General features: G+C 72.7%; 456 protein-coding genes, 5 tRNA genes, 3 rRNA genes and 1 pseudogene (2 of these 465 cut by a window edge). 148 read left to right on the forward strand and 317 right to left on the reverse strand.

Going from position 1 to position 456216, the window contains the following annotated elements:
- The 8 genes from mobF to JOF36_RS27760 form a co-directional block, all read right to left on the reverse strand.
- Window positions 1-3330, reverse strand: partial view of a MobF family relaxase gene (gene mobF / locus JOF36_RS27725; RefSeq protein WP_210032628.1) — the 5' portion only. The gene continues 855 nt to the left of window position 1, outside the view; the window shows 3330 of its 4185 coding nt (coding positions 1-3330); it begins with the start codon at window positions 3328-3330; its stop codon lies beyond the left edge, outside the window.
- 85 nt (window positions 3331-3415) lie between these two features.
- Complete coding sequence (locus JOF36_RS27730; protein WP_210032630.1) at window positions 3416-4051, reverse strand: hypothetical protein; 636 nt, start codon at window positions 4049-4051, stop codon at window positions 3416-3418.
- A complete protein-coding gene (locus JOF36_RS27735) occupies window positions 4048-5868 on the reverse strand; it encodes a type IV secretory system conjugative DNA transfer family protein (protein WP_210032632.1) in 1821 nt (606 codons plus the stop codon). The genes JOF36_RS27730 and JOF36_RS27735 overlap by 4 nt, the downstream gene beginning before the upstream one ends.
- Complete coding sequence (locus JOF36_RS27740) at window positions 5868-6482, reverse strand: DUF2637 domain-containing protein (RefSeq protein WP_210032634.1); 615 nt, start codon at window positions 6480-6482, stop codon at window positions 5868-5870. Before JOF36_RS27740 ends, JOF36_RS27735 begins: the two co-directional genes overlap by 1 nt.
- Entirely contained in the window at window positions 6479-6967 is a 489-nt protein-coding gene (locus tag JOF36_RS27745) for a hypothetical protein (RefSeq protein ID WP_210032636.1), read from the reverse strand. Before JOF36_RS27745 ends, JOF36_RS27740 begins: the two co-directional genes overlap by 4 nt.
- Window positions 6968-6998: 31 nt before the next feature.
- Complete coding sequence (locus tag JOF36_RS27750) at window positions 6999-7229, reverse strand: hypothetical protein (protein ID WP_210032638.1); 231 nt, start codon at window positions 7227-7229, stop codon at window positions 6999-7001.
- Window positions 7230-7262: 33 nt separating this feature from the next.
- Window positions 7263-7568, reverse strand: coding sequence for a WhiB family transcriptional regulator (locus JOF36_RS27755; protein ID WP_210032641.1), 306 nt, complete (start codon window positions 7566-7568; stop codon window positions 7263-7265).
- A complete protein-coding gene (locus tag JOF36_RS27760; RefSeq protein ID WP_210032648.1) occupies window positions 7555-7824 on the reverse strand; it encodes a helix-turn-helix domain-containing protein in 270 nt (89 codons plus the stop codon). Before JOF36_RS27760 ends, JOF36_RS27755 begins: the two co-directional genes overlap by 14 nt.
- Before the next feature lie 144 nt (window positions 7825-7968).
- On the opposite strand from JOF36_RS27760, the gene JOF36_RS27765 reads away from it, so the two are divergent.
- Both JOF36_RS27765 and JOF36_RS27770 read left to right on the forward strand, forming a co-directional pair.
- A complete protein-coding gene (locus tag JOF36_RS27765) occupies window positions 7969-8316 on the forward strand; it encodes a winged helix-turn-helix domain-containing protein (protein ID WP_210032650.1) in 348 nt (115 codons plus the stop codon).
- Window positions 8317-8458: 142 nt separating this feature from the next.
- The gene (locus JOF36_RS27770) at window positions 8459-9844 is read left to right on the forward strand and encodes an NsdA family TPR-like regulatory protein (protein ID WP_210032652.1); all 1386 of its coding nucleotides are present in this window, start codon (window positions 8459-8461) and stop codon (window positions 9842-9844) included.
- On the opposite strand, the gene JOF36_RS27775 is transcribed toward JOF36_RS27770, so the two are convergent.
- Both JOF36_RS27775 and JOF36_RS41085 read right to left on the reverse strand, forming a co-directional pair.
- Window positions 9838-10782, reverse strand: a complete 945-nt coding sequence (locus tag JOF36_RS27775) for a phosphotransferase family protein (RefSeq protein ID WP_307862623.1) — start codon at window positions 10780-10782, stop codon at window positions 9838-9840. The genes JOF36_RS27770 and JOF36_RS27775 overlap by 7 nt on opposite strands.
- 28 nt (window positions 10783-10810) lie before the next feature.
- Window positions 10811-11059, reverse strand: coding sequence for a hypothetical protein (locus JOF36_RS41085; RefSeq protein ID WP_093357170.1), 249 nt, complete (start codon window positions 11057-11059; stop codon window positions 10811-10813).
- Between the two features lie 83 nt (window positions 11060-11142).
- On the opposite strand from JOF36_RS41085, the gene JOF36_RS27780 reads away from it, so the two are divergent.
- Window positions 11143-11325: a MerR family DNA-binding transcriptional regulator gene (locus JOF36_RS27780; protein ID WP_307862624.1), complete on the forward strand. Its 183-nt coding sequence runs from the start codon at window positions 11143-11145 to the stop codon at window positions 11323-11325.
- Window positions 11326-11787: 462 nt separating this feature from the next.
- On the opposite strand, the gene JOF36_RS27785 is transcribed toward JOF36_RS27780, so the two are convergent.
- On the reverse strand, window positions 11788-12288 hold the full coding sequence (locus JOF36_RS27785; RefSeq protein ID WP_210032656.1) for an Rv3235 family protein: 501 nt from the start codon (window positions 12286-12288) through the stop codon (window positions 11788-11790).
- A gap of 325 nt (window positions 12289-12613) precedes the next feature.
- Between JOF36_RS27785 and JOF36_RS27790 the strand changes: the two genes are divergently transcribed.
- Window positions 12614-13099 carry a hypothetical protein gene (locus JOF36_RS27790; protein ID WP_210032662.1) on the forward strand — a complete coding sequence of 162 codons (486 nt, stop codon included), beginning with the start codon at window positions 12614-12616 and terminating at the stop codon, window positions 13097-13099.
- A 6-nt stretch (window positions 13100-13105) separates the two neighbouring features.
- Here the strand turns inward: JOF36_RS27790 and JOF36_RS27795 are convergent, their stop codons facing one another.
- From JOF36_RS27795 to JOF36_RS27810, 4 genes are all read right to left on the reverse strand, one after another.
- Window positions 13106-14659: a tyrosine-type recombinase/integrase gene (locus JOF36_RS27795; protein WP_210032664.1), complete on the reverse strand. Its 1554-nt coding sequence runs from the start codon at window positions 14657-14659 to the stop codon at window positions 13106-13108.
- Window positions 14660-14980: 321 nt separating this feature from the next.
- Window positions 14981-15055: transfer RNA gene (locus tag JOF36_RS27800), tRNA-Val, on the reverse strand.
- A gap of 34 nt (window positions 15056-15089) precedes the next feature.
- Window positions 15090-15551: a peroxiredoxin gene (locus JOF36_RS27805; protein WP_210032666.1), complete on the reverse strand. Its 462-nt coding sequence runs from the start codon at window positions 15549-15551 to the stop codon at window positions 15090-15092.
- 32 nt (window positions 15552-15583) lie between these two features.
- Window positions 15584-16015: a DUF3052 domain-containing protein gene (locus JOF36_RS27810; RefSeq protein ID WP_210036284.1), complete on the reverse strand. Its 432-nt coding sequence runs from the start codon at window positions 16013-16015 to the stop codon at window positions 15584-15586.
- 408 nt (window positions 16016-16423) lie between these two features.
- Between JOF36_RS27810 and aceE the strand changes: the two genes are divergently transcribed.
- Window positions 16424-19204 (forward strand): pyruvate dehydrogenase (acetyl-transferring), homodimeric type, encoded by a 2781-nt coding sequence (gene aceE, locus JOF36_RS27815; protein ID WP_210032668.1) that lies wholly within the window; start codon window positions 16424-16426, stop codon window positions 19202-19204.
- Between the two features lie 231 nt (window positions 19205-19435).
- Window positions 19436-19639, forward strand: coding sequence for a cold-shock protein (locus JOF36_RS27820; RefSeq protein WP_210032671.1), 204 nt, complete (start codon window positions 19436-19438; stop codon window positions 19637-19639).
- 116 nt (window positions 19640-19755) lie between these two features.
- Here the strand turns inward: JOF36_RS27820 and JOF36_RS27825 are convergent, their stop codons facing one another.
- The gene (locus tag JOF36_RS27825) at window positions 19756-20505 is read right to left on the reverse strand and encodes a pirin family protein (protein WP_210032673.1); all 750 of its coding nucleotides are present in this window, start codon (window positions 20503-20505) and stop codon (window positions 19756-19758) included.
- 9 nt (window positions 20506-20514) lie between these two features.
- On the opposite strand from JOF36_RS27825, the gene JOF36_RS27830 reads away from it, so the two are divergent.
- The 5 genes from JOF36_RS27830 (at window position 20515) to JOF36_RS27850 (ending at window position 25688) form a co-directional block, all read left to right on the forward strand.
- Window positions 20515-21984, forward strand: a complete 1470-nt coding sequence (locus tag JOF36_RS27830) for a PucR family transcriptional regulator (RefSeq protein ID WP_281071862.1) — start codon at window positions 20515-20517, stop codon at window positions 21982-21984.
- Between the two features lie 174 nt (window positions 21985-22158).
- On the forward strand, window positions 22159-23082 hold the full coding sequence (locus tag JOF36_RS27835) for an ACP S-malonyltransferase (RefSeq protein WP_210032675.1): 924 nt from the start codon (window positions 22159-22161) through the stop codon (window positions 23080-23082).
- A 5-nt stretch (window positions 23083-23087) separates the two neighbouring features.
- Entirely contained in the window at window positions 23088-24068 is a 981-nt protein-coding gene (locus JOF36_RS27840) for a beta-ketoacyl-ACP synthase III (RefSeq protein ID WP_210032677.1), read from the forward strand.
- 53 nt (window positions 24069-24121) lie between these two features.
- Window positions 24122-24364 carry an acyl carrier protein gene (locus JOF36_RS27845; RefSeq protein ID WP_210032679.1) on the forward strand — a complete coding sequence of 81 codons (243 nt, stop codon included), beginning with the start codon at window positions 24122-24124 and terminating at the stop codon, window positions 24362-24364.
- A gap of 76 nt (window positions 24365-24440) precedes the next feature.
- Window positions 24441-25688, forward strand: coding sequence for a beta-ketoacyl-[acyl-carrier-protein] synthase family protein (locus JOF36_RS27850; protein WP_210032681.1), 1248 nt, complete (start codon window positions 24441-24443; stop codon window positions 25686-25688).
- Between the two features lie 57 nt (window positions 25689-25745).
- Here the strand turns inward: JOF36_RS27850 and JOF36_RS27855 are convergent, their stop codons facing one another.
- The 4 genes from JOF36_RS27855 to JOF36_RS27870 all read right to left on the reverse strand — a co-directional run bounded on the left by JOF36_RS27855 (window position 25746) and on the right by JOF36_RS27870 (window position 28834).
- On the reverse strand, window positions 25746-26291 hold the full coding sequence (locus tag JOF36_RS27855) for a hypothetical protein (RefSeq protein ID WP_210032683.1): 546 nt from the start codon (window positions 26289-26291) through the stop codon (window positions 25746-25748).
- Between the two features lie 46 nt (window positions 26292-26337).
- A complete protein-coding gene (locus tag JOF36_RS27860; RefSeq protein ID WP_210032685.1) occupies window positions 26338-26829 on the reverse strand; it encodes a DUF3145 domain-containing protein in 492 nt (163 codons plus the stop codon).
- A 232-nt stretch (window positions 26830-27061) separates the two neighbouring features.
- Entirely contained in the window at window positions 27062-28135 is a 1074-nt protein-coding gene (locus JOF36_RS27865) for an MBL fold metallo-hydrolase (RefSeq protein ID WP_210032687.1), read from the reverse strand.
- A 21-nt stretch (window positions 28136-28156) separates the two neighbouring features.
- Window positions 28157-28834 carry a transglutaminase-like domain-containing protein gene (locus JOF36_RS27870; protein ID WP_307862625.1) on the reverse strand — a complete coding sequence of 226 codons (678 nt, stop codon included), beginning with the start codon at window positions 28832-28834 and terminating at the stop codon, window positions 28157-28159.
- A 231-nt stretch (window positions 28835-29065) separates the two neighbouring features.
- Between JOF36_RS27870 and JOF36_RS27875 the strand changes: the two genes are divergently transcribed.
- On the forward strand, window positions 29066-29278 hold the full coding sequence (locus tag JOF36_RS27875) for a helix-turn-helix domain-containing protein (protein WP_210032691.1): 213 nt from the start codon (window positions 29066-29068) through the stop codon (window positions 29276-29278).
- A gap of 9 nt (window positions 29279-29287) precedes the next feature.
- Window positions 29288-30040, forward strand: a complete 753-nt coding sequence (locus JOF36_RS27880; RefSeq protein ID WP_210032693.1) for a methyltransferase domain-containing protein — start codon at window positions 29288-29290, stop codon at window positions 30038-30040.
- 43 nt (window positions 30041-30083) lie between these two features.
- Here the strand turns inward: JOF36_RS27880 and JOF36_RS27885 are convergent, their stop codons facing one another.
- From JOF36_RS27885 to JOF36_RS27905, 5 genes are all read right to left on the reverse strand, one after another.
- Window positions 30084-30554 carry an NUDIX hydrolase gene (locus JOF36_RS27885; protein WP_210032701.1) on the reverse strand — a complete coding sequence of 157 codons (471 nt, stop codon included), beginning with the start codon at window positions 30552-30554 and terminating at the stop codon, window positions 30084-30086.
- A gap of 31 nt (window positions 30555-30585) precedes the next feature.
- Window positions 30586-31245: a hypothetical protein gene (locus tag JOF36_RS27890; RefSeq protein ID WP_210032703.1), complete on the reverse strand. Its 660-nt coding sequence runs from the start codon at window positions 31243-31245 to the stop codon at window positions 30586-30588.
- A gap of 251 nt (window positions 31246-31496) precedes the next feature.
- A complete protein-coding gene (locus JOF36_RS27895; RefSeq protein WP_210032705.1) occupies window positions 31497-34370 on the reverse strand; it encodes a vitamin B12-dependent ribonucleotide reductase in 2874 nt (957 codons plus the stop codon).
- A gap of 166 nt (window positions 34371-34536) precedes the next feature.
- Window positions 34537-35025 carry a transcriptional regulator NrdR gene (nrdR, locus tag JOF36_RS27900; protein ID WP_210032707.1) on the reverse strand — a complete coding sequence of 163 codons (489 nt, stop codon included), beginning with the start codon at window positions 35023-35025 and terminating at the stop codon, window positions 34537-34539.
- 650 nt (window positions 35026-35675) lie between these two features.
- Window positions 35676-35843 (reverse strand): hypothetical protein, encoded by a 168-nt coding sequence (locus JOF36_RS27905; protein ID WP_210032709.1) that lies wholly within the window; start codon window positions 35841-35843, stop codon window positions 35676-35678.
- A gap of 1093 nt (window positions 35844-36936) precedes the next feature.
- Between JOF36_RS27905 and lexA the strand changes: the two genes are divergently transcribed.
- Window positions 36937-37671, forward strand: a complete 735-nt coding sequence (lexA, locus tag JOF36_RS27910) for a transcriptional repressor LexA (RefSeq protein WP_210032711.1) — start codon at window positions 36937-36939, stop codon at window positions 37669-37671.
- A 16-nt stretch (window positions 37672-37687) separates the two neighbouring features.
- Here lexA and JOF36_RS27915 read toward each other — a convergent pair whose 3' ends face one another.
- From JOF36_RS27915 to JOF36_RS27935, 5 genes are all read right to left on the reverse strand, one after another.
- Entirely contained in the window at window positions 37688-38800 is a 1113-nt protein-coding gene (locus JOF36_RS27915) for a hypothetical protein (protein WP_210032713.1), read from the reverse strand.
- A 221-nt stretch (window positions 38801-39021) separates the two neighbouring features.
- Window positions 39022-40479, reverse strand: coding sequence for a GTPase HflX (gene hflX, locus JOF36_RS27920; RefSeq protein ID WP_210032724.1), 1458 nt, complete (start codon window positions 40477-40479; stop codon window positions 39022-39024).
- 67 nt (window positions 40480-40546) lie between these two features.
- Complete coding sequence (gene dapF / locus JOF36_RS27925) at window positions 40547-41419, reverse strand: diaminopimelate epimerase (RefSeq protein ID WP_210032726.1); 873 nt, start codon at window positions 41417-41419, stop codon at window positions 40547-40549.
- Window positions 41416-42357, reverse strand: coding sequence for a tRNA (adenosine(37)-N6)-dimethylallyltransferase MiaA (gene miaA, locus JOF36_RS27930; RefSeq protein WP_210032729.1), 942 nt, complete (start codon window positions 42355-42357; stop codon window positions 41416-41418). The genes dapF and miaA overlap by 4 nt, the downstream gene beginning before the upstream one ends.
- The gene (locus JOF36_RS27935; RefSeq protein ID WP_210032731.1) at window positions 42354-43055 is read right to left on the reverse strand and encodes a class III extradiol ring-cleavage dioxygenase family protein; all 702 of its coding nucleotides are present in this window, start codon (window positions 43053-43055) and stop codon (window positions 42354-42356) included. Before JOF36_RS27935 ends, miaA begins: the two co-directional genes overlap by 4 nt.
- 292 nt (window positions 43056-43347) lie before the next feature.
- Between JOF36_RS27935 and JOF36_RS27940 the strand changes: the two genes are divergently transcribed.
- Window positions 43348-44748 (forward strand): DUF349 domain-containing protein, encoded by a 1401-nt coding sequence (locus tag JOF36_RS27940; protein ID WP_372447416.1) that lies wholly within the window; start codon window positions 43348-43350, stop codon window positions 44746-44748.
- Window positions 44749-44815: 67 nt separating this feature from the next.
- Here JOF36_RS27940 and JOF36_RS27945 read toward each other — a convergent pair whose 3' ends face one another.
- Together JOF36_RS27945 and miaB are read right to left on the reverse strand one after the other, a co-directional pair.
- A complete protein-coding gene (locus tag JOF36_RS27945; RefSeq protein ID WP_210032733.1) occupies window positions 44816-45265 on the reverse strand; it encodes an Rv2732c family membrane protein in 450 nt (149 codons plus the stop codon).
- Entirely contained in the window at window positions 45262-46764 is a 1503-nt protein-coding gene (gene miaB / locus JOF36_RS27950; RefSeq protein WP_210032735.1) for a tRNA (N6-isopentenyl adenosine(37)-C2)-methylthiotransferase MiaB, read from the reverse strand. Before miaB ends, JOF36_RS27945 begins: the two co-directional genes overlap by 4 nt.
- Window positions 46765-46827: 63 nt before the next feature.
- On the opposite strand from miaB, the gene JOF36_RS27955 reads away from it, so the two are divergent.
- Window positions 46828-47793, forward strand: coding sequence for a TAXI family TRAP transporter solute-binding subunit (locus JOF36_RS27955; protein WP_210032737.1), 966 nt, complete (start codon window positions 46828-46830; stop codon window positions 47791-47793).
- 12 nt (window positions 47794-47805) lie between these two features.
- On the opposite strand, the gene JOF36_RS27960 is transcribed toward JOF36_RS27955, so the two are convergent.
- Both JOF36_RS27960 and JOF36_RS27965 read right to left on the reverse strand, forming a co-directional pair.
- Complete coding sequence (locus JOF36_RS27960; protein WP_210032739.1) at window positions 47806-49248, reverse strand: sensor histidine kinase; 1443 nt, start codon at window positions 49246-49248, stop codon at window positions 47806-47808.
- A gap of 3 nt (window positions 49249-49251) precedes the next feature.
- On the reverse strand, window positions 49252-49935 hold the full coding sequence (locus JOF36_RS27965; protein WP_210032748.1) for a response regulator transcription factor: 684 nt from the start codon (window positions 49933-49935) through the stop codon (window positions 49252-49254).
- Window positions 49936-50065: 130 nt separating this feature from the next.
- Between JOF36_RS27965 and JOF36_RS27970 the strand changes: the two genes are divergently transcribed.
- The 4 genes from JOF36_RS27970 (at window position 50066) to JOF36_RS27985 (ending at window position 53340) form a co-directional block, all read left to right on the forward strand.
- Window positions 50066-50794: an amino acid ABC transporter ATP-binding protein gene (locus JOF36_RS27970; protein WP_210036286.1), complete on the forward strand. Its 729-nt coding sequence runs from the start codon at window positions 50066-50068 to the stop codon at window positions 50792-50794.
- A 66-nt stretch (window positions 50795-50860) separates the two neighbouring features.
- The gene (locus tag JOF36_RS27975) at window positions 50861-51745 is read left to right on the forward strand and encodes a glutamate ABC transporter substrate-binding protein (protein ID WP_210032751.1); all 885 of its coding nucleotides are present in this window, start codon (window positions 50861-50863) and stop codon (window positions 51743-51745) included.
- A gap of 78 nt (window positions 51746-51823) precedes the next feature.
- Window positions 51824-52471 carry an amino acid ABC transporter permease gene (locus JOF36_RS27980; RefSeq protein WP_210032752.1) on the forward strand — a complete coding sequence of 216 codons (648 nt, stop codon included), beginning with the start codon at window positions 51824-51826 and terminating at the stop codon, window positions 52469-52471.
- Complete coding sequence (locus tag JOF36_RS27985) at window positions 52468-53340, forward strand: amino acid ABC transporter permease (protein WP_210032754.1); 873 nt, start codon at window positions 52468-52470, stop codon at window positions 53338-53340. Before JOF36_RS27980 ends, JOF36_RS27985 begins: the two co-directional genes overlap by 4 nt.
- 52 nt (window positions 53341-53392) lie before the next feature.
- On the opposite strand, the gene JOF36_RS27990 is transcribed toward JOF36_RS27985, so the two are convergent.
- The 4 genes from JOF36_RS27990 to JOF36_RS28005 form a co-directional block, all read right to left on the reverse strand.
- Entirely contained in the window at window positions 53393-54145 is a 753-nt protein-coding gene (locus tag JOF36_RS27990; protein ID WP_210032756.1) for an AAA family ATPase, read from the reverse strand.
- Between the two features lie 2 nt (window positions 54146-54147).
- Entirely contained in the window at window positions 54148-56151 is a 2004-nt protein-coding gene (locus JOF36_RS27995; protein WP_307862626.1) for a S9 family peptidase, read from the reverse strand.
- 67 nt (window positions 56152-56218) lie between these two features.
- The gene (locus tag JOF36_RS28000) at window positions 56219-56548 is read right to left on the reverse strand and encodes a hypothetical protein (RefSeq protein WP_210032757.1); all 330 of its coding nucleotides are present in this window, start codon (window positions 56546-56548) and stop codon (window positions 56219-56221) included.
- Window positions 56549-56555: 7 nt separating this feature from the next.
- Window positions 56556-57236 carry an alpha/beta fold hydrolase gene (locus JOF36_RS28005; RefSeq protein ID WP_210032759.1) on the reverse strand — a complete coding sequence of 227 codons (681 nt, stop codon included), beginning with the start codon at window positions 57234-57236 and terminating at the stop codon, window positions 56556-56558.
- A 90-nt stretch (window positions 57237-57326) separates the two neighbouring features.
- Here JOF36_RS28005 and JOF36_RS28010 point away from each other — a divergent pair, with 90 nt between their 5' ends.
- Window positions 57327-57626, forward strand: coding sequence for a hypothetical protein (locus JOF36_RS28010; protein WP_210032761.1), 300 nt, complete (start codon window positions 57327-57329; stop codon window positions 57624-57626).
- Window positions 57627-57636: 10 nt separating this feature from the next.
- Here the strand turns inward: JOF36_RS28010 and JOF36_RS28015 are convergent, their stop codons facing one another.
- Genes JOF36_RS28015 through sdhC form a run of 3 tightly spaced genes read right to left on the reverse strand, consistent with a single transcriptional unit; the run spans window position 57637 to window position 61132 of the window.
- Window positions 57637-58413 (reverse strand): succinate dehydrogenase/fumarate reductase iron-sulfur subunit, encoded by a 777-nt coding sequence (locus JOF36_RS28015; protein ID WP_210032763.1) that lies wholly within the window; start codon window positions 58411-58413, stop codon window positions 57637-57639.
- Window positions 58410-60311, reverse strand: a complete 1902-nt coding sequence (locus JOF36_RS28020; protein ID WP_210032765.1) for a fumarate reductase/succinate dehydrogenase flavoprotein subunit — start codon at window positions 60309-60311, stop codon at window positions 58410-58412. Before JOF36_RS28020 ends, JOF36_RS28015 begins: the two co-directional genes overlap by 4 nt.
- Window positions 60312-60319: 8 nt before the next feature.
- Window positions 60320-61132, reverse strand: a complete 813-nt coding sequence (sdhC, locus tag JOF36_RS28025; RefSeq protein WP_210032767.1) for a succinate dehydrogenase subunit SdhC — start codon at window positions 61130-61132, stop codon at window positions 60320-60322.
- Between the two features lie 438 nt (window positions 61133-61570).
- On the opposite strand from sdhC, the gene gdhA reads away from it, so the two are divergent.
- Window positions 61571-62908, forward strand: a complete 1338-nt coding sequence (gene gdhA / locus JOF36_RS28030; protein WP_210032769.1) for an NADP-specific glutamate dehydrogenase — start codon at window positions 61571-61573, stop codon at window positions 62906-62908.
- A gap of 79 nt (window positions 62909-62987) precedes the next feature.
- Here the strand turns inward: gdhA and JOF36_RS28035 are convergent, their stop codons facing one another.
- The 3 genes from JOF36_RS28035 to JOF36_RS28045 are packed head-to-tail and all read right to left on the reverse strand — an operon-like array spanning window position 62988 to window position 66430.
- Complete coding sequence (locus tag JOF36_RS28035) at window positions 62988-63740, reverse strand: succinate dehydrogenase/fumarate reductase iron-sulfur subunit (protein WP_210032770.1); 753 nt, start codon at window positions 63738-63740, stop codon at window positions 62988-62990.
- Window positions 63741-63751: 11 nt separating this feature from the next.
- On the reverse strand, window positions 63752-65719 hold the full coding sequence (locus JOF36_RS28040; protein ID WP_210032772.1) for a fumarate reductase/succinate dehydrogenase flavoprotein subunit: 1968 nt from the start codon (window positions 65717-65719) through the stop codon (window positions 63752-63754).
- A gap of 3 nt (window positions 65720-65722) precedes the next feature.
- Window positions 65723-66430: a succinate dehydrogenase cytochrome b subunit gene (locus JOF36_RS28045; RefSeq protein ID WP_245352701.1), complete on the reverse strand. Its 708-nt coding sequence runs from the start codon at window positions 66428-66430 to the stop codon at window positions 65723-65725.
- Between the two features lie 87 nt (window positions 66431-66517).
- Between JOF36_RS28045 and JOF36_RS28050 the strand changes: the two genes are divergently transcribed.
- Window positions 66518-67477 carry a LysR family transcriptional regulator gene (locus JOF36_RS28050; RefSeq protein WP_307862627.1) on the forward strand — a complete coding sequence of 320 codons (960 nt, stop codon included), beginning with the start codon at window positions 66518-66520 and terminating at the stop codon, window positions 67475-67477.
- Between the two features lie 152 nt (window positions 67478-67629).
- Here JOF36_RS28050 and JOF36_RS41090 read toward each other — a convergent pair whose 3' ends face one another.
- The 3 genes from JOF36_RS41090 to JOF36_RS28065 all read right to left on the reverse strand — a co-directional run bounded on the left by JOF36_RS41090 (window position 67630) and on the right by JOF36_RS28065 (window position 70293).
- On the reverse strand, window positions 67630-68802 hold the full coding sequence (locus tag JOF36_RS41090; protein ID WP_307862628.1) for a regulatory protein RecX: 1173 nt from the start codon (window positions 68800-68802) through the stop codon (window positions 67630-67632).
- Window positions 68803-68804: 2 nt separating this feature from the next.
- Window positions 68805-69857, reverse strand: coding sequence for a recombinase RecA (recA, locus tag JOF36_RS28060; protein ID WP_210032776.1), 1053 nt, complete (start codon window positions 69855-69857; stop codon window positions 68805-68807).
- Between the two features lie 241 nt (window positions 69858-70098).
- The gene (locus JOF36_RS28065; RefSeq protein WP_210032778.1) at window positions 70099-70293 is read right to left on the reverse strand and encodes a DUF3046 domain-containing protein; all 195 of its coding nucleotides are present in this window, start codon (window positions 70291-70293) and stop codon (window positions 70099-70101) included.
- A 74-nt stretch (window positions 70294-70367) separates the two neighbouring features.
- On the opposite strand from JOF36_RS28065, the gene JOF36_RS28070 reads away from it, so the two are divergent.
- The gene (locus JOF36_RS28070) at window positions 70368-70529 is read left to right on the forward strand and encodes a hypothetical protein (RefSeq protein WP_210032780.1); all 162 of its coding nucleotides are present in this window, start codon (window positions 70368-70370) and stop codon (window positions 70527-70529) included.
- A 7-nt stretch (window positions 70530-70536) separates the two neighbouring features.
- Here JOF36_RS28070 and JOF36_RS28075 read toward each other — a convergent pair whose 3' ends face one another.
- Window positions 70537-71808, reverse strand: a complete 1272-nt coding sequence (locus JOF36_RS28075) for an MFS transporter (RefSeq protein WP_210032782.1) — start codon at window positions 71806-71808, stop codon at window positions 70537-70539.
- A 73-nt stretch (window positions 71809-71881) separates the two neighbouring features.
- On the opposite strand from JOF36_RS28075, the gene JOF36_RS28080 reads away from it, so the two are divergent.
- The 5 genes from JOF36_RS28080 (at window position 71882) to JOF36_RS28100 (ending at window position 80462) form a co-directional block, all read left to right on the forward strand.
- Window positions 71882-72385 (forward strand): hypothetical protein, encoded by a 504-nt coding sequence (locus JOF36_RS28080; protein ID WP_210032783.1) that lies wholly within the window; start codon window positions 71882-71884, stop codon window positions 72383-72385.
- A gap of 41 nt (window positions 72386-72426) precedes the next feature.
- Window positions 72427-77391, forward strand: a complete 4965-nt coding sequence (locus tag JOF36_RS28085; RefSeq protein WP_210036290.1) for an ATP-dependent helicase — start codon at window positions 72427-72429, stop codon at window positions 77389-77391.
- A gap of 79 nt (window positions 77392-77470) precedes the next feature.
- Entirely contained in the window at window positions 77471-77866 is a 396-nt protein-coding gene (locus JOF36_RS28090; RefSeq protein WP_210032785.1) for a DoxX family protein, read from the forward strand.
- A 231-nt stretch (window positions 77867-78097) separates the two neighbouring features.
- Window positions 78098-79588: a glycosyltransferase family 39 protein gene (locus JOF36_RS28095; RefSeq protein ID WP_210032787.1), complete on the forward strand. Its 1491-nt coding sequence runs from the start codon at window positions 78098-78100 to the stop codon at window positions 79586-79588.
- 25 nt (window positions 79589-79613) lie between these two features.
- On the forward strand, window positions 79614-80462 hold the full coding sequence (locus JOF36_RS28100) for a DNA-formamidopyrimidine glycosylase family protein (RefSeq protein WP_210032789.1): 849 nt from the start codon (window positions 79614-79616) through the stop codon (window positions 80460-80462).
- Window positions 80463-80715: 253 nt separating this feature from the next.
- Here JOF36_RS28100 and JOF36_RS28105 read toward each other — a convergent pair whose 3' ends face one another.
- The 4 genes from JOF36_RS28105 to rimO form a co-directional block, all read right to left on the reverse strand.
- Entirely contained in the window at window positions 80716-81567 is an 852-nt protein-coding gene (locus JOF36_RS28105) for a PspA/IM30 family protein (protein WP_210032791.1), read from the reverse strand.
- Between the two features lie 198 nt (window positions 81568-81765).
- Window positions 81766-82134 carry a helix-turn-helix domain-containing protein gene (locus tag JOF36_RS28110; RefSeq protein WP_210032793.1) on the reverse strand — a complete coding sequence of 123 codons (369 nt, stop codon included), beginning with the start codon at window positions 82132-82134 and terminating at the stop codon, window positions 81766-81768.
- Between the two features lie 193 nt (window positions 82135-82327).
- Window positions 82328-82936, reverse strand: coding sequence for a CDP-diacylglycerol--glycerol-3-phosphate 3-phosphatidyltransferase (gene pgsA / locus JOF36_RS28115; RefSeq protein WP_210032795.1), 609 nt, complete (start codon window positions 82934-82936; stop codon window positions 82328-82330).
- Window positions 82933-84459 carry a 30S ribosomal protein S12 methylthiotransferase RimO gene (gene rimO, locus JOF36_RS28120; protein ID WP_210032803.1) on the reverse strand — a complete coding sequence of 509 codons (1527 nt, stop codon included), beginning with the start codon at window positions 84457-84459 and terminating at the stop codon, window positions 82933-82935. The genes pgsA and rimO overlap by 4 nt, the downstream gene beginning before the upstream one ends.
- A 78-nt stretch (window positions 84460-84537) precedes the next feature.
- Between rimO and JOF36_RS28125 the strand changes: the two genes are divergently transcribed.
- On the forward strand, window positions 84538-85047 hold the full coding sequence (locus JOF36_RS28125; RefSeq protein ID WP_210032806.1) for an amino-acid N-acetyltransferase: 510 nt from the start codon (window positions 84538-84540) through the stop codon (window positions 85045-85047).
- Between the two features lie 4 nt (window positions 85048-85051).
- Window positions 85052-85858, forward strand: a complete 807-nt coding sequence (locus tag JOF36_RS28130) for a helix-turn-helix domain-containing protein (protein WP_307862629.1) — start codon at window positions 85052-85054, stop codon at window positions 85856-85858.
- A gap of 10 nt (window positions 85859-85868) precedes the next feature.
- Here JOF36_RS28130 and JOF36_RS28135 read toward each other — a convergent pair whose 3' ends face one another.
- Window positions 85869-86255: a hypothetical protein gene (locus JOF36_RS28135; protein ID WP_210032808.1), complete on the reverse strand. Its 387-nt coding sequence runs from the start codon at window positions 86253-86255 to the stop codon at window positions 85869-85871.
- An 87-nt stretch (window positions 86256-86342) separates the two neighbouring features.
- Between JOF36_RS28135 and JOF36_RS28140 the strand changes: the two genes are divergently transcribed.
- Window positions 86343-86681, forward strand: coding sequence for a helix-turn-helix domain-containing protein (locus JOF36_RS28140; RefSeq protein ID WP_210032809.1), 339 nt, complete (start codon window positions 86343-86345; stop codon window positions 86679-86681).
- On the opposite strand, the gene JOF36_RS28145 is transcribed toward JOF36_RS28140, so the two are convergent.
- From JOF36_RS28145 to JOF36_RS28190, 10 genes are all read right to left on the reverse strand, one after another.
- Window positions 86629-86862: a gas vesicle protein K gene (locus JOF36_RS28145; protein ID WP_210036292.1), complete on the reverse strand. Its 234-nt coding sequence runs from the start codon at window positions 86860-86862 to the stop codon at window positions 86629-86631. The two genes, JOF36_RS28140 and JOF36_RS28145, sit on opposite strands and share 53 nt — an antisense overlap.
- Before the next feature lie 110 nt (window positions 86863-86972).
- Window positions 86973-87179 carry a gas vesicle protein gene (locus JOF36_RS28150; protein WP_210032817.1) on the reverse strand — a complete coding sequence of 69 codons (207 nt, stop codon included), beginning with the start codon at window positions 87177-87179 and terminating at the stop codon, window positions 86973-86975.
- The gene (locus JOF36_RS28155) at window positions 87176-87931 is read right to left on the reverse strand and encodes a GvpL/GvpF family gas vesicle protein (RefSeq protein WP_210032819.1); all 756 of its coding nucleotides are present in this window, start codon (window positions 87929-87931) and stop codon (window positions 87176-87178) included. The genes JOF36_RS28150 and JOF36_RS28155 overlap by 4 nt, the downstream gene beginning before the upstream one ends.
- A 2-nt stretch (window positions 87932-87933) precedes the next feature.
- Complete coding sequence (locus JOF36_RS39490) at window positions 87934-88500, reverse strand: gas vesicle protein (protein WP_210032821.1); 567 nt, start codon at window positions 88498-88500, stop codon at window positions 87934-87936.
- Window positions 88501-88559: 59 nt separating this feature from the next.
- Window positions 88560-89813: a gas vesicle protein GvpO gene (gvpO, locus tag JOF36_RS41095; protein WP_307862630.1), complete on the reverse strand. Its 1254-nt coding sequence runs from the start codon at window positions 89811-89813 to the stop codon at window positions 88560-88562.
- Window positions 89806-90051 (reverse strand): gas vesicle protein GvpG, encoded by a 246-nt coding sequence (locus tag JOF36_RS28170; protein ID WP_210032831.1) that lies wholly within the window; start codon window positions 90049-90051, stop codon window positions 89806-89808. The genes gvpO and JOF36_RS28170 overlap by 8 nt, the downstream gene beginning before the upstream one ends.
- A gap of 2 nt (window positions 90052-90053) precedes the next feature.
- The gene (locus tag JOF36_RS28175; RefSeq protein ID WP_210032834.1) at window positions 90054-90821 is read right to left on the reverse strand and encodes a GvpL/GvpF family gas vesicle protein; all 768 of its coding nucleotides are present in this window, start codon (window positions 90819-90821) and stop codon (window positions 90054-90056) included.
- Window positions 90818-91204, reverse strand: coding sequence for a gas vesicle protein GvpJ (gvpJ, locus tag JOF36_RS28180; RefSeq protein WP_210032836.1), 387 nt, complete (start codon window positions 91202-91204; stop codon window positions 90818-90820). Before gvpJ ends, JOF36_RS28175 begins: the two co-directional genes overlap by 4 nt.
- Window positions 91205-91252: 48 nt before the next feature.
- On the reverse strand, window positions 91253-92530 hold the full coding sequence (locus tag JOF36_RS28185) for an SRPBCC family protein (RefSeq protein ID WP_210032838.1): 1278 nt from the start codon (window positions 92528-92530) through the stop codon (window positions 91253-91255).
- Window positions 92523-93395 (reverse strand): hypothetical protein, encoded by an 873-nt coding sequence (locus JOF36_RS28190; RefSeq protein WP_210032840.1) that lies wholly within the window; start codon window positions 93393-93395, stop codon window positions 92523-92525. The genes JOF36_RS28185 and JOF36_RS28190 overlap by 8 nt, the downstream gene beginning before the upstream one ends.
- A 435-nt stretch (window positions 93396-93830) precedes the next feature.
- Here JOF36_RS28190 and JOF36_RS28195 point away from each other — a divergent pair, with 435 nt between their 5' ends.
- Window positions 93831-94292 carry a tRNA (cytidine(34)-2'-O)-methyltransferase gene (locus JOF36_RS28195; protein ID WP_210032843.1) on the forward strand — a complete coding sequence of 154 codons (462 nt, stop codon included), beginning with the start codon at window positions 93831-93833 and terminating at the stop codon, window positions 94290-94292.
- On the opposite strand, the gene JOF36_RS28200 is transcribed toward JOF36_RS28195, so the two are convergent.
- The 5 genes from JOF36_RS28200 to JOF36_RS28220 all read right to left on the reverse strand — a co-directional run bounded on the left by JOF36_RS28200 (window position 94293) and on the right by JOF36_RS28220 (window position 101528).
- Entirely contained in the window at window positions 94293-95213 is a 921-nt protein-coding gene (locus JOF36_RS28200) for a YceI family protein (protein ID WP_307862631.1), read from the reverse strand.
- 134 nt (window positions 95214-95347) lie between these two features.
- Window positions 95348-97918 (reverse strand): DNA translocase FtsK, encoded by a 2571-nt coding sequence (locus tag JOF36_RS28205; protein ID WP_210032847.1) that lies wholly within the window; start codon window positions 97916-97918, stop codon window positions 95348-95350.
- Window positions 97919-97985: 67 nt separating this feature from the next.
- Window positions 97986-99695: a ribonuclease J gene (locus JOF36_RS28210; protein WP_372447466.1), complete on the reverse strand. Its 1710-nt coding sequence runs from the start codon at window positions 99693-99695 to the stop codon at window positions 97986-97988.
- 130 nt (window positions 99696-99825) lie between these two features.
- Window positions 99826-100851 carry a 4-hydroxy-tetrahydrodipicolinate synthase gene (gene dapA, locus JOF36_RS28215; protein ID WP_210032849.1) on the reverse strand — a complete coding sequence of 342 codons (1026 nt, stop codon included), beginning with the start codon at window positions 100849-100851 and terminating at the stop codon, window positions 99826-99828.
- A gap of 50 nt (window positions 100852-100901) precedes the next feature.
- Window positions 100902-101528 carry a TIGR03085 family metal-binding protein gene (locus tag JOF36_RS28220; protein ID WP_210032852.1) on the reverse strand — a complete coding sequence of 209 codons (627 nt, stop codon included), beginning with the start codon at window positions 101526-101528 and terminating at the stop codon, window positions 100902-100904.
- A 253-nt stretch (window positions 101529-101781) separates the two neighbouring features.
- On the opposite strand from JOF36_RS28220, the gene JOF36_RS28225 reads away from it, so the two are divergent.
- Window positions 101782-103095 carry an MFS transporter gene (locus JOF36_RS28225; protein WP_210032854.1) on the forward strand — a complete coding sequence of 438 codons (1314 nt, stop codon included), beginning with the start codon at window positions 101782-101784 and terminating at the stop codon, window positions 103093-103095.
- Window positions 103096-103176: 81 nt separating this feature from the next.
- The gene (locus JOF36_RS28230; RefSeq protein ID WP_210032856.1) at window positions 103177-103908 is read left to right on the forward strand and encodes a Crp/Fnr family transcriptional regulator; all 732 of its coding nucleotides are present in this window, start codon (window positions 103177-103179) and stop codon (window positions 103906-103908) included.
- Between the two features lie 57 nt (window positions 103909-103965).
- Here JOF36_RS28230 and JOF36_RS28235 read toward each other — a convergent pair whose 3' ends face one another.
- From JOF36_RS28235 to thyX, 3 genes are all read right to left on the reverse strand, one after another.
- Window positions 103966-104394: an ester cyclase gene (locus JOF36_RS28235; RefSeq protein WP_210032858.1), complete on the reverse strand. Its 429-nt coding sequence runs from the start codon at window positions 104392-104394 to the stop codon at window positions 103966-103968.
- Window positions 104395-104836: 442 nt separating this feature from the next.
- On the reverse strand, window positions 104837-104995 hold the full coding sequence (locus tag JOF36_RS39500) for a helix-turn-helix domain-containing protein (protein ID WP_245351011.1): 159 nt from the start codon (window positions 104993-104995) through the stop codon (window positions 104837-104839).
- Between the two features lie 78 nt (window positions 104996-105073).
- Entirely contained in the window at window positions 105074-105853 is a 780-nt protein-coding gene (thyX, locus tag JOF36_RS28245; protein ID WP_210032864.1) for an FAD-dependent thymidylate synthase, read from the reverse strand.
- Between the two features lie 108 nt (window positions 105854-105961).
- Here thyX and JOF36_RS28250 point away from each other — a divergent pair, with 108 nt between their 5' ends.
- The 3 genes from JOF36_RS28250 to JOF36_RS28260 all read left to right on the forward strand — a co-directional run bounded on the left by JOF36_RS28250 (window position 105962) and on the right by JOF36_RS28260 (window position 108168).
- Window positions 105962-106522: a toxin-antitoxin system HicB family antitoxin gene (locus JOF36_RS28250; RefSeq protein ID WP_210032865.1), complete on the forward strand. Its 561-nt coding sequence runs from the start codon at window positions 105962-105964 to the stop codon at window positions 106520-106522.
- On the forward strand, window positions 106519-107649 hold the full coding sequence (locus tag JOF36_RS28255) for a DUF4097 family beta strand repeat-containing protein (protein ID WP_210032866.1): 1131 nt from the start codon (window positions 106519-106521) through the stop codon (window positions 107647-107649). Before JOF36_RS28250 ends, JOF36_RS28255 begins: the two co-directional genes overlap by 4 nt.
- Before the next feature lie 75 nt (window positions 107650-107724).
- Entirely contained in the window at window positions 107725-108168 is a 444-nt protein-coding gene (locus tag JOF36_RS28260; protein WP_210032867.1) for a nitroreductase/quinone reductase family protein, read from the forward strand.
- Window positions 108169-108225: 57 nt separating this feature from the next.
- On the opposite strand, the gene JOF36_RS28265 is transcribed toward JOF36_RS28260, so the two are convergent.
- Together JOF36_RS28265 and JOF36_RS28270 are read right to left on the reverse strand one after the other, a co-directional pair.
- On the reverse strand, window positions 108226-109473 hold the full coding sequence (locus JOF36_RS28265; protein ID WP_210032871.1) for a winged helix-turn-helix domain-containing protein: 1248 nt from the start codon (window positions 109471-109473) through the stop codon (window positions 108226-108228).
- An 87-nt stretch (window positions 109474-109560) separates the two neighbouring features.
- A complete protein-coding gene (locus JOF36_RS28270; protein WP_210032880.1) occupies window positions 109561-110382 on the reverse strand; it encodes an intradiol ring-cleavage dioxygenase in 822 nt (273 codons plus the stop codon).
- A 147-nt stretch (window positions 110383-110529) separates the two neighbouring features.
- Between JOF36_RS28270 and JOF36_RS28275 the strand changes: the two genes are divergently transcribed.
- Window positions 110530-111060: a GNAT family N-acetyltransferase gene (locus JOF36_RS28275; protein ID WP_210032882.1), complete on the forward strand. Its 531-nt coding sequence runs from the start codon at window positions 110530-110532 to the stop codon at window positions 111058-111060.
- A 3-nt stretch (window positions 111061-111063) separates the two neighbouring features.
- Here the strand turns inward: JOF36_RS28275 and dapB are convergent, their stop codons facing one another.
- The 9 genes from dapB to JOF36_RS28320 form a co-directional block, all read right to left on the reverse strand.
- Window positions 111064-111813, reverse strand: a complete 750-nt coding sequence (gene dapB / locus JOF36_RS28280; protein WP_210032891.1) for a 4-hydroxy-tetrahydrodipicolinate reductase — start codon at window positions 111811-111813, stop codon at window positions 111064-111066.
- A gap of 55 nt (window positions 111814-111868) precedes the next feature.
- Window positions 111869-112348, reverse strand: coding sequence for a DUF456 domain-containing protein (locus tag JOF36_RS28285; RefSeq protein WP_210032893.1), 480 nt, complete (start codon window positions 112346-112348; stop codon window positions 111869-111871).
- Between the two features lie 58 nt (window positions 112349-112406).
- The gene (locus tag JOF36_RS28290) at window positions 112407-113720 is read right to left on the reverse strand and encodes a M16 family metallopeptidase (protein ID WP_210032895.1); all 1314 of its coding nucleotides are present in this window, start codon (window positions 113718-113720) and stop codon (window positions 112407-112409) included.
- A gap of 71 nt (window positions 113721-113791) precedes the next feature.
- Window positions 113792-116059: a polyribonucleotide nucleotidyltransferase gene (locus JOF36_RS28295; protein WP_210032904.1), complete on the reverse strand. Its 2268-nt coding sequence runs from the start codon at window positions 116057-116059 to the stop codon at window positions 113792-113794.
- Window positions 116060-116320: 261 nt separating this feature from the next.
- On the reverse strand, window positions 116321-116590 hold the full coding sequence (rpsO, locus tag JOF36_RS28300) for a 30S ribosomal protein S15 (protein ID WP_210032913.1): 270 nt from the start codon (window positions 116588-116590) through the stop codon (window positions 116321-116323).
- Window positions 116591-116814: 224 nt separating this feature from the next.
- Entirely contained in the window at window positions 116815-117438 is a 624-nt protein-coding gene (locus tag JOF36_RS28305; RefSeq protein WP_210032915.1) for a helix-turn-helix domain-containing protein, read from the reverse strand.
- Between the two features lie 117 nt (window positions 117439-117555).
- On the reverse strand, window positions 117556-118524 hold the full coding sequence (locus JOF36_RS28310) for a bifunctional riboflavin kinase/FAD synthetase (RefSeq protein WP_210032917.1): 969 nt from the start codon (window positions 118522-118524) through the stop codon (window positions 117556-117558).
- 53 nt (window positions 118525-118577) lie between these two features.
- Window positions 118578-119474, reverse strand: coding sequence for a tRNA pseudouridine(55) synthase TruB (truB, locus tag JOF36_RS28315; RefSeq protein ID WP_210032919.1), 897 nt, complete (start codon window positions 119472-119474; stop codon window positions 118578-118580).
- A 25-nt stretch (window positions 119475-119499) separates the two neighbouring features.
- A complete protein-coding gene (locus JOF36_RS28320) occupies window positions 119500-120159 on the reverse strand; it encodes a response regulator transcription factor (protein WP_210032921.1) in 660 nt (219 codons plus the stop codon).
- 117 nt (window positions 120160-120276) lie between these two features.
- Here JOF36_RS28320 and JOF36_RS28325 point away from each other — a divergent pair, with 117 nt between their 5' ends.
- Together JOF36_RS28325 and JOF36_RS28330 are read left to right on the forward strand one after the other, a co-directional pair.
- Window positions 120277-121746: a cation:dicarboxylate symporter family transporter gene (locus JOF36_RS28325; RefSeq protein WP_210032923.1), complete on the forward strand. Its 1470-nt coding sequence runs from the start codon at window positions 120277-120279 to the stop codon at window positions 121744-121746.
- 75 nt (window positions 121747-121821) lie between these two features.
- Complete coding sequence (locus JOF36_RS28330; RefSeq protein WP_210032925.1) at window positions 121822-123546, forward strand: sensor histidine kinase; 1725 nt, start codon at window positions 121822-121824, stop codon at window positions 123544-123546.
- 304 nt (window positions 123547-123850) lie between these two features.
- On the opposite strand, the gene JOF36_RS28335 is transcribed toward JOF36_RS28330, so the two are convergent.
- The 9 genes from JOF36_RS28335 to rimP form a co-directional block, all read right to left on the reverse strand.
- Window positions 123851-125221 (reverse strand): MATE family efflux transporter, encoded by a 1371-nt coding sequence (locus JOF36_RS28335; protein ID WP_210032927.1) that lies wholly within the window; start codon window positions 125219-125221, stop codon window positions 123851-123853.
- Window positions 125222-125224: 3 nt separating this feature from the next.
- Window positions 125225-125875: a class I SAM-dependent methyltransferase gene (locus tag JOF36_RS28340; RefSeq protein ID WP_210032929.1), complete on the reverse strand. Its 651-nt coding sequence runs from the start codon at window positions 125873-125875 to the stop codon at window positions 125225-125227.
- Window positions 125876-125996: 121 nt separating this feature from the next.
- The gene (locus tag JOF36_RS28345) at window positions 125997-126992 is read right to left on the reverse strand and encodes a DHH family phosphoesterase (protein ID WP_210032931.1); all 996 of its coding nucleotides are present in this window, start codon (window positions 126990-126992) and stop codon (window positions 125997-125999) included.
- Complete coding sequence (rbfA, locus tag JOF36_RS28350) at window positions 126989-127435, reverse strand: 30S ribosome-binding factor RbfA (RefSeq protein WP_210032933.1); 447 nt, start codon at window positions 127433-127435, stop codon at window positions 126989-126991. The genes JOF36_RS28345 and rbfA overlap by 4 nt, the downstream gene beginning before the upstream one ends.
- Window positions 127436-127501: 66 nt before the next feature.
- Window positions 127502-127798 (reverse strand): DUF503 domain-containing protein, encoded by a 297-nt coding sequence (locus tag JOF36_RS28355; RefSeq protein ID WP_210032935.1) that lies wholly within the window; start codon window positions 127796-127798, stop codon window positions 127502-127504.
- A gap of 74 nt (window positions 127799-127872) precedes the next feature.
- On the reverse strand, window positions 127873-130932 hold the full coding sequence (gene infB / locus JOF36_RS28360) for a translation initiation factor IF-2 (RefSeq protein ID WP_210032937.1): 3060 nt from the start codon (window positions 130930-130932) through the stop codon (window positions 127873-127875).
- A 111-nt stretch (window positions 130933-131043) separates the two neighbouring features.
- Complete coding sequence (locus tag JOF36_RS28365; protein ID WP_307862764.1) at window positions 131044-131406, reverse strand: YlxR family protein; 363 nt, start codon at window positions 131404-131406, stop codon at window positions 131044-131046.
- A 62-nt stretch (window positions 131407-131468) separates the two neighbouring features.
- Window positions 131469-132509: a transcription termination factor NusA gene (gene nusA, locus JOF36_RS28370; protein ID WP_210032938.1), complete on the reverse strand. Its 1041-nt coding sequence runs from the start codon at window positions 132507-132509 to the stop codon at window positions 131469-131471.
- Window positions 132506-133087 (reverse strand): ribosome maturation factor RimP, encoded by a 582-nt coding sequence (gene rimP / locus JOF36_RS28375; RefSeq protein WP_210032940.1) that lies wholly within the window; start codon window positions 133085-133087, stop codon window positions 132506-132508. The genes nusA and rimP overlap by 4 nt, the downstream gene beginning before the upstream one ends.
- A 319-nt stretch (window positions 133088-133406) precedes the next feature.
- On the opposite strand from rimP, the gene JOF36_RS28380 reads away from it, so the two are divergent.
- Together JOF36_RS28380 and JOF36_RS28385 are read left to right on the forward strand one after the other, a co-directional pair.
- Window positions 133407-133892, forward strand: a complete 486-nt coding sequence (locus tag JOF36_RS28380) for a hypothetical protein (protein ID WP_210032942.1) — start codon at window positions 133407-133409, stop codon at window positions 133890-133892.
- The gene (locus JOF36_RS28385) at window positions 133889-134350 is read left to right on the forward strand and encodes a ferritin-like domain-containing protein (protein ID WP_210032944.1); all 462 of its coding nucleotides are present in this window, start codon (window positions 133889-133891) and stop codon (window positions 134348-134350) included. Before JOF36_RS28380 ends, JOF36_RS28385 begins: the two co-directional genes overlap by 4 nt.
- Window positions 134351-134389: 39 nt before the next feature.
- Here the strand turns inward: JOF36_RS28385 and JOF36_RS28390 are convergent, their stop codons facing one another.
- A complete protein-coding gene (locus JOF36_RS28390; RefSeq protein ID WP_372447467.1) occupies window positions 134390-135451 on the reverse strand; it encodes an aminotransferase class V-fold PLP-dependent enzyme in 1062 nt (353 codons plus the stop codon).
- 46 nt (window positions 135452-135497) lie between these two features.
- Here JOF36_RS28390 and JOF36_RS28395 point away from each other — a divergent pair, with 46 nt between their 5' ends.
- Together JOF36_RS28395 and JOF36_RS28400 are read left to right on the forward strand one after the other, a co-directional pair.
- Window positions 135498-135908, forward strand: coding sequence for a secondary thiamine-phosphate synthase enzyme YjbQ (locus JOF36_RS28395; protein WP_210032946.1), 411 nt, complete (start codon window positions 135498-135500; stop codon window positions 135906-135908).
- A gap of 64 nt (window positions 135909-135972) precedes the next feature.
- The gene (locus JOF36_RS28400) at window positions 135973-136728 is read left to right on the forward strand and encodes a hypothetical protein (RefSeq protein WP_210032948.1); all 756 of its coding nucleotides are present in this window, start codon (window positions 135973-135975) and stop codon (window positions 136726-136728) included.
- Between the two features lie 71 nt (window positions 136729-136799).
- Here the strand turns inward: JOF36_RS28400 and JOF36_RS28405 are convergent, their stop codons facing one another.
- Complete coding sequence (locus tag JOF36_RS28405; protein ID WP_210032950.1) at window positions 136800-138545, reverse strand: proline--tRNA ligase; 1746 nt, start codon at window positions 138543-138545, stop codon at window positions 136800-136802.
- A 121-nt stretch (window positions 138546-138666) separates the two neighbouring features.
- Between JOF36_RS28405 and JOF36_RS28410 the strand changes: the two genes are divergently transcribed.
- Window positions 138667-139089, forward strand: a complete 423-nt coding sequence (locus tag JOF36_RS28410) for a PPOX class F420-dependent oxidoreductase (RefSeq protein ID WP_210032952.1) — start codon at window positions 138667-138669, stop codon at window positions 139087-139089.
- Between the two features lie 109 nt (window positions 139090-139198).
- Here JOF36_RS28410 and JOF36_RS28415 read toward each other — a convergent pair whose 3' ends face one another.
- The 3 genes from JOF36_RS28415 to JOF36_RS28425 form a co-directional block, all read right to left on the reverse strand.
- Window positions 139199-140254 (reverse strand): acyltransferase family protein, encoded by a 1056-nt coding sequence (locus tag JOF36_RS28415; RefSeq protein WP_210032954.1) that lies wholly within the window; start codon window positions 140252-140254, stop codon window positions 139199-139201.
- Window positions 140255-140525: 271 nt separating this feature from the next.
- A complete protein-coding gene (metX, locus tag JOF36_RS28420) occupies window positions 140526-141668 on the reverse strand; it encodes a homoserine O-acetyltransferase MetX (RefSeq protein WP_210032956.1) in 1143 nt (380 codons plus the stop codon).
- A 39-nt stretch (window positions 141669-141707) separates the two neighbouring features.
- The gene (locus JOF36_RS28425) at window positions 141708-143018 is read right to left on the reverse strand and encodes a bifunctional o-acetylhomoserine/o-acetylserine sulfhydrylase (RefSeq protein WP_210032958.1); all 1311 of its coding nucleotides are present in this window, start codon (window positions 143016-143018) and stop codon (window positions 141708-141710) included.
- Between the two features lie 298 nt (window positions 143019-143316).
- Between JOF36_RS28425 and yaaA the strand changes: the two genes are divergently transcribed.
- The 4 genes from yaaA to JOF36_RS28445 all read left to right on the forward strand — a co-directional run bounded on the left by yaaA (window position 143317) and on the right by JOF36_RS28445 (window position 147737).
- Complete coding sequence (yaaA, locus tag JOF36_RS28430) at window positions 143317-144066, forward strand: peroxide stress protein YaaA (protein ID WP_210032966.1); 750 nt, start codon at window positions 143317-143319, stop codon at window positions 144064-144066.
- A 105-nt stretch (window positions 144067-144171) separates the two neighbouring features.
- On the forward strand, window positions 144172-144642 hold the full coding sequence (locus JOF36_RS28435) for a hypothetical protein (protein WP_210032968.1): 471 nt from the start codon (window positions 144172-144174) through the stop codon (window positions 144640-144642).
- Window positions 144643-144902: 260 nt separating this feature from the next.
- Window positions 144903-145832: a serine protein kinase RIO gene (locus JOF36_RS28440; RefSeq protein ID WP_210032970.1), complete on the forward strand. Its 930-nt coding sequence runs from the start codon at window positions 144903-144905 to the stop codon at window positions 145830-145832.
- 201 nt (window positions 145833-146033) lie between these two features.
- Window positions 146034-147737 carry a DEAD/DEAH box helicase gene (locus tag JOF36_RS28445; protein ID WP_372447418.1) on the forward strand — a complete coding sequence of 568 codons (1704 nt, stop codon included), beginning with the start codon at window positions 146034-146036 and terminating at the stop codon, window positions 147735-147737.
- Window positions 147738-147791: 54 nt separating this feature from the next.
- Here JOF36_RS28445 and JOF36_RS28450 read toward each other — a convergent pair whose 3' ends face one another.
- Together JOF36_RS28450 and JOF36_RS28455 are read right to left on the reverse strand one after the other, a co-directional pair.
- Entirely contained in the window at window positions 147792-148229 is a 438-nt protein-coding gene (locus tag JOF36_RS28450) for a LapA family protein (protein ID WP_210032971.1), read from the reverse strand.
- A 95-nt stretch (window positions 148230-148324) separates the two neighbouring features.
- Window positions 148325-148786, reverse strand: coding sequence for a GNAT family N-acetyltransferase (locus tag JOF36_RS28455; RefSeq protein WP_210032981.1), 462 nt, complete (start codon window positions 148784-148786; stop codon window positions 148325-148327).
- 53 nt (window positions 148787-148839) lie between these two features.
- Between JOF36_RS28455 and JOF36_RS28460 the strand changes: the two genes are divergently transcribed.
- Entirely contained in the window at window positions 148840-150231 is a 1392-nt protein-coding gene (locus tag JOF36_RS28460; RefSeq protein ID WP_210032990.1) for a mycothione reductase, read from the forward strand.
- Here JOF36_RS28460 and JOF36_RS28465 read toward each other — a convergent pair.
- The gene (locus JOF36_RS28465; protein ID WP_245351014.1) at window positions 150228-151028 is read right to left on the reverse strand and encodes a lysophospholipid acyltransferase family protein; all 801 of its coding nucleotides are present in this window, start codon (window positions 151026-151028) and stop codon (window positions 150228-150230) included. The genes JOF36_RS28460 and JOF36_RS28465 overlap by 4 nt on opposite strands.
- 407 nt (window positions 151029-151435) lie before the next feature.
- Between JOF36_RS28465 and JOF36_RS28470 the strand changes: the two genes are divergently transcribed.
- The 6 genes from JOF36_RS28470 (at window position 151436) to JOF36_RS28495 (ending at window position 157467) form a co-directional block, all read left to right on the forward strand.
- The gene (locus tag JOF36_RS28470) at window positions 151436-152200 is read left to right on the forward strand and encodes an alpha/beta hydrolase (RefSeq protein ID WP_307862633.1); all 765 of its coding nucleotides are present in this window, start codon (window positions 151436-151438) and stop codon (window positions 152198-152200) included.
- Window positions 152201-152204: 4 nt separating this feature from the next.
- Window positions 152205-153476 (forward strand): NAD(P)/FAD-dependent oxidoreductase, encoded by a 1272-nt coding sequence (locus tag JOF36_RS28475; protein WP_210033000.1) that lies wholly within the window; start codon window positions 152205-152207, stop codon window positions 153474-153476.
- Entirely contained in the window at window positions 153470-154246 is a 777-nt protein-coding gene (locus JOF36_RS28480) for a DUF1365 domain-containing protein (protein WP_210033002.1), read from the forward strand. The genes JOF36_RS28475 and JOF36_RS28480 overlap by 7 nt, the downstream gene beginning before the upstream one ends.
- 2 nt (window positions 154247-154248) lie before the next feature.
- Window positions 154249-155529: an SAM-dependent methyltransferase gene (locus JOF36_RS28485; protein WP_245352735.1), complete on the forward strand. Its 1281-nt coding sequence runs from the start codon at window positions 154249-154251 to the stop codon at window positions 155527-155529.
- Window positions 155526-156917, forward strand: coding sequence for an SAM-dependent methyltransferase (locus JOF36_RS28490; protein WP_210033007.1), 1392 nt, complete (start codon window positions 155526-155528; stop codon window positions 156915-156917). The genes JOF36_RS28485 and JOF36_RS28490 overlap by 4 nt, the downstream gene beginning before the upstream one ends.
- A gap of 85 nt (window positions 156918-157002) precedes the next feature.
- Window positions 157003-157467, forward strand: coding sequence for a peroxiredoxin (locus tag JOF36_RS28495; RefSeq protein ID WP_210033009.1), 465 nt, complete (start codon window positions 157003-157005; stop codon window positions 157465-157467).
- A gap of 4 nt (window positions 157468-157471) precedes the next feature.
- On the opposite strand, the gene map is transcribed toward JOF36_RS28495, so the two are convergent.
- From map to JOF36_RS28515, 4 genes are all read right to left on the reverse strand, one after another.
- Complete coding sequence (gene map, locus JOF36_RS28500) at window positions 157472-158329, reverse strand: type I methionyl aminopeptidase (protein ID WP_210033011.1); 858 nt, start codon at window positions 158327-158329, stop codon at window positions 157472-157474.
- A 29-nt stretch (window positions 158330-158358) separates the two neighbouring features.
- Window positions 158359-158745, reverse strand: coding sequence for a DUF3054 domain-containing protein (locus JOF36_RS28505; protein ID WP_307862634.1), 387 nt, complete (start codon window positions 158743-158745; stop codon window positions 158359-158361).
- Between the two features lie 67 nt (window positions 158746-158812).
- Window positions 158813-160645, reverse strand: coding sequence for a penicillin-binding transpeptidase domain-containing protein (locus tag JOF36_RS28510; protein WP_210033013.1), 1833 nt, complete (start codon window positions 160643-160645; stop codon window positions 158813-158815).
- Window positions 160646-160697: 52 nt separating this feature from the next.
- The gene (locus JOF36_RS28515) at window positions 160698-161198 is read right to left on the reverse strand and encodes a MarR family winged helix-turn-helix transcriptional regulator (protein WP_210033015.1); all 501 of its coding nucleotides are present in this window, start codon (window positions 161196-161198) and stop codon (window positions 160698-160700) included.
- Between the two features lie 201 nt (window positions 161199-161399).
- Here JOF36_RS28515 and JOF36_RS28520 point away from each other — a divergent pair, with 201 nt between their 5' ends.
- On the forward strand, window positions 161400-162659 hold the full coding sequence (locus JOF36_RS28520) for an FAD-dependent oxidoreductase (RefSeq protein WP_210033017.1): 1260 nt from the start codon (window positions 161400-161402) through the stop codon (window positions 162657-162659).
- On the opposite strand, the gene JOF36_RS28525 is transcribed toward JOF36_RS28520, so the two are convergent.
- A complete protein-coding gene (locus JOF36_RS28525) occupies window positions 162622-163455 on the reverse strand; it encodes a GNAT family N-acetyltransferase (protein ID WP_210036301.1) in 834 nt (277 codons plus the stop codon). The genes JOF36_RS28520 and JOF36_RS28525 overlap by 38 nt on opposite strands.
- Before the next feature lie 110 nt (window positions 163456-163565).
- Window positions 163566-164723, reverse strand: coding sequence for a flavodoxin-dependent (E)-4-hydroxy-3-methylbut-2-enyl-diphosphate synthase (gene ispG / locus JOF36_RS28530; RefSeq protein ID WP_210033025.1), 1158 nt, complete (start codon window positions 164721-164723; stop codon window positions 163566-163568).
- A 42-nt stretch (window positions 164724-164765) separates the two neighbouring features.
- Here ispG and JOF36_RS28535 point away from each other — a divergent pair, with 42 nt between their 5' ends.
- Window positions 164766-165155, forward strand: coding sequence for a hypothetical protein (locus JOF36_RS28535; RefSeq protein WP_210033027.1), 390 nt, complete (start codon window positions 164766-164768; stop codon window positions 165153-165155).
- 441 nt (window positions 165156-165596) lie between these two features.
- Here JOF36_RS28535 and JOF36_RS28540 read toward each other — a convergent pair whose 3' ends face one another.
- The 3 genes from JOF36_RS28540 to dxr are packed head-to-tail and all read right to left on the reverse strand — an operon-like array spanning window position 165597 to window position 168540.
- Window positions 165597-166085, reverse strand: a complete 489-nt coding sequence (locus JOF36_RS28540; RefSeq protein WP_210033035.1) for a phosphatase domain-containing protein — start codon at window positions 166083-166085, stop codon at window positions 165597-165599.
- Window positions 166082-167398: a M50 family metallopeptidase gene (locus JOF36_RS28545; RefSeq protein ID WP_307862635.1), complete on the reverse strand. Its 1317-nt coding sequence runs from the start codon at window positions 167396-167398 to the stop codon at window positions 166082-166084. The genes JOF36_RS28540 and JOF36_RS28545 overlap by 4 nt, the downstream gene beginning before the upstream one ends.
- Entirely contained in the window at window positions 167395-168540 is a 1146-nt protein-coding gene (gene dxr, locus JOF36_RS28550) for a 1-deoxy-D-xylulose-5-phosphate reductoisomerase (protein WP_210033038.1), read from the reverse strand. The genes JOF36_RS28545 and dxr overlap by 4 nt, the downstream gene beginning before the upstream one ends.
- Window positions 168541-168626: 86 nt before the next feature.
- Between dxr and JOF36_RS28555 the strand changes: the two genes are divergently transcribed.
- From JOF36_RS28555 to JOF36_RS28565, 3 genes are all read left to right on the forward strand, one after another.
- Window positions 168627-168887 (forward strand): DUF2631 domain-containing protein, encoded by a 261-nt coding sequence (locus JOF36_RS28555; RefSeq protein ID WP_210033040.1) that lies wholly within the window; start codon window positions 168627-168629, stop codon window positions 168885-168887.
- 16 nt (window positions 168888-168903) lie between these two features.
- Window positions 168904-169875 carry a non-homologous end-joining DNA ligase gene (gene ligD / locus JOF36_RS28560; protein ID WP_210033043.1) on the forward strand — a complete coding sequence of 324 codons (972 nt, stop codon included), beginning with the start codon at window positions 168904-168906 and terminating at the stop codon, window positions 169873-169875.
- A 71-nt stretch (window positions 169876-169946) separates the two neighbouring features.
- A complete protein-coding gene (locus JOF36_RS28565; protein ID WP_210033045.1) occupies window positions 169947-170132 on the forward strand; it encodes a hypothetical protein in 186 nt (61 codons plus the stop codon).
- A 5-nt stretch (window positions 170133-170137) separates the two neighbouring features.
- On the opposite strand, the gene mug is transcribed toward JOF36_RS28565, so the two are convergent.
- Entirely contained in the window at window positions 170138-170698 is a 561-nt protein-coding gene (gene mug / locus JOF36_RS28570) for a G/U mismatch-specific DNA glycosylase (protein ID WP_210033047.1), read from the reverse strand.
- A 102-nt stretch (window positions 170699-170800) separates the two neighbouring features.
- Here mug and JOF36_RS28575 point away from each other — a divergent pair, with 102 nt between their 5' ends.
- Window positions 170801-171871 (forward strand): ATP-dependent DNA ligase, encoded by a 1071-nt coding sequence (locus tag JOF36_RS28575; RefSeq protein ID WP_210033055.1) that lies wholly within the window; start codon window positions 170801-170803, stop codon window positions 171869-171871.
- Between the two features lie 6 nt (window positions 171872-171877).
- On the opposite strand, the gene JOF36_RS28580 is transcribed toward JOF36_RS28575, so the two are convergent.
- A complete protein-coding gene (locus tag JOF36_RS28580) occupies window positions 171878-172858 on the reverse strand; it encodes a LacI family DNA-binding transcriptional regulator (RefSeq protein WP_210033064.1) in 981 nt (326 codons plus the stop codon).
- A gap of 207 nt (window positions 172859-173065) precedes the next feature.
- Between JOF36_RS28580 and JOF36_RS28585 the strand changes: the two genes are divergently transcribed.
- From JOF36_RS28585 to JOF36_RS28600, 4 genes are read left to right on the forward strand one after another with little or no spacing between them, the layout of a single operon-like run.
- Window positions 173066-174457, forward strand: a complete 1392-nt coding sequence (locus tag JOF36_RS28585) for an ABC transporter substrate-binding protein (protein WP_210033065.1) — start codon at window positions 173066-173068, stop codon at window positions 174455-174457.
- Window positions 174454-175392 carry a carbohydrate ABC transporter permease gene (locus tag JOF36_RS28590; protein ID WP_210033066.1) on the forward strand — a complete coding sequence of 313 codons (939 nt, stop codon included), beginning with the start codon at window positions 174454-174456 and terminating at the stop codon, window positions 175390-175392. The genes JOF36_RS28585 and JOF36_RS28590 overlap by 4 nt, the downstream gene beginning before the upstream one ends.
- On the forward strand, window positions 175392-176267 hold the full coding sequence (locus JOF36_RS28595) for a carbohydrate ABC transporter permease (protein ID WP_210033068.1): 876 nt from the start codon (window positions 175392-175394) through the stop codon (window positions 176265-176267). The genes JOF36_RS28590 and JOF36_RS28595 overlap by 1 nt, the downstream gene beginning before the upstream one ends.
- A 30-nt stretch (window positions 176268-176297) precedes the next feature.
- On the forward strand, window positions 176298-177425 hold the full coding sequence (locus tag JOF36_RS28600) for an ABC transporter ATP-binding protein (RefSeq protein WP_210033070.1): 1128 nt from the start codon (window positions 176298-176300) through the stop codon (window positions 177423-177425).
- 7 nt (window positions 177426-177432) lie between these two features.
- Here JOF36_RS28600 and rlmN read toward each other — a convergent pair whose 3' ends face one another.
- Window positions 177433-178542 (reverse strand): dual-specificity RNA methyltransferase RlmN, encoded by a 1110-nt coding sequence (rlmN, locus tag JOF36_RS28605; protein WP_210033072.1) that lies wholly within the window; start codon window positions 178540-178542, stop codon window positions 177433-177435.
- Window positions 178543-178697: 155 nt separating this feature from the next.
- Window positions 178698-179276: a hypothetical protein gene (locus tag JOF36_RS28610; protein ID WP_210033073.1), complete on the reverse strand. Its 579-nt coding sequence runs from the start codon at window positions 179274-179276 to the stop codon at window positions 178698-178700.
- A gap of 194 nt (window positions 179277-179470) precedes the next feature.
- Between JOF36_RS28610 and JOF36_RS28615 the strand changes: the two genes are divergently transcribed.
- Entirely contained in the window at window positions 179471-179953 is a 483-nt protein-coding gene (locus tag JOF36_RS28615; protein WP_210033074.1) for a Rieske (2Fe-2S) protein, read from the forward strand.
- Window positions 179954-180032: 79 nt separating this feature from the next.
- Here JOF36_RS28615 and JOF36_RS28620 read toward each other — a convergent pair whose 3' ends face one another.
- The 5 genes from JOF36_RS28620 to rpsB form a co-directional block, all read right to left on the reverse strand.
- The gene (locus tag JOF36_RS28620; protein ID WP_210033075.1) at window positions 180033-180782 is read right to left on the reverse strand and encodes a class I SAM-dependent methyltransferase; all 750 of its coding nucleotides are present in this window, start codon (window positions 180780-180782) and stop codon (window positions 180033-180035) included.
- Window positions 180779-181609 (reverse strand): phosphatidate cytidylyltransferase, encoded by an 831-nt coding sequence (locus JOF36_RS28625; protein ID WP_307862636.1) that lies wholly within the window; start codon window positions 181607-181609, stop codon window positions 180779-180781. The genes JOF36_RS28620 and JOF36_RS28625 overlap by 4 nt, the downstream gene beginning before the upstream one ends.
- A gap of 99 nt (window positions 181610-181708) precedes the next feature.
- Window positions 181709-182266: a ribosome recycling factor gene (frr, locus tag JOF36_RS28630; RefSeq protein WP_210033078.1), complete on the reverse strand. Its 558-nt coding sequence runs from the start codon at window positions 182264-182266 to the stop codon at window positions 181709-181711.
- Window positions 182267-182366: 100 nt separating this feature from the next.
- Entirely contained in the window at window positions 182367-183182 is an 816-nt protein-coding gene (gene tsf / locus JOF36_RS28635) for a translation elongation factor Ts (RefSeq protein WP_210033080.1), read from the reverse strand.
- A 95-nt stretch (window positions 183183-183277) separates the two neighbouring features.
- Entirely contained in the window at window positions 183278-184195 is a 918-nt protein-coding gene (rpsB, locus tag JOF36_RS28640) for a 30S ribosomal protein S2 (protein ID WP_210033082.1), read from the reverse strand.
- A gap of 775 nt (window positions 184196-184970) precedes the next feature.
- Between rpsB and JOF36_RS28645 the strand changes: the two genes are divergently transcribed.
- Window positions 184971-185531 (forward strand): M23 family metallopeptidase, encoded by a 561-nt coding sequence (locus JOF36_RS28645; protein WP_307862637.1) that lies wholly within the window; start codon window positions 184971-184973, stop codon window positions 185529-185531.
- Between the two features lie 92 nt (window positions 185532-185623).
- Here JOF36_RS28645 and JOF36_RS28650 read toward each other — a convergent pair whose 3' ends face one another.
- The 26 genes from JOF36_RS28650 to JOF36_RS28775 all read right to left on the reverse strand — a co-directional run bounded on the left by JOF36_RS28650 (window position 185624) and on the right by JOF36_RS28775 (window position 213865).
- Window positions 185624-186685: a FliA/WhiG family RNA polymerase sigma factor gene (locus JOF36_RS28650; RefSeq protein ID WP_210033085.1), complete on the reverse strand. Its 1062-nt coding sequence runs from the start codon at window positions 186683-186685 to the stop codon at window positions 185624-185626.
- On the reverse strand, window positions 186660-187580 hold the full coding sequence (locus JOF36_RS28655) for a tyrosine recombinase XerC (protein ID WP_210033091.1): 921 nt from the start codon (window positions 187578-187580) through the stop codon (window positions 186660-186662). The genes JOF36_RS28650 and JOF36_RS28655 overlap by 26 nt, the downstream gene beginning before the upstream one ends.
- Before the next feature lie 31 nt (window positions 187581-187611).
- Complete coding sequence (gene dprA, locus JOF36_RS28660; protein ID WP_307862638.1) at window positions 187612-188805, reverse strand: DNA-processing protein DprA; 1194 nt, start codon at window positions 188803-188805, stop codon at window positions 187612-187614.
- A gap of 89 nt (window positions 188806-188894) precedes the next feature.
- A complete protein-coding gene (locus JOF36_RS28665; protein ID WP_210033105.1) occupies window positions 188895-190409 on the reverse strand; it encodes a YifB family Mg chelatase-like AAA ATPase in 1515 nt (504 codons plus the stop codon).
- Window positions 190409-190771 carry a YraN family protein gene (locus JOF36_RS28670; protein WP_210033107.1) on the reverse strand — a complete coding sequence of 121 codons (363 nt, stop codon included), beginning with the start codon at window positions 190769-190771 and terminating at the stop codon, window positions 190409-190411. Before JOF36_RS28670 ends, JOF36_RS28665 begins: the two co-directional genes overlap by 1 nt.
- Before the next feature lie 132 nt (window positions 190772-190903).
- Window positions 190904-191227 (reverse strand): DUF2469 domain-containing protein, encoded by a 324-nt coding sequence (locus tag JOF36_RS28675; RefSeq protein WP_210033108.1) that lies wholly within the window; start codon window positions 191225-191227, stop codon window positions 190904-190906.
- A complete protein-coding gene (locus tag JOF36_RS28680; protein ID WP_307862639.1) occupies window positions 191224-192012 on the reverse strand; it encodes a ribonuclease HII in 789 nt (262 codons plus the stop codon). Before JOF36_RS28680 ends, JOF36_RS28675 begins: the two co-directional genes overlap by 4 nt.
- Window positions 192013-192107: 95 nt before the next feature.
- Window positions 192108-194606 carry a signal peptidase I gene (gene lepB, locus JOF36_RS41100; RefSeq protein ID WP_307862640.1) on the reverse strand — a complete coding sequence of 833 codons (2499 nt, stop codon included), beginning with the start codon at window positions 194604-194606 and terminating at the stop codon, window positions 192108-192110.
- A 42-nt stretch (window positions 194607-194648) separates the two neighbouring features.
- Window positions 194649-195008 carry a 50S ribosomal protein L19 gene (gene rplS, locus JOF36_RS28690; RefSeq protein ID WP_210036305.1) on the reverse strand — a complete coding sequence of 120 codons (360 nt, stop codon included), beginning with the start codon at window positions 195006-195008 and terminating at the stop codon, window positions 194649-194651.
- Window positions 195009-195288: 280 nt separating this feature from the next.
- On the reverse strand, window positions 195289-196059 hold the full coding sequence (gene trmD, locus JOF36_RS28695) for a tRNA (guanosine(37)-N1)-methyltransferase TrmD (protein ID WP_210033109.1): 771 nt from the start codon (window positions 196057-196059) through the stop codon (window positions 195289-195291).
- A 157-nt stretch (window positions 196060-196216) separates the two neighbouring features.
- The gene (locus JOF36_RS28700) at window positions 196217-196759 is read right to left on the reverse strand and encodes a Clp protease N-terminal domain-containing protein (protein ID WP_210033110.1); all 543 of its coding nucleotides are present in this window, start codon (window positions 196757-196759) and stop codon (window positions 196217-196219) included.
- 13 nt (window positions 196760-196772) lie between these two features.
- Window positions 196773-196988 (reverse strand): helix-turn-helix domain-containing protein, encoded by a 216-nt coding sequence (locus tag JOF36_RS28705; protein ID WP_210033111.1) that lies wholly within the window; start codon window positions 196986-196988, stop codon window positions 196773-196775.
- A gap of 101 nt (window positions 196989-197089) precedes the next feature.
- Window positions 197090-197650, reverse strand: a complete 561-nt coding sequence (gene rimM, locus JOF36_RS28710; RefSeq protein WP_210033112.1) for a ribosome maturation factor RimM — start codon at window positions 197648-197650, stop codon at window positions 197090-197092.
- A gap of 17 nt (window positions 197651-197667) precedes the next feature.
- Complete coding sequence (locus JOF36_RS28715; protein ID WP_210033113.1) at window positions 197668-197907, reverse strand: RNA-binding protein; 240 nt, start codon at window positions 197905-197907, stop codon at window positions 197668-197670.
- 34 nt (window positions 197908-197941) lie between these two features.
- On the reverse strand, window positions 197942-198451 hold the full coding sequence (gene rpsP, locus JOF36_RS28720; RefSeq protein ID WP_210033114.1) for a 30S ribosomal protein S16: 510 nt from the start codon (window positions 198449-198451) through the stop codon (window positions 197942-197944).
- A gap of 149 nt (window positions 198452-198600) precedes the next feature.
- Window positions 198601-199425, reverse strand: coding sequence for a CPBP family intramembrane glutamic endopeptidase (locus JOF36_RS28725; protein WP_210033116.1), 825 nt, complete (start codon window positions 199423-199425; stop codon window positions 198601-198603).
- Window positions 199422-200540, reverse strand: coding sequence for an amidohydrolase family protein (locus JOF36_RS28730; RefSeq protein WP_210033118.1), 1119 nt, complete (start codon window positions 200538-200540; stop codon window positions 199422-199424). The genes JOF36_RS28725 and JOF36_RS28730 overlap by 4 nt, the downstream gene beginning before the upstream one ends.
- A 23-nt stretch (window positions 200541-200563) precedes the next feature.
- Entirely contained in the window at window positions 200564-202132 is a 1569-nt protein-coding gene (gene ffh / locus JOF36_RS28735) for a signal recognition particle protein (RefSeq protein WP_210033120.1), read from the reverse strand.
- A 10-nt stretch (window positions 202133-202142) separates the two neighbouring features.
- Entirely contained in the window at window positions 202143-202799 is a 657-nt protein-coding gene (locus JOF36_RS28740; protein WP_210033121.1) for an AAA family ATPase, read from the reverse strand.
- A 139-nt stretch (window positions 202800-202938) separates the two neighbouring features.
- Window positions 202939-205323 carry a [protein-PII] uridylyltransferase gene (locus tag JOF36_RS28745; protein WP_210033123.1) on the reverse strand — a complete coding sequence of 795 codons (2385 nt, stop codon included), beginning with the start codon at window positions 205321-205323 and terminating at the stop codon, window positions 202939-202941.
- 145 nt (window positions 205324-205468) lie between these two features.
- Window positions 205469-205807 carry a P-II family nitrogen regulator gene (locus tag JOF36_RS28750; RefSeq protein ID WP_210033125.1) on the reverse strand — a complete coding sequence of 113 codons (339 nt, stop codon included), beginning with the start codon at window positions 205805-205807 and terminating at the stop codon, window positions 205469-205471.
- Between the two features lie 3 nt (window positions 205808-205810).
- Complete coding sequence (locus tag JOF36_RS28755; protein ID WP_210036306.1) at window positions 205811-207124, reverse strand: ammonium transporter; 1314 nt, start codon at window positions 207122-207124, stop codon at window positions 205811-205813.
- A 279-nt stretch (window positions 207125-207403) separates the two neighbouring features.
- Complete coding sequence (gene ftsY, locus JOF36_RS28760; RefSeq protein ID WP_372447468.1) at window positions 207404-208822, reverse strand: signal recognition particle-docking protein FtsY; 1419 nt, start codon at window positions 208820-208822, stop codon at window positions 207404-207406.
- A 549-nt stretch (window positions 208823-209371) separates the two neighbouring features.
- Window positions 209372-212986 (reverse strand): chromosome segregation protein SMC, encoded by a 3615-nt coding sequence (smc, locus tag JOF36_RS28765; protein ID WP_210033130.1) that lies wholly within the window; start codon window positions 212984-212986, stop codon window positions 209372-209374.
- Between the two features lie 90 nt (window positions 212987-213076).
- On the reverse strand, window positions 213077-213496 hold the full coding sequence (locus tag JOF36_RS28770) for a VOC family protein (protein WP_210033131.1): 420 nt from the start codon (window positions 213494-213496) through the stop codon (window positions 213077-213079).
- A gap of 78 nt (window positions 213497-213574) precedes the next feature.
- Window positions 213575-213865, reverse strand: coding sequence for an acylphosphatase (locus JOF36_RS28775; protein WP_210033133.1), 291 nt, complete (start codon window positions 213863-213865; stop codon window positions 213575-213577).
- 22 nt (window positions 213866-213887) lie between these two features.
- Here JOF36_RS28775 and JOF36_RS39505 point away from each other — a divergent pair, with 22 nt between their 5' ends.
- Window positions 213888-214712, forward strand: a complete 825-nt coding sequence (locus tag JOF36_RS39505; RefSeq protein WP_307862642.1) for a CAP domain-containing protein — start codon at window positions 213888-213890, stop codon at window positions 214710-214712.
- 1 nt (window position 214713) lies between these two features.
- On the opposite strand, the gene JOF36_RS28785 is transcribed toward JOF36_RS39505, so the two are convergent.
- The 6 genes from JOF36_RS28785 to kdpF are packed head-to-tail and all read right to left on the reverse strand — an operon-like array spanning window position 214714 to window position 222623.
- Window positions 214714-215409 carry a response regulator gene (locus JOF36_RS28785; protein ID WP_210033135.1) on the reverse strand — a complete coding sequence of 232 codons (696 nt, stop codon included), beginning with the start codon at window positions 215407-215409 and terminating at the stop codon, window positions 214714-214716.
- Window positions 215406-217952: a sensor histidine kinase gene (locus tag JOF36_RS28790; RefSeq protein WP_307862643.1), complete on the reverse strand. Its 2547-nt coding sequence runs from the start codon at window positions 217950-217952 to the stop codon at window positions 215406-215408. The genes JOF36_RS28785 and JOF36_RS28790 overlap by 4 nt, the downstream gene beginning before the upstream one ends.
- A gap of 20 nt (window positions 217953-217972) precedes the next feature.
- On the reverse strand, window positions 217973-218578 hold the full coding sequence (locus tag JOF36_RS28795; protein WP_210033146.1) for a potassium-transporting ATPase subunit C: 606 nt from the start codon (window positions 218576-218578) through the stop codon (window positions 217973-217975).
- Window positions 218579-218581: 3 nt separating this feature from the next.
- On the reverse strand, window positions 218582-220765 hold the full coding sequence (gene kdpB, locus JOF36_RS28800) for a potassium-transporting ATPase subunit KdpB (protein ID WP_210033148.1): 2184 nt from the start codon (window positions 220763-220765) through the stop codon (window positions 218582-218584).
- 47 nt (window positions 220766-220812) lie between these two features.
- Window positions 220813-222492, reverse strand: a complete 1680-nt coding sequence (gene kdpA, locus JOF36_RS28805; RefSeq protein WP_210033150.1) for a potassium-transporting ATPase subunit KdpA — start codon at window positions 222490-222492, stop codon at window positions 220813-220815.
- On the reverse strand, window positions 222492-222623 hold the full coding sequence (kdpF, locus tag JOF36_RS28810) for a K(+)-transporting ATPase subunit F (protein WP_372447420.1): 132 nt from the start codon (window positions 222621-222623) through the stop codon (window positions 222492-222494). The genes kdpA and kdpF overlap by 1 nt, the downstream gene beginning before the upstream one ends.
- Before the next feature lie 275 nt (window positions 222624-222898).
- On the opposite strand from kdpF, the gene JOF36_RS28815 reads away from it, so the two are divergent.
- Window positions 222899-223951 (forward strand): magnesium and cobalt transport protein CorA, encoded by a 1053-nt coding sequence (locus JOF36_RS28815; protein ID WP_210033152.1) that lies wholly within the window; start codon window positions 222899-222901, stop codon window positions 223949-223951.
- Window positions 223952-224030: 79 nt separating this feature from the next.
- Here JOF36_RS28815 and JOF36_RS28820 read toward each other — a convergent pair whose 3' ends face one another.
- The 8 genes from JOF36_RS28820 to JOF36_RS28855 all read right to left on the reverse strand — a co-directional run bounded on the left by JOF36_RS28820 (window position 224031) and on the right by JOF36_RS28855 (window position 230296).
- Window positions 224031-225317, reverse strand: a complete 1287-nt coding sequence (locus tag JOF36_RS28820; RefSeq protein WP_210033154.1) for an HAAS signaling domain-containing protein — start codon at window positions 225315-225317, stop codon at window positions 224031-224033.
- Window positions 225317-225634, reverse strand: coding sequence for a PadR family transcriptional regulator (locus tag JOF36_RS28825; RefSeq protein ID WP_210033157.1), 318 nt, complete (start codon window positions 225632-225634; stop codon window positions 225317-225319). Before JOF36_RS28825 ends, JOF36_RS28820 begins: the two co-directional genes overlap by 1 nt.
- A gap of 127 nt (window positions 225635-225761) precedes the next feature.
- A complete protein-coding gene (gene mutM, locus JOF36_RS28830) occupies window positions 225762-226643 on the reverse strand; it encodes a bifunctional DNA-formamidopyrimidine glycosylase/DNA-(apurinic or apyrimidinic site) lyase (RefSeq protein WP_210033159.1) in 882 nt (293 codons plus the stop codon).
- A 15-nt stretch (window positions 226644-226658) separates the two neighbouring features.
- Window positions 226659-227420: a ribonuclease III gene (gene rnc / locus JOF36_RS28835; RefSeq protein WP_210033161.1), complete on the reverse strand. Its 762-nt coding sequence runs from the start codon at window positions 227418-227420 to the stop codon at window positions 226659-226661.
- A 7-nt stretch (window positions 227421-227427) separates the two neighbouring features.
- Window positions 227428-227610: a 50S ribosomal protein L32 gene (rpmF, locus tag JOF36_RS28840; protein ID WP_210033165.1), complete on the reverse strand. Its 183-nt coding sequence runs from the start codon at window positions 227608-227610 to the stop codon at window positions 227428-227430.
- Between the two features lie 73 nt (window positions 227611-227683).
- Complete coding sequence (locus tag JOF36_RS28845) at window positions 227684-228259, reverse strand: YceD family protein (protein ID WP_210033166.1); 576 nt, start codon at window positions 228257-228259, stop codon at window positions 227684-227686.
- A 27-nt stretch (window positions 228260-228286) separates the two neighbouring features.
- Window positions 228287-229393: a MinD/ParA family ATP-binding protein gene (locus JOF36_RS28850; protein WP_245351017.1), complete on the reverse strand. Its 1107-nt coding sequence runs from the start codon at window positions 229391-229393 to the stop codon at window positions 228287-228289.
- A gap of 120 nt (window positions 229394-229513) precedes the next feature.
- Entirely contained in the window at window positions 229514-230296 is a 783-nt protein-coding gene (locus JOF36_RS28855) for an AraC family transcriptional regulator (protein ID WP_210033167.1), read from the reverse strand.
- 62 nt (window positions 230297-230358) lie between these two features.
- Between JOF36_RS28855 and JOF36_RS28860 the strand changes: the two genes are divergently transcribed.
- Window positions 230359-230859 carry a VOC family protein gene (locus JOF36_RS28860; RefSeq protein ID WP_210033169.1) on the forward strand — a complete coding sequence of 167 codons (501 nt, stop codon included), beginning with the start codon at window positions 230359-230361 and terminating at the stop codon, window positions 230857-230859.
- Here JOF36_RS28860 and JOF36_RS28865 read toward each other — a convergent pair whose 3' ends face one another.
- The 4 genes from JOF36_RS28865 to JOF36_RS28880 form a co-directional block, all read right to left on the reverse strand.
- Window positions 230860-231633, reverse strand: coding sequence for a DivIVA domain-containing protein (locus JOF36_RS28865; protein ID WP_210033171.1), 774 nt, complete (start codon window positions 231631-231633; stop codon window positions 230860-230862).
- An 88-nt stretch (window positions 231634-231721) separates the two neighbouring features.
- Window positions 231722-232207: a pantetheine-phosphate adenylyltransferase gene (gene coaD, locus JOF36_RS28870; protein ID WP_245351019.1), complete on the reverse strand. Its 486-nt coding sequence runs from the start codon at window positions 232205-232207 to the stop codon at window positions 231722-231724.
- Between the two features lie 27 nt (window positions 232208-232234).
- On the reverse strand, window positions 232235-232801 hold the full coding sequence (rsmD, locus tag JOF36_RS28875) for a 16S rRNA (guanine(966)-N(2))-methyltransferase RsmD (RefSeq protein WP_210033173.1): 567 nt from the start codon (window positions 232799-232801) through the stop codon (window positions 232235-232237).
- Window positions 232802-232820: 19 nt separating this feature from the next.
- Entirely contained in the window at window positions 232821-236201 is a 3381-nt protein-coding gene (locus tag JOF36_RS28880) for a pyruvate carboxylase (protein WP_210033177.1), read from the reverse strand.
- Window positions 236202-236391: 190 nt separating this feature from the next.
- On the opposite strand from JOF36_RS28880, the gene JOF36_RS28885 reads away from it, so the two are divergent.
- On the forward strand, window positions 236392-237291 hold the full coding sequence (locus JOF36_RS28885) for a hypothetical protein (protein ID WP_210033179.1): 900 nt from the start codon (window positions 236392-236394) through the stop codon (window positions 237289-237291).
- A 90-nt stretch (window positions 237292-237381) separates the two neighbouring features.
- Here JOF36_RS28885 and JOF36_RS28890 read toward each other — a convergent pair whose 3' ends face one another.
- Window positions 237382-237579, reverse strand: a complete 198-nt coding sequence (locus JOF36_RS28890) for a hypothetical protein (RefSeq protein WP_210033181.1) — start codon at window positions 237577-237579, stop codon at window positions 237382-237384.
- Window positions 237580-237697: 118 nt separating this feature from the next.
- Here JOF36_RS28890 and JOF36_RS28895 point away from each other — a divergent pair, with 118 nt between their 5' ends.
- Window positions 237698-239875 carry an HNH endonuclease signature motif containing protein gene (locus JOF36_RS28895; RefSeq protein ID WP_210033183.1) on the forward strand — a complete coding sequence of 726 codons (2178 nt, stop codon included), beginning with the start codon at window positions 237698-237700 and terminating at the stop codon, window positions 239873-239875.
- 277 nt (window positions 239876-240152) lie between these two features.
- Here the strand turns inward: JOF36_RS28895 and JOF36_RS28900 are convergent, their stop codons facing one another.
- Together JOF36_RS28900 and JOF36_RS28905 are read right to left on the reverse strand one after the other, a co-directional pair.
- A complete protein-coding gene (locus JOF36_RS28900) occupies window positions 240153-242318 on the reverse strand; it encodes an ATP-dependent DNA helicase RecG (protein WP_210033185.1) in 2166 nt (721 codons plus the stop codon).
- On the reverse strand, window positions 242319-244097 hold the full coding sequence (locus JOF36_RS28905; RefSeq protein WP_307862644.1) for a DAK2 domain-containing protein: 1779 nt from the start codon (window positions 244095-244097) through the stop codon (window positions 242319-242321).
- A 146-nt stretch (window positions 244098-244243) separates the two neighbouring features.
- On the opposite strand from JOF36_RS28905, the gene rpmB reads away from it, so the two are divergent.
- The 7 genes from rpmB to JOF36_RS28940 all read left to right on the forward strand — a co-directional run bounded on the left by rpmB (window position 244244) and on the right by JOF36_RS28940 (window position 254075).
- Complete coding sequence (gene rpmB / locus JOF36_RS28910) at window positions 244244-244435, forward strand: 50S ribosomal protein L28 (protein WP_020627372.1); 192 nt, start codon at window positions 244244-244246, stop codon at window positions 244433-244435.
- A 130-nt stretch (window positions 244436-244565) separates the two neighbouring features.
- Window positions 244566-245057: a MarR family winged helix-turn-helix transcriptional regulator gene (locus tag JOF36_RS39510; RefSeq protein ID WP_210033187.1), complete on the forward strand. Its 492-nt coding sequence runs from the start codon at window positions 244566-244568 to the stop codon at window positions 245055-245057.
- Between the two features lie 149 nt (window positions 245058-245206).
- Window positions 245207-247051 carry a glycoside hydrolase family 15 protein gene (locus tag JOF36_RS28920; protein WP_210033189.1) on the forward strand — a complete coding sequence of 615 codons (1845 nt, stop codon included), beginning with the start codon at window positions 245207-245209 and terminating at the stop codon, window positions 247049-247051.
- Window positions 247052-247085: 34 nt separating this feature from the next.
- Entirely contained in the window at window positions 247086-248156 is a 1071-nt protein-coding gene (locus JOF36_RS28925; protein ID WP_210033191.1) for an SDR family oxidoreductase, read from the forward strand.
- Between the two features lie 107 nt (window positions 248157-248263).
- The gene (locus JOF36_RS28930) at window positions 248264-251179 is read left to right on the forward strand and encodes an FAD-binding and (Fe-S)-binding domain-containing protein (RefSeq protein WP_210036313.1); all 2916 of its coding nucleotides are present in this window, start codon (window positions 248264-248266) and stop codon (window positions 251177-251179) included.
- A 2-nt stretch (window positions 251180-251181) separates the two neighbouring features.
- Window positions 251182-252969 carry a thiamine pyrophosphate-requiring protein gene (locus JOF36_RS28935; protein ID WP_210033194.1) on the forward strand — a complete coding sequence of 596 codons (1788 nt, stop codon included), beginning with the start codon at window positions 251182-251184 and terminating at the stop codon, window positions 252967-252969.
- Entirely contained in the window at window positions 252966-254075 is a 1110-nt protein-coding gene (locus JOF36_RS28940; RefSeq protein WP_210033195.1) for an enolase C-terminal domain-like protein, read from the forward strand. The genes JOF36_RS28935 and JOF36_RS28940 overlap by 4 nt, the downstream gene beginning before the upstream one ends.
- Before the next feature lie 4 nt (window positions 254076-254079).
- Here the strand turns inward: JOF36_RS28940 and JOF36_RS28945 are convergent, their stop codons facing one another.
- The 13 genes and pseudogenes from JOF36_RS28945 to JOF36_RS29000 form a co-directional block, all read right to left on the reverse strand.
- Window positions 254080-254688: a DUF1707 domain-containing protein gene (locus JOF36_RS28945; protein WP_307862646.1), complete on the reverse strand. Its 609-nt coding sequence runs from the start codon at window positions 254686-254688 to the stop codon at window positions 254080-254082.
- 23 nt (window positions 254689-254711) lie between these two features.
- Window positions 254712-255392, reverse strand: a complete 681-nt coding sequence (locus tag JOF36_RS28950; protein WP_210036315.1) for a uracil-DNA glycosylase — start codon at window positions 255390-255392, stop codon at window positions 254712-254714.
- A complete protein-coding gene (locus JOF36_RS28955) occupies window positions 255389-255913 on the reverse strand; it encodes a gamma carbonic anhydrase family protein (RefSeq protein ID WP_210033196.1) in 525 nt (174 codons plus the stop codon). The genes JOF36_RS28950 and JOF36_RS28955 overlap by 4 nt, the downstream gene beginning before the upstream one ends.
- Window positions 255914-255967: 54 nt before the next feature.
- Window positions 255968-256441, reverse strand: a complete 474-nt coding sequence (gene mnhG, locus JOF36_RS28960; protein WP_210033198.1) for a monovalent cation/H(+) antiporter subunit G — start codon at window positions 256439-256441, stop codon at window positions 255968-255970.
- Window positions 256441-256707 carry an MrpF/PhaF family protein gene (locus JOF36_RS28965; protein ID WP_210033199.1) on the reverse strand — a complete coding sequence of 89 codons (267 nt, stop codon included), beginning with the start codon at window positions 256705-256707 and terminating at the stop codon, window positions 256441-256443. Before JOF36_RS28965 ends, mnhG begins: the two co-directional genes overlap by 1 nt.
- The gene (locus JOF36_RS28970; RefSeq protein WP_210033200.1) at window positions 256704-257519 is read right to left on the reverse strand and encodes a Na+/H+ antiporter subunit E; all 816 of its coding nucleotides are present in this window, start codon (window positions 257517-257519) and stop codon (window positions 256704-256706) included. The genes JOF36_RS28965 and JOF36_RS28970 overlap by 4 nt, the downstream gene beginning before the upstream one ends.
- Complete coding sequence (locus tag JOF36_RS28975; RefSeq protein WP_210033201.1) at window positions 257516-259159, reverse strand: Na+/H+ antiporter subunit D; 1644 nt, start codon at window positions 259157-259159, stop codon at window positions 257516-257518. The genes JOF36_RS28970 and JOF36_RS28975 overlap by 4 nt, the downstream gene beginning before the upstream one ends.
- Window positions 259156-259614 (reverse strand): Na(+)/H(+) antiporter subunit C, encoded by a 459-nt coding sequence (locus JOF36_RS28980; RefSeq protein ID WP_307862647.1) that lies wholly within the window; start codon window positions 259612-259614, stop codon window positions 259156-259158. The genes JOF36_RS28975 and JOF36_RS28980 overlap by 4 nt, the downstream gene beginning before the upstream one ends.
- Window positions 259611-260219, reverse strand: coding sequence for an MnhB domain-containing protein (locus JOF36_RS28985; protein ID WP_210033202.1), 609 nt, complete (start codon window positions 260217-260219; stop codon window positions 259611-259613). The genes JOF36_RS28980 and JOF36_RS28985 overlap by 4 nt, the downstream gene beginning before the upstream one ends.
- The gene (gene mbhE, locus JOF36_RS28990) at window positions 260216-262630 is read right to left on the reverse strand and encodes a hydrogen gas-evolving membrane-bound hydrogenase subunit E (protein ID WP_307862648.1); all 2415 of its coding nucleotides are present in this window, start codon (window positions 262628-262630) and stop codon (window positions 260216-260218) included. Before mbhE ends, JOF36_RS28985 begins: the two co-directional genes overlap by 4 nt.
- 129 nt (window positions 262631-262759) lie before the next feature.
- Window positions 262760-262894 (reverse strand): annotated as a pseudogene (locus JOF36_RS41690) (GNAT family N-acetyltransferase); the annotation flags it as partial.
- 25 nt (window positions 262895-262919) lie between these two features.
- Complete coding sequence (locus JOF36_RS28995) at window positions 262920-264125, reverse strand: MFS transporter (protein ID WP_210033203.1); 1206 nt, start codon at window positions 264123-264125, stop codon at window positions 262920-262922.
- A gap of 83 nt (window positions 264126-264208) precedes the next feature.
- On the reverse strand, window positions 264209-266356 hold the full coding sequence (locus JOF36_RS29000; RefSeq protein WP_210033205.1) for a malate synthase G: 2148 nt from the start codon (window positions 266354-266356) through the stop codon (window positions 264209-264211).
- Window positions 266357-266555: 199 nt separating this feature from the next.
- Between JOF36_RS29000 and JOF36_RS29005 the strand changes: the two genes are divergently transcribed.
- The 4 genes from JOF36_RS29005 (at window position 266556) to JOF36_RS29020 (ending at window position 271126) form a co-directional block, all read left to right on the forward strand.
- Window positions 266556-268010: an FAD-linked oxidase C-terminal domain-containing protein gene (locus JOF36_RS29005; RefSeq protein WP_210033207.1), complete on the forward strand. Its 1455-nt coding sequence runs from the start codon at window positions 266556-266558 to the stop codon at window positions 268008-268010.
- Between the two features lie 61 nt (window positions 268011-268071).
- Window positions 268072-269211, forward strand: a complete 1140-nt coding sequence (locus JOF36_RS29010; protein WP_307862649.1) for an FAD-binding oxidoreductase — start codon at window positions 268072-268074, stop codon at window positions 269209-269211.
- Between the two features lie 58 nt (window positions 269212-269269).
- The gene (locus JOF36_RS29015) at window positions 269270-270622 is read left to right on the forward strand and encodes a (Fe-S)-binding protein (RefSeq protein WP_210036319.1); all 1353 of its coding nucleotides are present in this window, start codon (window positions 269270-269272) and stop codon (window positions 270620-270622) included.
- A gap of 285 nt (window positions 270623-270907) precedes the next feature.
- The gene (locus JOF36_RS29020; protein WP_210033209.1) at window positions 270908-271126 is read left to right on the forward strand and encodes a hypothetical protein; all 219 of its coding nucleotides are present in this window, start codon (window positions 270908-270910) and stop codon (window positions 271124-271126) included.
- A gap of 70 nt (window positions 271127-271196) precedes the next feature.
- On the opposite strand, the gene JOF36_RS29025 is transcribed toward JOF36_RS29020, so the two are convergent.
- On the reverse strand, window positions 271197-272963 hold the full coding sequence (locus JOF36_RS29025; RefSeq protein ID WP_210033211.1) for an L-lactate permease: 1767 nt from the start codon (window positions 272961-272963) through the stop codon (window positions 271197-271199).
- Window positions 272964-273070: 107 nt separating this feature from the next.
- The gene (locus tag JOF36_RS29030) at window positions 273071-274054 is read right to left on the reverse strand and encodes a thiamine-phosphate kinase (protein WP_307862765.1); all 984 of its coding nucleotides are present in this window, start codon (window positions 274052-274054) and stop codon (window positions 273071-273073) included.
- A gap of 101 nt (window positions 274055-274155) precedes the next feature.
- Here JOF36_RS29030 and JOF36_RS29035 point away from each other — a divergent pair, with 101 nt between their 5' ends.
- Both JOF36_RS29035 and JOF36_RS29040 read left to right on the forward strand, forming a co-directional pair.
- Window positions 274156-274392: an Lrp/AsnC family transcriptional regulator gene (locus JOF36_RS29035; RefSeq protein ID WP_210033214.1), complete on the forward strand. Its 237-nt coding sequence runs from the start codon at window positions 274156-274158 to the stop codon at window positions 274390-274392.
- Window positions 274393-274422: 30 nt separating this feature from the next.
- Window positions 274423-274929 (forward strand): DUF3515 domain-containing protein, encoded by a 507-nt coding sequence (locus tag JOF36_RS29040; protein ID WP_210033215.1) that lies wholly within the window; start codon window positions 274423-274425, stop codon window positions 274927-274929.
- Window positions 274930-274932: 3 nt separating this feature from the next.
- Here JOF36_RS29040 and JOF36_RS29045 read toward each other — a convergent pair whose 3' ends face one another.
- Together JOF36_RS29045 and pdxR are read right to left on the reverse strand one after the other, a co-directional pair.
- Window positions 274933-276003: a D-alanine--D-alanine ligase family protein gene (locus JOF36_RS29045; protein ID WP_210033216.1), complete on the reverse strand. Its 1071-nt coding sequence runs from the start codon at window positions 276001-276003 to the stop codon at window positions 274933-274935.
- A 51-nt stretch (window positions 276004-276054) separates the two neighbouring features.
- Entirely contained in the window at window positions 276055-277419 is a 1365-nt protein-coding gene (gene pdxR, locus JOF36_RS29050) for a MocR-like pyridoxine biosynthesis transcription factor PdxR (protein ID WP_210033217.1), read from the reverse strand.
- A 37-nt stretch (window positions 277420-277456) separates the two neighbouring features.
- Between pdxR and JOF36_RS29055 the strand changes: the two genes are divergently transcribed.
- From JOF36_RS29055 to JOF36_RS29075, 5 genes are all read left to right on the forward strand, one after another.
- The gene (locus JOF36_RS29055) at window positions 277457-278119 is read left to right on the forward strand and encodes a pyridoxamine 5'-phosphate oxidase family protein (RefSeq protein WP_210033218.1); all 663 of its coding nucleotides are present in this window, start codon (window positions 277457-277459) and stop codon (window positions 278117-278119) included.
- 124 nt (window positions 278120-278243) lie between these two features.
- On the forward strand, window positions 278244-279266 hold the full coding sequence (locus tag JOF36_RS29060; protein ID WP_210033219.1) for a mechanosensitive ion channel family protein: 1023 nt from the start codon (window positions 278244-278246) through the stop codon (window positions 279264-279266).
- Between the two features lie 27 nt (window positions 279267-279293).
- Window positions 279294-279677 (forward strand): globin, encoded by a 384-nt coding sequence (locus JOF36_RS29065; RefSeq protein WP_210033220.1) that lies wholly within the window; start codon window positions 279294-279296, stop codon window positions 279675-279677.
- Window positions 279678-279862: 185 nt separating this feature from the next.
- Window positions 279863-281518, forward strand: a complete 1656-nt coding sequence (locus tag JOF36_RS40390) for a DivIVA domain-containing protein (RefSeq protein WP_210033222.1) — start codon at window positions 279863-279865, stop codon at window positions 281516-281518.
- Between the two features lie 576 nt (window positions 281519-282094).
- The gene (locus JOF36_RS29075; protein ID WP_210033224.1) at window positions 282095-285286 is read left to right on the forward strand and encodes a hypothetical protein; all 3192 of its coding nucleotides are present in this window, start codon (window positions 282095-282097) and stop codon (window positions 285284-285286) included.
- On the opposite strand, the gene JOF36_RS29080 is transcribed toward JOF36_RS29075, so the two are convergent.
- The 9 genes from JOF36_RS29080 to JOF36_RS29120 all read right to left on the reverse strand — a co-directional run bounded on the left by JOF36_RS29080 (window position 285287) and on the right by JOF36_RS29120 (window position 304090).
- On the reverse strand, window positions 285287-285937 hold the full coding sequence (locus JOF36_RS29080; protein WP_307862650.1) for a DUF8185 domain-containing protein: 651 nt from the start codon (window positions 285935-285937) through the stop codon (window positions 285287-285289).
- Entirely contained in the window at window positions 285934-286341 is a 408-nt protein-coding gene (locus JOF36_RS29085; RefSeq protein ID WP_245351022.1) for an acyl-CoA thioesterase, read from the reverse strand. The genes JOF36_RS29080 and JOF36_RS29085 overlap by 4 nt, the downstream gene beginning before the upstream one ends.
- A gap of 108 nt (window positions 286342-286449) precedes the next feature.
- On the reverse strand, window positions 286450-291267 hold the full coding sequence (locus tag JOF36_RS29090) for an NAD-glutamate dehydrogenase (protein ID WP_307862651.1): 4818 nt from the start codon (window positions 291265-291267) through the stop codon (window positions 286450-286452).
- A gap of 110 nt (window positions 291268-291377) precedes the next feature.
- Window positions 291378-295130, reverse strand: a complete 3753-nt coding sequence (locus JOF36_RS29095; protein ID WP_210033227.1) for a pentapeptide repeat-containing protein — start codon at window positions 295128-295130, stop codon at window positions 291378-291380.
- Window positions 295131-295230: 100 nt separating this feature from the next.
- Window positions 295231-296907, reverse strand: a complete 1677-nt coding sequence (ettA, locus tag JOF36_RS29100; RefSeq protein WP_210033233.1) for an energy-dependent translational throttle protein EttA — start codon at window positions 296905-296907, stop codon at window positions 295231-295233.
- Between the two features lie 25 nt (window positions 296908-296932).
- Entirely contained in the window at window positions 296933-297460 is a 528-nt protein-coding gene (locus tag JOF36_RS29105; RefSeq protein ID WP_210033234.1) for a single-stranded DNA-binding protein, read from the reverse strand.
- Window positions 297461-298916: 1456 nt separating this feature from the next.
- Window positions 298917-299033 (reverse strand): 5S ribosomal RNA (gene rrf / locus JOF36_RS29110).
- Between the two features lie 136 nt (window positions 299034-299169).
- Window positions 299170-302266: ribosomal RNA gene (locus JOF36_RS29115) — 23S ribosomal RNA — on the reverse strand.
- Window positions 302267-302567: 301 nt separating this feature from the next.
- A 16S ribosomal RNA gene (locus JOF36_RS29120) occupies window positions 302568-304090 on the reverse strand.
- Together the 16S, 23S and 5S rRNA genes form the textbook arrangement of a ribosomal RNA operon.
- Window positions 304091-304815: 725 nt before the next feature.
- Here JOF36_RS29120 and JOF36_RS29125 point away from each other — a divergent pair.
- Window positions 304816-305445, forward strand: coding sequence for a methyltransferase domain-containing protein (locus tag JOF36_RS29125; RefSeq protein WP_210033238.1), 630 nt, complete (start codon window positions 304816-304818; stop codon window positions 305443-305445).
- Window positions 305446-305565: 120 nt separating this feature from the next.
- Here JOF36_RS29125 and JOF36_RS29130 read toward each other — a convergent pair whose 3' ends face one another.
- Window positions 305566-306363 (reverse strand): PP2C family protein-serine/threonine phosphatase, encoded by a 798-nt coding sequence (locus tag JOF36_RS29130; protein WP_210033240.1) that lies wholly within the window; start codon window positions 306361-306363, stop codon window positions 305566-305568.
- A gap of 189 nt (window positions 306364-306552) precedes the next feature.
- Between JOF36_RS29130 and JOF36_RS29135 the strand changes: the two genes are divergently transcribed.
- The 5 genes from JOF36_RS29135 to JOF36_RS29155 all read left to right on the forward strand — a co-directional run bounded on the left by JOF36_RS29135 (window position 306553) and on the right by JOF36_RS29155 (window position 308831).
- Window positions 306553-306626, forward strand: a tRNA-Arg gene (locus tag JOF36_RS29135).
- Between the two features lie 89 nt (window positions 306627-306715).
- Complete coding sequence (locus tag JOF36_RS29140) at window positions 306716-307951, forward strand: tyrosine-type recombinase/integrase (protein WP_210033241.1); 1236 nt, start codon at window positions 306716-306718, stop codon at window positions 307949-307951.
- 221 nt (window positions 307952-308172) lie between these two features.
- A complete protein-coding gene (locus JOF36_RS29145; RefSeq protein WP_210033242.1) occupies window positions 308173-308388 on the forward strand; it encodes a hypothetical protein in 216 nt (71 codons plus the stop codon).
- Window positions 308385-308576 (forward strand): hypothetical protein, encoded by a 192-nt coding sequence (locus tag JOF36_RS29150; protein WP_210033243.1) that lies wholly within the window; start codon window positions 308385-308387, stop codon window positions 308574-308576. Before JOF36_RS29145 ends, JOF36_RS29150 begins: the two co-directional genes overlap by 4 nt.
- Window positions 308577-308651: 75 nt before the next feature.
- Window positions 308652-308831 (forward strand): hypothetical protein, encoded by a 180-nt coding sequence (locus tag JOF36_RS29155; RefSeq protein ID WP_210033244.1) that lies wholly within the window; start codon window positions 308652-308654, stop codon window positions 308829-308831.
- Here the strand turns inward: JOF36_RS29155 and JOF36_RS29160 are convergent.
- From JOF36_RS29160 to JOF36_RS29235, 16 genes are all read right to left on the reverse strand, one after another.
- The gene (locus tag JOF36_RS29160) at window positions 308828-309016 is read right to left on the reverse strand and encodes a hypothetical protein (RefSeq protein ID WP_210033246.1); all 189 of its coding nucleotides are present in this window, start codon (window positions 309014-309016) and stop codon (window positions 308828-308830) included. The two genes, JOF36_RS29155 and JOF36_RS29160, sit on opposite strands and share 4 nt — an antisense overlap.
- A gap of 95 nt (window positions 309017-309111) precedes the next feature.
- A complete protein-coding gene (locus JOF36_RS29165) occupies window positions 309112-309342 on the reverse strand; it encodes a hypothetical protein (protein WP_210033248.1) in 231 nt (76 codons plus the stop codon).
- A 35-nt stretch (window positions 309343-309377) separates the two neighbouring features.
- Window positions 309378-309521, reverse strand: coding sequence for a hypothetical protein (locus JOF36_RS29170; protein WP_210033249.1), 144 nt, complete (start codon window positions 309519-309521; stop codon window positions 309378-309380).
- Complete coding sequence (locus tag JOF36_RS29175) at window positions 309521-309934, reverse strand: hypothetical protein (RefSeq protein ID WP_210033250.1); 414 nt, start codon at window positions 309932-309934, stop codon at window positions 309521-309523. Before JOF36_RS29175 ends, JOF36_RS29170 begins: the two co-directional genes overlap by 1 nt.
- A gap of 10 nt (window positions 309935-309944) precedes the next feature.
- Window positions 309945-311936 (reverse strand): LamG domain-containing protein, encoded by a 1992-nt coding sequence (locus tag JOF36_RS29180; RefSeq protein WP_210033251.1) that lies wholly within the window; start codon window positions 311934-311936, stop codon window positions 309945-309947.
- Between the two features lie 3 nt (window positions 311937-311939).
- Window positions 311940-312227 carry a hypothetical protein gene (locus JOF36_RS29185; protein WP_210033252.1) on the reverse strand — a complete coding sequence of 96 codons (288 nt, stop codon included), beginning with the start codon at window positions 312225-312227 and terminating at the stop codon, window positions 311940-311942.
- Window positions 312228-312310: 83 nt separating this feature from the next.
- On the reverse strand, window positions 312311-312844 hold the full coding sequence (locus JOF36_RS29190) for a C40 family peptidase (RefSeq protein WP_210033254.1): 534 nt from the start codon (window positions 312842-312844) through the stop codon (window positions 312311-312313).
- A gap of 4 nt (window positions 312845-312848) precedes the next feature.
- On the reverse strand, window positions 312849-313190 hold the full coding sequence (locus JOF36_RS29195) for a thermonuclease family protein (protein ID WP_210033255.1): 342 nt from the start codon (window positions 313188-313190) through the stop codon (window positions 312849-312851).
- A gap of 2 nt (window positions 313191-313192) precedes the next feature.
- Window positions 313193-314008 carry a M15 family metallopeptidase gene (locus tag JOF36_RS29200; RefSeq protein WP_210033256.1) on the reverse strand — a complete coding sequence of 272 codons (816 nt, stop codon included), beginning with the start codon at window positions 314006-314008 and terminating at the stop codon, window positions 313193-313195.
- Between the two features lie 291 nt (window positions 314009-314299).
- Window positions 314300-314599 carry a hypothetical protein gene (locus tag JOF36_RS29205; RefSeq protein ID WP_245351023.1) on the reverse strand — a complete coding sequence of 100 codons (300 nt, stop codon included), beginning with the start codon at window positions 314597-314599 and terminating at the stop codon, window positions 314300-314302.
- Window positions 314600-314689: 90 nt separating this feature from the next.
- Complete coding sequence (locus JOF36_RS40395) at window positions 314690-314821, reverse strand: hypothetical protein (protein WP_281071889.1); 132 nt, start codon at window positions 314819-314821, stop codon at window positions 314690-314692.
- Window positions 314822-315395: 574 nt separating this feature from the next.
- Entirely contained in the window at window positions 315396-315833 is a 438-nt protein-coding gene (locus tag JOF36_RS29215; protein WP_210033258.1) for a hypothetical protein, read from the reverse strand.
- 13 nt (window positions 315834-315846) lie between these two features.
- A complete protein-coding gene (locus JOF36_RS29220) occupies window positions 315847-316401 on the reverse strand; it encodes a class F sortase (protein WP_210033259.1) in 555 nt (184 codons plus the stop codon).
- On the reverse strand, window positions 316398-317138 hold the full coding sequence (locus JOF36_RS29225) for an excalibur calcium-binding domain-containing protein (protein WP_307862652.1): 741 nt from the start codon (window positions 317136-317138) through the stop codon (window positions 316398-316400). The genes JOF36_RS29220 and JOF36_RS29225 overlap by 4 nt, the downstream gene beginning before the upstream one ends.
- A gap of 11 nt (window positions 317139-317149) precedes the next feature.
- Complete coding sequence (locus tag JOF36_RS29230) at window positions 317150-317893, reverse strand: VldE C-terminal domain-containing protein (RefSeq protein ID WP_210033260.1); 744 nt, start codon at window positions 317891-317893, stop codon at window positions 317150-317152.
- 88 nt (window positions 317894-317981) lie between these two features.
- Window positions 317982-318758 carry a transglycosylase family protein gene (locus JOF36_RS29235; RefSeq protein WP_210033262.1) on the reverse strand — a complete coding sequence of 259 codons (777 nt, stop codon included), beginning with the start codon at window positions 318756-318758 and terminating at the stop codon, window positions 317982-317984.
- 266 nt (window positions 318759-319024) lie between these two features.
- Here JOF36_RS29235 and JOF36_RS29240 point away from each other — a divergent pair, with 266 nt between their 5' ends.
- Window positions 319025-319684 carry an NUMOD4 domain-containing protein gene (locus JOF36_RS29240; protein ID WP_210033271.1) on the forward strand — a complete coding sequence of 220 codons (660 nt, stop codon included), beginning with the start codon at window positions 319025-319027 and terminating at the stop codon, window positions 319682-319684.
- Here JOF36_RS29240 and JOF36_RS29245 read toward each other — a convergent pair.
- From JOF36_RS29245 to JOF36_RS29365, 25 genes are all read right to left on the reverse strand, one after another.
- Window positions 319672-320949 carry a glycoside hydrolase family 16 protein gene (locus JOF36_RS29245; protein WP_210033273.1) on the reverse strand — a complete coding sequence of 426 codons (1278 nt, stop codon included), beginning with the start codon at window positions 320947-320949 and terminating at the stop codon, window positions 319672-319674. The genes JOF36_RS29240 and JOF36_RS29245 overlap by 13 nt on opposite strands.
- A gap of 26 nt (window positions 320950-320975) precedes the next feature.
- A complete protein-coding gene (locus JOF36_RS29250) occupies window positions 320976-321629 on the reverse strand; it encodes a PIG-L deacetylase family protein (protein ID WP_210033275.1) in 654 nt (217 codons plus the stop codon).
- Complete coding sequence (locus tag JOF36_RS29255) at window positions 321626-322006, reverse strand: hypothetical protein (RefSeq protein ID WP_210033277.1); 381 nt, start codon at window positions 322004-322006, stop codon at window positions 321626-321628. Before JOF36_RS29255 ends, JOF36_RS29250 begins: the two co-directional genes overlap by 4 nt.
- A 14-nt stretch (window positions 322007-322020) precedes the next feature.
- On the reverse strand, window positions 322021-322707 hold the full coding sequence (locus JOF36_RS29260; RefSeq protein ID WP_210033279.1) for a phage tail protein: 687 nt from the start codon (window positions 322705-322707) through the stop codon (window positions 322021-322023).
- A gap of 54 nt (window positions 322708-322761) precedes the next feature.
- Entirely contained in the window at window positions 322762-324783 is a 2022-nt protein-coding gene (locus JOF36_RS29265; RefSeq protein ID WP_210033281.1) for a hypothetical protein, read from the reverse strand.
- Between the two features lie 11 nt (window positions 324784-324794).
- Complete coding sequence (locus JOF36_RS29270; protein ID WP_210033283.1) at window positions 324795-325220, reverse strand: hypothetical protein; 426 nt, start codon at window positions 325218-325220, stop codon at window positions 324795-324797.
- Between the two features lie 2 nt (window positions 325221-325222).
- Window positions 325223-326905 (reverse strand): hypothetical protein, encoded by a 1683-nt coding sequence (locus JOF36_RS29275; RefSeq protein ID WP_210033285.1) that lies wholly within the window; start codon window positions 326903-326905, stop codon window positions 325223-325225.
- 3 nt (window positions 326906-326908) lie between these two features.
- Window positions 326909-327319 carry a phage tail fiber protein gene (locus tag JOF36_RS29280; protein ID WP_443706276.1) on the reverse strand — a complete coding sequence of 137 codons (411 nt, stop codon included), beginning with the start codon at window positions 327317-327319 and terminating at the stop codon, window positions 326909-326911.
- 14 nt (window positions 327320-327333) lie between these two features.
- Window positions 327334-332367 (reverse strand): aggregation-promoting factor C-terminal-like domain-containing protein, encoded by a 5034-nt coding sequence (locus JOF36_RS29285; RefSeq protein ID WP_210033289.1) that lies wholly within the window; start codon window positions 332365-332367, stop codon window positions 327334-327336.
- A gap of 82 nt (window positions 332368-332449) precedes the next feature.
- The gene (locus JOF36_RS29290; RefSeq protein ID WP_210033291.1) at window positions 332450-332881 is read right to left on the reverse strand and encodes a hypothetical protein; all 432 of its coding nucleotides are present in this window, start codon (window positions 332879-332881) and stop codon (window positions 332450-332452) included.
- A gap of 10 nt (window positions 332882-332891) precedes the next feature.
- Window positions 332892-333395, reverse strand: coding sequence for a hypothetical protein (locus JOF36_RS29295; RefSeq protein WP_210033292.1), 504 nt, complete (start codon window positions 333393-333395; stop codon window positions 332892-332894).
- A 320-nt stretch (window positions 333396-333715) separates the two neighbouring features.
- Entirely contained in the window at window positions 333716-334180 is a 465-nt protein-coding gene (locus tag JOF36_RS29300) for a hypothetical protein (protein WP_210033293.1), read from the reverse strand.
- A gap of 61 nt (window positions 334181-334241) precedes the next feature.
- Window positions 334242-334736 carry a phage tail tube protein gene (locus JOF36_RS29305; protein ID WP_210033294.1) on the reverse strand — a complete coding sequence of 165 codons (495 nt, stop codon included), beginning with the start codon at window positions 334734-334736 and terminating at the stop codon, window positions 334242-334244.
- Window positions 334737-335037: 301 nt separating this feature from the next.
- A complete protein-coding gene (locus tag JOF36_RS29310; RefSeq protein WP_210033295.1) occupies window positions 335038-335361 on the reverse strand; it encodes a hypothetical protein in 324 nt (107 codons plus the stop codon).
- A gap of 16 nt (window positions 335362-335377) precedes the next feature.
- A complete protein-coding gene (locus JOF36_RS29315; RefSeq protein ID WP_210033296.1) occupies window positions 335378-335821 on the reverse strand; it encodes a hypothetical protein in 444 nt (147 codons plus the stop codon).
- The gene (locus tag JOF36_RS29320) at window positions 335818-336381 is read right to left on the reverse strand and encodes a head-tail connector protein (RefSeq protein ID WP_210033297.1); all 564 of its coding nucleotides are present in this window, start codon (window positions 336379-336381) and stop codon (window positions 335818-335820) included. The genes JOF36_RS29315 and JOF36_RS29320 overlap by 4 nt, the downstream gene beginning before the upstream one ends.
- Window positions 336382-336384: 3 nt before the next feature.
- Window positions 336385-336651, reverse strand: coding sequence for a hypothetical protein (locus JOF36_RS29325; protein WP_210033304.1), 267 nt, complete (start codon window positions 336649-336651; stop codon window positions 336385-336387).
- A gap of 11 nt (window positions 336652-336662) precedes the next feature.
- Entirely contained in the window at window positions 336663-336848 is a 186-nt protein-coding gene (locus JOF36_RS29330) for a hypothetical protein (protein WP_210033306.1), read from the reverse strand.
- Window positions 336849-336940: 92 nt separating this feature from the next.
- Window positions 336941-338188, reverse strand: a complete 1248-nt coding sequence (locus JOF36_RS29335) for a phage major capsid protein (protein ID WP_210033308.1) — start codon at window positions 338186-338188, stop codon at window positions 336941-336943.
- A 135-nt stretch (window positions 338189-338323) separates the two neighbouring features.
- Window positions 338324-338992, reverse strand: a complete 669-nt coding sequence (locus JOF36_RS29340; protein WP_210033315.1) for an HK97 family phage prohead protease — start codon at window positions 338990-338992, stop codon at window positions 338324-338326.
- A complete protein-coding gene (locus JOF36_RS29345) occupies window positions 338992-340224 on the reverse strand; it encodes a phage portal protein (protein WP_210033317.1) in 1233 nt (410 codons plus the stop codon). The genes JOF36_RS29340 and JOF36_RS29345 overlap by 1 nt, the downstream gene beginning before the upstream one ends.
- Before the next feature lie 16 nt (window positions 340225-340240).
- The gene (locus JOF36_RS29350; protein WP_210033319.1) at window positions 340241-341878 is read right to left on the reverse strand and encodes a hypothetical protein; all 1638 of its coding nucleotides are present in this window, start codon (window positions 341876-341878) and stop codon (window positions 340241-340243) included.
- A gap of 47 nt (window positions 341879-341925) precedes the next feature.
- Window positions 341926-342522, reverse strand: coding sequence for a hypothetical protein (locus tag JOF36_RS29355; protein WP_210033321.1), 597 nt, complete (start codon window positions 342520-342522; stop codon window positions 341926-341928).
- The gene (locus JOF36_RS41470; protein WP_372447423.1) at window positions 342464-343159 is read right to left on the reverse strand and encodes an HNH endonuclease; all 696 of its coding nucleotides are present in this window, start codon (window positions 343157-343159) and stop codon (window positions 342464-342466) included. Before JOF36_RS41470 ends, JOF36_RS29355 begins: the two co-directional genes overlap by 59 nt.
- Window positions 343160-343378: 219 nt before the next feature.
- Complete coding sequence (locus JOF36_RS29365; RefSeq protein WP_210033325.1) at window positions 343379-343687, reverse strand: hypothetical protein; 309 nt, start codon at window positions 343685-343687, stop codon at window positions 343379-343381.
- Between the two features lie 579 nt (window positions 343688-344266).
- Here JOF36_RS29365 and JOF36_RS29370 point away from each other — a divergent pair.
- Complete coding sequence (locus JOF36_RS29370) at window positions 344267-345046, forward strand: DUF4352 domain-containing protein (RefSeq protein ID WP_210033326.1); 780 nt, start codon at window positions 344267-344269, stop codon at window positions 345044-345046.
- A gap of 101 nt (window positions 345047-345147) precedes the next feature.
- On the opposite strand, the gene JOF36_RS29375 is transcribed toward JOF36_RS29370, so the two are convergent.
- The 5 genes from JOF36_RS29375 to JOF36_RS29395 all read right to left on the reverse strand — a co-directional run bounded on the left by JOF36_RS29375 (window position 345148) and on the right by JOF36_RS29395 (window position 347208).
- Complete coding sequence (locus JOF36_RS29375) at window positions 345148-345495, reverse strand: hypothetical protein (RefSeq protein ID WP_210033330.1); 348 nt, start codon at window positions 345493-345495, stop codon at window positions 345148-345150.
- Entirely contained in the window at window positions 345492-345749 is a 258-nt protein-coding gene (locus JOF36_RS29380) for a hypothetical protein (RefSeq protein WP_210033331.1), read from the reverse strand. Before JOF36_RS29380 ends, JOF36_RS29375 begins: the two co-directional genes overlap by 4 nt.
- A complete protein-coding gene (locus tag JOF36_RS29385; protein ID WP_210033332.1) occupies window positions 345746-345940 on the reverse strand; it encodes a hypothetical protein in 195 nt (64 codons plus the stop codon). The genes JOF36_RS29380 and JOF36_RS29385 overlap by 4 nt, the downstream gene beginning before the upstream one ends.
- A 105-nt stretch (window positions 345941-346045) precedes the next feature.
- Complete coding sequence (locus tag JOF36_RS29390; protein WP_210033333.1) at window positions 346046-346753, reverse strand: hypothetical protein; 708 nt, start codon at window positions 346751-346753, stop codon at window positions 346046-346048.
- 161 nt (window positions 346754-346914) lie between these two features.
- Window positions 346915-347208, reverse strand: a complete 294-nt coding sequence (locus JOF36_RS29395; RefSeq protein ID WP_210033335.1) for a hypothetical protein — start codon at window positions 347206-347208, stop codon at window positions 346915-346917.
- A 147-nt stretch (window positions 347209-347355) separates the two neighbouring features.
- On the opposite strand from JOF36_RS29395, the gene JOF36_RS29400 reads away from it, so the two are divergent.
- From JOF36_RS29400 to JOF36_RS29445, 10 genes are read left to right on the forward strand one after another with little or no spacing between them, the layout of a single operon-like run.
- The gene (locus tag JOF36_RS29400) at window positions 347356-347607 is read left to right on the forward strand and encodes a hypothetical protein (RefSeq protein ID WP_210033337.1); all 252 of its coding nucleotides are present in this window, start codon (window positions 347356-347358) and stop codon (window positions 347605-347607) included.
- Window positions 347608-347626: 19 nt separating this feature from the next.
- Window positions 347627-348202 (forward strand): hypothetical protein, encoded by a 576-nt coding sequence (locus JOF36_RS29405; protein ID WP_210033339.1) that lies wholly within the window; start codon window positions 347627-347629, stop codon window positions 348200-348202.
- Window positions 348199-348450 (forward strand): hypothetical protein, encoded by a 252-nt coding sequence (locus JOF36_RS29410; protein ID WP_210033341.1) that lies wholly within the window; start codon window positions 348199-348201, stop codon window positions 348448-348450. The genes JOF36_RS29405 and JOF36_RS29410 overlap by 4 nt, the downstream gene beginning before the upstream one ends.
- Before the next feature lie 2 nt (window positions 348451-348452).
- Window positions 348453-348671: a hypothetical protein gene (locus tag JOF36_RS29415; RefSeq protein WP_210033343.1), complete on the forward strand. Its 219-nt coding sequence runs from the start codon at window positions 348453-348455 to the stop codon at window positions 348669-348671.
- Window positions 348668-349195 carry a hypothetical protein gene (locus tag JOF36_RS29420; protein WP_210033345.1) on the forward strand — a complete coding sequence of 176 codons (528 nt, stop codon included), beginning with the start codon at window positions 348668-348670 and terminating at the stop codon, window positions 349193-349195. The genes JOF36_RS29415 and JOF36_RS29420 overlap by 4 nt, the downstream gene beginning before the upstream one ends.
- Window positions 349192-349437 (forward strand): hypothetical protein, encoded by a 246-nt coding sequence (locus tag JOF36_RS29425; RefSeq protein WP_210033347.1) that lies wholly within the window; start codon window positions 349192-349194, stop codon window positions 349435-349437. Before JOF36_RS29420 ends, JOF36_RS29425 begins: the two co-directional genes overlap by 4 nt.
- A complete protein-coding gene (locus tag JOF36_RS29430) occupies window positions 349434-350738 on the forward strand; it encodes a hypothetical protein (protein WP_210033348.1) in 1305 nt (434 codons plus the stop codon). Before JOF36_RS29425 ends, JOF36_RS29430 begins: the two co-directional genes overlap by 4 nt.
- 14 nt (window positions 350739-350752) lie before the next feature.
- The gene (locus JOF36_RS29435) at window positions 350753-351085 is read left to right on the forward strand and encodes a hypothetical protein (protein WP_210033349.1); all 333 of its coding nucleotides are present in this window, start codon (window positions 350753-350755) and stop codon (window positions 351083-351085) included.
- Complete coding sequence (locus JOF36_RS29440) at window positions 351082-351435, forward strand: hypothetical protein (RefSeq protein WP_210033351.1); 354 nt, start codon at window positions 351082-351084, stop codon at window positions 351433-351435. The genes JOF36_RS29435 and JOF36_RS29440 overlap by 4 nt, the downstream gene beginning before the upstream one ends.
- On the forward strand, window positions 351432-353333 hold the full coding sequence (locus JOF36_RS29445) for a helix-turn-helix domain-containing protein (protein WP_210033353.1): 1902 nt from the start codon (window positions 351432-351434) through the stop codon (window positions 353331-353333). Before JOF36_RS29440 ends, JOF36_RS29445 begins: the two co-directional genes overlap by 4 nt.
- A gap of 163 nt (window positions 353334-353496) precedes the next feature.
- Here JOF36_RS29445 and JOF36_RS29450 read toward each other — a convergent pair whose 3' ends face one another.
- The 35 genes from JOF36_RS29450 to JOF36_RS29615 form a co-directional block, all read right to left on the reverse strand.
- On the reverse strand, window positions 353497-353739 hold the full coding sequence (locus JOF36_RS29450) for a hypothetical protein (protein ID WP_210033355.1): 243 nt from the start codon (window positions 353737-353739) through the stop codon (window positions 353497-353499).
- Window position 353740: 1 nt separating this feature from the next.
- Window positions 353741-353926 (reverse strand): hypothetical protein, encoded by a 186-nt coding sequence (locus JOF36_RS29455; RefSeq protein WP_210033357.1) that lies wholly within the window; start codon window positions 353924-353926, stop codon window positions 353741-353743.
- Complete coding sequence (locus tag JOF36_RS40400) at window positions 353923-354054, reverse strand: hypothetical protein (protein WP_281071900.1); 132 nt, start codon at window positions 354052-354054, stop codon at window positions 353923-353925. The genes JOF36_RS29455 and JOF36_RS40400 overlap by 4 nt, the downstream gene beginning before the upstream one ends.
- A 196-nt stretch (window positions 354055-354250) precedes the next feature.
- The gene (locus tag JOF36_RS29460; RefSeq protein WP_210033359.1) at window positions 354251-354607 is read right to left on the reverse strand and encodes a hypothetical protein; all 357 of its coding nucleotides are present in this window, start codon (window positions 354605-354607) and stop codon (window positions 354251-354253) included.
- A complete protein-coding gene (locus JOF36_RS29465) occupies window positions 354604-354876 on the reverse strand; it encodes a hypothetical protein (RefSeq protein WP_210033360.1) in 273 nt (90 codons plus the stop codon). The genes JOF36_RS29460 and JOF36_RS29465 overlap by 4 nt, the downstream gene beginning before the upstream one ends.
- Window positions 354873-355106: a hypothetical protein gene (locus JOF36_RS29470; RefSeq protein WP_210033362.1), complete on the reverse strand. Its 234-nt coding sequence runs from the start codon at window positions 355104-355106 to the stop codon at window positions 354873-354875. Before JOF36_RS29470 ends, JOF36_RS29465 begins: the two co-directional genes overlap by 4 nt.
- Entirely contained in the window at window positions 355106-355297 is a 192-nt protein-coding gene (locus tag JOF36_RS29475; RefSeq protein ID WP_210033364.1) for a hypothetical protein, read from the reverse strand. Before JOF36_RS29475 ends, JOF36_RS29470 begins: the two co-directional genes overlap by 1 nt.
- Window positions 355294-355473: a hypothetical protein gene (locus JOF36_RS29480; RefSeq protein WP_210033366.1), complete on the reverse strand. Its 180-nt coding sequence runs from the start codon at window positions 355471-355473 to the stop codon at window positions 355294-355296. Before JOF36_RS29480 ends, JOF36_RS29475 begins: the two co-directional genes overlap by 4 nt.
- Complete coding sequence (locus JOF36_RS29485) at window positions 355470-355715, reverse strand: hypothetical protein (RefSeq protein ID WP_210033368.1); 246 nt, start codon at window positions 355713-355715, stop codon at window positions 355470-355472. Before JOF36_RS29485 ends, JOF36_RS29480 begins: the two co-directional genes overlap by 4 nt.
- Complete coding sequence (locus JOF36_RS29490) at window positions 355712-355969, reverse strand: hypothetical protein (protein ID WP_210033370.1); 258 nt, start codon at window positions 355967-355969, stop codon at window positions 355712-355714. The genes JOF36_RS29485 and JOF36_RS29490 overlap by 4 nt, the downstream gene beginning before the upstream one ends.
- Window positions 355966-356997 carry a hypothetical protein gene (locus JOF36_RS29495; RefSeq protein WP_210033371.1) on the reverse strand — a complete coding sequence of 344 codons (1032 nt, stop codon included), beginning with the start codon at window positions 356995-356997 and terminating at the stop codon, window positions 355966-355968. The genes JOF36_RS29490 and JOF36_RS29495 overlap by 4 nt, the downstream gene beginning before the upstream one ends.
- Window positions 356998-357112: 115 nt before the next feature.
- On the reverse strand, window positions 357113-358051 hold the full coding sequence (locus JOF36_RS29500; protein WP_210033372.1) for a hypothetical protein: 939 nt from the start codon (window positions 358049-358051) through the stop codon (window positions 357113-357115).
- Window positions 358048-358464, reverse strand: a complete 417-nt coding sequence (locus tag JOF36_RS29505; RefSeq protein ID WP_210033373.1) for an SsgA family sporulation/cell division regulator — start codon at window positions 358462-358464, stop codon at window positions 358048-358050. The genes JOF36_RS29500 and JOF36_RS29505 overlap by 4 nt, the downstream gene beginning before the upstream one ends.
- Before the next feature lie 69 nt (window positions 358465-358533).
- Complete coding sequence (locus tag JOF36_RS29510; RefSeq protein ID WP_443706280.1) at window positions 358534-359745, reverse strand: IS256 family transposase; 1212 nt, start codon at window positions 359743-359745, stop codon at window positions 358534-358536.
- Between the two features lie 114 nt (window positions 359746-359859).
- Window positions 359860-360189, reverse strand: a complete 330-nt coding sequence (locus tag JOF36_RS29515) for a hypothetical protein (RefSeq protein ID WP_210033375.1) — start codon at window positions 360187-360189, stop codon at window positions 359860-359862.
- Window positions 360190-360607: 418 nt separating this feature from the next.
- Window positions 360608-360793, reverse strand: a complete 186-nt coding sequence (locus JOF36_RS29520) for a hypothetical protein (protein ID WP_210033376.1) — start codon at window positions 360791-360793, stop codon at window positions 360608-360610.
- A complete protein-coding gene (locus tag JOF36_RS29525; protein WP_210033378.1) occupies window positions 360781-361371 on the reverse strand; it encodes a zinc finger domain-containing protein in 591 nt (196 codons plus the stop codon). The genes JOF36_RS29520 and JOF36_RS29525 overlap by 13 nt, the downstream gene beginning before the upstream one ends.
- The gene (locus tag JOF36_RS29530; protein ID WP_210033380.1) at window positions 361368-362411 is read right to left on the reverse strand and encodes a hypothetical protein; all 1044 of its coding nucleotides are present in this window, start codon (window positions 362409-362411) and stop codon (window positions 361368-361370) included. The genes JOF36_RS29525 and JOF36_RS29530 overlap by 4 nt, the downstream gene beginning before the upstream one ends.
- A 66-nt stretch (window positions 362412-362477) precedes the next feature.
- A complete protein-coding gene (locus tag JOF36_RS29535) occupies window positions 362478-362708 on the reverse strand; it encodes a hypothetical protein (protein ID WP_210033382.1) in 231 nt (76 codons plus the stop codon).
- Window positions 362705-362890 carry a hypothetical protein gene (locus tag JOF36_RS29540; RefSeq protein WP_210033384.1) on the reverse strand — a complete coding sequence of 62 codons (186 nt, stop codon included), beginning with the start codon at window positions 362888-362890 and terminating at the stop codon, window positions 362705-362707. Before JOF36_RS29540 ends, JOF36_RS29535 begins: the two co-directional genes overlap by 4 nt.
- On the reverse strand, window positions 362887-363237 hold the full coding sequence (locus JOF36_RS29545; RefSeq protein WP_210033385.1) for a hypothetical protein: 351 nt from the start codon (window positions 363235-363237) through the stop codon (window positions 362887-362889). The genes JOF36_RS29540 and JOF36_RS29545 overlap by 4 nt, the downstream gene beginning before the upstream one ends.
- A complete protein-coding gene (locus JOF36_RS29550) occupies window positions 363230-363442 on the reverse strand; it encodes a hypothetical protein (RefSeq protein ID WP_210033387.1) in 213 nt (70 codons plus the stop codon). The genes JOF36_RS29545 and JOF36_RS29550 overlap by 8 nt, the downstream gene beginning before the upstream one ends.
- Window positions 363439-364410 carry a DNA cytosine methyltransferase gene (locus tag JOF36_RS29555; protein ID WP_210033389.1) on the reverse strand — a complete coding sequence of 324 codons (972 nt, stop codon included), beginning with the start codon at window positions 364408-364410 and terminating at the stop codon, window positions 363439-363441. The genes JOF36_RS29550 and JOF36_RS29555 overlap by 4 nt, the downstream gene beginning before the upstream one ends.
- The gene (locus JOF36_RS29560; RefSeq protein ID WP_210033390.1) at window positions 364407-364565 is read right to left on the reverse strand and encodes a hypothetical protein; all 159 of its coding nucleotides are present in this window, start codon (window positions 364563-364565) and stop codon (window positions 364407-364409) included. Before JOF36_RS29560 ends, JOF36_RS29555 begins: the two co-directional genes overlap by 4 nt.
- A complete protein-coding gene (locus tag JOF36_RS29565) occupies window positions 364562-364849 on the reverse strand; it encodes a hypothetical protein (RefSeq protein WP_210033392.1) in 288 nt (95 codons plus the stop codon). Before JOF36_RS29565 ends, JOF36_RS29560 begins: the two co-directional genes overlap by 4 nt.
- Window positions 364846-365028, reverse strand: coding sequence for a hypothetical protein (locus JOF36_RS29570; protein WP_210033394.1), 183 nt, complete (start codon window positions 365026-365028; stop codon window positions 364846-364848). Before JOF36_RS29570 ends, JOF36_RS29565 begins: the two co-directional genes overlap by 4 nt.
- Window positions 365025-365255 carry a hypothetical protein gene (locus tag JOF36_RS29575; protein ID WP_210033396.1) on the reverse strand — a complete coding sequence of 77 codons (231 nt, stop codon included), beginning with the start codon at window positions 365253-365255 and terminating at the stop codon, window positions 365025-365027. The genes JOF36_RS29570 and JOF36_RS29575 overlap by 4 nt, the downstream gene beginning before the upstream one ends.
- Complete coding sequence (locus tag JOF36_RS29580) at window positions 365252-365413, reverse strand: hypothetical protein (RefSeq protein WP_210033398.1); 162 nt, start codon at window positions 365411-365413, stop codon at window positions 365252-365254. Before JOF36_RS29580 ends, JOF36_RS29575 begins: the two co-directional genes overlap by 4 nt.
- 70 nt (window positions 365414-365483) lie before the next feature.
- Entirely contained in the window at window positions 365484-366578 is a 1095-nt protein-coding gene (locus JOF36_RS29585) for a hypothetical protein (RefSeq protein ID WP_210033400.1), read from the reverse strand.
- A complete protein-coding gene (locus tag JOF36_RS29590) occupies window positions 366575-367492 on the reverse strand; it encodes a PD-(D/E)XK nuclease-like domain-containing protein (RefSeq protein WP_210033401.1) in 918 nt (305 codons plus the stop codon). Before JOF36_RS29590 ends, JOF36_RS29585 begins: the two co-directional genes overlap by 4 nt.
- Window positions 367489-367827, reverse strand: coding sequence for a hypothetical protein (locus JOF36_RS29595; RefSeq protein ID WP_210033402.1), 339 nt, complete (start codon window positions 367825-367827; stop codon window positions 367489-367491). Before JOF36_RS29595 ends, JOF36_RS29590 begins: the two co-directional genes overlap by 4 nt.
- The gene (locus JOF36_RS29600; RefSeq protein ID WP_210033403.1) at window positions 367824-368159 is read right to left on the reverse strand and encodes a nucleoside triphosphate pyrophosphohydrolase family protein; all 336 of its coding nucleotides are present in this window, start codon (window positions 368157-368159) and stop codon (window positions 367824-367826) included. The genes JOF36_RS29595 and JOF36_RS29600 overlap by 4 nt, the downstream gene beginning before the upstream one ends.
- Window positions 368156-368449: a WhiB family transcriptional regulator gene (locus JOF36_RS29605; RefSeq protein ID WP_210033404.1), complete on the reverse strand. Its 294-nt coding sequence runs from the start codon at window positions 368447-368449 to the stop codon at window positions 368156-368158. Before JOF36_RS29605 ends, JOF36_RS29600 begins: the two co-directional genes overlap by 4 nt.
- Window positions 368446-368727: a WhiB family transcriptional regulator gene (locus tag JOF36_RS29610; RefSeq protein WP_210033405.1), complete on the reverse strand. Its 282-nt coding sequence runs from the start codon at window positions 368725-368727 to the stop codon at window positions 368446-368448. The genes JOF36_RS29605 and JOF36_RS29610 overlap by 4 nt, the downstream gene beginning before the upstream one ends.
- A gap of 140 nt (window positions 368728-368867) precedes the next feature.
- Window positions 368868-369155: a helix-turn-helix domain-containing protein gene (locus JOF36_RS29615; RefSeq protein ID WP_210033413.1), complete on the reverse strand. Its 288-nt coding sequence runs from the start codon at window positions 369153-369155 to the stop codon at window positions 368868-368870.
- 157 nt (window positions 369156-369312) lie between these two features.
- Between JOF36_RS29615 and JOF36_RS29620 the strand changes: the two genes are divergently transcribed.
- Window positions 369313-369816, forward strand: a complete 504-nt coding sequence (locus JOF36_RS29620) for a helix-turn-helix domain-containing protein (protein WP_210033416.1) — start codon at window positions 369313-369315, stop codon at window positions 369814-369816.
- On the opposite strand, the gene JOF36_RS29625 is transcribed toward JOF36_RS29620, so the two are convergent.
- Both JOF36_RS29625 and JOF36_RS29630 read right to left on the reverse strand, forming a co-directional pair.
- Window positions 369813-370067 carry a hypothetical protein gene (locus JOF36_RS29625; protein ID WP_210033418.1) on the reverse strand — a complete coding sequence of 85 codons (255 nt, stop codon included), beginning with the start codon at window positions 370065-370067 and terminating at the stop codon, window positions 369813-369815. The two genes, JOF36_RS29620 and JOF36_RS29625, sit on opposite strands and share 4 nt — an antisense overlap.
- Window positions 370068-370493: 426 nt before the next feature.
- On the reverse strand, window positions 370494-370775 hold the full coding sequence (locus tag JOF36_RS29630) for a helix-turn-helix domain-containing protein (RefSeq protein ID WP_210033420.1): 282 nt from the start codon (window positions 370773-370775) through the stop codon (window positions 370494-370496).
- 431 nt (window positions 370776-371206) lie between these two features.
- On the opposite strand from JOF36_RS29630, the gene rph reads away from it, so the two are divergent.
- Window positions 371207-373873, forward strand: coding sequence for a rifamycin-inactivating phosphotransferase (gene rph / locus JOF36_RS29635; RefSeq protein ID WP_245351026.1), 2667 nt, complete (start codon window positions 371207-371209; stop codon window positions 373871-373873).
- 167 nt (window positions 373874-374040) lie between these two features.
- On the opposite strand, the gene JOF36_RS29640 is transcribed toward rph, so the two are convergent.
- The 3 genes from JOF36_RS29640 to JOF36_RS29650 all read right to left on the reverse strand — a co-directional run bounded on the left by JOF36_RS29640 (window position 374041) and on the right by JOF36_RS29650 (window position 375846).
- The gene (locus JOF36_RS29640; protein WP_210033422.1) at window positions 374041-375060 is read right to left on the reverse strand and encodes a methyltransferase; all 1020 of its coding nucleotides are present in this window, start codon (window positions 375058-375060) and stop codon (window positions 374041-374043) included.
- Entirely contained in the window at window positions 375057-375287 is a 231-nt protein-coding gene (locus JOF36_RS29645; protein WP_210033424.1) for a hypothetical protein, read from the reverse strand. The genes JOF36_RS29640 and JOF36_RS29645 overlap by 4 nt, the downstream gene beginning before the upstream one ends.
- 184 nt (window positions 375288-375471) lie before the next feature.
- Window positions 375472-375846 (reverse strand): phosphopantetheine-binding protein, encoded by a 375-nt coding sequence (locus JOF36_RS29650; protein WP_210033425.1) that lies wholly within the window; start codon window positions 375844-375846, stop codon window positions 375472-375474.
- A gap of 269 nt (window positions 375847-376115) precedes the next feature.
- Here JOF36_RS29650 and JOF36_RS29655 point away from each other — a divergent pair, with 269 nt between their 5' ends.
- Genes JOF36_RS29655 through JOF36_RS29665 form a run of 3 tightly spaced genes read left to right on the forward strand, consistent with a single transcriptional unit; the run spans window position 376116 to window position 379185 of the window.
- On the forward strand, window positions 376116-376649 hold the full coding sequence (locus JOF36_RS29655) for an ECF transporter S component (RefSeq protein ID WP_210033427.1): 534 nt from the start codon (window positions 376116-376118) through the stop codon (window positions 376647-376649).
- Entirely contained in the window at window positions 376646-378400 is a 1755-nt protein-coding gene (locus JOF36_RS29660; protein ID WP_210033429.1) for an ABC transporter ATP-binding protein, read from the forward strand. Before JOF36_RS29655 ends, JOF36_RS29660 begins: the two co-directional genes overlap by 4 nt.
- Window positions 378397-379185: an energy-coupling factor transporter transmembrane component T family protein gene (locus JOF36_RS29665; RefSeq protein WP_210033431.1), complete on the forward strand. Its 789-nt coding sequence runs from the start codon at window positions 378397-378399 to the stop codon at window positions 379183-379185. The genes JOF36_RS29660 and JOF36_RS29665 overlap by 4 nt, the downstream gene beginning before the upstream one ends.
- Window positions 379186-379193: 8 nt before the next feature.
- Here the strand turns inward: JOF36_RS29665 and JOF36_RS29670 are convergent, their stop codons facing one another.
- A complete protein-coding gene (locus tag JOF36_RS29670; protein ID WP_210033433.1) occupies window positions 379194-379883 on the reverse strand; it encodes a TetR/AcrR family transcriptional regulator in 690 nt (229 codons plus the stop codon).
- A gap of 165 nt (window positions 379884-380048) precedes the next feature.
- On the opposite strand from JOF36_RS29670, the gene JOF36_RS29675 reads away from it, so the two are divergent.
- The gene (locus tag JOF36_RS29675) at window positions 380049-381857 is read left to right on the forward strand and encodes an ABC transporter ATP-binding protein (RefSeq protein ID WP_210033435.1); all 1809 of its coding nucleotides are present in this window, start codon (window positions 380049-380051) and stop codon (window positions 381855-381857) included.
- Window positions 381854-383635 (forward strand): ABC transporter ATP-binding protein, encoded by a 1782-nt coding sequence (locus JOF36_RS29680; protein WP_210033437.1) that lies wholly within the window; start codon window positions 381854-381856, stop codon window positions 383633-383635. Before JOF36_RS29675 ends, JOF36_RS29680 begins: the two co-directional genes overlap by 4 nt.
- Before the next feature lie 32 nt (window positions 383636-383667).
- Here the strand turns inward: JOF36_RS29680 and JOF36_RS29685 are convergent, their stop codons facing one another.
- From JOF36_RS29685 to JOF36_RS29725, 9 genes are all read right to left on the reverse strand, one after another.
- Window positions 383668-385170, reverse strand: coding sequence for an FAD-dependent oxidoreductase (locus tag JOF36_RS29685; protein WP_210033439.1), 1503 nt, complete (start codon window positions 385168-385170; stop codon window positions 383668-383670).
- An 11-nt stretch (window positions 385171-385181) separates the two neighbouring features.
- The gene (locus JOF36_RS29690; protein ID WP_210033441.1) at window positions 385182-386096 is read right to left on the reverse strand and encodes an AurF N-oxygenase family protein; all 915 of its coding nucleotides are present in this window, start codon (window positions 386094-386096) and stop codon (window positions 385182-385184) included.
- 106 nt (window positions 386097-386202) lie between these two features.
- Window positions 386203-387489 carry a YeeE/YedE family protein gene (locus JOF36_RS29695; protein WP_210033443.1) on the reverse strand — a complete coding sequence of 429 codons (1287 nt, stop codon included), beginning with the start codon at window positions 387487-387489 and terminating at the stop codon, window positions 386203-386205.
- Window positions 387490-387605: 116 nt separating this feature from the next.
- On the reverse strand, window positions 387606-388478 hold the full coding sequence (gene couO / locus JOF36_RS29700) for a 4-hydroxyphenyl-beta-ketoacyl-CoA hydrolase (protein ID WP_210033445.1): 873 nt from the start codon (window positions 388476-388478) through the stop codon (window positions 387606-387608).
- A 36-nt stretch (window positions 388479-388514) separates the two neighbouring features.
- Window positions 388515-388736, reverse strand: coding sequence for a 3-hydroxyacyl-CoA dehydrogenase NAD-binding domain-containing protein (locus JOF36_RS39525; RefSeq protein ID WP_210033447.1), 222 nt, complete (start codon window positions 388734-388736; stop codon window positions 388515-388517).
- On the reverse strand, window positions 388733-390703 hold the full coding sequence (locus JOF36_RS29710) for an acetoacetate--CoA ligase (protein WP_210033454.1): 1971 nt from the start codon (window positions 390701-390703) through the stop codon (window positions 388733-388735). The genes JOF36_RS39525 and JOF36_RS29710 overlap by 4 nt, the downstream gene beginning before the upstream one ends.
- Window positions 390700-391011: a Clp protease/crotonase-like domain-containing protein gene (locus tag JOF36_RS29715; RefSeq protein ID WP_210033456.1), complete on the reverse strand. Its 312-nt coding sequence runs from the start codon at window positions 391009-391011 to the stop codon at window positions 390700-390702. The genes JOF36_RS29710 and JOF36_RS29715 overlap by 4 nt, the downstream gene beginning before the upstream one ends.
- Window positions 391008-392555, reverse strand: coding sequence for an acyl-CoA synthetase (locus JOF36_RS29720; protein WP_210033458.1), 1548 nt, complete (start codon window positions 392553-392555; stop codon window positions 391008-391010). Before JOF36_RS29720 ends, JOF36_RS29715 begins: the two co-directional genes overlap by 4 nt.
- 63 nt (window positions 392556-392618) lie before the next feature.
- Window positions 392619-393119: a MarR family winged helix-turn-helix transcriptional regulator gene (locus JOF36_RS29725; RefSeq protein WP_307862654.1), complete on the reverse strand. Its 501-nt coding sequence runs from the start codon at window positions 393117-393119 to the stop codon at window positions 392619-392621.
- 108 nt (window positions 393120-393227) lie between these two features.
- On the opposite strand from JOF36_RS29725, the gene JOF36_RS29730 reads away from it, so the two are divergent.
- A complete protein-coding gene (locus JOF36_RS29730) occupies window positions 393228-394550 on the forward strand; it encodes an MFS transporter (RefSeq protein WP_210033459.1) in 1323 nt (440 codons plus the stop codon).
- A 33-nt stretch (window positions 394551-394583) separates the two neighbouring features.
- Here JOF36_RS29730 and JOF36_RS29735 read toward each other — a convergent pair whose 3' ends face one another.
- Complete coding sequence (locus JOF36_RS29735) at window positions 394584-396035, reverse strand: MDR family MFS transporter (protein WP_210033461.1); 1452 nt, start codon at window positions 396033-396035, stop codon at window positions 394584-394586.
- Window positions 396036-396216: 181 nt separating this feature from the next.
- On the opposite strand from JOF36_RS29735, the gene JOF36_RS29740 reads away from it, so the two are divergent.
- The 4 genes from JOF36_RS29740 to JOF36_RS29755 all read left to right on the forward strand — a co-directional run bounded on the left by JOF36_RS29740 (window position 396217) and on the right by JOF36_RS29755 (window position 399697).
- The gene (locus JOF36_RS29740) at window positions 396217-397380 is read left to right on the forward strand and encodes an NAD(P)/FAD-dependent oxidoreductase (RefSeq protein WP_210033463.1); all 1164 of its coding nucleotides are present in this window, start codon (window positions 396217-396219) and stop codon (window positions 397378-397380) included.
- Between the two features lie 10 nt (window positions 397381-397390).
- The gene (gene idi, locus JOF36_RS29745) at window positions 397391-397930 is read left to right on the forward strand and encodes an isopentenyl-diphosphate Delta-isomerase (protein WP_210033465.1); all 540 of its coding nucleotides are present in this window, start codon (window positions 397391-397393) and stop codon (window positions 397928-397930) included.
- Window positions 397931-397976: 46 nt separating this feature from the next.
- Window positions 397977-398972: a small ribosomal subunit Rsm22 family protein gene (locus JOF36_RS29750; RefSeq protein ID WP_307862655.1), complete on the forward strand. Its 996-nt coding sequence runs from the start codon at window positions 397977-397979 to the stop codon at window positions 398970-398972.
- 152 nt (window positions 398973-399124) lie between these two features.
- Window positions 399125-399697 (forward strand): hypothetical protein, encoded by a 573-nt coding sequence (locus tag JOF36_RS29755; RefSeq protein WP_210033469.1) that lies wholly within the window; start codon window positions 399125-399127, stop codon window positions 399695-399697.
- 20 nt (window positions 399698-399717) lie between these two features.
- Here JOF36_RS29755 and JOF36_RS29760 read toward each other — a convergent pair whose 3' ends face one another.
- Window positions 399718-400731 carry a CobW family GTP-binding protein gene (locus tag JOF36_RS29760; protein WP_210033470.1) on the reverse strand — a complete coding sequence of 338 codons (1014 nt, stop codon included), beginning with the start codon at window positions 400729-400731 and terminating at the stop codon, window positions 399718-399720.
- Window positions 400732-400837: 106 nt separating this feature from the next.
- Between JOF36_RS29760 and JOF36_RS29765 the strand changes: the two genes are divergently transcribed.
- Window positions 400838-401827: a carbohydrate kinase family protein gene (locus JOF36_RS29765; protein ID WP_245351027.1), complete on the forward strand. Its 990-nt coding sequence runs from the start codon at window positions 400838-400840 to the stop codon at window positions 401825-401827.
- Between the two features lie 7 nt (window positions 401828-401834).
- On the opposite strand, the gene JOF36_RS40405 is transcribed toward JOF36_RS29765, so the two are convergent.
- The gene (locus JOF36_RS40405) at window positions 401835-402887 is read right to left on the reverse strand and encodes a glycoside hydrolase family 16 protein (RefSeq protein ID WP_210033471.1); all 1053 of its coding nucleotides are present in this window, start codon (window positions 402885-402887) and stop codon (window positions 401835-401837) included.
- A gap of 204 nt (window positions 402888-403091) precedes the next feature.
- On the opposite strand from JOF36_RS40405, the gene JOF36_RS29775 reads away from it, so the two are divergent.
- Window positions 403092-403571, forward strand: a complete 480-nt coding sequence (locus tag JOF36_RS29775) for a cupin domain-containing protein (protein WP_210033472.1) — start codon at window positions 403092-403094, stop codon at window positions 403569-403571.
- A gap of 332 nt (window positions 403572-403903) precedes the next feature.
- Here the strand turns inward: JOF36_RS29775 and JOF36_RS29780 are convergent, their stop codons facing one another.
- From JOF36_RS29780 to JOF36_RS29795, 4 genes are all read right to left on the reverse strand, one after another.
- Window positions 403904-404959 (reverse strand): PHP domain-containing protein, encoded by a 1056-nt coding sequence (locus tag JOF36_RS29780; protein WP_210033474.1) that lies wholly within the window; start codon window positions 404957-404959, stop codon window positions 403904-403906.
- A gap of 10 nt (window positions 404960-404969) precedes the next feature.
- On the reverse strand, window positions 404970-406580 hold the full coding sequence (locus JOF36_RS29785) for a CYTH and CHAD domain-containing protein (RefSeq protein ID WP_210033475.1): 1611 nt from the start codon (window positions 406578-406580) through the stop codon (window positions 404970-404972).
- A gap of 59 nt (window positions 406581-406639) precedes the next feature.
- Window positions 406640-408148: an FAD-binding oxidoreductase gene (locus JOF36_RS29790; RefSeq protein WP_245351028.1), complete on the reverse strand. Its 1509-nt coding sequence runs from the start codon at window positions 408146-408148 to the stop codon at window positions 406640-406642.
- Between the two features lie 132 nt (window positions 408149-408280).
- Window positions 408281-409246 carry an NAD(P)/FAD-dependent oxidoreductase gene (locus tag JOF36_RS29795; RefSeq protein WP_210033490.1) on the reverse strand — a complete coding sequence of 322 codons (966 nt, stop codon included), beginning with the start codon at window positions 409244-409246 and terminating at the stop codon, window positions 408281-408283.
- Window positions 409247-409301: 55 nt separating this feature from the next.
- Between JOF36_RS29795 and JOF36_RS29800 the strand changes: the two genes are divergently transcribed.
- The gene (locus JOF36_RS29800; RefSeq protein ID WP_210033499.1) at window positions 409302-409916 is read left to right on the forward strand and encodes an MSMEG_1061 family FMN-dependent PPOX-type flavoprotein; all 615 of its coding nucleotides are present in this window, start codon (window positions 409302-409304) and stop codon (window positions 409914-409916) included.
- Here the strand turns inward: JOF36_RS29800 and JOF36_RS29805 are convergent.
- Window positions 409903-410874, reverse strand: coding sequence for an o-succinylbenzoate synthase (locus tag JOF36_RS29805; RefSeq protein ID WP_210033501.1), 972 nt, complete (start codon window positions 410872-410874; stop codon window positions 409903-409905). The two genes, JOF36_RS29800 and JOF36_RS29805, sit on opposite strands and share 14 nt — an antisense overlap.
- Window positions 410875-410971: 97 nt before the next feature.
- On the opposite strand from JOF36_RS29805, the gene JOF36_RS29810 reads away from it, so the two are divergent.
- The 4 genes from JOF36_RS29810 to JOF36_RS29825 all read left to right on the forward strand — a co-directional run bounded on the left by JOF36_RS29810 (window position 410972) and on the right by JOF36_RS29825 (window position 415568).
- Window positions 410972-411577, forward strand: coding sequence for a TetR/AcrR family transcriptional regulator (locus JOF36_RS29810; RefSeq protein ID WP_307862656.1), 606 nt, complete (start codon window positions 410972-410974; stop codon window positions 411575-411577).
- A 25-nt stretch (window positions 411578-411602) separates the two neighbouring features.
- Window positions 411603-412364: a siderophore-interacting protein gene (locus tag JOF36_RS29815; RefSeq protein WP_210033503.1), complete on the forward strand. Its 762-nt coding sequence runs from the start codon at window positions 411603-411605 to the stop codon at window positions 412362-412364.
- A 561-nt stretch (window positions 412365-412925) separates the two neighbouring features.
- Entirely contained in the window at window positions 412926-414584 is a 1659-nt protein-coding gene (locus tag JOF36_RS29820; RefSeq protein WP_210033505.1) for an AMP-binding protein, read from the forward strand.
- A gap of 54 nt (window positions 414585-414638) precedes the next feature.
- Window positions 414639-415568 carry a sucrase ferredoxin gene (locus JOF36_RS29825; protein ID WP_210033507.1) on the forward strand — a complete coding sequence of 310 codons (930 nt, stop codon included), beginning with the start codon at window positions 414639-414641 and terminating at the stop codon, window positions 415566-415568.
- A 19-nt stretch (window positions 415569-415587) separates the two neighbouring features.
- On the opposite strand, the gene JOF36_RS29830 is transcribed toward JOF36_RS29825, so the two are convergent.
- Both JOF36_RS29830 and JOF36_RS29835 read right to left on the reverse strand, forming a co-directional pair.
- Entirely contained in the window at window positions 415588-416367 is a 780-nt protein-coding gene (locus JOF36_RS29830; RefSeq protein WP_210033509.1) for an HAD family hydrolase, read from the reverse strand.
- Entirely contained in the window at window positions 416364-416879 is a 516-nt protein-coding gene (locus JOF36_RS29835) for a GNAT family N-acetyltransferase (protein ID WP_307862657.1), read from the reverse strand. Before JOF36_RS29835 ends, JOF36_RS29830 begins: the two co-directional genes overlap by 4 nt.
- Window positions 416880-416979: 100 nt before the next feature.
- Here JOF36_RS29835 and JOF36_RS29840 point away from each other — a divergent pair, with 100 nt between their 5' ends.
- Both JOF36_RS29840 and JOF36_RS29845 read left to right on the forward strand, forming a co-directional pair.
- Entirely contained in the window at window positions 416980-417546 is a 567-nt protein-coding gene (locus JOF36_RS29840; RefSeq protein WP_210033513.1) for a PH domain-containing protein, read from the forward strand.
- Window positions 417543-419408: a PH domain-containing protein gene (locus JOF36_RS29845; RefSeq protein ID WP_210033516.1), complete on the forward strand. Its 1866-nt coding sequence runs from the start codon at window positions 417543-417545 to the stop codon at window positions 419406-419408. Before JOF36_RS29840 ends, JOF36_RS29845 begins: the two co-directional genes overlap by 4 nt.
- Here the strand turns inward: JOF36_RS29845 and JOF36_RS29850 are convergent.
- Window positions 419371-420939: a helicase HerA-like domain-containing protein gene (locus JOF36_RS29850; RefSeq protein ID WP_307862658.1), complete on the reverse strand. Its 1569-nt coding sequence runs from the start codon at window positions 420937-420939 to the stop codon at window positions 419371-419373. The genes JOF36_RS29845 and JOF36_RS29850 overlap by 38 nt on opposite strands.
- Before the next feature lie 119 nt (window positions 420940-421058).
- Between JOF36_RS29850 and orn the strand changes: the two genes are divergently transcribed.
- The 6 genes from orn (at window position 421059) to JOF36_RS29880 (ending at window position 424141) form a co-directional block, all read left to right on the forward strand.
- The gene (gene orn, locus JOF36_RS29855) at window positions 421059-421700 is read left to right on the forward strand and encodes an oligoribonuclease (RefSeq protein WP_210033518.1); all 642 of its coding nucleotides are present in this window, start codon (window positions 421059-421061) and stop codon (window positions 421698-421700) included.
- Between the two features lie 79 nt (window positions 421701-421779).
- A tRNA-His gene (locus tag JOF36_RS29860) sits at window positions 421780-421852 on the forward strand.
- 94 nt (window positions 421853-421946) lie between these two features.
- A tRNA-Lys gene (locus JOF36_RS29865) sits at window positions 421947-422022 on the forward strand.
- Between the two features lie 29 nt (window positions 422023-422051).
- Window positions 422052-422124 (forward strand) — tRNA-Lys (locus JOF36_RS29870).
- A 135-nt stretch (window positions 422125-422259) separates the two neighbouring features.
- A complete protein-coding gene (locus tag JOF36_RS29875) occupies window positions 422260-422892 on the forward strand; it encodes a class I SAM-dependent methyltransferase (protein WP_210033520.1) in 633 nt (210 codons plus the stop codon).
- A 58-nt stretch (window positions 422893-422950) separates the two neighbouring features.
- Window positions 422951-424141: an FAD-dependent oxidoreductase gene (locus JOF36_RS29880; protein WP_245352816.1), complete on the forward strand. Its 1191-nt coding sequence runs from the start codon at window positions 422951-422953 to the stop codon at window positions 424139-424141.
- 24 nt (window positions 424142-424165) lie between these two features.
- Here the strand turns inward: JOF36_RS29880 and JOF36_RS29885 are convergent, their stop codons facing one another.
- Window positions 424166-424420: a LapA family protein gene (locus tag JOF36_RS29885; protein WP_210033523.1), complete on the reverse strand. Its 255-nt coding sequence runs from the start codon at window positions 424418-424420 to the stop codon at window positions 424166-424168.
- Window positions 424421-424684: 264 nt separating this feature from the next.
- On the opposite strand from JOF36_RS29885, the gene JOF36_RS29890 reads away from it, so the two are divergent.
- The gene (locus JOF36_RS29890) at window positions 424685-425653 is read left to right on the forward strand and encodes an asparaginase (protein ID WP_307862659.1); all 969 of its coding nucleotides are present in this window, start codon (window positions 424685-424687) and stop codon (window positions 425651-425653) included.
- Between the two features lie 32 nt (window positions 425654-425685).
- Here JOF36_RS29890 and JOF36_RS29895 read toward each other — a convergent pair whose 3' ends face one another.
- Window positions 425686-426672, reverse strand: a complete 987-nt coding sequence (locus JOF36_RS29895; RefSeq protein ID WP_307862767.1) for a helix-turn-helix transcriptional regulator — start codon at window positions 426670-426672, stop codon at window positions 425686-425688.
- A 52-nt stretch (window positions 426673-426724) separates the two neighbouring features.
- Window positions 426725-428536, reverse strand: coding sequence for an HNH endonuclease signature motif containing protein (locus JOF36_RS29900; protein ID WP_210033529.1), 1812 nt, complete (start codon window positions 428534-428536; stop codon window positions 426725-426727).
- A gap of 239 nt (window positions 428537-428775) precedes the next feature.
- On the opposite strand from JOF36_RS29900, the gene JOF36_RS29905 reads away from it, so the two are divergent.
- Window positions 428776-429093 carry a putative quinol monooxygenase gene (locus JOF36_RS29905; RefSeq protein ID WP_210033530.1) on the forward strand — a complete coding sequence of 106 codons (318 nt, stop codon included), beginning with the start codon at window positions 428776-428778 and terminating at the stop codon, window positions 429091-429093.
- A gap of 98 nt (window positions 429094-429191) precedes the next feature.
- Here the strand turns inward: JOF36_RS29905 and JOF36_RS29910 are convergent, their stop codons facing one another.
- From JOF36_RS29910 to JOF36_RS29930, 5 genes are all read right to left on the reverse strand, one after another.
- Window positions 429192-430199, reverse strand: a complete 1008-nt coding sequence (locus JOF36_RS29910; protein ID WP_210033533.1) for a TerC/Alx family metal homeostasis membrane protein — start codon at window positions 430197-430199, stop codon at window positions 429192-429194.
- A gap of 118 nt (window positions 430200-430317) precedes the next feature.
- Window positions 430318-431223: an SCO6745 family protein gene (locus tag JOF36_RS29915; protein WP_210033535.1), complete on the reverse strand. Its 906-nt coding sequence runs from the start codon at window positions 431221-431223 to the stop codon at window positions 430318-430320.
- Between the two features lie 242 nt (window positions 431224-431465).
- The gene (locus JOF36_RS29920) at window positions 431466-432110 is read right to left on the reverse strand and encodes a TetR/AcrR family transcriptional regulator (RefSeq protein ID WP_210033537.1); all 645 of its coding nucleotides are present in this window, start codon (window positions 432108-432110) and stop codon (window positions 431466-431468) included.
- A gap of 68 nt (window positions 432111-432178) precedes the next feature.
- Complete coding sequence (locus tag JOF36_RS29925) at window positions 432179-433012, reverse strand: mycofactocin-coupled SDR family oxidoreductase (RefSeq protein WP_210033539.1); 834 nt, start codon at window positions 433010-433012, stop codon at window positions 432179-432181.
- 87 nt (window positions 433013-433099) lie between these two features.
- Window positions 433100-433570, reverse strand: coding sequence for a GbsR/MarR family transcriptional regulator (locus tag JOF36_RS29930; RefSeq protein WP_307862660.1), 471 nt, complete (start codon window positions 433568-433570; stop codon window positions 433100-433102).
- Between the two features lie 121 nt (window positions 433571-433691).
- On the opposite strand from JOF36_RS29930, the gene JOF36_RS29935 reads away from it, so the two are divergent.
- Together JOF36_RS29935 and JOF36_RS29940 are read left to right on the forward strand one after the other, a co-directional pair.
- Entirely contained in the window at window positions 433692-435263 is a 1572-nt protein-coding gene (locus JOF36_RS29935) for a GMC family oxidoreductase (RefSeq protein ID WP_210033541.1), read from the forward strand.
- Entirely contained in the window at window positions 435260-436408 is a 1149-nt protein-coding gene (locus JOF36_RS29940) for a M20 family metallopeptidase (protein WP_210033550.1), read from the forward strand. The genes JOF36_RS29935 and JOF36_RS29940 overlap by 4 nt, the downstream gene beginning before the upstream one ends.
- Window positions 436409-436474: 66 nt before the next feature.
- Here JOF36_RS29940 and JOF36_RS29945 read toward each other — a convergent pair whose 3' ends face one another.
- From JOF36_RS29945 to JOF36_RS29990, 10 genes are all read right to left on the reverse strand, one after another.
- On the reverse strand, window positions 436475-437833 hold the full coding sequence (locus JOF36_RS29945) for an MFS transporter (protein WP_210033552.1): 1359 nt from the start codon (window positions 437831-437833) through the stop codon (window positions 436475-436477).
- Window positions 437830-438240, reverse strand: coding sequence for a nuclear transport factor 2 family protein (locus tag JOF36_RS29950; RefSeq protein ID WP_210033554.1), 411 nt, complete (start codon window positions 438238-438240; stop codon window positions 437830-437832). Before JOF36_RS29950 ends, JOF36_RS29945 begins: the two co-directional genes overlap by 4 nt.
- Window positions 438237-438665, reverse strand: a complete 429-nt coding sequence (locus tag JOF36_RS29955) for a nuclear transport factor 2 family protein (protein WP_210033556.1) — start codon at window positions 438663-438665, stop codon at window positions 438237-438239. Before JOF36_RS29955 ends, JOF36_RS29950 begins: the two co-directional genes overlap by 4 nt.
- 26 nt (window positions 438666-438691) lie before the next feature.
- Window positions 438692-439807 (reverse strand): NDMA-dependent alcohol dehydrogenase, encoded by a 1116-nt coding sequence (locus tag JOF36_RS29960; protein WP_210033596.1) that lies wholly within the window; start codon window positions 439805-439807, stop codon window positions 438692-438694.
- Window positions 439804-441489 (reverse strand): class I adenylate-forming enzyme family protein, encoded by a 1686-nt coding sequence (locus JOF36_RS29965; protein ID WP_210033597.1) that lies wholly within the window; start codon window positions 441487-441489, stop codon window positions 439804-439806. The genes JOF36_RS29960 and JOF36_RS29965 overlap by 4 nt, the downstream gene beginning before the upstream one ends.
- A complete protein-coding gene (locus JOF36_RS29970) occupies window positions 441486-443084 on the reverse strand; it encodes an FAD-dependent oxidoreductase (protein ID WP_210033598.1) in 1599 nt (532 codons plus the stop codon). The genes JOF36_RS29965 and JOF36_RS29970 overlap by 4 nt, the downstream gene beginning before the upstream one ends.
- A complete protein-coding gene (locus tag JOF36_RS29975) occupies window positions 443081-444652 on the reverse strand; it encodes an AMP-binding protein (RefSeq protein ID WP_210033599.1) in 1572 nt (523 codons plus the stop codon). The genes JOF36_RS29970 and JOF36_RS29975 overlap by 4 nt, the downstream gene beginning before the upstream one ends.
- A 126-nt stretch (window positions 444653-444778) precedes the next feature.
- Window positions 444779-445678: an MIP/aquaporin family protein gene (locus JOF36_RS29980; RefSeq protein ID WP_210033600.1), complete on the reverse strand. Its 900-nt coding sequence runs from the start codon at window positions 445676-445678 to the stop codon at window positions 444779-444781.
- Window positions 445679-445743: 65 nt separating this feature from the next.
- Window positions 445744-447258, reverse strand: coding sequence for a glycerol kinase GlpK (gene glpK / locus JOF36_RS29985; protein ID WP_210033604.1), 1515 nt, complete (start codon window positions 447256-447258; stop codon window positions 445744-445746).
- A 110-nt stretch (window positions 447259-447368) separates the two neighbouring features.
- Window positions 447369-448130, reverse strand: a complete 762-nt coding sequence (locus JOF36_RS29990; protein ID WP_210033605.1) for an IclR family transcriptional regulator — start codon at window positions 448128-448130, stop codon at window positions 447369-447371.
- 186 nt (window positions 448131-448316) lie between these two features.
- On the opposite strand from JOF36_RS29990, the gene JOF36_RS29995 reads away from it, so the two are divergent.
- The 7 genes from JOF36_RS29995 (at window position 448317) to JOF36_RS30025 (ending at window position 455994) form a co-directional block, all read left to right on the forward strand.
- Entirely contained in the window at window positions 448317-449147 is an 831-nt protein-coding gene (locus JOF36_RS29995; protein ID WP_210033607.1) for an MIP/aquaporin family protein, read from the forward strand.
- Between the two features lie 44 nt (window positions 449148-449191).
- Window positions 449192-450709: a glycerol kinase GlpK gene (glpK, locus tag JOF36_RS30000; RefSeq protein ID WP_210033609.1), complete on the forward strand. Its 1518-nt coding sequence runs from the start codon at window positions 449192-449194 to the stop codon at window positions 450707-450709.
- 105 nt (window positions 450710-450814) lie between these two features.
- A complete protein-coding gene (locus tag JOF36_RS30005) occupies window positions 450815-452527 on the forward strand; it encodes a glycerol-3-phosphate dehydrogenase/oxidase (RefSeq protein ID WP_210033611.1) in 1713 nt (570 codons plus the stop codon).
- Between the two features lie 123 nt (window positions 452528-452650).
- Entirely contained in the window at window positions 452651-453244 is a 594-nt protein-coding gene (locus tag JOF36_RS30010; RefSeq protein ID WP_210033612.1) for a DinB family protein, read from the forward strand.
- 13 nt (window positions 453245-453257) lie between these two features.
- Window positions 453258-453812, forward strand: coding sequence for a DinB family protein (locus JOF36_RS30015; protein WP_210033614.1), 555 nt, complete (start codon window positions 453258-453260; stop codon window positions 453810-453812).
- Between the two features lie 40 nt (window positions 453813-453852).
- Window positions 453853-454812: a pyridoxal-phosphate dependent enzyme gene (locus JOF36_RS30020; protein ID WP_307862661.1), complete on the forward strand. Its 960-nt coding sequence runs from the start codon at window positions 453853-453855 to the stop codon at window positions 454810-454812.
- A gap of 99 nt (window positions 454813-454911) precedes the next feature.
- Window positions 454912-455994 (forward strand): flavin-containing monooxygenase, encoded by a 1083-nt coding sequence (locus JOF36_RS30025; RefSeq protein ID WP_210033616.1) that lies wholly within the window; start codon window positions 454912-454914, stop codon window positions 455992-455994.
- Between the two features lie 28 nt (window positions 455995-456022).
- Here JOF36_RS30025 and JOF36_RS30030 read toward each other — a convergent pair whose 3' ends face one another.
- Window positions 456023-456216, reverse strand: partial view of a DUF2127 domain-containing protein gene (locus tag JOF36_RS30030; RefSeq protein ID WP_210033618.1) — the 3' portion only. 337 nt of this gene lie beyond the right edge of the window; 194 of the gene's 531 nt are visible here — the last part of the coding sequence; the start codon falls outside the window, past its right edge — the gene reads right to left on this strand; it ends in the stop codon at window positions 456023-456025.

Below are 456216 nucleotides of genomic sequence, written 5' to 3' on the forward strand. Positions count from 1 at the left end.
CCGCTCCCACTCCTCCCGGCCGACGAGGTCGTCGGGAACCGGGCCGAGAACGGTGCGAGCCCACTCTGGCGGATCTTGGGCGAGCTCAGCCCCGATCTCGTATCGGCGGTTATCGACGTCGTCGGCCCTGTCCTGCAACCACCGTGCCCAGCCCGCCGGGGCGTCGCTCGGAACGAGATCAGCGGCCGAGGTGATCTCCGGCGTCAGCCGTCCGTGCAGGGTCGTCGTCACGCGATGGTGCAGCACCTGCGCGGGCGAACGGGCGTCGGACAGACTGCGCCCCTCCACAGCGGCCCGCAGCACCTTGTCGGGTTCGTGACCGGCGAGCTCCGCGGTCCGAAGCAACCGATCGAGACTGGAAAGTGCCTCGTCGGCGGCGAGTCGTTCGCGGATCTGCTGGGGCAGAACACCGTCGCCGACCAGCCGGTCGAGCGTCGCGGCGGTCCGTCCCGCCGTCACATGCGAGATGCCCTCGGCCAACTGCCCTACGTGCGTGAGCGCCGAGCAAGCGGTGATCTCGGCCTGCTCCCGCTCGGCGAGGGCGGTGCGCTCCGTGGCCGCTGCTGCGAGTACGTCGGTCAAGACGGCCCGAGCCGCCCGTGGCTCGGTCTGCAACGTCTCGCCAGGCAGAGCGTCCGGAGCCAGTCGTCGTGTGACCGTCCATGCGTTGTTCGCCTCACGCCCGCGGGTCAACGCGACGTACAGGGCCTCGGCGCTCGTCCCAGAGCCGAGGACCGCGTGCGAGGTGTCGACCGTGCGGCCCTGCGTGGCGTGGACGGTGCTGGCGTAGGCCAGGGCGAGGTGGGAACGGACGTACTCCGCGGAGAGCTGTAGCGGATCTCCGCCGCCGGTCGGGACGACCGTGAGCCCGCCATCGGCTCGGACGTCGCTCACGCGGTACGTGGACCGGTTGATGGGCGCTGTCTCATTGCCCTCGAACCCGATCAGGCTCCACCCGTTCCGCCGGGCCTGCACGAGATCCCCGCGACCGGCAACCGTGCCCTGCAGGCCCAACTCGACGCCCGTCGGCTCGACCCGACCCAGCTCGACCAACTGCCCACGGAGCGACTCACTGACCCGTCCCGCAGCCTCGTTGCTATCGACGATCAGCACCGAATCGCGGCCCGCGAGAGTGTCCGCCAGCCACGCTCGCGCCGCAGCCGCCTCGGCCTGTTCAGCCGTGCCTCCGTCGACGAGCCGGCCATGCCGTTCGTAGACGTCGAGCGCCTCCGGCTCCCCGGCGCGCAGACTCAGGGACGCGGTGCGCTCCCATTCAGCGGCGAAGCGGCGGACCTCGCCAAGCTCGTAGGTGATACCTCGCTCAGCGATGTCGGACATGCCACCACCGGGGCCCACCGCTCCGAGTTGGCGAAGGTCGCCGACCAACAGAAGCTTCGCCCCAGCCGCATCACAGCGCCGCACGATCTCCACCAGGTCGCCCGTCGACGCCATCCCGGCTTCGTCGAGGACCACAAGATCGCCCTCGCCCGGCTGCATCGTCGCTTCCGTGTTGGCCAGCCACCGCGCGGTGTTGGTCGCCTGCAAACCCTCCTCCACGAGCAGATCCGCGGCGACCTGTGACGGCGCGAGCCCGAGCACCCGGCGTCCGGTGTCCTGCCAAGCCTCGGTCAGCGCTCCGACCGTGAACGTCTTCCCGGTCCCCGCGGCCGCAGCCAGGACCTCAACGCGAGCCCCTGAGGTCAGGACCCCACGCACCGCCGCGGCTTGGTCGGCTCCCAGCTCATGACCGGACTCCGCGAACCTGCTGATCACGCCACCTGCGACCTCGTCGCTGAGAGCAGGGGCTCCGCGGGTCACGGCGGACCGCCGCAGCATTCGCTCAGCAGCCAGCTGCGTCGGAGCGCTGTAGCGGGCGCTTCCCGGGGCGACGAACATCGACTCCCCGTCGGCGCGCTGCAGCTCGACGGGAAGGTCGCCGATGGGCGGCGGGCCCAGCGCAACTGCCTGCTCGAGAGCGACATCGGTCAGCCGCTCGAGAAGGGGCCGAATATCGTCCGGGGACGATCCGAGGTGGCCGGGCAGCTCGTCGGACACTGCGCGCAGGAGATCAGATCGCGTCCACGAGGCGCGTGCACTCCCGACATTGGCGATCGCCCGCTCGACGACATCCTGAACCGACCACTCCCCCGGCGGGGCCGGCTGCTGAGCACGAGCCACAACGTGACCGGCGACCTGGCGCAGTCCACCGGAGATCGCCTGGCGAGATTCCCGCTCCCATCGGTCGAGGCGGTTCACGAGCGTCTCGGTGCCGTGCTCCTTCGCCGTCCGGGTCGCAAGGGTCGCCTGCTGTGCAATGCGCGTGCGTTCCAACGCCGACGGTTCTCTCCCGAACCGGGCGACGAACGCGTCGCTCAGCTCCCGGCTGCGGGAGGTGATGGCGTGACGGCGGGAGGAGAACAAACTCATCAGCTCCGCAGGGACGCCGACGACCTCCCGGGCTCTCCCATCGGGCCGGGTGGCCAACTCCACCCCGAGGCTGGTGGCGAGATGCGACTCCATGACCCGCTCGGCGATGGCGCCCGCAGCACCCCGGTGCGTGTGGAGGGTGCGGGAGTCGAGGGTGCGCCAGGTGCCATCGGCTGCCTGGACCCGGTTGAGGATCGCATTGTGGACATGGAGCTGTGGATCCCGGTCGCGGGAGTCGTGCTGGAGGAACTGGGCGACGACGAACTCGTGGGCGTCGACCCATCGCCCACCGCCACCCCCGTGGTGACCAGCGCGGGAATAGCCCGCGGCGTCCTGGAGGTAGTCGAGACCTGCCCTTGCACCTGCCAGAACCGCGTCCTCGATCGCCTGGTGGTGGGCCGCCCAAGCCGCTGCCGCCCGGTGGTCTCCTGCGGCGCGGGCGTTGTTGGCTGCCCGCTCGAAGGCGACGCCCAACACCGTGACGCTCTTCGGCGCCGAGAATGTCGCGTCGATGAAGGCGACGGCCTGCCGCGACGATGCCTCCGCCTGGGCCTTCAGCTCCGCGCGCCGCTCCGGCCCGGCGTCCGGCTCGGCAGCGATCAGACCGGCGTAGATCTCGTCGCCCGGGCGGTACTTGCGATGTGGGGCGGCGAGCGGCGCCGCCTCGCCCCAACTCGCCCGTGAGTGTGCTGCGGGATCGCGAGGGTCGGCGAGGTGCATGTAGACGGCCTCGATCAGGTCCGGATCGATCTCACCGGTCAGGCCGAGTCGCTCGGCGCCCGCGCCGTACCAGAGTCCCGCGGGCTCACCTGCCGCGACAGCGCCGGTGTAGTAGCCCTCGCGACCGCCTGACACCGGGCCGGTCAGATAGCCGACGTCGTGGCCGACGGCGAGGCTCAGCACGGCGACACTCGCAGTTCCATCGGATCGTGATGCCTAGGTGTGACTCGGTTCGTGATCTTGGGTAGTTGATCTTTGGGTCTATTGGTCATCGGTGGTTCTTCCGGTGCTGTTCTCGCTCGTGACGAGCGGCGGCGAGGAGTTCGTAAGGCGTCGGCTCGGGCAGGCGACGGCCGTTGGTCCATGAGTGGGCGATGCCGGATGCGGCGTCGGGGAGCGGTGCGACGGGCGGGACCAGGAGGGTGCTGTCCGGGGTGTGGAGCGCGAGCTCGCATCCGCCGACCGCAGCGTGCAGGCGGCGGACGACGCCGGGCCGGAAGCGTTCGTGCCAGTCCCCGATGCGTGACCAGGAGCCTGCGGACTCGTCGAATGCCGAGGCGTACGCGCCATGGAGCCACCACAGCTCCTCGACGACGGCTGGGTGCCAGAGCCAGCAGGACGGGAGCTCGGCGTCCGGATACCAGAGGTAGACCGCCTCGACCCATGACATGAGGTCCTGCAACCCGCCCGTGGCGACGTCCGGGTCGGAGACGCCTAGCCAGCCACCCACCGGACGGCCGCCCTCGCCCGCAGCGGGATCCGAAGCGCCCGCTGACGGGTGGGAACGGGCGAGAGTGGTGACGTCGGCGGCGAGCTGGCGAACGAGGGCCTCGAGCTCGCCCACCCGCCGTTGGGAGCGTTCGAGCGCCCGGGCGAGCGCCTGCAGCGTCGGCGCGTCCGTCATGTCCGTCGCTCCGAGATCGAGACGACGTTGTCAGTGTCGACCACTGTGGACGCAGGCCGGTCGCGACGAGTCGAGTGCGCGTCGTGCACCCGACGAGCGAGGCCGGCGAACCGATCCGGCCACCGCGAGGCGAGCGCGTCGGGCAAGCCTTCCATCACGGCGTCCCACCGGGCTCGAAACCGCAGGCTTCGTTGGTCGGCGCGTTGGGCCCGCGCGTGGGCGCGGACGTCTCGGCGCCGCCACGCCATTCGGACGTGGCCTACCACGGGCGGGATGCCCCGCCGGAACACGACGGCCGTCCCCGCGGGAAGGTTCGCGATCTGCGACGGCGCCAGCACCGGGACCCTGCGGACCGTTCGCGAGTAGGCGCGACCGTGCATGTCGGTCGTCGTGACCGGCTCGTCGCGCTCGCCGGCAAGGGTCGACCAGAACGCTAGGTCGTCACGGTCGCGGGTGCCGCCGAAGACCATGACGGACGCGGCGTTGTTGAGGATGATCGCCCCGCCGGTCTCACCCCAGCGGGCAATCACCTGAGCTCGTGACTGGAAAGCAGCGATGATCGTGACGCCTCGGCCGCCCATATCCGCCGTCCACGACTGCAGGGGCACCGGCGAGATCAGCGCGGCCTCGTCGAGGGCCAGTGTGAGCGGCGGGTCGAGCCGTCCGCTCGGACGAGTCGCCGCGAGCCGACGAGCTTCGCGGGCGACGTATCCGGTCAGGGCGCAGACCAGCGGCGCCGCCTGGGTCTCCTCCGCACCGAGCAGGTAGACCGTCGCGCTCGAATCCAGCAGGTTCGCGACGACGAAAGGGTGGTCGCCGCTCGCTGCGGTCGAGGCCGCGGGCGAGGTCAACCAGCCCAGTGCGGGCATGATCGTCGAGGTGATCGAGGTCCGGGTGCGATCGTTTGTCGCGATGAACTGGGTCGCGTCCTGGACGAGCTCCGGTGACGGCGAGGAGCGCAGCAGGGAGGTCACCTCGCGTTGCGCGCCGTCCGGATCGGCGACCCATCGGAGGACTTCGCGCATGGTGAGGCCCTCCCCCAGCGCCGCGGCATGCATGAGTGCCGCCAGGACCCGGCGGGCCTGGGCGTCCCAGAACTCGCGATCGTGTCCCGCGCCGACGCCGGCACCGAGGAGATCCCCCGCCCGCTCGGCCGCCGTGACGGGGTCCGCGCACCCGGTCAACGGGTCGAACGTGATCGTCGACGGGTGGCCGCCCAGCCCCACGGCGTTGAACACGTACACCGGTCCCCGCCTCGCGCGGAGTGGGCCGGTCAGCTCCAGCAGATCAGTGCGGGTCGAGGTCACCAACAGCGCGCCTTGCGCATCGAGCACCCGCCCCGCCAGCCAACCGGTCTTGCCGGTGCGGGGTCCGCCGAATATCAGGGTGACGTCCTCGACGGAGGACCAGACCAGCTGGATCCCGACCCTGCACAGCTCGATGCCGACGTCGACGGCCTTGATCGCTCCTCTGACCGACCGCGGCAATGCCGTGAGCTCGGGACGCACCGACGACGCTTTGCGGCGGACGGCCGATCCTGACGCGACCCGCGCGATGTCCACGGAGGACGCGACTCCGGACTTCCGCCGCGACCGCGCTCCCCATCGTGTTACCCGGGATGCCGTCCGGCTGCGCAGATGCCACGCCGTACCGCCCGCGAGCAGGGCCGGCACGGTTAACCACCAACCCAGGTGACCGACCAAGCGCCACAGCACTAGCACCCCGAAGAACGCCAGCGCTCCGCCCAGCCACCGCGCACCGCGGCGCCAGGCAAGCGCCGCACCGACAACGGCAGCGACCAACAGCACCATCGTCATCACGCCCCCTCCCCCGCGCCGGTGTGCCGCGATGCGGCGAGCAGCTGCCTGGCCTCGTGCTCGGTGACGCCCAACTCCTTGGCCAACCGACGTCGTCCGATGCCTTCGGCGATCAGCTCCGAAGCCCTGTCGCTCGACGTCGGCGGGGCGGGCGGCGCCGTGTCCCACCAACTCGTGGGCCCGTCGTCGTCGAGCTCCGGAACCACCGACACCTCGTCGACCACAACCGGTATCCGACCGAGCAGGACGGCGAGATGGACGACGGCTCCGAGGACCGCAGGCGCGATCCCGGACACTGCGACCACCACCCACCACGGCGGTTGCAGGCCATAGGCCTCGAGCGCGTGGCCGAGCGCATTGGCGACGACCGACAACGCCAGCAGGCTGAGGGCAAGAGCGCGGGCAAAACGCCGCGCCACGTCGCCGGCCCAGACACCGAGCCACACGATCGATCCGCCCGCGGCGCCGGCGTCGACGACGACCGGCAGCAGCCATGCGAGCCGGGAGTCGAAGCCGCACTGACGCGCCAGGTCGCGCAGCGAGGAGAAGGACAACACCGCGGCGGCTGCGGCGACGACGCCGAGGATCGCCAGCAGCCAGGTTCGTATCGTCATGACTGCCGTCCCCGGTGCAGGCGGACGCACTCCTTCGCGTGGCCGGACTCGTTGTCGGACACCGACGCCTCGTAGGGCCCGGAGTCGATCACCCGGCCTCGGCAGCTCGCGCAGGTCCAGCGTGCGGTCGGCCGCCAGACGGGACGGTGCCGCTGCACCGCCTGCCCCTCGACGACCACCTCGAAGGCCATCTGGGCCGGGTCCCCGTGGTCCTCGCCGAGACCGAGCGCCGCGGCGATGTCGTGCCACGACCGTCCGGCGGCGCGTGCCTGCACTGTGTGGTTGTAGAGCTCCGCCCGGCCGACCGACTGTACGAAGGCCGCCGCCCGTACCCCGGCCAACGGATCGTCGAGTTGCCGCGCAGCGAGCCCCCCGGGACCGGCTGAAACCTCGACGACGGTCGCGCCGAAGACGTCGCACGCAATCCGCCAGATGTCGGTGGACTGCCGGTAGCGGGCAAGTCGCGCGGCCTCCTCGCCGTTCACGCCGGTCTCCTGCCCTGATCGGCCACTCTGGTCACTGGGCCCCATCCGATCCCTCCCCGTTCAGGACGGGCGTCGCCGCGCCGTCCACCGTGCTCACGAACTGCTCCACCGCGCCCGGGACGCCCTGCCCCAGTGGGGTGGCCACGAAGAGCGCGAGAGCGATGAGCGAGAAGACGACCGCGCCCGCGGGCACCCGCGCCTTCGCACAGATGAACGCCCCGAGCAGCGCCAGGAAGATGGCCACTCCGATGCCGGTCGCCATGACCGATCGCTCCTTCCGAGGTGTGCACCCGTGTCATGCCGGCCGCCGTGCGGCGCGGGGAACGGCGAAACCGTCGTCGCGGAGGGACCGAGCGAGACCTCCCCGCTCCCGGGCGGTCATTCCGCCCCAGATTCCATGCGACTCGCCGCGCCGAATCGCCGTCGCCAGGCACTCGTCCCGGACCGAGCACGACCGGCAGATCGCCTTGACCCGTCCCGCCGACTCGCGCTCCTCGGGGAAGAACAGGTCGGCGTCGACCTCGCGGCAGCTCGCATACGCCTCCCAGTCCGGGTCGACCTGTCCTCCGAACAGGGCTGCGTAGACCTCAGCCGCGCTCATCGGGCCCGCCTCCCGCGGCGGCGGCCGTCCACTCGGCGACGTCGACGAGTCGGCGGCCCTCGACCGCAGCCTCGGTCAGCGCTTCGAGAGCCTTGGCGGGAACGACGATCCGTCCGCGGATGCGCAGGGCGGGGAACTCGCCCGCCTGAATCGCCCGGTAGACCGTCATCTCCGACGCGCCGAGCATCTGCGCTGTCGCCGCGACGCTGTAGAACGCCGGCGCGGCCGTCTGTGCACCACTCTGCTGATTCCTCATCGGGTCTCCTCCCGATCGCATGCACCAACTATATGCACATAGTGTTCTTGTAGTACAAGGCTCCGCGACACGCCTGTGGATGACTTCCGGCCTGCCAGGCACGGGTCGCCGGGCACAATGCCAATGCCGACACGAGGAGGGCGGGTGGCCAGGACACCGAAGTACCAGCAGGTCGCTGACGACCTCCGTCGCAAGATCCAGGACGGGACCTACGCGATCGGCGGGTTACTGCCCTCGACCTCGACGTTGATGAGCAGCTACAACGTCTCCGTGACCGTCGCTCGGGCCGCGATCAAGCAGTTGCAGAACGACGGCGTCGCCGAAGGGCAGCCCGGCAAGGGCGTCTATGTCACCGCTGTCCCACAACCCGCCGAGCCCTCTGCCGAACTCGTCGCGATCACTCGCCGGATCGATGCCCTACGGGAGGCCCTCGACTCGGCAATGTCCGAATTGGACGCGCGAGTGTCGAAGTTGGAGTCGCGCCGGCACTGACAGCGAAACCCAGCACCTCGTTCCCCTCGCCAACCCGCCGCGTCCGCTGTTCGTTCACGCCTTCCACTCTGACTTCGACGAAACGGCCACGGCAGGGCACACAAGGAGGCACACTCGGACGCCAGGGCACGGAGGGGGTCCAGTGGCGGGGAACGAGCAGCTCAGGGCATTGCTGCTCGAAGCAGACTTCCTGGATCGCGATGGTCAGGTCGGACGCAAGCGGTTCGCTAGAGCCGTCACGGACGCAGCCGTCTCCCGCGGACTCCGCCGGACGTTCACGCACACCTACGTCACCCGCTGGATCAACGGCGCGATTCCCCGGGACGAGGAGACGCGAGCCTGCATCCTGCAGGCGATCGGCAGCCGGCTCGGGAGGGTGGTCCATTCCGACGAGGTGGGCTTCGGCGTGGGCCCACAGTTTTCGCCCGACATCGGTCTGGTCTATCCGAACGGCACAGACGACTCGGCCGCATCACTTGCTGCCCTGCTTCAGGCTGATCTTGCCGAGTCGCCGACCATCGTCTCGACGGCGGTCAGCCCGTCCGCATGGAGCGACGCCTCACTGTCCTGGCTGGTCAACACCCGAAGCCCTCGCGAATGGCAACCTCGGTCGATCGGCGCCGCAGACGTCGATCGCCTGCGACAGACCCGGCTGAGCTTCGACATGCTCGACAACCGCTTCGGGGGTGGCCACGCCCGCCGCGCGCTCGTCGTGTACCTCCACGACGACCTCCCGAAGCTGTTGCGCGCCAGCGCCACTTCCGCGGTCCGACAAGAAGTTCTGGCGGCCAGTGCCGAGATCACCCAGCTCGCCGCCTGGGCGTCGTACGACATCGGTCATCACGGTCTGGCTCAGCGCTACTTCATCCAGGCTCTCGGCCTCGCCGACGCAGCGGAGGACCGGAGCTTGGCAGCCAGCATCTTGGATGCGATGAGTCACCAGGCGACCTACCTGGGGAAGTACCGGGAAGCTGCGAACCTTGCCCGTGCCGCATCGCTCGGCACAGAGGGTCTCGGCGTTCCCATTCTGAGCGCCCACTTCCACGTCATGGAGGCACGCGCACTCGCCATGGCGGGCGACGCCGCCGGCTGCGACGCCGCGCTCGGAACGGCGACTGCGGCCTATGCGCGGCACTCCCCCGGCGACGGCCCGACCTGGATCCAGTACTTCGACGAGGCCGAGTTCGCCGCCGAGATGGCGCACTGCAACCGAGACCTCGGACGTGCCACCGAAGCCAGCCGGTGGGCGTCGAAGGCACTGGCCGACGCGAGCGGGAACTACGCCCGGAGCGACTTCTTCGCGACGATGGTGCTCGCCCATTCGCAGCTCGACGCCGACGAGCTTGAGGCCGGCGTCATGACGGCGTTGAACGCCCTCGAGCTCGGCGAGACGCTTCGCTCGGCACGCAGCGAACGCTACGTCGACGAGCTGCGGACGCGGCTGGCCCGCTTTCACGGCGCGCGCGTCCTCACCGACTTCGCCGAGCGCGCTCGTGCACTGAGGCTCTGGGCGCCACATGCTCAGTAGGCCGACCAGTCCCGCCGACTCGCGCCGGTCCGGATCGCGGCAATCCGCTTGGCCGCCTCAGCCGCGGACTTCTCCGAGTGCGCGGCCTGCTTGCTCAGCCACGCCGTCATCGCGATCTCGCGCATGTCCGCCAGCTGTTCGTAGCCCTCCCAGTCGCGGAGGTCGTGGCCGTAGACGTCCACGAAACGCCGATATTCCTCGGGGCTGTGCCAGCCGAGCCGGTCGGCGAACAGAGCCGTCTGAATAAGGTCCCATTCGCGCGGCCCGGTCGCGAAACTGTCCAGGTCGATCAGGACCGGTCGGTCGTCGCGGTCGAGAATCACGTTGCCGACGTTGGCATCACCGTGGATCACACCACGCGGGAGTGCGAAGGGCAGGCCAGGAAGGGTCTTCCGTGCCCACGAGTACCGCTCCCGGAGAAAGGACTCGTCGGCCTCGGCGAGTCCTGGGAACAGGGGCACTGCGTCGTCGGGATCACCGAAGGGCCGCAACGCCGGGAGTTCGAGCTCGGCCGGCGCGGCGAGCTGGTGCAGATCCCTGATGAGTGCTGCGACGTCGTCGATCTCTGCGTAGCGCTCGTCGTCTGCCGCTGACTTCCAAAACGTCACCACGCGACCGTCGGCCTCGATCGGCTGCTCGACGTCGATGACCCGTGCGGCGGGGAAGTCGACGCTCTCGAGCCATCTCGCGACGGCCACCTGCCTAGCGGCACCATCGACCGGTACGCCCGGGCGTGAGACCCGGGCGATGACCTCGTCCGGGAGCCTGAACACTGCGTTCGAGCCGTAGCGGATGAGAGTGGACGGATCGTGGGCGAGCCGCGCTGCGGAGGCAGCCTGCTGTAGAGCGGGGGCCGGGTCGTCGCTCTCGCGCTCGGCCGCCTTGGCGTCGCTGATCGCGCACCTCGAATCTCTTGTCGGAACCGCCGCCGTCGTCACCCCGAGCCTAGGTCGGGGCGCGCCGGCGTCAGTCGGTCGGATAGATGCGCCGTGTGAAGGACACAGATTGCTCGACACCGTCGACGAACCAGGCGACGGAACGCCGCGTGCCCAGCCGGCCCACGTGAAAGCTGGTGACCGAGGTAGACAGGACTCGGTCATCACTGGAGCGCGACTGGGCATATGTGCGCGCCTCCCCCTCGGTGCGGAAGACGATCTCGACCGCGCCGACGTCATCGGCCTTGGTCGCATGGACGGAGTAGACCGTGTCCGACACAGCACCTCCCATAGTTGCGTCAATCTACGACATAGTACGACATACGCCGCCGGAGCGGTGATCAGCTACTTAGCCTGCGTGTCGTGGGCAGGCTGGTGACGAGCGGAGAGCTCGCCAAGGAGCTGGGCCTGAGCCTGCGCACGATCCAGCGCTACATCGCCGGCGGCGTGATCACGCCAGAGTTCCGGACGGCCGGCGGGCACACGAGGTGGGACCCGGACTCGGTGCGTGAGCAGCTACGGAAACTGCACGAGCAGGACACCTGATCCGACTCAGGGACGGACGGGTTCATCGCACTCAGGGCAGAACGGCTCGAACCCTCGGCGTGGTTCTGAGTCATGTTGTCGTGCATGGCTTGTGCTCCCTGGCCGGTTGGCGGGGCAGTCGGCGGACGCCGCATCGCCGTGGGAGCGCCCGTCGCTGCGTCGCAGGGGCCCCGGACCAAGCCAGAGCGGCAGATGCTTTCGGGCGCAGCGGACCTGAAGGGCCGAGAGGATCTCTGCCGCACCGGCTTTGTCCGGCGGGGGCGGCGTAGCGAAGCTCCGGCCGAGGTCGACGAACACTGCCGCCGCAGGCCCGCCATCGCTTCGTGGCCCCGGGGCGGCCTTGAGCCCCCTGCGGTCGGGCCGCGGCAGGTTCTTCGCCGCGGCCCGACCGCGACGGCACAGCCCGACAGGTCCGCTACGCGCAGCGGCGGCCCGGCGGGAGACTCCCGCCGGGCCGCTGCCTCACAAGATCCGGAGCGTGTCGCAGACCCAGTTCTCCAGGCAGGTCAGTTCGAACGACGCCGCAACCGCTCGACGGCGCCCCCGAATGGCCACCGACGCTGCGACCTCCACCGCCCCCTCGTGCGGCTGGGACGGGTGGAAGCTCAGCAACCGGACCCCGCCGGGCAGGCCGCCCGGGCCGAGCGGGATCGCCCGCAGGTAGCGGATCACCCGGGGGGCGGCGATCTTCGTCATCTGGCGGGCCGGACGTCGTCCGTCGAGCATCTCCATCAGCAGCGCCAACGCGCGGAACGCGCTCCTGATGGCCGCCGCATCAGGCACGACGTCCGTGACGGGATCCGGCATGGCCTGCAGGCCGATGCTCGGCTCCTGGACCGGATCAGGACGCCCGCAGGTCGGGCACTGCCGCTGAGTGAGCCCTCCGCTGTGAACCCGGCGGACGATAGGTCGCCCGAGAATGGTCTCGTTGTCGTTCTCCTCGTGGTTGACGTGCTTCGGCATGACGGGCTCCCTCGGTCGGTGGAACCAGCCCGGTGAGCATTGAAGTCGGTGGGCCGGTAGCGGGGCGCGGTGCGAAGCGCCCGCCCCTGTCCTCCGCGCCCGACTCCGCCCGGCGAGGCTCGCGGTCACGGGCGGCCGCAGGCCGTCGGCGCAGCCGATGCGCAGCACCCTGGACCGTGAGACCGGGCGGAGTAAGCGGCCCACCAATCAGGGCAGCCCGGCCTACGGCCGGCCCGCGGCGGCTCTGCCGCCCTCGCTTTCGCGTTGTCCACAGGCGCGCGCCGCGAGCCCCACACAGTCGTGAGAACCGCCTACCGTCCTCGCCATGGGCGACACCCACCGCCGGTACCTACCGGGGCTCCTACCGAACAGCCATCCCGCCGCCTCGACCGAGCTGCGGCTGGCTGAGACGGCCCGCGTGACATCGGACTTCGCGCGGGGGATGGTCCCCACAGGTTCGCCGGCAGTGCTGTTGCCCGGAGTTCTCGTCGACGACGCGATTCAGCTCATGCGCCATGCGCAGGACGTGCTGGCCTCGGCGGTCCGAGTTGAGCTGGCCGCGGGCACGAGCCGGCGCGCGCTGGCCGACGCCCTCGGGGAGCACGAAGACGCGACGCGCAGTCGGTCCGAGATGCTCCTCGACGAAGTTCCCGCTGCCATATCGTCCGAAGATCTGGCCGACCGGCTGTTCGATCTTGACGCCTGGGTCCGTCGACACCACGAAGACGACGACTCCAGGCTCACGGCGCACCCCGTGACCGACGCTGTGCTCGGGCACCTGCATGCTCCTCCGGCCGACCAGCGGGATTGACGGCGTTCAGGGCGCCGCTACGAACGTCTTGAGCCGCTCCTTCAGCACCGGGTCCGAGACCTCCAGCGTGAAGTCGTCGAGTTCAGAAGGATCGCGGCCGTCGCGGCGTACTGCGCCCACCAGCAGCTCACGTAGCCCAGGGGCATCTTCAGGATCGGCCTCTGCGGAAAAGTCCGCGATCACGTAGCCGCGACGCCGGACGACGAAATCGAGGAGACGGCGCTGCGGTGCGAGCGGCGCCGTCTCCTCAGGCACCGCCGCGGTGCTGACCGCGGGCTCGGTCGGCTGCTCAGGCGCAAGAACAACGGCGCCTCCGCCCGCCTGGGTACGGACCACGCCCCAGGTCTGCAGCAGGTCGAGCGCCTTGTACGCCGTACCGACGCCGACCTCGTACTCGCGAGCCAGCCTGTTGATCGCCGGAAGTTGCTCGCCCTCCGAGAGCTCACCCGCCTCGATCCTCCGCAGGATCGCCGCGGCCGTCTTCTCGAACGGCAACCGTGGCGCGGTCCGTGCACGTTCCACCGCCGACACGGACGTCGGCCTTTCCGGTAGCCGGGCGGTGATCCCCGCCGCGGCGCGTTGGTCGGCCTCGGCCAGCCAGGCGGCATAGACCCGCAGCGTCGTGACCCCGCCGCCGCTGTGGCCCAGACGGCCCGCGACCGTGCGGATGTCCATGCCGGCGGCGATCAGCTCGGTCGCCGAGTAGTGCCGCAGGCCGTGGAAGTGGGTCTCGAGGCCCAGTCGCTTCGCCATCCGGGTGTAGCGCTGTCCGACCGACGACGGCACCAGGGACTCGCTGCTGTCCGCGGACTGCGAGAACACGAAGGACGCACCGGTCAGCTCGCGCCCGAGCTGAGCGGCAGCCTCCTCGGCCCGCGCCTTGTGCTCCGCGAGCACTGCGGTCGTCTCCTCATCGAGGGTGACCCGGCGCTGCTGATGGGTCTTGGTGTCCTTCTCGACCAGGTTCCGACGCCCGTCGGTGGCGATCGCCCGGCGGATCTGCACGGTCCGGCCGTCGAGGTCGACGTTGCGCCAGCGCAGCGCACACACCTCGCCACGGCGCGCGCCCGTCGTCATCGTGAACCAGACCAACGCCCCCCAGTCCGGATCCGCGGAGGCCTCCTCGATCAGCTTCGCCGCCTCGGCAGGCGTCGGTGGCTGCGGGTCCGGCGGCTTCGGTGCGGGAACTTCGGCCTGCACGACGGGGCTCGTCGCCACCCACCGCCAGCGCACAGCCCTCTTATACGCGCCGCTGAGGACGTGGTGCACGTGCCGGATCGTCGTGTTCGACAGCGGCTTACAGACATGCGGACGGCAGCGCTCGTCGCACTCATGCGGCCGCGGGGTCCGATGATCGACGACCTTGCTGCGGGGCTTGCAGTGGACCCGGCAGCGACGGAGCTCGGCATAGAGCGAGTCCAGCTCGTCCGGGCCCAGCGCGCCGGCCTTCTTGCTGCCGACGAACGGCCGGACGTGCTTGTCCAGATACCGCTCGTACATCAGGTGCGTACTGGCGCTGACGTCGAGCATCTCGAGGTAGCGATCGAGGAGTTGGTTCACCGTGGCCGAGGTTCGGGGGCTTCGACGCTCGTCGACCTCGTTCAGCATGCGGGTGCGTGCTGCCTCGGCCTGAGCCTCCGCCCGGGGGCCGGCTGAGATGATCTCCGTCAGGTAGTGACGGCGCCCTGTGACGGCGTCGAAACCCGCGTAAACACGCACACGCAGGCCTCCGCTTGGCAGCGCGTCGATGCCTCCGCGTGGCCGCCTCCGGCTGCCCTTCCTGGTCGCCATGACAGCACGATAGGGGCCGTTCGCGTCACGTTTGATGTCACGACACGCCCGCGCTGAGCGGGCCTGACCAACGAACTACCTGGTCGGACGTGGTGGGCGCGGCAGGGTTCGAACCTGCGACCGCTCGGGTGTAAACCGAGTGCTCTCCCGCTGAGCTACGCGCCCTCACGACCCGGAGCACGTCCGGGCCCGAAGAGTCTCACATGGCATCGAGCGCCCGTCGCCACCCGTCCTGGTCCCGCGGCTCCCCCGGCTGGTTCACCTCGGCGAAGGAGACGACCCCGTCCAGTTCGACGAGGAACGTCCCCCGCACCGCCATCCCCTTGTCGGAGTTGAAGACCCCGTACGAGGACGCGACCGAACCGTGCGGCCAGAAGTCCGACAGCAACGGGAACGTGAAGCCCGCGGAGGAAGCCCAGGCTCCCAGCGCGAAGGTCGGATCGCACGAGATCGCCAGGACCTGCGTCGACGGGTTCTGGAACGCCGGGAGCGACGCCTGCACGCTCGCGAGCTCCCCACCACAGATCCCCGAGAAGGCGAACGGGTAGAAGACCACGAGGGCTCGTCGCCCCGACGACAGGACCGACGTCAGCGAAACCTGCTGACGATCCTGGTCGGGCAGGGTGAAGGACGGAGCCGGGGCTCCCACCGCGGGTGGCACGGTGACCACCGTAGCCACCCGCGGGGAGAAGATCAGCCCTTGCCCTTGCCCTGCTTCGGCGGAACCAGCTTCGAACCCACCCAGTCCGCACCGAGGGTGGCGTTCGAGGTCTGCGACAGACCGGCTGTGGGGGCCGCCTCCGCGATCTCGGACGGCTGGAGGTGACCGTCCCGGCCCGTCTTGGGTGTCAGCACCCAGACCACTCCGTCATCCGCCAGCGGGGTACGGGCGTCGACGAGTGTGTCGACGAGGTCACCGTCCCCCTCGCGGAACCAGAGCAGGACGACGTCGATGACCTCCTGGGCATCCTCGTCCAGCAGTTCCTCACCGATCGTCTCCTCGACGGCGGTTCTCATCTGCTCGTCGACATCGGTGTCGTAACCGAGTTCCTGAACGATCATGCCCGGCTTGACGCCGAGCTTCCCCGCGATGTCGGACGCACCGGCATCAGCCGCGGTCACCACTCGTTCCCCTCTCACGCTGCTCACGCAGTCCATCGTCATCGGTTCCGCGCGGGGGCGCCACCCCTCTCACGGAATCGGATGGGGCATCCGATCACGGGAGGACGACCGGATGCAACCGTGAGCAGGCCGGACGAGCCCGAACCGCCCGGAGTGGCAGCTCACGTTCAGTTGCGCACCGGTAGTACCTATCCTCGCTCCCACGCCCCGTAACCCGCTCCTCCGCGAGGGATGCGAGGTTTCGGGCCCGCGCCCGAAGGGGCACGATGGAGCCATCACGCCCGCCCGACCCGGTCGGCGGCGCCGTGGCCGCCGCCCCACCGACCCCCGGGGGCGGCCGGGCACGGACGCGGGCGGGTGGAAGAAGGGCCGGGCGATCCCGGCCACCGACAGACCAGGCAGGGAGAACCCTTGACCGCGCAGAGCAGCAAGGCCGGCGACGAGCCACGCCGCGTCAACATCATCCGGAACGGGCTCGCGTCCCACCTGCCGGACATCGACCCGGAGGAGACCGCCGAGTGGCTGGAATCCTTCGACGCGGTCCTGGACAACGCCGGCCAGCAGCGCGCCCGCTATCTGATGCTGACCATGCTGCAGCGGGCCCGTGAGAAGCGCGTCGGTGTGCCGTCGCTCACCACGACCGACTACGTCAACACCATCCCGACCGAGGTGGAACCGTGGTTCCCGGGTGACGAGGAGACCGAGCGCACCTACCGCCGCTGGCTGCGGTGGAACTCGGCGATGACGGTGCACCGCGCGCAGCGCCCGGGCATCGGCGTCGGCGGCCACATCTCCTCCTACGCGTCGTCGGCCACCCTCTACGAGGTCGGCTTCAACCACTTCTTCCGCGGCAAGGACCACCCCGGCGGCGGCGACCAGATCTTCATCCAGGGCCACGCCTCGCCCGGCATCTACGCCCGTGCCTACCTCGAGGGCCGGCTGTCCGAGGACCGCCTGGACGGGTTCCGGCAGGAGCTGAGCCACGCCGGTCCGGGCGGCGGGCTGCCCTCGTACCCGCACCCGCGGCTGATGCCGGACTTCTGGGAGTTCCCCACGGTGTCCATGGGCATCGGCCCGATGAACGCGATCATGCAGGCCCGGTTCAACCGCTACCTCGGTGACCGCGGCATCTCCGACACCTCCGACCAGCGTGTCTGGGCGTTCCTGGGCGACGGCGAGATGGACGAGCCGGAGTCGCGCGGCATGGTCCACGTCGCGGCGAACGAGGGCCTCGACAACCTGACCTTCGTCGTCAACTGCAACCTGCAGCGCCTCGACGGCCCGGTCCGCGGCAACGGTAAGATCATCCAGGAGCTGGAGGCGTTCTTCCGGGGCGCCGGCTGGAACGTCATCAAGGTCGTCTGGGGCCGCGAGTGGGACTCGCTGCTGCACGCCGACCGCGACGGCGCCCTGATCAACCTGATGAACACCACGCCGGACGGCGACTACCAGACCTACAAGGCCAACGACGGCGCCTACGTCCGCGACCACTTCTTCGGCCGCGACCCGCGCACCAAGGCCATGGTCGACCCGATGAGCGACGCCCAGATCTGGCAGCTCAAGCGCGGCGGCCACGACTACCGCAAGGTGCACGCCGCCTACGCCGCGGCGACCGCGCACCACGGCCAGCCGACCGTCATCCTGGCCAAGACGATCAAGGGTTACGGCCTCGGCTCGAACTTCGCGGGCCGCAACGCCACCCACCAGATGAAGAAGCTCACGCTCGAGGACCTCAAGCAGTTCCGCGACGAGCAGCGCATCCCGATCTCGGACAAGCAGCTCGAGGCGGACCCGTACCTGCCGCCGTACTACCACCCCGGCGAGGACGACGAGACGATCCAGTACCTCAAGGAGCGTCGTCGCAGGCTGGGTGGACCGCTGCCGTCGCGCCGGTCGAAGTCCAAGGCGCTCACGCTGCCCGGCGACAAGGTCTACGACTTCATCAAGAAGGGCTCCGGCAAGCAGGAGGTCGCCACGACGATGGCGTTCGTCCGGCTGCTCCGCGAGCTGGTGAAGGACAAGGAGATCGGCGCACGGTTCGTGCCGATCATCCCGGACGAGGCCCGTACGTTCGGGATCGACTCCATGTTCCCGACCCAGAAGATCTACAACCCGCAGGGGCAGAACTACACCTCGGTCGACGCCGAGCTGCTGCTGGCCTACCGGGAGTCCGAGCAGGGCCAGATCCTGCACGAGGGCATCAACGAGGCCGGCTCGGTCGGGTCGTTCACCGCGGCCGGCACGTCGTACGCCACGCACGGCGAGCCGATGATCCCGGTCTACATCTTCTACTCGATGTTCGGCTTCCAGCGCACCGGTGACTCCATCTGGGCAGCGTCCGACCAGATGGCCCGCGGGTTCCTGGTCGGCGCCACCGCCGGCCGGACGACCCTGACCGGCGAGGGCCTGCAGCACAACGACGGCCACTCGCTGCTGCTGGCCTCCACCAACCCGGCGGTCGCCGCCTACGACCCCGCGTTCTCCTTCGAGGTCGCGCACATCGTCCAGGACGGTCTGCGCCGGATGGTCGGCGAGGACCCCGAGAACGTCATCTACTACCTGACGGTCTACAACGAGCCCTACGTCCAGCCGGCCCAGCCGGAGAACGTCGACACCGCCGGCATCCTGCGCGGCATGTACCGCTACGCCGAGGCCCCCGAGGGCGACGGTCCCGTGGTGCGGCTGATGGCCTCCGGTGTCGCGGTGCCGTGGGCGCTGACCGCACAGCAGATGCTGAACGACGAGTGGGACGTCCGGGCCGAGGTCTGGTCCGTGACCTCCTGGGGTGAGCTGCGCCGCGACGGCGTCGAGGCCGAGCACGCGAACCTGCTCGAGCCCGGCGGCGAGCCGGTCGTCCCGTTCGTGACGACCACGCTGGGCGAGGGCGACCACGCCGACGCCCCGGTCGTCGCGGTCTCGGACTGGATGCGGGCGGTGCCGGACCAGATCCGCCAGTGGTCCCCGGCCCCGTTCCTGTCCCTGGGTACCGACGGGTTCGGCCTGTCCGACACCCGCCCGGCCGTCCGGCGGCACTTCGCGGTGGACTCCGAGTCCATCGTGGTCGGCGCACTGTCCGCACTGGCCAAGCAGGATCTGGTCAAGACCGGGACGGCAGCCGAGGCCGCCGCCAAGTACAAGATCGACGACCCGCGGGCGGCCGGTCCGCAGACCAGCGACTCGGGCGCCGCCTGAGCTCCGCCACCGCATCCGACGGCCCGTCACGCCCCGTTCCGGGGTGCGGCGGGCCGTCGCATATTTTCGCCCTCCCCGGGCGGCGCAGATCACGATAGGCTCCGCCCGACGGAGGTCGCGGGAGATCATCTCGCGCGCGACCCGCCGTCACGACCAGGGCGTGGACCGTGTGCGTCCTGGCCGGCGGCTCCACCGGCGAGGTGCCGGGGGCCGATGAACGAGGGAGCAGGAATGGCAGAGGGCACCGTCAAGTGGTTCAACAGCGAGAAGGGCTACGGCTTCCTCGCTCCCGACGGTGGTGGTGCGGACGTGTTCGTGCACTACTCGGCGATCCAGTCGCAGGGATACAAGAGTCTCGACGAGGGCCAGCGCGTGGCGTTCGACGTCGAGCAGGGACAGAAGGGGCCGCAGGCCAGCGCGGTCACGCCGCTCTGAGCGACCCCCGCAGGAAGGTGGACCCGGCCTAGCCGGGCCCACGCCCACACGGTCCGGATGGCGACATCCGGGCCGCGATGCACGACGCCGTCAGCCACGGCCCCGGCCGTGGCGGATCAGTACCCGAGTGCGCCGTGCATCTCCCACACCAGGATCTCGGCCCCGGCCGCCCCCGCGGTGAGCCGCCGGCCGCCGTCGTCGACGATCCTGGCCGCGTCGCCGGTGTCCAGTACCACGCCGGACGCCTCCAGGTCCGCCGCCCCGCGCGCCACGAACGCGTGCACGAACGGGGCGGTGGGCAGGTCGCTGACGCCACCCGGGCGCAGCCGCACGACGCTCAGCGCGGCCTGGCGCTGTCGTAGCGGCAGCACCGTCACGTCGCGATGCCGCGCGAGCCCGGACGCGAGCACGACCGGCTCGCCGGGCTCCGGCGTCGCCTCGCGCAGCGCGTACTCCGGGTCCCCGCCCGGCGCGTCGGGCACCACCCACATCTGCACGAACCGCACCCCGCGCTCCGGCGTCGCGTGCTCGGAGTGCCGCACCCCCGATCCGGCGCCGAGCCGCTGCACCGCACCGGGCGCGACCCGTTGCACCCGCCCGCTGCCGGTGTCGCGGTGCTCGAGCTCGCCCTCGAGCACCCAGGTGACGATCTCGGTGTCGCGGTGCGGGTGCTCGTCGTACCCCCGGCCCGGGGTCACCCGGTCCTCGTTGTGCAGCAGGAGCAGGCCGAAGTGGGTGTTGGCCGGGTCGTAGTGCGCTCCGGCCGAGAAGCTGTGCCGCGAGTCCAGCCAGCCGGTCGCGGTACGGAAGCGCTCACCGGCCCGGTGCAGGGTGACGTGCGGGTCGCGGTCTGTGGACGGGTTCATCGTCGTGTCATGCTGCCCGACGTGCACCGCCACCCGGTCGCAGCCACGACGCTGCGCCGCCTCGAGCTCGCCTCCGCGCGGTTGGCCGCGGAGTGCCTGGCGGAGATGGAGCGGCGGCAGCCGTGGTTCGCGGCGCTGCCCGCCGACCAGCGCGCCGGGGTCGCGCTGGTGACCCAGACCGGTGTCGCGAACTTCGTGTCCTGGCTGCGCGAACCCGACCGGACGACGCCGCTGACCGCGGAGGCGTTCCGGATCGCGCCACGCGACCTGGCCCGGCGGATCAGCCTGCGCCAGACCGTCGAGCTGGTCCGGATCGCCGCGGACGTCTTCGAGGAGCACCTGCCCCCGCTCGCCGCCGACGCCGCCGAGCGGCACGGCCTCACCGAGGCGGTGCTGCGGTTCGGCCGGGAGATCGCGTTCGCGGCCGCCACCGTCTACGCCGGCGCCGCCGAGTCCCGCGGCGCCTGGGACGCCCGGCTGGAGGCCCTCGTCGTCGACGCGGTGCTGCGCGGGGACGTCGACGGTGCGCTCGTCTCCCGGGCCTCGGCGCTGGGCTGGGACCCGGCCGCCCGGGCGCACTGCCTGGTCGGCAGCGTCCCCGGGTCGGGGCCGGACTCGCCGCAGCTGATCGTGGAGCTGCGCCGGCTCGCCGCCCGGCTGGGGTACGAGGTGCTCATCGGGGTCCAGGGCCGACGCCTGGTGGTGCTGCTGCACGCCACCGGCCGGGTGCCCCGGCGCCGGGTCGACCGGCTCGCCGACGGCGCGGACCCGGACGGCACCGGGATCGGCCCGGACGGCACCGAACCCGCCGCCGCACACTCTCCCGGGCCCCGGCGCAACGGAGCGTCCGCCCGCCCGGCCGGCCCGGAACCCGGCGAGCGGGCGGAGCGGCTCGGCCGGCGGGACCCGGCCGTCGACCCGGTGCTGGCCCAGCTCGCCTCCCGGTTCGGGCCCGGCCCGGTCGTCGCGGGCCCACCGAGCACCGAGCTCGCCACGGCCGGGAGCGCCGTGGCCGAGGCCCTCGCCGGGCTCGCCGCGGCCCCCGGTCACCCGGACGCGGCGCGCCCGGTCGACGCCGCCGACCTGCTGCCCGAGCGTGCGCTGTGCGGGGACCCGGCCGCACGGCGCCGGCTCGCCGAGGAGGTCCTCGCCCCGCTGCACGACGCGGGCGGCGAGCTCCTGCGCACGCTGTCGGCCTATCTGGAGGGCGGCGCCAGCCTGGAAGGATGCGCCCGCGCGCTGTTCGTGCACCCGAACACCGTGCGGTACCGGTTGCGCCGCATCGGTGAGCTGGTCGGGCGCTCCCCCACCGACCCGCGGGAGGCGTTCGTGCTGCGGGCGGCGCTGGTCGCGGACCGGGTGGGCCGCGCCCGGACCGGCATGCCCGCCGACACACCGCTCACCCCGCTGGACGGCAGTGAAGCCGGTGCCGAGGCCGGCGCGGAAGCCGGGGACGCGGCCGACGGGGTCCCCCGATGAGGCCGGGGAGCCCGCTGTGCGACTTGTCGTGAACCCTACAAAGACGACCCAGCACGGAGCGGTAATGAGGGTTCGGTCACACTGCCACGTTGTAGGATTCCTCCAGCTACGGCGGCCCGAAGTTCGTCGTAACCGATATCCCGTCATCGACCCTGTGAGGTGTGTGATGTTCCGGTGATCGCCCTGCTCGCGCCCGGCCAGGGGGCCCAGACCCCTGGCATGCTCGCCCCCTGGCTGGAGGACCCGGCCGCCGCGACGGCCGTCGACGGCTGGTCCGACGCCGTCGGGCTGGACCTGGCCCGACTGGGCACCACGGCGGACGCCGGGGAGATCACCGACACCGCGGTCACCCAGCCGCTGATCGTGACGCTCGGGCTCCTCGCGGCCCGCCGGCTGCGCGAGCGGACCGAGCTGCCGCCGAGCACGATCGTCGCGGGCCACTCGATCGGGGAGATCACCGCCTGCGCGATCGCCGGTGTCCTCACCGACGACGCCGCCGTCGCACTGGCCGGGGTGCGCGGCCGGGAGATGGCCGCCGCCTGCGCCGCCGCGCCGACCTCGATGGCCGCCGTGCTCGGCGGCGACGAGCAGACCGTGCTGGCCCGGCTCGCCGAGCTCGGGCTCGACCCGGCCAACCGCAACGGCGCCGGGCAGATCGTCGCCGCCGGCGCCGAGGAGGCGATCACCGAGCTCGTCGGCACGCCGCCCGAGGGCGCGCGGGTCAAGGAACTCCCGGTCGCCGGGGCGTTCCACACCGCCTACATGGAGCCGGCCCGCGAGGCACTCGAGAAGCACGTGACCACGGTCGCGGTGTCCGACCCGACGCTGCCCCTGCTGTCCAACGCCGACGGCGACGTCGTGACCTCCGGCGACGAGGCGCTGCGCCGCCTGGTCGCCCAGGTGACCCGCCCGGTGCGCTGGGACTCCTGCATGGCGACCCTCGGCGCGCGCGAGACCGGAGCGACGCTGGAGCTCCCACCCGGGGCCACCCTCACCGGCCTGGTCAAGCGGGCACTCAAGGGCACCCCGACCCTCGCGACCAAGACACCCGAGCAGCTCGACGCCGCCGTCGAGCTCGTCACCGAACACGGGAGGTGATCCGCATGCACCTGCCCGAAGCGGCCGCCGGGGCCCGGATCCTGGGCATCGGCAGCGTCCAGCCCGAACAGATCGTCACCAACGCCGATCTCGAGAAGCGCGTCGCGACCGACGACGCGTGGATCCGCTCCCGCGTCGGCATCGCCGAGCGCCGGATCGCCGACGCCGAGACCTCGCTGCCGGACATGGCGATCGAGGCGGGGAAGGCGGCACTCAAGGACGCAGGCTTCGACCCGGCCGAGCTGGACGCCGTCCTCGTCGCCACCTGCACGATGCCCAACCCGATCCCCAACGCGGCGGCCCAGGTCGCCACCCGGCTGGGTGCGGGCGGCGTCGCGGCCTTCGACCTCAACGCCGCCTGCGCCGGGTTCTGCTACGCCCTGGGCGTCGCCGCCGACATGATCCGCGCGGGTTCGGCGCGGCACGTGCTCGTGATCGGCGCGGAGAAGCTGTCGGACTGGATCGACTGGGACGACCGCTCGACCTGCATCATCTTCGCCGACGCGGCGGGCGCCGCGCTGGTCGGTCCGGCGACGGTCGACGCGGAGGTCGGGGTGGGGCCGGTCAGCTGGGGCAGCGACGGCGACAACTTCACCCTGATCCGGGTACTGCCCGAGACGACCAACAAGCTGCACCAGGAGGGCCAGGCGGTCTTCCGGTGGGCCACCACCGCCGTGGCGCCGATCGCCCTCGACGCCATCGCCCGGGCCGGGCTGACCCCGGCCGACGTCGACGTGCTGATCCCGCACCAGGCCAACCTGCGGATCGTCGAGGCGATCGCCAAGAAGCTGCGCCGCCACGGCGCCCGGGAGGACATGGTCGTCGCCGACGACATCGTCCACTCCGGCAACACCTCGTCCGCGTCGATCCCGATGGCGCTGGATCACATGCGCGCCGCCGGCCGGGTACGGTCCGGCGACGTGGTGCTGCTCGTAGGCTTCGGCGCAGGACTGTCCTACGCCGGGCAGGTCGTCGTCTGCCCGTGACGCGATCTGACATCACACCCCATACCGACCCACCTCGCAAGGAGACACCGACCGTGGCTGACAACGCTGAGATCCTGTCCGGGCTGGCCGAGATCGTCGAGGAGGTCGCCGGCATCGACACCGCCGAGGTGACCCCGGAGAAGTCCTTCGTGGACGACCTGGACATCGACTCGCTGTCCATGGTGGAGATCGCCGTGCAGGCCGAGGACAAGTTCGGCGCGAAGATCCCGGACGACAAGCTGGCCGAGCTGAAGACCGTCGGCGACGCCGTCGACTTCATCGCCAAGCACCAGTGATCCGTACCGGCGTGCGCCCCGCGGAGGCTTGCCGCAGCGAGCGTCCGTGCCGTCACGTCGGGGAGAAGGAGACGTCATGACCGACGGAGTGGTCGTCACCGGTTTCGGGGCCACCACCCCGCTCGGCGGGGACGCCGCCTCCACCTGGGAGGCACTGCTCGCCGGGAAGTCCGGCGTGGGCACCACGCAGGCGGAGTGGACCGAGCGGTTCGACCTGCCGGTGGCCATCTCGGCGCAGCTCGCGGTGGAACCCACCGAGGTGCTGCCGCGGGTGCAGGCCCGCCGGATGGACCGTTGCGAGCAGGTCGCGATGATCGCCGCCAAGGAGGCGTGGGAGCACTCCGGCCTGGGCGCGATCCCGGGTACGGACGGCGCCGCGGTCGAGGCCGAACGCCTGGCCGTCGTCATCGGGGCGGGCATCGGCGGCGCGCCGACACTGCTCGCCCAGGACGACCTGCTCGAGGAACACGGCCTGCGCAAGGTCTCCCCGCTCACGGTCCCGATGCTCATGCCGAACGGGCCGGCCGCGATGGTCAGCCTGGAGTACAAGGCGAAGGGCGGCGTGCACTCCCCCGCGTCGGCCTGCGCGACCGGGGCCGAGGCACTCGCCTGGGCCTACCGGCTGCTGCAGGCCGGTGAGGTGGACGTGGTCCTCGCCGGCGGTGCGGAGTCCTGCATCGTGCCGATCACCGTGGCCGGTTTCGTCCAGGCGCGGACCCTGTCCATCCGCAACGACGACCCGGGGGCCGCCTCCCGGCCGTTCGACACCGGACGGGACGGGTTCGTGCTCGGCGAGGGCTCCGGCGTGCTGGTGCTCGAGCGGGAGGAGTTCGCGAAGGCCCGCGGCGCGACGGTCCACGGCCGGCTCGCCGGCATCGGCCTCACCTCGGACGCCTACCACATCACCGGGCCCGACCCGGAGGGCGAGGGCCAGGTCCGCGCCATGCGCAAGGCGGTCGCGAACGCCGGGCTGCAGCCGTCCGACGTCACCCATGTCAACTGCCACGCCACCTCCACGGTGGTCGGTGACGTCGGCGAGTCGGTCGCGGTGCGCAAGGCCCTGGGCGACCACCCGGTGCTGACCGCGCCGAAGTCGGCGCTCGGGCACCTCGTGGGCGGGGCCGGGGCGGTCGAGGGCATCATCACGCTGCTCTCGGTCCGCGACGACATCGTCCCGGCCACGCTCAACCTGGAGGACAAGGACCCGAAGGTCGAGCTCGACGTGGTCGCCGGTGAGCCCCGCAAGACCACGGTGGACGCGGCGCTGAACAACTCGTTCGGCTTCGGCGGGCACAACGCCTCGCTGCTGTTCACCAAGCCCTGACGACTACGGCGGCGGCCCGGGTCCGGCCCGGGCCGCCGTTGCCGTGTCCGGAGCCGCTCAGCAGGGCGCGCCCAGGACGCTGCCGCCGTCGCCGACCAGGATCCGTGGCGGCGACCCGGCCATGGGATAGACCGCCTGCCAGCAGATCCGCCCGACCTGCAGGCCGGGCGGCCCGTCCTGCGGGTCCTGGACACTGACGAACCGCACCAGTGCCAGCACCGCGCCGTGCCGGGCGGCGTCGATCCGGTCGATCCGGACGGTGCCGTCGACGGTGCTGCCGATCCCGTCCAGCCAGACCTCGCGAGGTTGCTGCTCGGCACGTTCCGGATCGACCGACCGGGTCCACATCTCGTGGTCCCGGTCGTTGATCGCGTCGAAGTAACGCTGGATCTGGTCGAGCACCAGCCGCGCGGCCGGATGGGCGGCGGCGCCTGCGCTGATCGTGACGACGCGCTCCCCCGCCCCGCTCTGCGGCACCGACGGGGCCGCCGCGCCGGGCGCGACCCCCTCGGGTGACGCCCCGGACGCCGTCCACGCGATCCCCCCGACCGCGACGAGAGCCACCACCAGTGCCCCGGCGGTCACCGCGGCCCGCCCACTCACCGTTTCCCCCTGCACACCTCCCCAGTGTGCCGGGGTCCGGTGTGGACTAGCCGACCCGGTGGGTGAGCCAGGTGACGGCGGCACCGTCACCGGCGAAGCGGAACGACTCCAGCTCGTCGTCCCAGGCGGTGCCGAGCAGCTGGTCGAGACGCCGGGTCAGGCCCCCGCCGCCGCTCTCCGCCATCACCGCGCGCAGCTGGTCCTCGGGCAGCACGACATCGCCGTTTGCGCTGGCGCGCCCGTGCCACATGCCGAGCCCGGGGACGTGCATGAACCGCTCCCCGTCCACGCCGGGGCTGGGCTCCTCGGTCACCTCGAACCGCAGCATGGACCAGGCGCGCAGCGCTCCCGCGAGGGCACCGCCGCTGCCGACGGGGCCGTTCCACGAGCACTCTGCCCGCAGCTGGCCGGACGCCACCGGCTGCGCGGACCACTCGAGAGAGACCCGCGTTCCGAGAACGCCGGAAATAGCCCACTCGACGTGCGGACAGACCGCAGTCGGCGACGAGTGGACGAACACCACTCCGCGTGTGCTCACTGCCAACCTCCGCTGTCGTCGACGAGGATCGTCTTCCCCTACGTCCTCGGTACTTCAGCGTCGGTGTTGCATGGAGACTCGCGATACGGGTGTGCTGCGTGTGGGTGTCGGTGTGACCTCCGTGATCTGTGGGGAACGGGTGACGTCACTCTGCCGCATCACGGCGCGAGCGGCCACCCCGACACGACCTACGAGTGAACGACTCCCGGCGTGTCGCGGCCCGGCGCGCGGGTCAGGCGGTGTACGTGGCGAGCGTCGCCCCGGTCTCCGGGTCGAGGGTCTCGGTGCGCGTCAGGTCGCCCCGGTCGGCGAGGACGTCGAGGTGCGCGCCGGTCTCGAGGACGGCGAGCATCCGGTTGAACAGGTCCATGTCGTCGAAGCGGTGCTCCCGGCGGGTCCAGCGCAGCACCCGTGCCACATCCTGGGCGCACGCGTTGCCCGCGACGACGGCGTCCCGGCACTGGGCGAGCCGGACGTCGTGGTGCGCCAGCAGCTCGTCGACGCGGGCGTGCACCCGGCCGCCGATCGGGCCGTGTGCGGGCAGCAGATCGGCGTCGGCCCGGGAGCCGACGAGGCGCAGCGAGTCGAGGAACTGGCCGAGCGGGCTCGCCACGGTCGCGGGCTGCAGCCCGATCGACGGCGTGATCCGGGGCAGGATGTGGTCGCCCGCGAACAGCAGGCCGTGCGCCTCGTCGTCGAAGACGAGGTGCCCACGGGTGTGGCCGGGAGTCTCGACGGCGGTCAGCGTGCGCGTCCCCTCCTGGCCACCCACCGCGATCGCGGCGCGGTCGACGATCCACTCGTCGGGCGCCTCCCACTCCTGCGGGTCCGGCCGCGGCCAGGGGCCGCTGCGCCCGATCTCGGCGACGAGGTCCACGGCGCCGCAGCGCAGCAGCCGGGTGTTCTCCGGCTCACGGGCCGCCCGTTCCGGGGACGCGATGATGTCCAGGTTCGGCTTCTCGCCGGCACCGAGCAGTACCCGGGTGCCGTACTCGCGCCGCAGGATCGAGGCCAGCGTGTAGTGGTCGCGATGGGCGTGGGTGATCAGGAACCGGCGGACGTCGCCGAACCCGGACCCGAGCGCGGCGAGGGCCTTGCCCAGCAGGTCGCGGGACTCGTCGAGCGCCCAGCCGGAGTCCACCAGGGTCCAGCCGGCGGCGTCCTCGATCGCGTAGACGTTGACGGCCCGCAGCCCGTCGTGGGGCAGGGGCAACGGGATGCGGTAGACGCCGGGGGCGCTGCGGTAGACGCCCGGGGCGGTCCAGTCGCCGTCCGGGTCGTCGTCGGTCACGGTCGGGGCGATCACCCCGGTGATCCTAGTGCAGTGCTAACGAGTGAATGCGTCCCGACCGGTCACGGCCGACTCGAACATCTCCTCGCCGTAGTGCTCGCGGAAGGTCGCGAGCATGTCGTCCAGCGGCAGGTCGTGGAACGTGCCGCGGTCGTGCTCGTAGGACATGTAGCGGGAGCCCGCGCCGTCGTACTCGTGCATCAGCGCGTCCCGGGTGCCGTCGAACGTGATCGGGTCGACACCGAACCGCGCGCACAGCTCGGCGTTGAACGCCGGCGTAGCCTTCACCCAGCGGTCGTCCAGCCACAGCGCGGTGTAGCCGTGCCAGACGAACAGGTCCGCGCCGCCCATCCGCTCCCGCAGCCGGGCGGTGTTGAGGTGGTTGCGGACGTCGGCGAAACCCAGCCGGGCCGGGATCCCCGCCGCACGGGCGGCCGCGGTGAGCAGCACCGCCTTGGGCACGCACCAGTTGTTCGGCCCGCCGGCGACCCGGCTCGCCCGGTAGGCCTCCGGATCGGTGCCGACGACGAACGGGTCGTACCAGATCTCGTCGCGGACGGCGTCGAACAGCGCGATCGCCCGCTCCCGGGGCGTCTCCCGCCCCGCCGTCACGCGGTCGGCGAAGGTGCGGACGGCTGGGGCGTCCGAGTCGGTGAACCAACCGGGCTTGAGATCCGGTCCGGTCGGCGGCTCCTGCTCCGTCGGTCGTGTCACGGTCGCCTCCTTCCGCGGCGGGGCGGTCCGCCGCATCCGTGACCCTACGCGGGGGCCTACTGGTCACCATATGCGTTCATTCCGGCACTCTGCGTCGATGATCCATCCGGAGTCCACCCGAGGGTGGGACATGTTCACCCCGGGCGGGTGGCCGAATCCGCGCTACCGTCCCTGCGTTCGGTGATCGCGAGGTCGGCAGCGGAGCGGGCCGGCACGAGGAGGGGCACACGCATGGGGGCAGGTATCCCGGAGCAACGGGCCGGGCAGGACGTGCCGTTCCTCACCGTGGCCGAGGTGGCCGAGCGGATGCGGGTGTCGCGAATGACGATCTACCGGCTGGTGCACTCGGGCGAGCTGCCCGCGGTGCGGTTCGGGCGGTCATTCCGGGTCCCGCCGGAGTCGGTGGAGTCGTTGATCGAGTCGGCTCGCTACACGGGCGGCTGACCCGGGCCGATGCTGCCCACCGACGCCGCGAGCGCGCGGCGGGTGGCCGACACCTACGACACCGCCGAGGCGGCGGGCGAGCGTGCCCGCACGCTCGCGCTACTGGCCGCACGGCCCGGCGAGCGGGTGCTCGTCGTCGGCGCGGGCCCGGGACAGCTGCTCTCGGACCTGGCCGGTGCGGTGGGCCCGGGTGTCGTCGGGGTCGATCCGGACCCGCTGATGGTGACGCTCGCCCGGCGGCGCTGCGGTCGCGGCGCCGTGGTCGAGCAGCGGGCACTGGGCGGGCACGGATCGCTGCCCGGCGGACCGTTCGACGCCGTCGCCTGCCTGCAGGTGCTGGAGTTCCTGCCCGACGTCCGCGCGGCGGTCACCGAGCTGCACCGGGTGCTGCGCCCGGGTGGACGGCTGGTGGTGCTCGACACCGACTGGACGTCACTGCGCTGGCCGGGGCCGGACCGGGAACGGCACCGCCGGATCCGGGACGCCTGGTGCACGACGGTGCCGCGGCCGAGGCTGCCCCACGAGCTGGGCCCGGTGCTGCGCGCGGCGGGCTTCACCGGCGGCTGGACGGAGCGGGTGCCGCTGCGCGGCCCGGCCGCCGCCGGGTACGGGGCGGTGCTGCGCGAGATGGTGGCCGCGGCCGCGCCCGGGCGGTGCGGGGTGACCCGGTCCGACGTGGACGCGTGGTCGGCGGACGTCGCGGCGTGCGGGGACGAACCGTTCTCCGTGGACCGGTGGTTCCTCGGCGCGGTGCGGCCGTAGCCGTCAGCGGGAGGCAGCCGCTCGAACCCGAGTGGCGCCGTTCTCAGCCGAACCCGTGGGTGGTGATCGCGGCGGGCCCACCGGCGCGCAGCGCCTCCAGGACCTCCCGCTCGTGCGGGACGGTCGGGTCGGGCAGGGCACCGAGGGCGAACCAGTCGAGGCCGGCCGTCTTCCCCGTCTCGGCCTCGTGCGGCAGGCCGGACCAGCGCCGGCAGGTGAAGAAGAAGTCGACGCGCTCGTCGACCGCGTCACCGGTGCGCATGCTCCGGTGCACCGCGGTCAGCGGTACCAGGTCGTCCGGGTCGATCGTGACGCCGAGCTCCTCGTCCGCCTCCCGGACGGCCGCGGCGAGCGCGGTCTCCCCCGCCTCGACGTGCCCGGCCGCCGCCGCGGCCCAGTGGCCGTCCATGAACCCGGTGTTCGCACGCAGCTGCAGCAGCACCTCGGTCCGTTCGGCCTCCCCGCGCAGCAGCAGGACGTAGGACGCGGGGACCACCCGGTAACGATCGGTCACGATCCGACCCTACGTCGGGCCGTGCACCTCCTCAGTAGAGGACGCCGAGCCAGCGGTGCGCGCAGTCGTGGCAGGCACCGTGCGTGGTGTCGGCGCGGTGCACGTACCCGAGGCAGATCGTGCAGTGGACCAGCCGGCGACGGGCACGGCGGAGCAGCCCGTCCCGGACCACCTGGACCTGCAGGCCCGGCTCGCCCTCCGGGTCGGTGCAGGCCGCGAGCCCGGGGATCTCCTCGGTGTCGGCCGGGTCGAGGGCCTGCTCGTGCCCGTCCCACCAGGGCTCGGGGCGGGCGAGCAGCGGTGGCCCGGAGGCGGTGAACCCGAGCATGAGCTGTGCCGGCTCGCCGGCCACGAACCACTCGACGGTGACCGGGCCCGCCCCGGGCGGGGTCAGTCCGGCGGACCGCAGGTCGGCATCGGTCCAGCCGCCGGCCCGCAGCTCGGCAGGGGTCAGTCCGAAGTGGCGCAGCCCGTCCGCCGGCAGGTCCAGGGCACGCAGCTCGGACGGTGACGGGACGCCGACGAACACCCGTCCGCGGATGCCGGGGCCGTCCGGGGCGCTCGGGTCGCTCGGGTCGCCGACCGGTTCCGTGCTGCCGGGTGCCCGGCGCCACGGCGCACCGACGAGGACCGCGACGATCCGCGGATCGGTGCCCAGCCGGTGGGCGACCTCGTCGGTCCGGTCCTCCACGACGGCTCTCCTCGGTCTCGGCGGGGCTGTTGTCCGCGGGGCTGACTCGCCGGGACTGACTCGGCGGGGCCGGCTCGGCGGGGCCGGCTCGGTGGGGCCGGCTCGGTGGGGCCGGCTCGGTGGGGCCGGCTCGGTGGGGCCGGCTCGGTGGGGCCGGCTCGGTGGGGCCACAGCGCACACCGACGGGCCGGACGCACCGTGGGGCGGCGCCGGTGACCGGTGCCGCCCCACGTGGTGCTGTGCGAGCTTCGTCAGCTGCAGCCGCTGGTGGAGCCGCAGCCCTCGCAGAGGTAGCAGGACCCGGCGGGCCGCATCTTCGTCCCGCAGGTCATGCACAGCGGGGCGTCGGCCGCCTTGCCCAGCCGCAGCTCGAGCAGCTCGGTGGAGCTGCCGACCTCGGCCGGCGGCGGCTCGACGGCCGGGTCACTCTTCTTCCCGGCGGCGGGCACGGAGGACCGGAACTCGTCGAGGTCCAGGTTCTCCGAGCCGGAGCCGTAGTCGTTCTCGACCTGGGCCGACCGCTCGTCCGCGGAGAAGATGCCCAGCTCGGCACGCTTCTCGTAGGGCAGGTGGTCCAGCGCCAGCCTGCGGAACAGGTAGTCCAGGACCGAGGTCGCGATCCGGACGTCCGGGTCGTCGGTCATGCCGGCCGGCTCGAACCGCAGGTTGGAGAACTTCGAGACGTAGAACTCGAGCGGGATGCCGTACTGCAGACCCACCGAGATCGACATCGAGAAGGCGTCCATCACGCCGGCCAGGGTCGAGCCCTGCTTGCCGAGCTTGACGAAGATCTCGCCGAGGCCGTCGTCCGGGTAGCTGCCGGCGGTGAGGTAGCCGTCGGCACCACCGACGGTGAACGACACGGTCTCGCTCGGGCGCTTCTTCGGCAGCCGCTTGCGGATCGGGCGCTGCTCGATGACCACCTCGGGCTCGGGCTTCTTCTCACCGGAGTCGCCCTTGCCGACCGAGAGCGGCTGGCCGACCTTGCAGTTGTCCCGGTAGATCGCGAGAGCCTTGAGGCCGAGCCGCCAGCCCTCGAGGTAGATCCGCTCGACGTCGGAGACGGTGGCCCGCTCGGGCATGTTCACCGTCTTGGAGATCGCGCCGGACAGGAACGGCTGCGCGGCGGCCATCATCCGGACGTGCCCCATCGGCGCGATCGACCGCTCGCCCATGGCGCAGTCGAACACCTCGTAGTGCTCGGGCTTCATCCCCGGAGCATCGATCACGTGGCCGTGCTCCGCCACGTACTCGACGATCGCCTCGGCCTGCTCGGGCTGGTAGCCGAGGTTGTCCAGCGCCCGGCGCACCGACTGGTTGACGATCTGCATGGAGCCGCCGCCGACCAGCTTCTTGAACTTGACCAGCGCCAGGTCCGGCTCGATGCCGGTCGTGTCGCAGTCCATCATCAGGCCGATCGTGCCGGTCGGGGCCAGCACCGACGCCTGGGCGTTGCGCCAGCCGTTCGCCTCACCGATCTCCTGGCACTGCTTCCAGGTGAGCGTCGCCATGTCCTGGATCGGGCTGCTGGCCGGGAAGCTGCGGATCTGGTCGTTCGCCGCGGCGTGCTTGCGGATGACCCGCTGGTGGGCCTCGGCGTTACGGGCGTAGCCCTCGTAGGTCCCGACGATCCCGGCCAGCTCGGCCGAGCGCTTGTAGGCGGCGCCGGTCATCAGCGAGGTGATCGCACCGGCGAGGGCACGGCCACCTTCGGAGTCGTACGCGTGCCCGGTCGCCATCAGCAGTGCGCCGAGGTTGGCGTAGCCGATGCCCAGCTGCCGGAACTTGCGGGTGGTCTCGGCGATCGGCTCGGTCGGGAAGTCCGCGAAGCAGATCGAGATGTCCATCGCGGTGATGATCACCTCGACGGCCTTGGCGAAGGTCTCGGCGTCGAACCGGTCGTCGGCGTCGAGGAACTTCATCAGGTTCAGCGACGCCAGGTTGCAGCTGGAGTTGTCCAGGTGCATGTACTCCGAGCACGGGTTCGACGCGGTGATCCGGCCGGACTCCGGGCAGGTGTGCCAGTCGTTGATCGTGCTGTCGTACTGGATGCCGGGGTCGGCGCAGTTCCAGGCCGCCTCGGCGATCCCGCTGAACAGGCCGCGGGCGTCGACCGAGTGGATGACCTCGCCGCTCGTGCGGGACCGCAGACCGAAGTCGGTGCCCTCCTCGACGGCGCGCATGAACTCGTCGGAGACCCGGACCGAGTTGTTCGCGTTCTGGTACTGCACCGACGTGATGTCGGAGCCGCCCAGGTCCATGTCGAACCCGGCGTCGCGCAGCACCCGGACCTTGGCCTCCTCCTTGGCCTTGGTCTCGACGAACTCCTCGATGTCGGGGTGGTCGACGTCGAGCACGACCATCTTCGCGGCCCGGCGGGTGGCGCCGCCGGACTTGATGGTGCCCGCCGAGGCGTCGGCGCCGCGCATGAAGGAGACCGGGCCGGAGGCGGTGCCGCCGGAGGACAGCAGCTCGCGCGACGAGCGGATCCGGGAGAGGTTCAGGCCGGCACCGGAGCCGCCCTTGAAGATCAGGCCCTCCTCCCGGTACCAGTTCAGGATCGACTCCATCGTGTCGTCGACCGAGAGGATGAAGCAGGCGCTGACCTGCTGCGGGCTCGGGGTGCCGACGTTGAACCAGACCGGCGAGTTGAAGCTGAACACCTGGTGCAGCAGCATCCAGGTCAGCTCGTGGTCGAAGATCTCGGCGTCGGCGTCGGAGGCGAAGTAGCCGTGCTCGATGCCGGCCCGCCGGTAGGAGCCGACGACCCGGTCGATGAGCTGCTTGAGGCTGGACTCGCGGGTGTCGCTTCCGGCGGCGCCGCGGAAGTACTTGCTGGTGACAATGTTGGTGGCGTTCACCGACCAGCTGCGCGGGAACTCCACGCCGCGCTGCTCGAAGTTGACCGTCCCGTCACGCCAGTTCGTCATGACGACGTCCCGGCGCTCCCACTCGACCTGCTCGTACGGGTGCACGCCCTCGGTGGTGAAGACGCGCTGCACGGTCAGACCGCGGCGCTTGGCGCCGGTCTTCCCCCGGCCGCGCGCGGTCTTCGCCGGCGTCTCCCCCGCACCGTTCGTGTCGTTCCCGGTGCCTGTCGTCGGGCCCCCGACGGTCTCGGTCATGAACTGCCTCCGCATTCGACATGTCGTGACGCCCGCGCGCTGGGGTGCGCGAGCGCCGGGGCGGTGGTGGGCACCGCCCCGTGTCCGGTCCGGCCGGGTCGGCTCCGCCCGTCCCGGTGTGCGCCCCGTGGGGCCCACACCTGTTCCGGGAACCGATGAGTCCCGCTCAGCCGTCCCGGTGTCCGACCTCGTCGTCGGCTGCTTCCCCGGCAGCCGCCGAACGCAGGTCGGCGATCTCCTTCTCGAAGTCCTCGATGGAGGAGAAGGATCGGTAGACGCTCGCGAACCGCAGGTACGCGACCTCGTCGAGGTCACGCAACGGCCCGAGGATCGCCAGCCCCACCTCGTGGCTGGGAATCTCGGCCGCCCCGCGGGCCCGCACCGTCTCCTCGACCCTGTGGGCGAGCTGTTGCAGGTCGTCCTCGTCGACCGGCCGGCCCTGGCACGCCCGCCGAACCCCGCCGACCACCTTCTGCCGGCTGAACGGTTCGGTGACACCGCTGCGCTTGACGACGGCGAGCACGGCCTCCTCGACCGTGGTGAACCGTCGACCGCACTCGGTGCAGGACCGGCGACGGCGGGTACACGTCCCGTCGTCGGCGGTCCGGGAGTCGATCACCCGCGAGTCCGGGTGTCGGCAGAACGGGCAGCGCATGACTGATCCACCCTTCTCCCACGACCTACCGGGGACTCCTCGCGATGACCCGCTCTCCCCAACCACTGGGAGAGCGACACCAATGTAACCCCCACATGTAGGGGTCCGCCATACCGGCCCCGGCATGTCGGCGAGCTTCCCCCGATCGGGACAAGCAGCCTCGCACACGCGGTCGGCGGCCCGGTCCGACGCCGACCGGCCACGGTCGGACGCATCCCCGCTGATCAGGAGGTGCGGCATCCGGCACCGCGACCACCCGTCGCCCTCGGGCGACGTCCCCGGGTCCCGTGACAGGTCCGCGACACGCCACACCGGCGCGCCGGGCGGCGACGTCCCGATGCCCCGACGTCTCACGACAGAAGGCCCGGCCCTCCAGGCCGGGCGGCAGCGGCCCCGGGTGACCGACGAGCCGGGACGACCCGGTTCGGGCGGCGCGGTGTGCGTTCAGAGGGGAACAGCCCTCAAGATCACCGGCTCAGGAGTGTTGCTGACGCCACGCGTACGTCGCACTCCATAACCGGTGATCACTCAACGACGCGGCACCAGCGAGGCCATCACCGACCGGACGTCGGCGGGCGACCACGGCCGGCGGTGCCCACTCCACCCAGGCGCGGGTCGGCGAACGCCACGCACACGATCTGCTTGACGCGTCAGCGAGCCACCGTGCTGGTCACGACCGAGCCGACCGGCGCGGAAGGACCGGCGTTCCAGCCGGCGGCGGCATCGCCGAGCAGGCCGAGCAGCACGACCACGACGCCCGAGCAGACGACGGTCGCGACCCCCACCAGGAGCCGCTCGCCCACCGGCCGAACCCGCATCCGCGGGCTCCGGCGGCGCGCGGGCGCCACACACCGCCGCCCCGCCGGCCGGACCGTGCGCGGCGCGACGACAGCCGGACCCGCCCCGATCGGCCGCAGGCGACTCGTCCGCCGGGCGCCCGCACGTCCGGTGCCGGCCGGTCCGGTGGGCATCCGTCCCGTGGTCGCCCGGTCGGGAGCCGCCCGTTCGGTAGCCGCGCGAGCCGCCCAGTCGGGAGCCGACCGTTCGGCAGCCGTCCAACCCGCAGCCGTCCAGTCGGGAGCCGCCCGTTCGGTGGCTACCCGACCCGTAACCGCCCAGGCGGTAGCCGTCCGGCCGGTAGTCACCCGGTCGGCAGCCGGCCGCCCGGTGGACAGCCGCCCGGCAGTCAGCTGCTCCACCGCGCCCCAAGGTGCGTCCAGGAGCGCGACGGACGCCCCGGCGGTGCCGGCCCCGGCCCCGCGCCGATGCCGCGCAGCGTGCTCCGCGACCTCCTCGCGCCACGTCGCCCCCAGGACGACACAGGACGGTTCCGCGCCCACCGCCACCGCCTCCGGCCGGATCGCGCCGGCGCACTGCGCGCGCCGAGCCTGCCGGGTCCGACCGGCCGGCCAGCGGAGATTCCGGCGCTTCCGGCCGGGCCGCGGCCCCTGCGCCATCTCGCACACGTCGAGTTCTCGCATGGCTCCTCCTGCTCCCTCGAGGACCGCACCGCCTCACGGCCGCGCGGTCGCCGTCGACGCCGGCCCTACCCGGCCGGTCGTCCTGCTCACCCCGACCGACCCCTTCCCCGAGGCCGATCGAACGGGCGTACGAGCTGTCTAGCACCGGGCACCGACAGGAACCGTCACCGCAGGTCGGAGGCCTGTGCAGGTCCGCCACGACCATCGCGGCGACTGCGGCCACCGGCCGCGTCCGCCGACGCCCGGGACGCCCGGACCGACCCGTCGAACGAGTCGAATCGATGTTCGATCGAACGCCCGTGCGATGTTGTACCACCGACCGCTGGGCGAAATCCACGACACGCCGGGCGACAACTTCGAACGCATGTTTGGCGGACGGGCCGGACTTGGCTAGGCTTCGTACCGGTACATCCTCGAGGAGGCGAATGCGATGGCAGCGGACGAGTCCGGAGGCGGAGCGCCCACCGGGCGGGGTTCCGCGAAGGTCAGGGAGTTCCCCGAGCGCCCGGCCGACACGCGCGGTCTGACCCCGCGGCAACGCAAGGTCCTGGCGGTGATCCGGGACTGGCTGGACCGTTACGGGTACCCGCCGAGCGTGCGCGAGATCGGGGACGCGGTGGGACTGACCTCCACCTCCTCGGTGCATCACCAACTGCGGACCCTGGAGCGCAAGGGGTTCCTGCGCCGGGACCCGAACCGCACCCGCGCGGTGGACGTGCGAAGTCCCGAGCAGATCGCGGGCACTGACGGCAGCGACGGGGAGGCCGAGTCGGCCCCGTCCGACCGGCCCGCGCCGGCGTTCGTACCGCTGATCGGCGACATCGCCGCCGGTGGGCCGATCCTGGCCGAGCAGGCCGTGCAGGACGTGTTCCCGCTCCCCCGGGAGATCGTCGGCGAGGGCACCCTGTTCCTGCTCAACGTCAAGGGCGACTCGATGGTCGACGCCGCGATCACCGACGGGGACTGGGTGGTCGTCCGGCAGCAGCCGGTGGCCGAGCAGGGCGAGGTCGTCGCGGCGATGATCGACGGCGAGGCCACGGTGAAGACGTTCCGCCGCAAGGACGGGCACATCTGGCTGATGCCGGCCAACGACGCCTACGACCCGATCCCGGGCGACGAGGCGTCGATCCTGGGCCGCGTCGTGGCGGTGCTGCGCCGGCTCTGACCCTGCTACCGGGCCGTCAGCGCCGCCGGCCGTGCAGCGTCATCGCACCGATCCCGGCCAGCAGCAGCGCGCCGAGCACACCGGCGCCGGTTGCTGCCGGGAGCCACGGCGGGAACGACCGCACCGCGGGTGCCTCGGCGGGCTGCTCGACCATCGGCGCCGCGGTCGTGGTCGCCACGGCCAGCACGCCGGGCACCGCGCGGACCGCAGCCTGGGACATCCCGCGGGCCTCGGATCCGGAGTGCAGGGTCCCGCGCCCGTCCCACGCCACCGCCTCGCCCTGCGGTTCGTCCGGCAACGGCACCGGTAGCGGGCTCCCGCGCAACGCCTCCACCAGAGCATCCGCGGTCGCCGGTTCCGCAGGCCCGCCACGCAGCGGGAACACCCAGGCGTCGGTGTAGGTCCGCAACGCGACGGCCCGGCCGTCGGCGGCACCGGGCGGGCCGACCGCCGCGCCGGTCACCGTTCGCGAACCGACCGCGCCGAGCGGACCGCCGGTGGTCGTCGAGTACGGGAGCACGACACCGGTGACCCGTTCCAGCGTCACCGGCCCGGCACCGTCGAGTGGGCGGGCCGGGCGGTACACCCCGGCGACGCCGGTCGTCTTCTCCACGATGAGCGGGATCCCGTCATCGCCGACGAGGACGGCCTCGGCGTCTCGCGGGCCGTCGGCGTACACGAGGTCGTGCACCCGCGGCGGCCCGGACACCGGCACCACGACGAGGCGCACCGTGTCCCGGCGGGCACCGTTGTCACCGACGTCGGCCAGCCACAACGCACCGTCGGGCGTCACGCCCAGATCCTCCACATCGGTGACGGGGATCCCGGTGTCCCGCACCGCGGTGACCGCGCAGGTCGCCGGGTCGAGGGTGAACACCTCCGCGGTCCCACCGCCGTCGGGGATCGCGTGGTAGCGCTCCGGGGAGGCCCCGGGCGGGCCGTCGGCGACCAGCCCGGACAGCTCGGCCACCCGCGGGTCCTGCGCCGTGCAGACCGGCTCCGGCTGCGCCACGGCGACGCCGGGCGGCCCCTCCGGCGCGGACACCGGCGCGTCGGGTGCACCGGGTACGGCCGCGGACGCGTGCGGCTGCCCCGCGGGGGCCAGCAGCGCGACGGCAGACACGAGCATCGCGCCGGACATGAGCACCGGGCCGGCGAGCGGGTTCCGCCGGACCGCCCAGGACGCGCCGTGCCCGGGCTCGCGATCCGCGGAAGCCGCAGACGGAACGCCGTACCTCCGCCCGCGATCCGCGGGAGCCGCAGACGGAACGCCGTGCCTCCGCCCGCGATCCGCGGAAGCCGCGAGTGGGGCCGGCCCGGTGAGCCGGTTCGTGCGCCGGCCCCTTTGAATCAGCGCCCGGCCGCCGTGGCGGGGAGCCCGGCGGTGTCGTGTGCCGCGCTGCCGCCGACCGCGTACGGCAGCACCGCGGTGCCGAGCTCCGGGCCGACCCGGGCACGGATGCGGGTGCCGTCGCCGGTGTGCTCCTCGGCGAGGATCTCCCCGTCGTCGTGCAACCGCGCCACCAGGGCGCCCTCGGTGTAGGGCAGCAGCAGGTCGACCTCGTACTCCGGGTGCGGCAGCAGCTCGGCGATCCGCCTGCGGAGCTTGTCGATGCCGGCACCGTTGTGCGCGGAGACGAACACCGCGTCCGGCTGGGAGTGCCGCAGCCGGGCCAGGGCGAGGTCACCGGCGGCGTCGGTCTTGTTGATCACGAGGAGTTCCTGCGGCATCGCGTCGTCCTGCTGCTCGCCGATCTCGACCAGCACCTCGCGGACCGCGGCGATCTGGTCCGCGGGCAGCGGGTCGGAGCCGTCGACGACGTGCACGAGCAGGTCGGCCTGCGCGGCCTCCTCGAGCGTGGAACGGAACGCCTCGATCAGCTGGTGCGGCAGGTGCCGCACGAAGCCGACGGTGTCGGTGAGCGTGTAGGCGCGCCCGTCCGACGTCTCGGACTTGCGGGTGGTGGGGTCCAGGGTCGCGAACAGTGCGTCCTCGACCAGCACCCCGGCGTCGGTCAGCTGGTTGAGCAGGCTGGACTTGCCGGCGTTGGTGTAGCCGACGATCGCGACCGACGGGACCTCGTTGCGCCTGCGGTTACCACGCTGGGTCTCGCGGACCTGGCGCATCGCGCCGATCTCGCGGCGCAGCTTCGACATGCGCGCGCGGATGCGGCGGCGGTCCAGCTCGATCTTGGTCTCACCGGGCCCGCGGCCACCGATCCCGACGCCGCCTGCGGCCCGGCCACCGACCTGCCGGGACAGCGCCTCACCCCAGCCGCGCAGCCGCGGCAGCAGGTAGGACAGCTGGGCCAGCTCGACCTGGGCCTTGCCGTCGCGGGAGCGGGCGTGCTGGGCGAAGATGTCGAGGATCAGGGCGGTCCGGTCGATCACCTTGACCTTGAGCCGCTCCTCCAGCTGGCGGAGCTGGCCGGGCGAGAGCTCGCCGTCGCAGATCACGGTGTCGGCCTCGGCGGCCTGCACGGCGAGACCGAGCTCGTCGACCTTGCCGGAGCCGATGAACGTCGCGGGATCGGGCGTCGACCGGCGCTGCACCAGGCCGTCGAGGACGTCGGACCCCGCGGTCTCGGCGAGCCGGGCGAGCTCCGCGAGCGAGGCCTCTGCCTGCTCGGCGGAACCCTCGGTCCAGACCCCTACCAGCACCACGCGCTCCAGTTGCAGGCGCCGGTACTCGACCTCGGTGACGTCGGTGAGCTCGGTGGACAGGCCGCGGACGCGGCGGAGCGACGAGCGCTCCTCGAGGTCGAGTTCGCCGGTGGACGGAGTGGCGTGCGTGTGGGCTTCAGTCATCTTGCACTCGAGTGTCCCACGTCCCGGCGCCGTTGTCCGGTCCGTTTCGCCCGGCTCCGGATACGGCTCAGGCCGGGGCGTCCCACCACGTGCGGTCCAGCTCGCCGGTCGCCAGCAGGACCGCGGGACCGTGCAGCACGGTGCGGCCGGTGGATCCGCCGGTCCCGGGCTCGACAGTCACCCGCAGCTCCCCGCCGGGGGTGCCGACGTGCACGTCGCCCGCGTCGTGCCCGGCCGCGCGCAGGACGGCGACGACGGCGGCGACGGTCCCGGTGCCGCAGGCCCGCGTCTCCCCCACCCCGCGCTCGTGCACCCGCATCCGGACCCGTCCGCCGTCGGCGGGGCCGTCCAGCGGGGTCACGAACTCGATGTTGACGCCGTGCGGGAAGGCCCGGGGGTCGTACGACGGCGCGCGGGTCAGGTCCAGTGCGTCCGGGTCGGCGGCGACCACGCAGGCCAGGTGCGGGTTGCCGACGTCCAGGGCGAGGCCGTCGAACCGGGCGTCGCCGACGGTCGCGACGGATTCCGGGCCGATCGCGACCGGCCCCATGTCGACCGACACCGTCGCCCCGCGGATCGTCGCCGTGCGCACGCCCGCCCGGGTGCCGATCGCACCGCCACCGGGCGCCCAGCCGCGTTCGTGCAGGTAGCGGGCGAACACCCGCACGCCGTTGCCGCACATCTCGGCGACCGAACCGTCGCCGTTGCGGTAGTCCATGAACCACTCGACGCCCTCGACCGGCGGCGGGACCGTGTCGTCACCGGCCAGCTTCGCCCAGCGCACGACGCGGAGCACACCGTCGGCGCCGAGCCCGCGGCGGCGGTCGCACAGCGCGGCGACCCGCTCCGGCGTGAGCTCCAGCTCGGCATCCGGGTCTGGCAGCACGACGAAGTCGTTCTGTGTGCCGTGGCCCTTGGTGAACTCGATGCCGGGCTTCATACGACCAGCCTACGAGCGAGCACCGACCGGGCGTTGCGGGCCAGGTCCGGGTCCGCCCCGTCGAGCCAGTGGATCCGCTTGTCACGGCGGAACCAGGATCGCTGGCGCCGGACGAACCGGCGGGTCGCGCGGACGGTGCCGTCCCGGATGCCGTCGACGTCGGGGGGGTCGGGATCGTCGGCCAGCGCGTCCAGCACCTGCCGGTAGCCCAGCGCCCGCGAGGCCGTGCGGCCCTCGGCGAGCCCGTGCGGCAACAGGTCCCGGGTCTCCTCGACCAGGCCGTCGTCGAGCATCCGGTCGACCCGCGTCGCGACGCGGGCGTCGAGCTCGTCGACGGCACGGTCGACACCGAGCAGCACGGCGCCGTAGCGGGGCTCACCGGTGGTCGGCAGGGTCGCCCGGAACGGCTTTCCGGTCAGCGTGATCACCTCGAGCGCGCGCACGATGCGCCGCCCGTTCGACGGGAGCACCTGCGCGGCGGCGGCGGGATCGGCGGCGGCGAGCCTGCCGTGCAGCACGCCCGGGCCGGCCCGTTCCAGCTCGGCCTCGAGCTCGGCGCGCAGTTCCGGGTCGGTGCCGGGGAACTCGAGCTCGTCGAGCACCGCCTGGACGTACAGCCCGGACCCGCCGACGAGCACCGGGGTCCGGCCGCTCGCCCGCAGGTCTTCGATCACCTTCCGGGCCTCGCGCTGGTAGGCGGCGACCGACGCGGTCTCTCGGACGCCGAGGACGTCGAGCAGGTGGTGCGGCACGCCGCACCGCTGCTCGGCGGGGAGCTTCGCGGTGCCGACGTCGAGGCCCCGGTAGAGCTGCATGGCATCGGCGTTGACCACCTCGCCGCCGAGCGCGAGCGCGATCTCCAGCCCCAGATCGGACTTGCCGGTGGCCGTCGGGCCGACGACGGCGACCAGCGCCGGGCCACCCGGCCCGGCCGTCACGCCGGTTCCCACAACGCTACGTGGTACGCGACGCCGTAGGGCATCGAGGTGTGCCGGTGCGCCGTCGTCCAGTCCCGCCCGCCCGCGGCACCGGCCATGACCTGCCACGGAGCGCGACCGGCCACCCACAGGTCCGCGGCGACCGCGGGATCGAGGCGCGCCAGGGCCTCGGGATCGGGGACGTCCAGCGCGGTGGCGACGACGGCGTCGAAGCTCTCGGCGCGCTCGTCGAACCCGCCCGGCGCCTTCGCGGTGTGCATCGCGGCGCCGTCGCCGAGCACCAGCAGACCCACGTCCTCGGCCGCCAGTGCACGACCCAGCTCCAGGCAGTCCGACGGCGAGGTGTCCGGCGCGACGAGCTCGCCACGCACCGAGGTCACGCCGGTCCCGGCCGCCGCCCAGGCGGCGATCAGCAACGGCAGCGGCAGCTCCGGGCCCTCGTCAGCCGAGCCGGAGCCGGGGAGCGCGACCGGGACGTCGCGGCCGTAGCCGGCGAAGGTGCCCCGGGTGCCGGGGGCGACACTGCGCCGCCCGCCCGGGTCCGCGCCGACGGCGATCCACGCCGGCGCCGCCGCGGCCAGCGCCTTCGCCACGTCGCGGACGGCCGCGCGCAGCACCTCGGTCTCGCTCGCGGCGTCCCCGCTCAGGTCGGGGACGAGCAGCGGCGGGTGGGGCAGGACGGCGATCGCGGCGGACACGGCATCCGAGCGTAGCCAGCGCCCGTGCCGGTCGCCCGGGCACTCCACCGCGCCGGCGGCGCGGGCCGGGGACCGGCTCGCGATGACGTTTCGACGACGGGGGACGGCCGCTCGTGGCCCGCCCGATCACCCGGGCGGCACCGGTGGTTTCCCCAAAGGCGGTTCACCTGCTTGAATCGCGTCTCCGACCCCTCGCCGCGGCGAGGAGGCTCGGCGCGCGCACGGCCCCGCACGGACGTCCGGACGGGGCGCTCGCCGGTGATCCGGCGGGCCGAACGAGGAGGACGCACCGGTGCCCGAGACCAACGCCGCCACCCCCGGGCCACGCCCCGGCCCGCCGACCCCCGGCTCGATCCCGAAGCCGGGCCCGCCGCCCGGGGCCGGCCCGCGACCGGGTCCTCCCGGCGCACGGCCCGGCGCGGTGCACACGCCGGCCGCCGCGGCACCACCCGCCGCGCATCCCTCCCCCGTCCCGTCGGCGTCCGCCGACCCGGGGCGCTGGGGCCGTGCCGACGACGACGGCACCATCCACCTGATCACTCCCGACGGTGACCGGGTCATCGGCTCCTACCAGGCAGGACCGCCGGCCGAGGGGCTGGAGCACTTCGCGAAGCGGTTCGACGCGCTGATCACCGAGACCGAGGTGCTGGCCGCCCGGATTGCCGGCGGCGGGGACCCGAAGGCCTCGCTGTCCGCGCTGCGGACGCTGCGCGCGGGCCTCGACGAGGCCCACGTCGTCGGTGACGTCCCGGGACTGCGGGACCGCATCGACGAGCTCGTCGGGCGTGCGGAGGAAGGTGTCGCCGCGGCCCGCGAGGAGCGTGACCGGGCCCGCACCGACGCCGTCGCCCGCAAGGAGGCACTCGCCGTCGAGGCGGAGAAGCTGGCCGAGGACTCCACCCAGTGGAAGCAGGCCGGGGACCGGTTCAAGGTGATCCTCGACGAGTGGCGCACGATCAAGGGCGTCGACCGCAAGACCGACGAGCAGCTCTGGAAGCGCTACTCGAAGGCGCGCGAGGTGTTCAACCGGCGGCGCGGCTCGCACTTCGCCGACCTGGACCGGCAGCGGATCCTGGCGAAGGACCGCAAGGAGGAGCTGGTGGCCCAGGCCGAGGCGCTGGCCGACTCCGAGGAGTGGTCGTCGACGGCGGCCGCCTACCGCGACCTGATGACCGAGTGGAAGGCCGCCGGGCGGGCACACCGCGAGGCGGACGACGCGCTGTGGACCCGGTTCCGCGGTGCCCAGGACCGGTTCTTCGCCCACCGCAACGAGCACTTCGCCGCCCGCGACGCCGAGTTCGCCGCGAACGCCGAGGCCAAGAAGCAGCTGCTCGACGAGGCCGAGCGGATCAAGTTCTCCGACCCGGACTCCGCCCGCGCCGCGCTGCGCGACGTGCAGGAACGCTGGGAGAGCATCGGCAAGGTCCCGCGCGACGACATCCGCACCCTCGAGGGGCGGCTGCGCGCGATCGAGGTGAAGGTCGCCGAGGCGGCCGACGCCCAGTGGCGCCGGTCCGACCCCGAGGCCCAGGCCCGCGTCGAGCAGTTCCGGGTCCGCGTCGAGCAGTTCGAGGCACAGGCGCAGAAGGCCGAGGCGTCCGGGGACCGCAGGCGCGCCGAGCAGGCCCGGGCCCAGGCGACCCAGTGGCGCGAGTGGCTGGAGGCGGCCGAGCGGTCGGTCGACGAGCTGTAGCCCCACGACGACGGCCCCGCCGATCGGCGGGGGCCGTGGGTCGAGGCTCAGGGGTCGAGGGCCGGACTCAGTCGCGCCGCAGCGCCGTCCCCGCCCACACGAACGTCAGCACCACCACGGCCACCACGCCCAGCACCAGGCCGAACCCGGGGCCGTTGCCGGTACCGGTCTGCTGGGACCAGATCGCCCACATCCCGTTCACCGACGACACGCCGCAGCCGAAGGCGGCCAGCCAGGCCAGCACCCACAGCCGGGTCAGCAACGCCGCCGCCGAGACGACGATCGCGAACGTCGTGAGCGTGATCGCGAACAGGGTGGGGAGCGGCCCGGACTCGCCGCCGGCCAGGATCTCCCAGCCCGGTGTCCCCGCCACCCAGGGCAGCAGCAGCGCGGCGACGGCTGCCACCACGACGACGGCGATCAGCATGGCGCGCGGGCCGGGGTCGATCCGCCGCACCGCTGCGCGACCTGCGTGGTCGATCTCGGCTCGGGTCTCAGGCGAGACATCGCCGCTCATCGGGTACCTCCGGACGTGACGGGAACCGCGCACGGCGAGATCGGCTCGGTATCGATGCTCCCCTCGGTCGGCCGCCCGAACGCGGGCAACCCGAGAGTGGTGGGCGCACCGGTCGGCCGGGCGCCGGCCTCCGCCGCGTCCCCGGCCCGGGTGCGCCGGTGGCTCAGTACACCGCCGTCCGCGACGAGGTGGTGCGGTGCGCCGTAGTCGATCCGCGTGGTGACCAGGTCACCGGGCCGGATCCCGCCGGCGTCGCCCGGGGCGAAGTGCACGAGGCGGCCGTCGCGCGCCCGGCCGGTGAGCCGGCGCGTCACGCCGTCCTTGCGGCCCTCACCGGTGGAGACCAGCAGCTCGACCTCACGGCCCTCCTGCGCGCGGTTCTCCTCCCAGGAGATCTCCTCCTGCAGCGCGACGAGGCGCTCGTAGCGCTCCTGCACGACCTTCTTCGGCAGCTGGCCGTCCATGTCGGCGGCCGGGGTACCGGGGCGGGGCGAGTACTGGAAGGTGAAGGCCTGCGCGAACCGCGACTCCCGCACGACGTCCAGCGTCGCCGCGAAGTCCACCTCGGTCTCGCCCGGGAACCCGACGATGATGTCGGTCGAGATCGCCGCGTGCGGGATCGACTCGCGCACCTCGGCGAGGATCCGCAGGAAGCGTTCCGACCGGTACGAGCGGCGCATCCGGCGCAGGACGTCGTCGGAGCCGGACTGCAGCGGCATGTGCAGCTGCGGGCAGACGTTCGGCGTCTCGGCCATCGCGGCGATCACGTCGGAGGTGAAGTCGCGCGGGTGCGGCGAGGTGAACCGGACCCGCTCCAGGCCCTCGACCTCGCCGCAGGCCCGCAACAGCTTCGAGAACGCCTGCCGGTCACCGAAGTCCGCGCCGTAGGCGTTGACGTTCTGGCCCAGCAGGGTCACCTCGAGCACGCCGTCCGCGGCCAGGGCCTCGACCTCGGCGAGCACGTCGCCGGGGCGCCGGTCACGCTCCTTGCCGCGCAGCGACGGGACGATGCAGAAGGTGCAGGTGTTGTTACACCCCACGGAGATCGACACCCAGCCGGCGTAGGTGGACTCGCGGCGGGCCGGCAACGTCGAGGGGAAGACCTCGAGCGCCTCGGCGATCTCGACCTGCGCGGTCTCGTTGTGCCGGGCGCGCTCCAGCAGGGTGGGCAGCGCGTGCAGGTTGTGGGTCCCGAAGACGACGTCGACCCACGGCGCCTTGCGCGTGATCGTGTCGCGGTCCTTCTGCGCGAGGCACCCGCCGACGGCGATCTGCATGTCCGGGTTCGCCTGCTTGCGCGGCCGGAGATGACCGAGGTTGCCGTAGAGCTTGTTGTCCGCGTTCTCGCGCACCGCGCAGGTGTTGAACACAACGACGTCGGCGGTGTCCGGGTCGGCGGCGCGGGCGTATCCGGCCTCCTCCAGCAGACCCGCCATCCGCTCCGTGTCGTGCACGTTCATCTGGCACCCGTAGGTGCGGACGGTGTAGCTGCGGCTCACACCCCCGAGGGTAGGCGCCACCCGCCCCGACCTGCCGTGCGGGGCATCGGCGAGGATGACGGCGTGGGGACCGTGGGCGGGCCGGCGCTGTCACGCCGTGCCCTGCTGCGCGCCGGTCTCGTGGCCGGGGCGCTGGGCACCGCGGCGTGCACCGGGCCCGCCCCGCCACCCCGGCTGGTGATCGCCGGTGGCGTGCAGCCGGGCGTCTACATCTCCCTCGCCCGGGTGCTGGCCGAGATCTGGCAGGCACGGCTGGGCCTTCCGGCCCGCCCCGAGGTGCTGATGACCGCGGGCAGCACCCAGAACATGGAGCTGTTGATCGGGGGCCGGGCCACCGTGGCGATCAGCCAGGTGGACGTGGCCGCCGACGTCGCCGCGGACGTCATCGGGGATGCGGAACCGCTCGCGCTGGCCCGGCTCTACGACGACATCACCCACCTCGTCGTCCGGCGGGACTCCCGGCTCCGCACCCTCGACGACCTGCGCGGGGCGCGGGTCTCGATCGGCCCGGCCGGCAGCGGCTACCAACCGATCGCGCTGCGCCTGCTCGATGTCGCGGACATCGGCGTCGGCGGCCTGGGCGAGCGGGCCGAGCTGGGGCTCGTGGAGGCGATCGAGGCCCTGCGCGCCGGGCGGATCGACGCGTTCTTCTGGTCCGGCGGTGTCCCGACCGACGGCATCCGGGCCCTCGCCGACGAGCTCCCGATCCGGTTGCTGGATCTCGGCGAGGCGCTGGGCCGGATGCGCGAGCGCTTCCCCGTCTACTCGGTGGGCACCGTCCCGGCCAACGTGTACGGCCTGCCCGGCCCCGTCTCGTGCCTGTCGGTGCGCAACGTGCTGCTGGTGCCGGCCGCGATGGACGGGGAGACGGCCCGCGCCCTGATCGACGCCGCCTTCGCCGAGCAGCCCCGGCTGGCCCAGGCGAGCCCGGCCGCCGTGACGATCGACTCGCGCTCGGCGATCGGGACCCAGCCGGTCCCGCTGCACCCGGGTGCGGTCGAGTTCTACCGGTCGACGAAGGGCTACTGACCCGGCCCCGGGTCAGGACGTGGGAGCAGGCGGGACGCCGTCACCGGAGACCGGCTCGAGCCAGAGCGTGACGCGCAGCCCGCCCCCGGGCGCGGGATCGAGCGTCAGCTGCCCACCGGCCGCGGCCGCGGTGCGGGCGGCGATCGCCAGCCCCAGTCCGCTGCCCTCCGTGTTGGACTGGCCGGGAGCGCGCCAGAACCGGTCGGTGGCCCGGGCCCGGTCCTCGATGGACATCCCGGGCCCGTTGTCGACGACGCTGACGCCCACCCGGCCGGCGACCCGCAGCGTCGCGATCCGGACCCGCTTGCCCGGCGGCGTGTACTTCAGCGCGTTGTCCAGCGCCGCGTCGAGCACGGTCTCCAGCCCGGCCGGGTCGATCCGGGCCCGCAGTGCCGGCGGCCCGCTGCGCCGCAGCTCGACGCCGGTGTGCTCGGCCAGCGGCCGCCAGTTCTCCAGCCGGTCGTCGACGACGTGGTCGAGATCGGTGACGGTGTCACCGGACCCGGTCTCGGCCGCCCGCTCGGCACGGGCGAGTGCGAGCAGCCCGTCCAGCACCCGCGACAGCCGCTCGGCCTCCTCCATCGCCGCGAGGTGCTCCTCGGCCGCCCCGCGCTCCACGTGGCCGTCCAGGTTGGACAACCGCAGGCGCAGCGCGGTGAGCGGGTTGCGCAGCTGGTGCGAGGCGTCGGCGACGAAGGCGCGCTGCGCGGCGAGCGCCTCGCGCACGGTCTCGGTCATCCGGTCGAACGACCCGGCGAGCAGCCGCAGCTCGGGCGGGCCGGTCCGGCGGGTCGGCCGGCCGGGCGGGGCGCCCGCGACCACGGCGGTCCCGACCCGGCCCATCGCCTCGTCGAGCCGGCGGACCGGGCGCAGGATCCACACCGTGAGCGGCAGCGCGACCAGGGCTCCGGCGAGCATCGCCAGCAGCGCCGCACCGGCGATCAGCGACCAGCTGCGCAGCTCGGCCGAGCGCAGCGCGTCGGTGGGCGAGATCGTCATCGCGGCGCCGACCACCTCGCCGTCGACCAGCACGGGTTCGGCGAGCACGATCGGCCGGTCGTCCCAGGGCATCAGCAGCGGGTAGGTCTCCGACCGGCGGCCGGCCAGCGCCACCCGCAGCCGGGCGGCCGGGTCGCCGGCGAGATCGGGCAGGCGCTCGGGCGGGCGCGAGGCGACCAGCAGCGCCCCGGAGCGGTCGAAGACGGCGACCGCGACGTCGTACACCTCGTCGTAGCGGGTGATCTCGGCGGCGAACGCCGTCGCCGCGGCCTGCCCGCCCGGCGACTCGATCAGCGGCCGCTGCGCCCCGGACGCGAACGAGATCGTGTCGGTGAGCCGGTCGGTGAAGACCTCCTCCTGGCTGCGCTGGGCGTGGGTGAGCGCCAGTGGCACCCCGAGCCCGGCGGCCAGCAGCCCGACGAGCACCAGGAAGACCAGCAGCAACCGGCTCCGCACGTGCTAGCCCTCGGTGGCGGCGAACCGGTACCCGACGCCGCGGACGGTCCGGATCAGCTCGGGCCGGCCGAGCTTGGTGCGCAGGGTCGCGACGTGCACGTCCAGGGTCCGGTTCGCCCCGGCCCAGCCGCGTCCCCACACCTCGGCGACGATCTGCGCGCGGGTGCAGACCGCACCGTCGGCGCGGGCCAGCAGCGCGAGGACCTGGAACTCCTTGCGGGTGAGCACGACATCGGCGCCGGCCACCGTCACCGCGTACCGCTCGGGGTCGACGCGCACGTCCCCGACCGTCACCGGGCCGGTCCCGGCCGGCGTCGCCGTCCCGTCCGCGCCGACCTTGCGCCGGCGCTGCACCGCGTGCACCCGGGCGACGAGCTCGCCGATGTCGTAGGGCTTGACCAGGTAGTCGTCGGCGCCGGTGTGCAGGCCCTCGATCCGGTCGGTGATCTCGCCGCGCGCGGTCACCATCAGCACCGGCACCTCGCTGACCGCCCGGATCTGCCGGCAGACGTCGAGCCCGTCCGCGTCCGGCAGGCCCAGGTCCAGCAGGACGACGTCGACCCCGTCGAGGTGGCCGGCCGCGCCCCGCCCGTGATCGAGCCGGGTCGTGGTCATGCCGTGCCGGTGCAGTGCGGGACGCAATGCAGCCGCCACCCTGTCGTCGTCCTCGATCAGCAGGATGTGCACGCGGGCCGCCCCTTCCGTTACGTGGCCGAGACCCTAAGGCTTCCTCAAGGTGGTGGACTCACCTATCGGTCCCGTCCAGGCTCTCGCCATGTCCGGAGGCAGCATGACCAGCACGTCGGAGTCCACGCCCATGGTCCGGATGACCGACGTGCAGAAGCACTTCGGTGACCTCCACGTCCTCCGCGACATCGATCTCGAGGTCGCCCGTGGCGAGGTCGTCGTGGTGCTCGGCCCGTCGGGTTCCGGTAAGTCCACACTGTGCCGGACGATCAACCGGCTGGAGCCGATCGACACCGGCACGATCGAGGTCGACGGCTGTCTGCTGGCGGCGGAGGGCAAGGCGCTGGCGGCACTGCGGGCCGATGTCGGCATGGTGTTCCAGTCGTTCAACCTGTTCGCCCACAAGACGATCCTCGAGAACGTCACGCTCGCCCCGGTCAAGGTCCGCGGAATGTCCAAGTCGGACGCCGAGCGGACCGCCCTGCAGCTGCTGGAGCGGGTCGGCATCGCGAACCAGCGCGACAAGTACCCGGCGCAGCTCTCCGGCGGTCAGCAGCAGCGCGCCGCGATCGCCCGGTCGCTGGCGATGAAGCCGAAGGTGATGCTGTTCGACGAGCCCACCTCGGCACTGGACCCGGAGATGGTCAGCGAGGTCCTCGACACGATGACCTCGCTGGCCGCCGAGGGGATGACGATGCTCGTCGTGAGCCACGAGATGGGCTTCGCCCGCAAGGCGGCGCACCGCGTGGTGTTCATGAGCGACGGCGAGATCGTCGAGGACTCCACCCCGAACGACTTCTTCGCCAACCCGCGCACCGATCGCGCGAAGGACTTCCTGGGCAAGATCCTCTCCCACTGAGAGGCGCTCGCGGAACGAATATCTGCACCGACGGTGGTCCCGTCCCTCACGAGTGGAGATCGACGCATGAAGAGAACCCGCATGCTGGTCGCGGCCGGCCTGGCCGCCGCACTGGCGCTGGCCGGTTGTGGCCAGGAGGGCGCGCCCGGCGCGCAGGGCTCCGGCTACGAGCCGGCCGTCGCGCAGAACGTCACCGTCGAGGGCTCCCCGACGTTCGACAAGATGAAGCAGCGTGGGCGGGTCGTCGTCGGAGTGAAGGACGACCAGCCGGGCCTGGGCTTCCGGGACGCCACCACCGGTCAGTTCTCCGGGTTCGACATCGACATCGCGAAGATGGTCGCCGGCGGTCTCGGGTTCGCCCCGGACCAGATCGACTGGCAGGTCGTGCCGTCCGCCGCCCGTGAGGACGTCATCGAGCGCGGGGAGGTCGACTTCTACGTCGGCACCTACACGATCAACGACAAGCGCAAGGAGCGCGTCGGGTTCGCCGGCCCGTACTACATCGCCGGCCAGGGCCTGCTGGTCCGCGCCGACGACACCGAGATCACCGGCCCGCAGACGCTGCAGGGCAAGACGGTCTGCTCGGCCACCGGTTCCACCCCGATCCAGCGGGTCCGGGACCAGAACCTGACCAGCGAGATCGTCGAGTTCCAGACCTACACCCAGTGCGTCGACCAGCTGATCAACGGTCAGATCGACGCCGTCACCACCGACGACGCGATCCTGCTCGGCTACGCCTCGCAGAACCCGGAGCAGCTCAAGGTCGTCGGCGAGACGTTCTCCGAGGAGCCCTACGGCATCGGCGTCCCGAAGGGCGACACCGCGTTCCGCAACAAGGTCAACGACCTGCTGCAGGCCGCGATCGACGACGGCACCTGGAAGACGATCTACGACGGCACGCTGGGCAAGTCCGGCACCCCGGCCGACCCGCCGCAGGTCGAGCGCTACTGACCATCCCCACGGCCCGGCCGCCGGTGAGTCGATCACCGGCGGCCGGCCGCGTGGCCGAGCACGGAAGGAGAGCACCCGGTGAACGTCCTGCTGGACAACCTCGGCCTGTACGCCAGGGGTTTCGGCGGCACCCTCGCGCTGTTCGTGGTCTCCGCGATCGGATCGCTGGTCCTCGGCACGATCGTCGCCGGCATGCGGGTGAGCCCGGTCCCGGTGCTGCGCGGGGTCGGGACGTTGTACGTGACGGTCCTGCGGAACACGCCGCTGACGCTGGTGCTGTTCTTCTTCGCCTTCGCCTACCCGCGCCTCGAGCTGGTGGAGCTGTCGTTCTTCACCCTTGCCTGCATCGGCCTGACCCTGTACACGGCCGCGTTCGTGTGCGAGGTCATCCGCTCGGGCATCAACACCGTCCCGGTCGGGCAGGCGGAGGCCTCGCGGGCGCTCGGTTTCAGCTTCACCCAGACCCTGAGCCAGATCGTGCTGCCGCAGGCGATCCGCGCGGTCGTCCCGCCGATGACGAACATCCAGATCGCGCTGCTGAAGAACACGACGATCGCGGCCGGCTTCGCCGTGGTCGAGGCCGGCGGCATCTACGCCAACCTGTCCGAGCGCGGCTACAACGTGTTCGTCGGCCTGCTGTGGGTGGCGCTGTTCTTCATCCTCCTGGTGATCCCGCTGACGATCCTGCAACGTCGCCTCGACGAGCGGTGGAGCGCTGCCCGATGACTTCAGTCCTCTACGACGTCCCCGGCCCGGTGGCCCGGTCGCGCAACCGCATCGCCGGCGTCCTCGGGATCGCGGTGATCGTCGCGGTGCTGGCCTTCGTGATCTACCGCTTCTACGACGCCGGGCAGTTCAGCCCGCGGCTGTGGGAGTGGATCACCTACATCAACATCCAGTACCTGCTGCTGAACGCGCTCTGGGCGACGGTCAGCGCGTTCCTGGTCGCCGCGGTGCTCTCGCTGCTGTTCGGCGCGGTGTTCGCCGCGGGGAGACTGTCCGACCACCGGTGGATCAGCGCTCCCGCGACGGTCGTGATCGAGCTCTTCCGTGCGGTCCCGCTGCTGATTCTGATCTTCATCCTGTACTACGGCCTCGACCGCGGCCTGGGCATCACGATCGACGCCTTCTGGGCCGTCGTGCTGGGCCTGATGCTCTACAACGGCTCGGTGCTCGCCGAGGTGTTCCGTGCCGGGGTCAACGCCGTCCCCCGCGGCCAGCGGGAGGCGGCGTACGCCCTGGGCCTGCGCAAGACCCAGGTGATGACCAGCATCCTGTTGCCGCAGGCGATCCGGTCGATGCTGCCGACGATCCTGTCGCAGCTCGTGGTCGTGCTGAAGGACACCGCGCTCGGCTTCATCATCCTCTACCCGGAGCTGCTCTACCAGGCACGCTTCCTCGGGAGCCAGAACCAGCTGGGATCCCCCATCCTGCCGGTGGCGCTGGTGATCGCGGTCATCTACATCGGGCTGTGCCTGATCCTGACCGGGATCTCGCGGCTGGTGGAGAAGCGGCTCTCCCAGGGGCCGCGCAAGGCGAAGACCGCCGATCCCGACCTGACCGCCCCGCCGATCGGTCAGGGCGCCGGCCTCTGATCCGCACGGACGGCGGCGGGTCCCGGGTTCATCGATCCCGGGACCCGCCGTCCTACAGGTGCCGCAGGAACGCGTCCGGGTCGGCGAGGAACCCCCGGGTGAGGACGACGGGGGCGGCGTCGTCGTAGGTGGTCCGGCGGACGTCGCCGTCGTCGCCGATCTCCAGGATCGTCGCGCCGGGCAGGGCCAGCAGGATCGGCGAGTGCGTGGCGACGACGAACTGGCTCCCGCGGGCCGTCAGGTCCGCCATCCGGCCGAGGACGGCCAGCGCACCGGTCACCGACAGCGCCGCCTCGGGCTCGTCGAGCAGGTAGAGCCCGCGCGGGCCGAAGCGGTGGTTGAGCAGGGCGAGGAACGACTCGCCGTGGCTGCGTTCGTGGCCGGAGCCGCCGTAGGCCGCCTTGATCGGCGGACCGCCGGGTTCCTCGTCGAGCCGTTCCACCTCGGTCGCGACGTTGTAGTACGACTCGGCGCGCAGGAAGAAGCTGGTCCGTTCCCGCCCCGGCCTGCGCGCCACCCGCAGGTGCGCCCCGAGGCCGGACTCGCTGGCCCGGGTGGCGAACCGGAAGTTCTTCGAGCCGCCCTCGGGGTTGAGCCCGAGGGCGACGGCGAGCGCCTCGATCAGCGTGGACTTGCCGGAACCGTTCTCCCCCACCAGGAACGTCACGCCGGGGTACAGGTTCAGGCCGCCGCGCTCGCGCAGCCACCGGACCACCGGGAGGTCGAACGGGTAGCCCTCGAGCGGCGCGTCCGGGGTCAGGGTCGTCCGGGCGAGGAAGTGCCCGGCGGCAGGACGGCTCGGCATCCTCAGAGGTTCTCGATCTCCACCGGCTCGATGTCCTCGTCCTCGGGCAGCGCGAACCCGAAGACCTGCGAGTAGAACGCCAGCTCCGCGTCGAGCGCGCGGCGGATGTTCTGCGCCTGCCGGAAACCGTGCTGCTCGCCCTCGAAGAGCAGGTAGGCGACCGGGACCCCGCGCGAGCGCAGCGCGTCGACGATCATCTCGGACTGGTTGGGCGGGACGATCGCGTCCTCGTCACCCTGCAGCACGATCAGCGGCGTGGAGAACTTACCGACGTGGGTCAGCGGCGACCGCTCGGTGTAGACGTCGCGGGCCTGCGGGTAGGGCCCGATCAGGCCGTCCAGGTAGCGGGACTCGAACTTGTGCGTGTCCGCGGCGAGCGCCGCCAGGTCGGCGACCCCGAAGTGGTCGGCCCCGGCGGAGAACGGCGTGTCCTCGCGGGCCAGGGCGGCGAGCGTGGTGAACCCACCTGCCGACCCGCCGCGGATCGCGAGCCGCGCCGGGTCGACCCGGCCGGTCTCGGCGAGAGTGCGCGCGGCGGCCAGGCAGTCGGCCACGTCGACGATCCCCCACGCCCCCCTGAGCTGCTCGCGGTACTCGCGGCCGTACCCGGTGGAGCCGCCGTAGTCGACGTCGACGACACCGAACCCGCGGCTGGTCCAGTACTGGACCCCGACCGACAGCACCGGTACCGCGGCACCGGTCGGCCCGCCGTGGATCACCACGAGCAGCGGCGGAAGCTCACCCTCGGGCGCGTCGTACGTGCCGAACGGCGGGTAGTAGAGCGCGTAGCCGGTGCGCGGGTTGCCCTCGGCGTCGCCGGAGAGGAACTGGATCGGCTCCGGCACCGAGATCGTCTCCGGGTGCAGGCCGAGATCACGCGGCGCCCGCAGGGTCTGCACCCCGGCAGCACCCGGCTCGCCCGTACCGGCCGGTGCGGGCACGACCCGGTGCACGCCGGGCTCGGCGGTCGGGCTCCCCGCGACGCAGACGACGGCGTGCGGGCCGTCCGGGCGCACCGACGCGACCACCGAGAACGGGGTGTCCAGCTCGGTGACCGTCCCGTCCAGCTCGCGGACGGCCAGCGCGTCGAAACCGTGCGACGACCGCGCGAACACCACCCGGCCGTCCTCCAGGAAGGTGTAGCGCGACCCCCCGAGCGCCCAGCCGGGCACGCCGATCTCGGCGTCGATCCGGATCATCGCCTCGATGTCCTGGCCGGGCATCCAGCGGTAGAGGTTCCACCAGCCGGTCCGGTCGGACAGGAACGTCAGGGACCCGTCGGGCTGCCACTGCGGTTCGGTGACCGACTCACCCGGCCCGCCCGCGACGTTCATGTCCACACCGGACGCCAGGTCGCGGACGGTGAGCTCGACGTCGTCCCACGGCATGGACGGGTGGTTCCAGGACAGCCAGGCCAGCGCGGCGCCGTCCGGGGAGATCCGGGGCGCGGCGACGAAGTCCGGCCCGGTGACCAGCACCTGCGGCGCGGACGGTGCGCGGGCGTCGAGCCGGACGATCTCGTTGACCACCTCGGTGGCCGGTGCCTGCTCGGACGGGTGGTGCTCGCGGACCGCGACCAGCCAGGAGCCGTCGCCGGCCACGTCGCCGTCGGCGTAGCGGTCCCCGCGCGGGACGGACGGTTCCGGGGTCAGTGCGACCGGATCGCGGCCGCGCTCCAGGCGGTACAGCCGCTGGTCGGACCACTCGACGTACCAGACGACGCCGGGGCTGCCGGCGTGCAGCCACCACGCGCCGCCGCCGTACTCGTGCACGGCGGTGCGCGCGTTCGCGCCCGCGGGCAGCAGGTCGGTGCGGGAGCCGTCGTCGGCCCGGCGGACCAGCTGGATCCGCCCGCCCTCGGTGGCCCGGCCCTCGGCCCAGACCACCCCGGTGTCCTCGGTTCTCGGTGCGCCGGCCGGCCGGACGTCGCCGAGGCGCACCGCAGCCGTCACCACCAGCTCGGACGTGACCGGTGTCGGCCAGGACCCGTACCCCGAGATCGTCACGCCGCCCACGCTAACGGACACGTCGCGCGCGCCACGTGTGATCCCGCCGGGCCCGGTGCGCCGGGGGTCAGCGCCGGGCCGCGACCGTCGCCCGCAGGAGCCGGACGGCCGCCGGGAGGGCCCCGGGGCGCACCACGGGCGCGATCCCCACGACCCCGCGCATCCCCCTCCACCAGCGCACCTGCCCGTCAGTACGCAGCACCCCGACCGCGGGCGTCCGGCAGGCGGCGACGTCGGCGGGCAGGTTCGGGTAGATCTCGGCGAGGCGTGGCTCGCGGCACGACCGCGCCCGGACCCGCACGGTCACGCAGCCGGGCAGCTCCCGCGCGATCCGTGAGCACGGCGCGCAACTCGCGTCGTGCACCACGACCAGCTCCCGGATCCGCGTGCGCGCCACACGGGCATCATCGCGCCAGCAGCGCACCGGCCAGTCGTGCGGGGTGCGCCAGCATCGGGTGGTGCGAGCCCGGGATCGCCTCGGGGACCGTCCCGCGCAGCCGCCGCGCGAGCATCGTCCGTACGAACGCCGACGGGAACAGCTTGTCGTCGCGGCACATCAGGTAGCGGGTGCGCACGTCCGGCCAGCCGTCGCGCGGCCACGGCTGCTCGAACGCGGTCGCGGACTGCTCGCGTTCGTGGCGCAGCGCCTCGTTCGCGGTCTGCTCCGGGACGTCGTGGAAGAACAGCGCCACGACGTCGTCGGGATCCCGGCCGTCCTTCGCGTCCTGCGCGGCGAGCGCCTCGGGGTGCCCGGTCGCCGCCCACCACTGCGCCGCGGACTCCCCCGGCGCCGGCACCATCGCCGTCACCAGCACCAGCTCGCGGACCGCGAGCCGGTCGCAGACCAGCGGTGCGGTGAACCCGCCGAACGAGTGCCCGACGACGACCAGGTCGTCCGGGTCGCCGTCGCCGGACTTCACCGCGTCCACGACGGCGTCGGCATAGTCCTCGAGGTGGGCCCCGTCGTCGTCGCAGGGCAGCTCGACCGCGACGGCGCGGTGGCCGCGCCCGGTCAGCTCCCACATGAGCGGGCCCCAGTACCAGGTGTCTGTCCCGGCCCCGGGGACCAGTGCGAACGTCGTCATGTCAGCTCCGACCTCTCCCGGCCCGCATTCTCATCGGTGCGCCGGCCCCGCCGGCCGGTACGGTCGCCTGACCCGCCCCTAGGAGATCCGATGAGCGACCCGACGAGCGATCCGACGCAGCCTGCGGCCGTCCCCGGCCCGGCCGAGCAGCCCGCCACCGACCACACCGGCTCCACCGACCACACCGGCTCCACCGACTACACCGACGACGGAGCACCGACGTTCGAGTTCGTCCGCGACCGGATCGAGGGCCGCGCCGCGACGGCGGCGGCCGCCGAGGAGCTCGCCGGCGGCGACGCCCGGGCCCGGGAGGCCTCGGACGCGTTCGACGACCGGGAGCGCCGAGCGGCGGACCGCCTCGAGGAGATCCGCCGCTCGATGGGGAACTGAGCAGCCGGCGTCAGGACCCCGGGCGCCGGAAGATCTTGTTCCCGAGCCAGACGAGCGGGTCGTACTTCCGGTCGACCGCCCGCTCCTTCATCGGGATCAGCGCGTTGTCGGTGATCTTGATGTGCTCGGGGCAGACCTCGGTGCAGCACTTGGTGATGTTGCAGAAGCCCAGGCCGTGCTCCTCCTGCGCTTCGGCCGCCCGGTTGCCGTGCGCGTCGAGCGGGTGCATGTCGAGCTCGGCCTGACGCATCAGGTAACGCGGGCCCGAGAACGACTCCTTGTTCTCCTCGTGGTCGCGCACCACGTGGCAGGTGTTCTGGCACAGGAAGCACTCGATGCACTTGCGGAACTCCTGGCTCCGCTCGACGTCGACCTGCTGCATCCGGTACTCCCCCGGCTCCACCCCTTCCGGCGGGTGGAAGGACGGGATCTCACGGGCCTTGGTGTAGTTGAACGACACGTCGCAGACCAGGTCCCGGATCACCGGGAAGGTCCGCATCGGCGTCACCGTGACGACCTCGTTCGGCTCGAACGTGTTCATCCGCGTCATGCACAGCAGGCGCGGCCTGCCGTTGATCTCCGCCGAGCAGGAGCCGCACTTGCCCGCCTTGCAGTTCCAGCGCACGGCCAGGTCGTTCGCCTCGGTGGCCTGCAGCCGGTGGATGATGTCGAGGACGACCTCGCCCTCGTTCACCTCGACCGCGTAGTCGACGAGCTCGCCCTTGGTGTCGTCCCCTCGCCAGACACGGAAGTGCTGGAGGTGGGTGTCCTTCTCGGTACTCGTCACTGCGATCCCTCCATCCGGTGTCCGCCCAGCTCCTCACCGGTGTAGTACTTCTTCAGTTCGTCGGACTCGAACAGGTCGAACAGGTCCGAGCGCATCGCGATCTGCTCCTGGCGGGTCAGCTCGATGCCGTCCTCACCCAGCGCGGTGCACACCAGCAGCAGGTGCCGCCAGTCGGAGTCCATCACCGGGTAGTCGTCGCGGGTGTGCCCACCGCGGGACTCCTGCCGCTCCAGTGCCGCCTTCGCGACGCACAGCGAGACCAGCAGCATGTTCCGCAGGTCCAGCGCGAGGTGCCAGCCCGGGTTGAACCGGCGGTGTCCCTCGACGGTCACCGTGCGGGTCCGGGTGGCGATGTCCTCGAGCTTCTTGAGGGCCATCTCCATCTCGTCTTCCTTGCGGATGATGCCGACGAGCTCGTGCATCGTCTTCTGCAGTTCCTGGTGCACGACGAACGGGTTCTCACCGCCGTCGGTGGCGGTGGAGAACGGCAGCAGTGCCCGGTCCAGCGCGGCCCGGACCTCGGACTCGACGACGGCCGGACGGCCCCGGTCGGCGTGCTGCGCGGCGTGCAGCCCGGCCCTGCGGCCGAACACCAGCAGGTCCGACAGCGAGTTGCCGCCGAGCCGGTTGGAGCCGTGCATGCCGCCGGCGACCTCACCGGCCGCGAACAGTCCCGGCACCCCCGACATCGCGGTGTCGGGCTCGACCTCGACCCCGCCCATCACGTAGTGGCAGGTGGGACCGACCTCCATCGGCTCGGCGGTGATGTCGACGTCGGCCAGCTCCTTGAACTGGTGGTGCATCGACGGCAGTCGCTTGAGGATCTCCTCCGCCTTGAGCCGGGTCGAGACGTCGAGGTAGACGCCGCCGTGCGGGGTGCCGCGCCCGGCCTTCACCTCGGAGTTGATCGCCCGGGCCACCTCGTCGCGGGGCAGCAGCTCCGGCGGGCGCCTGTTGTTGTCCGGATCGGTGTACCAGCGGTCGCCCTCCTCCTCGGAGGTGGCGTACTGGTCCCGGAACACGTCCGGGATGTAGTCGAACATGAACCGTTCGCCGTCGGAGTTGCGCAGCACCCCGCCGTCCCCGCGGACCGACTCGGTGACCAGGATGCCCTTCACCGACGGCGGCCAGACCATCCCCGTGGGGTGGAACTGCAGGAACTCCATGTTGATCAGCGACGCGCCTGCGCGCAGGGCCAGCGCGTGGCCGTCGCCGGTGTACTCCCAGGAGTTCGACGTCACCGAGTAGCTCTTCCCGACGCCCCCGGTGGCCAGCACGATGGCCGGCGCGTCGAAACGCACGAACCGGCCGTCGTTGCGGAAGTAGCCGAAGCAGCCCGAGATCGCGCCGTCGGTGGTGAACAGCTCGGTGATCGTGCACTCGTGGAAGACCCGGATCCGGGACTCGTAGTCGCCCGTCTCGGCGAAGTCCTCCTGCTGCAGCGAGACGACCTTCTGCTGCAGGGTGCGGATCAGCTCCAGGCCGGTGCGGTCGCCGACGTGCGCCAGCCGCGGGTAGGTGTGCCCGCCGAAGTTGCGCTGGCTGATCTTGCCCTCGGGCGTGCGGTCGAACAGCGCGCCGTAGGTCTCCAGCTCCCAGACCCGGTCCGGGGCCTCGGTGGCGTGCAGCTCGGCCATCCGCCAGTTGTTGAGGAACTTCCCGCCGCGCATCGTGTCGCGGAAGTGGACCTGCCAGTTGTCGTTCGGGTTGGCGTTGCCCATCGACGCCGCGCAGCCGCCCTCGGCCATCACGGTGTGCGCCTTGCCGAACAGCGACTTGGAGATGATCGCGGTGCGCTTGCCCTGCAGCCGCGCCTCGATCGCCGCGCGGAGCCCGGCCCCACCGGCACCGATGACGACGACGTCGTAGGTGTGCTGCTCGATCTCTTCTTCGGTCATTGTCGAATTCACCCCACGATCCGCAGGTCGGAGATCCACCCGGCCGCGACGGCCATGACATAGAAGTCGGTGATGGCCAGGCTGGCCAGCGTCGCCCAGGCGTACTGACTGTGCCGGGTGTTCAACCTCGACACGAAGGTCCACATCTTGTAGCGGACCGGATGGCGGGAGAAGTGGTTGAGCCGGCCGCCGACGACGCTGCGGCACGAGTGGCAGGACACCGTGTAGCCCCAGAGCAGGACCACGTTCGCCACCAGGATGATGTTGCCCAGCCCGAGCCCGAATCCGCCGTCGGGCTTGGCGAACGCGAGCACCGCGTCATAGGTGTTGATCAGCGTGATGATTCCGGCGATGTAGAAGAAGTACCGGTGCGCGTTCTGCAGCAGCAGCGGGAAGCGGGTCTCCCCCGTGTACTTCGCGTGCGGCTCGGTGACCGCGCATGCCGGCGGCGACAACCAGAACGCCCGGTAGTAGGCCTTCCGGTAGTAGTAGCAGGTCAGCCGGAACAGCAGCAGGAACGGCAGCGAGACCGCGGCGTAGGGCAGCCACCAGACGTCGGGCAGGAACCGCCCGAAGTGCGCGGCGCTCTCGACGCAGCCGACGGAGACGCACGGCGAGTAGAACGGCGTCAGGTAGCCGTAGTCGGCGACGTAGTAGTACTCCTGCATGAACGCCCGGACCGTCGCGTACGCGACCCAGGCGACGAACGCGACGAACGTCGCCAGCGGTGGGAGCCACCATCGGTCGGTGCGCAGTGTTCGGGCGGCGATCGTGGCCCGGCCTGCGCCGGTCCGGCCGCTGGTGTCAGTGGTGGATGACACGCGCGGGAGCTCCTGTCGTCTCACCGGCACCGCGGCCCGGTGCGGGCCCGGACACGGCGCCGTGTCTCGATACTGCTGTCGCCGCGCGGGAGCGGCGTCGGGAGAGCGTACGATGCACATCACATGTGACGTGCGCAGGCATGGGCATCCGCGGCCGTATCGAGACACGACTCACATCCGTCACCGGTCGTCGACCACGAATGCGCGTAGCGTGACCTCGGCGGACGGGTTCCGGCGGGCCGGTGACGTCACCGGAACCGCAGGTCGCCGTGGACGGCGGGGCACCGCGTTCCGACGAGGCCCCGCACGAGTCCGACGTCACTGGATGGCCGGTCCGGGTGAGCCGAGGGCCCCGACCGGCCGAGTTGGTGCCCTGAGCAGGAAATAGAATGCTCGCGGTGTCCCACCCCCACTCGGGAAGGAACGTGAGCAGGGCTGATGCACGACAAGCTGGAACCGATCTACGAGCGGGTGCTTGCCCGCAACCCCGGTGAAGCGGAGTTCCACCAGGCAGTCCGGGAGGTGCTCGAGAGCATCGGACCAGCCGTCGACAAGCACCCCGAGTACGCGCAGGCGCGCATAGTCGAGCGGATCTGCGAGCCCGAGCGCCAGGTGATCTTCCGGGTGCCGTGGGAGGACGACAGCGGCGACATCCACATCAACCGCGGGTTCCGGGTCGAGTTCAACAGCGCCCTGGGCCCGTACAAGGGCGGCCTGCGCTTCAACCCCTCGGTGCTGCTGGGCACGGTCAAGTTCCTCGGGTTCGAGCAGGTGTTCAAGAACGCCCTCACCGGGCTGCCGATCGGTGGCGGCAAGGGTGGGTCGGACTTCGACCCGCGCGGGCGCTCGGACCGCGAGGTCATGCGGTTCTGCCAGAGCTTCATGCTCGAGCTGTACCGGCACATCGGCGAGTACACCGACGTCCCGGCCGGCGACATGGGCGTCGGGTCGCGGGAGATCGGCTACCTGTTCGGGCAGTACAAGCGGATCACCAACCGGTACGAGTCCGCGGTGCTGACCGGCAAGGACCTCGTCTACGGCGGCGCCCAGGTCCGCCGGGAGGCCACCGGCTACGGCTGCACGTACTTCGTCGAGCAGGTCCTGAAGTCGCGGGGCGACTCGTTCGAGGGCAAGGACGTCGTGGTCTCCGGATCCGGCAACGTGGCGCTCTACACCATCGAGAAGGTGCACCAGCTCGGTGGCCGGGTGGTCGCCGCGTCGGACTCCAGCGGGTTCATCCACGACCCCAAGGGCATCGACCTCGAGCTCCTCAAGGAGATCAAGGAGGTCCGCCGCGAGCGGATCAGCACCTACGCCGACACGGTGCCGCACGCCGAGCTGGTCTCCGACCGGTCGATCTGGGAGGTCCCCTGCCAGGTCGCACTCCCGTCGGCCACCCAGAACGAGCTCGACGCCGACGGCGCGGCCGCACTGGCCCGCAATGGCTGCCTGGTCGTCGGCGAGGGCGCCAACATGCCGACCACCCCGGGGGCCGTGAAGGTGTTCCAGGAAGCCGGCGTGCTCTTCGCGCCCGGCAAGGCGGCGAACGCCGGTGGCGTCGCGGCCTCGGCTCTGGAGATGCAGCAGAACGCCTCGCGTGACTCCTGGAGCTTCGCCTACTCGGAGAACCGGCTGCGCGAGATCATGATCGACGTGCACGACCGGTGCCACGCCACCGCCGAGGAGTACGGCCGTCCGGGCGACTACGTCGCGGGGGCCAACATCGCCGGCTACGCGCGGGTGGCCGAGGCGATGCTGGCGCTCGGCCTGGTCTGAGGCCTGCTCCGGCCCGCACACACGACGAGGCCGGCCCGCCCCGGGGAGGGGGCGGGCCGGCCTCGTGTCGTTGCGGGGGTCAGGACTTCTTCTTGCCGCCCACCGTGGCCGCGAGGTAGTCGCGGTTGAGCTGGGAGATCACGTCGAGCGGGATCTCCTTCGGGCAGGCGGTGGCGCAGGCGCCGGTGTTGGTGCAGCCGCCGAAGCCGGCGTCCTCGTGGGTCTGCACCATGTTGACGACGCGCTCGTAGCGCTCCGGCTGGCCCTGCGGCAGCTCGCCGAGGTGGGTCAGCTTCGCCCCCAGGAACAGCGACGCCGAGCCGTTCGGGCAGGCCGCCACGCAGGCACCGCAGCCGATGCAGTTCGCGGCCGCGAACGCGCGGTCGGCCTGCGCCTTCGGCACGGCGTTGGCGTTCGCCTCCGGAGCCGAACCGGTGTTGACCGAGACGTAGCCGCCGGACTGGATCACCTTGTCGAACGCGCCGCGGTCGACGACCAGGTCCTTGATCACCGGGAAGGCGCCGGACCGGAACGGCTCGACGACGATGGTGTCGCCGTCGGAGTAGTGCCGCATGTGCAGCTGGCAGGTGGTCGTCGCCCGCTGCGGACCGTGCGGCTGACCGTCGATGACCATGCTGCAGGTACCGCAGATGCCTTCACGGCAGTCGTGGTCGAACGCGACCGGCTCCTCGCCGGCCAGGATCAGCCTCTCGTTGAGCACGTCGAGCATCTCGAGGAACGACATGTCCTCGTCGGCCTCGACGTCGTAGGTGGCCAGGCGGCCCTTGTCGATGGCGTCGCGCTGGCGCCAGACCTTCAGGGTGAGTTTCACGTCTGCTCGCCTTACTTGTAGCTGCGCTGGGTCGGGTGCACGTATTCGAAGACGAGCTCCTCCTTGTGCAGGACGGGTGCCTGCCCGCGGCCGGTGTACTCCCAGGCCGAGGTGAAGGAGAAGTTCTCGTCGTCGCGCTGTGCCTCGCCTTCCTCGGTCTGGCTCTCGCCACGGAAGTGGCCACCGCAGGACTCGCGACGCACCAGCGCGTCCAGGCACATGAGCTCACCGAGCTCGAGGAAGTCGGCCACCCGGCCGGCCTTCTCCAGGCTCTGGTTCAGCTCCGCGCCGGTGCCGGGCACCTTGACGTTGCTCCAGAACTCGCGGCGCAGCTCCGGGATCCGGTCCAGCGCCTTGCGCAGGCCCTCCTCGGTCCGCTCCATGCCGCAGTAGTCCCACATGATCTGGCCGAGCTCACGGTGGAACGAGTCCACCGTGCGGGTCCCGTTGATCGACAGGAGCTGGTCGATCCGGTCGGTCACCGACTTCACGGCCTCCACGACCTCGGGCGCATCCTCCGGGATGTCGTCGAGGTTGTGCTTGGCGATGTAGTCACCGATGGTCACCGGCAGGACGAAGTAGCCGTCGGCCAGGCCCTGCATCAGCGCCGAGGCGCCGAGCCGGTTCGCACCGTGGTCGGAGAAGTTCGCCTCGCCACCGATGTACAGACCGGGGACCGTCGACTGCAGGTCGTAGTCGACCCACAGACCGCCCATCGTGTAGTGCACGGCGGGGTAGATCCGCATCGGGACCTCGTACGGGTTCTCCCCCGTGATCCGCTCGTACATCTCGAACAGGTTGCCGTACTTGGCCTCGACGGCCTTGCGGCCGAGCCGCTGGATGGCGTCGTCGAAGTCCAGGTAGACGCCCAGGCCACCGGGGCCGACGCCGCGCTCCTCGTCGCAGACCTCCTTGGCGGCCCGGGACGCGATGTCGCGGGGCACCAGATTGCCGAACGCCGGGTACTTGCGCTCGAGGAAGTAGTCCCGCTCGTCCTCCGGGATCGCCTTCGGGCCACGGTCGTCGCCGAGCTTCTTCGGGACCCAGACGCGACCGTCGTTGCGCAGCGACTCCGACATCAGGGTCAGCTTCGACTGGTGGTCACCGGAGACCGGGATGCAGGTCGGGTGGATCTGGGTGAAGCACGGGTTCGCGAACAGCGCGCCCTTGCGGTGCGCCCGCCAACCGGCGGTCACGTTGCAGCCCTTGGCGTTCGTCGACAGGTAGAAGACGTTGCCGTAGCCACCGGAGGCCAGCACCACCGCGTCCGCGGTGTGCACCTCGATCTCCCCGGTGACCATGTCGCGGGCCACGATGCCGCGGGCCCGGCCCTCGACGACGATCAGCTCCAGCATCTCGTGCCGGGTGAACATCTCGACGGTGCCGGCCTCCACCTGGCGCTCCAGGGCCTGGTAGGCGCCGAGCAGCAGCTGCTGGCCGGTCTGGCCGCGGGCGTAGAAGGTCCGGGAGACCTGCACACCACCGAACGAGCGGGTGTCGAGCAGGCCGCCGTAGTCACGGGCGAACGGGACGCCCTGCGCGACGCACTGGTCGATGATGTTCCGGCTGATCTCGGCGAGCCGGTGCACGTTCGACTCGCGGGCGCGGAAGTCGCCGCCCTTCACTGTGTCGTAGAACAGCCGGTAGACGCTGTCGCCGTCGTTGCGGTAGTTCTTCGCCGCGTTGATGCCGCCCTGGGCGGCGATCGAGTGCGCCCGGCGCGGGCTGTCCTGGTAGCAGAACGTCTTGACCTGGTAGCCGGCCTCGCCGAGCGTGGCGGACGCGGCGCCACCGGCCAGACCGGAACCGACGACGATGATCTTCTTCGTCCGCTTGTTGGCCGGGTTCACCAGCTTCACGCCGAAGCGGCGGCGCTCCCAGCGCGTCTCGATCGGGCCGGACGGGACGGCCTTGTCGACGACCGGCTCACCGGTCGCGTAGTCGCTATAGCTCACGTGGTGGGTAGAGGCGTCAGTCATGGGTCAGACCACTCCGAACGTGACGGCGAGGGGCACCGAGATGAACCCGAGGGTCAGGACGACGGCGAACACCGTCGACACCAGCTTGATGGTGCGCTCACGGCTGTTGCTGGACCACCCGAGGGTCTGGATCCCGGAGAAGATGCCGTGCTGGACGTGGAAGCCCAGCGCGACGACGGCCAGCACGTAGAACAGGGTCACGTACCAGCGATCGAGGGCGAAGCCGGCGGCGATGTTGTCGTAGACCTCGAGGTGGACACCGTTCGGGTTGGCGACACCGAAGGTCAGGTCCAGCAGGTGGTAGATCACGAACAGCGCGATGATCACGCCGCCCCAGCGCATGGTGCGAGCCGCGTAGCTGCCCTTGACCTTGTACGAACCGCCCGCGTACTTGATCGGGCGGGCCCGGCGAGCGCGCAGGGTCAGCACCGTGGCCGCCCAGATGTGCGCGATCACCGACACCAGCAGGACGACCCGGACGATCCACAGCATGCCCCCCTGGGGCAGCGCGGGCTCGAGGATGGTGCGCAGCCATGCCGCGTACTGGTCGATCGACTCGGGACCGAAGAAGATCTTCAAGTTCCCGATCATGTGCAGGACGACGTAGAGCAGCAGGAAGACGCCGCTCACCGCCATCACGAATTTCAGCAGCGCACTGGGCGTGCGTGGGCGCCGGGGCTCGGCGCCGCCCGCCCGGGACTTCTCGGACATGGTGACCACGAAGCCTAGTGGACATACCAAGCAGCGGGACCGTCCAATGCATCGAGCGGTCAACTGTCATAGCTCTACGCTATGACGGTGACACTCCAGCAGCTCATGTACTTCGTTGCCGTGGCCGACGTGCGCAGCTTCACTCGTGCGGCGGACCAGGTGGGTGTTACCCAGCCCACACTCAGCCGGGCGCTGCGGACCCTGGAGAACGAGCTGGGCACCCCCTTGATCAACCGCGGGTCGGTGCTGACCTTGACCCCGGCCGGTGAGGCGGTGCTCCCGCTGGCCCAACGCATGATCGCCGACTCGGACATGGTCCGCACGACGGTCGCCGAGATGGTCGGGTTGCGCAGCGGGCGGGTGCGGGTGGGTGCGACGCCGTCGCTGTGCATCGGAGTGCTGTCGGACGTGCTGCGGGTGTTCCACGCCCGGCACCCGGGGATCGGGGTGGAGCTCGTCGAGGACGGGGCGCAGCCGTTGGAGACCGCGGTGGTGCGCAACGAGCTCGACGTCGCCCTGGTGATCGTGCCGCCGGACGGTGTCGACCCGGCCCTGCACTCCGCTCCCCTGCTGCGCGAACGGCTCTCGGTCGCGTCCCCGCGGGCCCGGCAACCGCTGAACCCCCGCAACTCGATCTCGGTGGCCGACCTGGCCCGGCACGACCTGGTGATGGTGCGCAAGGGCTACGACCTGCGCGAGGTGACCCTGCGGGCCTACGACGAGGCCGGGGTGACGCCGCGGATCGCGGTGGAGGGCGGCCAGATGGACGCCGTGCTGCGGATGGTGGAGGCGGGGACCGGCGTCGCGGTGGTGCCGGACCTGGTGTTCATCGGCAGGCCGCGGCTGCGCCGCACCGTGCTGACCCCCGCCCTGTACCGGACCGTGGCCCTCGCCCGCCGCGCCGACATCGCCCCGACACCCGCGGTGATCGCCTTCGCCGACATCCTGCTGGAGTACATGGCCGACACCTCCGCCTCCCTACGCGCCGGGACGAGCGACGTGCAGGTGCTCCACCGCCACCGCAGCGGCCGGGAACTACTGGGCTGACGGAGCCCGCCGGCCCGCCCACCCGCCGGTGCGCGCCGGTTCGACCTCGCACCCGCCGGTTTCGACCTCGCAGCTGCCGGTTCGACCTCGCACAGCCGGCAGCGGCTGCGAGGTACGCAGGTGCCCTGCGAGGTCGCGCTCGGTGTGCGGGGTCAGTCCTCGGGCGGAGTCTCGCCGAGTTCCTCGGCGTCCGCGCCGGCAGCGGCGATCTCGTCCTTGACGACGCCGTACGCGACGCCGGCGCCGTAGCCCTTGCGGGCGAGCATCCCGACCAGCTTGCGCGCGGTGGCCTGTCGCTCCTCCCGGGTGCCGATCGGCAGGCTGCGCAGCCGCTTCGCGACGAGATCGCGGGCGCGCTCGCGCTCGGACTCGTCGTCGATCTCGGTGAGTGCCTCGTCGGCGATCTCCCGGTCGACGCCCTTGCGATGCAGCTCCAGTGCGATCGCCCGCTTTCCGAGCCCGCGGTAGCGGTGCCGGGAGCGGACCCACTGGTCGGCGAACGCCTTGTCGTCGATCAGGCCGACCTCGTCGAACCGGGCGAGGACACGGTCCGCGATCTCGTCCGGGATCTCCTTGCGTCGCAGAGCGTCGCCGAGCTCCTTGACGGTGCGCGCGCGGTCGGTGAGCAGGCGCAGGCAGATCTCCTTCGCCCGCGCCTCCTGTTCCGCGGGGGTCCGCTCGGGCTCCGGGTCCGAGCTCCCGCGACCTCCGCCGCGCCGGCCCCCGCGCCTCGCCTCTCGCGGTTCCTGTCCAGGGCCGGACGTACGTCCACGACCCCGACGCTCACGGCCCCGGGCGACACCCCCGACTTCGCCACCGGGCTCTCCACCGGTATCACCGCCGGAGTCGCGCCGCGGACCCCGAGCGGCCGTGCCGGAGCGGGCTCGCCGGCCGGAGAGCTCGTCGAACGAGACAGCGCGGGCGGGCTCCGCTTCCTCCGGCAGGTCACAGTCCCCGGCCGGTTCCTCGAACGTGGCGACCCGTGGACCGGTGCCGGGCTCGGCCCCGGCATCGTCCGGCCAGATCCCGTCCGACCAGGCGCTGTCGGCCCAGCTCCCGGGCTCCACGTCCGCGACGCCTCCCGCGCCGCCGTCCGCGGTGGTCGTGCCGCCGTCGCCCGCGGTGGTCGTGCCGTCGTCCGCGGTGGCGGCGCCGCCGTCATCCGCGGTGATGCCACCACGGCCCACGGTGATGCCGCCGTCGTCCGCGGCGCCGACCGGACGAGGGTCGCCGAACAGGTCGTCCAGCGAGACGGCGCGGGGTTCAGATGACTCCGCGCCGTCCCCGTCGGACGTGCTCGGGGCGCCGCTGTGCGGGGCGGCCACGCTCAGAAGTCGACCGGAGCCGGCAGGGGCTCGACCGACGCGGAGTCCTCGGCGTCGACGACCGGGCCGATGCCGAGCTTCTCCTTGATCCGCTTCTCGACCTCCGTGGCGACGTCCGGGTTCTCCTTGAGGAACTTGCGGGCGTTCTCCTTGCCCTGCCCCATCTGGTCGCCCTCGTAGGTGTACCAGGCACCCGACTTACGGATGATCCCCTGCTCGACGCCCACGTCGATCAGCGAACCCTCCTTGCTGATCCCGACCCCGTAGAGCACGTCGAACTCGGCCTGCTTGAACGGCGGGGCCACCTTGTTCTTCACGACCTTGACCCGGGTCCGGCTGCCGACCATGTCGGTACCGTCCTTCAGGGTCTCGATCCGGCGGATGTCCATCCGCACCGAGGCGTAGAACTTCAGCGCCTTGCCACCGGTCGTGGTCTCCGGGGACCCGAACATCACGCCGATCTTCTCGCGCAGCTGGTTGATGAAGATCATCGTGGTGCCCGAGGTGCTCAGTGCGCCGGTGATCTTCCGCAGCGCCTGGCTCATCAGCCGGGCCTGCAGGCCGACGTGGCTGTCGCCCATCTCGCCCTCGATCTCGGCGCGCGGCACGAGCGCCGCCACCGAGTCGATCACGATGATGTCCAGCGCGCCGGAGCGGATCAGCATGTCCGCGATCTCCAGCGCCTGCTCGCCGGTGTCCGGCTGGGAGACCAGCAGGTCGTCGGTGTTCACCCCGAGCGCCTTGGCGTACTCCGGGTCGAGCGCGTGCTCGGCGTCGATGAACGCGGCCACACCACCGGCGGCCTGCGCGCTCGCCACGGCGTGCAGCGCGACCGTGGTCTTACCGCTGGACTCCGGGCCGTAGATCTCGATGACGCGCCCGCGCGGGATGCCGCCGACGCCGAGCGCCACGTCGAGCGCGATGGAGCCGGTGGAGATGGCACTGACCGGGGTGCGGGTCTGGTCGCCCAGGCGCATCACCGATCCCTTGCCGTGGTTCTTCTCGATCTGGGCGAGGGCGAGTTCGAGCGCCTTCTCGCGGTCCGGAGTTGACATCTCTTGATTCCTCGCTGGTCGGCGATCGGTGTCTGCTGTCTTTCGGGGGGGCACACCACAACGGTATGGGGTACCCCCGACAGTTTCGGTGGCCGGATCAGTGCCTGTGGACAACTCGCCGCGTCGTGCGGCATCGCGTCCTGAGGAGACCATAGACGAACACGCGTTCGAGTCGACACCGCACACGCCGACCGGGCGCCCCGGGGAGCCGAACGGTCCCCCGAGGTCGCGGTTCCCGAGGTCAACGGCGCGCGGGAGGCACCTCGTAGGCCTCGCACACCGCACGCCAGATCCGTCGCAGGTCCGTGCCGGACTCGATCGCTCGCTCGACGGTCTGCCCGCCCAGTTCGGCGAAGACGTGGTCGCGCGCCAGCGACGCCGCCCGCACCGACCCGAACTCGCCCTCCATCAGCTGGCGGAAGTGGCTCAATCGCACGCCGCGAGGGTAGACCTCCACCGTTGTCCGCGGCTCACGCCCACGACCGCCCGTTCGTCGGTACGATGGGAGATATGTCCGAACTGCTGGCCGCCGCCCCCGTCGATGTCGCCGACGAGGTCCTCGCGACCACCGGGATCGGATCGCCGCTCGCCTGGCAGATCGTCTCGCTGCTGGCATTGCTCTCGGCTCTGGTCGTGCTGGTGCGCTGGTGGTACCACCAGCGCAAGCGCTGACCGTCGTTCAGGCGGTCGGGGGTGCTGCCGACCCGGCCGGGAGCCGGCCGCCGGCCCGCAGCGTCACCAGCAGGAACGGCGCGGTGACGACCACCGCGACGATCCCGAGCACGGCGTAGGACGCGACCGTCACCAGCACCCCGGCCACGATGCCCGCCGCCGCGCCGCCGAGGTTCATCGCCACGTCCACCGCTCCCTGCACCCGCGGCCGCTCTGCCACCGGCACCGAGGCCGTCAGCAGCGCTGATCCGCCCACCAGCGCAGCCGACCAGCCCAGCCCGAGCAGGATAAGCGCACACGTGAGCAGTGCGGTCGCGGTCGGCGCGGCCAGTGCGCAGAGCACCCCGGCGACGGTGAGCAGCACCGCGGCGCACGCCAGCACCCGTTCCGCACCCAGCCGGTCGGACAGCCGGCCGAAGACCGGGCTCAGCGCGTACATCCCGGCGATGTGCAGGCTGATCACCAGCCCGACCACGGTCAGTGCCGCTCCGCCGTGGTCCATGTGCACCGGTGTCATCGACATCAGCCCGACCATCACGGCGTGCCCGACGACGATCCCGGCGGCGCCGACGAGTGCCGGCCGGGACCCGCGCAGCACCGCCCACGGCCGCGTCGTCCCTCCGTCCGGGGTCGCCCCCGGCGTGGCCGCCGCCGCCCGTGCGCGGGCCCGGACCAGCGGATCCGGCCGCAGCCCGGCCCAGCTGACCAGGGCCGCGGCGGCGAAGGCGGCCGCGCACAGCAGGTACGGGCCGGTCGCCGGATCGAGCCCCAGCCGGATCGCGACGAACTGCAGCGGCCCCAGCAGGTTCGGCCCGGCCACCGCACCCACGGTCGTCGCCCACACCACCAGCGCCAGCGCGCGCCCGGCCCGGTTCGGCGCCGCCAGATCGGTCGCGGCGTACCGGGCGGCCAGGCCGACCGCCGTCCCCGAGCCGACCAGCAGCAGCGCCACCAGCAACGCGGGTGCACTGCCCGCCTCGGTCGCGAGCACGGCACCGACGGCACCGGCGAATGCGATCAGGTAGCCACCGGCCAGTGCGGGACGGCGACCGCGGCGCTGGGCCACCCGGGCGACGACGGCGGCCGCCCCGGCCGCGCCCAGCACGATGGCGGTCGACGCCGCGCCGCCCACCGAGGGCGAGCCGGACAGCCGGGCCGCGACCAGCGAACTGGCCGCGACCGAGGTCGCCATCGCCGTCCCGCCGAACACCTGCCCGGCGGCGAGGACGACGAGCAGACGGGGTTGGGCGGGATCCTGCCGGTGCGGCGCCTCGGTCACGCCCGGATGCTGCCCCGCCGGGGCCGGGGGCACCAGCGCGTTACGCTGCCGAACCGATCACGAAGGAGGACCGATGGCGAGCAAGGAGAACCAGGTCGGCATCGAGGACGCCTACCGTCTGGTGTCCGAGGTCCTCGAGGGGGCGGTCCGCGAGACGCTCGCCTCCCCGGGACCGGAGCCCGCCCGCTTCGCCGTCAGGGAGCTGACCGCCGTCGACGACGGGCTTCCCGAGGACGCCACCCCGCCGGGCTGGTCGCTGGCGTTCCTGGTGCTCGCGGACTGGTACGACGCCGCCCGCACGGCCCTGGCCGACACCGACGACCGGGCCGATCGGGCGCTGGCCTGGATCGCCGAGAACATGGGGAAGCGCTTCGCCGCCCGTGCCCGCTACACGGTCACGCCGCTGGTGGATCCCGCGAACGCCCGGGAGACCTCGCTGTACGTCGAGGCGCTCGGTGACGACTTCCTGCCCACCATGGTCTGGACCGTGGCCGGGCTGGTCGCCGCATTCCCGGCCGACGATCCGGCCGAGATCTGGCCGCGGATCCGCGCCGACGAGGCCCGCACCGGGACCTGACGCCGCCCGCCGACGCGAAACTGTCGGTGCCCGGCCGCATGATGGGCGACGTGAGCGCACTCGACGGCTTCTCGCCCGCCACCCGCCAGTGGTTCGAGGGCGCCTTCGCCGCGCCCACCACAGCGCAGGAAGGCGCCTGGACGGCTGCGCAGCGCGGGCAGAACGCCCTCGTCGTGGCCCCGACCGGCTCCGGCAAGACGCTGGCCGCGTTCCTGTGGGCCCTCGACCGGCTGGCGGCCGAACCGGTCCCCGCGGAGCCGAAGCACCGGTGCCGGGTCCTCTACGTCTCCCCGCTCAAGGCTCTCGCCGTCGACGTGCAGCGCAACCTTCGCTCCCCGCTCACCGGGATTCGGCAGGCCGCACAGCGGCTCGGGGCCCCGCCGCCCGACATCACCGTCGGGATGCGCACCGGCGACACCCCGGCCGACGAGCGCCGGCAGTTCCAGCGCACCCCGCCGGACGTCCTGGTGACGACCCCGGAGTCGCTGTTCCTGCTGCTCACCTCGGCCGCACGGGAGTCGCTGCGCGGGGTGTCGACCGTGATCCTGGACGAGGTGCACGCGGTCGCCGGCACCAAGCGCGGCGCGCACCTGGCGCTGTCACTCGAGCGCCTGGAGGAGATCACCCGGATATCGCCGCAGCGCATCGGTCTGTCCGCGACCGTCCGCCCGGTCGACGAGGTGTCCACGTTCCTGTCCGGGACCCGGCCGGTGGAGGTCGTGGCGCCGAGCACACCGAAGACGATCCGGGTCGAGGTGCAGGTCCCGGTACCGGATCTCGCCGCGCTGGACGAGCGCCCCGCGCCGGGCAGTACCGACGAGGAGGTCGTCGGGTCGGCCGCGGGCACCGCGCGGAGACCCTCGATCTGGCCGGCGGTCGAGGAGCGGCTCCTCGGGCTGGTCCGCGAGCACCGCTCGACGATCGTGTTCGCCAACTCGCGGCGGCTCGCGGAGCGGCTGACCTCCCGGCTCAACGAGCTGGCCGCCGAGCAGGAGGAGGCCCGGGAGCTCGACGACACCGGCGACGTCCCCGGCGGTCCGGGTGCCGAGTTCCCGGCCGAGGCCGTCGGCCAGTCCGGGATCGGCGGCGGGGCGCCGGCGTCGGTCGCCAAGGCGCACCACGGCTCGATGTCCCGCGACCAGCGCACCCTCGTCGAGGAGGAGCTGAAGTCCGGGCTCCTGCCCTGCGTGGTCGCCACGTCCAGCCTGGAGCTCGGCATCGACATGGGCGCGGTCGACCTGGTGGTGCAGGTCGAGGCACCGCCGTCGGTCGCGTCCGGGCTGCAGCGGGTCGGCCGCGCCGGGCACCAGGTGGGCGCGGTGTCCGAAGGTGTCGTGTTCCCCAAGTTCCGCGGCGACCTGGTGTCCTGCGCGGTGGTCGCCGAGCGGATGACGTCCGGTGCGATCGAGTCGACCCGGTATCCGCGCAACCCGCTCGACGTACTCGCCCAGCAGATCGTCGCCATGGTCGCGATGGAGCCGTGGCAGCTGCCCGACCTCGCCGCCGCCGTGCGGCGGGCCGCACCGTTCGCCGCGCTGCCGGACTCCGCGCTGCACTCGGTGCTCGACATGCTCGCCGGGCGGTACCCGTCGGAGGAGTTCGGCGAGCTCCGCGCCCGGATCACCTGGGACCGGGTCACCGACGAGCTCCGCGGCCGGCCCGGCGCGCAGCGGCTCGCGGTGACCTCCGGTGGGACGATCCCGGACCGCGGCCTGTTCACGGTGATGACCCCGGGCGGCGCCGACGGCGCGGGTTCACGGGTGGGCGAGCTCGACGAGGAGATGGTCTACGAGTCCCGGGTCGGCGACACGTTCCTGCTGGGTACGTCGTCGTGGCGGGTCGAGGACATCACGCACGACCGCGTCATCGTCACCCCGGCGCCCGGGGTGCCCGCCCGGATGCCGTTCTGGAAGGGCGAGTCGATCGGACGGCCGCTCGAGCTGGGCCGGGCGGTCGGCGCGTTCGTGCGGGAGATGTCCGGGCTCGCCGAGGGCGCCGCCCGGGAGCGGGCCTCGGCCGCCGGGCTCGACGAGTGGGCCTGCGACAACCTGCTCTCCTACCTGCGCGAGCAGCGCGAGGCGACCCGGCAGGTCCCCAGCGACCGCACGATCCTGGTGGAACGCTTCCGCGACGAGCTGGGTGACTGGCGCCTGGTGGTGCACTCACCGTTCGGTGCACAGGTGAACGGCCCGTGGGCGCTCGCGATCGCCGCCCGGATGCGAGAACGGCGCGGGGTCGAGGTGAGCGCGTCCGGCGCCGACGACGGGATCGTGCTCCGGCTCCCGGACGCCGTCGACGACTCCGGCTCCGAGGTGGTCCCGACCGCGGAGGACGTGCTGCTCGACCCGGGTGAGATCGAGCAGATCGTCGTCGCGGAGCTGGGGAACTCCGCGCTCTACGCGTCCCGGTTCCGGGAGTGCGCGGCGCGGGCGCTGCTGCTCCCCCGCCGCGACCCGCGACGGCGCAGCCCGCTGTGGCAGCAGCGGCAGCGATCGGCACAGCTGCTGGGCGTGGCCGGGAAGTTCGAGCAGTTCCCGATCACGCTCGAGGCGATGCGGGAGTGCGTGCAGGACGTCTACGACCTGCCCGGTCTGCGTGAGCTGATGGGCGATGTCGGGTCGCGGAAGGTGAAGGTCGCGGAGGTCGAGACGCCGCAGCCCTCGCCGTTCGCGCGCAGCCTGCTGTTCGGCTACGTCGGGATGTTCCTCTACGAGGCCGACGCACCACTGGCCGAGCGCCGGGCCGCGGCGCTGTCGCTGGACTCCACACTGCTGGCAGAGCTGCTCGGCTCGGAGGCGATCCGCGAGCTGCTCGACCCCGAGGTACTGGCCGAGGTCGAGGCACAGCTGCAGCGCACCGACCCGGACCGGCACGCCCGTGACATCGAGGGTGCCGCCGACCTGCTCCGGTTCGTCGGCGACCTCTCCGAGATCGACGGCCGGGCCCGCGGCATCGACCCCGCCTGGTTCGCCGAGCTGGAACGCACCCGGCGTGCCCTGCGGGTGCGGATCGCCGGGCAGGAGCGGTTCGTCGCCGTCGAGGACGCCGGCCGCATCCGGGACGCCCTCGGCACAGCGCTGCCGGTCGGCGTGCCGGAGGCGTTCACCGAGCCGGTGCCGGACCCGCTGGGCGATCTGGTGTTGCGCCATGCCCGCACGCACGGGCCCTTCACCGCCGCCGAGTGCGCCACCCGGTTCGGGCTGGGTGTCGCCGTGGTCGCCGGGGTGCTGGACCGGCTCACCGGGACCGGGCGGCTGGTCAAGGGCGAGCTGCGCCCGCAGGCGCTGGTGCCGGCCGGAACCCGCAACGAGATCGAGTACTGCGACACCGAGGTGCTGCGCAGGCTTCGGCGTGCGTCGCTGGCGAAGCTGCGGCACGAGGTCGAGCCGGTCGAGCAGCGTGCCCTGGGCCGGTTCCTGCCCGCCTGGCAGGGCGTGCAGGTGCATCCGGGCTCCGATCGCCGGGGGCGGGTGCGGCGCGCGCCGGGCGCCGAGGACGTTCTCGGCGTCGTCGAGCAGCTCGCCGGGGCGCCGTTGCCCGCGAGCGCGGTCGAGTCGCTGATCCTGCCCGCCCGGCTCCCCGGCTACAGCCCGGCGTTGCTGGACGAGCTGACCGCGGCCGGTGAGGTCACCTGGGCCGGGTGCGGCGCGCTCGCCGGGCAGGACGGTTGGCTGGCGCTCGCGCCCGCCGACGTCGCGGATCTGCTGCTGCCCGCGCCCGATCTGGACACCGCGGGTACGCCGCTGCACACCGCGGTGCTCGCCGCGCTCGGCCTGGCCGACCCGGCCGCGCTGACCGATCCGGACCTCGCGGCGGAGCAGGCGGACGGTGCGCTGTTCTTCCGCGAGCTCGCCACCCGGGCCGGGCTGACGCTCAAGGAGCAGGACGAACCCGCCCCGTCCGACGACGACGTCGTCGCCGCGATCTGGGACCTGGTCTGGGCCGGGGCCCTGACCAACGACACGCTCGGCCCGCTGCGCGCCCGGCTGTCCGGGAGCGGGAACCGGCGCGGCGCCGCCGGTCGGCAGGGCGGCGCGCACCGCGCGGGCCGGCGGGCTCCGCGCGGCCGGTACGCACAGCTGCGGGCGGGGCGGCCGTCGATGCCGAGCCGGAGCGGCCCGCCCTCGGTGGGCGGGCGCTGGTCGGTCGCGGTGCCGCGGGAGCCGGACCCGACGCGGCGGGCGCACGCCGCGGCGGAGGCCTTCCTCGAGCGGCACGGCGTGCTGACCCGCGGGGCGCTGGGCACCGAGCGGGTGAGCGGCGGGTTCGCGGGGGTCTACAAGGTGCTCCGCGCGATGGAGGAGTCCGGGCGGTGCCGGCGCGGCTACGTCGTCGAGGGGCTCGGTGCCGCACAGTTCGCGGTGCCCGGTGCGATCGACCGGGTCCGGGCCATGGCCGGTCCGGACGGGCCGGTACCGAGCGGCCGGCACGGCGCCCCGACCGGGTCCGGCGAGGATCCCGGTGCCGACGAACCCGGTGCCGACCGCTCCGCCGATCCGGTGCCCGACCCGTATGCCGGCGTGCCTGACGACCTGCGCCGCCCCACGACGTTCCCGGGGTCCGGCGCGGGCCGGTACGACGAATTCGACGGTGGCGCAGGCCGGAGCCCTCACACCCCCCGGGACGCCTGGCGGTCACTGTCCCGGGTCGTACTGGCCGCCGCCGACCCGGCCCAGCCCTACGGCGCGGCGCTGGCCTGGCCGGAGACCGTCGGCGAGACCAAACACCGGCCCGGCCGGAAGGCGGGCGCGCTGGTCACCCTCGTCGACGGCACACCCGCGCTGTACGTCGAGCGGGGCGGGAAGTCGCTGCTGTCGTTCACCTCCGACCACGACGAGCTCCGCGCCGGCGCGGAGGCGCTGGCGGGCGCGGTGCACGAGGGCTGGCTCGGATCCCTCGCGGTCGAACGTGCGGACGGCCAGGACTCGCTGGCGTCCGAGCTGTCCGTGGTGCTCACCGAGGCCGGGTTCCGGGTGACTCCGAAGGGACTGCGGCTGCGGGCGTGACGAGGCACTGCCGGTCGGTAGGGCGTGCCGGTCAGCGCGCTCATCGGTGCCCACACCGCGCGGTGGCACGATCACCGCCATGATCCACCGCTCCCCCGACCACAGTCGCCGCGAGCGCCGTACGGCCCTTGCCCTGGCCGGCCTGCTCGGCACCGCCGCCGTCCTGCACGCGGCACGACCCGAGCCGTTCGACTCGATCGTCCCGACGAGCCTTCCCGGCGAGCCGCGGTTCTGGACGTATGCGTCCGGGGTCGCCGAGGGTGCGGTGGCTGCGGCGCTCGCCTACCCGCGGACCCGGCGCGCCGGGGGCTGGGCCGCAACGAGGCTACTCACGGCGGTGTTCCCGGCGAACGTGTCGATGGCACTGCGCTCGAGCGGCAAGGCGCCGGGATACCGGGCGATCGCGTGGGGCCGGCTTCCGCTGCAGGTGCCCCTGGTGCTGTGCGCGCTGCGGATCGCTCGCCGCCCACGCTGACGCCCGGAGCGGGACGGCGACGAGCCGCCACCGCTGCGACAACGCGCGACGCGGCGACACGGGCAGTCCCCAAACCGGCCGTGTCCGACGCCGCCGCGGGAACGACGGTCCGGCGGTCGACGAAAGTCGCACACCCTCGCGACGAAGGCCCGGCACACCTCGACGGACGACCGCAGCGCGGATCGGCCGAGCACGGTGCACTGGGCCGGCGACCACGACGAGGGGGCCACCATGACGACCGTCCTGCCGCCCCTACAGGTCGGCTCACAGGTGCCGCGGCTCGCCCGGTGGCCGGTCGGCCTGGTCACGGCCGTCGTCGCCACGGTCCACCTCGTCTCCGGTTCGGTCGGCCGCGGCTACTGGTTCGACGAGGCGCTGATGCTGGCGATCGGCCGCCACCACCTGGACTGGGGTTCCGCCGACCAGCCGCCGCTCGCACCGGCGATCGCGTGGCTCGCCGACACGGTCGCACCGGGATCGATCGCGGTGCTGCGGATCGTCCCGTCGCTGGCGACCGCCGGCGCCGTGCTCGTCGCCGCGCTGATCGCCCGGGAGCTCGGCGGCGACCGGCGGGCGCAGACGCTCACCGCGCTCGCCCAGGCCACCGGACTCTGGGCCACGCTCGCCGGGCACTGGCTGACCCCCTACACCCTGGAACCGCTCGGCTGGCTGCTGATCGTCTGGCTGCTGGTGCGCTGGATCCGGCTGCGCGAGGACCGGCTGCTGCTGGTCATCGGCCCGGTACTCGGCCTCGCCGCGCAGACCAAGTTCCAGGTGATCCTCTTCGCTGCGGTGTTGCTGGCCGCGGTACTCGCCATCGGGCCGCGGGGGCTGCTGGGCCGGCCGGCGCTGTGGGTGTCCGCCCTGGTCGGGGCCCTGATAGCCGCACCGACCCTCATCTGGCAGGCGATGCACGGCTGGCCGCAGCTGCAGATGGGGGCCGTCGTCGCCTCCGAGGCCGAGGCGCTGTCCGGGGGCCGCCCCGGGACCGCGCTCGGGCTGCTCTGGCTGGCCGGGCCGGTCGGTCTGGTGCTCGTCGTCGCCGGGCTGGTGTTCGCGGTGGCCGACCGCCGGTTGCGCCCGTACGCGTTCCTGGCACTGACCTTCGTGGCGCTGTGGGCGTTGTTCGTGATCACCGCCGGGCGGCCGTACTACCTCAACGGGCTGCACGGAGCGCTCGCGGCGCTCGGCGCGATCGGGTTCCAGCACCGGCGCGAGACCGGGCACCGGAGGCTCTCCTGGATCGTGTGGCCCGGCGCCGCGCTGTCGGTCGCCGCCGCGGCGGCGATCGTTCCGCTCACCGCGATGCTGTCCGCCCCGGGTGTGCAGAACGGCGTGATCGCCGGCGTCCGGCAGGCCTGGTCGGCGCTGCCGGCCGAGGAACGCTCCCGGACCGTCGTCATCTCCGGCTCCTACATCTGGGCCGCCTACCTGGACACCGCACCACCGGGAACCGAGCTTCCCCCGGTGCACAGCGGCAACCGCAGCTACGGCTACTTCGGGCCCCCGCCCGACGACCGCGACGTCGTGATCTTCGTGGGGCTGGATCCGGCGCAGCTGGCCCCGGTCGTCACCGGCCTGCAGCTGGCCGGAACGTCCGGGTCGGGTGACACCCTGCTCCCGCCGGGCGCCGAGGCAGGGGCCCCGGTGTGGACCGGTGGGACCGCGCAACGGCCGTGGTCCGAGGTCTGGCCCGAGCTGCGGACGCTCCACGTGGGCTGACCGGCACGCGGGTAGCGTCGGCGCCGTGCCCGAGGGAGACACCGTCTACCTGGCCGGCAGGCGGCTGCACGCCGCGCTGGCCTCGCACCGGCTCGTCAGCGGGGAGCTCCGGCACCCGAGGCTGGTGCAGCACGACCTGGCCGGGCTGACCGTCACCGGCGTCGGATCCGTCGGCAAGCACCTGTTCACCCGGTTCGACGACGGCCGCAGCCTGCACAGCCACTTCCGGATGGACGGGGCCTGGCACCTCTACCGGCCCGCCGCGCGATGGCACCGGCCCGCGCACGAGGCACGCGCCGTCCTGGAGACCGCGGACCGGGTGGCCGTCGGGTTCGCCCTGCACGACCTGGAACTGCTGCTCACCGCCGAGGAGCACGCCCTCGTCGGACACCTCGGACCGGATCTCCTCGATCCCGACTGGGGTGAGGCACACGCGGCCGAGGCACTGCGCCGGATGTCCGCCCGGAGCGCCCACGAGCTCGGCCTCGTGCTGCTGGAGCAGCGGGTCATGGCCGGGCTGGGGAACCTCTACCGCAACGACATCTGTTTCCTGCTCGGGCTGACGCCGTGGGTGCCGGTGCGCGAGGTCCCGGACCTGCCGGGCGTGATCGCCCTGGCCCACCGGCTGCTCTCGTCCAACAAGGACCGTCCGGAGCAGACGACGACGGGGTCGCTCGCCGCGGGCGAGGCACACTGGGTGTTCGAACGTGCGGGACGGCCGTGCCGGCGCTGCGGGACCCGGATCCGGACCGCGGACCAGGGTGAACCGCCCTACGCCCGCGTCACCTACTGGTGTCCACGCTGCCAGCGGGGCCCCGCGCCCCGCCCGGTCCGTCGCCACACCGGCCCGCGCCGCGGCGTGCCCGGCCGCTGAACCCGCACTCACGCGCCCACCTCACACCCCTTGCCTCGACTTCACACCTGTTGCAGACGGTGTGAGGTCGAGGCAAGGGGTGTGAGGCGGGGCGAGGTCGGGGGCGACGGTGAGGCACGAGGTGCGAGGTCCGGGCGCGGGGGCGAGGCCGGGGGGTGAGGCGCGAGGCGCGAGTCCGGGCGACGGCCCGGCCTCGGACACGACGACGCCGCCGGAGCTGAGCTCCGGCGGCGTCGATCGGTGCTGGACCGGCTCAGGCGGTGCCGGGCTGCTGCTGGTTCTGCTGCGTCGGCTGCTGGGCCGGCGCCGGCGAGGACGGCAGCTGCTGGGTGCTCTGCTCACCCTGGCCGACCTGCGGGGCCTGCTGCCCACCGGCGATCGGGGTCCCGGACATCGACGCCCGGATCTGGTCCAGGCGCGACGAGCCGGCCATGTCGGTGGTCGACTGCTGGACCTCGAGCATCCGGCCCTGCACGGAGTTCTGCGCGAGATCGGCCGAACCGAGCGCGTTGGCGTACCGCTTCTCGATCTTGTCGCGAACCTCGTCCAGGGACGGGGCGTTGCGCGGCGCGGACAGCTCGCTCATCTGCTGCAGCGACTTCGCGGCCTGTTCCTGCATCTTGGCCTGCTCGAGCTGGCTGAGCAGCTTGGTCCGCTCGGCGATCTTCTGCTGCAGCACCATCGAGTTCCGCTCGACGGCCTGCTTGGCCTGCTCGGCGGCACCGATGGACTGGTCGTGCAGCGTCTTGAGGTCCTCGACGCCCTGCTCCGCCGTCACGAGCTGGGTCGCGAACATCTGGGCGGACTGCTCGTACTGCTGGGCCTTCTGCTCGTCGCCCTGTGACCGGGCCTGGTCGGCGAGGACGAGTGCCTGCCTGGCCGAGGACTGCAGCTTCTCGATCTCCCCCAGCTGCCGGTTCAGCTTCATCTCCAGCTGCCGCTGGTTGCCGATCACCGCCGCCGCCTGCTGGGACAGCTGCTGGTGCTGGCGTTGGGCGTCTTCGATGGCCTGCTGGATCTGCACCTTCGGGTCCGCGTGCTCGTCCACCTTCGACGAGAACAGGGCCATCAGGTAGCTCCAGGCCTTGGTGAATCCGTTGGCCATCTTTTCCGCCTACCTCCGGTGGGGCTCGCTCACGACGGTGCCCGTTGGTCGAACGGGCGCACCGGGCCCGGCCTGTCCCGCGATCCCCCCGCGGTCGGCGTATGCGCTCCGGCCCTCTCCATCCTGGCATCACTGCCAGTACGCGCGCACCATACCGTGGCGATCCGGAAGAGGATCCGGGGAGCGCCGAAAAGCCGATCAGGCAGCGGAGGCGACCGGGCCGCCGGAGGATGCTGGCGCGGTCACCGGCGAGCCGGGGCGCCCGGCGAGGCGCAGCTCCGCGTGCCGCTGGCCGATCGGGACCAGGACGTCGTCGCGGGTGCGCAGCGCGGCGTCCGTCGCCGACGCCATCTCGACGGCCACCGAGGTCAGCAGGTCGGGAACCGTGACACCCAGTGCCTCACAGATCGAGGCGAGGAGCTCGCTGGAGGGTTCCTTGCGGCCGCGCTCGACCTCGGACAGGTACCCGAGGCTGACCCGCGCCGCACGCGAGATGTCGCGCAGCGTGCGCCGGCGCGCGGTCCGCGCCTGCCGCAGCCCGCTGCCGATCGCTTCACGCAGCAGCATGTGCCCTCCTCGACTCGTCCCACCGGGATCACCGGTACCGGCGCGGACCGGCGAAGGACGCGGCCCGGGCCCGGTGCGAATCACCGTACCGACTTCCGGGCCCCCACCGCGCGGCCGAGCGCCGATCACCGTGTACGCCCACGGCGAACATCTCAACGCGCAGCGGCGCCGATCCAGTCCCGCCGGGCAGCGGTCAGGAACTCGCGCGGACCGCCTTCACCACGTAGTCGACGCCCGTCACCACGGTCAGCACCAGCGCGATCGCCATCGCCGTCCACTGCACGGCCAGGATCGCGACCACGGCGTCCGGGAACAGCAGCGCCAGGGGCAGCAGGAACAGCCCGATCGCGACCGTCTGCGCGACCGTCTTGGCCTTGCCGCCCCGGCTGGCGGGGATGACCCCCCGCCGGATGACGACGAAGCGCAGGACCGTGATCCCGATCTCGCGGCCGAGGATCACGATCGTCACCCACCACGGGACGATGCCGAGCACCGAGAGTCCGATCAGTGCGGCACCGGTGAGGGCCTTGTCGGCGATCGGGTCGGCGAGCGCGCCGAACCAGGTGACGAGGCCGCGGCTGCGGGCCAGCTGGCCGTCGAGCCGGTCGGTCAGTGCGGCGACGGCGAACACGGCGAAGGCGACGAGCCGCCAGAACGTGTCCGTGCCGCCCTCGGTGAACAGCGCGGCGACGAACACCGGCACGAGGAGCAGCCGCAGGCAGGTCAGCGCGTTCGCGATGTTCAGCAGCGGCGCCTGCCCGCCGACCGGGACGGTCCCCCCGGCCGGCTGCGACGAGCTCACCCGCTTCCCGCCAGGACGGCCCCGGCGTCCACTCCGGGCAACACCTCGAGGGCCTCGACGACGAGGTCGACGCCGTCGGTGTCGACGACCCGGCACCGCACGAGGTCACCGGGGCGCAGCGAGGCCGGGTCGGGGCCGCCGTCGTCGGCCGCGACGACGGTGGACTCTCCGTCGGCGTCCGGGCCCTGGTGGGCGGCGCGGCCCACGCAGGTGTGCTCCCCGGTGTCGTCGGCAGTGTCGTCGGCGGTGTCGTCCGCGACCCGCTCGACGAGCACGACGACGTCGCTGCCGATCCGGTCCTCGGCCCGCTGTTCCATCAGCTCGTCGACGAGCGCGGAGATCCGCTCGACCCGCGCGCGGACCTCGGCCGGGTCGACCTTGTCGTCGTAGCCCTCGGCCTCGGTGCCGTCCTCGTCGGAGTAGCCGAAGACACCGACGGCGTCGAGCCGGGCGCCGATCAGGAACTGCTCCAGCTCGACCAGGTCCTCCTCGGTCTCGCCGGGGAATCCGACGATCACGTTGGAGCGGATCCCCGCCTCCGGTGCGAGGTCGCGGATCCGCGAGCACAGGTCGAGGAAGTCGGTGCGCGAGCCGAACCGGCGCATCCGGCGCAGCACGCGGGCACTGGCGTGCTGGAACGACAGGTCGAAGTAGGGGGCGATGCCCGGCGTGCCTGCGATCGCGGCGAGCAGGTCCGGCCGCAGCTCCGCGGGCTGCAGGTAGGACACCCGGATGCGCTCGATGCCGTCGGTCGAGGCCAGCCGGGGCAGCAGGTCGACCAGCGCGCGGGTGCCGCCGGGGAGGTCCTTGCCGTACGACGTCGAGTTCTCGCTGACCAGCACCAGCTCACGTACCCCGTCGGAGGCCAGCCAGGCGGCCTCACCGAGCACGTCGGCCGGTGCGCGGGAGACGAAGCTGCCGCGGAACGCGGGGATCGCGCAGAACGCGCAGCGCCGGTCGCAGCCCGAGGCCAGCTTCAGCGACGCGACCGGCCCTCCGGTCAGCCGGGTGCGCGACACCCCGCCGAGGTCGGGCACCCACTCGTGTCCCGGTACCGAGACGTCCGCGGTCGCCGCGGGCCGCTCCACCGGGGAGATCGGCAGCAGCGTGCGCCGGTCGACCGGGACGTGCGGTTCGGGCGCGTGCCCGCCGAGCACGTCCCCGAGCCGCTCGGCGAGTTCGGGGTAGGCGTCGAAGCCGAGCACGGCGTCGGCCTCCGGCAGGTCGCGCGCCAGGTCGGCGCCGTACCGTTCGGCCAGGCAACCGACGGCGACGACCTTCGCCCCGGCCGGGCGTGCCACGTCGGAGGCGGCGAGCACGGTGTCGATCGAGTCCTTCTTGGCCTGCTCGACGAAGCCGCAGGTGTTGACGAGGATGACGTCGGGAGAACCGTCCTCGGCGTCCACCAGTTCCCACCCGGACCCGGTCAGCCGGCCCGCCATCTCCTCGGAGTCGACCTCGTTACGCGCGCAGCCGAGGGTCAGCAGGGCGGCGCGACGGGGCGCGTTCACGGGGGAAGCCACGGGTCCCAGGGTAAACGGCGGGCAGGTCGGCCCCGGTCGCGGCGTCCGGTGCCCCGGTGGGCGCTAGGCTGAGTGGTCGTGGCCGATCCAGTTCCCGCCGTGCACGTCCGTCGCGCCCGTACCCCGGACGTCCGCCGGATCCGCGAGCTGGTCGACGAGTACGCCGGGCGCGTACTGCTGGCCAAGGAGACGGTGACGCTCTACGAGGCCGTCCCCGAGTTCCTGGTCGCCGAGATCGACGGTCAGGTCGTGGGTTGCGGTGCGCTGCACGTGTTGTGGGAAGACCTCGGCGAGATCCGGACGGTCGCGGTGTCGCCCTCGGTGGTGGGCCGCGGGGTCGGGCACCGGATGGTCGAGGCGTTGATCGAGGGGGCTCGCGAGCTCGGCCTGAAACGGCTGTTCGTGCTGACCTTCGAGAAGCAGTTCTTCGCCCGGCACGGCTTCGCCGAGATCGACGGGACGCCGGTGTCGGCCGAGGTGTTCGCGGCGATGCTGCGCTCCTACGACACGGGCGTCGCCGAGTTCCTGGACCTGGCACACGTGAAGCCGAACACGCTCGGCAACGTGCGGATGCTGCTGACACTCTGAACCGGTGCGGAGCGGGATCGGGGCGTGGCGGTGGCGGACCTCGGCCGCGCTGCGCCCGCTGGTCCCGGAGATCTGGGCGTGGCGGACCGCGGCCGGCCCGCCGGGGACCCATCAGGGAGTGTCGAGCGGGCACCTCACCGTCATCCTCTGCATCGACGGCGACGTGGAGCTGCTGCGCAAGCCCGACCCGGCCCGCGGGCCCGGCCGGTTCATCGCGTCGGCGGCCGGGCTGCACGCCGCACCCGCGGTGATCGCGACCGGGCCGGAGCAGGCGGGGATGCAGCTGGCCCTGACCTGGTGGGGTGCCCGGGTACTGCTCGGCCTGCCGGCCGCCGAGCTGGCCTCCGACGTCGTCGATCTCGCCGACCTGCTCCCGGGTGTGGAGTCGCTGCTGGACCGCCTGCACGCGGCACCGTCGTGGGCCGATCGCTGCGCGCTGCTCGACGCCGCGCTGTGCCGGATCGCCGCGTCGGGATCCGCGGTCGACCGGCCGCCGCCGGAGGTCGGCCGCGCCTGGGACCTGCTGCTCCGCTCCGGCGGGACGATGCGGGTCGCGGACCTGGCCGCGGACGTCGGCTGGTCGGCCCGCCATCTCGGCGAACGGTTGCGGCGGGAGACCGGCCTGAGCACGAAGACCGCCGCCCGGGTGATCAGGTTCGAGCGGGCGTGCACGCTGCTGCGCTCCCCGGGTGCCCCTGCCCTGTCCGAGGTGGCCACGACCTGCGGTTACGCCGACCAGCAGCACCTGGCCAGGGACTTCCGCGACCTCGCAGGCACGACGGCGGGCAACTGGCTGACCGAACGCCCCTGACCCGGCCCGTTCACCCGACGACGGCGCGCACGGCGGCGACGACCGCCCAGACCAGAGCGGCCACGATCACCACCAGCAGACCCACCACCAGCAGGATCGGAGCGAAGGCCAGCACGACGCCCACCAGGATCCGGGCCGCGGTGCCCATCGCCGCGAAGCCGCCGCGCAGCGCGCCCCACAACGGGCTCCGGCCGCGGGCCCATGCGGTGCCCGCGCCCAGCGCGGCGCCCAGACCGACCCCGCCGTCCTCCACCACCCGCTCCAGCGAGGCGGCCAGCTCGTCGACCTTCTCCAGGGCGAGCTCGCTGAACCGGTCGATCAGCGCCGCGAGCAGCCGTCCACCCGCGTCGCGCAGCTGCGCGCCGAGGTCCGGGCCGGCCGGTGTCGCGGTGCTCACCGACGCACCGTCCCCGGGCAGGCCCGGGTGTTCGTCCGTCGTGCCGGCGGGTAGACCGCGCGGGATGCCTTCGGAAGGATGTGTTCGGTGATGGTGCGGGTCGACGACCGGTCGCTGCTGGACCTGCTGCTGCTCGGGGCGGTGCGGGCCGGGCCCGGGGACGGGGCCGCGGTGATGCAGGCGGTGCACGAACGCTCGGGGCGGACCGTCGAGCTGCCGCGGCGTGCCGGGTACCGGGCGCTGCACCGGCTGGAGCGCAACCGGCTCGTGCACCGTCCGGACGGCACCGGGTACCGGCTCACACCGTCCGGTGTGCGGTCGTTGCGGTCCCGCTGCCGCGAGTACGACGAGCAGGTCCGCGCGGTCCGGGCCGTCACCACCGCCCCCGGGGCAGGAGCGGACCGAGCGGACCGAGCTCGAGGTTGAGGTCCTCGGCCGTCAGCCCGAACTGTTCGGTGAGCTCGTCCATCGCCTCCTCGAGGTGCATCAGCGCCGTCCCGAGGTCCTCGACCTGCTCGTCGGCCAGGTCGCCCTGGTCGACCCGGCGCAGCACCTGCCGTTCCATCAGCTGACGCAACAGCTCGACGATCGTGAGTACGAGCTTCATCAGGTCCTTGCGGACCGCGTCCTTATCGATCTCGACGCGGCCCGCATTCTTATCGATCTCGACGCGGCCCGCATTCTTGTCGATATCGACACGGCCCGGCTGCGGCCCGGTCACGACGGCTCCTCCGGCTCGGGCCCCACCGGGGTGATCGAGGTGACCAGGGCCCGCAGCGAGATCCGGATCAGGTCCACCCCGGCCAGTGACACCGTGACGTCCCCGACCAGCACCACCCCTCCGGCGAGCAGCCGATCGAGCAGGTCGACCAGCGCGATCTCGCGGTGTTCGAGCCCGGGCAGCGGTTCGACGGTCCCGGTCATCGGTCCTCCCCCGTCGAGACGAACGAGTACGGCACCCACGGCCCGGTGACCTCGACCGTGAGCAGGTCGGCGCCGCTGTCGGCGAGGGCGGCCCGCCACCGCGCCTCGTCACCGCTCGGGACCAGGTAGGCGCCGTTGAGCACCATCCGGTCGGTCCGGCCGGTCAGCGCCGGGGCGTGCAGGCGGTGCCGGCGGGTGTCGACGGCGAGCGCCGCGGCGGCGTCGTGCAGCCGCTCCGCGGCCTCGTGCGCCACCCCCTCGTCGTCGGCGGCCCGGTCACGTGCCGCTCGCCGGCGGCGCAGGTACTCCGCGCCGGACGCCGCACGGGCCGCCGGTACCTCCTCCCGAGCGTGCTCGGACGCATAGGCCTTCACCCCCCACTCGGCGTGGCCGTGCAGCCGTTCCAGCACCGCGCCGAGTTCCGCCTCGCGCTCCTCGAGCATCGAGTGCACCCGGTCGTCGTCGAGGTAGACGGTGGCCAGGGCCATCGGGGCGAGCGTGGCGAGTCGTCCGAGCTCGTCGACCACGTGGTGGTGGGCGCGTGCCGTCGTGGCGAGCCAGGTGATGTCCTCCAGCCGTTCCTGCAGGACGTCCTGGGTGAAGTCGGTGGACGGCACGGTGCTCACCGCCGCCCACAACCGGTCCCCGCGCACGATCCGCAGCGGCCGGTCGGCGACTCCGGTCAGGCCGGCGGGGAGGTCGGGCGGGGCGCCCTCGCCGGCGGCGTAGAGATAGGTCGGATCGTCGGTCATGGTCACCGCCTCCGCTTCGTGCGTGCGGCCGTGCGCCGTGCCGGTCGCGCGGGCCGCTCCTCGACTTCTTCCGGGTCGTCGTCCCCGTCGTCGGCCCCGGCGGTCTCCTCGGGCTCGAGCTCGGGCTCGTCCGTCTCGTCGCTCTCGTCCGTCTCGGGCTCGGGCTCGTCCGTCTCTTCGATCTCGTCGTCGGGCAGGTCCGCGGTGTCCCGCTCCGACCCGTCCTCGAGCTCGCCGCCGGATGCGGTCGCCTCCAGGCGCTCGATCCGTTCCCGCAGGCGGGCGTTCTCGTCCTCCAGCTCACCGCGGCCCGACGAGAGCGTGGGGTCCCGCTCCCACCAGTCGATGCCCATCTCCTTCGCCCGGTCCACGGACGCCACGATCAACCGGATCTTGATGGTGAGCAGCTCGATGTCGAGCAGGTTCACCTGGATGTCGCCGGCGATGACGATGCCCTTGTCCAGGACGCGTTCCAGGATGTCGGCCAGGTCGGTCCCGGACTGCTGGGTCTCGGGGCGGGCCGAACGTTGGGGGCTCGTGGACCCGGTCCAGCGGACGGTGTCGGCCATGATCCTCCGTCGGTCACGTCGTGCGGGTGGCGTGGCACCAGGCCGCGCCGCCCGCCGACTTAGTCGTCGTCGCCGCGGCCGCGGGGGTACCGGCGGACGCGGCGGTAGGACACGAGCTCGGTATCGGGATCCAGCTCCGCCTCGTAGACGGCGAGGATGTCCGACGAGTCGGGAATCCGTTGGGTCTCGACGACCTCCACGCCGATCAGCCAGCCGTCGTCCTGGCGGGTCACGAAGGTGACGCCCTCCGGCGACTTCCCGGTCATCTCGACGACCTGCTCCACCGCCGCGCGGGCGGCGGAGCGGGCGCCGACCCGGCGGGGGGCGGGCGAGGGTTCCTGCGGCTCGGCGTCGGACTCGTCCGTACGGGGCTCGCCGGTCCCGGTCTCGTCGGGCTCTGGTTCGTCAGGCTCCGGTTCGTCCTGCTCCGGTTCATCGCGCTCTTCTTCGTCCGCTTCGGACTCCTCGTCGAACTCGTCCCGGCCGGGCTCGTCGGAACCGTCCGGCTCGTCCGTCGCAGCTTCCTGGTCGAATTCCTCGGACCCGTTCTCGTCCGGTCGGCGGTCCTCGCTCTGTTCCTCCGGCTCGGGCTCACCGCCGGAGGCTGTGTCGTCGTCGATCTCGTCCGGCGCGGCCTCGTCGGCCGGTTGCGGTTCCTCGGCGGCGCGGTCCCGTCCCCGCCGCGACCGCCCGGCAGCGGCCGAGGGCCGGGAGCCCGCACGACGACGGCGCGGCTGTTCGGTGTCCCCCTCCGCCCGAGCTCGACGCTCTCCACTTCCGGTACGACGCGCGGGCGCCTCAGCCGGGCGGCGACGCCGCGGACGCTCGGCTCCGTCCTCATCGCCGGACTCTCCCTCGACCCGGCGGCGCCGCGGACGCTCAGCACCCTCCTCATCGCGCGACGCCCCCTCGGCCCGGCGACGTCGGGGACGCTCAGCACCCTCCTCGCGGGTCTCCCCCTCAGTCCGACGACGTCGCGGACGCTCAGCGCCCTCGTCGTCGGCATCTCCCTCAGCCCGACGGCGCCGGGGACGCTCAGCGCCGTCGTCGGCGGTCTCTCCCTCAGCCCGTCTGCGCCGGGGGCGCTCGGCACCGTCGTCGCGAGCCTCGCCTGCGGACCGGCGGCGCCGGGGACGCTCGGCGTCGTCCGCACGGGACTTCCCGTCCTCGGTCCGCTCGCTACGCGGTCGTTGCGTGTCGTCCTGCCGATCGGGAGCGCCCTCCCGGCGCCGGGTCCGATCGGCGTCCCGCCGGCTCTTCGGCTCCCCGGCCCGTCGGCGGACCGGCTGGTCCCTGCCATCGCGGTCAGCCACCGGCACCGCCCTCCGGGCCGCCGATGAGCCGGTCCAGCAGGATCTCCTGCTGCTCGTCCCGTTCCTCCTCGGTGATCTCGCCCCGCTCGTAGGCCTGCTCCAGCTCGTCGACCTGACGACGGATCGAGACCGGGTCGTACAGCTTCGCGTGTGCCTGGTCGCGCAGCTGCTCGCCGATCCACACGACGCCGCGCAGCGGCGCGAGCGGTAGGCCGAGCAGACCGGTGAACAGCCCCACCGTCAGCCCTCCTCCCCGTCCGGGGCCTCGGGCAGGAAGTCGTAGGGGGCGACCGGTCCGAGCAGTCGCAGCGCCACCCGGTCCGCCCACTCGTCCCCGAGAGCGTCGACCGCCTGGTCGAAGTCGGAGCGGCGGTCCCGGTGGATCAGCGCGGCGATGTGGACGGCCCCGTCCTCCTCGGCGATCTCCTTGACCGCCAGCGCCACCGCTAACGGCTCCAGAACCGACACGGCGTGCTCGGCGTCGGCCTCCCGGATCTGCTCGGCCTGCTTCGCGATCCCCTCGCCCAGCCGGATCCGCTCGTAGTAGGTGGCGTCCGGCTCCTGCCCGCGCAGGGAAGCGCCGAGCTCGGCCAGCTGCGGGTCCGCCTCGAGGATCGTCCGGACCAGCTCGTCCTGGTCGTAGCGACCGTGCAGGACGTACTGGTGGCAGCCCTCGAGCTGTTCCAGCGCCCACGCGAAGTAGTCGTGGTGCTCGCCGAGCAGCTCGTCCACGACCGCACGGTCGTCGGAGACCACGCCGCCGAACCGCATCGGGAGCACGGTCGCCTCCCGGGCGAGGGTGTTGACGACGGTCTCGTGGGCGATCAGGTCGGCTCGCTTGCCCAGCGGCCGATCCGGCGCGATGTCGCTCACCACCGCGCCCAGCTTCCCGTGGTCGATCACGGCGAGCTCCTTGCCACCGCCGACCGGCTCGAGCCCCTCCGGCAGGTCGGTACCGGCGCCGACGACGGCGTAGACGTAGGTGGCGCTGCCGTCCTCACCGCTCATCGCTTCCGCTCCCGGTTCCCGCTGCGCTCACCGCGCATCTCGTCGACCTTCTCCTTGCCGGCGTCGAGCATGCCCCTGGTCGCGCCCTTCGACTTGCCCTCCGCCACGTTCTCGGTCATGCCCCCGACCAGCTGGCCGAGGTCCTTGCCCCCCTTCTCGTGCAGGTCGAGACGGTTGGTGGCCTCCGCGAACCGGAGATAGGTGTCGACGCTGGCGACGACGATCCGGGCGTCGATCGTGATCAGCTCGATGCCGACCAGCGAGACCTTCACGAACACGTCGATCACCAGTCCCTTCTCCAGGATCAGGTCGATGACCTGCGCGAGGTCGCCCTGCGGCGCTCGGTCGACACGGGCCGGGCCCTGCCGTTGGCTCACGGTCATCCTCGGTCTCCTTCGCGATCGTGGGTCGTCGACGACGGCGGCGCGGGATCAGGCACGAGCGCTCGCCCTCCTCCGCCGACGGCTGCCGGCCGGCCGGTCACCGTCCTCGTCGTCCGAGTCGGCTTCGGACTCGGCATCGGGCTCGGAGTCCTCGTCGTCCGTGACCTCGTCGACCGGTTCGTCCTCGGCGGAGTCGTCCTCGGCCGCTTCCTCCTCGGCGGGCTCGTCCTCGAGGTCACCGGCCTCCTCGTCGCCCTCGGCCTCGATGTCGTCGGAGTCGTCGGCGTCCTCGTCGTCATCGGCGGCATCCGCGTACTCGTCGTCCGCGTACTCGTCCTCGACCTCGTCGGACTCGTCCTCCTCCGGGAGGTCCTCGTCGTCCTCGTACTCGTCGTCGTACTCGCCGTACTCGTCGTAGCCCTCGTCGTCCTCGCTGCGCTCCTCCTCGAGCGCCTCCTCGTGGGTCTTGACGACCTCGCTGTCGCGGATCTCGCCGCGCCAGCCCTCCAGCTCGTCCTGCTCCAGCAACGTCTGGACCATCACGTGCCGCCGGTAGTGCTTGAACTCCAGGCGGGCCCGCCTGCCCACGGCGCGCCAGATGTTCCCGGTCTTCTCGAAGAAGCCCACCGGGTAGTACTCCAGGACGAGCAGGACCTTGGTCAGGTTCGGCGCGAGTTCGTGGAAGGACACGATCCCGTTGACGTACCCCTTTGCGCCCTGGGATCGCCACACGATGTGGGTGTCCGGTATCTGCTCGATGATTGTCGCGTTCCAGGTCCGTTTGGACCAGAGAACCTGCGCCTGCCAATTCGTCTTCTCGTCGGACTCCTGATCGACCGAGTGCACCTTCTTCATGAAGCTCGGGAAGTCCGCGAACTGGGTCCACTGGTCGTAGGCGACCCGGACCGGAACACCGACGTCGAGTTCCTCGACGATGTTCATGAACTTGAACTTGCCGCGACCACCGCCGCCGCTACCGCCGCCGCCCTCGCCGTCACCGTCCTCGGAACCGCCGCCCACACCGACCGCGCCGAGCACCTTGTCCTTGGCCGCGGACAGGCCACCCTTGATCGCACCCGTCACCGGGTTCCCTCCCTCCGCGGCCTCGGCACCGCCGGAGAGCGCGGCCCGCAACCCGGTGCCGCCGTTCTCGGCGACGTCGGTGAGCCGGCCGGTCAACCCCTCGACCTGAGTCAGTGCCGCCTCGACCGCCCGGTCGGTCGCGGCCGTGAGCAACTGCTGCGCGGCGTCCTTGAGCCGGTCGGTCGGGAGCTGGTCGAGCAGCGAACCGCCGTTCTGTCCCGTCTCGGTTTCCGTCTCAGCCATCGCTGCGTGCCTCCGAACGTCCGCTTCCGCCACGTCCTGCGGTCCGGCTTCCGGACGACGAGGAACGGCGGCTCGACGAGGTGGTACTCGAGGACTTCTTCTTCGTCGTCCCGGTACCCGACGACTGCGCGGACGAGCCCGAGCGCGTGGTGCCGCTCGTGCCCGAACGCGTGCCGCCGCGCCCCTTGGAGGTGCTCCCACCTGCGGAGTCGGCGGACTTCGAGCTGCTACCGGACCGGCTCTTGCCGGAGCTCGCGGTGCTCCGGTCACCAGTGGACTCCTCCTCGGTGCCGCCGTCGTCCGCAGAGGACGACCGGCGGGCCCGGGATGTCGCCGCCCGGCCGGCGGCCCGGGTGGCGGTTCCGGCCGCCTTCCCCGTACGCCGGGTCGCGGTGCCCGCCGCACCACCGCCCGCGGACTCCACCGCGTCACCGGCCGTGTCGGTCACGCCCTCGGCGGCCTCACCGACCCCCTCGGCGGCGGCGCCGGCCGTGTCCCCGGCCTTCTCGACCCCGACACCCGCCGCGTCACCGGCCGTGTCGGCGACCTGCTCGACGGGCTTGCCGAGGTTCTCCACGCGGTCCACGAGCGAGCTCGTCAGCGACTCCAGCCGGTTTCCGGCGGCGGCCACCGCGGCCTGCTTGCCGGCCTCCATCAGCCGGCCCCGCACCGCGTCCGACAACCGGGTCAGCTCGGGTGAGCTCGAGACCAGTTTGGATCCCTGGGCGAGCAGTTCACCCGGGGTCAGCCGAAGCTTCCGACCCGCGAGCGCACCGCCGAGCATGATCGCCAGCTTGGCCTTCTTCGTTCTTCCCAGTACGTAGCCGCCCACGACGGCCATTCCGATCTTGGAGGCGTTACTCATCGTCGTCCGTTCCTCCCGATACGATCGCGCGGCCTCCGGACGAATGCCCGCGTTCTTTCGATGCTCGGCACTGTGACACATCGGGAACGACTTCGCTGACCGCGACAATGTCGATCTACTCGGCCCACGGACATGATCGCCGAATTCCACAGACGACGTGATCCGGCAACCGGAACTGCGCTTTCCGGGTTAATCCTGTAGATCAAACCCGACTTTCGTCCCGACTTTCAGGCGTGAATGGAGTAGCGCTTGCGCCCACCCGGCCTCATCGACTCGTGGTGCACGAGACGGCGTGCGCGATCCACGCCGTCCCGCGCGTCGCGGGCACGGTCGCCGAACGGCGTGTCGCGCAAGATGATGGGCAGTGGGGCGTCGGTCGGCGGCGCCGTCCCGGCCGCCGGAGGCCGACCACCATGCGGGTGGTATCCCCTGTAGGTGTTCCGCCTCGCTCTGCACACCCCGGAGATCCCGCCGAACACCGGCAACGTCATCCGCCTGGCCGCGAACACCGGCGCCGAGCTGCACCTGATCCGGCCGCTCGGCTTCTCGCTGGACGAGCGCGCCGTGCGCCGGGCCGGGCTGGACTACCGGGACCTCGCCGAGGTCGTCGTCCACGCCGACACCGGGGCGTTCGCGGACTGGGTCACGGAGCGGGGCGCGCGGGTGTACGCCTTCACCACGGGGGCGGCGACCCGCTACACCGACATCGCCTATGCGCCCGGTGACGTGCTGCTGTTCGGCCGCGAGTCGACCGGCCTACCGGCCGACGCCGCCCACGCGGACTGGGTGACCGACCGGGTCGCGCTGCCGATGCGGCCGTCGAACCGGTCGCTGAACCTCGCCAACGCCGCCGCGGTCGCCGTCTACGAGGCGTGGCGGCAGCGCGGCTTCGCCTGATCAGCCCTGCCGGGTCGCCTGCACGTCCAGCTCGATCTCGATCGTCGACCCGACGACGGGCAGGCCCTTCGCGATCGTCTGCTGCCAGTTCAGCGTGTAGTGCTCCCGGTGCAGCTCGGTGGTGGCGACCGCACCGACCCGGTCACCGTTCCACTCGGCCGCGCCGAGGAAGGTCGTGTCCAGGGAGACGTCGCTGGTCAGGCCGTGCAGCGTGAGGTCGCCGTCGACGGTCCACCGGTTCCCGCCGAGCGCGCTGAAGCGCACGCTGCTGAAGCGCAGCTCGGGGAACCGCTCGACGTCGAGGAAGTCGGGAGAGCGCAGATGGGTGTCGCGGGCCTCGACGTTCGTGTCGACGCTCGCGGCGTCGATGACGACGTCGACGGAGGAGTCCTCGAAGGGCTCCGCGATCCGGATCTGCCCCTGGAAACGGTTGAACCTGCCGTAGACCTTGGACAGTCCGATGTGCCGGGCGACGAACCGGACGGCGCTGTGGTCGGGGTCGATCACGAAGACGCCCGGACGCGGCGGGCGCAGCGCCGGATCCTCACCGAGCACCAGCATGCCCATGTCCGTGTGCTCGCCCCAGGCGACCTCGACGACGTCGGTGAGCTGCTGGTAGCCGCCTGCCTCCCCCCGGACCCGGTACCTGCCGGGCGTCAGGGAGGCCGCGAACCGGCCGAACGGGTCGGTGTCGAGGTGGGCGACCCGGCGGTCGGCCCCGTCGATCACCGAGATCTCGGTGCCGGGCAGCGCGCCGCCCCGGCCGTCGCGCACCTGACCGGACAGCACGCCCCCGGTCAGCGGAATCGGGACGAGTGCGTGCCGGTCGGTGGTCCCCCGCGCACGACGACGGTCCTTCTTCCTCCAGAACACCGGCCAGACCTCCTCAGCTCGGGGTGCGGGCAGGACGACGACGGTCACCGATCGGTGACCTCTGGCGTCCACTCTGGCACGTTCGTGACCCTGTCGTTAACCCGTGCAAGCCAAAGAGTGACCACGCTTGGGATTGATCACACCACCGGCGTCACCCGCGGTCGCCCATGGCGGCCGGCCGGTCACTCGTCGTCGTTCACCTCGCTGCCGTCGGCGGTGCCGCCGCCGCGGATCAGGTAGAGCGCGTTCTCCAGCTCGTCGGGCTTCACGAGCACGTCGCGGGCCTTCGAGCCCTCGGACGGCCCGACGATGTTGCGGGTCTCCAGCAGGTCCATCAGCCGCCCGGCCTTGGCGAAGCCGACACGCAGCTTGCGCTGCAGCATCGACGTCGACCCGAACTGCGAGGTGACGATCAGCTCGGTGGCCTGCAGCAGCACGTCGAGGTCGTCGCCGATGTCGGCGTCGATCTCCTTCTTCTCGCCCGCCTTGGCCGCGGTGACGCCCTCGGTGTAGCTGGGCTCGGCCTGGTCCTTGGTGAAGGACACGACCTTGGAGATCTCGTCGTCGTCGACGAAGGCGCCCTGCATACGGACCGGTTTTCCCGCCCCCATCGGCAGGTAGAGCGCGTCGCCCATGCCGATCAGCTTCTCGGCGCCCGGCTGGTCGAGGATGACGCGGCTGTCGGTGAGCGACGAGGTCGCGAACGCCAGCCGGGAGGGGACGTTCGTCTTGATCAGGCCGGTGACCACGTCCACCGACGGCCGCTGGGTCGCCAGGATCAGGTGGATGCCCGCCGCACGGGCCTTCTGCGTGATCCGGACGATCGCGTCCTCGACGTCGCGCGGCGCGGTCATCATGAGGTCGGCGAGCTCGTCGACGATGCACATGATGTACGGGTAGGGCCGGTACACCCGCTCCGAGCCGGGCGGTGTGGTGATCTCACCGGAGCGGACCTTGCGGTTGAAGTCGTCGATATGACGCACCCGGCTGGCCTGCATGTCCTGGTAGCGCTGCTCCATCTCCTCGACCAGCCAGGCCAGCGCGGCGGCCGCCTTCTTCGGCTGGGTGATGATGGGCGTGATCAGGTGCGGGATGCCCTCGTAGGGGGTCAGCTCGACCATCTTGGGGTCGATGAGGATCATCCGGACCTCGTCCGGGGTGGCCCGGGTCAGCAGCGACACCAGCATCGAGTTGACGAAGCTCGACTTACCGGAGCCGGTGGAGCCCGCCACCAGCAGGTGCGGCATCTTCGCCAGGTTCGCGACCAGGTAGTGGCCCTCGATGTCCTTGCCCAGCCCGATGCCCATCGGGTGCTGCTCGCCCCGCGCGCTGTTCGACCGCAGTACGTCGCCGAGCCGCACCATCTCGCGGTCGGTGTTCGGGACCTCGATGCCGACCGCGGACTTGCCGGGGATCGGCGCGAGCAGCCGGACGTTGTCGTTGGCCACCGCGTAGGCGAGGTTGCGCTGCAGCTGGGTGATCTTCTCGACCTTCACGCCGGCGCCGAGCTCGATCTCGTAGCGGGTGACCGTCGGGCCGCGGGTGAAGCCGGTGACCTGGGCGTCGATGTTGAACTGGTCCAGCACGCCGGTGATCGCCTCGATCATGGCGTCGTTGGCGGAGCTGCGCGACTTCGGCGGCGGGCCCGCCTCCAGGGTGTCGGCGGGCGGCAGCACGTACTCGGTCTCGCCGACCGGCTCGCGGATCGCCATCGAGAGCTGCTCGCCCTCGGTCGGCGGGGCCTCCGCCTGCGGCGTCTCGACCACCGGCTTGCGCGGTGCCTTCTTCGCAGCGGGCGCCGGCGGGACGTCCGACGGGGCGCCGGGCACCTCCGGGTCCACCGGGGCGGGCCCGTGCTCGCCCTCCTCGATGCGGAACGCGTCCGCCTCGCTGGCCTGCTGGCGGCGGCGGGACGAACGACGACGGGCGGGCTTCTCGCCGTCGGTGTCGCCCTGTTCGGACTCGGCGACCGCGTCGGCGACCGTGCGCGGCGTCGACTCGTCACCGTCCTCGTCCTCGGGCGGCAGCTGCCCGGTGAGCCGGCGGAACCGGTCCGGCAGCTCCCGCACCGGGATGCCGGTGACCAGCAGCACCGAGTACAGGGTCAGCAGCACGAGCACCGGGACGGCCGTCCACAGCGTCAGCCCGGCCTCGAGCGGGGTGCCCGCGACGTAGCCGACCGCCCCACCCGCACCGCGCCAGGCGTCCGGTTCCGACGGCGCGCCGCGGGCGAGGTGCACCAGCCCGAGCACGCCGAGCGCGAGCAGCAGCGACCCGGCGACGATCCGCGGCCGGGCCTCCGGATGCCCGGGCGTCGTCACCAGGACGACGCCGACGCCCAGCAGCAGGAGCGGCAGCAGGCCCCCGGTCACGCCCATGACGGCCTGGACGACGAAGGTGAACCAGTAGCCGACCGAGCCGCCGGCCCCCCACCACAGCCCGGCCGCGGCGATCACCGCCAGCACGAGCATCGTGAAGCCGACGCCGTCACGGCGGTGCGCGGGGTCGATGTCGCGGGTGCGCCCGACCGCGCGCCCGGACGCCCGGAACGTCTTCGCGACCCCACGGCCGACCGCGTCGATCCCGCGGTCGATCAGGTCGGGGCCCTGGCGCTTCGGCGGCGTCCGGCGGGCGGCCGGACGCTTGCGCCCCGCCGCCCCCCGCGACGACGACGCGCGCGAGCCGGACCGCCCCGAGCCGCGGCCCGCGGCCGCCCTCGTGCCGGCCCTTCCCGTACCCGTGCGTCCCGCCATGTCACCCACGGTAGCCCGGGGCGGTGATCGAGTCGTGGACCGACTCGGGCCCGGGCGGCGGAGCCTCCTACACGGCGATGACGGTGGGCACGATCATCGGCCGGCGCCGGTAGGTGTCCGAGACCCAGCGCCCGACCACGCGGCGCACACCCTGTGCGATCCGGTGCGGGTCGCCGACGCCCTCGTTCTCCAGCCGGGACAGCTCGTTCTCGACCAGGGGCTGGGCGGCGTCGAGCGCCTTGGGGTCGTCGGAGAACCCGCGGCCGGACAGCGTCGGACGGGACAGCGCGCGGCCCGTCTTGTGGTCGATCGCGACGGTGATCGAGATGAACCCGCCCTCGCCGAGCGCGATCCGGTCGCCGAGCGTCGTCTCGCCGACGTCGCCGACGGCGAGACCGTCGACGTACACCTGGCCGACCTCGACCCGCCCGTTGATCGCCGCCTTGCCGTCCACGAGATCGACGACCACGCCGTTCTCGGCGATGACCACCGACTCCTCCGGCACACCGGTCTTGACCGCCAGCGCGGCGTTGGCCCGCAGGTGGCGCCACTCGCCGTGCACCGGCATGACGTTCGACGGCCGCACGGCGTTGTAGAGGAACAGCAGCTCACCGGCCGGGGCGTGCCCGGAGACGTGCACCTTCGCGTTGCCCTGGTGCACGACGGTCGCGCCGAGCCGGGTCAGGCCGTTGATCACGCCGAAGACCGCGGTCTCGTTGCCCGGGATCAGCGAGCTGGCGAGGATGATCGTGTCGTCCGGGCGGATGGTGATGCTGCGGTGGTCGCCGCGGGCCATCCGGGACAGCGCCGCGAGCGGCTCGCCCTGCGACCCGGTGGAGACCAGCACGAGCTTCTCGTCGGGCAGCTTCATCGCCTCGTCGATCTCGACGAGCAGGCCCTCGGGGATGTTCAGCAGCGAGTGGTCGTCGGCCAGCCCCATGTTGCGCAGCATCGACCGGCCGGTCAGGCAGACCTTGCGGCCGTGCGCGTGGGCCGCGTCGAGCACCTGCTGGACGCGGTGCACGTGGCTGGCGAAGCAGGCCAGGATGATCCGCGACGGGGCGCGCCGCACCAGGTCCGCGATGACCGGACCGATCTCGGTCTCCGGGGTGACGAACCCGGGGACCTCGGCGTTGGTGGAGTCGACCAGGAACAGGTCGACACCCTCCTCCCCGAGGCGGGAGAACCCCGCCAGGTCGGTCAGCCGGCCGTCGAGCGGCAGCTGGTCGAGCTTGATGTCGCCGGTGTGCAGCAGCAGGCCGGCCGGGGTGCGGATCGCGACGGCGATCGCGTCCGGGATGGAGTGGTTGACCGCGAAGTACTCGCAGTCCCAGCCGCCGTGCCGGATCCGGTCGCCCTCCTTCACCTCCTGCAGGTGCGGGGTGAGGCGGTGCTCCTTGCACTTGGCCGCCACCAGGGCCAGCGTGAACCGCGACCCGACGACGGGGAGGTCCGGGCGCAGCCGCAGCAGCCACGGCACGGCACCGATGTGGTCCTCGTGGCCGTGGGTCAGGACGAGCGCGTCGATGTCGTCGAGCCGGTCCTCGATGGCCCGGAAGTCGGGCAGGATCAGGTCGACGCCGGGCGAGTCGTCGGACGGGAACAGCACCCCGCAGTCGACGATGAGCAGCCTGCCCTCGTACTCGAAGACGGTCATGTTCCGGCCGACCTCGCCGATGCCACCGAGCGCGAAGGTGCGCAGGCCCCCCGGGGCGAGCGCGGACGGCGACGCGTCCGGCAGCTCGGGGCGGTCGATCTTCTCCGGCGGGGCGCTCAGGGACCGTCCGGGTCGGTTCCGGCGGTCGTTGCGCTGGGGACTCACGGGTGTTCGCGCCTCACATTGGTTCGTGTTCGGAAGGACAAGTCGATGTCGATGACCGCCGGGCGGTGCCGCTCGATGCAGCCGCTCAGCGGTGGTAGGCCACCTCGGCGCCGATGTCGGTGGCGGTGCGGCCACCGAGGGCGCCGTGCCCGGCCTGCTGGGCGGTGGCGCCGGGGCGGGCCTGCGGGTCGAGTGCGACGCCGGCGACGGCCAGATCCCCGGCGATCGCCGCGATCTGCTCCTCGGTGGCGGGCGGCAGCGGCAGCCGGGTGTCGCCGACGTCGATGCCGCGCAGCCGCAGCGCCGTCTTCGCGAACACCGCGCCGCCGACCCGGCCCATCGCCCGGATCACCGGCAGCATCGCGTAGTGCAGCGCACGGGCGCGCTGGTGCTCGCCGGCGTGGTAGGCGTCGATCATGGCGCGCAGCCGGTCGGCGACGACGTGGCCGATCACCGACACGAAGCCGACGGCGCCGACCGAGAGCCACGGCAGGTTGACCGGGTCGTCGCCGGAGTAGTAGGCCAGCGTCGTCGTGGCGAGGACCTCGGTGCCGACGCGCAGGTCGTTGCGGGCGTCCTTGACGGCGACGATCCGCGGGTGCTGGGCGAGCCGCTGGAAGGTCTCGACGTCGATACCGATCACGCTGCGCGGCGGGATGTCGTAGAGCATCACCGGCAGCTCGGTGGCGTCCGCGACGGCGCCGAAGTGCGCGACCAGGCCCTCCTGCGGCGGGCGCGAGTAGTACGGCGTGACCACCAGCAGGCCGTGCGCGCCGGAGCGCTCGGCGTCGCGGGCGAGCTCGATCGAGTGCGCGGTGTCGTAGGTGCCCGCTCCGCTGACGATCGTCGCCCGGTCCCCCACCGCCGAGACGACGGCGCGGACCAGCTCCCGCTTCTCCCGGTCCGAGGTCGTCGGACCCTCACCGGTGGTGCCGTTGACGACGAGCCCGTCGTTGCCCAGGTCCACCAGGTGGGCGGCCAGCTCCTCGGCCTTCGCCAGGTCGAGCTCCCCGTCGGCGTCGAACGGGGTCACCATCGCGGTGAGGACCTCGCCGAACGGACGGCGGGGCGGGTGCTGCGCCGCCGGGATGGTCTGGGAGCCGGAGTCCATGGGTGTTGACGGTACCGCCCCGGGTGGGTGGGGCCGCGACTCGTGAGGGGTCACATCCCGGAGGGCGCTGCGCGGTAGGCCTCCACGTCGGCGGCCACACCCTGGATCTCGACCCGGGCGGCGTCCCTGCCGAACGCGTGCAGCACCAGCTCCGACGGCTCGCCGACCACGGTGACCACGCCGAACCCGGTGGCGACCACCTGCTGGGCGCCCTCGGGACGCGCCAGCACGATGCCGACCGGGCTGCGCCGGAACAGCATCTTGGACATCGACGACAGCAGCTGCCAGAGCTGCCCGTCGCGCCCCGGGTCCGACGGGCGCGGTTCCCAGCCCGGCTCACCGCGGCGCAGGTCCTCGTGGTGGACGAAGAACTCGCCGCCGTTCGCGATCTCGTCGACCTTGCCCAGCTTGAACGGCGACCACCCGGGCGGGCCCTTGCGGAGGTCGTCGATCATGTTCGGCCAGGCCTCGCCCGCGTAGGAGTCCATGGCCCGCTCGGTCACGCCGGACAGTGCGGGCACCAGGATCCCCGCCGCGTTCCACGGCTGCCGTTCCCGCACGAGCAGGTGGGTGAGCAGGTCCCGGGCGTTCCACCCCTCGCAGAGCGTCGGGCGGTCCGGCCCCGATCGCTCGAACTCGGCACAGATGGCGGCACGTTCGTCGGTCGCGAGGCTCACCGTCCCCAACGTAGTGCGCGAGCCCGCCCGGCGCCGCCCGACGCTCCGCCGGCGCGCTGCCCGACACCCCACCGGGCGCTGCCCGACATCTCGCCGAACAACGTTCGACAACGAATGAGTGTCCCGACAGCGTTTTGTAGCCAGTGATACAGATCGCATCCGGGCGTGCCCACATACTCCGTCGCGGCCGATCGGCACCGTCGCCCCCGCGGTCGGCCTACCACCCACCGTCCCGCTGCGGAGAGGACCCACCGTGACGCACGCCGCCACGCAGCCACCGAGGTCGATGCGCAGGATCGCGCTCGCGAGCATGACCGGCACGGTCATCGAGTTCTACGACTTCTTCATCTACGGCACCGCCGCGGCGCTGGTGTTCAACAAGGTCTTCTTCCCCCAGCTCGGGGCCGCGGCCGGCACCGCGCTCGCACTCGCCACGTTCGGCGTCGCGTTCGTCGCCCGGCCGTTCGGCTCGATCCTGTTCGGGCACTTCGGCGACCGGCTCGGCCGCAAGGGCACGCTCGTCACGACGCTGCTGATGATGGGCCTCTCCACGCTCGCCATCGGCCTGCTGCCGACCACCGGGACGATCGGCGTGCTCGCCCCGATCCTGCTGGTGGTGCTGCGCGTCCTGCAGGGGCTCGCGGTCGGCGGCGAGTGGGCGGGCGCGACTCTGCTCACCGCGGAGAACGCACCCACCAGGTCCCGCGGCAGGTACGCGCTCTACCCGCAGCTCGGCCCCTCGGTGGCGTTCGCGCTCGCGTCGGCCACCTTCCTGGTCACGGCGCTGACCATGAGCAACGAGGCCTTCGTCGCCTGGGGCTGGCGCGTCCCGTTCATCGCGTCGGTGCTGCTGGTCGGCGTCGGCCTCTACGTGCGGCTGGCGCTGGAGGAGACCGCCTCCTTCCAGCAGGCCGGGCGGACGACCGGCCCACGCAGGCTGCCGGTCGCCGAGGTCTTCACCACCCGTCCGGCCGCGGTGTTCCTGGGCGCCGGTTCGACGACGGCGGTGTTCGCGTTCTTCTACGTCGGGGTCACCTACCTGACCAGCTACGGGACCCAGCAGCTCGGCCTGCCCCGGCCGACCGTGCTGGCGATGGGCATCGTCGGCGGCCTCGTGTTCGCGCTGACGACGATCGGTTCGGCGATCCTGTCCGACCGGGTCGGGCGACGGCGGATGGTGGTGATCGGCAACGTCGCCTCGGTCGTCGCCGGCGTGATCGTCTTCCCGATCATCGACATCGGCACCGCCTGGTCGTTCGGCCTCGGCCTGTCGGTCGTACTCGGTGTCGTCGGGATCGCCTACGGCCCGATCGGTGCCCAGCTCCCCGAGCTGTTCCCGACCCGGTTCCGCTACACCGGCGCCGGGATCGCCTACAACCTCGCCGGGGTGCTCGGGGGTGGTGTCGTGCCGCTGATCTCGGCCGCGCTGGTACCGCTCTACGGCAGCCTCGCGATCGGGCTGCTGCTCGCCGGGGTCTCGCTGCTGAGCCTGGGCTGCACGCTCGCGCTGCCGCAGACGCACGCCGACTCGCTGGCCGAGCAGGACGCGCAGCCGGCACCGGCCTGAACTCGCACCCCGCCCACCTGTCCCGCTACCGTCGTCGGACCGGGCGTCGCACGGGGCGCCGGCGACGGAACGGGGCCTCACGTGACGGCGGGTGCGGCGGAACCGGGTGGCGTGCACCCGGCCGCCGGCGCGGGCGACCCACCGGTCTCCCCGTTCCTGCAGGAACCGCCGAGCGCGGTCACCACCCGGATCGGTGAGCTCGGGGTCGCGCGCCACTACGCCGGCCGGGAGTACGTCTACCGCCAGGGCGAGCTGTCGTCCCGTTTCCACCTCGTCGTCACCGGCCGGGTGCGGATCTACCTGCACCGGCCGGACGGCACCGAGCGCACGCTGGCCTACGCCGAACCCGGCGCCACCCTCGGTGAGGCCGCCTGCGTCGACGGGCGCCCGCGCCACCTCGCCTCGGTCTGCACCCAGCCCTCGGAGATCGTCTCGGTGACCCGCGACGCCCTGCTCGACGCCGCCCGCACCGAGCCCGAGCTGCTGCTCGAGATCGCCCGGCGGATCGCCTACAAACAACGCGTCATGCAGCTGCACGTGCTGATAGAGGGTCTACCGGCCCGGGAGCGGGTGATCCTGCTCCTCGGGCACCTCGTCGAGGCCTACGGCGAGGTCGCGCTCGACACCGTGACCCGGCTGTCGATCCGGCCGGCCGTCGACGAGCTGGCCCTGCTGGTCGGACTGACCAGGGTCACCATGAGCCGTGAGCTGTCGCGGCTGGTCGCCGAGGGCCTCGTACAGAAGGAAGGACGCGGCATCGTCGTCCGCGACCTGCCGGACCTGCGCCGCCGGGTGCACGCCGTCCTCGCCTGACCGGCCCGGCCCGTTCGCCTGCATCCGCCCGCGGTCGGCGGCGGGCGGCCCGCCCGCTCAGCCCGCCGAGACCGTGACGTCGCCGAGCTGACGCAGCAGGCCGAGGGTGTCCCAGTGCACCCACTCCTCGACGAACCTGCCGTCGACGATGCGGCTCAGCAGCTGCCCGTCCACGTACACCTTCTTCCCGGTGGGCTCCACCCCCTCCAGCGGGCCCCGGTGCACCCCGCGCAGCGACCAGTGCGTCGCCACCATGTCGCCGTCGGCGAGCTGGCGCTCCACCCGCAGGTCGAACTCGTCGAGCGCGCCACGGTAGCCCTCGACCCGCGCGCGGAACCCCGCCGGTCCGGTCGGCTGGTCGGGGTTGTACGGGTCGTGGTTGACGTAGTCCGCGGCGAACAGCTCCTGGACCACGTCCCAGCTCGCCCCGTTCCAGATCTCGTCGAACTGGCGCCGCACGAGCTCCTTGTTGTCCTCCGGGCTCATGTCCGGTCCTCCTTCGGTGTGGTGCGATCCGAAGGCGACCGCACCCACCGGCCGTCGCCGGCCGTGCGCCGACCTGCGCCGCAGCGACAGGACGGCCCACCAGAGTAGTGGCGAGCCGATCGGGCCGGAAAGCGCCGGACGGCCGATCGACCCCGCCGACCGGAGCACGGGCGGCCTGGTTCGCGCCGGAACTCGTCGACGGTCTCGTCGCGTTCCTCGTCGGTCATCGAGACGAACTTGTGCATCAGGCCGGCCCGAGCGGTGGTGCCCCGCTGCCTGATCAGGGTCCTGAGAACCGCCCGCCTGGCCCGCAGGGTGCGTTCCTGACGCTCGACGAGCTCCAGGTGCGTGGCGAGCAGGTCGTGCAGGGTGTGGTGCCCCCGTCGAGCAGGCGCCGGATCTCCTCGAGATCCGCGCCCAGTTCACGCAACGTGCGCACGAGTTACAGCCGGGCGATCGCGTCGATGTCGTACAACCGGTGGGCCGCCCGGTTCAGCCCCGTGGGCGCGATGAGCCCGCTGTCGCCGTAGAACCGCACAGCGCTGACACTCAGTCCGCTCCGGCGCGCGGCGTCCCCGATGGGGTACAGGTCGTCGTTCATGCCGCCGTGCTGCCTCGAGCCTCTCGAGCCGCAAGTCCTTTCGCGACGACGGCCGCGCCGGCCAGGCGGGCGCGGGGTTCAGCCCTCGCTGACCAGCGGGCTGGAGGCGATCTCGGTGCCGTCGTCGAGCTTCTGGATCTCGAAGTCGGCGAAGATGTTGGGCACCTCGTGCTGGAGCCGGCGCAGGCACTCGACGGCGAGGTCGCGGATCTCGACGTCGGCGTGCTCGGACCCGCGCATCGCGATGAAGTGCCGCCAGGCGCGGTAGTTCCCGGTGACGACGATCTTCGTCTCGGTCGCGTTCGGCAGCAACGAGCGCGCGGCCTGACGGGCCTGCTTGCGGCGCAGCGTGGCGCTGCCACCGGCCCGCCCGTCCCCGTCGGCGAACCGCTTCTCCAGCCCGTCGAGGAGCTTCTCGTAGGAGGCGAGGGCGTCCGCGGACGCCTGCTGGAACAGCTCGTGCAGCTCCGGGTCGTCGGCGATGACGTCGGGTTCGACCATCGCCGCATCCCGTTCCGGGACGTAGCGCTGAGACAGCTGCGAGTAGGAGAAGTGCCGGTGCCGGATCAGCTCGTGGGTCAGCGAGCGGGAGATCCCTGTCAGGTAGAAGCTGACGCTCCCGTGCTCCAGCACCGACAGGTGCCCGACCTCGAGGATGTGCCGGATGTAGCCGGCGTTGGTCGCCGTCCTCGGGTTCGGCTTGCTCCACGACTGGTAGCAGGCCCGCCCGGCGAACTCGGCGAGCGCCTGACCACCGTCGGCGTCGGTCGACCACGGGACGTCCGCCGGCGGCGTGAACTCGGTCTTCGCCACCAGCTGCACGGTCAGCGGGACGGTCTGCGGCGCGGTCTCCGGCATGGCGACGAGGGTAGCCACCACCGGAACCCGCCCGGCCGTCCGCATCTGACAGCAACCAGTGACGTCATCTCCTTGAATTGATGTCGTCAGTGACGCCATAGTGGTGTCATGGACCTCACGCCGTACGTCGCGCAGCTGCGCGACGACCTCGCCGCCGCCGCGGCCGCGGGAGACGAGCAGACCCGCCGCACAGCGGCGCTGCTCGGCTCCGCGATCGAGCCCGCGGCCCGCCTCGCGATCATGAACGCCCTGTCCGACCTGGCCTCGGAGGCGACCGCCGCACTCGGCGACCGGTCGGTCGAGGTGCGGCTGCACGGGCGGGAGGTGCGCGTGTCGGTCTCCGGCACCACCCCGGCCGACGGACCGGTCGCCGATGCGGGGCCCGCTCCGTCCGGCACCGCGGGCGGGCACCACGGCCCCACGGACGGCCTCGGCGGACCGGCGGGCTCGATGTTCGGCGGTGATGCCGGCGACATCAGCCGGGTCACCCTGCGGATCGTCGAGCAGATCAAAGCGCAGGCCGAGAAGGCCGCGCAGTCACAGGGCGTCTCTCTCAACACCTGGGTCTCCCAGGCGGTGCAGGGAGCGTTGACCGGTGCCGAGGGGCGGGCCCGCGGTGGGCGGGACCCGCAGGACGGCCGCCACCTCCGGGGATGGGTGCAGGGATGAACGACGAGCGCGACGACACGACCGGCCCGATCGATGGCGGCCCGTCCGGGGCCGGGGACTCCGCGAGTGCGGGCGGCGGGACCGGCACCGGCGGCGGGGCCGACACCGGCGGCAGCACCGACACCGGCGGCAGCACCGGCACGGGCCACGGCTCCGGCGGATCGGGCACGTCCGACGACGCCCCCGCCCGCCACGAGCAGTGGCCCTGCACCGGGCCGGCCGAGCTGGAGGTCACCACCGGTGCCGGCCGCGTCCGCATCGACCTGGTCGAGGACGCCACCGAGGTCCGGGTCGAGGTGACCGCCGACCGCGGCGGCGCCCCGTGGTCCGGCGGCCTGGGCGGGCTCCTGGACTGGATCGGCACGTCGATGAGCGGCGGATCGGGCGGTGCGGGCTGGTCCGGGCGCGGGTTCGACCCGATCGTCGGCGCCCCGTGGGAGCGCTCCGGCGACCCCTCCGCCGACGCCGTCGAGGCCGTGACGATCGAGTGGTCCACGGCGGACCGGCGGCTGGTGGTCCGCGGACCGGACGAGCCGGCGCTGAGCGCGGTCCCGCTGATCGTGACGGTGTCCGCACCGGCCGGGTCGCGCACCGCGGTGCGCACCGGGGCGGCCACCGTCGAGCTGACCGGGCGGGCCTCCTGGGCCGCGGTGCGGACCGGCTCGGGGACCGCGCGGGTGGCCGAGGTGAGCGGCGACGCCGAGATCACGACCGGCTCCGGCGGCATCGACCTGGGTTCGTGCGGGGGGCGGGCCCAGCTGCGCACCGGCAGCGGCGAGATCGAGGTCGGATCCCTCGGCGGGGCCTCGCGGGTCCGGACCGGCAGCGGCGACGTCCGGCTGGGCGAGCTGGCCGGGGACCTCGAGGTGCGCAGCGGTTCCGGCGACGTCGTGCTGGCCGACGCGGTCAGCGGCGAGGTCCGGTTGAACACCGGGTCGGGCAACGTCCGGGTCGGCGTGCACTCCGGCGTCGCGGCCGACCTGGACCTCACCACCGGCTCGGGACGGGCACGCAGCGAGCTGGACGTGCGGCGCGACCCGCCCGCCACGAGCCCGGGCCTGCGGTTGGCCGGACGCACCGGCAGCGGCGACGTCCTCGTCACCCGGGCGGCGGCCGGCGCCCGCTGATCCCGGGCGCGGCCCCTCAGTTGGCTCCACGGTCGAGATGTTCGCCGGCCGAACGACGTGCGTACCCTGCCGGGCATGGATCGCACCGAGATCGCCGCGATGAACGCCTCCATGACCGAGCGCGTGCTCGGGATGCCCGCCACCCCGGTCCCGGACAAGGGCTACGCGCTGCGGGTCCTGCGCACCCGCGGCCGGCGCAGCGGCGAGCCCCGCAGCACCCCGCTGGGCGTGATCGGCCACGAGGGCGGCGAGTACCTCGTCTCCCCGACCGGTGCCCGGGACTGGGTACGCAACCTGCGCGCCACCGCCGGGTGCGCCCTCCTCGCGAGCGACCGGACCGACGAACGCCGCGCCGTCACGCCGGATCCCGCCGAGGCCGCCGGCGTCGTGCTGGCCTACCTGCAGGCGCTCGACCAGCCGTGGGCACGGCAGGGTTTCCCGGTGTCGGCCGACTCCTCCGTCGAGGACGTGACCGCGCACCTGGACACGATCGCCGTCTTCCGCCTGGATCCCGCCTGACAGGGACGACGGCCGCGTTCCGGATCGGCGGCTCGGCGGCGAGCTCGATGACCCCGATCACCCCGCCCGCACGGCCGCCGCGAGCGCGGCGGCCAGGTCCCCCCGCTCCCCCACCGCGACGCCGGCGAGCCCGAGCCAGCCGGCCATCGTGGACAGCTCCGCGGCCAGCTCGGCCACGATCCGGTGCGCCGGGAACGGCGCCCCGGGCTCGGCGAACGCGCCCGGCACCCGCAGCAGCCCGGCGGCCCGGTCGGCCTTGAGGTCGACCCGCCCGACGAGCGACCCGTCGAGCAGGAACGGGAAGACGTAGTACCCGTACTCGCGCTTCGGCTCGGGCACGTAGATCTCGATGCGGTACCGGAACCCGAAGATCCGCTCGGTGCGTTCCCGCTCCCAGACCAGCGGGTCGAACGGGCAGAGCAGGGCGCGCCCGGTCACCGTGCGCGGAGCCGAGGCGGCGGGGTCGCGGTAGGCGGGTCGCGCCCAGCCGCGCACCTCCACCGGTTCCAGATCGCCGACGTCGACGAGCTCGGCGATCGCGGCGCGGGTGCGTTCGGGCCCGAGCCGGTAGTAGTCGCGCAGGTCGGTCTCGGTGCCGACGCCCAGCGCGGAGGCCGCCGTCGCCACCAGGGACCGGGCCGCGTCGGCCGGGTCGGGCTCCGGCGCACCGAGGATCTCCGGCGGGATCACCCGTTCCGGCAGGTCGTAGCGGCGTTCGAAGTGCTTCCGGGTGCCGACGGCCAGCTCCCCCACCGCGAACATGTACTCGCAGACCCGCTTCACCTCGGAGCGTTCCCACCAGGTCGCGCCCGGCGGCCGCGGGCGGACGTCACCGGCCCGGCCCTGCGGTGCGAGTGCCTTCTCGATCGCACCGGCACCGATCGGTCCGTGCTCGGCGACGACGTCGCGGATGTCACCCGCCAGCGACGGGTGCTTCTCCAGCAGCGGCCCGTAGTGCCGCCACCAGCGTTGCGGCAGGGTCCGGTGCGACAGCAGCGGCCAGTCCTGCACCGGGACCAGGCTGGCCTCGTGCGCCCAGGTCTCGGCGAGCAACCGGGGCTTGCGGGCGCTCGGCGACCAGGCGGCGTCGTCGAGCAACTCGGTCGGGTAGGGGCCGAGCCGGCTGAACAGCGGCATGTAGTGGGCGCGCACCGCGATGTTCACCGAGTCCAGCTGCAGCAGCTTGACCCGGTCGAGCACACGCCCGAGGTGCCGCCGGGTGACCGCGCCCGACGGCCGGGGGTCGGTGAAGCCCTGGGCCGCGAGGAAGGTCCGCCGGGCCACGTCCGCGCTGATCGTCCGCACGGCCCGGATGCTGCCACGCACCCCCGACAGGAACCGGCCGGGCACCGGCGACGACCACGGGCCCCGCGTCCGGTCTCAGTTCCCGGGCTAGGTCGTCGTGTCCACGGCCACGGCGAGCGCGGCGGTGTAGCCGGAGCGGACATCACCGGTGACGGTCGCGACCTGCAGCGCGCCCCCGTCGTCGCCGAAGACGTTGTCGGAGTCCAGCGTGATCCCGGACAGGTGGTGCACCGACTCCTCGTACCCGGTGGTCGCGTACACGGCGTGGCAGAGGTCCTCCGGCAACGCGACCTGTGAGGTCGCGATCGCGTTCCCGGCGTCGGTGATGCCGGCCTCGTCCGGATACACCTCGACATGGACGTGCGGCCAACGTCCCGGGTAGCAGGCCGGGACGATGCTGGTGAAGCGGACCGTCCCGGTGCCGTCGGCGACCTGGACACCGCGCAGGTAGTTCTCGTCCTCCACACCCTCGGAGTACATCGAGTACCGGCCCTCGCGGTCGCAGTGCCACACGTAGACCGCAGCACCGGCCATCGGTGCCCGCGCCATGTCGGTGATCCTCAGCTCGAGGGTCATCGGCACGCCCTGCGCCGTGGCGTGGCCGGTGCCGGTACTGGAGCGGATGTCGCTGCGGACCACCCCGGACTGCTCGAGCACGTGCGGGCCGTTGGACCCGTCGCCCGGGTAGGGCCCCGCGGTCTCGTCCGGGATCTCGCCGGGGCTGGTCGTGCTCGTCGCACCCGACGGTCCCCCGCACGCGACGAGCACCGCGCCGAGCGTGCCGGCGCCGAGGACCGACAGCATCCGGCGCCGGTTCAGCAGGGTGCCGACGTCGAAGCCGAGGCCCTGGTCGACGACGTCCTCGTCGGGACGCGGCAGCGCACGCCCCTCGTACCGCGGTTCCTTCATCGAACCTCCTGGGTCGTCCGCCCGCCTGCAGCCGACACTAGGAGCGTTTCGTGGGAAAACGTTCGGCGCGGGCTGTGCACAGGCTGTGAACCGGCGCACCGGGGGGTGATCGTGCGCACCTGCGGCCCGGCACGGTAGGTATGGCGCATGGCCACCGCGACCGTCCGCCCCGCCACCGACGACGACGTCGTCGCGATCATGGAGATCCAGGACCGCACCTGGCGCACCGCCTACGCGGGACTGCTCCCCGAGGAGGCGTTCGCGACCCTGACCTCGGACACCGCCCGCGCCCACTGGAGCGACGCCGTGCACGCCGGCGACGACTTCCACCTGCTCGTCGCCGTCGAGGGCACCGAGATCGTCGGGTTCTGTGCCGCCGCCCGGTACGCCGGCGCGGACGAGCTGTCCATCGCCGAGGTGAGCGCGTTGCTGGTGGAGCCGCGCTGGGGGCGGCGCGGGCACGGCGGACGGCTGCTCGCCACCGCCGCGGCCGCGCTGCGGGCCGCCGGCTCGGACTCCGGACGGGCCTGGGTGCCCGAGACCGACGCCGCGTCGCGCGGGTTCTACGCCCGCGCCGGCTGGGAGCCCGACGGCGCCGTCCGGACCCTGGACACCGGCACCGGCACCGTCCGCGAGGTCCGCGTCACCGGGACGCTGGACCTGCGGCTCGTGGAGTAGACCTCAGACGAGCCCCAGCAGCGGCTCGAGGCCGATCGTCAGGCCCGGACGCCCGCGCACCGCGCGCACCGCCATCAGCACGCCGGGCATGAACGACGCCCGGTTCATCGAGTCGTGCCGCATGGTGAAGACCTCGCCGTCGGTACCCAGGATGACCTCCTGGTGCGCGATCAGGCCGGGCATGCGGACCGCGTGCACGTGGACGCCGTCGACGACGGCACCGCGTGCGCCGTCCGGGTCGGTGGTGGTCGCATCGGGGACGGCTCCCAGGCCGGCTTCGGCGCGGGCGGCCGCGACCACCGACGCGGTGCGTGCCGCCGTGCCGGACGGGGCGTCGACCTTGCCGGCGTGGTGCAGCTCGACGATCTCCACGGAGTCGAAGAACTTCGCGGCCTGCCCGGCGAAGTGCATCATCAGCACCGCGCCGACGCCGAAGTTCGGGGCGACCAGCACGCTGCCCGACCCGTGCGCGTCGAGGACCGCGCGGACCTCGTCGAACTTCGCGGCGTCGAACCCACTGGTCCCGACCACCGGTGCGACCCCACGCGAGACGCAGGCCGCCACGTTGTCCAGCGCTGCGCCGGGGTGGGTGAAGTCGACGGCGACGTCGGCGCCGTCCAGCACCGACAGGTCGTCGCCCGCGTCGAGGGCCGCCACCAGCTCGGTGTCCGGGGCCTCCTCGACGGCCTTGCAGACCTCGCTGCCCATCCGGCCCTTCGCGCCGAGCACCGCCACCCGGATCGTCCCGCTCACCAGCACACCCACTTCTTCTCCGACGTCGTGGGTGGCGAGTCTAGGCGGGCCCCGGTCAGGCGAGCACCAGGCCACCGATCCACACGGCGGTCGCGACCATCCCGGCCGCGAGCTCGATCAGGATGCTCCACCCGACGGCGGTGAGTGCCTCCCGGGCCGAGCGCCAGGCCGTCGCGGCATCGGGGAGCCGGAGGAGCTCGGCCAGCCACACCCCCAGCACGAAGCCGAGGAACAGGCCCACCACGGGGACGACGAAGAACCCGACCACACCGAGCACCAGCCCGGCCAGCAGGGTCCGGCTCGGCACCCCGGACGCCTTGAGCCGCTTGCCGGGGAGCAGGTACTTCGCGACCTGGCCGGCGACCGTCACCAGGACCGCGATGCCGAGCACCCACCAGCCGACCGAGTCACCGCGCGGGACGGCCCAGACCGCCACCCCGCCGACGATCAGCAGCGGTCCGGGCAGCACCGGGAGCACGATCCCGGCCAGCCCGACGGCGATCATCAACCCGGCGAGCACCGCGAGCCACGTCATGGACACAGCCTGCCAGCGGAGGGCGCCGCCCTTGCGACCCGGGCAGCCGGGGCGGCCGCTACGCCAGCTCGCGCAGCGACTCCGGCAGGTCGTCGACGTCGTCGTAGGGACCGACGACGGCCGCGGTCAGCGGCTGGTCGAGCAGCTCGGCGGCCAGCGCAGCCACCTCGTCGGGTGTGACGGCGTCGATCCGGGTCAGGCTCTCGGCCAGCGAACGCTGACGGCCGTGGTCCAGCTCGGCGCGGCCGAGCCGGTTCATCCGGGACGCGGTGTCCTCGCAGCCCAACACCAGGCCACCGCGCAGCGAGCCCTTCGCCCGGGCCACCTCGGCCTCGGTGAGCCCCTCGGAGGTGACGCCGGCCAGCACGTCCCGCACGACGGCGACGACCTCGCCGAGCCGCTCCGGCGCGCACCCGGCGTAGACCGACAGGGCGCCGGAATCGGCGTAGCGGACGGTGGACGAGTACACCTGGTAGGCCAGTCCGCGCTGCTCACGTACCTGCTGGAACAGCCGCGATGACAGGCCGCCGCCGAGAGCTGCGTTCAGCACGGCGAGCGCCGGGCGCCCGGGGCCGTGCCGCCCGGCGCCCGGGACGCCCAGCATCACGTGCGCCTGCTCGGACTCGTCGGACTGCAGGGCGAGCGCCCCGGAGCGGGCGGGCCGGACACCGGTCGCGGTGCGCGGCGGGACCGCCCGGGCACCGAAGTGCTCACCGGCGGCCGGCCCGAGCGCGGCCGCGACCAGGTCGGCGATGCGGTCGTGGTCGAGGTTCCCGGCGGCGGCGACGACCATCCGCGGCGTCGTGTACTCACCCCGCCAGAACGAGTGCAGCGTGTCCCGGCTCATCGCCCGGATCGAGTCCTCGGACCCGATCACCGGGCGGCCCAGCGGGTGGGCGCCGAACAGGGTCTCGTCGAACAGGTCGCCGAGCAGGTCCTCCGGGTCGTCGTCGCGCATCGAGATCTCCTCGAGCACCACGCCGCGCTCCACCTCGACGTCGGCGTGCGCGAACTCGGCGTCGGTCACGACGTCGGCGAGCAGGTCCACCGCGAGCGCGACGTCGGTGTCGAGGACGTGCGCGTAGTAGCAGGTGTGCTCCTTGGCGGTGAACGCGTTCAGCTCGCCGCCGACCGCGTCCATCTCCTCGGCGATCCCGGCCGCGGTGCGCCGCCGGGTGCCCTTGAAGAGCAGGTGTTCCAGGAAGTGCGCCGCACCGGCCTGCTCGGTGGTCTCGTCGACCGAGCCGATGCCGATCCAGATACCGAGCGCCACCGAGCGGACGCCGGGCACCGCCTCGGTGACCAGCCGGACGCCGCCGGGCAGCTCGCTGCGGCGGACCGTGTCGGGTGTCCGGTCCGGGGAGGCGGGCACGCGGGCGACGGCCCGGGAACCGTGAGGTCCCCGGGCCGTCGCCGCGTGGTCGTGCCGTTCGGGCAAACCGATCAGCTCGGGCTCGTGGCCTCGGCGGAAGCGTCCTCGGTGGCGTCGCCCTCGGCGGGCGCCTCCTCGGAACCCTCCTGGACCGGGACCAGGCTGATCTTGCCGCGGTTGTCGATGTCGGTGACCTCGACGCGCAGCTTGTCGCCGACCTTGCAGACGTCCTCGACCTTGCTGATCCGCTTGCCGCTGCCGAGCTTCGAGATGTGGACCAGGCCGTCCTTGCCCGGGACCAGCGAGACGAAGGCACCGAACGCGGCGGCCTTGACCACCGTGCCCAGGAACCGCTCACCGACCTTCGGCAGCTGCGGGTTGGCGATCGCGTTGATCATGCCGATCGCCTCCTCCGCGGAGGGGCCGTCGTTCGCGCCGACGTAGATCGTGCCGTCGTCCTCGATCGAGATGTCGGCGCCGGTCTTCTCGGTGATCGAGTTGATCATCTTGCCCTTCGGGCCGATGACCTCGCCGATCTTGTCGACCGGGACCTTCACCGCGGTGACCCGCGGCGCGTACTTGCTCATCTCGTCCGGGCCGTCGATGGCCTCGCCGATCACCTCGAGGATGGTCAGACGGGCGTCACGGGCCTGGTTCAGCGCGGCGGCCAGCACCTCGGACGGGATGCCGTCCAGCTTGGTGTCGAGCTGCAGCGCGGTCACGAAGTTCTTGGTGCCGGCGACCTTGAAGTCCATGTCGCCGAACGCGTCCTCCGCGCCCAGGATGTCGGTCAGCGCGACGTACCGCGTCTGCCCGTCGACCTCGTCGGACACCAGGCCCATCGCGATGCCCGCGACCGGCGCCTTCAGCGGCACGCCGGCGTTGAGCAGCGACATCGTGGAGGCGCAGACCGAGCCCATCGAGGTGGAGCCGTTGGAGCTCAGCGCCTCGGAGACCTGCCGGATCGCGTAGGGGAACTCCTCGCGGTTCGGCAGGACCGGCAGCAGCGCCCGCTCGGCCAGCGCGCCGTGGCCGATCTCGCGGCGCTTCGGCGAACCGACCCGGCCGGTCTCACCGGTGGAGAACGGCGGGAAGTTGTAGTGGTGCAGGTAGCGCTTGGAGGTCTCCGGACCGAGCGAGTCGATCGTCTGCTCCATGCGCAGCATGTTCAGCGTGGTGACACCCAGGATCTGGGTCTCGCCGCGCTCGAACAGCCCCGAGCCGTGCGCCCGCGGGATGACCTCGACCTCGGCCGAGAGCGGCCGGATGTCGGTCAGGCCGCGGCCGTCGATCCGGACGTTGTCGGTCAGGATGCGGCGGCGGATCAGCTTCTTGTTCAGCGCGCGGAACGCGTTGCCGAGCTCCGACTCGCGGCCCACGAAGCGCTCGCCCAGCTTCTCGACGACCGACGCCTTGATCTCGTCGGTGCGGGTCTCCCGCTCCTGTTTGCCGGCGATGGTCAGCGCCTGCGCCAGCTCCTGCTCGACGGCCTCGGAGACGGCCTCGAACGCGTCCGGCTGGTAGGCCGGGAACACCGGGTAGTCGGCGGTCGGCTTGGCCGCGACCTCGGCGAGCTGCTGCTGCGCGACGCAGAGGCTGCGGATGAACGGCTTGGCCGCCTCCAGGCCGTCGGACACGACGCCCTCGGTCGGGGCGGTGGCGCCGCCGTCGACGAGGTCGATCGTCTTCTCGGTGGCCTCGGCCTCGACCATCATGATCGCGACGTCGTCACCGACGATCCGGCCCGCGACGACCATGTCGAACGCGGCGCGCTCGAGCTGGTCGTGGGTCGGGAAGGCCACCCACTGGGTGTCGGTTCCCGCCTCGTTCGCGATGAGCGCGACCCGCACAGCGCCGACCGGGCCGGAGAACGGCAGGCCGGAGAGCTGGGTGGACGCCGACGCCGCGTTGATCGCGACGACGTCGTAGGGGTCCTGCGGGTCCAGCGACATGATGGTCACGACGACCTGGACCTCGTTACGCAGACCGTCCACGAAGGACGGGCGCAGCGGGCGGTCGATGAGCCGGCAGGTCAGGATCGCGTCGGTGCCCGGGCGACCCTCGCGGCGGAAGAACGAGCCGGGAATCCGGCCCGCTGCGTACATCCGCTCCTCGACGTCCACCGTGAGCGGGAAGAAGTCGAACTGGTCCTTCGGCCGCTTCGAGGCGGTCGTGGCGGACAGCAGCATGGTCTCGTCGTCCAGGTAGGCGACGACGGATCCGGCGGCCTGGCGGGCGAGCCGGCCGGTCTCGAACCGGACGGTGCGGGTGCCATAGGTGCCGTTGTCGATGACGGCGGCGCTCTCGTGCACGCCGTCCTCGCTGATGACGTCAGTCATACGGGGAAATCTCTCCTCGTCGTTGGGAGTGGTGTCTCGTCTGCCCCACCACCGACGACGTCCGGGTCGATCCCCTGCTGGGCCGGTCTTCGATCGAAGCTTCCGGGAGCTCGCGCTCCCGGGAGCCACTACCGAGGACCGGCGGATGTCCGTCCGCCACCGTCGATGGGCAGTTCAGTTGTTCAGTTCAGTTGTGGTGCACCGGGACGGGCCCGATGCGAGGCGACCCGGCACCGGAAGCCGGTACCGGGTCGCTCGGGGTCAGCGGCGCAGACCCAGCTTTTCGATCAGTGCGCGGTAGCGAGCCACGTCGACCGCGCGCAGGTACTTGAGCAGCCGGCGACGACGACCGACCAGCAGCAGCAGGCCGCGCCGGCTGTGGTGGTCGTGCTTGTGCTCCTTGAGGTGCTCGGTCAGACCGATGATGCGCTGCGTCAGCAGCGCCACCTGGGCCTCGGGGGACCCGGTGTCGGCGGCGTGGGTGCCGTACTGCTCGAGCGTGCTCTTCTTCTGTGCGGTGGACAGTGCCACTGCTTCTCCTTCATCTTCGAGACGGTCCGCGGGGCCATGCCGCTGTGCTCCGCCGGCTCGCTGCGCTGAGCGCGCGGGCCGGTGGGACGGCAGGTAGTCGGTCTCGGCCGCCGCGGACTGCAGCCGGACCCACATCAAACGGTACCAGCGAGGCGACCCGCCCTCCCGCCGGGCAGTCGCACCCCACCCGGGGCGTCGCACCCTCCGCAGCGGGCGGGCGCGGTTCACCGGCGGGAGGCGGCCCGCCGCAGTGCCTCCGCGATCTCCGGGAACGACGGTGCGAGCGCGGCCGCGGCGGCGACCAGCCGGGCGGGCGCACTCACCCTCCGGAGCGCGTCGTCGGCGGTCGGGGCGGAGACCGGGGCCCGGTGGGGTCGCGGTAGCCGGCGCGGCCGGACGGCACCGGCCGGGTCGCCCGCGCCGCAACGGCACACGGCGTCCGGACCCCAGGGCGTGCGTGCCGCCCGGATCTCGTCGAGCAGCGCCGTCACCTCGGCCTGCGGCACCGGGCCCTGCGCCACCCGCCGGTCCAGGGCCAGCATCCGCCCGAGGACCGCCGGGTCGCCGATCTTCACCCGGCGCGCCCCGGAGAGCTGGGAGAGCATCGCCGGGCTCAGCCCCAGCGCCGTCGCCAGCCGGGTCTGCGTGATGCCCAGCCCGATGGTCAGCCGGCGTACCCGCTCCCCCAGCGGCTCGCCGTAGATCTCGCGCTGCCGCGCGCGGTTCGCCGCCGCGCGGTCACCGGGCACCTGGTCGGCGGGCGCACGGTCCCCGAGCACCTGACCTTCGAGCACCTGGCCTCCGAGCAGCTGGTCCTCGGGCATCCGGTCTCCGGCACGGTCGTCCATGCCGCGATGCTGCGCCGGGTGTCCCGGCGAGCGGAGGAGTTCGGGCCGGACAGGGGGTTTTCACTCAGTGCGGATGCTCGCTCCGCAATCTCCGCTCAGTACCGATGCTCGCTCCGCTCAGTGCGGGGCGTCGTGCTCGTCCGGTCCGATGGCGTCGCCGGTGGCGGTGAGAATCTCCCGGCACCGCGCCACGTCGCGGTTCATCTGGGCGATGAGCGGGTCGACGCCGTCGTAGCTCTCCTGGCCGCGCAGCCGGGCGACGAACTCGACGCCGACCTCGTAGCCGTAGAAGTCCTCGTCGACGTCCAGGACGTAGGCCTCGACGGTGCGCACCCGTCCGGAGAAGGTGGGGTTCGTGCCGACCGAGATCGCCGCCATCAGCCGCCGGTCACCGATCAGGAACCAGCCGGCGTAGACACCGTCGGCGGGGATCGCGGTGTGCGGCGGGCAGGACACGTTCGCGGTCGGGAATCCGAGATCCCGGCCCCGCTTGTGGCCGTGCACGATCACCCCGTCCACCCGGTGCCTGCGGCCGAGCGCGTGTGCGGCGTCGCGCACCGCACCGGCGGCGATACAGGAGCGGATGTAGGTGGAGGAGAAGGTCACTTCGTCGTCCGACATCAGATCCACCGCCTCGCAGGAGAAACCGAACCGGCGACCCAGCTCGGTGAGCACGGCGACGTCGCCTGCCGCCTTGTAGCCGAAGGTGAAGTTGCTGCCCACCACGACGACCGCGGCGTGCAGCCGGTCGACCAGCACCTCGTGCACGAAGCCGGCCGGCGCCATCCGGGAGAGCTGCTCGGTGAACGGGATGACGCAGAAGACGTCGGCCCCGGCCTCGGCGACCAGCTCCGCCCGCCGGTCCAGGGTGGACAGCCGCGCCGGGTGCGTCCCCGGGCGGATGAGCTCCGCGGGGTGCGGGTCGAACGTCACCACGACCGCGGGCAGTCCCCGCGCCCGGGCCTGCTCGACCGCCCGGGCGATGAGCTGCCGGTGCCCGCGGTGCACGCCGTCGAACACCCCGACGGTGACGACGCAGCGTCCCCAACCGGGCGGAACGGCCTCCAGTCCACGCCAGCGCTGCACGGCGGCGAGCCTACGGAACCGGCCTCCCCCGCCGCTCACCGGCTGCCGCGACGTCAGCCGGCCGGGTCGAGGACGACGACCGGGCGGGAGCTGCGGCCGCGGTCGGCCATCAGCGCCAGCGCCGCTCCGTCCGGGCCGAACACGCCGTAGGTGCCGGTGATCCCGGCCGGGGGCAACGACCGGCCGATCCGGACGTCGGTGGCGGCCGCGTCGTCGACGTCGACCCGGGGGAACGCGGTCGCGACCGCCGTGGCCAGGTCCAGCGACAGTCCCGGCGACTCCGCCAGCTGCTCGACGGTCCGCGCGTGGTCGAGGGTGAACGGGCCGACCCGGGTGCGGCGCAGCGCCGTGAGGTGCCCGCCGACGCCCAGCGCCGCACCGAGGTCGCGGGCCAGCGCCCGGACGTAGGTCCCCGAGGAGCAGTCGACGGTGACGTCGAGGTCGAGGAACGGCCCGTCCCGGCGCACGGCCAGGAGGTCGAAGGTCGACACGGTGACCGGCCGCGCCGGGATGTCGACGGTCTCGCCGTCACGAACCCGCTGGTAGGCCCGCTTACCGTCGATCTTGACCGCGGAGACGGCGCTGGGCACCTGCTCGATGTCACCGGTCAGCACGGCCGTCGCGGCGCGGATGCGGTCCTCGGTGACGTCGACCGGTACCGGCTCCCCCAGCGGGTCGCCCTCGGCGTCGTCGGTCGTGGTCGCGACACCGAGGCGGACGGTCGCGGTGTAGGCCTTGGTGTCCAGCGACAGGTGCCCGAGGAGCTTGGTGGCCCGCTCGATGCCGACCACCAGCACGCCGGTGGCCATCGGGTCGAGGGTGCCGGCATGGCCGACCTTGCGGGTCCCCATGATCCGGCGCAGCTTCCCGACGACGTCGTGGCTGGTCGGCCCGCGATCCTTGTCGACGATCACGAGACCGGGCGGCGGAGGCGGGTTGCGGGGCGGCACGAGCGGGAATCGTACGAACCCCGGATCAGCACGCCAGCCGGTACCCGACCCCCCGCACCGTGACGACGACCTCGCGGGCGCCGAGCTTGGACCGCAGCGACGCCACGTGCGCCTCCAGGGTGCGCGCCGCCGACGCGTCGGCGATCCCCCAGACCTGCTCGAGGAGCTCCGGGCGCGGCACCACGGCACCCTCCCGCCGGGCGAGTGCGGCGAGCAGGTCGAACTCCTTGCGGGTGAGCGCGACGTCGTCGCCACCCGCGGTGACCGCGCGGCGTTCCAGGTCGACGACGACGTCGGCGATCGTCACGGAGCCGGCCACCGATCCGCCGGTGGAGCGGCGCAGCACGGCCTCGATCCGGGCCAGCAGCTCGTCGGTGGAGACCGGCTTGACGAGGTAGTCGTCCGCGCCGGAGCGCAGCCCCTGCACCCGGGCCGCCACGTCACCACGGCCGGTGATGGCGAGGATCGGCACCCGGGACCGCTCCCGGATCTCCCGGCAGACGCCGATGCCGTCGCGGTCCGGCAGGCCCATGTCCAGCAGGACGACGTCCGGCTCGGACTCCGCGACCGAGGCGAGCGCGGCGGTGCCGGTGCCGACCAGCTCCGCCACGTGGCCGTGCTTGACCAGTGTGCGACGCAACGCATCCCCGAGAACCGGGTCGTCCTCGACCAGGAGAACTCGCACGGGCTCAGCGTAGCCGCCTTCCTCAAGGCTTCCTCAAGCCAGGTCCCGCCACTGTTGCCGCAGCGCACGGGCTCACCACAAGGTGCTCGACACCGAACACGTCGAGGAGGACGCGACATGGCCCACGCCGCCGAAACCGGCGCCCCGGGTGCGGGGACGACACCCGCCCGGCGCACGAAGAAGAAGCTCTACACCCAGCTCTGGTTCTGGGTGCTCATCGGCATCGCCTCCGGCATCCTGGTCGGGCTGCTGGCCCCGGGATTCGCCGCGGACACCAAATGGCTCGCCGACACCTTCGTCCAGATGATCAAGGTCATCGTCGGGCCGGTCATCTTCTGCACCGTGGTCGTGGGCATCGCCTCGCTGGGAAACCTGGCCCGGGCGGGCGGGCTCGCACTGCGGGCGATGGGCTACTTCCTGCTCATGACGATCATCGCCCTGACCATGGGCCTGGTCGCGGGCAACGTGTTCCAGCCCGGCGCCGGCTTCGAGGGCCAGCCCGACCCGGCCGCCCTCGAGAAGGCGCGCGAGGACGCCGTCAGCGGTAGCGAGGAGTCGGGGATCGTCCCGTTCATCCAGGACTCGCTGCTGCCCGACAGCTTCCTCGGCCCGTTCGTCGACAACTCGGTCCTGCAGGTCCTGGTGCTCGCGATCCTCACCGCCTGCGCGATCTCGTCGCTCAACAACAACCTGCGGGTCCGCCTGGTGGGCGGCATCGAGGCGATCGCGCAGGTCGTCTTCGGCATCATCAAGATCATCATGTGGGCCGCGCCGGTCGCCGCGTTCGGCGGCATGGCCTACACCGTCGGCCAGTTCGGCTCCGCGTCGCTGACCAACCTGCTGCTGCTGATGGGCGTGTTCTGGGGCACCTGCTTCGTGTTCGTCGCCGTCGTGCTCGGCGTGGTCGCGCGGCTCGCCGGCTTCAACGTCTTCAAGGTCATCCGGCTGATCAAGGACGAGCTGCTGATCATCGTGGGCACCTCGTCGTCGGAGTCGGTGCTGCCCCGGCTGCTCACCAAGCTCCAGTCGGCCGGTGCGTCGAAGCAGACCGTCGGCATGGTCATCCCGACCGGCTACTCGTTCAACCTCGACGGCACCTGCATCTACCTCACGCTGGGCGCGCTGTTCATCGTCCAGGCCGGTGGCGTCTCGATGCCGATCGGCGTGCAGATCGCGCTGGCCGTGCTGATGGTGCTGACCTCGAAGGGCGCCGCCGGCGTCACCGGGGCCGGCCTGGTCACCCTGGCCGCCTCGCTGCAGGCGTTCGGCGGCGAGTTCTTCCCGCCCGAGGCGATCGTCATCGGCCTGGCGCTGATCGTCGGGATCGACCGGATGATGTCCGAGGGTCGCGCACTCACCAACGCCATCGGCAACGTCGTCGCCACGCTGGCCATCGCCCGCTGGAACGGCGAGCTGGACCGCGAGCGGCTCGCCGCGGTGCTGGACGACCCGCTGCTGGTCGAGGCCGACATGGAGGCCGCGCACGGCAACAGCGCCGACGAGGAGGTCGAGCAGGCCGCCGAGGACGCCGCACAGGAGTCCGGCGACCCGGCCGACCGGCGGGAGAAGGTCGGCGTGGGTTCCTGACCCGCGGCCCCGTCCTCCCCGATGACGGCCGGTGCACGGTCCCCCTCCCGCCCCCCGCGGTGGCAGGGTGGGCCCGTGCGCCGGCCGTTTCGTTCCCCCTCCCGCCGGAGGTCGAAGCTGGTCCGCCGCCTGTTCGTGCTGCAGGTGGTGACCGTGCTCCTCACCGTCGGGGGGTTCACCGCGCTCGGCGTCTACGGCGCCCGGGAGCTGGAGCACGACGCCGCGGGCCGGCTGACCCGGGCCACCTCGCTCGGCCTGGCGGGCGACCCGGAGCTGATCAGGGCGCTGCAGGCGGGCGGTGACGTCGACGCACTGTCCGGCCGCCTGCAACCGGTCGCCGAGCGGGTCCGCGTGGCCACCGGGACCAACTTCATCGTCGTCATGTCCCCCGAGGGCGTGCGCTACAGCCACTACAACCCCGAGCAGATCGGCCGGATCTACCTGGGGAACATCGCGCAGGCGGTCGACGGTCGCACGCACACCGAGCTCTATCCCGGCACCCTCGGCCCGTCGGTGCGCACGGTCGCCCCGGTCGTCATGGACGGCCGGGTGGTCGCCGTCGTGTCCGTCGGGGTACTGCAGACCCGGATCAGCGACCTGACCGTGCGGTGGCTCCCGGCGATCGTCGCGGCCGCGGGGGTCGCGCTGCTGGTCGGCCTCGGGCTCGCCACGCTGCTGGCGCGTCGGCTGCGCCGGCAGACCCTCGGTCTGGAACCCGACCAGATCACCGCCGCCTACACCCACCACGAGGCCGTGCTGCACGCCGTGAGCGAGGGCCTGCTGGTGGTCGACGGCGACGGCCGCCTGGTGGTGGTGAACGCCGAGGCCCGCCGGTTGCTCTCGACCGCGTCCCCGGCCGGTGCGCCCGGCGACGATCCCGCCGAGGCCGGACGCCCGCTGGCCGCGCTGGGCATCGACCCGGCGGTGCAGGCGGTGCTGGCCCGGGGACTGCGCGAGGACCTGCACGACGAACCCGCGCTGGCCGGGGAGCGGGTGCTGCTCGTCAACAGCCGGCACGCAGGCCCCGCCGCCGGCCCGGGCACCCGGGTGTTCACCCTGCGCGACCGCACCGAGCTCGCCGGCGCGCTGCGCGAGCGCGACGACGCCCGAGGCAAGGTCGAGGCCCTCTCCGGGCAGGCGCACGAGTTCGCGAACCGGTTGCAGACCGTGCTCACCCTGATCGAGCTCGGCGACACCGCGGACGCCGCCGCCGCGGGCACCGCCGCCCTCGACCGCACCCGCGGGCCGGGCTCCCGGGTCGTCGCCGACGTCCTCGACCCGGTTCTCGCCGCCCTGCTCGCGGACAAGGCCTGGCTGGCGGCCGAGTGCGACGTGACGTTCGCGGTGACCGACGCGTGCGACCCGGACGCGGTGCCGCAGCTGCGATTGCCGTTCGCCGCCGACGACCTGGTGTCGCTGGCCGGGAACCTGGTCGACAACGCCATCGAGGTGGTGGCCGCCCGGCCCCGCAGCACCGAACGGGCCGTGGCCGTGACGCTGCGCACCGAGGACGGCTGGGCCCTCCTGGAGGTCGCCGACAGCGGTCCGGGAGTGCCGGAGGAGACCGCGCAGGAGCTGTTCACGTTCGGGTTCAGCACCCGAGCGACACCCGGTGGGCGCCCCCGCGGCATCGGCCTGGCCCTGGTCGACCGGATCGCGCGCCGCCTCGGCGGCACCGTCACCGTCGGCACGCGCCCCGACGGCACCGGCGCCGTCTTCACCGTCCGCCTGCCCCTCCCGCTCCCGCTCCCGACCGAGGCGGACGTCCACGAGGGGCACACCAGCGCAGCCGGCACATGATCGAACAACGCTCGTGTGCCCTTCCCATGCCCCTCGCCCACGCCGGACCCGCTCGCGCCCTGAGCTGAGCCCGCGAGGGGCACACCAGAGCTCCGCGGGCGTGATCGAACAACGCTCCTGTACCCGTCGCCGCCGGGCTCCGACGAGGGGTACACGAGAGCTCCCGGGGCGTGATCGAACAGCGCTGCCGTGCCCCTCGCCCGCGCCCGGCCCGCTCGCGCCCTGAGCTGAGCCCGCGAGGGGCACGCCAGAGCTCCGCGGGCGTGATCGAACAGCGCTCGTGTGCCCCTCGCGGCCGATCAGGTCAGGAGCGGACCTCGCCGGGGACCGCCCAGCGGCCCGAGTACGTCCGCCATCCCACCCCGGCGAGCCGGAGCACCATGAACGCGGTCAGGCCGGTCCAGATCCCGGCCAGGCCCCACCCGAACACCAGCGACAGCCAGATCAGCGGCAGGAACCCGCCGAGCGCGGCGAGCAGCGTCGCGGTCCGCAGGAAGGCGGCGTCCCCCGCGCCGAGGAGCACGCCGTCGAGGGCGAACACCACGCCGGCGATCGGCTGCAGCGCCGTGAAGAACCACCAGGCGGCCGGGATCGTCGCGAGCACGCCCGCGTCGGCGGTGAACACGCCCGGCAGCACCGGGTACAGCGCGGCGAACACCACGGCGAACACGCAGCCCAGTACCAGCCCGTACCAGGTCACCCGGGCGGCGACCGCGCGGGCGTGCGCGGTGCCCTGCGACCCGGCGGAGGCGGCGGCCCCCAGTGCCGACCCGACGAGTGCCTGCGCGGCGATCGCGACGGCGTCGAGCACCAGCGACTGGAACACCCACAGCTGCAGCACGATCTGGTGCGCGGCGACCGACTCCGCCCCGAACCGCGAGGCGACGGCGGTCGCGGACAGGAAGCAGGCCTGGAACCCCAGCGAGCGGATGACCAGATCGCGCCCCATCGTCACCTGGGCGCGCAGCACCGTGGCGTCGGGCCGCAGCCGGACCGGGTCGGACGCCGGCGCCCGCCGACGCTCCACCGCCAGCGCCCGCAGGAACAGCGCCGCCGAGACCGTCTGGGCGACGACGTTCGCGACCGCCGAGCCCTCCAGCCCCCAGCCGTCCCAGTCCCCGACGCCGTGCACCAGGAACGGGCACATCAGCGCGGACAGCCCGTTGCCGGCGAGCACGTAGTACATCGGGCGCTTCGTGTCCTGCACGCCGCGCATCCAGCCGTTACCGGCGAGCGTGACCAGCACCATCGGGGCGCCGAGCAGCGCGATCCGCAGCCAGGAGACCGCACCGTCGGCGATCGCGCCACCGCCGGCGAGCACGCCCGCGACCGGCGCCGCGAACAGCTGACCGAGCCCGATCACCAGCAGCCCGACGGCGACCGCCAGCCAGGTGGCCTGCACGCCCTCGGTGACCGCCGCGGACCGGCGACCGGCGCCGTAGAACCGCGACGCCCGTGCCGTCGTCCCGTAGGACAGGAAGGTCAGCTGCGTGGTGACCTGCGCGAACAGCACCGCCGCGACCGCCAGGGAGGCCAGCGGCAGCGCCCCCAGCCGTCCGACGACGGCGGTGTCGACCAGCAGGTAGAGCGGCTCGGCCGCCAGCACCGGCAGCGCGGGCACCGCCAGCCGCAGAACGTCCCGGGCACTGCCCGGGGAACGCGTCGTCCGTGTCACCGGTCAGCGTCGAGGGTCGTTCCGCGGGCTGCTCCGGTCGGGCCTCGGCCGGCGGCAGAGGAAGCAGAACGCCGGCGGGACGTTGCGCCACACGGTCCGGGTCATGACGACCTCGTCGAACACCTCGTGCAGGGTCGCCTTGAACCGGCGTGCCGAGGGGATCGGCAGGGTGTGCGAGTAGGCGAAGGTGGTGAACACGCCGGTGTCGCCGATGACGTCGACGACCTGCCCGAGGATCTCGCGCTGGGTCTCCCGGTCGAACAGCGACCAGGGCAGCCCGGAGATCACCGCGTCCACGTGCTCGATCCGGCGCTCGGCGAGCAGCTCGCCGAGCTTGCGGGCGTCGCCGTTGACGACCTCGACGCCCGGGTGGCTGCGTTCGAGGTAGCTGGCCATCCCCGGGTCGAGCTCGACGGCCAGGTGCCTGCCCTGCGGCGACAGCCTGCGGGCGACCTGCGCGGTCACCGCACCCGTCCCGGGCCCCAGCTCGACGACGACCGGGCTGCCGTGCCCGGGGGCGACCCTGGCCAGCTTCGCCGACAGCCGCTGCGAGCTCGGCCAGACCGCACCGACCCGGGCGGGGTTGCGCACCCACGCACCGAGGAACTCACGCCATCCGCTGGTGTCCGGGGCCGGAGCGGGCTCGGAACTCACACGTACCTCCTGTGGTCATCGCGGGGACACGCTACGACGGGCGACGCCCCTGCGGCGCAACCACCCCGGCCGCACCGCCGGGCAGATACCCCGGGCCGGCGACCACACACCCGGCCGCGGGTCAGGCCGCGAGCCCGGCACGCAGCGCGGCGAGGATCTCGTCACGGGTGCCGGTGCGCTCGAAACCCGCCGCCGCCGGGTGCCCGCCCCCACCGAGCGCCGTCGCGACCCGGGACAGATCCGGGGCGCCGGTGCCGCGCAGCGACACCGACCACGCGTCGGCGGCGGTCTCGGTGAGCAGTGCGGCGACCCCGTCGCCCGCGGTCGCCAGCAGCTCGCCGACGATCGTGACCGTCTCGTCCCGGTACCGGGTCGCGGTGCAGGCGTCGACGACCGCCCACACCAGCCCGGCACCGCAGGCCGCGTCCGGTTCCGACCGGGCCCCGGCGAGCACGGTGGCCTGCGCCGCCAGCCACCCGAACGGCCGAGTGCCGGACAGCTCGCGCAGCAACTCGCGCGGCTCCGCACCGGCGTCGACGAGTTCGGCACCCAGACGCATCGCGTCCGCGCCGCCCCACCGGAAGCCCCCGGTGTCGGTGTAGAGCCCGGCGAACAACGCCCGGGCGATCACCGGGTCGATCCCGGCACCGAGCTCGGCCAGGACCCTGCGGACCAGCGTCACCGTGGCCGGGGCGACCGGGTCGACCAGGTGGTGGGTCGCGAACCCGGTGAACGACGCGTGGTGGTCGATCGCGAGCGAGGACCGCGCGCGGTCCAGACGATCGGACAGATCGCCGAGCCGCCGCCGGGCCGAGGTGTCGCAGCACACCAGCAGGTCCGGATCCGCCGGCGCTTCGGCCGCCGGGACGACGATCCCGTCCCGATCGAGGACGGCCACGGTGTCCGGTACCTGATCCGGCCCGCCGAACGCCACGGTCGCCGGGGTCCCGGCCCGGCGCAGGGCCGTGGCCAGCGCGATCGCGCTGCCCGCGGCGTCGGCGTCCGGCCGGACATGCCCGACGACCAGCACGTCACGTGCGTGGCGCAGCACCGCCGCGGCCCCGGCCGGATCGACCGCGCCGGGGCCGGGCAATAGTTGCGCGGTCGTCTCGTTCACTCCGCCTCGGTCTCCCGCGGGGCCTTGTACGGGTCGGCCTCCCCCGCCGGCGATGCCGACGCCGCGAGCCGCGCGACCTCGGCGTCCGAGGCGCGGGTAGCCGCCAGCAGATCCTCCATCCGCCGGGCGTCGTCCGGGACCTGGTCCAGGACGAAGGCGAGGCTCGGCGTGTGCCGGACGCCGGTCTGCTGACCGACCCGGCTGCGCAGGACGCCGGTCGCGCTGCTCAGCGCGGCGGCGGCACCCGCGGTGTCCGGCGTCTCCTCCAGCGACGCTCCCATCACCGTGTAGTAGACGGTCGCCTCCCGCAGGTCACCGGTGACGCGGGTGTCGGTGATCGTCACCATCGACAGGCGGGGGTCCTTGACCTCGTGCTCCAAGGCCTCCGCGACGATCTGCGAGATCCGCTTGGCGAGCTTGCGTGCGCGCGGCTGGTCGACCATGTCGTGCTCCTTCCACCGGCTGACCGGCCCGAGTCTAAATGCGGTCCCGGCCCGGCGGCCGGGGTGTCAGTTGTCGTCGTCCGGACCGAACACGCGGATCCGGGCCGACAGCATGTCCAGCTCGGGGCGGGCGGCCACCAGCCGCTCGCACCGTTCGAGCAGGGTGCGCACGTGCCCCGCCTCGGCGGACACACAGCTCACCCCGATCAGGGCCCGCCGGTACAGGTCCTGGTGACCCGCCTCGGCCGCGGCGACCTCGAACCGGCGTAGCTCGGCCAGCAGCGGACGCACCGCCGAACGCTTCTGCTTCAGCGACCGGACGTCGCCGAGCAGGACGTCACACTCCAGGGCACCGACGTACATCGCACCTCCGGTCCGAGACGCCGACGGGGCGGCCGGGTTCCCCCGACCGCCCCGCCAGGACGTGCTCGACCTTCTCAGCTACGCGGCTTCTCGCGCATTTCGAAGGTCTCGATGACGTCGTCGACCTTGATGTCGGAGTAGTTCCCCAGCGTGAGACCACACTCGTAACCGTCGCGGACCTCGACCACGTCGTCCTTGAAACGACGCAGCGACGAGATCGGGAGGTTCTCGTGGATCACCCGCGAGTCGCGCAGCAGACGCGCCCGCGCGTTGCGGCGGATCTCCCCGGCCATCACGAGGCAACCGGCGATCGTGCCGAACTTCGAGGACTTGTAGACCTCGCGGACCTCCGCGCGGCCCAGCTCGACCTCTTCGTACTCCGGCTTGAGCATGCCCTTCAGGGCCTGCTCGATCTCCTCGATCGCCTGGTAGATCACCGAGTAGTAGCGGATCTCGACACCCTCGCGGTTGGCCAGCTCGGTGGCCTTGCCCTCGGCACGGACGTTGAAGCCCATGACGATGACGTTGTCCGCGATGGCGAGGTTGATGTCGCCCTCGGTGATGCCGCCGACGCCGCGGTGGATGACCCGCAGATCGACGTCCTCTCCCACATCCAGCTTCATCAAGGCTTCCTCGAGCGCCTCCACGGTGCCCGAGTTGTCACCCTTGATGATCAGGTTGAGGGTGTTGGTCTCCTTCAGCGCGGCGTCCAGGTCCTCCAGGCTGACGCGCTTGCGACGGCTCGCCAGCTCGGCGTTGCGCTCGCGGGCGCGGCGCCGGTCGGCGATCTGGCGGGCCACCCGGTCCTCGTCGACGACGAGGAACGTGTCGCCCGCACCGGGCACCGACGTCAGACCGATGACCTGCACCGGACGCGACGGGAGCGCCTCGGTGACGTCCGCGCCGTGCTCGTCGACCATCCGCCGGACGCGCCCGGAGGCGTCGCCGGCGACGACCGAGTCGCCCACCCGCAGGGTGCCGCGCTGGACCAGCACCGTGGCCACCGGGCCACGGCCGCGGTCCAGGTGCCCCTCGATGGTGACGCCCTGGGCGTCCATGTCGGGGTTGGCCCGCAGGTCGAGCGCAGCGTCCGCGGTCAGCAGGATCGCCTCGAGCAGCGACTCGATGTTGGTGCCCTGCTTGGCGGAGATGTCGACGAACATCGTGTCGCCGCCGTACTCCTCGGCCACCAGGTTGTACTCGGTGAGCTGCTGACGGATCTTGTCCGGGTTCGCACCCTCGACGTCGATCTTGTTGACCGCGACCACGATCGGCAGCTCGGCCGCCTGGGCGTGGTTGATCGACTCGACGGTCTGCGGCATCACGCCGTCGTCCGCCGCCACCACGATCACCGCGATGTCGGTGGACTTCGCACCGCGGGCACGCATGGCGGTGAACGCCTCGTGACCCGGGGTGTCGATGAACGTGATGAGCCGCTCCACACCCTCCAGCTCCGCCGGCACCTGGTACGCGCCGATGTGCTGGGTGATGCCGCCTGCCTCGGCCTCGCGGACGTTGGCCTTACGGACCGTGTCCAGCAGGCGCGTCTTGCCGTGGTCGACGTGACCCATGACCGTGACCACCGGCGGGCGGGCCGCCAGCGCGTCCTCGTCGCCGAGGTCGCCGAACTCGATGTCGAACGACTGGAGCAGGGCGCGGTCCTCCTCCTCGGGGGACACGACCTGGACCCGGTAGTTCATCTCCTGGCCGAGCAGCTCCAGGATCTCGTCCGACACCGACGCCGTCGCGGTGACCATCTCGCCGAGGTGGAACAACACCTGCACCAGCGAGGCCGGGTTGGCGTTGATCTTGTCGGCGAAGTCGGTCAGCGACGCGCCACGCGGCAGCCGGATCGTCTCGCCACTGCCCTTGGGCAGGCGGACGCCGCCCACCGAGGGCGCGGCCATCGAGTCGAACTCCTGCCGCTTCTGCCGCTTCGACTTGCGACCACGACGGGCCGGGCCGCCGGGACGACCGAACGCACCCGCGGCACCGCCGCGGCCACGCGCGCCGCCGCCACCGGGACGCCCGCGGAAACCACCGGCCGGAGGCGCTCCACCGGGACCGCCGCCACCGGGACGGAAACCGCCGCCGGCACCGCCACCGGGACCGCCACGACCGCCACCGGGGCCGCCACGGCCTGCGCCGGGGCCACCACGGCCTGCGCCGGGACCACCACGACCCGCGGGACCGGGCCGTCCACCCGCGGGACGCGCGGGCATCATGCCCGGGTTCGGACGCGGGGGCATGTTGCCCGGGGTCGGGCGCGGGCCACCGGCACCGGCGGCACCGCCCGGACGGGGCGGACGCGGCGGGGCCTCACCGGAGCGCGCCGCGGGCGCCTCCGGACGGCCGCCACCCTGCTGCGGGCCACCCTGCTGCGGGCCACCCTGCTGGGCCGGTCCGGGACGCGGGCCGGCCGGCTTGGGCGAACCCTGACCGACACCGAACGGGTTGTTGCCGACGCGCGGCTGACGCGGACCCGGCTTCGGGCCGCGCTGCCCCTCACCACCCGGGCGCGGGGCACCTCCGCCCTGTGCCGGGCCTGCCGGCTTGGGGCCGGGCTTCGGCGCGGCCGGACCCGGCTTCGGCGCCGCGGGACCGGGCGTGGGCGCCGCGGGACCGGGCGTCGGCTCGGCCGGCGCGGACGTCTCGGCGGCCGGGGCCTGCGGCTCCGGCTGCGGGGCGGGCTTCGGCGCGGCCGGGCCCGGCTTCGGGGCGTCCGGACGGGCCGCCGCCGGCTGGGACGGCGAGGGGGCACCCGGGGTGGGCGCGGCCGGGCCCGGACGCGGACCCGGCTTCGGCACCGGCCCGGACGGCGAGGCCGCTCCCGGGGTCGGGCCGGGCATGGGTGCGCTCGGGCGGGACGGCGACGGCGCACCGGAACCACTGCGCGGTGCGGCACCACCGGCGCGCGGACGACCGCCGCCGGGTGCACCGGAACCGCGCCGCTGGCCGTTGCCGCCACCGGCGCCGGACGCCACCGCGTCGCGCAGCTTGCGCGCGACCGGGGCCTCCACGGTGGATGAGGGGGACTTCACGTACTCCCCGAGGTCCTGCAGCTTGCTGAGGACCTGCTTACTGCTGAGTCCGAGCTCTTTCGCGAGCTCGTGCACGCGGGCCTTGCCTGCCACTGCTCTCCTTGTCGTGACCGGAGGCCGGGCGGCAGTTCCCGCTCGACCTCGAACCTAGTGTCGAAGCACGATCATGGTGCGATCTTCACTGCTGGCTCATGACTGGTCGACCTAGCCTTCTTCCGATGACGGGCCCGGGAGGCTCCCGGACCCCTGCTGATCCTGCATCCACCGCCGTACGGCGCCGGCCTCCGGCTTAGATCGGAGGCGCAACGCCCGGGCGAGGGCCGAGCGACGCTCGGCCTTGTCCAGGCACCCCGTCACGGGGTGCAACCAGGCACCCCGGCCGGGGAGGCGGCGACGCGGATCCGGGACTACTCGTCCGTTCTCCGCGACCACTCGCAACAGTACGTCGGCCCGTTCCCGCGTCCGGCACCCCACACAGGTCCGGATCGGGAACGACCGGGTGCGAGCGGGCGACGGACCGCAACCGCGGACCATCTTCGAGTGTAGCGCAGCGGTGTCACCCGGCATTCCCTCGCCCGGTCGCCCGCCGTGATCGTCACGCCGTTCGTCGGACACTCGCGCGTTCCCGCCTACGACGACACCTCGACCGGGTCGGTGTCGGGCCCGACCGGGTCGCGCGGATCGGCGTCGCTCCGGATATCGATCTTCCAGCCGGTGAGCCGGGCGGCCAGCCGGGCGTTCTGGCCCTCCTTGCCGATGGCCAGCGACAGCTGGAAGTCCGGGACGACGACGCGGGCGATCCGTGCGCGCTCGTCCAGCACCGTCACCGAGACCACCTTGGAGGGGGACAGTGCGTTCCCGACGAACTCCGCCGGGTCCTCGGACCAGTCGATGATGTCGATCTTCTCGTCGGCGAGCTCGCTCATCACGCCGCGGACCCGCGCGCCCATCGGCCCGATGCAGGCGCCCTTGGCGTTGAGGCCCGGCCGGGTCGACCGGACGGCGATCTTGGAGCGGAAACCGGACTCGCGCGCCACCGAGACGATCTCGACCGAACCGTCGACGATCTCCGGCACCTCGAGCGCGAACAGCTTGCGCACCAGGTTCGGGTGGGTGCGCGACAGCATGATCGAGGTACCGCGCGGGCCGCGGGTCACCCCGATCACGAAGCACCGGAGCCGGTCGCCGTGGGTGTACACCTCGCCGGGGACCTGCTCGGCCGCGGGCAGCACGGCCTCCGTGCCGCCGGAGCCGCCCAGGGCGACGACGACCACGCCGCGGGAGTTGGCCCGGGCGTCACGCTGCACGATGCCCGCGACGACCTCGCCCTCCTTGGCCGCGAACTCGCCGTAGGTGCGCTCGTGCTCGGCGTCACGCAGCCGCTGGACGATCACCTGGCGGGCGGTGGTGGCCGCGATCCGGCCGAAGCCCTCCGGGGTGTCGTCGAACTCCGGGCCGGGGGTGCCGTCCTCGGCCGTGTCGGTGGCGTCGCGGGCCAGCACGCGGACGACACCGGTCTTGTGGTCGATGTCGATCCGGGCGTCCGGATGGTGGCCCTCGGTGTGCCTGTAGGCGGTGAGCAGCGCGGACTCGATGGCCTCCAGCACCGTCTCGAACGGGATCTCCTTGTCCCGCTCGATGGCCCGCAGCGCGGGAATGTCGACGTTCACCGGTTCTCCTCGTTCGCGCTGGTCTCGCTGTCGTCGTCGGCGTCGGGCCGGTCCGCCCCCAGCAGGGCGGTCTCGGCCTTCGGCGCGGGCTTGAACTCCACCTGCACCTGGGCGTGCGTCACGTCGCGGTAGGCGATCTCGCGCAGCTCGGGCTGCTTGCGGCCGGGCACCGCGACCTGCACCCGGTCGTCGTCCGCCTGCCCGATCCGCGCCTCGACACTCTCGCCGCCGGCCAGGGTGATCTGCGCCAGGCGCAGGAAGTTCCGCCGCCAGTGCTGCGGCCGGGTGAGCGGCCGGTCGACCCCCGGCGAGGTCACCTCGAGGGTGTAGGAGCCCTCGATCAGGTGCTCGTGCGGGTCGAGCTCGGCGGCGGCGGTGCGGCTGAGCCGCGCGATGTCGTCCAGGTCGAAGCCGGTGGCCGTCGAGCCCTCCGGCAGGTCGACGACGAGCTTCACCGCGTGCCGACGGCCGGCGGTGCGGACCTCCACGGCGTCGATCTCCAGCCCGGCGTCGGTGACGACGGGCTCGAGCACGCCGCGCAGCTGGTCGGCCAGCTGTTCGGGGTCCGGACTGCGCATCGGGTGCCTCTCCTCGTGGTCGCGTTCGTCGCCGGCCTCACGGCCGGCGGGCCCCGCCTCGGCGGCCGGACCTGCACCGCCGTCGTGACCGCACCCGGGCACCGCCGCAGCGCGGCTCGGCTCGGATACGGGCACCGTCGCGGGTGGCGGTATGACACCGGACCGGACGACGGTAGGGACGGCCGACGAGCCTAGCGCGTTCGCCCCCGGTGGTGTCGGTCGCGGTCGGCGACCGTGCGGCCCGGTGTCCCCCGGTCGGTGACGGCGGGCCCGGGCGCTGCTGGCACCATGACCGTTCGTGAGGGACCGGAGACGAGCCGTGCCGGTGTCGGCCGGGCTCCCCCGGCGGCACCCGGTGCCGTCGTTCACCCGTCGCCGGGTGCTCGTGACGGCGGCGGCCGTCGTCGGTGCCTCCCCGGTCCTCGCCGCCTGCTCGCCGGGTACCCGGCAGGAGGCCGACGCGACCGAGGCGTTGCTCGCCCTGGCCGACGCGGCCCGGATGGATGCCGCACTCGCGGTCGCCGCCGTCACCGGTGACCCGGCGCTGGCCGGGCGCCTGGAGCCGCTGCGGGCCGCCCGGATGGACCACGCCGCCGCGCTCGACCAGGCCGGTGGGCGTGCCCCCGGCTCGGTACCGGCCCCGGCGACCCCGCCGTCGGCGGACCTGGCCGCGGTACGTGACTCGGTGGCCGCCTCCGCCCGCACCGCGGGCGAGATCGTCCCGCGGGCGTCCGCGCTGCAGGTCGGACTGGTCGCCGAGGTGGCCGCCTGCTGCGCCGCCTACGCGGGGGTGCTGGCGCAGTGAGCCAGGAACAGGACGGGCCGGCCGTCCCGCAGGTGACGGTGGAGGCGCTGCAACGGGCGCTGGCCAGCGAGCACGCCGCCCTGTGGGCGTACAAGATGGCGCTGGCGTTCGTGCCGCCCGACTGGGCCGACCACGCCCGGGCCGACATCGAGGCGCACACCACGCTGCGCGGGCAGATCACCCAGACCCTCTCCGAGGTCGGGCAGCGCCCGGTCTCGGCGCAACCGGCCTACACCCCGCCGCAGCCGGTCGTCGACGCGGTGTCCGCCGGGGCGATGCTCGTCGCGGCCGAGACCGACACCATCGCCGCCTGGCGGTCGGTGATGGAGCGGTCCAGCCAGGTCCCGCTGCGCGAGGCCGGGCTCAAGGCGATGACCGAGTGCACCGGGCGGCTCGCCTACTGGCGCACCGTGACCGAACGCTCCCCGGTGATCCCGGTCTTCCCCGGCCGGAGCTGACCCTCCGGCCAGGCCCGCAGTCGGTCGGGCCGCAATCGGTCAGGACCGCAGTGCCCGGGCGGCCGCCCGGACGTCCTCGGGCGTGTTCACCAGGTGGAAGGAGAGCCGCGCGGCGCCGTCCCGGACCGCCGCGCGGATCCCGGCCGCCGCCAGCTTCTCCGCCGCGCCCTCGGTCCGCACCGACACGATCGCCGACCCGGCGGGCGGCATGCCGAGCCGGTCCCGCAGGTCGTCGGCGAGCTCGACGCAGTGCGCCCGCAATGCCTGCGGATCGAGCGAGGCCAGCCACGGCACCGTCACCGCGGAGCCGGCGTGTGCGAACCACGCCGGCGCCTCCTCGCCGCCTGCCGGACCGGGGCGGGCCGGCGGGTCCGGGGTGTAGAGACCACCCGCCCAGCGGTCCCGGGCGCCGTACCAGCCGGCACCGTGGCGCACGACCTCCGGCCACCGCTGCGCACCCGGTGGGCCGTCCACCCAGGACGGCCGCTGGGCCAGCCATGCGGTGCCACGCGGTCCGAGCAGCCACTTGTACCCGGCCCCGACGACGGCGTCGGCCCGGTCGAGGCGCAACGGCAGCCAGCCCGCGGCTTGGGTGACGTCGAGCAGCAACCGGACCCCGTGCCGGTCCCGGGCGGTCCACAACGCGTCGAGATCGGCGATCCGGCCGTCGGAGGACTGCACCGCCGAGACGGCGACGAGGTCGTGCGCGGGCGCCCGGGCGGCCAGCTCCTCGAGCGGCACCTCGGTCACCCGCACGCCGCGGTGCGCCTGCTGCGCGAACGGCCGGGTCACCGAGGAGAACTCCCCGGTCGCCACCAGTACCCGGGTGCCGTCCGGGACGGCCGCGGCCAGCGGCCCGATCAGTCCGGACGCGGTCGCGCCCTGGGCCACGTCGCCGGCCGGGACCCCGGTGATCGCGGCGAACCCGGCGCGGGCGGCCTCGACGTCCTCGTCGAACTCCGAGGGCGCGGTTCGACCCTCCGCCCATCGCCGCACCACCTCGGCCACCGCCGCCGAGGCGCGCAGCGGCGGCACCCCGATACTCGCGGTGTTGAGGTAACCGGCCGGGCGCGGCAGGTCCCGGCCGAACACGGTGATCACGTCTCCCACGCTGCCGGAGCGTAGCGAGGGTCCTAGGTTGGACGGTGTGCACAGCGAGCTGATCGAGATCCGGACCGGTTCCGAGGAGACCGTGGTCGACCTGACGAGCCGGATCGAACGCTTCCTGACCGATGCGGGAGCCGGCGACGGCCTGCTCCACGTCTTCGTCCCGCACGCCACGGCCGGGATCGCCCTCATCGAGACCGGGGCGGGCAGCGACTCCGACCTCCTCGCCCAGCTCCGCGAGGTCGTGCCCGCCGACGACCGCTGGCGGCACCGGCACGGCAGCGCGGGGCACGGGCGGGACCACGTACTGCCCGCGTTCGTGCCGCCGTCGACGACGATCCCGGTGCTCGACGGGCGCCCGGCACTCGGCACCTGGCAGTCGGTCTGCCTGGTCGACACCAACGTGGACAACCCGATCCGCTCGGTGCGGTTGTCGCTGCTCACCGGCTGACACCGCGCCACCCGGCCGGGCGTCCGGTGTCCGGAGTCGTTGCGAGCCGTCGTACGCTGCGCCGGTGACCTCCGGCCGGGCGACGACCAGCCGTCCGGGCGCGGCGCCGCAGGCCGGCCCGGCCGGGCGCATATCCCCCGGCGGCGCCGGGCGCCGGCTCCGGCCCGCACTGGCCGCCGCAGTCGTGGTGCTGCTGGTGGCCGGTACGGCCGCAGCCCTCACGACGCGCAGCCCCGCCGAGCCCGTCGCCGCGCCCGCGGCGACCTCCCAGGCGTACGCCGTCACCCCGCCGTCGGGCTGGACGGCCGCGCCGGGGACGGCGCCGCCGCTGGAGGTCTTCGGAGTCCCGTTCGTCCGGCTCGCGGAGGTACCGCCGTTCGCCGCCGGGGACTGCCCCGCGGGCGCCGCGCCGCGTGGTGTCGCCGCGGCCGCGCTCGTCGCCGTCCCGCTCGGGACGACGGTGGAGCAGGCCGCGGAGACGTTCGCCCGCGGCGCCGGGGAGTCGGCCTACGCCGGATCGGACCCCCAGGTGGCCGTCGGGCCGCCCGCCCCGCGCCCCGGTACGGCGGAGGGCGCCGAGCCGGGGTTCTGGGTGGAGGCGACCGTGCGGACCGACGGAACGGCCGCGGGGGTCGCCGGGTGCCGCGCGACGGACGGCGCGGTCGGGGTGCTCGCGGTGCCCCGCACGCAGGCGCAGGACGGGTCGACCGGGGTGGCGATACTCGTCGTCGCCGCGGACACCGCCGGCGGACCGGGCGACGCGCTCCCGCGCGAGGACCTCACCGACCTGGCGGACTCGGCGGTCCCGCCCGGCCGCTGAGGCCCGCCGGCCGGGTGGGACCCCTCGCCGTCAGCTGCCCCGGACTCGCCGTCAGCTGCCCGGCCTCGCCCTCAGCCGCCCCGGACGATGCGCGCCACCTGCTCGGCCGCGCCGTCGCGGGCGATCTCGCTCCGCTCGCCCGACGCGCGGTCCTTGAGCTCGATCGTGCCGTCGGCCAGCCCGCGCCCGACCACGACGATCGTCGGGACCCCGACCAGCTCGGCGTCGGCGAACTTCACACCGGGGCTGGCCTTGCGGTCGTCGAGGATCACCGACAGGCCCTGGGCCTCCAGCTCCGCCGCGACGGCTTCACCGCCGGCGAGCAGCTCCGCGGACTTGCCGGCGACGACCACGTGCACGTCGAACGGCGCCACGGACCTCGGCCACACCAGACCGTTCTCGTCGTGGCTCTGCTCGGCGATCGCGGCGACGAGACGGGAGACGCCGATGCCGTAGGACCCCATGGTGATCCGGACCGGCTTGGAGTCCGGTCCGAGCGCGTCGAGGGAGAACGCGTCGGCGTACTTGCGGCCCAGCTGGAAGATGTGCCCGATCTCGATGCCGCGCGCCGCCTCCAGCACGCCGCTGCCGTCCGGCGACGGGTCACCGGCGCGCACCTCGGCGGCCTCGATCGTCCCGTCCGGGGTGAAGTCGCGCCCGCACACCAGGTCGACGACGTGGTGGTCGGCCTTGTCCGCGCCGGTCGCCCACGCGGTGCCGGTGACGACCCGCGGGTCGACCAGGTACCGGACCCCGTTCGCGGCCAGCGCGCCCGGTCCGATGTAGCCCTTGACCAGGAAGGCGTTGCGGGCGAAGTCCGCCTCCTCGAGCAGCTCGACCTGAGCGGGCTCCAGCGACGCCTCGAGCCGCTTCATGTCGACCTCGCGGTCGCCGGGCAGGCCGACGCCGAGCAGCTCCCACTCGTCCGACCCGGGCTGCTTGATCTTGACCAGGACGTTCTTCAGCGTGTCCGCGGCGGTGAACGTGCGACCCGTGTGCTCGTTGAGGTAGTTCACGAGCGTCTCGATGGTCGGCGTGTCCGGGGTGTGGTGCACCTGCGCGGGGGACAGCCCGTCGAGCGGGATCTCCGGCGGCGCGGGGGTCGTCACCGCCTCCACGTTCGCCGCGTACCCGCCGGGGCCGCGGACGAAGGTGTCCTCACCGGTCTCGGACTCGGCCAGGAACTCCTCGGAGGCCGAGCCGCCCATCGCGCCGGAGGTCGCCGCGACGATCACGTAGTTCAGGCCGAGCCGGTCGAAGATCGTGACGTAGGCGTCGCGGTGCTTGCGGTAGGACTCCGAGAGCCCCTCGTCGGACAGGTCGAACGAGTACGAGTCCTTCATGAGGAACTCGCGCCCACGCAGGATGCCCGCGCGGGGCCGCTCCTCGTCCCGGTACTTGGTCTGGATCTGGTACAGGACGACCGGGTAGTCCTTGTAGGACGAGTACTCGCCCTTCACCGCGAGCGTGAACAGCTCCTCGTGGGTGGGGCCGAGCAGGTAGTCACCGCCCTTGCGGTCCTTGATGCGGAACAGCGCCGGGCCGTACTCGGTCCACCGGTTCGTCGCCTGGTACGGCTCGCGCGGCAGCAGCGCCGGGAACTGGATCTCCTGGCCGCCCATGGCGTCCATCTCCTCGCGCACGACGTTCTCGACGCGGCGGAGCACCTTGAGACCGAGCGGCAGCCAGGAGTAGACCCCCGGGGCGACGCGACGGACATAGCCGGCGCGGACCAGCAGCTTGTGGCTGGGCACCTCCGCATCGGCCGGGTCCTCGCGCAGGGTGCGCAGGAACAGCGACGACATCCGGGTCAACACGCAGGTGAGGGTAGCGACGACGGCGGCGGCCCCTCACCCCGGTTCTGTTCTGCCTTTGCTCTGCTCACCGTGGCGCGCCGGGGAAGCGGAACAGGGCGCACCACGGATAGGTTGCCAGGGCATGGGAGACGAACAGCACGAGCTGCTGGAGAACGCCCGGCAGGCCGTCCTCGCGACGATCAAGCGCAGCGGGATGCCGCAGCTGTCACCGGTGACGCCGTACTACGACCGGGCCGCCGGCACCATCCGGGTCTCGATGACCGAGGGCCGTGCGAAGACCGCCAACCTGCGCCGCGACCCACGGGCCGCGCTCTCGGTGGAGAGTGCGGACGGCCGGGCCTGGGCCACCGCCGAGGGCCCGGTCGACCTGATCGGCCCGGACGACTCCCCGGACGGCCCGGCGGTGCAGGCACTCGTCGACTGGTACCGCGCCGCGGCCGGCGAGCACCCGGACTGGGACGAGTACCGCGAGGTCATGGTGCGCGACCGCCGGGTGCTGATGACGATGCGCGTGCAGCGCGTCTACGGCGAACGCATCGGCTGAACCGGGGCCCTGCTCAGTAGCGACGTTCGCTGCCGCAAGCTCCGCTCAGTAGCGACGTTCGCTGCCGCAAGCTCCGCTCAGTAGCGACGTTCGCTGCCGCAAGCTCCGCTCAGCGCACGGCCGGGCGCACCGCCCACCGGCCGGGCAGGTCGTAGAGCCAGCCGGCCCGGGCGGCGGTCAGCGCCCGGTGCGCGCCGAGCGTGACCACGACGGCGAGCGCGGTGACCGCCCCGACCAGCGCGTACTGCGCCGCAACGGGGAGCCGCACCCCGGTGAGCAGAGCGGTCACCCCGCCGATCACCAGGATGTTCGTCAGGTAGATCGGCAGGGTGCGCCGGCCGAGTGCCACCGCGACCGCGCCGATCCGCCACCGGGCGAGCTGGGCGGCGACGAGCACCCCACCCCCGACCGCGAGCAGGTTCAAGGCGAACGCGACACCGGGGATCTCCCGCACTCCCAGCACGACCGACGCGGCGGCGGCACCGGCGGCGAGCACACCGGCGACGAGCACCCGCAGCGGCGACGTCGCGGCCGCCAACCGCTCGACGAGCGCGCGGCCGTGCCAGCCGAGCACGAAGAAGAACGCGTAGCGGGCCATGAACTCCCAGGCCATCGATGCGAACTCGAGCGTCCCCGCCCCCACCAGCCCGCTGAGCACGCCGGTCGCGACGAGCAGCACCGTGGCCGGGACCCGGCGCAACGCCCGCGCCGCGACCGAGAAGACGGCGAGCGCGTACAGGAACCACATCGACGGCGCCGGGATCACCGGGCTGAGCAGCAGTCCGGCCCAGCTCTGCGTGGCGAGCTCCGGGGCGGTGCCGGCGGGCAGCGCGGAGAGCACCGCGAACTGGACCGCGGTCCACAGCGCGTAGAGCCAGCCGAAGAGCGCGACCCGCCGGTGCAGCAGCACCCGCCACGGGCGGGCCAGCACGGCGGCCAGGAACAGGCCCGACGCCAGGAAGAACAGTGGCATCCGCAGCGATGCCAGGGCCGTGTTCAGCATGCCGAGCGGGCCGGGCACCAGGCCGCGCGGCTCCAGGAACATCACCACGTGGTGCAGCACCACCAGGACGATGCAGAGCCCTTTGGCCGCGTCGACCCAGGCGGTCCGGCCGGGGATGCGGTCGTCGCCCGGGCGGCGCGGCGGCGGGAAACCGGCGGGCACAGTGGGCGCCGGGCGCACTGCGGGCGCCGGGGACCCTGCGGGCGCCGGGGACCCTGCGGGCGCCGGGGGCACAGCGAGCACTGGGGGCACTGGGGGCACTGGGGGCACTGGGGGCACGGTGCCGAGCGGGGCGATCCGCACGGCGCTGCCGGTCTCGGCACGGTGGCGAGCCATGCGTCCTCCGTCGTCGGCGACCAGGGGCCTGCGGGACCCTAGGGCAAACTCCCTGAGACGACACTGAGGGCCCGCCGGGACGACGCAGGCCTGCTGGTCAGGGCGCCGGTTCGGCCAGCAGCTCCCCGAGCAACCGCGCGACGAGGGGGGTCTCGACGAGGAACCCGTCGTGTCCGTACGGCGAGTCGATCACCTTGAGCGGATCGGCGTGCGGGATCCCCGCGGCCAGCTCCTCCTGCTCGGCGAGCGGGTACAGCCGGTCGGAGGTGACCCCGGCGACGTAGGTCCTGGCCCGCACCCGGCTCAGCGCCGAGGCCACCCCACCGCGGTCCAGACCCACGTCGTGGTGGTTCATGAGCTGGGTCAGCCGGACGTAGGACGCCGCGTCGAACCGGTTCACCAGCTTGTTCGCATGATGGTCCAGGTAGGACTCGACGGCGTAGCGACCGCCCGCGAACGGGTCCTCGTCGCCCTGCCGGTCGCGGCCGAACCGGGTCGCGAGCTCCTCGCCCGAGCGGTAGCTCAGGTGCGCGATCCGGCGGGCGACGCCGAGGCCGCGCCACGGGCCCTCTGCCTCGTCGTGGTAGTCACCGCCGTGCCAGTGCGGGTCGGCCCGGATGGCCTCGATCTGCGGGTTCGCCCAGCCGATCTGGTCCGCCGACGTCGCCGCGGGCCCGGCCAGCAGGAACACCCGCTGCACCCGGTCCGGCTCGGTCGCCGCCCACTCCAGGGACCGCATCGACCCCATCGACCCGCCGATGACACAGGCGAACGCGTCGATGCCGAGCGCGTCGGCGAGGTGCTGCTCGGCGGCCACCGTGTCCCGCACGGTCACCGTCGGGAAGCGGCTCCCCCACGGCCTGCCGTCCGGTGCGGTGCTCGCCGGACCGGTGCTGCCCTGGCAGCCACCGATCGCGTTCGGGGCGACGACGAACCAGCGGGACGGGTCCAGCGGCCCACCCGGCACGATCAGCCCCGGCCACCATCCGGCCGTCGGGTGCCCGGGGCCTGCCGGGCCCTCGATGTGGGTGTCCCCGGTGAGGGCGTGCAGCACGAGGACGGCGTTGGAGCCGTCCGGCGCGAGCTCGCCCCAGGTCTGGTACGACAGCCGGACGGCGGGTAGCTCACCGCCCGCCTGCAGTTTCAGCGGGGCGGGCAGATCGAGGAACCGGCGGTGGCCGGGGTCGTCCCCCTCCCGCCAGGCGCCGCTGGCGGGAGGGAGACGGTCGGTGCTGGTCAACCCGTCCGCCCTGCTGATGGTTCGTTCCGCAAGCTTCTCTCACACGCCCTTCGACGCCCGGAAGCCCGTGTCCAGGTCTGCCTTGATGTCCTCGATGCCCTCCAGGCCCACCGACAGCCGGACCAGGCCCGGGGCGACACCGGCGGCCAGCTGCTCCTCACCGGAGAGCTGGCTGTGCGTGGTGGACGCCGGGTGGATCACCAGGCTGCGGACGTCGCCGATGTTGGCGAGGTGGCTGTGCAGCTCGAGGGCGTCGACGAACTTGCGACCGGCCTCGACACCGCCGCGCAACTCGAACGACACGATCGCACCGCCGCCCTTCGGCAGGTAGCGCTTCTGCAGCGCATGCCACGGGCTCGACGGCAGGCCGGCGTAGTGCACCTTCTCGACCTCGTCGCGCTGCTCCAGCCACTCGGCGAGGGCCTGGGCGTTCTCGTTGTGCCGCTCGATCCGCAGCGACAGCGTCTCGATCCCCTGCAGCAGCAGGAAGCTGCTGTGCGGCGAGATGGCCGGGCCGAGGTCACGCAACAGCTGCACCCGCAGCTTGATCAGGTACGACTGCGGGCCGAGGGCCTCCCAGTAGTTCAGCCCGTGGTAGCTCGGGTCCGGCGTGGTGAGACCGGGGTACCGCTCCGCCTGGGAGCCCCAGTCGAAGTTCCCGGAGTCGACGACGACGCCACCGATCGTGGTGCCGTGGCCGCCGAGGAACTTCGTGGCCGAGTGGACCACGATGTCGGCGCCGTGCTCGAGCGGACGCAGCAGGTACGGCGACGGGATCGTGTTGTCGACCATCAGCGGCACACCGTGGTCGTGCGCGACCTGCGCGACGGCGGCGATGTCGAGCACGTTGCCGCGCGGGTTGCCCAGCGTCTCGCCGTAGAGCACCTTGGTGTTCGGCCGGATCTCGGCCTTCCACGCCTCGGGGTCGTCCGGGTCGTCGACGAACGAGACCTCGATCCCCATCTTCGGGAACGTGTAGTGGAACAGGTTGTAGGTGCCGCCGTAGAGCGACGACGACGAGACGATGTGCGACCCGGCCTCGGCGATGTTCAGCAGCGCGAGGGTCTGCGCCGCCTGCCCGGAGGCGAACGCGACCGCCCCGATACCGCCCTCGAGGGCCGCCACCCGCTGCTCCAGGACGTCCTGGGTCGGGTTCATGATCCGGGTGTAGATGTTGCCGAGCTCGGCCAGGCCGAACAGGTTCGCGGCGTGCTCGGTGTCCCGGAACGCGTACGACGTCGTCTGGTAGATCGGGGTCGCCCGGGCGCCCGTGGTCGGGTCCGGGGCGGCACCGGCGTGCACCTGCTTGGTCTCGAAGGACCAGGAGGCGGTCGGGTCGGGGTCGGTCATGGAGGGAACTCCTCGGTGTCGGCCGGCACCGTCGGCGGTCGGTGCCGATCACCTCGTGGATCGGCGCGTGACACCCGCGGCGTCGGCGGTGTTGTCGGGGCGGATCGGGCGTGCGGCCCGGACGAGCGCGGGGTCAGCGGCAGGGACGACAGGCCGCGCTCGTGATCCGCATACAGTCGACGTGGAGGCGCGCCACGAGGCAGGTCACGGGGTCGAACCTAGTCCGGCGGCCCGGTGCACACAACGCCGGGTGGTGGCGTGCGGGTCGCGGCGCGGGCGGGAACTAGGCTCGGCCGCCGTGCTCGTGCTACTGCCGCCCTCGGAGACCAAGCGTGGTGGAGGCGACGGTCCCCCGCTCGACCTGTCCGCGCTCTCCCACGACGCCGACCTCGGCGGCGTCCGCAAGGAGCTCGCCGGCGAGCTCGTCGCACTCGCCGCGGACCGCCCCGCCGCGCAACGGGCACTGGGGCTGTCCGAGGCCCAGCACGGCGAGATCGAACGGAACGCGGCACTGCTGTCCGCGCCGACGACGCCGGCGCTGGACCGCTACACCGGTGTCCTCTACGACGCCCTCGACGCAAGCTCGTTCACCGCGGCCACCCGCTCCCGCGCCCGGTCCCGGCTCGCCGTCTGTTCGGCCCTGTTCGGCCTGCTCGGCGCGGACGACCCGATCCCGCCCTACCGGCTCTCCTCCTCCTCGAAGCTGCCCGGGTCGGGCACCCTGGCGGCGCGCTGGCGGCCGGCCCTGGACCCGCTGCTCGCGCGGATCGCCGGCGACGAGCTCGTCGTCGACCTGCGCTCCGGCGGCTACGCGGCACTCGGGGTGGTGCCCGCTGCGGTGACGGTCAACGTCCTGGCCGAGCGCGCCGACGGCAGCCGGTCGGTGGTCAGCCACCACAACAAGGCGCACAAGGGCGGGTTGGCGCGGCTGCTCGCGACCTCGCGGGCGGAGCCGTCCGACGCGGCCGCCGTCGCCCGGATCGCGCGCCGGGCCGGGCACGTCGTGGAGCGGACCGGCGACCACATCGATCTGGTGATCCCGGCCTGAACCACCCGGTCTGACATCTGTCACGGGCCGCCCGTGCGGGTTCGATGCGAACCCGTGACATCCGGGCGTTCCGGACAGACCGGGTCCACCGGGAGCATTCAGACCATGATCGAGCAGCTGAACACCGTCGTCGACACCCTGCACCCCGTGCTGCAGGTACTGGCCGTGCTGGTGATCGGCACCGTCCCGTTCCTGGAGTCCTACGTCGGTGCGGGCATCGGCGCGCTGGCCGGCATGCCGGTCGCGCTGGCGATCGTGGCCGCGGTGCTCGGGAACCTGCTCGCGCTGGCCGCGGCGATGTGGCTGGGTGGCCGGGCCCGGCGCGGCCTGACGAAGGGCCGCGCGACGCCGCCGAGCGAGCGCCGGCGCAAGCTCATCGCCCGGGTCGACCGGTACGGCGTCCCGGTCGCGTCGCTGCTCGCGCCGACCCTGATGGCGATCTCGCTCACCGCCTTCGCGATGGTCGCCGCGGGGCTCGACCGGCGGCAGGTCCTGGTGTGGCAGACGATCACGGTCGTCGTGTGGGGCGTGCTGTTCGGGGTCCTCGGGCTGGGCGTGCTGAGCGCCCTGGGCTGACTGCCGCCCCGCACCGGCCGGGCTCGAAAACCGGTGGCGGCCGGGGCTGCGGTCGCGGCAGGGTGTCCCGAGCCGGAGGGACCGGCGCGCGGCTCGCCCGCGCGACAGGACGGGGAGGTGCGTACCGATGGCCGTCGACCGTGCCCGGGTGCACGCTGCGCGCCCGCTCCGCCCGTCCCCGCCCCGCGGCTGACCCGGCACCTGCGCGCGAGCGCGTCGGCCGGCCGCGCGGCACCCTGCCGCCCTCCGGAGCCCCCCGAGTGCATTCCTCCCGTCAGACCGAACCCGTCCGACGCCGTCGCCGCCGCTTCGACGACGAGGACACCCCCATCCGTCCGGCGCCCGCCACTGACGGCCGGGCCGATCCATCCGACCTGGACGGGCGGGCCGGGCACGACCCGGACGCCCCGCCCGACGGCGACCGCTGGAGCACCTGGCCGTCGATCCGCGCCGGGTCGCGCGGGCCCCGCCCGTGGCCGTCCTGGCTGGTCACCGAATCCGGCGCCGTCGACCGCGAGCGCGGGGTGCTCAAGACCGGCAAGGAGGCCGACGTCCATCTCGTCGAGCGCGGCCTGCCCGGCCGTCCGGGGCTGCTGCTCGCCGCCAAGCGCTACCGCGATCCCGCGCACCGCCTGTTCCACCGCGACGCCGGTTACCTGGAGGGCCGCCGGGTCCGCCGGTCCCGGGAGAACCGGGCGATGGCCGGGCGCACCGCCGTCGGCCGCGAGATGATCGCGGCCCGGTGGGCGGACGCCGAGTTCGCCGCGCTGTCCCGGTTGCACCTGGCCGGCGCACCCGTCCCGTACCCGGTGTCGGTGTCCGGCACCGAGGTGCTGCTCGAGTTCCTGGGCACGCCCGACGGCGTCGCGGCGCCCCGGCTCGCCGCGACGCGCCCCGGGCCGGACGAGCTCCACGCGCTGTGGGGCGAGCTCGCGGACGCGCTCGGGCTCCTCGCCGACCTGGGCCACACGCACGGGGACCTGTCCGCCTACAACGTCCTGGTGCACGGCGGCCGACCGGTGCTGATCGACCTCCCCCAGGTGGTCGACGTCGTCGCGAACCCGCAGGGGCCCGGATTCCTGGAGCGCGACGTCCGGCGGATCGGGGACTGGTTCACCGCCCGTGGCCTGGATCCCGCCGCCCCGGACGCCCTGCTCACGGAACTGCGCGAACGGGTGCGGCTCGGGTGAGGTCGGTAACCCGGCGCGATCAGGCACCCGGCCGGGGCGTAGCGTCGACGGACGAGCGCCCGGCCCTAGCCGGCCGGGCCGAGCCTTTCCCATCACGGAGCGCGCGCCGCGAGGACGCCGTGCCGCGCCCGGGCCCGTCGGCCGAGCATTCCTCCCCCAGCGAGGTCTCCGCAGGACGTGCCACGTCACGCGAGGAGACCTGTGACCAGGCCCCAGTTCCGCCCGCCCCTGCCCGATTCCGACGCCGGCCCCGCCCGTCGCCCACGCCGTCAGTCGACGCGCGCGGCCGGGCCGGCCGCGTCGAACGGCGAGGGCACCGCCCGTCGCCGCGACGACCGCTCCGGCTCCGGTGGTTCCGAGGGGACCGCCGGCCGGCGCGAGGACCGTGACCGCTCGGGCACCGCCGGGCGCCCGGCGCGCGGCCCCCGGCGCCGGGACGGCGAGCAGGCGAGCGACGGCCACCGGGGTGGCGCGCAGCGCGCCACCGGCGGCCCGCGCGGCTCGTCCGGCTCCGCCGATGCCCGCGGGACCGGGCGCGGCGGCGGCTCCCGCCGGCGCGGCGGGCGTCCGGAGCGGACGCAGCAGGACGGCGCCCGGCAGGGGTCCGCCCCGGCCAAGGGTGCGCAGTTCACCGCGCACGCCGAGGTCGAGCAGTGGGCCCCGCCGCCGTCGGGCATGCCGTCGTTCGCCGAGCTCGGCCTGCCCGAGCGCCTGGTGAAGGCGCTCGCCGACGCGGGCTTCACCGCCCCGTTCCCGGTGCAGGCCGCCACCCTGCCCGACGCTCTCGCCGGCCGGGACCTGCTCGGCCGCGGCCAGACCGGATCCGGCAAGACCCTCGCGTTCGGGCTGGCGCTGCTCGCCCGGATCGCCGGCGACCGCGCCCGCTCCACCGCACCACTGGGCCTGGTCCTGGTGCCGACCCGCGAGCTCGCCGGCCAGGTCGTCGACGTGCTGACCCCGCTGGCCGCGGCGGTCGACCTGCGGGTCACCGCCGTCGTCGGCGGGATGTCGATGAACAAGCAGATCGCCGAGCTGCGCCGCGGCGTCGACCTGCTGGTCGCCACCCCGGGCCGGCTCACCGACCTACTCCAGCAGGGCACCTGCAACCTGTCCGATGTCGCCGTCACCGCGCTCGACGAGGCGGACCGGATGGCGGACATGGGCTTCCTGCCGCAGGTCCGCACGATCATGGACCGCACGCCGTCCGACGGCCAGCGGCTGCTGTTCTCCGCGACCCTGGACGGCGAGGTCGACACCCTCGTCCGCCGGTACCTGACCGACCCGGTGACCCGGTCGGTGGCCTCGCCGACGGCCGGCGTCGACACGATGGAGCACCACGTGCTCGTCGTCGAGCACGACGACCGCTCCCGGGTGATCGCCGAGATCGCCGCGCGGGAGGGCCGCACGATCATGTTCATGCGCACCAAGCACGGCGCCGACCGGATGGTGCGGGTGCTGCGCCGCCAGGGCGTCGCGGCCGGGCCGCTGCACGGCGGGCGCTCACAGAGCCAGCGCAACCGGGCCCTGGACGAGTTCCGGTCCGGCGAGGTCCCGGTACTGGTCGCCACCGACGTGGCCGCCCGCGGCATCCACATCGACGACGTCGGCCTGGTCGTGCACGTCGACCCGCCCGCGGACCCGAAGGCCTACCTGCACCGGGCCGGGCGTACCGCCCGCGCCGGCGAGGAGGGCGTCGTCGTCACGCTGTCCACACCGGACCAGAAGCGCGAGGTCGACACGCTCACCAGGCAGGCCGGTGTGCGGCCGGAGGTCGCCACCGTCACGCCGGGCCACCCGGACCTGATCCGGGTGACGGGCGCGCGGGAGCCGTCCGGGGAACCGATCGCCACGCCGAAGCGCCAGCAGCAGCCCGCGCCGAAGCAGGGGCGCCGCCGGCACCGCTGAGAGTCGGCGCCTCTGCGGGGGCAGTACTTCTGCGGGGGCGGTGCTTCCGGGCGATCAGTGCTTCTGGGCCTCGCGGCGCAGCTGGAGGATCCGCCAGGTCCCCGGCACGGCGACGAGCAGCATGCCGGCGATGGCCGCGAAGAGCAGCGCCACCCCGGTGGGCAGCGTCCCGGTCAGCCACAGGAAGTTGATCGCGACCGGATCGGTGTTCTGCAGGATGAACACCAGCAGGAAGATCAGCACGATCGCCGAGAGGATCAGCGTCGCCCAGAGCCCGCCGATCCGGGTGTTCGGGACCTTCCGCCGGACCGTGGGGGTCTCGTCACCGGGCGGCCCGTCCCCGGTGGGGACGGCGACGGTCGGTTGCTCCGACGGTTCGATCTCGGTCGACGGGACCTTCATGGCGGGATAGGTCGCCGGGTCCTCCGTGGGATCCTCCGGGCCGACCCGCCCCCACTCCGGCGAGCCCCCGCCCCGTCGATCGTCGCTCATCGCACCGCCCCTCCGGTCGTCGTCGCGCCGGAGTATCGCGCACACTCCGCCGGTGCGACGGCGACGGGCGCGGCACGCCCGCGTGACGTCGGCGGCTATCCGGCCGGACGTGCCATGGGCAGGTGCCCGATGCCGTCCTCGACGAACCGCTCCCCCGCGACGACGAACCCGTGCCTGCCGTAGAACGCGACCTGGATCTCCTGCGCATCCAGCACGCAGGGCCCGGCGCCGACCTCGGCCAGCGCGGCGTCCAGCAGCCGGTGCCCGAACCCGCGACCGCGGGCGTCGGCACGCGTGCAGACCCGGCCGATCCGGTGGCCGCCACCCGGCTCCTGCAGCAGCCGCAGCGTCGCGAGCACCTCGGCGGTCCCGGTGTCGGCGAGCCAGTAGTGCCGGGCCCGCGGTTCCAGGTCCCGCCCGTCGAGCTCCTGGTAGGCGCACTCCTGCTCGACCACGAAGACCCGTGTGCGCAGTGCCAGCAGCGCGTAGAGGGTCTCGAGGTCCAGGTCGGGGGCCCAGCTGCGGCGCACCGTGGCGCCCGGGGTGTGCACGGCCATCCGCCGTGGGTACCAGAGGCTCGCCGCCCGGCGGAAGCGGTTAGCCTCGGGTGGTGGCACACCATGACCTGGTCGTCGTCGGCACCGGCTCCGGCAACACGTTTCTCGACGAACGGTTCGCCGGTCTCGACATCGCGCTGGTGGAGCACGGCGTGTTCGGCGGGACCTGCCTGAACGTCGGTTGCATCCCGACCAAGATGTACGTCTACGCCGCCGACGTGGCCGAGATCGTCCGGCACGCCCACACCTACGGCGTCGACGCGAGCGTCGACAAGATCCGCTGGACCGACATCCGGGACCGGGTGTTCGGCCGGATCGACCCGATCTCCGCGGGCGGGCGGGAGTACCGGGTCGACCGCAGCCCGAACGTGACCGTCTACTTCGGGCACGCCGCCTTCACCGGCGACCGGGAGCTCTCCGTCGAGCGCACCGACGGCTCGGGCACCGACACGATCAGCGGCGGCCGGGTGGTCGTCGCCGCCGGGTCCCGGCCGAGCGTGCCGCCGCTGGTCGCCGCGTCGGGGGTGCCGTTCGAGACCTCGGACACGGTGATGCGGCTGGACGCGCTCCCGCGCCGGATGGCGATCCTGGGCGGCGGCTACATCGCGAGCGAGTTCGCGCACGTGTTCTCCGCGCTCGGCGTCGAGGTCACCATGATCGTGCGCGGACAGAAGCTGCTGCGCCACCTCGACGACACGATCGCCGACCGCTTCACCGAGCTCGCCACCGCGCGCTGGGACTGCCGGCTCGGCCGCCAGGTCAGCGCGGTCTCCGGGGACGGCACCGGCGACGTCGGCGAGGTGCGGCTCGAGCTCGACGACGGCTCGGAGGTCGTCGCGGACACGCTCCTGGTGGCCACCGGCCGGGTTCCGAACGGCGACCGGATGGACCTCGACCGGGCCGGGGTCACGGTGCACGCCGACGGCCGCGTGGCGGTCGACGAGTACCAGCGCAGCGTCTCCGCGGACGGCGTGTGGGCGCTCGGCGACGTCTCCTCGCCGTACCAGCTCAAGCACGTCGCCAACCACGAGGCGAAGATCGTCGGCCACAACCTGGCGCACCCGGCGGAGCTGCGGGCCGCGAGCCACGACCTGGTGCCTGCCGCGGTGTTCACCGACCCGCAGATCGCCGCGGTCGGGATGACGGAGGCCGAGGCCCGTGCCGCCGGGCTCGACATCACCGTCAAGGTCCAGGACTACGGCGACGTCGCCTTCGGCTGGGCGATGGAGGACGGCACGGGGCTCTGCAAGCTGATCGCCGAGAAGGGAACCGGGCGGCTGCTCGGCGCCCACCTGCTCGGCCCGCAGGCGTCCACCCTGGTCCAGCAGCTCATCCAGGCCATGGTGTTCGGCCAGACCGTCGGCGAGATCGCCACCGGCCAGTACTGGATCCACCCGGCCCTGCCCGAGGTCATCGAGAACGCCCTGCTCGGGCTCGAGGTCTAGCTCGCCGCGCGTTCGACCGGGTCGCCCGGGGCCTCCGGGCCTGCCGTCGCGTCCGGGTCGTACGGCGTCGCCGGCCGCGTCTCGTCGCGGAGCCCCTCGAGCAGCGCCGTGACCTCGTCCATGATCTTCGTCGTGGCCGCGTCCAGCGTGGTGCGGGTCAGCGGCTTCCCGGCGAACTCGGACAGGTCGACGGGCGGGCCGATCGCGATCCCGATCCGCCGGCGCGGGCGGAACCGGGGCTTCCCCTCGGCCGGCAGGAAGTCCTGGGTGCCCCAGTTGGCCATCGGGATCACCGGCGCCCCGGACCTCAGCGCGATCCGGGCGACGCCGTTCTTCGGCTTCATCGGCCAGCCGTCCGGGTCCGCGGTGTAGGTGCCCTCCGGATAGACGGCGACGAGCTCACCACGGTTCAGCGCGTCGATCGCGCCGGCGAACGACTCCCCCACCCGCTTGGACGCCCGGTAGACCGGGATGTGCCCGCCGCGCCCGAGCACCCACTTCACGACCGGGACCTGCCACAGCTCGGACTTCGCCATGAACCGGGGCATCCGGCCGTGCGTGGTACCGAAGGCGATGTCGAAGATCGGGTCGGAGCCCGAGACGTGGTTGCCGACCAGCAGCGCACCGCCGGTGCGCGGGAGGTGCTCGCCGCCGCGCCAGCCGAGCCGGGTGCCCCACAGCACGAACGGCCAGATCAGCGCGATCGCCAGGCCGAACCAGAACCCGGATCCGCGGCGGCGGCGCCGCACCGTGGCCGCGATCCGCTGCCGCACCGTCAGCTCCGGTGGCATGCCCATCGTGTCGTCCCCTCTGTCGGTCACTTCTGTCCGCACGCCCGGTCGGCTCCGGACCGTGCGGGTCGCCGCTCCATCTTCGCCGGTCGCGGGTGGCCGCAGCGACGCACCCGGGCGATGATCGGGTGGGAGCCGCTCGTGCCCGGTCATCCTCCGCAGGGGCCCTGCCCGCGGCGTCCGTGCTCCTACCGAGGTGGCACCCGCCCGACCGCCCCACGAGCGCAACCTCGTGACCTCAATCACCGCGATTGTCGAGATACTCGATAACCAAGGTATATGTGTTGTCACGCGCTCCGGTATCCGGTTCGTGACGTCGGTCCCACCGGACCGACCGCCGGGCCCCCGCCCGACGAACGCCCCGTCGAGAACCGTCCCCGGTGCCCCGCGCACCCCGTCCCCGCGAGGTGCCCGTGCCCGATCCGACGCCGTGGCTGGAGACCGTGGGCCGCGACCGTCCCGAGCCCGCCGCCGTCGTGCTCGTCGCGCACGGCGGGAAGGCGCACTCGACGGCGTCCGCGCACCGCCGCGGGCTCGCCCACCGTCGGATGCTGCCGTTCGCGCGTTCGCTCGAGCGGGCCGGGCGCCCGCATCGGACCGGGCTCGGCTCCGGGGTCGCCGTGTACGTGCTGCGCTACCGGTTCAAGGGCTGGAACGGCCCGGCGACGGACGCCTACCGCGACGCCGCCTGGGCGGTCGCCGAGATCGCGCGACGGCACCCGGATCGGCCGATCGTGCTGGTCGGGCACTCGCTGGGCGGGCGGGCGGTGCTGCGCGCCGCGGACGGGCCGGGGGTCATCGCCGTCTGCGCGCTGGCTCCGTGGCTGGACGGCACCGACCCGGTGGCGCAGCTCGCCGGCCGCGCCGTGCTCGTCGCACACGGTGACCGCGACCGGATGACCGACCCGGCGGCGTCGTACGAGTTCGCCCTGCGCGCCCGTGCCACCACCGCACGGGTCGCGCGGTTCGAGGTACTCGGCGACGGCCACGCCATGCTCCGCCGGGCCCGCGAGTGGCACGCGCTGGTGCGCCGTTTCGTACTCGGTGAGATCGGGGCCGAACCCCTCGACCGGTCGATCACGAATGCCGTGCGGGAGCCCGCGCCGGCAGGGCTGCGGGTCGCGCTCGGCGCCGGCGAGCACCCGGGCCCCGATGGATCCCGAGAGCAGAAGGAGTGAGGCGATGACCGGTCGACCGACCGTCGCGGTGGTGGGTAGCGGGGTGTCCGGCCTGACCGCCGGCTACCTGCTCTCCCGATCCCACGACGTCACGCTCTACGAGGCCGACGACCGCCCCGGCGGCCACGCCCACACCCACGAGCTGGCGACCTCCGACGGCGGCCTCACCCACGTCGACACCGGCTTCATCGTCCACAACGACCGCACCTACCCGAACCTGCTGCGCCTGTTCGGCGAGCTCGGGGTGTCCACGCAGGACTCCGAGATGTCGATGTCGGTGCGCTGCGACGGTTGCGGACTGGAGTACGCCGGGGCCCGGGGACCGGCCGGGCTGTTCCCGCAGCCGTCCACCGTGGCCCGCCCGCAGTACCTGCGGATGCTCGGCGAGGTGGTCCGGTTCCACCGGCACGCCCGCCGCGTCCTCGAGGCCGATGACGCCGGTGACGTCACGCTGGGCGCGTTCCTGGCGATCGGCGGCTACTCGCGCTACTTCGTGCAGCACTTCATGATCCCGGTGGTGTCCTGCGTGTGGTCGGCCGGCGCGGCGGTCTCCACCGACTACCCGGCCCGCTACCTGTTCACCTTCCTCGACCACCACGGGATGCTCTCGCTCGGCGACTCGCCGCAGTGGCGCACCGTCACCGGTGGTTCCCGGTCCTACGTGGACCGGATCGTCAAGCAGCTCCCCGTGGTACGGACCGCGACGCCGGTCCGCTCGGTCCTGCGCACCCCGGCCGGGGTCGAGGTGCGCGACGACGCCGACGCCGTCGCGGCCTTCGACAAGATCGTCGTCGCCACCCACCCGGACCAGGCGCTGCGCCTGCTCGGCGACGACGCCACCCCCGGCGAGCGCAACGTCCTGGGTTCCTTCTCGTACTCGCACAACGAGACCTGGCTGCACCACGACACCTCGCTGCTGCCGCGCGCCCGCCGCGCCCGGGCGGCGTGGAACTATCTCAAGCCGGCCTGCACCGCGTCCGCCGAGGCGCCGGTGCTGGTCAGCTACGACATGAACCGCCTGATGCGGCTCACCGACCCGGACGACTGGGTGGTCACCCTGAACGGTGCCGGTCGGGTCGACCCGGACACCGTCGTCGCCCGGATGCGGTACGAGCACCCGATCTACACACCGGAGTCGGTGGCCGCGCAGCGGCGGCTGCCGGAGCTGAACACGCCGGTCACCGCCTACGCGGGCGCGTACCACGGCTGGGGCTTCCACGAGGACGGTTGCGCCTCCGGGGTGCGGGCGGCGCGGGCGCTGGGCGTCTCGTGGTGACCCCTGCCCTGTACGACGCGCAGGTGCGCCACGGCCGCCGCCGCGACCTGGCGACCTCGTTCGCGCACCGGATCTACCTGTGGCTGGTCGACCTCGACGACCTGCCCGAGCTGCCGCGGTGGCTGCGCCCGTTCGCCCGGTTCGACGCGCGCGACCACCTCGGCGCCCCGGACCGGAGCATCCGGGAGAACGTCGACGACTTCCTCTCCGGGCACGGCATCGACCTGGCGGGCGGCCGGGTGCTGATGCTCGCGCACGCCCGGGTGCTCGGCCACGTGTTCAACCCGATCTCGGTCTTCTGGTGCCACCACGCCGACGGGACGCCGGCCTGCGTGATCGCCGAGGTCCACAACACCTACGGCGAGCGGCACAGCTACCTGCTGCACCCCGACGACGCCGGACGCGCGCAGGTGGCGAAGGAGTTCTACGTCTCCCCGTTCCTGACCGTCGACGGGCACTACGCGATGTGCCTCCCCCGGCCGGACGAGCGTCTCGGGATCACCGTCACCCTCCACCAGGACGGGGCGCCGGCGTTCGTCGCGACGCTCACCGGGCGGCGGCACCCGGCGACACCGGCGCAGGTCGCCCACGCCGTGCTGGGGCGGCCGCTGGTCACCCGGTGGACCTCGGCCCTGATCCGGTGGCACGGCGTCGGGCTGTGGCTCCGTCGGCTGCCGGTCGTGACCCGCCCCACGCACCCGCCGCAGAACCGGACGGCCCGGCCCGCCGAATCCTCACCGGACCGATCACGGGAAGGGGTCACGCGATGACCATGCAGCACGACGCGCCGGCGCCCGGCCGGCCACGCGACGACCGGACGAACACACACACGCTGCCCCGTCCGAGCGAGGGCGTCTGGCCCGGGCTCGCCACCCCGCCGGTGGCGCCGGTGAAGGCGCGGATCGCGGAGTCGCTGTTCCGCAACGCCGTCCGGTCGCTGCCGGTCCGCGTGGTGTTCCCCGGTGGGGAGCGGATCGGCGCCGGCGGACCGGACTCCCCGGTGATGCGGATCGAGCGGCCCGCAGCGTTCTTCGCGCGGCTCGGGGCGCATTCGAAGATCGGCTTCGGTGAGTCCTACATGGTCGGTGACTGGACGAGCACCGACCTGCCCGGGCTGCTCACCCCGTTCGCGGCCACGCTGTCCACCCTGGTCCCACCGGCACTGCAGCGGGTCGCCCGCCGGCGGGTCGAGGCCCGCAGGCCCCGCGAGGAGGTCAACTCGCTGGAGGGGTCGCGGGAGAACATCCACCGGCACTACGACCTGTCCAACGACCTGTTCGCGCTGTTCCTCGACGACACCATGTCCTACTCCGCGGGCTGGTTCGCCGACGGCTCCGACGACCTGCTCCTCGCCCAGGAACGCAAGATCGACGGAATCCTCGACATGGCAGGCGTGCGCGACGGCATGCACGTGCTGGAGATCGGGACCGGCTGGGGCGGGCTCGCCACGCGGGCGGCCCGGCGCGGCGCGCGGGTCACCACGCTGACCATCTCGAAGGAACAGCAGCAGCTCGCCGAGGCCCGGCTCGCCGAGGCGGGCGTCGCGGACCGGGTGCAGGTGCTGCTGCGCGACTACCGCGAGGCCCGCGGGGCCTACGACGCGGTCGTGAGTGTCGAGATGGTCGAGGCGGTCGGCGCCGAGTACTGGCCGACCTACTTCGCCGCGCTCGACCGGCTGCTCAAGCCGGGCGGCCGGGTCGGCCTGCAGGCGATCACCATGCCGCACGACCGGATGGTCGTGTCGCAGGACGACTACACCTGGATCCACAAGTACGTCTTCCCGGGCGGGCTGATCCCCTCGGTCACCTCGATCGAGCGCAACCTGGCCGCCGACACCACGCTGCACGTCGCCGAACGCCGGAGCCTCGGCCCCGACTACGCCCGCACGCTGGGCCGGTGGCGCGAACGCTTCCTGGACCGGTGGGACGACGTCGCCGCGCTCGGCTTCGACGAGACGTTCCGCCGGATGTGGGAGTTCTACCTCGGCTACTGCGAGGCCGGTTTCCGCGTCGGGTACCTCGACGTCTTCCAGATGGGACTGGCGCGCCGGTGAGCACCTCTCGCGGCCGGGGCCACGACGCCCACTCACGAACCACCCCCGCCCAGCGGCTCGCCACCCTGCTCGAGGACGTCCTCGGGGCACCGCTACCGGTGCGGCTGCGGGCCTGGGACGGCAGCGAGGCCGGTCATCCCGGCACCCCCGCCGACCCGGACCCGCCGACCGTGATCGTGCACCGGCGGCGCGCGTTGCGCCGGCTGCTGTGGAGCCCGGGTGAGCTCGGGCTGGCCCGCGCGTTCGTCTCCGGCGACCTGTCGGTGGAGGGTGACGTCGCCGACGGGCTGTCGAGGTTCTGGCGGCTCGCCCAGCCGGGCACCGGCGCCGTACGGCTCGACCTGCGGCGCAAGCTCGGTGCGCTGCGCACGGCGGCCCGGCTCGGCGCGATCGGCCCACCGCCGAAGGCTCCCGGATCCGAGGCGCAGCTCGGCGGGCGGCTGCACACCCGCCGCCGGGACCGGGCCGCGATCAGCCACCACTACGACCTCTCCAACGAGTTCTACGCCTTCCTGCTCGATCCGCGGATGGCCTACTCGTGCGGCTACTGGACCCGGAACGAGAGCCCCGACTACGGCCTGGCCGACGCCCAGCGCGACAAGCTGGACCTGATCTGCCGCAAGCTCGGGCTCGCACCGGGGATGCGGCTGCTCGACGTCGGCTGCGGCTGGGCGTCGCTGTTGGTGCACGCCGCCGAGCACTACGGCGTGCACGCCACCGGGATCACGCTGTCCGCGCAGCAGCGCGACTACGGCATCGAGCGCGTCCGCCGGGCGGGGCTCGGCGACCGCGTCGAGATCCGGCTGCAGGACTACCGCGAGCTCTCCACCGACGACCGCGCGGAGCCCTTCGACGCCGTGGCCTCGATCGAGATGGGCGAGCACGTCGGCCAGGACAACTATCCGGTCTACGCCGCGCAGCTGCACCGGCTGCTGCGCCCGCACGGGCGGCTGCTGCTGCAGCAGATGTCCCGCGGCGCGTCCGGGACGAACACCGCCTCCGGCGGTGGCGCGTTCATGACCGCCTACGTCGCCCCGGACATGCACATGCGCCCGCTCGGCGAGACGCTGGCCTTCCTGGAGCGGGCGGGCCACGAGATCATCGACGTGCACTCGCTGCGCGAGCACTACGTCTGGACGGTCCGGCCCTGGCTCGACACACTGCAGCAGCACCGGGAGACCGCGATCCGCATGATCGGCGCGGAACAGTGGCGGGTGTGGCTGCTCTACCTGGCGGGTGCGGCACTGGCGTTCGAGGAGAACCGGATGGGGGTACACCAGATCCTCACCGTGCGCACCGGCGCGGACGGCACGTCCGGGCTCCCGCGCAGCCGCACCGGCATCCTGGGCCTCGACCCGGCAGCCCCCTCCCCCGTCGTGGCGCGCTGAGCGACCGGCCAAGATCATCGAACCGGGCACACCCGGCCCGACGAACACCCCGGCACGATCCCCACCCCGTACGAGGAGAGCACCCATGGCCGTCGGAGACCTCGCCACCGACTTCGAGCTGCCCGACGAGACCGGTACCCCGCGCCGGCTCACCGACCTGCTCATGCAGGGCCCGGTCGTGCTGTTCTTCTACCCCGCCGCGATGACCGGCGGCTGTACCCAGGAGGCCTGCCACTTCCGGGACCTGTCGGTCGAGTTCGCCGCGCTCGGCGGGCAGCCGGTCGGGATCTCCAGCGACGCGGTGGACAAGCAGGGGATGTTCGCCGCCGCGAACGGTCTGGCCTTCCCGCTGCTGTCCGACGCAGGGCACACCGTGGCGAAGGCGTACGGCGCGTGGCGGTCCTGGCTGCCGGGCAACCTGCACACCCGGCGCCGGACGTTCGTCATCGACACCGACCGGCGGATCCTCGCCGAGATCGGGTCGGAGACCACGATGACCAAGCACGCCGACGACGCGCTCGCGGTCCTGCGGGAGCGCGCCGCCGCCTGAGCGGCTACGGCAGCGTCAGGATCTCGGCGCCGTCGTCGGTGACCACGAGGGTGTGCTCGAACTGCGCCACCCAGGACTTGTCCTTCGTGACGACGGTCCAGTCGTCGTCCCAGGTGTCGTGGTCCACCCCGCCGAGGGTGATCATCGGCTCGATCGTGAAGGTCATCCCGGGCTCGAGGACCGTGTGCACGTCCGGCTGGTCGTAGTGCAGCACGACCAGGCCGGAGTGGAACTCGTGGCCGATGCCGTGCCCGGTGAAGTCCCGGACGACGCCGTAGCCGAACCGCTTGGCGTAGGACTCGATGACCCGCCCGACCACGTTCAGCTCGCGGCCCGGACGGACCGCCTTGATCGCCCGCATGGTCGCCTCGCGGGTGCGCTCGACCAGCAGCCGCGCCTCCTCGGAGACGTCCCCGGCCAGGAACGTGGCGTTGGTGTCACCGTGCACACCCCCGATGAACGCGGTGACGTCGACGTTCACCACGTCGCCGTCGTCGATCACCGTGGTGTCCGGGATCCCGTGGCAGATGACCTCGTTGAGGCTGGTGCAGCAGGACTTCGGGAAACCGCGGTACCCCAGCGTCGACGGGTAGGCGTCGTGGTCGATCAGGAACTCGTGGACGACCCGGTCGACCTCGTCGGTCGTGATGCCGGGCCGCACGGTCTCCCCGGCCAGGACCAGCGCCTGCGCGGCGATCTTCCCGGCGTGCCGCATGAGCTCGAGGGTCTCGGGGGTCTGCACGTCACCGTTGCGGCTGCGCGCCGGTGCCGGCTTGCCGACGTACTCCGGGCGCGGAATGTGCGCCGGCACCTCGCGGATCGGGGTCGGCGTGCCGGGGACGAGCAACGTGCGGGTGGCCATGTCCCCATGGTAAGCGTCGGCGACGCCCCCTAGCCGCGTGACGTCGCCCGCGCCGCGTGCACGCGCGCCGCGCCGGCGGCGATCCCGCGCCAGCCCAGCAGCAGCACCGCCAGTGCAACCACGGTGACGATCGCGAACGACAGCGGCAGCCGCCCGAGGAAGCCCCAGCGCAGCGCGAGCCCGACGCCGGCGGTCAGCACCAGCACCACCGCCCCGGCCCGCACCGACACCGGCTGCGCGCGCACCCACGGCGTCGCCCACGCCACCGCGATCCCGACGAGGAACGGCAGCGCGGTGCCGAGCAGGCCGGACAGGCTGCCGGACTCGGCGTGGCTGGTCCGCCCGACGGCGGCGAACACCACGACCGCGACCAGGTCGGCGGCGAGTGCCAGGGCGGGGATCCGGCTCGGATGCACGACGACCAGGGTAGGCCCTGCGGGGTAGGGAGCCGCTCGGTCCTGATGTTCGCTCCGCGAGCTCCGCTCAGCGGGGCACGCCGGCCAGGAAACGGTCCGTCAGCTGCACCGCCGGCCCGGACGAGCCGCCGTCCACGATCAGCGTCGCGAACGCGAGGTCGCCGCGGTAGCCGGTGAACCAGCCGTGCGCGCGGTTCGTGCCGTCCGGGCCCGCGTACTCGGCGGTGCCGGTCTTGCCGAACACCTCGCCCCGCCCGTTCACCGCGGTCGCGGTCCCGGAGGTGACGACCTCCCGCATCATCGGCCGCAGCTGCTCGAGCACGGCCGGATCCGGGGTGCCGGGCGCGACGGTCGCCTCGGTGGTCGTCCCGCGGATCAGCGACGGGGTGACCGGGGCGCCGTGCGCGACCGTCGCCGACACCATCGCCATCCCGAACGGCGAGGCCAGCACATCGCCCTGCCCCATACCGTCGGAGGCGCGCTGCAGGTCGTCGGTGGCCGCGTCGACCGTCCCGGTGATCGTCGTCATGCCGGGGATGCTCCAGTCCGCGCCGAACCCGAGCTCCTTCCCCGCGGTGGGCAGCGCGTCCGGCGGCAGGCCGAGCGCGAGCTGGGTGAAGGTCGTGTTGCAGGACCGCGCGAACGCCTGCTGCAGCGGCACGGTCCCGAGCGCGAACGTGTCCTCGTTCGGGATCGTGCGCCCGTCGATGACGGTGGTGCCCGGGCACTGGACCGGCGACTGCGGTGTGAGGTTCTCCGCCGGCATCGCCGCGTAGGCGGTCACGATCTTGAACGTCGATCCCGGTGGGTAGCGGCCGGTCAGCGCCACGGCACCGTCCCGGTCGGCGGGCGCGTTCTGTGCGACGGCCAGCACGGCACCGGTGGACGGCCGCACCGCGACGATCATGGCTTGGCGGGACTCCCCGTCGACGGCGCCCTGCGCGGCCTCCTGGACCGCGCGGTCCAGCTCCAGGGTGACCGGCTGCGCCGGGCCGGGCGGGACACCGGCGAGCGAGGTGACGGTCGCACCGTTCGGGCCGACGGCGTCCACCGACCAGCCGGGCGTACCGCCCGCCGCCTTCTCGATCTCGGGGCGAGCGCCCTGGATGACCTGGCTCGCGAAGCCGGAGTCCGGGGGCAGCAGCCGGGTCGACGGCACGAACCGCACTCCCGGCAGCTCGTAGATCTGATCGCGAACCCGCTGGTAGTCGGGTTCGCGCAGGACGGCGACGGTGTAGGCCTGCCCCTCCGGTGTGGCGTTCGCACCGTTGGTGATCGACTGCCGGGTGATCGCGGGGTCGACCTGGCCGAGCGCCGAGCCGAGCGGCCCCGCGACCTGCTCCGCGTTCCGGCGGTCCAGAGTGATCGAGACGACCGGGGTGGGGGCGAGCAGCGTGGCGCCGCTCGCGTCGAGAACGGGCGCGGGCTCCGCCGTGACCGTGCGGTTCACCGGCCGCTGCCCCTCACCGAGGCCCGGGGCGAACGCCGCCGGGGACCAGTCGACCGCCCAGCCGGTGTCGTTCGCGGCGGTCTCCGGAGCCGGCACCAGCGGCAGCTCCAGCGTGTAGTCCCAGGTCCGGCCCGGCCCGAGCTCCCAGTGCACCTCGACGGTCGCGCTCGCCCGCTGCTCCTCGGTCCGGGTGCCGTCGACGCGGGCGGTCATCGCCGTCGCCGCCAGGTCGGTACGGGCACGCTCCAGGTACGTCGCAGCCGCGGCCGGGTCGGTGGTGAGCCCGGCGGCGGCCTGCGCGTTCCCGATCTGCCAGGCCTCCGCGTACTGCTCGGCGGTGTCTCCCGCCCCGCCCCAGGGACGCAGCAGTGCCACGACGACGCCTGCCGCCACGAGCACGGCGATCACGGCGACGAGGACGACGGGGTGGTTCCGCAGGGAGCGCAGCACGGTCGTCGAGTATGCCGACCGGGAGATCACGTCGAGATGAAGGCCCCGGTGCTCAGGCCTCCCGGGCCGGCTGTGGCTCCCGGGCCGGCTCCCGGGTCGGCTCCCGGGTGGACAGCGACCCGCCGGCCGACAGGGACTCGCGCACGGTCCGCAGCATCGCGACGAGCTCGGCCGCCCGGTCGTCGGCGAGTCCGGTCGACCCGGCCGCGTTGAACGCCTGCACCAGTGGCCACGCCCGGTCCAGGGCTGCGTGCCCGTCGTCGGTCAGCTCGAGCCCCGCCCGCCGCCCGCGGCCGCCCGGGCCGTCCCGGCGGACCAGCCCCCGCTCGACGAGGTCGGCGACCAGCTCCCCCACGCTCTGCGGGCGCAGCAGCACGATCCGCGCCAGCTCGGCCTGTGACGGCGACGGCTTCTCGTGCCGTGCCCGGTCCGCGAGCTCCGCGAGCACCCCGAACTGGGTCGCCGTGAGCCCGGCCTCGGCGAACACCCGGTGGAAACCGCGGGCGACGACGTGCGCGGTGCGGACGATCTCCCACAGCGGTACCTCTTGCACGACCGCAGAGTATCAGGCACCTTGTAGTGAATCAGGCACCTGCTACTGCATGGTGCAGCCGGCCCAGGCGAGTCCGGACACCCGGTGATCGACGGTCGTGGAGTGGAGCGTTCGCGTGGCGTTCGCTCCACTCCTCGACCGTCGATCATGAGGAGGGTTCCGGTCGGCGCCGGGTCGGTTCTCACCCTTTCTGGAGGCGTCATGCGGGTCGTGGTGGCCGGAGCCGGCATCGGCGGGCTCGCGCTCGCCCAGGGGCTGGCGCGGGCGGGGATCGAGGTGGTCGTGCTCGAACGGGACGCCCGCCCGCAGGACACCGGCGGCTACCGGCTGCACCTGGACGACGACGCCCACGCGGCGCTGCAGCGGCTGCTCCCACCGTCGGTCCTGCAGGCTGTGCTGGCCTCGGCGGCAGGTGGGGAGACCTTCCGCCGGTTCTCGATCTGCGATCACCGGATGCGGGTGCTGACCACCGAGGAGATGCCGCCCGGCGATCGGCTGATGATCGGCCGGGTCCCGCTGCGCACACTGCTCGCACACGGCGTCGACGTCCGGTGGCGGTCGGCCTACCGCAGGCACACCACCGGCGTCGGCGGACGACTGCGGGTCGAGCACGACGGCGGCACCGAGATCGCGGACGTGCTGGTGGGGGCGGACGGCACCGTCTCGGCCGTGGTGCACGCACTCGCCGGGCGCCCGCTGTCGGCGCCGGTCGGTGTCGACGGGATCGCCGCAAAGGTCCCGCTCGACGACGGGGCTCGCGCACTGCTGCCGGCTGCGCTCGCCTGCGGTCCGGCGCTCGCGATCGCACCGGGTGGGCTCGGGGTGTTCCTGAGCGTGCACGATCCGGCCACGAGCCCGGTGGCGCCGCCGGTGTGCACGTCGCCGGCCGCCGTCGGGGAGCCGGCCTCGCTCGTGCTCGGACCGATGCTCGCCACCGGGCGGTTCCGGCGCGATCCGCACGACCTCGACGGACCCGAGCTCGTCACCCTGCTCGGCGAGCTGCTGCGGGGCTGGCATCCCGACCTGCGCGAACTCGCCCGGCGGGCCGACCCGGCGACCGTCGCGTCCTTCCGGTTCCGCGCCTCCGACCCGGACGCCGATCCCACCCCGTGGCCGTCCGGCACGGTGACCGCGATCGGCGACGCGGTCCATGCGATGCCGCCGACCGGCGGGCAGGGCGCGGCGACCGCGATCCGGGACGCCGACGTCCTCGCCCGGCACCTGCGTCGCGCCCGGGACGGGGAGACGACGATCCCGCTCGCGCTGCACGCCTACGAGCGGGAGATGGCGGCCTACGGGCCGGACGCGGTCCGCGAGTCGCTACGACCGCTCGCGACCCAGCGCCGATTGTCCGGGCCCGCGGGCGGCCTGCTGCTCCGGGCCGCCGGTGTCTCAGCCGGCGCACGGTCCCGGTTGCGCAACCTCAGAACAGCACGGTCGCGAACTGGGCGACCTGGGTGAACCCCGCCCGCCGGTACGCGGCGCGGGCGGGCCCGTTGAAGGCGTTGACGTACAGGCTGGCACAGCGCCCCATCGACGCCAGTGCGACGGCGACGGACGCGGTCCCGGCCGTCCCCAGCCCGTGCCCGCGCCACGACGGATGCACCCACACGCCCTGGATCTGTCCGACCGTCCGTGACATCGCGCCGACCTCGGCCTTGAACACGACCTCGCCGTCGTGGAAGCGGGCGAACGCCCGGCCCGAGTTGATCAGCTCGGCGACCCGGGCGCGATAGCCTGCGCCGCCGTCGCCGTCGCGGGGATCGACCCCGACCTCCTCGGTGAACATCGCGACGGCCGCGGGCAGGTAACGGTCGAGCTCGTCGATCCGGACCGGCCGCACGTGCGGGTCGGCGGGGATCGCGGGCATGCCGTACAGGCTCATCAGCGGCTGGTCGGCCCGGATCTCGCGGGCGGGACCCCAGACGGGTGCGAGCTCGTCCCACAGCGGCAGCACCAGCTCGGCGCGACCGACCAGCGAGGAGCAGACCCGGCCGCTGCGCCGCGCCCGGTCGGCGAATGCCCGGATCGCGGAGCGCTCACCGCGCAGTGGCACGAGGTTGGCACCGGAGAAGCAGAGCCCGTCGGCCGGGGCCCCGTAGGACCAGAGCTCACCGCCGAGCCGCCACGGGTCCAGCCCGACGGCCTCGATCCGCGCGGCGACCATGCAGGAGGCGACGGGATCGGCATCGAGTGCATCGTGCACCCCGGAGCGGTGACGATCGTCGAGAAGCCGTGCACCGGCCACCCTCAGCACGGAACTCATCATGCCACGCTCCTACCGGTTTCAGCGCACATGCTCGCCCCGCTCAGTGCAGACACTCGCTCCGCACCCTCCGCTCAGCGCACATGCTCGCTCCGGCAATCTCAGCCGACCGTCACCTGAGGCTCGCCCGCAGCACCGTCGACGGGCTCACCCATGTCCTCGGCGATCCGCATGGCCTCCTCGATGAGGGTCTCCACGATCTTGTGCTCGGGCACGGTCTTGATGACCTCGCCCTTGACGAAGATCTGCCCCTTGCCGTTGCCCGACGCGACACCCAGATCGGCCTCGCGGGCCTCCCCCGGGCCGTTCACGACGCAGCCCATGACGGCCACCCGCAGCGGGACCTCCATGCCGGTCAGACCGGCGGTGACCTCGTCGGCGAGCTTGTAGACGTCGACCTGGGCGCGCCCGCAGGACGGGCAGGAGACGATCTCCAGCTTGCGGGGCCGCAGGTTCAGCGACTCGAGGATCTGCTGCCCGACCTTGATCTCCTCGACCGGCGGCGCGGACAGCGACACCCGGATCGTGTCCCCGATCCCCTGGCGCAGCAGCGCTCCGAACGCGACCGCGGACTTGATCGTGCCCTGGAACGCCGGGCCCGCCTCGGTGACGCCGAGGTGCAGCGGGTAGTCGCACTGCTCGGCCAGCAGCTCGTAGGCACGCACCATGACGACCGGGTCGTTGTGCTTCACCGAGATCTTGATGTCGTGGAAGTCGTGCTCGGCGAACAGGCCCGCCTCCCACATCGCCGACTCCGCGAGGGCCTCCGGGGTCGCCTTGCCGTACTTCTCCATCAGCCGCTTGTCCAGCGAGCCGGCGTTGACCCCGATCCGGATCGGGGTGCCGTGGTCGCGCGCCGCGTGGGCGATCTCGCGGACCTGGTCGTCGAACTTGCGGATGTTGCCGGGGTTCACCCGGACCGCGGCGCAGCCGGCCTCGATCGCGGCGAAGACGTACTTCGGCTGGAAGTGGATGTCGGCGATCACCGGGATCTGCGACTTCTGCGCGATCGCGGGCAGTGCCTCGGCGTCGTCGGCGGACGGGCAGGCGACCCGGACGATGTCGCAACCGGCCGCGGTCAGCTCGGCGATCTGCTGCAACGTCGCGTTGACGTCGGAGGTCAGGGTGGTCGTCATCGACTGCACGGAGATCGGGTGCTCGGAGCCGACACCGACCGGGCCGACCTGCAGCTGCCGGGTCTTCCGGCGCGGGGCCAGGGTCGGCGCGGGCGCGGACGGCATACCCAGGGAGACGTTCACGACCCTCACTATCCCATCGGCGTCGAGAGCCCGCCGTACCCCGTGAGCGGACGCACCCCGTACCGCCGTCACCGCCTGCGATTCATCTGCTCCCGCACGGTCGAGGTCCTCGCGCAGCCGCGGGTGGAGGAGCCCGGCCAGGTGCCGGACGTCGTCAGCGCTCGCCATGACGTCCACGGTGAGCAGTGGTTCGTGGTGCGCCACCCGATTACGGAGCTGGTGCAGCCGGCCGATGCGCGTATCGACGTCACGCCGTTCCGTCCCGCGTGGGAAGGCACGGTGCAGCGCCGGTCGCCACAACGTCACCTCGTGCGGCAGACGTCAGGTAGCGCCAGAATCCGAACGACAGCTGGGCGACGACCTTCCCTGGTGGCGCTGCCCGTCCCACCTCCCGCCGCGCATGCTCCAGCGAAGCTCGAGACCGTGCGTTGATGTCGACGGTCGTGCGGACTGCGCCCCCTGCGGAACGCCGCCTCCGGGTACGACGTAACGGCGCGAAGACCTGGTTTCCGCACGCGGTCCAGTGTTCCGGCAAGCCGGGAAGGGTTTCGAGCGCACGGTCGTACGCGTTGCGCAGCCCGACCTCGAGATGAGCGAGATCGTGCATCAGTGCGGCCCCCAGCCTCGTGTTCCACTCGTAGAGTTCGAGAGCGTGACGGGCGTCGCCCCCGGCGGCTACGCGGTATACAGCGAAGCGAGGACTACTCAGCCACCACTCCACCCAGGCCAGGGTCTCCTGGTCGCTTTCTTCCATGGCTGTCCGGCCTCGTGTAACCTGGTCCGCAGAAAGCCCCGGTGGACCTCTGACCTCAGTCACGTCGCCGGGGCTCCGTCATTCTCGGATGAATGACCCGACGACCGCGGCGATTCGACTCAGGTCCGTCCCTGGTTCTCCTGCGCGTCCTGCAGCGTCGACGAGTGCGGCAGCCAGGTCGCCAGCTCGACCGGCCACCCGTCCGCCTCCAGGGTCCGTACGACGGCCGGGTCGTCGTCGAGGATCATCGCGATCTCCCGCTCCCGGGCCAGGCCCCGCAGCACCTCGCGTTTGACGTAGCGGGCGGGGCGCAGGTCGTCGTCGGGGCGCATGTAGAGCGGCCCGGTGGGCAGCCCGAACCCGGCGAGCCAGCGCTCGGTCAGCCGCCGGTTCCGCTCCGGGCGCCCGGTCAGGTACACGACGTCGTAGTGGTCGAGGGCCTCCTCCAACCGATCGGCGCCCTCGTCGAGCAGCGGGTCGGCGTGCGCGGCGGCGAAGAACTTCTCCCACCGGTGCACATCGAGGAAGTGCAGGCGGTGCGAGACGTCGGCGAGCACGCCGTCGATGTCGAAGACCGCCAGTGGACGCGGGTGGCTCGCAGGACTCACCCGAAGATCCGCACCGGGTTGACGATGTCGGCGATCGCGACCACGACCGAGAAGCCGAGGAACACCAGCACGAAGACGTAGGCGAACGGCAGCAGCTTGGCCGCGTCCACCGGGCCGGGATCGGGTCTGCCGAACGCACGCGCGGTGTTCCGCTTGATCGACTCCCAGATCGCGGGGACGATCTGGCCGCCGTCCAGCGGCGGGATCGGCAGCAGGTTGAGCAGGAACAACGAGACGTTCACCGCGGCCAGCATGTTGAGGAACAGGCCCACGTCCTGCTGCCAGGGTGCGTCCTCCTGGGCCAGGATCTCGCCGCCGATCCGAGACACGCCGACGACGCCCATCGGGCTGTCGTCACTCCGCTCCTCGCCGAGGAACGCCGCGCCGAACAGGGCGGGTACCCGGGAGGGGATCTGAGTGATCGCCTCGGCGGTGCCCGCGACAACCCCGCCGATGTACTCGACGACCTCACCCGGGCTCTGCTGCACGTAGTCGCCGGGCAGCAGGCCGACCCCCAGGAAACCGGCGGTCACGGCCCGGTCCGGGTCGGCGAAATCGGCGACCTGGTTCTCGATGACGTCGACGGTCAGCGGCAGGCGCTGGCCGTTGCGCTCGACCACGATCGGGGTCGGTCCGGAGGTGACCCGGATCGCCTCACGCAGTTCCATGCCGTCGTTCGGGCCGTACTCCCGGCCTGCGAGGGACACGATCCGGTCGCCCGGGAGCATTCCGGCCGCCGCTGCAGGGGCGAGCGGCGCTCCCGCCGGGCACCGGTCGTCCACGGGCGCGGACGCCGTTGCCGGGAGTACGCACTCACTCACCGCACTGACCTGGGTCCCACCGGCCTGGATACCGATCCCCATCAGGATTCCGGCGAACAATCCGATGGCCAGGATCAGGTTCATGAACGGCCCGGCGAACATGACGATGATCCGCTTCCACGGCGCACGCGTCCAGAACTGCCGGTCCGCGTCCTGCGGCAGGACGTCCATCTGCGACTGCGCCCGGGCGTCGTCCATCAGCCCCTGGAACGGCCCGGTGCGCCGGCTGCGGCCGAGCCGCCCCTGCCCGGGCGCCGGCGGCAGCATGCCGATCATGCGGACGTAGCCGCCGAGCGGGATCGCCTTGACGCCGTACTCGGTCTCGCCCCGCTTGACCGACCAGACGGTCTTCCCGAAGCCGACCATGAACTCCGGGACCTTGATCCCGAACCAGCGGGCGGTGGCGAAGTGGCCGAGTTCGTGCCACGCGATCGAGACGAGCAACCCGAAGAAGAAGATCGCGATCCCGACGATCGTCCACAGAACGGTCACGACGCCGCCTTCTCCCGCGCGTGGGCGCGGGCCCACTCCTCGGCCGCCAGCACGTCCGCCACGGTAGCCGGGTCACCCGTCCAGGTGTCGGCCGCCTCCAGCACGCCTTCGAGCAGGTCGGTGATGCCGGTGTAGCCGATCCGCCCGGCCACGAAGGCCTCGACGAGCTCCTCGTTGGCGGCGTTGAGGACGGCGGGCAGGCAGCCGCCCCGTCCCCCCGCGGCGCGGGCGAGGCGGACGCCGGGGAACGCGTCGTCGTCCAACGGCTCGAAGGTCCAGGTGTGCGCCGCGGTGAAGTCGCACGCGGGTGCGGCGCCGGCGATGCGGTCCGGCCAGCCCAGCGCCAGCGCGATCGGCAACCGCATGTCCGGCGGGGACGCCTGTGCGATCGTGGAGCCGTCGGCGAAGGTCACCATCGAGTGGACGATCGACTGCGGGTGCACGGTGACGTCGATCCGGTCGTACGGGACACCGAACAGCAGGTGCGCCTCGATGACCTCGAGCCCCTTGTTGACCAGGGTCGCCGAGTTGATCGTGATGACCGGGCCCATGTCCCAGGTCGGGTGCTTCAGCGCCTGCTCGACCGTGACGCCCGCCAGGTCGTCCCGGGTGCGCCCGCGGAACGGCCCGCCGGACGCGGTCAGCACCAGGCGTTCCACCTCCGCCTCCCGCCCGCCGCGCAGGCACTGGGCCAGCGCCGAGTGCTCGGAGTCGACCGGCACGATCTGGCCGGGCGCGGCCGCCGCGAGCACCAGCGGACCGCCCGCGACGAGGGACTCCTTGTTCGCCAGGGCCAGCCGGGCGCCGGTCCCCAGCGCCGCCAGGGTCGGCCCGAGACCGCGGGAGCCGGTGATGCCGTTGAGCACGACGTCGGCGCCGCACGCGGTCACCAGCTCCGCGGCAGCGGACGGACCGTCCAGCACCTCGACGCCCGGCAGCTCGGCCCGCAGCCGGGCCGCCGCGTCGGCGGAGGACACCGCCACCCGGGGGACGCGGTGCTCACGCACCTGGGAGATCAGCAGCGGCGCGTCCGAGCCGCCCGCGGCCAGCCCGGCGACCGTGAACCCACCGGCCTGCGTGATCACATCGAGGGCCTGGGTGCCGATCGACCCGGTGCTGCCCAACACGACGAGTGACTTCATCACCGCACATCATCCTCGGCCGCCCGGCTGTGCGACGATGACCCCGACCCCCAGGTGGTCGAATCGGTCGTAGCGGGAGGAAGCACGTGGCGAGCAACGTACGCGAGGTCGCTGTCCGGTCGGGTGTCGACCCGGCCGAGGAGCCCTCGGTCGACTGGGGCTGGCACCAGAACTTCACCAAGGGCATCCCGATCGCCGCGGGATCGACCGGCATCATCCTGCTGCTGTTCCTGATCGGCCACTCGGCCAGCTGGACCGAGATCCTCTACATGGCGATCCCGGCCGCCGTCTGCCTGGTGGGCGCGGTGGCGTACCCGATCTACAAGCGGCGCAGCTGGCGGCACTGACCCGAGCTGACCCCCGATGGCCGCAGGCGCGGGCGAACCGGTCGAACTGACGATCGGTGACCGCGTCGTGCGGCTGTCCAGCCCGGACCGGGTCTACTTCCCGGACCGCGGTGAGACCAAGCGGGACCTCGCGGCGTACTACGAGTCGGTCGGCGACGGGATCGTCCGCGCGCTGCGTGAGCGGCCCTGCATGCTGCACCGCTTCCCGACCGGCGTCACCGGGGAGAAGGTGCACCAGAAGCGGCTGCCGCGCGGCGCCCCGGACTGGGTCCGCACGGTGCGGGTGCACTTCCCGCGTTTCAACCGCACCGCCGACGAGCTGTGTGTCGGTCATCTCGCCGACGTGATCTGGGCGGTCCAGATGTCCACCGTGGAGTTCCATCCGTGGAACTCCCGCGCCGCCGACGTCGAGTCCCCCGACGAGTGGCGGATCGACCTCGACCCGATGCCGGACGCGTCGTGGGCGGACGTCCGCCGCGTCGCCGGGGTGGTGCACGAGGTGCTCGACGAGCTCGGAGCCACCGGTTTCCCCAAGACCTCCGGCGGGTCCGGCCTGCACGTCTACGTGCGCATCCCGCCCGAGCACGGGTTCGCCGACGTCCGCCGGGCCGCGCACGCGTTCGCCCGCGAGGTCGGGCGGCGCTGCGACCGCGTGGACCTGTCCTGGTGGCGCAAGGACCGGGACCCGTCGAAGATCTTCGTCGACTACAACCAGAACGCCCGCGACCACACGATCGCCTGCGCCTACTCGGTGCGCGGCACCCCGGACGCGCGGGTGTCCGCCCCGGTGCGCTGGGACGAGATCGACGACTGCGAGCCCGGTGACTTCACGATCGCGACGATGCCGGCCCGGTACGACGAGCTGGGCGACCTGCACGCCGGGATCGACGAGGCCGTCTTCACCCTGCACCCACTGCTGGAATGGGCGGACCGGGACGCCCGCGACGGCGCCCCTCCCCCGGACCTGCCCGACCTCGACGAGGGCTGATCCCGCCGATCACCCGGATGCCCGTCGCGGCACCGGACGCACCGTTCCCGGCACCTGGCAGGATCGGCGGCGTGGAGGACGGGTTCCGTAAGCGGCAGCTCAACCGGCTCGGCTACGGCGTCGGCGGCGGCCTGGTCGTCGGCTGCGCGGTCTGGACGCTCACCGGTGCCTGGTGGTGGCTGCTGGTGCTCCTGGCGGTCGGGGGCGCGCTCGGCCTGTTCCTGCGTGCGACGACCCCGCCGGATCCGCAGCGCTGACCCGGTCACCGCTCGGCGGCGCCGCGGAGCCGGGCGAACTCGGCGACCATCGCCGCCCGGGACCAGTGCGCGTTCAGCCCGGACGGGTTGGGCAGCACCCAGATCCGGCTGTCGCCCAGCCGGTCGTCCTGCTCCCCGACCACGGCGCCACGGCGGCCGAACGCGGTCCGGTAGGCGCCGATCCCGACCACCGCCAGCCAGCCCGGACGGTGGTCTCCGACCAGGCGGCGCAGGCGCTCCCCGCCGGCGACCAGCTCGTCGTCGGTCAGCTCGTCGGCCCGCGCGGTCGCCCGCGGCGCCATGTTCGTGATCCCCAGACCCAGCCCGGCGAGCAGCCCCTGCTCCCCCGGTGTCAGCAGGCGCGGCGTGAGTCCGGACTCGTGCAGCACCGGCCAGAACCGGTTGCCCGGACGCGCGTAGTGGTGCCCGGTCGCCGCGGAGACCAGGCCCGGGTTGATCCCGCAGAACAGCACCCGCAGCGGCGGGTCGTCCGGCCCGGGCAGCACGTCCGGGATCGTCCGCCCGCGGGCGCGGTCCAGCTCGTCGCGATCGGGCAGTCGTCCCACCGCTCCAGTGTCCCCACCGCTGAGTTCACCGCGCCCGGCCGGTCCACCCCGTACGGGCGAGCCGGGATGCCCGCACCCCTGCCCGAGAGGAGACTGCCCACCGTGGACCTGCCCGTGATGCCTCCGGTGAAACCGATGCTGGCCAAGCCCGCGCCGTCGATCCCCGACGGACGGCTCTACGAGCCCAAGTGGGACGGCTTCCGCTCGATCATCTTCCGGGACGGCGACGAGGTCGAGATCGGCTCCCGCAACGAGCGGCCGATGACCCGGTACTTCCCCGACGTCGTCGAGGCGGTGAAGGCGCACTTCCCGCCGCGCTCGGTGATCGACGGCGAGATCGTCGTCGCCGATCTCGAGAGCAACCGGCTCGACTTCGAGGCGCTGCAGCAGCGCGTGCACCCCGCCGCCAGCCGGGTGACGCTGCTCTCGACGCGGACGCCGGCGTCGTTCGTGGCGTTCGACCTGCTGGCGCTGGGATCCGAGGATCTCACCGATCGCCCCTTCGCCGAGCGGCGCGCGCGGCTCGAGGACGCGCTGGCCGACGCGGGCCCGCCGGTGCACCTCACCCCGATCACGTCCGACACCGGCACCGCGCAGCGCTGGTTCGAGACGTTCGAGGGCGCCGGGCTGGACGGGCTGATCGCGAAGGACCCGGCGGGCACCTACCAGCCCGACAAGCGGGTGATGACGAAGGTCAAGCACCAGCGGACCGCGGACTGCGTCGTCGCCGGGTACCGGGTGCACAAGTCCGGGCCGGACGCCGTCGGGTCGCTGCTGCTCGGGCTCCACGACGAGCGCGGCACCCTGGTCTCGGTCGGGGTGGTCGGCGCGTTCACGATGGCCCGGCGGCGCGAGCTGATGACCGAGCTGCAGCCGCTGGTCACCGACTTCGACGAGCACCCGTGGGCCTGGGCGAAGCAGCTCGAGGGCGAGCGGACCCCGCGCAAGTCCGAGACGAGCCGGTGGAACGCCGGCAAGGACCTGTCCTTCGTGCCGCTGCGGCCCGAGCAGGTGGTCGAGGTGCGCTACGACTACATGGAGGGCGCCCGCTTCCGGCACACCACGCAGTTCGTGCGGTGGCGCCCGGACCGCGACCCGGCCTCCTGCACCTACGACCAGCTGGAACACCCGGTGCGCTTCGACCTCGCCGAGGTGCTGGCCAGCAAGGGCTGACAGGGATCACGGCCCGCAGCCGCAGGAGGCCCGGTGCACGAAGCGGGTCGGCAGCCGGACCGAGCGCGGTGCGGCGCCCGGCGACTCCATGCGCCGCAGCAGCAGCCGCACCGCCTCCCGGCCGATCTCGGCGAACGGCTGCGCGACCACGGTGAGGCGCGGGCTGAACGCGTCGGCCCACGGGAAGTCGTCGAACGCGGCGAGCGCGACGTCGCCGGGGATCCGCAGGCCGGCGTCGTGCGCGGCCTGGACGGCGCCGATCGTCATGGCGTTGTTCCCGGTGATCAGTGCGCCGGGGCGCTGCGCGGTGCCCAGCAGCTCCCCGACGGCGCGGCGGGCCGGCTCGGCCTCGGAGTGCCCCTCGACGACGAGCGAGTAGTCCAGCCCGGCACGACGGAGCCCGAGCCGGTAGCCGTCGAGCCGCTCGTCGGTGGTGGCGAGCCCGGCGTGCCCGGCGACGAACCCGATCCGGGTGTGCCCGGCCGCGGCGAGGTGCTCGACGAGCCCGGCGACCGGCTCGACGTTCTCGGCGCCGACCTCGTCGTGGTCGGCGCCGAGCATCCGGTCGACGAGCACGGTCGGCACCTGCTGGGCGGCGAGCGCCTCGAGCGTGGCCGCCGAGTCGCCGGACGGTGCGAGGAGCACCCCGTCGACGCGGCTGCGCAACCGGGCGACGGCCGTCGCCTCGTAGCCGGGATCGTCGTGCGGGTCGGCGAGCAGCAGGGTGTAGCCGGCCTCGGCGCACTCCTCCTCGACGGCGTGCAGGAGCTCGCCCAGGTACGGGTTGGAGATCGCGGACAGCGCGAGACCGAGCGTCCGGGTCCGGGCGGTGGCCAGCGAACGGGCGGCGGCGTTCGGCGTGTAGCGGACCTGCTCCATCGCGGCGAGCACCTCGCGGCGGGTGCGCTCGCGCACCGGGCGGGTGCCGTTGAGGACGTGCGAGACGGTCGCGGTGGAGACCCCGGCGAGCCGGGCGACCTCGGCCATGGTCGCGATCGCACACCCCCCTGTCACGGAACGGGCACAGACTACAGGCAAGCGGTTGCGCAAGCGGTTGCTCCGCGCATACCGTACTCCCGTCCGCCGATCCACGGTGTTACAGATCACACCGGTCGGGAGAACCTCGACGCCGAGGGGAACAGCCGTGAACCGACTGTCGTACCGATCGGACGCCGCCGGAGAGGACCGGCCCGCATGAGGGCCCGCCGGTCGCGTCCGGTCGTCGTCGCGCTCCTGGCCGTGCTCTCCCTGGCGCTCTCCGGCTGCGCGGGAGCCGGGACCCTGGGCCTGCCCGAGGGCGCCCGGATCGTGACCATCGCGATCGTGTCCAACCCGCAGATGGAGGACGCGATCGAGCTGAGCCCGCGGTTCGAGGCGGAGAACCCGGACATCAAGCTCCGCTTCGTCAGCCTCTCCGAGAACGAGGCCCGGGCGAAGATCACCGCGTCGGTCGCCACCGGCGGTGACGAGTTCGACGCGGTCATGATCAGCAACTACGAGACCCCGCAGTGGGCCCGCAACGGCTGGCTGGTCGATCTCGATCCACTGATGGCGCAGACGCCCGGTTACGACCAGGACGACTTCACGCCCAGCATCCGGAACGCGCTCTCCGGCCCGGACGGCCACATGTACTCGGTGCCGTTCTACGGCGAGTCGGCGTTCCTGATGTACCGCAAGGACCTGTTCGCCCAGGCCGGGCTGACGATGCCGGCGAACCCGACCTGGGAGCAGGTCGCCGGGTTCGCCGACCGGCTCACCGACCGGGAGCAGAACCGGGCCGGGATCTGCCTGCGCGGCAAGCCGGGCTGGGGCGAGGTGATGGCCCCGCTGGGCGCAATGATCAACTCCTTCGGCGGCCGCTGGTACGACGAGCAGTGGAACGCCCAGCTGACCTCGCCCGAGGTCCGCCGGGCCGCGAACTTCTACGTCGACCTGGTCCGCCGGTCCGGCCAGGCCGGCGCCGCCGGCTCCGGGTTCTCCGAGTGCGGCACCCAGTTCAGCCAGGGCAACACCGCGATGTGGTTCGACGCCACCGTCGCCGCGGGCCTGCTGGAGAACCCGGAGGAGTCGCGCGTCGTCGGCGACGTCGGCTACGCCCCCGCCCCGACCGGCGTCGACGGGCTCCCGTCCGGCTGGCTCTACTCGTGGGCGCTGGCCATCCCGCGCACGACCGCGGAGAAGGGGCCCGAGCAGGTCGACGCCACCTGGCGGTTCCTGTCCTGGATGACCTCCAAGCCCTACCAGCGGATGGTCGGCGAGGAGCTGGGCTGGACCTCGGTCCCGCCCGGCGCCCGGAAGTCGACCTACGAGATCCCGGAGTACGTCGAGGCGTCACAGGCCTACGGTCCGCAGACCCAGGCCGCGATCAACGCCGCGGACCAGGACCGGCCGACCCGCGACCCGGTCCCCTACACCGGGCTGCAGTTCGTCGGCATCCCCGAGTTCCAGGACCTCGGGACCCGGGTCAGCCAGCAGATCTCCGCCGCGATCGCCGGCCAGCAGAGTGTCGACGAGGCGCTGGAGCAGGCCCAGAACTACGCCGAGACCGTCGGAGAGAGCTACCAGCAGCAAGGAGCCGACTCGTGACCGCCACGGACACCGAGCCGCAGGCACCGCCCGACCGGCCGGCCGAGCGCGGGAACCAGCGGAAGGAGGGCTGGATCCGCCGGGCGCCGCTGATGCCCGCGCTGGTCTTCACGATCATCGTCACGCAGCTGCCGTTCCTGGTGACGATCTGGTACTCGCTGCAGTCCTGGAACCTGGTCCGCCCCGGCAGCCAGCGGTTCGTCGGGCTGGAGAACTACGTCACCGTCTTCACCGACTCGCAGTTCCGCGGCGTCGCGCTGAACTCGATCATCCTGACCCTGGGCGCGGTGTTCATCGCGATGATCCTGGGGCTGGCGATCGCGCTGCTGCTGAACCGGGCGTTCCTCGGCCGCGGCCTCGTCCGGACGCTGATCATCACGCCGTTCCTGATCACCCCGGTGGCCGGGGCGCTGCTGTGGAAGACCGTGATGTTCGACCCGACCTACGGCCTGGTCAACTTCGTGCTCGGGCCGTTCGGCGCGGGCCAGACCGACTGGGTCTCGACGTTCCCGCGGGCCGCGGTGATCATCGCGCTGGTCTGGCAGTGGACGCCGTTCATGATGCTGCTGATCCTGGCCGGGCTCGGCTCCCAGCCGCAGGAGGTCCTGGAGGCCGCCCGGATGGACGGCGCGAACAGCTTCGCGGTGTTCCGCGAGGTGACCCTGCCCCACCTGCGCCGGTTCATCGAGCTGGGTGTCGTGCTCGGCGCGATCTACCTGGTCAACACGTTCGACACGATCTACATGATGACCCAGGGCGGGCCCGGGACGGCGTCGGCGAACCTGCCCTTCTACATCTACCAGCGGGCGTTCCTGGGCTTCGACATCGGTGAGTCCGCCGCCATGGGCGTGGTCACCGTGGTCGCGACGATCATCGTCGCCACCCTGGCCCTGCGCCTGATCTTCCGCAGCTTCTCCGCCGCCGAGGAGGCGTGATGACGGCCGCCACCAGCGCTGCCACCGGCACCGCGACCACCACCGCACCGAGCCCGCGCCGGACCGGGCGCGGGGCGGGAGCGCTGCTCACGGTGCTCGCCTGGATCGTGGGCATCGGGTTCTTCTTCCCGGTGCTGTGGATGGTGCTCACCGCGTTCAAGACCGAGGCCGACGCCTACACCGACCCGCCGACGCTGTTCTTCGCGCCGACCACGGCCAACTTCGTCGAGGTGTTCGAGGGCGGGGTCGGGCCGTACCTGCTCAACTCGCTGTTCGCGACCGTGGTGTCGACGCTGCTGGTGCTGCTGCTCGGCACCCCGGCCGCGTTCGCGCTGAGCCTGCGCCCGGTGAAGAAGACTCAGGACGTGCTGTTCTTCTTCATCTCGACGAAGATGCTGCCGGTCGTCGCGGCGATCGTCCCGATCTACGTCGTCGTGAACTACCTCGGTGCGCTCGACAACATCTGGACGCTGATCGTCCTCTACACCGCGATGAACCTGCCGATCGCGGTGTGGATGATGCGCTCGTTCTTCCTGGAGGTCCCGCGCGAGCTCCTGGAGGCGGCGAGCATGGACGGCGCCTCGCTCGGCCGCTCGCTGCGCGAGGTCGTGCTGCCGATCGTGTCACCCGGGATGGCCGCCACCGCGCTGATCTGCATGATCTTCAGCTGGAACGAGTTCTTCTTCGCCGTGAACCTGACCGCGTCCCGGGCCGCGACCGTCCCGGTGTACCTGGTCGGGTTCATCACCTCCGAGGGCCTGTACTTCGCCAGCCTGTGCGCCGCCGCCACGGTGGCCGCGCTGCCGGTCGTCATCGCCGGCTGGATCGCGCAGAACAAGCTGGTCCAGGGCCTGTCCTTCGGCGCCGTGAAGTGATGTCCCCCGATCTCGAGATGGGAGCCCGCCGTGGCTGACGTGGTGTTCGACCAGGCGAGCCGGATCTACACCGCGGGCGCGAAGCCCGCGGTCGACCGGCTGGACCTGACCGTCTCCGACGGCGAGTTCGTCGTCCTGGTCGGGCCGTCCGGTTCCGGGAAGTCGACGGCGCTGCGGATGCTGGCCGGGCTCGAGGAGATCGACGGCGGCGCGATCCGGATCGACGGCGAGAACATGGTCGGCGTGCCGCCGAAGGACCGGGACATCGCGATGGTGTTCCAGAACTACGCGCTGTACCCGAACAAGACCGTCGGCGAGAACATCGCGTTCCCGCTGAGGATGGCGGGCGTGGAGAAGTCGGTGCAGGCCGAGAAGGTCCGCGAGGCGGCCGCGATCCTCGGGCTCACCGACTACCTGGACCGCAAGCCGCGCGCGCTGTCCGGCGGTCAGCGCCAGCGGGTCGCGATGGGCCGGGCGATCGTGCGGGAGCCGCGGGTCTTCCTGATGGACGAGCCGCTCTCCAACCTGGACGCCAAGATGCGGGTCTCCACCCGCACCGAGATCGCCTCGCTGCAGCGCAGGCTCGGTGTCACCACCGTCTACGTCACCCACGACCAGGTGGAGGCGATGACGATGGGCGACCGGGTCGCGCTGCTCGCCGACGGGAAGCTGCAGCAGTTCGCCACTCCTGCCGACCTGTACGACCGGCCCGCGAACGCCTTCGTCGCCGGGTTCATCGGCTCGCCCTCGATGAACTTGTTCACCGTGCCGCTGACCGAGCGCGGGGTGCGGCTGGCCGGGCGCGAGGTGGCGCTGCCGCGTGACGTGCGTGCCACGATCGGCGCGCAGCGGATCACCGAGGTGACGCTGGGGATCCGGCCCGAGCAGTGGTCGGTCGGCGCCGGCGGCGGGGAGGGCATCCCGGCCCGGGTCGACGTCGTGGAGGAGCTGGGATCGGACGCCTTCCTCTACGGCGTCCTGGCCGAGGCGACCGGGGACCTGTCCGACCACTCCTCGGCGCTGAGCGGGTCGGGCGAGGACACCGTCGTGGTGCGGACCGCCGGGCGCTCGGGGGTGCGGCGCGGCGACCGGGTCGCCCTGACGCCGTCGGTGGAGGGACTGCACCTGTTCCACCCGGAGTCGGGCGAGCGGCTGTAGCGCGCCGTCAGCCGGGGTGGGAGGCGGCGAGCTGCCCGCAGGCGGCGTCGATCTCCTGGCCCCGGGTGTCCCGGACGGTGCACGCGACGCCTGCCGCGCGCACGCGACGCACGAACTCCTCCTCCACCGGCTTCGGGGAGGCGTCCCACTCGCTGCCCGGCGTCGGGTTCAGCGGGATCAGGTTGACGTGCACCCGGGAGGTGCCGATGTGCTGGCGGAGCACCTTCGCCAGCATGTCGGCCCGCCACGGCTGGTCGTTCACGTCGCGGATCAGGGCGTACTCGATCGAGACCCGGCGCCCGGTGGTGGTGGCGTAACGGCGGCCGGCGTCGAGGACCTCGGCGACCTTCCAGCGGTTGTTGACCGGGACGAGGGTGTCGCGCAGCTCGTCGTCCGGGCAGTGCAGGGAGATCGCGAGGGTGACCGGGACGCCCTCGTCGCGCAGCCGGTCGATCGCCGGGACCAGGCCGACGGTCGACACGGTGACGCCACGGGCGGAGATGCCCAGTCCGTTCGGGGCCGGTTCGGTGATGCGGCGGACCGCGGCGACGACCCGCTTGTAGTTCGCGAGTGGCTCGCCCATCCCCATGAAGACGACGTTCGACAACCGGGTCGGCTCGTCGAGGATGCCGTCGCGGGCCGCGGCGGCGGCGCGGCGCACCTGGTCGACGATCTCGCCCGTCGACAGGTTGCGCTCCAGCCCGCCCTGACCGGTGGCACAGAACGGGCACGCCATCCCGCATCCGGCCTGGCTGGAGATGCAGACGGTCGCCCGGTCCGGGTAGCGCATCAGGACCGACTCGGCCAGCACGCCGTCGTGACCACGCCAGAGCGTCTTGCGGGTGGCGCCGCCGTCGCAGGCCTTCTCGGTCAGCGGGGTGACCAGCGGCGGCAGCAGGGCCGCCAGCTTCTCCCGGGCGTCGGAGCCCAGGTCCGTCATCGCCTCGAGATCGGCGGTGAGGCGCCCGAAGTAGTGCCGGGCCAGCTGGTCGAGCCGGAACTTCGGCAGGCCGAGTTCGGCAGCGGTGGCGGCCCGGTCGGCCGGGTCGAGGTCGGCGAGATGGCGGGGCGGCGTGCCGCGGCGGGGTGCGTCGAAGACGAGCGGAAGGCTGGACATGACGCCTCCAGTGTGCCAGCTCCGCTCAGCACACAGACGTTCGCTCCCGCAAGCTCCGCTCAGCACCGATGTTCGCAGCCGCAAGCTCCGCTCAGCACCGATGTTCGCAGCCGCAAGCTCCGCTCAGCGCCGATGTTCGCAGCCGCAAGCTCCGCTCAGCGGAGCCCCGGCAGCCGCAGGTTGTAGCGGCGCGAGAGGTCCTCCAGGATGCCGAGCCTGCGCATCGCCGCCACCCACAGCACGAGTCCCGCACCCATGCCGATCACCGGTTGCGAGGCCCCGGTGCCCTGCCCCGTCCAGCTCAGCGCCAGGAACGCGCCGAACGCGGAGATCAGCAGCACCAGCGCCCCGGTGGCGACCAGGCTGCGCTCCTCCAGCACGGTGGACGCCTGGATCAGCAGCACGCCGATCAGCGCGGCGGACACCGCGATCGAGAGCTCGCCGTAGCCGACCAGGCTCAGCAGCGAGGGCAGCAGCACGATCCCGGCCACCCCGACGATGATCAGCCGCTGCATCCGGCGCTTGCGCTCGGGGTGCAGGGTCACCGCCATCGCCGCGTTGCGGCGGCGGACGATCCACAGGTACGCGGTCAGGAACAGCCCGAGTGCGACGAGCACGGTGCCGAACCCGCTCGCGAGGCCGCCGGCCCCGACCGTCCAGGCCAGCATGGCGAGGACGATCTCCAGGCTCGGCGCGGGCACACCGAGCGAGGACTGGCGCGTGGTGTACGGCATGGCGTCCACGGTAGCGAGACCGGTCGCCCGCTCGCCGCCACTCCCCCGGGCGCGTCCGGCGGTCGTCGCGCGGGTCCCGCCGACCGGACATCGGACGTCGTGCGACGCTGACCGTGCGCGGGTGGGGGTCGGCGAGCTCCGCCCGTCCCACCACCACACACCGGGTCACGGCCCGGCCCCCCGCGAGGAGCACGATGACACTCCCCGAGAAGACCGTTCCCGTCGACGCGCCCGCCACTGCGGGCCCGCCCTCGATCGGCCGCCGCGCGGTGTTCGCCGGCGCCGGCGTGGCCGCGATCGGCGCGGTCGCCGCGTGCGGGAGCGGCGCCGGCACCACCACCGACGACACCGGTGGGCAGGCGCAGGCCGGTGACGCCCCCGAGGGCGCCCCGGGCACCTCGCTCGGCCCGGCCTCCGAGGTCCCGGTGGGCGGCGGGAAGGTCTACGCCGACGAGCAGATCGTCGTCACCCAGCCGGCGGCCGGGCAGTTCACCGGCCTGTCCGCGATCTGCCCGCACCAGGGCTGTGCGGTCAGCTCGATCACCGACGGCGCGATCCTGTGCCCGTGCCACGGGAGCCGGTTCGCCCTCGACGGCGCGGTCGTCCAGGGCCCCGCGCAGCAGCCCCTCGCCCAGCGCCCGGTGACCGTGGCCGACGGCTCGGTCACCCTCGCGTGACCGGTGCCCCCGCGAGGGGCGCGCCAGAGTAGTTCGATCATGGGCCGGGAGCACTGGTGTGCCCCTCGCGGGGTGCGCCCTACGGCAGGACCAGTCCGGTGGGGCGGCGGCGGGTGTGCAGGCGGTAGCCCACCCGGATCGTGAGGTCCGGGACGTCCGCGATCGCCTTCCGTGCGGTGGCCTTCGAGAACTCGATGCGCAGGACCTCCTCCAGGTCCGCTCGCCCGGCGAAGCGCCAGGTGGAGGCCACCCGGCGCAGCGCGAACCCGTGACCGGCGAAGAACCGGTCGACCGCGGGTGGGTCGTAGCGCGGCAGGTCGGCGCGCAGCCAGGTCCCGTACGGCCGGGACGCGAAGTCGAGGTCGACGACGGCGAGCATCCCGCCGGGGCGCAGCACCCGCTCGGCCTCCGCGAGCCCCGGCTCGCACCCGGGGCCGAAGAAGTACGCGGTGCGGGCATGGACGAGGTCGGCACTCGCGTCCGGCAGCGGGAGCTGCTCGGCACCGCCGGCGTGCACGCTGATCCGGGTGTCGCCGGCACACCGCCGGCGGGCCCGCGCGACCAGCGGCGGGTGCGGTTCGACCCCGGTCACCGACGCGGCGTCCTCGGCGAACCGGCGCAGGTGGAAACCGTCGCCGCAGCCGACGTCGACGACGTCGAGACCGGCCCAGCCACCGGTCTCCTCCCGCAGCGCCGACCAGAGCTCGCCGCCGGCGTCCTGCGCGCGGTTCTCGGTCTCGTAGACCTCGGGCCAGTTCCAGATGTTCGGGCTCGGGATCGCCGGGCCGGACTTCTGCTGTCCGCCGAACCCGGTGTACGTGCGCCTCACGCGACCGGGACGATGATCCCGAGCGCCGCCCAGGCGACGAACGCGGTCGGCAGCAGGGAGTCCAGCCGGTCCATCAGCCCACCGTGCCCGGGCAGCAGCGTGCCCATGTCCTTGATGCCGAGGTCCCGCTTGATGAGCGACTCGACGAGATCGCCGAGCGTGGCGGTGGCGACGAGCAGGGCGCCGACCAGGGTGCCCCAGTACCAGGAGGCATCCAGGAGCAGCGCGACGCACAGCGACCCGGCGACCATGCCGGCCACCAGCGAGCCGGCGAAGCCCTCCCAGGACTTCTTCGGGCTGATCGTGGGGGCCATCGGGTGCCTGCCGGCGACGACGCCGGCCGCGTAGCCGCCGACGTCGGAGGCGATCACGCAGAGCAGGAAGGTCAGCACGCGCCCGACGCCCTGCGACACGACGGTCAGCTGGACGGCGAAGGCGACCAGCAGCGGAACGTAGACGGCGACGAACAGCGACGCGCTCATGTCGCGCACGAAGTGGGCAGCGCCCTCGCGCATCCGCCAGAGCAGGCAGCCCAGCACGGTCGCGGCGAGCGCGATCGCGGCTCCGCGCAGGCCGAACGGCCAGGACAGCCAGACGACGGCCTGCCCGCCCGCCAGCAGGACCGGCAACGAGACCCGGATGTCGGCGCCGCGGCGCAACGCACCCGCGAGCTCCCAGGTCCCGATCGCGGTGACCGCGGCCAGTACCAGGACGAATCCCTCAGAGACGATCAGCAGGCTGACCAGGATCAGTGCGCCCAGCCCGACGCCGACGGCGATCGCCGCGGCGAGGTTGCGGCCCAGCCGGGACCGCTTCGATGTCTTCACCGGAGGTCCGTCACCCGACGTCGCCTTTCCGGCCGGTCCCGAGCGGGGAAGGTCGGAGGTCACGGGGACGGCGGCGTCGGAGGAGGAGGTCACCGGGCGTCAGACCTCGAGCAGTTCGGATTCCTTGTTCTTCACCAGCTCGTCGACCTGCGTGACGTAGCGGTCGGTGACGTTCTGCAGCTCCTTCTCGGCGCGCGCGACCTCGTCCTCGCCGGCCTCGCCGTCGCGCTGGATGCGGTGCAGCTCGTCCATCGCCTTGCGGCGCAGGCCGCGCACGACGACGCGGGCGTCCTCACCCTTGGAGCGGGCGACCTTGACCATGTCACGGCGGCGCTCCTCGGACAGTGCCGGGATGATCACGCGGATGATCTGGCCGTCGTTGCTCGGGTTCACGCCGAGGTCGGACTCGGCGATCGCCTTCTCCATCGCCTTGAGCTGGCTGGCGTCGTACGGCTTGATGACGGCCATCCGCGCCTCCGGGATGGAGACCGACGCGAGCTGGTTCAGCGGGGTCGCGGCGCCGTAGTAGTCGACGACGAGGCGGGAGAACATGTTCGGGGTGGCCCGGCCGGTGCGCACGCCCGTCAGGTCGTCGCGGGCGACCGCAACGGCCTTCTCCATCTTCTCCTCGACGTCGAAGAGGGTTTCCTCGATCACGGTTGCTTCCCCCGGCCTGTCGTACTCGCTGTTGGTCCCGATTCTCTCACCTCCGCACCCGGGCGGCGCGTACCGCACCGCCCGGGACGGAGGTGGGAGATCAGCTCTGGCCGACCTCGAACCGGACGAAGTCCTTGATGGTCACGCCGGCCTCGTCGGCGACGGCCTTCACGGTCTTCTTGCTGTCCTGCACGGAGGTCTGCTCCAGCAGCACGACGTCCTTGTAGAAGCCGTTGATCCGGCCCTCGACGATGCGCGGCAGCACCTGCTCGGGCTTGCCCTCCTCGCGGGCGGTGGCCTCGGCGATGCGCTTCTCGTTCTCGACGACCTCCGCCGGGACCTGCTCGCGAGTGGTGTACTGCGGGCGGATCGCGGCGATGTGCATCGCCAGGCCGCGCGCGACCTCCTCGTCACCGCCCTCGTAGGACAGCACGACGCCGATCTGCGGGGGCAGGTCGGTCGAGCGCTTGTGCAGGTAGACCGCGGTCGGGCCGTCGACCTGGGCGTAGCGCTTCAGCTCGAACTTCTCGCCGATGCGGGCGGAGAGCTCCTGCACGGCCTCGCCGACGGTCTTGTCGCCCAGCTTGGCCTCGGTCAGCGCGGCCAGGTCGGCCGGGCGCTGCTCGACGGCGGCCTTGACGATCTTCTCGGCCAGCGCGATGAAGTCGTCGGACTTGGCGACGAAGTCGGTCTCGCAGTCCAGCTCGACCAGGGTGCCGCCCTCGGCGACGACCAGACCGTTCGCGGTGGCGCGCTCGGCGCGCTTACCGACGTCCTTCGCACCCTTGATGCGCAGGAGCTCCACGGCCTTGTCGAAGTCACCCTCGGACTCCTCGAGGGCCTTCTTGCAGTCCATCATCCCGGAGCCGGTGAGCTCCCGGAGCCGCTTGACGTCGGCGGCGGTGTAGTTCGCCATCTGGTGTCTCGTCCTCTGAGTCGTGACGGGAATGGATCACCGGATCCCGGGAGTGGCCGGGCCGGGGCATGCCCCGGCCCGGCCACTCCGGCGGATCAGCTCTGGGCGCCGTTGCTGGTCGACGCCGGGGCCGTGGTGGCCTCCGCGCCCTCGCCACCGGAGGCGGCGGCCTCGGTGCCGGCGGCGGGCGCGGGGGTCTCCGCGCCGTCGCTACCGGCGGCGGACAGGCTCGCGCCGTCCGAACCGACCTCGTTGCCCGCCAGCACTTCCTGCTCCCACTCGGCGAGCGGCTGCTCGGCGGGGGCCTCACCCTCGCCACGGCGCTGGCCGCGGGCGACCAGACCGTCGGCGGCGGCCTTCGCGATGACCTTGGTCAGCAGCGCCGCGGAACGGATCGCGTCGTCGTTGCCCGGGATCGGGAAGTCGACCTCGTCCGGGTCGCAGTTGGTGTCCAGGATGGAGACGACCGGGATGTTCAGCTTCCGGGCCTCGCCGACGGCGATGTGCTCCTTCTTGGTGTCCACGATCCAGACCGCGGACGGGACCTTGGACATGTCGCGAATACCGCCGAGGGTCTTCTCGAGCTTGTCCTTCTCCCGGGTGAGCGTGAGGATCTCGCGCTTGGTGCGCCCCTCGAACCCGCCGGTCTGCTCCATCGCCTCGAGCTCCTTGAGGCGCTGCAGCCGCTTGTGCACGGTCTGGAAGTTCGTGAGCATGCCGCCCAGCCAGCGCTGGTTCACGTACGGCATGTTGACCCGGCCGGCCTCGTCGGCGATGGCCTCCTGGGCCTGCTTCTTGGTGCCGACGAACATGATCGTCCCGCCGTGCGCGACGGTCTCGCGCACGAACTCGTAGGCGCGGTCGATGTACGACAGCGTCTGCTGGAGGTCAATGATGTAGATGCCGTTGCGCTCGGTGAGGATGTAGCGCTTCATCTTCGGGTTCCAGCGACGGGTCTGGTGCCCGAAGTGCACGCCGCTGTCGAGCAGCTGCTTCATGGTGACGACGGCCATGGCCTGCGTTCACCTCTCGATCGGGCGCGGCGGAGGCCGCGCGTGCGGTTGTCGCGGGCCCACCGGTCGGTGGACCGCCCTGGCGCCCGCCACGGAGCCGGACCCGTTCCCCGTACCGCTGTCGGGCGACTGCTCGACGACGGCGGGTTCGCGGGACCGCCCGGCCTCCGTTCCCGGCGCCGTACCCTGCAGGGGACGGCGGACCGGGCACGCGGACGCGCGAAGTCACCACGACGGATCGTGGTGCGCTACCAGTGTACGCCGGGGCCCTCCTGCCGGCCGCAGCGGAGCCCGCCGCCGGGGGCGGCCGTCCACAAGTGCCGGATCCGTCCACAACGTCGCAGGTCAGCCGCCCGAGCGAGCGGTCGTGGCCCAGGCTCGGCAGATGCCGACGACCCCGTCCACCCTGCGCGCGTCCCGCCGCCGGGCGCTGACGGCACTACCCGGCATGGGCCTCCTGCGTCGAGCCGCCGATCCGGGTCGCCCGTCGCGTGCCCCGTCGGCGGCGCGATCCCCTGCAGATGGCGCGCGCCAGGTCGATGGCCGGTACCGGCGGCACCACCGGACCGCGTCGGTGCGGCGGTATGGCCACCCGGGCCGACGACGGACCGCTCGGTGGTCACTCCGTAGCCGGTGGCGCCGGTGTGCTCGAGCGGCGACTGCGACGGCTGCGACGGCTGCGACGGCCCGGACTCCGGCCCGGGCGGCGGCTGCGACGGCCCGGGCTCCGGCGGGCGTTCGGCGGCGTTCGGTGCTCCGGGCGGCCCTGCGGGGGGTGACGATCGCGCTGGCGGTGATCGTGATGCTGCTGGCGGTAGCGACTCCGTGGGCCGCGCGAGCGGATCCGGCATCGGCCGGCCCGGTCGTCCCGCCGCCGCGGCCACCGGGTGCGGGCGTTCCGGCGCCCGGGGCGCAGTACTCCTGGCCGCTGGTCCCGACCCCCGCGGTGACCGGCGCGTTCCGGAAGCCGACGTTCCGGTACGGCCGCGGCCACCGCGGCGCCGATCTGGCGGGCGCGCCGGGGCAGGCGGTGCTCGCCGCCCGGGAGGGCGTGGTGGCGTTCGCCGGACCGGTCGCCGGCCGCGGCGTCGTCTCGGTGGACCATCCGGACGGCCTGCGCAGCACCTACGAGCCGGTCGCGGCGGCCGTCGTCGCCGGGGCGCGGGTCGCGGCGGGCGACCCGATCGGCGTCCTGGACCCGGGGCACGCCGGGTGCCCCGTGGCCGCGTGCCTGCACTGGGGTGTGCGGCGGGACCGGCTCGACCACCTCGACCCGCTGGTCCTGCTGCGCCCGCCGCGGATGCGGCTGCTGCCGTGGGAGGGCGCGCCGTCCTGAGCCGGTCACCGGCAGGAGCGGTCGGTGCCGATCGGTGCCATATGGCACCGATCCGCACACACCTGGCGATCACGCAGTCCCGATTCCGGCCCTCAGCCGGCGAGCGCGGGTTTCATCCGGACACGCAGCCGTGTGATCATCCGGGAGTGCAGCTGGCAGACCCGGGACTCGGTCACGCCGAGGAGCATGCCGATCTCGGCGAGGGTGTGGTCCTCGAGGTAGTAGAGCCGTAGCACCGTCCGGTCCCGCTCGCCGAGCTGCGCGATCGCGGCCCGGAGCTCGCCGCCGGTCTCCCGCCGGGCGGCGGCGAGGACCGGGTCGTCGGCCTCGTCGGCGACGAGCGCGGCGAGCCCGCTCCGGGCCGGCGCCACCATCTCGCCGAGGTCCTCGACGCTGACCAGGTGCATCGGCCGGCCTGCCAGACGGAGCTCCCGCAGGCCGACGCCGAGTTCGGCGGCGAGCTCCCGGTCGGTGGCGGGGCGGCCGGTCCTCGACTGCACCGCCTCACGCGCCCGCTCGACCTCCCGGATCCGGGCCCGCACGGTGCGCGGCACCCAGTCCTGGGCGCGCAGCTCGTCGAGCATCGCCCCGCGGACCCGCTGGGCGGCGTAGCCCTCGAACCGCACCTCCCGGACGGGGTCGAACCGGTCGACGGCCTCCATCAGCCCGAAGGTTCCGGACTGCACCAGGTCCGACAGCTCGATGGAGGAGGGCAACCGGACGGCCAGCTTCGAACCGACCCCGCGGACCAGCGGGAGGTGGTGCTCGACCAGCCGGCGGCGGGACCCCGCGTCCCGGCCCTCGAGGAACTCCCGCCACAGCGGGACCGCGGCCGGCTCGACGGTCTCGATCAGGTGATCACGAACGGCCCCGGGCGTGTCGTCCGCCGCCCGGCCGGAACCCGGGACCGGAACCGTGCGCCCGGCCCCGGATCCGGACCGGGGACGGCCGGCCTCCCGGTGGGCCGCTGCGATGCCGATCGGCGCCGGGGTGTCGTCGGCCGGTCGTAGCGGGACCGCCGCGCGCCCGGCCGGTGGGGGCCCCACGAGGCCGTGCGCTGCCCGGTCGAGGGCCGAGGCCAGGACGACGGGGAACGGGGCGGGCCGCTCGCGAGCCGGGCGGAGGCCTTCACGCCCGAGGATGGGCCTGGTCATGAACCACCTTCAGCCGATCAACGGTCACGTGTGTGTAGAGCTGGGTCGTTGACAGCGTAGCGTGACCGAGCAACTCCTGTACGTAACGGAGATCCGCTCCGCCTTCGAGCAGATGCGTGGCGGCGGCATGGCGGAGCCCGTGCGGTCCGACGTCGGTCGCGCCCGGCACGGCCCGCATCGCGCGATGCACGACGGTACGGGCGACGCGTGGGTCGAGCCGCCCGCCCCGGACACCGAGCAGCAGCGCCGCCGGGGACGCGGGCGTCGCGATGGCAGGCCTGCCGTGGTCGAGCCACCGCCGCAGTGCTCGCCCGGCGGGCACACCGAACACCACGGTGCGTTCCCGGTCGCCCTTGCCCCGGACCCGCAGCGTCCGGCCGGGTTCGTCGACCTGGTGCAGGTCCAGGCCGCACAGCTCGGCGACCCGGATCCCGGTGCCGTAGAGCAGCTCGAGCACCAACAGGTCGCGCAGCGCTTCCGGATCGTCCTCGTTCGCCCCCGCGATCACCGCGTCCAGGACGGCGGCGGTCTCGTCCGCCGCCGGGACATCCGGGAGGACCGTGGCGGCCCGCGGGGAACCGAGCCGAGCGGCCGGGTCGTGGTCGAGCCGCCCGGTACGGACCGCCCACGCGCAGAACGTGCGGGCGGCAGCCGTGCGGCGGGCGACGGTGGCCCGCCCGGCCCCGGCGGAGTGGGTGGCCGTGAGCCGCCGGCGCAGATGGTCGAGGTCCAGCGCGGTGATCCCGGACAGCCCGCTGAGCAGGTCGGCGAGGTCGGAGCGGTAGGCCCGCACCGTGTGCGGCGACCGACCACGCTCGTGCCGCAGGTGGGCGGTGAAGGCCTCCAGCGCCGCCGCGACGTCCGGCGTGAGGTCGTGGTCCGGAGCGCTCGCCATGGCAGAACCGTCCGCCGCGGGCGGGGCCCGGTCAAGGACCGCCCCGGCGCGCCGGGCGTTGCCAGAGCCCCTGGTGGTACTCGGCGAGTCCACGCTCCTCCAGCTCGGTCAGCGCCGCCCGGACCCCGTCGGCTGCGACGCCGGCGGCCTCCCCGATCCGGGCGGGCGGCCACGCAGCGCGGGCCGGCAGGGCGTCGTGCACGGCGAGGGTCGCCGCGGCGAGGCCGTCGGTGGGTCGGCGCTCCCCCGCCGGAGGCACGGCGAGATCGACCCCGAGCCGGCCGACCGTCTCCAGGACGTCTTCCGGCCGGCCCACCAGCTGGGCCTGCCCGCTCCGGACGAGTTCGTGGCAGCCGACCGACAGCGCCGAGGTGACCGGCCCCGGCACCGCCATGACCGGGCGGCCGAGCGCGGCCGAGTCCGCGGCCGTGCGGCGCGACCCGCTGCGCGCGCCCGCCTCCACGACCAGGCATCCCGCTCCCAGCGCCGCGAGCAGCCGGTTCCGGACCAGGAAGCGCAAGCGGCCCGGGACGGTCCCCGGCGGGTACTCGCTGAGCACCAGCCCGGTCGCGGCGATCCGCTCGATCAGGCCGGTGTGCGCCGCCGGGTAGGCCCGGTCCGGGCCGCATGCCAGCACGGCGACCGTCGGCGCCCCGACCGCGAGCGCGCCGCGGTGCGCGGCCGCGTCGATGCCGAACGCGGCCCCCGAGAACACCGTCACCCCGCGCCGGGCGAGCGCGGACGCGAACTCCGCGGTGGCGTGCAGCCCGTACCGGGTCGCCGCGCGCGACCCGACGACGGTGACCGACCGGTCCGCCAGGACCGAGACGTCACCGGGGCCGCGGGCCCACAGGGCGACCGGCGGCGCCAGCTGCCCGCTCTCCGCGGTCGTGAACGCCGCGAACGGCCAGACCGGCCACTGCGGGTCCTCCGGCACCAGCAGCCGGGCCCCGGCGGCCGCGGCGGCCTCGAGATCGGCGGTGCTGTGATCGGTGCCGCGCCGGGCTGTCGCGGCGCGCAGGAGCGCGTCGGGCACCGCGCCCCGGCGCAGCCGGTCCGCGGCCTCGACCGGCCCGTACTCCTCGATCAGCCGGACCAGCCGCCGGTTGGGCGGTTCCACACTGCGCAGCAGGTATGCCCGCGCCCGGAGGATCTCCTCGGGTACCGCGGAGCCGCCTGCGGCCCCCGGATCCGGCGGGCCGGTCGCCGCCGGTCCGACAGTCACCGGTCCGACCCTCACCGGTCCGGCCCTCACCGGTCCGGCCGTCACCGGTTCGGCACCGTCCCGGCGCGGGGCCGGCGGCTGCTGCCCGTTCATGCCGCGCTCCGCTCACGGAAGTACAGGGCGGCGTCGACGTCGGCCCGGTCCGGCCGGTCGGTCCCGGCAAGGTCGGAAAGGGTCCAGGCCACGCGGAGAGCGCGGTCGGCACCCCGGGCGCTGAGCTCCCCCGCCTCCATCCGTTTCTCCAGCGGTTCCAGCACCGCCGCAGGCAGCGGGAAGCGGGCTCGGAGCTCGGCGCCGGGGACCTCGGCGTTGCACCGCCAGCCGTGCTGTGACCAGCGCTCGTCTGCCGCGGCGCGGGCCTCGAGCACGCGGCCGCGCACCGTGACGGTGCCCTCGCCGCGCTCGCCGGTGATCGAGAAACCGGTCACCGGCTCCATCGCCACCCGCAGGTCGACCCGGTCCAGCAACGGCCCGGACAGTCGCGACATGTACCGGCGGCGGACGTCGGGCCGGCAGGTGCAGTCCCGGTCGACCGGCGGAGCACACGGGCAGTGGTTCGCCGCGAGCACCAGCTGGAACCGGGCGGGGTAGCGGACGGTGCCGTCGGCGCGTGAGAGCCGCACCTCGCCCTCCTCCAGCGGGGTGCGCAGCGAGTCGAGCACCGAGGCGGGCCAGTGCGGGCCCTCGTCGAGGAAGAGCACCCCCCGGTGCGCCAGCGAGACCGCACCGGGCCGGGCCACGCCGCTGCCGCCGCCGAGCAGCGCCGCGGCCGAGGCGGAGTGGTGCGGCGCGACGAACGGCGCGAGCGTGCTCAGCGGGGCCGAGTCCCCCAGCCGGCCTGCCACCGAACGGATCGCCGCCAGCTGCAGTGCCTCCGCCCGGCCCAGCTCGGGGAGCAACCCGACGATCCGCTGGGCGAGCATGGTCTTGCCGGTACCGGGCGGGCCGACCATCAGCAGGTGGTGACCACCGGCGGCGGCGATCTCCAGGGCGCGCCGGGCGTCGCCCTGCCCGAGCACCTCGGCGAGCTCGGGAGGGGCGGCGACCGGACCGGGACCGGTGACGACCGGGACCCGGTGGAGATCCCGGCCGCCCGCGGCCCAGTCCAGGACCTCGGAGAGCGTCTCGGCGCCGTAGGACGCCAGGCCGTCGACCAGGGCCGCCTCGGCGAGCGCCGCCCGGGGGACGACCGCGCGGGCCATGCCCGCGTCGCGGGCGGCGAGTAGGCACGGGAGCACACCGCGGACCGGGCGCAGCCTGCCGTCGAGCGCGAGCTCGCCGAGCAGCGCGGTGCCCCGCAGCCGGTCCGGCGGGATCGCACCGGCGGCCGTCAGCACTCCGCAGGCGAGCGCGAGGTCGAACCGACTGCCGGACTTGCGCAGGGTCGCCGGGGACAGTGCGAGCACGATCCGCTCGTTCGGCCAGGTCCGCCCGGAGTGCACGACCGCGGACCGGACCCGGTCCTTCGCCTCGTTGAGCGCGGCGTCCGGCAGCCCGACCAGATGCACCCCGGGCATGCCGCCGCCGATCGCCGCCTCGATCTCCACCGGGACACCGTCGACACCGTGCAGGGCGACCGACCACACCCGCGCCGGGTGCCTCATCAGAACGCCGCCGGGTAGTGGGTGAGCGTGGCCGGGCGGCCCGGGGGCATCAGGACCGCGACGACGTCGAACCGCACCTCGGTCCAGGCCAGGTGGTGGGCGGCCATCCAGGTACGGGCCAGCCCGCGGATCCGGCGCATCTTGCGCGGGGTGATCGACTCGGCGGGCTCGCCGTAGCGGGTGCCCGACCGGGTCTTCACCTCGCAGACGATCAGCCTTCGCGCAGGGTCGGTGGCGATGATGTCGAGCTCGCCGTCCTTGCATCGCCAGTTGCGGAACAGCACGACCATCCCGTGCTCCCGCTCGAGGTACTCGGCGGCGGTGTCCTCACCGCGACGGCCGAGCTCGTCCTTCGCAGCCATGGATCCACCATCGGGCCGCGGCGACGCTGCGGACCGGCGAACCGGCAGCCTGTGGACGGATTCCCCACTTGGGGATCGGCACCGCGGACCGCGGGCGGTCGACGCCGTGCGTGTCGGTGGGGTGTGCGAGCCTCAGCCGGGGAACGCGTCGGTGTCGGGCAGCCGCAGGTCGGGCGTGTCGAGCTCCTCGATGTTGACGTCCTTGAACGTCACCACCCGCACGTTCTTCACGAACCGCGCCGGCCGGTACATGTCCCAGACCCACGCGTCGGACATCCGCACCTCGAAGTAGACCTCGCCGTCGGCGTTGCGCGGGGCAACGTCGACCGAGTTGGCCAGGTAGAACCGGCGCTCCGTCTCCACCACGTAGGAGAACTGCGCGACGATGTCGCGGTACTCCTTGTAGAGCGTGAGCTCCATCTCGGTCTCGTACTTCTCGAGATCCTCGGCGCTCACCGGCCTGCTCCTCCTGTGACGATCTCCATCGGCTCCCACCGGTCCGGCTCCGCCTCATCGGCGTCACCGAACACGTCCTCGGGGACACCCTCATTGTGGACCAGCCCGATCGGCGCCCCGCGCCCGGCCACCGCGGCGACGTTCGCGAACGAGAACCGGTGCTCCGCACACGGCCCGTGCTCGTGCAGCGCCGCCTCGTGCTCGGGGGTGTTGTAGCCCTTGTGCACGGCGAAGCCGTACGCCCCGTACTCGACGTCCAGCCCCGTCATGATCCGGTCCCGGGTGACCTTCGCCAGGACCGACGCCGCCGCGATACAGGCCGCGACCTGGTCGCCCTTCGGCACCGCGAGCGCAGGCCTGCCGAAGCCGCGGACCCGGAAGCCGTCGGTGAGCACGTACCCGGGCGGGACCGTGGTGAGGCCGGCGACCGCGCGCCGCATGCCCTCGATGTTCGCGATGTGCACACCCCGCCGGTCCACCTCGGCGGCCGGGATCACGATCACCGCCAGGTCCAGGGCCCGCTTCGTGATCCGGCCGTACCAGTGCTCGCGTGCCGCCGGCGTCAGCAGCTTCGAGTCGGTGAGGCCCTCGAGTGCCTTCGCATCGGCCGGCCGCAGCACGCACGACGCCACGACGAGCGGCCCGGCGCTCGCGCCGCGCCCCGCCTCGTCGACGCCGGCGACCGGGCCGAGGCCGTAGCGCTGCAGTACCGACTGCAGGGTCCAGTTCCCGGCGTCGCGGACGATCGCCCGGGGCGGACGCAGTCCGTCGGGCAGTACGCGCACCGGGTGCCGTCGTCCGGCACCCGGCGCACCGCGGGTGCGTCGAGGCACCGCGGCCGTACGGGCGTGGTCGGGGGGTACCGGCACGGCGCTCCCGGTCAGGATCTCCGGCGCCACCGGGGTGGGCGGCGCGTCGCGGGCAGGAACCGCTCGGCCTCGGCGCGGGCACGGAGCGTCCGGCGCCGGCCGACGGCGAGCGGGAAGGCCCCCATGATGCCGAGCGCCAGCGGGACGCCGTCAGGCAGCCCCGGTGTCGCGGCGGCGGTCGCCGTCGTCTGCGGGTCGACGGCGCTCACCCAGCCGAACCGGTCGAACGGCAGCACCACCAGCCGCACCTTGCCGATGATGTTCTCGTCGGGGATCGGGCCGTGCCCGGCCGCCCGCGAGTCCGCGGAGTTGTTCCGCGAGTCGCCCATCATCCAGTACTCGCCCTCGGGCACCGTGACGGGCCCGAACGGTATCTGTCTCGCCGGTCCCGCCTCGGGGAGGTAGTAGACGTAGGGCTCCTCGAGCGGCTGGCCGTCCACCATCACCTGGTTGAGCGCGTCGCAGCAGGCGACGGTCTGCCCCCCGACGGCGATCACCCGCTTGACGAAGTCCTTCTCGTCCGGCGGAGCGATCCCCACCAGCGACCCGAGCGACTCCAGCCCGCGCAGCAGCGGGTTCTCCGAGCCCTCACCGGTGTAGGACTCGCTCGCCCAGCCGTCGGTGCCCCGGAAGACCACGATGTCGCCCGGCGAGATGTCGGTGAAGTTGTAGGTGACCTTGTCGACGAGCACCCGGTCGTTGGTGCAGCCGGTGCAGCCGTGCAGCGTCGTCTCCATCGACCCGGACGGGATCACGTAGACCTTCGCCAGGAACGTCTGGATCAGGATCGTCAGCAGGATCGCGACACCGGCGAGGAGCAGCAGCTCCTTCCAGAACGAGAGCTGGCGCTTCTCGCCGTCCGCGTCCTTGCCGAGTCCCGCGAAGGCGGCGAGGCGCCCGCCGATGCCCACCGGCCCGGGACGCCTACCCGCGCGCGGTTCCCGGTCCTCGGCGGCGTCCGGTCCGGTCTCGGACTCGTCGTCCGGCGGATCCGCGGATGACTCGTCGGTGCCGGGCCCGGCACCGGCAGGCGGCTCGCCGAGCCCGCGCCGACGCCGCGAGATACGGCCGACGGTCCCGGTGGCCTCCGGCGCGCCGCTGTCCGGCGGGAAGTCCTCGTCGGGATCGACGTCCTCGGCCGGGCTCGGCCCGCGGTTCCCGGCGGGGCCGCCCGGCACGGGGCCGGGACGGACGGGGCCGCCGGCACCGGCGGGCGGGGCGTCCGGCGGGACGGGGCCGCGCGGCGGAGCGGGACGGTCGGGCGCCGGCGCGCCACCCGGCTCGAAGCCGGGTGCCACGGGGCTGCGGTACCCGTCGGGCGGAGCCTGCGGACCGCGGGGTTGCCGGGGCGCGGGACCGCCGAACCCGGCGGGAGGGCGCGGCGGTGGCTGCTGCGGGCCGCGGGGGCTCTGCGGTGGCCCGCCGTCGGCCCCGGCCGGGACATCGGGGGGCGCCTGCGGACCGCGGTGGCGTTGCGACATCCCGCCGTCGGGACCGGCAGCGGCGCCGGGCGGTGGGCCCCGGCGGGCCCGGGGCTCCCGGGGAGCGTGCTCGGGCGGCCCACCGGCGGGACCGGAGGCATCGGGCGGCGGCCCGCCGCGACGCGGGCGGCCGCTCGCGGGCGCGGCACCGTCGAACGCGGTGGTGTCGCCGTGCCGACGGGGCGGCCCCGCGTCGGGGCCTGGCCTGCGGGGGCGACCGGCGGCGCCGTCGGGCCCGGTGGGCGCGTGGTCGTATCGCGCGCGGTCGTCATGGCCGCCCTGGTTACGGGCGGGGGGCGCGTCGGACGGGACCGGTCCGCCGTCGTAGGCGCCGTGCCGGCCGGTGCCGCCCTCGGGGGCCCGCCTGCGGGAACCGGCTCCTCCCTCGGGCGCACGCCGGTGCGCGCCGGTGGCGTCTCCCGGAGGGGGCGGGGCTCCGGTCTCACGGCGGTGGCCGCCGGGCTGCCCGGCCGGGGGCCAGGACCGCTCGTCCGCGCGCCGACGACCGGTGCCCTGCGCCGAGCCGGCCTCGTAGGGACGGGCGTCACGCAGCCGCTCGGCGTAGCGGGCACGCAGCGGGTCGGAACTCTCGTCGTCGGGACGACCGTGGGTCCCGTTGCCACCGGCACCGGGGCCGGCGCTGTGGCCGGCGGGGCCGTGGCCGTTCGCGGGCGGAGCGCCGTTCCCGTCGCCGTGGGCGCCGCGCCGGGCCGAACGTTCGCCGGCCAGCTCCTCGAATCCGTTGCGGTAACGCCGTCCGCGAGGCTGCTCGCCGCCGGTCTCCGGCGCCTGCCGGGTCCGCACCCCGCGGGGTGCGGGCTCGGCAGCGTCCTCGGCGTCGTCGTTCACCGCGACGCCGTGCTGCAGCGCGGTTCCCAGCAGCCAGTCCTGCTCGTCGGCAGCTGCCTCCGGACCGGGGGGCGGCGGGTCCTCGGGGGCCCGCCGCCGGCCTGTCCGCTCGGGGGCATCGCCACCGCGATACCGCCGGGGGCGGGCCCGGCGGTCATCGGGGAGCTCGGGGAAGGCCACGCGTCGAGATTACGTCACCGGGCCGTCACGACTGAGTGACGGTCAGGACGCGGACGGCGCCTCCCGACGCTCCTTGATCTTCGCAGCCTTGCCGCGCAGCTCACGGAGGTAGTACAGCTTCGCCCGGCGGACGTCGCCACGGGTGGCGACCTCGATCTTGTCGATGTTCGGCGTGTGCACCGGGAAGGTGCGCTCGACGCCGACGCCGAACGAGATCTTGCGGACGGTGAAGGTCTCCCGGGCGCCTGCGCCCTGGCGGCGGATCACCACGCCGTGGAAGACCTGGGTCCGGGTCCGGCTGCCCTCGATGACCTTCACGTGCACCTTGAGCGTGTCCCCGGGCCGGAAGTTCGGGATGTCGGAGCGCAGGGTCTGCGCGTCCAGAGCGTCCAGGGTGTTCATGTCGACGGTCCGTCCTCGTGTGTCGTTCGTGCGGGTCGTGCGGTGCAGCCCCGGGTCGTTCCGGGGGTTTTCCTCCCGGGCCACCCGGGCCGTCCGCACCTCGTCGGTGGGACGCTTCGTCCGGGTGGCGGGCTCCGGCACGGCCCGCGCCATGCCCGGTCTCGCCGACCGGCGCACGCAGCCGTCGCCGGGCACCGCACGCGGCGCTGGCAACTGGTTCATAGTGCCAGACGGGCCGAAGGGCCCGGACACCCGGTGGTCCGGTGGCCGGCGGTGACGCTCAGGCGGGGTCCACTCCGGCACCGTCGCCGGTCCGCCCGGCGGTCAGTACCGCGCGGTCGGCGGCGTCCAGGGTCCCCTCCGGGAGGGCCTCGATCAGGTCGGGGCGCCGGTCGCGGGTCCGCTCGAGGGCGCGGTCGCGCCGCCACCGTCCGATCGCGGCGTGGTTGCCGCCGCGCAGGACCTCCGGCACGGACAGCCCCCGCCATGTCTCGGGCCGGGTGTAGGCCGGGCCTTCGAGCAGTCCGTCGGAGAACGAGTCCTCCTGCGCGGAGCGCGGGTTGCCGAGCACCCCGGGCAGCAGCCGGGCGACGGCCTCCACCATCACCAGCACCGCGACCTCCCCACCGACGAGCACGTAGTCGCCGATCGAGACCTCCTCGACCTCGACACCACGGCCGCGGGTGTCGAGCAGCACGCGCTCGTCGATGCCCTCGTACCGGCCACAGGCGAAGACCAGGCGTGACTCGGACGCCCAGGCGCGTGCGGTGGCCTGGGAGAACGGCCGCCCCGCCGGGGTCGGGACGACCAGCCGTGCAGGCGGGCCGTCCAGCACCTCGTCGAGCGCCTCGCCCCAGACCTGCGGGCGCATCACCATGCCGGGGCCACCGCCGTACGGGGCGTCGTCCACTGCCTGGTGCACGTCGTGGGTCCAGTGCCGCAGGTCGTGTACCGCGACCTCGAGCAGCCCGCGCTCGATCGCCCGGCCCAGCAGCGCCTCACGCAACGGTTCGAGGTAGGACGGGAAGATGGTGACGACGTCGATCCGCACGCGCCGGATCGTCGCAGGCACCGACCCGAGGCCCCACCCAGGGCCTGCGGACCCACGACGGGCACGAGAGCGCATTCCGATCATGCGTCGACGACGCTCGTGTGCCCTCATGGGCCGTCGCCGGTGGCCCGGTCCCGTGAACGCAGGATCGACCGGGTCAGCCCGCCCGGCGGCCCGGGCGCTCGGCGACCGCCCGGCGCATCCCGGCCAGGGTGACCCCGTGCTCGCCCAGGACCCGCGACGCGGCGTGCTCGGGATGCAGCAACCCGAGCAGGACGTGCTCGGTGCCGATGTGGCGGTCCCCGAGCCGGACCGCCTCGCGCAGCGCGAGCTCGAGTGCCTTCTTCGACGTCTTCTCGAACGGGATGTGCCCGGGGAACCAGTGCCCGCGCCGGCCCCCGGCGCGCTCCAGCGCACCCTCACCGAACGACTCCTCGGCCGACCGGCGGACCTCGTCGAGGTCGATGCCCAGGGTGGCCAGCGCCGCCGCGTCGTGCGGGCCCGCCGCCGCGAGGCCACCCTCGACCTCATCGGCGCCGACACCGGCCTCGCGCAGCAGCTCCTCCCCCGGTGTCCCCGGCAGGCGCAGGAGGGCGACGAGCAGGTGCTCCGGGCCGATCCGGCCGGACCGCCGCTCACGCGCCTGTTCCTGGGCGAGCACCACCGCGCGCCGGGCCGGTTCGGTGAACTTCTCGAACATGTGCCTCTCCCCTCTACAGGCCGAGCCGGCGGTACTTCTTGTGGACCGCCTGCCGGCTGACGTGCAGCGCGTCGGCGACCTGCTGCCAGGACCAGCCCTGGTCCCGGGCACTGGTCACCTGGAGCTCCTCCAGGGACTCCTGCAGATCGCGCAGGGCCGCCACCGCCCGCAGACCGACGGCCGGGTCCTTGCTGGACGCCGCAGCCGCCACCGCCGTCGCATCGCTCATGCCTGTCAACATAGGTTGACACGCACCGAGTTGTCAACTTCGGTTGACAACAGCGGCACGAGAACGGCCCGGTGTCACGAGGACACCGGGCCGTGGGGAGATCAGTCCGAGTCGGGGTCGAGCAGCCCCTCGGGCGGGTCGAGGACGACACGTCCACCCTCGACGTCGACCGTCGGGACGAGCGCGGCGACGAACGGGACCAGGGCGTCGTGCCCGGCCGGCCGGCGCACGACCAGCAGGGACCCGCCCGGACCGTGGACGACGTCGGTGACGGTTCCGGCGACGGTGCCGTCGACCAGCTCGGCCCGTAGGCCGGTGAGCCGGTGGACGTGGAACTCCTCCGGGTCCTCGGGCTCGGCCAGCTCGGCGGTCGGCACGATGAGCTGCGTCCCGCGCAGTCCCTCGGCCGCGTCGCGATCGGCGACACCCTCGAACAGGACCAGCCAGCGCCCCGAGTGCGCGCGGGCACTGCGCACCGTCAGCTCGCCGGGGCCCGGACCGCTCCGGCGGCGGCCGCGCAGGACCGCACCGGGCGCGAACCGCTCACCCGGCGAGTCGGTCCGCGCCTCGACGACGACTTCCCCGCGCAGTCCGTGCACACGCACGACGACGCCGACCAGGACCTCGGGGGCCCGGCCGGCGTCGTCGGATGCGTCGGACACGCGGGCGGCGCGGCTCGTCACCGGTCGGTGTCGACCACGTCGACCCGCACTCCGCGACCGCCCACGCCACCGATGACGTTGCGCAGGGCGGTGGCGGTGCGGCCACCGCGGCCGATCACCTTGCCCAGGTCCTCCGGGTGCACGCGGACCTCGAGGATCCGACCGCGCCGCCCGGTGACCAGGTCCACCCGCACGTCGTCGGGATGATCGACGATACCGCGCACGAGGTGCTCGAGCGCGTCCGCCAACACAGTCACGATGCGGCCTCCGCGGTAGCGAGCACGTCGGCCGTCACGACTCGGTCGACTCGGTGGCCGGCTTGTCGGCGTCCTTGGTGGCGTCGACGACGTCGTCGCTCTTCGTCGCGGCAGCGGCCGGGGCGGCGTCGGCGGTCTTGCCCACGCGCTCCGGCGAGCCGCCCTTCTTCTTCGGCGTGGTGGCCGCGGTGCTCGGCTCGTCGTTCGCCTCGGCCAGGGCCTGGGCGAAACGGGCGCGCTTGTCGACCTTCTCCGGCTGCGGCTTCAGGGTGCCCTCGGTGCCCGGCAGGCCCTTGAACTTCTGCCAGTCGCCGGTGACCTCGAGCAGGTTCTGCACCGACTCGGTCGGCAGCGCGCCGACGCCCAGCCAGTACTGCGCACGGTCCGAGTCGATCTCGATCAGGCTCGGCTCGCTCTTCGGGTGGTACTTGCCGATCGCTTCGATGGCCCGGCCGTTGCGGCGCGTACGGGCGTCCGCGACAACGACGCGGTAGTACGGCTGGCGGATCTTGCCCAGACGCATCAGCTTGATCTTGACGGCCACGCTGTGGTGCTCCTCGCGAATGTCGTGTCGTGCTGCGATGAGTCAGCTGGCGCTCGCGTGGGGTACGGGCTCGCTCACTCGAAGGTCATCGGCCGTGGCTGGTTAGAGGGCCGGCCACGGACCCGATCGGCCATTCTGCCAGACGGCACTCACACCGTGGGGAGCGCCCCGACCAGCATGAGCGCGAGGGCCAGGCCGGGCAGGAAGTTGTTGACCGCGTGCGCCACGATGCTCGCCGTGATCCGGCCCGTGAGGATCCGCGCCACCCCCAGCGGGAGCGCCACGACGAACAGCAACGGCGCCCGCAGGAGCTCCAGGTGCGCGATCGCGAAGACCGCCGTGGTGGCCACGAACACGATCCAGGGGTTCGCGATCCACTTCGCCACCGCGTTCCAGAGCAGGCCGCGGTAGACGATCTCCTCACAGATCGGGGCGATCACCACCACGCCGACCATGACGGCCAGCGCGACCGGCCAGCTCGCCGTGATCCCCTCGAGCGCGAGCCCGACCGAGGTGTCGAGCTCCGGTCCGACCAGGTAGAGGTAGCCCAGCGCGGCGGGCACCGTGACGAACAACCCCGCGACGCCGACCAGCAGGCCGACGCCCACGTCCTCCCAGCGGAACCGCAGGCCGAGGTCGGCGCCGGGGCCGTCACCCCGCCAGCTGGTCCACAGCACACAGGTCAGGGCGGCCAGCATCGTCGGGATCACCAGCGCGAGCAGGACCTCGGCGGCCGAGTCGACGCCCAGTGCGAACGCCACCGCCGCCGACGACGCCAGGAAGACGACCTCCACGACCAGGAACGCCCAGAGTCCCCAGCGCACCCGCGGGGTCGGGGACGGAGTGAGGCCGAAGGGCCCGGACGGCGGAGGACCGTAGGGGCCGGGAGCGCCGGTGGGCGCGCCCGGGTACGGGCCCGGTCCGCCGGGGTACGGGCCGGCCGGTGGCCCGGGTGGTCCCGGCGGAGAGCTCATGTCCCCACAGATACCCGACGCCCGCGGATCAGGACCACCGACGGGGCCCGCAGCGCGCCGAGGTCGTCGCGCGGGTCACGGTCGTAGACGACGAGATCGGCCGGTGCGCCCGGCGCCGGGCCCGCCGGTCGGCCCAGCCAGGTCCGTGCCGCCCAGCTCGCCGCGCCGATCGGGTCCGGGTGCCCGACCCGGCCCAGCTCGACGATCTCGTCGGCGATCCGGCCGTGCTCGATACCGCCCCCGGCGTCGGTGCCCGCGTAGACGGCGACCCCCGCCTCGATCGCCTTCCCGGTCGTCTCCCAGGCGTGGGCGTACAGGTCGCGCATGTGGCCGGCGTAGCGCGGGTACTTCGTCGTCGCCTGCTCGGCGATGGACGGGAACGTCTCGACGTTGATCAGGGTGGGGACGAGCGCGGTGCCCCGCTCGGCCATCTCGGAGATCAGGTCGTCGGTGAGCCCGGGGCCGTGCTCGATGCAGTCGATGCCGGCCCGGATCAGGCCGGGCAGTGCGTCGGCGCCGAAGACGTGCGCGGTGACCCGGGCCCCGGCGTCGTGGGCGGCCGCGATCGCCTCTGCCAGCACCTCGTCCGGCCAGAGCGGGGCGAGGTCCGCACCGTCGTCGAGGCCGCGGTCGATCCAGTCGCCGACCAGCTTCACCCAGCCGTCGCCGCGGGCGGCCTGGGTGCGGACCTCGTCGACGAGCAGCCGCGGGTCGTCGAGCTCGGCGGCCACGCCGGAGATGTAGCGCTTGGGCCGGGCCACGTGCCGCCCCGCCCGGATGATCTCCGGCAGGTCGTCGCGGGCCTGCAGCGGCGAGGTGTCGACCGGCGAGCCGCAGTCCCGGATGAGCAGGGTGCCCGCGTCCCGGTCGGTGCGGGCCTGGTCCGCGCACTCCTCGAGATCGGTGACCGCGCCCCGCGGCCCGAGCCCGACGTGGCAGTGCGCGTCGACCAGCCCCGGCACGATCCAGCCGCCCGTGACCAGGTCCTCTGCTCCGGGCAGGGGTTCCGGGCTGATCCGCCCGGACGCGTCGACGTACAGGTCGGCGCCCTGCGCGCCGTCCGGCCCCAGGAGCGTCCCGCGGAGCCGCCATCCCGCGGCTGGAAGATCGGCCATGGCGCCGACCCTAATGCCTCACGTCACTTCTTCTTACCGAAGTTCAGCTTCGACGGGTCGAAGCCGGGCGGCAGCTGGTCCATCCCGGCCAGCCCGGGCGGCAGCTGCTGCAGGCTCGGCGGCAGGTTCGACAGGTCCGGCGAGTTCTGCGCGCCCCGGTTCGCCGGGTTGCCGCTGCGCCGGCCCTTCTTGGCCTGCTTCGCCTTCCGCGCGTTCTTCGGCTGCTTCTTCGTCGCGCTGCGACCGCCGCCGCCGAGGCCGAACTGCCCGGCCATCTGCTTCATCATCTTGCGGGCTTCGAAGAACCGGTTGACCAGGTCGTTCACGTCGGTGACCGTGACCCCGGACCCGTTCGCGATCCGCTGCCGCCGCGAGGCGTTGATGATCTTCGGGTCGTCCCGCTCGGCGGGGGTCATGCCGCGGATGATCGCCTGCAGCCGGTCGATCTGACGGTCGTCGACCTGGTCGAGCGCGGCCTTCATCTGCCCCTGGTTGGCGCCCGGGAGCATGTTCAGGATGTTGCCGATCGGCCCCATCTTGCGCAGCTGCAGCATCTGCTGGAGGAAGTCCTCCAGGGAGAGCTCGCCGGAGCTCATCTTCCGCGCGGCGGCCTCGGACTGCTCGGCGTCGAAGACCTGCTCGGCCTGCTCGATCAGCGTCAGCAGGTCACCCATCCCGAGGATGCGCGAGGACATCCGGTCCGGGTGGAAGACATCGAAGTCCTCGAGCTTCTCGCCGTTGGAGGCGAACAGGATCGGCTGCCCGGTGACCTCGCGGACCGACAGCGCCGCACCACCGCGGGCGTCGCCGTCGAGCTTGGTGAGCACGACACCGGTGAACCCGACGCCGTCGCGGAACGCCTCGGCGGTCGCCACCGCGTCCTGACCGATCATCGCGTCGACGACGAACAGCACCTCGTCGGGCTGCACCGCCGACCGGATGTCGGACGCCTGGCGCATCAGCTCCTCGTCGACGCCGAGGCGGCCCGCGGTGTCGACGACGACGACGTCGTACTGCTTGTCGCGAGCCTGCGCGATGCCGTCGCGGGCGACGCCGACCGGGTCGCCGGGCCCTTCGGGCAGCTCCCCGGAGCCGGTCGCGCCCGGATGCGGGGCGAACGTGGGCACCCCGGCCCGCTCGCCGACGATCTGCAGCTGGTTGACCGCGTTGGGCCGCTGCAGGTCGCACGCCACCAGCAGCGGGGTGTGCCCCTGGCCCTTGAGCCAGCGGGCCAGCTTGCCGGCCAGCGTCGTCTTACCGGCGCCCTGCAGACCGGCGAGCATGATGACCGTCGGCGGTTCCTTGGCGAGGTTGAGCCGCCGGGTCTCGCCGCCGAGGATCGCCACGAGTTCCTCGTTGACGATCTTGACGACCTGCTGGGCGGGGTTCAGGGCCTGGGATACCTCCACCCCCTTGGCCCGTTCCTTGATCCGCGCGATGAATCCGCGGACCACCGGGAGAGCGACGTCCGCCTCCAGCAGTGCGATCCGGATCTCGCGCGCGGTGGCGTCGATGTCGGCGTCGGAGAGCCGGCCCTTGCCGCGGAGGTCACGCAGCGCGGATCCGAGCCGCTCGGAGAGGGAGTCGAACACCCTTACCAGCCTACTGGGCCAGCACCAGGCCCCGGCGGGCGCCGGAGCGATCCGTCGTCCGGACCGACGCCCAGCCCGGTTCACGGCCCGTGCGCAGCGACACGGAGGTCCGCGCGGCCCGTCCGGCGTGTGCGGCGAACGGCCGGGCCCGGACGACGCGACCGCGCTCGTGCTGCCCGGCCATCGCCTGCTCCGGGGGCACGTCCAGCCACAGCAGGTGCGGCGCCCGGCCGGTGGAGCGGGCGAGCACCCGGACCGCGGCCCGGACGCGGGGTGCGGTCGCCGGGAGGTGGACGACGACGGTCCCGGCCCGCCCCAGACACGCCAGGACCACTCCGGTCCGGTGCGCCACGTGGGTCAGCCAGCGGTAGGCGGGGTACGGCGTCCCGGCGGGCAGCCGGCGGACGAGCCGGGCGCGGGCGGTGCCGGAGTCGAGCACGCGGACGCCGGGCGGGGCGGTCATGGTGGCCAGCAGCGTCGACTTGCCTGCGCCGGGCAGCCCCGCGACCAGCAGCAACGTCCGGCCCGGCAGGCGCACGACGAGCGGGCCGTCGGCGTGACCGGCGGGGTCCCCGGCCGGGTCGGTCCCGTACGGCACGGCGGCGGATGCCACGTCCTCGGTCGGGGTCGAGGCATCGTGCGGCACGGCGGCGCGGGCGATGGTCATGTGCGATGCAACGGACGGGGCGAGGCGATGGTTCCGATCACGCGCCGTGTCCGGCTCGGCACGGCGACCGGCCCACCATTCGGTCTACGCCGGCACGGGGTTCGGGGTCCGGCACGGGGTTCGCCACGGACGGGGCGGGTCAGGGGCGGGGCTCGCCCGCCCGGCCTGCGGCGACGGCGAGCACCGTCCGTTCGATCTCCGTGCGGGCGGCGCGGTCCGGCGCCCCGGCGATCCCGAACGCGTCGACCACCGAGGAACCGAGTGTCTCGACCCGGGCCCACACCAGATCCACACCGGACCGCTCGAGCGCGACGGTGACGTGGTGCAGCAGGCCGATCCGGTCGGTCCCCCGCAGCTCCAGCACCACGGCACCGGTGGCCTCGTCGTCGAACCACAGCACCCGGGCCGGCGCGGTCCGTTCCACCTCGGGGGTGGAGGGCGCGTAGTCGCGTTCCTTGCGCGCCAGCGCACCGCCCAGATCCAGCGATCCGCCCAGCACGCGGACCAGGTCCGAGCGGACCAGCGCCGGGTCGGGCAGGCCGCCGAACCGCGGGGTGACGGCGAAGGTGAGGACGGCGATCCCGCCGGCCACCGTCACCCCCGCCGTGTGCACCTGCAGCGAGTGCAGCGCCACCACCCCGGCGACCGCGGAGAGCGCGCCCCGCCGGTCCGGGAGTGCGACGGCCACGGTGGCGACGTCGTCGCCGCGGGAGAACCGGACGTGCGGCGCGTCGTCCGCGGCGACCGCCCCGAGCATCTCGTCGTAGGCGGGATCCGGCGGGCCGGGCGCGACGAACGGCCGCCCGTCCAGCGCGGACAGGCAGCGCCCGGACAGTCCCTGGACCAGGGTGCGCCGCCACGGGCTCCACACACCCGGTCCGGTCCCCAGCGAGTCGGCCTCGGCGAGTGCGGCGAGGAGCTCCAGCAGGGTCGCGACCCCGCCGTCGTCGCCCACGGCCCCGCGCAGCGTGCCGAGGACCCGGGCGACGGTCGCGGGGTCCTCCGGGTCGCGCCGGGTCGCGGTGTGCGGCAACAGCAGGTGGTGGCGGACCATCGCCGCGAGCAGCGTGACGTCGCTGCCGCGCAGGCCCAGCCGCTCGCCGATCTGGCGCGCCAGCGACTCCCCGACGACCGAGTGGTCACCGTCGCGGCCCTTGCCGATGTCGTGGACGAGTGCGCCGATCAGCAGCAGGTCCGGGCGGGACACCCGGGTGGTCAGCCGGGCCGCCTGCGCGCAGACCTCGACGAGGTGCCGGTCGACGGTCCAGACGTGCGAGCGGTCCCGTGGCGGCAGGTCGCGCACCGCACCCCACTCCGGGAACAGCCGCCCCCACAGCCCCGTACGGTCCAGCGACTCGACCACGCCGACCATCGCCTGCCCGGTGCCGAGCAGGGCGAGCAGCTCGGCCAGCGCGGCCCGCGGCCACGGTGCCCGCAGCTCGGGAGCGGTGTCGGCGAGCCGGCCGAGGGTGCCGGCCGAGATCGGCAGCCCGGTCCGGGCGGCCGCGGCCGCGACCCGCAGCACGAGCGCGGGGTCCTTGGCGGCCGACGCGTCGCGGGCGAGACCGGCCTCGCCGGCGTGCTCCACGACACCGGAGTCCAGCGGGCGGCGGACCGGCGCGCGGCGCAGTGCGGCCAGCCCGCGGCGGGGCAGCGCGCTGCGCGCCTGGCGCAGCCCCACCTCGGCCGCGAACGCGACCGCGCGGGCCGCGCCGGACAGGGCCCTGGCCAGCTCGAAGCGGTCGCCGAGGTCCATGGTCGTGGCGATGTCGTCGGCGTCCTGGGCGCGCAGCACGTCGCGGGCCCGCCCGGAACGGCGGTGCAGCTCGGTGCGGACGTCGAGCAGCAGGGTGCGGGCGGCGGCGACCTCGGCGGAGGGCCGGTCGACCAGCTGGGCGGTGGCGAGCGCGTCGATCAGCGCGACGTCGCGCAGGCCGCCGTGCCCGTTCTTGAGATCCGGTTCGATCCGGTGCGCGACGTCACCGCCCCGCCGCCAGCGCTCGGTGGTGGTCTCGACGATCTCGTCGAACCGGCCGCGGATCCCGGCCCGCCAGGCCTTCCGGACGGCGTCGCGGATCTTCCCCGACAGCGCCGGGTCGCCTCCGACGTGGCGGACCTCCAGCAGCCCGAACGCCGCACGCAGGTCGGTCGTCGCGATCTGGACGGCCTGCCCGGGGGTCCGGACGGAGTGGTCCAGGCCGATGCCGGCGTCCCACAGCGGGTACCAGAGCTGCTCGGCGAGGGTGTCGACGGCCGTGCGGCCCTCGTGCAGGAGCACCAGGTCGAGGTCGGAGTACGGGCAGAGCTCGCGGCGGCCGAGCGCACCGACCGCCACCAGGGCGACCCCGCTGCCGGCGCCGCCGAGCCCGAGGGCCGCGCACCGGGAGGAGAGCCAGAAGTCGTGCAGGTCGGCCAGCGCGGCCCGTAACGCCTCGGGGCCGTGGTGGTTGCGGCCGTTGGATTCCAGGAGAACCGATCTCGCCTTGACCAGGTCCGCTGCCTCGCCCGACCCGAGGACCGTCATCGCCCCGCGCCACCCGCTTCCTGTTCGTCGTGTCCGTGCCGGCCCGGAGGTGGGCCCGGATCGTCCGGGTCCGGGCCCGGACGGCGGACGGGCCCGCCGCACTCCCCTGCCGGGATGCGACGGGCCCGTCATGCTCCTGCGGGGCTCAGACGGCGTCGGTGCCGCGCTCGCCGGTGCGAACGCGGACGACGGTCTCGACCGGGGTCACCCAGACCTTCCCGTCGCCGATCTTGCCGGTGCGGGCGGCCTCGACGACGGCGTCGACGACCTTGTCCAGCAGCGCGTCGTCGACGACGACCTCGACCCGGACCTTCGGCACGAAGTCGACCGAGTACTCGGCGCCGCGGTAGACCTCGGTGTGGCCCTTCTGGCGGCCGTAGCCCTGGACCTCGCTGATGGTCAGACCGAGCACGCCGATCTGCTCCAGCGCGCCCTTCACATCCTCGAGGACGAACGGCTTGACGATGGCGGTCACGAGCTTCATGGGTCAGGCCTCCTGCTTCGCCGGGGTGGTGGGCGCGGAGGCGACCGACGGCTTCGGCGCCGAGCCGAGGCCGCCGCCACCGCGCAGGCCGGAGAACTCGTAGCCGGTCTCCGCGTGCTCGGCCTCGTCGATACCGGTCTGCTCGGCCTCGTCGTCGACCCGCAGGCCGAGGACGGCCTTGACGATCAGGGCGATGATCACGGTGACCACGCCGCAGTAGACGATCGTGGCCAGGGCGGCGACCGCCTGGATGCCGAGCTGGACGACGCCGCCGCCGTAGAACAGGCCGTTGGTCTCGTCGGGGGCGATGTCGGTGGCGAACAGGCCGATGGCCAGGGTGCCCCAGAGACCGGCGACCAGGTGGACGCCGACGACGTCGAACGAGTCGTCGAATCCCAGCTTGTACTTCCAGCCGACCGCGTAGGCCGAGAGCGCACCGGCGAGGACACCGATGGCCAGCGCCCCCAGCGGGGAGACCGCGGCACAGGCCGGGGTGATCGCGACCAGGCCGGCGACGATGCCCGACGCGGCACCCAGCGAGGTGGCCTTGCCGTAGCGGACCCGCTCGACGACCAGCCAGCCGAGGATGGCGGCGGCGGTGGCGGCGATGGTGTTGGTGAACGCGTAGGCGGCGGCCCAGTCGGCGGCACCGGACGAACCGGCGTTGAACCCGAACCAGCCGAACCACAGCAGGCCGGCACCGAGCATGACCATGGTCAGGTTGTGCGGGCGCATGGCCTCACGCGGCCAGCCGCGCCGCTTGCCGAGGATGACGCAGAGCACCAGCGCGGCGACACCGGCGTTGATGTGGACCGCGGTACCACCGGCGAAGTCCAGCGCACCCAGGCTGGTGGCGATCCAGCCCTGCTCCAGGTCGAAGACCCAGTGCGCGACCGGGAAGTAGACCAGGGTGGCCCACAGGCCGGAGAACAGGATCCAGGCGCCGAAGCGCATCCGGTCGGCGGCCGCACCGGCGACCAGGGCGACCGTGAGGATCGCGAACATCGCCTGGAAGCTGACGAAGGCCAGCTGCGGCAGCGACTCGGCCGCCTGGTCGTTGGCCAGGATCGAGGTGAGGCCGAAGTAGGCGAACGGATTCCCGAGCAGGCCTCCGCCGATATCCGGTCCGAAGGCCATCGAGTAGCCGAAGAGGATCCAGAGGACTCCGACGAGCCCCAGCGAGCTGAAGCACATCATCATCATGTTCAGCACGCTCTTGGACCGGGCCTGGCCGCCGTAGAACAGCGCCACCCCCGGGGTCATCAACAACACGAGCGCAGCGCTCGCAAGGATCCAGGCGGTGTCTCCGCCGTTCAGGGCTTCCTGTGGCACGGTCCGTCCCCTCCCACGTCTTTTCGATGTCCGACTGGGGAGGAAGAATGGTGACGGCGTGTTTCGCGTTCGGCGCTCGTCCGTTTCGCAGCGGTTAACAGGCCGGTGGAATGGATGACGGTTGCGTTACCCCACCGGATGGCGGGATCGAAAAGTACCCGCGCGACGGCGGAGACGACGACGGCGCGGGCACCCGTCGGGGTACCCGCGCCGCAGCAGCAGTCGGTTCAGCGCAGCCGGTTCTGTGCAGTCGGTTCGGCGCAGTCAGTTCAGCAGGGCGTCGACGAACGCCTTCGGCTCGAACGGGGCGAGGTCGTCCGGGCCCTCACCGAGCCCCACGAGCTTCACCGGGACGCCGAGCTCCCGCTGCACCCGGAACACGATCCCGCCCTTGGCGGTGCCGTCGAGCTTGGTGAGCGCGATCCCGGTCACGTCGACGACCTCACCGAACACCCGCGCCTGGGTGAGCCCGTTCTGGCCGGTGGTGGCGTCGAGCACCAGCAGCACCTCGTCGACCCGGGCCTGCTTCTCCACGACGCGCTTGACCTTGCCCAGCTCGTCCATCAGGCCGGTCTTGGTGTGCAGCCGGCCGGCGGTGTCGAGCAGCACGGCGTCGACGCCGTCGTCGGTACCGCGCTTCACCGCGTCGAACGCGACCGAGGCCGGGTCGGACCCCTCCGGCCCGCGCACGACGCCGGCCCCGGAGCGCTCGCCCCAGGTCACCAGCTGCTCGGCTGCGGCGGCGCGGAACGTGTCGGCGGCACCGAGGGTGACCCGGTGCCCGCCGGCGACCAGGACGCGGGCGAGCTTGCCGGTGGTGGTGGTCTTGCCGGTGCCGTTGACTCCGACGATGAGCAGCACCGACGGCCGCCCGGCGTGCGGGAGCGCGTGTACCGAGCGGTCCTGCCCGGTGTCCAGTGCCTCGACGAGGACGTCGTGCAGGGTCTGGCGGACCTGCTCGGCGTTGCGGGCGCCGCGGGCCGCGAGCTGCTCACGCAGCTTCTCGGTGATCTCCGCGGTCATCTCCGGGCCGAGGTCGGCCTGCAGCAGGGTGGCCTCGACGTCCTCCCAGGACTCGTCGTCCAGGTCACCGGCGCCGAGCAGGCCGAGCAGGCTCTGGCCGAAGCCGGACCGGGAGCGGGACAGCCGCCCCCGCAGCCGCCCGATGCGGCCCTCGGCGGGCTCGATCTCCTCGGCGGGACCGGTGGGGGCGACCGGCGCGGTGTCCGTGCGCGTGGCCGGCGCGGTGTCCGCCGTCGACCCGAGGTCCGTGGTGGATGCCGTGTCGGTGGGGGCCGAGTCGGCGGGCGCTGTGCCGGTGGGCGCCGTGGCGGCGGGTGCCGAGTCCGGGACCGGCCCGGTGACAGTGCTCGGCACCGTGTCGATGTCCGCCGGTGGCGCCGTGCCGGTGTCCGCCGTGGGCGCCGAGTCCGGGACCGGCCCCGGCGCCGTGCTCGGCGCCGTGCCGGTGTCCGTCGTCGGTGCCGTCCCCATCGTCGGTGCCGTGTCCGGGATCGGCCCGGTGACGGTCTGCGCGGTCGGTGACGCGGCGCCGGTGGCCCCACCCTCCGGGCCGAGTTCCTGGGTGGCCCCACCCTCCGGGCCGAGCTCCTGGGTGGCGTCGGCGTCCGGGCGGGTGAGCTGCCGGGTCGCCGGGTCCTTGCTCGCCTCGGCGGTGTCGATGACCCGCCCGTCGTCGGGGGTCCCGGTGGTGGGGACCGTCGGGCTGCTCGGCGCGGCGCCCGAGGCGACCGGCGGCGCGGTGCTGACCGGGATCCCGCCGGGCGGCGTGCGGGCCTCGGTGGCACCCCCCACGATCGGGGTGCCGCCCGGTGGGGTGCGCACCTCGTCGGCGGTGGGGCCCTCGTCGAGGGCGGCCGGGGTCCCGGCGGCGTCCGGCCGGGCGACCGGCTCGGTCACGCCCGCCCCGGTGTCGTCGGGCGCGGTGGGCGCGCGCGGGCGCTCGGGCGCGGCGGCCGTGCCGGAGGCGAAGTTGAACCCGCCTCCTGCCTGGTAGCTGCCGCCCTTGCGCGGTGGCTCCTTGTCGGTCTCGAGCTCGCGCTGCGCCTCGCTCTCGCGCAGGCTGATCCGCCTCTTGCGGGCGATCACCACCCCGGCGACGAGGGCGATCAGCAGCACGGCCACGACGATCGCGACGACGATCCAGATGGTCTGCGTGGTCACCCGCACAACCCTGCCACGCCCGGGACCGGGCCCGCCGCCCGGCGCACGCTACGACGCAGGCCGTAACCGCTGCGAGATCACCTGGGTGATCCCGTCCCCGCGCATGGCGACGCCGTAGAGCGCGTCGGCGACCTCCATCGTCGGCTTCTGGTGGGTGATGACGATCAGCTGGCTGGCCGCGCGCAGCTCCTCCAGCAGCGAGATGAGCCGGCGGAGGTTGATGTCGTCGAGGGCGGCCTCGATCTCGTCGAGCACGTAGAACGGTGACGGCCGCGCCCGGAAGATCGCCACCAGCAGCGCCATCGCGGTCAGCGAGCGCTCGCCGCCGGACAGCAGCGACAGCCGCTTCACCTTCTTGCCGGGCGGGCGGGCCTCCACCTCGATCCCGGTGGTCAGCATGTCGTCGGGGTCGGTGAGGACGAGCCGGCCGTCGCCACCGGGGAACAGCGTCGCGAACACGGTCTCGAACTCCCGTGCGACGTCGTTGTAGGCGATGGTGAAGACCTCGAGGATCCGGTCGTCGACCTCGCGGACCACGGTGAGCAGGTCGCGGCGGGTGTTCTTGAGGTCCTCGAGCTGGGTGGACAGGAACCGGTAGCGCTCCTCGAGGGCCGCGAACTCCTCCAGCGCCAGCGGGTTGACCTTGCCGAGCAGCGACAGGTCCTTCTCCGCGCGCTTGAGCCTGCGCTGCTGGGCGGCCCGGTCGTACGGGACGGCGGGCGGCGCGGACACCTGGTCGCCGCGCTCCTTCGCCGCCTCGTACTCGGCGACATCGGCCTCGGACGGCGGCACCGGCACGTCCGGGCCGTACTCGGCGACCAGGTCGTCGGCGCCGATGCCGTGGTCGGCGAGGATCTTCTCGGTCAGCTGCTCGAGTCGCATCCGCGTCTGCTGGCGCACCATCTCGTCGCGGTGGACGGCGTCGGTGAGCTTCTCCAGCTGCCCGGTCAGTCGGGTCGTGGCCTCACGGGCCTCGTTGTGCCCGCGCTCCCGGTCGGCACGCGCGGCCTGGATCTCGTCCCGCTCGGCTGCCGCGGCCGCCAGCGAGACCTCGATCCGCTCGGACGCGACCGTTCCGGAGTCGACGACCAGGCGGGCGATCTCGCCGGCCCGCTCGCGTTCGGCGGCCGCGGCGGCGGCGCGGGCACGGGCCTGGCGCTCGGTGTGGGCCTGCCGGCGCAACGCCTCGGCCTTGCCCGCGATGGCGCGGGCGCGCTCCTCGGCGGTGCGCAGCGCGAGCCGGCACTCGACTTCCTCGGAGCGGACCGCCTCGACCCGCTCGGCGGCCTCGTCGCGCAGCTCGGTGTCGGGCTCGTCGTCGACCGGGGCGTCGGAGGCCAGCGAGAGCTGGTGCTCGGCGGCCTCCAGCTGCAGCAGCGACTCGGACCGGCGGGCCTCCACGCCGTCGCGGCGCTCGCGCAGCCGCTGGGCCTCGGCCCGCGCGGAGGCGACGACCTGCTCGAGCCGGCCCAGCTGGGCGCCTGCGGCCGCCCGGCGCTTGTCGGCCTCGGCGACGGCCGAGCGCGCCGCCCGCAGGTCCGTGTTCCGGGCCTCCTCCTCGGCGCGGGCGCCCTCCAGGGTGGGCCGCAGCGACTCCAGCGCGGCGTCGACGGTGTCCCGCTCGGCGACGGCGTCGTCCACGGCCGCCTGCAGCTGCAGGGCCCCCTCGCCCGCACCCGCTCCGCCGCGGGCCAGATGCGCGGTGAGCAGGTCCCCGTCGGTGGTGACGGCGGTGAGCTCCGGGCGGGCGGCCACCGCGGTGGCTGCGGCGTCCAGGCCGTCCACGACGACGACGTCGCGCAGCAGGGCGGCCAGCGACACCGCCAGCGCGGGTGGCGCGGTGACCAGTGACGCGGCCCAGCGCCCGGCGGGCGGTGCGCCGTCCGGGACGGCGACCGGGCCCGGCGCCCCACCGGCGATCGAGCCCTCGGAGCCGACCAGCAGCGCGGCCCGGCCGGCGTCGCCCGCGCGCAGCGCACGCAGTGCGGCGGCCGCCGACGGCACCGACGCCACCGCGACCCCCTCCCCGACCTCGCCCAGCGCCGCGGCGACCGCGGTCCGGCCGTCGGGCTCGACGACGACCAGCTCGGCGACCGCGCCGAGCACCCCCTGCGCCGCGTCGTCGCCGCCGGAGCCGAGCAGCGCGCCGGTGCCGTCCCGCCGGACCAGCCCGACCTCCAGGGCCTCCACCCGGGCCCGCCAGTGCGCGCGCCGCTGCTCGGCGTCCCGCTCGGCGCGGGCCAGTTCGGCGACCCGTTCCTGCGCGGCCCGGTGCGCGGTCTCGGCCTGCTCGACCCGCTCGGCGAGCGCGTCGGAGCCCCCGTCGTCGGAGGCGTCGATGCCCAGGCCCTCGCGGGCGCCGTCCAGCTCCGCCTCGGCCTGCTCGGTCCGGGCGGTCGCCTCGGACAACGCCTCGGACAGCCGCTCGATCTCCTCGGCGGTCGCGGCGACCCCGGACCGCAGCGCGTCGGCCTTGCCGGCCAGGGTCGCGATACCGGCCTTCCGGTCGGCGATCGCCCGCACCGCGGCGAGGTGCTCGCGCTCGGCGGCGGCCAGGGTCTGCTCGCGCTCGGCCTTCTCCTGCACGGCCTCGTCGAGCCGGTGGCGGGCCTCGACGACGGCGGCGACGAGCTCGTCCTCCTGCTCGGCGATCTCCTCGGCCTCGGCCTCGGTCTCGTCCGGGTCCCGGCCGGGTGCGCGCTCGGCGGCATCCGAGGAGGTGAGGTGCCGGACCCGTTCCTGCGCGAGGCGCACGGTGCCGCGCAGCCGCTCGGCCAGCGCGGACAGCTGGTACCAGGTGTCCTGGGCGATCTGCAGGCGCGGCGCGTCCGCGGCGAGCGCGGTCTCCAGCTCCTGCTGGCGTTCCCGGGCGGTCGCCAGCTGCTCCTCGGTCTCGGCGCGACGCCTGCGCGCCTGGTCCTGGTCGGCCTCCTCGCGGGTGATCTCCTCCTGCAGCGTCACCAGGTCGTCGGCGGCGAGCCGGAGCCGGGCGTCGCGCAGGTCGGTCTGCACCGACTGGGCCCTGCGGGCGATCTCGGCCTGCCTGCCGAGCGGCTTGAGCTGGCGGCGCAGCTCCGCGGTGAGGTCGGTCAGCCGGGTCAGGTTGGCCTGCATCGCGTCCAGCTTCCGCAGCGCCTTCTCCTTGCGCTTGCGGTGCTTGAGGACCCCGGCCGCCTCCTCGATGTAGGCGCGCCGGTCCTCCGGCTTGGACTGCAGCACCCCATCGAGCTGGCCCTGCCCGACGATCACGTGCATCTCCCGGCCGATGCCGGAGTCGGACAGCAGCTCCTGGACGTCGAGCAGCCGGGCCCGGGAGCCGTTGATCTCGTACTCGCCCGCGCCGTCACGGAACATCCGCCGGGTCACCGAGACCTCGGAGTAGTCGATCGGGAGCGCGCCGTCGGAGTTGTCGATGGTCAGCGTGACCTCGGCGCGCCCCAGCGGCGCGCGGCCCGAGGTGCCGGCGAAGATGACGTCCTCCATCTTGCCGCCGCGCAGCGCCTTGGCGCCCTGCTCGCCGAGCACCCAGCTGATCGCGTCCACGACGTTGGACTTGCCCGAACCGTTCGGACCGACGACGCAGGTGATCCCCGGTTCCAGGCGCAGCGTGGTGGCCGAGGCGAAGGACTTGAAGCCCTTCATCGTCAGCGTCTTGAGGTGCACGAGCGGATCTCCAACGGCGAGGGAGCCGTCAGGGTATCGGGGCGGTCCGACACCCCCGACGCCACGCGCCGGTGCACCGCGACGCGGGGGTCAGGCCGCCGGTGCGACGGCGTTCACCAGCCAGCGCACCCCGAACCGGTCGGTGAGCTGACCGAACGTGTCGCCCCACATCTGCTTCTCGAACGCGACGTCGACGGTGCCGCCGTCGCCGAGTGCGGTGAACCAGCCCTCCAGCTTCGCGGCGTCGTCACCGGAGAGGCTGATCGAGACACCGGCCGCCGCCGAACCGATCGGGCGTTCCGGGTCGCCGTCCGACGCCATCAGGACGAAGCCGTCGGGGGTCTGCAGGTGGGCGTGCATCACACCGTCCGGCGGCGGGACGGGCCCCTCGGCCCCCATCTCGCCGAAGGTCATGATCTGCAGCTCGCCGCCGAGCACGGAGCGGTAGAACTCCATCGCCTCGCGTGCGGCGTTCTCGAAGTGCAGGTACGGGTTCATGCTGACGGGCATCGCCGGCCTCCTCGCTCGGTGGACGCGTCCCGTTGTAGACCGGGGCACCGACAGAACTCGCCGATCCGCCCGCCGGTGTCACGCCTCGACGAAGCCCGAGAAGGTCCCGCTCGCCGCACCCCAGCTCTCGGTGACCGAGGTCACACGCCCCGGTGTGGCGTCACCCTTCAGCAGGTCCAGCAGTCGTTCACACGCCCCGCGGTCACCCTCCGCGGTCACCGCGACCCGCCCGTCGGTCAGGTTCCGGGCCTGGCCGACGAGCCCGAGCTCGAGCGCCCGCGACCGCGTCCACCAGCGGAAACCGACACCCTGAACCTCTCCCTGGACCCATGCGGTGAGCCGAACGGCGGAATCAGTGCTGCTACTCACAGTGCTGATACGTTACGCCACTGTGATCCGACGACGCACACCCCGCGCCACCCGCTCGGTTCTCGGCGGGGTCGGTGCGGGCGCGGTGCTGGCGATGACCGCTCCGCTGACGCCGCTGGGTGCCTCGCTCCCCGATCCGGCCGGGACGGTCGAGGACACCGTCCCGCTGCGCCCCGTCGGTGCGGCGTCGGTCGCGCTCGGGACGGGCGGGCCGCCCGCGTCCGGCCCCGGGGTCGCCCCGGCCCCCACCGGCGCGCCGCCGCCCGCGCTGGACGTCACCGACGCGGCGCGGGCCGCGCTCGACGGCGTCCCCACCGACCCCGGTTCCCCCGCCCGCTCGGCGCTCGACGCGATCGGGGCCCACCGCGCGGCCACCATGGTTCCGGCGCCACGGGCGGCACCGGAGTCCGAGCAGGCACCCGGCAGACAGCAGCTGCCCTCGATCCCGCGCAAGACCGCGGAGCCCGCCCCGGCCACCGGCCTGTCCGGCGCGCTCGCGGACGTCGTCGCGCTGACCAACACCGAGCGCGCGCAGGCCGGCTGCCCGGCGCTCACCACGGACCCGCGCATCACCGCCGCGGCCCAGGCGCACAGCGAGGACCTGGCCGCGAACGACTACTTCGCGCACGACAGCCAGGACGGCCGCGACTTCGCCGACCGCATCACCGCGGCCGGCTACGACTCGCCCGGCGCCGAGAACATCGCGATGGGGCAGCAGGATGCGGCGAGCGTCGTGCAGGACTGGATGGACTCACCGGGACACCGGCGCAACATCCTGAACTGCTCGCTGACCACCATCGGCGTCGGGCTCGCCGACGGGTACTGGACCCAGAACTTCGGCCGCTGAGCTACCCCTCGAACCGGTACCCCATCCCGGCCTCGGTGATCAGGTACCGCGGGCGGGACGGCACCGGTTCGAGCTTGCGGCGCAGCTGGGCCACATAGACGCGCAGGTAGTGGGACTCGGTGCCGTACTGCGGACCCCACACCTCGCGGAGCAGCCGCTGCTGCTCGACGAGCCTGCCGCGGTGGCGCACGAGGAGCTCGAGGATGCCCCACTCGGTCGGTGTCAGGTGCACCGCCGCGCCGTCCGCGCGCGCGACGGTCTTCGCCGCCAGGTCCACGGTGAAGTCCGCTGTGACCACCACCGCGGCACCGTCGACCGCCGAGACCGCGGCCCGCCGGACCGCGGCGCGCAGCCGCGCCAGCAGCTCGGCCATCCCGAACGGCTTGGTGACGTAGTCGTCGGCACCCGCGTCGAGGGCCCGCACCTTGTCGCCGGAGTCGGTACGGGCGGACAGGACGATGACCGGCACGGTGCTCCAGCCGCGCAGGCCCTCGATGACCTCGGCGCCGTCGAGATCGGGCAGCCCGAGATCGAGGACGACGACGTCGGGGTGCCCGTCGGCGGCGGTCCGCAGCGCGGCAGAGCCGTCCGCGGCGACGAGCACGGTGTAGCCGTGCGCGGTGAGGTTGATCCGCAGCGCGCGCAGGAGCTGCGGGTCGTCGTCGACGACCAGGACGCGCGTGCCCCGGCCGGTCACCGGTCACGCACCGGGACGCCGGCCGTGGCCGCGGGCAGGGACACGACGACGGTCAGCCCGCCGCCCGGCGTCTCCTCGGCACCGAGCTCGCCGCCCATCGCGGTGGTGAGGCCGCGGGCAACCGACAGCCCGAGCCCGAGGCCGCTGGTCGCGTCGCGGTCGCCGAGCCGCTGGAACGCGGCGAACAGCCCGTCCCACTGCCGGCGCGGCACTCCCGGCCCGCGGTCGACGATCCGCAGCTCGACCCGGTCGGCGTGCTCGCTCGCCCGCAGCACGACCTCGCCCGCGGTGTCGCCGGACCGGCCGGCGCCGTGCCGCAGGGCGTTGTCGACCACGTTGGCGATCACCCGTTCCAGCAGCGCGGCGTCCGCCAGCACCTCGGTCACGTCCTCACCGATCTCCACCCGGACCCGCTCGGCCCCTTCCAGGCCGAGTACCGCGGTCGCCGCCATCTCGTCGTAGCCGACCGGCGCGAGCAGCGGGACCACCGCACCGGCGGCCAGCCGGGACGAGTCGAGGAGATCCTCCACCAGCCGGGTCAGCCGGTCCGCGGACTCCTCGACCGTCGCCAGGAGCTCGGACCGGTCGGCGTCCGAGAACCGCAGCACCGGGTCCCGCAGGCTCCCGGCCGCGGCCTTGATCGAGGTGAGTGGTGTGCGCAGATCGTGGCCGACGGCGGACAGCAGCGCGCCGCGGGTCTCGTTGACCTCGGCCCGTCGCTCGGCGTCGGCGGCTCCCGCCTCGGCCCGCTGCCCGCGCAGGGCCAGGAGCGCCTGCCCGCCCACCGTCTCCAGCAGCCGCCGGTCCGCGGCCGGCAACGCGCGTCCGGTCCCGACCAGGTGCAACCCGTCGTCGACGACCACGTCGATCTCGGCCCGGTCCGGCCGCGTGCAGTCCGGCGGCCCGGACACCGCCACGATCGACCAGCTCCGGTCCGCACCGCGTTCGAGCAGCGCCGCGGAGCGCAGCCCGAAGGTCTCACGGACCTGGGTCAGCAACCGGGGCAGCGGATCGGCGCGGGTGAGCACGGTCCGGGCGAACGAGGCCAGCAGCGCCGCCTCGGCCCTGGCCCGCGCGGCCTGCTCGGCCCGCCGTGCCGCACGGTCCACCACCAGGGCCACCAGCACGCCGACCAGCAGCATGGCCGCCACCGTGATCAGGTTGCCGGGCCCGGCGATGGCGAGCGAGTACAGCGGCGGGGACAGGAAGAAGTTCAGCAGCAGGCCGCCGAGCAGCGCGGCGAGCAACGCCGGGCCGAGCCCGCCGGCGAGCGCGGCCAGCACGGTGGCGAGGAAGTAGAGGACCACGTCGGTCGACAGGTCCACCCAGGGCGCCCCGAACACCCCGGCACCGGTCGCCAGCACCGGGCCGAGGACCGCCACCACCCAGCCCAGCGCCTGCCGTGTCGGCGAGAGGCCACCGGGCAACGAGGGCAGCCGCAGCGCGCGTCCCGCCGCGTCGTGGCTGACCATGTGGACGTCGATCCGGCCGGACTCCTGCACCACCCGGGCCCCGATGCCGGGATCGAACAACCGGGCCAGCCGGGACCGCCGGGACGTACCGAGCACCAGCTGGGTGGCGTTCACCCCGCGGGCGAAGTCGAGCAGTGCCCGGGTGACGGCGTCCGCCCCACCGTCCCCGACGGCCGTGTGGAAGCTGGCACCGACGTCCTCGGCGATCGTGCGGATCCGGTCGACACCGTTGACCGGGCCGACGGCCAGGCCGTCCCCGCGCAGCACGTGCACGGCGAGCAGGTCGGCCTTGCCCGCCCGCGTCGCGATGCGGGCGGCCCGGCGCAACACCGTCTCCGACTCCGGACCCCCGGTGAGCGCGACGACGACCCGCTCGCGCGTCTCCCACACGTCGGTCACCTGCTCGTCGGCGCGGTAGCGCCGCAGCGCCACGTCCACCTCGTCGGCGACCCACAGCAGGGCGAGCTCCCGCAACGCGATCAGGTTCGGGACCCGGAAGTAGTGTGCGAGCGCCGCGTCGATCTTCTCGGCCGCGTACACGTTGCCGTGCGCCAGCCGGCGGCGCAGCGCCTCCGGGGTGATGTCGACGAGCTCGATCTGCTCCGCCCGGCGGACGACCTCGTCGGGCACGGTCTCCCGCTGCCGGGCCCCGGTGATCGTGTGCACGACGTCGCCGAGCGACTCGAGGTGCTGCACGTTCACCGTGGACAGCACGTCGATACCCGCGTCGAGGATCTCCTCGACGTCCTGCCAGCGCTTGGCGTTGCGCGAGCCGGGCGCGTTCGTGTGGGCCAGCTCGTCGATCAGCACGACCTGCGGTGCCCGGGCCAGGACGGCGTCGAGATCCAGCTCCTCGAGCACGGTGCCGCCGTGCTCGACCCGGCGGCGCGGGAGGACCTCCAGACCGTCCAGCAGCTCCGACGTGCGGTCCCGGCCGTGGGCCTCCACGACCCCGGCCACGACGTCGGTGCCGCGCCCGAGCCGGCGGTGCGCCTCGCCGAGCATGGCGAAGGTCTTGCCGACCCCGGGCGCGGCGCCGAGGTGGATACGCAGCTCGCCCCGCGTGCTCACGCACCCATTGTCGTCCTCGCTCACCCGCGGGCGTCCCGCACGGCCAGGTTGAGCTCGGTGACGGCGACCCGCGGCTCGCCGAGGAACCCGAGGACGCGCCCGTCGGTGGCACCGGCGACGAGGTCCTCGACCTGCCGCAACGGCAGGCCGGTCACCCGGGCCACCCGCGCGACCTGCAGGGCCGCGTACTCGGGACTGATGCCGGGATCCAGGCCGGACGCCGACGCGGTGACGGCGTCGGCGGGCACCGCGGCCGGGGCGACGCCCTCGCGGGCGGCGATCAGGTCGCGCCGCTGATGCACGGACGCCAGCAGCTCCTCGTCGAACCCGCCCTTGTTCGAGCCCCCCGACGTGGTGGTGTCGGCAGGGCCCAGCAGGCCCTCCGACGACGCCGACGGGCGGGTGTGGAAGTACGGGTCGGCGGCCGGGTCGGCGGCGACCGGGTCGATCCCGATCAGCGACGACCCGCTCGCGCCCGGCAGCACGGACCCCTCCGCCCGGTCGGACAGCCCCGGGAGCCGGGACACCCCCCAGACCGTGAGGGGATAGACGATGCCGCACAGGACGGTCATGACGAGCAGCAGGCGCAGGCCGACGGCGGCCTGCCGGCGCAGTGTGGTGAGCATGTCTCAGATCCCCGGGATGTGGCGGACGACGAGGTCGATGAGGAAGATCCCGGCGAACGGGGTGACCACCCCGCCGACGCCGTAGATCAGCATGTTGCGGCGCAGCAGTGCCGAGGCCGACGACGGCCGGTAGCGGACACCGCGCAGCGCCAGCGGGATCAGCGCGACGATCACGAGCGCGTTGAAGATCACCGCGGAGAGGATCGCGGACTCCGGCGTCGCCAGCGCCATGATGTTCAGCGCCCCCAGCGACGGGTGGAGGACCAGGAACATCGCGGGCAGGATCGCGAAGTACTTCGCCAGGTCGTTGGCCACCGAGAACGTGGTCAGGGCGCCCCGGGTGATCAGCAGCTGCTTGCCGATCTCGACGATCTCGATCAGCTTCGTCGGGTTCGAGTCGAGGTCGACCATGTTCCCGGCCTCCTTGGCGGCCGAGGTGCCGGTGTTCATCGCGACGCCGACGTCGGCCTGGGCGAGGGCGGGGGCGTCGTTGGTGCCGTCCCCGGTCATCGCGACCAGCCGGCCGCCCTGCTGCTCGGAACGGATCAGGGCGAGCTTGTCCTCGGGGGTGGCCTCGGCGAGATGGTCGTCGACACCGGCCTGCGCGGCGATCGCCGCGGCGGTGCGCGGGTTGTCGCCGGTGACCATGACCGTGCGGATGCCCATCGCGCGCAGCTCGGCGAACCGCTCCACCATCCCCGGCTTGACGACGTCGGAGAGCGCGATCACGCCCAGCACCCGGCCGCCGTGGCCCGTGGTGTCGTCGGCGGCGGCGACGACCAGCGGCGTGCCGCCCGCGTCGGAGATCGCCTCGACCAGCCGGTCGACCTCGCTCCGGTCGCTCGTGCGTGCCCACTCGAGCACGGCGGCCGCGGCGCCCTTGCGCACGACATGGCCGGTGCCGATGCCCGCTCCGCCTGCGCTCCGCGGGGTGCCGATGCCCGCTCCGCCTGCGCTCCGCGGGGTGCCGATGCCCGCTCCGCCTGCGCTCCGCGGGAGGAGATCGACCCCCGACATCCGGGTCCCGGCGGTGAAGGGAACGAACTCCGCGACCGCCTCGGCGGCGTCGGCCTCGGCCGGAAGGCCGTACCCGGACGCACACAGCTCGACGACGCTGCGCCCTTCCGGGGTCTGGTCGGCCAGGCTCGACAGCCGGGCCACGCGGGCGAGCTCGGCGACATCGACGCCGCCGACCGGGTGCAGTGCGGTGGCGCGCCGGTTCCCGAACGTGACGGTGCCGGTCTTGTCGAGCAACAGGGTGTCGACGTCACCGGCCGCCTCGACCGCGCGACCCGAGGTGGCGAGCACATTGCGCTGCACCAGCCGGTCCATCCCGGCGATGCCGATCGCCGAGAGCAGGGCGCCGATCGTGGTCGGGATCAGGCAGACCAGCAACGCGGTCAGCACCACCACCGACACCTGCTCGCCGGCGTAGGCGCTCATCGGGGCGATCGCGACGACCGCGAGCAGGAAGATGATCGTCAACGCCGAGAGCAGGATGGTCAGCGCGATCTCGTTCGGCGTCTTCCTCCGGGACGCGCCCTCGACCAGCCCGATCATCCGGTCGACGAACGACTCCCCCGGCCTCGTCGTGATCCGCACGACGATCCGGTCGGACAGCACCGTCGTGCCGCCGGTGACGGCGCACCGGTCGCCGCCCGCCTCCCGGATCACCGGCGCCGACTCGCCGGTGATCGCCGACTCGTCGACCGAGGCGATGCCGTGCACGACGTCGCCGTCGCCCGGGATCGTCTCCCCCGCCTCGACCACGACGAGATCACCGAGCCGCAGCGCGGAGCTCGGGACCCACTCCTCGCCCGCGGCGTCACCGGCCGGCCGGCGGCGGGCCATGGTGTCGCGCTGCAGGGCGCGCAGCGACGCGGCCTGTGCCCTGCCCCGTCCTTCGGCCACCGCCTCGGCCAGCGCCGCGAACAGGACGGTGAACCACAGCCACACCGCGACGAGCACGGCGAACACGCTCGGGTCGGCGATCGCGAGCACGGTGACCAGCACCGAGCCGGCCCAGACGACGAACAGCACCGGGTTGCGGGCCTGGACCCGCGGGTCGAGCTTGCGCAACGCGTCCGGGAGGGACGCGAGGAGCTGCCTCGGCGAGAACGCACCCGCCGCGACCGGAGCCGGGGTGGGGACCCCGTGCTGCGCCGGTGGGGTGGTGGTGACGGACACGGAGTCCTCCTGCACGGATGTCTGCCGGGATGTGGTGGAGGGCCCGCTCACGACAGCGCCTCGGCGATCGGTCCGAGCGCGAGAGCGGGGAAGAAGGTCAGGGCGGAGACCAGCAGGACCGTGCCGCCGACCAGGCCGGCGAACAGCGGACCGTCGGTCGGCAGCGTGCCGGCACCGGCCGGGACCCGGCGCCGGTCCACGAGCGAACCGGCGAGCGCGAGCACGGCCAGGATCTGCACGAACCGGCCGAACAGCATCGCCACCCCGAGACCCGCCTGGAAGAAGTCGCTGGTCACGGTGATCCCGGCGAACGCCGAACCGTTGTTGTTGGCCGCCGACGCCCAGGCGTAGAGGACCTCGGAGAAGCCGTGCGCGCCGTCGTTGTTCAGGGCGTCGGCCGTGCCCGGCAGCGCGATCGCGAGCCCGGCACCGAGCAGCACGAACGTCGGCATCACCAGGATCGACACCGCGGCGTAGGTGACCTCGCGCCGGCCCAGCTTCTTGCCGAGGAACTCCGGGGTGCGCCCGACCATCAGCCCGGCCAGGAAGACCGCGATGATCGAGAGAACGAGCAGGCCGTAGAGACCGGAGCCGGTGCCGCCGGGTGCGACCTCGCCGAGCAGCATGTTGAGCATCGCCAGGCCGCCGGCGGCGCCGGAGAGGCTGTCGTGCATCGCGTTCACCGCGCCGGTGGACGTGCCGGTGGTGGAGATGGCGAACAGGACCGAGCCGGCGACGCCGAACCGGACCTCCTTGCCCTCCATCGCGCCGCCGGCGGCGATCGCGGCGGGCCCGTTCGGATGTGCCTCGGCGAGCCAGGCGAGCCCGAGGAACAGCGCCCACAGGCCGCCCATCACCGACAGCAGCACGACCCCCTGCCGGACCTGGCCGACCATGACGCCGAACGTCCGGGTCAGCGCCACCGGGATCAGCAGCATCAGGAATATCTCGAACACGTTCGTGAACGGGTTCGGGTTTTCGAACGGGTGCGCGGAGTTGGCGTTGAAGATGCCGCCGCCGTTGGTACCGAGCTCCTTCACCGCCTCCTGCGACGCGGCGGGAGCCAGCGGCAGCGTGTGCGTCGAACCGTCGACGTTCGTGACGTCGACGCCGGCCCGCAGCGACTGCACGACACCACCCGCGACCAGCACGACCGCCGCGACGACCGCCAGCGGGACCATGATCCGGACGGTCCCGCGGGTCAGGTCGACCCAGAAGTTGCCGAGCCGGCCGGCGTCGGCACCGTCGCCGCCGCGGGCTGCGAACGCGCGGACCAGGGCGATCGCGACGGCCATGCCGACCACCGCCGAGAGAACGTTCTGGGTGGTCAGGCCGACCATCTGGACGGTGTGCCCGAGCACCTGCTCGGGCACGTAGGACTGCCAGTTGGTGTTGGTCACGAACGACACGGCCGTGTTGAACGCCATGGCGGGCGAGACCGTGTCGGCGTCGTCGGTGCCGCGGCCGAAGCCCAGCGGCAGGAACGGCTGCAGGCGCTGCAGCAGGTACAGCAGCACGATCGAGACGAACGAGAACCCGAGCACGCCGGCCGCGTAGGTCGTCGCGCGTTGCCCGGAGCCGGCATCGACCCGGCAGATCCGGTAGATCCACCGCTCGACCCGCCAGTGCTCCGTGTCGGTGTAGACGCGCGCCATCCAGTCACCCAGCGGCTTCCAGCTCGCCGCGAGCAGCACGAGGAGCAGGCCCACCTGCGCCACGCCGGCCATCAGAACCTCTCCGGACGCAGCAGGGCGATCATCAGGTACACCAGCAGGGCGAGGGCGACCACGCCCGCCGCGACGTTCGCGATCACAGCTTCTCCAGTCCGCGCAGCGTCAGCGCGAGGACGGCGAAGCACGCCACCAGCAACGCGATATAGGCCAGGTCGGCCACGGCACTCTCCTCGAGGTGCTACCGCCGGGACTTCCGGCGGACCGGCGGAGATCGTGCGCGCCGTCGACGCCGGCGGACCGGTCCGTGACGCGGGCTTGACGCCGGGACCGGGCGTCGTTGACGCCGTCTTGACGCCCGGTGGCAGCGGTCACGTGGCCGGCTCGCGCCGGGCGCCGCTCCGGCCCGCTGGTTACGCTGCTGCGAAACCCGGTGCCGGCCGGCGAACGGGAGGCGACGAGCATGTCGGTGATCGACAACGCGGTGTACGTCGACGGCCGCCGCGCCGCCGTACCCGAGTCGGTGCCCGGCGCGCTCATGGAGCTGGAGCGCTGCCGCCACGACGACTCCGGCGGGGGCTCGGCGGCCAGCTTCTGCTGGATCGGCATGCTCCGCCCGGATGTCGAGGAGATCGAGGAGCTCGCCAAGGAGTTCGACCTGCACGGCCTCGCCGTCGAGGACACGGTCAACGCCCATCAGCGGCCGAAGATGGAGCGCTACGGCGACACCGAGTTCGTCGTCCTGCGGCCGGCCCGCTACGTCGACCGCCACGAGGTCGTGCAGATCGGCGAGATCCACCTGTTCCTCGGCCCGGACTTCGTGATCACCGTGCGGCACGCCGACGAACCGGAGCTCCGCGAGGTCCGGGAACGGCTGGAGGACGACCCCGACCTGCTCGCGCACGGGCCGACCGCGGTGCTGTACGCGGTGCTGGACCGGGTGGTCGACGACTACGTGCCGGTCCTCGGCGGGCTGCAGGACGACATCGATCAGATCGAGGAGCAGGTCTTCCAGGGCGACCCGGGCGTGTCCCGGCGGATCTACCAGCTGACCCGCGAGGTGATCGCCTTCCAGCGGGCGGTGGAGCCGCTGGAGGAGATCTTCGCCGAGCTGCGCGGCCGCTTCGCCGAGTCCGGGGAGAGCCCGGACCTGGAGCTGCACCGCGTGATGCGGGACGTGATCGACCACGCCACCCGGGTCCGCGAACGCGTCGACGGCTTCCGGGACCTGCTCGGCAACATCCTCACCGTCAACGCGACGCTGGTCGCGCAGCGCCAGAACGAGGAGATGACCCGGCTGAGCGAGGCCGGCTACCAGCAGAACGAGCAGATGAAGAAGGTGTCGTCCTGGGCGGCGATCATCTTCGCGCCGAGCCTGATCGCCGCCATCTACGGCATGAACTTCGACCACATGCCGGAGCTGCACTGGTCGCTGGGCTACCCGATGGCTTTCGCGATGATGATCGCCGCGGCACTCGTGCTGTACGCGACGTTCCGGTTCAACGACTGGTTGTAGGGGCCGGGCGCGCCCTCCTACGGGACGACGCGCCCGGCCCGGTGGCCGGCTCCCCCGAGCCGGCAGGTCCGTGGGCGGTTCAGCCGCCGGGGCGCGGCACCGGTGCCGTCTCCGGGGCGGGGCTCGCCGGGGGCGCGGTCGGTGTCGGGGCGCCGGACGCTCCGGGCGCGGCCGGTGCCGGGGCCACGGAAGTGGCGGAGCTTCCGGGCCCGGCCGGGGTGGGCGTCGCGCCGGGGATGGTGACGACCATCGGCGCGGGCGGGGTCGTCACGCACTCACCCGTCTCCGGGTCGCTCGTGCGCGTCCCGAGCGGGTACGGACCCGGCTCCTCGGGCGCGCCGTAGTCCGTGCGGCTCGCCGGGACGCAGCGGTGGTCCCCCACCGCCAGCGGCAGGCCGTCCTGGTCGAACAGGTACACCCCGGACAGCGGGCGGCCCTGCGCGTCGAACGGCCGCACGTCGGTGACCGGTTCCCCGTCCCGGGCCAGCCCGGACGGGGCGGCGTCGGCGTAGCCGGCACTGTCGTAGCCGCCACTGTCGTCGGCGGCGAACGCGCCGGCGGCGGCGACGACCAGACCGGCTGCGAAGGCGTTCAGCGGGACGACGACCCAGAGCAGTCGCCGGTCGGCCCGCGTGCGGTGTCCGAGCAACACCGACACCGGCACGGCGGCGAGGGCGACCAGGACCGTCACCAGCAGGGCGGTCGAACCGTCGCCGCCGAACAACGCCGCCACCGCTGCGGCCGCGACGACGCCGCGGAGCAGCCACCACCCCGGCTGCAGGCTCGCCAGGAAGGCCGGGAGTTCGCGCCGCGGCTGCTCGTCGTCCACGCCGCCGGGGCGCGGCCGGATCCGGTCGAGTGCACGCACCGGACCCAGCGCGGCGACCGCGGGTTGCCGTGGCCCGTCGCGGAACACGGGGAGCACCCCGACCGCCGCGACCGGGAGCCCGAGCAGCAGTGACAGCAGACCGAGCGGCAGCTCGACGAGACCACCGAGCCCGGCCAGTGCGGTCGCGCAGACCAGCGCGAGCACGGCGAACAGGGCCGGGAACCGCGGCGACCGGTCGTCCGGGACGGTCGATGCGGGTGGGGCGGGGAACCCGGCCGCCGCACGCAGCTCCGCGGCATAGGTGGCGGGGGTGCCGAGGCGCTCGTGCACGGCGGCCCGGTCGTAGGAGGGCCCCAGCTCGCCGGCGAGGTCGGCAAGGTGCCCGCGGGCGTCCTCCACGATCTCGGCCAGCTCGGCGGGCGGCAGGTCGATCAGCGCCGTGCGCAGCCCGTCCAGGTACTCGGTGGTGACCGCGTCCTCGATCCGGATCGTCTCCTCGGTGCCGGCGCTCGCGTCCGTACCGGTCCTCTCGGCCATCACGTGCCCACCAGGCCTTCCATCGTGGTGGCGAACTCCCGCCACCGTGCCGTCGTCTCCTGCAGCCGGGCCCGGCCCGGCTCGTTGATCGCGTAGTACTTGCGGTGCGGGCCCGCCTCGCTCGGGACCACGTACGACGTGAGCAGTCCCGCGCCGTAGAGGCGGCGCAGCGTGCCGTAGACCGATGCGTCGCCCACCTCGGCGAGCCCGGCCCCGCGCAATGCGCGCACCACCTCGTAGCCGTAGCCGTCCGCCTTGTCGAGGACGGCGAGCACGGCGAGGTCGAGCACCCCCTTGAGCAACTGGCTGGTGTCCATCACCCCTCCTTGTGCGAGGCACGCTACTACGGAATGCGCAGTACCGTTGAGAGCGTTGCACTGTTCGGCGTGTCCCGGGAGGCGCCGTCGTCCGGGAGGCCCCGGAGGACCTGCTGCGCCGGGACGGCTACGAGCGCGGGCGCCGCGGGGCGGGCTGGCAGCGCGGGCAGGTGAACGAGGACCGGTTCATGAACGCGTCCCGGCGGATCGGGGTCCCGCAGCGCGTGCACGCCCGGTCCGCCTGCCCGTAGACGTTCAGCGAGCGGTCGAAGTAGCCGGACGCGCCGTTGACGTTGACGTAGAGCGCGTCGAACGAGGTTCCGCCCTGGGCGAGTGCCTCGGTCATGACGGTGGTGGCCGCGTCGAGCACGGCATGCCCCTGGGCCCGGGTGAGCTTCTCGGTGGGCCGCAGCCCGTGCAGCCTCGCCCGCCAGAGCGCCTCGTCGGCGTAGATGTTGCCGATCCCGGAGACGACCGTCTGGTCCAGCAGTGCCCGCTTGAGCTCGGTCCGCCTGCGGCGCAGCGCGGCGACCGTGTCGTCGGCGGAGAACGCGGGATCCATCGGGTCCCGTGCGATGTGCGCGACCGGCTCGGGGATCAACCCGCCACCGGTGGCCGGCGCGAGCGGGTGGACCGACAGGCCGCCGAACGTGCGCTGGTCGACGAAACGCAGCTCAGGACCGTCGTCGTCGAACCGGATCCGCACCCGCAGGTGCTTCTCGTCGGGCGCAGCGGCATCCTCGACCAGCATCTGGCCGCTCATGCCGAGATGGGCGAGCAGGGCGTCATCGCCGGGTCCGGCCGGGTCCAGCTCCAGCCACAGGTACTTGCCACGCCGGGCCGCGGCCCGCATGGTGCGACCGGTCAGCCGGGCGGTGAAGTCCTGGGCGCCGACGGGGTGGCGCCGGACCGCCCGCGGGTGCAGCACCTCGACGGCGGCGACCCGCCGGTCCAGGACGTGGTCGGCGAGGCCACGGCGGACGACCTCGACCTCGGGCAGTTCGGGCACTCGACGTGGTTCCGGCTAGCGCGACGTTCCGGTGCTCTGCCCGGACTTCTCGGCCGACAGGGCCCGCCAGGCGATCTCGGCGGCCTTCTGCTCGGCCTCCTTCTTGGTGCGCCCGGCGCCGCTGCCGAGGTCACGACCCCCGACGACGGCGGTCGCGGTGAACACCTTCAGGTGGTCGGGACCCTCCTCGTCGATCCGGTACTCGGGCACACCGTGCCCGCCGGCCGCGGTGAGCTCCTGCAGGCTCGTCTTCCAGTCCAGGCCGGCGCCGAGCAACGGCGCGGAGCGCAACAGGTCGGCGAACAGCCCGTGGATGAGCTCGCGGGAGGGCTCCAGCCCGTGCTGCAGGTACACCGCGCCGAGCAACGCCTCGGTGCCGTCGGCCAGGATGCTGGCCTTCCCGCGCCCGCCGGTCAGCTCCTCGCCGCGGCCCAGGTACAGGTAGGCGCCGAGCCCGTGTGCCGAACCGTCGGGCACCGGGAGCGCCGCGGCGACCCCGGCCAGCGCGTGCATGTTGACGACGCTGGCGCGCAGCTTCGCCAGCTGGCCCTCCGGCAGGTCCGGGTGGTCCCGGTACAGCCGCTCGGTGACGACGATCGAGAGCACCGAGTCGCCCAGGAACTCGAGGCGCTCGTTGGTCGGCAGCCCGCCGTTCTCGTAGGCGTACGAACGGTGCGTGAGCGCGAGCGTCAGCAGTTCGTCGTCCAGCTCGACACCGAGTGCGGACAGCAGAGGAGACCGGTCCGTCACCGGACCGGTCACGCTCTTGTCACCCACTACCCGATCAGGCCGGGCGAGTGACCTGCCGGCCGTCGTACTGGCCGCAGGTCGGGCAGGCGATGTGCTGCAGCTTCGGCTCGCGGCAGGCGCGGTTCGAGCAGGCGACCAGGGACGGCGCAGTGGCCTTCCACTGCGACCGGCGCGCACGCGTGTTGGACCGCGACATCCGGCGCTTGGGAACGGCCATGATGACACTCCTCGGTACTCAGACGATCAGATCTTTCACACACCGTAAGCGGAACCCGCGAGGGGTCACCGGCTCAGTCGGTGGAGGGCAGGCGCTCCTTGAGCGCCGCCCAACGAGGATCCAGTGTCTCATGCCCGTGATCGGACGGGAGATCGGCCCACCGGGTTCCGCACTCGGTGCACAGACCCGGGCAGTCCGGTGTGCACAGCGGCGCCATCGGGAGGTCGATGACGATGGCGTCGCGCACGGTCTGGGTGAGGTCGATCCGGTCGTCGACCAGGCGCGGGATCTCGTCGGCGTCCGTGGTCTCCTCGGTGGCCGAGTCCGGGTAGGCGAACAGCTCGCCGATCCGGGCCTCGACGTCGTCGGAGATCGGGTCGAGGCACCTCGAGCACTCGCCCTCGAGCCGCGCGGACGCGGTCCCGGAGACGTAGACGCCCTCGGTGACCGACTCCAGGGAGAGGTCGATGTCGACGTCGGAGCCGTCCGGGACGGCGATCACGCCGACCAGCCCGATCGCCTTGTCCCCCGAGGGGGCGGGCACCGTGCGGGTCACGGTGCGCTGGTTACCGGGCCGCCGGGCCAGCTCTCGGGTGCTGAAGAACCACGGGTTCTCGTCGGGACGGTCGGGTGTGCGATGCGTGCTCATGACCATGCCCACGGTACGCCCGTGGCCTCAGTCGCGTCGCCGCAGGTCGAACGCGTCCGCCACCAGAGCGCCGAGTTCGAGGAACGCGTCGGCCGTGGCCGGGCGCAGCCGCTCCGGATCGATCCGGCCGCCGACGGCCAGGTGCGGGTCGTGCGGCACCGCGACGACACCACGGACGCGGCCGCGGAAGTGGTCCAGGATCCGCGCGGAGTCGACGTCGGCGCTGTGCCGGTCGCACGACAGGACGACCACCGCGTCGCGGGCCAGGTTCTCGCAGCCGTGCGCGACCAGCAGGTCCAGGGTCTTGGCGGCCCGGCCCGCACCGTCGACCGTGGGAGCTCCCACCACGACGACCGAGTCGGCGCGGGCCAGCGTTCCCGCCATCGCCGAGTGCACCAGACCGGTACCGGAGTCGGTGACGAGCACGGTGAAGTACCGGCCGAGCAGATCGCAGACGCGCTCGTACTCGTCGCGCCGGAACGCCTCGCCCGCCGCCGGGTCCTGCTCGGACGCGAGCACCGACAGCCTGCCGACGAGACCGAGGTAGCGGGAGACGTCGGACCAGCTGCCGATCTTCTCGATGTCGTCGAGCAGGTCCCGCACGGTCGTGAGCGAGTCACCGGTGAGCCGGTCGGCCAGCGTGCCGGCGTCCGGGTCCGCGTCGAGGACGACGGTCCGGTCGCCCCGGTGCCCGGCCAGTGCGAGACCCAGACCGGCGGCCACGGTCGTCTTGCCGACCCCGCCCTTGACCGAGAGCACCGCGACCCGGTGCACGCCGGTCAGCGGACCGCGGATCCGCTCGAGCAGCGCGGCGTGGCGTTCCTCGGCGCGGCCGGGCCCGGGAGCGACCCGGCCGCCGGTGACGTCGTGCAGCACACGCCGCCAGCCGGAGCGGGGACGCGGGATGCGCGGGCGCAGCACGTCGGCCTCGCGCAGCACGGCGTACTCGTGCAACACGGTGTGCTCGTGCGGCACGGCATGCTCGTGCGGCTCCGGTGCCGTCGGCGGCGGGTCGGCCGGCGGCGGTGCCGTCGGCGGCGGGTCGGTCGCCCGGGTGGGCACGGGCGGCCCCTCCAGCCGGTGCCCGTAGCGCTCCCACCAGGTCATCGGGTCGGGCTCGGGCCGGCGCGCCATGCACGGAGCGTAGTACGCCGCCAGGACGTGTCCCGTGTCGTGATCACGCATCCGGCACCGGATGCGACGGCCGTCGTCGGTCCCGGTGCCGGATTCCGGATCACACCGTGGGATGCCGGCTCACACCGTGGGGTGCCGGGCCGCGCGCCGGGTCGCCCCGGGCGTCTCGCCCACCACGGCGCGGTAGCGGCGGGTGAGGTGCGCCTGGTCGGCGTATCCGAGGTCGGCGGCAAGCGCGGCCAGGTCGGTGCCGGGCTCGCGCCGCAGCGTGGTGGCGGCGTGCTGCAGGCGGCGGCACTCGATCAGCCACAGCGGGGTCAGCCCGACGTGTGCCCGGACCAGCCGCTCGAGCGTGCGCGGCGCGACACCGACCTCGTCGGCGAGCTGGTCGGCGCGGACGACGTCCGCACGCTCCTCGGCCAGCGCACACGCCCGGTTGACCAGCCGTCCGGCCCCCTCCACCCGCTCCGCGTACGGAGCGAGCCAGTCCCGCAGCACGGCGGCGACGGCCCGGTCCGGATCGGCGGAGTCGTGCATCGCCGCCGTCACCGTGGCCACCGGGGCGCCACCGAACGGCTCCGCGGCGCCCCGGAGCTCGGCAGGCGGCGTCGTACTCAGCAGCGGAAGCGCGGCGGGACGGAGCAGGACGGCCGCCACCCACGACCGCCCGGCCAGCTCGCGGACGTCGACGACGGTCTTCGGTCCGTGCAGGTGGGCGCCGAGCGGGTCGACGACCAGGTTGAACGCCGGGTACTGCAGCACGCGCTGCACGCTGGTCCGTCCGGGCGCCACGTCCCAGCGGACGACCCAGGCCCACCGGACGAGGTCGTCGAGCCCGATCGGGAAGCGGGACAGCGCCACCTCCGGCGCACCCGGGTTCAGGTGCCCGCGCGACTCGACCAACCGCCCCTCCCCTGTCGGGAATCTTCTAGAGACCCGTGGCGTCCCGGGCGAGGCTCGGGACCATGACCAACACCACCGTCGCCGTCACCGGCGAGCACACCACCGACGGCCGCCCGAACGTGAGCACGTCGCTGACCCCGCACCTGGTCGCCTCCCCCGCCCGCGAGGCGATCGCACTCTACTCCGCGGCCTTCGGGGCCAGGGTCGTGTCGATCACCGAGATGGGCGGGCTGGTCGCGCACGCCGAGCTGGAGCTGGCCGCGGGCCGGTTCACCGTCAGCGACGCCATGCCGGACTACGGCCTCGTCGCCGCCGCACCGGGCGACCACCCGGTCAGCATGTCGCTGGCGGTCTACGTGGCCGACGCCGATGCCGCCTTCGCCGTACTGGCCGAGGCCGGCGCGACCGTCCGGGAGCCGCTCACGACGTTCGTCTCCGGGGACCGGTTCGCCTCGGTGGTCGACCCCTACGGCGTCCGCTGGGCGGTCATGACCCGGGTCGAGGACCTGTCCACGCAGGAGAGCGAGCGCCGGGTCGCCGAATGGGCGGCGCAGCAGGGTTAGCTAGTCGATCAGGTCCATCCCGGTGCCGGAGCGCCCGTCCTGCGGCTCGCCCCGCCCACCCCAGCCGCGCCCACCGGCGTCGTAGCCGGGGCCGTACTGCCCGCGCCACAGCTGGCTGCGGCCCCGGCCGACGACGCCGAGGGCGTTGTTCAGGGTCGTCTCCAGCTCACCGAGGGTGGTGTCGACGTAGTCGTCGCACTCCCGGCGCAGGCGGTCGGACTCGGCGTGCGCGGCGTCGACGACCTGCCCGGCCTCGGCGTGCGACGCCCGGACGACCTCGGTCTGGGACACCAGGCGTGTCTGCTCGTTCTGGCCGTCGGCGACCAGCCGGTCGTGCGCGGCCCGGCCGGCGTGGGTCATCCGCTCGGCCTCGTCCCGGGCCCGGTCGGTCAGCTCGGCGTACTGCCTGCGGCCGTCGGCGACGGCGCGCTCGGCCTCGTGCCGGGCCTCGGCGAGGGTCCGGGCGGCCTCCTCCTGCGCCTCGGAGACGAGCCGCTCAGCCTCGGTGCGCGCGTTCTGCAGCGTCTCCTCGGCCTCGGAGTTCGCGGCCGTCCGGGTCTCCTCGGCCTCCCGCTCGGCCTCGGAGACGACGTCGTCCCGGCGGTCCAGCACGTCCTGGGCGTCGTCCATCTCGCCCGGGATCGCCTCACGGACGTCGTCGAGGAGCTCCAGCACGTCGCCGCGGGGCACGACGCAGTTCGACGTCATCGGGACGCTGCGCGCCTCCTCGACGATCGTCACCAGCGCGTCCAGTGACTCGAAGACCCGGTACACGCGTGGGATCATCGCACCGGGACCCGGTGCCGGCGGTCATTACCCGCCGCTCCCGCGTGTCAAGTCCGTCTCTTGCGCCGACCGGGGCTCAGTCCCGCAACCGCTCCGCCAGCCGGCGGTGGACGGTCGGCGGCAGGAACGGGGTCACGTCGCCGCCGCCGCGCGCGACCTCCTTGACCAGCGAGCTGGACACGTACACCTGCCCCGGCGCGCCGGGCAGGAACATCGTCTCCACGCCGGTGAGGTGCCGGTTCATGTGCGCCATCGGGAGCTCGTAGTCGTAGTCGGTGGCCCCGCGCAGGCCCTTGACCAGCGCCTGCACCCCGCGCTCGCGGCAGTAGTCGACGACCAGCCCGGAGAACGCCTCCACCCGCACCTGGGGCAGGTCGGTGGTGATCTCGCGCAGCATCTCGATCCGCTCGCCGGTCTCGAACAGTCCCTGCTTGCGCGGGTTCACCAGGATCGCGACGAAGACCTCGTCGAACAGCGCGGCCGTGCGCGCGATGACGTCGAGATGACCGATCGTCGGCGGGTCGTAGGAACCGGGGCACACCGCGCGGCGCACTTCGGACATGCGACGGAACCTATCAGTCCCTGATCATCACTCCGGCCCGTCCGTGCCGTACCGGGCGTGGTGCAGGACCGTGTCGCCGTAGCGGCGTGCCCGGCCCGGGGCGAACCCGTCCGGCCAGCCGAAGTCCCCCGACGAGCGGGGGCGCTCCACCACGATCTCGGCGTCGGCGCCCAGCCAGCCGTTCCCGGCCGCCCCGGTCAGCCAGTCCGCGATCTCGGCGTCGGTCACGGAGTAGGGCGGGTCGACCAGCACGACGTCGAACGCCCGCGGTGCCGGACCGGCCAGCACCGTCCCGGCCTTCCCCGCCACGACGCGGCCGCCGAGCCCGACCGCGCCGACATTGCGCCGCAGCACCCCGGCCGCACGCCGGTCGGCCTCGACGAACACCGCGTCCACCGCGCCCCGCGACAGCGCCTCCAGACCGAGCGCACCGGAGCCCGCGCACACGTCCAGCACGGCGGTGCCCGCCAGCCCCGGATCGTGGTCGAGCGCGGAGAACAGCGCCTCCCGCACCCGGTCCGACGTGGGCCGGGTCCCGGACGGCGGCACGCCCAGCCGCCGTCCGCCGGCACTGCCCGCGATCAGTCTCGTCACAACGCGGCTCCGGTACCCCTCAGCCCAGCTCCACCAGCAGGTCGCCGCCCTCGACCTGTTGCACCTCGCCGATGGCGAGGCGTGCGACGGTGCCGGCGCGGTGGGCGGTGATCGAGGCCTCCATCTTCATCGCCTCGATGGTGGCGATGGTCTGGCCGGACTCGACGCTGTCGCCCTCGCCGACCTGCAGCGTGACCACGCCGGCGAACGGGGCGGCGACGTGGGCGTCGTTGTCCTTGCCTGCCTTCTCCGCGGTCTTGACCTCGGTCGCGATCGACTCGTCGCGCACCGCGACCGGACGCAGCTGCCCGTTGAGCGTGGTCAGCAGGGTCCGGTAGCCGCGCTCGTCGGGCTCGGAGACCGCTTCGAGCTCGATCAGCAGCGTCACCCCGGGCTCGAGCTCGACGGTGTGCTCCAGGTCCTCCTCGAGGCCGTAGAAGAAGTCCTTCGAGCTCAGCACCGCGGTGTCGCCGTAGTGCTCGCGGTGGGTGTCGAACTCGCGCGTCGGGCCGGGGAACAGCAACCGGTTCAGCGTCCGGCGCCGATCGTCGCGCAACCCCCGCCGGTCCTCGATCGACAGCTCGGCCTTCTCCGCCTCCGGGTTGCGGCCCTCGAGCGCCCGGGTCCGCAACGGCTCCGGCCAGCCGCCAGGAGGCGCGCCGAGCTCACCACGCAGGAACCCGACCACCGAGTCCGGAATGTCGAAGCTCGCCGGGTCCTTCTCGAAGTCCGCCGCCTCCACCCCGGCCCCGACCAGGTGCAACGCCAGATCCCCGACCACCTTCGACGACGGCGTCACCTTCACCAGCCGCCCCAGCATCCGGTCCGCCGCCGCGTAGCAGTCCTCGATCAGCTCGAACCGGTCACCCAGACCCAGCGCGATGGCCTGCTGGCGCAGGTTCGACAGCTGCCCACCCGGGATCTCGTGGTGATACACCCGCCCGGTCGGCGACGCGAGCCCGGACTCGAACGGCGCGTACACCTTGCGCACCGCCTCCCAGTACGGCTCCATGTCCCCGACCGCGGCCAGCGACAGCCCGGTGACACGCTCGGTGTGATCGGTCGCCGCGACCAGCGCCGACAACGACGGCTGGCTGGTGGTGCCGGCCATCGACGCCACCGCCCCGTCCACGGCGTCCACCCCGGCGTCGATCGCCGCGGTCAGCGTCGCGAGCTGCCCACCGGCGGTGTCGTGGGTGTGCAGATGCACCGGCAGGTCGAACCGCTCCCGCAGCGCCGTGACCAGCGTCCGTGCCGCGGGCGGGCGCAGCAGCCCGGCCATGTCCTTGATCGCCAGCACGTGCGCGCCCGCGTCGACCATCTGCTCGGCCAGACGCAGGTAGTAGTCCAGGGTGTAGAGCTGCTCGGCCGGGTCCGACAGGTCCGCGGTGTAGCAGAGCGCGACCTCGGCCAGCGCCGTGCCGGTGTTGCGGACCGCGTCGATCGCCGGGCGCATCTGGGAGACGTCGTTGAGCGCGTCGAAGATCCGGAAGATGTCCATCCCGGTCGCCGCGGCCTCGGCGACGAACGCGTCGGTCACCTCGGTCGGATACGGCGTGTAGCCGACGGTGTTCCGGCCGCGCAGCAGCATCTGGGTGCAGATGTTCGGCGCCGCCGCCTTGATCGCGGCCAGGCGGTCCCACGGGTCCTCGGCCAGGAACCGCAACGCGACGTCGTAGGTCGCCCCGCCCCAGCACTCCATCGACCACAGCTGCGGCATCGTGCGCGCCACGTACGGCGCCACCGCGGTCAGGTCCCGGGTCCGGATCCGGGTCGCCAGCAACGACTGGTGCGCATCGCGGAACGTGGTGTCGGTGACCGCCACCCCCACCTGCTCGCGCAACCGGGCCGCGAACCGCTCCGGGCCCAGCTCGCGCAGCAGCTGCGCCGACCCGTCCGGCGCCGACGCGCCCAGATCGACGCCGCCCGGCAGCTTGTCGACCGGTTCGACCACGACCGGACGCGCCCCGTTGGGCTTGTTCACCGTGGTCTCACCGAGGAACTGCAGGATCCGCGAACCCCGGTCGGCCGACGGCCGCGCCCGCAGCAGGTGCGGGCGCTGCTCGATGAAGCTCGTCGTGACATTGCCGGCCTTGAAGTCCTCGTCCTCGAGCACCGCGGCCAGGAACGGCAGGTTGGTCGCCACCCCACGGATCCGGAACTCCGCGATCGCGCGGCGCGCCCGGCGTGCGGCGTTGGCGAAGTCGTGCCCGTGACAGGTCAGCTTCACCAGCATCGAGTCGAAGTGCGCCGACACCTGGGCGCCGACGTGCACGGTGCCGCCGTCCAGGCGCACCCCCGGCCCGCCCGGGGACCGGTACACCGAGAGCGTCCCCACGTCCGGGCGGAACTCGTTCGCCGGGTCCTCGGTGGTGATCCGGGTCTGCATCGCGGTGCCGGACAGGGTGATGTGGTCCTGGGTCAGCCGCAGCTCGGGCAGCGTCATCCCGGAGGCGATCCGCAGCTGCGCGATCACCAGGTCCCGGTCGGTGACCTGCTCGGTCACCGTGTGCTCGACCTGGATCCGCGGGTTCATCTCGATGAAGTGGTGCCGGCCGCGCTCGTCGAGCAGGAACTCGACCGTGCCCGCGTTGACGTAGCCGATCTGGCGGGCGAAGTTCACCGCGTCCGCGCAGATCGCATCCCGCACCGCCGGGTCCAGATTCGGCGCCGGCGCGATCTCGACGACCTTCTGGTGCCTGCGCTGCACCGAGCAGTCCCGCTCGTACAGGTGCACCACGTTGCCCTCGGCGTCGGCCAGGATCTGCACCTCGATGTGGCGCGGGTTCACCACCGCCTGCTCCAAGAACACCGTCGGGTCCCCGAACGCCGACTCCGCCTCCCGCATCGCGGCCTCGATCGCCTCACGCAACCCGTCCGGCTCCTGCACGCGGCGCATCCCGCGCCCGCCGCCACCGGCCACCGCCTTGACGAACACCGGGAAGTCGATGTCCTCCGACGCCGCCACCAGCTCCTCGACGTCCGAGGACGGGTCCGACGACTCCAGCACCGGCACCCCGGCCTCACGGGCCGCGGCCACCGCCCGGAACTTGTTGCCCGTCAGGTGCAGCACCTCGGTCGGCGGCCCCACGAAGGTGATGCCCTCCTCCCGGCACGCCCGCGCCAGGTCCGGGTTCTCCGACATGAACCCGTAACCCGGGTACACCGCATCCGCGCCGGCCTTGCGCGCCGCCCTGATGACCTCGTCCACCGACAGGTACGCGCGCACGGGATGGCCGGGCTCGCCGATCTGATAGGACTCGTCCGCCTTCGCCCGGTGCAACGAGTTGCGGTCCTCGTACGGGAACACGGCGACCGTGGAGACTCCCAGCTCGAACGCCGCCCGGAACGCCCGGATCGCGATCTCACCCCGGTTGGCCACCAGCACCTTGCCGAACATCGCACTCCTCATCCAGTCGGTGACGGCGCCCGGCCCCGCGGGGTTTCCGCAGACCGGACGCGTGATCCTGACACGTGGGACGCGGTCGGTACCACCGGGCGACCATCTGCCGGAACGACCGCGCCGTCGGCCGCGTCTCCCACCCGGTCGGACCGCATCGCGATCGCGCCGGTTCCGGTAGCAAGGAGTCATGACGCGGAGCGCGTACGGCCGCCACGGGCACGGCCACCCCGGCCCGTGGCACGGGAACGACCGGGCGGCCCGGGATGCGGCACGGGTCGGACACCGGGCCGCCCGGCAGGCGGCACGGGCCGGACACCGGGCCGCCCGGCAGGCAGTCCGGTACGACCACCGCCGGGAACGGCGGCTGCGGCGCCGGGGCGCACCGTCGCACCCGGTGGCGAAGGTCGTGGTGGTCTCCGGTGCGGTGGTCCTGGCGGGAACGGCGGTGGCGGTGGTGGTCACGGTGGTCACGCAGATCCTGGCGGTCCTGCTCCTCTGCCTGTTGGCGGTCGGCACCTACACCTTCGTGAAGACTGCCGTGCGCCGGCCGGTGGCCGGGCCGCCGGCACCCGCGGCCCCCGCCGTGGTGAGCGCCGAACAGGCGTGGCGCCGCGCCCGCGCCGACTTCCAGCGGGTCCGCGCGGAGTTCGTCGCGCACGAGACCGACCCGATGGCGGTGCTGCACCGGCCCGCGCTGTCCGACGTCTCGGTCGGGAGCACCGCCAGGTTCGTCGACGCGTTCTCCGCCGCCCAGGCCCTCGACACCGACGGCTACCCGGGCGAGCCGTGCGGCGCGTCCTACGTCCGCGCGGTGGACCAGGCCCGCCGGGCATGGCGGGCCGCGGTCGAGGCCGCCGACCGGATCCGGCTGTCCGGGCTCGCCCCGGAGGAACGGCGCACCGTGGAACGGGTGGTCAAGCTACTGACCACCGCCCGGGACTCGGACTCCGAGCCGGAACGGCTGGCCGCCTACGCCCGGGCCCGCAGCGAGCTGGACCGGCTGGACCGGGCCGGGGTGGTGTACCTGCCGAAACCCGCCCGCGCCCAGCTCGACGCGCACGCCCGAGGTGAGCTCCCGGGGAGCTGACGGCTGTGATGTCTCAGGACATCGGTGACACCCTAGGTGTTCTCGGTGGTGATTCGACGCGTTCGACCACGTCTGCAACACCCAGCGCCCTCACCAAGGGCTGCCCGGATGGATCACGCCGCGCTGGCCCGCGTCAGAACGGTGAGCACCAGCGGCACCCTCCACGTCGACAAGGTGCTCCACAAGATCGATGTCGACCACGCATTCCGACAGGTCGTCATCGTCAGCGACGGCAACCAAGCCGGCGACAAGATCATCGTCACCGATGTCCTGAGGCAGAACTGTCACCGATGTTCTGAGACATCACACAGCGAGCGCACGACCTCGCACAACTCTCTCGAACGTTTCTTCGAGAAAATCCTGCGACGGTGCGCAAACTGTCGGTGTCCGCCGGTATGTTCGACGTATGCACCAGCCGGTCACAGCCCCCGAGGACCTGGCGGACCACCCGCCGGGCCCGCAGCTGTGCACACTGCTGGCCGGCATCGACCCGGCGCGGGTGGCCAACCACGACACGGTCGACCTGCTGCGGGCATGGCGGCGGCTGCGGTCGTTCGCCGATGCCGGGGAGCTCGCGGTCATGGCCGAGGTGGGTCGCTGCGACCTCGACGCCGCGCCCGACTCGGTGGCGCGGCTCGACCGGCCCGCCCCGAACGGCTACGTCGAGATCGCGGCCGCGTTGACGCTGACCGAGAACGCCGCCGCGCGCGAGCTCGGGCTGGCCGAGACGCTGGTGTGGCGGCTGCCCACGGTGCACGCGGCCCTGCGTGCGGGGAAGATCGACCGCGCCAAAGCCTGGGTGTTCGCCGACCACCTCGGCGACGAAGAGCTCACCGACGCCCAGATCACCCGCGTCCTCGCCGCGCTGCTGCCTCAGGCACCCGGCCTGACCACCGGGCAACTCCGCGCCCGGCTGCAACGCATGATCATCGCCATCGATCCCGAGGCCGCCCGCCGCCGCTACCAGGCCGCGCTGCGCGAACGCCGGGTCGTCTGCTACCTCGACCGGGACGGCACGGCCACGCTGTCGGCGACCGGGCTCGATCCCGCCGCCGCGCAGGCCGCCTGTGAACGCATCGACGCCCTGGCCCGCGCCGTACGCGAGGCAGGCCACCCCGCCACCCTGTCCCACCTCCGCGTCGACCTGTACACCGCGCTGCTCGACGGCAGCGTGCACGCGTTGAGCAACGACCAGATCATCGCCGTCATGCTCGCCCGCGCCGCCCACCCCGACGACCACCACGACGGTGCCGGCCAGGGCGGCGACCACGACGACGCCGCTGCCCCCGCGCCGACCGGCGCCGGGGGCCACGACGACGGCGCCGACCACGGCTCTGACGCCGGCGACCGCGGGCACGCAGCCAACGACAAGGGCACGGGCACCGGTGCCTACACCGGCACCGGTACCGGCACCGGCTCCGGCTCCGGCTCCGGCTCCGGCTCCGGCTCCGACGATGCAGGTACCAGCGATGCAGGTACCAGCGACAGAGACTCTGACTCAGGCGCTGGTGGCACAGGCGCTGGTGGCACAGGAACCGACAACACAGGCCTCGACACAGACACCGGCGGTTCCAGCACCCGCACCGGCGGCACCGGCGCCAGCGGTACCAGCACCGACGACACGGGTGCCGACGACACCGGTACCGACACGGGCATCGGCGGCCGCGGGCTCGTACCGGCACCGTCCGAGCGGGCTCGTCCCGGGCTCGAGATCCGGATCCGGTTGTCCACACTGCTCGGACGTGACGAGCAGCCGGCCGAGCTCGCGGGGCTGGGGCCGATCCTGGCCGAGCCCGCCCGGGACGCCGTCGCCCGGCACCGGCACGCCCGGTGGCGTTTCGCCGTCACCGACCCCGCGGGCGACCTGGTGCTGGCCGGCGGCACCCGACGCCGACCGGCTCCGCACGTGGCCGCGAACCGCGCGCCGGTACCGCAGAGCGCCGGTGGGGTCGTCGAGCTACAGGTTCCCGCCGCCCTGCTGGCCGAGCTCGCCGCCGACCCACCGGCCGGGTGGGAAGCCGTCATCGCCGACCTCGCCGCCCAGTACGGCCGCCGGGACCAGCTACGCGCCGCTCTCGACCAGCAGCCCTGCACCCGGTTCCCGCACCCGGCGCTGCGTCGCCACGTCGAGATCCGCGATCGAACCTGCCGGTTTCCCGGCTGCCGGCGTCCCGCCCGCAAATCCCAGCAGGACCACACCGTCGAGCACCAGCACGGCGGCCGCAGTGTCGAGGACAATCTCGGGCCGCTCTGTGTGCTGCATCATGCCCTCAAATCGGCCGGGCACTGGCGGCTGCACCAACCCGCACCCGGGACCTTCTGCTGGTCGAGCCCCCTGGGCCACGGCTACACCACCCGAGGCGAACCGATCTGCCCGCCGCTGCCCGACCCGCTCCCGGCCTCGCCGGCCGAGCTCTCTCCGGACGGCGGCACCGATCACGTTCCACCGATGTCGCCGGCAGAACGGGAAGCCGACGCCATGCCGACCTTCCCCGAGCCCGACCCCTCGACGACGCCCACGATCGACGACGCACCCGACCGAGCGCCGCCGCCCGAGGACGATCCGGACGAACCACCGTTCTGACGATCGCGAACCGTTCCTCACCCCACCGCCCGAGGCGGGTGAGGAACGGAGCGCAGCGCCGTCCCCATCGGGGACGATCAACACGCCCAATTCGAACCGCGGTCGGCCCGGATGCAGTTGTGCCCGATCTCCCCGGCCGGTATACGGAGGCCGTACACCTGGAGTGGTCGCGGCGACGTCGCGCAGGAACGCGCCGCCACCGGCCCGGGCCCGCCGCCACCCGGCTGACCTGCCCGACGGCGGCCTCGCCCGTGACTGTCCGATCCAGGCCCGGTCTTCAGGCCTTGTCGAGGTAGGCCGCGCGTTCCTCGTCGCCGAGGGTCTCGCCCACCAGGTCGCGCAGCCGCGGGTGCTCGTGCAGGTCGGGATCGCTTTCCACCAGGTCCCGGGCGTAGACCTGCGACTTGGCGATCACGTCACCGTGCCGCAGCAGCGACAGCAGTTTCAGGCCCGACCGGGAGCCGGACTGGCTGGACCCGAGGACGTCGCCCTCGCGGCGCAGCTCCAGGTCGAGGCGGGCGAGCTCGAAGCCGTCGGTGGTGGAGGCGACCGCGTCGAGGCGTTCCCGGGCGGCGGTGGCCGCCGGCATCTCGGTGACCAGTAGACACAGCCCCGCCGCGCTCCCCCGGCCGACCCGGCCGCGCAGCTGGTGCAGCTGGGACAGGCCGAACCGGTCGGCGTCGAGCAGCACGATCCCGGTCGCGTTCGGCACGTCGACACCGACCTCGATCACCGTCGTCGCGACCAGGACGTCCAGCTCGGCGCGCTCGAAGGCACGCATCACCGCGTCCTTCTCCTCCGACGGGAGCTTGCCGTGCAAGATCCCGACCCGCAGCCCGGCCAGCTTCTCGTCGATCATCGGGGCGATGTCCAGGACGGCCAGCGGCGGGCGCCGGTCGTCGCCGGCGTCGTCGTCCTTCGGGGGCTCCTCGAGCTCCGGCTCGTCCTTCTCGGTACCGCCCACCCGGGGGCACACGACGTAGCACTGGTGGCCGCGCTCGACCTCCTCGCGGATCCGTTGCCAGACCCGCTCGATCCAGCCCGGGTGCTCGGCCAGCGGGACGACCGTGGTCGCCACCGGGGAACGGCCGCGCGGCAGCCCCTTCAGCTCGGAGACGGCCAGGTCGCCGTAGACGGTCATCGCGACCGTCCGCGGGATCGGGGTCGCGGTCATGACCAGCATGTGCGGCGCCGTCGCGCCGCGGGCCCGCAGTGCGTCACGCTGCTCGACACCGAACCGGTGCTGCTCGTCGACGACGACGAGGCCGAGGTCGGCGAAACCCACGGTGTCCTGGATCAGTGCGTGCGTGCCGACGACGATCCCCGCCGCGCCGGACTGGGCGTCGAGCAGCGCCTGCCGCTTGACCTTCGCCCCCATCGACCCGGTCAGCAGGGTGATCGAGGTGGCGTTCCCCGCGGCGTCGAGCTCCCCGGCACGGCCGAGTGCGCCGAGCATGCCGCGCAGCGACCGGGCGTGCTGGGCGGCGAGTACCTCGGTGGGCGCGAGCATCGCGGCCTGCTTGCCCGCGTCGAGGACCTGCAGCATCGCCCGCAGGGCGACGATCGTCTTACCGGCGCCGACGTCGCCCTGCACGAGACGGTTCATCGGGTGCTCGCGCGCCAGGTCGGCGGCGATCTCGGCACCGACGGCCTCCTGGCCCTCGGTGAGCGGGAACGGCAGGTCGGCGTCGAACGCGGCGAGCAGGCCACCACCGGTACTCGGGCAGGCCGGGGCGGGGCGGGCGAGAGCGTCGTGGCGGCGCAGCGCGAGCGCCAGCTGCACACCGAGCGCCTCGTCCCAGACCAGGCGGGTACGGGCCGCGTGGATGTCGGCCTCGGACTCCGGGACGTGGATGCGGCGCAGGGCCCGGCCCAGCTCGGGCAGGCGCTCCCGCTGCCGCAGCGCCTCGGGCAGCGGATCGGTCGGGTCGTCGATCTGCTCCAGGGCCAGCCGGACGCTCCGGGCGATCTCCTGCGAGGTGATCTTGGAGCTCGACGGGTAGACGGACAGGAACGGGCGCAGCGAGTCGGTCTCGTCGAGCGCCTCGAACTGCGGGTGGGTCAGCTGCGGCCGCTTGTTGAACGTGCCGACCTTGCCGGAGAAGACCGCGCGCACCCCCGGATGGATGAAGCGGCGGACCTTGTGCGGGCTGAAGAACGTGCAGTCCAGCTGCCCGCCCTTCTCGTCCCGGATCACGACCTGCAGCATCTGCCCGTTGCGCCGGCGCATGTCGCGCAGCGTCGCCTTCTCCACCTGGGCGACGACGGTCGCGTGCTCACCCGGGACCAGCCCGGCGATGTCGGTGAGCCGGCCCCGGTCGACGTAGCGGCGCGGATAGTGGCGCAACAGGTCGCCCACCGTCTCCAGGCCCAGCGGGGCCAGCACGTCCGCGGCCTTCTTCCCGATCGGGCCGGCCAGCCTGCTGTCGGTGTCCCAGTCCACCTACTCCACCCCCAGCACCAGCGGGAAGTCACTCTGCTCACCGCGGTGCACCAGCACGTCGACCTCCGGGTGGGTGCGCCGGAGGTCCTCGGAGAACTGCTCGCCCAGCGCATCGGTGGCGGCCGAGCCGAGCAGCACGGTCACCAGTTCCCCACCAGGAGTGAGCATGCGGTGAGCCAACCACAGGGCACCGACAGCGAGGTCCGGGGCGATCAGCACCACCTCGCCGTCGGAGATGCCGAGGACCTCCCCCGGCCGGCACCGACCGGCCCAGGTGAGCGCCTCGGTGTCGGCGATCTGCAGGCCGCCGGTGCGGGTGCCGGCGGCGGCCTCGGCCATCGCGACGACGTCGTCGGAGGCCCGCCGCCCGGGGTCGTGCACGGCCAGCGCGGCCAGCCCCTGCAGGACCGACGACGACGGGACCACCACGACCTCCACCCCTTCGCCGAGGAGGCGCTCGGCCGCGGTCTCGGCGACCGTGCGGCGGTGCGAGGCGCACGGCAGGACCGCGACGTGCCCGGCGCCGGTGGCGCGGATCGCGGCGAGCACCACGCCGAGCGCCGGGTCCGGATCGGCGACCAGGACGTCCCCGCCGGAGTCCCGGGCCAGCGCCCCCGCACCGCTGCTCTCTATCATCAGCAGGACCGCGCGCTCCCGGGTCCGCACCGCCGGCGGCAGCGCCTCGATCCGGATCGACGCTGGCCGGCCCACGGCCAGCCCCGCCTCGACCGCCGGGCCGGCCTCGGTGGTGTGCACGTGGACCGTGCAGCCGCCCGCACCGTCCCCGGCGACGCCGACGGAGTCGCCGAGCCCGCACAGCCGGGCCCGCAGCCGCTCCAGCGCCTCCACCCCGGGGTCGGCCAGCCAGTAGGTGACCTCGTAGACCGGCTGCGGCACCCGCGGAACCGGACCACCGTCCACGCCGGCGCCCGGCTCTGCCGTCCCGCCCGGCTCTGCCGTCCCGCCCGGCTCTGCCGTCCCGCCCGGCTCTGCCGTCCCGTCCGGCCCGTCGATCCGGGCGGGCGGCGGCGGGCCCGGCGTGCCCCCGGCAGCGGCGACCAGCGCGTCGAGCACGACGACGAGCCCGAGCCCGCCCGCGTCGACCACTCCGGCCCGGACCAGCTCGGGCGGGCGTCCGGCGGCCCGGGCGAGCGCGCCCCGGGCGGCGGTCGCGGCGACCCGGGCGGCCTCGGCGAGCGCCACACCGACCGCGACGGCCTCGCCCGCTTCCCGCACACCCGCTTCCGGTCCGACGCCGGGGCGCTGCGTCCGGGTGGGGTTCTGTCCGGTGCCGGCAGCGCGTTCCGCCCTGCCCGGCGCCGCGGAGGCGACCGCCGCGGCGACGGCCGTGGCAGCGGCCTCCAGCACGGTGAGCGCGGTCCCCGGCCGCGGGGAGGACACCGCACCGGTGGCGAGGGCCGCGGCCCGCCGCAGCGCGCCGGCCAGCAGCTCGCCGGCGCTGCGCGGGTGGACGGCCGGCTGGGGGCCCGCGGCGAGCTCGTCGGCCAGCCCCCGGAACAGCTGCGAGAGGATGAGCCCGGAGTTGCCGCGGGCGCCGCGCACCGCGGCGGCGGCGAGCGCGGCGGCGGCTCGGACCGGACCACCGTCCAGCCTCGCCGACGCCGCCGACCGTATGGTCAGCAGCAGGTTCGATCCGGTGTCGTGGTCGGCGACCGGGAAGACGTTGATCCGGTCGATCTCGGCCCGGCCCGCCGTGAGCCGCTCGGCGGCGGCAGCGATCCAGCGGCGCAGCAGCGCGGGGTCGAACGGCGGAGCCACCCCGCCAGCGTAGGTGCGCCGCGCCGGCGGGCCCGCCGCGGCGGGCCCCCGCGAGGATCGCGGTGAAGGGCTGGCTAGACTGGCAGACCGAGCCCCGGCACGCCCGGGCTTTGTGAACTGTTCACCAACCCTGAGGAGTGTCCGACGTGGCTGCCGTCTGCGACGTCTGTGGCAAGGGTCCGGGCTTCGGCATGTCCGTCTCGCACTCGCACCGCCGCACCCACCGCCGCTGGAACCCCAACATCCAGACCGTGCGGGCCGCGATCAACGGGGGCAACCGCCGCCGTATCAACGCCTGCACCTCGTGCCTGAAGGCCGGGAAGGTCACCCGCGTCTGACGTAGGTGCGCAGCGAGACCCGAACCACCGGAGGCCCGGATCCCACCAGGGACCGGGCCTTCGTCGTGCCCGGGGCCGGTCGCCGTCCGCACCCGCCGGTGACGCTCCCGCCGGTGCGACACTGGCCGGCGTGACGAGCGAGGGCGGCACGGACGGCGACGGTGAGCCCGCCGCGGTTCCCGGAGCGGTCGCGCCACTGTTGCGGATGACCCGGCTGCTGGTCGGGGTCGCGACGGAGGCGGTCGAGCAACTCGACACCGGCGTGTCGCTCCCGCAGTTCCGGCTGCTGCTGGTCCTGTCCGAGCTCGGCCCGATGCCGAGCGCCCGGGCCGCCGACCGGCTGGGGACGGCGCCGTCGTCGGTGACCCGGCTGGCCGACCACCTGGAGGCCGCCGGCTACCTCGTCCGCAGCCGGGAGCGCCCCAACCGCAGTGTCGTGCGTCTGGCACCGACCGCGGCCGGGACCGAGATCGTCGAGCGGGTGCTGCACCGCCGCGCGACCGAGCTCGACCGGTTGCTCGCGGTGCTCGGCCCGCACGAGCAGACCCGGCTGGCACAGCTGGTCACGCGCCTGTGCGACGGAGCGGACGCCGAGCGCGGCGGCCACTGGTCGGTGCTGTAGCAGCACCCGGACTTGCCGACTGCAAGTCTTGTGGTTGGGAAGCGCCGGTGCGGGTACCCGCGCCGCGTCGGCAGTCCCTACACCCGGCCTGCCCGCCGCGGCCCGTGACGACGAGCGGCGCGGACGCCCGGGGATCGGAGCGCTCCGCGATGTCGCGTGACCAGCCCGGGGTCACGGCGGACAGGTGTCCACCGGCCCGGCCGCAGGTGTTGCGGGAGTACGCGCTGCTGGCCGACGGCGAACGCGGCGCGCTGGTCGACCCGCACGGCGAGATCGCCTGGCTGTGCGCACCCCGGTGGGACTCCGACGCGGTGTTCTCGGCGCTGCTCGGCGGCCCCGGGCGCTACCTCGTGCAGCCTGCCGAGGCTTTCGTGTGGGGCGGGTACTACGAGCCCGGGACGCTGATCTGGCGCAACCGCTGGATCGTCGGCGACGACGTGGCCGAGTGCCGGGAGGCCCTGGCATTCCCCGGCGACCCGGGCCGCCTGGTCCTGCTGCGCCGGATCACCGCGGTGACCGCAGACGCACAGGTCAGGGTGGTACTCGGACCGCGGGCCGGGTTCGGTGCCGCCGGGCTGCGCGAGCTGCACCACCGCGAGCTGCACCACGACGAGGGGTGTTGGCACGGACGCGCGGGGCCGCTGCACCTGCGCTGGCAGGGTGGCGGGTCGGCCCGGGTGGCCGAGGACCCCGACGGATGGCCGGTGCTGAGCACCCGGCTCGACCTGGCCCACGGCGAGTCCCACGATCTCGTCCTCGAGATCGGTGACGGGCCGCTCCCGCACGAGCCGCCGCGTGCGGAGCAGGTGTGGCGGGCGACCGAGGCGGCCTGGGCACGGGCCACCGCACCCCGCGACGCCCGGATGCCCACCTCCGCCGCTCCCCGGGACGCGACCCACGCCGTCGCGGTGCTGCGCGGGTCGACCAGCGCGTCCGGCGGCATGGTCGCGGCCGCGACGACCAGCCTGCCGGAACGGTTCCGGGCCGGCCGCAACTACGACTACCGCTACGTCTGGGTGCGTGACCAGTGCTACGCGGGCCAGGCGGCCGCGGCGGCCGGTGTCGACGAACTGCTCGACGACGCCGTCCGGTTCCTGACCGAGCGGGTGCTCGCCGACGGCGCCGCGCTCGCTCCCGCCTACACCGCGGGCGGCGGCCGGATCCCGGACGAGACCCCGCTCGATCTGCCCGGCTACCCCGGCAGCCGGGTCCGCACCGGTAACCGGGTCAATGCCCAGTTCCAGCTCGACGCGTTCGGCGAGATCCTGCTGCTGCTCGCGGCGGCCGACCGCCGGGGACGGCTCGACGCCGACGGCCGCCGGGCGGCCGAGGTCGCGACGTCGGCGATCGCGCAGCGCTGGAACGAGCCGGACGCCGGGGTGTGGGAGCTCGACGACCGGCGGTGGACGCACAGCAGGCTCCTCTGCGTCGCCGGCCTGCGCGCGATCGCCGCCTGCCCGTCCACCCGGTCCGGGCGCGGTGCCGGACCGGGCGGGCCGGACCTGCTCTCGCTCGCCGACCGGCTGCTCGCCGACACGGCGGCGCACGCCACCCATGCGAGCGGCCGGTGGCAACGGGCACCCGAGGACCCCGGCCTCGACGGCGCGCTGCTGCTGGCCGGGGTGCGCGGCGCGGTGCCCGCCGACGACCCGCGCACCGTCGCCACCGTCGCGGCCTACCTCACCGAGCTGGTCGACGAGGGCTACGCCTACCGGTTCCGGCACGACGAGCGCCCGCTCGACGACGCCGAGGGCGCCTTCCTGCTGTGCAACTTCCTGGTCGCGCTGGCCGCCGACCAGCAGGGCGACCGCGTCACCGCCGCCCGGTTCTTCGACCGTGGCCGCTCCGCCGCCGGGCCACCAGGCCTGTTCTCCGAGGAGTTCGACGTGGGGCAGCGCCAGCTGCGCGGCAACCTGCCGCAGGCGTTCGTGCACGCGCTGCTGCTCGAGGCCGCCGTCCGGTTGGACCTCGACCCGCCGGGTACGGCCCGATGACCGGCGCCCGACGACGACCGAGAAGGAGGAACACATGGCACCGACCGTCGTGGTGACCGGTGCGAGCGCCGGAATCGGCCGTGCCGTCGCGCGCGGCTTCGCCCGGCGCGGGGCGAACGTGGCGCTGCTCGCACGCGGTGCGGCCGGGCTCGACGGCGCGGCGCGGGACGTGGAGCGGGCCGGTGGGCAGGCGCTGCCGATACCCGTCGACGTGGCCGACGCCGGAGCCGTCGACGCCGCCGCCACCACGGCGGAACGGACGTTCGGCCCGATCGACGTGTGGGTCAACACCGCGTTCGTCTCGGTGTTCGCGCCGTTCGACCAGATCGCGCCGGCGGAGTTCCGCCGGGTCACCGAGGTCACCTACCTGGGGTTCGTGCACGGGACCCGGGCGGCCCTGGACCGGATGCGGCCCCGCGACGCCGGGGTGATCGTCCAGGTCGGCTCCGCGCTCGGCGTCCGCTCGGTCCCCCTGCAGTCCGCCTACTGCGGGGCCAAGCACGCGATCAACGGGTTCACCTCGTCGCTGCAGGTCGAGCTGCGCCACGACCGGAGCAGGGTCGCCGTGACCCTGGTGCAGATGCCGGCGGTGAACACTCCCCAGTTCTCCTGGGTGCGGGCCCGGCTGCCCTACCGTCCCCAGCCGGTACCACCGATCTACCAGCCGGAGGTGGCCGCGGACGCGGTGCTCTACGCCGCCGACCACCCGCGCCGCAAGCTGTACCGGGTCGGCTCCAGCACCGTCGCGACCACGCTCGGCGAGAAGCTCGCCTCGCCGCTGCTGGACCGCTACCTCGCCCGCACCGGCTACGCGTCCCAGCAGACCGACCGGCCGCTGGACCCCGCGCGGCGGGACAACCTGTGGACGCCGGTGGACGACGCCGCCGACGGAGACGGCACGGGCGGTGGCGACCACGGCGCGCACGGTGCCTTCGACGCGTGGTCCCGTACCCGTGACCCGCAGCTGTGGTGCTCCCGGCACCGCGGGCTCGTCACGGCGGGCCTGGCGGGTCTGGCGGGCACGGCCGTGCTCGCCGCCGGGCTGCGGCCGCCCGTACGCCCGTTACGCACCCGCCCCGCCCGGCCGATCCGGTGCCCGCGGTGACTCCGGTGGGCCCCGGCGCTCCGCAGCCGGGCGGCGAGGCTCCGGCGCGGGGAGACCACCGGACCGGCCTCACGCTCGTCGTACCGGAGAGGGCGGGTCACGGACAGCTGGCGGCCGAGCTGCGGGCGCGCGTCGGCAGGGAGGTCCGCTTCGACGTGACCGCCCGCGGTGCCTACTCCACCGACGGCTCGAACTACCGGCAGGTGCCGATCGCGGTGGTGGTCCCCCGCACCGTGGCCGACGGCGCCGAGGCCCTGGCGGTGTGCCGCGAGCACGACGTCCCCGTCCTGTCCCGCGGCGGCGGTACCAGTCTCGGCGGGCAGGGCACGAACACCGCCGTGGTGATCGACTGGACCGCGCACTGCAACCGGCTCGTGTCGGTGGACCCGGACGCGCGGACCTGCGTCGTCGAGCCCGGGATCGTGCTCGACGACCTCAACGCGCAGCTCGCCCGGTACGGCCTGCAGTTCGGTCCGCGCCCGGCCACGCACAGCCACTGCGCGCTGGGAGGCATGATCGGCAACAACTCGTGCGGTTCCACCGCGCAGCGCTACGGCAAGACCGTCGACAACGTCCGCCGGCTGGAGATCGCGACCTACGGCGGGCTGCGCTGCTGGGTCGGACCGACCGCCGGCGAGGAACTCGAGACGATCACCTCGGGGGCGGGCGAGCGCGCCCAGCTCTACCGCGGCCTGCGGCACCTGGGCGACCGCTACGGCGAGCTGGTCCGCGACCGGTACCCGGACATCCCGCGCCGCGTGTCCGGCTACAACCTCGACGCCCTGCTGCCCGATCAGGGCTTCGACGTCGCCCGTCTGCTGGTCGGGTCCGAGGGGACGCTGGCCACCGTCCTGCACGCCGAGCTGGACCTCGTTCCCACGCTGCCCTGCACCAGCATGCTCGTGCTGGGCTTCGACGACATCATCGCCGCCGCCGACGCGGTACCCGCGGTGCTGGACGGCTGCCCGGACACCCCGCTGCAGGTCGAGGCGCTGGACCACCGGCTCGTCGAGATCATGGAACACCTCGGCAGCCACCTGGACTCGATCCGGGCACTGCCCGGCGGGCAGGCGTGGCTGATGATCCAGTTCGGCGCCGAGAGCCAGGACGAGTGCGACGCGCACGCGCACGCCCTGCTCGACGCGCTCGGCAAGCACACCGAGGACGACGACGTCGCGCTCACCGACGACCCCGCCCGGACGGCGAAGATGATGGCCGCCCGTGAGGCCGGTCTGGGGGTCACCGCGCGTGCCCCGCTGATGCACGACACCTGGGAGGGCTGGGAGGACTCCGCCGTACCCCCGGAACGGCTCGGCGACTACCTGCGGGCGCTGCGCGACCTGTTCGCGGAGTTCGGCCTCGGGGCGCCGTCGCTCTACGGCCACTTCGGGCACGGCTGCGTGCACACCCGCATCCCGTTCCGGCTGGAGAGCGCCGGCGGGGTCACCGACTTCCGGCGGTTCCTGGAACGGGCGGCGGACCTGGTCGTGTCGTTCGGGGGCTCGCTGTCCGGCGAGCACGGTGACGGGCAGGCCCGGGGCGAGCTGCTGGAGCGGATGTTCGGCCCGGAGCTGGTGGCCGGGTTCGGCGAGCTCAAGGCCCTGTTCGACCCGGCCAACCGGATGAACCCGGGCAAGGTGGTCGACCCGTACCGGGTCGACGAGAACCTGCGGCTCGGCGCCGGCTGGCGCCCCACGCCGTACGCGACCGGGTTCGGTTATCCGGATGACGGCGGCAGCTTCACCTCCGCGGTGATGCGCTGCGTCGGGATCGGCGAGTGCCGGCGCAGCAGCCCGCAGGGCGGTGTGATGTGCCCCTCCTACCAGGTCACCCGCTCCGAGGAGCACTCCACCCGCGGCCGGGCGCGGCTGCTGTTCGAGATGCTCGAGGGGCATCCGGACTCGGCGGTGACCGACGGGTTCCGGTCCGGCGCGGTCCGGGACGCCCTGGACCTGTGCCTGGCCTGCAAGGGGTGCAAGTCCGACTGCCCGGTCGGCGTGGACATGGCCACCTACAAGGCCGAGTTCCTCTCGCAGCACTACCGGCACCGGGTCCGCCCGGCCGCGCACTACTCGATGGGCTGGCTCCCGCTGTGGGCGCGCCTGGCCCGGCTCGCACCGGGCCCGGCCGACGCCGCGCTGCACGCGCCCGTCCTGGCCCGGCTCGGGAAGCGCCTGGTCGGGATCGCCCCGGAACGTGTAGCCCCCCACTTCGCCGGGCAGACGCTGCAGGAGTGGTGGGCCACCCGCGACCGGCCCGCCGCCGACCCCCGCGACCCCCGGACGGTGGTGCTGTGGCCCGACACCTTCACCAACCACTTCGACCCGCACGTCGGGCGGGCCGCGGTCGAGGTGCTCGAGGCGGCCGGGTTCACCGTCCACGTCCCGGCCGAGCCACTGTGCTGCGGCCTGACCTGGATCTCCACCGGGCAGCTGGGGATCGCGAAGCGGGTGCTGGGGCGCACCGTGGCCGCGCTGCGCCCGTGGATCGAGGCCGGCACCCTCGTCGTCGGGCTGGAACCCTCGTGCACCGCGGTGTTCCGCGCCGACGCGCCGGAGCTGCTGCCTGGCGACACCGACGTGCAGCGCCTCGCCGGGCGGTTCGCCACCCTGTCCGAGGCGCTGCTCGGGCACGCCCCGCACGGCTGGACACCGCCGCGGCTCGACCGGGCCGCGATCGTCCAGACCCACTGCCACCAGCACGCGATCACCGGGTCGGACCCGGACACCGAGTTGATGCGCCGGGCCGGGATCGACGCCGAGCGGCTCGACTCCGGCTGTTGCGGGCTGGCCGGGAACTTCGGCTTCGAGGCCGGCCACTACGACGTGTCGATGGCCTGTGCCGAGCAGGCCCTGCTGCCGGCGGTGCGCGACGCCGCCCCGGAGACCCTCGTGCTGGCCGACGGGTTCAGCTGCCGCACCCAGATCGCCCACGGCGCCCCGGGCAGGCGGGCGATCCATCTCGCCGAGGCCCTCCGGGCACCCGTTTCGAGCACCGACAGCACCAACGCTCAGAAGGAGTAGGCATGGCACCGAACGTTGCGGACTACCTGCTGCGGCGACTGCGCGAGTGGGACGTCGAGCACGTGTTCAGCTACGCCGGCGACGGCATCAACGGCCTGGTCGCGGCCTGGGGGCGGGCCGGCGACGACGCCCCGCGGTTCGTGCAGTCCCGGCACGAGGAGCTGGCCGCGTTCGAGGCGGTCGGCTACGCCAAGCTCTCCGGGAAGGTGGGCGTGTGCGCGGCCACCTCCGGCCCCGGCGCGATCCACCTGCTCAACGGCCTCTACGACGCCAAGCTCGACCACGTGCCCATGGTCGCGATCGTCGGCCAGACCACCCGGTTCGCGATGGGTGGCTCCATGCAGCAGGAGGTCGACCTGCACTCGCTGTACAAGGACGTCGCCGCCGACTACGTGCAGACCGCGATGGTCCCCGAGCAGCTGCCGAACCTGATCGACCGGGCGATGCGCGTCGCGATGTCCCGGCGCACGGTCACCGCGATCATCATCCCGTCCGACCTGCAGGAGGCCGAGTACTCCCCGCCCACGCACGACTTCAAGATGATCCCGTCCAGCCTGGGGCTCTCGCCCGGGCGGCCCGTCCCGGAGGCGACCGACCTGCGCCGGGCCGCGGACGTGCTCAACGCCGGCAGCAAGGTCGCGATGATGATCGGGCAGGGTGCCCGGGGTGCCGTCGACGAGGTCACCGAGGTCGCCGACGTGCTCGGCGCCGGGGTCAGCAAGGCGCTGCTCGGCAAGGACGTGCTACCCGACGACCTGCCGTACGTCACAGGCTCGAACGGGCTGCTGGGCACCCGGCCGTCGTACGAGCTCATGCGCGACTGCGACACCCTGCTCATGATCGGCTCCAGCTTCCCGTACAGCCAGTTCCTCCCGGAGTACGACCAGGCCAGGGCCGTCCAGATCGACATCGACCCCACCATGATCGGGTTGCGCTACCCGTTCGAGGTGAACCTCCACGGCGACGCCGGTGCCACCCTGCGCGCCCTGCTGCCGATGCTGGAGCGCAAGACGGACCGGTCCTGGCGCACGACCGTCGAGTCCACCGTCTCCCGCTGGTGGGACGTCCTCGAGCGGCGCGCCGGGGTCACCGCCGACCCGATCAACCCGGAGCGGGTGTTCCACGAGCTGTCGCCGCTGCTCCCGGACGACGCCGTGCTCACCTCGGACTCCGGCTCCGCGGCCAACTGGTACGCGCGGCACCTGCGGATCCGCCGCGGGATGCGGGCCACGCTGTCCGGGACCCTGGCGACGATGGGCCCGGGACTGCCGTACGCGACCGGTGCCAAGTTCGCCCACCCCGATCGGCCGGTGTTCGCCCTGGTCGGCGACGGCGCGATGCAGATGAACGGGATCAACGAGCTGATCACGATCGCGCACTACCACCGGGAGTGGTCGGACCCGAGGGTGATCGTCGGGGTGCTCAACAACCGGGATCTCAACCAGGTGACCTGGGAGCTGCGGGCGATGGCAGGCTCTCCGGACGTGCCGTTCGCCCAGCACATCCCCGACTTCCCCTACGCCGGCTTCGCCGAGAGCATCGGCCTGACCGGGATCAAGGTCACCGAGCCGGGCGAGATCGAGGGCGCCTGGCAGCGGGCGATCGCCGCCGACCGCCCGTGCGTGGTCGAGTTCGTCACCGACGCCGCGGTGCCACCGATCCCGCCGCACGCCAGCCTGGACCAGATGGAGAGCACCGCCGAGGCACTGCTGCGCGGCGATCCCGAGGCGTGGGACGTCCTCAAGACCGGCGTGAAGTCCAAGGTGCAGGACATCCTGCCCGGCCGATGAGTACCGGCGGCGACGCCGTCCCGGTCGAGCGGGTGGAGGCGGCGGCCTACACGATCCCGACCGATGCGCCCGAGAGCGACGGCACGCTGGCCTGGGACTCGACCACGCTGGTCCTGGTGCGGGTGCACGCGGGCGGGCGGACCGGGCTCGGCTACACCTACGCCGGCCCGCCCGCCGTCGCGGTGGTGCACGACCACCTCGCCGGCGCGGTGACCGGCGCCGACGCCCGCACCCCGCCCGCGTCCTGGGACGCGATGGCGCGGGCGGTCCGCAACCTCGGCAAGCCCGGCCTCGTGGCCGAGGCGATCTCGGCGGTCGACATCGCGTTGTGGGACCTGCACGCCCGGCTGGCCGACCTGCCGCTGGTGCTCGCCCTCGGCGCCCTCCGCGCGGAGACGCCGATCTACGGCAGCGGCGGTTTCACCTCCTACACCGAGGCCGAGCTGAGCCACCGGCTCGCCGACTGGGTCGAGGGCGGCATCGGCCGGGTCAAGATGAAGGTCGGGCGCGACCCGGCCGCGGACCCGCGCCGGGTGCGAGCCGCTCGCGCCGCCGTCGGCGAGGACACCGGGCTCTACGTCGACGCCAACGGCGCCTACACCCGCAAGCAGGCCCTGGACCGGGCGTTCCGGTTCGCCGAGCAGGGGGTGAGCTGGCTGGAGGAACCCGTCAGCTCCGACGACACCGCGGGCCTGCGGCTGCTGCGCGACCGCGGACCGGCCGGGATGGACGTCGCCGCCGGCGAGTACGGCTACCACCTGCCCGACTTCCGCGCGCTGCTCGACGCCGGCGCCGTCGACTGCCTGCAGGCCGATGTCACCCGGGCTCTCGGGATCAGCGGCGTGCTGCGTGCCGCGGCGCTGTGCGACGCCCACCAGATCGACCTGTCACTGCACTGCGCACCTCAGGTGAGCGCGCACGTCGGGACGGCGGTCTGGCACCTGCGGCACCTCGAGTACTTCCACGACCACGTCCGGGTCGAGCGGATCGCCTTCGACGGCGTCCTCGAGCCCCGGCCGGGCGGCACGCTGCGACCGGACCGCGGGCGGTCGGGCCTCGGGCTCGAGGTGCGCGAGGCGGACCTGGAGCGGTTCCGCGTCACCTGATCCGCTACCCGATGACGGCCTTCCACCAGCCCCTGCGGGAACCGCGAACGGTCAGCGACCCCATCCCCACCTTGCCGTGCACCACGAGGTGCGGCCCGGAGCCGCCGGGCGTCGCGGGGACCTTCGTCTTCACCTCGCCCCAGGAGCCGTGCACGCCGTCGACGTCGGCGCTGCCGCCCTCGGGCAGCACCAGCACGATCTCGCCCATCCCGGTGGACACCTCGATGTCGATCCGGGGCGGCAGCTGCCGTACCTCGGAGAGATCGAGGTGGATGGTGCCCATGCTCGTCGTGAGCTGCAGGGCCGCGGGCACCTGCCAGTCCCCGGTGCGCTTGACGGTGCCGGCGCCGGTCCGCAGCTGCACGCGACCGGACTCCTCGGTGCGGCGGGCCGGCACACCGGCACCGGCACCCGCGACGGACGGCGGCAGGCCACCGGGCAGGTCCGCCAGCGGCGGGCGGAGCTCGGCCGCCGTGCGCGCGGCGTAGACGACGCCGAGCCGTTCCTCCAGTTCCACGAGCGTGATCCGGCCCTCGCCGAGTGCGTCGTGCAACCGCTTCGCCGCGGCCTCGCGGTCGGCGTCGGAGATGCGTATCGAGTCCGGATCGCTCACGTCGACCAGCCTAATGCCCCGGTTCAGGGGAGCTTCCAGTCGACGGGGTCGCCGCCGATCTCCTCCAGCAGATCGTTGGCCCGGCTGAACGGCCGCGACCCGAAGAAGCCACGCTCGGCCGACATCGGGGACGGGTGCGCCGACTCGACCAGCGGCACGTCCTCCAGCAGCGGGACCAGGTTGCGGGCGTCGCGGCCCCAGAGGATCGCCACCATCGGCTCGGCGTCCCGGGCCACCAGCGCCCGGATGGCCTGCTCGGTGACCTCCTCCCACCCCTTGTTGCGGTGCGAGGCCGGCTCGCCGGGGGCGACGGTGAGGCACCGGTTGAGCAGGAGCACGCCCTGCTCGGTCCACGGCGTCAGGTCCCCGGACGACGGCGCCGGGTGCCCGAGGTCCTCGCAGTACTCCCGGTAGATGTTCTGCAGCGAGCGCGGCAGCGGCCGGGTCTCCGGTGCGACCGAGAACGACAGCCCGACGGCGTGCCCCGGCGTGGGGTACGGATCCTGGCCGACGATCAGCACTCTGACCTGCTCGAACGGCTGCTGGAACGCCCGCAGCACGTTCGCGCCCGCCGGCAGGTAGCGGCGGTCGGCGGCGAGCTCGGCCCGCAGGAACTCCCCCATCCGGGCCACGGTGTCGGCGACCGGCTCGAGGGCCTCCGCCCAGCCGGCCTCGACGACCTCGTGCAGTGGCTTGGCCATCAGACCTCCAGCTTCCGCAGCTGCTCGCGGAACCGGCGCCCGCGGTCGACGTAGGACTCCACCGCGCCCCGCCAGTTGTCGGCGGGCACCTCGTAGCCCTCGCGGACACGGGCGGGAATGCCGAGCGCCATCCGGTACGGCGGGATCTCGGCGCGCGGCGAGACGACGGCGCCGGCGGCGACGACGCACCCCTCCCCGACGCGGGAACCGTTCAGCACCACCGAGCCCGACGAGATCAGCGCCCGGTCACCGATGGTGGACGCCTCGATGTGCACGTTGTGCCCGACCGTCACCTCGTCACCGATGACCGTCGGCTCGCGCAGCGTGGTGTGGATGATCGAACCGTCCTGGATGCTGGTGCGGGCGCCGATCTCGATCCGGCCGTCGTCGCCGCGCAGCACCGCGGTCGGCCAGACCGTCGACTCCGGCCCCAGCGTCACGTTGCCGATCACCACGGCGTCCGGGTGGACGTAGGCGGTCGGATGGATCTCCGGTTCGGCGTCACCGAGCGCATACACAGGCACACCGGGAGGGTACGAGCGCCCCGTGCACGGCAACGCCCGGCCCCCGCCCCACCGTCACCGGTCGGCGAGGCCGTCCGTCCCGCGGGAGGGCGCCCCGTCCCCGGACCCGGCCTCGCCGTCACCGTCGGGCGAACCGGCGGACTCACCGGTGGGGCCTCCGGGCGCGGCGGGCCGCCACGTCCGGACGGCCCGGGCGTCGGCGTCCATCCGGTCCGCCAGGTCGTCGACGACCAGCGAGTCCCGGTCGATCGCGCCGCTGCGGTACGCGGAGCGGCCGACGACCTGGGAGATCACCGGGGCGGTCAGCACCTGGAACAGCACCACGAGCGCCAGGGTGGAGGAGTTCTCGAAGTCCAGCCGGATCGCGGCCGCGATCAGGATCAGCAACAGGCCCAGCGTCTGCGGCTTGGTCGTCGCCTGCAGCCGCGCCGGCAGGTCCGGCAGCCGGACCAGGCCGAGCGCCCCGAGCAGGCAGGACGTCGCCCCGATCAGCATCAGTGCGGCGGAGACCACATCGGAGATCGGCATCAGCGGTGCCGCTCCCCTCGTTCGACGAGCCGGGCCGCCGTGGCCGTGCCGACCAGCGCGATCAGCGCGACGGCCGCCAGCAGCGGGACGTTGGACCCGTCCACGTAGTAGGCGGCGTACACCGCCGCGGCCGCCACGATCAGCACCATGAACACGTCCAGTGCCGCGATCCGATCCAGTGTCGTCGGCCCCTGCAGCAGCCGCCACAGGGCGAGCAGCCCCGCCGTGGTCAGCATGGCCAGGACCAGTGCGTAGACGACGATCACTGCGGTCCCCTCCCCGTCTCCCGGCCCTCGGCGACGGCCACGACGGCCTCCCGGCAGCGCCGGACGTCCTCGTCGCTGCCCATCGCGTCGATCACCCGCATCTGCAGGTTCATCAGCTGCCCGCGCACCCGCTCGACCGCTCCCACGGGATGCAGGCCCAGGCAGTACACGTACCAGCGGCGCCGGCGCCGGTCGATCTGCAGGACGTAGCTGCCCGGGGTCAGCGCGCACCCCGCCACGATGGTCGTCACCGCGCGGTCCGAGTCCGTGCACAGCGGCAGACCGATGATCCCGGCCTTCGCCCGGCGACCGCGCAGCAGCGTCACGAGGCTGACCCGGACACCGGAGGCGGCGAGGTCGACGGCCAGGTAGACCAGCAGGCGCAGTGCTTTCAGCGGCCGGAACGGCAGCCGCTCCGGTAGCAGCGGCAGCGGGAACAGCATCGTCACGAGCAGTCCGATGATCAGTCCGCCGACGATCGCCGTCGGGGCGAGGCTGCCCCACAGCAGCACCCACACGACGGCCAGGGCCAGCACCTGCGGGAAGCGGCGCCACCACAGGGCGGCGCCGCTCGGCGCCTCGGTCGGCGCGACCGGTTGCGGCGCCGGAGCCGGCGCCGGGGTGGCTTCCTCGTCGCCGGTCTCCGCGACCGACATCTCCCGGTCGCGCTGCCCCTCCGGGGTGATCGCCTGCTCGGCGTCCTCGCCGGCGGGGCCGGCGTCCGCGGTCGCCGCCTCCGGCTCCGTGTCCTTCTCCGTCTCCGGGGCCGTCGTGTTCCGGGCGGTGCCGTGGCCGGGGCCGTTCTCGCTCACCGGGTCGTCCCTTCCGCGTCGTCGCCGCCCGGCACGGTCCCCGCAGCGGTCGCGCCGGGCGCGTCCGGTACCGCGGCGACCGGCACCGGCCCGGGGCCGCCGGGTGCCGCGTCCGGCCCGAGCACCGCGCTGCGGTAGCTGTCGCGGGTGTGCAGGTCCTCGCCGGCGCGGGCGGTGATCGCCGACAGCGGCCCGGCGAACAGTGCGATGACGATGCTGACCACGACCAGCGACGAGGCGCCGACGTACATGCCACGCGCGGTGCGGGCGGTACCGACGACCAGCTCGTCGTTGGGATCGTTGTCGACCAACGGCTCCTTGGGGGTTCCCCAGAACACCCGGACCCACACGCGGGCCACCGCGTACAGCGTGAGCAGGCTGGCCAGTACCACGAACGCCGCGACGATCTCCGCGGCGGGCGTCGCGCCCGCACCCGCCCGCAGCAGGGCGAGCTTCGCGACGAAGCCCGACGTCGGCGGCAGCCCGGAGAGCGTGATCGCGGGGATCGCGAACAGCACCGCCAGGTGCGGAGCGGTCTGCGCGAGCCCGCCCATCTGGGCGATCGACACCGTCCCGGTCCGCCGGGTGATCAGACCGCTGACCAGGAACAGCGTGGCCTGCACGGTGATGTGGTGGACGATGTACAGCGCGGTACCGGCGATCCCGGACGGCGTGTAGACCGCCAGCCCGAACAGCATGAACCCGATGTGGCTGACCAGCAGGAACGACAGCAACCGGTTGAGGTCGTCCTGCGCGACGGCGCCGAGCGCGCCGACCACCATGGTGACCGCGGCGATCACCAGCAACAGCGTCGAGGGCTGGTCCTGCGGGAAGACCAGGGTCTGGGTGCGCAGCAGCGCGTAGATCCCGACCTTGGTCAGCAGGCCGGCGAACAGCGCGGTGACCGGCGCGGGGGCGTTCGGGTAGCTGTCGGGCAGCCAGAAGTGCAGCGGCACGATCGCCGCTTTGATGCCGAACACCACCACCAGCAGCAGCGCGAGCACCGTCTTCAGCCCGTCGGGCAGCAACTCGGCCCGGCCCGCGAGATCGGCCAGGTTGACCGTGCCGGTCGCCGCGTAGACCAGCGCGACCGCGGTCAGGAACAGCAGCGACGACATCAGCGACACGATCACGTACGTCATGCCGGACCGGATCCGGGACGCCGAGGTCCGCCGCGTGATCAGCACGTAGCTGGACGCCAGCATGATCTCGAACGCGACGAAGAGGGTGAACAGGTCGCCGGTGAGGTAGGCCAGCGAGACACCGGTGGAGAGCAGCAGGAAGATCGGGTGGAACGTCGTGCTGGCGGTCTCCCGGCCGTAGTCGGAGATCCGCTGGTCGATCGCGTACACCAGCACCGCGAGCGTGACCAGCGCCGAGATCAGCAGCAGCAGCGCCGACATGCGGTCGGCGACCAGCACGATGCCCATCGGCGCCGACCATCCGCCGAGCTCGGCGACGACCGGCCCGTAGCGGTCCGCGGCCACCAGCAGCACGCCGCCGACCACGCAGACCAGGGCCAGCGTCACGACGCCGATGACCCGCTGCAGCGAGGCCCGGCGGCTGACGATGACGCTGACGGCCGCACCGAGCATGGGCAGCAGCACCGGCAGCGTCACGAACGCCTGGAGCAGGGTCACCGGCGCCCCTCCTCGAGCTCGTGCGAGTCGGCGGTGTCCTCGGGCCCGGCCTCGGTCTCCTCCGCGGTGCCCTCCTCCATGGCCCCGTCCGGCTTGCGCCGGGCGGCGATACGGCGGTCCTCGACGTCGTCCTGGACCTCGTCGTGCCCGACGAGCACCCAGGACCGGTAGCCCAGTGCCAGCAGGTAGGTGGTCAGCGCGAAGGTGATCACGATGGCGGTCAGCGCGAGCGCCTGGGGCAGCGGGTCGCTGATCTCCTCGGGCCTGACGGCGTCCAGCACGGGGGCGCGGGCCGGTGGGCCACCGGCCATCTGCAACAGCAGGTTCGCGCCGTGCCCGAGCACCACGATGCCGATCAGGATCCGCATCAGCGAGCGCTGCATGAGCAGGTAGAAGCCCACGGAGTAGAGCACGGCGAGCACAAGCGCCATGCTCAGATTGATCGTCGTGTTCACCGGCGCTCACCGCCGGTGCTCGCGCCCGGGGGACCCTCGCCGGCCTCGCGGGCGTCGCGGGCGATCCCCGAGCCCAGCGAGCGCAACAGGTCCAGCACCACGCCGATGATCAGCAGGTAGACGCCGACGTCGATGAGCAGGCTGGTGACGATGTCGAGGTAGCCGAAGTCGCCGAACGAGATCCGCCACTTCGTGCTGGACAGCACCGCCTCGCCCCACAGCACCGGCGCCAGCCCGGTGAGGACGGCGATGATCAGGCCGGCGCCGACCAGCACCGGTGGCCGGATCCCGAACCGCGAGGCGAGGATGTTGTCGTCGCCGCCCGCGATGTGCCGCAGCACGAACGCCAGGCCGGCGACCAGACCCCCGGAGAACCCGCCGCCCGGGCCGTAGTGGCCCTCGAACAGCAGGAACACCGAGAAGACCAGCACGGTCGGGAACAGCAGGCGGGCCGCCGCCTCGAGCACCAGGGTGCGCTCGCGGGTGTCCGGGCAGGCACCGGGCAGCATCCACCGGCCGCTGGGCTGGTCCCAGCGGGACCAGGAGGTGTCGTCGGAGGGCGACGGGGACGCCGGTTCCGCCGGAGCCTCCCTCGGCGCCGTCATCGCAGCACCTCCTGCTCGCGCTGGGGGGACTCGGTGCCGCTGGTCACGCCCGGGCTGCCCTTCCTCTTGTCGTAGCGGGTGGCGAGCACGAGGCTCGCCGTCCCGGCGGCGCAGATCAGCAGGACGGTGATCTCGCCGATGGTGTCCAGGGCCCGGAAGTCGACCAGAATCGCGCTGATGAGGTTCGTGGCACCGGCCTCGGGCGCGTTCGCGATGAACGCGTCGGTGGTCGCGGGCGGCAGCACCCGGGCTCCGGAGAGCACCACGGCCATCCCGGCGACGAGCACACCACCGACGCCTGCCGCGAGGGCCTTGGGCGTCCGCACCCGGTGCTCGGAGTCCGGTTCTGCGAAGTGCGCGGGCAGCCGCCGCAGCACGAAGACGAACGCGACCAGGGTGAGCGTCTCGACCAGGAACTGGGCGAGCGCCAGATCCGGGGCGCCGTCGATGATGAACAGCCCGCCGATCCCGTAACCGACCGCGCCGACCAGCAGCACCGCGGTGAAGCGGCGACGGGCCCGGCACAGCGCGATCGCGGCGATGCACACCATCAGGCCCACCGGGACCTGCATGATCGAGTGGTAGGCGACCTGGTCGTGCGGCACCGACGCGGAGAGCGCCAGCACCGGGCCGGGCAGCGCGATCAGCACGAACAGGATGCAGCCCAGGTACACCGGCAGTGAACCGATCTGCAGCCGGCCGGTGACGACGATCGCGGTCCGTTCCACGCCGGTCACGATCGCCTCGTAGCCCCGCTGGGCGGACAGGCCCGGCACCTTGGCGTGCTCGGTCGCGGAGCCTCCGTAGCGGTGCAGCAGCAGACCACCGACGACGGCGACCGCCGACAACAGCAGCGCGAGGCCGACGCCGTGCCACAGCGCGAGCTCGTACTGGGCGGCGTAGGGGTCGCCGAGCGCGGGCAGCGGGCGGGCGTAGGCCTGCGCCAGCTCCTGCACCAGCGGCGCGGCGAACCCGGCGCCGAGACCGGTCAGCGCGCACAGCCAGGCCGGGCCGGACAGTCCCAGCGGCACCGGGTCGCCCCCGGTGGGGTGCCTGCCCTTGGTCGAGAACGCGCCCCACAGGAACCGGGCGGTGTAGGCGGCCGTGAGCAGTGACCCGACGACCAGCCCGGCCAGCACCATCGTGCCGCGGACCCCGCCCTCGAGCAGGAACGCCTCGTAGGCGGCCTCCTTGCCGACGAAGCCGAGCATCGGCGGCAGCCCCGCCATCGACAGTGCCGCGAGCGTCGACAGCACGGCCAGCCCGCGCCGGCGACGGCCGAGCCCGCAGAGCTCCCGCAGGTCACGCGTGCCACAGGTCTTGTCGATGGCGCCGACCACCATGAACAGCGGGGCCTTGAACAGACCGTGCGCGAGCAGCATCGCGATCCCGGCCAGCGCCGCCACCCGGGACCCGGCTCCGAAGAGCACCATCAGGAAGCCGAGCTGGCTGACCGTGCCGAACGCGAGCAGCCGCTTGAGGTCGGTCTGACGCAGCGCCCGCCAGCCGCCGAGCAGCATCGTCACCAGGCCCAGCACCATGACCGGGCCCCACCACACCGTGTACGCCGAGAACGCGGGCCCGAGCCGGGCCACCAGCACCACGCCGGCCTTCACCATGGACGCGGCGTGCAGGTAGGCCGAGATCGGCGTCGGGGCCGCCATCGCGTACGGCAGCCACGGGTGGAACGGCACCTGCGCGGACTTGGTGAGCGCGCCCACCAGGATCAGCACCAGCGCGAAGGTCAGCGCGACCGGCTGGTCCGGGGCGAGCGTGCCCGCGTTCGCCGCGGCCGTGATGGCCGGGATCGAGTAGGTCCCCGCCAGCTCACCGAGCAGCACGATACCCAGCAGCATCGCCAGCCCGCCGAACACGGTGACCAGCAGCGCCTGGACCGCGGCCCGCCGGTTCTCCCGGTACTGGCCGCCCTGGCCCACGAGCAGGAACGACGCCAGCGACGTCAGCTCCCAGAACACGTACAGCGTGAGCAGGTCGTCGGCCAGGACCAGGCCGAGCATCAGCCCGGCGAAGGTGACCAGCAGCGCCGCGGACCGGGCGGCGTCCTTCGACCGCGGGCCGAAGTACCAGGCCGCGTAGACCATGATCAGCGCCCCGACCCCGGACACGAGGACGATCATGGCCAGCGCCAGCGCGTCCAGCCGCAGGCTCAGCGAGAGCCCGAGCTCCGGGGCCCACTCGATGCGGTCGGTGACACCGGTGCCGAGCGCCGCGGGCGCCTGCGACATCGCCCACACCAGGGTCGCGCCCAGCAGTGCGGCGCCTGCGCCGAACGCCAGCCGCCGGTTGTACCGGGCGAGTGCGGGCAGGCACAGCGCCAGGACGAGATGGGCGGCCACGACGGCGAGCACCGGCACCTCCTGGTTCAGGAATCGTACGGACGGGCTGGTCACTCGCGTCACGGTCCGACCGGGGAGCCGCACAGGCATGGCACGAGCCGTTCGCCGGGCGGGGACACGACGACGACGCCGGGGTCATCCTATCGGCGCAACAGGACGTTTCGCCCGCCACCGTACCGGGGCTCACCTCACCAGGGGCTTGCCGAAACACCGGGAGCGATGATCGTCCCGGTACGGGCCGAACCTCCCGATCACGTGGTATCCGCCGGACCGGTAGAGGGCTATCGCCTCGGGCTGCGCGGTCCCGGTCTCGAGCACGCCCCCATCATCGGCCCCGCCATGCTCAGGCCACGGCGGTCTCCCGCTCCACCGCCACCGACCGCCGGGCCCGGGCGATGCGGTGCGCCCCGCCCCAGACCAGCCCGAGACAGGCCGCCTGGACCACGGCGACGACGAGCAGCAGCACCGGGTACCCGGCGATCGGGGTCAGCGCGGAGAGCAGCATCGGCAGCATGAACCCGACGTAGGTGAGCGAGTAGAAGACCGCGGTCAGCCCGGCCAGTTGCTCGGGCGGCGCGATGCGCTGCACCTCCTGCAACCCGGACAGCAGCACGAACCCGTACCCGGCGCCCAGCAGCACCGCGGCACCGAACGCGAGCGGTACCGAGGCGGTCGCGGCGACCCCGGTGGTCACCAGCGTTCCCGCGATGACCAGGCCGACGCCGATCCGTGAGGTCGCGTGCAGCGAGCGCCGGTCGATCACCTTCGCGACCGACTGCGCGGCGAACCCGACGGCCAGGCTCACCACGGTGATCCCGGTCGCCACCACCATGCCCCGGTCCCCGGTCGACGGGGCGATCAGCGCGGGCTGGACCGCATAGGACAGCGCGGCCGCTCCGAACACCCAGGGCGCGGCGGGCAGCACCAGCCACAGGAAGCGCGGGTGCGCGGCGGTGGGGACCCGCAGGTCCCGCCACAGCGACCGGGACGGGTCCGCCGGCGCCGTCTCGGCGCCGCGGCGCAGGCCCCACACGATCGGGATCATGAGCAGCACGTGCACCAGGTAGGGCAGCTCCATCGGCATCGGGCCGTACTGGGCGAGCGGGCCGCCGACCAGCGGTCCCACGCCGAACCCGAGGGTGAGCGCGAGCGCCGCGCGGCGGGCGCCGCTGCCGGCGGTGTCGACGTCGGACAGCTCCTTGACCCAGGTGGTCGCCACGGCCATCGCGACGCCCATGCTCACGCCGAACAGCATCCGTCCGGCGTACAGCAGCGGTTCGGCGGACGCACCGAGACCGAGCACCACGCTGGCCGGGATCGCCAGCGCGGTCGCCGGGAGCAGCACCCGCCTGCGCCCCCAGCGGTCCGACGCCGGGCCGCCGACGAGCAGACCGGGGGCGAGCCCGAGCACGTAGACGCCGAAGAACGCGGCGACCACCGTGTCCGAGTAGTCCCCCTGCTCCCGGTACATGACCATCAGCGGGCTGAACTGGTTGGCGCCGAAGCCGACGCCGAACAGCGCCGCCGCCGGGCGCATCCAGGCCTTCACGGTGGTTCCTCCCCTACACGACCCCGACACACGACGACGCCCCCGGGGCCATCCCCGGGGGCGTCGTCGGTGACGCGAAAAAGTCAGGCGTTCGCCTTGGCACGCCGGCGCCAGTTGGTCAGCGTGCGCTCGGTGTAGCCGTTCGGTTCGACCGCGCCGTCGAACACCAGCTCCAGCGCCGCCCGGAAGGACTCACTGCCGTCGAGGTCCTTGGCCATGGGCGGGTAACCGGGCTCGCCGGCGTTCTGGTCGTCGACGACCGCGGCCATCCGGGCGAACGTGTCCCGCACGGTCTCCTCGTCGACCACACCGTGCGCCAGCCAGTTGGCGAGGAGCTGGCTGGAGATCCGCAGTGTCGCACGGTCCTCCATCAGCCCCACGCCCTCCAGGTCCGGAACGGTGGAGCAGCCGATGCCCATTCCCACCCAGCGCACGACGTAGCCGAGGATCGACTGCGCGTTCGTCTCCAGCTCGTGGGTGATGTCCTGCGCGGACAGGGACGCCGGGTCACCGAGCGGCAGCTCCAGCAGCGCGCGCCGGTCGGCGAGCCCCCGCGAGGCGAGCCGGGACTGCACGTCACCGACGTTCACCCGCAGGTAGTGCAGGGCGTGGAGGGTGGCCGCGGTCGGCGACGGCACCCAGGCGCAGTCCGCGCCGGCCTTCGGGTGACCGATCTTCTGCTCGATCATGTCCGCCATCGCGGCGGGCTTGGCCCACATGCCCTTGCCGATCTGGGCGGTGCCCGAGAACCCGGCGGCGAGCGCGACGTCGACGTTGCGGTCCTCGTAGGTCTGCAGCCACCTGGTCGACTTCATGTCGCCCTTGCGCAGCACCGGCCCGGCCCGGAAACAGGTGTGGATCTCGTCGCCGGTGCGGTCGAGGAAGCCGGTGTTGACGAAGATGACCCGGTCGGTCGCCTCGGCGATGCAGGCACCGAGGTTGGCGGTGGTCCGCTTCTCCTCGTCCATGATGCCGATCTTGAGCGTGTTCGGCCGCAGTCCGAGGGCCTCCTCGACGGCGCCGAAGAGCTCCACGGTCAGCGCGACCTCCTCGGGGCCGTGCTGCTTCGGCTTCACGATGTAGACGCTGCCGGCGCGGGAGTTGGTGTGCGGCCCCTTCTCCGCCACGTCGTACAGCCCGGCGACGGCCGAGACGAGCGCGTCGAGGACGCCCTCGGCGATCTCGTCGCCGTCGGCCGTGCGCACCGCGTCGGTGGTCATGTGGTGCCCGCAGTTGCGGACCAGCATCAGCGAGCGGCCCGGCAGCGTCAGCTCCGTCCCGTCCGGCGCCGTGTAGGAGCGGTCCGGGTGGACCCGGCGCACGACGGTCCGGCCGCCCTTCTCGAACTCCGAGGTCAGGTCCCCGGTGAGCAGGCCGAGCCAGGTGCGGTAGGCGAGCGTCTTGTCCTCGCCGTCGACGGTCGCGACCGAGTCCTCCAGGTCGACGATCGTGGTGACCGCGGACTCCAGCACGACGTCGGCGACGTCGGCGTGGTGCTGCTTGCCGACCTGGGTGGTCGGGTCGATGGTGATCTCGAGGTGCAGCCCGTTGCGGGTGAGCAGGACGGCGCCGCGGCCGTCGCCGTCGACCGCCCGGAAGCCGGCGAACTGCGCCGGATCGGCCAGGCTCACGGTGCCGTTGCGGGTGTCCGCGACGAGGCCGTCGGTGCCGGCGCGGTAGGCGGTGACGTCGGCGTGGCTGCCCTTCGCGAGACCGAACAGCTCGTCGAGCAGCTCGTCGGCGGCCGTGATGACCTGGGCGCCGCGGCGCTCGTCGTAACCGGGGGCGAGCTCGCCGTCCTGCGGGAGCGCGTCGGTGCCGTAGAGCGCGTCGTACAGCGAGCCCCAGCGGGCGTTCGCGGCGTTGAGCGCGTAGCGCGGCACGGTCGCGGGGACGACGAGCTGCGGGCCGGCGATCTCGGCGATCTCGGGGTCGACGCGGTCCACGTCGATCGTGGGCGAGGCGTCCGGGAGCAGGTAGCCGAGCTCGGTGAGGAACCTCTCGTAGTCCTCGACCGACCCGGCGCCGTTCGCGCGGTGCCACTCGTCGATGCGGGCCTGGAGCTCGTCGCGCTTCGCCAGCAGCGACGTGATCTTCGGCGCGAACCGCTCCTGCAGCCGCGCCAGGGTCGCCCAGAAGCCCTCCGCGGTGAGGTCCACGTCGGCCAGGAGCTCGCCCTCGACGAACGCGCGCAGGTGCGGATCGACCTGCAGCCCGGAGCTGTCGGCCATCTGTGACCACCCTCTCTGAGTTGGTGCTACGACTGGTCTAGTTTCTACCAGTGGATTATCTTTTCCGCATCATGAAAGTACTGTGACGCGATCCGCGATCTGGGAACCCGCCTCGCACCACAGGGTGGACGTACCCTCGCGGGAACCCCGCCACGCCTGCGGCAGACCACGCCGCCGACAGAGCAAAGGGAGTGCATCGATGCCCCTGGCCGCACCGATCCATGACGAGTTCGTGGCCCTGCTGGGCGCCCGCGACGTGCTCTCCGACCCGGTCCGCACCCGTACCTACGAGTGCGACGGGCTGACCGGCGCCCGGGTCGTGCCCGCGCTCGTGCTGCTCCCCCGCACCGCCGAGCACGTCGCCGGCTGCGTGCGGATCTGTGCCCGGCACGGGATCCCGTTCGTCGCCCGCGGCGCCGGGACCGGCCTGTCCGGGGGCGCGCTGCCGGTGGCCGACGGCGTCGTCATCGGGCTGAACCGGCTCGACCGGGTGCTGGAGATCGACCCGGACAACCGGCGCGCGGTGCTCGAGCCGGGGGTGACGAACCTGGAGATCACCGCGGCGGCGTCGCCGTACGGCCTCTACTACGCGCCGGACCCCTCGTCGCAGCAGGTGTGCACGATCGGCGGGAACGTCGCGGAGAACTCCGGTGGCGCGCACTGCCTGAAGTACGGCTTCACCACCACCCATGTGCTGTCGATCGAGGTCGTGCTCCCGGACGGCACGCTCGTCACCCTCGGGTCGGACTCGATGGAGCAGCAGGGCCCCGACCTGCGCGGGGTGTTCCTCGGCTCGGAGGGCACGCTCGGCATCGTCACGAAGGTCACCGTGCGGCTGCTGCGGGCCCCCGAGGTCATGCGCACGCTGCTCGCCGACTTCCCCTCGGTCGCGGCCGGCGGCCGGGTCGTCTCGGACATCGTCGCCGCCGGGATCGTGCCCGCCGCGGTCGAGATGATGGACGCGCTGGCCATCGAGGCCGCCGAGGGCGCCACCGGCGCCGGGTACTCCCTCGACACGCCCGCGGCGCTGGTCGTCGAGCTGGACGGCACCGTCGAGGAGTGCGACGACCAGTTCGCCCGGGTCAAGGAGATCTGCGACCGGCACGGCTGCACCCGGCTGCACATCGCCGGCTCACCCGCGGAGCGGGCGAACATCTGGCGGGGCCGCAAGGCCGCGTTCGCCGCGGTCGGGCGGATCTCACCGGACTACATCGTGCAGGACGGTGTCGTCCCGCGGACCCGGCTGGCCGAGGTCCTCGGGCGGATCGAGGAGATGGGCACGGCCGCGGGCCTGCGGGTGGCCAACGTCTTCCACGCCGGCGACGGCAACCTGCACCCGCTGGTCCTGTTCAGCGCCGCGGACGGCCAGACCGAGCAGGCCGAGCAGCTCTCGGCCCGGATCGCCGAGCTGTGTGTGGAGATGGGCGGGTCGCTCTCGGGCGAGCACGGCATCGGCACCGACAAGGCCTGCTCGATGCCGACCATGTTCGGTGAGGACGACCTGGCCGTGATGGACCGGATCCGCGCCGGGTTCGACCCGGACCACATCTGCAACCCCGGGAAGCTGCTGCCCACCCCGCGGCTGTGCGGCGAGAAGCCGGGGCGCTACCGGCCCCACCCGCTGGAGGAAGCCGGTCTCATCGAGCGTCTGTAGAGCGGAGCGCACCTGACACATCGCACCTGCACAGGGCACGTGAAAAGAGAGCCGCCCACCCGTGACGAAGGGCCCCGAAGCCATGACCCGCGCCGCCCCCACCACGCTGCGCCCGACGACGCCGAAGGAGGTCCGCGACGCCGTCCTGGACACCTCCGGCCGGCTCGCGATCTCCGGTGCCGGCACCGCCCGGCAGTGGGCCGGCCGGCTCGCGGAGGTCGACGCCACGCTCGACCTGTCCGCGCTGTCCGGCGTGATCGCCCACAACCCCGGTGACATGACGGTGTCGGTGCACGCCGGCACCCCGGTGCGCGAGCTGCAGGACGAGCTCGCCGAGCACGGCCAGCGCCTCGCGATCGACGCCGCCCGGATCGGCCGGGGCGCCACCGTCGGCGGCCTCGTCGCGACCGCCGACGCCGGCCCGTCCGCCCTGGTCTACGGCGGCATGCGGGAGCTGGTGATCGGCACGACGGCGGTGCTCGCCGACGGAACGATGGTCCGCAGCGGCGGTCACGTGATCAAGAACGTGGCCGGCTACGACGTCGCCAAGCTGATGCACGGTTCCTACGGCACCTTCGGTCCGCTGGTGGAGGTCGTGCTGCGGCTGCACCCGGTGCCGGGGTCGACCGCCTGCGTGGCCGTCGACGGGCCGGTGGGCACCGCCACCGAGCATGTCCACCGGCTGATGGCGAGCCCGCTGGAACCGATCGCCGTCGAATGGGTCTCCGGTGACCCCGGCACGCTCCTGGTCCGGCTGGAGGGCGGCGTCGAGACGCTCCCCCACCGCACCGGACGCCTGCTGGAGCTGCTGGGCACCGACGCGCGCGAGAGCGGCGAACACGCGTGGGCCGAGCACGCCGCGCTCACCTCCGGCTCGTCCGGGAACGAGACGGCCGTGGTCCGCATCGGCTGTGCCCCCACCCGGCTCGTGCCGCTGCTGGCGCAGCTGCCCGCCACCGCCGTCACCGCGGGCCTGGCCACCGGGGTCGCCACCGTGACCGTGCCCGCCGCGTCGGTCACCGAGGTGCACGACGCCGTCGCCGCGGTCGGCGGGACCTCCGTACTGCGCGACCGGCCCGCGGCCCTCGACGTCCCCGCCTGGGGCCCGGCGCCCTCCGCGCTGGCCCTGCTGAAAGCGATCAAGACCCGGCTCGACCCCGGAGCCCGGTTCGCAGCCGGCCGCTTCGACCCCTGGATGTGAGGCACCCGTGACCAGCACCGCTGACAGCACCGAACCCACCGGTACCCCCACCGGAGCCGTGGAGACGAAGGCCCCGCAGCAGGGGCCGAGCTCCTTCGACGACGTGCACCCGCCGCAGCGCGAGCTGCTCGACGACTGCGTGCACTGCGGGTTCTGCCTGCCGACGTGCCCCACCTACGTGCTGTGGGGCGAGGAGATGGACTCCCCGCGCGGCCGGATCCTGCTGATGGACCTGGCCGAGAAGGGCGACATCTCCCTCGACGGGCCGTTCACCGAGCACATCGACAACTGCCTGGGCTGCATGGCGTGCGTGACGGCGTGCCCGTCCGGCGTGCAGTACGACAAGCTGCTCGAGTCGGTCCGCCCGCAGATCGAGCGCAACGTCGAGCGCTCGAAGGCCGACAAGCTCTTCCGGGACGCGATCTTCACGCTGTTCCCCTACCGGCGGCGGCTGCGGGCCGCCGCACTGCCCGGCGCCCTCTACCAGAAGCTGCGCACCGTCCCGGCGATCCGCAGGCTCGCCGAGCGCCTCCCGGGGCGCCTCGCGGCGATGGAGTCGCTGCTGCCGCCGGTGTCGGTGCGCGAGGCGTTCGCGACGCTGCCGGTGCACACCCCCGCCGTCGGGCCCCGCCGCGCCCGGGTCGCGCTGCTCACCGGCTGCGTGCAGGACGTGTTCTTCCACCGGGTCAACGAGGCGACCGTGCGGGTGCTGTCGGCCGAGGGCTGCGACGTGCTCGTACCCCGCGACCAGCAGTGCTGCGGCGCGCTGGAGGTGCACGCCGGCCGCGAGGAGTCGGCGCTGGCCCGGGCCCGGCGCACCATCGCCCGGTTCGAGACCCTCGACGTCGACGCGGTCGTCACCAACGTCGCCGGCTGCGGCTCGTCGATGAAGGACTACGGCCACCTGCTCGCCGACGACCCCGACTGGGGGGATCGGGCGAAGGCGTTCTCGGCGAAGTGCCGCGACGTGCACGAGGTGCTCGCCGAGCTCTACTCCCGCCCGGAGTCCGACGACGGTGGGCCCCGCGCCCCGCGCACCCCCGTCCACGGCCGGGTCGCCTACCACGACGCCTGCCACCTCGGGCACGCCCAAGGCGTGCGGGACCAGCCGCGGGAGGTGCTGCGCAGCATCCCCGAGCTGCAGCTCGTCGACATCGCCGAGGCGTCGCTGTGCTGCGGCTCCGCCGGCATCTACAACATGATCATGCCGGACGCGGCCGCCGAGCTGGGCGAGCGGAAGGCCGGGAAGATCCGCGACGTGAAGCCGGACGTCGTCGTCACCGCGAACCCGGGCTGCCTGCTGCAGATCGGGAAGTACCTGCCCGACGGCGGCTTCCGGGACATCCCGCTGCTGCACCCGGTGCAGCTGCTCGACGCCAGCATCCGGGGCACGGCCGTGCCGCACCGTTAGACCGCACCGTCGGGCCGGTGCGGCGCGAGCAGGTGTCGGCGCAGACGTTCCGGGGTAACCGATCACCGACTATCCTGATCGTGAAGGCACCGTCGCCCGCGCGTTCTCCGGCCCGCCCGATGCGGGCACGGCGCCTGCCGACCCCGGTTGTCGGCGCTCCCCCGGCGGCGCGCGGTTGCGACCCGCGACGACCCGTGCGCCCGCCACGCGCGCGGAGCATGTGAGGAGGCCGGTGTGCAGCCCAGCAACGGTAACGGAACGACCACGCACGGCGATGGATCTGCTGTGCAGGAGAAGTCCGTCACCCCCAACGAGAATGCGTCCGCGCGTCATTTCCCGCAGACCCTGGTCGCGATGGATCCGCCGACCATCCCGGCCGCGAGCCTGACCGCCGCGCCCGCCGAGTTCCGGCAGTTCCCGGCCCCGCAGCGCTCGGAGCCCGGTCATCCGCGGCTGCGCACCCGGCTGCGCAGGTTCCTGTTGTTCTGGCGCCGCGGCGCCTGAGTCCCAGCGGCTGGATCCACCGGCGACGGCGGCCCGGCACCCCACGTGGGGTGCCGGGCCGTCGCGCGTCTCAGACCCGCGTGGGTGCCGAGCGCCGGAGCCCGACGACGACCGCGGCGAGGCTCACCAGCACCAGTACGAGCAGCGCGGTACCGATGTTGAACCCGACCCCGTAGATCAGCACGAACGACAACCCGCCGGCGACCAGGCAGTAGTAGACGGTCGGGATGATCGTCATCCGGATGACGTCGCCCTCCCGCCCGAGCAGCCCGACGGTCGCCGAGGCCGCGACGACGTTGTGCACCGTCACCATGTTGCCGGCCGCGCCGCCGACGGCCTGGGTGGCGACGACCGTCTCCGGACTCACGCCGATGTTCTCCGCCGTCGCGAACTGGAACAGCGAGAACGTCAGGTTCGACACCGTGTTGCTGCCGGCGACGAACGCACCCAGCGCCCCGATCCACGGGGCGAGGACGGGCCAGGCCGGACCGGCCACCGCGGCCGCCCCCTCGGCCAGCGTCAGCGGCATGCTGGCCAGCCCGGACGTGTTGTACTCGGCGCCGGAGTTGATCAGGATCCGGACCAGCGGCAACGCGAACAGCAGCGCGACCGCCGCCCCGGCGAGCTGGCGCGCCGACACCGCCCACGCCCGGGCGATCTGCCGCCCGCCCATCCGGTGCAGGCCGTAGGTGACCAGGCAGACGAACAGGAACACCGCGCCCGGCGAGTACAGCACCTCCAGCTCCTCGGAGAGCCCGGTCCCGAGGATGTCGGACAGCCCGACGGTCACGCTCTGCAACGCGTCCTTGATCGGTTCCACGGTGCGGCTCAGCACCAGCACCACCGCGACGAGCACGTACGGGGTCCAGGCCAGCCAGACGTTCATCCGCGTCCCCGCGACCGAGGTGTCCGGCTCGATGTTGCCGACCCAGCGGTCCAGCCAGCGCTCCCGCGGCGGGAAGTCCCAGACCTGCTTCGGCATCAGGAACCCGCGGCTCGAGGTGAACATCACCAGGGCCAGGCCCAGCAGCCCGCCGAGCAGGGCCGGGAACTCCGGGCCGAGCAGCCCGGCGACCAGCACGTAGGGGACGGTCATCGCGAACGCCGCGTAGAGCGCGAACGGCCAGATCGCCAGGCCCTCGGCGAAGCTGCGGTTCTCCCCGAAGAAGCGGGTGAGCAGGCAGACCATGAACAGCGGGATCAGCGTCCCCGCGACGGCATGGATCGCCGCCACCTCGAAGGCGACCGTCGACAGGTACCCGGCCTGGTCGAGCCCGAGCCCGGCGATCCGGGCGTCGACCTCGGGCGAGCCGGCCAGCCCCTGCCCGATCCCGGTCAGCACCGGGGTGCCTGCCGCGCCGAAGCTGACCGGGGTCGACTGGATGACCATGCCGACCAGCACCGCGCCGAGCGCCGGGAAGCCCAGTGCGAGCAGCAGCGGGGCGACGACGGCGGCGGGCGTGCCGAACCCGGAGGCACCCTCGATGAACGAGCCGAACAGCCAGCCGATGATGATCGCCTGCACCCGGCGGTCCGGGCTGATGCTGGTGAACCCGGCGCGGATGGTCGCCAGCGCCCCGCTCTGGGTCAGCGTCTGGAGCAGCAGCAGCGCCCCGAAGATGATGTAGAGCAGCCCGACGGCGATGACCAGCCCCTCGATCGAGGCGGCCAGGATCGTCGTGCCGTCCATCCCCCACACCAGCGCGCCGACCAGCGCGGCGGCCACGAACCCGATCGGCATCGCGTACTTCGCCGGCCAGCGCAGGCCGACGAGCAGCACAGCGACAACGATGATCGGGGCGAGCGCGAGCACGCTCAGAGCACCCAGGTTGTCCACGGTGACATCCTTCCGAACCACGACCATTCGGGCGTACCACCGCGAACGGCTCGAACCGCAAGGACCTTGTCATCCGAACGGACGCAACCGCAATGACCGTGGAACAATTATTTCGCGAAGTGGACCCAGCCGGCGTCACCGTCGTAGGGACGGCCGTCCACGGTGACCCCCGGGCCGGCGTCGTCGCAGACCTCCACGACCCCCACCTCGGTCCAGTCCGCCGGCAGCGCGGTATCGGACGGGAAGGTCGCCGCGAGCGCGTGGTCCTCGCCCCCGGTCAGCATCCAGCGCAGCGGGTCGAGCCCGAGCGCGGAGCCGATCTCGGACAGCCGCGCCGGCACCGTGAACGCCCGCGACCGCAGCCGCAGCGCCACCCCGGATGCCCGGGCGACATGGCCCAGGTCGGCCAGCAGACCGTCCGAGACGTCGATCATCGCGGTGGCTCCGGCGTCCGCGGCGGCCGGGCCGGCCGCGTAGGGCGGCTCCGGCACCCGGTGCGCGTTGACCAGCGCCGCCGGGGACCGGAAGCCGCGCCCGAGCACCGCCAGCCCGGCGGCGGACCAGCCCAGCCGCCCGCACACCGCGATCCGGTCCCCCGCCCGCGCGCCGGAGCGCAGCACCGGGTCACGGCCCCGCAGCGAGCCGAGCGCGGTCACCGACACCACGAGGACCGGCCCCGAGGTGAGGTCGCCGCCGACCAGGCCGGCGCCGACCGAGGACGCCTCGGCCCACATCCCGTCGGCGAGCTCCTCGAGCTGCTGCACCGGCGTCGTCGACGGGCAGGCCAGGCCGACCAGCAGCGACGTCGGGACGGCGCCCATCGCGGCGATGTCGGCCAGGTTCGCCGCCGCCGCCTTGCGGCCGACCTGCTCGGGGGCGGACCAGTCCAGCCGGAAGTGCACCCCCTCGACGAGGACGTCGGTGCAGGCCACCACCCGGCCGTCGTCGGCGGCGACGACCGCCGAGTCGTCCCCCGGCCCCAGCAACGTCGTGTGCGGCTGGACACGACCCGTGGTGACGCGGTCGATCAGGCGGAACTCACCGACCTCACGGAGTGAGACGCTCGCCTCGGAACCGCCTTCGGGCGTGATCGCGGATGGGGACACGGGGGCTGCCTCCGGTAGGTTCGGCGTCCGACATTCCTGCCGCCAACCATCCTCCCGGGGCGGCACGTACCGGAAAGGGGCACGCCGTGGTCCAGGCATACATCCTCGTCCAGACGGAGGTCGGCAAGGCCGCCTCCGTCGCCACCGAGATCGGGGCACTGCCGGGGGTCGTCTCGGCCGAGGACGTCACCGGGCCGTACGACGTGATCGTGCGCGCCGAGGCGGACGACGTCGACGAGCTCGGCCGGCTGGTGGTGGCCCGGGTGCAGAGCGTCAACGGGATCACCCGGACGCTGACCTGCCCCGTCGTCAAGCTGGGCTGAGACGCGCTCGTGGCCGGAACAGGGAGGCGGGTGTCGCCGCCGGTCGCGCTGGCGGTCGGGCTGCCCCTGCTCCTCGCACTCGTCGTGGCCGGGCTGGGGATCTACGGCCGGGCCACGACCGGGCCGGAGACCGGCCCCCTCGCACTCCCCGCGCAGGCCGCGCCGCAGGCGTCGGGCCCCGAGTGCGACGCCGTGCTGGGCGCGTTGCCTGCCCAGCTGCCGGGTGCCACCGGGCCGCTGGACCCCCGGGAGCTGGACCCGGCCGTGCCGGGCGCGCGGGCCTGGGTCGCCGAGCCGGAGCCGGTGGTGCTCCGCTGTGGCACCGAGCGGCCCGCGGAGCTGGTCCCCACCGCCTCGCTGATCGTGGTGAACGGGGTGAGCTGGCTGCCGCTCACCACGCCCGAGGGCGCGCTCTCCACCACCTACGCCGCCGTCGACCGCGGCGTGTACCTGGAGCTCGCCGCGCCGGCCGAGACCGGCCCCGGGCCGCTGCAGGCCGTCTCCGACGTGATCACCGAGGCGCTGCCGCGCCCGTGAGCGTCAGCGCAGTCCGGTCCCCCGGGCGAGCGCCGTCTCGACCAGCGTGGTCAGCAGCTCGGAGTAGTCCAGCCCGGTCACCGCCCACATCTTGGGGAACGCCGAGCTCGGGGTGAAGCCGGGCATCGTGTTGACCTCGTTCACCGTGACGTGGCCGTCGTCGGTGACGAAGAAGTCGACGCGGGCCAGGCCCTGCACGTCCAGCGCGCGGAACGCGGTGATCGCCTTCCAGCGCACCGAGTCGGTGATCTCGTCGTCCAGCTTGGCCGGGATCTCCAGCTCGGAGACGTCGAGGTACTTGGACTCGAAGTCGTAGAACTCGCCCGAGTAGCGCAGCTCGGCGGGGAGGCTGGCGCGGACGCTGCCGTCCGGGAACTCCAGCACCGCGCACTCGACCTCGCGGCCCGGCACGGCCGCCTCGACAAGCACCTTGGGGTCGTGCTCGCGGGCGTGGGCGATCGCGGCGTCCAGCGCGGCCGGGTCGGTCACCCGGGTCACGCCCATCGACGACCCGGCGCGGGCCGGCTTGACGAACAGCGGCAGGCCGAGCCGGTCCCGGTCGGCGAACCCGATCTCGGTACGCGGCCGGAGCACGACGCCGTCGGCCACGTTCAGGCCCTCGGCGCGCAGCAGCTTCTTGGCGAACTCCTTGTCCATCCCGACCGCGGACGCCAGCACCCCGGCGCCGACGTAGGGGACGCCCGCCATCTCCAGCAGCCCCTGGATGGTGCCGTCCTCGCCGAACGCGCCGTGCAGGATCGGGAAGGCGACGTCGACCTGCCCGAGCGCCTCACCGGCGTCGAGGCGCACCAGGCCCCGGCCCGGTTCCCCGGGCAGGACGAGCGCGTCGGCGGCCCCGTCGACCTCGGGGAGGTCGCGGCCGGAGATCGTGAGCCGCTGCGGGTCGGACGGGCCGACCACCCACGCGCCGGCGCGGGAGATCCCGACCGGGATCACCTCGAACCGCTCCGGGTCGAGGTGGTTCAGCACGCTGCCTGCGGAGACGCACGAGATCGCGTGCTCGGAACTGCGACCGCCGAAGACGACGGCCACCCTCACCCGGTCGGAACTCATGGGCCCCGAGAGTAGGCCTCGCCGCGCGGCCCCCTCATAGCCGGGGAGCGATCACCCACGGGTCAGCAGCGCCAGTGCCGCGCGCAGGTCCGCGCGTGAGCCCGCGGCGTATCCCACGACCAGGCCGGAGATCCGGGGGTCGCCGTCGTGGTGCTCCGCGAGCCCGTCCACGTCGACGCCGCGCTCCCGGGCCGCGGCGAGCACCGCCCGCTCGGGGACCGGCTCGCCGGCCACCCGCGGGCGCAGCACCAGGTGGGCTCCGGCCGGGTCGCCGTGCGCGCACCACCCGGCGCGGCCGGCCGCGGCGAGCACCAGGTCGCGGCGCTCGCGCAGCTCCCGGCGCAGGCGTCGCAGGTGGCGGGACAGGTCGCCGCCCGCGGCCAGCGCGGCGAACACCCGCTGCCCGGCGGGCGACGGCCGTGTGCCGGTCCGCGAGCGCAGGTCCCGCCACGCCGCGAGCAGCGACGGCGGCGCGACCGCCCACCCCACCCCCAGCGTCGGGCTCACGATCTTGCTGGCGGTGCCGAGGTGCACGACGTGCTCCGGGGCGAGCGCGGCGAGCAGCGGCAGCGGCGCGACGTCGTAGCGGAGCTCGCCGTCGTAGTCGTCCTCGATCACCAGCAGGTCCTCCTCGCGCGCCCGCTCGAGCAGGGCGACCCGGCGGGTGGCGGCCATCCGGACCGCGGTGGGGAACTGGTGGGCCGGGGTGGTGTAGACGGCGGCGCAGCCGGCCGGGATCGCCTCGACGACCAGGCCGTCGTCGTCGACCGGGACGGCGACGATGCGCAGGCCGGCGGCGCGCAGCGCGCTGACCGCGCGCCGGTAGCCGGGCTCCTCCACGGCCACCGTGGCCCCGGCGGGCAGCAGCCGGGCCAGCTCGGCGACCGCGGCCGAGGTACCCGCCGTGGTGAGGACGTCGGCCGGCGCCAGCCCGCGGTGCCGCAGCAGGTGCTCGACGACGGCGGTGTGGAACTCCGGCAGGCCGTCCGGCCGGGGCGCGTCGTCGGGTTCCGGCTCGGCGGCGGCCCGCCAGGCCCGCCGCCACATCGCCCGGTCCAGCGCCGCGATGCACGGCCGCCCCGGCCGGAGCGAGTACTCGATCCCGCCGCCCGCGCGGGGCACCTCGGTGCGCGCGACCGGTCGCCGGGCGGTCGTGGGCCGGATCCCGGCGGGGACGGCGGTCACGTAGGTGCCCGCGCCGACGCGTCCCTCGACCCATCCCTCGGCGAGCAGCTGGTCGTAGGCGGCCGCCGTGACCGTGCGGCTGAGCCCGAGCGTCGTGGCCAGGGCCCTGGTCGAGGGCAGCCGGTCACCGGGGCGCAGCGCGCGGCCGGCCGCGGCGTCCCGCAGGCCGTCCGCGACCTGCACGGCGAGCGGCACACCCGACGCCCGGTCGAGCACGATCGGCAGATCCATCGGCCTTCTCGATTCCCGTGGAATTGGCCGTTCCAGGATGCCACCCGACCGCACATCCTCTTCAAGTGTGACGCTCTCCCCCAGCACCAGGACCACGCTCGGCCGCAAGCGCGACCGGGCGGCGACCGACCGCGCCGAGCTGCACGCCGTCCTCGACGAAGGCCTGGTCTGCCACCTCGGCTTCGTCCGCGACGGCGCACCGGTGGTGCTCCCCACCGCGTACGGCCGCGACGGCGACACCCTCTACCTGCACGGATCCACCGGTGCCCGCTATCTCACCGGCGACGAGCTCCCGTGCTGCGTGACGGTCACCCACCTCGACGGGATCGTGCACGCCCGGGCCGTCATGCACTTCTCGATGAACTACCGCAGCGCCGTGGTGCACGGCGTCGCGCGGAGGGTCACCGATCCGGACGAGCGGTGGCACGCTCTGCGCACCGTGGTCGAACACCTCACCCCGGGCGCCTGGGACCACGCCCGCCGCCCGGACCCCCGGGAGCTCGCCGCCACCGCCGTGTTCTCCCTCGACCTCGCCGAGGCGAGCGTGAAGCGCCGCTGCGGCCCGCCGTCGGACGACGACGCCGACGTCGCCGCCGATCTCGCCTGGGCCGGCGTGGTGCCGGTCCGCACCGTGTCCGGCACCCCGGAGCGAGCCCCTGACCTGCCCGAACACCACGCTCTCCCGCCGCACCTGGGGTGATCGGTCACCGGAACGGGTGACGTAGTCTCGGGCACGTCCCGGCCGCGGCGCCACTCCCCGCGCCCACCGGCCCGCCCGACCGCTCTCACGCCGAGAACGCAGCCCTCACCCCCGAGGAGGACGCGTGACGATCATCCCGCCTGCGCCCGTCGAGACCTTGACCCTGATGCCCCACTGCGTCCAGGACGGCGGCTCCTGGTGCGCGACGCTCTACACCTGGACCAACAACAACTTCCTGGCCCAGCACGCCGACATGATCGTCGGTAAGACGATCTCGATCACGATCGTCGTCGTGATCGCCATCGTGTTCCGGTGGCTGGCGCACCGCGCGATCGCGCGCATGGTCGACGGCGCCACCAACGGCCGGTTCACCGCCTTCATCGGGCGCGCCCGCAGGCTGCGCCGGATCGACGACGGAGCCGGCGGGGCGGGCAACGCACCGGCCTCCCAGCGCCGCATGCAGCGTGCCCGGACCATCGGCTCCGTGCTGCGCTCGGTCGTCTCCCTGGTCGTGCTGCTCGTCGCGGTGATGATGGTGATGAACGAGCTGGGCTACCCGCTCGGCCCGCTGCTGGCCGGTGCGGGCGTGCTCGGCCTGGCCGTCGGTTTCGGCGCCCAGAACCTGGTGCGCGACTTCCTGTCGGGCATGTTCATGCTGCTCGAGGACCAGTACGGCGTCGGCGACATCGTCGACCTGGGCGAGGCCATCGGAACGGTGGAGTCGGTCGGCCTGCGGATCACCACGGTCCGCGACCTCCAGGGCACCGTCTGGTACGTCCGCAACGGCGAGATCCTGCGGGTGGGCAACATGAGCCAGGGGTATGCCGTGGCCGTCGTCGACCTGCCGATCGCGCACAGCGCGGACGTCGAGGAGGCCACCGAGCTCGCCGGGACGACCGCCGCCGAGCGGGCCGCGCAGGACGACATCGCCGGTGACGTCCTGGAGCCTCCGGAGGTTCTCGGCGCCGACAAGGTCGGCCCGGCCGGGGTGACGCTGCGGCTGACCGTGCGGGTCAAGCCGGGGCGGCAGTGGGCGGTGCAGCGCGCACTCAACGGCGCGATCAGCGACGCGTTCGACGATCACGGCGTCCCCCGGCCGATGCTGTTCCCCGGTGCCCTGGACGGGCAGTACCAGAAGCAGAACTGATCCACCCGGAGCTGAGAGACTGACGACGTGAGTGCACCGCAGAACTTCTACGCCGAGGTGGGCGGCGCGCCGGTCTTCCGGCGGATCGTCCACCGCTTCTACGAGGAGGTCGCGCGCGACGAGGTGCTGCGACCGCTGTATCCCGAGGAGGACCTCGGCCCGGCCGAGGACCGGCTGCGGATGTTCCTCGAGCAGTACTGGGGCGGCCCGCGCACCTACTCCGAGCAGCGCGGACACCCGCGGCTGCGGATGCGGCACGTCCCGTTCAAGGTCGGGCCGATCGAGCGGGACGCCTGGCTGCGCTGCATGCGGATCGCGGTCGACGAGGAGAACCTCGCGCCCGAACACCACGAGCAGCTGTGGAACTACCTGCAGTACGCGGCGGTGAGCATGCAGAACTCGGAGTTCTGATCCGGGTACCTCTATAGTTACGCTCCGTTGTCACCTGATCGGCCAGTTGGCGTCCGATCGGGTGGCATTCGGCGCCAACTCGGCTATACGCGGCTACAAACGTGACCGAACGCGTCCGGGCTCGTTGAACCGGACGCTGCCCCGGCACCTCGGGCGGCCAGGAGTCACCCGTCTGGGAGTTCATCGTGAGCGCACTGCCGTCGCCGTCCGGATCCGGTCCGCAGCGTCCCGACCCGGCACACGGGTCGTCGCGGCACTCGCACCGGGCCACGGAATCGGAGACCGCGGAGCACGGCGACCCCGGTGACGGGTCGTGGTTCACCGTGGTGCTCCGTGGCTACGACCGCAGCCAGGTCGACACCCGGCTGGCGGACCTCGACCACCGGATCCACGAGGAGATCCGGCGCGCCGAGACCGCCGAGCGAGCACTGTCCGACGCCCGGGCGCAGGTACGCCGCCTGCAGGAGCAGGTGACGGCGGTGCCGTCCGACCGGCGCGCCGAGGAGGCCGGGTTCGGCCGCCGGGTGGAACGCGTGCTGCAGGCCGCCGAGCAGGAGGCCGCCGAGCTGCGCGACCGCGCGACCGCCGAGGCCGACGAGATCGTGTCCCGGGCCCGCCAGGAGGCCGACGACCGGCGCACCCGCACCGAGGAGGCACTGCTCGGACGGGCCTCCACCCTGGACCGCGAGTTCACCTCGCGGGGCGCCGCGCTGGACGAGCGCGACCGGGACGCGGGACGCCGCGAGCAGGACCTCGACCGCCGGGAGGACGCGGTCGCCGAGCAGGAGCGCACCGCCGAGGAGCAGGTCGGCTCGGCCCGCGCACAGGCCGACCGGATCCTCGAGTCCGCCCGCGCCGACGCCGACGACATCCTCGCCGCCGCCCGGGACGAGGCCGCGACCGTGCTGCACGACGCCGAGCGTGACGCCGACGAGCGGCGCACCGGGGTGACCCGGGACGTCGAGCGGCTGGCCACGCTGCGCGACGAGGTCCGCGGCGAGCTGACCCGGGTTCGCGAGACGCTCTCCGCCGAGCTGGACCAGGAGCCGGTCGCGTCCACTCTCGACGACACCCTGTTCGGTTCCACCTCCGCCGGCCTCACCTCCACCGGCCTCACCTCCACCGGCCTCACCTCCACCGGCCTCACCTCCACCGGCCTCACCTCCACCGGCCTCACCTCCACCGGCCTCACCTCCGCCGGCACTGCCTCCGCCGGCACCGTCTCCACCGGGACCTCCGCTACCGGCACCGGCACCGATACCACCGACACCGACACCGGCACGTCCGCCGGTTCCTCCATGGCGTCGATCTCGTCGCTGGACGCGTCCCGCGGTTCGACGGGCACGACGTTCGTCTGGTCGTCGGGTACCGGTACCGACAGCACCGGCCGGTCGGGGGACGCCGACGGGTCCGGACCGGACTCCGACGACGACACCCCGTCACCCGCCGCCCGGGCCGAGCCCGAGCCTGAGGCCGACGGCGACAGTGCCAGCGAGGCCGGCGAGGGCAGTCGGACCGGCGAGGGCAGTGAGGCCGGTGAGGTCGGCGAGGCCGGCGAGGCCGGTGAGGTCGGCGACGCCGTGGCCGAGCAGGAGACCGCCACCGGCACCCTGCTCCTCGGTCCGGGCCGTCGTCCCGGCACCGAGCGCGACGACGACCTGGACAGCACGACGATCGGCCAGATCCCGCCGATCTCGCTGACCTCGATCGGGGTACTCCCCTTCGGGGAGCTCGGTGCAGGCCGTGACAACGCCCGGACCAGGACGGACGGCTCGAACGGCGCGTCCCGGCCGCACCGTGGACCGACCCGGGGTCAGGGCCCCGGGCGCCGCTCGCGATAATCGGATCGTTATGTGCACCCGATCGTCACAGCACGGATGACGTCGGCGCCCGGACACCCGGGCCGCGACGACGCAGCGGAACCGGACCCGGACGGGCTCGGCGAAGCGATCAGGACCGGCCGCGTCCCTGTGGTCCCCGGATCGCTGGTCGACCTGGTCATGCGGTCGGGCTCCGAGAGCAGCCCAGACCTTGGCACCGGCGAACAGCCGACCGCCGCGGGCGACCCATCGCCTGCCGCCGGCGACCCGTCGGCTGCTGCCGGCGACCCGTCGGCTGCCGCGGGCGAGCCCCCGGGTCCGCCGGGCGATGCCGCGGGCCCGCCGGGCGATGCCGCGGGGCCGCCCGGCGCGCCAGGGGCCGCCCGAACGAGCACGTCCGGCGCGCCTCGGGCCACCCGAACGGGCACGTCCGGCGCGCCCGGGGCGACCCGAACGGGCACGTCCGGCTGGCGCGGGGTCGCCCGAACGGGCACGTCCGACTGGCGCGGAGGGGCCGATGCCTCGCCCGGCGGCTCCCCACCGGGCGGCGCGGCCGTCTCCGGCGACCGCTCCGGTCCGGCCACCCCCTCCCGCGCGGTGCCCGCCGGGTTCGGCGCCCCGGGCACGACCGGCACGACGCCCACCGGTACCGCGGCTGCCGGATCCCGGCCGGCCTCCACCGAGCACCCGCCGACCCCGAACAGGGCCACCGGAAGCGGTGCCACCGGAATCGACGGCGGCGGCTCCTCCCGGAGCGATCTCGCCGGCGCCCTCGGCAGCAGCTCCACCGGAAGCGGTCCCACCGGCTCCTCCCCCGGCAGCAGCTCCTCCGGGAGCGGTCCCACCGGCTCCTCCCTCGGCGGCAGCTCCACCGGGAGCGGTTTCGCCGACCTGGTCCGCGACAGCGGAACCGCGCGGCCCCGCCCGACCGGCTCCGGTCCGGGCGCCCCGACCGCCCCTTCCTCCGGCGACCACCCGAGAACTCCGGCACGTGCCACTCCGGCCGCCGGACCCGACGGATCCACAGAGGACGTTCCCGACGCCACCGGGTTCGGTCTCGGCGACGACTCCTACGCCGACCTCGGCGACCTCGGCGACGACCCGCTGGGCGTCGGACCGCTGCCCGCCGACGACTCCGACGACCCGCTGCACACCCCGGAGGACCGGTTCGCACCGCCGCCGTCGTTCGCGCCGGAGCCGTCCGGCGAGTCCACCGCCACCCCCGCCACCGGCCGCCAGCGGATGGGCGGACGGGTCGGCACGGACGGAGTACCGGTGACCGAGCCCGCACCCACCGTGGTGCCCCCGATCTCGCCCCCGCCGCGGCCGATCGACGAGACCACCGACGACACCACCGACGCGAGTCGCCCGGCCGCCACGACCGGTGGCTCCGACGTGCCTGCTGCTTCCGACGTGACGTCGACGGCGGCCCGGGACGGCCGGGAGGCGGAGTCGGCCGGTGACCCGGCGGCGTCGAAGCAGTGGCCCCCGCGCCCGTCGCGATCCACCTCCGACGGCCCGGAGACGGTCATCCTTCCGCCTCGCGCGTTCCTCGGGCACTACCCGGCTGCGTCGGCAGAGTCCACCTCCCGCCCGGCCGACCCCGAGCCCCGGCCGGACACCCCGGCGTCCGGGACCCGGCCGCCGATGCCCGGTCGCCGGCGTCCGGCTCCCGCCGGTCCGGAACATGCACCGCCACCGCGACCCGCGATGGGCGGCTCGGCGACGGCCGGGCTGTCCGGTAACGACCTGTTCGCGGCGCCGTCCGGGCCCGGTGCCGGTCGTGGCTTCGGCGAGCTGCCGGGCCGCGGCGCCGACACCTGGTCCCCCGCCCGCCGCGACGACCCCACCGGGGCGGACGACGCCGACCCCGAGGGCACCCCTGCCCCGGGCACCCCGGCCCCCGGCACCGCTGCGGTACGCACCGGGTCCGCTCCGGCGGAGCCCCACGGTTCGCCCGCGATCGGCCCGCGTGCCGACCGCGGACTGGCCCCCCGCTCGGCCGAAGACCGTGCCGGGAGCTCCGCAGCAGCTACAGCTGGTGCGGAGCGGTCGCCGGCATCGTCGGACGGGGACCGCGCCGGCCACTCCGGTGCCGTGCCCCGGCCGGCCGGGGATCCGTCCGACCGGTCCGGCGAGGCGACCACGGTGTTCGCGGCCCACGGCGGATCGCCGGGGGCCGGCACCGGATCCCATCCGGTTCCGGCTGCGCGCCCGCCCGGGTCCACGGGAGCGTTCCGCTCCACCGGGGCACCGGCCGACGGCTCCTCGTGGGGCCCGCCGGGCGACCGCGGCCCCGCCGGGGCCCCGCGGGGACCGGGCGCGCCAGGGGATCGGTCTCAGCAACCGCCGGCCTCCGCGGGCCGTACCCCGACGGCAGGCGAAACGACCGTGACGCTGTCCGCCGTCGGCACCGACGGCCGGCCCCGGCCCGGCGGCACCGCACCGTCCGGCCGGAACACCGGCGAGGGCACGACTCCGGTCGCACCCGACCGGGCCGCAGGCGATCCGGGTACCCGCAACGCCGCCGCGGCGGCGTCCGTGGGTGCCGTCTCGGTGGCTGCGGCCCGCTCCGCGTCCGGCAGGGACGGCGGCACGGACGGCACCGGCCCGGGCACCACGGGCGAACCGGGTGCGGGCGACGGGGCCGCGGCGAAGCCGATCCACCCGCGCCGCGAGGCCATCATGTCGGCGAAGCCACGCAACGGCCGCCGCGGTGTCTCACCGGCCGGTCTCGCCATCGCACTGGCGATCCTGCTGCTCGGCACGCTGACGCTGTGGGCGATGTTCTCGCCCACCCCGCAGAACGACGGCGCGCCCGCGAACGGGCCGGCCGCGGCGGGCGAGGCCGGACCGGGCTTCGGGGCGCGACCCGCCGCCGCGCAGGCGGGGGCCAGCCTCCCGCAGCCGACGGTGCGCGCGACCGTCCCGGCCGGGGACTCCCCGGTCGCGGTCGCCGCGTCCACCGGCGGTGCGGTGCTCGTCGCGGTGCGCGACGCGAACCGGCTGCTGGTCGTCGACGGCGCCACCGACGCCGTCACCTCGGAGATCCCGCTCCCGGCGGCGCCGCAGGGCGTCACCACCTCACCCGACGGCACCCGGGCGTTCGTCAGCATGTCCGACGGCACCGGTGGACAGGTCGCCGTCGTCGACGTCCCCGGCGGGACGCTCGTCTCCACGGTCCCGGTCACCGCCGACCCGGCCGGTGCGGTCAGCTCGGCGGACGGACGGTTCCTCTACCTGCCGTCGCGGGCCGAGGGCGTCGTCGACGAGCTCGACCCCTACGCCGGGGTCGTCACCCGCTCCGTCCCGGTCTCCCGCGACCCGTACGCGGCCGCAACGAACGAGGCCGCCGACCGCGTCTACCTCGCCACCCGCGGCGCGGACCAGCTGACCGTGCTGGACCCGAACACCCTCACCGTGCTCGGCAGCTTCCCGGTCGCCGGTGGCGCGGAGACCGTCGCGGTCACCCCCGTCGCCGTCCCGGAGACGCTGGTCGCCGTGGCCGGACCGGACTCCGGCACGATCACCGTGCTGAACCCGGCCGACGGGCGCGAGGTCGCCACCGTCGAGGCCGCCGGCGGACCGACCGGGCTGGCGTTCGCCGCCGACGGCCGCCACCTCTACGTCACCACCGACCAGGGCCTGCAGACCGTCGACACCGGCAGCTGGGAAGTGACCGGCACGACCGACGTCGCACCGGATCCGACCGCCGTCACCGTCTCCCCCGACGGCCGCACCGGCTGGGTCGCCGGCGACGGCGAGGTCAGCGTCCTGAACCTGACCTGATCAACCGGTCACGGTGAGCGGCAGCGACACCACCCGGCGGCGCACCACCGCGCCGTAGCGGGCGTCCAGACGCATCCACGAGCCCGACGCGGACACCCGTACCCGGGGGCCGCCGGGCCCGTCCGGGGACGGCCCGGACCCGAGGAACCCCATCCCGGACATCGCGAACAGCACGCGCATCGGCACCCGCACCGGCCGTCCGGACTCCGGCGGTGACACCGTCAGCACGGTCTGGTCCAACAGCGACGCGGGCGGCCCCATCGGCCCGGCGTGCTCCCGGGCCAGCGCGAGACCCCGGTCGGCGAGCGCGTCCAGCTCGCCGGCGGGCACCTCGTCGACCCGGTCCCAGCCACCGGAGGGCGGCAGCTCCTCCAGCCACGGTGCCGCCGGCCCCGGATCGATCGCCTCGGCACGCTCCACCGCCAGCGCGGTGAGCAACGACGACGCGTGTGCCGTGACCGCGGTGCCGCCGTCGAGCGATCCCGCGACGGACCGGGTGACCAGCACGTCGAACGGGGTGCGTGCCCATGCCGTCACCCGATCGCCCGCCGAGGTCAGCCGGACCGCGGCGGACTCGTCGAGCCGCACCACCCGCGCGGTGAACGCGCCCAGGTCGTCCCGCTCGGTCGAGTCCGCGAGCCGGAGGATCACGACGTCTCCCCCAGGTATCGCTTCAGGTAGTCCCGTTCGCCGCCGGTGAGTCGCCGCACGCGTTGCTCCTCGAGGTCGTAGAGCGCCATCTTCGTCCAGGCGGTCACCGCCACCGCGTCGTCCGCGCCGGAACCGTCGCGCAGCACGTAGTCCAGGGTGAACGATGCCGCCCGCAGGTCCCGCACGGTGATCTCCACCCGCATCGGCTCCGCGCGCCACGGAAGCTGCCGCTTGTACTCCACGTGCAGCCCGGCCACCAGCAGGCCGGAGGCGAACCCGGTGAGCCCCTCCTGCCCGGCGCCGGTGAAGGCCAGCGCGACGCGGGCCTCCTCGATCAGGGTGACGATCCGGGCGTGGTTCACGTGCCGGTAGGCGTCCTGGTCGGTCCAGCGCAACGGGACCATGCTGACGAACGGTCCGGAGATGGATGGCCCAGTGGCGGATGGCTCAGTGGCGGGTGGCTCAGTGGCGGATGCGGACATGCCCGACATGATCCCGAGTGTCCCCGACGACTACCGGGCCAGCCCACGCAGCTGGCGTGAGATCACCGAGAGCGTGGCCAGGTTCAGCGACGCCGATCCACCGATCTCCTCCAGCGCGGCGCGTGCCCGGGCCAGCTTCGACGCGTTCGCCTGCTCCCAGGCCGCGATCGCCTCATCGACACCGGTGCCGGGCGGGGTCTCCCGCAACGCGTCGAGGGTGATCGACCGCAGCGAGCCGTACAGGTCGTCGCGCAGCGCGAGCCGGGCCAGCGCGTGCCACCGGTCGCCGCGGTCGAGCCGGCTGACCGCCGTCAACGCCTCGTCGATGCCGAGATGCTCGGACAGCGTGTAGTACAGCCGGGCCACCTCGGTCGCCGGGCGCGGCTCCTTCTCCCGGTCGGACAGCTCGACGAGCTCGACGACGTCGAGCAGGCCGTAGGCGTACAGCGAGAGCGCGATCGGCTCGACCAGGTCCTCCGGTACCCCGGAGTCCCGCAGGCCCGCCGCCCGTTCCCGGACCGCGCCGAGCTCGCGGCCCTGCAGCAGCTCGGGCAGCTGCTCCCGCAGCTGCGCGACGGGCTCGGCGAACCGGCTGATCTCCGCACCGACGGCCAGCGGCTGCGGCCGGTTGGTGAGGAACCACCGCGTGACCCGGTCGAGCAGGCGGCGGGACTCGAGCACGACGGCGTCGGCCACGGCCACCGGCGCGTCCGCGGTGCGTACCGCCTCCCACAGCGCGGGCAGCCCGAACACCCGGGTGGTGACCGCGTAGGCCCGCACGGCGTCGCCGGGGTCGGCGGCGAGCTCCTCGCCGAGCCGGAACGCGTAGCTGATCCCGGCCCCGTCGATCATCTCGTTGACCAGGCGGGTTCCGATGATCTCCCGGCGCAGCGGGTGGCTGCGGACGGCATGGCCGAAGCGTTCGCGCAGCGGGGCCGGGAAGTAACCCGGCAGCGTCGGCTCGAACGCCGGTCGGTCGGGCAGGTCGGTCTCCAGCAGCCGGTCGGTCAGGTCGAGCTTGGTGTGCGCGAGCAGCGTCGCCAGCTCGGGACCGGTCAGCCCGATCCCGTCGGCGGCGAGCTCGTCGAACCCGGCCGCCGACGGCAGCACCTCGAGCTCACGGTTCAGCCCGGCGCGTTCGACGAGGTCGGTGACCATCCGGCCGTGCACCGCCACCATGCCCGCGGCGTGGGCCCGGGCGACACCGAGCACCGCGTTCTGCGCGACGTTGTCGGCGAGCACGAGCTCCGCGACGTCGTCGGTCATCGACGCGAGCAGCTCGTTGCGGGCCGGCCGGTCCAGGGTTCCCTCGGCGACCGGGCGGTCGAGCAGGACCTTGATGTTGACCTCGTGGTCGGAGCAGTCGACCCCGGCCGAGTTGTCGATCGCATCGGTGTTGATCCGACCGGGCTCGCCGTCACGCCCGCCGGAGCGGGCGAACTCGATCCGGCCGCGCTGGGTCAGGCCGAGGTTGCCGCCCTCCCCCACGACCCGGACCCGCAGGTCGCGCCCGTTCACCCGGATCGCGTCGTTCGCCTTGTCACCGACCTCGGCGTGGGTCTCGGTCGAGGCCTTCGCATAGGTACCGATGCCGCCGTTCCACAGCAGGTCGGCCGGCGCCTGCAGGATCGCGTGGATCAGCTCGGGCGGCGACATCCGCGTGACGCCGTCGGGCAGGCCGAGCGCGGCGCGCATCTCCGCCCCCACCGGAACCGACTTCGCGGTCCGCGGCCACACCCCGCCGCCCGCGCTGATCAGGGAGCTGTCGTAGTCCTCCCAGGTGGAGCGCGGGAGTTCGAACAGCCGGCGCCGCTCCGCGTACGAGGTCGCCGCGTCCGGGACGGGGTCGACGAACACGTGCCGGTGGTCGAACGCGGCGACCAGCCGGATGTGCTCGGACAGCAGCATCCCGTTGCCGAACACGTCACCGGACATGTCACCGATGCCGACGACGGTGAACTCCTGGCTCTGGGTGTCGATGCCGAGCTCGCCGAAGTGCCGCTTGACCGACTCCCAGGCGCCTCGGGCGGTGATGCCCATGGCCTTGTGGTCGTAGCCGACCGAGCCGCCGGAGGCGAACGCGTCGCCGAGCCAGAAGCCGTACTCCTCGGAGATCGAGTTGGCCAGGTCGGAGAACGTCGCGGTGCCCTTGTCCGCGGCGACGACCAGGTAGGAGTCGTCGCCGTCGTGCCGGACGACGCCCGGCGGCGGCAGGGTCTCGGTGCTGCCGTCGGGGTGGGTGAGCAGGTTGTCGGTGACGTCGAGCAGCCCGGAGATGAAGGTGGTGTAGCACTCGCGCACATGGCCGGGATCGGGCGAGGGCCGGCGTACGACGAAGCCGCCCTTCGCCCCGACCGGCACGATCACCGCGTTCTTCACCGCCTGCGCCTTCACCAGCCCGAGGATCTCGGTCCGGTAGTCCTGCTGGCGGTCGGAGAACCGCAGGCCCCCGCGGGCCACCGGGCCGAACCGCAGGTGCACGCCCTCGATGTGCGGCGAGTACACGAAGATCTCGAAGCGGGGACGCGGCAGCGGCATGTCCGGCACCGCCGCCGGATCCAGCTTGAACGAGAAGAACGACCGGCCCCGGAACCAGTTGGTGCGCAGGGTCGCCTCGATGACGGCGAGCAGACCGCGCAGGATGCGGTCCGCGTCCAGGCCGGAGACCTGGTCGATCAGGACGGTGACGTCCTCGAGGGCACGCTGGTGGGCATCGTCCCGCTCGGCCGCGTCGCCGTTCGCCGGGTCGAACCTGGCCCGGAACAGCGTGATCAGGCCCTGCGCGACCTGCGGGTGCGTGACGAGCACGTTCGCCGTGTACTGCAGCGTGAACAACCCGCCGAGCTGGCGGGCGTAACGGCTGTAGGCGCGCAGCACGGCCGCCTCCCGCCAGTGCAACCCGGCCCGCAGGACCAGGGCGGAGAACCGGTCGTACTCGGTGTCGCCACGCCAGGCCGCGGCGAACGCCTCCTCGAACCGGGCTCCGGCATCCTCGACGGTCACCGTCGGCACCGCCGGGCCCCCGGCCGGCTGCGGCTCACGCACCCCGAAGTCGTAGAGCCAGCAGCGGCGGCCGTCGGGCCGGGTGAACTCGAACGGGCGCTCGTCGACGACGTCGACGTCGAGCTGCTGCAGCAGCGGCAGCATCCGGGTCAGGGTGGCCGGTGTGTCGCCGAGGTAGAGGGCGAACCGGATGTCGCCGTCGACCGTGCGGTAGAGCCGCAGGTCGAACGCGTCGTCGCCGTCCTGGCCCAGCGCCATCAGGCGGCGCAGGTCCTCCACCGCACGGCTCGGTGCGACACCCGCCTTGTACGACTCGGGGACACCGGCGAGCATCGGCCGGGCCTGCGGGCCGGTGTCACCGAGCGCCGCGACCAGCAGGTCGTCCCAGCTCCGGGTGGCCTCGGTGACCTCGTCCTGCAGCGCGGGCACGTCGTAGGACACCGTCTCGGTGGACGGGTCGGTGGCGACGGTCAGGTGCAGCATGGCGAGCTCGGCGTCGCCGACCTGCGCGGTGTAGCTGACGTCGGTGCCGCCGAGCCGGGTGCGCAGGATGTCGGTGATGCGCAGGCGCGTGCCGGTCGTGTACCGGTCGCGCGGCAGGTAGACCAGGCAGGAGAGGAACCGCCGGTACGGGTCGGGATGGACGAACAGCCGGACCGCGCTCCGCGCGCTGGCCTCCAGCACGCCGACACCGGTGTCGTGCAGGCGTCGTTGCGAGGACGAGAACAGCTCCGTGCGGGGCAGCACGGAGAACACCTCGAGCATCTGCTGCCCGGAGTAGGAGTCCGCCGGGAACCCGGCGCGGCGGATCGCGCCGCGGATGCGCCGGGCGACGACCGGGATGTCCAGCACGGACTCGTGCCGGGCGGGGACGGTCAGCATGCCCAGGAAGCGGTGCTCGCCGACGACGGTGCCCTCCGCATCGCGGGTACGGACGCCCACGTAGAACGGGTGCACCGGCCGTAGTACCCGGCTGCGCTCGCTGGCCCGGGTGATGAGCAACGGCCCGGCCGGGTCCTCGGCACCGAGCTCGACCTCCTCGGGGAGGAACACGTTCGCGCCGGCGTCGCCCGGGCGCAGCACCCCCAGCCCGGTCTCGGTGTCGGGCCGCAGACGACCGTCGCGGCGCACGTAGTGCCGGTACCCGACGAACGTGAAGTGCTCGTCGACCAGCCACCGGAGGAGGTCGGCGACCTCCGCGGGGTGCACGCCATCGGTGTCGTCGGTGTCGTGGGCGGTCGCGGCGCCGGCGAGCTCGTCGGCCAGCGCGCGGGCCCGCAGGGTCATCGCGGCGGTGTCGTCGACGACCTGCCGGACGTCGGAGAGCGTCCGTTCCAGCTCGGCCCGCAGGTCGTCCGGGTCGAGCACCCCGGTGGAGGCGACGTCGAGGTGCATCCACGACTCGGCGAGCGCGTCGCCCGGTTCGCTGGGGTCCGCATCGGGGTCGACACCGCGGAGCGTGCCGGTCCCGTCGCGGTCGACGACCAGGATCGGGTGCACGACCCGGCGGACCGTCCCGCCTGCCCGCCCGACGCCCGCGAGCACCGACTCGACCAGGTAGGGCATGTCGTCGGTGACGATGTCGACGGTGATCGCCTCGCCCTGGCCGGGGGCGACGGCGACGACCGCGTGCCCGGCCTCGCGGCGCCCACCGAGCGCGAGATGCGCCTCGACCACGGCGGCCGGGCCGGGCAGCGCCGGACCGCCGGTGTCCTCGGCCTCCGGGGTGTGCCGTGCATAGAGGTGGACGAGGTTCGCGCTGGTACCGGTCGTCCGCGATCCGCTCCCCACCCGCACGTCGTCGTCGGCCGTGTCCGTCGTGTCACCCGTCGTACCGCTGCTCACGTCCCACTCCGCCCCCGCGCGTCTGCTGACGGCCGTCACCCTAGCCCCGGGTACGACGTTCCCGGGCGAGCGACAGGTGGCACCCGAGGGCACCGTTGCGCAGGCCGGGGTCAGATCTCGCGGTATGCGGCCAGGGCGCCGGCCAGGAGATCGGCGAGCCCCATGCCCTCGGGGATGGCGTTCGGATCGCCGGGCGTGGCCGAGCCGTCGTCGGACGGCGACGAGGTGCCGGTTCCCGGGCGGTCGGTGACACCGTCCGCATGCTGCTCGGACGACGCGCCGGTGCTCCCGTCGCCGGCGCTGTCCGTCACGGCCACGGTCGCTGCGGTTGCTCCGGTGCCGGCACGCCGGGCGTCGGTGACCGGCTCGCGGTCCGGTGCCGTGTCCCGCGGGGTGTCGGCGCGGGCGGAACGCACGGTCCACACGTCCGCACCCGTGGTGGTGGAACCGGGTACGTCGGCGCGGGTCGCGTCGCCGGCACCGTCGGGCCGGCGCGCCGAACCGGACCGCCGCCCGTTCCGCTTCGGCAGCGCCGCCGGGCCGTCGCCCTCGGACACCGACGACCAGGCAACCGGCCGGCCCGCGCGCCCGCTGTCGTCCCGCGGGGTCCCGGTGCCGTCCCGCGACTCCGACAGATCGAGATGGGTGCGGAGCATGTCCGCCAGCCGGCGGTCGGTACCGGTGTCGTCCGGGGTCGTCGGGCCGACGCCTGCTTCTCCAGCACCGTTGCGCAGTCCGCCCCCGGGCTCATCGGGATGTCCGGCGGCCGGTGCGTCGGTGTCCCCGGACCGCGGGGCCGCATCGGAGCGTCGACGCCCACCGCTTCCGGGGCGGACGTCGATCCCGGCGGCGAGCAGCGGAGAGACCTCCCCGTCGGTGGCCCTCCGACGCCCGGCCCGGCTCCGGTCGGTGTCGGGGGACGGCAGGTGCAGCGCCGCTGCCATGGCGGGACCCGCGACCGCCCCCGGCCGCGCCCGCTCCGCATCATCGGCATCCGCGACGCCGGTCGAGTCGTCCCCACGGTCCCGGGCGGGCACGCCCACCGCGTTCACGGCGGACCACGGCGCATCCGCGTCGGATCGCGACGCATCTTTGGCGGCTCGCGACGCATCTTTGGCGGCTCGCGACGCATCTGTGGCGGGTCGCGACGTTCGTCCGGCGCGACGGCGGGCACCACCGGCGCGCTCCGGCGGTACGTCCGGCGCCACGGGGGGCGGCACCTCGTCCGGCCCGGCCAGCTCACGGACGATCTCGTCGCCCTCCGCCCCGTGCGGCCCGACGCAGCGCAGCCGCAGCGCAGCCCCGACGGGGAGCCCGCCGCGATGCACGCGGTCGGCGAGGTGTGTGGCGAGCGAGCGTGCCCACAACAGGACGGTGACGCGATCGGCGTCGGGCAGCGTGATGCGGACCGCCGTGTCGCCGGTGTCGGTGGTGCCGGACGGCGGGACCAGGCGCCGCGACCGGGCCGCGATCTCGTCCAGTGCTCCCGCCACGAGGTGTCCGGGCATCGGTTCGCCCGACGGGTCGACGACGTCGACCAGGATCGACCGGTCGCTCGACCTCGAGTCCGTCAGCGGCAGGGTGTCCTTTCGGGCGACGAGACGGTTGCGCCCGAGGAGGTCGCGACCGATGCCGGCGCCTCCGATGCCGGACCCTCCGGTTCCGTCGCCGCCGGAGCCGGGACGATCGAAGTCGGCACGGCTGGTATCGGCACGGCTGGCGTCGACACGGTCCGAGTCGGCACGGTTGGCGTCGGCACGGTCCGAGTCGGCACGATCGAAGTCGGCCCGGCCGAGGTCGGCACGGCCGAGGCCAGTCCGGCCGAGGTCGGCACGGCCGGAGCCGGCCCGGCCGAGGTCGGCTCCGGCGGCAAGCTCGTGCTCGGCGTCGCTCTGGCGGGCATCGCCGCTCCCGGCACCTTTGTACCCAGCACCGTTGTTCTCGGCGCTGTCGTTCAAGACCCTGTCGTTCACGGCGCTGTCGTTCACGGGGCCCGACCGCCCAGCGACAAGCTGCCCGGCGCGGCCGTCTCGCCCGTCGTTGCGCAGCTCCGCGAGGAGCGCGTCCGCCAGCGGCGAGCCGCTGCCCGGCGTACCGGCGCCGGGCACACCGACCGTCCCGGACCAGGATCGTCCGGCCCATGCGAGCAGGTCACCACCGGTCCCGCCGTCACCGACACCCGAAGCCCCGACGACGTCGTTCTGCACCGGCGTCAGGTCCCCGACGTGGTCACCGGTCAGCATCCCGGACACACCCAGCGGATCGTCCGGATCGATCGCGGATGTCTCATCGACGTCGCTCACTCGATCACGATCACGGGCGACGTCGGGCTGCTCGACCCTCGCGGTATCCGGCCGGGCCGGGCCGGCGGCCGGGACGGTCGTCCCAGCGCTCTCCCCAAGGACGGTCCGTGCCGGCCCGGCAGGGTCGCCGGTGGCTTCCGTCGACCTCGCACCCCGCCTCGAGCGGATACCGGCCTCGGCGGACTCGTGCCTGCCGACGGCGCCGCCCACGTCGTCCGGGCCGACCGCACCCTTGCCCATCGAGCCGCGTCCGCCCACGTCGGTGGGCGCAGCGTGTCCGTTCGTCGTGCGTGGAAGAGATGTCGCGCGTCGTGGGAGGGATGCCGCCGCGTCAGAGGCGGCCGCATCGGGGACGGTCTCATCCGGAGCGGTCGCCGGAGCACGAGCCGTGTCGTGCTGCGCGGCCCCCGTCGCCCGGCGACGTACAGGCGAATGCCTGTGCTCGGATCTACTCCGGGTGGCAGTGTCGATCCCGGCAACCGGGAGCGCGGCGGCGACGGCGTGCCGGAAGCGGCGGGCCCGCGCGCGGTCGAGCTGATCGGCCTCGGCGGCGGACCGCATCGCTTCGAGTGCCTCGCGATAACGGCCCGCGCCCTCGTGCAGCTCGGACTGCGCGGTCCGGCAGGCGGCGACCAGACCGGGCACGCCGGAGGATCCCGCACCGGCGGCCGCCTCGGCGAGCGCCCGGGCGGCGTGGTCGGCCGCTCCGGGGTCGGCCCGGGCGAGCGTCAGGCGAAGCAGCACGCCCTGGCGACCGGCGTCCACGACGTCGGGCTGTGCGGACGCCGCCCGGACCGCCTCTGCCGGGGAGCGACCGGCGTCGAGCAGGGCAGTGATCCACTGGCTCAGCAGTGCCGCGGCAAGGTGCGCGGACAGCGGACGCGACTCGGGGTGCTCCGGCGTCCAGCCGAGCTTCGCCAGTCCGCGCAACGCTCGTTCGACGGCCAGATCGTGCTCGCGTCGCGCGCGATGCACGGACCCGGCGACGAGGTCGGCGAACGCCGATACGTCACTGCCGAACCCGGCGCCGCAGGACTCGACCTCTCGCCGGAGCCGGTCGAGATCGTCGTCCGCCTGACCGGCGAGCGCACAACGGACCTGGACGGCGAGCCGGTCCAGCCGTAGCAACCCCGGTTCCTCGCCGGGTGAGTCGTCCGGCAGGTCCGCGACGAGCGCCCGGGCGGTTTCCAGCTCACCGTCGACCTGAGCGACCGTCGCCAGCTCGACCCGCAGCCGGGCCGCCTCCGGCCGGGCCAGCAGCGCGGCCCCGGGAGGGCGGCCGGGGACCGCCGGCACGGCTGGGTCGGCTCGTCCGGAGCCGGTCAGCCCGGCCAGCACGGCGGTGGCGACGTCGCGTGCGTCGCCACCGGCGGCGTGCCCGTCGAGGAGCCATCCCGCAGCCTGCACCCAACGCAGATCGTCACCGTCCGCGACAGCACGCACGCATGCGTACCCGGCCAGCTCTGCGGTCAGGAGCGGCCGCTGCCAGCGCAGGGCCGCCGCTGTCCGCAACTCGGCCGTCGTCGCGCTCCCGGCGCGGTGACCCAGGTCGGACGTCACATAGCCTCCCGTGACACCACCGGCCCGGTACGCCCGTGCCGCGTCGTCGCGTCCGCAGTGTCCAGTCGGACCGGCCGAGGACGGTCCGGCAGAGTGGAGCTCAGTCGCGGGTGAGCTTACGATGCGTGACCCGGTGGGGTCGCGCCGCCTCCGAACCGAGCCGCTCGATCTTGTTCTTCTCGTAGGCCTCGAAGTTCCCCTCGTACCAGTACCAGGCCGCCGGGTTCTCGTCGGTGCCCTCCCACGCGAGGATGTGCGTGACGACGCGGTCGAGGAACCACCTGTCGTGCGAGATGACCACGGCGCAGCCGGGGAACTGCTCGAGCGCGTTCTCCAGAGATCCGAGGGTCTCGACGTCCAGGTCGTTCGTCGGCTCGTCGAGCAGGAGCAGGTTTCCACCCTGCTTGAGCGTCAGCGCCAGGTTCAAGCGGTTGCGCTCACCGCCGGACAGGACACCCGCGGGCTTCTGCTGATCCGGTCCCTTGAACCCGAAGGCCGCGACGTAGGCCCGCGAGGGCATCTCGACGTTGCCGACCTGGATGTAGTCGAGCCCGTCGGAGACGACCTCGAAGACGGTCTTCTTCGGGTCGATCCCGCCCCGGTTCTGGTCGACGTAGGACAGCTTGACCGTCTCGCCGACCCGCACCTCGCCCGAGTCCGGCTCCTCCAGCCCGACAATGGTCTTGAACAGGGTCGTCTTGCCGACACCGTTCGGGCCGATGACACCGACGATGCCGTTCCGCGGCAGCGTGAACGACAGGTCCTTGATCAGCTGCCGGCCGTCGAACCCCTTGTCCAGGTGCGAGACCTCGACGACCTGGTTGCCCAGACGCGGGCCCGGCGGGATCTGGATCTCCTCGAAGTCCAGCTTGCGGTGCCGCTCGGCCTCGGCCGCCATCTCGTCGTACCGGTCCAGCCGGGAGCGGCTCTTGGCCTGGCGGGCCTTGGGGTTCGAGCGGACCCAGGCCAGCTCGTCCTTCAGGCGCTTCTGCAGCTTCACGTCCTTCTTGCCCTGGACGGCGAGCCGCTCCGCCTTCTTCTCCAGGTAGGTGGAGTAGTTGCCCTCGTACGGGAACGTCCGGCCGCGGTCGAGCTCGAGGATCCAACCGGCGACGTTGTCCAGGAAGTACCGGTCGTGCGTGACCGCGAGGACCGCTCCCGGGTACTTCGCGAGGAACTGCTCCAGCCACAGGACGCTCTCCGCGTCCAGGTGGTTGGTGGGCTCGTCGAGGAGGAGCAGGTCGGGCTGGGAGAGCAGCAGCTTGCACAGGGCGACCCGGCGCCGCTCGCCACCGGACAGGTTCGTGACCTCGGCGTCGCCGGGCGGGCAGCGCAGGGCGTCCATCGCCTGCTCCAGCTGCGAGTCGATCTCCCACGCGTCCGCGTGGTCGAGCTCCTCCTGCAGCTTGCCCATCTCCTCCATGAGCTCGTCGGTGTAGTTCGTCGCCATCTCCTCGGCGATCGCGTTGAACCGATCGAGCTTGACCTTGACCTCGCCCAGCCCCTCCTCGACGTTGCCGAGAACGGTCTTCTCCTCGTTGAGCGACGGCTCCTGCTGCAGGATGCCGACCGTCGCCCCGGGCTTGAGGAACGCGTCACCGTTGTTGGCTGTCTCCAACCCGGCCATGATCTTCAGGACGGTCGACTTCCCGGCCCCGTTCGGGCCGACCACGCCGATTTTCGCCCCCGGCAAAAAGCTGATCGACGCGTTCTCCAGGATGACCTTGTCGCCGTGCGCCTTGCGCACGTTCCGCATCGTGTAAATCAGGTCTGCCACGAATCCGATGGTAGTTCCGTCGTAGTCAGGCCTCGGAGGCCGGTACGGCACCGACCGTCCGCTGCTCATCGTCGCTCTCGACGGCATCGGGATCGAACGGGTCCCCGGCCGTCTCCGGTTCGCCGTCCGGGCACTCCTGCCAGGTCTCCGCCTGCCGGCGGTCGGCAATCTGGTCACGGTCGGGGCCGGACGAGTTGCGCGCCGGTGCCAGGATCCCCGATACGCGCAGGTCGTAGCTGACGCTCACCGGGTCGATCTTCGGTGCCCTGCGGAGCCCACCGTCACGGTCGATCCACTCGTCCATGAAGAGCCGGCCGACGACCACCACGGGGTGGCCCTTGTCCAAGGACTGCGTGACGTGCTCGGCGAGGTGGCGCCAGCACGTGACGGAGTAGTAGGTCGTGGCGACGTCGCGCCACTCGTCGCTGTTGTTCTCGCGCCGCCGGTAGTTCTCGGCGACGCTCAGGTCGGTGACGGCGTACCCGTTCGGGGTGTACCGCAGGGTGGGCTTGCGAGTCACGTTGCCGCTGATGACGATCTGGTTGACGGACACGGATCCTCCGAGGCTCGATTCGGTGCGTTGTCGCCCTTCGAGCATCGCCCCGCCGGACCCGGATGGAGCCACGTTCTTCAGGGCTGTGGATGAACCGCGCACTTGTGGAGGACCGGCTGCCTACGCCGCTTCCGAGGCGGGTTCGGTGTCGGTTGCTCGTGGTAGCTCGTGGCGGACGGGGCCTACGCCGTGCGGCCTCCTGTGATGCGCCGAGTCGAGCTGTGATGCGCCGAGTCGAGGACCGCCGGTCCGGCACCTGAAGCGTGCCCCCGCATCACGGGGCCGGGCCACGCGCGGCGCGCCAGGGCCGCTCGCGCCGGGCGCTCGCTGGGGCGACGGGCACGCCAGGGCAGTTCGATCAAGGGCGGGCTGCACTGAGGTACCCCTCGTAGCCACCCGCGCCCGCTCCGCCGCGCACCCCGCGGCCGCTCTGCCGCGCACTCGCGGACCCTCAGGTCGGCGGGGGCCCTCACACCCGGCGCCACGGACCGCTCGCCCGTGCGAGGGGCACGTCGGGGCTGTTTGATCATGCGGAGGCCGTGCTGAGGTACTGCTCGTAGCGCCACACTGCCGGGCCGGCCTCGCAGGCCCCGAGTCGGTAGGAACCTCATCCCACCGGCGACCCCAGCCGCTACCCGGGCGAGGGGCACGTCAGCGTTGTTCGATCACACGATCACGGCGCTGAGGTACCCCTCGCATCCCACTCGGCACATCCCGCACCGGGACACCGCGCCCGCGGGCCGCGAGGGGTACGTCAGGGCAGCTCGATCATGCGGAGATCGCTCTCAGGTACCCCTCGTAGCTCCTCGCACCGTTCCGCCACGCACTCACGGGCCCTGGGGTCGGTGGGAGGAGCCGTCACGCCGGCGCCCCGGACCGCTCGCCCGGGCGAAAGGCACGTCAGAGCAGTTCGATCATGCTGAGGTGTCCCTCGTAGCCAGCGCACGTCGGTCCAGCGCCACCCCGCGCCGGCTACGCCGCCCCTCACGGGCTCACGGGCTCACGGGCTCACGGGCTCACGGGCTCGCGGGGCCGCGGGGCCGCGGGGCCGCGAGGGGCACGTGAGTGCACTTGGATCACGCGGACACCGCACTGAGGTGCCCCTCGCTCGGCGAAGACCGCGCTGAGGTACCCCTCGTAGTTCCTCGGGCCGATCCGCCGCGCCCTCGCGGACCCTGGAGTCGGTGGGTGGAGCCGTCACGCCGGACCGCTCGCCCGGGCGAGAGGTACGCCAGGGCAGTTCGATCAAGTGGATGCCGCGCTGAGGTACCCCTCGTGGCGCCCCGCACCGCAGCGCGGCCGCCCCGCACCGCAATGCGCGCACCCGCCGACACTCCGGCCGCACCGGGCCCCGCACTTCCGGTAGAGGTCGCGGTGAACAGGTTTCGGGCACACAAAAGGAGCGCCTCCCGAACCCGTAAAAGGTTCCGGAGGCGCTCCATCATGCACAGTTAAATGTCGGCGGCGACCTACTCTCCCACACCCTGTCGAGTGCAGTACCATCGGCGCAGGAAGGCTTAGCTACCGGGTTCGGAATGGGACCGGGCGTTCCCCTAACGCTATGACCACCGACAACACTATCAACTTATCCCCCACCCACCGACCCAAAACAGTCGACAGAAAGGGGTCCTGACACACACAACCACACCCCTCCAGCAGAGGGGATGGTTGTGGGCTCAGGGCCACACAGTGGATGCGAACAACTCGTTGTGAGCAAGCCCTCGGCCTATTAGTACCGGTCAACTCCACCCCTCACAAGGCTTCCATCTCCGGCCTATCAACCCAGTCATCTACTGGGAGCCTTACCCACTCAAGGTGGTGGGAGACCTCATCTTGGAACAGGCTTCCCGCTTAGATGCCTTCAGCGGTTATCCCTCCCGAACATAGCCAACCAGCCGTGCCCCTGGCGGGACAACTGGCACACCAGAGGTTCGTCCGTCCCGGTCCTCTCGTACTAGGGACAGCCTTCCTCAAGTCTCCAACGCGCGCGGCGGATAGGGACCGAACTGTCTCACGACGTTCTAAACCCAGCTCGCGTACCGCTTTAATGGGCGAACAGCCCAACCCTTGGGACCTACTCCAGCCCCAGGATGCGACGAGCCGACATCGAGGTGCCAAACCATGCCGTCGATATGGACTCTTGGGCAAGATCAGCCTGTTATCCCCGGGGTACCTTTTATCCGTTGAGCGACACCCCTTCCACAAGGCGGTGCCGGATCACTAGTCCCGACTTTCGTCCCTGCTCGACCTGTCAGTCTCACAGTCAAGCTCCCTTGTGCACTTACACTCAACACCTGATTGCCAACCAGGCTGAGGGAACCTTTGGGCGCCTCCGTTACTCTTTAGGAGGCAACCGCCCCAGTTAAACTACCCACCAGGCACTGTCCCTGAACCAGATCATGGCCCGAGGTTGAGACACCCAATTCGACCAGAGTGGTATTTCAACAACGACTCCACCACCACTAGCGTGGCCGCTTCACAGTCTCCCACCTATCCTACACAAGCCGAACCGAGCACCAATACCAAGCTATAGTAAAGGTCCCGGGGTCTTTCCGTCCTGCCGCGCGTAACGAGCATCTTTACTCGTAGTGCAATTTCGCCGAGTCTGTGGTCGAGACAGCGCCCAAGTCGTTACGCCATTCGTGCAGGTCGGAACTTACCCGACAAGGAATTTCGCTACCTTAGGATGGTTATAGTTACCACCGCCGTTTACTGGCGCTTAAATTCTCCGCTTCACCCCGAAGGATTAACGGGTCCTCTTAACGTTCCAGCACCGGGCAGGCGTCAGTCCGTATACATCGTCTTGCGACTTCGCACGGACCTGTGTTTTTAGTAAACAGTCGCTTGGGCCTGGTCTCTGCGACCACCCACCCCTAGCCGGCAAGCGGCTTCAAGGCGAGTGGCCCCCCTTCTCCCGAAGTTACGGGGGCATTTTGCCGAATTCCTTAACCACAGTTCGCTCGATCGCCTCGGTATTCTCTACCTGACCACCTGTGTCGGTTTGGGGTACGGGCCGCAACAGCACTCGCTAGAGGCTTTTCTCGACAGCATGGGATCACTCTCTTCGCCTCAATCGGCTACGCGTCACCTCTCACCCTTCACGACCCCCCGGATTTACCTGGGAAGTCAGGCTACAGGCTTACACCACGACAACCACCGCGTGGCGGAGCTACCCTCCTGCGTCACCCCATCACTTGCCTACTACCGGATCGGATCCCACGCTCCCCCACAAACAAGAGCCCCGAAGGGCTCAGGGTGGGTTCGGATGGTTAGCATCACCGGCCCCAGCATGGACGCACTATCACGAGCACGGGAATATCAACCCGTTGTCCATCGACTACGCCTGACGGCCTCGCCTTAGGTCCCGGCTCACCCTGGGCGGAACAACCTGGCCCAGGAACCCTTGGTCATCCGGCGGCAGAGATTCTCACTCTGCATTCGCTACTCATGCCTGCATTCTCACTCCCACACATTCCACCCGTAAATCACTCCCGGGCTTCACCACATGCAGGACGCTCCCCTACCCAACAACACCAAAGTGTCATTGCCACGGCTTCGGCGGTGCGCTTGAGCCCCGCTACATTGTCGGCGCAGGACCACTTGACCAGTGAGCTATTACGCACTCTTTCAAGGGTGGCTGCTTCTAAGCCAACCTCCTGGTTGTCTGGGCGATCCCACATCCTTTCCCACTTAGCGCACGCTTAGGGGCCTTAGCCGGTGATCTGGGCTGTTTCCCTCTCGACCACGAAGCTTATCCCCCGCAGTCTCACTGCCGCGCTCTCACTCACCGGCATTCGGAGTTTGGCTGACTTCGGTAAGCTTGTCGGCCCCCTAGGCCATCCAGTGCTCTACCTCCGGCGAGAAACACACGACGCTGCACCTAAATGCATTTCGGGGAGAACCAGCTATCACGAAGTTTGATTGGCCTTTCACCCCTACCCACAACTCATCCCCCAGGTTTTCAACCCTGGTGGGTTCGGGCCTCCACGACGTCTTACCGACGCTTCACCCTGGCCATGGGTAGATCACTTCGCTTCGGGTCTACACCCCGCGACTCAATCGCCCTATTCGGACTCGCTTTCGCTACGGCTACCCCACACAGGTTAACCTCGCCACGAAGCATAACTCGCAGGCTCATTCTTCAAAAGGCACGCCATCACCCTACAGACGAATCCGCTTCAGGCTCTGACGGCTTGTAAGCACACGGTTTCAAGTACTATTTCACTCCCCTCCCGGGGTACTTTTCACCTTTCCCTCACGGTACTAGTCCGCTATCGGTCATCAGGTAGTATTTAGGCTTGACGGGTGGTCCCGCCAGATTCACAGCGAATTTCACGGGCTCGCTGCTACTCGGGAACAACATCCACAACACGTGCCATGCTTTCGCGTACGGGGCTATCACCCACTACGGCGACCCTTCCCAGAAGTCTTCCGCTAACACAACACAACGCCGTCCCACCCTCGGCAGAAGGTGAACAATGCATCCCACAACCCCACATCCGCAACACCTGCCGGCTTGACACGGACACGGTTTAGCCTCATCCGCTTTCGCTCGCCACTACTCACGGAATCACTGTTGTTTTCTCTTCCTGTGGGTACTGAGATGTTTCACTTCCCCACGTTCCCTCCACGCACCCTATGAATTCAGGTACGGGTAACGCCCCATGACGGGCGCTGGGTTTCCCCATTCGGACACCCTCGGATCACAGCTCGGTTGACAGCTCCCCGAGGCCTATCGCGGCCTCCCACGTCCTTCATCGGCTCCTGATGCCTAGGTATCCACCATGTGCCCTTAACAACTTGACCACAACAAGATGCTCGCATCCACTATGCAACACTCAACCCACAACCACACCCACCCCCACCACAACCACCACACCCAGCAGGGAGCGTTAGGAAGAGCAGGACCAGAGCGGCCAAAGAAAACCCCCATAAAGGGTGTCTTCTCAGGACCCAACAGTGTGCCGAACCACAGCTTGGCGTTCGTTGTGTTCCACCCAGCCACACCCCAGGACACGAACGGTCCTGTCAGATGCGGTCTCAGATAAGGAACCAACTCATTCAACAAGAACAAAGTTGGCGCCCCACTACAAGTGGGACTCCTTAGAAAGGAGGTGATCCAGCCGCACCTTCCGGTACGGCTACCTTGTTACGACTTCGTCCCAATCGCCAGTCCCACCTTCGACGACTCCCTCCCCAAAGGGTTGGGCCGCCGGCTTCGGGTGTTACCAACTTTCGTGACGTGACGGGCGGTGTGTACAAGGCCCGGGAACGTATTCACCGCAGCGTTGCTGATCTGCGATTACTAGCGACTCCAACTTCACGGGGTCGAGTTGCAGACCCCGATCCGAACTGAGACTCACTTTAAGGGATTCGCTCCACCTCACGGTCTCGCCGCCCTCTGTATGAGCCATTGTAGCATGTGTGAAGCCCTGGACATAAGGGGCATGATGACTTGACGTCATCCCCACCTTCCTCCGAGTTGACCCCGGCAGTCTCCCATGAGTCCCCACCATTACGTGCTGGCAACATGGAACAAGGGTTGCGCTCGTTGCGGGACTTAACCCAACATCTCACGACACGAGCTGACGACAGCCATGCACCACCTGCACACCAACCACAAGGGAAGCCCTATCTCTAGGGATGTCTAGTGCATGTCAAACCCAGGTAAGGTTCTTCGCGTTGCATCGAATTAATCCACATGCTCCGCCGCTTGTGCGGGCCCCCGTCAATTCCTTTGAGTTTTAGCCTTGCGGCCGTACTCCCCAGGCGGGGCGCTTAATGCGTTAGCTGCGGCACAGAAACCGTGGAATGGTCCCCACACCTAGCGCCCAACGTTTACGGCGTGGACTACCAGGGTATCTAATCCTGTTCGCTCCCCACGCTTTCGCTCCTCAGCGTCAGTATCGGCCCAGAGACCCGCCTTCGCCACCGGTGTTCCTCCTGATATCTGCGCATTTCACCGCTACACCAGGAATTCCAGTCTCCCCTGCCGAACTCAAGTGATGCCCGTATCGACCGCACGCTCAGAGTTAAGCCCCAAGTTTTCACGGCCGACGTGACACACCGCCTACGAGCTCTTTACGCCCAATAATTCCGGACAACGCTCGCACCCTACGTGTTACCGCGGCTGCTGGCACGTAGTTGGCCGGTGCTTCTTATCCAGGTACCGTCACCCGAAAGCTTCGTCCCTGGCGAAAGAGGTTTACAACCCGAAGGCCGTCATCCCCCACGCGGCGTCGCTGCGTCAGGCTTTCGCCCATTGCGCAATATTCCCCACTGCTGCCTCCCGTAGGAGTCTGGGCCGTGTCTCAGTCCCAGTGTGGCCGGTCGCCCTCTCAGGCCGGCTACCCGTCACCGCCTTGGTAGGCCATCACCCCACCAACAAGCTGATAGGCCGCGGGCCCATCCCCAGCCGAAAAAACTTTCCACCACCCAACATGCGTTGAGAGGTCCTATCCGGTATTAGACCCAGTTTCCCGGGCTTATCCCAGAGCTGAGGGCAGGTCACCCACGTGTTACTCACCCGTTCGCCGCTCGTGTACCCCCGAAGGGGCCTTACCGCTCGACTTGCATGTGTTAAGCACGCCGCCAGCGTTCGTCCTGAGCCAGGATCAAACTCTCCAACAAAACCCTGACAAAACAAACGATCCACAGACCCGACGGGGTCAGACCTGCGAACCAAAACAATCTGGCACAAAAACGCCAAACCATATAATAGCTCGACACACTGTTGAGTTCTCAAAAGACACCCGCACCACACCACCGACCGTAAAGCCGGATCCGAAGGCGGATCACCTTGACCCACCAAGGAAAGCACACCGATGCACTCGGCACACCACCAGGGGGGTCACATTGTCCGCGGGGCCTGCTGACCGGACCTCCAGGGCCCGTTCTGTCCGACTCACTCGCTGACAAGGAATAAGTTACGGCACGGTGTTCAGGCGCGTCAAACCGGGGTCGCAAATGCCCTCTGACCTGCACCGATGGCCTGCCAGACCGCGAGCGACCGCGGACGAGCCCGACCCTCTCGCGCGACGAACGGTCGCACCGACGGGCTCACCTCGGATACTGGTTGACCAGCGCGGATCGCGCAAGGGGAAGCCCTCGTCGAGGCCCGCACGGGCCATCCGGGACGTCATTCGTCTCGCGTCCACCTGGGCGTCGACTATTTTCAAGATTTTTTTCGACCGCCCGTCGCGGCCCCGGTGTACGACGAGCGGCCGATCTCCGGCTCATCGCTCGTCGCACCGGCGGACGTCCCTGCGACAAGACGATCATCGGCCGGGAACGGCCGCTCGTCGTGCACCGTGCCGATCCGCCCGCTCCGGGGGTCCTGGGCGAGACTGCGGGGCGTGCCCATCGACGGTGACGTCCTTGATCCCGTGCTGCACCGGCTCCGCGCCGACGGCAGCCTCACCGCGGCGGGATGGTGCCGGGCCCCCGGCGCGAGCAGCCGCGTGCGGGCGACGCTCGTGCACGACGGCATCGCCCTCGAGGCAGGAGACGGCCCACCCGGTCACCTACGGGCGTCGCCCCTCGCCCTTCCGCTACGCACGAAGGCGGTCGACCGCATCGCCGTCCCGCTGGTCCTCCCCCTCCTGAACGACATGGAGGGGCTGTTCGCGGAACTTCGCCGGGTGCTCGCCCCGCACGGGCTGCTCTCGCTCCTCCTCCCCGCCCCCGCGTCGTTCGGCTGGCGCAGTGGCGAGCTGCGACGCTCGGTCCGGTCCGCTTGGCGGCACCGGTCGGCGGTGGAGCACCCGGAGTGGCTGGCGTCGTCCGCGGACTTCGCGGTCCTGGCGGACGACCGGCTCACCTTCACCCTCGACGAGGGCCCGGGCGACCCTGCCGGGGATGTGGCGGAGCTGTGCTCGGCGGGGGTGTACCCGCCCGATCTGTCACCGGCGGTCCGCTCGGACCTCGCCGTGCACCGGTCGGCGGCGCGGACGGTGCGGCTGCGCCGGATCGTGGCGCGCCGCTGACGCGGTGCCGGGCCATCCCGCTGGTCGGTGTCGCCGCCGGAATCCTGGCGCTGCTGATCGGGTTCCCGGGCCGGGTTGCGAACCCGGGCGGGTGACGGCCCCGGGCCGCGTGACGACCCGTCAGTCGGAGGTGGCGTTCTCGCCCGCGGCGCCGGCCAACCGCAGCGGCAGCGACATCTCGTCCGGCGGGTCCACGACGTCCGCGACGATCGCCGTGATGTTGTCCGGCCCGCCGCCCTCGTTCGAGAGCTCGACCATCCGGTCGGCGACGGCATCCGGATCCGCGTCGCTGCTGAGCTCGCGGAGCAGGGTGTCGTCGTCCAGAACGGCGGTGACGCCGTCCGAGCACAGCAGGTACCGGTCGCCCTCGGCGATCTCGATCCGGTCGAGGTCCGGGTCGGGCGAGTGGTCGGTGCTCAGCGCGCGCATGAGGACCGAGCGGCGCGGGTGGTGCGCAGCCTCCTCCGCCGTGATCTGGCCCTGGTCGACCAGCTGCTGGACCATCGTGTGGTCGTGGGTGAGCCGGGTCAGCTCGCCGTCTCTGAGGCGGTAGATCCGCGAGTCGCCGATGTGCGCCAGCGCGAGCTGCTCGCCGGTCAGCAGGAGCGAGACGACCGTCGTCCCCATCCCGCGGGTCTCCGGGTCCTCGCCGGCCCGCCGGGCGAGCCGGTCGGTCGCATCCTCGAGCGCGGAGATCAGTTCGGCGTCGAGGTCGATGTCGGTGAGATCCCGGGGCAGCCGGGCCTCCAGCTCGGTGAAGGCCGACACCGTCGTCGCGCTCGCGATCTCGCCGTGGGCGTGTCCGCCCATGCCGTCGGCGACGATCAGGAGGCGGCCGGTCGTCGCGCCGGCGTCCTGATTCGACGTCCGGCGACGACCGACATCCGACCTGATCGCGGATCGCAGTCCCAGCACCATGGGGACAGTATGGACGTCACGGTCCGTCAGCGTTGCAGGCGAGGCCCTGTACGCGTGTGCTTCAACCGGTCGGATGGCTCTCGTCGGCATCCGGCGGCCTCCGTACCAGCACGGCCGGTGTCGGATGACGGGCCGTTTGCCCGGGTCGCTACCGTGGATCCCGCGGCGGGCACCCGTCCCGGCGCATCAGCCTCCGTAGCTCAGCCGGATAGAGCATGGCCCTTCTAATGCCGAGGTCGCAGGTTCGAGTCCTGCCGGGGGCACATATTGCCTGGTCAGGACACACTTCCGCCGGATAGGCATGACGGGGTAAGATCGGATCCCTAGTTTATCCAGGAAAATGGGAGCGATCATGGCGCGACCGCCACTGCCCCTCGGGACCGCGGGCCGCGTCGCGACACGCCATCACCCCGACAAGCAGATCGGGCACCAGTGGCAGGCGTACTGCCAGTTCAGGGACCTCGACGGGAAGACGCGACAGGTCGAGCGGTGGGGCAAGACGGAGAGCGCGGCGAAGCGCCGGCTGTCCGAAGCCTGCCGCGATCGGCTCCCACCCGGCCCGACGGAGCTCACCGGCCGCTCCCGGTTCTCCGACGCCGCCGCCGTGTGGCTGGCGCGCGTCGAGCAGCGGAAGCCGCGGACCGTGCAGACATACCGGTGGGCGCTGCAGCGCCACGTCCTCCCGGCCTTCGGGGATCTCCGGCTCGCCGAGTTCCGCGCGATCCGGCTCAACAACTACTTCGCCGAGCTCGCCGCGCACGGTTACTCACCGAACATGCGGCGCACCATCCGGACCGTTGTTGCGGGGGTCCTCGGGGAGGCGGTCGCCGCGGAGGTGTTCCCGCAGAACCCGGTCCGGGCGATGCGCAAGATCGAGGGCGGGAAGCGGAGCAAGGTCCGCGCGATGACCGCCGACGAAAGGCAGGAGTTCCTGGCCGGCCTCGACGATCTCCGCTGCGGGCATCACGTCGAGGCGGACCAGGCGGTCGCCGACGGGTGCCTGATGTGTGCGGGGCAGCGGCGGACGCTGCCGGATCTGGTGCGGTTCATGATGGGCACCGGGGTCCGGATCGGCGAGTGCCTCGCCGTCCGGTGGTGCGACCTCGACCTGGTGTCGGTTCCGGCGACAGCGACGGTCGGCCCGACGGTCGTGCGGATCCCGGGTACCGGGCTGGTCCGCCAGGACGAGGAGTTCTGGGGCGACGACCCCGGGAAGACGGCGGCGTCGTCTCGGACGATCGCTCTGCCGCAGTACGTCGCGACGATGCTGGCGGTACGCCGTCCCTCGGACGCCGCGGATCGGGATCCGGTGTTCCCGTCGACGGCGCACACGTGGTGGGACCCGGCGAACGCTCAGTCGGCCCTGCGGAAGGCGCGGGGACGTACGGGGTTCGACTGGGTGACGTCGCACGTGTTCCGGAAGACTGCCGCGACGATCCTGGACGATGCGGGGTTCTCTGCCCGGCAGATCGCGGATCAGCTCGGGCATGAGCGTCCGTCGCTGACGCAGGACACCTACATGGGTCGTGGGACGTTGAACCCGGCCGCGGCGACCGCGCTGGACGCGGCGTACCGGTCGAGCCACTAGCCCTTGACTTTACTCCGGACCGGAGTATTGTTCTGGGTGTCGGACAGCACGGACGATCCGACGGAGGCGATCACCTCCACAGGGCGAGAAGGCAGAAGACCCGTACGGGCAGCCGACTCGCGGTACACCGCCCAGAGGGCGCGCTGGCCACCGTGCACCACAGAGAGCCTCGGGCCGATCACCCGGGGCTCTCTGCTTGTCCGAGCCGGCAGAGGAGTGACATGCACCGGTACGTCGTCGAGGTCACCACGGCCTCGCACGCTGCCCTACGAGCCGGCGTCACCGCCGAGCCGCGGTGCCCCGGCGCCCCCGCGTTCCATCGGATCGTCGTCGCTGCACTCACCGACGACGAAGCAGTCCTCACCGCCGCCCAGATGGCGACCGCCACCTCGGGCGAGATGTGCACCTCGACCGTCCTCGTGGAGTTCCCGACGTGACCGACCAGCACAGCATCATGACGACCGATGAGGTAGCCGAGCATTTGGGGATCGCGCCGCAGTCGGTGCGGTCCACGCTGCGTCGCTACGGCATCTCGGAGGTCCGCGGCTACGACGAGGATGCGGTGAAGGCGCTGGAGCGGCCGGGGCGTGGGGCGCGGACCGATCTGGCCGGGCGCGGCGAGTAGCACCGGCTCACGTTGGGTGCGGCCGGGCCGGAGCTGTGCTCGACAGTCCCGGCCGCGGGACTACCGTATCCCGGCGTGACCACTCTGCGGGAGCGAATCGGGAACGCTGGTATCGACCTCGGACGCGCCGAGCCGATGGTGAGGGACGGCTGGTACCGCGTGGACGGTGAGGTCGTGACCGACCTGGATGCGGAGACAGCGGAGGGGTCGAGGGTGAACGTCGTCCCGCCGCCCGTCACCGAACACGGCGCTTAGGCTTCGCCGATCAGGTCGAGCCGTCCGGCGGCGGCGAGCTTCGCTCGCCGGTCGGTGTGGCGGGCCCGGATGATCGCCCGGTCCTTCTGTGTCAGCGGCTCCGCCTCGGGGGTCTGTCCGGCGTGGTGCGCGCAGACGTAGAGCCGGGTGGTGTGCGGGGTCGGGTACTTGTACCGCCACGGCACCGCGGCAGCCTCCGGTGCGCCGCATTGGCGTGGGGAGCCGCCCGTCGACACCCGGGCGACGCAGCCCGGGTTAGACCCGAATGCCAGATCAGCCATCACGCCGGGCCAGGGAGCAGCCCGGAGGAGAACAGCCGATCGACGTAGTCGGCAGCCGCGCACGAGCACTCCCACCTGGGGTACAGGCAGGCCATGATCTGCGGGTCAGAATGCAGCTTCCGCATCACCCGCTCCCGCAGGCCACCGCCGTGCACGGCCGGGTCGCTGATGGTGCACGACGGGCAACACTCGTCCTCGGTGCACGTGACTGCGTGATACCGCACGGCCATCCCGTCATGGTCCCACGCCGCACCGACAGCCGCGGCTAATCCCAGTCGCGGTACTCGGCCCGCTTATGCCAGCGGCGCTGCATGTCGTGCTTCGCCGCCCGCACCTCCGCCAGGAACCGGCCCACGTAGTAGCCGGCGACGAGCCCGAGCAGCAACCCGAACCAGAACAGCTCGGTCATCAGCCGCCGGCCGGCATGGTGATCGACCCTCCGGTGATGTCCACGGACAGGCCCACAGAGATCGTGGTCGTCGCCAGGGTCAGGTCCCCGCCGCCGCCGGTCGCGGTGACCGAGCCGTCGCACACCGTCACCCCGGCGGAGTCGAGGGCCCGGAACCAGGTCGCGGTCCCGGCGCCGGTCGCGCTGACGGCGGCCGGGTCGGCGAGGGTCGCCGTCCCGTTCGCTGCGGCCCCGAACGCGGTGGCGGCGAGCGCGACCGTGGCGAGGACGTTCCCCGTGGCGGCGTCGTTCGCGGTGGCGGGGCGGACCCCGTCCCGGATCTCGATTTCTCCGGCGGCGCCGCCCGCGTCGAATCGGTCGGCGAGCAGGTCGCACAGCGCGTTCCGGACCGTGGTGGGGATGCTCAGAGCCATCTCGTTCCTCCTAGTTGATGGAGAGCTGTCCGGCCTTCAGGACCGGGATCTCGGGGTTGTCGTGGACACGCACGAACACGGCGGGCTGGGAGTTCGCGGCCAGGCCGAGCGCGGACGGCTGCACCAGCAGCCGGCACGCGATCGCGCCGGTGGTGACATCGGCGGTGCCGACCCATGCGGCGGGCTGCCAATCCAGCTCCTCCGGATGGGTCGCGAGGGTCACGCACATCTCCACCAGATCGGCGGAGATGTCGAGGGGTGTCCCGGTGGCCGGGTCCTTCGACGGGGTCACGGTGACCTTCACGAACTCTTTCGAGTTGAGGCGCATGCCTGGTCCTGCCTCTCCGGGTGTGGTGATCCACGGTGTGCTGACGGCCCACTCGGCGACGGCGGCGACGGCCGCCCACTGCTCGGCGTGCAGGGTGCTGGCCCACTGGTCGGCGACGAGGTCGGACACCGCCCAGCCCGGTTCGTCGACGCCGGCCAGCCACGCGAGTGCCTGCAGCGCCCCGGCCCAGTCGGTGGCGGCGAGCAGGACCCGCCACTCGGTGTCGTCGAGCACGGTGTGCCAGGCGGCGGGGGCGAGGTTCGCGACGAGCGAGATGTCCCGCTCGACCTGCACCCCGGCGGTGAACTCCGGCGTGGGCAGTGTCCCGGCGAGCTGCCCGGTGACCGTGGCCGCGCCGGTGGCGGTGGCCGTAGGGGGTGGGAGCGTCCCGGTGAGTTGCCCGGTGACGTCGTTGCTCGCGGTGAACTCGCCGACCGGGGCGGGCAGTGTCCCGGCGAGCACGGCGGTTGTGGAGGTGGTGCCGGTGAACTCGCCGACGGGTGCGGGCAGGGTGCCGGTGAGCCGGTTGTCGCCGACGAGTCCGGTCAATGCTGCGGTCGGTGCGGGCCCGCTCGCGGCGAGTGTGCCGGTCGTGGTGACGTGCCCGACGAGCTCGCCCGTCGGCGCTGGCGCGTCGGTGTCGACGGTGCCGGTCGTGGTGACCGTGCCGGTGACGTCACCGGTCGGGGCAGGCCCCGCGCCGGCCAGAGTCCCGGGCGTGGTGACGGTCCCGGCGAACTCCGCGGTAGGGGCGGCCCCGGTCCCGGCGACGGCCCCAGTGGTGGCGGTGGTGCCGGTCGCGGTGCCGGTCGCGGCGGGCAGGGCTCCGGCGAGTGCGCCGGTCGTGCGCGTCGCCCCGGTCAGTGCACCGGTCGCGGCCGGGCCCGTCGTGGTGATCTGCCCGGTGGCGCGGACTGTGCCCGCCGCGGTACTGGCCGGGGCGGGTGCGGTCCCGGCGACGGCACCGGTGGTGGTGACCTGGCCGGTGGCGGTCGAGGTCGGTGCCGCGAGCGTCCCCGACAGGGCGCCGGTAGTCCCCCCGCCGAGCGGGATGTCCGGGCCCGCCTCCCACGTGACGGCGCTCGTCCCGGCGGTGAGCGTGTGCCCGTTCCCGGACTCGTCGGCCGGGGAGTCGATGAACGGATGCGAACGGATCAGATCCGCGGTGCGGACCGCAGCGTACTGAGCGAGCTCGGCTTCGACTTCGACCGCGGACAGCGCGGCGTTCCAGATCTTGACCGCGGCGACGCGACCGTTGAAGAAGTCCCCGAAGATCGGCTCGTTACCGATCCACAGCCGGACCGGTGCGGTGGGGAAGTTCCCCGGGCTGCCGGTGTAGGTGGTCAGGCTCCCGGCGGCGGTACCGATGTAGAGAGTGACGGCGCCGCTCGACACAGAGGCGCCGTACCGGTACCAAGTCCCGACGGCGCCAGCGTAGTTTCCGACCGACGAGCCCTGCGTGTCGAGGGCCAACGTCGTGCCGTTGCTGACGGTGTTGAGCAGCGCGAACCGTGCCGTGCCGCTGGCGTTGGCGTCGTCGATCGAGAGCCACGTCGAGTACGTGTTGCGATCGACCGAGATGTAGATCCAGCTGGTGACCGTCCACGTGTTCCCCGTGGGCAGGCCCGTGGATGCGGTGTAGCGGTCGTTCGCGGCGTCGAACCGGACCGCCATCGGTCAGTCCTGGACGCTGTCAGGATCGAATGCGGGCCGCCCCGGCCCGGCCACGTGGTCGCCCGGCTCGTCGTCCCACAGGTCGGGGCGCGGTGTGTGGCGGGCCTTGTAGCCGGCGACGAAGGTCGCGGCGAGCGGGAGCAGCGCGAGCGCGAATGGCTCTGCCGGGTCCGGCAGGGCTTCGATGAGTTGTGTGTCGCCGACCGCTTGTAACGCAGCGAGTCCGGCCGCCGATGCTATGTATGTCGCGATCGACGACCACGCGACCTTCCGCTCCACACGGCCAGGCATAGCGACCTCCCGAGAAAGTTGGGGGACGATCGGGGCCGGAGGACTACAAGCCGAGCAGACGGCGAGGCCCTACAACCCCGCAGTCAGGGCTTGTGATCGTCGGGGTGTCCGCCGGACCGCGGATACACCTCGTCGGCGCCGAGCACCCACCCCGCCGCGACCGCGAGCTCCAGCAGGTCGCCGGGGGTGACGTCCTGCGGGAGCCGGTCATCCACGTACAGGCGGATCCCAGCGGCGAGCAGGCACAGCACAACAAGCTGCGAACAGATGACGCGGGAGCTCCGCGCGATGCGGCGGCGGATGAACGCGGGCCGCAACCCGAACCACGCCAACCCGAGCGCCGCGATGTCAGCGAACCCGTACGGGGTGCCAACGAACCGGCGAGCCGCCGTCACCACCATCGCCCGCTGCACGTCGGACATGGGCGGCCGCACGATGATGTGGCGGGGACCGACCTGCCCGTGCATCGCGCCGCGCGGCATCGCCTCAACCGTCGTCCCCGCCTCGTCGACGACGATCCCGGCATGGTTCACGCGGGACCGGGTGACGAGCCGGATCACCCGACCCGGCATGCCCGGCGTGGTCAGCAGGAACAGATCACCAGGCTGCACCTGCACCGGGCTACTCCTCGTGCACGACGCCATGCCCGGCGTCGACGATCATCCCGGCGAGGTCGTCCCCATCCACAGACACCGACGCAACCCAGCGGGCGAACGAACGCCCGGTGATGTGCACGTCAACCCGCTCGGCCCGATCGAGGACCGAACGCAGGAACTCGGCCGCCTCACTACCACCCGGGTCCGACAGCTCCGGGCAGTTCACCCCGGCGACCCGCAGCCACGGGAACACCGCGGTCTCACAGCCGGCATCCAGCGCGAGCCGCACCGTGTCCCCGTCGTGGTACTCGACGACGACCACGCGCCCGTCGGGGCCGCGCAACGCCGGGTAGTCCCAGGTCGGCATCGCTACTTGGCCTTGCCCTCGATCGTCACCGTGCCCCCGTTCGGGGCGTCGAGGACGATCCCCAACTGGGTGGTGCCGTTCGGGAGGTAGTCCCAGAACCGGGCGCAGATCCCCCCAGCGTTGGTGACCTTGATAGGCCAGTTCACGATGCCCCGCTTGTCGTCCTGCACGTAGACGGTGCCGGTGACAGGCCCGTTGCCGACGATCGACAGCACGGCGGTCGACAGTCCCCATGCGGCGGACGCGGTCCCGACCGGGACCGTGAGCCGGAAGTCGTTGTGGCCGACGGCGAGAAACGTCTTGTCGAGGATCACGAGGTCATCTCCCGGTGTCGCGGGGCGGGCTGGTTGTTCGGGGGTGGTGGAGCCGGACACGGCTGCCAGGGCCCGGGCGCACGCGGCTTCGGAGGCGACGGCCTCGAAGTGCATCTCGTCCTTACGGCCCGTGTAGTCGCCGCCCCACCGGATGCAGCCGCCGGCTTCGGCGAGGATCTTCCGGATCTCCCGGACCTGGGCGGCGTTGAACGTGCCCGACTTCCCGAGCGGGTGCCGGGGCGCGTGCCAGTCGATCGCCGTCCCGGACGCGTGGTTCGACAGGGAGGTGGCGCCGCGGATCGCCCGGTACGCGTAGCCCCACATGCCGTATCCGGTGCCGCCGTCTTCCACGCGGTGGTGGAGCTGTGCTGCGACCCAGAGGAGGAGGTCACCGGTGGGGCCTCGGCGCAGCCCGCCCGGGAACGTGATGCTGGTGCCGGGCACCCGCGGGTTGTGGATCAGGGAGCGGTCCCCGGCCGGGTAGCCGTTCTGCGAGCTAGCCATCACTGTTCCCCGTCGATGTCGCCGCAGCAGCCGTATTCCTGCTCGTCGGCGGGGGTGTCCGGGTCGGGCGGGTCGGGCAGTTCGGGCGCGGTCACCGCATCCTCCGTTCCCTGCGTGCCTGCCTTCGGGCACGCAGACTGTTGATCAGTGAGGCGACGACGTACGCAACCGGGCCGCGCGGATGCCGGGCCACGGTCACAGGCAGGTAGGCGCGGCAGTAGCACCTCGAGCAGTCCGCGCCAGGCCGGTAGTGCGAGTGCAAGTCCGCGGAGTGGCCGCAGCGGCAGCGGGTCACCGCGCGCCCACGTGCAGCGTCGTCGGTGCGTCGGCTGCCATCACCGCATCGACCAATGCAGCGATCAGGCCGTGTCCGCCGAGCTGCTTTCCGAACTGCTCCCACTCCAGCAGCTCGCGTGACACGAGCTCACCCACCGGCCCCGGGTAGATCGTCTTCGCCCGGAATGCTGCCGCCCGGATCCGCATCCGCTGGTGCTGCTCCAGCCGCGGCGGCGGGTTGATCAGGCTCGGGTGCAGTGGGGCTGCCGGCGCGACTGTCGCGGCCGGTTCCCACGTCGCGGGTGGTGTCGTCACTGCCCTGCCTCTCGTTGAGTGGGTCGAACAACAGCGCCCCGCACACCTCGTCGTAGATCAGGAGGCGGGGGTATCGACGGATCGGCACGGTCACCCGCTCGGCTCGGCCGGTGTCGTCTGCTGGGTGCAGGAGTAGGTGGGTGCGGTGGCGGGGCTGCCGTCGTCGCGGGTGCAGACGAACGTGCCGTCGCTGGTGGTGAACCGCTGCGTGTTCGGCGGCACCGTCTGTCCTGCCGGGCCGGGTGCCCCGGTCGGTCCCGGCGAACCCTGCGGTCCGGCTGCGCCGACTGGTCCTGTCGGGCCTTGTGGCCCGGCCGGGCCCGCCGGTCCAGTCGGGCCGGGCATCGTCGAATCCGTGCCCGGCACTCCCGGGGTACCCGGGGTGCCTGGTTCGCCCGGAGCCCCCGGTGCCCCGTCGGCGCCGTCCTGCCCCTCCGGGCCGGGCGGCCCGGTCAACGACTGCCCCGGCGGCCCGATCGGACCTGCAGGTCCCGCCGGACCCGCCGGACCTGCAGGGCCTTCCGGGCCCTGCACCCCCGGCACCGGGTCCGCCTTCGCGCGGGCCGCGTTCGGGCAGATCGGGCCGGTCAACTTCCCCGCCTTGCACTCCGCCAAGATCTGCGTCGCCAGCGAAACCGTCTGACCGGTCGCAGCGTCCCGCTCCTCACTCGCCGTCTGCGCTTCCCCACCAGCCCGGACCGCGCCGTACGCACCCACCAACACGAGCAGCACCGCGAGCCCGCCGACGAGCAGGTTCCGGATGTTCTTCCGCCGGTCCTGCTCGTCGAGGCGCTCCTCACCCGTCGCCGGGGTCGACTTGCTCCGGCTCGGGTTCATCAACTCGCGTAGCCACGGCAGGAAGGGCCGGCGATGAGAACCACGTCGTCGCAGGATCATGGGCACCCCCACTCACCTGCATGAGCGCGGCAAGCCGCTGCTCGGCGATGCTGGCCCGTACCTCGGCGCGGTGCGCCTCCTCCTGCGCGTCCCGCCGCGCCTGCCGCTCCGTGTCGACAAGCCCCTGCAGGTCATCGATCCGCTTCTCCAAACGGTCGATCTTCCCCTCGAGGCCGGCGACCTCCCGGCGGTGTTCCTCCCGCAGAGCGGCGATCGTCTCCCGATGCTGCAACCGGTCGTCGCGGTTCGCCTTGACGAGGTACATGACGAACAGGACCAGAAGGCCAGCGCCGGACGCGCCGGTGAGGACCGGGGCGAGGCTGAGGATGTCCGCCACACGGCCCCTCCGCTCACTCGACGATCGTGGCGAACACGACCCAGTTGTCGGTGTATGAGGCTGCGGCCCGGTCGAAGACACCGCCGCACGTGATCAGCCGCAGCTCCGGTCCGGGGGTGTCGCCGTACACGGCCTCCGTCGGGAACGCGTCCTTCGCGACCCGCTCCACCCGCGTCACCTCGAACGTGACCCGCGACCCGTCCGCCCGGTCGACGTGCACGAGCTCCCCACGCTCGAGCTCGTGGAGCCGCGCGAAGATCCCCGGCTGGCCGCCGCCGTTCACGTGCCCCGCGATGACCGCGGGCCCGGGCTCGCCGGGGCGGGGGCCGCGGTCAAACCACGACGGCACCTGCGGCTCCTCGACCGGCGGGACCGCCAGCGTCCCGTCATCGTTCAACCCGAGCGGGACCAGTTCACCGCGGGCGTCGATCGCCGGGACCTCCACCCGGGTCGGGCCCGCGATCGTCCCGGGCGGTGGGGCGTCATCGAACGTCGGGATCGGGACGGCCGGGGCCGCGCACCCGGCGACGAGCGCGAGCAGCCCGAGCAGCAGGGCGAGGTGCCTCACGCGGCCGGTCCGCCGCCGGTCTCGACACCACCGACCGGGACGTCACCCGAGCCGACCTGGCCGAAGTCACCGCCTCCTGTGGTGCCGTCGGTAGCGCCGTCGGTGGTGGCGGCGGGTGCGGGACCGCCGGCCGCGGGGACAAGCAGTTCGCAGGCGATCCCGTCGCCGTCGTCATCGAGCTTGTTCGGGTCGGACAGGTCCGCGTTGTACACGGCCTGCGCGTCGTCCTGCGTGATGAAGTCCTCGCAGTTCTTCTCGTCCGCGGGAGTGGCCACCAGGGGTTCGCCTGCGGGGGTGTCGCCGTCCGCGTCGGCGGGCGGAGTGGTGCCGCCGTCATCCGCGGGCGGGGTCGTGTCATCCGCGGGCGGGGCACAGTCGGTCTTCACCGCGATCGCGCCGTGCACGTAGAAGTCCTGCTCGGGCCCGGCGACTGTCGCCCACGAGACGAACCCGTCCCCGTCGTACGCGTCCTCGTCCAAGGTGAACGTCTTCGCCGCACCGTCCGCGGTGGAGTCGAACATGCCGAGCGATTCGATCTGCCCGCCAGCGTTCGGGCCGGAGTACACGGCGATCGTGTACGTCCCCGCGGCGGCAGTCGCGGTGAGGGTGGTCGCGCCGCAGGTCCCTTCGGACGCGGTCACTGCCAGCGGGGGCGGCTCCTGCGCGAACGCGGCGGCCGGGCTCACGGCGAGCATGGCGAACACCGCGGCAGCGGCGAACGAGCGGGACAGCTTCACGGGGTTCTCCCTCAGCAAGACAGGCCGGAGCCTGGAGAGTCATCGAACGAGACGTGCACGTGATCCATGTGGTTCGCCGTTGGCGACCCGCGGTCCTCCATCAGGTCCCAGCCGGATCCGTCGTTGTAGCGCTGCCGCCAGATCACATAGGTGACGCCGAGCTCTGCGCGGCGGGCGAGGACGTAGTCGGCGAGCCGGTTCCCGGTGGCGACGTCGACCATGAAGTCGAGGGCGTGCCCGGTCGGGTGGTCGCTCGTCGAGTTCCCCCGCGGTGCGCGCCCGCCGATCAGGTCGAGCGGTACGCCGAGCTGCCCGGCGATGTGGTGCCCGGCGCGGGACACGTGCGCGACGGTCCCGGCCAGCCCGTCCGGGCACTCCCCAACCGGTGTGGACCGTTTCGGCTCAACTTGTAACTCTGGGTTTCGAGTTGGGGCCGGCGCGGGCGGCGGCTTCACCGTGGTCGGCGGGTCCGGCTCCGCCTTCGCGGCCTCGTCGGCTGCGCCCTGCTTAGCCTGCGCGCGTTCCCGCTCCGCGGCCTGCTCTCGCTGTTCCTGCTCGGCGCGTTCCTGCTCGGTCGACTGCTCCGCCTGCCGCTCGTCCCGCACACGACCCGTCGCCGACAACGCTGCCGCGGCCACCGCCGCAGCCCCCGCCTCCGGAGTCGGCACCACCGGCCCCGGACGAGCCGGCGGGGTCTCCGGCGCGGGCCACGGGCGCCCCACCACCGGGACCGGGCCCGCGCTCAACGCCACCACCACCGTCAGAGTCGCGGCAGTGACCGCGGCAGCGGCGAGGACGGGACGGACCGGCCACGAGCGGCGGGCCCGGTGCCGCCCACCCATCTCAGTCGAACGCCGGGTACGACACGCGCTGCCCCAGGTTCTCCGGGTCGCAGGTGTCGTATCCGAGGCGGGCGTCGTCGCAGACGAACGTGCCGTGCCCGTTGCTGTCGCGGCGGTCGAGGTCGGCGGGCGGCCCGGCTCGGTGCTTCCCCGAGCTCACCGACGCGGCCTTGACGACGCCGGACGAGTGCTTCCCGCCGTACAGGGGGTAGGCGACGGTCTGTCCGTCCATGCCGGGGTCGCACGCCTCGAACGAGTAGGTCGACGGCCCGCACACGTAGGTGCCGGAGCCGTCCGCGGCCCGCCCGTTCGTCACGCCCTCCGGGGCGCGGTGCTTCCCGCCCTCACGGGCAGGGGTCGGCGCGGGCGCGGGGCTGGGCTTGATGTTCGCCTCGCCGGTGCGGCCCTGCCAGCAGTGCTTCGACGCGTTCCACGGGCTTGTGCCGGACTGCGCGTACAGGCGCTCGGCGCGCATGTACTGCTCGTCGACGGACGCGTCCGCAGCGGCCCCGGTGCCACCGACCGAAGCCCACGTGGAATCGAGGAACTGGAACAAGCCCGATGCGGTCGACGACGAGTTGTGGATCGTCGGGTTCCCGCCGGACTCGCAGTCGATGATCGGGCCCCACCCGCCGGGCGGGCCGGCGTGTGCCTCGGGTGCGAACGCGGCTGCAGGCGGGACGACGAGCGCCGCGGCGGCGGCGCCGATGGCCAGTGTCCGACCCGTGTGGTGGTCGACGGGCGCCCGGTGGCGACCCCGATAGAAGTACCCGGACATGGCTCAGCTCCGTTCGGTCAGAGGACCAGGACGAGAACGAGGGCGATGACGAGCAGGCAGAACACGCAGACCGTGGTCACTCCGTTGCGGAGCCAGCGGTCGACATCCATCAGCTAGGGCGCCTCCCGATCTGGAGGGCGACGCGCGCCGAGACGTGTGGCCGAACCCGACACTCATGCGAGAGAATGAGGGTTCAGACGACAGAGCCCCGGCGACCGGATTGCGGCCGGCCCCGGGGCGTGGCCACACCTTGTGGGAGGTGCGACGTGGCCGAAGATATCTCTACGCCCGAGCAGTGGCGACCGGTGGTCGGGTACGAGGGCCTGTACGAGGTCAGCGACCAGGGGCGAGTCCGCAGCCTCGGGCGCTACATCCGGCACCCGAAAACACCCAGTGGCGTCGTGTGGCGCCCCGGTCAGATGCTGCCCGGATCGCCCCATGAGCGCGGGCACCTGTACGTGCAGTTCTGCGATGGAGACGGCGGCCAGAGCTGGCGCACGATCCACCGACTCGTCCTATTCGCGTTCGTCGGGCCTCCGCCGCAGGGGAAGCCGAACGGGCTCCACTGGAACGACAAGCCCGACGACAACGCGCTGACCAACCTGTACTGGGGCAGCCATAGCGAGAACTCGCACGATGCCGTGCGCAACGGCAACCACACGCAAGCTCGCAAGGTCGCTTGCCCGCTGGATCACCTGCTGGTGGACCCGAACCTGGTGCCATCGTCGACCAGGCAGGGCGGTCGCGGCTGCCTCGCGTGCAAGATGACCCAGTCCGCCCGCACCTACGAGGCCAGGCTGATCGCCCGCGGCCGGGAGCGGACCCGCTATAACCGCGGGAAGGACGGCTTCATACGGCGCGCCGGTGAAACCTTCCACGAGGAGGCGGACCGGCGCTACCGCCACATATTGAGTCAGGGCGCATAAATGCGCACCCAGTCAATTTCGTAAGTAGCGGGGGTCATATTCCCGCCAAAGAAGTTATCCAATTGTATTGCGAGGTGCCCGGACGGCATGGCGGTGATGTCGTGGGCTCCGAAGTCGAACCACTGCTTGCCGTCGATGTAGCCGGTGAGCGACCCTGCGTCCCATTCGAGTGCGACGTTGTGCCACTCGGACAGCGGGGCACCACAGTTCGTTTCGACCGCGTGTTCCTGCCGGATCGGGGTATGCCCCGGGTAGTGGAGGAACGCCTCAGCGCACTGCTCGCCCGGGGCGCCGTTCTCCAGGAAGTCGTACTCGCCGTGCGCCGGCCACTGGTTCGACTCCGGCCAGATGATCAGCAGCGGGTGGTACTGGTTCCCGGACGGGCCGGTGTTGAACGAGCGGACGCGGGCTTCCCACCGGCCGTACTGCTGGTCGAACTGGGAGGCCATGCCGGCGGACGCGCCGTTCGCGAGGCCGGTCATGACGAGCTTGTTGCCGTCGACGGTGACCCGGTTGGGATCGCGGGTGCCGTTGCCGTCGTGGCCGGGCCCGTTGTAGACGCCCCACTTGCCGGGGTCGGGCGCACCGCTGTAGTTGAACTCGTCGGATGCGGCGAGCGGTGTGCCCCAGCCGTGGACGACGGCGGCTTCGGTGCCGTCACCGGCGGGGGGTTCGGTCGGGTCCGGTTCGTCCGTGACGGGCGGGTCCGTGGGTTCTGGCTCGACGCCGCCCGGCATGGCTGCCTCGGTGACCACCGGGTCGAGCGGGCCTGCCGCTGTGTGCGGGGTGAGCGTGAACCGGTAGGTGTCCCCGGCGCGTAGCAGGTCGAACGTGAACGTGCGGGCTTCGGCGGGGAGGTCGGTGGACCAGGCGCCGTATCCGGTGGTGTCGGTGCCGTCGCGGCCGATGTGCCAGCCGGTGATGTCGGTGCGCTCGGTGGCCCAGTCGACGCGGGCTTCGTCCTCGCCTTCGATCACGGCGGCGGTGGCGGTGATCGGTGCGGGCTCCGGTTCGGGGTCGGGTGTCGGCGTGGGGGTCGGCTCCGGTTCAGGTTCGGGTGCGGGTGGCGGGTTCGCGACGAGCCACTCCTGCCCGGCGGTGATCTTTGCCTGGCCGGCGTCGATGAGCGCGAGCCCGTCGGTGATCGCGGCCAGGGCCTCGTCCCGGTTGTCGATCTGTTCGCCGGTCCCGGCCATGGCGGTGCCACCGGCGAGCATGGCGATCGTTGCGATGGCTGCGATGAGCCATGAACGGTGGAGTCTCATGCCGCTGCCCTTCCTGTGGCGCGCCGTCATGGCACGTGCCAGTAGTTGACGGGGTCGGGTCGGCCGGCGGCGAAGAACGTTGGGACGCTGATGTGTCCGATGCCGTAGCCGTCGCCGTAGGAGTCGTAGGCGGCCTGGACGGTCGCGAGGCTGGTCGCGCGTTCCGGGCCGAGCCGGACGGCGGGGTGCGCGGCGCGGAAGGTGTCGACGAGCCACGGTTCGACGTAGTGCCGCAGGTTCGTGATCTGCCCGGCGGCGTGCAGGTTCGCGGCGGCGACCCCGGACATGACGTGGTCCGCGTGCCGGCCGGTGGCGGAGTGCGGGGAGTACGCCTTCACCCATGCGGCGGGATGGCGGTCGAGGAACCAGGCGATGCTGTCGGTGGCGGCCTGGATGGTGAGGTTCCCGTCTTCGGTGGAGTGGCGGGAGATGTGCAGATTCTCCGGCGGGACGCCGAGCGTGGCGGTGGCGCGGCGGAGTTCGTTGTCGCGGGCATCGGTGAACTTCGTGCGGGTGAGCCCGACGATGGGCCGGGCACCGGAGTTGATCCCGTTCGTGGCGAGCAGGACGTGCACGTCGTAGCCCTGCTCGATGTGGTTACGGATCGCGGAGCCCATCGCGAGGGTTTCGTCGTCCTGGTGAGGGGAGACGAACACGACGACCTGATCAGCGTTTGTCACGGCTGCTTCTCCTCCCGGGCCGGTGGCGGCCAGTCGGGTGCTCGTGACGGCTCACGGTTGCGTCGTTCCCGGCGTTCGGCGAGGCGTTGCCGGAGGGTGTCGTCGGCCGGGAGCCGTCCGATCATCGCCTGCTCGGCGGTGGGGTAGTCAGCTGCGCCTTCCTCCGCTACCAGCCAGACCCGTTCGCATCGGGTGCACGACAGGTGCGGAGCTTTGTCGGGGTCGGCGTTGGCGAGCACCAGTCGGGCGCCGCCGGTTTCGTCGAAGTGCACGGCGGTGGCGACGGAGTATTCGTGGCCGAGCCGGTCGCACTCGGCGGCGAGAACAGCTCGGCGCATCTCAGGGGTGACGGTGATGCCGCCGGGGTCGACGCTCATCTGCTCCGCCTTTCTCACGTCCAGATCAGCCAGTTGACGGCGACGGCAGGGGGCCGGGCGTCGATGGCCGCGCCCGCGCCTTGTGTGGTGTGGATATGAGTTCCGGAGTTCGACGTGTAGCCGTGATCGTGGCCACCGGAGAACGCGGTGTAGCCGGTGTGGAAGTGCGTGGGCGAGCCGACGCCGGTGGGGTGCGCCGCAGTACCAAAGCTGCCGTCAGCACGTGTCACCGAGCCGCCGATGTGGCCGCCGTGTCCACCGCCTTGGTCGGTGTTGAAGTAGTGCTGGTGGTTGTCGACGGGGCTGACGTAATGCCGGTGGTTGTCGGCCCGGTCGTGATCGTGTGCGGGCATCTGATCCATCGACAGTGTCACGCGGGACGTCCCGACCAGCGCCCCCACCGCCATATTGTCCGGACCCAACGTGCCCGCGCCGATCAGGGTGCGGCCCCGTAGGTCGGGGAGCACGAACGTCGTCGACCCGTTGCCGTTCCCGAACACCGAAGGAGCCAACCCCTGGTCCTCGATCCACTGCCACAGTCCCGGGTAGTCGGCACGGTTCAACGTCTGCCCCTGCAACAGCAGCGTGTCCGGTTTCGGCGTGGTCCGGACCGTCGGTGCGATGTCCCCCGTCGGCGAGCGGCCCGCACGTGTCAGCGCCGTCGTCCGCAGATCTTCGATCTCCCGCTTCAAACCGGCCACGACCGCAGCCAAGTCGTCATTCGCGGGACGGTCATCCGCCACAACAGCCCCCCGTCACGCGAACTCGAAACTGGCGAGCTCGCGGCCCGTGTTCGACACCTTGATCGTGCGTTTCCGCAGCCGGAACGCGCCCTGCACTCCCAGCCGCCCGGACAGCACGTACGAGATCGTGTCGCCGACGCTGTACGTCGTCGGGTCCACGTCCGGGGTGACCCGCACATCCGGACCCGGGATGATCAACGCTTCGGCGCGGGCATCCAACAGGGCCTGCGTGTGATCGTCCAGGGTGCCCTGCACCGACACACCGTCGAACGATGCCGCGACGCCGCACCGCCCGAACTGCGCCCGCACATCCAGATTCGACTTCACCGACCGGATCGACGAGTCCTGGCTAGTGCCCGTCCCGTACGCCTCCGACGCCACATCCTGCGGGGCGACGGACCCGGCCACGTCCGCGCTGGTGATGTTCGAGCCGTCGAAGATGATCGCGTCCGGGCCCGTCGACCGGTCCACACCCTTGATCGGGTAGTGCAGCTGGAGCGCCCGCGTGATCGGATCGACGTCGACGTCGAACCCGTTCTGCCGCCGGCCGAGCTCTTCGAGCCGCTTCCCGATGTTGTGCTCTTCCTTCGCCAGGTATGTGGCGTCCCGCAGTACCCCGGACTCTCCGACCTGGCTGGTGTCGATCCCGTAGTGGCCGTACTCCAGGCCCTGCCAGTGGTCGACGAGTGACTTCGCGATCGTGAACTGGTCGGTCTGGGAGAACACCAGGTCGGATTCGATCATCCAGTAGTTCGCGTAGCCGAGCAGCCCGAGCCCGTAGAGGGTCAGCGTTTCGCCCTGCTGCTGCCAGTTCATGAGCGGCCCGGCATGGACGAGCTTCGATCCGCGGTACAGGTGCAGCTCGGACGGCAGCTCGCGGGGGCGGGCGATGCGCTGGAGTGCTGCTTCGCTCAGCGTCGTTTCGGAGACGGACACATCGAGGCGGGGCGGCTTCGACAGTTCTTCCGCCCACGACAGGCCCGACCACACGATCGAGTCGATTTCCAGGAAGGTCGGGGGGCCAGACGCGGCGGGGATGCGGGCGACCATGACGAGGTCGTAGGTGACGCCGCGGCGGACGACACCCTTCTGCCCGGCAAGGTTCACTGTGGTCCGCAGCCACGGGTACCCGAACGCCTCGGCCGTGCCGATCCCGTCCGGGGCGACCGTCGCCGGCCCCGGGACCGCGGTCGGGAGGCCGAACGCCTCCGCCGAGATGATGCCAACTGGCCGGACCTTGACGTGGTCGATGACCAGTGTGCCGAACGCCTCCGCCGACGCGATGCTGGTGACGTTGAGGAAACTGGTCCCGAGCAGCGTCGGTGTGCCGAACGCCTCCGCCGACGCGATGCTGGTCGGCGTGACTGTCTGGGATCCCTCGCGGATCGCCAGTGACACCCCCCGCGGCGGGTGCGCGGTCGTGCCGCCCGAGTAGGTGGCGGTGCGGGTCCCCGTCGACCCCGACGAGCGATCTTCGGTGCAGGTGGACGGGTGCAGCCACACCCCGCCGGCGTCGACCCGTTCGGTCATCCCCGACGGGGTACTGAGTGACACCGACGACTCGGTGTAGTGGATCGCGGCGAACCAACACAGCAGCACACCCGCCGACGGCAGACTGATCGACGGGGCGGTCACGGACGAGCTGTTGCTGCCGGCGTCGTTCTTCGCCGGGGTGACGAGGATCGGGTCGGTGGTGGACGCGCCGGTGAACGCGAGGATGTGGACGATGAACTGGTCGAGGTCTGCGAACCCGTTGGAGGTGAACGTGTAGCTGGACGCCTCGCTCGATCCAGCCGCCCGCCACATCACCGCGACCGGCCCATAGCTCGACGAGCCGGCGAAGAACCCGGCGACAGTCCACCCGGACGCGCTGAAGCTGGTGGTGCTGGCGGAGGTTTGGGACCGCGCTACGAACGCGACGAGCAGGTCGCCTGCCTGCACCCCAGTAGGTCGGGGGCAGGAGACAGTCGAGCCTTCGACGTCGCCGTTGGTGTTCGGGACGGCGGAGGAGCTGCTGCGGAACCCGATGGCCACCGCTCAGCCCCTTACAGCTTGAAGATCTTGTTCGGCCCCGAGTCGAAGACGACGTCGATGTTCCCGCCGTTCGGGGTGATCGGCAGGTTCGCGGCGTCGTCGATGAACGCGATCAACCGCTGAGACGACGCGGCCAGATCGGCGCCGCCAGAGGTCGCCGACGCCTGGTAGATGATCAGGGCGGTGATGGGGTCGCCGGCCGCCACAGTCGGGAACGTGACATCGGAGGCGTCAGCAACACCACTGGCGGCGAGCTTCCCCGACAGGGTTTGGGTCGCGACGAGAGATCCTCCGGCGCCGGTCACCTCTGACACGAACTTGTGCGCCGCAGAGAACGTGTAACCCCGCAACAGCGAGATCTTGTGTGTCGGTGTGGCGTTCCACTGGATGGAGCCGTCGAGGAAGCCCTCACGGCCCGGATCGAACAACGCACTCATGATCAGCCGCTCCAGGTGTCGAAGAAATCAAGCGTGCACGTCACCGGCACATCCACCGGCGTCGTCCGCAGATACAGCAGATTCACCCCGGCGTCCGCGTCCGGCGCCGGAGACAGATAGAACGTGTCCCGCGGCAACTGCCAGCCGCCGTACCGGGACTGGCCATCCAAAGTCACCGGCGACACCGGCGCCGCCGTCGCACGCGCCGACATGTCCCCCACCAACTCCGAACCCGGCGGGAACGCCATCTGCACATCGAACGTCACCGCCGCCGAAACGTTGACGAGCTGGATCCGGGTCAGCGGCGTACCGGTCTGCGGGATCGCCACCCGGATCACCGGATAGGCGCGGGCGTTCCCCGCGTTCGTCGCCCCCACCACCAGCACCGTCTCCCCCTCGTCCGGGGTGACAGGAACCTCGACCCGCTTCTGGATCGCCGAGTAGTGACGAGGATCCGCCGCCCGAAACACGATCGGCTGCTCCGGCCGGAACACCTGCTCGTCCTCGTCAGCGCGAGGGATCTCCGTGGCACGGCACCACACCGACCGCAGCGGCCCACCCGGCTTCCGGAACACGAGCTCGTCGTCGGCGTCCCGCTGCACCGGCACCGCCCGGTACAGCTCCTCCCGCAACTCCTCGATCCGTGCCGGGCCCGTCCCGGGCGCCGCGCCGGCCCCATCCCAGTTGACCTTCACGATGAACTGGCGGGCGCTCTGCAGATCCACGCCACGCGACGCGCCATCGGTCCGCGGCAGATCGTCATCGGAGGTGCGGACCTGTCGGCCGTTCAGCCCGTCGATCTGCTGGATGCGGTACGGCGTCGACGTCCCGATCAGCAGCCCGTTCCAGCCGCCGAGCCGGATCTGTCCCTCGAACGGGCCGATCCGTGCCCGCGGCGTCGGGACGGCGCCGAGCACGCCACGGTTCACGGTCGCCTTCAGCGGGCCGAACGATGTGAGCGACGCCCGCCCGCCGACCTCCAACACAGACCGGTTCGTGGTGGCGGTGAACCGGGCGGGGCCCGCCGTCCCCGGCCGGAACGTCATCAGGAACGTGATCCAGCGGCGCTGCGTCGACAACCTTGCCGACAGCCGCGGACCGCTCGTCCCGGACTCCGTGCCGATGTGGTAGGTCGCCCGGCCCCGTTCCCAGTCCTGCTGACGGCCCGACGGCACCACCGCTTCGGTGAGCTTCGTCAACCCGCCGCCGAACCCGCCCTGCGTCGCCGAGTGATACTGCGACGCGACGATCCCCAGGACAAACTCCCCCGGCACCGCGAGCGTGCTGGTCGGCCCCACGCTCGGGGTCCGGCTGTCCCCCGCCGCAGCGACGAATTTGTCCAACGCGCCCAGCTGCTTCACACCGCTGATCTCGAACAGCCGCAGGTCCATGCCGCGGTATGCGTCCGCCCACGCCGTCAGCGACGTCACCGACGGCGCGTTCTCCCGATACCAGACGGCGAGCTTCAGATCCCGCACCCCGTCATAGCGGCGGATCAGGGTGAACGACTTATCGGAGAAGTAGGTGCCGACATCCAACCCGCCGGTCATCAGCAGGCAGGCGACCACCAGGCGGCCCGGCGCGGTCGGGCGCGTGAACGCGGCCCGGACCTTCGCCGACCCCTGGTCGCCCTTCCCGAGCTTCGGCGTCTGCGCCGACGCCATCTGCTCGATCTGGACAGTCACCGGTCACACACCGAACTGCATCTGCAGTTGCCCGACGTCGAACTCCACTGGGCTGTTCCCCGACTGCGCCGTGATCGGCGAGTCCAGCTTGTTGAAGTACTCGGGTGTCCCACCGGACGACGCCGTGAAGATGCCGTACGCGCGGATCTCGCCCCAGTTCCCCGTCGGATTCGGGTAGGTGATCTTCGCGCCGTTCGACTTCAGCGTGACCCCGGACCCCGTCGACGACGCCGGCCAGTTCGTGACGTTGTTCGTCACCGCGACCCGCGCATACGAGCCGCCGATCGGCTCGACGAAGTTCGTGCCGTCATCAGACGGGTCACTCGTCGAAAGACCCACGTACCAGGTCCCTGGGCTGCTGCTGCCGAACTGGTTATCGGCGATCGCCCGAGCGCGGGCAGGTGAGAGTCCCAAGACAGTCGCCTTCCTTAGAGTCGCATCTGGAGGGCCACGGCCCGACCGGTCTCGGTCGTGTCCTCGTTCCGGGCGTACACGTTCACCGCGCGGGCCTCCCGGATCACCCGCTGCAAGGTCGCCACCTCGGCCGACACGCGGGCGAGCGCCGCCAACGTCTCCGGGTTATCGACCTTCACCGTGAGAGACGGGCCGATCACGCCGCGGCCACCTGCCGCTCCCCCGGCTAGGGCCAGGAACCGCTGCCCCGCACCGGACGTGAGCACGTCGGTCAACCGCTCGTGCTGGCGTGTCTGCCGCGGGTCCAGCACCCGCTCCGGGCTGATCGTGTCCTTCCACATCAACCCGCGGCCGGACGCGATACCGCCCCGGTCGTAGTGGTTGTTCGCCTCCCAGAACCGCTTCGCCGCGGTCGGGGAGCCGTACCGGCCTCGGATGTAGTTGAGGCCCCACTGCGCCTGCCCGCTCGCGGTCGGCTCCACCGGCCCGTGGATCGACGTCATCTTCTGGAACAGGCCCCGCGCCGACGACGTGGGGTTGGCCGCGTTCGGGTCCCACCCGGATTCGTGGTGGATGATCCAGGACAGGGCGTCCCATTCGGGGCCGGAACCCCATCCGAAACTGTTCGCGATCGCACGAACCTGGTCGACGACGGGGCCACCGACCGCGATACCCGCCGAGTCCGCCCCACCACCACCGCCAAGCGCATCCGCAGCGGCAACGATCTTGTCCATCAGCCAGACGCCGCCACCGGCACCGGACCTGTTCGCGAGACCCTCGGCGTGGTTGTCGCGGATCGGCAGCAGGATCCGGTACAGCGGATCCAGCCACGCCCGGGCCATCGCCCCGAAGCTCAGACCGCCCGAACCGGCCCCGCCGCCAGAGGCGAACACACCGCCCGCTTCGGGGAGGTGCGCCCGGATCCCGAACTGGCCGGAGTCGGCGCCAGCAGCGCCCGCCCCGTACTTCACCATCGACGGCGACCCGCCCGACTCGACGTTGACCCCGGCTAGGGTGCCCGCCATGTGCCCCGGGTTGCCCTTGAACGAGCCGACCGAGTACGCCGACCCGAGCCCGTTGACGAACCCGGGCCACGGGAAGTCATGCGTCGACCCGATCCGAGCCGGCGACTGGTTCCGCAGAACCCGCGTGATCATCCCCTGGTAGCCCGAGCAGTCCGTCCCAGCCGTGGTCGTGCCACCCCAGATGTAGGGGCGCCCGTGCATCGACCTCGCGAACGCGATCGCCCCACCCAGATCCCGCTTGATCGGAGTGAGCATCGACGAGCGGAACTGCGTGCGGTAGCCGGGCATCCCCCGCCGGGGCTTCCCGACGGCCCGCTTGGCGCGCTCGTCGTCCTCCGCCAACGCCTCGAGGAACTTGTCCCGGCCCCCGAACACGTTCGCGGCCTGCACCGCCTCCGCCTGCCCGTCCTTCAGCGCGGACAGGAACGGCATGTGAGCCCGGACCGTGGACTCCGGCAGCACCGGTCCGCCCGCGGCGAGGTGCGTCGCACCGCCGCCGCGGCGCGGGACGATGTCGACCGGGTTCTGGGACGCGTTGTTGATCGCCGCCATCCCGGCCGGGCCGATCGCCGACGTCGACTCACGCCGAACGACGTACTCGCCGCCGTCCAGGCGGTAGTGCTGCGCACCGGCCACCGCGGGGAGCTGGTCGCGGCCCGGCCGGTGACGGCCCGGCAGCAGCCCGCCCGTCGCGGCGTTAACGCCGCCGCCAGCGGCGAGCCCGATGGGGCCGCCGTCGCGGCGGGCGATCGGCCCGCCTTCCTGGCGGGGGATCTCGGCGATGCCCAGGTTGATGTCGAAGCCGAGCAGCCCGGCGACGCGGTTGATGGCCCCAGCAAAAGCGTTGATCTTTCGGATGACCCAGTTGATGCCGTCGATGAAGACGCCCTTGACGCTCTCCCACACGCGGCCGGCGATGTCGGTGATGCCCGACCACACCCGGTCGAAGATCCCGACGATGTTGTTCCACGTGTCCGTGAAGAACGTCGTGAACGCCGCGAACGCCGCCGTGAAGAACGCGACGATCGCGTCCCAGATCGCGACGGCCGTGTCCCGCAACGCGTTCCACACCGCCGTGAAGATCGCCGCGATGGCGTCCCACACGACCTGGAAGAACTCAGTCCACGCAGCGAACGCCGTCGTGAAGAACGCGACGATCGCATTCCAGATCGTCATCGCCGTCGTCTGGATGGCAGTCCAGACCGTCGTGAAGATCAGCGAGACGGCGTTCCACACGGCTGTGAAGAACGCCTGGAACGCTGTGAACGCCGCAATGAAGAACGTCGAGATCGCCGTCCAGACGGTGATCGCGATGTTCTGGATCGCCGTCCAGATGGTCCCGAAGAACGTCGAGACCGCCGTCCAGACGGTGACGAAGAACGCCTGGAACGCCGCGAACGCCGTCGTGAAGAACGACGAGATCAAGTTCCAGATCGTGATCGCCGTGTTCCGGATCGCGTCCCACGCGCCCTGCCAGTCCCCCTGGAGCAGCGCCGAGAACGTCTGGAAGATGCCGCGGAGCACCGCCCACACGACACCGACCATCGTCACGACCGCGTTGAACACGACCGTGGCGACCATCTGGAGCGCGCCCCAGAAGATGTTCCAGGCGCCCGTGATGAACGCGATCCCGACCTGGAAGACGCCCTGCAGCACCGCCCACACGGTCTGCACGACGCCCTGCACCGCGGCGAACGCGATCGACGCGATCCCCGTCAACGCCGTCCAGAACACGTTCCAGACGCTGGTCAGGACCGCGACCGCGACCTGGAAGATCCCTTGGATGACCGCCCAGCCGATCTGCACCGTCGCCTGGATCGACGCCCACACCACATCCACGGCGAGCCGCAGACCCGCCCAGAACACGTTCCACACGCCGGTCAGGACCGCGACGGCGACACCGAAGATGCCCTGGATGACCGCCCAAGCGACCGACACGACAGCCTGGATCGCAGCCCACGTGATCTCCACGGCGAGCCGCAGCCCCGGCCAGAAGTGATTCCACAGCGCGGTGATCACCGCGACGGCGACCTGGAACACCGACTGCAGAACCGCCCAGCCGACCGAGACGGCCGCCTGGATCGCCGCCCACACCACCGCCACGACCGCCGAGAGGCCCGACCAGAACCCGTCCCAGTACGGGGCGAGGAACGCGACCGCCGCCGTGAACACGGCCTGCACGAGCGCCCACCCGAACTGCACGGCAGCCTGGATCGCAGCCCACACGACCGCCACGACAGCCTGAAGGCCGCTCCAGAACGTGTTCCAGTACGGCGCGATGAACCCCATGACCGCGGTGAATGCGCCCTGGATGACGTTCCACGCGTTCACGATGAAATCCCGGACCGCGCCGAACACGGTCATCGCGACCGCCTGGATCGCGGTCCACGCCGCGGTCACGACCGCCCGGAACGTCTCCGAGTGCTGCCACGCCAGGACCAGCGCGGCGACGAGAGCGGCGATCGCGACGACCACCCACGTGATCGGGTTCGCCAGCAGCGCCGAGTTCATCAGCCACTGCGCGGCGGCGAGCGCCCGGCCCGCCGCAGCACCGGCCAGCTTCGCGGCAGTGTGCCGTGCCTCCGCTGCCGCCTGCGCCTGCGTCAGCACCAGGTTCGTTCCCAGCGCCAGCCGGTACCCCACTGACGCAGCCGTCGCCAACCCGGTCGCGATCCGGTAGGCGGTCATCGCCGCCGTGGTCGTCACCATCGCGACCCGGAACAGCCCGAACAGGACCAGCGCCGGCCCGAGGACCGGGGCGAGGAACCGGATCGTGTCGAGCAGCGGCACCAGGCCGGTCGCGACCAGCCCGAAGATCACGTTCGAGAGCGGGAACGCCTCGATCAACAGCGCGGCGAACGCCTGCCCCGCCGCGGAGATCGCCGGCCACAGCTGGACAAGCTTCTCCCACAGCAGCCCGACCACTGTGCGGACGGTCACGAAGAACTCGGTCAGCGCGGCCGCGCCCTCCGGCGTCTTCAGGGCGGCCGCCATCTGCCCGGTGACCCGCACCAGCATCGACAGGAACGACTCCCCCGACGCCGCGGCAGCCCCGAACACCGACCCGAGGATCGAGCCGACGTTGCCGGTCAACTGCCCGAGCTCGCGGAGCGTGTTGATGCCGTTCTGGATCCAGACGGCCAACTGGCCGGTCTCCCGCGCCGTGTGCACCAACGTCTGGAACCGCTGGGTCGCGTTCACCGCCCCGGTCGCGAGACCGGGCAGGAACGTCGACCCGACCACGGCGATGTCGCGGAACGCGCCCATCAGGTTGTTCACGACCGGCGCGAGGTTCGTGATCGCCGTGTTGATGTTCGTGAACAGGTAGGGGACGTCCGCCAATGTCTGCGGCGCCATCGCGAACGCCGCGAAATTCTGCGCGAACCGGTTCAGCGCGGTCGCGGTCCCACCGAGCCCGGCCGTCAGCATCGGCAGGTAGGTGCCGGCGAGCTCCCGGATCGACGCGGCGACCCCGGCGAACAGGTTCTCCTGCACGACCTGCTGCATCGCTGTCCACGCCGGGACGAGCGCCCGGATCGTGGTCGCCGCCTCACGGGCAGCAGGGCTGAGCTTGGCGATGGCCTCGGCGAACTTCTCCGAGTCGCCGAGGTTGGACAGCGCATCGCCGAAGCCGCTCATACCGACCTTCAGCGCCGCCATCGCGACTCCGCCCGCCGTCGCTGCGGCGGGGAGCAGCCACAGCGCACCAGTGGCCGTCACCGCCGACGCACCGAGCGACGCGATCGCCGGAGTCGCCGCCACGATCGCGCCCGGCAGCGCCAGAGTGGACAGCGCCCGGCCGAGCGCCGCGACACGGATCGTCGCCGAACCGAACGACTTGTCCAGCGTCTGGATCTTCGCCTGTGCGCGGGTCGTGTCAGCGTCGACCGTGACGGAGACCCGCTTGCGGTCGAGCTCGTCCAGGCGCTGCGCCAGCCGGTCGACCTGCACAGCCATCTTCACGAAGGTCTGTGAGGCCCTGTCGACCGCGGTCACGCTGTAGCCGAGCGACTTGTCCGCCACGAAGAGACACCCCCTTCGCGGATCCAGGGGCGTCTACGTGACGGGACAAACTAGGGCGGGGCCGACAGGCCCCAGAGGTGCGCTACTTCGCGGCGGCGCGGCGAGCAGGCGGACGCTTCGCCGCCGGAGCCGTCGCGGTGGTACGCGACGTCTTCCGGGCAGCGCGGCGCGCCTCCCGGTTCTGCCGCGCCTTATCCATCTCCGACGCGGCCAGCGCGTCCACGTCGACCTCGCCGCGTTCCACCGCGTCCAGGTCGACGCCGTTCACCTCGGCCATCGCCTCCAGCAGGTCCTGGATGTTGAGGCTGTCCAGGTCCGACCACTCGACATCCGACCCGGCGCGGCGCTTCGCGAGGAACACGAGCGCGACGAGCGCGTTCACCTTCCCCCGCTGCAACCCCTGCTGCCACTCGGCGAACGTCATGTCGGCGTGCTGCTCCACCAGGCGCAGCTCTTGGGCGTTCACCGAGTCCATGTCGAACTCGTAGGTTTCGCCGTCGTGCTCGATCTTCAACGTGTCTCCTTCAGGAAGTCAGTTCACGCTCGACGTCGGCCATCACCCTCAGCACCTCACGCTGAAAAGTGGGCGCCCGCCGGCGCATCGTCACGAAGAACCAGGCGCTGCCGGACTGCTCCGTCCACACGTCGCGGTTCCCGAACACCGGGTGCCGCCACCGCCGATAGGACCGGATCGTGCCGTCGAGGTAGCGGGGCAGGCTGTGCCCGTGCGGGCCCAGCTTCTTTGCGTCGACGATCGTCCGGATCCCGCGCTGGGTCGCCTTCGTGCGGACCGCCCGCGCCGTCCGCGCCCGCAGACTGGTGGACCGGTCCGGGTGCGCCGTACCGCCCCGATCCGACGTCACCCGCACCCGCATCACCGCGGCCTTCAGGTCCCGCTCCGCGGGCTTGCCAGCGGAACGGACGCCGGCCCGCAGCTTCCGCTGTAGATCCTTCTGCCCGCGGAGCTTCTTCGACAGGTCCCGGAACTGCTCGCCGCCCTGGATCCCCAACTGCACCGACGCGGCCACCGGTCACCTCCGCAGCGTGATCCCGACCCCGCGGCCGTCCCGCTTCTCGTCGATCGACGCCTGCGCCGTCTTCACCTTCTCGCAGCCCACGCACCGCACCTTCACCGCGCGATACGCGTCCCGAGACCCGCCTTGCTTCTCGTCCCACTCGGAACGTCGGGTTCCGCACTCCCCGCAGCGTTCCCGCTCCCGCAGAACCCGCCACAGAGCCTTGTCACGATCCGACTGCGACCACCGACGCGGCCCGCCATGGAAGTGGGAATGCGAGATCCCGTACTTCTCGCACACCTCGAGCTCGAGCTCGAGCAGCGGGACCGCGTCTAGCCTTTTCCCAGGTTCGGGTCCGGGCTCCGATCGTTGATGTCCAGGGCGGTCTGCAGCAGGTAGCGCAGCTCCCCCGACGACACCGGGCCCTTCGACGTGAGTTCCGCCCACTCCTGCTCGGACAGCGGTGCGTCGTCCGGGTCCTCCGGGTGCACGCACGCCCCCAACAGGGCGGGCGCGAACGTGGCCGGGTTCCAGGCGGCGTCGCCGCCCCTTTCCTTCGCCTTCGCCTTGTCCTCGTCAGTCGGCGGGTGCGCCGCGACCAGAGCATCCATCTCATCCGGCGGCAACGCCCGCACCACGAGGCGTTCGTAGAACGGCGCCAACGCCGCCCGCGCCGCCTCGACCCTGCGTTCCAGGCCGCCGCGGTCGGCGAGGTTCCGCAGCTTCGCGTCCGCCAACGTGGCGTCGGCGTCGGCGAACTCCCGCAGCGCCGCATCGGACTCGGGACCGAAGTCCATCCGAAGCGGCACCGTCACCCGCGGGAGCTGCCGCGCCGCGAACCTGTCCTTCAGCCCCACGTCAGACCGTGGCCGGGATCGTCACCGACTCGGCCGGCTCCCGCGACACGGAGAACTGCACCAGCCGGCGGGCGTTCTCATCCTCCACCGAACGCTGCGCCGAGTTGCTGCGCACCCGCACCGGGAACACGTCCGCGAGGTTCCCCGACACATCCCCGCCGTCGCACCACATGATGTAACCCTCGGTGCCACGCGGCAGAAGGGTCCGCACATCGTTACCGGTCTTGTCCGCGTGGAACGTCAGGGAGCAGTCCTCGGCGTTCGTCCGGCCCGGGATCTTCCCCGTGAACAGCGACCCCATGTCCGGGGTCTCAATCTCCCCGCCCTCCACGACCCACCCATCGAGGGCGGCGATCTCGTTCGACAGGTCCGTTCCCGCGTCCATCTCCACGCGCGTCGGCACCATGTTCGACGCGGCGATCGTCGGCAGGTAGTAGCACTTCGACGTACCAACATCGAAGTACCGGTTCGAGGCATTGATCGCCGGAGTGGCCATCAGTCAGCGCTCCCGTCCCGGGTCGGCCGCGCCGCCCCGCTCGTCGTCTTCTGGGTGTCCGCCTTCGGGGCGGGCGTCGGGGCGGGCGGCGGAGCCGCCTGCGGGCGCTCAGCGACCGGCACCCAGCCAGACCGCCGGTGATGCGGCACAGCCGGTGCCGGCACCTCGATCTCTCCGTCCACCTGGTCGTGGACCATCCGGACCTTGTCCATGGCTCCTCCGGGCATGCGAGAACCCCCAGGCCGGGCGGCTCTGGGGGTTGATGAGGGGTTGCTGTCTGAAGTTGTCGAGCGACGCGCGATTAGGCGCGGAGCACCGCCACCGTCACCGACGTAGTGGCTAGGAAGTTGACCGTCGCCAAACCTGAATCGGTGCGATCCGCGTACATGTCCGGGACCGCGATGAACCGGTCACCCGACGCAGGAACCGACACCTGCCGGTCCGCGACGGCCAGCCCATCCACCGTCTGCGGGGTGACGAGCTCGACCGTCACCGACGACGCCGACCCGTTCTTCACGTGCAGGAAAGTGCCGTCCCCCGGCACCACTTTGTCCGACGCCGTCACCGGCGAATAGGTGGCGCCCAGGCCGCCAGTGCCGATGTTCTGCGTGGCGAGTGTCGCCATCGTCGATCCCCTCGTGTCAGTTGTTGAACGCGTCGATCCGGATCTGGAACTCGACGGACGCGCCGCAGCCCTTCGCGTCACGCCCCGGCGTGTACACGGCGCTCATCACTCGTGCCCGCGTGACTGTCCCCGCCACCGTCGGGTCCGCACGCAACACGTCCTGCACCGCCGCCATCGCCGCGAACGCCTGCGCACGACGCGGCGACAGGGCGGCGTCACCCGTCCACGACACCGCCATGCACGTCACGTCCGCCCGCTCACGCCGCGCACCCAATCCCGCGTCTGCCTTCTCCGTCTCCACCGACAAGTCATCGGTGGAGATCCCGACGGCGAGGACATCCGGGCGTGACGTGTTCTCCAAAGCGGGCCCATCCACGACAAGCCACCCCGTCAACGCCGGGGCGGCCTGCAGCAGCGGGACGAGCGCATCCAGGAACCCGGGGATCGCCGACGCGGTCACACGACCACCGACCGGTACGGAGCCATCAGGTCACGCGCCCGATACGGCACAGCGAACCCCGACCCCGACGACGAAGCGACGAAGTCGTCCGTCCCGAACCCTGCCTGCCCACCGAACGTCACGGCCCGCTGCGTCTCCCACAGGTGCGCCACGATCACGCAGCACGCCAGCGTCAACGCCGGAGGCACCGTGTCTACCGTGACCGCACGACCCGCCGTGTAGGCGATGTCGTACGGGCCACCAGCGAGCCGGCCACCCGTCGCGTACCGCACAACCCCGGTATCCGGTGTCACGCGGAACTCGGCCACGTCGAGGACGTCACCGCCGTACGAGGGGGTGACGGACACGAGCGACACGACGGGCCCTCGGTCGAGGACGATCCGCCGGCCGTACCGCTCGTAGTCGGTGAACTCGCGGATGATGACGGGCCCTACGTGGTGCTCGACCATCGCCGACGCCGCGGAGATGTGCACGGCCAGTTCCGCAGCGTCTGCCCCGGTACTGGTCATGTTCAGGTGGGCCGCAGCGACGTCCAGGGTGATCACATCAGCCGCGGCCACGGGCTACTGCCTCCGCCGCCGGGCCGGCCCCGACTCCGTGGACAGCCCCTTATCGGACGCCTGCTTCTCGCTGTCGTCGTCGGCGCGTTCCTCGGCCGGTGCCTTGTCGACAGCGGTCTCCGCCGGCTTGGTGACCGCGACGGGTTCCGCCAGCCCGGCGGCGCACAGGTCGGCGCCTTCCCCGTCGGGGAGGTCGATTTCCTCCCCGATGCCCGGCCACAGCTGCCCGCCGCGGGTCCCGGACACCGACACCTTCATGCGCACACGCATCGTCGTCTCCCTCAGTCGTTCGCGATCTTCCCGGCTGCGCGGAGCGCCGCCAGGATCGCGTTCACCTTCGCGACCAGGTCATTGACGATGGCCTGCTCGGCAGCAGTGAACGTCGCGCCCGCAGATCCCGATACGTCGGTGATCGCAGCCGCCCACACCCACTGATTCCTGTCCTCGTCAAACACCAGCTCTGCCATGTTCGGGCCCCTTCCTCGGCCGTCACGCGACGGCGCCCCATCCCCCTACACACACGTGCGAAGGGGGATGGGGTGCCGCGGACTACTACCGATCAGGTGGCGGCGCCCTGGAACACCTTCACCGCGCCGGTGAGGTCCACCAGCGCGGCGTCCGCGCGCAGCAGCGCACGGAAGGTGACCAGGTCCGTGTTGAACGCGTAGTCGTCGGACCGCTCGAAACGGACACCGCCGGCGAGCCGCACGAAGTACTGCGACATGTCACCGAACACCAGCGACTTCCCGCCCACCGCCACCTCGGCGACGTTCGGGTCGGTGAGGATCGGCTTCCCGATCAGCGTGTCCGGAGTACCGGCCACCAGCGACGGCTGGAAGTAGTACTGGCCGTTACCGTCCTTCAGCTTCCGGATCTCCGCGATCGACGAGTCCCGTGCGATGAACTTGCACGACGGCGACGCCCGGTACGGGGCGATCACCGAGTAGAACAGGTCGATCAGGTTGTCCGAGTTGAACTTGCCCGCCACGGTTGTCGCGCCGGTGATACCGACGGTGGCGTCGGTGACCAGACCGCGAGGCTGACCGGTGCCGGTCCCGGTGATGGCGTGCGCACCGAACGCGTTCCCGAGTGCCCGTCCGGTCTGGGAGGCCAGGTAGCCCTCCAGGTCCACACCGGAGTCGTCGATCAGTTCCCGGGAGACCTGAGTGAGGGTGCCGTACTTGTAGGCGCCCAGGCTGATCTGCCCGAACGTCGGGTCAGACGGCGTGATGTTGGCACCCTCGGTGACGATCCCCGCCGTCGAGTGGCCGGTCGTCTTCGGGACCTGGATCGTCTCCCCCGACGCCGTGTTCAGCATCGTCGCCCCGGCCTGCATGACCGCCGAGGTCTCGATCAGGTGCGCGACGAGCCGGTCGTAGAACGACGTCGGCACCGTGTTGCCGCCCTCGGCCGCCGTGCCCGTGTTCAGGAAGGCACGGAAGTTGACCGGGCCATCCGGGACGACATCGAAGAACCGAGGGCCGTCACCGCGCAGGAACCGCCGGAGCTCGGACTCCTGCTGCCCCCCGACGGGCTGCTCGCGCTCACGGCGGCCACCCCGCTGCTCCTGCGGCTTGCCCTCCAGCTTCGCGAACGCGTCCTCGGTGTCCTTCGCCCGCTGCTCACCGTCGATCACGTTCTTGATGCGCTTGTCCAGCGCGTCCAGCTCCGAGTTCAGCCCCTGCCACTGGGACTCCTCGTCGCCGGAGAACTGGCGGTTCTCCTCCGCCGCACGATCCGCCAGCTCCTTCGCCTGCTCCCAGACGTTGGCCCGGCGCTCACGCAGCCTCTTCAGCACCTCAGACATGAGGCGTCTCCTTCATCTCTCGCGGGGGGGTTGTGTGCTGCGCGAGGTGGTTGTCGACCTGCCCCGCAATGGGTACCGCTCAGTCCCGGACGGCGGTGGTTGTCGACCTGCCGCCGGCCGGGACAAGCCCAGGCGCTACGCCCAGGGGTCCTGTTCCTTGCCCAGAATCGCCATGCGGGCGGCCGGGCCGTACGTCTTCGGGGTGTCCAGCTTCGGCGTCTTCCGGTCCGTGCGGACGAACAGCTTCCGCAGGTCGTTCGCCTCCGCCAGACACCGCACCTCCTCCAGCGGCGCCTGCACCCGCTCGGCGAGGGACCGCAACCCGGACGTCGTGTCCGGGTAGGCGGGCACGTTCACCGGGGCGACGTCGACGAGCTGCGCCCCGACCAGAGTCCGCAGCGGGAACCCCTGCTCGGTCAGCGTCCAGTCGTCCTCGAGGGTCCGGAACGCGAACGAGCTCTTCCGGACATCGCCGCGCTCGATCAGCTCCAGGATGTCCGTCCGCGACTGCGGCGGCTCCACCTCGTACGACAGCCCGTAGGCGTCGACAGACAGCCGCAGCGTGCCCGCCGCGGTCGTCCCCAACAGCATGTTGTCGTCGTGGTTGTACCGGGCGATCACGTCCGGCCAGTCGTCACCACGGGACTTGTTGAACGCGATCGGGTCGACACGCTCGATGAACCCGCCCAGGTTCCTCGACTCCCGGTTGAACACCGCCGCGTAGCCGCCGATCCTCCGGCGCCCATCATCGGCCTTACGTGCCTCCACCGGGACCGGCGTGTACCGCCGCTCTACCTCGGCCATCAGTACTCCGTTCCCGCGGCCCGTAGCCGCCTCACCGGTTCGTCCTCGTCATCACGCGGGACCGGGGTCGGCTTCCGCGCCGGGTCTGCCACTGGCCCGTACGTCTTCCCCTGCCCACCAGGCAACGGCGGCAAGTCTTCGAGCTCGCGGATCTCGTCTCGGTTCTTCCAGCCGTCCGTCAACGCGATGTGATGCGCCGCGTACCGCGACGTCAGATCCGCGCGGACCATCGCGTCCGCGTTGAACCGCACGTACTCCCCGTCCGGGATCAACCGGGAGAACGACGACTCCAACTTCGTCAACCACGGCCGCAGCGTGTACGTCACGAAGTTCAGCGACTGCTGCTCAACGTTCGCGTACGTCAGCGAACCGCCCGCCTCCCCGCCGATCATGTCCGGCGGGATCCCGTAGATCGACGCGATCTGGTTGACCGTCATCTTCAGCGTCGCCAGGAACTGCGACTCGTCCGGAGACACCGTGATCGGGTTGTAGCGGGTCCCCAGGCCGAGCACGATCGGCTCCCGGCCCCGCGTCGCCTCCCGGAACCGGTCCTTCAACACCCGCGCCTGGTTCTGGTCGACGCTCTGGTCGGTCTCCAGCACACCGGACGGCACCGACCCGTTACGGAACCAGTCCCGCCCGAACTGCTGCGACAACAGACCCGTCTCGGTCGTCAACGCGAACGCGGAGATCGGCGCCAACCCCAACACCTGCCCGGGCAGCACATAGCCCGGAATGTGCACCAAACGGCCCGGATCGACCCGCCGGCCCTTCCAGAACCACACCGGGCGGCGCCCCACGCTGAAGTTGTCGTCGACGGACACCTCGTCCGGGTGCAGCCACTCGATCCGCCGCGGGTACCCGTCACGGTCGAACAGCGGCACATACCCGTACGCGTTCCCACGGAGCAGCAGCGACGTCATCACCCGCTGCACCCACTCGTGCGTGGTCCCGAACTCCGTCGGGTCCGTGAACACCTCCGGGGCGCTCATCGGCTTCCTGGCGCCGTCCGCGGTCCGCCGGAACGCCTGCAGGGGCAGCGCAGCCACCGAATCGGCCAGCAGACGGGTCGCCGAGTACACGGGCGCCAACGTCAGCGCCGTTTCGATGTCCGCAGCGTGGACCTGCGGCGGCAGATCGACGCCGTGCCCCCACACGTCCTCGCGGGTGAACGCACGCTTCCCCTCGTCGGGGTTGCCCGGCCGGAACAGCCGAGTGAACCAGTTACTCAACCGGCACCCCCTCGGCTCACCAGACGTTCGCGATCAGGTCTGCTTCGGCCAGGGCACCGTGTTCGATCGCCATCCCCCGCCCGAACGTGGCCAGAATCCCGGCCACGAACGCGTCAATGAGTACGTCACGCTTCTTTTTCACGATCTTGCGGTAGCGGTCGTTGATCTGGGCTTCCGCGTCTTCCCGCGGCGGCTTCCGCCGGCCCAGCGCGACTGCCGCGGCGTATGCGTGCTCGGCGACCGTGTCGTCGCCGTCGTGGGTGAACTCGCCCTCGCCGGTGCGGTAAGCCGTCTCCCACAGGTCGATGGCGGCGTCCATGCGCTGCTCGACGTTCGTCGGGAACTCCACCACCACCGGTTTCCCGGCCCGGTTCTTCCCGAGGCGGCCATCCCAGCGGTCGATGTTCGTCTGCCACCGGTACGGGTCGCATACGAGGTGCCAGACCTCGTATGCGGCGGCCGCATCGGCCACCGCCTGGTCCACTTCCGCCTCGGGGACCTTCCCGCCGTGCTCGGCCGGGACCCACACCCCAAGTCGGAACCACCGGCCATCCGAGATCCGGCACGCCAGCAGGGCCGTCGCATCCCGGGCCCGCGACCCGTCGAAGCCGAGCGCCACACGCGTCCCCGCGGCGAGCTCGCCCTCGGGTCGGGCAAGCGCCTTCCAGCGGGTCGCGTCCACGGCGTCCCGCTCACCGACCGTGACCTCGTCGAGGAAGTAGCGGCGCGCCTCCGCCTCGCCGGTCGCCGGGTCACGAATCTGGGCCAGAATCGCCCGTTCGTTGACCCATCCGCCCGCTTTCCGGCAGGAATCGCCGTACTTGATGACGATCCGCTCCATCACGAGCTTGTCGTCCTCGAAGTCCGCCGACGACATCCGCGGCAGGTCCGCTGCCGCATGGTCGAGGTAGATGCCGGGGGCCTTGCCCTCCGCGGTGAGCTGCGCCGCCGACCTTTCCGACGGGTCCCACGCGTTCGTCACCTCAGTCCAGGTGCCGCCCATCCCGGCGAGGTTCCGCTTCATCGCCCGCGACAACCCGAGTCCGCCATCCCGTTCCGTCATCAGGTGCGGCTCTGTGAACGACGCGAAGCTGATCGGGTTGCCCAGACGGGACCTAGCGGCCGCTGTGACGGGCTCGATCCAGCCGTCGCCGTTCGGGAGCTTGATCCGGGTCTCGCCGATGTCCAGGCCAGGCAGGTCAGCGAGTGGCCCCTCGGACAGCATCCGGAACAGCGGCCGGTACGTGTTGTCCGTGTTCTCTTCGGACGTGCCCGCGATCTGCACCCACGGTGTGTCGACTGGCCGGCCGACCGGCTCCCCGTCGGCGTCCCACCCGTCGAACTGCACCGGGCCGAGCGCATGAGCGGCGCAACGGGCCGCCGCGAGGGGATCCTTGCCGTGTTTCTGCGGTCTACGGAGCTGCGCGCCGTAGTAGACGAGCCCGTCGACCGGTTTCGGGTACTTCGGGTGCGGCTTCCCCTTCGGGTGCAACCGGTACACGTGCAACAGGTGTCGGGCCTGCTCGTTCGTCAGGATGTACGGCTCGCCGCGGCGCGGGCCGTCCGGGATGATGATGCTGTCTTCGATCCACTCGATGACCTGCCACCCGAGCGTCGGGAACTCACCCGGCTCCGACGGACCCCTCCACGGCATACGATCCGCCCCCTCAGAGGCCGAAGCGCCCGGTCAAGAGGCCAATTTCAGTCCACAGCCTTCAGATTCCGGCGGCGAGGAGCAGCCGGCGCCTTACGGGCCGCCCTGTCCGCACGTTCGCTACCGAGCTCATCGGCGCTGATCTCCCACCGGAGCCGGAGCATCGCCAGCGGCGACAACCCCAGACGATCCGACAACTGCCGGGCTTCCTTCGCCGCGTCCATGTCGCCGAGCTCCCCGCGGATCTGCCAGCGTGCATACTGCGCCACCGTCCGCGTCCACCCCAGCCGCTCCCACGCCACAGCCTGCGGAGTACGCCACAAGTCTGCCCAGAGGGCCTGTTCCTGCTCCCCGATGGCCTCAATCTCGGCCGAAAGGATCTCCGCGCGCTCACGCAGGCTGAGTAGGCGCCGTTGAGCGTTCTTCGCCTCCCGGCCCGTGCCCTGTGCTTCCACGCTCGCGTCGTCGATCTGCTCGTTCAAGCGGTCGAGCTTCGCCTGACCGACCACGTCCGGCGCGAGCGGCCAGCCCGGCACATCGCCCGTGCGGCCCTCGACGGGGAGCTTTGTGAACTGTGTCGGCGCGTTACGTCGCCGACGGTTCGGGTTCGGTGTCGCGCTCGGCGGCGGGCCGGCTCCGGCCATTGCGGAACCTCCACTCCGTTATCAGCAGCGCTCTCCGGGAGCTGTTATGCCTCTTGCACGCTGGCACGAGGTTCCCCTCGTGGTTCGTACCGCCCCTGGAGACCGGAATGACGTGATCGACCGTGTCCGGGAACTCAGGACAGGTCCAGCACGTCCGACCTCGCCGCTGCCAGTGCAGTAGGAGCCGGCGACGCTGATGCTGGTTGAGGCCGGGCGCGCCGCTCTCCCAGGTGCGCCGACGCCCCTTCCGGGTTCGCTCGTCCGGCGCGGCTGGTGGGTGGAACGATCGGTAGCAGGCCCGCGAGCAATGAGCGTCCGGGTTCCGCTTCCACAGCGCCGTACCGCACGGACACTCGACCCACGACTTGAACGCTCGATGAGCGCGGCATCGTGACGCTGGCGCTCCGCCACCGGGATGGTCAAATTCGGTGCCACAGACGGCGCAACGCACCCTGTGGACGACCAGAACGCGCCGAACACGGACGGATTGCAGCTCAGCCGCCCATGCGTCCGGATCCGAACGCAGCACGCGGTGACGCGCGACCGACTTGCATCTCGACGAGCACCACACCCGCGGACGGCCTCGGCCCTGCCGAGCCGGAAGCGGCGCGCCGCATCCTCTGCACACGAGCTCCATTGTGCCGCGCGCCAACGCTCGGCGCGCACAAGTCGGACGGCCGATTCCGCCTTCCAGACTGCGTACACATTGCGGCGCAGGTGGTAGCAGGGTCACGGCGCCTTCAGCCTCAAAAAATGCAGGTCAGGGGCTTGTCTGCGATCACCACATGATCGACAGTCTGCAAACGTGCAGGTCAGAGGCTTGCGCGTAGCGGATCAGTTGTGGATCTCTAGTGGATCACTGGTGATCGTCGATCTTCGATGTGAGCGGCGGCCATGAGCGCAGCGGGACCGACGACGACGCCGTCACAGCATCGGTTCGCTCGTCGTTCAGGTACTTCTGCCCGGTCGAGTCGAGGCGGTACCACTCGACGTCGAGCCACGCACAGATCACGCGCTCGCCATCACGCGTCACCACGTTGCCGATCTCGATGCGGCACTCACGCACGTTGTCCGCATCGAACCCATGATCAGCAAGCCACGCAGTCGCATCATCGAGCGTGATCACGTGCGTGACTGGCGCATTGAGCTTGGGCTCGACACTCACTGTCGCTTCACCACACCTGTTCTCCTGTTGGGCCTGCGTGAGTTGCACACCCTGCACACCACGCACACATCATCGAGTGAGCGTGCGGGCCAACGCAGGTGATCCCCACTCAGTGGGTTGTCCTCACTGCCTGTGTGCCCACAGTCCGTGCACCACGGGTGCAGGTGGATGGCCTGGGCTACCAGCCTGCGCCACGCACTGTCATACCCACGCTCGGCAGCAGTACCCCTCTTACTATCTATCGCCCGCTGCCTGCCCTGCTGGCAGGTGGGGCAGCGTGACCCTGCACGGGTGAGAGCCCCGCACCCCAGGCAGGGGCGGGCAGCCACTACTTCCCGGGCTTGGGCCCGGGCTTCTGCCCGCGCCCCTTCAGGCGCTTGTCCTTACCGGTGCCCGTGGAGGGCTTGTTCTCGGAGGGCTGCTTCCCGCGGCCATCGGCCATGACGCACCTCTTACTATCTCGCCGGGGCCAGGCTGGAGTTAGTAGAACGGGCGGTCAGTCGCCCGTTTCGGGTGTAACAGACGCCCGCGCCGTGCGACTCTGTCGGGTACACCCCACACACCGACCGGAGGTCAGCCATGCCTGACGGGCAGAGGCAGTCGACCGAGCACCAGCCCCACTACCAGCCGCAGCCCCGCAACGGGTTCGGCATCACAGCGCTCGTCCTGGCGCTGATCGGGCTGGTGTTCGGGCTCATCCCGTTCACCGGGTTCATCGCCCTCATCCTCGGCGCGCTCGCCGTCCTCTTCGGGCTGCTCGGGTGGGCCCGAACCCGACGCGGCACCGCCAACAACCCGAAGATGTCGGCCGTCGGCACCGCGCTCGGCGCTATCGCGGTCGCGCTCGGCATCTGGGGCATCGTGATCGTGTTCCAAGCGACCGACCAGCTCGTGCAGGACCTGGACCAGGCCGTGAACCCGGCTCCAGGGGTCATCGCCCCCGTCGACGGCGCGGCACCTGTCGAGGCCCCGGTGGAGGACGCCTCGATCCCCGAGGCGCCGGCCGGGCAGACTGTTTCGGTGGGGCCGCTGGACGTGACCGCGGCGGACCTGAAGCTTCTCACTGACGAGTTCACCGACGATCAGCTGTGCTCGGCTGTCGAGTACCGGAACGTCGGGAACGGCACCGCGTCGTACAACTCGTTCGATTGGAAGCTTCAGGACCCGAACGGGGTGATCCACTCGTCGGGGATCCCGTTCGGCGCGGAGTCGCCGTTGAACTCGGGGCAGCTCGCGCCGGGTGGGACGGTGAGCGGCGACGTGTGCTTCGACGCGAGCGCCAGCGGCGCCTACCAGCTCCAGTACGCGAGCAGCATGATGGCGGCGACGCCGCAGGCCACGTGGGCGCTTCAGCACTGACCGTCTAGAACGCGTTTCGGGCGGGTCCTACGGTGTAGGGCCCGCCCGTCGTTTTGGGCACACTAGTGCCGGGTGCAGCGTCGCATATGCAAGATCACTGGTCAACATGCCACGCGGTCGGCCGCGTCACGCACGGCGGCGACCTTGACGCGGATCAGCTTGTCCGGGCCGACGTGTGCGCGTTCGGCCCGCTTCTCAGCGACCCACGCGTAGACCCATCGGACGGACCTTCCGGTGAGCAGCGCCGCTTCGGCGACGGTGATGCGGTCGTCGTCGTAGTACTGGTCGACCTGCGGCAGTACCCATTCCTCGCCGACCTTGACCGCTGCGTCGTCGATGACGGCGCACGCGGCGGGGTCGGTGTTCAGCAAGGCCTTCCGGTACTCGTGGGCGACTTGCCGGGCCCGGTCGACGGCCCGATCCCCGGGGAGCGGCCACCGGGCGGTCACCCGTCATCCTCATCGTCGGTGACCACGATCGCGTCGCCGTCCATGGCCTGGCGGGCGGCGGACAGCAGCCCGAGATGAGAGATCCAGTCGGTCCCTTCCGAGTGGTACATGCCGAGCATGGTCCGCCCGGTCTCTAAGTCGACGATCTTCGCGATGACCAACGCTTCCGTGATCCGCTCGTCGGGTTCCAGGCTGGCCCTGACACCGAGCGCGTCGAGCGCCCCGCCGATCGGCTGCCGCTCGTCGTCGCTCACGCGGTGGTTCCCTTGCGGTCGGGGGCGGGGCCGGACCAGTCGTCGCCGAACCAGTACTCGGCGTCGGCTTCCCAGTCGATGAGGTCGGGGTGTTCGGCGAGCATGTCGACGGGCCGGTAGAAGTCGCAGGTGGGTGCGTGGCGGCGGATCCCGCCGCTGATCTTCCCGCCGCACTTCGCGCAGCTACCCATCGGTCGCCTCCTCCACGTGCCCGACGCGGCGGAGCGCCGCCTCACACTCGGTGCGGGACACCGGTCGGCGGGCGAGCGCCGTACACCCGGGACACAGGTCGTCCGTCACGCGACCGCCTCCGCGCCGTCCCGAGCGGCCTGCTCGACCGCCGTCGTCGCCATGACGAGCCAGTTCAAGCGGCCACCAGGGATCCGCCGGCCCCGGCAACGGTCCGATTCGCAGCGGGCGTCCTCGTCGCCGTCCTCCCGCACCAACGTGCGCTGACCGCAGTGCTCACACCGCGGCAACAGCCGATGCACGAGCTTGGTGCGTCCGGCGATGCGGTAGGCCCGCCAATGCAGGTGCGACAGGTGCAGGGCGGCGTCGACACCGTCCATCACGGCCGTGTCCTGGCAGTCCAGCTCGTGGTCCCACACGGGTTCGCCGTCCTGCCACGCCAGCAGCTCCTGCGGCGGGAGCGCGACGAGGGTGTCGACGGCGTTCACGAGCAGGTCGACGGCGCGGGTGACGCGCGGCCCCATCCTCGAGCGTCGCGCGGTTTGGGTGTCCCAGTCGATGCCGAGCCGTTCGGCGACGAGCTCGGCCCAGGTCTGCACCTGGTCGTCGATCTCCGCGCGCAATGCTTCGACGCCGAGGCGGATGGGGATGGGCGCCTCCCGCGTCTGCGTGATCTTGTCTCCGCCCGCGCCGCCGCCTCTGCCGATGAGCATGGTGAGCTCGGCGACGTCACCTTTCAGGTGGGTGATCGCGTGGGCGGCGAAACGCACACAGGTGGCGCAGAGGCCGTCGGGTGTTTGGATTCCGGCGCCCACGAAAGTCACAGTCTCGCTGTGGAGGTGCCCGCAGCCGCCGGGGATCGTGCAGGGCTTCTGCCAGCCGTCATGGCAGCGGCAGTCCGGGCAGACGGTGGGGGTTTCGACGTGCCGGACCCGGTCCGCGCACCGCTCCCCGCGCCGACACCGATGCTCCCCGGTCACCACGTGCGCTCCGCGTCGGCACGCGCGGCGCGGGCGAGGGCCCGCAGCCGGGCTCGGCGATGCCACCGCCACCACGGCGACCGGTCCGCCTCGAGCTCGAAGTGGTGGGCCGCGAACAGGTGGATGTTGTCCGCATCCGACCAGGGCGACCACACGATCGGGTCGCCGCCGCGGGTCGTCGCGGTGGCCCGCCATCCGGCGCCGCAGGTGGGGCATGCCCAACGGCCGATGCGGTCGGGTGGTGGCTGGCAGTGGTGGGCGGGACTGGCCTGCGGGAGTGAGGCGACCACGCCCGCGAGGGTAGCGGATTCGTTGGGCGAAACCGACAGTTCACGGCCAGTTCGTCGGGTCGAGTGTCACGCGTGGCACTAGGTGTGTCATTTGTGAAACACTAGTCCCCGTGATCGAGAATGATCTCCCTACTACGCTGCCGGACTGTGACGGCCGGGGGCGACGAGACGAACGAGACCCCTCCGCTGTCCCCCGACCTGGTCGAGGTGCCGATGACCGAGCTCGCCGACCGGGTGCGTCAGGCGCGGGACAACCGCGAAGCGGAATGGCGCCGAGCAGCGGCGGCAGTCTGGGAGATGCGGCGCCGTGGGAAGTCCTGGCGGGAGATCGGGGAGGTCACCGGCGAGCCCTGGCCGACCGTCCGCCGGTGGGCGCACCGGTACAAGCCCGCGGAGTAGCCGCTGATCGGCGGGCCGCATGAGCGCCCGCCGCCCGAACATCGCGCACACCGCGCTCACGCTCGGTGTCGTCGGCTCCCTCGCGTTCAACGTCGCGTGGGCGTGGCCGAGCCCCGTCCTCGTCGGCGTCGGCGTGCTCATGGCGTTCACCCTCCCGACCGCCGTCGCACTGTGGCGCGCGTCTGGCGAGCTCACCGGCTGGCCCCGCACGGAGCGGGCGCTCGTCATGGGGTTCATCGCCGCCGGGGCTGGCCTGTACACGGCCGTGCACGCGACCTTGCTGCTCCACGATGCAGGGCTGCCGTGGGCGATCGCCTGGCTGCCCGCGCTCGTCGGTGAAGCCCTCGTCGTGATGGCCGCCCGGGCGGACACGCCCGCTGTGTCAGTCCGCGAAAAGTCCCGCCAAAAGGCGACCCCCCGTAGCCCGGCGAAGAAGCCGGTGTCCCCTGATCCCGCTCCCCCGCAGTCGCCGCCCGCTGTCTCCCCAGGGCAGTCGGGCGGCGACGAGTCCCCCGAGGACCGCAAGAGGCGCCAGGCCGCAGACCGGCAGGCGCGACGCAGGCAGAGGCAGCGCGAGGAGAGGACAGCGGCATGAGGAACACGGTTGACCACGGCCTGGAGTGGCTGGACAGGGCGATGTCGGCGGCGCGCAGAACCATCGGGGATGCGCACACGGCGGCGATGAGGCTGGACTACGCCAGCCAGGACGGCGTCATGTTCGACGAGGGGCAGCGTGACGCGCTGAAGGCGCGCCTGCACCGCATCGCCGCCGAAGCCCGCGCCATCGAGGCCGAGATCGCCGCGCTGCACGCCGAGCGGCGCGGGGAGGTGGCTGCCCGATGAGCATGACGGTGGCGACCGACCGGTCACTGATGGACGAGGCGGTGGCCCGTCTGCGGCATCACGCCGCCGTGCTGCGGTCGACGGGGCATGGGGAGACGGCGATCGAGATGGACGACTTCGCCGACGACATGCTCACCGATTTCCGGTCGGGGCAGTGCGAGCAGTGGCAGTTGCACGGCTTGGCCGCCCTGATGGGTGTGACGCGGGTGGCGGGATCGTGACCCGCCTGGTGGTTGGCGGTGTGGTCGCCGGGCTGCTGCTCGCCCACGGCGGCGGCGGGCTCGTCGTCCTGCTGCTGCTCGCCGCAGCCGTGTGGATGATCCTCGGCCGGCTCGGCGGGGCACGCGGTGGTCGCGTCGCGGTGGGCCACTCGCACGGTGTCGGCCGGACGTTGCTACGCCACGAAGGCGGCCACGTCGTCGGGGCGAAGGCGACGAACAACTTCCGGAAGGCGCGGGTCAGCAAGCACGAGGGGCTCGTGACGCTGCGCGACCCCGAGAAGCTGACCCCGGCCCAGTACATGGCGTTCTGCAAGGTCGGCGAGGTCGCGGCCGGCACGGGCGAGGGCTGTTCGGCGGACCGGCGCAACTACCGGGAGGAGATCGGCCGGTTGAAGGCGCAGGGCAAGACGCCGGCCGAGATCCGGAAGGAGCAGCGGATCGCAGACAAGCTCGCGGACCGTTGGGCTTCGCACCCCGACGTTGACCACTGGGCGGACCGGCTCGACGAGCGGGGGCGGCTGTGAACGCCACGACTTGGCCTGTGTGGCTGCCGTGGGCGGTCGCCGCGTTCCTGCTGATCCTCGCCGCCGCTGTCGTGGTGGAGGCGTGGATCGGGCGCCGCCTCCTCGTCGAGGTGCGGGACCTGCGGGTCGCAGCGGACGCCACGACTGCGGCGGTCAACGAGCAGACCCACGACTTGTACGGGGCCCTGGCCGACGCCGGCCAGACGCTGGAGCAGATCCGGGACCGGGATGGGGTGCGATGATGGGGTGGGGCTACCGCAAGCGGAAGATCTTCGGGACGCGCTGGCTGCACATGTCGATCAACGCGACGCAGAAGGGGCCGTCGTCGGTCGGGTTCAAGGTCCTCTGCTTCTCTTGGAATAGCCGCACGAAGGCGGTGCGGTTCGACGGGCCGGGCGGTCTGTACTGGCAGCAGAAGAAGGGCCGCCAGCCGCGCGGCGGCCGGGGCAAGTCGACGGGCGGCGGTCCGCGGGGCTCGAAGGCCGCCCCTGGTGAGCGACAGCAGCATCCGATCCGGGGTGGCCCGGTCGGGTTCGGCGCACGCTGGGTGCGGCGAGGCGGCACATGGACCGCGATGCAGGCATCCGAACGGTCCTCCGGGTACGCGAAGCGCGTCACCGGGCCGTTCCAGGAGTGGCTGGATGACCGCCGCGAGTTCGGCCCCACACCGCTGGTGCGTGACTTCACGACCGGGGAGAAGTCCGCGGCCGCGTCGGTGACGTTGCCGTGGCACGACGCCACGTTCGGGCCGCGTGACCGGAACATGGCCGCGGTCGTCGACCAGATGCGGCGGGACGAAGACAAGCGGATCGCGCTGGCTTTCCGCCCGCTGAAGTTGTCGTGGTTGGAGCGGGCCGCGATGCGGGCTCGCGGCGAGGACCCGCTGGAGTTCGCGCGGAAGTGGCACGCCACCGACGTCGCCGTGATGCAGCTCCGCTCGCAGCGGATCGCCGCCGCCGGTGCGGCGATCCCCTTCGTCGAGGCCACGGGGGTACGAAACATCGAGCGGGCCACCGCCGCCCGGAAGCGGCGTGAAGCGCGGCTCGCGCGGGCCCACCGGTTCGCCACACCAGGGCCGGTCGCCGGCATCCATCGGATAGCAGATCTGCACGTCAGCGCCGCAAACGACGCTGGGACCGAAGTTAAGGAGGCTGCCGTGGCCAACGCGGTGCGCACGTTCGCTGACCTGCACGACCCGGACATCGACCCGAAGGAGTTCCCGGAGGAACTGCCTGCCCACCTCGAAGAGGTGCGGGCGTTGATCGCGTCCCGGGTGGAGGAGTTGCAGGGCGAGGCTGACCGAGGCCGTGGTGATGCGGAGGCGATGGTCGCGTATGTCGACTACTTCGTGGCCGCCGACGCGGACCGGGAGCTGATCGCCCACCTGCACGATGCGATGGAAGCGGTCGAAGCCGCCGCCGCAGCGTTGCGGACCGCCGCCGAGGCCATGGACTCCGCAGGGGACGGGGTCGCGGCGGCGAAGGCCCGCGCGGAAGCCAAGTACGGCGACTGGGACGTCCCGGATTTCTGGCGGGCCGGGTGAAAGGCGGTGGCCCCGTGAACGGGCCGCGGGAGTACCCGGCCACGGTCGACGAACTCCCCGAGATCGACCGGGCGGCGATCGGGCCGCGCGTGCCGGGCGGCCGGTACCGGTCCGGCTACTGGGGCGTGACGTACCGGGTCGATGCCGTGTTGGTCGGGCACGCGGCGCGTAAGGAGATCCCGTGGTCGGATCTCGCGATCGTCGAGACCGACCTCGACGGGCCCAACGCGGGGCAGCGGCGGGTGCACTGCACCGCGTGGAACGGGAAGCGTGACCGGCCCCTCGACCCGCGCCAGTACCGGGCGCGGGTGGCCCGGCTCGGGATGGCCGGGAGGTCGACGGCGTGACGCAGGTCGGCGGGGTGGAGCCGTCCGTGGAGCGGATCTCCCGGGGCGGCGGGTTCGTCTACGTGGTGATCGCCGGGCTGTTGTTCGTGGCGTTCCTCGCGGGCGGGTGGCTGCTGCTGCTCGGCGGGGCCCTGTCGGTGGCTGTCGGGGCGAAGGCACACGCCAACTTCACCCGGAACCGCGGCGGCGACCCTGCCCGGCCGGCGCGGGGCGGGTGGGCGGCGCAGGGCTGCCACAGCTACTGCACCCGCTCCCCCGACGACGACTGCGACTGCCGCTGTGACTGCGACGGCGAGTTCCACGGCATCAACGCCGAGAACGACGACGAGGAAGAGAGGGACGTGGCGTGACCACGCGACGGCAGGCCGAGGTCGAGCTCGGCATCTTCGACAGGCTCGACATGGTGATCATGCGGTTCCCGCACGTGTTCGGGCCTGCGTTCCTCGCCGGGCTCGCGCTCGGCCTCGCCGCCGCCGCGGACTGGTGGGGCGGGTGGGCGCCGTGGGCGCTCACCGCCATCACGGTCGTCGTCGTGTTCCTCGGTGTGGAGACGATCCCGCGGCTGCCGGGGTTGAGGGAGCGTTCGTACGCCCGGCTGTGCTGGTACGGCGGCGGCGCGTGGGTGGTCGCCGCCGGCTGGCTCGGCCCTGGTTGGTCGCCGTCGTGGTCGTGGGTGCTGCTCGGGGCGCCGCCGTTGATCGCGGCGTGGGCCGCGCTGCTGATCTTCTTGTGGCCGCCGTGGTTCAAGCATCGCCGCGTCCGGCGGGGCGTGTCGGTGACGGCGGAGATCCTGGCGTGGGACGGAGACGCTGTGTCGCTGCCCGGTGTCGAGTTGTCACACGCGTCGGCCGGCGCGGACGGCGACACGTGGTGGGCGACGCTGAAGGGTGTGAAGGGCCGTCACACGGCGAAGACCCTCCGGGACAGGATCCCGAACATCGCGTCCTGGTACGAGGTGTCCGTCGACGACGTCACGATCGAGAAGACGCGTGGCACCCGCGAGGGCGGCTACCGGATCAGGGTGCGGCAGCGCCCGAAGAGCAAGGCGGGCGTCACGTACACGGTGCCCGACGAGCGCCCGAGCCTGCGGAAGCCGTTCCAGATCGGGCACGTCAACGACGGTGTCACCCCGCTCATGTCGGAGGTGTGGCGTGACGGTCACGGCGGCGTCGACGGCCTGACCGCGGGCGCGAAGGGCTACGGGAAGTCCACGTATTACCGGCGGATGGCGGTGCAGGCGATCGCCGCCCGTGACGCCTTGTGGTTGTGCTGCGATCAGAAGCCCGGGTCGCCTGATTACCGCGATCTCGCGCCGCGTGGCGCGTACGTGTACGCGACAGACGCCGCGGAGATCGACCTCGTGATCCGGGCGCTGCTCGTGCTGTGTCACGTCCGCGGGCAGGCAATGCGGCGTGACCGGAAGGTGCTGCTGCTCATGCTCGACGAGACGGCCCTGTACTTCGCGCCGACCCCGCCTGCGCCGTCGGACCCGGACGAGCAGGACCCTGCGGTGCGGGCCCGGCAGGCGTCCGCGGCGAAGCGGGCGGCGCAGCAGGCGGATGTGGAGCGGCAGGCGAACATCGACCGGCTGGTCGCGATCTCCCGCGCGTTCGACATCTCGATCCACTTCGCGACGCAGCGGGGTCGGGCGCAGAAGTTGGGGGGCGCCGACGTCCGCACCGCCCTGTTGGCGGGGCAGGTGTGCGGGTTCTACTCGGCCCGGCAGGACGACTCCGCGCTGTTGTCCGGGGACCACGACTTCGACCTGTCGCAGCTCCCCCAGGGTGTGCCGGGCGAGTGCCTGATCGCGAACGGTATCCACCAGGACGTCACGCGCGGCAGCCAGCACTTCATCGATGACACGGCGGCGCGCGCTGTGGTGCAGCGGTTCGCCGACGATCAGGGCGACCTGCACGAAGACGAGCTGAAGGCGTTGCGGGCCGAGTTCGGCGACGAGTGGGACCGGCTGCGGAAGGCCAACCGGAAGCCCACCCTCACGATCGCGTCCGAGCCGGAGCCCGAGCCGACCGAGCCGGAGCCGCCGCGGGCGACCGGGCCGACGGAGTCGCGGCAGCTCGTGTGGGATGCCCTGGCCGGGTTCGACGGGCCGGCGTCGGTGAGTGAGGTCGCGGAGGCTGCGGGCCGGTCGGTGTCGTTGACGCGGGGCCGCCTCGCTGAGCTCGTCGAGGAGGGCCGGGCGACGCAGGAGGGGCATAACCGGTGGACCCGCTACATGGCGGTCCGGTGACCCGCCGACGGGCTGTCGGCGGGTACCGAGCACTCTATGTGGATCACCCGCCGATAGTCGATCAGTTCACCCGCTTATAGGCGGGTCACGCGCGCGCGTGCGCGCCTGCGCGCGAGGGGGCACACGAAGAGCGGCCCGGCAGCCGATGGCTGCCGGGCCGCTGTCATGCGGTCTCGGGGAGCGGTGGGGATGGGCCGACCCGGAGGGCGACCGGGGCGACTGTCCCGCTGCCGTGGCAGGCCGGGCACGGCACCCGTTGGGCTCGGGTGATGTCGAGCCCGGCGAGCCGGTGAGCGACGGCCTGCCGGGACACGCCGAACATGTCGCCGATCTCCCGGTCTAGGTAGCCGGCTTCGGCGAGCGCGACGAGCGCGGGGGTGGGCGGCAGCTTCCGCGGTCCGGCCATGTCAGGTGTCCTCTCGTGGGTCGGCGTTCTCCCCGCCGGTCGCGGACGGTGGTGGCGGGTGTTTCTCGTTCCGCCAGTAGCCGTCGGTGCAGGGTGGGGCCGTCGGGATCCCGGACCGGCGCAACACCAGCTCGGCTTCGAGTTCGGCGACCCGGGCGCGGAGCCGGGCGAGTTCGTCGTCGCTCACTGTTGTTCCTCGTCGTAGGCGGACGCGACGATGGGCAGGTGTTCGGGGCAGAACGCGTATGGCAGCCCGTCCGGGTCGGTGGCGACCGGGGCGCCGCAGTCGCGGCACGGGATCGGGCGGGTCACCACGGCCGCAACGATCGGGCTGCGGCGGCGTAGGCCCCGACCCCGCGGAAGTCGCAGGATCGGGGCTCGCGGTAGCCGACGAGCGGCACGGACCGTTCGGCGTGCCAGCGCGCTTGGCACGGGTCGCTGCACCAGAAGTCGGACGGGGAGTTCCCGAGCGCGCCACCGCACGTGTGGCAGGCGGGCTCGGGCTCGGCGGTCACGAGCACAGGCTTTCGGTCAGCCCGATCGCCCGCCTGCGGCGCCACGCCCACAGCCCGGTGGCGACCACACCCGCGAACGACAGCGCGAGCAGCAGCAGGCTCGACACCACGGCGGCGCCGATGCTGGCGGGGGCGGGCATCAGCGCCCAGACGATGAGGAGCGCCGAGAACCACACGGTTTCGGCGGTGACTCGCATCTGCATGAGCGCGGCCCGCTGGCTGGCTTCGGCCTTGTGGAGCGGGTTGGTGCAGCCGCGCATCCGGGTGTGGCTGCGGCGGACGCCTGCGGATCCGATCCAGTAGGCGACGGGCGGGAACCCGATGATCATGACGCCTTCGACGAGGGTGATCATGCTGCGTTCTCCGTCCACGGGATCCGCTGCGCGAGCGGCACAGCAGGGTTGATCTGCGCGGCGAGGGCCCCGGCGAGCCACACCACGGGGTCTTCCCCGGCGGGCTGAGGGATGGTCAACGCCCGGTCGATCGCGGTCCGCAGCGCGTGCCGGTCACGGGCCTGCACGGCGGCGACGATCGGTTCGGTGGCGTCAAGCATCTGCTGCCCGTAGCTGTCCCGTGGCTGGCGGGCGATGGGCGCGTGCCACGACGCCGGCAGCGCGTTCACGCCCACTCTCCGGTGAGGAGGTGGCGGGCGGTGCCGGCGCTGACGTGGAGTCGTGTGGCGATGACGTTGAGGCTGTGGCCGCGGCGGTCGAGCTCGTGGGCGGCGGCGACGCGTTCCGCTTCGGTGAGGGTGCGGCTGGTGCGGTGCCCTGCGACGGCTTGTTCGACGATGACGTCGTCGACCCAGTCGGGGTTGGCGTTGTAGGAGACACAGCGGCCAAGGGGAGCCATCACTGGTCCCCGTCCTGGTCGACGAGCGCGAACACCCGCCACGACTCGACGTCGGCGCCCCACCTCCGCAGCGTGTCGCGGCACTCCTGCGCTGAGGACCACAGCGGCAGCGTCCCGAGCCCGGTCTGTTCCCACGGCTCGATTTGCCCGTCGCCGAGGTCGCGGGCCGCGATGAAACCGATCTCGGTCATGCCGGGTCCTTCCGGTAGGCGTCGGCGCGGATCTGGTTGAGGAGTGCGCGGACGCGGGTCGCGGCGGCTGGTGGTGCGAGGCCGAAGTCGAGGTCTTCGGCGATGTGCCGGAGTTCGGTGATCCAGTCGGCGAGGTGTTCGGGTGGGACGAGCGGGGCGGGGCGGGCGGCGGTCATAGCTGGTCGAGGAGGTCGGCGACGCACCAGGGACCGCGGCGCATCGAGGGGAAGAGGGGTCCGGTGTGGTGGCGGGTCCATGCGCGGTCGCCGTGGTGGCAGCGGAGGTGGGTGATGTTGCGGCGGCGGTCGACGCTGGACACGCGGATGTAGATCACGGCGCCGTCGGGCATCGTCCAGATCAGTTGGTCGCCGGCGCGGAGTAGGTCGGTCATCGGTTCGGGTTGGGCGGGTGCGCTCATTGGTCGTCCTCGTCGGCGATGCCGAGGTCGCGGGCGGTGTGGTGGCGGATGTCGTCGAGCCGGATCCCCTCAGCAAGGGTGGGGTCGAAGACGGGGGTGGGGTCGCGGTCGCACAGTTCGGCGAGTAGCGCGTTGTGGATGCGGTGGCAGTTGTTGTGGAGGCCGGTGATGTGTCCGGTGAGGTCGAACAGGGCGATGCGTGGGTCGTCGGAGCCTTGCAGCGGGCCGGGGCTGGTGTCGTCTCCGGCGCTCACTGCTCGCCCCCGTCCGTGCTCGCGGGCGAGGAACCCCCGGCGGCCGGACAGCGGTCGCGCCCGTGCTCGTGCGCGGCGCGCCTCGCGGTGGCGCGGTCCGCCCACCAGGCCACCGAGCGGTAGCCGCAGCGTGAGCATGCCCAGCCCCAATCGCCGTCGTCCTCCCACGCGCGAACGTCCGGTGCGGCGGTCGGGGCCGCACTTGTGCGGTGCGTTTCGCCGGCCGGGTCGCGTACATCCGCGACGGGGGCCGGGGGCTGCGTGGGTGCGTCCCCGCGGACCGACCGCCACTCCACGAGGCGCGTCTCGCAGGTGCTCGCACCATCTGGGCGCGACCGCTCGTTGAGCCATCGCCACTGATCCAGCAGCGCGTTCGTCGCGTCGGCCAGGGCGTCACCGCGCTCACGGAGCACAGCGGCGGCGCCGGTCGCGCCGTGCAGCTCCGCCCGGGTCTCGGCCAGCTCGGCGCGCAAACGGTCCACCCAGCGCAGCAGGGCGACGATGCGCGGTCCCGGGTCGGCGGCGTCCTCCATCGGATCGGTGCGGAAGATGTCGACGGGCCAGTGCTCGTCGAGCAGCGACATAAGCCCGTCCCCCTCGTCGGCCGGGTCGCGTACATCCGCGGCGGGGGCCGTGCGTGCGTCCCCGCGGACCGACCAGTACGTGTGGATGGCCTCCCCCAGGCTGTCCCACCGCTCGGTCGTGGAGTCCTCAGTCATCACGCTGGCGATCGCCGCCAGGGAGTCACCGGCGGCCCGGGTCTCGGCCAGCTCCCGCTGCCGCTCGCGTGCGAAGTCGAGAGCGTTCCCTCGGTGAGTTCGTGCCTCGGCCAGCAGGCCGGTCACGTGCTCCAGCTCGGCGCGCAGACGGTCCCGGTCGACCAGCACAGCAGTGACCTCGTCGCCGATCTCTTCGGCCAGGCACGATGCCCAGTGCCCACCACCGACCGGCCCGGCGATCTCGTAGCAGTGACAGACGACGACATCCCGCAGCCGTTCGGCGGCCCGCTGGTCGTCGGCGCCGCTCATCGCTCTATCGCCTCGTCGTCGGCGACGTCACAGACCGTGGTGTGGTCCACCCAGGACTGCTCACCGGTGCCGGTCTCGTCGCACACCGGGCACTCCCACCCGGGAAAAGTCCAGCTCACTGCTCTGCCTTCCATGCGGTGGTGCGGGTGGTCGTCGACACCGTGCGGGACCAGATCCGAATGTCATGCCAGGCGCAGGCCCACCACCGGCCTACCTGGTCCTTGGCGTCGTCCTCGAAGAAGAACTCCTCGGCGACCTCGCCGCCGGAAGGGATCACGGCGGTCACCCGCCACTCGACGCGCGTCTCGGTGGTGTCGTCTTCTGCGTCCTCGCCCCGATCGCGGCGCTCATCGAGGAGCCCGTACGACCGCAAACACCGCGTCAGGCGGTACAGCGGGTTCGGGGCTTCGATGGTGCGGGCACCGGTGGTGTCGGTCTCCCACACGACGACTTCGATAGCCGCGCACTCCAGGGCGTTCTCGACGTTGGCGATCAACTCGTCGAGGGTGAGCAGCTCCTCCGGCGCGGCGTGCTTCGTCATGTCCGGCTCGGCGGCAGCCCGGCGGACGACCTCCTCGTCCACGCACTGATCGAACGCCATGTTCACCAACCGGTGCCGCTGCACGGTGTCGACCAGCTCGCCACGCTCGACCCCCAGCTCGTCGCACAGCTCCGTCACGAGCGCGGTGTCCGGCTGTCCGACACCCCCGGACGGGCGCGCGACCCTGGTCAGGTAGTCGGCGGCGAACTGTCGGTACTCCTGCGCGGTCCCGCCGCTCCATGTGTCCTGTGTGTCCCGCACGTCCTGCGCGGTCAGGTCACGCCCGGCCGGTGCGGGAACGTCGCGGGCCAGCGCGGCACGCAGCGCGGTGTGGTCATCGCGGGCCAGGGCCCGGCGTACGGCCTCGGTGTCCGGCACTGCGGGGGCCATCGAGCGGATCCAGTCCGCGACACCCTCCGCGCCCTCCTCGTCCAACACGAGGTGCACGTCGTCGGAAGTCACCAGAGCCGGATCGGTCTGTACCTGCACCGGGTCGTCGTCCACGCCGCTCACGACGTGCTCCCGTCGTCGGCCATGCCCAACCACTCCGCAGGCACCCTGTCCGGGACCGCGACCTCCGCGCCGAGCGGAACATCCCGGACCGTGCGGGACACGAGAATGTCCACGTCGAACCGGTCGATGCGGATCTCGCACCTGCCCGTCGGCGACGCCAAAACGATCACCAGGTCCGCAGCCGACGCCGGGTCACCGTCCGGGTAGACGCGAACGTCATCGGTGCCGGCGCAGACAGCGATCCCCGCGGCCAAAAGATCCCGCCCGATGATCCAGTCCAGGTCGGGGTACCCGGCGATACCCATCTCGAAGTACAGCGGCCGCACCGGATCCCACACCAGCTCGACGACGGTGTTCACGATCCCGTCCTGACCGGTGATGGTCGCTTCGAACTCCATACCGAGGTTGCTCACCGCCCGCTCCAGTCACCAGCGTCGAACACGTCGGGTCTATCGCACGAACGGTGTTTCCGGCGTTGGTTGTCAGTAGGTTTCAGCGGCCGGCCAGCGGTCACTGAAAGTGATGGCGAAGGCGTTCAGCGCGGGCTTCCAGCGCATCGTCCATCGGGTGCGGCCTGTTCCGGTGGGGTCGAGGCTGCGGGTGACAAGGTACAGGCACTTCAGGGCGGCCTGCTCGCTTGGGAAGTGCCCGCGCGCCCGCACCGCTCGCCGGTAGCGTGCGTTCAACGATTCGATGGCGTTTGTCGAGCAGATCACCGTCCTGATTTCGACGTCGTAGTCGAGGAATGGAATGAATTCGTCCCAGGCGTTGCGCCACAGCCGAATCATCGCGCCGTAGCGTGCGCCCCACTTGTCCTCCAGTTCGTCGAGCGCGTTCTTGGCCGCGTCAGCGTTCGGTGCGGTGTAGATGGGCTTCAAATCCTTCTTGAGCGCATCGGAGTGCTTTCGCGACACCAACCGGAATGAATTCCTCAGGAGGTGGATGACACAGGTTTGCACGATCGCCTGCGGCCACACGTTCGCGACGACCTCGGGAATCCCTTTCAGTCCGTCACAGACGAGGAAGAACGTGTCCCGCACGCCCCGGTTCTTCAGGTCCAGCAGGACGCTCATCCAGTACTTGGCGCCCTCCCCGCCGGTGCCCATCCACAGGCCCAGCACGTCGCGTCGCCCGTCCAGTGTGACGCCGATGGCGGCATACACCGGCCGGTTGGCGACCTGCCCGTCACGGACCTTCACGTGCACCGCGTCGATGAACACCGCCGCGTACACCGCATCCAACGGCCGGTTCTGCCATTCCTCCATCTCCTCGATCACTTTGTCCGTGATTCGTGAGATAGTTTCCTTTGACATCGACGCGCCGTAAATGTCGGCGAAATGTGCCGATATCTCGCCGGTCGTCAGCCCCTTGGCGTACAGCGACAGCACCACCTCGTCGACATTACCGAGGCGACGCTGACGCTTTTTCACGATCACCGGGTCGAATGTGGCATCCCGGTCCCGCGGAACCTCGATCGGGACTTCACCGACCGCGTCGGACAGGATCGTCTTCTGCCGGGTGCCGTTGCGGATATTCGCCGACTCACGCTCAGCATCCGCCTGGTTCTTCTCATGCCCAAGGTGCTCGGTCATCTCCTCGTTGAGTGACGTTTCCAGCACATTCTTGGTGAAGACCTTCAGCAGCCCATCCGGGCCCGTGAGGTCCAGGCCCCGCTCACGCGCCTGGGCGACCATCGTGGCCGCCGCCTCCTGCTCCGGCGACGACCGCCGCCCCGACGTGTTGCTCCCTGTGGTTGAGGCGCTCATGCCATCCGATGTCATCACTCACCGTGCCCATCCCGCCGGATTTCACCCCGGCGTGTCGGGCCGGAAACACCGTTTGATCAACAGTCCCAACACGTCGACCGAGTGGGTTCCGATGTGGCCGTTGGCGCGGGCCTTGTCGCGTTCGATGCGGGTGGTGGTCCCGATGGATTCGGCCCACCGGTCGAACGCGTCGGCGGTGGTGCGGTGGAGCTGGATCTGCAGGAGGGGCCCGCCCGCGCAGGTGGCGTGGATGCTGAAGATCGAGGCGGGGGCGGTGAGGTCGGGGTTCGCGTCGAGGTGGTCGGCAACGGCTCGGAGCATCCGGGGGATGGCGGGGTCGGCGACGGGTTGTGCGGCGGGTGCGGTCTTCATGGTGATGCCTTCCGGGTGGGGTTGGTGTCGCCGTCGGGCCGGGGTCGCGGTCACCGGCCCGACGGCGTCGTCGATGTCCCCGGGAACGACGGCTGAGATCGCCGGAGAGTTCGCGGGGTAGGCGCCATACCGGGGAACGTCCGTTCGACGCTCCACGGCTGAGCCAGGGGGTGTTTCGGCGGTCCCGTGCGCGACCTCTGCCCGCCAGTCGAGCAGGAGCGCGGCGAGTTGGTCACCGGACACGACGGGCCGGTCGTGGCGGATCTGCTCGATGAGCCGGTGATCGGAAGCGATCGAGTGGTCGTCCACCGGTGCCCCACCCCCTCGTTGGTGTGTGGGTTTCACCCTACGCAAACTGTCGGGTTTGGCAACACTCTTGGCCGTGGTTGACCCCAGGACCACCCGAACGGCCCCCCGGTCAAGCCGCCAGCGGCTCCACCAGCACGTCCACAGCCCCTGCCACCAGCCGCGCCCGCGCCGCCGCCACAGCCGCCACATAGCGCCGCTCGACCTCGACCGAGTCACACGGCATCTGGCACAGGCACGTCACCCGGCGGGCCGGATGAAAGAACTCGTTGCAGCGCTCGCAAATCAGGATTCGCACGGTTCCGCCTCCCCAGCCGCGGCAACCCGGGCCGGATGATGTGGGGACAGGGTCAAGGGCTTCCCGGCCGGGCCGACACAACGCGCCCCCGGCCCGGCCTTGCAATGCGGACACACCCGGTCGAGGACACCCCGCCGCGTCGCGCCGTCGTCGTCCCCCGGATCCGCCGGCCACCCCAGCCGCGACGACAGCCGCCCGATCACCTGGTCGATGCGGGCCCGGGACGCCGGGTCCGCGGGCGGCGCCGCGGCGAGCCGGGCGGCTTCGTCACGGCGCGCCCGGTCCGCGCGTTCGGCGCGGACCGTCCGGGTCACGTCGGACGGCTCGAGGAAGTCGTTGGGGCCGCGGGAGGCGCCCCACCGGTGAATCGCGGCGATCGCCTCGGGGGCGGTCCACCGGCCGATCTGTGATTGCGCCGTCCACACTTGGATCATGGTTCGGTCGGGTTCGCGGCGGGTGTAGGCGACGACGAGATCCACGATTTGGCCGATCTCGTCGGCGGTCAGCGGGCGGGGCTGTGGTGGGCGTTCGGGGCGGACACGTTCGACGGGGTGGCCGTAGCGGTCGAGCTCGGTCATCCGGTGCCTCCCTCGATGGCACGAAGGTCGGGTCGGGTGGGGTCGCCGAGGACTTCGGCGACGAGGCCGGCGACGGCGGCGCGTTTGTCGTCGGTGGTGCGGGTGCGGCGGGGTGCGTCGCGGGCGGCGGGCCGGTTCGCGACTTCGTGGGCGACGGCCTGGAGGGCGGCGGGGCCGAGGCTTTTGCTGCCCCATGCGGTGAGGACGTCGGCGATGAGTTCGGTGGGCCAGTCCTCGTCGAGGAGGGCGTCGACTTCGACGGCGAGTTGGCTGAGGATTTTGGCGGTTGGTCGGCGGTTGCAGGTGCCGGCGTAGGTCTGGACGAGCCGGTAGGCGTTGGCGCTGTGGGCGGGTCCGATGCGGTTGAGCGCGGCGGCTGTCCCGGCGGCTCGCGTGTGTGCGCTCGCGTGTGTGCGCGCGTGCGCGGGGGGCGCTTCCAAGTCTCCATCTACGGAACAGGAAGGGGAACTACTTCCCCTTCCCCTACCCCATGGGGTTCCGGGAAGGGTTCGCGAAGGGTTCGATTCGGGGTGGGTTCCGGAAGGGTTCGCGAAGGGTTCCGGGAAGGGTTCCGAATCGGGTGGTGGAAGATCACCCGGATCGATCTCGTCGGCCACCGCATGAGGGTCCGGATAGACGAACGTCTTCCCCTTCTCGTTCGTCTTCGGCGGTGGCGCAGGCGGCAGCTTCCGGAGCTCCTCCGCGACCGCCCGGCGCAGCATCGGGGACCGGATCAACCGGGCCACATCGAGCGCGTTCCGCAAGATGTTCGGCTGATCCGCGACACCGTCGTTCCGGATGAACGTCCGCACCAACAGCTCGTAGCCGTCCACCACCACGAACCGGCCGCCGCGCAACTCGGCGAGCGCCGCCTCCGCTTCCTCGCGGGTCATGGCGGCGTCGTCGGCCCACATGTCGATGGACAGCCGGACGACGCCGGCCTGGTTCAGGGTCTCGTCGAGCAGGATCGTGTGGTACATGAGGCGGGCGTCTTTCCCGACCTTCTCGTGCCCGGGCTTGCGCCACATTCCGAACTGCATGCGTGCGTGACTGCGAGCCACTGGTGACCCCTTCTCGTGCTGACCTGTGCGCGGTGGTGCGGTGGCCTAGTGGCTGCGTCCGCCGCGGGGGTCGTGCCCTCCGGTGTGGTGTTCCGGGAGCAGGCAGGGCCGGCGGAACGGCTTGCCCGCGTAGGCCGTGGTGACCCACACCGGGCAGAACGGGCCGAAGCTGTCGAGGGCCCGGTGGGCGGCCGGGGTGAGGCCGTAGGGGACGGGTTTGCGGGAGTCGCGGAGGTCAGCGATCCGGTCGAGGGGGTGCGCGTGTGTCGTGGTCATGGCTGGTCCTGTCGGTTGTTGGCGTGATAGCGGGCGGCCCAGTAGGTGATCTGTTCGTCGGTCAGGCCGGGTGCGTCTGGGTCGCAGTTCGGGTGGAGTTGCTGGTCGGGGTAGCAGGCGATGAGCCTGATTCCGCAGCGGGTGCAGAGGGCGGCCGCGCCGGGTGGCTGCTCGTAGGTCATGACGCGGCCGCGCCGAGCGCGGATCGTTCGACGAGGTCTCCGCAGTCGATGCAGAGCCGGGAGTCGCCGACGAGCGCGACCGGCTCCCCTGCCGCGATGACGGTCGGGCAGCGGTCGCATTGGATGTCGTCGGTGGCGTCGTCCCAGCCGGGCCACTGGTAGCGCAGCGAGGTGGGCTGGGAGGTGAGGTGCCAGACGCCGGGGCGGGTGGTGCATTCGTAGGTGCGTTGTTCGCGGCGGCGCCGATTGCGGCGGAGCGCGTGCGCGATCTTCGCTTTGACGACGAGCTGGTCGGCGGCGGCCTTCGAGGGGAAGGCGGCTTTCCCGCAGGGGCAGGTCTTAGGCATCGCTGCCCCCGTCGGTGTCGGCGCGGAGCGCGGCGAGGGTGAACTCCCCGGCCCGCATCCCGGCTTCGAACGCGATGTATTCGGCGTCGGTGAAGTGGAGGCCGCGCCACCAGGGCAGCGCGGAGGGGTGGATCCAGACGCCGGTGTTGACGGCGGTGACGGCGACACACCCGTTCCGGTGGCAGTACGAGCTGATGCGGGTCATGCGGCGACCTCCTGTGTGGTGGTTTCACCGAGGGCGGCGGCGGCGCACTCGCCGAGCCAGCGGGCGATCCCGACGGGGACGGCGTTGCCGATCTGCTTGATCACGTCTCGGGACTCGCGCGAGGTGAACCGGTAGGTGTCGGGGAAGCCCTGGGCGCGGGCGCGCTCGCGGTCGGTCAGCATCCGGTGGTGCGGCACGCCGTCGACGAGCGTGGCGACGGCGTGGTGGTTCCCGCCGGCCGTGACCGTGGCGATCGGGTACCGGTCCGCGCGGCGGGCCCGCGCGTGGTTCCGGTAGGTCACGAGGTGCGGCACCCCGTCCTCGGTGATCTCTTCGATCTGCGGAGTCACGTACAGCCGTCGTGTGACCCGCTCCCCGAGGTCCGGGTCGAGGATCGTGGAGGCGGGCACCGCGCTCTGCGGCGGCATGGTCAGGTCGATCTCCACACCGGGCTGGGTCGCGACGATGAACAGGCGCTTGCGGTCCTGGGCGTGCCCGAAGTCGCGGGCGTTGAGGATGAGCTCGCGGGTGCGGTACCCGAGGGCGTGGAGCATTCCGAGCCAGCCGGGGTAGAGCGCCCACCGGCGGAAGTTGAGGACGTTCTCGATCAGCAGGACGGGCTGGCGGTGCAGGTCGGCGCAGGCGACCGCGGCGAACGCGGTGGCCCGGTCGACTGCGGCGGCGGTGTCGCGGCGCCGTTCCTGGTCGGCGGTGGGCGCCTTCTTCCCCGTGGCGAGGGTGTGCCCGACACAGGACGGGGACCACCACGCTATGGCGGTGCGCGGGAAGCTCGACCAGTTGGTTTCCGACAGGTTCGCGATGCGGTGCTCGATGCCGGGGTGGTTGAGTTTGTGGGTGGCGACGGCGGTGGGCCAGTGGTTCGCGGCGACGAGGACATCGATCCCGGCCTGCGTGAGCCCCTCGGTGGACCCTCCGGCGCCGGCGAACCCGTCGATGGCGGTGGTCATCCGAGCATCGCCTGGATCGCGGCCACCCACAGCATGAGCAGGATCGGGATGGTGACGCTGGCGACGGCGGCGTACCCGAGGGCGTACAGGCTGATCCGGGTGACGCGTTTCAGGTCGAGTGGTGGGCGCTGGTCGGTGGCGTGGCGTGAGGTCATGACGGGTCTCCTTTGGGGGCCGGCCAGGTTTCGATGAGGCGGGCGGCGGCTTCGACGGGGATGCCGCCGCGTTCGACGGCGGTCAGGAGCGCGCGGAGCGTGTCCGGGTGCGCCGCGGCCATGTCGGCGAGGCGGGGGTGGTGCCCGCAGTGGGGGCATTCCGTGAGGGTCGCGTTCAGGGTGCGGGTGATCTCGGCGCGGAGTTCGTCGACGCCGGGGCCGCGGTAGTGCTCGGCGAGGAACTGCTCTGCCTGTTCGAGCAGGGTGCGGTAGCGGCCGGTCACCGCTGGCGGCCTTCCCGTGGGCCGCTGACGGCGGCGAGGACGACGAACATGACTGCGGCGGTTGCGGCGTAGCGCCAGTCCCCCAGCCACATCCATGCGATGAGCCCCGCGCCGAGAACGGCGAACCCGGCCATGACGAGCGGGCCGACCGGCGGTCGGGGCTTGCTCTGCCCGGTCATAGTGCGGGCTCCGCACCGAGCGCGGCGGCGACTTCCGCGGCGAGGTGTGGTGCGACCTTCCCGAGTTCGGCGAGGTGGCGGAGTGTCTGCCGTGGGTGGGCGCGGCCGGTGTCGAGCGCGGTTTGGAGGGCGCGGACGGTGACGGCGCGGAATGCGGTGCGGTAGACGATGTGGTGGCCGGGGAGGCAGTCGAGGACGGCGTCTACGAGTTCCCGGTAGTTGATCACCAGTGGTCCCCTTCTTCGGGTGGGAGTGCGGCGAGTTCGCGGCGGATCTCGGCGAGGCGGAGGTGCTTCACGTAGGTGTCGCGTTCGATCTGTTCGCGTTCGGCGCGGAGCGCGGCGCGCTGTTCCGCGACCGGGTCGGTGGCGAGGTAGAGGCTCATAGCCGGGCCCCGCAGGTGTCGCAGATGAGGCGGCCCTGGTCGTCGAGGGCGAGGTCGTCGTGGTCGCAGCTCACGACTCGCCCCCGCTCTCGGTGGCGGCGTCCTGCTCGGCGGCGTACCGGGCGAGTTCGGCGTCCTCCTGCGCGCGGGACTCCGCGTTCTCCAGGTCGCCCCCGGCCTGGTAGCGCTCCAGGTCGCGGATGATCTGGTCGCGGTCCCCGGCCGACAGTTCCTTCGAGGTGGTGACGTCGCGGCCGATCAGGTTCGACATGACCTTCAGGCGGCGGTCGCGGGCCTTGTCTCCGCCCAGCCCGGCCTCGCCGAAGAGGGCGTGCATGCGCGCCACCCGCCGCTGCGCGTCGTCTGGCGGCGGCTCGTCGTCGACGACCTCGCCGTCGACCACGTCCTCGGCGGTGTCGACCGCGGCCTTCACCCGCGCCCCGGCCGACTCGATCCGGCCGAGCAGGTCGGAGTCATCCGGGTGCCACGCCTTCGCCTGCTTCCACAACTGCACGAGCCCGGCCCGGTCCTGCGCCTCCTCGAGCTCGACGATCCGCGCCGACCAGTCCGGCTCCGGCTCGCCCGGCGCCGATGCCGAGGCGGTGTGCTGTGCGGTTCCGGCGAGCGGGGACGGGCGGGTCGGGATGCCGTCCTCGTCGACGTCGGCGCCCATCTCTTCCGGGGTGTGGTGCATCCCCATCAGCGCCTCTTCGCAGGCGTCGCGGGCGCACTCGGTGACGGCGCGGGCCTTCAGCATCGCGGCGGGGTAGTTCTTCCAGACGGACTTGTTGACGAGCCCGGCGGTCTTCGCGCGTTCGATGGTCCACTCGGCGCGGAACGTGAAGTCGGGGTCGTCGGAGCGGACGATCTCGACGACGGCGCGGCGGTCGTCGCCGGTGACGCGGAGCCGGTGCCCGGCCCGCCGGACGAGCGCGGAGATCAACGCCGCGGATGCGGTCGGCTTGCCTTCGATGACGTGGACGCCGGTGACGGCGGCCATCGGGGACAGGTTCAGCATCTCCCCGTACTCGACGGCGTAGAGCAGGTTCGCGGGCTGCTTCCGGTAGGAGGCGGGGAGCAGACCCGACTGTGCGAGCTCCCGCGCGTAGGCGATCTTGTCGGGCATGGTGGCCCGGGTTTCGGTGGTGACCATTTCGGCGGTCATGCGACGTCCTCACTGTGCTGCGGGTCGATGTCGTAGGCGCCCGCGTGCCACGCGGTGTCGAACTCGCGGGCCTTCCACGCGGGCAGGGAGACTTCGATGGGGCCGGTGGTGTAGCCGGGCCACGTGTCGGTGTCGACGCAGCGGCGGTAGATGTCGCGGGCCTTCCGGTTCCGGATGCGGCCGGCGGCGAGCGCCTGCTCGTCGAGAGTCACGACGGTGACGAGGTACGGCTCTTCCTTCTCCTGGAAGATGAACGTGAACTGGGGCTCGATGCCGCCGTCGAGGTCGAGGGCGCGGATGCCGTCGAGGTACCAGGCGGCCTGCTGCTCGTAGCCGAAGCTGCCGACGGACCCGGAGATCGAGCCGGGTTCGGCGCTGCCAGTCGTCTTGTAGTCGACGACGCGGAGCGGCTGCCCGGGCCATGCTTCCGGCAGCCAGTCGATCATCGCGCGGCACCACACCCCGGTCTCGGTGTCGCGCCACACGAGGGTCTGCTCGGGGTTCCCTTCGCGGCGTTCGAGGAGCGGTGCGGCGTGCTCGTCCTCGCGGAGCGCGGCGGCCATTGCTTCGACGGTGGCGGCGTCGTTCGGCTTCAGCGGCGTGTAGCCGTCGGTGCGGGCCTTCGCGACCTCGGCCTTCGTCGTCTTCGTGGCCCACGCGTTCGGGTCGGCCCCATCACCGGCGATGACTTTGATGGGGTCGCCGATGCCAAGTACCAGGGTGTGCGCGGCGCGCCCGACGTCGAACGCGTTGCTGTCGGTACGGCGGCCGTACTTGAACTTCCTGGGGCAGGACGGCGGCAGCAGCTTCCGCGCGCCGGTCGAAGTGAGGGACCCGCCCGCGACAGGATCGGCGTGGTAGTCGGTGGCGCTCATGGAGTACACCCCGGGCGCGGTCAGAGGCAGCTCGGTCATCGCTGCTTCTCCTGGATCTTCTGGTCGGCCCACGCGGCGACGACGCGGACCTCGCGTTCGGTCAGCTCGGTACAGGACGCGACGGGGCGGCCGACCTGCTCGGACACACGGGCGAGCCGTTCGGTCCGGTTCCGCACGCCGGCCTGACGCAGGAGGACCTGAAGGCGGCGCATCTCCCGGCCGGTCGCGGCCCGGTCGCGGGTAGGCGTTGCGTTTGACCGCATCGGCGGCGCCGTATGTAGGAGTTGTTTGGGAGCGCAGTCCCCGTCGCATTCGTCGGGGTCGGCGCCCCGGAACACCGGGCACGCGCTGTCGTGATCGAGGGCGGTGCTCATCGGTCGTCACCCGACCCGCCGAGCACGCCCCGCTGAGCTCGGCTCTCCAGCTTCGCCCGGTTGAGCGCCGCGAGGTCAGACAGGCTGAAGCTCAGCTCGTCCGCGATCCGGGCGGCATACCAGAGGACGTCGCCGATCTCGTGGATGAGCTCGTTACGGCGGTCTGCGTCGTCGCCGTCCCTGACCAGTTTCTTGACCTTGTTCGCGATCTCCCCGGCCTCACCGGCGAGTCCGAGCGCGGTGTACGAGAGACCCGCGAGGCGGCCGCTGCCCGCGCCCGGATAGAACGCGGTGGTGCGGCTCCAGATCTGGTACTCGTCGAACCCGTTCATGCTGCGGTGTCCTTCCTCTGTCGACCCGGCCGCCCACCCCGGCCGCGGCGGCGCAACTCGCGTTGTCGTTCCTCGTAGGTCATGCCGCCCCAGATCCCCCACCCACCGGCGCCGCGGGTCTCGTGCGCCAGGGCGTGCTCTCGGCAAGCCGTCTGGACGGGGCAGCCCGAGCAGACGCGTTTCGCGTCGTGGTTCGGGCCGCCCCGGTCCGGGAAGAACAGCTCCGGGTCCGTCTGCGAACACAGCCCGAGCGCCATCCACGCCGGCTGTTCCGGGAGCTCGAGGTTCACGACGCCACGGCCATCTCGGCGCGTTGCCCGGCGGCGGCGGCTGCGCGCATCTTGATCCGGTCGGCGTTCGTGGTGCCCGCCCAGATCCCGAGCTCTTCCTGCGCGGCCATCGCGTAGCGGAAACAGTCCTGCAGCACTGGACAGTTCCAGCAGAGGGCCTTCGCCTTCGCGACGTTCGCGGCGTAGTTCGTGTCCTTCACCGGGAAGTGCAGATCTGGATCTTCGCCGCGGCAGGCGCCGCGGGTCAGCCAGTCGGGGCGAGCCTCTGTGTCCCGCACGAAGTGGCGGGCTCCCGAGTATCCTGTAGCCACGGTGTTGTCCTTCCAGTGCGTGCAGGGGTGTTCTGCACTGGGTTCGGGCAGAAACGACGACGAGCCCCCGCGACTCGGCCCTGGCAGGCCGAGTCGCGGGGGCTTCGTCATCGGGGTGCCGCGGGAGCGGCGGGGTTGTCGTCGACGACCCACACCACGAGCTGGTCGTAGTCGTCAGGGAACGTGTTGCGGAGACCGTCCATGAAGGTGCGGCCGATCCGGATGCGGCCTTGGAGGACGTCGTTGACGTGTCCGCGGTGCATCCCCATCTGCGCGGCGAGCGCGACCTGAGTGATGCCGCGGTCGGCGAGCAGTGCGCGGAGTCGGTCGCTGCGCAGTTCGTGGCGTCCGCGGCCGCCGCTGGTTGTGTCGGCGGTCTCAGGTGTTGTTCGCACATCGGCGACCCTACGCCGGAGTGTCGGGTCTGCCAATACTTTTGTGTGGGGCAATCCCGACAGTGACGACCGTTGGGCAGCCTAAGCAGGCCGGTCACCGCTGTAACCGGGTGACTCGGGTGGAGGTGTCGGGTCTACCGACATACGCTTTGATTTCGTGAGCACCAGTGAGCACCAGGGCCCCGAGACCCGACCTCGTTGGTGGCCGTGGCTCAGCGAACAGATGACCCAGCAGTGGGGCCGCGTGAACCGGAAACGCCTAGCCGAGACGGCAGGGTTCAACCGGTCCATCACCTACGACTGGGAGAAGGGCGCCGTCCCGAACCCCGGGATCGTGGTCGCCGTCGCCGACGCCCTCAAAGTCAACCGGGTCGAGGCGCTCGTCGCCGCGGACCTGTTGAACGCCGACGAGTTCCGCACCTACTTCTCCACCGGCGCCGAGCGGGACCTCAGCGATGAGGCCCTCGCCGCGGAAGTGCTACGCCGCATGAAGAGCGCCGGCCGCGGCGGCACCCCCGACCCGGAGCCGGACGCCTCGGACCTCGACTCGTACGAGCAGGCGCCGCGGCACCGGACCGGGGAGCCGGTCGACACGGGCCGCGTCCGACGGCGGCACGACGAGTCGTCCACGTCGCCTGGCGGGCAGGGCTCGGCCGACTAGTTGGGGAGCATCAGGCGGGCGCCGGTCGCGTACAGCTCGGCGGCCTCGCCGAGCGTCACCCCGGGGCCGGTGAGCGCTTCGTCGCGGCGGTACTCGCGTCCGTCGGGGTGGACGCCGCAGAACCGGAGTACGCCGACCCAGCCGTCGAGTGTTTCGCCGGGGGCGAGGACGCCGTGGCGTTCGAGGACGGGGAGCAGGTCCGCGTGAAGGCAGGCGTAGTCGATATGGCCGGCACGGTGCGGGGCCGTCATGGGGTCACCGTGCGCGAGATACCAGCAGTGACGCTGCGATGCTCGTGCTGTTCCTGCTGGCCCATTCGGCGTACTCCCACCGGGTAAGGTTGATCGTATTGGGTTTGCGCTGGGGAGGCCCCGTCACCCTAGTCGCGTGACCGCCCCGTTGCGCTACGTGCTCTCGGGTGGCGATGTGGTCACGCTCAGGTCTCGATGATCACCACTGTGTCGGTGCTGTTCACCCGAATGATGTGTAACTCCGGCGGCAGGCTGGTCGATTGGGGCGCGCCCCTACGAGGGTGGCCTTTCACCCATTCAGCCGCCGACTAGATGACTGGGGGCTAACTATCGGTTCTGCGTCGAACGGGTGGCGCCAACCAGACAGCCCGGACGAACGGCGCAGAAGTGCGCACCTGCCCAGCCGTACGGGTGACCGAGGGTTACTCAGTCCCCGCTCGGGACCGGCGCGTCGTGGCTGGCTTCGAGCTGCCGGATCACGCGGTACGAGATGCGGTAGCGGTCCCCCGCCCCGCCGCGCGCGCCCGGGTTCAGGTTCAGCACCGGCAGCCGCCCGGAGCGGATCAGCCGGTACACGGTGCGGACGGAGACGTCCCACAGGGTGGCGACCTCGCGCGGGGTGAGCATGGTGCGAGGGACACCGTTGATGACGATGCTGTCCCCGTCCGTGCCGCTGTCGCGGCGGATGTGATCTGTCGGTGCGGCCATACACAAACGATAGAAGGTGTCGGGTTAACCCCACAACCCTCAAACGGCCGTACTCAGAAGTAACCCAGGTGAATCCCCACGCGCTACGGTGCACGCCCACGCACGCCCAAGCAGTGTCTTCGCAGGTGGTGGCACTACCACGCACGCCCGAGCACGGTTACCTAGTACTGCCGAGGTCGCAGGTTCGAGTCCTGCCGGGGGCACCCATCCGAGGTCGGTACCTCGGGTCTGCTGGTGGCGGCCGTGACGGGCCGGTCCGCGGCGTGTCGACACGCGTCTCGCATCCAGCGCAGCCGGCGGTCACAGACCTCCCTGCCGTGTCCAGATTATGACAATGACGGGGGCTTGCCACAAGACCCCCCGCGGGACCGAAGATCTTCGCACTCACCTGGGTCGTTCAGGGCGAGAACCGGTGTACACGGGGGTGGCGAATGGTTGAGACCTGCAGCAGCGTGGCGATGTCCGGCTGTTACGTGCTGGACTTCCGGGACGTCGACCGGACGCAGATCGCGCTCGTCGGGGGCAAGGGCGCGAACCTGGGCGAGCTCGCGCGGATCGACGGCATCCACGTGCCGGCCGGCTACTGCGTGACGACGCAGGCGTTCCAGCGGGTCATCGCGGAGGCACCGTCGTTCGACGATCGGCTCGACCGGCTGTCGCGCCTGGACCCGGACGACCGGGACGCGATCCGCGCGCTGAGCGCGGAGATCCGCGGGAGCGTCGAGGGGCTCCTCGTGCCCGACGACGTGGCGGCGGCGATCACGGCCCCGCTCGCAGGCCTGGGCGAGGCGGCCGCCTGTGCCGTCCGGTCCAGCGCGACGGCGGAGGACCTGCCGACCGCCTCCTTCGCGGGCCAGCACGACTCCTACCTGAACGTCGTGGGGCCTGCGGCCGTCCTCGAGCACGTCCGGCGGTGCTGGGCCTCGCTCTTCACCGAGCGAGCCGTGTACTACCGCCTGCGGAACGGCATCGACCATCGCGCGGTCCGGATGGCCGTGGTGGTGCAGCAGATGGTGTCGCCGGACGCCGGCGGCGTCCTGTTCACGGCCGATCCCGTCACCTCCGACCGGAAGGTCACCTACGTGGAGGCCGGTCTCGGCCTGGGCGAGGCCCTGGTCACCGGTCTGGTGAACGCGGACGCCTACACGGTGCGCGACGACGAGGTCGTCGCCACGGCGGTCGCCACCAAGCAGGTCGCCGTCCACGCCGTGGCGGGCGGCGGGACGGGAGAACAGCCGGTCGAGCCCGGGCTACAGGAGCAACCGGCGCTGACGGACGCGCAGGTGCTGCGGCTCGCGGAGCTCGGCAGGCGGATCGAAGTGCACTTCGGCAGGCCGCAGGACATCGAATGGTGTCTGGCCGACGACGGCTTCCGGATCGTCCAGAGCCGGCCGATCACCACGCTGTTCCCCGTCCCACCGACCGACGACGGCGAGAACCACGTCTACGTCTCCGTCGGCCATCAGCAGATGATGACCGATGCGATGAAGCCCCTGGGCCTGTCCTTCTGGCAGATGACGACGCCCCGCCCCATGTCGGAGGCCGGTGGGAGGCTGTTCGTCGACGTCACCGAGCGCCTGGCCTCGCCGACGACCCGCGAGGGACTCCTGGAGGTCCTGGGGAGGGCCGACCCGCTGATCGAGGACGCGCTGCGGACCGTCCTCGACCACGCCGGCTTCATCCCGACGCGGCCCGACAGCGCTCCCGGTGGGCCGGCACCCGATCCTGCGTCCGCCCCGGTGGAATCCGATCCGCTCGAGGCCGATCCGGCCGTCGTCGCCGAGCTGGTCGAGCGCGGCCAGGCGTCGAACGCCGCCGCGGCGCGCGAGATCCGGGTGCTGTCCGGGCCGGCACTGCTCGACTTCATCCGGACCGACATCGAGGAGCTGCGGCGGTTCCTGTTCGATCCGCGGAGCCACCAGGTGTTCACGGCGGCGATGGACGCGTCGTGGTGGCTCAACGAGCGGCTGCAGGAGTGGCTGGGCGAGAAGAACGTGGCCGACACGCTCACGCTGTCCGTCCCCGACAACGTCACCTCGGAGATGGGACTGGCACTCCTGGACGTTGCGGACGTGATCCGCCCGCACCGGGACGTGGTGGCCTTCCTCGAGGACGTCGAGGGCGACGACTTCCTGGACGAGCTGGACGACCTGGCGGGCGGCCGGGAGGCCCGGGAGGCGATCCGGGCCTTCCTCGACACGTACGGCATGCGCTGCGTCGGCGAGATCGACATCACGAGGCTGCGGTGGAGCGAGCGTCCCGGCACGCTCCTGCCCGTGATCCTCGGCAACGTCCGCAACGCCGGGCCGGGCGCCGGCAGGCAACGCTTCGAACAAGGCCTGCGAGCGGCGCGGGCGAAGGAGCAGGAGGTCCTGGAGCGGTTGCGGGCCCTGCCGGACGGCGGGACCAGGGCCGACGAGACCAAGCGGATGATCGACCGGGTCCGGACCTTCATCGGGTACCGGGAGTACCCGAAGTACTTCATGGTCGGCCGGTACTTCGTGTACAAGCAGGCGCTGCTCACCGAGGCCGAGCGCCTGGTGCGGGACGGGCTGCTCCGTACCCGGGACGACATCTTCTTCCACACGTTCGACGAGCTCCACGACCTCGTACGCACGCGCCGGGCGGACGACCGGCTCGTTCGCCGGCGCGAGGGGCAGTTCAGGGAGTACCAGGCGCTCACCCCGCCACGGGTGCTCACCTCCGACGGAGAGTCCGTGGCCGGGGCGTACCGGCGCGAGGACGTGCCCGGCGACGCGCTGGCCGGCCTCCCGGTGTCCACCGGGACCGTCGAGGGTCGTGCCCGCGTCATCACGGACATGGCCCGGGTCGATCTCGAAGCGGGCGACATCCTGGTGACGACCCACACCGACCCCGGCTGGTCGCCCGTGTTCGTCACGATCACCGGCCTGGTGACCGAGGTGGGCGGCCTGATGACCCATGGCGCGGTGATCGCCCGGGAGTACGGGCTACCGGCCGTCGTGGGGGTGGAGGACGCCACCCGGCTGATCCGGGACGGGCAGCGGATCCGCGTGGACGGGACGAACGGGTACGTCGAGTTCCTGGAGGGCGAGCGCGGCGGCGACGCTCTCGCGTAGCTCCCGGCGCAGGGCCGCCTGCTCCTCCCGCTCGGTGCGCACCTCGATGACCCGCAGGCCGTCCGGGGGCTCCCGGAGGGCGTCGGCGAACGCGCCGGGCTCGGTGACCTCGACGTGCCTCGCCCATGTCGCCGTGGATGCCCGGCGACGACCCGGGTCACGGCAGCTCACCCGCCGGGGGTTCCGGCGAGCACGGAGAACCCGAGCGGCAGCGCGACGGCGGGGGCCGCGGCGAAACCGGCCGCCTCCAGCATCGCCACGTACTCCTGCTCGGCGCGTTCCCGGCCCTGGGTCATCACGAGCATGTGCAGGTCGAACAGCAGCGGCAGCAGGTCCTCGGGGCCGTCCGGGGCGCCGGCGCGGATCATCCGCTCGACGACGAGCACCCGCCCGCCCGCGTCGCCCGCGGCCGCCCGCACCGTGTCGAGCAGCGCCCGGCAGCGGTCGTCGGACCAGTTGTGCAGCACCCGGGAGAGCAGGTAGGCGTCAGCGCCGCGCGGGATCGCCCCGGGCTCGAAGATGTCGCCGCCCACCACGCGCACCCGGTCGGCGACGCCCGCGTCCCGCAGCGCCGCCCGGGCCTGCGGCACCACATCGGGCCGGTCCAGGAGGATCCCCTGGAACTGGGGGCAGGCGGTGAGCAGCGCGGCCAGCACGCTGCCGTCGCCGCCACCGATGTCGACCACGCACCGGGCGGCCGTCAGGTCGACGGCGGCCGGCAACCGATCGCCGAACCGGCTGCCCGCGGCCATCGCGGCGGTGTAGCGCGCCGCCCGTTCCTGTACGTCGGCGAGGTAGTCGAAGACCGGTCTGCCGTGCGCGGCCACGAACGGCGGGCCGCCCGAGCGCAGCCCGTCCTCGAGCGAGGCCCAGGCGGCGCGCACGTAGTCCTCCTCGTAGAACTCGGCGAGCAGCCGGACCGACCGCGGATGGTCGCTCGCCAGCGGGGCGCCGTCGTCGGTGAGGGTGTAGGTCCCCGGCTCCGCTCCGGTACGGAGCAGCCCGAGCCCGGCGAGCAGCCGGAGCAGCCGTTGCAGGCCCGGTTCGTGCAGGTCCAGCCGGGTCGCGAGGTCGGCGGCCGAGACCGGTGCCCCGGCCAGCTCGTCGATCACCCCGAGCCGCACGGCCGCGGTGACCGCCCGCGCGGCCCACGGTGCGGTGAGCAGTGCCAGCGCGGTGGTGCTCATCGGACCACCGCGCCCGTGACGAGCCGCTCCACGAGCAGCTTCTTGCTGATCTTCCCGAGAGCGGTGACCGGGAACTCCGGCACGATCTCGAGCAGGTCGGGGAGCTCGTAGGCGGCGAGCCCGCGCCCGGTGAGGAACTCGCCCACGGAGATGGGGCGTCGCCGGCTGAGTACCCGCATCTGCTCAGGGTCGTCGTCGCGGGCCAATCCCACCAGATCCTCCGCCATTCCCGGGACGAGCCTGTCCGGTCTGCGAGACCATCCAGGCCGGCTCGCCGAACGTCGCCCGGAAGTCGTCGCCCCCGAGTTCCCCACCGAGCGCGCTCGCGAACACCACGGGCGCGCTCGCCGGCCGGCCGTCGCCGGCCCCGGGGAGGTCGCGCGACACCAAGCCGGTGAAGTCGGCGACCGGTCAGAGCGTGACGCCCAGAACCTCGCCGGCACCCGCGTCGAGCCTGCGGTGGGACAGCGCAGGCGCGCAGGCGCGCGGACTCCGCGCGCTCCGTCCCGGCGGGTACACCGGTCGCGGTGTCGGAGCCTCGGCGAGCGCGACGAGGTCCACGGCGGCACCCCGGCGCCGCCACGCGCTCCGCAGCGTCATGAGCCGCAACGAGTCCAGACCGAGCGAGAAGAGATCGTCGTCCGGTCCGATCTCACCCTCCGCCACGCCCAGGGAAAGGGCGATCTCAGCGCAGAGAAGGTGAAATCCCGGCACGTCCTGGAAAGCAGCGTGACCCGATGTACGAGCCGGTCCAGAACTGTTACTCCCGACGATTTCCGCGGACATCGACCATCCTTCCGAGAAGTTAGGCAAAGCTAACCGACCTTAACCGTACGTGTCGAAGTTGACTACCCTCTGTTTCGTTGTTGAGTGAAGCATGTCCTGTTCGAGAGATCCGGGCGGTTTGCGCTAGGCCATACAGGTCGCTTTACATCGATCGACGAAGCCAGGGTTGACTTACTCGTCAGACGTCGACACGCTTCCGTCCGTCGTCGCCGATCCCTTTCCCGTGGGAGTCCTCTGTGTCCCGGAATTCCTCGAGCACCCGCATTGTCATGACCTGCGGCGCGCTCGGCGTCGCACTCGGAATCGTTCTGGTTCCGGCGAATCTGTTGACCGTGGCATTCATGACGGCCGCGCCGCTGCTGGTTCTCGCGCTGATGGGCGCCTGGTTGCTCCCGCCGTTCACCGCGCTCGCACTGCTCCGCCGTCCCGGCGTCGGCCTGCTCACGAGCGTGATCGCCGGCCTGGTCACCGTGCCGCTCACCCCGTTCGGCTGGATGGGCCTGTTCCAGGGGGTGCTGTGGGGGGTGCTCTGCGAGATCCCGTTCGCCCTCACCCGCTACCGCAGGTGGCCGACCGCGCTGTTCCTCGGCACCGGCCTCGTGATCGCGGTGATCGGGCTGCTCCCGACCTACACGACCTACGGGCTCGACCAGATGTCGCCACTGGCCCTCACCCTCGCCGTCGGGCTGACGCTCGGGAGCTGCGTCCTCGCGGCGTACCTGTCGGTGCTGATCGCGCGGGCACTCGGCCGGACCGGTATCGCACCGGCGCCGCGCGTGCGCGCGACCGACGCCCCCGCTTGAGCGGCCACACAGGACACGGGCCGGCCACGTCCACCGGCAACCGGGCCGCTGCGGCGCTGCTGCACGCCCGCGGTGTGCGGGTCCGGCACGAGACCGCCGACGACTGGCGGCCCGACGGGGTGGATCTCGACGTCCGTCCCGGTGAGGTCGTCCTGCTGCTCGGGCCCTCCGGCTGCGGCAAGTCCACCCTCTCCCTCGCCCTCGCCGGTCTCGTGCCGCGCAGCGTGCCCGCCGATCTCGAGGGCACCGTCGTGCTCGCCCCGGCCCCGGACGGCGGGCCCGCCCGCGCCGGGATGGTCTTCCAGGACCCGGACGCCCAGATCGTCACGGGCACCGTGTTCGACGAGGTGTGCTTCGGCCCGGAGAACCTCTGCCGCCCCGTCCCCGAGATCGAGGAGACCGCCCGGGAGGCGCTCGCGGCCGTCGGGCTCACCGGACGGGAGCGCGACGACCCCGGGGTGCTGTCCGGCGGGGGCAGGCAACGCCTGGCCCTGGCCTGCGCGCTCGCGTTGCGGCCGCGGCTGCTCGTGCTCGACGAGCCCACCGCGAACCTCGACCCGCACGCGTCCGCCGAGCTCTACCGGCTCGTCGACCGGCTCCGCGCGGACCCGGCGTCCGAGCTCGGGGTGCTCGTCGTCGAGCACGACCTCGACGACGTCGTGGAGATCGCCGACCGGGTCGTCGTCCTGGACGGCGACGGCCGCCCGGTCACCGCGGGCGAGATCGACGAGGTGTTCCGCCACGAGCACGACCGGCTCGCCGACCTCGGGGTCTGGCTGCCGACCGCGGTCCGGATCACCCGCCGGCTGGCCGGCGCAGGCGTCCACCTCGATCCGGCCCCGCTCACCCTCGACGACCTCGCCGGCGAGCTCGCCGCCCGGCCGGACGTGCGCCCGGTGCCGCTCCCGCGCGCCACCGCCGCACCGGAGGATCCCGCCACGCCGCTGGTACGTGCCCGCGGGCTGACGATCACCCCCGGCCGCGGCCGGGACCCGATCCTGCGCGACGTCTCGCTCACCGTCCCGGACGGCGACCTGCTCGCCGTCGCCGGGGTGAACGGCGCGGGCAAGACCACCCTGGCCCAGGCGCTGGCCGGGGTGCGGCCACCGCCGCCGGGCACCGTCGAGGTCGCCGGCCTCGACGTCGGCTGTGCCGGGGCCCGGGCCGTCGCGGCGGTGGTGGCGTTCGTCTTCCAGAACCCCGAGCACCAGTTCCTGGCCCCGACCGTGGCCGACGAGCTGGCCCACGGCCTGCGCGTGCGCCGGGACCCGCCGGAGGTGGTCGAGCAGCGGGTCGCCGCCGCCCTGGACCGGTTCGATCTGCAGCGCTACCGCGACCGGAGCCCGTGGCTGCTCTCGCACGGCGAGAAGCGCAGGCTGTCGGTGGCGAGCGCGCTGATCACCGGACCGCGGATGCTGGTGCTCGACGAGCCCACCTTCGGCCAGGACCGGGCGCGCGCCCGCGAGCTCATGGCACTGCTCACCGAGCTCAACGCCGAGGGCACCACCGTGCTGATGGTCTGCCACGACCTGCAGCTCGTCGCCGAGCACGCCCGGAGTCTCGCGGTGCTGCGCGACGGGCGGCTGCTCGCCCACGGCCCGGCCGGTGACCTGCTCGCCGACGACGGGCTGCTCGCGACCGCGGGACTGCGCCCGCCCCCGCTGCGCAGGCTGGCGCACGCCCTCGCGCCGCGCGACCCGGCATGGGCCCGGGTGTACCGGACCGACGACCTCCCGGGACCGCGCCGGTGAGCACCCGCTCGGGCTTCCTGCGCCGGGTCAACCCGCTCGCCAAGATCGCCGGACCGTTGCCGGCGATGGTCTTCCTGGCCTTCACCCGCGACCCGTGGACACCGGGGATCTTCGTGGTCGTCGCCGCGCTGCTGATCGTCACCGGGGCCGGGCTACCGGTGCGGCGACTGCTCACCGGCCTCGCGATCGGGCTGCTGGTCGTCGCCGGACTGACGGTCAGCTTCACCCTGCTCGCCGGTGGCGCCGAGGTGGCCGCGGACCCGTCGACCGTGGCGCTCGGGCCGATCGAGATCCGCAGGGCCGCGGTGTACGCCGGGCTCTCCACCGCGCTGCGGATGACCGCGCTGATGGCGCTCACCCTCGTCGGCGGGCTCACCACCCACGCGCCGGACCTCGTCCGCGCCCTGATCCGCACGCTGCGGGTGCCGTACCGGATCGGCTACGGCGCCATCGCCTCGTACCGGTTCGTGGACCGCTTCTCCCACGAGCTGCAGATCATCCGGGCCGCGCACCGGGCCCGTGGGGTGGCCGACCGCAACGCCCTGCGCCGCGCGGGCCGGATGGCCGTCCCGCTGCTCGCGGGCGGGATCCGGCACGCCGAGCGGGTCGCCGTGGCGATGGACTCGCGGGCGTTCGGGGCGTACCCGACACGCACCGAGCGCCGGATCGTCCGGTTCCGGCCGTCCGACGCGTGCTTCGTGCTCGCCTGGTGGGGGTTCTCGATCGCCGCCGTGCTCGTCGTCGCGGCCAACGGGCTGCTCGCGCCCCTGGTGTTCCTGACCTGACGGGCGCCTCAGCGCGGGGCGCCGTCGCGCAGCACGGTCAGGCCCGCGATCGTGGTCTCGATCACGAAGCGGTAGTAGGTGTCGTGCGCGCCGGGCCCGCCTGCGGTGAACATCCGCATCAGCGTCGAGTCGAGGGCCCCCACCCCGGGGCGCCCCGCTCCGGCATCGAGCAGGCCGCGCATCGTCGCCGCGTGCTCCCGCGGGCCGTCACCCTCGTCGGTCAGCCGCTCATCGGCGACGGCCAGGGTCATCACGGCGTTGTTGAACAGCGTGGCGAAGGCGAGCCCGAGCGACTCACCGAACCCGGCCCGCTGCAGCGCCGCGACCCCCGCGTCGATCATCGGCATGATCGCGGGGAAGGACGGGCCGTGCAGCAGCACCCACTTCGCGGTGCCGGGATAGCGCTGCAGCGGCCCCCGGATGTCGAGCAGCATCGCGCGGAACCAGGCGTCCCAGGCCAGGTCCTCGGGGGGCGGCCGGAGCCCGGCGAGCGCCTCCTCCACGACCCGGCGCAGCAGCCGGTCCTTGCCGCCGACGTGGTGGGTGATCACCGAGACGGTGACGCCGAGCCGGTCGGCGAGGTCACGCAGCGACCAGCCGAGCAGGTGGCCCTCCCCGGTCAGCGCGAGCGCCTCGGCCACGATCCGGTCGGGCGTGAGCCCCAGGTGGTACGGCGAACCGGCCGGGCGTCGGGCCATCGGGGCGCGCACCTCCTCGTCGGGATCGTCGGGTCTTCGGGTCGTCGGGGTGGCCAGTCTGCCGCATCACGGCTGCTTGCCCGCCCCGCCGTCGCCGGACTAACCTCCGATTAGAACGCTGTACGAATACCCCTCGACGGCGTGTGTACCGAAGGGTGGGTGGCCGTGTCCGGCGCTGTCCTGTCTCCGTCCGCGCCGCCCCCGGCTCCGCAGCCGCCCGAGCCACCGCCGGTGGACCTCTTCGGGCCGGTGCGGGCCCGGTTCACCTGGATCGTCGTGCTCGCCGCCATCGGTGCGGCCGGCACGGTCGTGCCGCTCGTGGCCGTGGTCGAGCTCGCCAGGACGCTGTGGCCCGCGATCGAGCAGCAACCGGTCGACGCGACCCGCGCCTGGTGGATCGTGGCGATCGGCGCCATCGCGCTGCCCGTCTCCTTCGCCGCCGCCTGGGGATCGATCATGGTGGGACACCTGGCCGATGCGCAGCTGCAGCGTGACGTCCGCACCCGGATGGTGGACCTGCTCGGCAGGCTCCCGCTGGGCTGGTTCGGCACCCGGTCGTCGGGCTCGGTGAAGAAGACCGTCGAGAACGACGTGTCCGCCCTGCACCACCTCACCGGGCACGCCGTGCACGATCTCGTGGTCGCGGTCGTCGTGCCCGTGCTGTCACTGGGCTACCTGTTCGCCACCGAGTGGCGGATGGCGCTGGCCTGCCTGGTCCCGCTGGTCCTGACGGTGGTGCTGTACGGCGTGATGATGGCGGGCAGCCGCGAGCAGCTGGCGCTCTACGACAAGTCCGTCGAGCGGCTCGACGCGGCCACCGTCGAGTTCGTGCACGGGATCGCGGTGGTGAAGAGCTTCGGCCAGGGCCGCCGCCGGCACGCCGGCTACGCCGACGAGACCGACCGGTTCCTGCGCTTCTACCGCGGCTGGATGAACGAGACCTCGGTGATGCAGACGGTGGTCGAGGTGGTCACCGCGCCGGTGGTCGTGCTGGTGTGGCTCGCCGCGGTCGGCACCTGGCTGACCGGCGGCGGAGCGGTCGCGCCGGTCGACGTGCTGCCCGCGCTGGTGCTCGGCATCGGGCTGACCGCCCCGCTGCTCCAGCTCGGCTACACCGGCCAGGCGATGCGCACCGCGCTGCAGGCCCGGGACTCGGTGACCCGCTTCCTGCAGCAGCCGGTGCAGTCCCGGCCCGAGCGGCCGGTCGAGCCGCAGGGATCGACGGTGCGGTTCGACGGCGTGTCGTTCGGCTACGACGACGTCCGCGACGTGCTGCACGACATCACGCTCACCTGCCGTCCGGGCACGGTCACGGCGCTGGTGGGCCCCTCGGGCTCCGGCAAGTCCACGCTGGCGCGACTGCTCCCCCGCTTCTACGACGTCACCGACGGCCGGGTGAGCGTCGGTGGGGCGGACGTGCGGCAGATCGCCCCGTCCCGGCTGTACGCCGAGGTCGGGTTCGTCCTGCAGGACGCCCACATCCTGCGGACCACCGTCCGCGACAACATCCGCCTGACCAGCCCGGACGCCACCGATGCCGAGGTGGAGCGCGCCGCGCGCGCCGCGCGGATCCACGACCGCATCCTGCGGCTGCCGCGTGGCTACGACTCGGTCGTCGGCGACGACGCACACCTGTCCGGCGGTGAGGAGCAACGGCTGACGATCGCGCGGGCGCTGGTGACCGACGCGCCGATCCTGGTGCTCGACGAGGCGACGGCCGCGCTGGATCCCGACTCCGAGGCCGCCGTGCAGGACGCGATCTCGGCCCTGGCGGTGGACCGGAGTCTGCTGGTGATCGCGCACCGGCTGCACACGATCACCGGTGCGGACGCGATCCTCGTCCTCGACGAGGGCCGGATCCGCGAACGCGGCACGCACGACGAGCTGCTCGCCGCCGGCGGCCGGTACCGGGACCTGTGGGAACGCAACGAGCGGGCGCGCGCCGCCGACGGCACCGGCCGGGTCGCCCGATGAGCGCCGCGACCCCGGCCGCAGGCCGGACACTGGTCGGCAGGCTGCTGGCCCTGGTCCCGGCCGCCGTCGGCAGGCGTCTGCGGGTCCTCGTCGCGCTGTTCGTCGCCTGCGCGGTGCTCCAAGGGCTCGGGTTCGTGCTGCTCGTACCGTTCCTGACCGCGCTGTTCGAGGGCGACCGGCCCGCCACCGTGCAGTGGATGGGCTGGCTGGCCGTGGTCGGTGGCGGGTACGCCGTCGTCGGCGCGATCGCCGGTCGCCGCGCGCAGATCACCGCGGCCGAGGTGCTGAGCGCGCTGCTCGAGCGGTTCGGCGACCGGCTGGCGGAGCTGCCGATCGGCTGGTTCGTCGCCGCCGACCGCACCGGCCGGGCCTCCGACGTGGCGACCCGCGGCCTCAACTTCGTGGCCTCGACGACCTACGTGATCGTGCGGCCGGTGATCACCGCGTTCGTCACCCCGGCCACGGTGCTCGTGGGCACGGCGTTCGTCGAGCCCCGGATCGCACTCGTCCTGGTGGTCGCCGCGCCCGTGCTGTGGTTCACCTACCGCACAATCGCGGCCCGCACGGCGCGCGCCGATCGGGAGCACGGCGCGGTGGTGGCCGAGGCGTCGAGCCGGATCGTCGAGTACGCCCGCCACCAGCCCGCGCTGCGGACCGCGGCGGACACGACGATCGCGCGTGGCCTGCTCGACGAGGCGATCGGCCGCCGGCACGCCACCGCACGGGAGGCGCACCTCAACGCGGGCGGCGCGACGGCGCTGTTCGCGGTCGTCGTGCACCTGTGCGTGGTCGCGGTCCTGGTGACGGGCGTGTGGCTGACCCTCGACGGTGGGCTCGGCGTCCCGACGCTGATCGGGCTGCTCGTGCTCACCGTCCGGTTCACCGAGCCGATCGTGAGCTCGGGCGCGCTGGGCGGTGGGCTCGCCGCGGCCCGCAACACCCTCGACCACCTCGACGAGCTCGATGCCGAGCCCGCACTGCCCGAGCCCGCCGCGGGGGCGCCGCGGCGCGAGCCTGCGGGCCACGACGTCCGGTTCGACCGGGTCCACTTCGGATACGACGCACGCACCGTTCTCGACGACCTGTCGTTCACCGCGCCGCAGGGGGCGATGACCGCGCTCGTCGGGCCGTCGGGATCGGGCAAGTCGACGATCGTGCGGCTGCTGGCCCGCTTCTACGACCCCGGCGCCGGCACCGTGTCGATCGGCGGGGTCGCGCTGCCGGAGCTGGGCAGCACCCGGGTCGCCGAGCTCGTCGCCCCGGTCTTCCAGGACGTCTACCTGTTCGACGGCACCGTGATCGACAACATCCGGCTCGGCCGCCCGGACGCGAGCGACGACGAGGTGACCGCGGCGGCCCGGTACGCCAGGGTCGACGAGATCGTCGCCCGGCTGCCCGGCGGCTGGGACACCCAGGTCGGCGAGGGCGGGGTGCTGCTCTCCGGCGGTGAGCGCCAGCGGGTCGCGATCGCCCGCGCGCTGCTCAAGGCCGCCCCGATCGTGGTCCTCGACGAGGCCACGTCCGCACTCGACCCCGAGAACGACGAGGCCGTCGGCCGGTCGCTGGACGAGCTGCGCCGCGACCGCACGCTGGTGGTGGTCGCGCACCGGTTGCAGACCATCCGGACGGCCGACCGGATCATCATGCTGGACGGGCACGGCGGCATCGCCGAGCACGGCACGCACGACGAGCTGGTCGCCCGGGACGGGGCGTACGCCCGCTACTGGCACGCCCGCAACCGGGCCGCCGGCTGGCGGCTGGCGGCGCCGGCGGAGTGAGACCGAGCGCTGTACCCGAGTGACCGGCCCGGTCAGTGGCGGCGCAGCAGTCCGGCCACGGCACGCAGCGGCGACGGCTTCCGGCGCCGCGCCGGCAGGCGCCCGGCGACGGCGTCGTCGAGCAGCGACCCGATCGTCTCGGCAGCGCAGGTGCGGTTGGTCCCGATACCGCCGGAGGGGCCGCGCTTGATCCAGCCGACGACGTAGTGCCCGGGCCGGCCGTCGACCCGGCCGGCCTCGTTCGGGACGACGCCGGGGCCGTCGTCGAACGGCAGTCCCGGCACCGGGCGCCCGCGGTGCCCGACCGCGCGCACGACCAGACCGGCCGGGATCTCGGCACCGTCGGCCGTGTGCACACCCTGCACCGCGACGGTGCCCTCGATCCGGTCCGGCGTGGTGTGGAACCGCAGCACCACCCGGCGAGACGGGGGCGGCACCGACCAGTCGATCTTCTCCCGGCGCGCCCGTCGCAGCAGCCCGTGGGCCTCGGAGGCGGCCGGGCCGTCGAGCGACTCGGCGATCCGCGGGTCGTGCTCGTCGACGACGACGTCCACATCGGACCGGCCGAGGAGCTCGCGCAGCTCCGGCGCCGTGGCGGCGACCGACTCCGGGCCGCGCCTGCCGAGCAGCACGACCTCGCTGATCGCACCGGACCGCAGCGCGGCCAGCGCGTGCGGGTCGATCGAGCTGCTCCCCAGGTCGGCGGGCGAGGCGGTCAGCACCCGCGCGACGTCGATCGCGACGTTGCCGGTCCCGACCACCACGACCCGCTCGCGGGTGGTGTCGACGGCGTCGCGCGGCACATCGGGGTGGCCGTTGTACCAGCCCACGACCGTGTCCGCGGCGATGCTGCCCGCCAGCTCCTCCCCCGCCAGTCCGAGGTCCCTGGGCGCCGGCGCGCCGACCGCCCAGACCACGGCGTCGTACTGCCGCGCGAGCTCGTCGGCGGTGACGTCGCGGCCGGCCTCGGTACCGAGCCGCATCCGGACCCGGGGGTGGCTGTGGAGGCGGGCGAACGACTCCCCGATCCGCTTCGTCGACGGGTGGTCCGGCGCCACGCCGTAGCGGACCAGCCCGCCCGGGGTGGCCAACCGGTCGACCAGCGTCACCCGCGACGACGTGTGCAGCAACAGGTCCTGCGCCGCGTACATGCCGGCCGGCCCGGTCCCGACGACGGCGACCTCGAGCGCGGCCATGTCGGCCGGCAGGTCCCGGGCGAAGGACGGCGGCTGCCAGTCGTGGAACAGCGGCGACTCGTGCTCGAGCGTCCCGGCGACGGGTTTGCCCGCGTAGTGGTCGGCGTTGACCTGCGCGTAGTCCGCGAGCGAGTCGGTCAGCCGCTCCACCGGGAACACCGCGTCGACCGGGCACGCGTCGGCGCACGCCCCGCAGTCGATGCATGCCCGCGGGTCGATGTAGAGCATGTCGGTCGTGCCGAAGTCCGGCTCCCCCGGCGTCGGGTGGATGCAGTTGACCGGGCACGCGGCCACACAGGACGCGTCGGTGCAACAGGTCTGGGTGATCGCGAAGGCCACGACCGCTCCGGTCAGATCAGGTTCGCGCGGCGGTAGAACCGCAGCGCGGGCTTGGTCAGCAGGCCACAGGACGAGAGGAACTCCATGAGCCCGGCACACGACGAGCGCAGCATCGCCTTGTGGTGCTCGTTGGCCTTCGCCTCGCGCAGCGCGCGCTCCTTGTCCAGGCCCGCGTTCTCGTAGACCTGCTCGTTCCACATGCTGGTGACGATGAAGTACGCGGCGGCCGCGACGGCGACCGCCTGGTACTGGCGGCGCAGCCGGCCGGTCCCCCGGAGCCGCTCGCGGGTCTCCTCGCGGGCGAACCGCATGTGCCGCGACTCCTCGACCACGTGGATGTTGTTGATCGTCCGCACGAACGGGGCGACGCGCTCGTCGCGCATCCAGTCCCGCTGCATCACGTCGAGGACCTCCTCGGCGACCAGGATCGACGCGTACGCCGCCTCGCCGGAGTAGGTCAGCGCGCAGAGCCTGCCGAGCGCCACGACGCTGCGCTTGGGGATGTAGGCCGGCGCCCCGAGCTTGGCCGAGCCGCGGGCGAACATGATCGAGTGCCGGCACTCGTCGGCGATCTCGGTCAGTGCCCACTGGAAGGCCGGGTCGGTCGGGTCCTTGGCGTAGAAGTCCCGCAGCACGAGCTGCTGCAGGATCATCTCGAACCAGATGCCGGTCGAGGCCACCGACGCCGACTCCTGGCGGGTCAGCTCGGTGCGCTGCTCCTCGGTCAGCTCGTCCCAGTAGGCGGTGCCGTAGAGGCTGCTCCACTCGGGGCTCATGCCGTGGTGAGTGCGGTCCAGCGGCGTCTCCCAGTCGACCTCGGTCGTGGGGTCGAACGAGAGCTCCGCGGACGAACGCAGCAGCCGCTCCGCGGTGTCCTGCCGGTCGTCGGTCATGTCGACCCGGGCCTCAGGAACGGTGGCGGTCATGTCGGCTCCTCGCAGACGACGATGTCAGATGCTGTAACCACCGGTAACGTTACCAGCGGTTACACACAACGCAAGTCGTCGGGGCCGCAGCAGGTCGTCGGGGATCTCAGCAGAGCGAGTCGGCCGGCTCGGGGTTGGCCAGGCCGAACAGCGGTCGCAGGCGCAGCCCCACCCAGGTACCGCCGAGAGCGACGACGGCCCAGATCCAGCCGTGCAGGCTGAACGAGGCGATGCCGGAGAAGTAGGCACCGATGTTGCAACCACCCGCCAGACGCGCGCCGTACCCCATGGCGATGCCACCGAGCACGGCGCCGAGCGCCAGCTTCCACGGGACCCGCTTGTGCAGCACGAACGCGCCGCCCACCGCGGACGCGACCAGCGCGCCGACCATGATGCCGATGTCGAGGTTGGAGATCCGGTCGGCGAGCACCGGGTTCGCCAGCGCCTCCGCGTTCGCCGGCACCTGCCAGTACGCCAGGCTCGCCATGTCGAAGCCGAGGAACTCGAGGAACTTCGAGCCCCACAGCGCGAACGCCGACGTCACGCCCCACGGGGCGGCGGAGACGAACAGCACCGCGGCGTTCAGCCCGGCGAGCACGATCGCGCCGGCCCACATCGGCCAGGAGCCGCGCAGTACCCGGGCGGCACCGCGGGCCGACGGCGGACGCTGCACCGGCGGCGGGGTGCGACGGCGGGCGACGACCCAGGTCGCGACGGTGATCGCGGCGAGGACGACGAGGGTGAGGGCGACCGCGCCCGGGTAGCCGAGCAGTCCCGCGAGGTCGACGCGCGGGCCCTGGGGCACCGTCTCGGTCCAGAAGGTGTGGGTGAACACCGCGAACATCGAGCCCACGACGAAGCCGAACAGGGTCAGCACGATCGCGCTCTGCCCGCTGCCGACCGCGAACAGCGTCCCGGACGCGCACGACCCGCCGACCTGCATCCCGAGTCCGAACAGGAACGCGCCGACGACCAGGCCGATCCCCACCGGTGAGACGAGCCCGCGCGGCTCCCCGGCCAGCGCGAACCCGGAGGAGAGGATCACCGCGAACAGCACGGCCGCCGTCGCCAGCATGATCATGTGAGCCCGGATCGCCGCGCCCTGGCCGACCGCCACCAGCTGGCGCCAGCCGGAGGTGAAGCCGAACCGCGAGTGGAACAGCGTGAAGCCGAGCGCGAGCCCGAGTGCCGCGGTGCCGACCATCGTCGCCGGGGCGACCGTGCTCACGCCGATCAGGAAGAGCACGGCCAGCACGAGCCCGACCGTGACGACCTTCCACTGCGGTGCCGGCGAGGCGCGGTCCTGCGGGCCGTAGGCGGCCCGCTCGGTGGCCGGGATCTCACGCAGCACGCGCCCGAGCGGGCCGGGGCTGCGTTCCTTGACGACGGACATCGTTCTCCTCGGGACGGGTGGGAGCGGGGCCCGGGGACCGGGACCATGCGGCGTTGTTCAACCCGCAGCGGTGGCCCGATCATTCCCGCGGCCCGCCACCCGTCGCCCCCCGCCCCTCAACCGAGACCGAGCAGCCGGACGGCGTTCTCCTTGAGGATCAGCGGCCGGACCTCGGGCTTGAGATCCAGGTTCTCGAAGTCCGCGAGCCAGCGGTCCGGGGTGAGCACCGGGAAGTCCGAGCCGAACAGCACCTTGCGCCGCAGCAGCGAGTTCGCCGCCCGCACCAGCTGCGGCGGGAAGTACTTCGGCGACCAGCCGGACAGGTCGATGTGGACGTTGGCCTTGTGCGTCGCCATCGAGATCGCCTCGTCCTGCCACGGAACCGACGGGTGCGCGAGCACGATCGTGAGGTCCGGGTGGTCGGCGGCGACGTCGTCGAGCAGCATCGGGTTCGAGTAGCGCAGCTTGATCCCGCGCCCGCCGGGCAGCCCGGCGCCGATCCCGGTCTGTCCGCTGTGGAACAGCGCGGGCACACCGAGCTCGGCGATGGCCTCGTAGAGCGGGTAGTACCGCATGTCGTTCGGCTCGAACGCCTGCAGGCTCGGGTGGAACTTGAACCCGCGCACCCCGTGCCCGGTCACCAGCCGACGGGCCCGGGCGACGGCGGCCTTGCCGGCGTGCGGGTCGACCGAGCCGAACGGGATCAGCGCGTCGGGGTGCTCGGCGGCCCGGTCGGCGATCTCCTCGCTGGACAGCGCGGGATGCCCGGTGCCGGCCGGGGCGTCGACGGTGAACACGACCGCGGCGATCCGGCGGGCCCGGTAGTGCTCGGCGATGGAGGTGATCGTCGGGGTGCGGTCCTGGTCGGCCTTGAAGTACGCCGCCGAGGCGTCCAGCAGCTCCTGGTCGAGCGCGAAGCAGCCGTGCCCGTCCTGCTCGACGTGCACGTGGACGTCGATCGCGTCGACGGTGGCGGGATCGATGGCCATACGGGTCCTCCAGGGGGTTTCGAGGGGAGCGGTCGATCAGGGCCGGACCCCGTCGGTCGGCAGCGGGCCCTGGGCCCCGGGGACCGGCCCGAGCGCGGCGAGATCGGTTCGCAGTCGGTCCTCGGCGCCCGGCGCCGGGTCGTGGGCGTGCACCGCCAGGCCGCGGGCGAGGAACAGTGCCGTCCAGCCGACGCCGAGCACCCCGGTCCCGACGACGGCGACCCGAGCGACCGCCGCACTGACTTCTGCTCTGCTCACCTCCGGCCCGAGGACCGCATCGCCGCGAGCTCGGTGAACACGTCCAGCGACCCGGGATCGGCCAGCACGTCCCGGGAGGCGACGTCCTCGGCCGCGGCGCCCTGCAGGATCCGTTTCACGGGGACCTCCAGCTTCTTCCCGGTCCGGTTGCGCGGCACCGCGGGGACCGCGTCGATCCGGTCCGGTGCGTGGCGCGGGGTCAGCTCGGTGCGCAGAGCCGTCGTGATCGCCGTGCGCAGCACGTCGTCGAGCTCGGCACCGGGCCGCAGCGCCACGAACAGCCGCAGCTCGCCGTTCCCGCCTGCCGGATCCTCCAGGTGGACGACGAGGCTGTCGTCGACCTCGGGCAGCTCCTCGACGACCGCGTAGAACTCGGCGGTGCCCAGCCGGACCCCGCCGCGGTTGAGGGTGGCGTCCGAGCGTCCCGTGACCACGGCGCTGCCTGCCGCGGAGAACCGGACCCGGTCGCCGTGGCGCCAGACGCCGGGGAACGTGGCGAAGTAGGTGTCGCGGTAGCGGGAACCGTCGGCGTCGCCCCAGAACCCGACCGGCATCGACGGCATCGCGGAGGTGATCACCAGCTCACCGGGCGCCCCGATCACCGGGCAGCCGTCGTCGTCGTAGGCCTTCGCGTCCACGCCCAGGCAGGGACCGGAGATCTCCCCGGCCCACACCGGCTGCAGCGGTCCGCCCTGCACGATGCCGGAGCAGACGTCGGTGCCGCCGCTGCCGACGTTGAGCAGGACGCCGGGCCCGAACTCCTCGGCGACCCAGCGATAGCCCTCCGCCGGGAGCGGGCTGCCCGCGGCGCCGATCTGCCGGATCCGGGACAGGTCGTGCTCGGTGGCCGGGTGCAGGCCCGCCCTGCGGCACGCCATCAGGAAACCGGGGCTCGCACCCATCAGCGTCGCCCCGGTCCGGGCGGCGAGCCGCCACTGGTGTCCCGGATCGGGATACGCCGGATCGCCGTCGACCAGCACGATCGACGCCTGTCGCAGCAGCCCGGAGACCAGCGCGTTCCACATCATCCAGGCGGTCGTGGAGTACCACAGCATCCGGTCGCCGGGGCCGAGGTCCCAGCTCAGGGCATGGTTCTTGAGGTGCTCGACGAGGATCCCGCCGTGGCCGTGCACGATCGCCTTCGGCTTCCCGGTGGTGCCGGAGGAGAACAGCACGCACAGCGGGTGGTCGAACGCGACCGGGTCGAATGCGAGCTCGGCGGGTTCCGCGAGGAGCTCGTCCCAGCCGGTCGCGTCCGGGACGCCGTACGGGCCGTAGGGGACGTCGACGACGTGCCGCAGCGTGGGCAGCCCGGCCCGCAGGGCGGCGACCTCGACACGGCGGTCGACGTCGCGCCCCGCCCAGCCGTACCCGCCGACCGCGAGCAGCACGACCGGCTCGACCTGGCCGAACCGGTCGATCACGGCGCGCGCACCGAACTCGGGGGCGCAGCTGGTCCAGATCGCGCCGAGGGAGGCGGTCGCCAGGTACGCGACGACGGCCTCCGGAATGTTCGGCAGGTAGGCGGCGACCCGGTCACCGCGGCCGACGCCGAGGCGGCGCAGCCCGGCCCGGGCCCGTGCCACCTGTTCGCGCAGCCCCGCCCAGCTCAGCTCGGTCCGGTCGCGGCTCTGCGGGTACGCGACGACGGCGACGTCGGCGGCATCGGTGCCGGACGACCCGACCGCGTGCTCGGCGTAGTTCAGGGTGGCGCCCGGGAACCACTGCGCGCCGGGCATCGCGGTCCGTCCGCGCACCGCCACCGGCGGCGTCGTGAACCGCACACCGAGGTGCTCGACGACGCCGCCCCAGAAGCCGTCGGGGTCGGAGACCGACCAGCGGTGCAGGTCGGCGTAGTCGTCGAACACCAGCCCGCGCCCGCGCTCCAGGTAGGACAGGAACCGGCCGATCTCCGTGGTCTCCCAGGCGTCGGCGGGTACCGGCCGGATCAGCTCGGCCGCGCTCACCGCTGCACCCGCCCGCCCCGCCCGGCCAGGAATGCGCGCATCCGCTCCTGCGCCTTCTCCCGGCCCGCACCGGGGCCGACGCGGTAGTGCGACAGGCCCAGCGCCTGTCCCTGCTCGGCGTCGAGCACCACGGCCCGGACCCCGTCCGGCGGGTGCGTGAAGAACGTCTCGACCCCCAGCACGGTCGCGTCGTTCAGCGCGTTGCGCTCGGCCGCCCGGCACAGCCGCGGCACGGCGACCTCGCCGTGCCGCTCGGCCTGCAGCGTCAAGGGCAGCAGTGACTCCACCGCGGGGGTACCGGCGGTCACGGCAGCACCTCCTCGTCGGCGAAGGCCGCGGCCGCACGGACCCGCAGGTCGACCCGCCGGACCTTCCCGGTGGCGTTGCGCGGCAGCTCGTCCACGAACTCGACGTGGCGCGGGACCTTGTACCGGGCCAGCCGCGCGGACAGCAGCTCCCGCAGCTCGCCGGCGTCGAGCCGGGCGCCCGGGCGCAGCTGCACGTACGCGACCCCGACCTCGCCCCAGCGGGCGTCCGGGATGCCGACGACGGCGCAGTCGGCGACGGCGTCGTGGGTGACGGCGACGGCCTCCACCTCGGCCGGATAGACGTTCTCCCCGCCGGAGATGTAGAGGTCCGTGACGCGGTCGACGACGAACGCCCACCCGTCGTCGCCGGCCCGGAGCACGTCACCGGTGTGGAACCAGTCCCCGGTCCGGGCCGCGGCGGTCTCCTCCGGGCGGCCCCAGTAGCCGGGGCTCACGTGCGGACCGCGGACCAGCAGCTCGCCGGGTTCGGCGCCAACGGGTGCGGGACCGCAGGATTCGGGGCCACCCTCGCGCGCCACCGCGACGTCGGTGAAGAAGTGCGGCACGCCGACCGACGTCGGCGGGTGCGCCGCGGTGCCCTCGCGGGTCGCCATGTAGACGCCCGGCGCGGTCTCGGTCATGCCGTAGCCCTGCTGCAGGGTGACGCCGCGGTCCAGCCACGCCCGGGCCACGCGCTCCTGCACCGCGGAGCCGCCGTAGACCACCGAGCGCAGCGCACCGAGGTCGGTGTCCGGCCAGGCCGGGTGCTCGCAGAGCAGCGCCAGCATGGTCGGGACGGCGGCGAAGGCGGTGATCGGAGCCTCGGCGATGCGGGCGAGGACCGCGCCGGCGTCGAACGCCGGAACGAGCTCCACGCTGCCGCCCTTGAACAGCGCGGGCAGCGTGACCTGGCTGAGCCCGACGCAGTGGAACAGCGGCGCGACGCACAGCGTGCGGTCGGTGGAGAGCAGGTCGACGTGGGCGAGCTGGTTGACCGTGTTCCACGTCAGGTTGCCGTGGGTGAGCACGGCCGCCTTCGGACGCCCGGTGGTGCCGGAGGTGTAGAGCAGCACCGCCGGGTCGTCGAGATCCGCACCGCCGGTGTCCGCAGGCGATCCGGTGGCGAGCGGCTCGGGCCCGGTGTCCACGGCGACGACCCGGACGTCCGGAGCCGGCGCGTCGGTCGCCCGCCCGGTCGCGTCGGGCCCGTGCACCAGCACCGACGCGCCGCAGTCGTCGAGCATGTAGCGGATCTCCGCGCCCGCGAGCCGGTGGTTGATCGGCACCACGATCGCGCCCAGCGCCCAGGCGGCGAAGTAGGTCTCCAAGGTCTCGACGGCGTTGACGCCCAGCCAGGCGACCCGGTCGCCGTGACCGACCCCGAGCCGGGCGAGGCCGCCCGCGATCCGCGCGGTGCGGTCGGCGAGCCCGGCGTAGGTGAGCGTGCGGTGCGCGTCGAGCACCGCCGTCGCGTCCGGACCGATGCGGGCCCGCCGCACGGGCCAGCTGCCCAGCCCGAGGCCGGGTCCGGTGATCGGGCTCATGGGCTCCCTCGCACACGTCCGATTCGCAGGTATCAGGAAGCTTGATAGCAAGCTTCCTGATAGTCAACCGGGTGGCTCGTCGTCCTCCGACTCGCTGCCGTCGGCGGTGTCGTCCGGACGGGCCAGCGCGGCGAGACAGCGCTCCAGGGCGAGGGCGAAGACGTCGGCCTCGCCCGGCTCCAGCGCGTCCAGCATCCGGCGTTCGACGTCCGCGACCGCCGCGTGGCAGGCCGCCAGCGCCTCGTCGCCGCGGGGGGTGAGCCAGAGACGCAGGATCCGCTTGTTCCCGGCGTCCGGCCTGCGCTCGACGAGATCGTCGCGTTCGAGCCCGGCGACCAGCTGCTGCATCGCCTGCGGGGTCACGAAGTGCCGCCGCGCGAGCTGCGCCGAGGAGAGCCCGCCGCGCCGCTCGAGGACGCTCAGCGCGGTGTACTGCCCGAGCGTCACGCCGAGTGGGCGCAACGCCTCCTCCATCCGGGCCCGCTCCGCCATCTGCAACCGTTTGACCAGGTAGGTCAGTCGCTGACCGCGCGATCCGGTGGGTGCTGCCGCCGCGTCCGTCACGGACCGAGGGTAGCGACGCTCGACCAGGTGACAAGACACTTGCTATAAAGCTGCTTGCTACCCAGCCGGTGCCGACCGGCCGGCCGGTCCGACAGGCAGGGAGTCGCGATGACGCAACCCCGGTTCTCCCGCACCCAGCTGCGGCGGGCGGTGCTGTCGAGCTACCTCGGCAGCGTGATCGAGTACTACGACTTCCTGCTGTACGCGACGGCGTCGGCCGTGGTGTTCAACCAGGTCTTCTTCTCCGACCTCGATCCGCTGGTCGGGACGGTCGCCGCGTTCGGCACCCTCGCGGCCGGGTACGTCGCCCGCCCGCTCGGCGGGATCGTCTTCGGGCACTTCGGCGACCGGGTCGGCCGCAAACGGATGCTCGTGATCAGCATGGTGCTGATGGGGGTCGCCAGCACCCTGATCGGCGTGCTCCCCACCTATGCCCAGGTGGGGGCTCTGGCGCCGCTGCTGCTCGTGTTGCTGCGGATCGTCCAGGGCATCGCGGTCGGCGGCGAGTGGGGCGGCGCGGTGCTGATGTCGGCCGAGCACGCGTCGTCGCGGCGCGGGCTGTGGTCGAGCTTCACCAACGCCGGCGCACCGAGCGGCATGGTGCTCTCGACGGTGGTGCTGGCGGTGTCCGCGTCGCTGAGCGGCCCCGGGTTCCTCACCTGGGGCTGGCGGATCCCGTTCCTGCTGAGCGTGGTGCTGCTGGTGATCGGGCTGTTCGTCCGGCTGTCGGTCGCCGAGACACCGGTGTTCGCCGCGGCCGCCGGCGCGAAGCCGGCCCGTCCGCCGCTGGTGGAGGTGTTCCGCAGGCACCCGCGGAACCTGCTGCTCGTCGTCGGATTCGGTTTCGGCGCGTTCGTCGCGCAGGGCACGCTCACCGTGTTCGTCATCTCGTACGCGGTGCAGGCCGGGTTCGAGCGGCAGACGGTGCTCAACGCGCTCACCGCGTCCTCGGTCGTCGCGGTCGTCGCCATCATCGGGTTCTCGGCGCTGTCGGACCGGGTGGGACGACGACCGGTCCTGCTCGGCGGTGCCCTCGCCACCGGCGCCTGGTGCTTCGCGATCTTCCCCTTCATCGACAGCGGGTCGACGGTGCTGCTCACCCTGGCCGTGGTCGTCGGGCAGGGGATCGCGCACGCCGCGTGGTTCGGCCCGTCGGCCGCGCTGTACTCGGAGATGTTCTCCACCGGCTCCCGCTACACCGGGGCCTCGCTCGGCTACCAGATCTCCGGCCTCGGCGCGGGGCTGGCACCGGTGACGTTCGCGTCGCTGCTGGCCGGTGGCGGCGGGACGCTGATGATCAGCACGGTCATCGGGCTGCTCGCGCTGGTCTCCGTGGGGTGCGTGCTGGCGCTGCGGGAGACCGCGCGGGACGGGCTCACCGGTCACCCGGATACCGTGCCGGCCGGGGACCGCGGCACCACGTCGGCCTGACCGGGGGCGAGCGGCGCCCGCCCCCGGCGCGGATCAGGCGCCCTGGCTCCCGGCGGGCTCGGTCTGCTCCGCCGGCCGCGGGCCGGTGAGGAACGCCAGGGCCACCACGACCAGCGAGATGACGGCCGCAACCAGGAACGCGGCGTGCACGCCTGCCTCGTCCACCCCGGCGCCCTCGGAGAACAGCGTCATCACCGTGATGAACAGCGCGGTCCCGGCGGCACCGGCGACCTGCTGCAGCGTGGTGAGGATGGCGCTGCCGTGCGAGTACAGGTCCCCGGGCAGCGACCCGAGCGCCTCGGTCATCAGCGGCGTGAACATCAGCGCCAGCGCCGAGGACAGGCCCACGTACAGCACCGCGACCAGCCAGATCGGCGTCGTCGCGCCGAGGGTGGTGAACCCCCACATCACCGCGGCCAGCAGGAGCGAACCCGGGATGACCAGCGGACGCGCGCCGAGCCGGTCGTAGGCGCGCCCGACGATCGGACCGAGCAGACCCATCGCCAGACCACCGGGCAGCACCACGAGCCCGGCGACGAACGCGCTGTCGTTCAGCACGTTCTGGATGTAGAGCGGCAGCAGGATGATCGCCCCGAACAGGGACATGAACCCGGTGGCCACCAGCACCAGCGCCAGGGTGTAGCGGCGGATCGCGAACGGGCGCATGTCCAGCAGCGGCGCACCCACGCGCTGCAGCCGGATCTGGCGGTGCACGAACACGGCCAGTGCGACGGCGCCGACGACCAGGGGGACCCAGGGCGGGAGCCCGCCGTGCGTGCCGGCGGCCGCGGACTCACCGACCGCGGACAGGCCGTAGACGATGCCGGAGAACGCGACCACCGAGATCAGCACGGACAGCACGTCCAGCGGGGCCTTCGAGGTCTCGGCGGTCACCCTCAGCCAGGTCGCCCCGGCGGCCAGCGCGATCAGCGCGATCGGCAGCACCAGCCAGAACATCCAGCGCCAGCCCAGCGCCGAGAGGATCACGCCGGAGATCGTCGGGCCGAGTGCGGGTGCGACCGCGATGACGATCGAGATCGTGCCCATGGTTTGCCCGCGGCGCGACGCCGGGATCAGCCGCATGATCGTCGTCATCAGCAGCGGGACCATCACCGCGGTGCCGCACGCCTGCACGACACGGCCCGCGAGCAGCACCGCGAAACCCGGTGCGAGCGCACACAGCAGGGTGCCCGCGCTGAACAGGGTCATCGACGCGAGGTACACCGCCCGCGGCGGGAACCGCTGCAGCAGGTACCCGGTGATCGGGATGACCACGGCCATCGTCAGCAGGAACCCGCTGGTCAGCCACTGCGCGGTGGCCGCGGTGACGCCGAGGTCGGCGATCAACGCCGGGAGCGCCACGCTCATGATCGTCTCGTTGAGGATCATGACGAAGGCGGACCCGACGAGCAGCGAGATGATCAGCAGCGCGCCCGCCGGGAGCCGATCCGCCTGGGCGGGTCCGGTCGTCGGCTCGGTCGTCACAGCGGGATTCCTCCTGTCGTCGGCCCCGGGCACGGTCGCCCGCGGCCGGTCGAGGGCGTGCGGGACCGCGGCGGGGAGGTCGGTGCGGTACCTGACGAGTGAACACGACCGGCCCCACGGGAGCGATCGGATTTCACCGCGCACGGATGGATTCCGCGACCGGTGAACGCAGAATGGGCCCATGTCCGTCTACGACGTCGTGGTGGTCGGGGCCGGTCCGGCGGGATCGGCGGCGGCGCTGAACGTGCTGCGCCTGCGGCCGGATGCCGCCGTGCTGCTGCTCGACGCGCAGTCGTTCCCCCGCGACAAGACCTGCGGTGACGGCGTCGCCGCCGAGGTGTTCGACCTGCTCGACGACCTCGGGGTGAGCGGGATCCGCGATCTCGGCCCGGCGGCGCCGCGGCTGCGGCTGCGCACCCCGGCCGGGCACGCCGTGCACCGGGCGGCGCCGCGCTCGAACCGGGTGATCACCCGGTGGGACCTGGACGCCGCGCTGGTGGACGCCGCCGTCGCCGCCGGGGCCGAACTGCGCCGCCACCGGGTGCGGACCCTGGACCTCGACGGCGACCGGGTCGTCCTGGACGGCACCGTCACCGCCCGCACGGTGATCGGGGCGGACGGGGCGCACTCGGTCGTGCGCCGGGCGCTGGGCGCACCCCCCGCGCCGCCGGAGGGCACTGCGGTGGCGATCCGCGGCTACACCCCGGTCGCCGCCGAGCCGGGGACGCTGACGATCGAGTACGCCGGGGACACCGTCCCCGCCTACGCGTGGTCGTTCCCGATCGCCGGGGGCGGCGCGAACGTCGGCTACGGGGTGTTCGACAAGCGCGGAGCCGGCTCGCGGGCCGAGCTGCTCGAGCGGCTGGCGCTGCTGCTGCCCGGCCAGGAGCCGGATCCCGCGACACTGCGCGCGCACCACCTCCCGCTGTCCACGACGCCGCGGTTCCAGCCCGACGGGCGCGTCCTGCTCGCCGGGGACGCCGCGGCCAAGGTCAACCCGCTGACCGGCGAAGGGATCTTCGACGCCGTCGCCTCCGGGATCCTGGCCGGCCGCAACGCGCTGCACGGGGCCGGTGCCGGAGCGGCACACCGGGACGCGATGGAGCGCGCGTTCGGCCGCCACCACCGGCACGTCGCGGCCCTGGCCCGGCTGGCGGCCCGCCCGGCCTTCCTCGACGCCGCGATCGGCGCCGCCGCCACGCACCCGAGCGTGTTCGACTGCGCCGTCCGGCTGGGCCTGGCCCGGGGCACGGTCTCCCCCGTCGCCCTGGCGCTGGTGGCCGCCCGGCTGCCGGCGACCGTGATCCGCGCCCGCCGGCGGGCCACGGCCGGCGGGGTCGGGTAGACAGGAGCGCATGGAACAGGTCGTACTGCTCGACGACGACGGCAACCCGGTCGGCGCCGCGGACAAGGCGACCGTGCACGGCGCGACGACCCCGCGGCACCTGGCGTTCTCCTGCTACGGCGTGGACGACGCCGGGCGCCTGCTGGTCACCCGGCGCGCGCGGGGCAAGACCGCGTTCCCCCTGGTCTGGACGAACACCTGCTGCGGGCACCCGGCACCGGGTGAGGACATGGCGGACGCGGTGCGCCGCCGGCTGTCCGACGAGCTCGGGATCCGGGCCACCGAGCTGCGGCTGGTACTGCCCGGGTTCAGCTACCGGGCCTCCCAGGACGGGGTCGAGGAGAACGAGCTGTGCCCGGTGTTCGTCGCGCGCATCGCCGGCGAGCCCGCCCCGCGCCCGGACGAGGTCGACGACGTGCAGTGGTGGAGCTGGGAGCGCTTCCGCGAGGCCGCCGGCGACCCGGACTCCGGGCTGTCACCGTGGGCGCGGCTGCAGGTCCCGCTGCTCGACGCGCTCGACGACCCCCTGCTGGCCGGCGCCCGCGGCTGACCCCGCCCGGACGGGCCCGGCACGGGCACCTGGTGGGATGTCGGACGTGAGCGCCCCGGACACCGACCTCGCGGCCGACCTCGCCGCCGCCCTGGACGACGCCCTGGGCCCGGTCCCGGCCGGCCGGCTCGCCCCGGTGGTGGAGCGGCTGATCCGCGACTACCGCAGCGGCTCGGTGCCCACCGCCCCGATCCTGCGCAGCGACGACGACGCCGCCGCGTACGCCGCCTACCGCATGCCGGCCACGCACGCCGCCGTGCTCGACGCCCTGGAGCGGGCCGCCGGGCGGGTGCCCGATCCGGCCGTCCAGCTCGATCTGGGCGGCGGAACCGGCGCGGCGGTCTGGGCGGCGGCGCAGGTGTGGCCGTCGCTGCGCCGGGCCACGGTGCTGGAGGCCGCGGCTCCGGCGCGCGCGCTGGGCCGCAGGCTCGCCGGGGCCGCGTCGGCGCCCGCGGTGCGGACGGCACGCTGGGAGGCCGCCGTGCTCGGCACCGGTACCGAGCTGCCGGATGCGGACCTGGTCACCGCTTGTTACCTGCTCGGTGAGCTGCCCGAGCCGGTCCGGGACAGGCTGGTCGACGCCGCCGCCCGCACGGCCCGGACGGTGGTCGTCGTCGAACCGGGGACGCCCGCCGGGTACGCCCGGGTGCTCGCCGCCCGTTCCCGGCTCGTCGCCGCCGGGTTCACGGTCGCCGCCCCCTGCCCGCACGACGGCACCTGTCCGGTGACCGGCGACGACTGGTGCCACTTCGCCGTACGGGTGAACCGCAGCTCCCGGCACCGGACTCTCAAGGAGGGCACGCTCGGTCACGAGGACGAGAAGTTCTCCTACGTCGTCGCCGTCCGCGGCCGGGCGGAGCAGGCGCCGGGGCGGATCGTCCGGCACCCGCAGACCCGCAAGGGACTCGTCACCCTCCGTGTGTGCTCGGAGGACGGGACGCTGCGTGAGGAACCCGTACCGCGCAGTCGCAAAGATCTCTACCGCCCCGCTCGCGACGCCGCGTGGGGCGACGCGTGGCCGCCCGGGGGAAGCGACCGGTGATCGTCGATCACCCCGTGACCAAGCGCACACGGGTGACGCGCCGCAGCGACCTCGCGAACTTGTAACGCCGACCGGCATCCTGGGCGATGACCAGGTGCGACGGCCATCCGGTGGGCCGCGAACAGCAGATTTCTCACAGATCGAGCACGACCATGACCGACGTCACGACCGGCACCTCCACCGGGCGGCTCCCCACCCTCGTCCACACGACGCGCGGCTACCGCGTGCACGACCCCGCCCTGATCGCCGACACCAGTTATGTGATCGACGACGCCGGGGATCTCGTCTACACCCGCCTCCCGGCGGGTGCGATGACCGCGACGGCCGTCCTCGGCGCCGCCGTCACCGCGATCACTGTGGGTAACGGAAGCTGGGGCTGGGTGCTGGTCGTCTTCCTCCTCGCGGTCATCGTGGCGTGCGCCGTCGCGATCGCGGTCCTCTCGGTGATCCACGCGGTCACCGACCCGGTGCGGGCCTACCGCGGACGCTTCGGACACACCCGGTTCGCCGTCGACGTCACCGACCCGTCGTCGGCGACGTGGCAGCTGTGCGCCCGCGCCGAGCGGCTCGCCGCGAGCCGGTCCTGGCAGGCCGGGCGGGTCGATCCGGGCCGCACCCTCGGCGGACTGCTGTGGGCCGCCGTCGGTACCGGCGAGGAATGGGCCGCCGAGGCCGTGCTCGCGCTCGCCGAACCGGCCACCGGCCCGGACCTCACCTCGGTCTGACCGGGGGCCGGGGGCACGGGTCAGACCGCGTACCGGGCGACCGGGAGGAGCGCGTCGGCGTCGCGGCGGTCGTCGTCGCCCGCGACGCAGGCGCGCAGGGACCGTTCCAGGGCGGCCTCGTCGAGGCCGGTCCCGATCAGGACCAGGGTGGTGCGGCGGGGTTCACCGGCATCCCACCGGGCCCGGCGGAACCGGACGTACCGGCCGACGGTGTGCAGGTCCCACCGCTCGTGTGACGGCGCCGCGGCGAACCGCACCGACCCCTTGATCCGGTACAGCCCGGACGGGCGGGCGTCGAGCAGGCCCTGCAGGCGGGCGGCGTCGAGCGGCTCGTCGCAGAGGAAGGTCACGCTCTGGTAGCCGGCGTGCAGGTGGGTGTCGTGGCCGCCGCCGGGACCGTCCGGTACCTGCTCCCCGAGCATCAGCTGACGCCCGGGCACGATCTGGATGTCGAACAGCAGGGCCGGGTCGACCGCGCCGTCCCGGACCGGGACGATCGGCGCCCGCGGGTTGGTCTCGCGGCAGAGCCGCCGGACCCGCCAGAGCGTGCCCGTCCCGACCCGGTCGATCTTGTTCAGGACGACCAGGTCGGCCAGTCCGACGTGTTTGTCGAGCTGCGGATGCTGCCTGCGGGTCGTCTCGAACTCGGCGGCGTCGACCACCTCCACCAGCCCGCCGAAGCTCAGGTCCTGCCCCAGCCCGTCGAGCACCAGCTGGACCAGCGTGCCGGGGTCGGCGATCCCGCTGGCCTCGATGACGATCACGTCGATCTCGTCGCGGCGGCGGGTCAGGGTCTCCAGGACCTCCGCCACACCGCCCTCGCCGACCTCGCAGCACAGGCAGCCGTTGCCGAGTCCGACGACCCCACCGGCCTGCCCTGCCAGGCGCATCGCGTCGATGCCGACCGAGCCGAAGTCGTTGACGACCACGCCGATGCGCGCGTCCCCACCGGCGACGAGCAGGTGGTTCAGCAGGGTCGTCTTGCCGGCTCCGAGGAATCCGGCCAGCACCACGACCGGGATCTTCCGGGCCACCGGACATGACTACCACGTGCCGCCGACGACTCCGGCCCGGCGGTCGGGCTCCGATCGTGATCCGCCGACGGCGGGACCGGGGACGCGCCGTGACTACAGTGCCTCCATGCCCGAGACAGCTGCCGGACGCCCGCCACGCGGAGTGGTCGCCGTCGCCGGAGAGGCCCTGGTCGACATCGTCCCCGCCCCGGCACCGGGGTACTGGGAGCTGGCCCCCGGCGGCAGCCCCGCGAACGTCGCGGTCGGGCTCTCCCGGCTGGAGGTCCCGGCCCGGATGCTGGCCCGGCTGGCCGACGACCTGCTCGGCCGGAAGCTGCGCGAGCACCTGGCCGCGAACGGCGTCGACCTCTCGCACGCGGTCGAGGCCGACGAGCCGTCCTCGCTGGCGATCGTCGAGATCGCCGCCGACGGTCAGGCGTCCTACGACTTCCGGATCGCCGGCACCGCGGACTGGCAGTGGACCGACGACGAGCTCGCCGGGGCCCTCGACGACGGCCCGGCAGGCCCCGTCGTCGCCGTCCACTCCGGCTCGCTCGCGCTGACCACCCCGCCCGGGCACGAGGCGCTGCGCGAGCTGCTGGCCACCGCCGTGGACACCGCCACGGTCAGCTACGACCCGAACTTCCGGCCGCTGCTGATGGACGGCCCGGACGAGGTGCTCCCCGGCGTGCACGAGCTCCTCGGGATGGCCGACGTGGTGAAGGTCAGCGAGGAGGACCTGGCCTGGCTGCACCCCGGCCGCAAGCCCGGCGACATCGTGGGCGAGTGGCTGGAGCTGGGCCCGGCCGTGGTCGTCGTGACGCTCGGGGCGGACGGCGTGCTGGCCGGCACCGCGTCCGGCCTGCACAGCGTGCTCCCGGGCAGGGAGATCGACGTGGTGGACACCGTCGGTGCCGGGGACAGCTTCTCCGCGGCGATGCTCGCGGGGCTGCACCGGCGCGGCCTGCTCGGCGCCCTCGCCCGCGACGACCTGTACCGGATCGACCGCGCGTCCCTCGACGGCGTGCTCGCCGAGGCCGTCACCGCGGCGGCGATCACCTGCTCGCGCCACGGGGCGAACCCGCCGACCCGGGCCGAGCTGGCCGCGACGGGCTGACCGGCGCTCACGATCCGGTCGGCAGCCGGTCCTGCGCCTGCTGCTCGGCCGGGGTCAGCTCGCGCGGTGCGCGCTCCGGGAAGTCGCGCGGCTGCCCGGTCGCGGCGGCGCCCGGCGGCAGGCTGAGCGTCGCCGGCTCGCTCTCGGGCAGCGCCCACTGGCTCGCCGAGTCCATGTGCATCGCGGTCGGGCCGCCGGCGTCGCCGAAGTAGTCGAGCTGCATGGTCATGTTCATCGGCCGCGGCGGGAAGTGGTCGGTCTCGGTGTTCGTGTACCAGGGTTCACCGTCGACGTAGGCGGTCATCTTCTCCGGCGTCCACTCCAGTGCGTACGCCGACCACCGGGTCGAGTCGTGCTGCACGGAGCCGTAGTCCTGGTCGTTGTCCGGTCCGTAGTGCAGGAAGAACGACGTCTCGGACCGGTCGTCGGACAGGACCTCCATCCAGTCGATCTCGCCACCGACCGGGAAGTCCTCGGCCACCGGCCAGAGCAGCAGCAACGCGTTGAGCCCGCCGGAGGCCTCCTCCGACCGCACGCAGGCCTCCCAGCGCCCGTACTTCTGACCGGGGTGCCAGCTCACCGCGCCGGTGGTGCCGTCCTGGTCGCCCCGGATCGTCATGGCTCCGTCGGCGACGGTCACCGCCTCCGGGGTGCGGATCCCCTTCTTGGCGTGGCCCGGCTCGGGGCCGTAGGGGTGCCAGTCCGGTGGGACCGCGTCGCCGTCGAACGCGGAGCGCCGGTCGGGCTCGCCCCAGTCGTGGGTTGCCGCCGCGGTCCGGGTGCACGGCGACGCCGATGGGGCCGGTTCGGCCGGCTGGGCCGGCTCGGGCCGCTGGGGCGGCGGGGCCGGCTGGGCCGGCGGGACCGATTGGCCCGGTGGCGCCGGCTGGCCCGGTGGGGCCGGTTGCCCGGGTGCGGGTCCGGTGGCGGCCGCGGTCGGCGCGTTCGCCGAGGCGAGCGCGGTGGGAGCGGTCACGGTCGTCGCCGACACCGCCAGGGCCGCAGTGAGTGCGGCCAGCACGGCCACCGCGTTCCGCCGGGCACTGATCCTCGTACGCACCGTGAGTCACTCCCGTCCCTGTTTCACCGACAGTCCCATCAGACGAGCGCTCGGTGAGCAGCGCCAGCGGAAACACCCGACCGAGGCGCCCTCGATCAGGGGTGATCACCGACCAGGTCGACGGAACGTGATCAGATCCCGCGCTGCTCTCACCGAACGTCACGGCCACGCCTCGGTGCCGGACCGGCCTGCCAGAGTGGTGGCGTGTCGCGTCCTGACCTCGCTGCCGCACTCGACCTCTCGCCGCACCCGGAGGGCGGCTGGTACCGCCGCACCTGGACATCACCGGTCAGCGTCGAGACGGCGCACGGGACACGCCCGTCCGCGACGGCGATCCTCTACCTGCTCGACGCCCCGGGTCGCTGGCACCGGGTCCGCTCGGCGGAGTTGTGGTGCCGGCACAGCGGGGAGGCGGAACTCGTGCTCGGTGGGGACGGCGACGCCCCCGGTGCGGAGACCGTGCTGCGGCTCGGTGCACCGGCTCCGGCCTCGGATACGCCCGACCGGAGCGCACCGGCGTCCGGGGGCCCGGGGATCTCGGCGGGTCCCGGCGCGCCGGCGCTGCCGCAGTGGGAGGTCCCGGCCGACGTCTGGCAGCGCGCCCACCCGCTCGGTGACGAGCCCGTCCTGGTCACCTGCGTGGTCTCACCGGGCTTCGCCTTCGAAGACTTCGAGCTGCGCTGATCGGTGCCCGGGGAACCGATCAGCACGATCCCACCCCCATCAGGGCGAGAACGTGCACCTCAACGAGGCGCCCACCAGTGATCAGCACGGTTCTGCCCCCGCACGGGCGGAAGTGTGCGCCTCACGCTGCCGCGCGTTGGCGAGCAGCGCATTCCGGACCGGGGTCCGGCACCCCGGCGGGGATCGCGCACCGGGTGCGGTCGGTGCGAGGGCGACTCGCAGGGTGCGAAGTGCCCGGGGGCGCAGTGCCGGGGTGCGAAGCCCGGGGCGCGCCGTGCCGAGGTGTGCAGTGCCGGGGTGCGCAGTGCCGGGGTGCGCAGTGCGGGACCCGGTCACGACCCGGCGGTCAGCAGCGAGGCCGCGTCGCGGGTGTTGCGGATCCGCTCCGGCGGCACCGCGCACGCGACCGCCCGGGCGCAGCCGTGGTCGAGCCAGTCGAGCTGCCCGGGCGCGTGCGCGTCGGTGTCGATCGTGAACTCGCAGCCCGCCTCGACGGCCAGGCGCAGCAACCGCTTGGGCGGGTCCAGCCGTTCCGGCCGAGAGTTGATCTCCACGGCGACACCGTGCCCGGCGCAGGCGTCGAACACCGCCTGGGCGTCGAACTCGGACTCCGGTCGCTTGCGGCGGCCGGAGCCCATCCGGCCGGTGCAGTGCCCGAGGACGTCGACGTGCGGGTTCGCGACGGCGGTCAGCATCCGCTCGGTCATCTCGTCGCGCGGCATCCGGAGCTTGGAGTGGACGCTGGCGACGACGAGATCGAGCTCGGCGAGCAGGTCCGCGTCCTGGTCGAGGGCACCGTCGTCGAGGATGTCGACCTCGATCCCGGTGAGCACCCGGAAGCCGGAGCCGGCCGCCGCGATCCGCTCGTTCAGCTGGGCGACCTGCTCGATCTGGCGGCGCAGCCGGTCGGCGGACAGGCCGTTGGCGACCGTGAGCCGAGGCGAGTGGTCGGTCACGACGAGGTAGTCGTGCCCGAGCCCGATCGCCGTCTCCGCCATCTCGGACAGCGGGGAGCCGCCGTCGGAGGCGTCGGTGTGGCTGTGGCAGTCGCCGCGCAGCGACTCCCGCAGCCGTATCGCGGCGTCGGCGAGCGGGATCCCGTCGGCGTCGGCCCGCGCGACGGCGTCCTCCAGGCGCCGCAGGTAGACCGGTTCCTCGCCGGCCAGCGACTCGCCGATGCACCGCGCCGTCACCTCACCAACGCCGCGCAGGTCGGTGAGCGACCCCGCGGCGTGCAGTCGCGCCAGCTCCTCGGCGCCCCGGCCGCGCAGCGCGGCGGCCGCGGTGCGGAACGCCCGGACCCGGTAGGTCGACTCGTGCGCCCGTTCCAGAAGGAACGCGATCCGGCGCAGATCGGTGACGGCGTCCCGGGCGTCCGCTCTGCTCACATCGGGCAGGTTAGCCCCGCATCCACTTCCGCGACTTCTTCGTCCACACCCGTTCCCACACCTCGGGCAGCCGGCGCTCCAGCTCGAGCATCGTGGCGGTGTCGCGGCCGTGCAGCACGCCGAAGCTGAATCCGTTGCCGTCCTCGGCCCCGGCGCGGGCACCGAGGGTCCGCAGCGTCTCCCGGGCGACGACGGCGTCCTGGTGGTCGCCGAGGATGCTCTGCACCTTCTTGAGCTGCTTCGCGAACCCGCGGGCGTCGGCGCCGACGGCCGGGCGGGCGACCTCGGTGGCGTAGCGCAGCTGCTTGCCGGTCTTGCGGGCGTCGTGCATCGAGGTGGGCGCCTGTTCGCCGTTGTCGAGATCGGCGAGCGCGCGCTCCATGCGCCGCTCCAGCTTCCGGGCGGTCCGCCCGACCATCCGCGGCAGCACCGCCGGGGCAGGCTTCCCGGCGCGTGAGGACAGCGGCGGGTCCGCCAGCAGCCGGCGCAGCGCCCCCTGCAGCGCGGCGTACCGCTCGCCGTCGACGACATCGGTCACCACGGCGCCGGTCTCCGCGCGGGTGCGGGCGAAGTGCCGGGTGACGGCGGCCTGCACCGGACCGAGCAGCAGCTCCGGCTCCAGTGCGGCCAGCTGCGCGGTGAGCCGTTCCTCCTGCACCTCGGCGTCGCGCTCGCCGGCCAGTGCGCGGCCCAGCCAGCGCAGCTCGGCGACCAGGTGTGCGGGCCGCGGCCCCTCCAGCAGCCCGCCGTAGGTGCGGAGCGCGCTGCGGATCCGCCGGGCGGTGACCCGCATCTGGTGCACCGCGTCGGGCCGGTCGGCGCGCAGGTCACGTTCCCACGCGGTGAGGGTGTCGACGTGGCGGGCGACGTAGTCGAGCAGCAGCCGCCCCGCGCTGCCCTTGCGCCCCCGATGGCGGGGCGGTTCGGTGGGCTCCACGTCGGCGAGCAGCGCGGCGAGCCGGGCGCCGGAGCCGACCGGGCCACGGCCGAGACCGGTGTCGCGCAGGGCCTCGTCGATCTGCTGGAGCACCTCGGTGCCCGCGGTCCCGGGCCGGACGACGGCCTCGCTCCAGCTCTCGACGGTCGTCGAGTCCCCGAGCGTCGAGGCCTGGACCTGGTCTCGCTGCAGCACCGCGAGCTCGCGGCCGGCGTCGTCGTGCAGGCTCGTCACCGATCGGACGACGTGCACCAGACCGACCGGGCGCAGCTCGGCGTCCCCGCGGATCCGCCCCAGCAGCGCGTCGAACTGGTCCGGGACGGCATGCGGGTCGACGCCCTCGACCTCGCCGCCGGGCAGCGCCACCCGCAGCTCCTCGCCGGGATCGCCGTCCGGGAGCCGCAGCACCCACGACGCGGTCTCCGGGGCCCCCGACGCCCGGTCCGGCGTCACCCGTTCGACCGCCAGCTCGATGCCGGCGGAGCGCAGCCGCAGGTCAGCGGTGTCGAAGCGCTCGTGCTCGCGGACCTCGGCCTCGGTGACCGGCCGGACGCCGTCCGCACCGGCCACATCGGACAGCCTCGGCGCCCCCGTGTGGGCGGGGCCGCTGTAGGTCAGCGAGCCGGGTGGCTCCTGATCCGGGGTGGGAGCGGTGGGCGCGGGCGGGCTCGGATCGGCGCTCATGGGACGGGATTCCCACTGTCCCGGCCGTCCACGCGGCTCCATCCGGGCGACTACGGCGACTACACCGCCTTGCCCGGGTTGAGGATCCCGTCCGGGTCGAGCGCGGCCTTCACCGCACGCTGCAGGGCGAGCACCTCGGGGCCGAGCTCACGTTCCATGCCGTCGCGTTTGAGCAGCCCGACGCCGTGCTCGCCGGTGACGGTCCCTCCGAGGTCGACGGCGGTGGCGATGATCTCGTCGAACGCGGCCTTCGTCCGGTCCCGCGCCGCGGCGTCGCCGTGCGGGGTGAGCATCAGCGGGTGCAGGTTGCCGTCGCCGGCGTGCGCGACGGTCGCGATCCGGACGTCGCGGCGACGGCCGATCTCCTCGATCCGGGCCAGCATCTCCGCCATCCGCGGCAGGGGGACGCACACGTCCTCGGTCAGCATGCCCATCCCGAGCTGTTCGAGCGCCGGGTAGGCCATCCGGCGCGCGGCGAACAGCGCCTCGGCCTCGGTCTCGTCGGTGGAGGCCATCGTCTCGGTCGCGCCGTGCTCATCGAAGGCGGCGAGTATCGCGTCGGCCTCGGCCTGCGCGGCCGGCTCGGGCAGGTCGGTCTGGGCGAGCAGCAGCGCCGCCGCGTTCTCCGGGAGCCCGGCGTTGCGCCAGGCGTTGACCGCGCCCAGCACCTCCCGGTCGACCAGCTCGAACACCGCGGGCTGCAGTCCCTGCTCGGTGACGGCGGCGACCGCGGCACCGCAGTCCGCCAGCGAGTCGAAGAACCCGACGACGGTGCGCGGTGCTGCCGGACGGGCCGGTCGGAGCTTCACCGTGATCTCGGTGATGACGCCGAGCGTCCCCTCTGATCCCACCAGCAGCCCGACGAGGTCGTAGCCGACGACGCCCTTCGCCGTGCGCCGCCCGACCCGCACCACCTCACCGGTCGCGGTGACGACCTCGAGCGCGAGCACGTAGTCGCGGGTGACGCCGTACTTGACGCAGCACAGCCCGCCGGCATTGGTGGCGACGTTGCCGCCGATCGTCGACCAGGGCGCGGACGCCGGGTCCGGCGGGTACCAGAGCCCGCGCTCGGCGCAGGCCGCGCGGAGGTCGTCGTTGACCACCCCGGGTTCGACGACGGCGAGCCGCTCCCCCGGCGAGATCTCCCGGATCGCGGTCATCCGCTCGAGCGAGAGCAGCACGCAGCCGTCGACGGCGTTGGCCCCGCCGGACAGTCCCGTGCCCGCCCCGCGCGGGACGACCGGCACCCGTGCCCGCGCGCACGCGGCGACGGTGGCGGCGACATCGGCGGTGCTGCGGGCGCGCACCACGCACAGCGGGGTGCCGTACCCGGCCCACTCCGCCTCGTCGTGCACGTAGGGGCGCACGGTGTCCGGGTCGGTGAGGACGCTCCCGGCGCCCAGCCCGGCGGACAGCTCGGCGAGCAGCGCCCGGCCGGTCGCGTCGGGGTCCGCGCCGTCGAGCTCGGCCCGGGCGGTCGAGTCCCCGAACGGCCGTCCCTCCGGTTCGACGACGACAGCCGTCCCGTCGATCAGCTCACCGGTGGTCTCGGATGCGCGTTCGGTCATGCCCGCGACGGTAGGCCCGCGCTCCGTCACCGGACCAGACCGTGGGCGGTGATCGACCGTTGTGGAGTGTGGCGAACGCGTGCCGTGCGCTGCACTCCTGAACGCGTGATCACCCACCCGGCGCGCCCCTCCTCACCAGGCCCCGCGCCCGAGGCGGGTGGCGAGCTCGCGCCCCAGCCGCAGGCCGGACAGCCAGGCGGTCTGCACCCGGGCGCGGCCCCAGCCGTCCCCGGCGAGGCCGATGCCGTCGTCGTCGAGGTGGAACGGAGCGTCGCGCTGCGCGGCGGGTGCGGCGTGCGGCCACGGGTGCAGGTGGGTCCACTCCGGCTGCGCGCCGATGCCGAGCAGCTCCCGGACCGCGCGGACCATCTCCGGCACGGCGCCCCGAGGATCGGCGTCGTGGGCGCGCGCGAGATCGGCGGTGGAGTGCGCGACGAGCACCGGCGCGCCGTCTCCGCGGCGGTCCCCGTCGTCGGCGACCAGCGACAGCACGGGATGGTCGTTGACGAACGCGGCGGGCAGTGCGGGCCAGTCGCGCCGGGCGAAGCCGAGGGTCAGCGACAGCACCGGCTCCCAGTCCCGCCCGGCGACGGCGGCACCGGCCGTGGTGTCCGGGTCCAGCAGCAGGGCCGCCAGCGGGTCCGGCATCGCGAGGACGACGGCGTCGCACGCCTCGCCGTCCACCACCGGCCGGCCGCCCGGTCCGGGGCGGACGGCCTCGACCGCGCGTCCGGTGTGCACGCTCAGGTTCCGCGCGGACGCGGTGACCAGCGAACGCAATCCACCGGGTGCGGCCCACCGCATCGGCCCGGGCGCGTCGTCGCGGCGCCCGGCCGCGTCGAACACCGCGAGGGTGTCGGTCCACTCGCGGACCAGCCCCGCGTCCCGCCAGTCCCGGACGCGTGCGGCGAACGCGTCGTCGGACACGGTGAAGTAGGCGGCGCCGATGTCGGCGGGCCGGTCCCCGCGCCGGTGCACCGCGAGCCGGCCACCCGTGCCACGGTCCCGCTCGTACACCCGCACGCCGACGCCGCGCGCGGCCAGCTCCGCGGCACAGGTCACGCCGGCGATGCCGGCCCCGACCACGATCACACCCACGGCTGCCGAGAGTAGTACCGGTTCACGTTAGGGTGACCTGAATCCAGGGGGGTACATGGAACGCATCACCGACGAGACCCGGCTGCGCGAGATCATCGGGGAGGTCTCCCCCGTGATCCGGGACAAGGCCCGCGACCGGGTTGATCCGGTGACGGCCGAGTTCCTGGCCGCCTCACCGTTCCTGCTGCTGGCCACGACCGGGCCGGACGGCGTCGACGTCTCCCCGCGCGGGGACGCCGCCGGCTGCATCCTCGTGCTCGACGAGGGCCGGTCGATCGCCTTCGCCGACCGCAAGGGCAACCGGAAGCTGGACTCGCTGCGCAACATCCTGCACGATCCGCGGGTCGGGATGATGGTCATGGTCCCGGGCTCGAACGAGACCGTGCGGATCAACGGCCGGGCCCGGATCGTGCACCACCCGGAGTTCGCCGAGCGGCTCACGGTTCGGGGCTCGACGCCGGAGCTGGCGATCGTCGTCGAGATCGACGAGCTGTACCTGCACTGCGCGAAGGCGTTGCTGCGCTCCGCGCTGTGGGACGCGGCGACCTGGCCGGACAGGAGCTCGGTGCCCAGCGCCGGGACGCTGGTGAAGGGGCAGTTCCAGCTTCCCGGGCCGGCCCGGGAGATCGACGATGCGCTCGATCAGGACGCGGCGGTCAACCAGTACTGACGGCGTCGGCGAGCGCGGCGACGCGCTCGTAGCGGGCCCGCCACCAGGCGTCCCGCTCGGGCTCCGCGCCGTTCTCGCCGCGCCGCACCGGTTCCGGGGCCCGCCGCGGGACCGGCAGGCTCCCGCCGGACGGGACGAGCCGGGCGTCGTGGGCGACCACGTCCGCGGCCAGCAGCGATGCCGTCCCCAGCCCGCAGGCGTGGTGCAGCTCGGGCAACGCCCCGGCCAGCGCGAGCCCGGCGGCCAGCCCGACGCTCGTCTCCACCGCCGACGACACGACCACCGGCAGCCCGCACTCCTGCGCGATCCGCAGCGCCCGCCGCACCCCGCCGAGCGGCGACACCTTGAGCACCACGATGTCGGCCGCCTCGGCGCGGACCACCCGCATCGGGTCCTCGGCGCGCCGGATCGACTCGTCGGCGGCGATCGGCACGTCCACCGCGCGCCGCACCCGCGCCAGGTCCTCGACCGACGCGCACGGCTGCTCGACGTACTCGAGCCCACCGGCGGCCTCCGACAGCGTGGCGATCGCGGCGACCGCGTCGTCGGCGGACCAGGCTCCGTTGGCGTCCACGCGGACCTTCCCGGCCGGGCCCAGCGCGTCCCGCACGGCGACGACCCGCTCCTCGTCGTCGCCGGGCCGCCCACCCGGTTCGGCGACCTTGACCTTCGCCGTGGTGCAGCCGGAGGCCCGCACGATCCGCTGGGCGTGCTCGGGCCCGACGGCCGGGACGATGCAGTTCACCGGGACCCGGTCGCGCACGGGTTCGGGCCAGCCGATCTCCGCCGCCTCCCGGGCTGCGGCGAGCCAGGCGACGGCTTCGCGGTCGTCGTACTCGGCGAACGGGCAGAACTCGCCCCACCCGGCCGCACCGGGCAGCAACATGCCTTCGCGGACGGTGATCCGGCGGAAGCGGGTGGTCATGGGGAGTGCATAGGTGCAGAGCGAGCCGTCCACCCCGCTGAAGTTAGGCGACGAGTGCGTGTGCGGCCGGGCCGACCCGTCGGGTGCGGATACCTACCGCCGGTAACCTACTCCCGGTAAGGTCCCGTCCGTGACCACGCAGACCGTTCCCGGCCCCCGGCGCCGCGTGCCGCGCGCCGAACGGGAGCGCCAGATCGTGGACGCCGCCGTCGCCGTGTTCGGTGAGCGCGGATACGCCAACACCTCGATGGACACCGTCGCAGAACGGGTGGGCGTCACCAAGCCGGTGCTCTACACCCACTTCGGCTCCAAGGAGGGCCTGCTGCTCGCCGCGATCGCGCGGGCCCGGGCCGAACTGCTGGAGGTCATCACCGAGGCCGCGGCCGCCGCGCACGACCCGGAGTCGATGCTGCGGGGCGGCACGCTCGCCTTCTTCGAGTACCTGGACCGCCGTGCACCGGCCTGGCAGCTGTTCTGCTCCGAGGCCGGGGTGGCCGCCGACGCGCTGGAGGAGATCCGCGCACAGCAGACCGACTTCATCGCCGGCCTGCTCTCGGCCCAGGTGCCGGGGACCGCGCCGGAGCGGTTGACCGGCTGGGCCCAGGTGATCGTCGGTGCCGGGGAGCGGCTCGCGGTGTGGCGCGGCCAGGACGAGCGCGTCACCGCCGAGCAGGCCACCGACTACCTCATGGAGGTCGCCTGGACCGGGCTCGCGGGACTCCGCGGGAGGCAGTGAGCGCCGTCCGGGAGACTGGGCGGTCATGAGCACGACCGCGCCCCGCCTGCTGCAGGTGACCCGCACCGAGCGGGTCACGCCCGGCATGATCCGGGTGACCCTGACCGGCGAGGAGCTCGCCGGGTTCCCCGGTCACGGCCCGGACCGCCGGATCAAGATGTTCTTCCCGGTCGAGGGGCAGGACCGCCCGGCGATCCCGCGGGCCTCCACCGGCGGGCCGGTGTGGCCGGCGGGCGAGGCTCGCCCGGTGATCCGGACCTACACCGTCCGCCGGTTCGCTCCCGGCACCGGCGAGCACGGCGAGCTGGACGTCGACTTCGTCGTGCACGCCGGGTACGGCCCGGCCGCGGCGTGGGCGGCCGCGGCGGAACCAGGGCACTGGGTCGGGGTGTCCGAACCGGGCGGGCGCTGGGAGCCGGACACGACGGCGTCGTTCCAGCTGGTGATCGGCGACGAGTCCGCCCTGCCCGCCGTCGCGACGGTGCTCGAGACCCTCGCGGCGGAGCGTCCGGACGTACCGGTGCAGGCGATCGTCGAGGTCGCCGGCGCCGCCGAGGAGCAGGACCTGCCCGGGAACGCGAGCGTCGCGTGGGTGCACCGCGGGGACGCCCCCGCCGGGGAGCCGATGGTCGCCGCGGTGCGGGCGGCCGGGCTGCCGGACGGGCGTGGCCAGGCCTGGCTCTCCGGCGAGTCGGCGGCGGTCAAGGAGCTGCGTGCGCACCTGCTGAACGAGCGCGGATTCGACCGGCGCGCCGTCTATGCGACGGGGTACTGGCGGGCACGCTGACGAGCCGGATCCGCGGTGAGGGTACCCTTCGACCGGGTCACCGTCACCTCGGCGAGCGTGGAACGATCCGCGACGGAGCACCGCGCCCGCCGACCGCGTGACGTCGACCGGAGTGCCTGCACCGCATGCCCGCGGACGGCACCGGACCGGGCCGGCCGACGGGTCCCCCTCCCCGCCGGGCGGTCCGGTTCCCGGCCACGGCGTCAGGCGCGGGCCGGCCGCGGAGCGCAGGACGGGCAGTCCCGCCACGGCTGGGCGTGGGAGTCGGCCGGACGGGTGGCGCCGCACCGGCAGACACCGGCGAGGCCGCCGAAGCGGGGCGCGGTCCGGGACGGGCGTCCGGCACGGACGAGCGTGCGGCCGGAGGCGGACGTGTGGGCAGGCAGGTACAGGCGCATCAGGATCCCCGACGGTGTGGTGGTGGGTGCGGCGGCCTGTGGGCCACCCTTTCCACCATCGTCATCACTCTCCGAAACATGACGGATGCGCCCGGTGAGCTCGGACACACGTCACCGCGACGCGCCCTGCAGCGGCTCGCGGAGCCCTGCGAGACTGCGGCGCATGGCCGCCCACCCGCTGCTCCAGAACCTGTCCGGCACCGCACGCGCGGCGTACGAGCTGGGTAGCGGCACGGCTCGCGCGGCGGTCGCGCTGACCCGCTCCGGCGTGGTGCGACCGCTCGGCCCGGGCAGGCTCTACGGCATGGGCCGCGCGCTGGTGCGGTACGGCCACAGCATCGCCGCGGCCTACTCGGTCGGCGCCGCGCGGCACCCCTACCGGTTGGCCGTGGTCGACGACGACGGGGTCACCACCTACGCCGAGCTCGACGAGCGCACCGACCGGCTCGCGCTGGCACTGCTCGACTCGGGAGCCGGGCCGGGTGCACCGGTCGGCATCCTCTGCCGCAACTCCGTGGCCCCGATCGAGGTGATGATCGCCGCCGGGAAGGCGGGCGCCGACGTCGTCCTGATCAACACCGGCCTGTCCGCCGAGCAGCTGCGCGGCGTCGGGTCCCAGCAGCAGCTGCACACGGTCGTCGCCGACCCGGAGTTCCGCGAGCTCGTGCCGGAGGGCCCGCGGCTCGTACTGACGTCCACACCGGACGGGCCGCGTCCCGTGGCCGACCGGGTGCTGGACGACCTGGAGGTCATGACCGGCCGCGGTGGCCCCGGCGAGCTGCCGTTCCGGCCGCCGCACTCCAAGCAGATCGTGCTGACCTCCGGCACCACCGGCACCCCGAAGGGGGCCAAGCGGCCGCACCCGTCCACCCTCGCGCCGGCGGCGTCGATCCTGTCCGCGATCCCGCTGCGCGCCGCCGAGCCGATCCACATCGCGGCTCCGCTGTTCCACACCTGGGGCAACGCCGGGCTGCTGCTCGCGGCGCTGCACGGAGCGACCGTCGTGCTGCGCCGCAAGTTCACCCCCGACGGACTGCTGGACGCCGTCGCCGAGCGCCGCTGCACCACGGTGTTCGCCGTCCCCGTGATGCTGCAGCGGATCCTGGAGTCGGGCGCCGACGACTGGCGGACCGACGACGCACCGCGGATCGTCGCCGTCTCCGGTTCGGCACTGCCCGCCGGCCAGGCCCGCGCCTTCATGGACCGCTTCGGCGACTGCCTCTACAACCTCTACGGATCGACCGAGGTCTCCTGGGTGTCGATCGCCGGCCCGGAGGATCTGCGCGACGCCCCGGGCACCGCCGGCCGCGCGCCGGCCGGGACCACCCTGGTGATCCTGGACGAGAACGACGAGCCGGCGGCACCCGGCGTCGAGGGCCGGGTGTTCGTCGGCAACGACCTGCCGTTCGACGGGTACACCGGCGGCGAGACCGATCTCGAGGAGCGCGACGGCCTGCTGGGCACCGGCGACGTCGGGCACCTCGACGACCAGGGCCGACTGTTCCTCACCGGCCGGGCCGACGACATGATCGTCTCCGGTGGGGAGAACGTGCACCCGGGCCCCGTCGAGGAGCTGGTCTCCGGGCTGACCGGGGTCCGCGAGGCCTGCGTGCTCGGTGTCGCCGACGACGACTACGGCCAGCGCCTCGCCGCCTGGGTCGTCCTCGAGCCCGGGGCGGACCTCACCGCGGACACGATCCGCGACCGGGTGCGGTCCGATCTGGCGAAGTTCGCCGTCCCCCGGGACGTGCACTTCGTCGACGAACTGCCACGCAACCAGACCGGAAAGGTGCTCCGGGCCGCACTTCCCGGGCGGACCTGAACCCGAACAGGGGTTTCGGGTTGAACTAAGGGCAACCTTGCCTACACTGGGCAGATGACGGTTCCCGCTGTCCTCGACGGCCGCACGGCCACGGCAGCACCCCTGCGCGTCGGCTGCGCCACGCTCAGCGAGGTCGCCGGGGAGCCGCTCGCGGGTACCGCTCCGGCGGTCCGGAAACTGGTCGCGGTCGAGCACGTCGGCGCCTGGCCGCGGACCGTCGCCGACCACCCCGACCCCGACATCGCGGAGCTGTTCGGCCGGCTGCGCCGCGACGACGTCCTGCTGCTGCTGATCCGCCGGTCCGGGCGCACCGGGCGGGACTGCGACGGAGCCCGCACCGTCTTCATCGCCGACCTCGCCCCGGGCGCGTCCCGGGTCACGTCCCGGACCGTCCGCGGCACCGAGGACCTCGCGTCGATCACGTTCGACCCGGACGCCGGCGAGCCGCTCACCGATCCGGTGATGCTGGTGTGCGCGCACGGCAGGCGCGACGTCTGCTGCGCCGTGCGCGGCCGGGCGCTGGCCGCGGACCTGACCACCGAGGGCGCCGACGTGTGGGAGTGCAGCCACCTCGGCGGGCACCGGTTCGCCCCGACCGCGCTCGTGCTGCCGACCGGCTACGCCTACGGCCGGCTCGACACCGGCAGCGCCCTGGCCGCGCTCAAGGCCGCCGCCGGCCGGAACGTCGACCCGTGGTCGTGCCGCGGGCACGCCGGGCTCGATCCTGTGCAGCAGGTCGCCGAGCTCGCGGTGCGTGAGCACACCGGGATCGGCGACGCCTCGGCGCTGCAGGTGGACGCACCCCTGCGGCGCGGCGGCCCCACGGACGTGGACACCGTGCGCGTGCGGTCCCGTGGCGGCCGGGGGTGGACGGTCGAGGTCCGGGCCGACACCGGGCTCCCGCCGCGGCCGCCGTCCTGCGGGGCGGTGCTGGAGTCCGCCACCCCGCTGGTCGCGGGCCTCCCGGTCGAGTGGCACGGGTAGCCGGTACCCCTCCCACCGGCTAGAACCAGCGACGCAGCAGGTCGGCCAGGCCGTCCTCGGTGACGGGCGCGGTGGTCTCGTCGGCGTCCGCGTGCACCTCGGGCGGGGCCTGGCCCATCGCCACGCCGTGCCCGGCCCAGCGCAGCATCTCGCGGTCGTTGTCGCCGTCGCCGACGGCGAGCACCTCGGACCGGTCGATGCCGAGCCGCTGCGCCACCCGGGCCAGCCCGGACGCCTTCGACACCCCGACCGGCACCAGCGTCACCCACGGCAGCTCGTGGTCGAGGGTCATGGTGGCGTCGTCGATCTCCAGCTCCGTGGCACGCTCGGCGGTCTCGGCCGGTGTCCGCCCCGGCCAGTACATGATCAGCTTGGGCGTGGGTTCGCCGAGCAGGCCGTCCAGCCCGACCTCGGTCACGGTGCCCGCGAGGATCCCGTCCGGGAACGGCGCGCTGACCCGCTGCCCGACGCCGACGTGCTCGGTGCCGAACACCGCACCGGGGAACACCTCACGCAGCCGGGCGAGCCCCGCCGAGATGTCGAACCGGGCCACCGACAGGACGGTGCGCGACGCGGTGTCCATCTCGACGGCGCCGTTCGAGGTCAGCGTGACGCCCCCGGCCAGCCCGAGATGGTCGAGGGCGGTGCCGGCACCCAGGACGGTGCGCCCGGTGCACAGCATCACCTCGGCGTGCTCGGTGGCGGCGGTGATCGCGTCGAGCACGGCCGGACTCGGGGGTCGCCTGCCGTGCACGATCGTGCCGTCGATGTCCAGGGCGACCAGTCGGGGTCGGGTCACGCCCACGACCCTACGACGAGCGCGTACCGCTCCTCGCCGTCGACCGTCCCGGTGTGACGCATCCCCAGTCCGGCCAGCACGCGTGCCGAGGCCGGGTTGCCGGGTTCGACACCGGCGACGACCCGGGACGTCCCGTCCCGGCGGGCCAGTGCGACGAGCGCGCGGGCGGCCTCGGAGGCGTAGCCGCGGCCCCGCCGGGACGGCACGACCCCGTAGCCGATCTCCAGGCCGGTACCGCCCGCCTCCGGGAACATCCCCGCCCCACCGACGACGAGGCCGCCGGCCCGTTCCACCAGCAGCCGGTGTCCGTGCCTGCCCCAGCCCGGGCCGCCCGGCTCGCGGGCCAGCAGCCGGGCGACGACGCGGTCGCCGTGGGCGGGGAAGTCGTCCGCCCAGCCGTCCCGCCGGGCGCCCGCGACGACGGCGGCCGCGATCTCCGCCGACCACGGGCGCAGCAGCAGCCGGTCGGTCGCCAGATCGGCGACACCGCGCGGCGGCGTGGGCTCGGACACCGGTGCATCGTGCCCTGCGGGGTCCACCTTTCGGCCACGGCCCGGCAACGGACGGCGGGGCCGCGTGCCGGAGATGCCGCGGCTTCGGCAGAGTGGGGCCATGACCGCCACCGGCCCTCCTATCACCGGCGATCCTGCCGACGGCACCCACGGTCACGGTGACACCGGTGGACTGCCGCTCCCGCTGCGTCCACCGGCCCACCGGGTCGACCCCCGTGCCATCTGGTGGTGGCGGCTGCGCGCGCTCCCGTTCCCGCTCGTCCTGCTCGTCGCCCAGGGTGTCGGGTGGGCGCTGCTGCCGGCCGCGCCGTGGCACGGGTTGCTGATCGCGACGATCACGCTCACCGTCGTCTGGCTGCTGGTCGAGACGCTGGTGGTCCCCTCGCTGCGCTTCCGGCTGCACCGCTGGGAGGTCACCGACGAGGCCGTCTACCACCGCTCCGGGTGGCTGGTCCAGGAGTGGCGGATCGCCCCGATCCCGCGCGTGCAGACCGTCGACACCGAGCACGGACCGCTGCAGCAGGCGTTGCGGCTGGCGACCGTCACCGTGACGACGGCGTCGGCCCGCGGCCCGGTCCGCATCGCCGGGCTGGACGCCGACGAGGCCCGCGAGCTGGCGCGGCGGCTGACCGAGACCACCGGGCGGTACTCCGGGGACGCGACGTGAGCAGCGGCGAGCCCGTTCCCCGGCGCCCCGGTGGGGAGGGCGAACAGCAGGACGGTGCGCACAGTTCCGGCAGCGGGAGCGGCGCCGGCCACGACGCTTCCCCGGTCCCGGCAGGCGCGCACCCGGGAGCCGCACACCGGCGGACCGGCGGAGTCCCGCCACCGTGGACCCGTGGTTCCGCCCCGTGCGGACAGGAAGGGGCGAGCGGACCGGACGGGGCCGACGACTCGGGTGGGGCCGGTGACCTGGGTAGGACCGGCGGCTCGGCCGGGTCGGCCTGGCCACCACCGGCCGCTCCCGGCCCCGGCGGCATCGACGGCACCGACTGGCGGCGTCTGCCCGCGCTGATGCTGGTGGTCGGCCCCGCGACCGCGCTGCTCAAGCTCGCCCCGGCGCTGATCGTGCTGCTGATCTTCGGCGCCGGGCGCGGCAACACCATGCAGGTGTGGATCGCGGCCGGGATCGCGGTGCTCGCCGTCGGTGCCGGGGTGATCCGCTGGCGCACCACCCGATACCGGATCACCCCCGACCGGGTTGAGCTCCACAGCGGTCTGTTGTTCCGCCAGCGCCGCTCGGTTCCGCGCGACCGGGTCCGCACCGTCGACCTGACCGCGCCGCTGCTGCACCGCCTCGTCGGGGTGAGCGTGGTCAAGGTCGGGTCCGGGCAGAGTGCGGGCAAGGAGTCCGGCCTCGATCTCGACGCCGTCACCACCGCCGAGGCCGAACGCCTGCGCCGGGAGCTGCTCGCCCGTCCCACGATCACCGACGCCGCGGGAACCGGCATCGCGGGTGGCGGTGCCACGGCCCCGCCCACCGCCGTGGCGGAGCCCGATCCGGGCGAGGAGCTGGACCGGATCGACTGGGCGTCGCTGCGCTACGCCCCGCTGACCGTCAGCTCGCTGGCCGCGGTCGGTGCGGTGGCCGGCGCCGGTTGGAACCTGCTGAACGAGGCCGACGTCGACCCCCGCACCCTGCCCGGCGCGGACGCCGTCGCGACCGCTCCGGTCTGGGCCGCGGTGCTGGCCGGGGTGCTCGTGCTGCTCGTGCTGATGGTGGCCGGATCGATCGTGCTGTTCGTGGAGCGCTGGTGGGGGTTCCGCCTGACCCGGGAGCCGGACGGCACCCTGCGGGTGCGCCGTGGCCTGCTCACCCGGCGCTCGCTGTCGGTCTCCGAGCAGCGGCTGCGCGGGGTCACGGTCAGTGAGCCGCTGCTGGTCCGCGCGCTCGGCCGGGGTGCCCAGGCCGGGGCGCTGACCGTCGGGCTGGCCGGGGCCGACGGCGAGGCGGCGCACGCCGGGGCGCTCGGCCCGCCGGTCCCCCGGGCCCACGCCCACCACATCGCCGCGACCGCCGCCCGGGCCGGCGCGGACATCACGTCCGGGCCGCTCACCGCGCACCCACGGGTCGCGCGCACCCGCCGCCTGGTCCGCGCGGTCGGGCCCGCGTTGGTGCTCCCGGTGGCGACGGGCGTGCTCGCGTACCTGGGCGGCCCGTCGTGGCCGATCGCCGTCGCGGTGCTGCTGCTCGTGGCGGCGGTCCCGCTGGGGCTGGACCGCTACCGGGCACTCGGGCACCGGCTCGACGAGCGCTACCTCGTCGCCCGCCAGGGCTCCCTGCTCCGGACGACGTCGGCGCTGCGCCGCGACGGCGTCATCGGCTGGCGGGTCCGGCAGAGCGTGTTCCAGCGCCGGGCCGGGGTCGTCACGCTGGAGGCGACGACCGCGGCCGGCACCGGCGCCGTGCAGATCCTCGACCTGTCCCCCGCCGACGCGGTCGCGCTGATGGCCGAGGTCACCCCGGCCGCCGTCGGCGGGTTTCGCGAGGTCAGCGCCGGCGACGGGTCCCGAACAGGCTCCGGGTGATCTCCCGGGTCACCGTGTTCGTGATCTGCCGCCCGGTCGGCGACTGCAGGAACTCGCCGACCTTGGAGAACCAGCCCTTCTCGCTGAAGTCCTGCGGCTGCGGCGGTGGGGGCGGCGCCTCGCCGGGAGCGGGCGTGGGCGTGGGCTGCGCCTGGACCGGTGTCGCCTCGCCACCCGGCCCGGACGCGATCCGGCCGGTCAGCCGCTCGTAGGCCGAGTCCCGGTCGACCATCTCGCCGTAGCGCGCCTGCAGCGGCGACCGGGCCGCCTCCTCGCGGATCGCGTCGTCGCCGATCGCGGCCATCAGCGACCGCGGTGCCCGCAGCCGGGTCCACGCCACCGGCGTCGGGGCGCCCCGCTCGGACAGCACGGTCACGACCGCCTCGCCGGTGCCCAGCGAGGTCAGCGCCGACTCCAGGTCGTAGACCTCCGAGCGCGGGTAGGTCTTCACCGTGCGGGCCAGCGCCTTCTGGTCGTCCGGGGTGAAGGCCCGCAGCGCGTGCTGGATCCGGGCGCCGAGCTGGGACAGGACTTCATTCGGGACGTCGGTCGGCAGCTGCGTGCAGAAGAACACGCCGACGCCCTTGGACCGGATGAGCTTCACGGTCTGCTCGATGCGGTCCAGGAACGCCTTCGACGCGTCGGAGAACAGCAGGTGCGCCTCGTCGAAGAAGAAGACCAGCTTCGGCCGGTCCAGGTCGCCGGCTTCGGGCAGCTCCTCGTACAGCTCGGCGAGCAGCCACATGAGGAACGTCGAGAACAGCACCGGGTTCGCCGCGCGTTCGGCGAGCTCGAGCAGCGTGACGACGCCCTTGCCGTCGATCTGACGCATCAGGTCCGCCGGGTCGAACTCCGGCTCCCCGAAGAACGTGTCCCCGCCCTGGGCCTCCAGGTTCACCAGCGACCGCAGGATGACCCCGGCCGTCGACGGCGAGACCCCGCCGATCCCCTTCAGCTCGGCCTTGCCCTCGTCGGAGGTGAGATGTGTGATGACCGCGCGCAGGTCCTTGGTGTCCAGTAGCGGCAGCCCGCGCAGGTCGGCCCAGTGGAAGATCAGCCCGAGGGTGGACTCCTGCGTGGCGTTGAGCCCCAGCACCTTCGCCAGCAGGATCGGGCCGAACTGGGTGAGCGTCGCCCGGACCGGGACGGCGACACCGCCGTCGCCCAGCGACAGGAACTGCACCGGGTACGCCGTCGGCGTCCAGTCGTCGCCGGTGTCGCGGACCCGGTCGTCGACCTGTTTGCTCTGCTCACCGGGACGCACCATGCCGGACAGGTCGCCCTTGACGTCGGCGAGCAGCACCGGAACGCCCGCGTCGGACAGCTGCCCGGCGAGTGCCTGCAACGTCTTCGTCTTGCCGGTGCCGGTGGCGCCGGCGACGAGACCGTGCCGGTTGAGCGTCGCGAGCGGGATGCGGATCCGTGCCCCGGGATCACAGACCCCGTCGACGAGCACCGTGCCGAGTTCCAGCGCGGCACCGTCGGTGGCGTATCCGTCGGCGATGGTACGGGCGGGAGTGTTCTCGGCCACGATCGCGCAGCCTAGGGCACTGCGGGATCCGGAGTTGATCTCGCACTCGTTGTGCTGACGGCGCCCCGGCGACCCGCGAGGCGTGCACCACGCGCGACGGCGTCACCTAGTCTGCACCGATGACCGATCGGCTGGTGTGGATCGACTGCGAGATGACCGGGCTCGACCTGAATTCCGACGCGCTCATCGAGATCGCGGCGCTGGTCACCGACGGTGACCTCAATGTCCTGGGTGACGGTGTCGACGTCGTGATCGCCTGTGACGACGGGGCTCTCGAGCGGATGCCCGACGTCGTGCGCGAGATGCACGAGCGCTCCGGGCTCACCGAGGAGGTCCGGCGTGCGACCGTCACGGTCGCCGAGGCCGAACGGATGGTGCTCGACTACGTCCGCGAGTACGTCCCGGAGCCCCGCACGGCGCCGCTGGCCGGCAACTCCATCGCCACCGACCGCGGGTTCCTCACCCGGGACATGCAGGAGCTGGACGCCTACCTGCACTACCGGATGATCGACGTCAGCTCGGTGAAGGAACTGGCGCGGCGGTGGTTCCCCCGGGTGTTCTACGCGAAGCCGGAGAAGGGCCTGGCGCACCGCGCGCTCGCCGACATCCGGGAGTCGATCCGGGAGCTGGCCTACTACCGCGCGGCGCTGTTCGTCGCCCCGCCCGGACCGAGCACGGAGCAGGCCCAGGCCGCGGCGGCCGCCGTCGCCGGTGTCGCGGCGGCACCGAACCCGCAGGCAGCGGGCGGCGCGACGGCGTGAGCCAACCCCCGCGCGAGCCGTCCGGAACCGGGGGCTATGCTGTATCAGCGCTTCCGGCCACGGCCAGGGAAGCCGCATGGTGGGTGTAGCTCAGTTGGTAGAGCACCTGGTTGTGGTCCAGGGGGCCGCGGGTTCAAGTCCCGTCACTCACCCGGTTGCCAGCCCTGGCGATCGATCCCGGAAAGCATCGTGCTAGTTTTCCGGGATCGTTCTCGCCCGGGGGTCGGCGAACAGAAAAACGAATATGCGCCGTTAGCTCAATTGGCAGAGCAGCTGGCTCTTAACCAGCGGGTTCGGGGTTCGAGTCCCTGACGGCGCACCACAACTCCACACAGTGATACATCACTGCACGCGCCGTTAGCTCAATTGGCAGAGCAGCTGGCTCTTAACCAGCGGGTTCGGGGTTCGAGTCCCTGACGGCGCACAGATCACGAAAGGGCTCGCGGGAATTGTTCCCGCGAGCCCTTTCGTCGTCCGGCCGGGCGCCGGTACGGCGCCGGTTCGGTGACCCGCGTCGCCCGGACATGACCGGAGCGCCTGGACCCGCCACGATGTCCTCATGGCGCGTCCCGACCACACCGTCTTCCTCAAGCGGTCCTTCTCCCGGATGGACCAGCTGGCAACCCCGTTCCTCACCGGACGGCGGCTCTGCATGCAGCTGGCCCGGGTCGTCCCGTACGGCACGAACGGCGTGGTCGTCGAGCTCGGCGCCGGGCCCGGCGTGCTGGCCGAGCCGATCCGCGAACGGCTGGGACCGGATGCCCGCTACCTCGCGATCGAGATCGACCCCGAGCTCGTCGCGCACCTGCGGCAGCACAAGCCGTGGCTGGAGGCCGTGGAGGGCGACGTCGCCGACCTCGACCGGATCCTCGACGACGCCGGCATCGACAAGGTGGACGCGTTCGTCTCGACCCTGCCCTGGGCGGTCTTCCCGCAGGACCTGCGGATGAAGGTGATGGGCGTGATCGCGAGCCGGCTGGTGCCCGACGGCGTCCTCAGCATGATCATCACCTGGATGGCACTGCCGAAACGGGTCCGGGACCTACGGGCCCTGCTGGACGCCCACTTCGACGAGGTCGTCGAGACGGCCACCGAGTGGCGCAACCCGCCACCGGCCCGGACGTTCCTGTGCCGGCGCCCGCTCGCCCGGCCCAACTCTCTCGACGAGCGAGACACTCGATCAGCGAGTTAGTATCGGTGGCGTGAGCACACCTGGAAGGACCGTGATCGCGGGCGGCGGCCCAGGCGGGATGCTGCTGGCGTACCTGCTGGCCCGCGCCGGGCTGCCGGTGACGCTGGCGGAGCGCCACCAGGACTTCGACCGTGACTTCCGCGGCGACTCCCTGCACCCCTGGACCCTGGAGCTGCTCGACCGGCTCGGGTTGGCCGAGCGGCTGCTGGAGCAGCCGCACGTCAAGGCCCGCCAGTTCCGGCTCCGGACACCGAAGGGTCTGATCACGACGTCGGACTACGGGTTGCTCGACACCCCGTACGACTACGTCGCGCTGATGCCGCAGGCCTGGTTCCTCGACTTCCTCGCCGCCGAGGCCGAGGCACTGCCGTCGTTCGAGCTGCGCACCGGCGCGGCGGTGAACGGCCTGCTCGGCAGCGACCCGGTGCGCGGGGTGACCCTGCGCTCCGGCGAGGAGATCGACGCCGAGCTCGTCGTCGCCGCGGACGGGCGGTACTCCCGGATCCGCGCGCTCGCCGGGGCGAAGGCGGAGTCGCAGGGCGCCACCACCGACCTGCTGTGGTTCGCGCTGCCCCGCCACGACGACGACCCGCCGGACGCCGACGTCGACCTCTACTTCGGCACGCGTCACTACGTCGGAACCCTCGGCGGGCCGGGCCGCTGGCAGGTCGGGCTGTCGCTGCCCAAGGGCGGCTACCCGGCGCTGCGCGACGCGGGCGTCGACTACGTGCGCCGCGAGGTCGCCGAGCGGGTGCCGTGGCTGGCCGACCGTGTCGACCTGCTCACCGATATGAACGAGACGACGCTGCTGTCGGTCGACATCTCACGGGTGCCGGTCTGGCACCGGCCGGGACTGCTGATGCTCGGCGACGCCGCACACGTCATCTCCCCCGTCGGCGGCAACGGCATCCTCATGGCCTGTCAGGACGCGCTCGCCGCGGCCAACCACCTGGTCCCGGCGCTGCGGGCGGGCACTCCCGGATCCGAGGCGCTCGCCGCGGTGCAGGCCGACCGGGAGTCGGCGATCGTCACCGTGCAGGCCCAGCAGGTCCGGGTGGAGCAGACTGCCGCCCGCGCCCGGGAACGTGGGAAGCCCGTGGCCCCGCCGGGGTTCCTGCGGCTGCTCACCCGGATCCCCGCGGTGCGCAAGCGGTCGGCGCGACGGAACGGGTACGGCCCGGAGCCGGTCCACCCGAGCCCGGAACTGGAACGCGCACTCGACCTGCGACCCACCCCCGTCCACGCCTGATCCCGGCGCGCTCCGTGAGCCGGCTCAGCGACGGGCCCGCCGCCGGCCGAGCACCAGACCGATCACAAGACCGACCAGCACCATCGCCGCGAGGACGATCCAGAGCGGTGCGGTCACGTTCAGGGTGAACAGGTCGATGCTCGCCGGGTCGCGGTTCTGGGCGATGAACACGATCGCGAGAACGACGAGGACCGCCGCCACGATCTGACGCGGGCCGACACGAAAGCCGGTGGAGCGGCCACCGGCTGCGCCGCGGGTGGGGGAAGCAGGACCGGACACGGCTCCTCCTCGGGAGATCGGCTGGCGCTCGCCGCGCGGCGGGCGGTTCGGAACGGGGCGAGTACGGACCACCGGGGCGCTCGTGCCGCTCCGTTCGACGCCATGATGACGAGAAGGAACCCCGTCCCGCGCCGCCCGGACGGGCACAGGTCATGTCCGGCCGCTGGAGATCCCGGCCCTCGGAGCCCCGGAGCCGCCGAGCCTGCCGGACGAGTCCCCCGACGGGCCCGGTCGTCGGTCCCCGGGCCGACGTAGCGTCGGGGTGTGCACTCCCCCGACGTCGTCCCACCCGTCCTCGCCGGTGCCGTCCCACTGGCGTACGTCGAGCGGGAGGGCATCGTCGAGTCGGTGCACCTGGGCACCCTCGCCGTCCTCGACGGCGGCCGGCTCACCGGCCGGGGTGACCCGGACGTCCCGTTCCTGCCGCGGTCGGCGCTCAAACCGGTGCAGGCGGTCGCGCTGCTGCGGTCCGGCCTCGACCTCGACGGAGAGCTGCTCGCCCTGGCCTGCGCGTCGCATTCCGGGGAGCCCGGGCACATCGACGGCGTCCGCCGGATCCTGGACGGTGCCGGCCTCACCGAGGACGACCTGGACAACACCCCGGACCTGCCGTTGGACGTCCAGGCCGGCGCGGCCGCCCGGGCCATCGGAACGACGCCGGCACCGGTGCTGCAGAACTGCTCCGGCAAGCACGCCGCCATGCTGGCGACCTGCGTGGCGGCCGGGTGGCCGACCACCGGCTACCGGGAACCGGATCACCCGCTGCAGCGGCTGATCCACGACACCATCGCCGACCTGACCGGAGTCACGCCGTTCACCACGACGGTCGACGGCTGCGGGGCTCCGCTCTTCGGGTCCACCCCGGCCGGGCTCGCGCGGGCCTTCGCTCGGATCGCGGTCGCCGCACCGGCGGCGCCGGAGGGCCGGGTCGCCGCGGCGATGCGCACCCACCCGTGGTGGGTCGGCGGGACCGGGCGGCCGGTCACCCGGCTCGCGCAGGCCGTGCCCGGACTGATCGCGAAGGACGGCGCGGAAGGGGTATTGGCCGCCGCACTGCCCGACGGCCGGGCGTTCGCCGTGACGGTGCTCGACGGCTCACCACGGCCGCTGCCCGTGCTCGCCGCCGCCGTGCTGGAGGGCTGGGGCGCCGTTACCGAGGCGCTGCCCGCGGCGACACGCGTCGACGTGCTGGGACACGGGCGCCCGGTGGGCGTCGTGCGTCCCGCGTTCTGACCCCGGCGACGGCGACGACGGCGACCGGGTCCTCATCGTCCGTCCGCTGCGCAGGCCTCCCGGGAGGCCTGCGCAGCCCGGGTCAGCCGGGCCGCGAGCGCGTCCAGGTGCTCGACGAGCTCCTGCGGCTCCACCACGTGGAAGTCCACGTCGAAGAAGTTGATCCACACCGCCAGCGACTCGAGCGTCCACGCCCCGGCGGCGAGCTCGCAGCGGCCGTCGCCCAGGTCGGTCACGATCCCCGACGCCGGCGTCACGTGCTCCGCGATCCGCTCCGCAGGCGCGGCGAACACGATCCGCGCCCGGTACGGGTAGGCGCCCGAGGAGATCCCGCGCTGGGCGAACGCGGCCACCCCGCCCTCGGGAGGATCCCGCGGCGCGAACCGCGGGCCCGCGGGCAGCTTCAGCCGCATCCGGTCCACCCGGAACGTCCGCCGGTCGTCGCGGCCGGTGTCCCAGGCGACCAGGTACCAGCGGCGGCCGGTGTGCACCAGGCCCTCCGGCTCGACGATCCGGCGGGTCTCGCCGCCGTCGCCGGCCACGTAGTCGAACCGCACGCACTCGTGGTCACGGCAGGCGGCTGCCAGCGCCGCGAGATCATCGGCGTCGACCGTGGGTCCCCGTCCGGGGAGCGTCGCGGTGGCGGTGCCCAGCGCGGCGACCCGGCGGCGCAACCGGTTCGGCAGCACCTGCTCCAGCTTCGCCAGGGCGCGCACCGAGGTCTCCTCGATGCCCGACACGGTCCCACCGGCCGCGGTCCGCAGCCCCACCGCGACGGCGACGGCCTCGTCGTCGTCGAGCAGCAGGGGCGGCAGCGCCGCGCCTGCCCCGAGCCGGTAGCCGCCGGTGCTCCCGGGCGTGGAGTGCACCGGGTAGCCGAGCGTCCGGAGCTTGTCGACGTCCCGGCGGACGGTGCGGACGTCGACGTCGAGCCGCTCCGCCAGCGTCGGCCCGGTCCAGTCGCGCGGCACCTGCAGCAGCCCGAGCAGCCGGAGCAGTCGCGCCGAGGTCTCCATCACGACGCCCAGTGTGCCCGCCGTCGCGGACACCTCCGGTCCTCGATCGGGCGCGTCAGAAGGGCGGCGGGACATCATCGGCGTCCGCGCCATGCACGCCGGTCGAGTCTTCGACGGTGTCGGCCGGGCGGCCGGTCCGCTCGGCCAGGTCAGTCCGTTCGGTCAGGTCAATCCGCTCGGCCAGGTCAGTCCGCCCAGCCGAGCCGGTTCGGTCGGCCGAGTCGCTCCGCTCGGCCACGTCGGTCCGCCCAGCGGAATCGGTGCGGTCGGGCGTCGGGTCGGTGAAGGGCCGGTAGTCGTGGGGGTGGGTGGTGCGTCGGCGTCCGCAGGGGCTGATCCAGGTCAGGGAGCCGTCGGGGTGGGCGAGGACCTGCCAGCCGGGTGCGTCTTTGAGTTTGTGGTGGCCGAGGCAGTAGCCGTTGAGGTTGTCGGCGTCGGTGGGGCCTTCGTCGGCCCAGGGGATGTGGTGGTCGAGGTCGCGGATGGGTTTGGCGCACAGTGGGCCGCGACAGGTGCAGTCGCGGGCGCGGACGTGGTCGTCGGTCGGTTCGGGTGGGCTGTAGGTGGTGCGGCCGTGGTTGATCAGGTAGCCGGACAGGGGGTCGGTGACCAGGCGTTTCAGGACGCCTTCGGCGGCGAGGGCGCGTGCGGTGAGGGCGGGGATGGGGCCGTGTCCGACGAGTTCGCCGGGGGTGTCGCCGCCGAGCAGGGTGTCGAGTCCGACCACGACGTGGATCAGTGGTTTGCGCCCGATCACGGTGTTCGGGTCGGGTTTGTGGGCCAGGGCCTGGGCGACGGCCTCGGCCACGACCTCGGCGGATACCCCGGTGACCTCGACCTCTGCTCGGGCATCTGCCGGGACCTCCGCGGGGGTGTCGTTGCCCGGCTGGTGCTGTCGTGCGGCGACGGTGGCGAGGACGTGGTCGACCACGGTGTGCACGTCGGTGAGGTCGGTGAGGGTCAGGGTGCCCTGCAGCAACTCGTGGGCGGTGTCGATCCGTTTCTGGTCGAGCGTGCGTGGGTCCGCGGCGTCGACGGCGCGGGCGAGGCGGTCCACCGACCGCCAGGACGCTTCGGCCTGCTCCGCGGTGCCACCGAGCCACAGCGACGCCATCCCCTCCTCACCGTGGCTGATCGACATCCGGCGGTCGGCCTTGGCCCGCTGGTGGCGCCGCGTGGCACCGTCGGGGTCGGCCTTGGCGACCGCGCGACGCAGCCGGTCCTGCAGCAACCGCCGCGGCACCTCCGCGGCGCCGGTGAGGACTTTGGCTTCGACCTCGCGGGCGAGGTCGTCGTCGAGGACGATGGTGGCCTGGGCGATGGCGTCGGCTTTGCGTTCGTCGATCCGCCCGGCCTCCCAGTCGGCCAGGGTCGCGGGCAGCACGTGGACGAAGCGCTGCGCCCCGGCGATCTCGCCGAGGGCCTGTTCGCGGGAGAGGCTGAGCACCATCGCGACCTGATCGGGTAGCCACCGGCTCACCGGTGCGATCGCGCGGGGATCGGCGTCCGGGGGTGCGGCGCGGCTACCGGCGGGGTGGCGGTCGGCGAACACCGCGATCATCCGGGTCCGCAGCGCCGAGACCCAGCGTTGCAGGCGTTCGGCGCCTTCGACGACGTCGAGGATCTGGGCGTCGGTCAGCAGGTGCGGGGCGGCGCCGGCGAGTTGGCAGTCCAGGGCCAGGGAGTGCCCGACCGGGCGGTGCAGGTGCACGGTGGCCACCGCGGTCGGGTCGCCGCTGCACAGGGCTGCGCACAGGTCGACCGGGATGCCGTGCGGGCAGGGGTCCTCGACGATGATCGGGCGCTGCAGGTACTGGTCCAGCAGGTCTTCCTCCAGTACCGGGTCCAGCACCGCCGCGTCGCTCATGTGTTCGATTTTACCGGTTCGGCCATGGTGTTCTCTAGAACAATTTCCGGTCGTTCGGCGCCGGGAACAGACCGCTCGCCGTGGAGCGCCCGAGCTGAGTTCCAGATGGCGACCGTCGGCCGATCGGAGGTTCGAGGACCGCACGTCCGCCATGAGGTCGGGAGCCCGGCGAGCCCACCACAGCGCGGCCCGGCACGTCGGTGCGCGGAACATCGGATGCGCCGTCTACGGTCGCGGCCGTGGAGACGAGCGAGCGGGTCGGCCGGTACGTACGGATGGTGGCTGCGGAGGGTCAGGGCCCCGAGCTGGCGAAGGCCCTGCTCCGGGTCGCGGACGGCATGGCCGACCAGCCCGGCTGCCTGGCCTACGTGGTGAACGCGGCGCCGGACGAGGCCGACGCGGTCTGGGTGACCGAGATCTGGGCGGACGCGGCGTCGTCCGAGGCGGCGCTCGGCCGGGACCTCGGCGAGGCCGGGCTCGGCGAGGTCCTCGCACTGCTGGCCGCCCCGCCGGACTACATCGAGGTGACGCCGCTCGGCGGGCCCGGACTCGGCTGACGAGGGCCGACCGACGACGGGGTCCGGCCGGCGACGGGGCCGATCAGCGACGAAGGCCGATCAGCGACGGGGACCACGCGGCCCCCGTCGCGGCACGGTCAGTTGCTCTGCTGTTCCGTGCGCTCCTTGCGGGCCTTCAGCGAACCCGGCTTGGCCCTCAGCGAGGGGTCGCCCTTGGTCTTGATCAGGCTGGCAGTGGTGACGACGGCCAGGATCCCGAGGATGACGACCAGGCTCAGCATGGTCGGGATCTCCGGGACCGCCGGGGAGATGTCCACGTGCGCCCAGTGCAGGACCAGCTTGACCCCGATGAAGCCGAGGATGATCGCCAGGCCGGTGGACAGGTAGACCAGCCGGTCGAGCAGGCCCTTGACCAGGAAGAACAGCGCGCGCAGGCCGAGCAGCGCGAACGCGTTGGCCGCGAAGACGATGTAGGTCTCCTGGGTCACGCCGAACACCGCGGGGATCGAGTCGAGCGCGAACAGCAGGTCGATGCCACCGATCGCGACCAGCACGATGAACATCGGCGTCGCGACCCGCTTGCCGTTCTCCCGGGTGAACAGGCGCCCACCGTCGTACTCCTCGGTGACCGGGAAGAGCTTGCGCGCGCTCTTCACGACCATGTTGTCCTCGACGTCGGGTTCCTCGTCCTTGTGCCGGTAGAGCTGGACGGCCGTCCACAACAGCAGCAGGCCGAACAGCAGGAACATGAACGAGAACAGGTTGAGCAGCGTGGCCCCGACCGCGATGAAGATCGCGCGCATGATCAGGGCGAGCACGATGCCGAAGGTCAGCACCTTGTGCTGGTGCTCCTCCGGAACCGCGAACGTCGTCATGATGATCACGAAGACGAACAGGTTGTCGACCGAGAGGCTCTTCTCGACGATGTAGCCGGTGAAGTACTGGGTACCGAAGTCCCAGCCGTGCACCATCGCGAACACCACGCCGAAGGCGATCGCGACCAGGATGTAGAAGACCGACCAGGCGGTCGCCTCCTTGAACCCGACCTTGTGCGGCTTGAGCCAGGCCAGGAGCAGATCGAGCGCGAGCAGCGCGACGACCACGCCGATCATGATGGCCCATTCGAGCCCGCTGATCTCGAGCACCGGTTCCCCTCCCGTACGCGGTCACGCCACCGGTGCTGCCGCACCGGTGTGCGCAGAGCACCTTAACGGGCAGGCCGGACGTTTCGCCCGCCCGAGCCCGCCCCGATCGTGGCCGGCGTCAGCCCTTCGCCCGGGCCGCGAACACTCCCTCGGCCGGGAAGGCGCCGTTCGCCATCGCGGTCCGGGAGAACGTCGTGCCGATCTCGCCGAGCCGTCCGAGCCGCTCCGCACCGAGCACCGACCAGGGCGCCGCCCCCAGCCGGTGCGTGTCGTTCTCGATCCGCTTGCGCAGGGCCGCCCCGGCCTCGGTGAGAACCGGCGTGACCGCCTCGTCGGACGGGGCCGCGTGCTCCAGCAGGCCACGTTCGGCCAGCCGGGCGACGCCGTCGTTCCACTCGGCCGTCGTCCAGCCGCGGCTGGCCCGGGCGAACCCGATCGTGAACCCGGTGCCGGTGGCCGTCGCGGTGATCAGCGCCTCCAGGCCCGACAGGCCTGCCTCGGTGAGCAGCGCGATGTGCCCGTCGCCGCGGTGCTCACGCAGGATCGACAACGCGTGCCAGAGCACGACGTGCGGCGCCGCGGGCCATGCGACGTCCAGGTGGCCGGCCGCAAGCGGGCGGCCCTCGGCCTGCACGGCCTCGGCGGCGGTCCGGGCGAGCGCCGCCGCCTGTGCCATCTCGGCCGAACCGACGGCGTCGTCGCCGAGCAGCCGGCGCAGGGACGCGTCGGCGACGTCGAACCGGGCCGTGAGCAGGTTGGCAGGCGAGGCCAGCTCCCACGCCCGCGGGATCGAGTCGGCCACCAGGCGGGGCGCGAAGTTGTAGAACGTCGCGGTGACCACCGACGGGCCGACCGCGCCCATCGGCGCGGCCCGGGGCCCGAAGTAGGTCATCCGGTGGCCCTGTTCGAGACCGGCCTGCGCGTAGCGGGGCTCGGCCTCCGGGGCGAAGTAGGCCTGGGCGTGCAGCGGCTCCAGCCCGCGGGCGAGACGTCCGGCGGCGACGGCGGCTTCGGCATTGCTCATGATCGGTGACGCTAACGCTTCCCGGCACCCGGCGGGGCCTCCGAGCGCGCGCCGCCCCGATGAATGCGCGCCCCGTCCCGCGTCTGCACCGGCGAGGAGGAGGCCACCGGCGAGACCGGCACTCGCCTCACACCCGTTCGCTGCACCACACACCGGTTGCAGCAGGTGTGAGGCACAGCAAGGGGGTGTGAGGCCGGGCCCACCGCGATCCCGGGCCGCGGCGCGCTTCTCCGCGCGAGGGGTCAGACGGTGCCGAGGCCCTGCTCGGTCGCGATCCCGCGGATCGCCAGCTCGGCGAGCTCGGACCCGATCTGTTCCGGGCTGAAGGTCCCGCCCGGGCGGAACCAGCGGTACACCCAGTTCGCCGAGCCGAGCACGGACAGCGTGGCCAGCCGCGGGTCCAGGTCGGACCGGACGTCGCCGGCGTGCTGGGCCTGCTCGATCAGTCCCCGGAACACGCCCTGGTAGGCGTGTTCGCTGCCCAGCACCTCCTGGCGCCGCGGCTCGGGCAGCGCAGCCAGCTCGTGCAGGAACACCGCCGTCGGCACCAGGTTCCGGCAGGTGTGCTCCACGTGCCCGACGATCACCGACCGGAGCCGGTGCAGCGGCGGGCCCTCCACGGCGGCGCGCGCCCGGATCACCGCCAGGCCCTCCTTGTGCACCGAGGAGATGACGTCGAAGAGCAGGTCCTCCTTGGACTGGATGTAGTAGTAGAGGCTGCCCTTGAGCATCCCCAACCGGTCCGCGATGTCCTGCAGCGAGGCGCCGTCGTAGCCCTTCTCGTAGAAGACCTGGGTCGCGACCTCGATCAGCTCGGCCCAGCGCTCCTCGCGGGGTTTGCGTTCCCCGCCGGAGCGCCGCGCACTCCGTCCCGCCGGCTGTCGCACCTGGTCACACCCCTTCTCCGGGCCTCTTGAGATCGGCCGAGACTACCGTCCGGCCGGACACCGCTCCCCTAGCGGATCGTGTAGCCCGCGTCGACGGGCAGCATCACGCCCGTCACGTACCGGGCCTCGTCGGACGACAGCCAGAGCACGGCGTTCGAGATGTCGATCGGTTCCACCCACGGCACCGGCAGCGCGTTGGTGGTCTCGAAGACCTTCGCGGCCTGGTCCCGGGTCGGGCCCTCGACCTCGGGCAGGAACAGGCCCCAGGTCTTCTCGTTCATGATCATGTCGGTGTCCACGCCGGTCGGGTGCACCGTGTTGACCCGCACGCCGCGCTCGGCGAACTCGTTGGCCAGGCTCCGCATGATCCCGACGACGCCGTGCTTGCTCGCCGTGTAGTGCACCGTGTTCGGCGTGCCCTTGATCCCCGCGGTGGAGCTGGTGATCACGATCGATCCCCCGCCGGAGGCCAGCAGGTGCGGCAGGGCCGCGCGGCAGGTGTTCCAGACCCCGGTCAGGTTGATGTCGAGGATCTCGCGCCAGTCCGCGTCGGTGATCTCCAGCGCGGGAGCGATCTCGAAGACCCCGGCGTTGGCGCAGACGATGTCGAGCCGGCCCAGCTCCGCCACCCCGGCGTCGACGACGGCGGTGAGCGCGTCCCGGTCCCGGACGTCGGCGACCTGCGCGTGCACCCGCCTGTCCAGCGCCTCGATCTGCCGGACCGTCTCGTCCAGGTCCTCGCGAGTCGCCGGTGGGTACATCCCGATCGCCGGCACCGGCCCACAGAGGTCGGCGACGATCACGTCGGCGCCCTCGGCCGCCAGTCGCAGCGCGTGGCTGCGCCCCTGCCCACGCGCCGCCCCCGTCACGAACGCGACCTTGCCCTCGACCCGCCCACTCATCCGCTACCCCCGACGTCGCTCTACCGTTCGTTTGGTAGAGATTTACGCACACCTCGGGTCCGTACGACAAGACCGTGCAGGCAGCCGCTAACGGCGCGCGCGGTACTCCTCCAGCACCGCGCCCAGCCGGGCGGCCATCAGGTCGTAGTAGGCGACCATCTCCCGCGCCCGGGGCCCGACCGGCCCGGGGAGGGAACCGGCCGTCGCCGTCGTGCGGTGCGCGAGATCGCGCAGGGTCTCGACCTGCCGGAGCTGGTGCTCCAGGCAGCCGACCCAGGCGTCCGGACGCCACTCGTGCACGAAGTGCCGCGAGCCGGGAGCCTTGAACCGGTGCACCACGCCGTTCTCGATCAGCAGGCGGGTGCACTCGGACATCGACCCGGCGCTCGCCCCGACCTGTGCCTGCAGCTCCCGGGCGGTCAGGGGCCGCTCGCTCAGCATCAGCACCCCGGCCGTCCGGCCCGCGGTCGGCGGCCACCCCATCGTCTGCCCGATCACGCGCGCGAAGTCCGCGAGCACCACCTCGGCGCCCGCCGCGCGGGCCTCCGCACCGGTCACGACGCGCTCCCTTCGCTGCCACGTGAATTTTCACGATTGACTGAGAGTTCGACCGCACCCACAGTACCGGGTGACGGCAGCTCCGATCGGGACGCTGCCCCGGGTCCACGGAGGTTCGCCGATGGCGACGAACGGCTGGGACGTGATCGTGGTGGGTGCCGGGTCGTCCGGATCCTGTCTCGCGGCACGTCTGTCGGAGCAGGGACGGCGGGTCCTGTTGCTGGAGGCGGGACCCGACCTCCGGTCGGCGGAGATGGCCGAGGTCTGGCGGTCGCCGAACCCGCTGCGGGCGTTGCTGGTCCCGGAGGCGAGCGCGTCGCTGGTCTGGCCGGGCGTCCTGGCGACCCGGACCGACAAGCAGGAGGCGGCGCTGTACTGGCGCGGCCGCGGCACCGGGGGCAGCTCGTCGATCAACGGGCAGATCGCGATCCGGCCGCCGATGGAGGACTTCGAGGACTGGGCACGCCAGGGCGCCACCGGCTGGGCGCCGGACGACGTCCTGCCCTGGTTCGCCCGCTCCGAGGACGACGAGCAGTTCGGTGACGAGCCCTACCACGGCCGCGGTGGGCCGACCCCGATCCACCGGATGCCGCGATCGGAGTGGGGCTCGGTGGACACCGCACTGCGCGCCGCCGCGCTCTCGGCCGGGCACGGCTGGGCCGAGGACGTCAACGCCCCGGGCGCGGGCGGGGTGTCGCCGTACCCGATCAACTCCCGGGACGGGCGGCGGGTGAGCGTCAACGACGGCTACCTCGAACCCGCGCGGGCCTGCGCGAACCTGACCGTCCGCGGCGACGCCCTCGTCGACCGGGTGCTGGTCGAGGCGGGCCGGGCGGTCGGGGTCCGCTACCTCCACGACGGCTCGGCGGTCGAGGAGCGGGCCGATCTCGTCGTCCTCAGCGCCGGTGCGATCCACTCCCCCGCGGTGCTACTGCGCTCGGGCATCGGCCCCGCCGGGCAGCTGCGCGGGCTGGGCATCGACGTCGTCGCCGATCTGCCGGTCGGTCGCGGCCTGCAGGACCATCCGATGGTCGGTGTGGCGATCCCGCTGACCGCGGACGCCGCCATCCGCACGCCCGACGACCGGCACACCAACGTCTGCGTCCGCTACACCAGCGGCGTGGCGGGGGCGCTGCCGCACGACATGATGTTCGTGTCGCTCAACCAGAACCTGCTCTCCATGGAGACCGCCGACGTCCGGTTCGGTGCCGGCGCGTTCGGGGTGTGGGTCAACCAGGCGTACTCCCGCGGGACGCTCACCCTGACCTCGACCGACCCGCAGGTCCAGCCCGAGGTCCGCGAGTCCATGCTCTCCGACGAACGCGATCTCGCCCGGCTCCGGGAGGGCGTGCGGGCGCTGGTGGACATGGCGCGCGGGGACGAGGTCGCCGCGATCTCGGACGGCCCGGTCGACCGCGTGAACGCGGGCCTGCTGGCGGTCCTCGACGACGACTGCCGGCTCGACGACTGGCTGCTGGCCAACGCCGCGGACGCCCAGCACGCGACGAGCACCTGCCGGATGGGCGCGCCGTCGCACGCCGACACCGTGGTCGACCCGGACTGCCGGGTGCTGGGGGTGGACGGGTTGCGCGTCGTGGACGCCTCGATCCTGCCGTCGGTGCCCCGGGCCAACACCAACCTGACCGCGATCATGGCCGGCGAGCTGATGGCCGACCGCCTGGTGCACTCGTGACGGCGGCTCCGGAAGCCACGCAGCGCCGGATCGGGGACCGGGTCCGGGCCGCGGAGGCCGGGCTGGTCGGGCTCTCGCACCGGATCCACGCCCATCCCGAGCTCGCGTTCGAGGAGGTCCGCGCGAGCGCGTGGGTGGCCGAGGCACTGGCGGCGGCCGGGTTCACGGTCGAGCACGGCTGCTACGGACTGCCGACGGCCGTCCGGGCGACGATCGGGACCGGACCGGTGCACGTCGGGATCTGCGCCGAGTACGACGCGCTGCCCGGGATGGGGCACGCCTGCGGGCACAACATCATCGCCGCCGCGGCGGTCGGCGCCGGACTCGGCCTCGCCGACGTCGCCGACGATCTCGGGCTGACCGTGACCGTGCTCGGCACCCCGGCCGAGGAGGGCGGCGGCGGGAAGGTTCTCATGCTCGAGCGCGGGGCGTTCGACGGGCTCGACGCCGCGATGATGGTGCATCCGGCCGCCGTCGAGATGACGGCGATGCCCGGCTCCGCGGTCTCGGTCTCCGACGTGTCCTACCGGGGCACCCCGGCGCACGCGGGCGCCTACCCCGAGCGCGGGGTCAACGCCGCGGACGCGATGACCGTCGCCCAGGTCGCGATCGGCCTGCTGCGCCAGCAGACCACCGGCACCGACCGGATCCAGGGCATCGTGACCGAGGCCGGCACCGCGCCGAACATCATCCCCGATCTGAGTCGTGGCCGGTGGATCGTGCGTGCCGACACGGTGGACGCGCTCGGGCCGCTGACCGACCGGGTGCGCCGGTGTTTCGAGGCGGGCGCGCTGGCCACCGGATGCGAGCTGGACACGGCGCCGTCCTGCCCGGACTACGCGGACCTGCGCCCCGACCCCGAGCTGCTGCGGATCTACCGGAGCCACGCCGAGGCCCTCGGCCGGACGTTCCCCGAGCTGCCCGCAGGCGGCATGGTCGGGGCCGCCACCGACATGGGCAACGTGTCCCACGTCGTGCCCACGATCCACCCGATGCTCGGCCTGGACTGCGCCCCGGCCGTCAACCACCAGCCGGAGTTCGCCGACGCGTGCCGCACACCGACCGCGGACCGCGCCGTCCTGGACGGCGCCGTCGCGATGGCCCGCACCGCTGCCGATCTCGCCGCCCGGCGGCTCGCAGGCTGATCCGGACCGCGTTACCGGCGCCGCACCACGGCGGCCGGTGGTACGCCCCGCCCGTCGCCGATCTCGTCACCGGCGCAGGTTCCCGTCCCGGGACCTGTTCCCGGGCACCGCGGCAGCCGGCTCGCCGGTCGGCCCGAGCGCGAGCAGCAGCAACACCGCGGCGGCGGCGAACGCGGCGAAGAACGCGAAGTTCCAGCCCACGCCCACCCCGGACGCCAGCACCAGCCCGGCCACCACCGGGCCGGCGATCCCGCCGAGCCGGCTGAACCCGACCACCCAGCCCAGCCCGGTGGCCCGGATCCGCGCGGGGTAGGACGCCGCGACGAACCCGTTCACCAGGATCTGCGCACCCATCGCGCCGAAACCGACCAGCGCCACCAGCAGGTAGAGCACGACCGCGGGCGGCGAGAACGCCATCAGCACCAGGCACACGGCCCCGGTCGCGAACGCCGCCGGGACCACCCGCCGGGACCCGACCCGGTCCGCCATCCGGGCCACCAGCAGGCTGCCGACGATGTTGCCCAGGTTGAGCACCAGCAGGAACGACAGCGCCGAGCCCAGCGCGAACCCGGCCGAGCGCATGATCTCCGGCAGCCAAGTACCGACCCCGTAGGTGAGCAGCAGGCCGCAGAACCCGACCAGCGCGAACACCACCGACCGGCGCCGGTAGCCGGGACCGAACAGCTCGCCGACGGTCTCGCGCAGCGCGGGGGTCCCGCCGGCGGCCGCATCGTCGGCAACAGGTCTCGCGGTCTCACGGCCGAGGACGTCGTCCGGATCCAGCCCGTGCCGCAGCGCCAGCGCGCGGGCCTCCTCGTGGCGGCCGTGCGCCACGAGGAACGCCGGCGACTCCGGCAGGTAGCGGTAGATCAGCGGGAACAGCACCAGCACCGGCAACGCTCCGAGCAGGTACATGACCTGCCAGCCGGCCACCGGCAGCAGCGGGATCGCCACGAGCGTGGCCACCACCCCGCCGGTCGAGTACCCGACGTGCACCACGGAGTTGTAGAGCTGGCGCCGGGCGGCCGGGGCGTACTCCGAGGTCAGCGCGATCGCGGTGGGCAGCATCCCGCCGAGACCGATCCCGCAGAGGAACCGCAGCGCCCCGAACACCTCCGGGTTCGGCGCGATCGCGCACAGCCCGGCCGCGACGCTGAACCACACGGTCGTCCCCAGCACGACCTTGCGGCGGCCGAGCCGGTCGGTCAGCGCGCCGACCGCCAGCGCACCGACCAGCATCCCGACCAGCGCGTAGCTGCCGATCGCACCGGCCTGCGCGGTCGTCATGTCCCAGGACGGGTCGCGCAGCATCACCGGCAGCGTCGCGCCGAAGACCACCAGGTCGTAGCCGTCGAGCACGATCGTCGCGAAGCACAACCCGACGACGGCCAGCCCGCCGCGCCCGCCCGGTCCGGGCGCACTCACGGCCCGCTCACCACCGCGCCCTGGGCCAGCCGGAACACCAGCGGGTCGAAGTACTCGGTGAACGCCGCCAGCTGCGCGCCGCGCACGGTGAACAGGCTGATGTAGTCGTTCCGGTACGGCTCACCGGTGGCGAGCATGGTCGAGTCACTGCGGTAGGTGGCCAGGAACTCGCCGTCGCCGGGCAGCGGCGTGATCTCCAGGTTGTGGAAGCCGAGCGGTGCGACCAGCGACGGGAACCCGCCGTAGAGCGCGGTCACGGCCGCCTTGCCCGCGGTGTGTCGGGGAACCGGCTCCGGCGCGTACGGCAACGCGACCTCGACGTCGTCGGTCACCAGGTCCGCGAACCCGTCGAGGTCCAGCCGGTTCATGATGTCGATGTAGGCCCGGACGACCTGCTCCCCGTTCACGCGTCGAAACCCTCCATCTGCGGTGTGGTCAGCGGCGAGATGGCACGGCCGGAGATCTTCCAGTCGTCGCCGACCCTGCGGTAGGTGTCCCGGTTCAGCGCGATCGCCTTGATCGAGGCACCGCCCGTGGTGGTGCCCTCGGAGAAGACGTAGTTCGTGCCGTGCGCGCTGTCCGGACCGTCGAACTCGACGATGTGGTTGGTCATGATGTGGAACTGCTCGGCCATCGCGCCGGCGTCCGCGGTGAAGAAGCCGAGGATCTCCTCGTGCCCCTCGAACCGCTTCAGCCCGACGGCGGTGGCGTCCCAGTAGGCGTCCTCGGTGTAGGCCGCGAGCGCCTCCTGCGGGTCGAACAGGTCCAGGCCGCGGGCGTAGCGCAGCGTGGCGTTGATGATCTGCTGGACGTCGGTGGCCCGTTCGGACATCGTGACTCCCCGGTCGATGGTCGAGATCAGTAGACGATCAGGCCGCGCAGGTTCTTGCCGGCCTGCATGTCCGCGAACGCCTGGTTGATGTCGTCGAGCGAGTACCGGCGGGTGATCAGCTCGTCGAGCTTGAGCGCGCCGTTGCGGTACAGCTCGGCCATCAGCGGGATGTCGTTGCGCGAGTTCGTGGTGCCGTAGAGCGAGCCCTGCAGCCGCTTGCCGGACATGGCGAAGGTGAACAGGTCGAACTCCACGTCCCGTTGCATGACCGGTGCCGCCGAGGTCAGCACCATGACACCGCCCCGGCGGGTCATCTCCTGCGCGGGCTGCAGCACGTCCCCGGTGGCGACGCCGACGGTGATGATCACGCGGTCGGCGCCCTGGCCGTCGGTGAGCTGCTCGACGATCGCAGCGGCGTCCTCGTAGGACCCGACGGCGTGCGTGGCCCCGAACTCCTGGGCCTGCTCCTGCTTGTAGGCGACCGGGTCGACCGCGACGATGTTGCGCGCTCCCTTGTGGACCGCACCCTGCACCGCGTTGATCCCGACGCCACCGATCCCGACGATCACCACGGTGTCGCCGAGCTGCATGTCCGCCGCGTAGACCGAGGAGCCCCACCCGGTCGGCACCCCGCAGCCGATCAGGGCCGCCTTGTCCAGCGGGATGTCCTTGGGGATCTTCACCGCGGCGTCCAACGGCACCGTCACGTACGGCGCGAAGGTGCCCAGGTAGGACATGCAGCCGACGCCCTTGTCACGGGCGTGCACCCGGTGCGTGCCGTCCGGGGCCGTCCCGCCGAGCACCCCGCTGCCGAGGTCGCACATGTTGGACCGGCCGGAGACGCACATCCGGCAGCGCCCGCACGAGGGCAGGAAGGACAGCACGACGTGGTCACCCACCTCCACGTCGTGGACCTCGTCCCCGACCTGGGTCACCACCCCGGCACCCTCGTGCCCGCCGAGCACCGGCGCCCACGGCAGCGGGATCACGCCGTCGTCGAGGTGCTGGTCGGAGTGGCACACCCCGGACGCGGCCAGCTCGACGGCGATCTCCCGCCGCTTCGGCGGATCGACCTCGATCTCCTCAACGCTCCAGCCCGAGTTCGTGCCGGGCTCCCACAACAACGCGCCCCTGGTCTTCATACGAGCTCCTCGAGTTCGATGGTGATCCGCTCTCGTAGCGGACCTTTCTGGATCTTGGTGGCGGACATCGGCCAGTCGGTGACGAACCGGATGTGCCGGGGAACCTTGAACGCCGCGAGCGAGGCCGCGCAGTGGTCCCGCAGCTCGGCGGGGGTGACCTCGGCGCCGGCCCGCAGTTCGACGAACGCGGCGGGGATCTCGGTGTAGCGCGGATCCGGCGCCGGGACGACGGCGGCCGTGTGCACCGCGGGATGCGTGGCGAGCACCGCCTCGACCTCGAGCGCGGCCACGTTCTCGCCCCCGACCTTGATCATGTCCTTGAGCCGGCCGCGGTAGTGCACCCGCCCGGCCGCGTCGACCAGGCCCAGGTCCCCGCTCGGGAACCAGTCTTCCGGCCCGTGCGGGGCCCCGTCGTGGTAGCCGGTGAACATCCCGGTGCCGCGCACCAGCAGCTCGCCGGGCTCGCCCGCGGGCAGCAGCGTGCCGGTGTCCGGGTCGGCGACGGCGACCTCGACGCCCGGCAGCGGGAACCCGTTCGTGCCGAGCCGGACGTCGTCGGGATCGTCGGGGTGGGTGGTCACGGCGATCCCGGCCGTCTCGGTGCTGCCGTACGAGGTGAGCTGCACGGTGCCGGGCAGCCGTGCCTGCACCGCGCGCAGCGTCTCGGGCGGCCCGACGTTGAGCATCAGCCGCACCCCGGCGAAGCACCGGTCGACGTCGGGGTGCGCGAGCAGCGCGTCCATCACGGTCGGGAAGCAGGTGAAGGCCACGGTGACGCCCTCGTCCCGGATCCGCGCGAGCGCCGCGCCGGCCTCGAACCGGCGCTCGGTGACGAAGGTGCCCCCGGCGTCGAGGATCGCCAGCAGCGGGTTGACGAAGCTGAGGTGGAACAGCGGGAGCACGTCCCACAGCACGTCCGACGGCGTGCAGCGGAACCGCTCGCGGCCGACCGCACGCCCGCCCTCGACCAGCGTCCGGTGGGTGAGCCGGCAACCGCGCGGGTGCGCGGTGGTGCCCGAGGTGTAGACGAGCAGCGCGACGTCGTCGGGCCCGACGGCGCGGTCCGGGGCCGGCGGGCCGGGACCGTCGTCGATCCGGTGCTGGAGCAGCTCGCGACCGCCGGGGCCGTGCTCGGTCGCATGATCGGCGAGTCGGTGCGGATCGGTGCCACATCTGGCACCGATCGGCATCGACTCCGCGATCACCGACTCTCTACCTCCCGGCTCCCCGACCGGCGGCTCCCCGATCGGCGCCGAGCCCACCAGCACGATCCGGCGCAACCCGGACAGCTCACCGGGCCCGGCGGAGTCCAGCGCCGCCCGCAACAGGGCGAGATGCTCAGGCTCGTCGGCGGTCACCACGACGGTGTCGGCACCGGAGTCGCCGAGCAGGTGACACACCTCCGGCGCGCCGAACCGGGTGTTCACCGGCACGGCGACGGCGCCGGCCAGCCCGCACGCGAACAGCAGCTCGATCCCGGTCAGCGTGTTGCCCGCCAGCAGCGCGACCCGCCCGCCGGATGGCACGCCGAGGTCCACGAACCGGGCCGCCAGCGCCTCGGCACCGGCGAGCACCCGCGGCCAGGAGGCCCGCTGCTCCCCCGCGACGACGCCGGCATCCGGGTGCGCGGCGGCCACCTCCCGCAGCATCCCGGGCAGGGTCGGCATCCCGGGCGGGATCATCCGCGCACCCCTGCCGCGTGCCGCCCGGCCCGGTACCCGAACACCATCGCGGGCCCGAGCGTGCCGCCTGCGCCGCCGTAGAACATGCCGGTCGTCCCGGCCATCGCGTTGCCCGCGGCGTACAGCCCGGGCAGCGGCGCGCCGGTCACGTGCAGCACCTGGCCATCCACAGTGGTCCGTGGGCCGCCCTTGGTCCCGAGGCAGCCGGAGTGCACCGGTACCGCGTGGAACGGTGGTTCGGTCAGCGGGCCGAGCGTCGCGCCCGGCCCCGGGTAGTGGTCCTGGTCGCCGTTCCAGCCGTCGTAGGCGCTCGTGCCGCGGCCGAAGTCCGGGTCGGTCCCCTCGACGGCGCCGGCGTTGAACCGCTCGACGGTGCGCCCCAGCTCCCCGTCCGGCAGGCCGAGCGCCCGGCCGAGCCCGTCCAGGGTGTCCGCGGTGGTGAACCAGTCCGGAGCAGGCGCACCGGGCGGCAGCGACAGGAAGCCGTAGCGGCACAGGAAGGCCGAGTCGAGGACGAGCCAGCAGGGCAGGTTCGCGTAGCGGAAGGCGCCCGGGTCGAACTGGTGGAACGCGCCGCCGAGAGCGTTGTAGTTGGCGGCCTCGTTCGCGAACCGCCGGCCCGCGGCGTTGACCATGATCGAGCCGGGCCGGGTCCGCTCGGCCAGGACGAGCCGCGCACGTTGCCGCCCGAACGCGGTGTCGCCGGGGACCTCGACGGTCGGCACCCACCACGCCTCGCGCATGGTGCCCAGCGCCGCCCCGGCCGCCATCGCCATCCGCAGCCCGTCACCGGTGTTGGTCGGTACCGAGGCCGGGCTGGTCATCGGCCCGCGCAGGTGCGCCGCGACCAGCTCGCGGTCCCACTCGAAACCACCGGTCGCGAGCACCACGGCGTCGGCCGCGATCTCGGCACCGTCCGCGGTGCGCACCCCGGCGACCGCGCCGTCGCGCAGCAGCAGCTCCTCGGCCGCGACCCCGGTCCGCGGTTCGACACCGCGGTCGAGCAACGCGGCGAGCAGCGCGCCGACCAGGGCGTGACCGCATCCCCGCCAGTCCTCGGCCTTGCGCCGTGCCCGGTCCGGGGTGCCCGGCGCGACCTCACCGCGGCCACCGCCGAGCGGGATCTCGGTGAGCGTCAACCGCGGGACGCGCTCGGCCGGCACGATCCGATCCGCCCACGGCCCCAGCGCACCCACCCGGAACAGGTCCGGGTCCAGCGAGCGGCCGCCCTTCGGCTTCCCGCCCGGATGCTCCGGGTGGTAGTCCGGCAACCCGGGGACGACGTGGAACCGCACCGGAGTACTCCGCTGCACCCAGTCCAGGAACTCCGGCCCGGTGTCGACGAAGGTCTCCGCCTGCGCGGGGTCGATCAGGCCGTGCGAGAGCGAGTCCAGGTAGGCGAGCGCGTCGGCGCGACCATCCTCGATCGCGGGCAACCAGGTCGTGCCGCCGGACAGCGCGGTCGTCCCGCCGATCCGCTCCCCCTTCTCCAGGACGGTGACCTCGGCGCCGGCGTCCGCCGCGGCGACGGCGGCGGTGAGCCCGGCTCCCCCTGTGCCCAGTACACACACCCGCGGCACGCCGGCCCGGCTCACACCGACCGTCCGCGGCCGGCCCAGTACTGCTCCCGCAGCGCCCGCTTGAGGATCTTGCCGGTGGGCGCCTTGGGGAGCGCGTCGACGAACTCGACCGACCGCGGCTTCTGGTACGAGGCCAGGTGCAGCGTCGCGGTCCCGACGATGTCCTCGGTGGTCGCCGTCGTCTCCGGCTTCAGCACGACGAAGGCCTTCACGGTCTCGCCCCACTCGTCGTCCGGGACACCGATGACGGCGCACTCCAGGACGGCCGGGTGCTGGTTGACGGCCTCCTCGACCTGGATCGAGTAGATGTTCTCCCCGCCGGAGATGATCATGTCCTTGGCCCGGTCGACGATGAACACGTAGGAGTCGGCGTCCCAGGTGGCGACGTCGCCGGTCCACATCCAGCCGTCCCGCAGGGTGGCGGCGGTGAGCTCGGGCCGGTTCAGGTAACCGAGCATGTTCGCCTCGGACCGGACGACGATCTCCCCGGCGGTCCGGCCGTCCCGGGGAACCTCGTTGCCGTCCGGGTCGACGATCCGGACGCTGGTCACGAACCCCTCGCGCCCGCAGGACATCAGCCGTTCGGGATGGATCCCGCGCACCGCGTCGGCGTGGTCCTCCTGGGACAGGAAGCACATCGTGGTGCCCTCGGTCTGCCCGTAGCCCTGGATCAGCGTGCACGGGAAGTGCTCCAGCGCCGCCTTCACCACCGACGACGGCATCGGCCCGCCGCCGTACTGGATGTTGCGCAGCGAGGAGATGTCGAAGCCGGAGAAGCCGGGCTCGGCCATCATCCAGTTGAGCATCGTGGTGATGCCCAGGAACGCCGACACCCGCTCGGCCTCGATCAGCTCCAGAGCAGTGCGCGCGGAGAAGTTCATCAGCACCAGCGGACAGCCGTGGCGCATGTAGTTCATCGAGAGCACGACCGGGATGTGGTACATCTGCCCGGTCAGCATGTAGACGTCGGTCGGCACGATCCGCTCGGCGACGGTCTGGTTGAGCATCCCGGACGACGTCGACGCGTGACTGTGCAGCGCGCCCTTCGACTCCCCGGTGGTACCGCCGGTGTAGAGGATGAAGAACGGGTCGTCGTCGCCCACCGTGGCCGAGCGCTCCGGCTCGTCGTCGCTGCTGCGCGCGATCAGGTCCTCGTAGCTGCCGTCGCTCGCATCCCCGTAGGCCAGCCGGTGGGTGACGTCCACCTCGGACAGCACCGCGTCGGCGGTCCCGGCCCACTCGTCGGAGGCGATCAGCGCCGAGGGGCGGGCGTCGGCGACGATCCGGGCCAGCTCGGGCGCGCCGAGCCGCCAGTTCAGCGGTTGCGCGACCAGGCCGGCCCGGCCCGCCGCGTAGTAGAGCTCCTGGTACTCGGTCGAGTTGCGGGACAGGATCGCGACCCGGTCCCCCTTCGCCAGGCCCAGCCCGCCGTCGCCGGTGCCGGCCAGCCCGTTGGCCAGCCGGCGGACCCGCTCGTCGAGGGTCCGCCAGTCCGTGCGCCGGCCGTTCGTGGCGTCGACGACGGCGTCGGCGCGCGGGGTGAGCGCCGCCCACTTCGCCGGGATGCGTCCGATGTTGACCATGCGCGGAAACTCCCGAATGCCTACCGGTCGTTTGGTAGCGGCGACGCTAACAGGAGTCGGCGGTGACGCACAACACTGCTTCGCGCCGGACGGGTGCCGTCCGCGTTCGGGCCCGGAATCCCCGGGTCACTCCTCCGGGACGCGGCTCGCGCCGCCGCCGCCCGGGTCCTCGGGGTTCCGTGCCGCGAGCACCTGCCCGATGAACAGGTCGTAGATCACGATCCCGATCACGCCGCCGATCAGTGGACCGACGATCGGGACCCACCAGTAGGTACCGAAGTAGTCGCCGGTACCGGGGAAGGCCAGCGGCCCCCAGCCCTCGATCCAGGTCCACAGTCGCGGACCGAGGTCGCGGGCAGGGTTGATCGCGTAGCCCGCGTTCGTCCCGAAGGTCATCCCGATCGCGACCACGACGAGCCCGATGAGGAACGCGCCGGTGTTGGCCGCCGGAGCCTGGTTGCGCTTGTCGATCAGCGCGGCGATGAGCACGAGCAGGATCGCGGTGCCGACGATCTGGTCGAGCAGCGGGCCCCACAGGGCCCCGTTGAAATAGGGCGCGGGATACGTCGCGAAGATCGCGAACGTGGACAGCGACCCGCTCCGGTCCGCGATCTGCTCGGTCGCGTTGAAGGCGTCGATGGCCGGCGCGTACACCGCGTAGACGAGCGCGGCCGCGAGGAACGCCCCGAGGAGCTGGGCCAGCCAGTACAGGGGCACCTTGGCCCAGGAGAAGCCCCGGCGCACCGCGAAGGCCAGCGTGACGGCCGGATTGATGTGCGCACCGCTGACCCCGCCCGCGACGTACACCCCGAACACGACGGCCAGGCCCCATCCCCAGGTGATGATCAGCCAGTTCGCCGCGCCGAACGGATCGGCCTGGCGCTCCGAGCCGGGCAGCCCGACCACGGCCACCGCGACCGAGCCGCACCCGATCAGGATCAGGACGAACGTCCCGAGAAACTCCGCCAGCAGCTCCCCACCGGTTCCCGCGCGCCACCGCTGCACGGTCGTTCTCTCCGTCGTCATGAGACGAGCATCACACCGCAGGTGCGCGCCGTCCAGAGTGTGGCGGACCGGTGTGGACGGGCGGGTCACCCGCTCCGGGCCCAGCCGATGCTGCGTTCCACCGCGCGGCGCCAGTTCACGTGCTCGCGCTCGCGCAGGCCCGGGTCCATCGCCGGCTCCCAGGCCGCGGCACGGTGCCAGTTGCGGCGCAGCACGTCCGGGTCCGGCCAGTACCCGACGGCGAGGCCGGCCGCGTAGGCGGCGCCCAGCGACACCGCCTCGGAGCCGAGCGGGCGTTCCACGGTCAGGTCGAGGACGTCGGCGAGGCACTGCATGAGCAGGTGGTTCGCGGTCATCCCGCCGTCCACCTTCAGCCGGGTGACCCCGACGCCGGAGTCCCGGTTCATCGCGTCCAGCACCTCGCGGGTCTGCCAGGCGGTCGCCTCCAGCACCGCACGGGCGAGGTGCCCGCGGTGGATGTAGGACGTCAGCCCGACGATCACGCCGCGGGCGTCCGGGTTCCAGTGCGGGGCGTAGAGCCCGGAGAACGCCGGGACGACGTAGCAGCCGCCGTTGTCCGGCACCGACAACGCGAGCGTCTCGATCCGGGCCGCCGTGGAGATCATGCCCAGCGCGTCGCGGAACCACTGCACCAGCGAGCCGGTCATCGCGATCGAGCCCTCGAGGGCGTAGACCGGACGGTCACCGAGCAGGTATCCGACGGTCGGGATCAACCCGGCGTCCGACGAGGCGATCCGGGGGCCGGTGTTCTTCAGCAGGAACGCGCCGGTGCCGTAGGTGCACTTGGCCTCACCCGGCGCGAAGCAGGTCTGCCCGACCAGGGCGGCCTGCTGGTCACCGAGCGCCCCGGCCACCGGGACACCGGGCAGCAGCCCGGTGCAGGTGCCGTAGACCTGCGCGTTCGGCACGATCCGCGGCAGCATCTGCGGCGGCACCCGCAGCGCCGCGCACAGCCGTGGTGACCACTCGAGCGTCCGCAGGTCCATCAGCATCGTCCGGCTGGCGTTGGTGACGTCGGTGACGTGCACGCCGCCGTTCGGCCCGCCGGTCAGGTTCCAGATCAGCCAGCTCTCCATCGTCCCGAACAGCACGTCACCGCGCTCCGCGCCGTCCCGCGCGCCGGGGACGTGGTCGAGCAGCCACTGCAGCCGCGGCCCGGCGAAGTAGGTCGCGGGGCCGAGCCCGGACACCTCGGAGTAGAGCCCCGCGGAGTCGGCCAGGCCGGAGACGATGCCGTCGGTGCGGGTGTCCTGCCAGGTGATCGCCCTGGCCAGGGGGACGCCGGTGTGCCGGTTCCACACCACCGTCGTCTCGCGCTGGTTGGCGATCCCGAGCGCGGCGACGTTCTCCGGACCGAGCCCGGCCCGGCGCAGCGCCGCCGGCACCACCCGGGTCACGGCCCGCCAGATCTCGGTCGCGTCGTGCTCGGCCCGCCCGGGCGCCGGGAAGTACTGACGGTGCTCGCGCTGGGCGACCGCCACCATCCGCCCGGAGCGGGTGAACAGCAGGCAGCGGGTCGACGTCGTGCCCTGGTCGATGGCGGCGACCACCCGCTCGGATGCCGGTACCGCCGCGCTCATGACTCCTCCGCGGGACCACGTGCGTCGTCGTGGCTCATGACTCCTCCGCGGGACCACGTGCGTCGTCGTGGCTCATGACTCCTCCGCGGGACCACGTGCGTCGTCGTGGCTCACACCAGTTCCTCCAGCCCGGCCGCGATCTCGGTCGCCGCCGCGGACAGCTCCTGTACCGGGTCGGGCCGGGCCCGGCCGTCCCCGGTGAACAACTCCTCGGCCGGGGCACCGACGCCGAGCGCGGCCACGGTGAGCCCGCCCCCGCTGCGCACCGGCACCGCCAGCCCGCCGACACCCGGCTCCCAGCCTCCCGGGTCGGCCGCCCAGCCCCGGCGGCGGGTCTCCGCGAGCACGCGGGCCAGCTCCACGGGATCGGTCACCGTGCGCCGTGTGTAGCGCTCCAGCGGGTCCGCGGCGCGCACCGAGGCCGGGGCGAACGCCAGCAGGCACCGCCCCCAGGCGGTGGCGTGCAGGGGCTGGACGGTGTTGGTCCGCAGCCGCTGCGGGCTCCCGTCGGGCCGGAACACGTGGTGCACGACGTCCACCCCGCGGCCGTCCACGGCAGGAACCCCCAGGTAGACCGCGCACCCGGTGCCGGCGGCCAGCGCATCGGCCCAGTTCATCGCCCGGCCCCGCAGGTCGTGCCGGTCCCACGGTGTGCCGAGCCGGCCGAGCTCGTCGCCGAGCAGGTAGCGCCCGGACGCAGCGTCCTGCGCGACGAGGCCCTCGTCACGCAGCGTGCGCAGGAGGCCGTGCGCGGTCGGGCGCGGGAGATCCAGCGCGGCGGCCAGCTCGGCCAGGGCGAGCGGGCGCCCGGCACCGCCGAGCAGCCGCAGCAGGGCGGCCGCCCGGGCCACCGACTGGATGTGCCGCGCCACGCCGAAGATCCTAGTCCGGCACTCCCGCGCACTCCCACGAGAAGCCGATCATGACCCGTTCGACCCGGTACGTTCGACATCGTCGAACGCGTCGCGTTGCCCGGTTCCCGGCCCGCTCCTAGCGTCCCTGCCCACGTGGCGGGGCCGTCCGGTCCCGCGAGGGGGAACTCACCAGAAAGGGGTTCGATGACGAGCTCCGAGAAGACCGGCTCCGAGACGGCACCGGTCAGCAAGGCGCCGTCCCTGCTCGGCGAGCTCAGCGCCGAGTTCGCCGGGACCATGATCCTGATCCTGTTCGGCTGCGGCGTCGTCGCACAGGTGCAGACCGGGACCGACAACGCCGCCGGTGCCTACGACTCCATCGCGTGGGCCTGGGGCTTCGGCGTCATGCTGGGCGTCTACGTGGCCGGGCGGATCTCCGGCGCACACATCAATCCGGCCGTCACGATCGCGTTCGCCGTCTACGACGGCTTCCCGTGGCGCAAGGTCATGCCGTTCATCGTGGCCCAGACGCTCGGCGCGATCGTCGCGGCGCTGATCGTCCGCATCACCTACGCCGACCTCATCCGGTCGGTCGACCCGAACCTGACCGAGACCCAGGGCATCTTCTCCACCTTCCCCGCGGACGCGACGTCGATCCCGACCGCGTTCCTCGACCAGGTCGTCGGCACCGCGATCCTGGTGTTCGTGATCATGGCGCTGGTCCACCCGCGCAACAAGGGCCCGATGGCCAACATGGCCCCGTTCATGATCGGGATCCTGGTCGTGGGCATCGGTATGGCCTGGGGCTCGAACGCGGGCTACGCCATCAACCCGGCGCGTGACTTCGGCCCGCGGCTGGTCTCGTGGATCACCGGCTACGAGTCGGCCTGGGTCACCGGGAGCGGCACGCCGTACTGGTGGTTGCCGATCATCGCCCCCATCATCGGTGGCGTGGTCGGTGGCGGCCTGTTCAAGTTGCTGATCGACCGGTTCATCCCGGCCGAGGACGCTCCGCAGGAGGTCGGGCGGGTCTGACCCGGCCGTCCCCGTTCCGACCCCGATTCCCGTAGGAGGGCTCAATGGCCGAGTTCGTCGGCGCCGTCGACCAGGGCACCACCAGCAGCCGTTTCATGATCTTCGATCACGCCGGCAACGAGGTGGGCCGTCACCAGCTCGAGCACGAGCAGATCCTGCCGCAGCCCGGCTGGGTCGAGCACAACCCCGTCGAGATCATCGAGCGCACGAACGCCTGCCTGCAGTCGGCGCTCAACAGCACCGGCCTGTCCGCGTCCGACCTGGTCGCGTTGGGCGTCACCAACCAGCGCGAGACCACCGTCGTCTGGAACCGGCGGACCGGGCGGCCCTACTACAACGCGATCGTCTGGCAGGACACCCGTACCGACCGGATCGCGACCGCGCTGGAGCGCGAGGGCAAGGGCGACGTGATCCGGCGCAAGGCCGGCCTGCCGCCCGCGACCTACTTCTCCGGCGGGAAGATCCAGTGGATCCTGGACAACGTCGACGGCGTCCGCGAGGCCGCCGAGCGGGGTGACGCCGTCTTCGGCAACACCGACACCTGGGTCATCTGGAACCTCACCGGCGGGCCGCACGGCGGCCGGCACGTCACCGACGTCACCAACGCCAGCCGCACCATGCTGATGGACCTCGAGACCCTGGACTGGGACGACGAGCTGCTGAGCTTCTTCGGCATCCCGCGCCAGATGCTGCCCGAGATCAAGCCCTCGTCGTCGCCCGACGCGTTCGGCGCCACGCTGGCGACCGGCGCGCTCGGCGGCGAGGTCCGGATCACCGGCGACCTCGGCGACCAGCAGGCCGCGACCGTCGGCCAGGTGTGCTTCGCCCCCGGCGAGGCCAAGAACACCTACGGCACCGGCAACTTCATGCTGCTCAACACCGGTAACGAGCTGGTCCGCTCGGAGTCCGGGCTGCTGACGACGGTCTGCTACAAGTTCGGCGACGAGCCGGTCGTGTACGCCCTGGAGGGCTCGATCGCCGTCACCGGGTCGGCCGTGCAGTGGCTGCGCGACCAGCTCGGCATCATCTCCGGGGCCTCGCAGTCCGAGTCGCTGGCCCGGCAGGTCGAGGACAACGGCGGCGTCTACTTCGTGCCGGCGTTCTCCGGGCTGTTCGCGCCCTACTGGCGTTCCGACGCCCGCGGCGCGATCGTCGGCCTGTCCCGCTTCAACACCAACGCGCACCTGGCCCGGGCCACGCTGGAGGCGATCTGCTACCAGTCCCGCGACGTCAGCGAGGCGATGTCGAAGGACTCCGGGGTCGCGCTCGACGTGCTCAAGGTCGACGGCGGCGTCACGATGAACGAGCTGTGCATGCAGATCCAGGCCGACGTCCTGGGTGTGCCGGTGTCGCGGCCGGTCGTCTCCGAGACGACGGCACTCGGGGCGGCCTACGCGGCCGGGCTCGCCGTCGGCTTCTGGAAGTCGACCGACGAGCTGCGGGAGAACTGGAACGAGGCCCGTCGCTGGAACCCGCAGTGGGACGAGGCGAAGCGCGACGAGGGCTACGCGAAGTGGAAGAAGGCCGTCGAGCGCACACTCGACTGGGTCGACGTGCAGTGATCCACGGTGCCCGGTGCCGCCCGCTACACGACAGGGCGACACCGCGCACGCCTGCTCCCGGAACGGGTAGTCCCCGCCAGGACGGAACAACCGGAAGGTCTGATCATGAAATCACTGGCGCTCTCCCCGGACGCCCGTACCGCGGCGCTGCAGTCGATGGGCGACCGGGAACTGGACGTGCTCGTCGTCGGTGGCGGTGTCGTCGGCGCCGGTGCCGCGCTCGACGCCGCCACCCGCGGCCTGTCGGTCGGCCTGGTCGAGGCCCGTGACTTCGCCTCCGGCACCTCCAGCCGGTCCTCCAAGCTGATCCACGGCGGCCTGCGCTACCTGGAGATGCTGGACTTCCGGCTGGTCGCCGAAGCGCTCGCCGAGCGCGGCCTGCTGATCCAGCACCTGGCCCCGCACCTGGTCCGCCCGGTGCCGTTCCTCTACCCGCTGCAGCACCGCGGCTGGGAGCGGCTCTACGCCGGCGCCGGGGTCGCCCTCTACGACACGCTCGGCTTCCTGTCCGGGCGGAGCCGGGGCGTCCCGCGCCACCGGCACCTCACGCGGCGCGGCGCGCGGCGGGTCGTCCCGTCGCTGCGCAAGGACGCGCTCGTCGGCGCGCTGCAGTACTACGACGCGCAGGTCGACGACGCCCGGCACACCATGTTCATCGCGCGCACCGCCGCGGCCTACGGGGCGCACGTGGCGACCCGGGCCCGCGTCGTCGGGCTGCTCAAGGAGGCCGGCCGGGTCGTCGGGGCGACCGTGCAGGACCTGGAGTCCGGTGAGCGCATCGACGTGCGCGCCAAGCAGGTCATCAACGCCACCGGCGTGTGGACCGACGACACCCAGACCCTGGCCGGGGAGCGCGGGCTGTTCAAGGTGCGGGCGTCCAAGGGCATCCACCTGGTGGTGCCGCGGGACCGGATCCGCGGCTCGTCCGGGCTGATCCTGCGTACCGAGAAGTCGGTGCTGTTCGTCATCCCGTGGGGCCGGCACTGGATCATCGGGACCACCGACACCGACTGGGACCTGGACAAGGCCCACCCGGCGGCCAGCGCGGCGGACATCGACTACCTGCTCGAGCACGTCAACACGGTGCTGGAGCAGCCGCTGACCCACGACGACGTCGAGGGCGTCTACGCGGGTCTGCGCCCGCTGCTGTCCGGCGAGTCGGAGTCCACCTCGAAGCTGTCCCGCGAGCACGCGGTCGCGAAGCCGGTGCCCGGTCTCGTGGTCGTCGCGGGCGGGAAGTACACGACGTACCGGGTGATGGCCAAGGACGCGGTCGACGCCGCCGCGCACGGCCTCGACGGCCGGATCCCGCGGTCGTGCACCGAGGACGTCCCGCTGCTCGGTGCGGAGGGCTACCACGCGCTGACCAACGCGACCACGAAGCTCGCGGCCGAGTCCGGCCTGCACAAGGTGCGGATCGAGCACCTGCTCGGCCGTTACGGATCGCTGATCCAGGAGGTGCTCGACCTCGCCGCGGACGACCCGACGCTGACCGATCCGCTCGCCGGCGCGCCGGACTACCTGCGGGCCGAGGTCGTCTACGCCGCCTCGCACGAGGGGGCCCGGCACCTCGAGGACATCCTCGCCCGGCGCACCCGGATCTCGATCGAGACGTTCGACCGCGGTGTCGCCGTCGCCGAGGAGGCCGCGGCGCTGGTCGCCCCGGTCCTCGGGTGGAACGACGCGCAGGTCGCCCGCGAGGTCGACCACTACCGCAAGCGGGTGGAGGCCGAGCGGGAGAGCCAGCGGATGCCCGACGACGCCACCGCCGACGCCGCCCGGCTCGGCGCTCCGGACGTGGTTCCGGTCAGCGGCTGAGCCCGCTCGCGGAAGAACGCGAGATCCGCGGTCATCGAGGACCGGAGCTGTCCGCATGGGGTCCTAACGTCGTTCCTGTCGGACCGGGAGGAACCCGGTCGCGAGACCCGAGAGGCGGACCTCATGGACGCGAGCACCACCGAGCAGCAGAGGGCTACCGGCGAGCGCGCCGAGCTGATCGTCTCCCTGGAGCGGCACCGCGGCTTCCTGCTGCAGACCGCCGAGGGGCTGACCGAGGAGCAGGCGCGGACCGCGAGCACCGTCAGCGCGCTGACGGTCGCGTCGCTGCTCAAGCACGTCGCGGACACCGAGGAGCAGTGGTTCCGGTTCGCCGTCGAGGGGGCGCCGGCGTTCGGCACCGAGCACGAGGTCTACGGCGAGAACGTCGACTGGGACGCCATCGACGCCGAGGCCGCCACCAACGGCGGTGACGGGTCGGGCTCGGAGTGGGAGGACGACCGGTTCGTGCTGTCCGAGCACGAGACCCTGGAGTTCCTGCGGGCCCACATCGAGCAGGTCGCCGCGCGGACCGAGGAGGTCCTGCGCTCCGCGGACCTCGACACCACCCATCCGCTGCCGGTCGCGCCCTGGTTCGAGCCGGGCGTGAGCTGGTCGGTGCGGCGGGTGGCGATCCACATGCTGGCCGAGATCAGCCAGCACGCCGGGCACGCGGACATCATCCGCGAGGCCATCGACGGCGCCCGGACGATGGGCTGAGAGGGACACGACGATGAGCACCGCCGACTCCATGACCGACCTGCTGACCAGCGCCGCCGCCGGGCTCTCCGGCGAGCGCGCCACCATCCTCGAGACCCTCACGAAACACCGGATGCTGCTGCGCTACACCGTCGCCGAGCTGTCCGAGCAGGACGCCCGCCGCCGCCCGACCGCCAGCGCGCTGACCCTGGCGGGGATCCTCAAGCACGTCGAGGGTGTCGAGCGCGGCTGGGTGGACTTCGTGCTGACCGGCGTCGTGGCGGGCGCCGAGGACTGGGAGTCCCAGGCCGAGGCGGGCGACGAGCGCGACGACTTCGCCCTCGACGACGCCGACACCCTCGAGACCCTGCTCGCGCGCTATGCGGAGACCGCGACCCGCACCGACGAGCTCGTCCGCACCGTCGACCTCGACCTCTCCCATCCGTTGCCGCCGGCACCGTGGTTCCCGGAGAACGGGACCTGGAGCGCCCGGCAGGTGTTCGCGCACATCATCGGGGAGACCGCCCAGCACAGCGGGCACGCCGACATCGTCCGGGAGAGCATCGACGGCCACAAGTCGATGGGCTGAGCGCGGCTCCGGCCCGGACGGCCGGGGTTAGGGTCCGACCGTGAGTGATCTGGTCGACCTGGCAGCGATCGAGACGGCCGCGGAGCGGATCGCGGGTGGGGTGCTGCGCACCCCGACGGTCCCCTCCCCCGGACTCGGCTCGCTGCTCGGCGCCCCGGTGCTGCTGAAGCTGGAACAGCTGCAGCGCACCGGGTCGTTCAAGCCGCGCGGGGTACTGGCCAAGCTCGCCACGCTGTCCGAGGCCGAGCGCGCCGCCGGGCTGGTCGCCGTCTCCGGCGGGAACCACGGTCTCGCCGTCGCGGACGTGGCGGGGGCGGCCGGGGTGGCGGCGGTCGTCGTCATGCCGGAGAACGCACCGGCCCGCTCGGTCGCGGCGGCGCGGGCGGCCGGTGCCGACGTGCGGCTCACCCCGGACATCCCGGCCGCGTTCGCGCTGGCCGGCGAGCTGCAGGCGGCGGGGGCCACGCTGGTGCACCCGTTCGACGACCCGGTCGTGCTCGCCGCGCAGGGCACCGTCGGGCTGGAGCTGGCCCAGGACGCGGTGACCCTCGGCGAGCCACCGACCGACGTGCTCGTGTCGATCGGCGGTGGTGCGCTGCTGTCCGGCGTCGCGACCGCGGTCCGGGCGCTGCTGCCCGACACCCGGGTCTGGGGCGTGGAGATCGTCGGTGCCGAGGCCATGTCCGCGGCGCTCGCGGCCGGTGGGCCGGCCCCGGTGCCGATCACGTCGGCGATCACGACGCTGTCCGCGCCGTCGGCGTCGCAGCTGACCTACGACCACGTGCGCGCGCTCGTGCACGACGTGCTGGTCGTGCCGGACGCCGACGCGGTCCGGGGCTCGGTCGAGCTCGCCGAGTACGCCGGGATCTGGGCCGAGCCCGCCGCCGGCTGCCTGGTCGCCGGCGCCCGCCGGGTGCTCGAACGCCACCCCGACGCCCGCCTCGCGCTGGTGATCTGCGGCGCGAACGCCGACGTGGCCGACGTGGCCGGCGCCCGGTGATCACCGGCTGAGGAGCGCAGCGTGCGGTGGGCGTGCGCCACGCTCCACGACCGGTGATCACGGGGGATTGCCACGGCCGTCCGGGGTGTTGTAGCCGGTATGGAGCGGACCGGTGTGGTGGTGATCGGCGCGGGGCAGGCGGGCCTGTCCGCGGCTGCGGGTCTGCGCCGGAGCGGGTTGGAGCCCGGCCAGGACTTCGTCGTGCTCGACGCCGAGGACGGCCCGGGCGGCGCCTGGCGGCACCGCTGGCCCAGCCTGCTGATGCGCACCGTCAACGGCATCCACGACCTGGCCGGCGTCGACTCCGGCTTCACCGACGACGGGTCCGACGACCGGCCGGCCCGCGAGGCCGTCCCGGAGTACTTCGCACGGATCGAGCGGACGTGGGACCTGCAGGTCGTCCGCCCGGTGCGGGTGCGGGCGGTCCACGACGGCGGGGACCCGGCGGGCCCGCTCGACGTCCGGACCGACCGGGGTACCTGGCGGGCCGACGAGCTGATCAACGCCACCGGCACCTGGACCCGGCCGTTCGTGCCGTCCTACCCGGGCCTCGCGTCGTTCGCGGGATGGTCGCTGCACGCTCGTGACTACCCGGGGCCGCAGGCGATGGCCGGCCGGCGGGTGGTCGTGGTCGGCGGCGGGATCACCGCGGTGCAGCTGCTGCTCGAGATCGCGCCGCATGCGGACGCGACCACCTGGGTCACCCGTCGCGAGCCGCTCTGGCACGAGGGCCCGTTCGACGCCGAGCGGGGCCGGGCCGCGGTCGCGCTGGTCGAGGAACGGGTGCGGGCCGGGCTGCCGCCGCGCAGCGTCGTCGGCGTGACCGGGCTCGGGCTCACCCCGGCGGTGCGGGCGGGGCTGGCGAGCGGCGTGCTGGACCGCGGGCCGATGTTCTCCGCGATCACCCCCGACGGCGTGATGTGGGACGACGGCGCTCACGAACCGGCCGACGTCATCCTGTGGGCGACCGGCTGGCGGCCCGCGATCGGGCACCTCGCCCCGCTACGGCTGCGCGCACCCGGTGGCGGCATCGTGCTCGGCCCGCCGCAGGACACCACGGTCGTCGCCGACCCGCGGGTGCACCTGGTCGGCTACGGGCCGTCGGCCAGCACGATCGGCGCGGACCGGGCCGGGCGCGCCGCCGCCCGGGAGGTCCTCGGCCGGATGCCGGTCGCCGCCTGAACGGTCGGTCGCCGCCCGACCTCGCCGGTCAGCCGGGCTCCCGTCCGCCCGGCTTCTCGTCGTCCGGCGCGGCCGCCCGCTCGCGCCGCAGCAGCCGGTACTCCCGCAGCACCAGGACGATGATCGCGATGTCCAGCAGCGCGAGGACCGCCAGCAGCACCGACCCGGTGTGCCACGCATGGACGAGCTCGTAGACCACGAACAGCCCGAGCACCGCGACCG

Source organism: Pseudonocardia parietis (assembly GCF_017876315.1).
Lineage (GTDB): Bacteria > Actinomycetota > Actinomycetes > Mycobacteriales > Pseudonocardiaceae > Pseudonocardia > Pseudonocardia parietis.

What these genes read in the sequence shown, in the direction of transcription:
- JOF36_RS27730 (WP_210032630.1), bottom strand. Translation starts at nt 4,051, where the DNA reads ATGACGGACGCGCCGACGCTGCAGGCGCTCGCCCGGGCGCTCGAACGC.
- JOF36_RS27735 (WP_210032632.1), bottom strand. Translation starts at nt 5,868, where the DNA reads ATGACGATGGTGCTGTTGGTCGCTGCCGTTGTCGGTGCGGCGCTTGCC.
- JOF36_RS27740 (WP_210032634.1), bottom strand. Translation starts at nt 6,482, where the DNA reads ATGACGATACGAACCTGGCTGCTGGCGATCCTCGGCGTCGTCGCCGCA.
- JOF36_RS27750 (WP_210032638.1), bottom strand. Translation starts at nt 7,229, where the DNA reads ATGGCGACCGGCATCGGAGTGGCCATCTTCCTGGCGCTGCTCGGGGCG.
- JOF36_RS27755 (WP_210032641.1), bottom strand. Translation starts at nt 7,568, where the DNA reads ATGAGCGCGGCTGAGGTCTACGCAGCCCTGTTCGGAGGACAGGTCGAC.
- JOF36_RS27760 (WP_210032648.1), bottom strand. Translation starts at nt 7,824, where the DNA reads ATGAGGAATCAGCAGAGTGGTGCACAGACGGCCGCGCCGGCGTTCTAC.
- JOF36_RS27785 (WP_210032656.1), bottom strand. Translation starts at nt 12,288, where the DNA reads ATGCCGAAGCACGTCAACCACGAGGAGAACGACAACGAGACCATTCTC.
- JOF36_RS27790 (WP_210032662.1), top strand. Translation starts at nt 12,614, where the DNA reads ATGGGCGACACCCACCGCCGGTACCTACCGGGGCTCCTACCGAACAGC.
- JOF36_RS27820 (WP_210032671.1), top strand. Translation starts at nt 19,436, where the DNA reads ATGGCAGAGGGCACCGTCAAGTGGTTCAACAGCGAGAAGGGCTACGGC.
- JOF36_RS27825 (WP_210032673.1), bottom strand. Translation starts at nt 20,505, where the DNA reads ATGAACCCGTCCACAGACCGCGACCCGCACGTCACCCTGCACCGGGCC.
- JOF36_RS27830 (WP_281071862.1), top strand. Translation starts at nt 20,515, where the DNA reads ATGCTGCCCGACGTGCACCGCCACCCGGTCGCAGCCACGACGCTGCGC.
- JOF36_RS27840 (WP_210032677.1), top strand. Translation starts at nt 23,088, where the DNA reads ATGCACCTGCCCGAAGCGGCCGCCGGGGCCCGGATCCTGGGCATCGGC.
- JOF36_RS27850 (WP_210032681.1), top strand. Translation starts at nt 24,441, where the DNA reads ATGACCGACGGAGTGGTCGTCACCGGTTTCGGGGCCACCACCCCGCTC.
- JOF36_RS27875 (WP_210032691.1), top strand. Translation starts at nt 29,066, where the DNA reads ATGGGGGCAGGTATCCCGGAGCAACGGGCCGGGCAGGACGTGCCGTTC.
- JOF36_RS27880 (WP_210032693.1), top strand. Translation starts at nt 29,288, where the DNA reads ATGCTGCCCACCGACGCCGCGAGCGCGCGGCGGGTGGCCGACACCTAC.
- JOF36_RS27895 (WP_210032705.1), bottom strand. Translation starts at nt 34,370, where the DNA reads ATGACCGAGACCGTCGGGGGCCCGACGACAGGCACCGGGAACGACACG.
- nrdR (WP_210032707.1), bottom strand. Translation starts at nt 35,025, where the DNA reads ATGCGCTGCCCGTTCTGCCGACACCCGGACTCGCGGGTGATCGACTCC.
- JOF36_RS27905 (WP_210032709.1), bottom strand. Translation starts at nt 35,843, where the DNA reads ATGCGGGTTCGGCCGGTGGGCGAGCGGCTCCTGGTGGGGGTCGCGACC.
- lexA (WP_210032711.1), top strand. Translation starts at nt 36,937, where the DNA reads ATGGCAGCGGACGAGTCCGGAGGCGGAGCGCCCACCGGGCGGGGTTCC.
- JOF36_RS27915 (WP_210032713.1), bottom strand. Translation starts at nt 38,800, where the DNA reads ATGCTCGTGTCTGCCGTCGCGCTGCTGGCCCCCGCGGGGCAGCCGCAC.
- hflX (WP_210032724.1), bottom strand. Translation starts at nt 40,479, where the DNA reads ATGACTGAAGCCCACACGCACGCCACTCCGTCCACCGGCGAACTCGAC.
- dapF (WP_210032726.1), bottom strand. Translation starts at nt 41,419, where the DNA reads ATGAAGCCCGGCATCGAGTTCACCAAGGGCCACGGCACACAGAACGAC.
- JOF36_RS27945 (WP_210032733.1), bottom strand. Translation starts at nt 45,265, where the DNA reads ATGAGCGGCGATGTCTCGCCTGAGACCCGAGCCGAGATCGACCACGCA.
- JOF36_RS27970 (WP_210036286.1), top strand. Translation starts at nt 50,066, where the DNA reads ATGGTCCGGATGACCGACGTGCAGAAGCACTTCGGTGACCTCCACGTC.
- JOF36_RS27975 (WP_210032751.1), top strand. Translation starts at nt 50,861, where the DNA reads ATGAAGAGAACCCGCATGCTGGTCGCGGCCGGCCTGGCCGCCGCACTG.
- JOF36_RS27985 (WP_210032754.1), top strand. Translation starts at nt 52,468, where the DNA reads ATGACTTCAGTCCTCTACGACGTCCCCGGCCCGGTGGCCCGGTCGCGC.
- JOF36_RS27990 (WP_210032756.1), bottom strand. Translation starts at nt 54,145, where the DNA reads ATGCCGAGCCGTCCTGCCGCCGGGCACTTCCTCGCCCGGACGACCCTG.
- JOF36_RS28005 (WP_210032759.1), bottom strand. Translation starts at nt 57,236, where the DNA reads ATGACGACGTTCGCACTGGTCCCCGGGGCCGGGACAGACACCTGGTAC.
- JOF36_RS28010 (WP_210032761.1), top strand. Translation starts at nt 57,327, where the DNA reads ATGAGCGACCCGACGAGCGATCCGACGCAGCCTGCGGCCGTCCCCGGC.
- JOF36_RS28020 (WP_210032765.1), bottom strand. Translation starts at nt 60,311, where the DNA reads ATGACCGAAGAAGAGATCGAGCAGCACACCTACGACGTCGTCGTCATC.
- gdhA (WP_210032769.1), top strand. Translation starts at nt 61,571, where the DNA reads ATGCACGACAAGCTGGAACCGATCTACGAGCGGGTGCTTGCCCGCAAC.
- JOF36_RS28040 (WP_210032772.1), bottom strand. Translation starts at nt 65,719, where the DNA reads ATGACTGACGCCTCTACCCACCACGTGAGCTATAGCGACTACGCGACC.
- JOF36_RS28045 (WP_245352701.1), bottom strand. Translation starts at nt 66,430, where the DNA reads ATGTCCGAGAAGTCCCGGGCGGGCGGCGCCGAGCCCCGGCGCCCACGC.
- recA (WP_210032776.1), bottom strand. Translation starts at nt 69,857, where the DNA reads ATGTCAACTCCGGACCGCGAGAAGGCGCTCGAACTCGCCCTCGCCCAG.
- JOF36_RS28070 (WP_210032780.1), top strand. Translation starts at nt 70,368, where the DNA reads ATGTCCGAACTGCTGGCCGCCGCCCCCGTCGATGTCGCCGACGAGGTC.
- JOF36_RS28080 (WP_210032783.1), top strand. Translation starts at nt 71,882, where the DNA reads ATGGCGAGCAAGGAGAACCAGGTCGGCATCGAGGACGCCTACCGTCTG.
- JOF36_RS28085 (WP_210036290.1), top strand. Translation starts at nt 72,427, where the DNA reads ATGGGCGACGTGAGCGCACTCGACGGCTTCTCGCCCGCCACCCGCCAG.
- JOF36_RS28090 (WP_210032785.1), top strand. Translation starts at nt 77,471, where the DNA reads ATGATCCACCGCTCCCCCGACCACAGTCGCCGCGAGCGCCGTACGGCC.
- JOF36_RS28095 (WP_210032787.1), top strand. Translation starts at nt 78,098, where the DNA reads ATGACGACCGTCCTGCCGCCCCTACAGGTCGGCTCACAGGTGCCGCGG.
- JOF36_RS28105 (WP_210032791.1), bottom strand. Translation starts at nt 81,567, where the DNA reads ATGGCCAACGGATTCACCAAGGCCTGGAGCTACCTGATGGCCCTGTTC.
- JOF36_RS28110 (WP_210032793.1), bottom strand. Translation starts at nt 82,134, where the DNA reads ATGCTGCTGCGTGAAGCGATCGGCAGCGGGCTGCGGCAGGCGCGGACC.
- JOF36_RS28145 (WP_210036292.1), bottom strand. Translation starts at nt 86,862, where the DNA reads ATGAAGCTCGTACTCACGATCGTCGAGCTGTTGCGTCAGCTGATGGAA.
- JOF36_RS28150 (WP_210032817.1), bottom strand. Translation starts at nt 87,179, where the DNA reads ATGACCGGGACCGTCGAACCGCTGCCCGGGCTCGAACACCGCGAGATC.
- JOF36_RS28155 (WP_210032819.1), bottom strand. Translation starts at nt 87,931, where the DNA reads ATGACCGACGATCCGACCTATCTCTACGCCGCCGGCGAGGGCGCCCCG.
- JOF36_RS39490 (WP_210032821.1), bottom strand. Translation starts at nt 88,500, where the DNA reads ATGGCCGACACCGTCCGCTGGACCGGGTCCACGAGCCCCCAACGTTCG.
- JOF36_RS28175 (WP_210032834.1), bottom strand. Translation starts at nt 90,821, where the DNA reads ATGAGCGGTGAGGACGGCAGCGCCACCTACGTCTACGCCGTCGTCGGC.
- gvpJ (WP_210032836.1), bottom strand. Translation starts at nt 91,204, where the DNA reads ATGACCGTGAGCCAACGGCAGGGCCCGGCCCGTGTCGACCGAGCGCCG.
- JOF36_RS28185 (WP_210032838.1), bottom strand. Translation starts at nt 92,530, where the DNA reads ATGGCTGAGACGGAAACCGAGACGGGACAGAACGGCGGTTCGCTGCTC.
- JOF36_RS28190 (WP_210032840.1), bottom strand. Translation starts at nt 93,395, where the DNA reads ATGAGTAACGCCTCCAAGATCGGAATGGCCGTCGTGGGCGGCTACGTA.
- JOF36_RS28205 (WP_210032847.1), bottom strand. Translation starts at nt 97,918, where the DNA reads ATGGCGGGACGCACGGGTACGGGAAGGGCCGGCACGAGGGCGGCCGCG.
- dapA (WP_210032849.1), bottom strand. Translation starts at nt 100,851, where the DNA reads ATGGACTCCGGCTCCCAGACCATCCCGGCGGCGCAGCACCCGCCCCGC.
- JOF36_RS28235 (WP_210032858.1), bottom strand. Translation starts at nt 104,394, where the DNA reads ATGAGCCCGGAGGACAACAAGGAGCTCGTGCGGCGCCAGTTCGACGAG.
- JOF36_RS39500 (WP_245351011.1), bottom strand. Translation starts at nt 104,995, where the DNA reads ATGAACGACGACCTGTACCCCATCGGGGACGCCGCGCGCCGGAGCGGA.
- thyX (WP_210032864.1), bottom strand. Translation starts at nt 105,853, where the DNA reads ATGCCGGAGACCGCGCCGCAGACCGTCCCGCTGACCGTGCAGCTGGTG.
- JOF36_RS28250 (WP_210032865.1), top strand. Translation starts at nt 105,962, where the DNA reads ATGGACCTCACGCCGTACGTCGCGCAGCTGCGCGACGACCTCGCCGCC.
- JOF36_RS28255 (WP_210032866.1), top strand. Translation starts at nt 106,519, where the DNA reads ATGAACGACGAGCGCGACGACACGACCGGCCCGATCGATGGCGGCCCG.
- JOF36_RS28260 (WP_210032867.1), top strand. Translation starts at nt 107,725, where the DNA reads ATGGATCGCACCGAGATCGCCGCGATGAACGCCTCCATGACCGAGCGC.
- JOF36_RS28270 (WP_210032880.1), bottom strand. Translation starts at nt 110,382, where the DNA reads ATGAAGGAACCGCGGTACGAGGGGCGTGCGCTGCCGCGTCCCGACGAG.
- JOF36_RS28275 (WP_210032882.1), top strand. Translation starts at nt 110,530, where the DNA reads ATGGCCACCGCGACCGTCCGCCCCGCCACCGACGACGACGTCGTCGCG.
- JOF36_RS28285 (WP_210032893.1), bottom strand. Translation starts at nt 112,348, where the DNA reads ATGACGTGGCTCGCGGTGCTCGCCGGGTTGATGATCGCCGTCGGGCTG.
- JOF36_RS28295 (WP_210032904.1), bottom strand. Translation starts at nt 116,059, where the DNA reads ATGACTGACGTCATCAGCGAGGACGGCGTGCACGAGAGCGCCGCCGTC.
- JOF36_RS28305 (WP_210032915.1), bottom strand. Translation starts at nt 117,438, where the DNA reads ATGGACGACCGTGCCGGAGACCGGATGCCCGAGGACCAGCTGCTCGGA.
- JOF36_RS28325 (WP_210032923.1), top strand. Translation starts at nt 120,277, where the DNA reads ATGGCCCACGCCGCCGAAACCGGCGCCCCGGGTGCGGGGACGACACCC.
- rbfA (WP_210032933.1), bottom strand. Translation starts at nt 127,435, where the DNA reads ATGGTCGACCAGCCGCGCGCACGCAAGCTCGCCAAGCGGATCTCGCAG.
- JOF36_RS28355 (WP_210032935.1), bottom strand. Translation starts at nt 127,798, where the DNA reads ATGTACGTCGGTGCCCTGGAGTGTGACGTCCTGCTCGGCGACGTCCGG.
- JOF36_RS28365 (WP_307862764.1), bottom strand. Translation starts at nt 131,406, where the DNA reads ATGCCGGGTGACACCGCTGCGCTACACTCGAAGATGGTCCGCGGTTGC.
- rimP (WP_210032940.1), bottom strand. Translation starts at nt 133,087, where the DNA reads ATGCGCAGTCCGGACCCCGAACAGCTGGCCGACCAGCTGCGCGGCGTG.
- JOF36_RS28410 (WP_210032952.1), top strand. Translation starts at nt 138,667, where the DNA reads ATGGGAGACGAACAGCACGAGCTGCTGGAGAACGCCCGGCAGGCCGTC.
- JOF36_RS28425 (WP_210032958.1), bottom strand. Translation starts at nt 143,018, where the DNA reads ATGACCGACCCCGACCCGACCGCCTCCTGGTCCTTCGAGACCAAGCAG.
- JOF36_RS28435 (WP_210032968.1), top strand. Translation starts at nt 144,172, where the DNA reads ATGATCGAGCAGCTGAACACCGTCGTCGACACCCTGCACCCCGTGCTG.
- JOF36_RS28450 (WP_210032971.1), bottom strand. Translation starts at nt 148,229, where the DNA reads ATGAGCGACGATCGACGGGGCGGGGGCTCGCCGGAGTGGGGGCGGGTC.
- JOF36_RS28455 (WP_210032981.1), bottom strand. Translation starts at nt 148,786, where the DNA reads ATGGCCGTGCACACCCCGGGCGCCACGGTGCGCCGCAGCTGGGCCCCC.
- JOF36_RS28465 (WP_245351014.1), bottom strand. Translation starts at nt 151,028, where the DNA reads ATGGGCATGCCACCGGAGCTGACGGTGCGGCAGCGGATCGCGGCCACG.
- JOF36_RS28475 (WP_210033000.1), top strand. Translation starts at nt 152,205, where the DNA reads ATGACCGGTCGACCGACCGTCGCGGTGGTGGGTAGCGGGGTGTCCGGC.
- JOF36_RS28485 (WP_245352735.1), top strand. Translation starts at nt 154,249, where the DNA reads ATGCAGCACGACGCGCCGGCGCCCGGCCGGCCACGCGACGACCGGACG.
- JOF36_RS28495 (WP_210033009.1), top strand. Translation starts at nt 157,003, where the DNA reads ATGGCCGTCGGAGACCTCGCCACCGACTTCGAGCTGCCCGACGAGACC.
- map (WP_210033011.1), bottom strand. Translation starts at nt 158,329, where the DNA reads ATGGCCACCCGCACGTTGCTCGTCCCCGGCACGCCGACCCCGATCCGC.
- JOF36_RS28520 (WP_210033017.1), top strand. Translation starts at nt 161,400, where the DNA reads ATGCGGGTCGTGGTGGCCGGAGCCGGCATCGGCGGGCTCGCGCTCGCC.
- dxr (WP_210033038.1), bottom strand. Translation starts at nt 168,540, where the DNA reads ATGAAGTCACTCGTCGTGTTGGGCAGCACCGGGTCGATCGGCACCCAG.
- ligD (WP_210033043.1), top strand. Translation starts at nt 168,904, where the DNA reads ATGGCCGCAGGCGCGGGCGAACCGGTCGAACTGACGATCGGTGACCGC.
- JOF36_RS28580 (WP_210033064.1), bottom strand. Translation starts at nt 172,858, where the DNA reads ATGGCCGAGGTCGCCCGGCTCGCCGGGGTCTCCACCGCGACCGTCTCG.
- JOF36_RS28585 (WP_210033065.1), top strand. Translation starts at nt 173,066, where the DNA reads ATGAGGGCCCGCCGGTCGCGTCCGGTCGTCGTCGCGCTCCTGGCCGTG.
- JOF36_RS28595 (WP_210033068.1), top strand. Translation starts at nt 175,392, where the DNA reads ATGACGGCCGCCACCAGCGCTGCCACCGGCACCGCGACCACCACCGCA.
- rlmN (WP_210033072.1), bottom strand. Translation starts at nt 178,542, where the DNA reads ATGTCCAGCCTTCCGCTCGTCTTCGACGCACCCCGCCGCGGCACGCCG.
- JOF36_RS28610 (WP_210033073.1), bottom strand. Translation starts at nt 179,276, where the DNA reads ATGCCGTACACCACGCGCCAGTCCTCGCTCGGTGTGCCCGCGCCGAGC.
- JOF36_RS28615 (WP_210033074.1), top strand. Translation starts at nt 179,471, where the DNA reads ATGACACTCCCCGAGAAGACCGTTCCCGTCGACGCGCCCGCCACTGCG.
- tsf (WP_210033080.1), bottom strand. Translation starts at nt 183,182, where the DNA reads ATGGCGAACTACACCGCCGCCGACGTCAAGCGGCTCCGGGAGCTCACC.
- rpsB (WP_210033082.1), bottom strand. Translation starts at nt 184,195, where the DNA reads ATGGCCGTCGTCACCATGAAGCAGCTGCTCGACAGCGGCGTGCACTTC.
- JOF36_RS28650 (WP_210033085.1), bottom strand. Translation starts at nt 186,685, where the DNA reads ATGACCAGGCCCATCCTCGGGCGTGAAGGCCTCCGCCCGGCTCGCGAG.
- JOF36_RS28655 (WP_210033091.1), bottom strand. Translation starts at nt 187,580, where the DNA reads ATGGCGAGCGCTCCGGACCACGACCTCACGCCGGACGTCGCGGCGGCG.
- JOF36_RS28665 (WP_210033105.1), bottom strand. Translation starts at nt 190,409, where the DNA reads ATGAGGCACCCGGCGCGGGTGTGGTCGGTCGCCCTGCACGGTGTCGAC.
- JOF36_RS28670 (WP_210033107.1), bottom strand. Translation starts at nt 190,771, where the DNA reads ATGGCTGCGAAGGACGAGCTCGGCCGTCGCGGTGAGGACACCGCCGCC.
- rplS (WP_210036305.1), bottom strand. Translation starts at nt 195,008, where the DNA reads ATGAACACCCTGGACGCTCTGGACGCGCAGACCCTGCGCTCCGACATC.
- JOF36_RS28700 (WP_210033110.1), bottom strand. Translation starts at nt 196,759, where the DNA reads ATGTTCGAGAAGTTCACCGAACCGGCCCGGCGCGCGGTGGTGCTCGCC.
- JOF36_RS28705 (WP_210033111.1), bottom strand. Translation starts at nt 196,988, where the DNA reads ATGAGCGATGCGACGGCGGTGGCGGCTGCGGCGTCCAGCAAGGACCCG.
- JOF36_RS28725 (WP_210033116.1), bottom strand. Translation starts at nt 199,425, where the DNA reads ATGAGCTCTCCGCCGGGACCACCCGGGCCACCGGCCGGCCCGTACCCC.
- JOF36_RS28730 (WP_210033118.1), bottom strand. Translation starts at nt 200,540, where the DNA reads ATGGCCGATCTTCCAGCCGCGGGATGGCGGCTCCGCGGGACGCTCCTG.
- JOF36_RS28740 (WP_210033121.1), bottom strand. Translation starts at nt 202,799, where the DNA reads ATGACCATCGCCCGCGCCGCCGTGCCGCACGATGCCTCGACCCCGACC.
- JOF36_RS28745 (WP_210033123.1), bottom strand. Translation starts at nt 205,323, where the DNA reads ATGACGGTCCTCGGGTCGGGCGAGGCAGCGGACCTGGTCAAGGCGAGA.
- JOF36_RS28750 (WP_210033125.1), bottom strand. Translation starts at nt 205,807, where the DNA reads ATGAAGCTCGTGACCGCCATCGTCAAGCCGTTCGTCCTCGAGGATGTG.
- JOF36_RS28770 (WP_210033131.1), bottom strand. Translation starts at nt 213,496, where the DNA reads ATGCCCGTCAGCATGAACCCGTACCTGCACTTCGAGAACGCCGCACGC.
- JOF36_RS28795 (WP_210033146.1), bottom strand. Translation starts at nt 218,578, where the DNA reads ATGCTCACCACACTGCGCCGGCAGGCCGCCGTCGGCCTGCGCCTGCTG.
- kdpA (WP_210033150.1), bottom strand. Translation starts at nt 222,492, where the DNA reads ATGGCCGGCGTGGCGCAGGTGGGCCTGCTCCTCGTGCTGCTCGCGGCG.
- JOF36_RS28815 (WP_210033152.1), top strand. Translation starts at nt 222,899, where the DNA reads ATGTCGGTGATCGACAACGCGGTGTACGTCGACGGCCGCCGCGCCGCC.
- JOF36_RS28820 (WP_210033154.1), bottom strand. Translation starts at nt 225,317, where the DNA reads ATGGCCGAGAGGACCGGTACGGACGCGAGCGCCGGCACCGAGGAGACG.
- JOF36_RS28825 (WP_210033157.1), bottom strand. Translation starts at nt 225,634, where the DNA reads ATGGACACCAGCCAGTTGCTCAAGGGGGTGCTCGACCTCGCCGTGCTC.
- rpmF (WP_210033165.1), bottom strand. Translation starts at nt 227,610, where the DNA reads ATGGCCGTTCCCAAGCGCCGGATGTCGCGGTCCAACACGCGTGCGCGC.
- JOF36_RS28845 (WP_210033166.1), bottom strand. Translation starts at nt 228,259, where the DNA reads ATGAGCACGCATCGCACACCCGACCGTCCCGACGAGAACCCGTGGTTC.
- JOF36_RS28850 (WP_245351017.1), bottom strand. Translation starts at nt 229,393, where the DNA reads ATGGCGCGCCGGCCCGAGCCCGACCCGATGACCTGGTGGGAGCGCTAC.
- JOF36_RS28860 (WP_210033169.1), top strand. Translation starts at nt 230,359, where the DNA reads ATGACCAACACCACCGTCGCCGTCACCGGCGAGCACACCACCGACGGC.
- coaD (WP_245351019.1), bottom strand. Translation starts at nt 232,207, where the DNA reads ATGTCCGAAGTGCGCCGCGCGGTGTGCCCCGGTTCCTACGACCCGCCG.
- JOF36_RS28880 (WP_210033177.1), bottom strand. Translation starts at nt 236,201, where the DNA reads ATGTTCGGCAAGGTGCTGGTGGCCAACCGGGGTGAGATCGCGATCCGG.
- JOF36_RS28885 (WP_210033179.1), top strand. Translation starts at nt 236,392, where the DNA reads ATGACGCGGAGCGCGTACGGCCGCCACGGGCACGGCCACCCCGGCCCG.
- JOF36_RS28895 (WP_210033183.1), top strand. Translation starts at nt 237,698, where the DNA reads ATGCACCAGCCGGTCACAGCCCCCGAGGACCTGGCGGACCACCCGCCG.
- JOF36_RS28920 (WP_210033189.1), top strand. Translation starts at nt 245,207, where the DNA reads ATGTCGCGTGACCAGCCCGGGGTCACGGCGGACAGGTGTCCACCGGCC.
- JOF36_RS28925 (WP_210033191.1), top strand. Translation starts at nt 247,086, where the DNA reads ATGGCACCGACCGTCGTGGTGACCGGTGCGAGCGCCGGAATCGGCCGT.
- JOF36_RS28935 (WP_210033194.1), top strand. Translation starts at nt 251,182, where the DNA reads ATGGCACCGAACGTTGCGGACTACCTGCTGCGGCGACTGCGCGAGTGG.
- JOF36_RS28940 (WP_210033195.1), top strand. Translation starts at nt 252,966, where the DNA reads ATGAGTACCGGCGGCGACGCCGTCCCGGTCGAGCGGGTGGAGGCGGCG.
- mnhG (WP_210033198.1), bottom strand. Translation starts at nt 256,441, where the DNA reads ATGCCGATCTCCGATGTGGTCTCCGCCGCACTGATGCTGATCGGGGCG.
- JOF36_RS28985 (WP_210033202.1), bottom strand. Translation starts at nt 260,219, where the DNA reads ATGACGGCGCCGAGGGAGGCTCCGGCGGAACCGGCGTCCCCGTCGCCC.
- JOF36_RS29000 (WP_210033205.1), bottom strand. Translation starts at nt 266,356, where the DNA reads ATGGCCGACAGCTCCGGGCTGCAGGTCGATCCGCACCTGCGCGCGTTC.
- JOF36_RS29005 (WP_210033207.1), top strand. Translation starts at nt 266,556, where the DNA reads ATGCCCCTGGCCGCACCGATCCATGACGAGTTCGTGGCCCTGCTGGGC.
- JOF36_RS29045 (WP_210033216.1), bottom strand. Translation starts at nt 276,003, where the DNA reads ATGAGTTCCGACCGGGTGAGGGTGGCCGTCGTCTTCGGCGGTCGCAGT.
- pdxR (WP_210033217.1), bottom strand. Translation starts at nt 277,419, where the DNA reads ATGGATCTGCCGATCGTGCTCGACCGGGCGTCGGGTGTGCCGCTCGCC.
- JOF36_RS29055 (WP_210033218.1), top strand. Translation starts at nt 277,457, where the DNA reads ATGCCACCCGACCGCACATCCTCTTCAAGTGTGACGCTCTCCCCCAGC.
- JOF36_RS29085 (WP_245351022.1), bottom strand. Translation starts at nt 286,341, where the DNA reads ATGGTCCCGTTGCGCTGGACCGACCAGGACGCCTACCGGCACGTGAAC.
- JOF36_RS29130 (WP_210033240.1), bottom strand. Translation starts at nt 306,363, where the DNA reads ATGGTGCTGGGACTGCGATCCGCGATCAGGTCGGATGTCGGTCGTCGC.
- JOF36_RS29140 (WP_210033241.1), top strand. Translation starts at nt 306,716, where the DNA reads ATGGCGCGACCGCCACTGCCCCTCGGGACCGCGGGCCGCGTCGCGACA.
- JOF36_RS29145 (WP_210033242.1), top strand. Translation starts at nt 308,173, where the DNA reads ATGCACCGGTACGTCGTCGAGGTCACCACGGCCTCGCACGCTGCCCTA.
- JOF36_RS29165 (WP_210033248.1), bottom strand. Translation starts at nt 309,342, where the DNA reads ATGGCCGTGCGGTATCACGCAGTCACGTGCACCGAGGACGAGTGTTGC.
- JOF36_RS29170 (WP_210033249.1), bottom strand. Translation starts at nt 309,521, where the DNA reads ATGACCGAGCTGTTCTGGTTCGGGTTGCTGCTCGGGCTCGTCGCCGGC.
- JOF36_RS29175 (WP_210033250.1), bottom strand. Translation starts at nt 309,934, where the DNA reads ATGGCTCTGAGCATCCCCACCACGGTCCGGAACGCGCTGTGCGACCTG.
- JOF36_RS29180 (WP_210033251.1), bottom strand. Translation starts at nt 311,936, where the DNA reads ATGGCGGTCCGGTTCGACGCCGCGAACGACCGCTACACCGCATCCACG.
- JOF36_RS29185 (WP_210033252.1), bottom strand. Translation starts at nt 312,227, where the DNA reads ATGCCTGGCCGTGTGGAGCGGAAGGTCGCGTGGTCGTCGATCGCGACA.
- JOF36_RS29195 (WP_210033255.1), bottom strand. Translation starts at nt 313,190, where the DNA reads ATGCCGACCTGGGACTACCCGGCGTTGCGCGGCCCCGACGGGCGCGTG.
- JOF36_RS29200 (WP_210033256.1), bottom strand. Translation starts at nt 314,008, where the DNA reads ATGGCTAGCTCGCAGAACGGCTACCCGGCCGGGGACCGCTCCCTGATC.
- JOF36_RS29235 (WP_210033262.1), bottom strand. Translation starts at nt 318,758, where the DNA reads ATGTCCGGGTACTTCTATCGGGGTCGCCACCGGGCGCCCGTCGACCAC.
- JOF36_RS29245 (WP_210033273.1), bottom strand. Translation starts at nt 320,949, where the DNA reads ATGAGACTCCACCGTTCATGGCTCATCGCAGCCATCGCAACGATCGCC.
- JOF36_RS29255 (WP_210033277.1), bottom strand. Translation starts at nt 322,006, where the DNA reads ATGAGCGTCGACCCCGGCGGCATCACCGTCACCCCTGAGATGCGCCGA.
- JOF36_RS29270 (WP_210033283.1), bottom strand. Translation starts at nt 325,220, where the DNA reads ATGAGTGCGTTGTTCGATCCGGGCCGTGAGGGCTTCCTCGACGGCTCC.
- JOF36_RS29300 (WP_210033293.1), bottom strand. Translation starts at nt 334,180, where the DNA reads ATGGACTTCGGTCCCGAGTCCGATGCGGCGCTGCGGGAGTTCGCCGAC.
- JOF36_RS29305 (WP_210033294.1), bottom strand. Translation starts at nt 334,736, where the DNA reads ATGGCCACTCCGGCGATCAATGCCTCGAACCGGTACTTCGATGTTGGT.
- JOF36_RS29310 (WP_210033295.1), bottom strand. Translation starts at nt 335,361, where the DNA reads ATGGCGACACTCGCCACGCAGAACATCGGCACTGGCGGCCTGGGCGCC.
- JOF36_RS29325 (WP_210033304.1), bottom strand. Translation starts at nt 336,651, where the DNA reads ATGCGTGTGCGCATGAAGGTGTCGGTGTCCGGGACCCGCGGCGGGCAG.
- JOF36_RS29330 (WP_210033306.1), bottom strand. Translation starts at nt 336,848, where the DNA reads ATGGCAGAGCTGGTGTTTGACGAGGACAGGAATCAGTGGGTGTGGGCG.
- JOF36_RS29335 (WP_210033308.1), bottom strand. Translation starts at nt 338,188, where the DNA reads ATGTCTGAGGTGCTGAAGAGGCTGCGTGAGCGCCGGGCCAACGTCTGG.
- JOF36_RS29340 (WP_210033315.1), bottom strand. Translation starts at nt 338,992, where the DNA reads ATGGCCGAGGTAGAGCGGCGGTACACGCCGGTCCCGGTGGAGGCACGT.
- JOF36_RS29350 (WP_210033319.1), bottom strand. Translation starts at nt 341,878, where the DNA reads ATGCCGTGGAGGGGTCCGTCGGAGCCGGGTGAGTTCCCGACGCTCGGG.
- JOF36_RS29355 (WP_210033321.1), bottom strand. Translation starts at nt 342,522, where the DNA reads ATGGCCGGAGCCGGCCCGCCGCCGAGCGCGACACCGAACCCGAACCGT.
- JOF36_RS41470 (WP_372447423.1), bottom strand. Translation starts at nt 343,159, where the DNA reads ATGGAGCTCGTGTGCAGAGGATGCGGCGCGCCGCTTCCGGCTCGGCAG.
- JOF36_RS29370 (WP_210033326.1), top strand. Translation starts at nt 344,267, where the DNA reads ATGCCTGACGGGCAGAGGCAGTCGACCGAGCACCAGCCCCACTACCAG.
- JOF36_RS29385 (WP_210033332.1), bottom strand. Translation starts at nt 345,940, where the DNA reads ATGGGTAGCTGCGCGAAGTGCGGCGGGAAGATCAGCGGCGGGATCCGC.
- JOF36_RS29405 (WP_210033339.1), top strand. Translation starts at nt 347,627, where the DNA reads ATGAGCGCCCGCCGCCCGAACATCGCGCACACCGCGCTCACGCTCGGT.
- JOF36_RS29410 (WP_210033341.1), top strand. Translation starts at nt 348,199, where the DNA reads ATGAGGAACACGGTTGACCACGGCCTGGAGTGGCTGGACAGGGCGATG.
- JOF36_RS29415 (WP_210033343.1), top strand. Translation starts at nt 348,453, where the DNA reads ATGACGGTGGCGACCGACCGGTCACTGATGGACGAGGCGGTGGCCCGT.
- JOF36_RS29430 (WP_210033348.1), top strand. Translation starts at nt 349,434, where the DNA reads ATGATGGGGTGGGGCTACCGCAAGCGGAAGATCTTCGGGACGCGCTGG.
- JOF36_RS29450 (WP_210033355.1), bottom strand. Translation starts at nt 353,739, where the DNA reads ATGGCCGGACCGCGGAAGCTGCCGCCCACCCCCGCGCTCGTCGCGCTC.
- JOF36_RS29460 (WP_210033359.1), bottom strand. Translation starts at nt 354,607, where the DNA reads ATGATCACCCTCGTCGAAGGCGTCATGATCATCGGGTTCCCGCCCGTC.
- JOF36_RS29470 (WP_210033362.1), bottom strand. Translation starts at nt 355,106, where the DNA reads ATGGCTCCCCTTGGCCGCTGTGTCTCCTACAACGCCAACCCCGACTGG.
- JOF36_RS29475 (WP_210033364.1), bottom strand. Translation starts at nt 355,297, where the DNA reads ATGACCGAGATCGGTTTCATCGCGGCCCGCGACCTCGGCGACGGGCAA.
- JOF36_RS29480 (WP_210033366.1), bottom strand. Translation starts at nt 355,473, where the DNA reads ATGACCGCCGCCCGCCCCGCCCCGCTCGTCCCACCCGAACACCTCGCC.
- JOF36_RS29485 (WP_210033368.1), bottom strand. Translation starts at nt 355,715, where the DNA reads ATGAGCGCACCCGCCCAACCCGAACCGATGACCGACCTACTCCGCGCC.
- JOF36_RS29495 (WP_210033371.1), bottom strand. Translation starts at nt 356,997, where the DNA reads ATGAGCGGCGCCGACGACCAGCGGGCCGCCGAACGGCTGCGGGATGTC.
- JOF36_RS29510 (WP_443706280.1), bottom strand. Translation starts at nt 359,745, where the DNA reads ATGGTCGCCCAGGCGCGTGAGCGGGGCCTGGACCTCACGGGCCCGGAT.
- JOF36_RS29515 (WP_210033375.1), bottom strand. Translation starts at nt 360,189, where the DNA reads ATGAAGACCGCACCCGCCGCACAACCCGTCGCCGACCCCGCCATCCCC.
- JOF36_RS29525 (WP_210033378.1), bottom strand. Translation starts at nt 361,371, where the DNA reads ATGACCGAGCTCGACCGCTACGGCCACCCCGTCGAACGTGTCCGCCCC.
- JOF36_RS29530 (WP_210033380.1), bottom strand. Translation starts at nt 362,411, where the DNA reads ATGCAGTTCGGAATGTGGCGCAAGCCCGGGCACGAGAAGGTCGGGAAA.
- JOF36_RS29535 (WP_210033382.1), bottom strand. Translation starts at nt 362,708, where the DNA reads ATGACCACGACACACGCGCACCCCCTCGACCGGATCGCTGACCTCCGC.
- JOF36_RS29540 (WP_210033384.1), bottom strand. Translation starts at nt 362,890, where the DNA reads ATGACCTACGAGCAGCCACCCGGCGCGGCCGCCCTCTGCACCCGCTGC.
- JOF36_RS29545 (WP_210033385.1), bottom strand. Translation starts at nt 363,237, where the DNA reads ATGCCTAAGACCTGCCCCTGCGGGAAAGCCGCCTTCCCCTCGAAGGCC.
- JOF36_RS29550 (WP_210033387.1), bottom strand. Translation starts at nt 363,442, where the DNA reads ATGACCCGCATCAGCTCGTACTGCCACCGGAACGGGTGTGTCGCCGTC.
- JOF36_RS29555 (WP_210033389.1), bottom strand. Translation starts at nt 364,410, where the DNA reads ATGACCACCGCCATCGACGGGTTCGCCGGCGCCGGAGGGTCCACCGAG.
- JOF36_RS29560 (WP_210033390.1), bottom strand. Translation starts at nt 364,565, where the DNA reads ATGACCTCACGCCACGCCACCGACCAGCGCCCACCACTCGACCTGAAA.
- JOF36_RS29570 (WP_210033394.1), bottom strand. Translation starts at nt 365,028, where the DNA reads ATGACCGGGCAGAGCAAGCCCCGACCGCCGGTCGGCCCGCTCGTCATG.
- JOF36_RS29580 (WP_210033398.1), bottom strand. Translation starts at nt 365,413, where the DNA reads ATGAGCCTCTACCTCGCCACCGACCCGGTCGCGGAACAGCGCGCCGCG.
- JOF36_RS29585 (WP_210033400.1), bottom strand. Translation starts at nt 366,578, where the DNA reads ATGACCGCCGAAATGGTCACCACCGAAACCCGGGCCACCATGCCCGAC.
- JOF36_RS29590 (WP_210033401.1), bottom strand. Translation starts at nt 367,492, where the DNA reads ATGACCGAGCTGCCTCTGACCGCGCCCGGGGTGTACTCCATGAGCGCC.
- JOF36_RS29595 (WP_210033402.1), bottom strand. Translation starts at nt 367,827, where the DNA reads ATGAGCACCGCCCTCGATCACGACAGCGCGTGCCCGGTGTTCCGGGGC.
- JOF36_RS29600 (WP_210033403.1), bottom strand. Translation starts at nt 368,159, where the DNA reads ATGAACGGGTTCGACGAGTACCAGATCTGGAGCCGCACCACCGCGTTC.
- JOF36_RS29625 (WP_210033418.1), bottom strand. Translation starts at nt 370,067, where the DNA reads ATGACGGCCCCGCACCGTGCCGGCCATATCGACTACGCCTGCCTTCAC.
- JOF36_RS29630 (WP_210033420.1), bottom strand. Translation starts at nt 370,775, where the DNA reads ATGGCCGCACCGACAGATCACATCCGCCGCGACAGCGGCACGGACGGG.
- rph (WP_245351026.1), top strand. Translation starts at nt 371,207, where the DNA reads ATGGTTGAGACCTGCAGCAGCGTGGCGATGTCCGGCTGTTACGTGCTG.
- JOF36_RS29640 (WP_210033422.1), bottom strand. Translation starts at nt 375,060, where the DNA reads ATGAGCACCACCGCGCTGGCACTGCTCACCGCACCGTGGGCCGCGCGG.
- JOF36_RS29645 (WP_210033424.1), bottom strand. Translation starts at nt 375,287, where the DNA reads ATGGCGGAGGATCTGGTGGGATTGGCCCGCGACGACGACCCTGAGCAG.
- JOF36_RS29650 (WP_210033425.1), bottom strand. Translation starts at nt 375,846, where the DNA reads ATGTCCGCGGAAATCGTCGGGAGTAACAGTTCTGGACCGGCTCGTACA.
- JOF36_RS29655 (WP_210033427.1), top strand. Translation starts at nt 376,116, where the DNA reads ATGACCTGCGGCGCGCTCGGCGTCGCACTCGGAATCGTTCTGGTTCCG.
- JOF36_RS29670 (WP_210033433.1), bottom strand. Translation starts at nt 379,883, where the DNA reads ATGGCCCGACGCCCGGCCGGTTCGCCGTACCACCTGGGGCTCACGCCC.
- JOF36_RS29680 (WP_210033437.1), top strand. Translation starts at nt 381,854, where the DNA reads ATGAGCGCCGCGACCCCGGCCGCAGGCCGGACACTGGTCGGCAGGCTG.
- JOF36_RS29690 (WP_210033441.1), bottom strand. Translation starts at nt 386,096, where the DNA reads ATGACCGCCACCGTTCCTGAGGCCCGGGTCGACATGACCGACGACCGG.
- JOF36_RS29695 (WP_210033443.1), bottom strand. Translation starts at nt 387,489, where the DNA reads ATGTCCGTCGTCAAGGAACGCAGCCCCGGCCCGCTCGGGCGCGTGCTG.
- couO (WP_210033445.1), bottom strand. Translation starts at nt 388,478, where the DNA reads ATGGCCATCGATCCCGCCACCGTCGACGCGATCGACGTCCACGTGCAC.
- JOF36_RS29720 (WP_210033458.1), bottom strand. Translation starts at nt 392,555, where the DNA reads ATGAGCCCGATCACCGGACCCGGCCTCGGGCTGGGCAGCTGGCCCGTG.
- JOF36_RS29730 (WP_210033459.1), top strand. Translation starts at nt 393,228, where the DNA reads ATGACGCAACCCCGGTTCTCCCGCACCCAGCTGCGGCGGGCGGTGCTG.
- JOF36_RS29740 (WP_210033463.1), top strand. Translation starts at nt 396,217, where the DNA reads ATGTCCGTCTACGACGTCGTGGTGGTCGGGGCCGGTCCGGCGGGATCG.
- idi (WP_210033465.1), top strand. Translation starts at nt 397,391, where the DNA reads ATGGAACAGGTCGTACTGCTCGACGACGACGGCAACCCGGTCGGCGCC.
- JOF36_RS29755 (WP_210033469.1), top strand. Translation starts at nt 399,125, where the DNA reads ATGACCGACGTCACGACCGGCACCTCCACCGGGCGGCTCCCCACCCTC.
- JOF36_RS29765 (WP_245351027.1), top strand. Translation starts at nt 400,838, where the DNA reads ATGCCCGAGACAGCTGCCGGACGCCCGCCACGCGGAGTGGTCGCCGTC.
- JOF36_RS29785 (WP_210033475.1), bottom strand. Translation starts at nt 406,580, where the DNA reads ATGAGCGCCGATCCGAGCCCGCCCGCGCCCACCGCTCCCACCCCGGAT.
- JOF36_RS29790 (WP_245351028.1), bottom strand. Translation starts at nt 408,148, where the DNA reads ATGACCGAACGCGCATCCGAGACCACCGGTGAGCTGATCGACGGGACG.
- JOF36_RS29800 (WP_210033499.1), top strand. Translation starts at nt 409,302, where the DNA reads ATGGAACGCATCACCGACGAGACCCGGCTGCGCGAGATCATCGGGGAG.
- JOF36_RS29815 (WP_210033503.1), top strand. Translation starts at nt 411,603, where the DNA reads ATGAGCACGACCGCGCCCCGCCTGCTGCAGGTGACCCGCACCGAGCGG.
- JOF36_RS29820 (WP_210033505.1), top strand. Translation starts at nt 412,926, where the DNA reads ATGGCCGCCCACCCGCTGCTCCAGAACCTGTCCGGCACCGCACGCGCG.
- JOF36_RS29825 (WP_210033507.1), top strand. Translation starts at nt 414,639, where the DNA reads ATGACGGTTCCCGCTGTCCTCGACGGCCGCACGGCCACGGCAGCACCC.
- JOF36_RS29840 (WP_210033513.1), top strand. Translation starts at nt 416,980, where the DNA reads ATGACCGCCACCGGCCCTCCTATCACCGGCGATCCTGCCGACGGCACC.
- orn (WP_210033518.1), top strand. Translation starts at nt 421,059, where the DNA reads ATGACCGATCGGCTGGTGTGGATCGACTGCGAGATGACCGGGCTCGAC.
- JOF36_RS29875 (WP_210033520.1), top strand. Translation starts at nt 422,260, where the DNA reads ATGGCGCGTCCCGACCACACCGTCTTCCTCAAGCGGTCCTTCTCCCGG.
- JOF36_RS29880 (WP_245352816.1), top strand. Translation starts at nt 422,951, where the DNA reads ATGCTGCTGGCGTACCTGCTGGCCCGCGCCGGGCTGCCGGTGACGCTG.
- JOF36_RS29900 (WP_210033529.1), bottom strand. Translation starts at nt 428,536, where the DNA reads ATGAGCGACGCGGCGGTGCTGGACCCGGTACTGGAGGAAGACCTGCTG.
- JOF36_RS29915 (WP_210033535.1), bottom strand. Translation starts at nt 431,223, where the DNA reads ATGAGCAATGCCGAAGCCGCCGTCGCCGCCGGACGTCTCGCCCGCGGG.
- JOF36_RS29925 (WP_210033539.1), bottom strand. Translation starts at nt 433,012, where the DNA reads ATGAGTGGGCGGGTCGAGGGCAAGGTCGCGTTCGTGACGGGGGCGGCG.
- JOF36_RS29935 (WP_210033541.1), top strand. Translation starts at nt 433,692, where the DNA reads ATGGCGACGAACGGCTGGGACGTGATCGTGGTGGGTGCCGGGTCGTCC.
- JOF36_RS29955 (WP_210033556.1), bottom strand. Translation starts at nt 438,665, where the DNA reads ATGTCCGAACGGGCCACCGACGTCCAGCAGATCATCAACGCCACGCTG.
- JOF36_RS29960 (WP_210033596.1), bottom strand. Translation starts at nt 439,807, where the DNA reads ATGAAGACCAGGGGCGCGTTGTTGTGGGAGCCCGGCACGAACTCGGGC.
- JOF36_RS29965 (WP_210033597.1), bottom strand. Translation starts at nt 441,489, where the DNA reads ATGATCCCGCCCGGGATGCCGACCCTGCCCGGGATGCTGCGGGAGGTG.
- JOF36_RS29975 (WP_210033599.1), bottom strand. Translation starts at nt 444,652, where the DNA reads ATGGTCAACATCGGACGCATCCCGGCGAAGTGGGCGGCGCTCACCCCG.
- JOF36_RS29980 (WP_210033600.1), bottom strand. Translation starts at nt 445,678, where the DNA reads ATGACGACGGAGAGAACGACCGTGCAGCGGTGGCGCGCGGGAACCGGT.
- glpK (WP_210033604.1), bottom strand. Translation starts at nt 447,258, where the DNA reads ATGAGCGCGGCGGTACCGGCATCCGAGCGGGTGGTCGCCGCCATCGAC.
- JOF36_RS29995 (WP_210033607.1), top strand. Translation starts at nt 448,317, where the DNA reads ATGACGAGCTCCGAGAAGACCGGCTCCGAGACGGCACCGGTCAGCAAG.
- glpK (WP_210033609.1), top strand. Translation starts at nt 449,192, where the DNA reads ATGGCCGAGTTCGTCGGCGCCGTCGACCAGGGCACCACCAGCAGCCGT.
- JOF36_RS30005 (WP_210033611.1), top strand. Translation starts at nt 450,815, where the DNA reads ATGAAATCACTGGCGCTCTCCCCGGACGCCCGTACCGCGGCGCTGCAG.
- JOF36_RS30010 (WP_210033612.1), top strand. Translation starts at nt 452,651, where the DNA reads ATGGACGCGAGCACCACCGAGCAGCAGAGGGCTACCGGCGAGCGCGCC.
- JOF36_RS30015 (WP_210033614.1), top strand. Translation starts at nt 453,258, where the DNA reads ATGAGCACCGCCGACTCCATGACCGACCTGCTGACCAGCGCCGCCGCC.
- JOF36_RS30025 (WP_210033616.1), top strand. Translation starts at nt 454,912, where the DNA reads ATGGAGCGGACCGGTGTGGTGGTGATCGGCGCGGGGCAGGCGGGCCTG.